Annotated in this window: 408 protein-coding genes, 3 tRNA genes, 4 pseudogenes, 2 CRISPR repeat arrays and 6 riboswitches; of the genes and pseudogenes, 111 read left to right on the top strand and 304 right to left on the bottom strand. The window is 44.9% G+C overall.

Annotated elements, in window-relative coordinates; translation table 11 throughout:
• Positions 1–32: 32 nt before the first annotated feature.
• From DESPCE1_RS0110325 to DESPCE1_RS0110305, 5 genes are all read right to left on the bottom strand, one after another.
• Positions 33–108: transfer RNA gene (locus DESPCE1_RS0110325), tRNA-Val, on the bottom strand.
• A gap of 7 nt (positions 109–115) precedes the next feature.
• A tRNA-Glu gene (locus DESPCE1_RS0110320) sits at positions 116–191 on the bottom strand.
• A 190-nt stretch (positions 192–381) separates the two neighbouring features.
• Positions 382–1317, bottom strand: a complete 936-nt coding sequence (locus DESPCE1_RS0110315; protein ID WP_019850429.1) for a DMT family transporter — start codon at positions 1315–1317, stop codon at positions 382–384.
• 60 nt (positions 1318–1377) lie between these two features.
• Positions 1378–1776, bottom strand: a complete 399-nt coding sequence (locus DESPCE1_RS0110310; RefSeq protein ID WP_019850428.1) for a secondary thiamine-phosphate synthase enzyme YjbQ — start codon at positions 1774–1776, stop codon at positions 1378–1380.
• Complete coding sequence (locus tag DESPCE1_RS0110305) at positions 1727–2683, bottom strand: nuclease-related domain-containing protein (protein ID WP_019850427.1); 957 nt, start codon at positions 2681–2683, stop codon at positions 1727–1729. The genes DESPCE1_RS0110310 and DESPCE1_RS0110305 overlap by 50 nt, the downstream gene beginning before the upstream one ends.
• 191 nt (positions 2684–2874) lie before the next feature.
• Positions 2875–3010, top strand: a riboswitch (cyclic di-AMP (ydaO/yuaA leader).
• A gap of 2 nt (positions 3011–3012) precedes the next feature.
• On the opposite strand from DESPCE1_RS0110305, the gene DESPCE1_RS0110300 reads away from it, so the two are divergent.
• Positions 3013–4443, top strand: a complete 1431-nt coding sequence (locus DESPCE1_RS0110300; protein WP_019850426.1) for an NlpC/P60 family protein — start codon at positions 3013–3015, stop codon at positions 4441–4443.
• 242 nt (positions 4444–4685) lie between these two features.
• Here the strand turns inward: DESPCE1_RS0110300 and DESPCE1_RS0110290 are convergent, their stop codons facing one another.
• The 6 genes from DESPCE1_RS0110290 to DESPCE1_RS0110260 all read right to left on the bottom strand — a co-directional run bounded on the left by DESPCE1_RS0110290 (position 4686) and on the right by DESPCE1_RS0110260 (position 10401).
• Positions 4686–6044, bottom strand: coding sequence for an APC family permease (locus DESPCE1_RS0110290; RefSeq protein WP_014793942.1), 1359 nt, complete (start codon positions 6042–6044; stop codon positions 4686–4688).
• A 79-nt stretch (positions 6045–6123) separates the two neighbouring features.
• Complete coding sequence (locus tag DESPCE1_RS0110285; protein WP_019850424.1) at positions 6124–6675, bottom strand: helix-turn-helix domain-containing protein; 552 nt, start codon at positions 6673–6675, stop codon at positions 6124–6126.
• A 171-nt stretch (positions 6676–6846) separates the two neighbouring features.
• Entirely contained in the window at positions 6847–7710 is an 864-nt protein-coding gene (locus tag DESPCE1_RS0110275) for a nitroreductase family protein (protein WP_019850422.1), read from the bottom strand.
• Positions 7711–7789: 79 nt separating this feature from the next.
• Entirely contained in the window at positions 7790–8518 is a 729-nt protein-coding gene (locus tag DESPCE1_RS0110270; protein ID WP_019850421.1) for a DUF1287 domain-containing protein, read from the bottom strand.
• Positions 8519–8637: 119 nt separating this feature from the next.
• The gene (locus DESPCE1_RS0110265; protein WP_019850420.1) at positions 8638–9744 is read right to left on the bottom strand and encodes an aldo/keto reductase; all 1107 of its coding nucleotides are present in this window, start codon (positions 9742–9744) and stop codon (positions 8638–8640) included.
• A 294-nt stretch (positions 9745–10038) separates the two neighbouring features.
• Complete coding sequence (locus tag DESPCE1_RS0110260; RefSeq protein WP_014793936.1) at positions 10039–10401, bottom strand: YccF domain-containing protein; 363 nt, start codon at positions 10399–10401, stop codon at positions 10039–10041.
• A 216-nt stretch (positions 10402–10617) separates the two neighbouring features.
• Here DESPCE1_RS0110260 and DESPCE1_RS0110255 point away from each other — a divergent pair, with 216 nt between their 5' ends.
• Positions 10618–11691, top strand: coding sequence for a diguanylate cyclase (locus tag DESPCE1_RS0110255; RefSeq protein ID WP_019850419.1), 1074 nt, complete (start codon positions 10618–10620; stop codon positions 11689–11691).
• 50 nt (positions 11692–11741) lie between these two features.
• Here DESPCE1_RS0110255 and DESPCE1_RS0110250 read toward each other — a convergent pair whose 3' ends face one another.
• The 16 genes from DESPCE1_RS0110250 to DESPCE1_RS0110170 form a co-directional block, all read right to left on the bottom strand.
• Entirely contained in the window at positions 11742–11990 is a 249-nt protein-coding gene (locus DESPCE1_RS0110250) for a hypothetical protein (protein ID WP_014793934.1), read from the bottom strand.
• A 142-nt stretch (positions 11991–12132) separates the two neighbouring features.
• Positions 12133–13182 (bottom strand): PotD/PotF family extracellular solute-binding protein, encoded by a 1050-nt coding sequence (locus DESPCE1_RS0110245; RefSeq protein ID WP_019850418.1) that lies wholly within the window; start codon positions 13180–13182, stop codon positions 12133–12135.
• Positions 13179–13970, bottom strand: a complete 792-nt coding sequence (locus tag DESPCE1_RS0110240; protein ID WP_014793932.1) for an ABC transporter permease — start codon at positions 13968–13970, stop codon at positions 13179–13181. The genes DESPCE1_RS0110245 and DESPCE1_RS0110240 overlap by 4 nt, the downstream gene beginning before the upstream one ends.
• A complete protein-coding gene (locus DESPCE1_RS0110235) occupies positions 13967–14791 on the bottom strand; it encodes an ABC transporter permease (protein ID WP_014793931.1) in 825 nt (274 codons plus the stop codon). The genes DESPCE1_RS0110240 and DESPCE1_RS0110235 overlap by 4 nt, the downstream gene beginning before the upstream one ends.
• Entirely contained in the window at positions 14788–15834 is a 1047-nt protein-coding gene (gene potA, locus DESPCE1_RS0110230; protein ID WP_014793930.1) for a spermidine/putrescine ABC transporter ATP-binding protein, read from the bottom strand. Before potA ends, DESPCE1_RS0110235 begins: the two co-directional genes overlap by 4 nt.
• A gap of 265 nt (positions 15835–16099) precedes the next feature.
• Positions 16100–16846 (bottom strand): nitroreductase family protein, encoded by a 747-nt coding sequence (locus DESPCE1_RS0110225; RefSeq protein WP_014793929.1) that lies wholly within the window; start codon positions 16844–16846, stop codon positions 16100–16102.
• Between the two features lie 252 nt (positions 16847–17098).
• Positions 17099–17968, bottom strand: coding sequence for an SDR family oxidoreductase (locus DESPCE1_RS0110220; protein ID WP_019850417.1), 870 nt, complete (start codon positions 17966–17968; stop codon positions 17099–17101).
• A gap of 139 nt (positions 17969–18107) precedes the next feature.
• Positions 18108–19187, bottom strand: a complete 1080-nt coding sequence (locus DESPCE1_RS24180) for a DUF2284 domain-containing protein (protein ID WP_014793927.1) — start codon at positions 19185–19187, stop codon at positions 18108–18110.
• Positions 19180–19806 (bottom strand): GTP-binding protein, encoded by a 627-nt coding sequence (locus DESPCE1_RS0110205; protein ID WP_014793926.1) that lies wholly within the window; start codon positions 19804–19806, stop codon positions 19180–19182. The genes DESPCE1_RS24180 and DESPCE1_RS0110205 overlap by 8 nt, the downstream gene beginning before the upstream one ends.
• 1 nt (position 19807) lies before the next feature.
• Complete coding sequence (locus tag DESPCE1_RS0110200) at positions 19808–21649, bottom strand: ASKHA domain-containing protein (RefSeq protein WP_019850416.1); 1842 nt, start codon at positions 21647–21649, stop codon at positions 19808–19810.
• Positions 21650–21687: 38 nt separating this feature from the next.
• Positions 21688–22284 (bottom strand): DUF1638 domain-containing protein, encoded by a 597-nt coding sequence (locus tag DESPCE1_RS21855; RefSeq protein ID WP_019850415.1) that lies wholly within the window; start codon positions 22282–22284, stop codon positions 21688–21690.
• Between the two features lie 117 nt (positions 22285–22401).
• Positions 22402–23052 carry a B12-binding domain-containing protein gene (locus DESPCE1_RS0110190; RefSeq protein ID WP_019850414.1) on the bottom strand — a complete coding sequence of 217 codons (651 nt, stop codon included), beginning with the start codon at positions 23050–23052 and terminating at the stop codon, positions 22402–22404.
• A gap of 46 nt (positions 23053–23098) precedes the next feature.
• Positions 23099–23824, bottom strand: a complete 726-nt coding sequence (locus DESPCE1_RS0110185) for a GntR family transcriptional regulator (RefSeq protein WP_019850413.1) — start codon at positions 23822–23824, stop codon at positions 23099–23101.
• Between the two features lie 67 nt (positions 23825–23891).
• Positions 23892–25010 (bottom strand): uroporphyrinogen decarboxylase family protein, encoded by a 1119-nt coding sequence (locus tag DESPCE1_RS0110180; RefSeq protein ID WP_014793921.1) that lies wholly within the window; start codon positions 25008–25010, stop codon positions 23892–23894.
• A gap of 38 nt (positions 25011–25048) precedes the next feature.
• Positions 25049–25852, bottom strand: a complete 804-nt coding sequence (locus DESPCE1_RS0110175) for a methyltetrahydrofolate cobalamin methyltransferase (protein ID WP_014793920.1) — start codon at positions 25850–25852, stop codon at positions 25049–25051.
• A gap of 48 nt (positions 25853–25900) precedes the next feature.
• Positions 25901–26521, bottom strand: coding sequence for a B12-binding domain-containing protein (locus tag DESPCE1_RS0110170; protein ID WP_014793919.1), 621 nt, complete (start codon positions 26519–26521; stop codon positions 25901–25903).
• Positions 26522–26713: 192 nt separating this feature from the next.
• Here DESPCE1_RS0110170 and DESPCE1_RS0110165 point away from each other — a divergent pair, with 192 nt between their 5' ends.
• The gene (locus DESPCE1_RS0110165) at positions 26714–26899 is read left to right on the top strand and encodes a ferredoxin (RefSeq protein WP_014793918.1); all 186 of its coding nucleotides are present in this window, start codon (positions 26714–26716) and stop codon (positions 26897–26899) included.
• A 145-nt stretch (positions 26900–27044) separates the two neighbouring features.
• Here the strand turns inward: DESPCE1_RS0110165 and DESPCE1_RS0110160 are convergent, their stop codons facing one another.
• From DESPCE1_RS0110160 to DESPCE1_RS0110120, 9 genes are all read right to left on the bottom strand, one after another.
• Complete coding sequence (locus DESPCE1_RS0110160; RefSeq protein WP_019850412.1) at positions 27045–27872, bottom strand: DmsC/YnfH family molybdoenzyme membrane anchor subunit; 828 nt, start codon at positions 27870–27872, stop codon at positions 27045–27047.
• Positions 27873–27886: 14 nt separating this feature from the next.
• Positions 27887–28459, bottom strand: a complete 573-nt coding sequence (locus DESPCE1_RS0110155) for a DMSO/selenate family reductase complex B subunit (protein ID WP_019850411.1) — start codon at positions 28457–28459, stop codon at positions 27887–27889.
• Between the two features lie 12 nt (positions 28460–28471).
• Positions 28472–30856, bottom strand: a complete 2385-nt coding sequence (locus tag DESPCE1_RS0110150; RefSeq protein ID WP_019850410.1) for a DMSO/selenate family reductase complex A subunit — start codon at positions 30854–30856, stop codon at positions 28472–28474.
• Positions 30856–31572, bottom strand: a complete 717-nt coding sequence (locus DESPCE1_RS0110145; RefSeq protein WP_019850409.1) for a molecular chaperone — start codon at positions 31570–31572, stop codon at positions 30856–30858. Before DESPCE1_RS0110145 ends, DESPCE1_RS0110150 begins: the two co-directional genes overlap by 1 nt.
• Positions 31573–31823: 251 nt before the next feature.
• A complete protein-coding gene (locus tag DESPCE1_RS0110140; RefSeq protein ID WP_019850408.1) occupies positions 31824–32432 on the bottom strand; it encodes a DUF3786 domain-containing protein in 609 nt (202 codons plus the stop codon).
• Positions 32433–32612: 180 nt separating this feature from the next.
• Positions 32613–32819, bottom strand: coding sequence for a twin-arginine translocase TatA/TatE family subunit (tatA, locus tag DESPCE1_RS0110135; RefSeq protein WP_014793912.1), 207 nt, complete (start codon positions 32817–32819; stop codon positions 32613–32615).
• A gap of 105 nt (positions 32820–32924) precedes the next feature.
• The gene (locus DESPCE1_RS0110130) at positions 32925–33296 is read right to left on the bottom strand and encodes a co-chaperone YbbN (RefSeq protein WP_019850407.1); all 372 of its coding nucleotides are present in this window, start codon (positions 33294–33296) and stop codon (positions 32925–32927) included.
• A gap of 11 nt (positions 33297–33307) precedes the next feature.
• Positions 33308–35218 (bottom strand): hypothetical protein, encoded by a 1911-nt coding sequence (locus DESPCE1_RS0110125; RefSeq protein ID WP_019850406.1) that lies wholly within the window; start codon positions 35216–35218, stop codon positions 33308–33310.
• Positions 35219–35220: 2 nt separating this feature from the next.
• On the bottom strand, positions 35221–35994 hold the full coding sequence (locus DESPCE1_RS0110120) for an ABC transporter ATP-binding protein (protein WP_014793909.1): 774 nt from the start codon (positions 35992–35994) through the stop codon (positions 35221–35223).
• 239 nt (positions 35995–36233) lie between these two features.
• Between DESPCE1_RS0110120 and DESPCE1_RS0110115 the strand changes: the two genes are divergently transcribed.
• The gene (locus DESPCE1_RS0110115) at positions 36234–36863 is read left to right on the top strand and encodes a hypothetical protein (protein WP_019850405.1); all 630 of its coding nucleotides are present in this window, start codon (positions 36234–36236) and stop codon (positions 36861–36863) included.
• 94 nt (positions 36864–36957) lie between these two features.
• On the opposite strand, the gene DESPCE1_RS0110110 is transcribed toward DESPCE1_RS0110115, so the two are convergent.
• The 8 genes from DESPCE1_RS0110110 to DESPCE1_RS0110075 all read right to left on the bottom strand — a co-directional run bounded on the left by DESPCE1_RS0110110 (position 36958) and on the right by DESPCE1_RS0110075 (position 42948).
• Entirely contained in the window at positions 36958–37755 is a 798-nt protein-coding gene (locus tag DESPCE1_RS0110110; RefSeq protein ID WP_014793907.1) for a hypothetical protein, read from the bottom strand.
• Complete coding sequence (locus tag DESPCE1_RS0110105) at positions 37749–38447, bottom strand: ABC transporter ATP-binding protein (protein WP_014793906.1); 699 nt, start codon at positions 38445–38447, stop codon at positions 37749–37751. The genes DESPCE1_RS0110110 and DESPCE1_RS0110105 overlap by 7 nt, the downstream gene beginning before the upstream one ends.
• Complete coding sequence (locus tag DESPCE1_RS0110100; RefSeq protein WP_014793905.1) at positions 38444–38815, bottom strand: GntR family transcriptional regulator; 372 nt, start codon at positions 38813–38815, stop codon at positions 38444–38446. Before DESPCE1_RS0110100 ends, DESPCE1_RS0110105 begins: the two co-directional genes overlap by 4 nt.
• A 146-nt stretch (positions 38816–38961) precedes the next feature.
• Positions 38962–40164 (bottom strand): RNA-splicing ligase RtcB, encoded by a 1203-nt coding sequence (locus tag DESPCE1_RS0110095; RefSeq protein ID WP_019850404.1) that lies wholly within the window; start codon positions 40162–40164, stop codon positions 38962–38964.
• A 39-nt stretch (positions 40165–40203) separates the two neighbouring features.
• A complete protein-coding gene (locus tag DESPCE1_RS0110090; RefSeq protein ID WP_019850403.1) occupies positions 40204–40635 on the bottom strand; it encodes a DUF3887 domain-containing protein in 432 nt (143 codons plus the stop codon).
• A 40-nt stretch (positions 40636–40675) separates the two neighbouring features.
• Entirely contained in the window at positions 40676–41188 is a 513-nt protein-coding gene (locus DESPCE1_RS0110085) for a flavin reductase (RefSeq protein ID WP_019850402.1), read from the bottom strand.
• Between the two features lies 1 nt (position 41189).
• A complete protein-coding gene (locus DESPCE1_RS0110080; RefSeq protein WP_019850401.1) occupies positions 41190–41828 on the bottom strand; it encodes an HD domain-containing protein in 639 nt (212 codons plus the stop codon).
• A gap of 142 nt (positions 41829–41970) precedes the next feature.
• Positions 41971–42948 carry a CYTH domain-containing protein gene (locus DESPCE1_RS0110075; RefSeq protein ID WP_019850400.1) on the bottom strand — a complete coding sequence of 326 codons (978 nt, stop codon included), beginning with the start codon at positions 42946–42948 and terminating at the stop codon, positions 41971–41973.
• Positions 42949–43135: 187 nt separating this feature from the next.
• Here DESPCE1_RS0110075 and DESPCE1_RS0110070 point away from each other — a divergent pair, with 187 nt between their 5' ends.
• Positions 43136–43510, top strand: coding sequence for a hypothetical protein (locus DESPCE1_RS0110070; protein WP_014793899.1), 375 nt, complete (start codon positions 43136–43138; stop codon positions 43508–43510).
• 10 nt (positions 43511–43520) lie between these two features.
• On the opposite strand, the gene DESPCE1_RS0110065 is transcribed toward DESPCE1_RS0110070, so the two are convergent.
• The 4 genes from DESPCE1_RS0110065 to DESPCE1_RS0110050 form a co-directional block, all read right to left on the bottom strand.
• A complete protein-coding gene (locus tag DESPCE1_RS0110065) occupies positions 43521–45014 on the bottom strand; it encodes an MDR family MFS transporter (RefSeq protein ID WP_019850399.1) in 1494 nt (497 codons plus the stop codon).
• A gap of 143 nt (positions 45015–45157) precedes the next feature.
• Positions 45158–45685, bottom strand: a complete 528-nt coding sequence (locus DESPCE1_RS0110060) for a cytochrome c3 family protein (RefSeq protein WP_242835383.1) — start codon at positions 45683–45685, stop codon at positions 45158–45160.
• 93 nt (positions 45686–45778) lie between these two features.
• Complete coding sequence (locus DESPCE1_RS0110055) at positions 45779–46708, bottom strand: hypothetical protein (protein ID WP_019850397.1); 930 nt, start codon at positions 46706–46708, stop codon at positions 45779–45781.
• Positions 46709–46790: 82 nt separating this feature from the next.
• Complete coding sequence (locus DESPCE1_RS0110050; protein WP_019850396.1) at positions 46791–48578, bottom strand: FAD-dependent oxidoreductase; 1788 nt, start codon at positions 48576–48578, stop codon at positions 46791–46793.
• Positions 48579–48891: 313 nt separating this feature from the next.
• Between DESPCE1_RS0110050 and DESPCE1_RS0110045 the strand changes: the two genes are divergently transcribed.
• Positions 48892–49443 (top strand): TetR/AcrR family transcriptional regulator C-terminal domain-containing protein, encoded by a 552-nt coding sequence (locus tag DESPCE1_RS0110045; protein ID WP_019850395.1) that lies wholly within the window; start codon positions 48892–48894, stop codon positions 49441–49443.
• Between the two features lie 124 nt (positions 49444–49567).
• On the opposite strand, the gene DESPCE1_RS0110040 is transcribed toward DESPCE1_RS0110045, so the two are convergent.
• Together DESPCE1_RS0110040 and DESPCE1_RS0110035 are read right to left on the bottom strand one after the other, a co-directional pair.
• Positions 49568–49906 (bottom strand): GtrA family protein, encoded by a 339-nt coding sequence (locus tag DESPCE1_RS0110040; protein WP_084813866.1) that lies wholly within the window; start codon positions 49904–49906, stop codon positions 49568–49570.
• A gap of 43 nt (positions 49907–49949) precedes the next feature.
• The gene (locus DESPCE1_RS0110035; protein ID WP_019850393.1) at positions 49950–50897 is read right to left on the bottom strand and encodes a glycosyltransferase family 2 protein; all 948 of its coding nucleotides are present in this window, start codon (positions 50895–50897) and stop codon (positions 49950–49952) included.
• 110 nt (positions 50898–51007) lie between these two features.
• Between DESPCE1_RS0110035 and DESPCE1_RS0110030 the strand changes: the two genes are divergently transcribed.
• Positions 51008–52843, top strand: coding sequence for a DUF6056 family protein (locus DESPCE1_RS0110030; protein WP_019850392.1), 1836 nt, complete (start codon positions 51008–51010; stop codon positions 52841–52843).
• Between the two features lie 21 nt (positions 52844–52864).
• Here DESPCE1_RS0110030 and DESPCE1_RS0110025 read toward each other — a convergent pair whose 3' ends face one another.
• From DESPCE1_RS0110025 to thiC, 10 genes are all read right to left on the bottom strand, one after another.
• Positions 52865–53791 carry a DnaJ C-terminal domain-containing protein gene (locus tag DESPCE1_RS0110025; protein WP_019850391.1) on the bottom strand — a complete coding sequence of 309 codons (927 nt, stop codon included), beginning with the start codon at positions 53789–53791 and terminating at the stop codon, positions 52865–52867.
• Between the two features lie 108 nt (positions 53792–53899).
• Positions 53900–54034, bottom strand: coding sequence for an Hsp20 family protein (locus DESPCE1_RS22525; RefSeq protein ID WP_019850390.1), 135 nt, complete (start codon positions 54032–54034; stop codon positions 53900–53902).
• 222 nt (positions 54035–54256) lie between these two features.
• Positions 54257–54730 carry a DUF456 domain-containing protein gene (locus DESPCE1_RS0110015; RefSeq protein WP_019850389.1) on the bottom strand — a complete coding sequence of 158 codons (474 nt, stop codon included), beginning with the start codon at positions 54728–54730 and terminating at the stop codon, positions 54257–54259.
• A gap of 59 nt (positions 54731–54789) precedes the next feature.
• Complete coding sequence (locus tag DESPCE1_RS0110010; protein WP_019850388.1) at positions 54790–55911, bottom strand: 6-phosphofructokinase; 1122 nt, start codon at positions 55909–55911, stop codon at positions 54790–54792.
• A 311-nt stretch (positions 55912–56222) separates the two neighbouring features.
• Positions 56223–57965, bottom strand: a complete 1743-nt coding sequence (locus DESPCE1_RS0110005; protein ID WP_019850387.1) for an ABC transporter ATP-binding protein — start codon at positions 57963–57965, stop codon at positions 56223–56225.
• A 197-nt stretch (positions 57966–58162) separates the two neighbouring features.
• Positions 58163–58957, bottom strand: a complete 795-nt coding sequence (locus DESPCE1_RS0110000) for an alpha/beta fold hydrolase (RefSeq protein WP_019850386.1) — start codon at positions 58955–58957, stop codon at positions 58163–58165.
• A 150-nt stretch (positions 58958–59107) separates the two neighbouring features.
• Positions 59108–59896 (bottom strand): bifunctional hydroxymethylpyrimidine kinase/phosphomethylpyrimidine kinase, encoded by a 789-nt coding sequence (thiD, locus tag DESPCE1_RS0109995; protein ID WP_019850385.1) that lies wholly within the window; start codon positions 59894–59896, stop codon positions 59108–59110.
• Positions 59897–59913: 17 nt separating this feature from the next.
• Positions 59914–60555, bottom strand: coding sequence for a thiamine phosphate synthase (gene thiE / locus DESPCE1_RS0109990; protein WP_014793884.1), 642 nt, complete (start codon positions 60553–60555; stop codon positions 59914–59916).
• Positions 60546–61349 (bottom strand): hydroxyethylthiazole kinase, encoded by an 804-nt coding sequence (gene thiM, locus DESPCE1_RS0109985; protein WP_019850384.1) that lies wholly within the window; start codon positions 61347–61349, stop codon positions 60546–60548. The genes thiE and thiM overlap by 10 nt, the downstream gene beginning before the upstream one ends.
• A gap of 44 nt (positions 61350–61393) precedes the next feature.
• On the bottom strand, positions 61394–62692 hold the full coding sequence (thiC, locus tag DESPCE1_RS0109980) for a phosphomethylpyrimidine synthase ThiC (RefSeq protein ID WP_019850383.1): 1299 nt from the start codon (positions 62690–62692) through the stop codon (positions 61394–61396).
• A gap of 68 nt (positions 62693–62760) precedes the next feature.
• Positions 62761–62873: riboswitch (TPP riboswitch) on the bottom strand.
• A gap of 159 nt (positions 62874–63032) precedes the next feature.
• Here thiC and DESPCE1_RS0109975 point away from each other — a divergent pair.
• Entirely contained in the window at positions 63033–63701 is a 669-nt protein-coding gene (locus DESPCE1_RS0109975) for a LysM peptidoglycan-binding domain-containing protein (protein WP_019850382.1), read from the top strand.
• Positions 63702–63713: 12 nt separating this feature from the next.
• Here DESPCE1_RS0109975 and DESPCE1_RS0109970 read toward each other — a convergent pair whose 3' ends face one another.
• The 11 genes from DESPCE1_RS0109970 to DESPCE1_RS0109920 form a co-directional block, all read right to left on the bottom strand.
• The gene (locus tag DESPCE1_RS0109970) at positions 63714–64742 is read right to left on the bottom strand and encodes a 3-deoxy-7-phosphoheptulonate synthase (RefSeq protein WP_028305528.1); all 1029 of its coding nucleotides are present in this window, start codon (positions 64740–64742) and stop codon (positions 63714–63716) included.
• A 214-nt stretch (positions 64743–64956) separates the two neighbouring features.
• The gene (locus tag DESPCE1_RS0109965; protein ID WP_242835382.1) at positions 64957–65874 is read right to left on the bottom strand and encodes a hypothetical protein; all 918 of its coding nucleotides are present in this window, start codon (positions 65872–65874) and stop codon (positions 64957–64959) included.
• Positions 65874–67679, bottom strand: a complete 1806-nt coding sequence (locus DESPCE1_RS0109960) for an FAD-dependent oxidoreductase (RefSeq protein ID WP_019850380.1) — start codon at positions 67677–67679, stop codon at positions 65874–65876. Before DESPCE1_RS0109960 ends, DESPCE1_RS0109965 begins: the two co-directional genes overlap by 1 nt.
• Positions 67680–68054: 375 nt before the next feature.
• Positions 68055–69053, bottom strand: coding sequence for a hypothetical protein (locus tag DESPCE1_RS0109955; RefSeq protein WP_014793878.1), 999 nt, complete (start codon positions 69051–69053; stop codon positions 68055–68057).
• Positions 69054–69190: 137 nt separating this feature from the next.
• The gene (locus tag DESPCE1_RS0109950; RefSeq protein WP_014793877.1) at positions 69191–70357 is read right to left on the bottom strand and encodes a 4Fe-4S binding protein; all 1167 of its coding nucleotides are present in this window, start codon (positions 70355–70357) and stop codon (positions 69191–69193) included.
• Positions 70358–70392: 35 nt separating this feature from the next.
• Positions 70393–71085, bottom strand: coding sequence for a molecular chaperone (locus tag DESPCE1_RS0109945; protein WP_014793876.1), 693 nt, complete (start codon positions 71083–71085; stop codon positions 70393–70395).
• A 128-nt stretch (positions 71086–71213) separates the two neighbouring features.
• Complete coding sequence (gene nrfD, locus DESPCE1_RS0109940) at positions 71214–72404, bottom strand: NrfD/PsrC family molybdoenzyme membrane anchor subunit (protein WP_019850379.1); 1191 nt, start codon at positions 72402–72404, stop codon at positions 71214–71216.
• A gap of 17 nt (positions 72405–72421) precedes the next feature.
• Positions 72422–73039 carry a 4Fe-4S dicluster domain-containing protein gene (locus DESPCE1_RS0109935; RefSeq protein WP_014793869.1) on the bottom strand — a complete coding sequence of 206 codons (618 nt, stop codon included), beginning with the start codon at positions 73037–73039 and terminating at the stop codon, positions 72422–72424.
• On the bottom strand, positions 73039–76065 hold the full coding sequence (locus DESPCE1_RS0109930; RefSeq protein WP_019850378.1) for a molybdopterin-dependent oxidoreductase: 3027 nt from the start codon (positions 76063–76065) through the stop codon (positions 73039–73041). Before DESPCE1_RS0109930 ends, DESPCE1_RS0109935 begins: the two co-directional genes overlap by 1 nt.
• Before the next feature lie 123 nt (positions 76066–76188).
• A complete protein-coding gene (locus DESPCE1_RS0109925) occupies positions 76189–76830 on the bottom strand; it encodes a response regulator transcription factor (protein WP_014793867.1) in 642 nt (213 codons plus the stop codon).
• Positions 76830–77981, bottom strand: a complete 1152-nt coding sequence (locus DESPCE1_RS0109920) for a GAF domain-containing sensor histidine kinase (protein ID WP_014793866.1) — start codon at positions 77979–77981, stop codon at positions 76830–76832. Before DESPCE1_RS0109920 ends, DESPCE1_RS0109925 begins: the two co-directional genes overlap by 1 nt.
• Before the next feature lie 268 nt (positions 77982–78249).
• On the opposite strand from DESPCE1_RS0109920, the gene DESPCE1_RS22520 reads away from it, so the two are divergent.
• Positions 78250–79610 (top strand): IS3 family transposase gene (locus tag DESPCE1_RS22520; protein WP_085938402.1). Its coding sequence is split into 2 segments (ribosomal slippage): positions 78250–78706 and positions 78706–79610, totalling 1362 coding nucleotides; the frame shifts between segments, so codons are not numbered across the junction.
• 111 nt (positions 79611–79721) lie between these two features.
• Here the strand turns inward: DESPCE1_RS22520 and DESPCE1_RS23995 are convergent.
• From DESPCE1_RS23995 to proC, 4 genes are all read right to left on the bottom strand, one after another.
• Entirely contained in the window at positions 79722–79856 is a 135-nt protein-coding gene (locus tag DESPCE1_RS23995; protein ID WP_014793865.1) for a hypothetical protein, read from the bottom strand.
• A 128-nt stretch (positions 79857–79984) separates the two neighbouring features.
• Positions 79985–81238, bottom strand: a complete 1254-nt coding sequence (locus DESPCE1_RS0109900) for a glutamate-5-semialdehyde dehydrogenase (protein ID WP_019850377.1) — start codon at positions 81236–81238, stop codon at positions 79985–79987.
• Positions 81239–82013: 775 nt separating this feature from the next.
• Entirely contained in the window at positions 82014–83123 is a 1110-nt protein-coding gene (gene proB, locus DESPCE1_RS0109895) for a glutamate 5-kinase (protein ID WP_019850376.1), read from the bottom strand.
• Positions 83120–83929 (bottom strand): pyrroline-5-carboxylate reductase, encoded by an 810-nt coding sequence (gene proC / locus DESPCE1_RS0109890; protein ID WP_084813864.1) that lies wholly within the window; start codon positions 83927–83929, stop codon positions 83120–83122. Before proC ends, proB begins: the two co-directional genes overlap by 4 nt.
• A gap of 409 nt (positions 83930–84338) precedes the next feature.
• On the opposite strand from proC, the gene DESPCE1_RS0109885 reads away from it, so the two are divergent.
• The 7 genes from DESPCE1_RS0109885 (at position 84339) to DESPCE1_RS21320 (ending at position 92868) form a co-directional block, all read left to right on the top strand.
• Positions 84339–87599 (top strand): DEAD/DEAH box helicase, encoded by a 3261-nt coding sequence (locus DESPCE1_RS0109885; protein WP_019850374.1) that lies wholly within the window; start codon positions 84339–84341, stop codon positions 87597–87599.
• 28 nt (positions 87600–87627) lie between these two features.
• Positions 87628–88338, top strand: a complete 711-nt coding sequence (locus tag DESPCE1_RS0109880) for an ABC transporter ATP-binding protein (RefSeq protein WP_019850373.1) — start codon at positions 87628–87630, stop codon at positions 88336–88338.
• Complete coding sequence (locus DESPCE1_RS0109875; RefSeq protein ID WP_019850372.1) at positions 88335–89579, top strand: ABC transporter permease; 1245 nt, start codon at positions 88335–88337, stop codon at positions 89577–89579. Before DESPCE1_RS0109880 ends, DESPCE1_RS0109875 begins: the two co-directional genes overlap by 4 nt.
• 159 nt (positions 89580–89738) lie before the next feature.
• Positions 89739–89948: a helix-turn-helix transcriptional regulator gene (locus tag DESPCE1_RS0109870; RefSeq protein ID WP_014793858.1), complete on the top strand. Its 210-nt coding sequence runs from the start codon at positions 89739–89741 to the stop codon at positions 89946–89948.
• Positions 89938–90384, top strand: a complete 447-nt coding sequence (locus tag DESPCE1_RS0109865) for a DUF6773 family protein (RefSeq protein WP_014793857.1) — start codon at positions 89938–89940, stop codon at positions 90382–90384. The genes DESPCE1_RS0109870 and DESPCE1_RS0109865 overlap by 11 nt, the downstream gene beginning before the upstream one ends.
• A 113-nt stretch (positions 90385–90497) precedes the next feature.
• Positions 90498–91661: a DUF4317 domain-containing protein gene (locus DESPCE1_RS0109860; RefSeq protein ID WP_019850371.1), complete on the top strand. Its 1164-nt coding sequence runs from the start codon at positions 90498–90500 to the stop codon at positions 91659–91661.
• 880 nt (positions 91662–92541) lie between these two features.
• Positions 92542–92868, top strand: a complete 327-nt coding sequence (locus DESPCE1_RS21320) for a hypothetical protein (RefSeq protein ID WP_019850370.1) — start codon at positions 92542–92544, stop codon at positions 92866–92868.
• 112 nt (positions 92869–92980) lie between these two features.
• Here the strand turns inward: DESPCE1_RS21320 and leuB are convergent, their stop codons facing one another.
• From leuB to ilvE, 8 genes are all read right to left on the bottom strand, one after another.
• On the bottom strand, positions 92981–94039 hold the full coding sequence (leuB, locus tag DESPCE1_RS0109850; RefSeq protein WP_019850369.1) for a 3-isopropylmalate dehydrogenase: 1059 nt from the start codon (positions 94037–94039) through the stop codon (positions 92981–92983).
• Positions 94032–94520, bottom strand: coding sequence for a 3-isopropylmalate dehydratase small subunit (locus DESPCE1_RS0109845; protein ID WP_014793852.1), 489 nt, complete (start codon positions 94518–94520; stop codon positions 94032–94034). The genes leuB and DESPCE1_RS0109845 overlap by 8 nt, the downstream gene beginning before the upstream one ends.
• Entirely contained in the window at positions 94520–95785 is a 1266-nt protein-coding gene (leuC, locus tag DESPCE1_RS0109840; protein WP_019850368.1) for a 3-isopropylmalate dehydratase large subunit, read from the bottom strand. The genes DESPCE1_RS0109845 and leuC overlap by 1 nt, the downstream gene beginning before the upstream one ends.
• Positions 95786–95988: 203 nt before the next feature.
• Complete coding sequence (ilvC, locus tag DESPCE1_RS0109835; protein WP_014793850.1) at positions 95989–96987, bottom strand: ketol-acid reductoisomerase; 999 nt, start codon at positions 96985–96987, stop codon at positions 95989–95991.
• Positions 96988–97196: 209 nt separating this feature from the next.
• A complete protein-coding gene (gene ilvN / locus DESPCE1_RS0109830) occupies positions 97197–97676 on the bottom strand; it encodes an acetolactate synthase small subunit (protein WP_014793849.1) in 480 nt (159 codons plus the stop codon).
• A gap of 5 nt (positions 97677–97681) precedes the next feature.
• Entirely contained in the window at positions 97682–99373 is a 1692-nt protein-coding gene (ilvB, locus tag DESPCE1_RS0109825) for a biosynthetic-type acetolactate synthase large subunit (RefSeq protein ID WP_019850367.1), read from the bottom strand.
• Between the two features lie 6 nt (positions 99374–99379).
• A complete protein-coding gene (gene ilvD / locus DESPCE1_RS0109820; protein WP_019850366.1) occupies positions 99380–101071 on the bottom strand; it encodes a dihydroxy-acid dehydratase in 1692 nt (563 codons plus the stop codon).
• Between the two features lie 64 nt (positions 101072–101135).
• On the bottom strand, positions 101136–102017 hold the full coding sequence (gene ilvE, locus DESPCE1_RS0109815; protein ID WP_014793846.1) for a branched-chain-amino-acid transaminase: 882 nt from the start codon (positions 102015–102017) through the stop codon (positions 101136–101138).
• 372 nt (positions 102018–102389) lie between these two features.
• Between ilvE and DESPCE1_RS0109810 the strand changes: the two genes are divergently transcribed.
• The 4 genes from DESPCE1_RS0109810 to DESPCE1_RS0109795 all read left to right on the top strand — a co-directional run bounded on the left by DESPCE1_RS0109810 (position 102390) and on the right by DESPCE1_RS0109795 (position 105534).
• Positions 102390–103685, top strand: a complete 1296-nt coding sequence (locus tag DESPCE1_RS0109810; protein ID WP_019850365.1) for a homoserine dehydrogenase — start codon at positions 102390–102392, stop codon at positions 103683–103685.
• Between the two features lie 28 nt (positions 103686–103713).
• Complete coding sequence (gene thrB, locus DESPCE1_RS0109805; protein WP_014793844.1) at positions 103714–104607, top strand: homoserine kinase; 894 nt, start codon at positions 103714–103716, stop codon at positions 104605–104607.
• Between the two features lie 226 nt (positions 104608–104833).
• Positions 104834–105304: a DUF2975 domain-containing protein gene (locus DESPCE1_RS0109800; protein ID WP_019850364.1), complete on the top strand. Its 471-nt coding sequence runs from the start codon at positions 104834–104836 to the stop codon at positions 105302–105304.
• A gap of 20 nt (positions 105305–105324) precedes the next feature.
• Entirely contained in the window at positions 105325–105534 is a 210-nt protein-coding gene (locus DESPCE1_RS0109795; RefSeq protein WP_019850363.1) for a helix-turn-helix transcriptional regulator, read from the top strand.
• Positions 105535–105542: 8 nt separating this feature from the next.
• On the opposite strand, the gene DESPCE1_RS0109790 is transcribed toward DESPCE1_RS0109795, so the two are convergent.
• From DESPCE1_RS0109790 to polA, 16 genes are all read right to left on the bottom strand, one after another.
• Entirely contained in the window at positions 105543–105905 is a 363-nt protein-coding gene (locus DESPCE1_RS0109790; RefSeq protein WP_019850362.1) for a DUF362 domain-containing protein, read from the bottom strand.
• Between the two features lie 57 nt (positions 105906–105962).
• A complete protein-coding gene (locus DESPCE1_RS0109785; RefSeq protein ID WP_019850361.1) occupies positions 105963–106355 on the bottom strand; it encodes a rhodanese-like domain-containing protein in 393 nt (130 codons plus the stop codon).
• A 68-nt stretch (positions 106356–106423) separates the two neighbouring features.
• The gene (menC, locus tag DESPCE1_RS0109780) at positions 106424–107548 is read right to left on the bottom strand and encodes an o-succinylbenzoate synthase (RefSeq protein ID WP_019850360.1); all 1125 of its coding nucleotides are present in this window, start codon (positions 107546–107548) and stop codon (positions 106424–106426) included.
• Positions 107538–108893 carry an o-succinylbenzoate--CoA ligase gene (gene menE / locus DESPCE1_RS0109775; RefSeq protein WP_019850359.1) on the bottom strand — a complete coding sequence of 452 codons (1356 nt, stop codon included), beginning with the start codon at positions 108891–108893 and terminating at the stop codon, positions 107538–107540. The genes menC and menE overlap by 11 nt, the downstream gene beginning before the upstream one ends.
• A 29-nt stretch (positions 108894–108922) precedes the next feature.
• The gene (gene menB, locus DESPCE1_RS0109770; RefSeq protein ID WP_014793837.1) at positions 108923–109765 is read right to left on the bottom strand and encodes a 1,4-dihydroxy-2-naphthoyl-CoA synthase; all 843 of its coding nucleotides are present in this window, start codon (positions 109763–109765) and stop codon (positions 108923–108925) included.
• 22 nt (positions 109766–109787) lie between these two features.
• Entirely contained in the window at positions 109788–111440 is a 1653-nt protein-coding gene (menD, locus tag DESPCE1_RS0109765) for a 2-succinyl-5-enolpyruvyl-6-hydroxy-3-cyclohexene-1-carboxylic-acid synthase (RefSeq protein WP_019850358.1), read from the bottom strand.
• 16 nt (positions 111441–111456) lie between these two features.
• Positions 111457–112608: an isochorismate synthase MenF gene (locus DESPCE1_RS0109760; RefSeq protein ID WP_019850357.1), complete on the bottom strand. Its 1152-nt coding sequence runs from the start codon at positions 112606–112608 to the stop codon at positions 111457–111459.
• Between the two features lie 215 nt (positions 112609–112823).
• The gene (locus DESPCE1_RS0109750; RefSeq protein ID WP_014793834.1) at positions 112824–113705 is read right to left on the bottom strand and encodes an NAD(P)/FAD-dependent oxidoreductase; all 882 of its coding nucleotides are present in this window, start codon (positions 113703–113705) and stop codon (positions 112824–112826) included.
• 139 nt (positions 113706–113844) lie between these two features.
• Positions 113845–114363, bottom strand: coding sequence for a DUF2812 domain-containing protein (locus tag DESPCE1_RS0109745; RefSeq protein WP_019850355.1), 519 nt, complete (start codon positions 114361–114363; stop codon positions 113845–113847).
• Positions 114364–114375: 12 nt separating this feature from the next.
• Positions 114376–114687, bottom strand: a complete 312-nt coding sequence (locus DESPCE1_RS0109740) for a PadR family transcriptional regulator (protein WP_019850354.1) — start codon at positions 114685–114687, stop codon at positions 114376–114378.
• Between the two features lie 144 nt (positions 114688–114831).
• Positions 114832–115431, bottom strand: a complete 600-nt coding sequence (locus DESPCE1_RS0109735; RefSeq protein ID WP_019850353.1) for a lytic transglycosylase domain-containing protein — start codon at positions 115429–115431, stop codon at positions 114832–114834.
• Between the two features lie 183 nt (positions 115432–115614).
• Complete coding sequence (gene coaE / locus DESPCE1_RS0109730) at positions 115615–116217, bottom strand: dephospho-CoA kinase (RefSeq protein WP_019850352.1); 603 nt, start codon at positions 116215–116217, stop codon at positions 115615–115617.
• Between the two features lie 33 nt (positions 116218–116250).
• A complete protein-coding gene (ytaF, locus tag DESPCE1_RS0109725) occupies positions 116251–116907 on the bottom strand; it encodes a sporulation membrane protein YtaF (RefSeq protein ID WP_014793829.1) in 657 nt (218 codons plus the stop codon).
• A gap of 68 nt (positions 116908–116975) precedes the next feature.
• Positions 116976–118838: an ABC-F family ATP-binding cassette domain-containing protein gene (locus DESPCE1_RS0109720; protein WP_019850351.1), complete on the bottom strand. Its 1863-nt coding sequence runs from the start codon at positions 118836–118838 to the stop codon at positions 116976–116978.
• Positions 118839–118951: 113 nt separating this feature from the next.
• Positions 118952–119773 carry a bifunctional DNA-formamidopyrimidine glycosylase/DNA-(apurinic or apyrimidinic site) lyase gene (gene mutM / locus DESPCE1_RS0109715; protein WP_014793827.1) on the bottom strand — a complete coding sequence of 274 codons (822 nt, stop codon included), beginning with the start codon at positions 119771–119773 and terminating at the stop codon, positions 118952–118954.
• A 60-nt stretch (positions 119774–119833) separates the two neighbouring features.
• Positions 119834–122455, bottom strand: coding sequence for a DNA polymerase I (polA, locus tag DESPCE1_RS0109710; RefSeq protein WP_028305527.1), 2622 nt, complete (start codon positions 122453–122455; stop codon positions 119834–119836).
• 170 nt (positions 122456–122625) lie between these two features.
• On the opposite strand from polA, the gene DESPCE1_RS0109705 reads away from it, so the two are divergent.
• The 3 genes from DESPCE1_RS0109705 to DESPCE1_RS0109695 are packed head-to-tail and all read left to right on the top strand — an operon-like array spanning position 122626 to position 124459.
• Positions 122626–123132, top strand: coding sequence for an RNA polymerase sigma factor (locus tag DESPCE1_RS0109705; protein WP_014793825.1), 507 nt, complete (start codon positions 122626–122628; stop codon positions 123130–123132).
• A complete protein-coding gene (locus tag DESPCE1_RS0109700; protein ID WP_014793824.1) occupies positions 123125–123673 on the top strand; it encodes a zf-HC2 domain-containing protein in 549 nt (182 codons plus the stop codon). The genes DESPCE1_RS0109705 and DESPCE1_RS0109700 overlap by 8 nt, the downstream gene beginning before the upstream one ends.
• Before the next feature lie 6 nt (positions 123674–123679).
• The gene (locus tag DESPCE1_RS0109695) at positions 123680–124459 is read left to right on the top strand and encodes a hypothetical protein (protein WP_019850349.1); all 780 of its coding nucleotides are present in this window, start codon (positions 123680–123682) and stop codon (positions 124457–124459) included.
• Positions 124460–124540: 81 nt separating this feature from the next.
• Here DESPCE1_RS0109695 and DESPCE1_RS0109690 read toward each other — a convergent pair whose 3' ends face one another.
• Both DESPCE1_RS0109690 and DESPCE1_RS0109685 read right to left on the bottom strand, forming a co-directional pair.
• Positions 124541–124873, bottom strand: coding sequence for a zf-HC2 domain-containing protein (locus DESPCE1_RS0109690; protein WP_019850348.1), 333 nt, complete (start codon positions 124871–124873; stop codon positions 124541–124543).
• Entirely contained in the window at positions 124870–125346 is a 477-nt protein-coding gene (locus DESPCE1_RS0109685; RefSeq protein WP_019850347.1) for an RNA polymerase sigma factor, read from the bottom strand. Before DESPCE1_RS0109685 ends, DESPCE1_RS0109690 begins: the two co-directional genes overlap by 4 nt.
• Positions 125347–125483: 137 nt before the next feature.
• Between DESPCE1_RS0109685 and DESPCE1_RS21315 the strand changes: the two genes are divergently transcribed.
• Positions 125484–125996 (top strand): PEP/pyruvate-binding domain-containing protein, encoded by a 513-nt coding sequence (locus tag DESPCE1_RS21315; RefSeq protein WP_084813863.1) that lies wholly within the window; start codon positions 125484–125486, stop codon positions 125994–125996.
• 96 nt (positions 125997–126092) lie between these two features.
• Here the strand turns inward: DESPCE1_RS21315 and DESPCE1_RS0109675 are convergent, their stop codons facing one another.
• Positions 126093–126566 carry an HD domain-containing protein gene (locus DESPCE1_RS0109675; protein ID WP_019850345.1) on the bottom strand — a complete coding sequence of 158 codons (474 nt, stop codon included), beginning with the start codon at positions 126564–126566 and terminating at the stop codon, positions 126093–126095.
• Between the two features lie 175 nt (positions 126567–126741).
• On the opposite strand from DESPCE1_RS0109675, the gene DESPCE1_RS0109670 reads away from it, so the two are divergent.
• On the top strand, positions 126742–127119 hold the full coding sequence (locus DESPCE1_RS0109670) for a RidA family protein (RefSeq protein WP_014793819.1): 378 nt from the start codon (positions 126742–126744) through the stop codon (positions 127117–127119).
• Positions 127120–127217: 98 nt separating this feature from the next.
• Here the strand turns inward: DESPCE1_RS0109670 and DESPCE1_RS0109665 are convergent, their stop codons facing one another.
• The 4 genes from DESPCE1_RS0109665 to DESPCE1_RS0109650 all read right to left on the bottom strand — a co-directional run bounded on the left by DESPCE1_RS0109665 (position 127218) and on the right by DESPCE1_RS0109650 (position 132119).
• Positions 127218–128639: a tryptophanase gene (locus DESPCE1_RS0109665; protein WP_014793818.1), complete on the bottom strand. Its 1422-nt coding sequence runs from the start codon at positions 128637–128639 to the stop codon at positions 127218–127220.
• 97 nt (positions 128640–128736) lie between these two features.
• Positions 128737–130131, bottom strand: a complete 1395-nt coding sequence (locus DESPCE1_RS0109660; RefSeq protein WP_014793817.1) for an amino acid permease — start codon at positions 130129–130131, stop codon at positions 128737–128739.
• A gap of 196 nt (positions 130132–130327) precedes the next feature.
• Entirely contained in the window at positions 130328–130831 is a 504-nt protein-coding gene (locus tag DESPCE1_RS0109655) for a GNAT family N-acetyltransferase (protein ID WP_019850344.1), read from the bottom strand.
• 376 nt (positions 130832–131207) lie between these two features.
• Complete coding sequence (locus DESPCE1_RS0109650; RefSeq protein WP_019850343.1) at positions 131208–132119, bottom strand: LysR family transcriptional regulator; 912 nt, start codon at positions 132117–132119, stop codon at positions 131208–131210.
• A gap of 105 nt (positions 132120–132224) precedes the next feature.
• Between DESPCE1_RS0109650 and DESPCE1_RS0109645 the strand changes: the two genes are divergently transcribed.
• The 5 genes from DESPCE1_RS0109645 (at position 132225) to DESPCE1_RS0109625 (ending at position 136662) form a co-directional block, all read left to right on the top strand.
• Positions 132225–133028: a sulfite exporter TauE/SafE family protein gene (locus tag DESPCE1_RS0109645; protein WP_019850342.1), complete on the top strand. Its 804-nt coding sequence runs from the start codon at positions 132225–132227 to the stop codon at positions 133026–133028.
• The gene (locus DESPCE1_RS21310; RefSeq protein ID WP_019850341.1) at positions 133025–133546 is read left to right on the top strand and encodes a hypothetical protein; all 522 of its coding nucleotides are present in this window, start codon (positions 133025–133027) and stop codon (positions 133544–133546) included. Before DESPCE1_RS0109645 ends, DESPCE1_RS21310 begins: the two co-directional genes overlap by 4 nt.
• Before the next feature lie 371 nt (positions 133547–133917).
• Complete coding sequence (locus DESPCE1_RS21850; protein WP_019850340.1) at positions 133918–134553, top strand: hypothetical protein; 636 nt, start codon at positions 133918–133920, stop codon at positions 134551–134553.
• Between the two features lie 305 nt (positions 134554–134858).
• Complete coding sequence (locus DESPCE1_RS0109630; RefSeq protein WP_019850339.1) at positions 134859–135248, top strand: TM2 domain-containing protein; 390 nt, start codon at positions 134859–134861, stop codon at positions 135246–135248.
• Positions 135249–135585: 337 nt separating this feature from the next.
• The gene (locus DESPCE1_RS0109625) at positions 135586–136662 is read left to right on the top strand and encodes an SPOR domain-containing protein (RefSeq protein WP_019850338.1); all 1077 of its coding nucleotides are present in this window, start codon (positions 135586–135588) and stop codon (positions 136660–136662) included.
• Positions 136663–136940: 278 nt separating this feature from the next.
• On the opposite strand, the gene DESPCE1_RS0109620 is transcribed toward DESPCE1_RS0109625, so the two are convergent.
• Positions 136941–137594, bottom strand: coding sequence for a hypothetical protein (locus DESPCE1_RS0109620; RefSeq protein ID WP_019850337.1), 654 nt, complete (start codon positions 137592–137594; stop codon positions 136941–136943).
• Positions 137595–138041: 447 nt separating this feature from the next.
• Here DESPCE1_RS0109620 and DESPCE1_RS23990 point away from each other — a divergent pair, with 447 nt between their 5' ends.
• Positions 138042–138170 carry a hypothetical protein gene (locus DESPCE1_RS23990; RefSeq protein ID WP_019850336.1) on the top strand — a complete coding sequence of 43 codons (129 nt, stop codon included), beginning with the start codon at positions 138042–138044 and terminating at the stop codon, positions 138168–138170.
• A gap of 516 nt (positions 138171–138686) precedes the next feature.
• On the opposite strand, the gene DESPCE1_RS0109600 is transcribed toward DESPCE1_RS23990, so the two are convergent.
• The 11 genes from DESPCE1_RS0109600 to DESPCE1_RS0109550 all read right to left on the bottom strand — a co-directional run bounded on the left by DESPCE1_RS0109600 (position 138687) and on the right by DESPCE1_RS0109550 (position 149588).
• Positions 138687–138773: transfer RNA gene (locus tag DESPCE1_RS0109600), tRNA-Leu, on the bottom strand.
• A gap of 68 nt (positions 138774–138841) precedes the next feature.
• Entirely contained in the window at positions 138842–139801 is a 960-nt protein-coding gene (locus tag DESPCE1_RS0109595) for an acetyl-CoA carboxylase carboxyltransferase subunit alpha (protein WP_019850334.1), read from the bottom strand.
• Positions 139801–140718 (bottom strand): acetyl-CoA carboxylase, carboxyltransferase subunit beta, encoded by a 918-nt coding sequence (accD, locus tag DESPCE1_RS0109590; protein WP_019850333.1) that lies wholly within the window; start codon positions 140716–140718, stop codon positions 139801–139803. The genes DESPCE1_RS0109595 and accD overlap by 1 nt, the downstream gene beginning before the upstream one ends.
• Before the next feature lie 2 nt (positions 140719–140720).
• Positions 140721–140921 carry a hypothetical protein gene (locus DESPCE1_RS0109585; RefSeq protein ID WP_011459626.1) on the bottom strand — a complete coding sequence of 67 codons (201 nt, stop codon included), beginning with the start codon at positions 140919–140921 and terminating at the stop codon, positions 140721–140723.
• A 223-nt stretch (positions 140922–141144) separates the two neighbouring features.
• Positions 141145–141636 carry a pantetheine-phosphate adenylyltransferase gene (gene coaD / locus DESPCE1_RS0109580; RefSeq protein WP_014793804.1) on the bottom strand — a complete coding sequence of 164 codons (492 nt, stop codon included), beginning with the start codon at positions 141634–141636 and terminating at the stop codon, positions 141145–141147.
• A 27-nt stretch (positions 141637–141663) separates the two neighbouring features.
• Complete coding sequence (locus DESPCE1_RS0109575; protein ID WP_019850332.1) at positions 141664–145152, bottom strand: DNA polymerase III subunit alpha; 3489 nt, start codon at positions 145150–145152, stop codon at positions 141664–141666.
• Between the two features lie 235 nt (positions 145153–145387).
• Positions 145388–146701 carry a DRTGG domain-containing protein gene (locus tag DESPCE1_RS0109570; protein WP_014793802.1) on the bottom strand — a complete coding sequence of 438 codons (1314 nt, stop codon included), beginning with the start codon at positions 146699–146701 and terminating at the stop codon, positions 145388–145390.
• A gap of 134 nt (positions 146702–146835) precedes the next feature.
• Positions 146836–147042 (bottom strand): small, acid-soluble spore protein, alpha/beta type, encoded by a 207-nt coding sequence (locus DESPCE1_RS0109565; protein ID WP_014793801.1) that lies wholly within the window; start codon positions 147040–147042, stop codon positions 146836–146838.
• 219 nt (positions 147043–147261) lie between these two features.
• On the bottom strand, positions 147262–147963 hold the full coding sequence (locus DESPCE1_RS0109560) for a metal-dependent hydrolase (protein ID WP_019850331.1): 702 nt from the start codon (positions 147961–147963) through the stop codon (positions 147262–147264).
• Positions 147964–148007: 44 nt separating this feature from the next.
• A complete protein-coding gene (locus DESPCE1_RS0109555; RefSeq protein WP_014793798.1) occupies positions 148008–149054 on the bottom strand; it encodes an MraY family glycosyltransferase in 1047 nt (348 codons plus the stop codon).
• Between the two features lie 72 nt (positions 149055–149126).
• Positions 149127–149588: a tRNA (cytidine(34)-2'-O)-methyltransferase gene (locus DESPCE1_RS0109550; RefSeq protein WP_014793797.1), complete on the bottom strand. Its 462-nt coding sequence runs from the start codon at positions 149586–149588 to the stop codon at positions 149127–149129.
• Positions 149589–149906: 318 nt separating this feature from the next.
• Here DESPCE1_RS0109550 and DESPCE1_RS0109545 point away from each other — a divergent pair, with 318 nt between their 5' ends.
• Positions 149907–150404: an Lrp/AsnC family transcriptional regulator gene (locus DESPCE1_RS0109545; protein ID WP_014793796.1), complete on the top strand. Its 498-nt coding sequence runs from the start codon at positions 149907–149909 to the stop codon at positions 150402–150404.
• Positions 150401–151564, top strand: coding sequence for an aminotransferase class I/II-fold pyridoxal phosphate-dependent enzyme (locus tag DESPCE1_RS0109540; protein WP_019850330.1), 1164 nt, complete (start codon positions 150401–150403; stop codon positions 151562–151564). Before DESPCE1_RS0109545 ends, DESPCE1_RS0109540 begins: the two co-directional genes overlap by 4 nt.
• A gap of 518 nt (positions 151565–152082) precedes the next feature.
• Here the strand turns inward: DESPCE1_RS0109540 and DESPCE1_RS22100 are convergent.
• The 5 genes from DESPCE1_RS22100 to DESPCE1_RS0109515 form a co-directional block, all read right to left on the bottom strand.
• Positions 152083–155487, bottom strand: coding sequence for an S-layer homology domain-containing protein (locus DESPCE1_RS22100; RefSeq protein ID WP_019850329.1), 3405 nt, complete (start codon positions 155485–155487; stop codon positions 152083–152085).
• Between the two features lie 113 nt (positions 155488–155600).
• Complete coding sequence (locus tag DESPCE1_RS0109530; RefSeq protein WP_019850328.1) at positions 155601–156095, bottom strand: hypothetical protein; 495 nt, start codon at positions 156093–156095, stop codon at positions 155601–155603.
• A gap of 161 nt (positions 156096–156256) precedes the next feature.
• Positions 156257–157189 (bottom strand): helix-turn-helix domain-containing protein, encoded by a 933-nt coding sequence (locus DESPCE1_RS0109525; RefSeq protein WP_019850327.1) that lies wholly within the window; start codon positions 157187–157189, stop codon positions 156257–156259.
• A gap of 675 nt (positions 157190–157864) precedes the next feature.
• Entirely contained in the window at positions 157865–159226 is a 1362-nt protein-coding gene (locus DESPCE1_RS0109520; protein WP_019850326.1) for a serine hydrolase, read from the bottom strand.
• 4 nt (positions 159227–159230) lie between these two features.
• Positions 159231–159719, bottom strand: coding sequence for a MarR family winged helix-turn-helix transcriptional regulator (locus DESPCE1_RS0109515; protein WP_019850325.1), 489 nt, complete (start codon positions 159717–159719; stop codon positions 159231–159233).
• A 342-nt stretch (positions 159720–160061) separates the two neighbouring features.
• On the opposite strand from DESPCE1_RS0109515, the gene DESPCE1_RS0109505 reads away from it, so the two are divergent.
• A complete protein-coding gene (locus tag DESPCE1_RS0109505) occupies positions 160062–160757 on the top strand; it encodes a DUF421 domain-containing protein (RefSeq protein WP_014793791.1) in 696 nt (231 codons plus the stop codon).
• A 207-nt stretch (positions 160758–160964) separates the two neighbouring features.
• Positions 160965–161387, top strand: a complete 423-nt coding sequence (locus DESPCE1_RS0109500; RefSeq protein WP_019850323.1) for a hypothetical protein — start codon at positions 160965–160967, stop codon at positions 161385–161387.
• 346 nt (positions 161388–161733) lie between these two features.
• Here the strand turns inward: DESPCE1_RS0109500 and DESPCE1_RS0109495 are convergent, their stop codons facing one another.
• From DESPCE1_RS0109495 to DESPCE1_RS0109465, 7 genes are all read right to left on the bottom strand, one after another.
• A complete protein-coding gene (locus DESPCE1_RS0109495) occupies positions 161734–162102 on the bottom strand; it encodes a YkvA family protein (RefSeq protein WP_019850322.1) in 369 nt (122 codons plus the stop codon).
• A gap of 236 nt (positions 162103–162338) precedes the next feature.
• Entirely contained in the window at positions 162339–163391 is a 1053-nt protein-coding gene (gene queG / locus DESPCE1_RS0109490; protein ID WP_019850321.1) for a tRNA epoxyqueuosine(34) reductase QueG, read from the bottom strand.
• A 165-nt stretch (positions 163392–163556) separates the two neighbouring features.
• Entirely contained in the window at positions 163557–163913 is a 357-nt protein-coding gene (locus DESPCE1_RS0109485; protein WP_019850320.1) for a DUF5412 domain-containing protein, read from the bottom strand.
• A gap of 31 nt (positions 163914–163944) precedes the next feature.
• Positions 163945–164598, bottom strand: a complete 654-nt coding sequence (locus tag DESPCE1_RS0109480; RefSeq protein ID WP_028305526.1) for a flavin reductase — start codon at positions 164596–164598, stop codon at positions 163945–163947.
• 63 nt (positions 164599–164661) lie between these two features.
• Positions 164662–166245, bottom strand: coding sequence for a CCA tRNA nucleotidyltransferase (locus DESPCE1_RS0109475; RefSeq protein WP_172637605.1), 1584 nt, complete (start codon positions 166243–166245; stop codon positions 164662–164664).
• 158 nt (positions 166246–166403) lie between these two features.
• The gene (locus DESPCE1_RS0109470) at positions 166404–167285 is read right to left on the bottom strand and encodes a diacylglycerol kinase family protein (RefSeq protein WP_019850317.1); all 882 of its coding nucleotides are present in this window, start codon (positions 167283–167285) and stop codon (positions 166404–166406) included.
• Between the two features lie 132 nt (positions 167286–167417).
• Positions 167418–168530, bottom strand: coding sequence for an aminopeptidase (locus DESPCE1_RS0109465; RefSeq protein WP_019850316.1), 1113 nt, complete (start codon positions 168528–168530; stop codon positions 167418–167420).
• A gap of 140 nt (positions 168531–168670) precedes the next feature.
• Between DESPCE1_RS0109465 and DESPCE1_RS0109460 the strand changes: the two genes are divergently transcribed.
• Together DESPCE1_RS0109460 and DESPCE1_RS22505 are read left to right on the top strand one after the other, a co-directional pair.
• On the top strand, positions 168671–169585 hold the full coding sequence (locus tag DESPCE1_RS0109460) for an RluA family pseudouridine synthase (RefSeq protein WP_019850315.1): 915 nt from the start codon (positions 168671–168673) through the stop codon (positions 169583–169585).
• A 467-nt stretch (positions 169586–170052) separates the two neighbouring features.
• Positions 170053–170283: a hypothetical protein gene (locus DESPCE1_RS22505; RefSeq protein WP_084813862.1), complete on the top strand. Its 231-nt coding sequence runs from the start codon at positions 170053–170055 to the stop codon at positions 170281–170283.
• Between the two features lie 53 nt (positions 170284–170336).
• Here DESPCE1_RS22505 and mscL read toward each other — a convergent pair whose 3' ends face one another.
• Genes mscL through plsY form a run of 3 tightly spaced genes read right to left on the bottom strand, consistent with a single transcriptional unit; the run spans position 170337 to position 173005 of the window.
• On the bottom strand, positions 170337–170786 hold the full coding sequence (mscL, locus tag DESPCE1_RS0109455) for a large conductance mechanosensitive channel protein MscL (RefSeq protein WP_019850314.1): 450 nt from the start codon (positions 170784–170786) through the stop codon (positions 170337–170339).
• A 3-nt stretch (positions 170787–170789) separates the two neighbouring features.
• Complete coding sequence (locus DESPCE1_RS0109450) at positions 170790–172424, bottom strand: aminotransferase class V-fold PLP-dependent enzyme (protein ID WP_019850313.1); 1635 nt, start codon at positions 172422–172424, stop codon at positions 170790–170792.
• Positions 172424–173005: a glycerol-3-phosphate 1-O-acyltransferase PlsY gene (plsY, locus tag DESPCE1_RS0109445; RefSeq protein WP_019850312.1), complete on the bottom strand. Its 582-nt coding sequence runs from the start codon at positions 173003–173005 to the stop codon at positions 172424–172426. Before plsY ends, DESPCE1_RS0109450 begins: the two co-directional genes overlap by 1 nt.
• Before the next feature lie 126 nt (positions 173006–173131).
• On the opposite strand from plsY, the gene DESPCE1_RS0109440 reads away from it, so the two are divergent.
• Positions 173132–174034 carry a class I SAM-dependent methyltransferase gene (locus DESPCE1_RS0109440; protein ID WP_014793780.1) on the top strand — a complete coding sequence of 301 codons (903 nt, stop codon included), beginning with the start codon at positions 173132–173134 and terminating at the stop codon, positions 174032–174034.
• On the opposite strand, the gene DESPCE1_RS0109435 is transcribed toward DESPCE1_RS0109440, so the two are convergent.
• From DESPCE1_RS0109435 to DESPCE1_RS0109425, 3 genes are all read right to left on the bottom strand, one after another.
• Positions 174010–174867 (bottom strand): DegV family protein, encoded by an 858-nt coding sequence (locus tag DESPCE1_RS0109435; RefSeq protein WP_014793779.1) that lies wholly within the window; start codon positions 174865–174867, stop codon positions 174010–174012. The genes DESPCE1_RS0109440 and DESPCE1_RS0109435 overlap by 25 nt on opposite strands.
• Positions 174868–174960: 93 nt before the next feature.
• Positions 174961–175890: a GNAT family N-acetyltransferase gene (locus DESPCE1_RS0109430; protein ID WP_019850311.1), complete on the bottom strand. Its 930-nt coding sequence runs from the start codon at positions 175888–175890 to the stop codon at positions 174961–174963.
• 83 nt (positions 175891–175973) lie between these two features.
• Positions 175974–176873: a DUF2156 domain-containing protein gene (locus DESPCE1_RS0109425; protein WP_019850310.1), complete on the bottom strand. Its 900-nt coding sequence runs from the start codon at positions 176871–176873 to the stop codon at positions 175974–175976.
• A 222-nt stretch (positions 176874–177095) separates the two neighbouring features.
• On the opposite strand from DESPCE1_RS0109425, the gene DESPCE1_RS0109420 reads away from it, so the two are divergent.
• The gene (locus DESPCE1_RS0109420) at positions 177096–178262 is read left to right on the top strand and encodes a cation diffusion facilitator family transporter (protein ID WP_014793776.1); all 1167 of its coding nucleotides are present in this window, start codon (positions 177096–177098) and stop codon (positions 178260–178262) included.
• 35 nt (positions 178263–178297) lie between these two features.
• Positions 178298–180946 carry a cation-translocating P-type ATPase gene (locus DESPCE1_RS0109415; protein WP_019850309.1) on the top strand — a complete coding sequence of 883 codons (2649 nt, stop codon included), beginning with the start codon at positions 178298–178300 and terminating at the stop codon, positions 180944–180946.
• A gap of 253 nt (positions 180947–181199) precedes the next feature.
• Here the strand turns inward: DESPCE1_RS0109415 and DESPCE1_RS0109405 are convergent, their stop codons facing one another.
• Genes DESPCE1_RS0109405 through DESPCE1_RS0109395 form a run of 3 tightly spaced genes read right to left on the bottom strand, consistent with a single transcriptional unit; the run spans position 181200 to position 185729 of the window.
• Positions 181200–182876, bottom strand: a complete 1677-nt coding sequence (locus tag DESPCE1_RS0109405; protein ID WP_028305525.1) for a hydantoinase B/oxoprolinase family protein — start codon at positions 182874–182876, stop codon at positions 181200–181202.
• A 41-nt stretch (positions 182877–182917) separates the two neighbouring features.
• Entirely contained in the window at positions 182918–184996 is a 2079-nt protein-coding gene (locus tag DESPCE1_RS0109400) for a hydantoinase/oxoprolinase family protein (protein WP_019850306.1), read from the bottom strand.
• A 22-nt stretch (positions 184997–185018) separates the two neighbouring features.
• A complete protein-coding gene (locus DESPCE1_RS0109395; RefSeq protein WP_014793772.1) occupies positions 185019–185729 on the bottom strand; it encodes a FadR/GntR family transcriptional regulator in 711 nt (236 codons plus the stop codon).
• Positions 185730–186069: 340 nt separating this feature from the next.
• Here DESPCE1_RS0109395 and DESPCE1_RS0109390 point away from each other — a divergent pair, with 340 nt between their 5' ends.
• The 3 genes from DESPCE1_RS0109390 to DESPCE1_RS0109380 are packed head-to-tail and all read left to right on the top strand — an operon-like array spanning position 186070 to position 189803.
• On the top strand, positions 186070–188496 hold the full coding sequence (locus DESPCE1_RS0109390; RefSeq protein WP_019850305.1) for a molybdopterin-dependent oxidoreductase: 2427 nt from the start codon (positions 186070–186072) through the stop codon (positions 188494–188496).
• A gap of 12 nt (positions 188497–188508) precedes the next feature.
• Positions 188509–189078 carry a 4Fe-4S dicluster domain-containing protein gene (locus DESPCE1_RS0109385; RefSeq protein WP_014793770.1) on the top strand — a complete coding sequence of 190 codons (570 nt, stop codon included), beginning with the start codon at positions 188509–188511 and terminating at the stop codon, positions 189076–189078.
• A gap of 38 nt (positions 189079–189116) precedes the next feature.
• Complete coding sequence (locus DESPCE1_RS0109380) at positions 189117–189803, top strand: molecular chaperone (protein WP_014793769.1); 687 nt, start codon at positions 189117–189119, stop codon at positions 189801–189803.
• A 235-nt stretch (positions 189804–190038) separates the two neighbouring features.
• Here the strand turns inward: DESPCE1_RS0109380 and DESPCE1_RS0109375 are convergent, their stop codons facing one another.
• Entirely contained in the window at positions 190039–190881 is an 843-nt protein-coding gene (locus DESPCE1_RS0109375) for a DUF3102 domain-containing protein (protein WP_019850304.1), read from the bottom strand.
• A 142-nt stretch (positions 190882–191023) separates the two neighbouring features.
• Here DESPCE1_RS0109375 and DESPCE1_RS0109370 point away from each other — a divergent pair, with 142 nt between their 5' ends.
• Together DESPCE1_RS0109370 and DESPCE1_RS0109365 are read left to right on the top strand one after the other, a co-directional pair.
• Entirely contained in the window at positions 191024–191251 is a 228-nt protein-coding gene (locus tag DESPCE1_RS0109370; protein WP_014793767.1) for a DUF1659 domain-containing protein, read from the top strand.
• 32 nt (positions 191252–191283) lie between these two features.
• A complete protein-coding gene (locus DESPCE1_RS0109365) occupies positions 191284–191523 on the top strand; it encodes a DUF2922 domain-containing protein (protein WP_014793766.1) in 240 nt (79 codons plus the stop codon).
• Between the two features lie 75 nt (positions 191524–191598).
• On the opposite strand, the gene DESPCE1_RS0109360 is transcribed toward DESPCE1_RS0109365, so the two are convergent.
• From DESPCE1_RS0109360 to DESPCE1_RS0109350, 3 genes are all read right to left on the bottom strand, one after another.
• Complete coding sequence (locus tag DESPCE1_RS0109360; protein WP_019850303.1) at positions 191599–192147, bottom strand: 4Fe-4S dicluster domain-containing protein; 549 nt, start codon at positions 192145–192147, stop codon at positions 191599–191601.
• The gene (locus DESPCE1_RS0109355; RefSeq protein WP_028305524.1) at positions 192140–194128 is read right to left on the bottom strand and encodes a molybdopterin-dependent oxidoreductase; all 1989 of its coding nucleotides are present in this window, start codon (positions 194126–194128) and stop codon (positions 192140–192142) included. Before DESPCE1_RS0109355 ends, DESPCE1_RS0109360 begins: the two co-directional genes overlap by 8 nt.
• A gap of 61 nt (positions 194129–194189) precedes the next feature.
• Positions 194190–195428 (bottom strand): helix-turn-helix domain-containing protein, encoded by a 1239-nt coding sequence (locus DESPCE1_RS0109350; RefSeq protein ID WP_028305523.1) that lies wholly within the window; start codon positions 195426–195428, stop codon positions 194190–194192.
• 410 nt (positions 195429–195838) lie between these two features.
• Here DESPCE1_RS0109350 and DESPCE1_RS0109345 point away from each other — a divergent pair, with 410 nt between their 5' ends.
• From DESPCE1_RS0109345 to DESPCE1_RS0109315, 7 genes are all read left to right on the top strand, one after another.
• A complete protein-coding gene (locus DESPCE1_RS0109345) occupies positions 195839–198493 on the top strand; it encodes a molybdopterin-dependent oxidoreductase (protein WP_019850301.1) in 2655 nt (884 codons plus the stop codon).
• A gap of 20 nt (positions 198494–198513) precedes the next feature.
• The gene (locus DESPCE1_RS0109340) at positions 198514–199089 is read left to right on the top strand and encodes a 4Fe-4S dicluster domain-containing protein (RefSeq protein ID WP_019850300.1); all 576 of its coding nucleotides are present in this window, start codon (positions 198514–198516) and stop codon (positions 199087–199089) included.
• A 2-nt stretch (positions 199090–199091) separates the two neighbouring features.
• Positions 199092–199904: a DmsC/YnfH family molybdoenzyme membrane anchor subunit gene (locus tag DESPCE1_RS0109335; RefSeq protein ID WP_019850299.1), complete on the top strand. Its 813-nt coding sequence runs from the start codon at positions 199092–199094 to the stop codon at positions 199902–199904.
• Positions 199905–200023: 119 nt separating this feature from the next.
• Complete coding sequence (locus tag DESPCE1_RS0109330; RefSeq protein ID WP_019850298.1) at positions 200024–200815, top strand: DmsC/YnfH family molybdoenzyme membrane anchor subunit; 792 nt, start codon at positions 200024–200026, stop codon at positions 200813–200815.
• A gap of 12 nt (positions 200816–200827) precedes the next feature.
• The gene (locus DESPCE1_RS0109325) at positions 200828–202192 is read left to right on the top strand and encodes a 4Fe-4S binding protein (RefSeq protein ID WP_019850297.1); all 1365 of its coding nucleotides are present in this window, start codon (positions 200828–200830) and stop codon (positions 202190–202192) included.
• A gap of 15 nt (positions 202193–202207) precedes the next feature.
• On the top strand, positions 202208–202783 hold the full coding sequence (locus tag DESPCE1_RS0109320; protein ID WP_014793757.1) for a 4Fe-4S dicluster domain-containing protein: 576 nt from the start codon (positions 202208–202210) through the stop codon (positions 202781–202783).
• Between the two features lie 48 nt (positions 202784–202831).
• The gene (locus DESPCE1_RS0109315) at positions 202832–203521 is read left to right on the top strand and encodes a molecular chaperone (protein WP_014793756.1); all 690 of its coding nucleotides are present in this window, start codon (positions 202832–202834) and stop codon (positions 203519–203521) included.
• 73 nt (positions 203522–203594) lie between these two features.
• Here DESPCE1_RS0109315 and DESPCE1_RS0109310 read toward each other — a convergent pair whose 3' ends face one another.
• Complete coding sequence (locus DESPCE1_RS0109310; RefSeq protein ID WP_014793755.1) at positions 203595–204836, bottom strand: CdaR family transcriptional regulator; 1242 nt, start codon at positions 204834–204836, stop codon at positions 203595–203597.
• Positions 204837–205145: 309 nt separating this feature from the next.
• On the opposite strand from DESPCE1_RS0109310, the gene DESPCE1_RS0109305 reads away from it, so the two are divergent.
• Genes DESPCE1_RS0109305 through DESPCE1_RS0109295 form a run of 3 tightly spaced genes read left to right on the top strand, consistent with a single transcriptional unit; the run spans position 205146 to position 209128 of the window.
• Positions 205146–207788, top strand: coding sequence for a molybdopterin-dependent oxidoreductase (locus tag DESPCE1_RS0109305; protein WP_019850296.1), 2643 nt, complete (start codon positions 205146–205148; stop codon positions 207786–207788).
• A gap of 17 nt (positions 207789–207805) precedes the next feature.
• The gene (locus tag DESPCE1_RS0109300) at positions 207806–208381 is read left to right on the top strand and encodes a 4Fe-4S dicluster domain-containing protein (protein WP_014793753.1); all 576 of its coding nucleotides are present in this window, start codon (positions 207806–207808) and stop codon (positions 208379–208381) included.
• 3 nt (positions 208382–208384) lie between these two features.
• Positions 208385–209128, top strand: a complete 744-nt coding sequence (locus DESPCE1_RS0109295; RefSeq protein ID WP_019850295.1) for a DmsC/YnfH family molybdoenzyme membrane anchor subunit — start codon at positions 208385–208387, stop codon at positions 209126–209128.
• A 179-nt stretch (positions 209129–209307) separates the two neighbouring features.
• Here the strand turns inward: DESPCE1_RS0109295 and DESPCE1_RS0109290 are convergent, their stop codons facing one another.
• The 3 genes from DESPCE1_RS0109290 to DESPCE1_RS0109280 are packed head-to-tail and all read right to left on the bottom strand — an operon-like array spanning position 209308 to position 213429.
• Complete coding sequence (locus DESPCE1_RS0109290; protein ID WP_014793751.1) at positions 209308–210186, bottom strand: DmsC/YnfH family molybdoenzyme membrane anchor subunit; 879 nt, start codon at positions 210184–210186, stop codon at positions 209308–209310.
• A 3-nt stretch (positions 210187–210189) separates the two neighbouring features.
• Entirely contained in the window at positions 210190–210768 is a 579-nt protein-coding gene (locus DESPCE1_RS0109285; protein ID WP_019850294.1) for a 4Fe-4S dicluster domain-containing protein, read from the bottom strand.
• A 6-nt stretch (positions 210769–210774) separates the two neighbouring features.
• Complete coding sequence (locus tag DESPCE1_RS0109280) at positions 210775–213429, bottom strand: molybdopterin-dependent oxidoreductase (RefSeq protein WP_019850293.1); 2655 nt, start codon at positions 213427–213429, stop codon at positions 210775–210777.
• A gap of 333 nt (positions 213430–213762) precedes the next feature.
• Between DESPCE1_RS0109280 and DESPCE1_RS0109275 the strand changes: the two genes are divergently transcribed.
• The gene (locus DESPCE1_RS0109275) at positions 213763–214989 is read left to right on the top strand and encodes a CdaR family transcriptional regulator (protein WP_019850292.1); all 1227 of its coding nucleotides are present in this window, start codon (positions 213763–213765) and stop codon (positions 214987–214989) included.
• Positions 214990–215029: 40 nt separating this feature from the next.
• On the opposite strand, the gene DESPCE1_RS0109270 is transcribed toward DESPCE1_RS0109275, so the two are convergent.
• From DESPCE1_RS0109270 to DESPCE1_RS0109240, 7 genes are all read right to left on the bottom strand, one after another.
• Complete coding sequence (locus DESPCE1_RS0109270; RefSeq protein WP_019850291.1) at positions 215030–215905, bottom strand: cation diffusion facilitator family transporter; 876 nt, start codon at positions 215903–215905, stop codon at positions 215030–215032.
• Positions 215906–215962: 57 nt separating this feature from the next.
• Positions 215963–216050, bottom strand: a riboswitch (NiCo riboswitch).
• Between the two features lie 148 nt (positions 216051–216198).
• On the bottom strand, positions 216199–216816 hold the full coding sequence (locus tag DESPCE1_RS23735) for a PLP-dependent aminotransferase family protein (protein WP_019850290.1): 618 nt from the start codon (positions 216814–216816) through the stop codon (positions 216199–216201).
• A gap of 635 nt (positions 216817–217451) precedes the next feature.
• Positions 217452–217658 (bottom strand): hypothetical protein, encoded by a 207-nt coding sequence (locus DESPCE1_RS0109260; RefSeq protein WP_019850288.1) that lies wholly within the window; start codon positions 217656–217658, stop codon positions 217452–217454.
• A gap of 136 nt (positions 217659–217794) precedes the next feature.
• Positions 217795–218520 (bottom strand): hypothetical protein, encoded by a 726-nt coding sequence (locus tag DESPCE1_RS0109255; protein ID WP_019850287.1) that lies wholly within the window; start codon positions 218518–218520, stop codon positions 217795–217797.
• Between the two features lie 262 nt (positions 218521–218782).
• Positions 218783–219313, bottom strand: coding sequence for a hypothetical protein (locus tag DESPCE1_RS0109250; RefSeq protein ID WP_019850286.1), 531 nt, complete (start codon positions 219311–219313; stop codon positions 218783–218785).
• Positions 219314–219478: 165 nt separating this feature from the next.
• Positions 219479–220228 carry a hypothetical protein gene (locus DESPCE1_RS0109245; RefSeq protein WP_019850285.1) on the bottom strand — a complete coding sequence of 250 codons (750 nt, stop codon included), beginning with the start codon at positions 220226–220228 and terminating at the stop codon, positions 219479–219481.
• Between the two features lie 187 nt (positions 220229–220415).
• Positions 220416–221825, bottom strand: coding sequence for a PLP-dependent aminotransferase family protein (locus DESPCE1_RS0109240; RefSeq protein WP_019850284.1), 1410 nt, complete (start codon positions 221823–221825; stop codon positions 220416–220418).
• A gap of 151 nt (positions 221826–221976) precedes the next feature.
• Between DESPCE1_RS0109240 and DESPCE1_RS0109235 the strand changes: the two genes are divergently transcribed.
• Positions 221977–222447, top strand: a complete 471-nt coding sequence (locus DESPCE1_RS0109235; protein WP_019850283.1) for a pyridoxamine 5'-phosphate oxidase family protein — start codon at positions 221977–221979, stop codon at positions 222445–222447.
• Between the two features lie 42 nt (positions 222448–222489).
• Here the strand turns inward: DESPCE1_RS0109235 and DESPCE1_RS0109230 are convergent, their stop codons facing one another.
• Positions 222490–224958: a DUF5301 domain-containing protein gene (locus tag DESPCE1_RS0109230; protein ID WP_019850282.1), complete on the bottom strand. Its 2469-nt coding sequence runs from the start codon at positions 224956–224958 to the stop codon at positions 222490–222492.
• Complete coding sequence (locus DESPCE1_RS0109225) at positions 224955–225314, bottom strand: BlaI/MecI/CopY family transcriptional regulator (RefSeq protein ID WP_014793743.1); 360 nt, start codon at positions 225312–225314, stop codon at positions 224955–224957. Before DESPCE1_RS0109225 ends, DESPCE1_RS0109230 begins: the two co-directional genes overlap by 4 nt.
• A 682-nt stretch (positions 225315–225996) precedes the next feature.
• On the opposite strand from DESPCE1_RS0109225, the gene DESPCE1_RS0109220 reads away from it, so the two are divergent.
• The gene (locus tag DESPCE1_RS0109220; RefSeq protein WP_019850281.1) at positions 225997–226662 is read left to right on the top strand and encodes a hypothetical protein; all 666 of its coding nucleotides are present in this window, start codon (positions 225997–225999) and stop codon (positions 226660–226662) included.
• A gap of 70 nt (positions 226663–226732) precedes the next feature.
• Here the strand turns inward: DESPCE1_RS0109220 and DESPCE1_RS0109215 are convergent, their stop codons facing one another.
• Positions 226733–228343: a cell wall-binding repeat-containing protein gene (locus DESPCE1_RS0109215; RefSeq protein WP_019850280.1), complete on the bottom strand. Its 1611-nt coding sequence runs from the start codon at positions 228341–228343 to the stop codon at positions 226733–226735.
• Between the two features lie 174 nt (positions 228344–228517).
• Between DESPCE1_RS0109215 and DESPCE1_RS0109210 the strand changes: the two genes are divergently transcribed.
• Positions 228518–229390, top strand: a complete 873-nt coding sequence (locus DESPCE1_RS0109210) for an AraC family transcriptional regulator (RefSeq protein ID WP_019850279.1) — start codon at positions 228518–228520, stop codon at positions 229388–229390.
• On the top strand, positions 229387–230073 hold the full coding sequence (locus DESPCE1_RS0109205; RefSeq protein ID WP_019850278.1) for a DUF1905 domain-containing protein: 687 nt from the start codon (positions 229387–229389) through the stop codon (positions 230071–230073). The genes DESPCE1_RS0109210 and DESPCE1_RS0109205 overlap by 4 nt, the downstream gene beginning before the upstream one ends.
• Before the next feature lie 5 nt (positions 230074–230078).
• Here DESPCE1_RS0109205 and DESPCE1_RS0109200 read toward each other — a convergent pair whose 3' ends face one another.
• The 3 genes from DESPCE1_RS0109200 to DESPCE1_RS0109190 are packed head-to-tail and all read right to left on the bottom strand — an operon-like array spanning position 230079 to position 231985.
• Positions 230079–230366 (bottom strand): DUF1905 domain-containing protein, encoded by a 288-nt coding sequence (locus DESPCE1_RS0109200; RefSeq protein WP_019850277.1) that lies wholly within the window; start codon positions 230364–230366, stop codon positions 230079–230081.
• Between the two features lie 31 nt (positions 230367–230397).
• Entirely contained in the window at positions 230398–230862 is a 465-nt protein-coding gene (locus DESPCE1_RS0109195) for an MGMT family protein (RefSeq protein ID WP_019850276.1), read from the bottom strand.
• A gap of 10 nt (positions 230863–230872) precedes the next feature.
• A complete protein-coding gene (locus tag DESPCE1_RS0109190) occupies positions 230873–231985 on the bottom strand; it encodes a GIY-YIG nuclease family protein (RefSeq protein WP_033422437.1) in 1113 nt (370 codons plus the stop codon).
• 215 nt (positions 231986–232200) lie between these two features.
• Between DESPCE1_RS0109190 and DESPCE1_RS0109185 the strand changes: the two genes are divergently transcribed.
• Positions 232201–233274, top strand: coding sequence for a methionine synthase (locus tag DESPCE1_RS0109185; protein WP_019850274.1), 1074 nt, complete (start codon positions 232201–232203; stop codon positions 233272–233274).
• A gap of 56 nt (positions 233275–233330) precedes the next feature.
• Here DESPCE1_RS0109185 and rarD read toward each other — a convergent pair whose 3' ends face one another.
• From rarD to DESPCE1_RS0109150, 7 genes are all read right to left on the bottom strand, one after another.
• Entirely contained in the window at positions 233331–234248 is a 918-nt protein-coding gene (gene rarD, locus DESPCE1_RS0109180) for an EamA family transporter RarD (protein WP_019850273.1), read from the bottom strand.
• A gap of 201 nt (positions 234249–234449) precedes the next feature.
• Complete coding sequence (locus DESPCE1_RS0109175) at positions 234450–235601, bottom strand: glycosyltransferase (RefSeq protein WP_019850272.1); 1152 nt, start codon at positions 235599–235601, stop codon at positions 234450–234452.
• A 165-nt stretch (positions 235602–235766) separates the two neighbouring features.
• Positions 235767–236111: a zinc dependent phospholipase C family protein gene (locus DESPCE1_RS0109170; protein ID WP_019850271.1), complete on the bottom strand. Its 345-nt coding sequence runs from the start codon at positions 236109–236111 to the stop codon at positions 235767–235769.
• 351 nt (positions 236112–236462) lie between these two features.
• Positions 236463–237401 (bottom strand): DegV family protein, encoded by a 939-nt coding sequence (locus DESPCE1_RS0109165; RefSeq protein ID WP_019850270.1) that lies wholly within the window; start codon positions 237399–237401, stop codon positions 236463–236465.
• 162 nt (positions 237402–237563) lie between these two features.
• The gene (locus DESPCE1_RS0109160; RefSeq protein WP_014793729.1) at positions 237564–240509 is read right to left on the bottom strand and encodes an EAL domain-containing protein; all 2946 of its coding nucleotides are present in this window, start codon (positions 240507–240509) and stop codon (positions 237564–237566) included.
• 239 nt (positions 240510–240748) lie between these two features.
• On the bottom strand, positions 240749–243055 hold the full coding sequence (locus tag DESPCE1_RS0109155; protein WP_019850269.1) for a cell wall-binding repeat-containing protein: 2307 nt from the start codon (positions 243053–243055) through the stop codon (positions 240749–240751).
• A 184-nt stretch (positions 243056–243239) separates the two neighbouring features.
• Positions 243240–244445 carry a pyridoxal phosphate-dependent aminotransferase gene (locus DESPCE1_RS0109150; protein WP_019850268.1) on the bottom strand — a complete coding sequence of 402 codons (1206 nt, stop codon included), beginning with the start codon at positions 244443–244445 and terminating at the stop codon, positions 243240–243242.
• A 336-nt stretch (positions 244446–244781) separates the two neighbouring features.
• On the opposite strand from DESPCE1_RS0109150, the gene DESPCE1_RS0109145 reads away from it, so the two are divergent.
• From DESPCE1_RS0109145 to DESPCE1_RS0109135, 3 genes are read left to right on the top strand one after another with little or no spacing between them, the layout of a single operon-like run.
• Positions 244782–246026, top strand: coding sequence for a glycine betaine/L-proline ABC transporter ATP-binding protein (locus tag DESPCE1_RS0109145; protein ID WP_014793726.1), 1245 nt, complete (start codon positions 244782–244784; stop codon positions 246024–246026).
• The gene (locus DESPCE1_RS0109140; RefSeq protein ID WP_019850267.1) at positions 245995–246834 is read left to right on the top strand and encodes a proline/glycine betaine ABC transporter permease; all 840 of its coding nucleotides are present in this window, start codon (positions 245995–245997) and stop codon (positions 246832–246834) included. Before DESPCE1_RS0109145 ends, DESPCE1_RS0109140 begins: the two co-directional genes overlap by 32 nt.
• 27 nt (positions 246835–246861) lie before the next feature.
• Positions 246862–247761: a glycine betaine ABC transporter substrate-binding protein gene (locus DESPCE1_RS0109135; RefSeq protein ID WP_019850266.1), complete on the top strand. Its 900-nt coding sequence runs from the start codon at positions 246862–246864 to the stop codon at positions 247759–247761.
• Positions 247762–248488: 727 nt separating this feature from the next.
• Here DESPCE1_RS0109135 and DESPCE1_RS0109130 read toward each other — a convergent pair.
• The 13 genes and pseudogenes from DESPCE1_RS0109130 to DESPCE1_RS0109065 form a co-directional block, all read right to left on the bottom strand.
• Positions 248489–250396 carry a carbohydrate-binding domain-containing protein gene (locus tag DESPCE1_RS0109130; RefSeq protein ID WP_019850265.1) on the bottom strand — a complete coding sequence of 636 codons (1908 nt, stop codon included), beginning with the start codon at positions 250394–250396 and terminating at the stop codon, positions 248489–248491.
• A pseudogene (locus tag DESPCE1_RS0109125) lies at positions 250396–251093 on the bottom strand (DUF4956 domain-containing protein). Before DESPCE1_RS0109125 ends, DESPCE1_RS0109130 begins: the two are co-directional and overlap by 1 nt.
• Entirely contained in the window at positions 251086–251241 is a 156-nt protein-coding gene (locus tag DESPCE1_RS23730; RefSeq protein ID WP_019850264.1) for a hypothetical protein, read from the bottom strand. Before DESPCE1_RS23730 ends, DESPCE1_RS0109125 begins: the two are co-directional and overlap by 8 nt.
• Positions 251242–251293: 52 nt before the next feature.
• On the bottom strand, positions 251294–251440 hold the full coding sequence (locus DESPCE1_RS23725; RefSeq protein WP_019850263.1) for a hypothetical protein: 147 nt from the start codon (positions 251438–251440) through the stop codon (positions 251294–251296).
• A gap of 193 nt (positions 251441–251633) precedes the next feature.
• The gene (locus DESPCE1_RS0109110) at positions 251634–252119 is read right to left on the bottom strand and encodes a ferritin family protein (protein WP_014793721.1); all 486 of its coding nucleotides are present in this window, start codon (positions 252117–252119) and stop codon (positions 251634–251636) included.
• Positions 252120–252143: 24 nt separating this feature from the next.
• Complete coding sequence (locus DESPCE1_RS0109105) at positions 252144–252701, bottom strand: NADPH-dependent FMN reductase (RefSeq protein ID WP_014793720.1); 558 nt, start codon at positions 252699–252701, stop codon at positions 252144–252146.
• A 125-nt stretch (positions 252702–252826) separates the two neighbouring features.
• Positions 252827–253540, bottom strand: a complete 714-nt coding sequence (locus DESPCE1_RS0109100) for a Crp/Fnr family transcriptional regulator (RefSeq protein ID WP_019850262.1) — start codon at positions 253538–253540, stop codon at positions 252827–252829.
• A 44-nt stretch (positions 253541–253584) separates the two neighbouring features.
• A complete protein-coding gene (locus tag DESPCE1_RS0109095; RefSeq protein ID WP_019850261.1) occupies positions 253585–255468 on the bottom strand; it encodes a cation-translocating P-type ATPase in 1884 nt (627 codons plus the stop codon).
• On the bottom strand, positions 255452–255700 hold the full coding sequence (locus DESPCE1_RS0109090; RefSeq protein WP_019850260.1) for a heavy-metal-associated domain-containing protein: 249 nt from the start codon (positions 255698–255700) through the stop codon (positions 255452–255454). The genes DESPCE1_RS0109095 and DESPCE1_RS0109090 overlap by 17 nt, the downstream gene beginning before the upstream one ends.
• A gap of 233 nt (positions 255701–255933) precedes the next feature.
• Entirely contained in the window at positions 255934–256155 is a 222-nt protein-coding gene (locus tag DESPCE1_RS0109085) for a heavy-metal-associated domain-containing protein (protein WP_019850259.1), read from the bottom strand.
• Between the two features lie 21 nt (positions 256156–256176).
• Complete coding sequence (locus DESPCE1_RS0109080; protein WP_019850258.1) at positions 256177–256872, bottom strand: DUF542 domain-containing protein; 696 nt, start codon at positions 256870–256872, stop codon at positions 256177–256179.
• A 216-nt stretch (positions 256873–257088) separates the two neighbouring features.
• A pseudogene (locus DESPCE1_RS21290) lies at positions 257089–257622 on the bottom strand (response regulator transcription factor); the annotation flags it as partial.
• Between the two features lie 88 nt (positions 257623–257710).
• On the bottom strand, positions 257711–258277 hold the full coding sequence (locus tag DESPCE1_RS0109065) for a manganese efflux pump MntP family protein (RefSeq protein WP_172637603.1): 567 nt from the start codon (positions 258275–258277) through the stop codon (positions 257711–257713).
• A gap of 350 nt (positions 258278–258627) precedes the next feature.
• Here DESPCE1_RS0109065 and DESPCE1_RS0109060 point away from each other — a divergent pair, with 350 nt between their 5' ends.
• Positions 258628–260463 carry an ABC transporter ATP-binding protein gene (locus DESPCE1_RS0109060; protein ID WP_019850255.1) on the top strand — a complete coding sequence of 612 codons (1836 nt, stop codon included), beginning with the start codon at positions 258628–258630 and terminating at the stop codon, positions 260461–260463.
• Between the two features lie 50 nt (positions 260464–260513).
• Here the strand turns inward: DESPCE1_RS0109060 and DESPCE1_RS0109055 are convergent, their stop codons facing one another.
• The 3 genes from DESPCE1_RS0109055 to DESPCE1_RS0109045 all read right to left on the bottom strand — a co-directional run bounded on the left by DESPCE1_RS0109055 (position 260514) and on the right by DESPCE1_RS0109045 (position 263026).
• Complete coding sequence (locus DESPCE1_RS0109055) at positions 260514–261257, bottom strand: amino acid ABC transporter ATP-binding protein (protein ID WP_014793711.1); 744 nt, start codon at positions 261255–261257, stop codon at positions 260514–260516.
• A gap of 20 nt (positions 261258–261277) precedes the next feature.
• Positions 261278–262039: an amino acid ABC transporter permease gene (locus tag DESPCE1_RS0109050; RefSeq protein WP_345787841.1), complete on the bottom strand. Its 762-nt coding sequence runs from the start codon at positions 262037–262039 to the stop codon at positions 261278–261280.
• 138 nt (positions 262040–262177) lie between these two features.
• Positions 262178–263026, bottom strand: coding sequence for a transporter substrate-binding domain-containing protein (locus DESPCE1_RS0109045; RefSeq protein ID WP_019850254.1), 849 nt, complete (start codon positions 263024–263026; stop codon positions 262178–262180).
• Positions 263027–263154: 128 nt separating this feature from the next.
• Positions 263155–263337, bottom strand: a riboswitch (Lysine riboswitch).
• Between the two features lie 196 nt (positions 263338–263533).
• Here DESPCE1_RS0109045 and DESPCE1_RS0109040 point away from each other — a divergent pair.
• Together DESPCE1_RS0109040 and DESPCE1_RS0109035 are read left to right on the top strand one after the other, a co-directional pair.
• Positions 263534–264028 (top strand): rubrerythrin family protein, encoded by a 495-nt coding sequence (locus DESPCE1_RS0109040; RefSeq protein ID WP_019850253.1) that lies wholly within the window; start codon positions 263534–263536, stop codon positions 264026–264028.
• Between the two features lie 190 nt (positions 264029–264218).
• A complete protein-coding gene (locus tag DESPCE1_RS0109035) occupies positions 264219–265271 on the top strand; it encodes a DMT family transporter (RefSeq protein ID WP_014793707.1) in 1053 nt (350 codons plus the stop codon).
• A 22-nt stretch (positions 265272–265293) separates the two neighbouring features.
• Here DESPCE1_RS0109035 and DESPCE1_RS0109030 read toward each other — a convergent pair whose 3' ends face one another.
• From DESPCE1_RS0109030 to DESPCE1_RS0109020, 3 genes are all read right to left on the bottom strand, one after another.
• The gene (locus DESPCE1_RS0109030) at positions 265294–265692 is read right to left on the bottom strand and encodes a (deoxy)nucleoside triphosphate pyrophosphohydrolase (RefSeq protein ID WP_019850252.1); all 399 of its coding nucleotides are present in this window, start codon (positions 265690–265692) and stop codon (positions 265294–265296) included.
• Positions 265693–266264: 572 nt separating this feature from the next.
• A complete protein-coding gene (locus DESPCE1_RS0109025; RefSeq protein ID WP_019850251.1) occupies positions 266265–266693 on the bottom strand; it encodes a hypothetical protein in 429 nt (142 codons plus the stop codon).
• Between the two features lie 62 nt (positions 266694–266755).
• Positions 266756–269683, bottom strand: a complete 2928-nt coding sequence (locus tag DESPCE1_RS0109020) for an ABC transporter substrate binding protein (RefSeq protein ID WP_172637602.1) — start codon at positions 269681–269683, stop codon at positions 266756–266758.
• 126 nt (positions 269684–269809) lie between these two features.
• Between DESPCE1_RS0109020 and DESPCE1_RS0109015 the strand changes: the two genes are divergently transcribed.
• On the top strand, positions 269810–270484 hold the full coding sequence (locus tag DESPCE1_RS0109015; protein WP_019850249.1) for a uracil-DNA glycosylase: 675 nt from the start codon (positions 269810–269812) through the stop codon (positions 270482–270484).
• A 297-nt stretch (positions 270485–270781) separates the two neighbouring features.
• Here DESPCE1_RS0109015 and DESPCE1_RS0109005 read toward each other — a convergent pair whose 3' ends face one another.
• A complete protein-coding gene (locus tag DESPCE1_RS0109005) occupies positions 270782–271237 on the bottom strand; it encodes a DUF2680 domain-containing protein (RefSeq protein ID WP_172637601.1) in 456 nt (151 codons plus the stop codon).
• Between the two features lie 352 nt (positions 271238–271589).
• Here DESPCE1_RS0109005 and DESPCE1_RS0109000 point away from each other — a divergent pair, with 352 nt between their 5' ends.
• Genes DESPCE1_RS0109000 through DESPCE1_RS0108985 form a run of 4 tightly spaced genes read left to right on the top strand, consistent with a single transcriptional unit; the run spans position 271590 to position 275159 of the window.
• Positions 271590–272285, top strand: coding sequence for a response regulator transcription factor (locus DESPCE1_RS0109000; protein ID WP_019850247.1), 696 nt, complete (start codon positions 271590–271592; stop codon positions 272283–272285).
• The gene (locus DESPCE1_RS0108995) at positions 272275–273825 is read left to right on the top strand and encodes a HAMP domain-containing sensor histidine kinase (protein ID WP_019850246.1); all 1551 of its coding nucleotides are present in this window, start codon (positions 272275–272277) and stop codon (positions 273823–273825) included. Before DESPCE1_RS0109000 ends, DESPCE1_RS0108995 begins: the two co-directional genes overlap by 11 nt.
• Positions 273826–273829: 4 nt before the next feature.
• Positions 273830–274501 carry a cytochrome c biogenesis CcdA family protein gene (locus tag DESPCE1_RS0108990; protein WP_019850245.1) on the top strand — a complete coding sequence of 224 codons (672 nt, stop codon included), beginning with the start codon at positions 273830–273832 and terminating at the stop codon, positions 274499–274501.
• A 55-nt stretch (positions 274502–274556) separates the two neighbouring features.
• Positions 274557–275159 carry a TlpA disulfide reductase family protein gene (locus DESPCE1_RS0108985; protein WP_014793698.1) on the top strand — a complete coding sequence of 201 codons (603 nt, stop codon included), beginning with the start codon at positions 274557–274559 and terminating at the stop codon, positions 275157–275159.
• Positions 275160–275598: 439 nt separating this feature from the next.
• Here the strand turns inward: DESPCE1_RS0108985 and thpR are convergent, their stop codons facing one another.
• The 20 genes from thpR to DESPCE1_RS0108875 form a co-directional block, all read right to left on the bottom strand.
• On the bottom strand, positions 275599–276150 hold the full coding sequence (gene thpR, locus DESPCE1_RS0108975; RefSeq protein ID WP_019850243.1) for an RNA 2',3'-cyclic phosphodiesterase: 552 nt from the start codon (positions 276148–276150) through the stop codon (positions 275599–275601).
• 43 nt (positions 276151–276193) lie between these two features.
• Entirely contained in the window at positions 276194–277432 is a 1239-nt protein-coding gene (locus DESPCE1_RS0108970; RefSeq protein ID WP_014793696.1) for a multidrug effflux MFS transporter, read from the bottom strand.
• 153 nt (positions 277433–277585) lie between these two features.
• Positions 277586–278761 carry a Ger(x)C family spore germination protein gene (locus tag DESPCE1_RS0108965; protein WP_014793695.1) on the bottom strand — a complete coding sequence of 392 codons (1176 nt, stop codon included), beginning with the start codon at positions 278759–278761 and terminating at the stop codon, positions 277586–277588.
• Positions 278758–279837, bottom strand: coding sequence for an endospore germination permease (locus DESPCE1_RS0108960; RefSeq protein WP_256379868.1), 1080 nt, complete (start codon positions 279835–279837; stop codon positions 278758–278760). Before DESPCE1_RS0108960 ends, DESPCE1_RS0108965 begins: the two co-directional genes overlap by 4 nt.
• Before the next feature lie 7 nt (positions 279838–279844).
• Complete coding sequence (locus DESPCE1_RS0108955) at positions 279845–281461, bottom strand: spore germination protein (protein ID WP_019850241.1); 1617 nt, start codon at positions 281459–281461, stop codon at positions 279845–279847.
• Between the two features lie 167 nt (positions 281462–281628).
• Positions 281629–282252, bottom strand: a complete 624-nt coding sequence (locus tag DESPCE1_RS0108950; protein ID WP_019850240.1) for an ABC-2 transporter permease — start codon at positions 282250–282252, stop codon at positions 281629–281631.
• Complete coding sequence (locus DESPCE1_RS0108945) at positions 282249–283097, bottom strand: ABC transporter ATP-binding protein (protein WP_019850239.1); 849 nt, start codon at positions 283095–283097, stop codon at positions 282249–282251. The genes DESPCE1_RS0108950 and DESPCE1_RS0108945 overlap by 4 nt, the downstream gene beginning before the upstream one ends.
• Complete coding sequence (locus DESPCE1_RS0108940; RefSeq protein ID WP_014793690.1) at positions 283098–283478, bottom strand: GntR family transcriptional regulator; 381 nt, start codon at positions 283476–283478, stop codon at positions 283098–283100.
• A gap of 163 nt (positions 283479–283641) precedes the next feature.
• The gene (locus DESPCE1_RS0108935; RefSeq protein ID WP_014793689.1) at positions 283642–283950 is read right to left on the bottom strand and encodes a hypothetical protein; all 309 of its coding nucleotides are present in this window, start codon (positions 283948–283950) and stop codon (positions 283642–283644) included.
• A gap of 254 nt (positions 283951–284204) precedes the next feature.
• Positions 284205–285836, bottom strand: a complete 1632-nt coding sequence (locus tag DESPCE1_RS24090; protein WP_019850238.1) for a LysM peptidoglycan-binding domain-containing protein — start codon at positions 285834–285836, stop codon at positions 284205–284207.
• A gap of 113 nt (positions 285837–285949) precedes the next feature.
• Positions 285950–287368 carry a DUF4179 domain-containing protein gene (locus DESPCE1_RS0108925; RefSeq protein WP_019850237.1) on the bottom strand — a complete coding sequence of 473 codons (1419 nt, stop codon included), beginning with the start codon at positions 287366–287368 and terminating at the stop codon, positions 285950–285952.
• Complete coding sequence (locus DESPCE1_RS0108920; RefSeq protein WP_019850236.1) at positions 287361–287870, bottom strand: sigma-70 family RNA polymerase sigma factor; 510 nt, start codon at positions 287868–287870, stop codon at positions 287361–287363. Before DESPCE1_RS0108920 ends, DESPCE1_RS0108925 begins: the two co-directional genes overlap by 8 nt.
• Before the next feature lie 613 nt (positions 287871–288483).
• Entirely contained in the window at positions 288484–289797 is a 1314-nt protein-coding gene (gene brnQ, locus DESPCE1_RS0108910; RefSeq protein WP_019850234.1) for a branched-chain amino acid transport system II carrier protein, read from the bottom strand.
• Positions 289798–290026: 229 nt separating this feature from the next.
• Positions 290027–290383 (bottom strand): arsenate reductase family protein, encoded by a 357-nt coding sequence (locus DESPCE1_RS0108905; RefSeq protein WP_014793684.1) that lies wholly within the window; start codon positions 290381–290383, stop codon positions 290027–290029.
• Between the two features lie 112 nt (positions 290384–290495).
• Positions 290496–291395, bottom strand: coding sequence for a YitT family protein (locus DESPCE1_RS0108900; RefSeq protein WP_014793683.1), 900 nt, complete (start codon positions 291393–291395; stop codon positions 290496–290498).
• Between the two features lie 141 nt (positions 291396–291536).
• The gene (locus tag DESPCE1_RS0108895; protein ID WP_019850233.1) at positions 291537–292301 is read right to left on the bottom strand and encodes an ADP-ribosylglycohydrolase family protein; all 765 of its coding nucleotides are present in this window, start codon (positions 292299–292301) and stop codon (positions 291537–291539) included.
• Between the two features lie 33 nt (positions 292302–292334).
• Positions 292335–294473, bottom strand: coding sequence for an HD domain-containing phosphohydrolase (locus DESPCE1_RS0108890; protein ID WP_019850232.1), 2139 nt, complete (start codon positions 294471–294473; stop codon positions 292335–292337).
• A 182-nt stretch (positions 294474–294655) separates the two neighbouring features.
• A complete protein-coding gene (locus DESPCE1_RS0108885) occupies positions 294656–295114 on the bottom strand; it encodes a chemotaxis protein CheX (RefSeq protein ID WP_014793680.1) in 459 nt (152 codons plus the stop codon).
• A complete protein-coding gene (locus DESPCE1_RS0108880) occupies positions 295111–295530 on the bottom strand; it encodes a bacteriohemerythrin (protein WP_014793679.1) in 420 nt (139 codons plus the stop codon). The genes DESPCE1_RS0108885 and DESPCE1_RS0108880 overlap by 4 nt, the downstream gene beginning before the upstream one ends.
• Positions 295531–295626: 96 nt before the next feature.
• Positions 295627–296430: a TVP38/TMEM64 family protein gene (locus DESPCE1_RS0108875; protein ID WP_019850231.1), complete on the bottom strand. Its 804-nt coding sequence runs from the start codon at positions 296428–296430 to the stop codon at positions 295627–295629.
• Positions 296431–296659: 229 nt separating this feature from the next.
• Here DESPCE1_RS0108875 and DESPCE1_RS0108870 point away from each other — a divergent pair, with 229 nt between their 5' ends.
• The 7 genes from DESPCE1_RS0108870 (at position 296660) to DESPCE1_RS0108840 (ending at position 305024) form a co-directional block, all read left to right on the top strand.
• Positions 296660–297172, top strand: a complete 513-nt coding sequence (locus tag DESPCE1_RS0108870; protein ID WP_014793677.1) for a ferritin — start codon at positions 296660–296662, stop codon at positions 297170–297172.
• Between the two features lie 310 nt (positions 297173–297482).
• Complete coding sequence (locus DESPCE1_RS0108865; RefSeq protein ID WP_014793676.1) at positions 297483–298658, top strand: BMP family protein; 1176 nt, start codon at positions 297483–297485, stop codon at positions 298656–298658.
• A gap of 98 nt (positions 298659–298756) precedes the next feature.
• Positions 298757–300301 (top strand): ABC transporter ATP-binding protein, encoded by a 1545-nt coding sequence (locus DESPCE1_RS0108860; RefSeq protein ID WP_014793675.1) that lies wholly within the window; start codon positions 298757–298759, stop codon positions 300299–300301.
• Complete coding sequence (locus DESPCE1_RS0108855) at positions 300291–301499, top strand: ABC transporter permease (protein WP_019850230.1); 1209 nt, start codon at positions 300291–300293, stop codon at positions 301497–301499. The genes DESPCE1_RS0108860 and DESPCE1_RS0108855 overlap by 11 nt, the downstream gene beginning before the upstream one ends.
• Before the next feature lie 2 nt (positions 301500–301501).
• Complete coding sequence (locus DESPCE1_RS0108850) at positions 301502–302467, top strand: ABC transporter permease (protein ID WP_019850229.1); 966 nt, start codon at positions 301502–301504, stop codon at positions 302465–302467.
• Between the two features lie 830 nt (positions 302468–303297).
• Entirely contained in the window at positions 303298–303699 is a 402-nt protein-coding gene (locus DESPCE1_RS0108845; protein ID WP_014793672.1) for a cytochrome c, read from the top strand.
• On the top strand, positions 303696–305024 hold the full coding sequence (locus DESPCE1_RS0108840) for a cbb3-type cytochrome c oxidase subunit I (RefSeq protein ID WP_019850228.1): 1329 nt from the start codon (positions 303696–303698) through the stop codon (positions 305022–305024). Before DESPCE1_RS0108845 ends, DESPCE1_RS0108840 begins: the two co-directional genes overlap by 4 nt.
• On the opposite strand, the gene DESPCE1_RS0108835 is transcribed toward DESPCE1_RS0108840, so the two are convergent.
• From DESPCE1_RS0108835 to DESPCE1_RS0108820, 4 genes are all read right to left on the bottom strand, one after another.
• Complete coding sequence (locus tag DESPCE1_RS0108835) at positions 305021–305737, bottom strand: DUF169 domain-containing protein (RefSeq protein WP_014793670.1); 717 nt, start codon at positions 305735–305737, stop codon at positions 305021–305023. The genes DESPCE1_RS0108840 and DESPCE1_RS0108835 overlap by 4 nt on opposite strands.
• 211 nt (positions 305738–305948) lie before the next feature.
• Positions 305949–307901, bottom strand: coding sequence for an ABC transporter ATP-binding protein (locus DESPCE1_RS0108830; protein WP_014793669.1), 1953 nt, complete (start codon positions 307899–307901; stop codon positions 305949–305951).
• Entirely contained in the window at positions 307888–309645 is a 1758-nt protein-coding gene (locus DESPCE1_RS0108825) for an ABC transporter ATP-binding protein (protein WP_014793668.1), read from the bottom strand. Before DESPCE1_RS0108825 ends, DESPCE1_RS0108830 begins: the two co-directional genes overlap by 14 nt.
• On the bottom strand, positions 309642–310202 hold the full coding sequence (locus DESPCE1_RS0108820; protein WP_019850227.1) for a MarR family winged helix-turn-helix transcriptional regulator: 561 nt from the start codon (positions 310200–310202) through the stop codon (positions 309642–309644). Before DESPCE1_RS0108820 ends, DESPCE1_RS0108825 begins: the two co-directional genes overlap by 4 nt.
• A 281-nt stretch (positions 310203–310483) precedes the next feature.
• On the opposite strand from DESPCE1_RS0108820, the gene DESPCE1_RS0108815 reads away from it, so the two are divergent.
• Complete coding sequence (locus DESPCE1_RS0108815) at positions 310484–310804, top strand: SCP2 sterol-binding domain-containing protein (protein WP_014793666.1); 321 nt, start codon at positions 310484–310486, stop codon at positions 310802–310804.
• Positions 310805–310882: 78 nt separating this feature from the next.
• Here the strand turns inward: DESPCE1_RS0108815 and DESPCE1_RS0108810 are convergent, their stop codons facing one another.
• Positions 310883–311869 carry a chlorophenol reductase gene (locus tag DESPCE1_RS0108810; RefSeq protein ID WP_014793665.1) on the bottom strand — a complete coding sequence of 329 codons (987 nt, stop codon included), beginning with the start codon at positions 311867–311869 and terminating at the stop codon, positions 310883–310885.
• Between the two features lie 405 nt (positions 311870–312274).
• Positions 312275–312976, bottom strand: coding sequence for a tRNA (N6-threonylcarbamoyladenosine(37)-N6)-methyltransferase TrmO (gene tsaA, locus DESPCE1_RS0108805; RefSeq protein ID WP_019850226.1), 702 nt, complete (start codon positions 312974–312976; stop codon positions 312275–312277).
• Positions 312977–313439: 463 nt separating this feature from the next.
• Here tsaA and DESPCE1_RS0108800 point away from each other — a divergent pair, with 463 nt between their 5' ends.
• From DESPCE1_RS0108800 to DESPCE1_RS0108790, 3 genes are read left to right on the top strand one after another with little or no spacing between them, the layout of a single operon-like run.
• Positions 313440–313988: a UBA/TS-N domain protein gene (locus DESPCE1_RS0108800; protein ID WP_019850225.1), complete on the top strand. Its 549-nt coding sequence runs from the start codon at positions 313440–313442 to the stop codon at positions 313986–313988.
• 26 nt (positions 313989–314014) lie between these two features.
• Positions 314015–314695 (top strand): response regulator transcription factor, encoded by a 681-nt coding sequence (locus DESPCE1_RS0108795; protein WP_014793662.1) that lies wholly within the window; start codon positions 314015–314017, stop codon positions 314693–314695.
• Positions 314685–316166, top strand: coding sequence for a cell wall metabolism sensor histidine kinase WalK (locus tag DESPCE1_RS0108790; protein WP_019850224.1), 1482 nt, complete (start codon positions 314685–314687; stop codon positions 316164–316166). Before DESPCE1_RS0108795 ends, DESPCE1_RS0108790 begins: the two co-directional genes overlap by 11 nt.
• Before the next feature lie 71 nt (positions 316167–316237).
• On the opposite strand, the gene DESPCE1_RS0108785 is transcribed toward DESPCE1_RS0108790, so the two are convergent.
• Together DESPCE1_RS0108785 and DESPCE1_RS0108780 are read right to left on the bottom strand one after the other, a co-directional pair.
• Complete coding sequence (locus tag DESPCE1_RS0108785; RefSeq protein ID WP_019850223.1) at positions 316238–316417, bottom strand: hypothetical protein; 180 nt, start codon at positions 316415–316417, stop codon at positions 316238–316240.
• A 7-nt stretch (positions 316418–316424) separates the two neighbouring features.
• Positions 316425–317336: a LysR family transcriptional regulator gene (locus tag DESPCE1_RS0108780; RefSeq protein WP_019850222.1), complete on the bottom strand. Its 912-nt coding sequence runs from the start codon at positions 317334–317336 to the stop codon at positions 316425–316427.
• A 129-nt stretch (positions 317337–317465) separates the two neighbouring features.
• Between DESPCE1_RS0108780 and DESPCE1_RS0108775 the strand changes: the two genes are divergently transcribed.
• Positions 317466–318896 carry an aminotransferase class V-fold PLP-dependent enzyme gene (locus DESPCE1_RS0108775; protein ID WP_019850221.1) on the top strand — a complete coding sequence of 477 codons (1431 nt, stop codon included), beginning with the start codon at positions 317466–317468 and terminating at the stop codon, positions 318894–318896.
• A gap of 161 nt (positions 318897–319057) precedes the next feature.
• On the opposite strand, the gene DESPCE1_RS0108770 is transcribed toward DESPCE1_RS0108775, so the two are convergent.
• The 21 genes from DESPCE1_RS0108770 to cas5 form a co-directional block, all read right to left on the bottom strand.
• Positions 319058–321706, bottom strand: a complete 2649-nt coding sequence (locus DESPCE1_RS0108770) for a translation factor GTPase family protein (protein ID WP_019850220.1) — start codon at positions 321704–321706, stop codon at positions 319058–319060.
• A gap of 224 nt (positions 321707–321930) precedes the next feature.
• The gene (locus DESPCE1_RS0108765) at positions 321931–323232 is read right to left on the bottom strand and encodes a DUF362 domain-containing protein (RefSeq protein ID WP_019850219.1); all 1302 of its coding nucleotides are present in this window, start codon (positions 323230–323232) and stop codon (positions 321931–321933) included.
• Between the two features lie 115 nt (positions 323233–323347).
• Positions 323348–324994, bottom strand: a complete 1647-nt coding sequence (locus tag DESPCE1_RS0108760) for a long-chain fatty acid--CoA ligase (protein WP_019850218.1) — start codon at positions 324992–324994, stop codon at positions 323348–323350.
• 53 nt (positions 324995–325047) lie between these two features.
• A complete protein-coding gene (locus DESPCE1_RS0108755; RefSeq protein ID WP_019850217.1) occupies positions 325048–325914 on the bottom strand; it encodes a 3-hydroxyacyl-CoA dehydrogenase family protein in 867 nt (288 codons plus the stop codon).
• A gap of 28 nt (positions 325915–325942) precedes the next feature.
• Entirely contained in the window at positions 325943–327754 is a 1812-nt protein-coding gene (locus DESPCE1_RS0108750; RefSeq protein ID WP_028305521.1) for an acyl-CoA dehydrogenase, read from the bottom strand.
• 43 nt (positions 327755–327797) lie between these two features.
• The gene (locus DESPCE1_RS0108745) at positions 327798–329273 is read right to left on the bottom strand and encodes a 4-hydroxyphenylacetate 3-hydroxylase family protein (RefSeq protein WP_019850215.1); all 1476 of its coding nucleotides are present in this window, start codon (positions 329271–329273) and stop codon (positions 327798–327800) included.
• A 22-nt stretch (positions 329274–329295) separates the two neighbouring features.
• Positions 329296–330075, bottom strand: coding sequence for an enoyl-CoA hydratase/isomerase family protein (locus DESPCE1_RS0108740; RefSeq protein WP_019850214.1), 780 nt, complete (start codon positions 330073–330075; stop codon positions 329296–329298).
• Between the two features lie 244 nt (positions 330076–330319).
• The gene (locus tag DESPCE1_RS0108735; protein ID WP_019850213.1) at positions 330320–331711 is read right to left on the bottom strand and encodes a sigma-54-dependent Fis family transcriptional regulator; all 1392 of its coding nucleotides are present in this window, start codon (positions 331709–331711) and stop codon (positions 330320–330322) included.
• A 364-nt stretch (positions 331712–332075) separates the two neighbouring features.
• Complete coding sequence (locus DESPCE1_RS21285; RefSeq protein WP_019850212.1) at positions 332076–333359, bottom strand: B12-binding domain-containing radical SAM protein; 1284 nt, start codon at positions 333357–333359, stop codon at positions 332076–332078.
• Positions 333360–333513: 154 nt separating this feature from the next.
• Positions 333514–333714, bottom strand: a complete 201-nt coding sequence (locus DESPCE1_RS24175; protein ID WP_371200501.1) for a PaaI family thioesterase — start codon at positions 333712–333714, stop codon at positions 333514–333516.
• A gap of 90 nt (positions 333715–333804) precedes the next feature.
• Positions 333805–335292 carry a hypothetical protein gene (locus tag DESPCE1_RS0108720; RefSeq protein ID WP_019850210.1) on the bottom strand — a complete coding sequence of 496 codons (1488 nt, stop codon included), beginning with the start codon at positions 335290–335292 and terminating at the stop codon, positions 333805–333807.
• Positions 335285–336679, bottom strand: coding sequence for a cell wall metabolism sensor histidine kinase WalK (locus DESPCE1_RS0108715; protein WP_019850209.1), 1395 nt, complete (start codon positions 336677–336679; stop codon positions 335285–335287). Before DESPCE1_RS0108715 ends, DESPCE1_RS0108720 begins: the two co-directional genes overlap by 8 nt.
• A complete protein-coding gene (locus DESPCE1_RS0108710) occupies positions 336676–337389 on the bottom strand; it encodes a response regulator transcription factor (RefSeq protein WP_014793646.1) in 714 nt (237 codons plus the stop codon). The genes DESPCE1_RS0108715 and DESPCE1_RS0108710 overlap by 4 nt, the downstream gene beginning before the upstream one ends.
• Positions 337390–337455: 66 nt before the next feature.
• Positions 337456–339381: an acyltransferase family protein gene (locus DESPCE1_RS0108705; RefSeq protein WP_028305520.1), complete on the bottom strand. Its 1926-nt coding sequence runs from the start codon at positions 339379–339381 to the stop codon at positions 337456–337458.
• A 442-nt stretch (positions 339382–339823) separates the two neighbouring features.
• Positions 339824–341206: a CRISPR direct-repeat array (repeat unit 32 nt; unit sequence ATTTCAATCCACGCTCTCACGTAGAGAGCGAC).
• 169 nt (positions 341207–341375) lie between these two features.
• On the bottom strand, positions 341376–341666 hold the full coding sequence (cas2, locus tag DESPCE1_RS0108700) for a CRISPR-associated endonuclease Cas2 (RefSeq protein ID WP_028305519.1): 291 nt from the start codon (positions 341664–341666) through the stop codon (positions 341376–341378).
• Positions 341667–341675: 9 nt separating this feature from the next.
• Positions 341676–342707, bottom strand: a complete 1032-nt coding sequence (gene cas1c, locus DESPCE1_RS0108695; protein ID WP_019850206.1) for a type I-C CRISPR-associated endonuclease Cas1c — start codon at positions 342705–342707, stop codon at positions 341676–341678.
• Positions 342704–343375, bottom strand: a complete 672-nt coding sequence (cas4, locus tag DESPCE1_RS0108690; protein ID WP_019850205.1) for a CRISPR-associated protein Cas4 — start codon at positions 343373–343375, stop codon at positions 342704–342706. Before cas4 ends, cas1c begins: the two co-directional genes overlap by 4 nt.
• A gap of 181 nt (positions 343376–343556) precedes the next feature.
• Entirely contained in the window at positions 343557–345746 is a 2190-nt protein-coding gene (locus DESPCE1_RS0108685) for a CRISPR-associated helicase/endonuclease Cas3 (protein ID WP_019850204.1), read from the bottom strand.
• On the bottom strand, positions 345743–346630 hold the full coding sequence (locus DESPCE1_RS0108680; protein ID WP_242835381.1) for a type I CRISPR-associated protein Cas7: 888 nt from the start codon (positions 346628–346630) through the stop codon (positions 345743–345745). The genes DESPCE1_RS0108685 and DESPCE1_RS0108680 overlap by 4 nt, the downstream gene beginning before the upstream one ends.
• The gene (locus tag DESPCE1_RS0108675) at positions 346617–348749 is read right to left on the bottom strand and encodes a hypothetical protein (RefSeq protein WP_019850202.1); all 2133 of its coding nucleotides are present in this window, start codon (positions 348747–348749) and stop codon (positions 346617–346619) included. The genes DESPCE1_RS0108680 and DESPCE1_RS0108675 overlap by 14 nt, the downstream gene beginning before the upstream one ends.
• Positions 348739–349413 (bottom strand): CRISPR-associated protein Cas5, encoded by a 675-nt coding sequence (gene cas5 / locus DESPCE1_RS0108670; RefSeq protein WP_019850201.1) that lies wholly within the window; start codon positions 349411–349413, stop codon positions 348739–348741. Before cas5 ends, DESPCE1_RS0108675 begins: the two co-directional genes overlap by 11 nt.
• Before the next feature lie 361 nt (positions 349414–349774).
• Here cas5 and DESPCE1_RS21275 point away from each other — a divergent pair, with 361 nt between their 5' ends.
• A complete protein-coding gene (locus tag DESPCE1_RS21275; RefSeq protein ID WP_019850200.1) occupies positions 349775–350146 on the top strand; it encodes a hypothetical protein in 372 nt (123 codons plus the stop codon).
• Between the two features lie 266 nt (positions 350147–350412).
• Here DESPCE1_RS21275 and DESPCE1_RS24170 read toward each other — a convergent pair whose 3' ends face one another.
• The 10 genes from DESPCE1_RS24170 to DESPCE1_RS0108615 form a co-directional block, all read right to left on the bottom strand.
• Positions 350413–350613 carry an aldehyde dehydrogenase family protein gene (locus DESPCE1_RS24170; protein ID WP_028305518.1) on the bottom strand — a complete coding sequence of 67 codons (201 nt, stop codon included), beginning with the start codon at positions 350611–350613 and terminating at the stop codon, positions 350413–350415.
• 117 nt (positions 350614–350730) lie between these two features.
• A CRISPR array of direct repeats spans positions 350731–351630; the repeat unit is 32 nt; unit sequence ATTTCAATCCACGCTCCCATACAGGGAGCGAC.
• A gap of 221 nt (positions 351631–351851) precedes the next feature.
• Entirely contained in the window at positions 351852–353333 is a 1482-nt protein-coding gene (locus DESPCE1_RS0108655) for a methyl-accepting chemotaxis protein (protein ID WP_019850199.1), read from the bottom strand.
• 208 nt (positions 353334–353541) lie between these two features.
• The gene (locus DESPCE1_RS0108650; RefSeq protein WP_019850198.1) at positions 353542–354489 is read right to left on the bottom strand and encodes a DUF1848 domain-containing protein; all 948 of its coding nucleotides are present in this window, start codon (positions 354487–354489) and stop codon (positions 353542–353544) included.
• 19 nt (positions 354490–354508) lie between these two features.
• Entirely contained in the window at positions 354509–355192 is a 684-nt protein-coding gene (locus DESPCE1_RS0108645; RefSeq protein WP_014793642.1) for a DNA alkylation repair protein, read from the bottom strand.
• Positions 355193–355378: 186 nt separating this feature from the next.
• Complete coding sequence (locus DESPCE1_RS0108640; RefSeq protein ID WP_019850197.1) at positions 355379–356356, bottom strand: D-alanyl-D-alanine carboxypeptidase family protein; 978 nt, start codon at positions 356354–356356, stop codon at positions 355379–355381.
• Positions 356357–356447: 91 nt separating this feature from the next.
• Positions 356448–357587: a cell wall metabolism sensor histidine kinase WalK gene (locus tag DESPCE1_RS0108635; protein WP_019850196.1), complete on the bottom strand. Its 1140-nt coding sequence runs from the start codon at positions 357585–357587 to the stop codon at positions 356448–356450.
• Complete coding sequence (vanR, locus tag DESPCE1_RS0108630) at positions 357577–358275, bottom strand: VanR-ABDEGLN family response regulator transcription factor (RefSeq protein ID WP_028305517.1); 699 nt, start codon at positions 358273–358275, stop codon at positions 357577–357579. The genes DESPCE1_RS0108635 and vanR overlap by 11 nt, the downstream gene beginning before the upstream one ends.
• 247 nt (positions 358276–358522) lie before the next feature.
• Positions 358523–359098 carry a hypothetical protein gene (locus tag DESPCE1_RS0108625; RefSeq protein ID WP_019850194.1) on the bottom strand — a complete coding sequence of 192 codons (576 nt, stop codon included), beginning with the start codon at positions 359096–359098 and terminating at the stop codon, positions 358523–358525.
• On the bottom strand, positions 359085–359411 hold the full coding sequence (locus DESPCE1_RS0108620; RefSeq protein ID WP_014793637.1) for a PadR family transcriptional regulator: 327 nt from the start codon (positions 359409–359411) through the stop codon (positions 359085–359087). Before DESPCE1_RS0108620 ends, DESPCE1_RS0108625 begins: the two co-directional genes overlap by 14 nt.
• A gap of 289 nt (positions 359412–359700) precedes the next feature.
• Positions 359701–359913 (bottom strand): hypothetical protein, encoded by a 213-nt coding sequence (locus DESPCE1_RS0108615; protein ID WP_014793636.1) that lies wholly within the window; start codon positions 359911–359913, stop codon positions 359701–359703.
• Between the two features lie 213 nt (positions 359914–360126).
• Between DESPCE1_RS0108615 and DESPCE1_RS0108610 the strand changes: the two genes are divergently transcribed.
• Both DESPCE1_RS0108610 and DESPCE1_RS0108605 read left to right on the top strand, forming a co-directional pair.
• On the top strand, positions 360127–361026 hold the full coding sequence (locus tag DESPCE1_RS0108610) for an ABC transporter ATP-binding protein (protein ID WP_019850193.1): 900 nt from the start codon (positions 360127–360129) through the stop codon (positions 361024–361026).
• A complete protein-coding gene (locus DESPCE1_RS0108605; protein WP_019850192.1) occupies positions 361023–361829 on the top strand; it encodes an ABC transporter permease subunit in 807 nt (268 codons plus the stop codon). The genes DESPCE1_RS0108610 and DESPCE1_RS0108605 overlap by 4 nt, the downstream gene beginning before the upstream one ends.
• Before the next feature lie 91 nt (positions 361830–361920).
• Here DESPCE1_RS0108605 and DESPCE1_RS0108600 read toward each other — a convergent pair whose 3' ends face one another.
• The 3 genes from DESPCE1_RS0108600 to DESPCE1_RS0108590 form a co-directional block, all read right to left on the bottom strand.
• The gene (locus DESPCE1_RS0108600; RefSeq protein WP_014793633.1) at positions 361921–362358 is read right to left on the bottom strand and encodes a VOC family protein; all 438 of its coding nucleotides are present in this window, start codon (positions 362356–362358) and stop codon (positions 361921–361923) included.
• 157 nt (positions 362359–362515) lie between these two features.
• A complete protein-coding gene (locus DESPCE1_RS0108595) occupies positions 362516–363439 on the bottom strand; it encodes a DMT family transporter (RefSeq protein ID WP_028305516.1) in 924 nt (307 codons plus the stop codon).
• 50 nt (positions 363440–363489) lie between these two features.
• A complete protein-coding gene (locus DESPCE1_RS0108590) occupies positions 363490–363753 on the bottom strand; it encodes a SymE family type I addiction module toxin (RefSeq protein ID WP_014793631.1) in 264 nt (87 codons plus the stop codon).
• A gap of 579 nt (positions 363754–364332) precedes the next feature.
• On the opposite strand from DESPCE1_RS0108590, the gene DESPCE1_RS0108585 reads away from it, so the two are divergent.
• From DESPCE1_RS0108585 to DESPCE1_RS22480, 4 genes are all read left to right on the top strand, one after another.
• Complete coding sequence (locus tag DESPCE1_RS0108585; protein ID WP_014793630.1) at positions 364333–364800, top strand: hypothetical protein; 468 nt, start codon at positions 364333–364335, stop codon at positions 364798–364800.
• Between the two features lie 21 nt (positions 364801–364821).
• Positions 364822–365565: a hypothetical protein gene (locus DESPCE1_RS0108580; RefSeq protein WP_019850190.1), complete on the top strand. Its 744-nt coding sequence runs from the start codon at positions 364822–364824 to the stop codon at positions 365563–365565.
• A 683-nt stretch (positions 365566–366248) separates the two neighbouring features.
• A complete protein-coding gene (locus DESPCE1_RS0108575) occupies positions 366249–367232 on the top strand; it encodes a LysM peptidoglycan-binding domain-containing protein (protein WP_019850189.1) in 984 nt (327 codons plus the stop codon).
• Positions 367233–367609: 377 nt separating this feature from the next.
• Positions 367610–367804 carry an SHOCT domain-containing protein gene (locus tag DESPCE1_RS22480; RefSeq protein WP_242835380.1) on the top strand — a complete coding sequence of 65 codons (195 nt, stop codon included), beginning with the start codon at positions 367610–367612 and terminating at the stop codon, positions 367802–367804.
• Between the two features lie 167 nt (positions 367805–367971).
• On the opposite strand, the gene DESPCE1_RS0108565 is transcribed toward DESPCE1_RS22480, so the two are convergent.
• Positions 367972–368607, bottom strand: coding sequence for a hypothetical protein (locus DESPCE1_RS0108565; protein WP_019850187.1), 636 nt, complete (start codon positions 368605–368607; stop codon positions 367972–367974).
• Positions 368595–369101: a flavodoxin family protein gene (locus tag DESPCE1_RS0108560; protein WP_014793626.1), complete on the bottom strand. Its 507-nt coding sequence runs from the start codon at positions 369099–369101 to the stop codon at positions 368595–368597. Before DESPCE1_RS0108560 ends, DESPCE1_RS0108565 begins: the two co-directional genes overlap by 13 nt.
• 136 nt (positions 369102–369237) lie before the next feature.
• On the opposite strand from DESPCE1_RS0108560, the gene ppsA reads away from it, so the two are divergent.
• Positions 369238–371847 carry a phosphoenolpyruvate synthase gene (gene ppsA / locus DESPCE1_RS0108555; protein WP_019850186.1) on the top strand — a complete coding sequence of 870 codons (2610 nt, stop codon included), beginning with the start codon at positions 369238–369240 and terminating at the stop codon, positions 371845–371847.
• Between the two features lie 85 nt (positions 371848–371932).
• On the opposite strand, the gene galU is transcribed toward ppsA, so the two are convergent.
• Together galU and DESPCE1_RS22090 are read right to left on the bottom strand one after the other, a co-directional pair.
• A complete protein-coding gene (galU, locus tag DESPCE1_RS0108550; RefSeq protein WP_014793624.1) occupies positions 371933–372805 on the bottom strand; it encodes a UTP--glucose-1-phosphate uridylyltransferase GalU in 873 nt (290 codons plus the stop codon).
• Between the two features lie 106 nt (positions 372806–372911).
• Positions 372912–376163: a CotS family spore coat protein gene (locus tag DESPCE1_RS22090; RefSeq protein WP_019850185.1), complete on the bottom strand. Its 3252-nt coding sequence runs from the start codon at positions 376161–376163 to the stop codon at positions 372912–372914.
• Between the two features lie 154 nt (positions 376164–376317).
• On the opposite strand from DESPCE1_RS22090, the gene DESPCE1_RS0108540 reads away from it, so the two are divergent.
• The 3 genes from DESPCE1_RS0108540 (at position 376318) to DESPCE1_RS23470 (ending at position 378853) form a co-directional block, all read left to right on the top strand.
• Complete coding sequence (locus tag DESPCE1_RS0108540; protein ID WP_019850184.1) at positions 376318–377598, top strand: UDP-glucose/GDP-mannose dehydrogenase family protein; 1281 nt, start codon at positions 376318–376320, stop codon at positions 377596–377598.
• Positions 377595–378539: an NAD(P)-dependent oxidoreductase gene (locus tag DESPCE1_RS0108535; protein WP_014793621.1), complete on the top strand. Its 945-nt coding sequence runs from the start codon at positions 377595–377597 to the stop codon at positions 378537–378539. The genes DESPCE1_RS0108540 and DESPCE1_RS0108535 overlap by 4 nt, the downstream gene beginning before the upstream one ends.
• Positions 378540–378658: 119 nt before the next feature.
• Positions 378659–378853 carry a hypothetical protein gene (locus DESPCE1_RS23470; protein ID WP_019850183.1) on the top strand — a complete coding sequence of 65 codons (195 nt, stop codon included), beginning with the start codon at positions 378659–378661 and terminating at the stop codon, positions 378851–378853.
• A 206-nt stretch (positions 378854–379059) separates the two neighbouring features.
• Here DESPCE1_RS23470 and DESPCE1_RS0108525 read toward each other — a convergent pair whose 3' ends face one another.
• From DESPCE1_RS0108525 to DESPCE1_RS0108410, 25 genes are all read right to left on the bottom strand, one after another.
• Entirely contained in the window at positions 379060–379752 is a 693-nt protein-coding gene (locus DESPCE1_RS0108525) for a YjgB family protein (protein WP_014793619.1), read from the bottom strand.
• 115 nt (positions 379753–379867) lie between these two features.
• Complete coding sequence (locus tag DESPCE1_RS22475; RefSeq protein ID WP_242835428.1) at positions 379868–380038, bottom strand: ATP-binding protein; 171 nt, start codon at positions 380036–380038, stop codon at positions 379868–379870.
• A complete protein-coding gene (locus tag DESPCE1_RS0108520) occupies positions 379978–380217 on the bottom strand; it encodes a hypothetical protein (RefSeq protein WP_019850182.1) in 240 nt (79 codons plus the stop codon). The genes DESPCE1_RS22475 and DESPCE1_RS0108520 overlap by 61 nt, the downstream gene beginning before the upstream one ends.
• A 267-nt stretch (positions 380218–380484) precedes the next feature.
• A complete protein-coding gene (locus tag DESPCE1_RS0108515; protein WP_019850181.1) occupies positions 380485–381060 on the bottom strand; it encodes a uracil-DNA glycosylase in 576 nt (191 codons plus the stop codon).
• Positions 381061–381524: 464 nt separating this feature from the next.
• Positions 381525–381842 (bottom strand): hypothetical protein, encoded by a 318-nt coding sequence (locus DESPCE1_RS23710; RefSeq protein ID WP_242835379.1) that lies wholly within the window; start codon positions 381840–381842, stop codon positions 381525–381527.
• 23 nt (positions 381843–381865) lie between these two features.
• Positions 381866–382198, bottom strand: coding sequence for a flavodoxin family protein (locus DESPCE1_RS23705; protein WP_242835378.1), 333 nt, complete (start codon positions 382196–382198; stop codon positions 381866–381868).
• Positions 382195–382764, bottom strand: coding sequence for a TetR/AcrR family transcriptional regulator (locus DESPCE1_RS0108495; protein WP_019850178.1), 570 nt, complete (start codon positions 382762–382764; stop codon positions 382195–382197). The genes DESPCE1_RS23705 and DESPCE1_RS0108495 overlap by 4 nt, the downstream gene beginning before the upstream one ends.
• 212 nt (positions 382765–382976) lie before the next feature.
• A complete protein-coding gene (locus DESPCE1_RS0108490) occupies positions 382977–383831 on the bottom strand; it encodes an AraC family transcriptional regulator (RefSeq protein ID WP_019850177.1) in 855 nt (284 codons plus the stop codon).
• Positions 383832–383869: 38 nt separating this feature from the next.
• A complete protein-coding gene (locus DESPCE1_RS0108485) occupies positions 383870–384268 on the bottom strand; it encodes a hypothetical protein (RefSeq protein WP_019850176.1) in 399 nt (132 codons plus the stop codon).
• A 187-nt stretch (positions 384269–384455) separates the two neighbouring features.
• Positions 384456–385439 carry a uroporphyrinogen decarboxylase family protein gene (locus DESPCE1_RS0108480; protein ID WP_028305515.1) on the bottom strand — a complete coding sequence of 328 codons (984 nt, stop codon included), beginning with the start codon at positions 385437–385439 and terminating at the stop codon, positions 384456–384458.
• A gap of 552 nt (positions 385440–385991) precedes the next feature.
• Complete coding sequence (locus DESPCE1_RS22470) at positions 385992–386141, bottom strand: DUF3102 domain-containing protein (protein ID WP_242835377.1); 150 nt, start codon at positions 386139–386141, stop codon at positions 385992–385994.
• A gap of 34 nt (positions 386142–386175) precedes the next feature.
• Positions 386176–388023, bottom strand: coding sequence for an AAA family ATPase (locus DESPCE1_RS0108475; RefSeq protein WP_019850174.1), 1848 nt, complete (start codon positions 388021–388023; stop codon positions 386176–386178).
• A gap of 446 nt (positions 388024–388469) precedes the next feature.
• Positions 388470–388544: riboswitch (cyclic di-GMP riboswitch) on the bottom strand.
• Positions 388536–389357: a TIM barrel protein gene (locus tag DESPCE1_RS0108470; RefSeq protein WP_028305514.1), complete on the bottom strand. Its 822-nt coding sequence runs from the start codon at positions 389355–389357 to the stop codon at positions 388536–388538. (Overlaps the previous riboswitch by 9 nt.)
• 168 nt (positions 389358–389525) lie before the next feature.
• A complete protein-coding gene (locus tag DESPCE1_RS0108465) occupies positions 389526–389729 on the bottom strand; it encodes a 2-hydroxymuconate tautomerase family protein (protein ID WP_014793610.1) in 204 nt (67 codons plus the stop codon).
• A 142-nt stretch (positions 389730–389871) separates the two neighbouring features.
• Positions 389872–390492: a DNA-3-methyladenine glycosylase gene (locus tag DESPCE1_RS0108460; protein ID WP_019850172.1), complete on the bottom strand. Its 621-nt coding sequence runs from the start codon at positions 390490–390492 to the stop codon at positions 389872–389874.
• 152 nt (positions 390493–390644) lie between these two features.
• The gene (locus DESPCE1_RS0108455) at positions 390645–391859 is read right to left on the bottom strand and encodes a 4Fe-4S binding protein (protein ID WP_019850171.1); all 1215 of its coding nucleotides are present in this window, start codon (positions 391857–391859) and stop codon (positions 390645–390647) included.
• Between the two features lie 30 nt (positions 391860–391889).
• Complete coding sequence (nrfD, locus tag DESPCE1_RS0108450; protein ID WP_014793607.1) at positions 391890–392747, bottom strand: NrfD/PsrC family molybdoenzyme membrane anchor subunit; 858 nt, start codon at positions 392745–392747, stop codon at positions 391890–391892.
• A 15-nt stretch (positions 392748–392762) separates the two neighbouring features.
• Positions 392763–393641: an NrfD/PsrC family molybdoenzyme membrane anchor subunit gene (gene nrfD / locus DESPCE1_RS0108445; RefSeq protein WP_014793606.1), complete on the bottom strand. Its 879-nt coding sequence runs from the start codon at positions 393639–393641 to the stop codon at positions 392763–392765.
• Positions 393642–393667: 26 nt separating this feature from the next.
• The gene (locus DESPCE1_RS0108440; protein WP_028305512.1) at positions 393668–394363 is read right to left on the bottom strand and encodes a molecular chaperone; all 696 of its coding nucleotides are present in this window, start codon (positions 394361–394363) and stop codon (positions 393668–393670) included.
• A gap of 38 nt (positions 394364–394401) precedes the next feature.
• Complete coding sequence (locus DESPCE1_RS0108435) at positions 394402–394938, bottom strand: 4Fe-4S dicluster domain-containing protein (RefSeq protein ID WP_014793604.1); 537 nt, start codon at positions 394936–394938, stop codon at positions 394402–394404.
• Between the two features lie 24 nt (positions 394939–394962).
• The gene (locus DESPCE1_RS0108430) at positions 394963–397167 is read right to left on the bottom strand and encodes a molybdopterin-dependent oxidoreductase (protein WP_014793603.1); all 2205 of its coding nucleotides are present in this window, start codon (positions 397165–397167) and stop codon (positions 394963–394965) included.
• A gap of 236 nt (positions 397168–397403) precedes the next feature.
• Entirely contained in the window at positions 397404–398069 is a 666-nt protein-coding gene (locus tag DESPCE1_RS0108425; protein WP_014793602.1) for a molecular chaperone, read from the bottom strand.
• Between the two features lie 51 nt (positions 398070–398120).
• Entirely contained in the window at positions 398121–399326 is a 1206-nt protein-coding gene (gene nrfD, locus DESPCE1_RS0108420; RefSeq protein WP_019850169.1) for an NrfD/PsrC family molybdoenzyme membrane anchor subunit, read from the bottom strand.
• 17 nt (positions 399327–399343) lie between these two features.
• Positions 399344–399964: a 4Fe-4S dicluster domain-containing protein gene (locus DESPCE1_RS0108415; RefSeq protein ID WP_014793600.1), complete on the bottom strand. Its 621-nt coding sequence runs from the start codon at positions 399962–399964 to the stop codon at positions 399344–399346.
• 13 nt (positions 399965–399977) lie between these two features.
• Complete coding sequence (locus DESPCE1_RS0108410; protein ID WP_028305511.1) at positions 399978–402350, bottom strand: molybdopterin-dependent oxidoreductase; 2373 nt, start codon at positions 402348–402350, stop codon at positions 399978–399980.
• Between the two features lie 307 nt (positions 402351–402657).
• Between DESPCE1_RS0108410 and DESPCE1_RS0108400 the strand changes: the two genes are divergently transcribed.
• From DESPCE1_RS0108400 to DESPCE1_RS22985, 4 genes are all read left to right on the top strand, one after another.
• The gene (locus DESPCE1_RS0108400; RefSeq protein WP_014793598.1) at positions 402658–404724 is read left to right on the top strand and encodes a molybdopterin-dependent oxidoreductase; all 2067 of its coding nucleotides are present in this window, start codon (positions 402658–402660) and stop codon (positions 404722–404724) included.
• 4 nt (positions 404725–404728) lie between these two features.
• On the top strand, positions 404729–405328 hold the full coding sequence (locus DESPCE1_RS0108395; RefSeq protein WP_014793597.1) for a 4Fe-4S dicluster domain-containing protein: 600 nt from the start codon (positions 404729–404731) through the stop codon (positions 405326–405328).
• Positions 405321–406562 (top strand): CdaR family transcriptional regulator, encoded by a 1242-nt coding sequence (locus tag DESPCE1_RS0108390; protein ID WP_014793596.1) that lies wholly within the window; start codon positions 405321–405323, stop codon positions 406560–406562. The genes DESPCE1_RS0108395 and DESPCE1_RS0108390 overlap by 8 nt, the downstream gene beginning before the upstream one ends.
• Positions 406563–406989: 427 nt before the next feature.
• The gene (locus DESPCE1_RS22985) at positions 406990–407160 is read left to right on the top strand and encodes a hypothetical protein (protein ID WP_148269911.1); all 171 of its coding nucleotides are present in this window, start codon (positions 406990–406992) and stop codon (positions 407158–407160) included.
• Between the two features lie 267 nt (positions 407161–407427).
• On the opposite strand, the pseudogene DESPCE1_RS21835 reads toward DESPCE1_RS22985, so the two are convergent.
• The 3 genes and pseudogenes from DESPCE1_RS21835 to DESPCE1_RS23985 all read right to left on the bottom strand — a co-directional run.
• Positions 407428–408482 (bottom strand): annotated as a pseudogene (locus DESPCE1_RS21835) (IS256 family transposase); the annotation flags it as partial.
• 640 nt (positions 408483–409122) lie between these two features.
• Positions 409123–410220, bottom strand: a complete 1098-nt coding sequence (locus tag DESPCE1_RS0108370; protein WP_019850164.1) for a hypothetical protein — start codon at positions 410218–410220, stop codon at positions 409123–409125.
• 311 nt (positions 410221–410531) lie between these two features.
• Positions 410532–410654: a hypothetical protein gene (locus DESPCE1_RS23985; RefSeq protein ID WP_014793594.1), complete on the bottom strand. Its 123-nt coding sequence runs from the start codon at positions 410652–410654 to the stop codon at positions 410532–410534.
• Positions 410655–411085: 431 nt separating this feature from the next.
• Here DESPCE1_RS23985 and DESPCE1_RS22465 point away from each other — a divergent pair, with 431 nt between their 5' ends.
• Together DESPCE1_RS22465 and DESPCE1_RS0108355 are read left to right on the top strand one after the other, a co-directional pair.
• The gene (locus DESPCE1_RS22465) at positions 411086–411346 is read left to right on the top strand and encodes a DUF3006 family protein (protein ID WP_345787843.1); all 261 of its coding nucleotides are present in this window, start codon (positions 411086–411088) and stop codon (positions 411344–411346) included.
• Positions 411347–411512: 166 nt separating this feature from the next.
• On the top strand, positions 411513–412646 hold the full coding sequence (locus tag DESPCE1_RS0108355; protein WP_019850162.1) for a hypothetical protein: 1134 nt from the start codon (positions 411513–411515) through the stop codon (positions 412644–412646).
• Positions 412647–412697: 51 nt separating this feature from the next.
• On the opposite strand, the gene DESPCE1_RS0108350 is transcribed toward DESPCE1_RS0108355, so the two are convergent.
• Both DESPCE1_RS0108350 and DESPCE1_RS0108345 read right to left on the bottom strand, forming a co-directional pair.
• Positions 412698–413381 (bottom strand): DUF554 domain-containing protein, encoded by a 684-nt coding sequence (locus DESPCE1_RS0108350; protein ID WP_019850161.1) that lies wholly within the window; start codon positions 413379–413381, stop codon positions 412698–412700.
• A gap of 56 nt (positions 413382–413437) precedes the next feature.
• Positions 413438–414250, bottom strand: coding sequence for a MerR family transcriptional regulator (locus tag DESPCE1_RS0108345; protein ID WP_019850160.1), 813 nt, complete (start codon positions 414248–414250; stop codon positions 413438–413440).
• A gap of 198 nt (positions 414251–414448) precedes the next feature.
• On the opposite strand from DESPCE1_RS0108345, the gene DESPCE1_RS0108340 reads away from it, so the two are divergent.
• Both DESPCE1_RS0108340 and DESPCE1_RS0108335 read left to right on the top strand, forming a co-directional pair.
• On the top strand, positions 414449–414733 hold the full coding sequence (locus DESPCE1_RS0108340) for a response regulator (RefSeq protein ID WP_019850159.1): 285 nt from the start codon (positions 414449–414451) through the stop codon (positions 414731–414733).
• Between the two features lie 192 nt (positions 414734–414925).
• Positions 414926–416104 (top strand): ATP-binding protein, encoded by a 1179-nt coding sequence (locus DESPCE1_RS0108335; RefSeq protein ID WP_019850158.1) that lies wholly within the window; start codon positions 414926–414928, stop codon positions 416102–416104.
• A gap of 177 nt (positions 416105–416281) precedes the next feature.
• Here DESPCE1_RS0108335 and DESPCE1_RS0108330 read toward each other — a convergent pair whose 3' ends face one another.
• Both DESPCE1_RS0108330 and DESPCE1_RS0108325 read right to left on the bottom strand, forming a co-directional pair.
• Positions 416282–416662: a VOC family protein gene (locus DESPCE1_RS0108330; protein ID WP_014793589.1), complete on the bottom strand. Its 381-nt coding sequence runs from the start codon at positions 416660–416662 to the stop codon at positions 416282–416284.
• 47 nt (positions 416663–416709) lie between these two features.
• Positions 416710–417036 carry a dimethylsulfonioproprionate lyase family protein gene (locus DESPCE1_RS0108325; protein WP_019850157.1) on the bottom strand — a complete coding sequence of 109 codons (327 nt, stop codon included), beginning with the start codon at positions 417034–417036 and terminating at the stop codon, positions 416710–416712.
• Positions 417037–417233: 197 nt separating this feature from the next.
• Between DESPCE1_RS0108325 and DESPCE1_RS0108320 the strand changes: the two genes are divergently transcribed.
• On the top strand, positions 417234–417563 hold the full coding sequence (locus tag DESPCE1_RS0108320; RefSeq protein ID WP_014793587.1) for a helix-turn-helix domain-containing protein: 330 nt from the start codon (positions 417234–417236) through the stop codon (positions 417561–417563).
• Between the two features lie 111 nt (positions 417564–417674).
• On the opposite strand, the gene DESPCE1_RS0108315 is transcribed toward DESPCE1_RS0108320, so the two are convergent.
• The 16 genes and pseudogenes from DESPCE1_RS0108315 to DESPCE1_RS0108220 all read right to left on the bottom strand — a co-directional run bounded on the left by DESPCE1_RS0108315 (position 417675) and on the right by DESPCE1_RS0108220 (position 436137).
• Positions 417675–418553 (bottom strand): SDR family oxidoreductase, encoded by an 879-nt coding sequence (locus DESPCE1_RS0108315; RefSeq protein WP_019850156.1) that lies wholly within the window; start codon positions 418551–418553, stop codon positions 417675–417677.
• 464 nt (positions 418554–419017) lie between these two features.
• Positions 419018–419636 (bottom strand): annotated as a pseudogene (locus DESPCE1_RS22085) (DUF3841 domain-containing protein).
• A gap of 125 nt (positions 419637–419761) precedes the next feature.
• Positions 419762–420091, bottom strand: coding sequence for a tRNA-binding protein (locus DESPCE1_RS0108305; RefSeq protein WP_014793584.1), 330 nt, complete (start codon positions 420089–420091; stop codon positions 419762–419764).
• Between the two features lie 154 nt (positions 420092–420245).
• A complete protein-coding gene (ant(9), locus tag DESPCE1_RS0108300) occupies positions 420246–421034 on the bottom strand; it encodes an aminoglycoside nucleotidyltransferase ANT(9) (protein ID WP_019850155.1) in 789 nt (262 codons plus the stop codon).
• A gap of 96 nt (positions 421035–421130) precedes the next feature.
• Entirely contained in the window at positions 421131–421856 is a 726-nt protein-coding gene (locus tag DESPCE1_RS0108295; RefSeq protein WP_019850154.1) for a cyclopropane-fatty-acyl-phospholipid synthase family protein, read from the bottom strand.
• 399 nt (positions 421857–422255) lie between these two features.
• On the bottom strand, positions 422256–423521 hold the full coding sequence (locus tag DESPCE1_RS0108285) for a DEAD/DEAH box helicase (RefSeq protein ID WP_019850152.1): 1266 nt from the start codon (positions 423519–423521) through the stop codon (positions 422256–422258).
• A 117-nt stretch (positions 423522–423638) separates the two neighbouring features.
• Entirely contained in the window at positions 423639–424544 is a 906-nt protein-coding gene (locus DESPCE1_RS0108280; RefSeq protein ID WP_019850151.1) for an RluA family pseudouridine synthase, read from the bottom strand.
• Positions 424545–424631: 87 nt separating this feature from the next.
• On the bottom strand, positions 424632–425447 hold the full coding sequence (locus DESPCE1_RS0108275; protein WP_019850150.1) for a M55 family metallopeptidase: 816 nt from the start codon (positions 425445–425447) through the stop codon (positions 424632–424634).
• 685 nt (positions 425448–426132) lie between these two features.
• Positions 426133–426894, bottom strand: a complete 762-nt coding sequence (locus tag DESPCE1_RS0108265; RefSeq protein WP_019850148.1) for an MBL fold metallo-hydrolase — start codon at positions 426892–426894, stop codon at positions 426133–426135.
• Between the two features lie 1181 nt (positions 426895–428075).
• Positions 428076–428906, bottom strand: coding sequence for a sialate O-acetylesterase (locus tag DESPCE1_RS0108250; protein ID WP_019850146.1), 831 nt, complete (start codon positions 428904–428906; stop codon positions 428076–428078).
• 404 nt (positions 428907–429310) lie between these two features.
• Positions 429311–431065: a hypothetical protein gene (locus tag DESPCE1_RS0108245; protein ID WP_019850145.1), complete on the bottom strand. Its 1755-nt coding sequence runs from the start codon at positions 431063–431065 to the stop codon at positions 429311–429313.
• A gap of 151 nt (positions 431066–431216) precedes the next feature.
• Positions 431217–432371 (bottom strand): LPXTG cell wall anchor domain-containing protein, encoded by a 1155-nt coding sequence (locus DESPCE1_RS22980; protein ID WP_172637596.1) that lies wholly within the window; start codon positions 432369–432371, stop codon positions 431217–431219.
• Between the two features lie 594 nt (positions 432372–432965).
• A riboswitch (cyclic di-GMP riboswitch) is annotated at positions 432966–433049 on the bottom strand.
• 259 nt (positions 433050–433308) lie between these two features.
• Complete coding sequence (locus DESPCE1_RS0108235; protein ID WP_019850143.1) at positions 433309–434109, bottom strand: transglutaminase family protein; 801 nt, start codon at positions 434107–434109, stop codon at positions 433309–433311.
• Positions 434110–434122: 13 nt separating this feature from the next.
• Entirely contained in the window at positions 434123–434338 is a 216-nt protein-coding gene (locus DESPCE1_RS0108230; protein WP_014793572.1) for a hypothetical protein, read from the bottom strand.
• A gap of 133 nt (positions 434339–434471) precedes the next feature.
• Positions 434472–434909 carry a hypothetical protein gene (locus DESPCE1_RS0108225; protein WP_014793571.1) on the bottom strand — a complete coding sequence of 146 codons (438 nt, stop codon included), beginning with the start codon at positions 434907–434909 and terminating at the stop codon, positions 434472–434474.
• Positions 434896–436137 (bottom strand): BTAD domain-containing putative transcriptional regulator, encoded by a 1242-nt coding sequence (locus tag DESPCE1_RS0108220; protein WP_019850142.1) that lies wholly within the window; start codon positions 436135–436137, stop codon positions 434896–434898. Before DESPCE1_RS0108220 ends, DESPCE1_RS0108225 begins: the two co-directional genes overlap by 14 nt.
• A 231-nt stretch (positions 436138–436368) precedes the next feature.
• On the opposite strand from DESPCE1_RS0108220, the gene DESPCE1_RS0108215 reads away from it, so the two are divergent.
• From DESPCE1_RS0108215 to DESPCE1_RS0108185, 7 genes are read left to right on the top strand one after another with little or no spacing between them, the layout of a single operon-like run.
• Positions 436369–436992: a class D sortase gene (locus DESPCE1_RS0108215; protein ID WP_014793569.1), complete on the top strand. Its 624-nt coding sequence runs from the start codon at positions 436369–436371 to the stop codon at positions 436990–436992.
• Between the two features lie 30 nt (positions 436993–437022).
• Positions 437023–438051, top strand: a complete 1029-nt coding sequence (locus DESPCE1_RS0108210) for a type II secretion system F family protein (RefSeq protein WP_019850141.1) — start codon at positions 437023–437025, stop codon at positions 438049–438051.
• A gap of 11 nt (positions 438052–438062) precedes the next feature.
• Positions 438063–438401, top strand: a complete 339-nt coding sequence (locus tag DESPCE1_RS0108205) for a hypothetical protein (protein WP_019850140.1) — start codon at positions 438063–438065, stop codon at positions 438399–438401.
• Positions 438402–438416: 15 nt separating this feature from the next.
• Positions 438417–438923 carry a DUF4860 domain-containing protein gene (locus tag DESPCE1_RS0108200; protein WP_019850139.1) on the top strand — a complete coding sequence of 169 codons (507 nt, stop codon included), beginning with the start codon at positions 438417–438419 and terminating at the stop codon, positions 438921–438923.
• A complete protein-coding gene (locus DESPCE1_RS0108195; RefSeq protein WP_019850138.1) occupies positions 438920–439357 on the top strand; it encodes a hypothetical protein in 438 nt (145 codons plus the stop codon). Before DESPCE1_RS0108200 ends, DESPCE1_RS0108195 begins: the two co-directional genes overlap by 4 nt.
• Position 439358: 1 nt before the next feature.
• Positions 439359–439754: a hypothetical protein gene (locus tag DESPCE1_RS0108190; protein ID WP_019850137.1), complete on the top strand. Its 396-nt coding sequence runs from the start codon at positions 439359–439361 to the stop codon at positions 439752–439754.
• 15 nt (positions 439755–439769) lie between these two features.
• Positions 439770–440825: a type IV pilus twitching motility protein PilT gene (locus DESPCE1_RS0108185; RefSeq protein WP_019850136.1), complete on the top strand. Its 1056-nt coding sequence runs from the start codon at positions 439770–439772 to the stop codon at positions 440823–440825.
• Positions 440826–441289: 464 nt separating this feature from the next.
• Here DESPCE1_RS0108185 and DESPCE1_RS21240 read toward each other — a convergent pair whose 3' ends face one another.
• From DESPCE1_RS21240 to DESPCE1_RS0108165, 3 genes are all read right to left on the bottom strand, one after another.
• Complete coding sequence (locus DESPCE1_RS21240) at positions 441290–441592, bottom strand: hypothetical protein (RefSeq protein ID WP_019850135.1); 303 nt, start codon at positions 441590–441592, stop codon at positions 441290–441292.
• A gap of 766 nt (positions 441593–442358) precedes the next feature.
• The gene (locus tag DESPCE1_RS0108170) at positions 442359–442877 is read right to left on the bottom strand and encodes an AAA family ATPase (RefSeq protein WP_028305507.1); all 519 of its coding nucleotides are present in this window, start codon (positions 442875–442877) and stop codon (positions 442359–442361) included.
• A 431-nt stretch (positions 442878–443308) separates the two neighbouring features.
• Positions 443309–444592, bottom strand: coding sequence for an IS110 family transposase (locus DESPCE1_RS0108165; protein ID WP_019850133.1), 1284 nt, complete (start codon positions 444590–444592; stop codon positions 443309–443311).
• Positions 444593–444643 lie beyond the last annotated feature (51 nt).

Here is a 444643-nt window from a genome sequence, read left to right as displayed (position 1 = left end):
CATGTTAACCACTACACCACGGGGCCGGATTTTGGTGGGCGATGACAGGATCGAACTGCCGACATCCTGCTTGTAAGGCAGGCGCTCTCCCAGCTGAGCTAATCGCCCGAATTTTTGGTGACCCATACGGGATTCGAACCCGTGTTACCGCCGTGAAAGGGCGGTGTCTTAGGCCGCTTGACCAATGGGCCGCTAGCGCAATAACTATAATACATGGACTAGCTTTACTTGTCAAATACTTTTTTCTATTAAGTAGAATTAACATATTTTAGGAAAAACATTCGGTTAATTCGAAACAATATCTGGCTATATATTCCTGTTTTTAGTTAATTGTACCGCTCTTTAACAGAAAAAATACAAGTCCATTAATCCAATCTATTCTCAGCTTCCCTTCCTTGTCAAAAGAATCACTGTGGTAATAATTAAGGCAAACCCTATAATATCGAGCCAGACAAAAGCCGTGTTCAACCAAAAAGCGGAGAACAAAGCAGCTGACACAGGTTCTACACTGGCGATCATACTAGCCTTTACAGGCCCAATATCACTGACCCCCTGTAAATACAAAGTAAAAGACACAACCGTCCCGATCACGATAATAGCCAACATCCCCCAGAACACCTGCCAATCCAGGGAAACGGGAATCTGCCAAGGTCGAATAAATATAAGCAGGATTGTCCCACCGATTAACATTCCACAGCCTGTAACGACGATGCTCCCCCATCTGCCAATAATCCTCCCCGGAATGATCGTATAAAGCATCAATCCTAAAGCGGACATCAGTCCCCAGAAAAGCCCTTGGGTAGATATGACAAGGTTGCTGAGATTCCCATGGGTAGCCAATAAAAAGGTACCGGTTACAGCTAAAACAATAGCAATGCCTTCTGTCTTCGTCGGTAAGCGCTTATCTATTCCGCAAACGAAAATCATAATTAATAACGGCCCTAAATACTGCAGCACAGTCGCTGTTCCCGCATTGGTATACGATATGGCCAATAAATAGGTGTATTGACAAGAGATAAGCCCAAATAAGCTAAAGGCGATAAGTGTCCAGCGATCCTTTGTATTGCTGAACAAACCTATCATTTGCTTTCTATGTTTAAATAAAACCAAAGAAAATAAAATCAGCCCCGCTATAAACATCCGTACCACTGTAACCCAATGAGGGTCGATCCCCTTCACGGAAAAAAGGTATTGTCCGCAGGCACCGGAAAATCCCCAACTGATCCCGCCAATAAGGGTAAATATCGTCCCTCTGACGGCTTTTGTCCTGATATTTTGAGTCTTTTCTTCGTGCTTTTCAACTATAAGTTCACTCATGTTTCCCTTTCAAGTACTTACTTCCAAAATGGGTACTTGCCTTTGCCCTACAATTATTTTTTAAGCCAATATCTTTACAAAACACTCTCTGGAGCGAGGTCCATCGAATTCACAAAAATAAACCCCTTGCCAACGGCCTAAAAGCAATCTTCCCTCTTTGATTATGACAGTCTGAGAGCTTCCCATCAGGCTGGCTTTCAAATGGGCTGCCGAATTCCCTTCCCCGTGCTTATCCTGGGCTATATCCCAAGGGCAGATCTCATCCAGGCGCCTCAGAATATCCCGGGAAACATCGGGATCCGCATTCTCATTAATCGTGATTCCCGCCGTAGTATGAGGACAATAGATAATCGCTGCGCCATCCTTAATCTGGGAATTCTGCAAAAATCCTTCTATTAAAAAAGTAATATCAATCCATTGATTCCTTTTTTGGGTCTCCAGTCTTAACGTATGTATCATGTCTTTCTCTCCCCTTACCATTTCCGATCTCCTCAAATTCTTCACGTTGAGTGTATTCCCGTCTTACTACCCTGGTCATTTCCTTTTGGTGTTTTTCGCAATAGATTTTCCAAGCAAATTTCTCAGGACGATTCAGACAATATCGGGCCATTCGTTCGTTTACAGCCTTTTGGCAAATACTGCAACGAATATCCCCATACTTCGGTCTATGCTGCATTCTTTCTCTACGCTGGCGTGCAGCATACTCATTGCGAATCCCCAGCTCCGTCACATTGATTCTTTCAATCCTCTCTATAATCTGCAGAATTTCCTCATCACTGAGTACGACAGGCTGATTCTGGGTCAGTTTAATGATTGAGGCCAGAAGATCAATATCATAAAAGACCACACTTGAAAAAACCTTCAGGTTACAACGCCGGTTAAAGGTCACATAAGAAAAGACCGGGATTGTTTCATCAAGCCCCGCCAACTCTTGCAGCACTTTAATCCGGACCTGATTCCCCAGAATAGGATTAGGGAAAGGTTTCACCCTCCAGGTAATCGACTGATACCACTTGGGGTCCTCTTCTTCCCCTACAATCAGCCCCGACAAATTATTGACCTCCAAGAGAAAGATTCCATAAGGAGATATCAGAAGGTGATCAATCTGCTGAAAGCCACCCTTTGTTTTTAACAGGAGATTGCTCAGACGACGAAAGCATCTTGGCAAATGAGTAAGCTCCACTTCAAGCTTGTATTCCCCGATCTCATGTTTACGTTGCTTCTTGCTCCGTAAGGAGTCTCTTCTCCTTACCGAGTTATAAGAGTAATAATTGGTCTTATACTTTTTCCCTTGCCAGGTCTCCCGAGCAGTTTTCAGTTCAGGAGTAATTTTTTTCACTTCTTTTTCCCGTTTCCAAAAGAACAAGGCTATCCCCCTAGTCATTAGTCCTCTGCTATCGGCTTAGAGCATGCCACTATTTTACCATATTCCAGAATGAATAACTAACAGCTAAACCCTTTCATCCAAGATTTGTCATGGAATTTCCACGTATTTCATAAAGTATTAATGAAGGAACTTTAGAACTTAATGTCGAATCAGAATAAAATATGTGCATTGTATAATTAAAGCCTAATCTAGGGTATCCTGGAACGGGGGACTACATTTCTGGGGTGAATCGCACAACCTGTGCGTAGGGCTTACACTTTCGCCCGAATCCGTCAACTAACCCCGTAGGCTAAGAAAGGTGTCTGAGCATGCATTTTAAGGAAAGCTTGTCTCAATTCAAGGCCTCTGCATCCGATCAAGTTCAAAGAATAGCAAAAAACGTTTCTTGGAAATCACCTCGTGTTCTTGGTTCTTTAACTGTAACCCTTGTCCTGACCGGTGGATTAGGATTCTATTTTCTAACCACGACCACCGCAGCTGCTGTGACGATCAACGGCCAGCAAGTGGGCTATGTGGCAGATTCCCATAGCGGACAAACCCTTGTGGATACATTCCTCCAGGAAAAAGGGGAACCCTATGGTGTCGTTGCCAAGACACGGGACCAGATCAACTATGAACATGTCAGAATCAAAAATACCGCCTATAAAGCCTCAGAGATCAAGGAAGAAAATTTAGCCAACTCTTTGAGCTATTATCTGGAAGGCTACAAAATTCATGTTAATGAAACACCCATAGCCTATTTACCCAGTAAAGAAGAAGCAGACACATTGCTTAAAGAATACGAAGAGTACTATTCCAAATCCAGCGATGAGAACCAAATTACTTCCGTCAGCTTTTTAGAAGAAGTAAAGATTGAAAAAGTTTCTATCCAACCCGAGCAAATGGCTTCCCTTGAGTTAGCCTATGAAAAGCTCATCGAAGGTCAGGTCACCACAAAAGAGTATACTGTAGAGGAAAACGACTCCTGGTGGTTGATTGCCCGCAAAAACAATATGCTGACCGCCGAAGTTCTTGCCGGGAATCCCGGGGCAACTGAAGACACCATGATCAAGCCGGGAGAAGTGATTAAACTTGTTACTGTTGAACCTTATCTGACAGTCGTGAGCCAGGGTACATATTCCGGTCAGGAAATCATTCCCTATGATGTGGTCACCAAAACCGATTATAAACTCAATCCAGGCCAAACTAAAGTTATTACAAAAGGCAGCAATGGTTCAAAAATCGTTACCTATTCTTACGAGCAAAGAAATGGTGTAGAGGTAGCCAAAAAAGTTCTTGATGAGAAGATTGTTGAGAAACCCGTTGATGAAGTAGTCTCTAAAGGGCCTAACAAACAAACCGTCAATGTAGCCTATACCGCCTCGCGGGGTAGCGCCGATGGTTCTTCTATCGTCGATCGCGCTCTCGGTTTTCAAGGAACCAAGTATGTTTTCGGAGGCACTTCCACCAGTGGTTTTGACTGCTCCGGCTTTACCAAGTACATCTATTCAGGTTCCGGAATTTCCCTTCCGCGAACTTCCTACGATCAATTCAATTCAGGTTCAGCCGTGAGTAAGGATAATCTACAAGCGGGAGATTTAGTCTTCTTCAGCACCTATGCTGCCGGAGCATCTCATGTAGGCATCTACGTCGGTGACGGTAAGTTTGTTCATGCTTCCAATCCCGGCAGTGGGGTTAAGGTTTCAGGAGTAAGCGATAGCTTCTATGGTCCCCGCTATCTTGGGGCACGCCGATACTAAACTGTATAACAAAACCGTATATACATTAAATTTTTTAATCACCAGGGGCTGTCATGTAAGACAAGCCCCTGGCTTAATTAATCACACTTCCGTGTTGCTCAGGCGGCACCGGCAAAGGATGAAAGGTGTAGCTTTGCTTCGTGCCGGTCTTATTCCCAATCGCAATGTTTGCGATTTTGAGAGAAAAAAACACCTTCCTATTTTACATAGGGAAGGTGTTTTTTCTCTGCAAGAGAGTGGTTCTAATGAGCCTTTTTAGTAGAATAGAACAACCCACCTACTGCCATAATCACTGCAAAGAGGATCAGGTAGTACGCAACTGCCCAACCATGGGCATAAACAGCGGCAATCACCATAAAGATGCAGGCGCAGATCGCCAGGATGGGCATAACAAACCGTTTAAACCCGCCTAAGGTTTGTTCTTTTATCATTATCATTGCGAAGATGGGAATATACATAGCGTATAGTGTGACAATAGGGAGCTCCGAACTGTCAAAACTAAAAGGGCCAAACCAAGGTACAGGCACCAGATTGGCACCAAAGAAATACAGCAGCCACCCTCCGGAGAATAAAAGCCCTAAGATAGCGGAGTTGGTTGGCATATTGGTGTTGGCATCGATGTTCTTATAGACATCGGGGTGAGGGCCAAGATCTCTGGCTGCTAAGGAGTAGAACCCCCGGGTACATCCGAGCATTAATCCATTAAGAGTTCCCAAGCAGGAGATCACAACAAAAACAAAGAGTATGGACCCGCCGAGATTGGAAAAGACTGTGGAGAAAGCAATCTTAGCTCCGGTCTCTCCCCCTTGCATGATAACGCTGTTCTCCACGGCACCAGCTAGTCCGGTGTAATATAAAATATAGATGAGAGCGACAAACATGGTACCAAAGGTTAAGGCACGAGGAAGATTCTTTTTTGCATCTCTTAATTCAGCGTTAATGCTGGTGGCGATGATCCAACCTTCGTAGGCAAAAGCGGTGGCCACTACTGCGGTGAACATAGGATTGGCAGTGGATACATCTGCGATAACACCGCTTGTGAAGTTCTTAATCAAAACCCCATTACTTAAACCGGTAATAGTCCCTAAAATCGCCATTAAAATCAAGGGAATAAGCTTAATGACAGTGGTTGAAACCTGGAATTTTCCCGCCAATTTCGGGGATAAAGCATTGAGTGCATAGCTTCCCACCAAGTAAAAGCCTGAAATAGCCATCGCTTCCGCACCTACGATATCCCACCCAAGAAGAACGCAGGTATATCGGGCTGAGACCCAAGCTAATACGGAGGTAATTGCCGGATAATAGATAGTGGTCATAAACCAGCCCACACTATAGGCATATCCCCTGCCCATGGCGGCTTCCGCGTAGTCTACGACCCCATTGACCTTTTCATAACGTGTAGCCATAGTGGCAAACACATAGGCACACACAATCATGATAATTCCGCCGATAATCCAGGCTAAAATACCTAGCGGCAGATCCCCTCCCGTGGCTACTAAGATTTTCTCTGCTTTAAAAAATACGCCACTTCCAATGACAATTCCAATGACCATGGCAATTGCAGTGAATAAACCATACTTTTTCTGCAGCCCATAATCCATAAGCAGCACTCCCTCTCTCTAATTATGTCACATGCACAACTTTAGCAAAAATACCGCTATAATTCAATAACACCCAAGACTATTTTTTTACCTTTTTATTCTCATCCCCAGGTATCAACACAAAGGAGAACTTCCTTAATCTTCGCTCTCCTTCCTCTTTATTGCTTGCGACCTTATTCAGTGTTTCTTGGATAGTCTGGAATAATTCATCGCACTCCTGATCGGTGAGATAAAGAGGATAACTCTGAAAACTTACTCTATCTTGGCCGAGATCATAATCCTTACCACTTAAATAATTGTCGAAATCGCTTAACAGAGCCGTGGCAAAGGAGTAGAAATAACTAAAGACTTCTTCTTGACCAGCCTCCAATATCTGCTCATCGTTATAAAGGAGGGAATTGTTCTTCAGACGATACACCTTTTCTACTGTCCCACGGATTTTATATTCTGCACAGACTTCGATGATCTCACCCTCAACCAGCTTATTAACATGACGGTAAAGGCTGGCCGGAGGAATACTGGGCAATTCCTCAGCGATCCGCTTCACTGTTTCTGTTTCATTCTGTAAAAACAGCTGCAGAATTTTCATTCTCACCGGGTTTAATAAAGCACTTAAAACTTTACTGTCCATTAAACGCACCTCGATTCAGAATAATGTTATCAAGTTTAATAATTATCTCACTAATTATAATACTATCGATATCGATAATGATCAATAATACTATTTGCATAAAGCAAGGCACCTTATTGACATCTACTTCAATAAGGTGCTCTCTGTTTACATTCAATGTCGGAAGATAGTCTATCCCCAGCTTACAATATACTTCGTATTCGGTGGAATAGTGATTTTCTCTGCCTCCGCACTTGGCTTAACGATCTGCCATTTACCTGACAATCCCAGTTCTTTGACCGCCAACTCAAAATGGCACATAGCAATACCTATATCTACTCGCTGAATATCAAATCCTAACATTTTGCCATAATCTTTTGCATACTGAAGATAGAAATGAAACTTTCCATGATCCATAACAATTCGCCAGGGTTGTTTATTGGAAGCCGATGGGGCAATCCGAACCATCTCCAATGGAGTAGCATAGTTATCTGCCTCTAACTCTGTTAAGGGCTGTTCAAAATCCTGGTTAAAGAAGAGATCCTTCCAGGGTTTGCGATTCTTGGAACCGGCAGCTAACCTCATAGCAGACTCCAGCAAGCTACGCTTCTGACTTGGGTATCCAATAGGAGTTATGCACGGCATAATCTCCTGCCCCTTCAATCCAATGGCCTTACTAAATTCGCTTTTTGTATACGTCCCTCCCAGCCAACAAGTGCCAAGACCTAAGGAGGTAGCATAAAGGATGAATTTCTCGAGGACATACCCGAAATCCTCTAAGTCCCGTGATCCTTCTTGGATTACGGCCACAATAAACGAAGAAGCACCTTTAATTACTCCATAGGTCCCCAATTTTACATTAGCATCTTTTTGAGCGAGTTCTCTTTCAATGAGTTCGAACCTTACCGTTCCTCCAAAGGGGCCCAGATTATCCCTAAAAGCTAAATTAATCTTTTCTCTCAATTCAGGATCTAAAAGTTCTTCTTGATACGTTCTGACGGAGATCCGTCTCTTCATTTGTTGGATCATGGAGATATGAACTTCTTCTGCTGACATATTAGGACCTCCATCACTATCTTTCTTACTATTATTTACAATTAAAGTGTAAACTCTTCCTTATGTCTTCAAAAAAGTTTCATTCAAACTTAGGAAACCGATAGTGACCTGTAATAGGGCTTTTCCAAGAAAGCAAGCGATCCTCTTCGGAAGCCACGGGACCTCCATTATGAAGGATAAAGGGAACACCATCAGGTCGGCGGCGATCCGAGATAATGGCTATGTGTTCATGAGGCAGAGCGAAGGTGACAATATCTCCGGGCTGCCATTGGGATAAATTATCCACATCATTAGGGATGATCTCCGTAGTTAACTCCTGACCGTGCCGTTGGAAAAAAATTCTTAGGTTCTGTACTCGACGAAAATCTATATTGGGATCCCGTTCCCCATCAACCCGTGGATACAAGGAGATATTCTGACGGATATCTTCATCAACCATGGCTTTAAGATCGTATCCCGCATTGCGTAACGCTCTCCAGATGACATCCGTGCATACTCCCTCGTTCTCCGGGGGAAATCCTTCGGCATAATAGGCATCTCGATAACGAGGTCTTTTCCGCACCTCTTCTTTTCCCCCCGCCACGATATCCTTTAGATCACTGATCCCATCCTGGTCTTTGTCCAGAGGACAATCTATAGTGGGTACCTGTAAATAAAGCTTAGGCTCCAGGTCCTTTATCTCCGGGGAGAGTTTCTTGCTGCAGCCAGAGAAAAAGAGTAATAACGTACAGAGGCCAATTCCTATAATTAAGGTTCTCCGATAATTAAACTTTCTTGGGAATCTACACCCTCTTGAGGAATGATCCATATCTGCTCCCCCTATGGATAACAAAGCATGCATTTATTCATATTCGCCGGTCTCTAAAGCTATGATAATCCCTTTCTTCCCAAGTGCACTTATGGGTTCTCGTCATCGACAACAGCCTATTATACATCAAAGACCCTGGAGACTTCTTTCAATTCTTTTACAATCGCTATATGCTGTGGACAATGCCGCTCGCACTGCTTACAATCGATGCAATCCGAAGCTTTGCCCAAGTCCTTGGTTAAATTCCCATAATAAGTCCTCTGGGTAGACAAACCATGCTGCTTCTGGTTATTATACAAAGAAAAAAACTTCGGTATAGGTATTTTCTTTGGACAGCCTTCCACGCAGTACTCACATGCGGTACAGGGAATAGCTATGCCGCTGTTAATACTATCTATGGCCTTTTGGATAAGCTTCTGTTCTTCCGCATTTAAGGGAATGAAATTCTGCATATAGCCTGTATTATCCTTAAGCTGTTCAATGGTGCTCATACCGCTGAGTACCATGAAAACATTATCCAAAGAGGCCGCGAAGCGGACTGCCCAGGATGCAATGCTTTGATTAGGATGATAGCCCTTAAAGAGTTTCTCACCTTCTTCAGGTACAGTTGCCAACGCCCCTCCTTTTATAGGCTCCATCACGATGACAGGTTTATTATGCTTTTTAGCGACTTCATAGCACTTACGGGATTCGATCCCTTCGTCCTCCCAATCTATGTAGTTAATTTGAAGCTGCACATACTCCATCTCCGGATGCTCAGTTAATATCCGATCCAGCAGTTCCGCCTTGTCATGATAAGAGAATCCAATAGACTTCACCTTACCCTCTGCCTTTAATCTCTGCATAAATTCAAAACCGCCGTGTTCCACTGTTGCAGCATACCTGCCGGCGTCCAGGGCATGGAGCAAATAATAATCGAAATAACGAACTCCGCATCGAGCCAATTGCTCGTCAAATATCCTCTGATAATCTTCCTTCCCAACGACCAAAAAAACCGGCATTTTATCTGTGATGGTGAACGAATTCCTTGGATAGCGTTCCACAAGAGCTTTTCTTACTGCGATTTCACTTATTCCCTGATGGTAACGATAGGCAGTGTCAAAATAGGTAAACCCCCTTTCCAGAAAATAGTCCACCATGGCATTCACTTGTTCTTGATCGATACTCTGGGGATTCTCCTGAGCAGTTAGTGGTAGACGCATCATTCCAAATCCTAGCTTTTTCACTGTAGTTCCACCTTTGTTGATGTTTTTTAAAGGCACCTAATAATCATTCATAAGCATCCGATAGGTACAACGGGACTCACAGCGATCACTGCTGTGATTGCAATGAAAGTCCGCAATCTCCCCCGCTGTATTAGGATCGGATGGTGGGTATCGATATATTTTTAGTATAACGAGTTTGCTAGCCACACTGCATACTTCCTCACGTTCTTCAAGACTGTACTCCAAAGCCCCACCCTCTTTCTAACCCATGCTCATTCCACGGCATGAACACCTTATTTTGATTTTTGTGGCACCTTAACGAATCTTAGCCCCAAAGGGTATAAAGGCAAGCTGTGCAAATTTAAAATGCTGAATTCCAAACGGAATCCCTAGGATGGTGAGACAGAATACCAGACCGATCACCAAATGACTTACGGCCAATTCCCAGCCAAGAAAGAGTATCCAAAGAATATTCAGCAACAATCCGCCCACACCGAAATGTCCTAATTCTATGTCTTTGCCGAAAGGCAATAAGACAAACTGAGCTATCTTAAAGCATTGGAGACCAAATGGAATTCCGATGATCGTAATGCACAAAATTAAGCCCGCCAAAAACCATGCGATTGCCGCAAGTATCCCACCGAATACTAACCAAATAATATTACCCAATAAATTCATATTCTCTCCTCCACTCCCTCTGGAAATTCCTCCACTGCAATTATAATCACCGTCATGAAAAAAGTCACAGATATATTGTTGATGCTATTGATTCAATGTATAATAATTTGACGCAATTAATAATCAAATAACATTTACATAAAACCTAAAACTATTTATTGACTTTGCCTCACCGCCTTTACCATTATAACTCAATTGCAAGGGGTAGAAGATTCTTTGTTAAAAGATTTGTTTATCAATATGACCATCCTCATTACTTTTATCAGCTTAATCACTCAGTTATTTAAAAACTACAGCCTGGAAGAGAACAATTCCTTCTCGATTAAGATATTTTTTGGTTTTTTGTCTGGAGCTCTTGGGATTATACTTATGCTGTTTACTATGCCTGTTGACGCAAACACCATCATCGATTTTCGCAATATCCCTATTATTATGTCTGCAGTTTTTGGTAGTGCCCTTACAGTATATATTACGGGGATTATGATTGCTTTGTTTCGCTTGATGTTCTTTGGGTTTAATACAGCAGCTCTTCTTGGCGTGGTAACTGCTCTCATTAATACCGTTGGGTGTTGGTTAATAACCCGGGCTGCCTTTAAGACTTGGCAAAAATGGGCCTATTCCACATTCTTTGTCTTATTCGCTTCATCCATTACCCTTACCTATCTGCTCAAAGATAAATCCGATTTTTTGAAAATCATGCTTATCTATTGGTGTTCTCATGCTCTTGTCTCCGCAATTACATACTGGTATCTGAATTACAGCAATACCGCTAATAAGATGTATCGGCGACTACAAAAGGAGTCCACCAAAGACTTTCTTACTGACCTTAATAATGTAAGGCAATTTGACCTTCTTCTCAATAATGCTATTAATAATGCCCTACAAAAAGAAGAACATCTCTCCCTCCTTATGCTGGACCTTGACTTCTTCAAAAAGGTCAATGATACTTACGGACACAAAGAGGGGGATTATGTTCTCAAAGAGTTAGGAAAAATCCTCAAGAATAGTTGTCGGGAATTTGATGAAATTTTTCGTAATGGGGGTGAGGAATTTTCTGTTCTGCTGCTTGATTGCCCCAATGCCCAGGCTCAGCATATAGCTGAACGCATTCGGCATAATGTAGAAATTCACCCTTTTCAATTATCCAATGGTAAAATAATCAATATTACGGTTTCAATCGGCCTAGCTACCTATCCTGATACCCTAAAGGATATCGGAAAAATCGTCGAAAAAGCGGATAATGCCTTGTACGCAGCTAAAAGAACAGGCCGCAATAAAGTTCACACCTAACAAAAAGGACACCTGGATAGGTGTCCTTTAAGATAGACCTTATATTCCGGCTAATCCTTAGATTCCCGATTTGTCTTTTTAGGCAAAAAGCGCTCATGCTCCGCCCTTGATCTCATCAGGATGGTCAGCCATTCTTCTTGAGTAAACATACGACCAAGCTGTGAAATTTTTTCTTTTAAGGTGTCATACTTTTCCGGGTACTCTTCTTCAATGATATCCATCATGAGTTTGGGTTGTTCAACCTCAGGTTGAGCATTTTTCTTTTTACGGAATTTTTTTACCCTTAAATATCTAACCATAAAAACCTCAAGCTTTTCGCTTTATTTCCCGATGACTAACCGCCACTAATTCTCTCACTTCAGTGGGAGATAAGTGGCGCTAAGTCCCTGGATAAGTCAACTAAACTTCAGAGAAGTAAAGCTCCTCTGAAGCAAGTTTCCTTTATTGTGATTTTACCTCTGTCCATATTCTATCATAAATTGGTAAAACATCGGAGAGATCTTCAAAAACTTCCGAACCTTTTAATGCACCCTCAGCCGGATAATAGGCTGGATCAGAGGTCAGATCCTCGGGAAGCATTCCCCTAACTTCTTTTTGAGGTGTGGAATAACCGATATAATCAGCGTTTTTATAGGCTACATCCGTACTGCACATAAAATCGATGAACTTCTCAGCCATTTCCTTGTTCTGACTGGTTTTGGGAATAACCATAGAATCGTACCAAATATTGCTACCTTCTTTGGGAATGACATATTCCAGATTAGGATTTTCACCTTTCATAAAGACCGCATCCCCTGACCATACCACAGCCATGGCGGCTTCATTGCCGATCATCTTATCCTTCACTTCGTCCCCTACATAGGCCATCAGCAAAGGCTTCTGCTGAATCAGCAATTTTTTGGCTTCATCCAGTTCTTTCTCATCTCTGCTGTTCAGAGAGTAGCTCAGTTTTTTCAAGGCCACCGCAATGGAATCCCGTTGGCTGTCCAGCATCAAAATCTGCTTGGCGTACTTTTTATCCCATAAAATATCCCAGCTGTCCACCACACCGTCTACCATGGTCTTGTTGTAAATAATCCCGACAGTGCCCCACATATAAGGAACCGAGTATTCATTCTTGGTGTCAAAGGCCAGATTCTTAAAGCGATCATCGATTTTAGCGTAATTAGGAATAGTGTTCATATCAATGGTATGGAGCAAACCTTCATGGATCATTTTGGTAATCATATAATCCGAAGGGATGGCCACATCATACTTGGCTGTTCCTGCTTTAATCTTAACATACATTTCTTCATTAGTGGCGAACTGTTCATAGATGACATCCACATTATTGGCTTTCTCAAACTCAGCCAGGACCGATTCATCAATGTAGTCTCCCCAGTTGTAGACATAAAGCTTAGCCTGATCCGACCCGCCGCAACCGGCAAGTCCTAAGAGCATAGCGACCAGGAGCATGACCACCCCTGCTTTTTTTAGTACCGATTTTTTCAATACATATCCCTCTTTTCATTTCCTTTATCCTTAGCCATCCGATAGTTCACAAAGACCAAGGTTACCATAATAAAAATAAACATCAACGTAAGCAAAGCATTAATCTTGGGATTAATTCCCCGACGAGCCATAGAATAAATGGTAATGGCCAGATTGGATACCCCGGACCCCGTAGTGAAAAAGCTCACCACGAAATCATCGATGGACATGGTAAAGGCCAGCAGAAAGCCTGTGACGATACCCGGCGAGATCTGAGGCAGGATGACCTTTTTATAGGCTTCCAAAGGAGTGGCCCCCAAATCCAAGGCCGCATCGTAAGTATCATCATTTAACTGTCGCAGTTTCGGCAGCACCGAAAAAATAACAAAAGGCAAATTAAAGGTGATATGGGCAAAGAGCATGGTCATAAAGCCCAATTTAAATTTAATAAAAATGAAGAGCAGCATCAAGGATATTCCCATAACAATATCCGGGCTGAGCATAGGCAGATAGGTTACATTCAAAGTCATGACTTTGGGAAGTCCATGCATATTATTAATGCCAATGGCTGCTAAAGTGCCGATGATCGTAGCGATCAAGGAGGCAAGAATAGCTATCACTAAGGTGTAATACAGAGCGGAAGCAATCTGGCTGTCCCGAAAAAGCTCTATATACCACTTTAAAGTAAATCCATCCCAGTTCCCCCGGGACTTAGAATCGTTAAAGGAAAAAATCATCAGGATCAGTATAGGGGCATAAAGAAAGAAGAAAATCAGAAAGGTATAGCTTTTCATCAAGAAAGATTTCACCAGAACCTACCCCCTTCCTGATCTTTGTCCGTCTTGGACATGATACCCATGGTCAGGAGCAGGAAGATCATGAGAATCAGGGATAACGATGAGCCGAAGCCCCAGTCACCGGTAGTCAGGAATTGCTGTTCGATCAGATTGCCAATCAACATATACTGACCTCCGCCTAACAGCCTGGATATGACAAAGGTAGTCACGGCAGGCATAAAGACCATAATAATACCGGAAGCCACACCTGATAAGCTTAATGGAAAAGTCACTTTAAAGAAAGTTTTATAAGGGGTAGCCCCTAAATCCTCTGCTGCCTCGATCAGAGAGCGGTCAATTTTTTGCAAAACAGAATAGATAGGCAACACCATAAAGGGAAGAAAATTATAGACCATGCCCAAGATCACAGCTTTATCTGTATAGAGAATATTTAAAGCCGGCAAACTCAAAGCCGCCAGAATCTGATTGATGATACCGTTATTTTCTAAAAGAGTCATCCAGGCGTAGGTTCGGGCCAGAAAGTTCATCCACATGGGCAAAACAAAAAGAACAATTAAAAAGTCCCTCTTCTTTAGCACTTTGGATGCCAGAATCATGGCCATAGGATAACCCAGCAGTAAACAAAAAAGAGTACTGATTACAGCAAGCCAAATCGAACGCAAAATGACTTTGAGATAGATGGGTTCAAAGACCCTTTCTATATGTTCAGTAGTAAACTGAATCCCATCCGGACCGGTTTTAAACATACTGAAATAAACCACCAAAATCAGAGGAACAATGGTGAAGATCAGCATCCACAACAGATAGGGAGCGGTCAATAATTTTTTTTTCAATCCCCTCTCACCTTCTTCATAATGTGAATATCATTGGGAAGGATCTTGAGCCCGACCCCATTTCCCACTTCTTCCATTTGAGTGCTGTGTACCATCCAGCTATACTCGTTGCTCTGAATCATCATTTCGTAATGAACACCCTTAAAGACCACGGACTGGACCTCACCAATGATCATACCTTCCTCCACCGGTACCAGCTTCAGGTCTTCAGGACGAATCACTACATCCACCGCTTCGTTAGGTCCAAAGCCCTTATCCAGACATTCAAACTGACGACCGTGGAAATGAACCAGGTAGTCCTGAAGCATGACCCCACCCAGAATATTGCTTTCCCCGATAAAATCAGCCACAAAAACATTCTTGGGTTCATTATAGATATCGATGGGAGTGCCAATTTGCTGAATTCTCCCCTCATTCATCACTACGATGGTATCGGACATGGTTAAGGCCTCTTCCTGATCATGAGTGACAAAGATAAAGGTAATTCCCAAACGCTGCTGGATTCGCTTCAGCTCCATCTGCATTTCTTTCCTTAATTTTAAATCCAAAGCCGCCAAGGGTTCATCTAATAAGAGAACCTCAGGTTCATTGACGATAGCTCTGGCAATAGCCACCCTCTGACGTTGTCCCCCGCTTAGGGAATCGATATTCCTTTTTTCAAAGCCCTTAAGGTTCATCAGTTCCATAACCTGAAGCACCTTCGTGTAAATAGCCTTATTGTCTATTTTCTTTATCCGTAGACCAAAGGCAATATTCTCAAAAACATTCATATGCGGAAACAAAGCATATTGTTGAAAAACCGTATTGACTTTTCTCTTATAAGGAGGAAAATCATTGATCTTCTTACCTTCAAAGAGGATGTCCCCACCGGTAACATTTTCAAACCCTCCAATGATTCGGAGGGTCGTTGTTTTTCCGCAACCGCTCGGTCCAAGAAGGGTTATAAATTCATTACGCAATATATAGAGATTTATATTATCCAGGACTTGTACACCGTCATACTCTTTTGTCACGTTGACAAGCCTGATGATTTCTTCGCTCATCCCTGACCTCCTTAAACCAAAGCCAGTTGTCGAAAACCGGCAGTAATTAAAAACATAACAATGTCTATTTTACATTTTAACAGAATAACGTCAATAATTCTTTAAGAAAAAATAAAAATATATCTACAAATTTCATTCTCACAGAGAAGAACCGTCTACAGTCCTGGAACTTGTAAACGGTTCTTATATCCTCTTCTCTATTCTACCTTATGGTTGAATCAAGCCTATACCAGGGATCTTAATCCCTTTCGACACTATTTCAACATTATTCCGGTCTGAAATTCTTCAGATACTCTGCCGCCGAGCGATTCATCTCCAGTGCGAACTCCGACATGTATTTGCGGTTGCAATTGGCCTTAATGCTTTCATAGATATTCTCCTTGCTCAGCCCGGACTTTTCATTGCGTGTGCGGTGCATTTCTTCGTGTTCTTCCAGGCTGAGCCTACGGTATTTATTTTCAAAAACTAAAAATTGCTCATCAAAGCGGGCCGGCTTTTTCCTATTCTTCTGAGATTCTGTAGGATAACCATAGACCAGCATAGCCGCAGGAAGTACATAATCCGGAAGTTCCAATAATTCGCGAACGATCTCATAGTTTTCAATAATATCACCAATATAACAAGACCCCACCCCCAGGGACTCGGCGGCCACCGCAGTATTTTGGGCAGCAATAAGGGCATCGGCACAGGCCAGGAGAATATCTCCCTCCCCCGGTTGTCGCGGGTTACACTCCGCATAACAATAGGCATCATACCATCTCTGATAATCGGCAAGGAAGACGAGCACCAAAGGAGCCTTGGCAATAAAGGGCTGGTTATCACAGGTTAAGGCCAATTTTTCCTTGAGAGTTTGGTCCGTGATATCCAGGATGGAATAGAGCATCATTCCTCCCGCCGTGGGGGCTTCGAAGGCGGCATGAAGGATCTTCTCCTTTATCTCGCAATCGATGGCTCTGTCTTCGAAAATTCTTACTGATTTTCTGTTTTTGAGTTGGGTGAGGATTTCGTTCATGTGTATCTCTCCTATCAATCCTTACACTTCTCCACTATTGTATCAGATTTTCATATTCCTTTTAACTTAAGATTTTTTTCCAAATGAAAAAGCCATTGTTCGCAGTTCCATAGTACTCACGGCATGTTGAGTGTCTTTCTGATTAAATATTTTAGAACCGTATATTCCGTTCGGCATGCTTTAACAAGTCCTCTTTAACCGGGGGGAGGAAATAATAATGGCATCTGCTCTCATCCCGCAGATGCCATTAGTTTAGCCATTAACTATCGTTCCCCCATTAACATGCAGTATTTGCCCCGACATGTAGGCAGAATCTTCGCAAGCAAGGAACAAATAGGCCGGAGCTACTTCTACCGGCTGCCCGGCTCGTTGCATGGGAGTGGTGCTGCCAAAGGTGGCGACCTCGTTGGCAGCGAAAGAAGCAGGAATCAGGGGGGTCCAGATGGGTCCAGGTGCTACTCCATTGACGCGGATTCCCTGTTTGATCAGTGATTCTGAAAGAGAACGTGTGAAAGCCACTACCGCTCCTTTGGATGCGGAATAATCGATAAGTTTGGCATCACCTTTATAAGCAGTAATCGAAGCAGTATTGATAATCACGGAACCTTGCTTTAGATGGGGAAGTGCCGCCTTGGTCAGATACAGCATAGCAAAAATATTGGTGCGGAAGGTCTGCTCAATTTGCTGGGCAGTGATATCCAGAAGTGAATTCTGTGGATGCTGTTCCGCTGCATTATTCACAAGTATATCCAGGCTCCCAAAGGTATCCAGGGTCTTTTGCACCGCTTGGTTACTAAAATTCTCATCTCCGTTATTCCCGGCTATCAACAAACAGCGTCTTCCTAGCTGCTCAATCCTCTCTTTGGTCGTTTGCGCATCACCGTGTTCATCAAGATAGACGATGGCAATATCGGCACCTTCTTTGGCATAGAGAATGGATACCCCTCTCCCGATTCCGCTGTCTCCACCGCTAATCAATGCGACTTTTCCCTGTAGCTTGCCACTGGGGCGATAGTTGGGGTTTTCAAAGATCGGACTGGGATTCATTAAGGTTTCAAGACCAGGTTGCTTATTTTGGTGCTGTGCAGGAAAAGCGGGTTGAGGAATTTTTGTTTCACTCATGGTTATCACTCCTTCGATTTTTCAGGATCAACAAAAGCTATCTATAATGTTGCCCTGTAAGGGTGATATCAATTCTCCAAGAACATTAAAGTTCAATTCCTAAGCAGAATTACAGAAGGAGCATACAACTCCCACTGCGCTAGAACCTAAATAAAATAAGACTTACGCAGGAGACCGTATCTTTTCCATTATAATAGGGCATACCACAGCTTTTCTCCAAAGCCATCACATCAATCCCATAAGCCTCGACTGAAGGAATTGCTTCTTCGGGGAATCGGCACTCTTCACCGTCAAGAAAAGAACACCGGCCACAGTAAGTACATGGTCCTACATTTAAAGGGAGGAGATTCAGGAAATTTTTCATGCTTCTCAGTTCAGCTAAGACCTTCCTAAAAACTTGGGTATGTTCGACAACCGCTTGCTGCACCCCTCTCCAGTCAAAGGAGTTTTTAAGCTGATACACGGTTTGGAACAATAACCCTCGATCATATGGCAATACTTTGTCCCTGAGTTCGTCGATAGAAGGCATATTGGGTGGACACATCCAGTTTTTGTCGTAACTGCCGCAGGTATTTTGCTCACATTGCTTTCTGAAATCATGATTAAACTTAATACTATCCACGGCTATAAGAGCTGCATGAGCTGCACCGAGAGATTTGGCCAGGGAGCACAATAGATCTATTTGAACCAGTGTTGAATCAGGACATTGCTCCGCGATGCAAGTTTCTAAACACTGCTCGGCGTATTCATCAAGCTCTTCCTTACGGATACCAAAGATTATGGCGGTTGCGTTGATGGTGAAGGTTTGGTCCAGCCCCTCATTCCAACCGGAAGAGGATTTTGCCGTAACGGCTTTTCCCGTAGAAGAAAACCAAAAATGCTCCTTCCCTTCGATGAACCCTTTGATATGCCCTACAAAGCCCTGCTTATTCTTCACCCATTGGAGTATTTCACCGACCCAGCGGAGAAGGGCCTCTTGGACGGGGAGGAGACTGCTTTCCTGACTCAGGACTAATTCATATTTTTCCGAGAAAATTCCGGGCTCCTGATCAGGAGCGCAGACTTTTTTTGAAGCATTTTCCTGTGAAGTGTTTTCGTTCCGGTGTTCAGGTCTATGACAGTTTTCGCATTTACATTCATGACCGTGCTGGAGATTATGGCTTTCCCCATCCTCCCATTTATGACTATGTTGGTGATGCTCGTGCTTTGACTCACTCATTTCCCAATACCGCCTCACTCCAGATTTCCGAATTAATTCCTCTAAAGGCCGACACACAATAAATTTGCGCTGAAGGATTAAGGTGATGCAGGTTTTTCTCTATTTCAGACAAGGTCTCGGGTTGCATACAGTCGATCTTATTGAGAAAAATCAGATCCGCTTTAGCGATCTGGCCTTCAACCAAGCCGGGGACGATCTCCGTCAGTTCTTCCCAACGTTCGGCATCGGCGACGATGATGTTCTTCAGGCTTTCAACCCCCTTTCCGTAGGTGTGGATTGTTTCAGCGATTCGATGGGGATAAGCCATTCCCGTGGCTTCCACGATCACCCACTGGGGATCATAAGCTTCATAAAGTTCATTTAAAGTCACGGTCAGTTCCGAGGTCAATGTACAACAAATACAGCCGGAGAAAAGCTCCCGAACCATCAGCCCTTCTGCTTTGAGGATTTTATCATCAATTCCTGTCTCGCCCACTTCATTCTCGATAATAACCAGCGAAGGGGTTTCCGGGTTGCTTGCCTGGGCAGTTGGGTTATTCTCCACCAGGAACTTGGCCGCAGAGAGAATCGAGGAAGTCTTACCCGCACCCAAAAAGCCGCCAAAGAGTAGAACTTTCATGTTATACCTCCTCTGGAAATGCCAGATTTTTAATAAAGCTCTTTTGAAACTGAGGATGATTCGCTAATTCGATGAACTCTGCTTTCTCGGCAATGGCTTGGCAGCGTTGGATGTGGTTGTTTGACAGCAAAGCCTTGGCAGCCCCTTCTCCGGCAGCGTTGCCAACGGAGCGAACTCTTTTTCGTTCATGTACAGGAATCAAGCCAATGGCTAAGGCGCTGTCCAAATCTACAAAGCTGCCAAAAGCACCGGCGATAAAAACTTGCTCAATCTCCTCCGGATTGACTCCAAATGATTGCATTAAGATTTGAGACCCCGTGCAAATCGAGGATTTAACCAACTGAAGTTCCCGGACATCCCCTTGGGTAATGACAATATCTGAACCGTTTGCGCTTTCTTCTGCAAAAGCCAGTACAAATTCTCTTTGCCCATCCCTCTCTCTTATTCTGGACCGGAGCTTAGGAGGGAGTTGCGACATTTGACTGCTCTCCACAAATCGACCTGAGAAGGTGATGATCCTCCTGCGAACCATTTCTGCGAGAGCTTTAATGATTCCCGAACCACATATTCCTGCGGGCTTCTGATCGTTAATCGTTCGGATATGGACATCCTCTAGTATGACGATATCATCAATGGCCCCATCCGTTGCCCTCATGCCGCAGGATAGCTGTGCACCTTCAAAAGCGGGGCCGGCAGCTGTAGAGGTAACAATCATGCGCTCACGATTGCCGAGAACAATCTCTCCGTTCGTCCCTAAATCTATCAATAAGGTGAGCTTAGGTGTCAGATCCTGATCCACGGCCATGACAGCTGCGGTGGTATCGGCACCCACAAAACTAGCAATATTGGGTATAAGAACCACCCGTCCCCCCGAATGAATATCCAGGGAAAGTTCCTGTGGTGGTAAGGGAGGTATGGATTTAAAGACTTGCACATAGGGCGGTATGGTTAAGCTGATCGGTGAGATACCCATCAAAAGATGTTCCATGGTTGAATTTCCCACGATGGTCATCAGATAAATATCCTGCGTTCTTATCCCTATGACGGAACAAAGCTTGCAGATAAGGTTATTTAGACAATGACGAATTAAGTCAGAAAGCTGCTTTAATCCTTCTGACTTCTCAGCTGCTTTGATGCGAGAAATGACATCTGCACCATAGGCTGTTTGAGGGTTGGTCTCGGCTGCTGAAGCGACCACTTCTCCTCTATTCATATCCATAAGCATTCCAGCCACTGTGGTACTTCCTATATCAAAAGCTACTCCATAAAAAACCGAGGAAGTATCCCCTGCTTCCACAGCGGTCACATTATTGTCCAAATGAATTAAGGTATATATCTCTGTCTTGGTCCGTGCCAGTAAAGGGATATCCTGTAATGCTGTGCTGTGTAAATTGAACATCTCTTTATATTTCACATCATTAACCTTATTAACCATTTCCTGTAGCGAGTAGTTTTGAGTTAAAGTCGGATAGGTCGGTCGCACCGCCGACTTTCTGAGCACTGGAACCCTATCTTTGGAGGAAATATGGATTCTCCCTATTTCTCCTTTCGCCGTCACTCCTCTTTTTGTGATTTTATCCAATACGACTTGACCTAATGGATAAATCCGACAAGCTAAGTATGAACCATCTTTTTCGGGTTCAGCAAAGCTTCCGTTACAACCCATAACCTCCCCGCTCAAAACCCGAACCTTGCATTTGCCACAGGTTCCTTTTCCGCCGCAAACAGACTCCATAGGTACACCTGCATCCGTTAAGGTATCCATAAGGGTCCATGCACTGTTTTTAGCTATGATGAGATTTTGACCATCAATTATGATCTGATTTTTCATTTCTTCAATCATTTAATAAACCTCGCTCAACCGCCCTGGTTGTCTATCGACTACTGGGATATACTGGTAATTTGTAAAAGCGGTTCGGTAGTGTCGTGGCATAAATGGGTTAAGGTAACGATTTCCCCAGGAGGAATAATCACAAACTCATCATCCCAAGGACCCGTGAGCAATTTCTTCAGATAGTTTGTAGAGCCGGGTATAACCTGATGAGCTAATTTTAAGGTGTCAGCTATCTTTTTCGTAAGTTCGAGAAAGTCGGATACCGCGTAGGCCCCTGTATCAATAACAGCCAACCGGTGATAATGATTAAGAATTTGTCTGAACAGGCGCTCCGCCTTTTCCTTGCCATAGCGCTTCACCGCATACTGATACTCCTGCCATATGTTGCTTTCGAATTCCAGCCAACCTTTGGTGAGATAATAGGTCCCTATTTCTTCCGATATCTTCTTCCTTGCGTGCTGAGAGCCTAAGAGAAGGCTGATACAATCATCGACACAGGGAAAGACCAATTGAGCACCAGAGGATGTCAGCCCCAGTAAAGAGTTGCCACAATACCCGAATGCCAGGAGGATACGCTCTACATTGGTGATTCTATCCAATTCCTGTTGGAGGCGCTTATTTAGGGTATCTGTGTAAAGATGCAACCCTGATTCTATCCATAAAACAGGGAATTGGCATTCCGCCTCTTGGATTGCTCTGTTAAGTTCATCCTTAAGGGGTATGGCAAGCTATGATTACAGTCTTCTTCATATAATTCACCTTCAGGATATTTCTTGATGTGTTTTGAGATTGAAGAGAGAGGAACAGAGCTTTACTCCTTCTGAGCAATCTTTAACCCAATAATCTGCTTTGGTATATTGTCTAACCTGTTCATTAACTAAGCCGCCAATAACCACCTTTACCCCTGGCCTTAGTCCCATTTTCTCAAGAGCTTGGACGGTCAGACGCATAGAATCATAGGATTGGGTAATCAGCCCCGATAAGCAGACGATGGAGGTCTTATGCTTAATGCACCCTTCGGCAAATCTCTCCGGCGCCACATCCACACCTAAATCAATGACATTGTACCCATTAAAGCGAAGTAAATTAATCATTAAATTCTTACCAATATCATGGATATCTTTTTTTACGGTTCCGAACAAAATCGTCGCAGATGGTTCGATTGCTGCTAGGGAATTAGCCTGGTTTGACACAAGACTGATTACATCTTTAAATATCTCTGCAGACATCATAAGATCAGCCAGGAAGTATTTTCCTTGGTCGTATAAATGACCAACTTGTGTCATTCCTTGGCGAGTTTCTTCAATGATTTCTATGGAGCCTTTGCCAATTGCTATTTCCGACTCCACCAAGGATAACACCTTATCCACATCAAGGCGGGTCACTGCGGCGACAAGCATACTTTCAACCATATGCGTTCCTTCCCCTCTAGCGTGAAGCACTAAAGCAAAGCACTTCTTAGCTAAAAAAACTCCGTGTTGAAGCGATGAGATGATATTTTTCACCATGGCATATCATAATGGATAATCCTAAGGGGGTATTTTTTCTTCCATAAACCAGTTGTTCAATTTTTAGAGCAGGAATTCCTGAAGATGTTTCCAATAATTCGGAATCTTCCTGGTTTAAAGAGACGGCGGAAATGGTGACTTGATTACCTTCGGTAATGATTCCTGTATGCTTGGCTACAGCCTCGGGAAAATCCGCATACTTAATTTCCTGCTCCACGAGGGGCTGACCCCGTTGATAGGTTAGATAGCGGTTCTCTACCGCCACCGGTTCCTTATCCATAAGAAGCAACCGTCGGAACCGAATGAGTTTACTTCCAGGTTTAATCTGAAGGCGTAGAGCAACACCATCCTCTGCGGATATAACATTAATGGCGAGCAATTTAGCATCGTAGCTTCTCGAACTCTCTAATCCAGGATCGGAAAGTTTAAGTATAAGCTCACTGAGATTCGGGTGAGCAACAAAGTTCCCCTTGCCACGGAAGGATTTAATCAGCCCTTCCTGAGCTAAGAGCCTTAGTCCATTGCGCACTGTCATTTTACTAATTCTGTATTGCTCGCCCAGCTGGGTCTCTGAAGGTAAAGCATCACCTGGCTTAAGTTCGCCGGCCAGGATTTTTTCTTTTAGATCTTCAGCAAGTTGAAAATAAACCGGTACAAAGGATTCTCGAGTCTTCATAACAGCCTTCTCCCTTTAGTAATGATAGACAAAGGCAGCAGCCTGCCTTTGTCTATTGTATCATCAATTATTTAGAGGTTACAGAAGCAACCATAGCTTGAACATTCTCTAATTTTGCATCAATGGGAATATCACAGCCAGAGTGAAGAACGAAGCCCGTAGGACCAAGCTCTTCAATTAACTTCCGACAATAGTTATGAACATCATCCGGTGTTCCCAGGGAAAGAAGGGATGCCGGCACATCACCCATAATACACATGGTATCCCCTAAAATTTCTTTGGCTTTAAAGATATCCGTCATGCCATCAAGCTCTAGGATGATCTTTCCTTTCGGAAAGTCTTTGAAACGTGCTAAATCACGTGTCCAGTTGGAATCAAAATGGAGAATCGGAGTAATTCCAGCGTCAAGTACTTGGTAAATGAGTTTTTCATAATATGGAAAAACAAATCGATCCCACTGTTTTTGTGAAAGCATGTCACTTGCAGCCCGCCAGCCACCTAACCATATATATTCAGAACCCAGACTTTTACAATTAGTTATACTTTGAGGTGCCATGTAAGGTAAGGCCGCATCCATAGCTGCTTGAACTTTATCAGGTATTTTAAACAGATCCCGTACAAACTTAGTGAAGGAACGCCCACCACAAAACATCTCGAAAGGAATTGTCGTTATGGTAGCGGCACCGCCCGTCAATTGAGGTACACCAGCTTCTTTCCACATTTCCATTACTTTGGGGGCGTTTTGCGCATCGGCCATAATCTGTGGGAGCATGTCGGAGCTAATGCGTTCCTGAATATAGGACAAATGCCAATTAGGCCATCCCTCAACAACAATCCTGTCATAGTCATCCTGCTTCATTAGTTCCATCTCTTCAACTTGCCATAATTCGTTCTCGGCAAGGTCTTCACCAGGTACCTTCAACCTGCTTAGCCATATAAGACCTAGTCCTTGTTTAAACCAGCTTCCATAGTCAATACCATCTGCTCCACCGACTTTTTCTACCGTCTTGATCATTGCTTCAGCTGAAATTAAACTGTTGCTGGAATAATTAGCTACCGTCATGTTTTGTACCCTGGCTGCAAACGCTGCAAATTCCAGCACCACAGGAGTCCGATCCGTTTTCTCAAGAGCTACAGCTTTTGCTAGCCTTTCTCTCCGCTCATTATATAACTGACTATTTGACATTAGTTTCACTCCTAACTTTTACTTCTTGGTCGAGTAACCTAGGCGTGATCGTATAACCCATCTCGATAGGCATTATTATAGGCCCGACAATGCCTATCGAGTCCAAGCAATGCCATTGAACCTTTCAGAGACCCCAACATTCCTTTGTCCGTAGGATTAAGGATATAACTATCCATACCCGCACTCATGGTTTGGACCATAAAGAGACGATTTAAGACTTTGCGGGCAGGTAATCCATAAGAAATATTACTTAAGCCGCAGATCGTATGAATACCCGGATAGTTCTCCATAATGGTGCGAATAACATTTAAAAGTATTTTGCCGTTTTTTTGATCCGTGCTTATGGGAGTCACCAAGGGGTCTATATAAATATCTTCCAGCGGCACTCCAGCCTGAACAAGCTTATTAATAATACTATCAGCAATTCTTAACCGATCTTCCAGCCCTTTCGGCATTCCTGAATCTTCAATACATAGAGCAATGATTTTGGTCTTGTATTCCAAAACCAGGGGTACTACAGCTCGCCAGCGGGCAGATTCATTGGAAATTGAATTGATCATGGGTTGTCCATGCCGGGCTCTTTGCAGACCTTCTGTTAAAGCAGTGGGATTAGGGCTATCTATACTCAGGGGTAAAGTCGATACCTCTTGGAGAGTATCCACAAGCCATCTCATGGTTGCAATTTCCTGTTCCACTAAATTACCGCAATTCACATCAAGGTAGCTTGCCCCTGCTTCCTCTTGGGCCTTAGCCACCTGTTGAATGGTTTTGGCATCCCTGTTTAAGGCAGCAGTCCTAATTTCTGTACGACTGGTATTGATCAATTCTCCGACAATGAGCATCCGAGCGCCTCCTATTCTGATCACTATGCTCTATAGACTGGCTGGTTTCTAAACTGAAAATTCTTGAGCGACTTCCACAGCTTCCTGAGCACTCCTGCAGACCGCATCCGCTTTTACATAATCACATACTGATTGGTCAACAGGACCGCCTCCAATGAGAATTCTCAGATCGTTCCTAAGGCCGGCGTTTTCAATCTCTTCGATGGCAGCCTTTATATTATCAAAAGCAGTTGTAAGTAAACAGGAGAACCCTATGACCTTTGGCTTATATTCTTTGATCCCTTCGATAAATTTTTCAGTAGGTACATCAACGCCAAGATCAATCACATTAAAACCATTGCATTTTAAAACCGTGCTGACAATGTTTTTCCCAATGTCGTGGATATCGCCATAGATTGTGCCCAATACAAAGTTTCCTAAATGAGATTGCTCTGTTCCGGATAAATCGCCCAGTGCACTAATAGCTTCATTGAAAATTTCAGCTGACATAATCAATTCAGAGAGAAAATACTCTTTAGCTTCATACTTTTGACCAACCGCCTGCATTCCTTCCTGCAGCTCCTGAATGATATCCAGCCCAGGAACACCTTGTTCCTTTAAAGCTTGTACTCCCGCTAAGACTGCGTCCTCATCCAGTGCTCCCAGTTTTTTCGCTAATTCACCGCTCAAAACAAAGACCTCCTTTTAGTATAGTTGTATATACTAGTATACTTCTATTCCAAAGGTAAACCAAATCTTCACAATTGTAAAGACAATTAATGCCCCTAAAAACGACAAAATTCTTCATGAAAAAAATACTGCCAAATTTTACACAATTCTGTTACAATATAGGCAAGAACATAAAAAGGGAGGGGAATTATCATGTATGCAACTGTAGAATCTGACTGCATTGGTTGCGGCTCCTGTGAAGCGGTGTGCCCAGAAATTTTTAGGATGAATGATGACGGACTGGCTGAAGCTTATGTTAATCCTGTTCCATCGGAACTGGAAGAGAAGGCCAAGGAAGCTGCCGATATGTGCCCTGTAGATGTAATCATTTTGGAGTAAAAACAAGCTTTTAATGATTGCTTAACTGCCAAATCATCCTGAAGAAGGATACTACATGACAAAGGCTTAGAAATGATCAACCATTTCTAAGCCTTTGTATTTTAATTCACTCTATAATTTTGTTTGTCGATTATGATCCGGATGTTTAAAGTATTCCTAATCCAATGGGAATACCGGAGGTATAGAAAAGATACCTCCCCATGACTTCTCCGATGATCAAGACCCCCACCGCTGTATATAAGAAGCTCTTTTGGTTAACAAATTTCCCTGTGCGTGAAATTAGGAAAAGGAAAATTCCGCCTAACATAAGCAGCCAACGCAAGAAAACAACAGCGCTATAACCACCGGCAAGCAATGCAGCACTTTCTTGGCCGGCACCTGCTGTTGCTCCTAAGCCGGCAACATAATTGGGAAGAAAAACGATTTGCACTAAAACGATTCCAAGAACGAAGAACTCAAGTCTGGGCAGTTTCCCTCTTTCTTTTTGTCCTGCGGAAATATAGAATACTATCGCACCTAGAACTAGAGTGGTGGCATAGAAATCAACCAATGTGTTCACACTTTGCCATGCCGGAATGATCGTCTCCATATAAAGTTTGGCCATGGCCAATACTGCGGCTAAACCTGATAAGCAGGCTAAATAGCCAGCTATTTGTTTAAGGGAATTGGCTTTGTTTGTCCGTTCCAGCCACCAAAAGACAGCTATTAGAACAAAGAAGCCGCCGCTAAAGACTATCTCTCTACTCAACCAGGAGGCCATGAAGTTGGACATGGTGGTAAGTGCTAAGAAAGGTTTCCCTAAATGAAGTAGCGAAGCGATGATGCCCACTGCACTCAGGATTAATGCACATAAGGTATTGGTTTTGAAGGCGGAGGCTTCTTTGTCCTTGATGCGTAGGATAGTTGCCCAAAGGATTGCACCGATAGCCGCCTGCATAGTTAAAGTAAAAATTATCAATGGCATTTCTTTCATGATGAAGCTCCCTTCTACTTTATTGCGGCCTTATGCGGTGTAATAACCAACGAAGGTTCGGTGATATCGGCGCTGGGGAGTCCCTTAACCTCGGCAACTTTTCCGTATTCAGCGCGAAGCTCATCGATAGGACCGAATTTCAATACCCGCATAATGCAAGCATCAACACAGGCGGGATTTTTCCCTTCCTGCTGCAGATCGATGCAGAAATTGCATTTACTGGCCGTTTTACCGGAGACTTTTGGAACTTCATAAGGACAAGACCATGTACAGTAACCACAGCCGACACACCGATCCTGGTGCACTAATACGATGCCATCTTCCTTCCGTTTGTACATTGCGCCGGTTGGACAATTCTCCACACATTTAGGATTTTGGCAATGATTACAGCCCAGAGAAAGCCAGTAAGCAAAGACATTGCTTTTGAATACACCGTTTTCTTCGATGCAGGATCCTCCAGTGAATTCATGGACCTTTCTCCAGCGTAATCCATCTGCCAAATCATTTTTATCCTTGCAGGCAATCTGGCAGGTAAAACAGCCAATGCAGTTCTGTTGATCCACATAAAAACCGTATTGATTTGCCATTCAAATCACCTCCTACGCTTTCTCTACTTGAACTAGATTCGTATGCTGAGGATTACCCCAGGCTAGGGCGGTGGGGTCCCAAGTGGTTAAGGTGTTGATACATCCCCTGATGTCCACTCCCTTATCATCTGGGGTATACCAAGCTCCTTGGGGAAGAGAACATACTCCTGGGATGAGGCGGGGAGTGACCTTCACTTTTACTTTTACCGTCCCGCGATCGTTAAAGATCCTTACCGTATCATCATCTTCAATCTCTCTCTCAGCCGCGTCTTGGGGGTTGAGCCATAATTTCTGAGGCTCTGCTTCCTCCATCCAGGGCAGATTATCAAAGGTGGAATGAACACGGCGTTTACTATGATGGCCGATGCATTGAAGGGGATATTTATCTTTCAGAGCACCTTTTGGTCCCTCTGCAACAGCTACATATTTAGGAACAGCCGGTATCCTTTCCGGATTATTCATATCGTAGAGGGCTTTAGAGAAAATCTCTACCTTTCCTGAAGGAGTTTGCAGAGGGTTGTTTTCCGGATCTTCCACGAAAGCTTGATAAGCAATAACTTTCTTAGGTTTTGTCTTATAAATGCCCTTTTTCCTGAATTCTTCGAAAGATGGGAAGTCGGGATGAGCCTCCTGGGCCACAGCTACACATTCACGCAAATATTGCTCCTGACTCTTGCCTTCATCAAACTTATCAAGAACGCCAAGGCGTTTTGCCAGCTCTGTACAAATTTCGTAAACACCCTTGCACTCATACAAGGGATCCACCAATTTTTGCCCATACAGAGCAAGCCCTTGTCCCAAAGCGCGTGTAACAATATCCTCCTGCTCAAATTGAGTGATATCAGGGAGAATAATATCTGCATACTCCATACTTGGCGTCATAAAATTCTCAATACCCAAGATAAATTCGCACTTCGTGGTGTCTTTCAGTAACTCCGCAGTCCGCCCGGTATCGGAATGCTGATTGATCAAGGCATTGCCGCCATAATTCCAAATAAACTTGATGCCATGCTGCAGCCGGTCCGCACCTTGCAATCCACCATTTTCTTTGGTATGGTTGCCCCCTTTTTCAATGGCATCGGTAAACATGAAGAACGACACTTTGGCTTGTATTGGATTGCTGCCCGCAGGGTATGCACCCATTTTTACTGAAGTAAATCCTTCATGCATACCGGGATTGGCACCGAGTTTCCCCATGTTTCCTGTCATCAGGGCTAAAAGGGGTATGGAAAGGGCCTGGAATTCTCCGTTAGCATGACGCTGTACTCCCCGTCCCTGAAGGACAAAGCAGGGCTTTGCTCCGGCAATTTCCCTGGCCAATTGTTTAATGGTTTCCACAGGAACCCCCGTGATCTCTGATGCCCATTCCGGGGTTTTCGGCTGCCCATCGCTTACTCCCATCAAGTAGCTCTTGTAGGAATTTCCTGCCGGAACTCCCTCAGGCATGTGCTCTTCATCAAAGCCTATGCAGTACTTGTCCAGGAAAGCTTGATCGTGAAGCTCTTCTGTCAGTATGACATAAGCAAGGCCTGCCACAAGTGCAGCATCAGTGGTCGGACGAATAGGAATCCACTGGTCGGCAAAGGTACCTACTGTATCACTGTGACGGGGATCAATCACAATAATTTTGGTTCCATTTTGTTTCGCTAACTTGAGATAATAGGTTGAATTGAGACCTCCGACCCGCGTACAGGCAGGATTATCGCCAAACATCACGATAAGCTTGGCATCCAGAAAACTGGTCGGAGAGCTTCCCCCATAACCGGCCCCAAACATATAAGGAATAGCATACATATAATTTGCCTGGCTGTAGTTGCCATAAAAGCTGAGATATCCACCCAATGCATTAAGGAGTCTCCCTGATGCTCCCCCCATATAGCTTTGGTTAAATGCTCCTCCGACCCCCGAAGCATAAATGAAATATACGGATTCATTGCCGTATTGGTTGATGATACGTTTTAACTCAGAGGCCGTGGTATCCAGAGCCTCTTCCCAGGAAATCTTCTCCCATTGTCCGGCTCCCCGTTCCCCCACTCTTTTCATGGGATATTTCAGCCGGTCGGGATGATACAGGCGTTGACGCTGGGATCTCCCCTTCAAACAAGCTCTCGCTTGAAGATTGTCTGGGGTATCGGGCCCTTCATTGTCCGTAACAAAACTCAGTACAACGCCGTCTTTCACCTGGGCTTTAATCTGACACCGACCGCCGCAATTATGCCAACATATCGAAGGTTTTGTTTCTGCATTGAGATGACGATTCCCAGCTTGAGCAACAGCAGGTTCAGCTCCTACTCCCGAAGTTATGGGCATGCATCCCACCAGTGTCGTTGATCCCGCTACAGCTGCGCTCCATTTTAAAAAGGAGCGACGACTGATTTTAAAGTCTTTATTTACCATTATCCTACCTCCCATTCGTCCTTAGATTTTCTTAGTTCTTGAGTATCCTCCCTGCTCAGGTATTCGTAATCCCAGATAATAAAATCTCGAGCTAAACGGGCTAGTCCTTGGTAGTAATCCGTATGCGCTCCTTCGAGGACACTATGGGTAAAATGGGGAGTCCATTTTGACAAATGTAATCCAAGGAATGCCTGTTGTTCTTTTTCTATATAGGAAGCTTCTTCAATTTGACCTTTCCTTAAGTGTTGGATCTGACGGTGAATCAACTCTGCCATAAATTCAAGTTCAACGCCAAAATGATCATCCGGCTCTTTATTTATCAAGATAAACTCCAGACCATGTCGACCATAAAACTCCCTCACGTCAAGAGTTATACGGTCAAAGGTCAATCTTTCTTCCGTGAGATAAACCGATTCCCAAGGTGGTGCCAGGAGATGATTAGGTCCCACAAATAATCGATTATAGTCAGCATTTAGTTGGACAACGATATTATCCAGGCTAGTTTCGTTTATCTGACTACTCCACAACTTTAACTGAAGTAAACCTTGCTGAAACTCCTCCGTATTCAGCTCTAAGGGAAAGAAATCAAAAAGCTTATCTTTGATAGTGAGCTTGATTAGATTTGTGCTGGGTAGCTTGATAAATCCTGCACTAATAATTTTGTACGTTAGCGCCCGTGCTTCCAGAAGTCCCATTCCCGAATTGGAAGGTTCCATCCCGTATCCTCCACTCTTATTTATCTTTTGTGAATTTCTTTACTTTCACCTCCCCAGTAATGCTAGAATTTTACCTCCCTTCACAGTTTGATTATCAGAATATTTATTACTACTTTGTGTATACTATCACATATATATTAATAGTTTATTGTTAAATATTAATAAATTATTATTTTTTTCTAAATCTTTTGAGAATAAAGGGTGCCGCAGATGCTAAGAAGCAGCTCTGCGGCACCCTTTATGCATTTTAACTATAGTATTGAAGTCTTAGCTACCATCTTCTCTACTAAATTGATGGCCATGACTTCCAATCCTTCCGTATTCAGATGCATGCTGGCCGTGGCGTCATAAAGTATATTAGCCTTTGCCGGCCATTCATCATCGGCCAACCATAGGATCAGGGCCAGTTCAAGTTTGGGAAGAACCTCTATGGTATAGGCTATGTCTCCCATAGCCAATTTTTTGCCCTTAAGTTTCTGGCATATGGTCTCAAATTTCTCCGGCGAATTTCCAAAGTGCTTGGCCAAAGGATCCATGGCTTCCAGTTTAAATGCCCCGTAATGGTTGTTTCCTCCCGGCAGCTCTCTGAAGGATATCCACCGTCCGGTGGGCTGAACTCCGCATACTTCCGTCAGGTACTGGAGAATGAGAATATGATCGGTGATGTCCTCACAAGGAGTTATCTCTCCTTCGGGGTACCAAACTCGGTAAAGCTCACCCCCATAGCCAAGGACCAGGCTGGATTCGTCATATGAGGTAGCTCCGGAAAGCTCCAGAATCTTGGAAAAACTGCGCTTGGCAAATTCACTCTTGGCATGCTCCAAGGCATCCCGATATTTCTTCTGACTTTCTGTCGTCATTACAAACCCACCTTTACACCTATTCACCCAAATAAACTGATTTGCCTAAATATTCTATTCTAAAGGTGTATTTCCTGCTTACTGCATAGTCCCTGAAGGATTTATTATACCTTAGACCATAAAAAAACAGGGGTGTTATGGCTCTCCACATATATGTGAAGCCAAAACGCCCCTTTGATTTTACTCTTCTTTCTTTTCCTTTTCGTCTGTGTTCTTTTCCTCACTGACGATTTCCGCATCGACGGTGTTCATTTCACGCTTAAAGTTCTTAACTCCCTTACTCATCGCCTTTCCTACTTCAGGAAGTTTTCCGGGGCCAAAAATAAGAAGGGCAATAATCAATACAATAACAGCTACCATTGGTGTTATCATTCCAAAAGTAATCATCGTTTCACCTCAATTTTTAGTTATCTGAGCCTCTATACTATTCTTTCTGATATGCTGTTTTCTTAAGATGCTCGGAATATTCGAGATTTATTATATTCCACCTAATTATATATTAGATAAGCTTATATTGCCAGAAGGTAAAAGCGGTTCAAGATATTCACTGAGGGATTCCAAGGTCCGGGCTACGTTTAGAAGGTCTATGAACCGACTCTCTCTGAGAATCTCTTTTCCCTCCAACATAATCAGGAGTGTCGGCACAGTAAAGACCAGAAATTGCCCTGCCTCTTCCCTCAATTCCTGGATGTTGATCTCCCCCACCACAATCTCGTAATTCTGTGCCAGCTTCAACACTTTTGGCAAAAGGGCATGGCAGACATTACAATTTGAGCTGCTGAAATAGAGGATTGAAATTCTTTGTTCTCGAAGCAGGTGATCCAGGCTTTCCCTGCTCTGAATGAGCATCGGTTTCTCCGTCAATGCTTTCTCCCCTACCTTTTCCTTGTCTTCTTGCTTTTCTTCTTCGTCGTGACGATCTCCACCCGGAACCCCTTGCGGCTTTCCCTTACGGTGGCGGCCATAAAGCCGAAAAACATCACAGCCCAGATAGCCGCTGTAACGGGGATACCTATGATTAAGCGCGCCCAGGTTGGCCAGAGCAGAGGGCGGGTTAAAAGATAGAAAGCATAGAGAACGCCTGACCAAAAGCCACCTTCATAGGTTACAGGAGGAAGCCCTTCAAGAACAGCCACTAATTCCACCGGACGGAACACATAGAGGATGCCTAAGGCCAGCAAGAGTACAAAGACCATATTCACCAGATACATGAACATAGATGCTCCCGGCGAAATTCGCTGTTGAGGATTTTCCGGGTTAAATCGGGAATAGTTAATGGAATAAAAGAGACCAATGGCACTGGAACCCATCGATAGAAAGATAGCGCCGAAGGCTAAAGCCAGAATCATCGTGGTGCTTAAGCCAATGGCTAGGGCAGTTCCCACCAGGAGAGCTTCCATAAGGACCAAGGTGGGTAAGACCGCCGCCAGCAGTTTTCCTAATACAACCGGCCAGCCTCCCAGAGGAACGCTGTTCAAAAGCCAATCGGATTCACCTTCCCGGCCAAAGGAAAGCAGGGCCATGTTGCCGCTGAACATGATCGTGTACATGATAAAGACTGTTACCAGGGAGGATTCGGAGCCTGGTGTGCGGACAAAGAGGTATTGGGCGATAAAAAAAGCCATGATGATCAAAGGAGTCAGGTAACCAAACCACTCCCGGGTATCTCTCTTCAGGTAAAGCAAATCCTTTTGGGCAACAGCCCACATTCCCCGCAAGGGAGAAGTTTTGCCTATGGGTTCTTCATTGAGTATAGAAAATACCCGCTTTAGATTGGTATCCGCTCTTCCTTGAAGAGCCGCCCGGGAAGTTCTTTCTGGTGTAATTTGGTCGGGCAATGCTCTTTTCCGGCTTTTGGTGCGTCGGCGGCCCCCTTCACCCTGACTCAGGGAGATAAAGCCCCGGCGAAACCCCTGTTCCAAGAGATTAAACGCCAGGAGAAAGAGTCCGATCCCTACGGCGAGAAGGAGCAGGCTCCAGCCCAGCCCCACTAAGAATTTTCCCGACATACCGGCTACTAAGGCTTGGGATCCCCATCCCCAGGGAAAGAGATGCATAAGGTTGAGGATCTGTTCATTGCCTGTAAGCCAGGAGGTCATGTCAAATTGCTCTCCCCTGCCCAGAATCAGATTGGGAATCTGGAAAAACAAGGCGATCATAATTCCCGCCAATGCTCCGATGAAGCCTACGGCTTCTTTGCTGCGATGGGGGGGAACGATGCGCATAACGATTAAATTCAGCAGCTCGGCAATAGCTGTGCCGATGATCATGAGACCCAACCCCACAAGCAGGACGAGGATGTAAAAGGCGGGACCGGCCTGAAAGAATAATCCATAAAAAATCCCCGGCAGAAACACAAAAAGGAGTGCTGTTAAAAAGTTGCTGGCGATGACGCTGAGGGATTTGACCGCAAAGACGGCTTTCAAGGATACCGGAGCTATGAAGAGAAGCTCCAGATCCTCCGACATATAAAGGGCGGCAAAGGCGGCGGTGATACCGAAAAATATCTGACCGACCAATCCGCCTAAAAAGAGCAAGGAAAGAAATCCCTCCACCACTTCATGGGAAATAGAGCCCATAGCTCCATAAGCCAGGAAACCCATGGAAGAAATGAAAGCCGCTATGAAAAAGATCAGCAGGGCATAAAGCAGAATAGCACTTTTCGGCCGATGGCGAAATTTGTTCCAAGACACCCGGAATTGATTTTTGAGGAGGAGGATGAAGTCCTGAAAGAAAGATTGAGGCGGCGGCGGTGTTTCTATAGGAGGCGGTAAAAGGATTCTCACGCTCATCCCTCCTCCAGGCTTTTGATCAATTCCTCATTTTCATGACCCCCGGTCAACTCCAGGAAGATATCTTCTAAGCTTTCTCCCCCATGTCCTACTTTTTGACGCAATTCCTCCGGGCTGCCTTGAGCGATGAGTTTTCCTTTTTGAAGAATGCCCACCCTGTGGCACATTCTTTCGGCAATCTCTAAGATATGCGTGGAGACAAAAACAGCCGCTCCCTGGTGTGCCAACTCCTGCAAAACGTCCTTGAGGAGACGGGCGCTGGCCGGATCCAGCCCTACGGTGGGTTCATCCAGGAGAATGACTTTGGGTTGGTGGATCAGGGCGGAGGCTAACACCACCTTCTGGCGCATCCCGTGGGAATATCCTTCCAAAAGTTCATCGGCTCTGTCCAGAAGTCCAAACATCTCCAAAAGCATCTCTGCCCTTTTTATGGTCACATCTTTGGGTATCTGATAAAGATCCCCTATGAGCTTTAGGAATTCCCAAGCCGAGAGTTTACCATAGAGTTTGGGTTGATCCGGGACATAAGCCATAAGGGCTTTGGCTTGGGTGGGCTGCTTGCGAATATCATAACCGCAAATTAAAGCTTCTCCCTCACTTGGCTCCATAAGTCCGGTCAGGAGCTTGATCGTGGTGGTTTTTCCTGCTCCATTGGGGCCAAGAAAGCCAAAAATCTCTCCTGCCCTTACTTCGAGATTTAAATGATTCACTACAGCTACATCCCCGTAGCGTTTGGTTAGTTGATTGGTTTTTATCAAAACTTGATTCATAATCTACTCCCTTCTCAGGAACTTTTTAGATTGCTTTTATGTCTTTTTCAGCTCTTTCTAATACTTAGTCTAAACTAGATTTTCTATGATCATACACCCTTCACATGAGGCCCTCCTCAAAAATGAAAAGCAGGAATAGGACTTCCTGCTTCAATTATAGAATTAAATTCTTGTTCTAAGGAAATTATAAGTCATTATAAGCCGAATTAGCAAGAACTTACCTTCTTAAGGAGTAAACTATGAAAAGAAAAAAACCTTTTGTCTTTTGGCTTTATATTTTGCTATGGATAACGATTGTCCCTATGACCTTCTTCCACCTTGCCCGCTTGAATTGGTTATCCACGGGGATGTGCCTGCTGACCCTGTTCTTTATGACCCTTCCCTTTAGTTTGGAGACCAGATACAAGCTGACTATCCCCCGAGGGTTTCTTACCGTCCTGATTCTATTCTTATACGCCTCCATTTTTTTAGGAACAGCCAATCGCTTCTATTCTGTGTTTTGGTGGTGGGATAAAATGCTCCACGGTGCATCAGGCTTCATCTTTGCCCATATGGGTTTCTTACTTCTGATGTTCCTTGATCCTCGCCAAAAGCAGGACTCCATAATGAGTAGAATCCTGGCCGCCCTTTTTTCCTTTTCCTTCTCTTTGGCTGCCGGTGGGGTCTGGGAAATCTACGAGTATACTATGGACTGTACCTTCGGCACTCTCTATCAAGGGATTGGCATTCATGACACCATGGGAGATATTATCCTGGATGCCCTGGGGGCTTTGCTATTTGCCCTGCTCCTCTACTTCCAGGGAAATCGAAGGTTCCAGTCCATTCATAGGCAGTCCAGCCGCCATCAGCCACAATCACCGCCCCATTAATGAAGCTGGAATACCGCAAAATCCATGCAAAAGACTTAAGGTCTTCATAGGAGCACCTTAAGTCTTTTGATAGAATCGTGGCGCCGGCCACTCATTACTCAAGATTCAAACGCTTCTTCAAAATATGGTTGGTAATGGCAAAGTAGGCTGCAGTGATCAATGCCGATTCAATCAGTAAATAAACAATGAACAGGTGTAGTTCGCTCTGCATCGTGAGAAAATTCTCTGAGGTTACCTGCAGATTATGAAAATTATATCCTACCACATAAGTGATCCCCATACTGATAATTTGTGTTATGGTATTGAGCCCGATAAAGGCGGCAAAGGAAGCTAGAATGCGGTGCTGAGTAAACAGGTGACCAACGGCAATCGAGGCGTAGAGAATCAAAACGGCCGAAGTTAAGACGATGATGATTCCGAGAATACCCTCTAAGGAGTACAAATAGACGGATGAGCCAAAATAATCCAATACTTTGCCAAGGTTCATTATTTCCCTCATGATGTGCTCCCAGTCACCTGGCTTAAAGGCGATGAGTACGATAGAGAGAATGGCCACGAAAAAACTGAGCACTAGCCAAAACAAAGAGATCGTCATCTTGCAGACAATATGCTGCCAGGGTTTCACAGGGAGGGTAAACATCAGGTAGCCTTCTTCGGAGAGAAGATTCTTATAGAAGCGCTGGAGAGTCATAATCAAGGTCATGACAAACATTCCAACCATAATAAAGATATAAACAGCCATACTAATGATCGCTGGAGTCTGCCATTGATGACTGGCGCTCACTCCCAGCATGAAACGGTTAATAAGACCAAAGACCAATAAGGCCAGAAATAAGGGCAAGAATACTCTTCCTGTGGCTTTTAACTCATATTTCATCAGCTTACTTAACATTTGAACACCTCCCGGAATAAGGCATCGACGGATTTACCCTTTTCACTGCGGATTTCATCCACTGTGGAGGTCAATGCGACTTGACCTTGATTGATAAAGACAACATAGTCGAGGATATTTTCAATTTCGGATATAAGGTGGGTGGAAATGAGAACGGTTCCCTTTTCATTGTAGTTGCTGAGGATGGTTTTCAGGATATAATCCCGAGCTGCCGGGTCCACACCCCCGATGGGTTCATCTAAAAGGTAAAGATCTGCTTCCCGGCTCATGACCAGGATGAGCTGAACTTTTTCCTTGGTACCCTTGGACATGGTCTTTAGTCTGTCATGGGGATTAATATTGAGGCTTTTCAGCATATCGAAAGCCTTCTCAGTCTTGAAATCCTCATAGAAGTCCTTGAAAAACTCGATGATCTCGTGGACTTTCATCCAGTCATTAAGGTAAGTTTTTTCGGGGAGGTAGGAGATTATTTTCTTGGTCTCGATACCCGGCTTTTTACCATCGATGAGAATTTCGCCCCCGGTTGGAGTTAGAAGCTCATTGGCCAGTTTGATAAGGGTGCTTTTTCCACTGCCGTTCGGTCCTAAAAGACCTACGATCTGCCCCCGTTCCAAAGTTAAGTTGATATTGTTCAGGGCGACCTTGGTGCCGTACTTCTTGGTCAGCCCCTTACATTCCAGGATTGGCTTCATTTTTTCATCTCCTCTGCCATAGTGTTGATGATGGTTAGGATCTCTTTTTGTTCAAATCCCATCATTTTCATTTTTTCCAGAAACTCAGTGATTTGTTCTTTGGCTACTTTGGTTTTTGCCATCTCTACCATATGCGCATCCTCCGTTACCGACCGACCGCTGGTGCGGTGGGTTATAATCAATCCGTCCTCTTCCATTTTTGCTAAGGCTCTTTGCATGGTGTTGGGGTTAACAGCCGCCTCTTGAGCCATATCCCGGACCGAAGGGAGTTTGGATCCTAAGGGGTACACTCCTGAAAAAATCTTAAGCTGAATCTGCTCAATTAACTGAGTGTAAATAGGTCTGTCCGTCTTCAGATCCCATAACATGTTCTCACCTCTTATATCAATGTATTATTGTATTAAGCGCTTAATACAATAATACATTATTCTTAAAAGATGTCAAGAGGAGTTAAAAATATTTTTCCGCAAAAAAGCCATGATTCAGAGCAATATATCTCCAAATCATGACTTTCTTATTCCGCAGCTTTATAATTATAGACCGGCTTAATCTGATCTACTATCTCCACCGTATCGTGGATGTTCCTGATGATATCCTCCATTGGCTTATAAGCTAAAGGGCATTCATCCAAGGTTTCTTTGTTGACCGATGTGGAGAATACTCCTTGCATTATGTCCTTATATTGGGTCAAGGTCAAGGAATTACGGGCTTGGGAGCGGCTCATGAGGCGGCCCGCTCCGTGTGGAGCGGAATAGTTCCAGTCAGGGTTGCCTTTGCCGATACAGAGCAGGCTGCCGTCCCGCATATTGATAGGAATCAGGAGTCGTTCATCTTTTTGGGCTGAGACTGCGCCTTTGCGCAGAATCATGTTCTCTGTATCGATGTAATTATGAATGGTCGTGAACTGATCCACGGCCTTGAGCTTCATCCCTTTAAGTATTTCATCCGCCATGGCTTTCCGGTTTAAGGCCGCAAAATGCTGAACAATCTTCATATCGTGGATATAATCCTGAAAAAGTGCTCCGGAAGCATAGGCTAAAGCCTTGGGAATATCCGTTAGGACCTCTGCCTTTTTCCGTTTGACCTCTTTGAGGATCTCTTTATCCCGCCCGGCGGCTTTCAACCCGGCGATCAATTCTTCGATATCGGCCTTTGTGGACTTATTTAAAGTCCGATAAGCCTCCTCTTGATACAGCTTAGCTACTTCATTGCCTAAATGGCGGCTGCCTGAGTGAATCACTAAATAATAAATTCCCCGGCTGTCTTGATTGACCTCGATAAAATGATTGCCCCCACCCAGGGTACCGATGCTTCTACGGGCACGGGTTAAGTTGACTTCCTTTTTGCATTTGAGATCATCTAAATCAATACTCTCATGAAAACGGTGCTCCTTATTGCGGATATTAAAGCCGCTGGGAATGTTCGCATAGATCAGCTTATCCAGCTTTTGCAGCTCAAAGTGTGAGCCTTCAAGCTGGGTTACTTCCATGCCGCACCCTATATCCACACCGACCAAATTAGGCACCACTTTATCATTAATGGTCATGGTTGTGCCAATCGTACATCCCACACCGCTGTGGACATCAGGCATGATTCGAATCTTGCTGCCCTTGACAAATTCTTGATCGCATAAGACTTCGATTTGTTGGCTGGCTCCTGCCTCCATCGTCTCGGTAAAGACAAAAGCGTGATTGTATTGACCCGTGATCTTGATCATGGTTTATCCTTTCGTATTTTATTATTAGCTACATATCTTTTATTTAAAAAATAGTCCGGACAGCTTCATATCCGGTGTAAAGGTGATAGTAACAATAAAACTTTTCTTCTCGTAAACAGCTTTAGCTACAAAGACCGCATACTCCTGCCCGGAAGAATCCGTATTGCCGGCCAATTGGATATCTTTAATTTCCTTGAAGGCACCCGCTTTTTGCAGGGCATCATAAACAGGCTTCATAGCCTCGTCAGTTAAACTCTGTTTAATTTCTTCAGTACCCATCTCCCGCATAGTCTGGCCGTCCCTGTCATTCACCAAGGCGATGACGCTTTTAGCCTTTTCCTCAACCTTGACCGGATCAAACTTGCTGGACAGAGCCGGCAATTCCTTATTACAAGCCGTTAATAAAAACAGACACAAAATTGAAGCAAGAATCACTAAACCTCTTCTCTGCCTCTCTCTTTGCATATTCATGATGTGAGCTCCTCCCCGGTGATCCTGTTTTTCAAAACAGTTATGCTTCTACAAGAATTCTTTCGATCTCTACTACATACATGGTGTGATAATCCTTCAGAGGATAATTCTTCTCATCCAGACCATCCACAATAAAGCACTCAGGCTTTAGTTCCTGGGCATAGAGCTTTTTGCAAAAGAGTGTCATTTTTGCTTCTTCAAAGTAGGGGGTCCCATCATCAGTTTTGATCACAGTTAAGCTGGATTCTTTAATCTTATCCACATCTCTTCCGGATACGCGCCCTAAGTAGCCCAGTTGTTTTTTGTAGGAGGGATCAAAGAAGGATAGTGACAGGGAATCGGAATGATCTACAAATTCCTTGGTGTAGCGTGTAGGGCGAATAAAAATATAAGCTACATTCTTATTCCACAATACCCCAAAACCGCCCCAGGAAGCTGTCATAGTGTTGGTTTTTTCATCTTTGCCGGCGGTAATGAGCATCCACTCTTTGTCCAGGATCTGAAAAGGACTATGTACAAATTGTTCCGGAGTAATTTCTTTGAATTCGCGCATTTTACAAATCTCCTTTAAATTGAAGTATTTCCATACACCGTACTAAGAATTTCTCTATGGTCTGCTCTTCTTCCTGCTTTTTTTCTTCAGTTATTTCACCCCTTCCTAAACGGTCACAAAAACCAAGAAGGGCAATTTCTTCCACAGAGACTTCCGAGGCCATTTTTTTGACATTGGCAAAGGGCAATCCTTTAACGACAAAGAGAATCTGCATATGCCAGCGGACCATTTTGGCTACCTGGCGGATGAACATTTCATCCTGGGTTAACTCCCGGAGGAATTGGCTGGCCAGCTTCTCCCCTTCTGAATCATGGTCATAAGAAGTGATACGCCCTTTACGTATGCGGGTGGTGGGGGCTTTGCCCAAGTCGTGGAGCAAGGCCGCCCACATGAACACCTGAGGATTTTTGCTGATGTGTTTTCTCTCGGCCGCGTTATCAAGAACCATAAGAGTATGGTTCCAAACACTACCCTCGGGATGGTGCTTTGGAGACTGGGGGGTATTTTTCAGTGCTCCTAATAGGGTAAAAGGATAAGACCCCTCAAATATTCCCCTCTTGCTTAATTCTATTATGAAGTTTGAAGGTTTATTATCATTCAGAAGATGATTGTCGATTTCTTGAAAAGTTGTGCTTGGCATAGTCATTTCTCCCCAAAATACTTTAATCTTGTTGGATACCTATCTTATAGTTTACCCAAAGCAGGCAGGTTATGTTATAAGCAAAACCTGGCCAATTAGCCAGGTCTGTATAATCTTTCTGTGTATCTATATTTCAAAGTATTCATCTGCAAGAAATCATAATTCCGGCAAGGATCATTCCCCGTTGGTATTTACTCTGTTCTTCAGGCTTTAAGCGGTAGACCTCGGAAAGAACTTCTCCTAATTTTAGCACATTCTCTATTTGACCGCTTTTGAGTTCGAGCTCGAGTTCACAGATGGGTTCTCTTTTACTCTCTGCTTCGATCTCCCCCACATCCAGGGCTAACTCAATGTGGCTGCCGTCTTGGCAAGTCAGGTCAAGAGCGGTTCGTTTAAACCGAGTGACAAAAATAGGGAGGAGTTCTTCATCTCTAACAAAGTTCCCTAATTCTTGGCCTATGGCCAGATCCTTAAAAGGTTCTAAGGTAGGGATATTCTCCGATAATTTTCGATTCCATTCCCTCCTTATGGATAGTCCACTCTGAGATGAACCCAATCCTTTGATGGTGGCAGTATATTCCCCTGCTGAACTCCGTATTCTGTAGCATACCTGGTGATTAATGAGCTGATGGCCGCAAGTGTCATAATAGGTTGTCTCATATTCCTTGACTTGGGGCCGGGTATTTCGACTTAACTCTCTGATCAAAGGATCTTCCAGTATCCTCTCCCCAAGCTGCGGATTGTGAACCTTAAGTTTTAGTTCAATTTCCTGAAATTCCTGCTCCTTGGCCGTGTTCTCGCTGCACTCCTTTGTTTTATCAGCAGTACAGCGCCCTTGTGCAGTATCCTTGTCCTTCCTACTGTCAATCTCTTGAAGAATATAGGTTATGGCCTCCTCAAGAGCACGCTGATATTGAAGGGGCAAGATCTGTACCCTTTCTTGTATCAGTCTAAAAGCCTCGAGGTGAGCCTTTAGAGCATATTCATCATTGGTATAGCAGGAATCCACTAATTGGCTGAGATCATTAGCTTCTTTAGTTTGACCCTTTTGGATAAGGTAGTCATAGAGAGCAAGCGCGAATTTAAAGACATCGGATTTATTTGAAATATTAATACTCATTGGAATTCTCCCCTTTTATTTTGGTATAACACCTTTTTACTATCAAAAGCATAGGTTATTTACCATCCCGGCACAGAAAAACTCTATTTAAGGAATTATCTGAATTGTTTTGAAGGAGTTCTCTTGGAGATGCTTAATTATTAAAGGTAGGTTACCATTTTATTCTTAATTTAAGGAGGAATGCTCTATGAACTGCGAACGGTGCCTGGATCCGATCACTGATGGTGAAAGCTACAGCCATCGAGGCAAAATCCTTTGTGAAGATTGCTATATAGGTGCTCTGCAACCTCCTAAGTCCTGTGATGTAACTGCAGTTCATTCTGCCAAAACTCACCGTCAGCTTTCCGGGGAGAGCGGAACAGATGGACTTACCGAACTCCAGTGTAATATCTATGACCGAATCAAGGAAATCGGAAAACTAACCCGCCCCGAACTGATGGCTTCCTTTAACTTAAAGGAATGGGAGCTGGATAAGGAGATAGCCATATTAAGGCATTGCGAGCTGATTAAGGCCCGTAAAATGGGAGAACAAATCTACATCGTACCTTATGAACTGGAATAGGCCGGTTTCTTTATTCAGCTTCTCCCCTGCGCTCTGCAGGCAGAAAAATTAAAAGTACAGTGCTTATTATTGCCATAAGAAAAATACACCCAAAAACATAATGAAGAGAAGAGGCCAGACCTTCTTTGACAATCGCCGTGATATGAGTTGGAATCGTTGCCATCCTTTGGGGATCTAGAATCGTGTTGACAAGGTCGATACTCACGGGAATATTAATATCCGCTGCTCTTAGATTCAAATAATTTAACAGACGGCCATTAAGTATCCCCGCCAGGAGCCCTGCTCCCAAGGTATTTCCTAAGATGCTCATAAACATATTCGTGGCTGTGGCCACACCCCGCATCTCCCAGTGGACACTGTTCTGGATTGCTACGATAAATACGGTCCGGGTAAGCCCCATTCCGATCCCTACTGTAAAGGAGCCTGCTGCAACCCATAACCATCCCATCTGAGGCTGTATGATAAGGTAGAGAATGGAACCCGCTAATAAAAACACTCCGCCACTGATTGCTGTTGGTCTAAAACCGACTTTTACCATAATTAAGCCTACTAAGGCAGCTGCTACTGTCCAGCCAATGGACATGGCTGTTAAAGCAAAACCGGCAATTATAGGGGGTTGTCCCATCACCCCCTGTACAAAGGTGGGAACAAAGGTCGACACACCAATCATCAACATCCCCGTTGTCAGGGTGGCAAGATTGGATAGTGTAATCAGACGATCCTTCCATAGACCAAGAGGCATAACAGGCTCTTTTGTTCTTTCTTCCTGACGGATGAAAAGGATCAGAACCACCAATATAAAGGCAAGGAGTCCTCCCACCTGCCAAGATACCCACGGCCAAACGACTCCGTCTTGAATCAGAATGAACATTAAAGCACTGACTGCCAGAAATATCAATCCAGAACCGGCATAATCAATGTCGTGACTTTGCTTTTTCACAGATTCATGAAAAAAGAAATAAATGCCTGCCATGGATATTATCCCAATAGGGATATTCACCCAAAAGACCCAGGCCCAATGAATGTACTGAACAAAAACCGCTCCCAGGGCAGGGCCTATAACTGAAGCGACGCCCCAGACACCGGATATGTATCCCTGAACTTTAGCTCGCTCATGTGCGGCAAAGATATCCCCTACGATGGTGGCCGAAATGGGTTGTACCGCACCGGCACCCACTCCCTGAATCAGGCGAAAGAGGATGAGTGAATTCATGGTGGTGGCAAAGCCGCAAAGAACAGAACCTATCAGGAAGATAATGACCCCAATAAAAAAAATCGGTTTCCTCCCATAAAGATCGGCTAATTTCCCATAAATGGGTATAGTAATAGCCTGTGACAATAAGAAAGCGGAAAAAACCCAACTAAAAGAGGAGAAACCGCCAAGATCCGCCACAATACTAGGCATCGCAGTGGCGACAATGGTCCCTTCAATGGCAGACATAAAGGTGGCTAACATGATGCAAGTTAAAACAAGACTCCGATTGGATTTTTGAGCGGTATCCATGAACATCACCTGCTTATAAGACTTATCGAAACTTTACGATACCCCTATGCCGGATAATTGTCAAGAATACAGTTCCTTTTAAAAGAAGAACAGAGTGTGGGATTCTCATGTTGAGATCCCTCACTCTGTTTTGCTCATGTCTATTAGTGGCATGTGTAACAAGTAAGCTCTCCTGTGTGATGGCAACTTAAACACTCTGCTCTTTTGTCATAGTCCATATGCATTTTATGACATTTATAGCACTCTACATTGTCATCATGGTTTTCATTGGGGCGAACATGGGGATTGACATAGCCACCATCTTTTTTGGGAAGTACGGTGCTGTTTACCGTAAGAGCGGCTATCTCTTCATAGGAACCATGGCATTCGAAGCACATCTCTTTGGACATTCTTACATTGATATTGCCCGGGACTGTAGCGGCGCCTTTATGGGCTTCTTGAAGAGATTCTAAGCCATGACAATCCACACAGTTTTGGCCTTCTTGGGCATGAACAGCGATGGTGAGGGTAGTGTTCTTCATAGATTCTACATTACTGGAATGACAGAGAGCGCAATCCATATCCGGTGTCCACCACTCCTCTGATCCTGCTGCCTGTGACGCGGGCTCTCCAGTTGTCGGTGGAGTTGGGATTTGTGCAGTATCTGAAGTTTTTGAACATCCGACAATCACTCCAATAACCACCAAGGACAAGACAATAAGTAAGATCATTCGTAGTATATTTTGTCTTTTCAGTTTAACCACTCCTTGGACTGAGGATTTTTCCTACAACACTGGGCAATACTCAAGTTCAGCCTTGATATCAGTATCTTCGCTGATCTCAAGGGAAGTCTGAAAAGATATGTAATCATCTTTTGTTATATACAATTCTTGATTGCCTCCAGGCACTACAAGTGTGGCAACTCCATTTTTATCAGCTGTTGCTTTGTATAAACCCAGCATAACGTAGGCTTCCTGAATGGGCGACTTATCAAATTTGTTGATGACCTTAATCATGATTTTATGTTCAGGTGGCTTTGCTGTACGGAATAGAAAAGTCTCTGGATGTGATTGGTGTTGGATCTCCAATTCCTGTGCGCGGCATTGAATTGCCCATTTGTGGAAGGCTTCATCCGTTGGAGCAGTGAGTTCTTGTTCTGTCCAATAAAATCCATGAGTCTGGGGCATTATTTCTTCCCTCAAATGGCCGACGGCCACCTGCTGATGATTGTCGTCCATTACAAAGAGAGGAAGCCCTGCAAGAGAGCAACCAGCGGAACATTTTACTCCAATATTGACTTTGAATTTTTCGCCTTGAGTCACTGGAGACAATACACCCCAAGAACTTATTGTGATCATGTGGGGTTTTACTATAAAGGAGAATTGCATAGAACTTTCCTTAAATAGAGTGCCTTCCTTTTGTTGGGCCGGAAAAAGTACTGTCCATGCATATTCACCAGGTTCTTTTGGCGCTTTCAGTGGGAATTCATAGGTATCATTATCTATCCTGTTGAAGAAATTCAGTTCGGTTTCAGTTACAATATTACTTGAAAAATCTATAACTTGAATTTTGCAGCCTAAAAGGTCATTATTAGAAACACTCGTAACCCTGACTTGTATCAATAGATCCTCTCCAGCATTTACTTTCTCAGGGAGGATGTTCAAAATCTCAATATTAGTCTTATGTCCGATCTCAGCTTGTGTATATTCATTCATAGCAGTATTCTCCTTGATGATAAGATTGAGTCAGGAAAGAGGGCCAGAAGCTTTGGCCCTCATCCATCTATTAGTCTTAAGCTTACGACCAAGGGGTTAGCCCGGCAGCATTCTTACCTGCTACACGTCCGCATACTATACATTCGGTTAAATTGCCACCGGCTTGATAAGTAAACTTAAAGACTGAAGATATTTCACCGGCTGTGTAAAGCCTTGGAATAGGTTTGGCATTCCAATCAAGGGCCTCCCTCTTGGCATTGGCATCAATACCACCCTTGGTGTTTGGTCCCCCTGGATATAGCTTCATAGCATAGAAAGGTGGCTTCTCAACAGGGCCCATGGTAGCAGGGGTTCTACCAAAGTCTTTATCTTCACCGACAGCACACCATTCGTTAAATCTCTTCACGTTGTCGATTAGGGTCTGAGTATCAATGAGTTCACGGTTTTCCGGATCGGCCTTGATCTTTTCCGCTAATTCTTCAAGGGTATCGGCCTTGAGGATCCATCCCCGTTCGATGGCATCTAAGTTATCCTTACTCCAAGGCAGGAAGCCATAACCCACGGTTGAGCCAGTGGTGCTTACCACCGGACTGGAGGCTCTACGGGTTTCATCAAAGATGATCCAGCTGGGAATCCGAGGGTAGTTCATAGTTAAGAGGTCATAGTGGACAGCTTCTTTATAGAATTGATAACGATAGGGTCGTGTGGAATCGGTGATGATGTGTTCATCCGTATATCGCTTACCGAAGTTATCTACGATAACACTGTTCTTCGAGGAGGTTACACTAGTATTGGAACCCATTTTAAGGCCTTTTTCATCCCAATTTTTCCCGTAAGGGAAGGCTGACTCAATACGGGAGGCTGCTTTAGCCACTTTAACCAGACCTGAGCCCACCAGGATAGCCATTTCAATGCCATCACCCGTATTATCCGGTGATCCGTAAAATCCCCAGCCTGTGACTCCAGGACCCTCCAGGAAGGCTCTGCGCATGGGGAGATTATATTCGTACCCGCCACTGGACAGCACGACTCCTCTTTTAGCCTTAACTTTGATCTCTTTATCGCCTTGAGTAGCGATAACCCCTCGAATTTCACCATTTTCTCCTTGAATTAACCTTTTGGCCGGAGTACTGAATAAAATCTGAATTTCCGGACGTTTTCCTTTAATTCCCTCTTCGACAAGCGCCCAATAGAAAGCCTCCCCTGCGGATTTTTGCTCTTTGGGTCGCTCATAGGCCGGGACCTTGGAATCAGCATTTTGGAAATCCTTATAGCGGGTACTAATCGTTTTGCCATATTTGGCTTCCTTAAATTTCGGGAACATAGGGAAGGATGCCTCACCCCCGGGTGCCATGCCGGCGGGATCGAGATCGGGAGCTTGGGTCATCAGGAAATTTTCTACATTCATAATACCGTCAGCAAACATCTCTGCCATTTCAGCAGATACATGTTCTTGCTCACCTTCGCTCTTCCAAGGAATATTCTCCCCGCTCATCATAGCCTTGATATACTCAACCCGGGCTGCCCTGTCGCCCATTGGATCAGGGTTGTGCCATACGCCGCCGCTCATTCTCGTATTAGGGTAATGGGCCTTTTCCGCTTGCTTTTCTATAACAAGAACTTTTGCACCAGCATCGTAAGCTTCAATGGCTGCCGAAGCACCTGCACCCCCCAGACCAATTACAACGACATCTGCTTCGTAATCCCATGTTTGAGTGGCTGGAGCTGGAGTATCCTTTGCTGCACCTTCTGAGCAGCCAGCTAATAGACCTGTACCGAGAACAGCTCCTCCAGCCAAAATACTGGTGTTCCGCAAAAAATCTCTTCGGGATAATTTCTTTTCTTCAGAACCTGTTTTTTTCTCAACCACTGTTTTCCTCTCCTTTTTTATCCTTTATTTCTATCTTGAACTTATTTTTTTAAGAATCACCTCCACTTATAGTAATTATTGTGATAGTGTGTTTATTCTCATGAATTATCATAAATTTACACTTCAGTTAAATATTATATATTTATCCTTCAAAAACCTTAATATTATGTTATAATAGTAACAAGCTAAAGTTCAGTATTGAAGTTACAGATTGACTGAAGTGTCTCAATTTTGTTTAAACAAAATTCAATAAAGATATTAGTTTCTATAGAACCTGACCACAGTGGAATTCATAATTAAGGAGCAACAAGTGATGCAAGAATACCATGAAGTACAGTGGCGTATTTTTCACACCCTTGGTTGTCTTCTCGAAAAAAACAATCTTGATTCTATTAGTACTAAACAACTCTGCGAAGAAAGCCATGTTTCTCGTCAGACTTTTTACCGCTACTTTCAGGATAAGTATTCGGTGGTCAACTGGCATTTTGATCTTTTGACTAAGGATACTCTCCAGCAAATTGGCCGTACGCTAACATGGCTGCAGGCTCATATTAAACTATTTACGGAACTACATAAAGAAAGATCGGTATATGTCTATGCTGCCAATTCTGTGGATTACAATTCTGTTGAAAAATATGCTTATCGACGCTCTAGGGACATATACGCCACAACGCTAACTAACTACATTAAGGTCCCACCCACAAAAGCCTTGCTTTTCCAAATTGATGCGGCGGCGTTAATTGCTTCACAGCTTATGTTTATTTGGGGGGAGAAAGGTATGAAGGAACCGCCTGAGGAATTGGCAACATTAATTGATACTGTACTTCCTCGCGAATTGAAGGAAATTTTTAATCATAACCTATAGCCACGTATTATAGAGCAATCGGCATTTTGATAAAGCCAAAAGCACCGGTAGTTTAGTTTTTTAACTCACCGGTGCTTTCTTTAACTGTCTTTTACAGTATTCTTGTCTATTTGCTTCTTATCATTTAGGTAAAAATCACTTTCCTATAGAGGATAAAATTCCAAATTGTTGCAGCAGCCATCATAACGAATTTGGCCCAGAAGTCGATTAGCCCCCAACTCACCAAAAGTGTAATCATCCAAGTGGTAAAAATCATATTGAACAGAATAAGGGATATATATAAGACAAAACTGCGACTTATCCTGGTACTGCTGCGAAAGGACCAATTCCTGTTCATCAGAAAATTGACTCCCGTGGCAACTCCCATCGCTATAATATTGGCTGGAGCCACATCCACCCCGATTCCCCTTCGCAACCCGAGAAAGAGCAATAGCTCCAGGAGCGCTGTAGAGCCACCGACAATAATGTACTTGATAAATATGGTCTTCCCCTCCCAGGTCTCTCTATTATTGAATTCTCCTGCGAATTGTTTTGATTACACTTTTTCTCTGTTCGGAGATAATATAGCGGGGTCTTCCTTTGACTTCGTCATAAATTTTCGAGATATAGATCCCAATAATGCCGAGACTGATCATGATCGAACTGCCGATACCCAGAATTAAAATAATCACGGTCGTAAATCCGGTAAAGGCTTGACCGCTAAACTTCATATAGAGAGTCTGACCAACTAAGACCACATCAAAAAGCAAAAGCCCTATCCCAAGTCCGGTGATGATTTGTAAAGGCATGGAGCTAAAGGAGGTTATGGAATCAATAGCAAGTTTAAATAAATTTGGCAAGGACCACTTGGATTGACCTTCCCTTCGCTCTTGAACTTGGAAGGGAATCTGGATTCGTTTGTACCCTAACCAAGCCGACATGCCCCGGAAAAAGGTGTCCGTCTCCTTAAGCATTTTCCAAGCTTCCACTACTTTGCGGTCTAAGAGTTTAAAATCCGAAGCATTGGTTAGATTAATTCCAGTAGCTGTATTAAACAATCTGTAATAGGTCAAGGCGGTTATTTTTCCCCAAACCGTTTCTCTGCCACGTGTGGCTTTGATTCCCTCTACCACTTCATACCCTTCCTCCCGCCAGAGACGGACCATTTCCGGAATGTACTCGGGAGGGTGCTGAAGATCCGCATCGAGGGTGACACAAGCATCCCCTGCCGCGGCCTCCAATCCTGCACATAAAGCTGCCTCTTTACCGAAATTCCTGCTGAATTTGAGAAGGAGTACATTATCGAAGTCCTCGGCTAATCGCTGCAGCTCTGACCACGAACCATCCGTAGACCCGTCGTCAACCAAAACGAACTGATGCTTTATCTTTTCACTTAATAAAATAGAGCGGATCCTTTGGACATTGACATATATTTGTTTTTCTTCGTTGTATACGGGTAGGATTATGGAAATCAATGAACTGCCCCCAAAAAACAATCATATAAAACAGGTTGAAAATTAATTCTAATTAAATTATTGACGTATTACCTGCTTTTTTAAACAACAGCCTTCATTGGAGTGATATCTTGTTTAAGAATCTATATGCTTATCTAAAATCCAGTTCCAGATGTTCAAAGAGAGACTGGCTGATTCTCCTGGTCTTTCTTTTCGCCATGCTCTGGATTCATCGTTACATTTTCCTTTATGCCGATGATTTATACTACAGCCGGGATGCTCAATACGGGCTGAATTACCTTCCAGAAGCTCTGCTTGATGAATTGAATTCCAATGGACGGGTCTGGATCGGCGGAGCAATGGTCTTGGCTCTTAAACCGCAAATCGAGTTTTTCCGTATCCTCAATCCCCTTATACTCATGTCGGTAGTCTATATCCTGGCCAAAATGGCCACCTTCTCCGAATCCTCTCTCCATAAGAAAAAGGACAATCCTTCCCTCTGGATTGCCCTGCTCTGCGCTGTCTTATTCTTTCTCTTTTTGCCCCTAAAAATTGCCCATATAACAATTTATTATGCTGCCTGTGCTTTTAATTATCTCTATCCCATGGCCCTTGTTCTATTATATGCTTATCTGCTCTACACCCGGATAGGTTCCAGAAGCCTAAGTAAAAAGTTATTGCTTATTGCTCTGGCCTTCTTTGTCGGCTCCTCCACTCAGCAGGTAGGAATGATCGGAATCGGCTTTACTGTCATGATCTCTGTTTATCTTTACTTTATCCGCAGAAAGCTGCCCTTTAGAACGTTTCTTCCCCTCTATGGAGTCATGTTCTTAGGGTATATACTGGTCAGCTACGGTTCTTTAAAGCGTTTAGTCTGGGAAAGGACTGCCGGTAATGAGGTAGTTCTTACAGATGTCATAACCGAACTAATCAAGACGAATATTTTCTCTTTACCTGCGGCTCCCTTTGTAATGCTCATCAGCCTTAGCTGTATCTTTTGGCTTTTTGCCTTTTCCCGTCCCGGCTCCCCAGCCGGTGACCCCCCATCCGTAGCTGCGACTCTCTCCTCTTCAGAATGGTCAAGAACCGCCGGATCTGAATTCCGGTCTGAAACTTCTTCTGCTCAAGAAAAACACTTTTCAGCGGAGACATGGTATTGCGAACCCATGTGTCGAAAACAACGCATCTTCAATCGCTCCCTTGCCATTCTTTTATGCGCGGCCCTGACCGGATATATCTACCTTCTTTTGTACAAGGAGATTCCTTTTGATCTTACTCATGAAAATCTTCATTCTTTTTACGGGTTAAGTGTTATTGCCTTTGTTTTTCTCTATTTCTCTGCCTTAGTCTATATCTCGGTTATCATGCTGATAAAAAAGGATTACCCTTTTCTGCTCTTCAACACCATCAATGCCCTAGGGGCTCAAATCATGCTGATCGTTGTGGATGCGCGTTTTGCAGCAACCTATAAGGTCATGTTTCCTTCACTGCTCTTATTCAGTGTCTTTATCTTCTATTCAGTCCTGGCTTTCCGTCGGAATACCCTTTACTTATCTCTGGCTTTCTTTTTCTTGACCTTAAGCCTTCAGGAGAAACTCCCCGCCCTTGCCGGAGGTGTGATCTTTGGCCTTGCACTTATTCATTATCTCTACTCAATGTTTAGAGAAGAAGGTTCCGGGAGCGGGATAAAGCTTATTCAAGTCGGTTTGGGTGTGTTTTTCTGCCTTATTTCTGTTATGGTTTTCGGCAGTACTCTTCACGGCTACTATCAAGCTTCCATTCCGCAGAACTATAATCTGGAGGCCATAAAACAATATCATGAGGGAGAAAAAAAAGGAGAGCTCCTCCTGAAAAAGGTGCCTCCAAGTTATTATGGTTATAATCTAGGGAATTGGAATGATATGCCCTACTTTATGAAACAGTGCTACGGAATTAAAGAGGATACGCCTATTAATTATATCCAGTAAGAACATCACCGATTATTGCTCCTAGGATAGATCCTTTAACTTTTCAAACAGGCTCTTCATTTCGGGACTAATGGAGCTTGGGTTAATTATTCGCACTTTAATATAGAGGTCCCCCCGCGTCTCGTTCCGATCGATATACCCTTTTCCGGCGACACGAATCTTATTATCCGTTTGTATCCCGGAAGGTATTCTGACTTTGATTGTAGAGTCCAGGGTTTTCACCGTAACTTCGGACCCTAAGGCTGCATCCCAAGGGAGAATATCAACGGTTGTGGTGAGATTAATCCCTTCCAGAGAATAATGACTATGAGGATGAAAACGAAGGGTTAGATATAAATCTCCATTCTCTCCCCCATTAACCCCTTGTTCACCTTGTCCTTTGAGCCGAATCTTTTCTCCTTCTTTGATCCCCTTGGGAATTTTCACTGAGAGACTTTTCTGCTCGGTCCTGCCTCTCAGGGATATCTGTTTTTCGGCGCCTTGAAAGCCTTCTTCCAGGGTAATGCGCAATTCCGACTCAACATCCTCTCCTGGATAAACAAACTGGGAACGTGTTCCCCGGAATCGGGGACCTTTTTGACCAAAGAGGTTACCTAGATCCAAGCCCCCTTCTCCAAAGAAGAGGTTGAAGAAATCGCTGTAATTGCCTCCTCCAGTGGTCTTGAATTCAAACTGACCATTCCCGAATCCAAATTGGGAGGGGTCAAAATTATAGCCGTTCTGGTAGTTGAATTCATTGCCAAAGCTATCGTATTTCTTTCGTTTTTCAGGATTTCCGAGGACTTCGTAGGCTTCATTGATCTCTTTATACTTTTCTTCAGCTTCCTTATTGCCCGGATTAATATCCGGGTGATACTTTTTGGTGAGCTTTCGATAAGCCTTTTTGACTTCCTCGAGAGTTGCCTTTTTCTCCACACCAAGAATTTGATAATAATCCTTATATTGCAAAGGACATCCCCTCCCTTCATTCCCTAGTTTAATAGTTTCTTTCCTTGGGTATTCATCAGCGGGTGTTCACTCCATAATATGGTGAAAAGGGGAACTGTGCGTCCCCCCTTAGTCAATGTCGATTTGATGTTTCTTCGGTGCAGATGTTTCCATTTTGGGCAGGGTTACCTGGAGTACCCCATCTTCATATTTGGCTTTAATCTCTTCTTCTTTAACTCTGGTAAAGGAAATGACTCGTGGCACGGAAATTAAATTTTACATAGAAGACACCTCTGCATATACGTTTCTGACCTTCTCTGATATTAGTGTAAACTTTTTACCCAAAAACTTCAATATTGATTTCTGACCATATTTGACCTTTATCTTTGACAATTATTAACTTTTACCTTCCAGGTCATTAAAGCTGCCGTTTTTGAGCCTTTGGACCATTTTAAAAGTCCGGCCTTAGCGGGCCGGACTTTGCCCTTAAATTTTAATAAAGAAGTAAATGATCATGAGGATTTCCACACCAAGCTTGATGATTGTTCCTCCCAGGAGTCCTACTAAGGTACCAAAGCCTACGCGGATGGCCTGGTTAAACTCTGTTTTACGCAGCAATTCCGCCCCCACAGCACCCAAAAAAGGTCCGACAAGGATTCCCAGGGGACCAAAAAAGAGCCCGACAATCATCCCAAAGGCCGCTCCCCAGCCGGCTTGTCTGCTTCCGCCAAAACGACGTGTTCCTGCGGCAGTCGCCAGATAATCCACCAGAAAAATAAAGGCAAAGACCAGGCCCTGGATAAGGTAGAAGCTAAAATCCAGGGTTGCAAATCCTGTCATCAGCCCATAAATCAACATGCCGCCGTAAATGAGAATAGCCCCCGGCAAAATGGGCAGAACAGTGCCTAATAAACCTAGGATAAACAGCAGAATGGCAATGATCAATGCCACTGTGGTCAAGCCAATCCCTCCATTAAATACCTGCAATAGATCTCTCTAACCTAAATTCCCGATTAGCTTTAATCGCCAAATTCGATACCCATGCTTCGTGCAGCTTTTAAGACAGGGTCGTCAATCTCCACCTTCTTGAGCTTATGAACGGCTTCTGCCATAGGCACTCTAACGATATCTTGTCCCTGCAATGCCACCATCATGCTAAAATCACCATCCAAAGCGGCTTCGACGGCAGCCACCCCGTAGCGTGTGGACAGTACCCGATCCACAGCGATGGGAGAACCTCCCCGCTGCAAATGCCCCAGCACAGTTACCCGGGTCTCCATATCGGTGATCTTCTCTAAATCCGCTGCCAGCTTTGCCCCGATTCCACCCAATTTAATAGGGTCCGTTCTCCCAGGCATAGTGCGTTCCACAACCATTTCTCCCCCGTGAGGTTTCGCACCTTCAGCCACTACAATGATGCTGAAGTGTTTCCCCAGACGGGCTCGTCCCTGGACAGCTTTGGCGATACTCTCAAGCTGATAAGGAATTTCCGGAATTAAGATGACATCCGCTCCCCCTGCCACCCCGGCATAGAGAGCGATCCAACCGGCATATCGTCCCATGACCTCTAAAATCATGATGCGATGGTGAGATTCGGCTGTCGTATGGAGCCGGTCCAAAGCATCCTGTGCAGTGGCCACAGCGGTCTGAAAGCCGAAGGTCAAATCCGTGCACATCAGATCATTGTCGATGGTTTTGGGAACACCTACCACATTAAGCCCTTTTTTGGCAAACTCCAAAGCGATACTTAAGCTTCCGTCTCCTCCGATAGCGATGAGGGCATCAATTCCTTCCGCTTTGAACCTCTCCATCACTTCATCGGAACGATCCTGGGTCTGCCGCTCTTCTCCGACCCGTGTGGGATAGGCAAAAGGATTATCCCGGTTGGTGGTTCCCAAAATAGTTCCTCCCCGGGGTAAAATACCGGAGACATCCTTAGGTCCTAAGGGGCGGAAATCCCCTTCCACAGCCCCCCGAAAACCATCCTGAATCCCCACAACCTCTATGCCACGATGGCAAGCTGTTTTTACAGCGGCACGAATCACCGCATTCAACCCAGGGCAGTCTCCGCCCCCTGTTAAAATGGCAAGCTTCTTGACTGGAGATTGGTCATACCGCTGCTCTCCTCCGATATCTTCCATCTTATATTCCCCGCTCTCTTATTTTTTTAGTTTAAACTTTGCTTCAGCTGCAATAACTAATTTCCACTCTGAAAAAAAGAAGTGCTAAAAAGACCTCCAAGCGTAGCTTTACGCACAAGAGCGAACGAATTTAGCGGAGGGGCGGTCTAGGTCAGCGAGGCTTTCTTAACTTAGACGAGCCACCGGTTCACATCAGGTACTACCCAGGGGTTTGGCTCGACTGTTAAGAAAGCGAGTTGACTAGCCCTGGAGCTATGGAGTGAGCGTTGTGCGTAAAGCTACACGACCCGAGCAAACATCGTGCAGAGGAATCATTCTTCCAATCCCTCAAATTGCATTCTATAGTAATGGCCATATATTCCATCTATTTCTAGGAGTTCCTGGTGATTTCCTCTTTCTTTAATTCCCTCATCTGTGATCACGATAATTTCATCGGCATTGCGAATCGTGCTCAAACGGTGAGCAATAACAATCGTGGTCCGGTTCTGAGCCAGCTCCTCCAGAGATTTTTGAATATAGCGTTCACTCTCATTATCCAAGGCTGAGGTGGCTTCATCCAGTATCAAGATGGGAGGATTCTTTAAGAAAACCCGGGCAATGGACAGTCGCTGTTTTTGACCGCCGGAAAGTCTTACTCCCCGCTCACCGACATAGGTGTCATAACCCTCTTCAAGAGATGTAATAAACTCATGGATATTGGCCTTTTTCGCTGCCTCAATGATTTCTTCATCGGTGGCTCCCGCTTTACCATAGGCGATATTTTGCTTAATGCTTCCATCAAACAGGTAAACATCCTGTTGGACTACCCCGATGGCATTGCGCAGGGAGGCCAGAGTCACCTTACGAATATCCTGACCATCGATGGTTATGGTTCCGGAAGTCACTTCGTAAAATCTCGGCAATAAGGAACACAGAGTGGTTTTCCCACCGCCGGAAGGACCTACCAAGGCAATGGTTTCACCTGCTTTGATCTTCAGACTGACCTGATTGAGAACATGGGATTCCTCCTCATCATAGCGGAAGGAGACATTCTGATACTCAATATCCCCTTTGACCTGGGTTAAAGGTCTTGCCCCAGGTTCATCTTTAATATCCGGGTGGGTCTCCAGAACCTCTACAAAGCGCTTAAAGCCCGCGTAACCCTTCTGGAATTGCTCCGTAAAGTTGATCAAAACATCAATCGGATTAATAAAGATATTGATGTAAAGAATATACACCGCCAGATCAGAAGCCCTTAAGGTCCCGTTGGCAATATGAATGCCCCCTGTGACGACCACCACGATGTAGAGCAGCCCTTCAAAGAAGGAGTTCCAGGCGTGGAACCCGCCCATGACCTTATAGGCTCCTGTTTTTGATTCGAGGAAAGCTTCATTGCTTCGGGCAAATTTCTTCTTCTCGATCCCCTCATTGGCAAAGGATTGGACCACCCGAATTCCCGCCAGACTATCTTGAACACTGGAATTCACCTTGGCGATTTTGACACGGTTATCACTGAAGATGGGCTGCATTACTTTATTTTTATAGAGGCTGAAAACAATAATAATAAGGGTTACAATCGAGAGTGCAAGAGTCATTTGGACATTAAGGGTCATTAAGATAACAAAGGAACCGACAATTTTTAAAATCGATATAAAGAGATTCTCGGGTCCGTGGTGAGCTAACTCCGAGATATCGAATAAATCCGCAACCAGCCGGGACATAAGCTCTCCCGTATTGCGTTTGTCATAATAGGAGAAGGATAATTTCTGCAGATGGGTGAACAGATCCCGCCGCATATCCGTTTCCATTTTTGCACCCATGATATGTCCGTAGGAAACGATAAAAAACTGACAAAAATATTTGATGATGTACATAGCCAATAGGGCTATACCCACCGCAAGGATTGTGTCCAGAATAACTTCCCGACCCTGAGTAAATACCCTGTTGATCAAATAGCTTAGAATCATGGGAAAGGACAAATCAATGGCGGATACGATGATTGCACACAGCATATCCGTGTAAAAAAGCACTCGGTAGGGCTTGTAGTAGCTGATAAAACGCTTAAAAATAGTCACTTCGAAACTCCACTCTTTCTGCTAATCGTTGTCGTATCTAGAAAAGAATCCTGGTACAGCTCCCCTGGTCTGGCAATAAACCTCCAAAACCGCTGACATAATTATCCTAGCACAAAAATCTCCGCTAGCCAAATGATAAATGTTATCATTCTATAATTTTATTACGACATAGGAAGATGGATAGCTTTCCCTCTCATTTATATATAGTTCAGTCTTTCCAGAAATTCTTTCACTAAATAGTTGTATCGTTCGGGCTGACACAGATTCGTAGGATCCAAGGAATGAGGAACGATTTCCAGGGAAGAGTGAGGAATTTCCTTCATAGCACTTTTCATCCAGCCCACCCCCACTTTATTTTGCTCTCCTACAATTCCCAAGGCAGGGCAACTTACTTGCTTAAGATAAGGAGAAAAATCAATTCGATTCATTGCCAAAAGCTGAAGCAGAAATTCTGTCCGTCGCATACCTCTGACAAAGTTCACCACATGGTCCCGTGCATAAGGCCATTGTTTGTATTGATACTTCACCATAGAAATCAGCAAGGGCTTGGGGAGGTAAAGCCCCCATAGCCCTATGTATTGCACGAACATAAGAAGAGCTTCCCTGAAGCTGCTTATTTGAGTGTCTCCCAGAGCATCCCCAATGATCAACCCGGAAACCTTCTCAGGATAACGAAGAACAAAGTTAAAACATAAGACACCGCCGTAAGACGTGCCCGCCAAAACGCTTCGCTCAATACCCAAATGCTCCATTAAGGCTGCAACATCCTGACACTGGATGTCCAGGATCTTGTGGATAGGGCCGGTGAGTTTGCTGGACCGGGCATTGCCCCGTAACTCAGGGCAAATGACCCGGTGAGTCCGACTGAAAACCTCAATTTGCGGGTCATGGAAGCTCAGGTTCGCTCCAAGTCCATGAATAAAGACAAGGGGCTTACCTGTTCCACGATCCAAGTAATGGAGCTTTCCATCGGAGAGAGTTACTATAGGCATTGGCTTACCTCATCTACCGGAAATATAAAATCAAGGATTCACTCCTATTCTATCCGCAAACAAAGCGGATAACACCAAGTCAATAAAAAACAGACCTCGGTCCAAAATCGGACTTTGGTCTGTAGGCTTTATGGTGATGATCCTTCCAGTCTACCGATAAGCTATTCGATAAAAATGGTGCACCGGCCCAACACCATGCCCCAAGGGAAGGGCGTGCTCGATGGCTCCAAAAAGATAATCTTTTGATTTTTGTACAGTTGTTTTCAGATCATAGCCCAAGGCTAAATGAGCCGCAATGGCTGATGAAAGGGTACATCCGGTGCCATGGGTATGCTTTTGGTTTAAATGGGGTGCCTTAAACCAGGAAAAATCCTCTCCGTCAAAAAGAAGGTCGTTGGCAGCTCTTTTTAAATGTCCTCCTTTAATAAGAACACTATCCGGCCCTAATTGATGGAGCTCCCGAGCAGCAAGCTCCATACCCTCCTCAGCTAAGGCTTCAATATCCAGCAGGCAGCAGGCTTCAGGCAGGTTAGGCGTAATGACCCGGGCCATGGGGATCAATTCCTGCTTCAGAGTTGCCACAGCCTCCGGTTTTAGAAGAGAGTAACCGCTTTTAGAGATCATCACCGGATCGACGACAATATTGGAGGCCTTCCATTCTTTCAATGATAAGGCGATTTGTTCGATGATCTCCGGATTGGACACCATTCCTATTTTTACGGCATGCACCGGGATATCCCTGAAAACTGCGTCGATTTGAGCTTTAACCATATCCCGTCCTATCTCGGCGACCTCATCCACCCCCAGAGTATTTTGAGCGGTCACCGCGGTTATGACGCTCATCCCATAAACCCCTAAGGCAGAAAAAGTCTTCAAATCCGCTTGGATACCCGCTCCGCCGCTAGAGTCCGAGCCGGCAATGGTTAAAAGATTTTTCAACCCGATCCCTCCTCTTTTCAATATTCATTGATCTCCCTGCTCTTCCATAAATCCCCCAAACCCTTTGCGGCAGCATAAGGATCCTCCTGACTTAGAATTGCTGAAATTATGGAGATGCCGTCAATCCCTGTCTCTTTCACTTCCTTGAGGTTTGCCGGTCCGATGCCGCCGATGCCGACAACCGGAAGATTGACACTGTCTTTGATTTTTTTAAGGGTTGCTAAACCGATTGCCTCTGAAGCATCCTTTTTACTCCCTGTCGGAAAGACCGGGCCGGCCCCCAGATAATCCGCTCCCAGCCTCTCCCCCCAGAGTGCTTCTTCCAGGCTGGAAACAGAATAGCCGAGGATTTTGTCGGAGCCGATCATGTTTCGGACCACTTCGATAGGGAGATCCTTTTGACCTATATGCACCCCATCGGCATCCAGGGCCAGGGCCAGATCCACCCGATCATTGATGATCAGAGGTACCCGGAACTCAGCTGCCATCTCTTTTACTTTTAACCCAATTTCATAAAAATCCCGAGAATTCGCCTCCTTTTCCCGCAGTTGGAGCAAGGTCACTCCACCCTCCAAAGCTTTTCTAAGGGACAGTAAAAAATCTTTCGACCCTACTAAAATTCGGTCCGTGACCAAATAAAGGCTATAATCTACAGCCATTGCGCCCGCCCTCTTTTCTCCATCAGTTCCCCATCCACCAGGCTGATTTGATCAATCAGGTGAGCCCGGAAAGTTCCCGGCAGTCCCCCACCGGATGTTTCCTGGGCCAATTCTCCCGCCAGAGACATGGTCATCAAGGCCGCTGCCGTTGCCCAGAAAGCATCTTCATAAGCCCCACAGAAACCAGCCACCAACGCCCCCGCCATACAGCCTGCCCCAGTAATCCGGGTCAGCATCTCGGTTCCATTTTCAATAAAACAGGAATTTTTTCCGTCAGTAATGATATCCACCTTGCCCGTAGCGGCTACTACGCACCCGTACGCTCTGGCCAGACTTTGACAAGCTTCCAGACCATCCTTTCCTTCATCAAGAGAATCCACCCCTCTGACCCTGGCTTCCAGCCCGGCCAAAGCCTTTATCTCGCCCAAATTTCCTTTAATAACCGTAAACCGGCCAAAATGGCGCAATCTTTCAATCGTCACTTTTTTACGGGGAATGGCGCCGCAGGCTACGGGATCAAGGATCACCGGAATCCCTTTTAAATCCGCTCCCCGGGTGGCCAGATAGACTGCCATTTCCTGTTCCTGGGTAAACGTTCCGAAATTCAGATACAGGGAACTGGCAATCTGACTGAATTCAAACACCTCATCCACTGCTTCGCACATGGCAGGGGATGCTCCAATGGCCAGCAAACTATTGGCACAGTCATTGACTGTAACAACATTGGTAATAGCATGGACCAAGGGAGTTTTTTGTTTGACGGCTTGAAGAGCTTCTATCAACTTTTCTTTCATAACTCTCTCCTTCTTTCATTAAGATTGATTTTCAAGAGATCGTTTTAACATCCTTTAAAAGGGGTTCCCATATAGTCGCTGATTAATTGATAGGCGCAGAACTTGCCGCACATAGTGCAGCGTTCCTGGTTGTCTTCATTTTTTTCCTTTCGCATTCGCCCCGCTTTTTCCGGATCGATGGAAAGCTCGATTTGTTTTGTCCAATCCAGAGCCTTGCGGGCTTTAGCCATTTCCAGATCCCATTCCCAAGCCCCTTTAACCCCCTTAACCAGGTCTGCTGCATGAGCCGCGATACGGGCGGCAATGACCCCTTCCTTAACATCCTCTTCCGTGGGCAAGCCAAGATGTTCAGCAGGGGTTACATAACAGAGGAAGTCCGCACCGCTGGAAGCCGCGATAGCTCCCCCAATGGCAGATGTAATATGGTCATATCCCGGAGCCACATCGGTAACCAAAGGGCCTAAGACATAGAAAGGGGCATTATGGCAGAGGGTTTTTTCCAACTGCATATTTGCTTTAATTTGATCTAAGGGAACATGTCCGGGGCCTTCCACCATAACCTGTACTCCTGCTTCCTGGGCCCGTTTGACCAAGCCCCCCAAAGTGATCAGTTCTTTGATTTGGGGACCGTCTGTGGCGTCTGCTAAACAACCTGGCCGCAGGCCATCTCCCAAACTCAAAGTAACATCATACTTTAATGCAATGTTTAACAGACGATCGTACTGCTCAAAAAGCGGGTTTTGTTTCTTATGATGCAGCATCCAAGCGGTGATAAAAGAACCTCCCCGGGAAACAATATCCATCACCCGTCCCTGCTCTTTGAGCTCCTGAATGACCTCTAAGGTTACCCCACAGTGAACCGTAATAAAATCCGCTCCATCCTGGCAATGTTTTTCTATCCCGGCGAATATTTCCTCATCCGTCATTTCCACTAAGCCCCGGCCGGTCTGATGCGTATCCACCATGACCTGGTATAAAGGAACCGTTCCAACCATGACCGGACAGTGCCGGATAATGGTTCTTCTGACTTCATCGATATCTCCGCCTGTACTTAAATCCATGATGGAATGTGCACCAGCCGCCAGAGCAACATCCAATTTTCTCATTTCATTGGCTAACTCCGGATAGGTGTCGGAAGTTCCGATGTTGGCATTTACTTTCGTAGATAAGCCCTTACCGACAGCGATAGGCTGAAGACCCTTGTGGTTGATGTTGCAGGGTAAAACCGCTTCACCTATGGCGATTTTTTGCCTCAGTTCCTCCCCCGTAATTCCCTCCAATTCAGCCGCCTTGGCCATTTCCGGAGTAACATTTCCTTTTCTTGCTTCTTCCAATTGTGTCAATTAAACCACACCTTTCTTATGTAAAATAAAAAAAATACAGACCCAGGTAGGTCTGTATTCTAATAAACGCATGTTATTGTCCACCTTCCCTACGCTGGCATTACCCAGATCAGGTTAAGGGTCAAAGGATTCTTCGGTCCTTTATCTCAGCCGACCTTATTCGGCCCCCCTAGTGATTATGCAGTTGTAATTCTAGTTAAAGTATAGCACAAGTCATAAGACATTAAAAGAGCGCCGTCTATGGCCAACAGTTATAATGCTTAAATTCCTGACATAGGCATTAATAATTAGGATCAAACTCGGATGTGTTACCTACGGAATACTAATGGAGGGAATGCGAATGGACTATACCGTTCAACCCGGGGACTCTTTCTACCTCATAGGGCAAAAACATGGTCTATCCTTAGAAGAGCTGCAACAAGCTAATCCCCAGATACAAAACCCTACTCTCATTTTTCCAGGTCAAGTCATCAAACTTCCTGACAAGTCCCGCCCCCAGTCCTATGAGAAATACCGTGTGGATGAACCTTATCCTGAAATTAAAGTGTTAGGCGAAAACCCATACTATGCCCAGCTCCTGTATGACGATTATGCCGGCCAAGTCAGCGAGCTTACCGCTATAATGCAGTATGTCCATCATCATATGCAGATGGATACTCACCCCGCTTGGAGCGAGGTTGCTGCTCTGCAAGAAGGGATAAGCATCATTGAGATGAAGCATCTGGAGATGTTAGGAGAAACGATTCTGCTCTTAGGAGGAAATGCCCGCTATTGGGATGGCTGCCAGCAGCCTTGGACCCCTCTCTATGTGAGTTATCACGATTTTGATTTTTGTGCCCAGCTGCGCGCCGATATCCAGGCCGAGGAAGCAGCCATCCACAATTACCGGAACCATATTCAGCAGATTCAGGATCCCTACATCCAAGCGCTCTTAGCACGTATTATCAAGGATGAAGAACATCATCTCCGCCTGTTCCGGGATAGTCTGGCTAAACATTGCGGTGGCTAAACATTGCGGTGGTTAAACATTCTCAGCTATAAAATAAATTAATTTCTCCGTACTTTCCCAACCTAAGCAAGCATCTGTAATGGATTTCCCATAGATATTTTCCCCGATGCCCTGCCGGCCTTCCTCCAGATAGCTCTCGATCATCAAGCCTTTGATCATTTTCTTCAGCAAGGAATCGTACTTGCGACTGAGCAGTACCTCCCGGGAAATACGCGGCTGTTCGTAATAGCGCTTCATGGAGTTGGCATGATTCACATCCACGATAATGGCTGGATTGGCTAATTCGAGTCGCTCATACTCCTGGGCAGTCTGAATGAGATTTTCAAAATGGTAATTGGGGATATTTTCCCCGTTAGCATTTACTGCTCCCCTTAAAATGGCATGAGCATATGGATTCCCCGTGGTTTCAACTTCCCACCCATTATAGATGAAGGAATGGTCGCTTTGGGCAGCAATTAATGAATTAAACATGACGGTAATATCGCCGCTGGTGGGGTTTTTCATCCCCACCGGAAGTTCAACGCCACTGACCGTGAGGCGATGCTGTTGGTTTTCGACGGAACGGGCTCCGATGGCAACATACCCTAAGACATCTGCGAGATAACTATAGTTCTCCGGATAGAGCATCTCATCAGCAGCCGGCATCCCAAATTCCGATACGGCGCGAATATGCAAGCGGCGAATGGCTTTAATACCTTCACACATATCCGGTGCTTTTTCCGGATCCGGCTGATGAACCATTCCTTTATAGCCTTCTCCTGTGGTGCGTGGCTTATTGGTATAGATCCTGGGCACGATCAGGATGGCATCTTTGACCTTTTCCTGCACTTTGGCTAATCGTTCAATATACTCACAAACGGGATCCTCATGATCTGCGGAGCAAGGACCAATAATCAACATGAATCGTTGATCTTCATTGGTCAGGATCTTTCTCATCTCTTCCACTCGTTTATCCCGGAGTTCAGTAACCTCCTTGCTCAAAGGCAAGTGGGCAATAATTTCTTCCGCCGGCGGTAATTTTTTGATAAAATTCATACTCATAGTTCTCCACCCCTATTATCCTCTATATAGAAAACTGATATAATTACAAGTATAGGTTTATTCTATAAGAATCGCAAGAAAAAACACCTTGTATATAACAATTCTTTTAAATTTATTTTTTCTATAATAGCTGGTATGATTCCTAAAACAAAGCAGGCCTTAAACTATTTTTCAAAGGCCTGCTTTGTTATGTAACTTTCTTTCCTCTATCTTCCTAATCTCCCATAAAGTTTGAACTCTCCAGCTCTACTTCCATATATGTGCTTTGCTGGACAATTATTTTGCTTTGCCAGCTTTCATAGGAATTTAGCCCGCCTACATAAAGCTGATATTCCCCTTTTGTTATCTCAAAACAGGCTTTTCCTTGTTCATCCGTCTCCCCCTTGTAAGGGTGAAGTATTACGGCAGCTCCTTGAATAGGGGTCCTATCCTTCCCGTCCATTACTTTTACATTTACGGTACATTCAGGCGGGTTCGCCACTCTGAAACTAAAGGAGGACTCTGTCTCCAGGTGTGGGGTCTCCCTATCCTGCTCAGGAAATTTTACCTGCCAATTGTAGCTGCCTGCTTGATCAGGGGCCAGTAATTTCACCTCTGTCCAATAGAGTGCTTGAGTTTCCGCCCAAGGTTTATCGCCAAGTTTTGCTGTAGCCACTTCCCTGTTTTTGTGATTATAGACTTTGATCACTTGACCGGTGAGCCGGCAATCCGCAGAGCATTTCACCCCAACCTTGAATTTCATAGTTTCCTTGGCCACTACGGGTGAGGGCACATCCCAGATGGCTATGCCGGTCATGTGAAGGGGCTTTACTGTAAAGGAAACAGGAACCGAAGTCTCCAGGTGGGTGATTCCTTCTTTCTCTTGCTCGTAATAACAAGCCTTCCAGGTAAAGCTTCCTGCCAAGATCGGCGCTTTAAGGACTATCGGATCCGTTTCAAAGGCCGTGCCCATAGGGATAACCAGTGGAGCTTCTTTAATCACCTTTCCATCATGGTTAATGATTCGGACTTTATCGGCCTTAAAATTGCATCGCATAGGACAAGTCACTCTGGCTTTTATAATAATAAAAGCTCCTGGATTTATTGCCGTAAAGGGAGCCTCAACAATCTCAAGAATTACTTGATGTGCCATTACCCCCATGACGTCTCCTTGGCCGCATTCTCCCCAGCAATGCGGGCGACGGTGGCATAGTTCCCCAAGGAACCGTGTGGACGTCTCCAGCCCATGGCATTCCCTAACTCACCTGCGGCATAGAGATGAGGAATGACTTTTTCCTGGTCAATGGAAATGCTTCCATCAATTGCTTTGCCTTTGTATCCAGCAAGTTGGTCGGCCTGTTCAATGACTTGGGATTTGGTATTAACACGGATACCATTGCGTTGGGTGTGACGGATCAAGGAGGCTTTCAGCCCGTAGAAAGGCGGTTTGGCAATCTTGAATAGAGTGGTTTTGCCAAAATCCTCATCCTTGCCTGCATCGACGAAACCATTGTAACGGTTGATGGTTTTCTCCAATTCCGCAACTGGAATACCCATTTTTTCCGCCAATTCGGGAATACTGTCGGCGATAGCGATGCAGGCCGGATCAAACATAAGCCCCTTCTTGGGGTTCGGATTCTTCAAGTCCTCAATTGGCCATTTCAAGGCTGCAGCACTGTCAGAGTCGGCTATCGCCCAAACATTTCGAGGCTGGGGCAGGCTAAGGTATTTGGCTGTGTAGGGCCATTCAGGGTTTTCGTTCAGACCGCCGGCTTCACCTTTGGCCGGGTCAGCTTTCTTCGCTCCCTCTATTTCATTAATATAACGGGAACCATCGTTTTTTACCAAAATAACCCGCTCAAAGAAGGCGGCAGAACGCGAAATTCCCTTTCCATCGGCGTAATAAGCTGCTGTTTTGAAATCGGGCGGTTCCCAACCCCAGTATGAACGAGAACCATAGAAGAGATAGATGTATGAAGTAAAGGACATATCGCTGAAGCCGGCCCCAATCTCAGCAGCTGCGAAATGACCGTCACCGGCACTGTCGACAAACAGTGTTCCGTCGGCCGGGGTACCTCCGTCCCCAAAGCAATCCGGTCCCACGACCCGTGGGTCCCAAGCCTGAGCCATGCGGTAGTTGTCCGTCCAGGTTCCTGTACAAAGTATGACGCCTTTACGGGCTTTAATAGCAATCATGCCTTCCGGAGTTTCTACGGATACCCCCAGAACCGGACCACCGGGTTCCCGGTAAACCTTCCTCATCCGGTGTTTGAAAAGGATAGGAACACCCATTTCCTGAAGCTTTTTTTCCCAGACTGTGGTCCAGGCCAAGCCAAAACTCATGGGATTGTTGGCTTTAGCATCGTATACCTCCGGATTGGCTGCCGGATAGTGGGAACGATTGACACGATGAACTTCCGGACTAGAATTCCCCACAGTGGCGTACCATTTAAAGCCCATGGATTCCATCCATTCGATAAGTTCCGGTCCTCTTTCTACATAAGTACGAATCAGCTCAGGTACCCCACGGTATCCGCTGGCTTTCATTTCATCTTCAAACCAATCTTCCAGGCTATCCTGTATTCCTCCTTCCTTCTGAATCCGTGTCCCACCAAGGATGGCGTGACCCCCTGCCGTTTTATACAGTCCGCCGGCCCAATCATTTTTTTCAAGGACGATAACATCTGATCCGGCATTTTTTGCTTCAATAGCAGCAGCTAGACCGCAGCCAGTACCTACAACGACGACATCCGTTTCCTTATCCCATTTTTCCGGTAGCCAGGGCTTTGCTTCAGCAGCTTGAGGTTTTGCAGTTTCCCCTTGTGTTCCCTGGCTGCAGCCCGAGAGCAGGAAGCCGGCACCTACGGCCGTACCCGCAGTCATAATACCCGCGTTCTTTAAGAAATCTCTACGCGAAAGTTTTTCCCTTTTCAGTTCTTCTTTCTTTTCCTTAGACATTCTTAAGCCTCCCTTATATTTTTTAGGTACCCGCTGTTACGTCCTTTACCTCCAGCACCACCTTCCTTTAGATAAAGTTTAATAGAATAAGCCTTAGCTTATCTCCGACGGGAACTAGTGATTGATTTTATTTTCACATACGATGCTGAGGATTGTCGTCGCGTTTTAATATTTGAGTTTAAAAATAATTGATCTTGAGGTGCTTAGGGGAGATTTTTACTATCTGGAAATTTTTATTAACACGAAGATTTACATTAATGACCATACACCAGGAGTTATAGAAAAGTCAACCCTAATTAGTTACAAGTTTCACACAATATATGTGGGATTAGTTTATAATAATTTTCTTTTCTACATTGTTTGATAGCAAATCCATTAATTCAAGCAAGAGTTCACTTCTTCCTTCACTTCTGTACTACTCTTAATTTGATTAATGCTAAAGGGATCTAAGGTGCTTACCCGATTAATAAAGCGCTCTTCAAAAGAATAGGGGTAAATATTTAAGCTGGTATTCTTTTGGCCAGAGAACTCTTCGATATAGAACTCAACGGTCACCAAGCCCTGCAGGCTTAGAACCTCCAGAGTAATCAAACTATCTTTGTGTCCGTTTTTATGATGATCAAGAATCTTGATCAGATACCAGCAGTAGTCATCTTCCAAGATTTCAAACTTCTCCGGGTCGAGGGGTGTATAGCTTTCCATGCACTCTTTAAAGGTCAGACGGGAACCAATGTCGGGAAGGCCCCCCTCTTTGGAATCGAAAAAGGAAAGATTGATGCGTAGGTTTTTAAAAGGTAGCGGAAAACCTAAATAGACCCTTGAATCCACCATGCGAATACAGGAAGAGATGGCGGCTAATGTCACCACGCTTATCCCTGAGTTGACACGATCGGCATCCACGATTTCTTCTACAGCAGGCAGGCGTCCTACCTTACTGGTACTTTTAAGTTCCTCAAAGATTTTCAGGATAAAGTAAAGGGTAAAGGAAACTGTCAAAAGCCAGCCACTGAAGATGAATATCTTTTCAAAAAGAGGGCGCTCCGAGAACATCAGACTAAAGCCCATAGTGGTCCAGATAAGGATGCAAAACCCCAGGGCATATTGTGCAAATTGAATGATAATCTTGGAAAAACCATGCTTTTGATTGATAATTTGTTCATAGATAATGAAGTGGCGAAAGACTTCCTTGCCAATCGAGCCTTTCTCATGAAATAAATTCCTCTCATAGGGCAGGGCAGCCAAGGTCCAGAGGATCTCCCGGCTGCGCTGCACATTGTGTTGACTGTTCATGGAGATAAAGATGGACATAAGCCCTACCAGGGACAAAATCCCTGTCCCAAAGCTAAGCAGAATGGTGAGTGTTGAACCTGTCATGGCTGCAGTACTCCTCAAAAACGGCATAGTTTTAACAACTTTCCTAGTTTCTCCGAAGGAGAGCCATATCATCCATTTAGTTTGACTATACTGCACTATTTCTGAAACAACCAAACACAGAGGACGGGTTGGTTCATTTAATTGTTCGTTATTGAGAACATTTTTCGGAAAGAACTCTTTAGCTCCTGATCGCTGGCAGCCTCCTGCTCGCACCAATAACATAAATTCTTGCCGCGATGAGCGGTTGCAGACCCGCAAATCTGGCAAGTCGTGTTTGAATTATTGGCGATGGACAACACTTCAAAAGGCCTTTTGACTTTTTCCCGGTCCCTGCTTATAGCCCCCCGGGGACAGAACAATTGACAGATCCGGCAGTCCAGGCAGAAGCCGCTGGTAAACAGGTGATTGCACTCACCTTCTTTAACTGTGATCTGCAAGGTTCCGGAAGGGCAGAAACGGCTGCACATCCCGCAGTTCACACATTGCTCATTGATTTTGATGGTGGGCCAGTAGGCCGGATGGGCGCTGTCTTTATTGCTGCTGTTTTGCTGCAGCACTTCGCCAAGACGCCGCTGCCAACCCGGCAGACAGCTGTTGCGCATGTTCTTATCGTGTTCCTCCGGGAAGGTGTTTGTTCCGCCGGTCCCTTTCCCCGCCAACCGCTGTCCTTTATTGATTAAGGATACGAATAAATCACGCCGGGAGGTAACCTTTAAACCGGTTTCAATGGCCAACAAGCTCTTTTTGGTTTTACCCTGACCGCTTAAGCGGATATAGCTGAAAGCTGGGGATTCTCCTGAGGCCTCCAGCCATTCCGCGGTTATACCGGCATTGTACTCCAAACGCGGAATGGTTTTGGCCAGAGGACAGTCTTTGCATTGGTCCAGGTGGATTTCTATTTCCGTTTTCAGGCCCGCTTCATACCAGGCCCCTTTGGAAACAGCACTGAGGCAAGCCGGCAGTTGGACGGCTCCCCGGTCCTTCGCCTTATCCATTTTGTACGGTGCGGTATGCCTGCCGCAGAAAAACTCGGTAACTTTCCATCCTTCGTCTTCAATATCTCGGATGATCGTGCTTTCATCCCATTGTTTGGAGCGGAAGACCTCGGTGGGGCAATCGCTGAAGCATAACCCGCAGCCGCTGCATCGATCTTTGTCCAAATAAATATGACCCTCGCTGTAAACAATAGCCTCCGCCGGGCAATGCCCCAGGCAATGGCTGCACTCAACCTCCTGGTGCCTCAGATTCAAACATCGCTTCTCTTCAATGTCTATATAAGCGCCCTTGCTAAATATCATACTCATATTCTGCCTCCTCTGCAGTCCGTACGCAAACCGCTTTAATGAGCCGGCAACATTTCTTTCATAAAAATACTTCCGATTTCGCCCACCGTCTTAAAAAAGGGATGCTCACTCAAGGTGCTACAGCGGGCAAAAAATTCTTTCGCCCATTTCTGCAAATGGATCTCGTAAAACTCCTGTATTTCTTTCCCTCTCCGCTCAACTTCAGTCCGGTCGCCTTCCTGCAAGGCTTTAGCTTTCTGCAGATAAAGAAACATCATGAATTCCATCTCTGTTGCCATATGATCGCCGGGTTCGTTGACTTCCTTGGCACGGGCCACGCCTGCTTTTTTATAACAGCGTTCCGCATCCAAAGCCGCCGGGCTGATGAATAGGGATGGCCTTGCCTCGTCTCCTTCCGGATTAAAGAGAAAGAGGGATTCATAAATATGGATCTGGGGCTGCTTCGGGTGGGTGAACAAGCGGGTATACTCTTTCCGCAAATCAGAAAAGAGCTCTTCCTGACTTTTGCTCTCCTCCTGAATTTGTGAAAATACCGACTTCAAACCTTTCTGCAGGTGAGCAGGAAATCCCAGTTCATCAAAAATAGCCAGGACATCCTCGGCTAGACTTCCATTCAACAAACCTGCCGCAATTTCCCTGGTTGGCAGCTGCAGCCACATCGCCAGCAGTTGATAGAGATCCGAGGCTGCGATCGCCGTTTGCATTTCCTGTTGAGTTGTTTTTTGCATAATTTCCTCCTAACGCTGTTCACCTTTTATTCTTAACATAATTATACTCCCAATTCTGGAAAGGTTCTGTAGTGAAAAATCACGACAAAGAGGAACGCTGAAAATTGCGTTCCTCAAACAGAAAAAGTTTAGGCCTGTTTGGACTTAATTCCGCGCTCTAAGCCGGACATGTTCAGACCGGATTTTATCCCCAGGCTGAGTTTATCCAACCCAATCATCACCAGCAGTCCCCCCAGGGAGATAATGCCCACAGCCACGCCAATCTCAATGAAAGAGGGCAGATAGACCCCTTCTCCGCCGCCGTATCCGGGGGGCCCCGCATAAGTGATCAGCGGATTCAAAAGCTGGGCCTGAAGGAGATTGTACTTGATCATAAAGACAGCCAAGATCGCTGCTGCTGAACCTAAGATTAAGGCTCCTGACTTCCTGCTTAACAGAAGCACCAGTCCGGCGAGGATCGCTATCAGCTCTATCCAGAAAAACGGCGCCCCTTCTCCGGTTACCAGCCAATGGATGATCTCCGCTTCTTCCCCTGTTCCGGCATACAAGCCGATGGCGGTTTCCCCGAGGACAACAAATAGCTCAAAGAACAGGAATACCGCGGCCAGTTTACCGAGCTTGTTAAGCTTTTCCAAGCTTATGTCGATATAGCCGCTTTTATTCAGTATGGCAAAGATGATGAGTAAGAGGGCTAAGGCGACAACCAAAGCAGCGGCTAAGAACGACACCGGCTCCGCCGGGTTGTTCCACAACGGTCTCGCTACCTGCAGGGCAAAGACAAAGGAGGTCACCATGACGGAGAGCCCGGCAATAAAGGATACGATGGAAATCGCTTTCAGAGATTTTTCTTCTTTCTGTCCCGCGTGTACCGCCATGAGCTGGCGGGTATAGAAAATACCTAGGATCACATAGGTGCCCAGGATCACGGTGTCCCAGAACATGGGGGAAGCGATATTGGCGCTGGTGATGATATGCCAGGCCCGCTCCGGGTTGCCGATGTCCACGATGATAAAGAGCCCGGCGGCTACCACGCTGCCGATCGCTCCCACAAAAGCGGCGATCCGGGTATAGGGCTTGTATTCCGCCATGGCCGGAAAAAGATAGGCCGAGGAAGCGATGATCAGCGAGCCGGCCGCGATGCCGGTGAAGATCATGAAGCCGATGATGTAGAGGCCCCAGGTGTTGTAGTTGTTCAGATGAGTAAGCTGCAGCCCTTTGGTCAGCTGCAGGAACCAGCAGACGAGGCCGATTGCTGTAAGCAGGGCGAAGATGATAAACAGGGGTTGGGTAAAGATCTTGCGTTGCTCTTTTGCACTCATGTAGTTTCGCCCCTTTCCTAGGTTAAATAGAAGGTGGAGGGTTTGGTACCCTTTTCTTCGAGCAATTTGACGTAGCTGCGGCCTTGGATGGCCTTGCTTACTTCGCTGTTCGGATCATCGAGATCTCCCCAGTAGCGGGCGCGGCCCGGACAATACACCATACAGGCGGGTTTTTCTCCTTTGGCAATCCGGTGCACACAGAAGGTGCATTTTTCCACCACATTGTATTGATGGGCCGGGGCGTCAATATCTCCCACGGCGTGGTCCACATAATACTCCGGTTTGCTCCAGTTAAAGCTGCGGGCATTATAAGGGCAAGCCACCATGCACATCCGGCAACCGATGCATTTGTCATAATCCTGGATGACAATGCCGTCTTCTTTTCTTTTATACGTAGCACCTACCGGGCAGGCCTTGGTGCAGGGCGGGTTTTCACAATGCTGGCAGTTTACCGTTAAATACTGCATTTTTACATTGGGATAAGAGCCTTCCGCCGTATCGATACTTTCCCCGCCCATGGTCAGCACCCGGTTCCACCAAATATGGTTCGGCAAATTATTGGCCTGCTTGCAAGCTACGGAGCAGGTGTGACAGCCGATACAGCGCTTTAAATCAATGGCCATTCCATAACGCATCAGTGCTTCCCTCCTTTGTACAATTCCACTTCGACAAGCACATCAAAATAGGGGGAATTCGCGCAAAAACCATGGGCCTTGCTAAGGGTCAAATTCTGATAGTGCCCTTCAATGAATTGATCTCTTTGCCAGCCTTTATACATGAGGAGCGTCCCAGGCCGGATGCCGTCATTTAAAATGGCTTTTACTACTACATATCCCCGGTCATTATAAAGCTTGACAAGATCACCCTCCTGGAGACCCCGCGCTCTTGCATCCAAGGGATTCAGCTGAACACTGGGTTCTTTCTCGGAGTGTTTGGTAATCAGTTCATTCAGCCAGGGAACGCCCAATCCCCACTGGGTATGCGTCCGAAAACGGCTGTGGCCCTGAATCAAAGAAAGGGGGTATTTTTCCTTAAGGGGATTATCTGCAAATACTTCTGTAGCCGGTTCCCAATAGGGAAGGCGTTCTTTCACCAAATCCACTTCCTGCCCATAAAAACCGCCGATGGGATAGGGACGTTCCAGATAGAATTGCGCGCGGCCATGGGCCGTGGGAAAGACACCGTTTTCACCATGAATATAATTGTCCCCAGGTAAAACCCGCAGGGCCTTCTCCTTCATTAAATTGTCCCAAGTGACATTCTCAGGAACACCTAGAGCCCTCATGGATTGGGGAGCGCCAAACACGAATTCTTTTACAAATTCATCTCCGGTCTTATTAAAATATTTTTCATATCCCATACCGCGTCCCAGGAGAGCAATGATATCCCAATCGGTTTTACTCTCATACAGGGGTTCGATGGCCTTCTCAGACAGCAGCATATAGGGATGTTGGGTAACCGTCGTGAGAATGTCGGACATCTCGAACCAATGGCAAACCGGAAGCACGATATCTGCGTACATGGCGGTATCCGACATGGTCATGTCGGCGACCACAACCAGCTCCAACTGTTCAAAGGCTTCCAGCCAGGCGTTGCGATCCGGCCAATTGCCGATCATGTTACCGCAGCTGACGTAGAGGCTTTTCACATCCACGGGGATATCTCCATATTTTTTGTTTTTTATGGTATCCGGTCCAACAATACTATTGATTACCGGAGATTTGGTGGCGATTCCATCAGGGACTGCGGCTCCATAGTTAAGAAACAGGGCCGCATTGCCAGGGTTCCCGGCAAAGGCGCCTTTTTTGCCGGCATTGCCGGTAAGAATGGCCAGAGCGGTGATGGCAAAAACCGCCTGATGCCCATTGGTATAATGGTCGGGGCCGTAGCCGTTATAAATAATCGAAGGTCCTTGGGTTGCATAAATCCGGGTAATTTCCCGAATCATAGCTTCATCGACACCGCAAGCTTTCACAGCATCAGCCAGTGTGTAGGCTGCAATGGCTTTTTTAAGCTTGGCATAGGCCGTCTCAACCTTAACGGCTATCTTAACGCCGTCTTTCAATAGTTCGATATGCTCGGCACCCTCGACCACGGGATCGGAAATACTCTGGGGTGAGGCAAAATTTCCGTTGGCGTCACGAACCAGGATGGTATCTTCTTCTCCCTCCTGCAAAGGACGGAAATGGGATGTACGTAAAAATAAACCATCCAAATCCTTATCTTCCGATTCGATCACCCAAAAAGGTCCGACACTGGATTTCTTTACAAAATCCCAATCCACCCAATCCTCTTCGATGATCAAATTGATCATCGCCATCGCCAAGATACCGTCGGTCGCCGGGTTGACGGGCACAAAATGTTTCGCTTTTGATGCGGTAATTGTATAATTCGGATCAATGACGATCATCGTCGCCCCATTATCGATGGCTTCAGCAAAAAAATGCCAGCTCTGGATCTGAGCTTCCGCCGGGTTAGACCCCCAGACGATAATACTCCGGGCATTTTTAATATCTTTGGTTTCATTGCCGCAATTGAAAGGGCCTAAACCAAATACAGTAAAGGCTGTATAAGCATAGGCCGCGTCTACATTGTGCGCAAATGAAGAAGCGTTCATTAAATTCATCAGAGGCTGGTAGCTATACCACGAGTTGATGCCAAAACAACCGGACAAACTGGCAAAGGAAACCGCACTGTCCCCGTATTGGCTGCGAATGGCTTTCCACTTGGTACAGATTTCATTAATAGCTTCATCCCAGGATATTTCTTCCCACTGGCCTTCACCCCGTTTACCCGCGCGTCTCATTGGCTTTTTTAAACGATCCGGATCATAAACCCGTTGGACGTGAGACAGTCCTTTTAAACAAGCACGGCTGTACTCGGGATCTGGAAATTCTCTCATTTCCGTTTTCACTAGTTTTCCGTTGCGGACGGTGGCATTCAAATGGCAGCCGGAAAAACAATTGCTGCGGCAGCTTACTGCGTAAACCTTTTCTTCCGGATTTTCGCTGGCTTGGGCCGAGACGGGGCTTAACATATTGGTCAGCCCTCCTGGCACGGATGTGGTAACACCAACCATTGCCGCGGCCGCGGCCGTACCTTTTAAGAAACTTCTTCTGCCAAACTTACTCCCCAATAGACCTCCATCATCTTTTTCTTCCAGCTCTTTCTTTTCGATCAATTTGGCTACCTCCTCTTCTTGCATGGCTTCACACTTCTTTACAGCATTCAGCAATCGGGAGGAGATTTTCGTAATACGGGATCCTGACAGTGTGCTGTATAAGGCCGACAGCAATTCAGTATCCGCATTCTCTTTGATAACAATCCCATTGGCTCCGGCCCCGGCTACGTTGCTTGCATGGTAAGCTGTATGTTCGGATAACAGGGCAATGATCAAAAGCCCCGGATGTTTTTGTCTCATCATCTCGAACAACTGCCGGTACTGGCTCTGATAAGCCATGACATCGACCATCACGATATCCACAGTCTCATCCACGCCCTCCAGCAGTTCCTCTGGCGCCGCCATCACGGATACGGTAATCCCCGCATCCTGAAGCAAACGCATAAAGGCTTCCTGCAGCCAGGGATGGGAGACGACTAAGGTGATATGGGAAGACTCTGCAGTTTCTTCCAGTTGCGGCGGCAGCTGTTTTGTAGCCAATGGGTTCTCCTCCTTTTGCCTGCACCCTGATTGTACGGGAAGGCATGTGAAATGTCTGTCAAGAAAAGGTAAGATCATAATAACCAAAAATCCGCGATATCCTGTGGAGATTTCCTCTACACATTAATCCAGGCGGTGCCTGGCCACATATTCCACCCACTGGGAACGGCTTTCCAAATTCAGCTTATTGGCGATGCGGTTGCGGTAAGTATCAATGGTGCTGGGAGATAAGAACAGTTTTTTGGCGATCTCCGCGCTGGTGCAGCCGGCCGCTACCAGCACCAGCACCTGGCGCTCCCGCATGGAAAGCACTTCCGGGTCCACATCCCCTTCCCGGGGGCGGACGTACTGGCGGTTGGCCAGCACCTGCACTCCGGTTGGCCCGAGATAAATTTCTCCGGCTATGACCCGTTCAATAGCCTGTAGCAGTTCCAGATCGGCTGTGGATTTATGCAGGTAGCCGTTGCCGCCTGCCGCTAAAAACTGCAGCAGGTATTCTTCCTCCACATGCATGGTCAGGGCAATGATCTTAATTCCTTCATATTGACAGCGAATTTGCCGGGTGGCTTCCAGTCCATCCATATCCGGCAGTGTGATATCCATCAGAATAATATCCGGCTGGAGCTGCCCGGCCAGCACAACGGCTTCTTCGCCGCTGCCGGCCTCACCCACCACCGTAAGGTGCTCTTCACCTTGCAAAAGGGCAGATAAGGCCCGGCGCAGCAGAGTATGATCATCAACCAGCAAAAGACGGATCTTTTCCATTACACCTTCATTCCTCCCGGGTTCTTCATGGGAACAGCCACTGTCACCGTGGTTCCTTTGCCAATCTTGCTGTCCAGCAGGAAGGTTCCGTTCTGTTCCTTAATTCGTTCTTTCATGCCCATCAGTCCTAATCCCAAGGTATTGCTGCCCTCCAGATCAAAGCCGATGCCATCGTCATCTACCTGCAGAGTCAAAAGGTCCTCTGCCTGCTGCAGACAAATGTTCACCTTGGTTGCTTGGGCATGGCGGGATATATTGGTCAGAATCTCCAGCAGCACACGGTAGAGCAATAATTCCTGCTCTTCAGTAAGCTGCTCTAATTTAGGGGGATGATGAAAGGCGATCTCCACTTGATTGTCGGCCCGGAACTGATCCAACTGCCAATTAATCGCCGGCAGCAAACCCAGATTGTCTAAAGCCGAAGGCCGGAGGTTCATGGCAATCCGCTGCACGTCAGCCAGGGTCTCCCGCACCATAAAGAGCAAATCCTTCACATCGTCATGGATGATTTCCACATCGTTCTGGCCCTGGATCATTTTCAGCCGCAAAACGATGGTTGTCAGATCCTGCCCCACCTCGTCATGCAATTCCCGGGAGATTCGCTTTGCTTCTTCTTCTTTGGCTTTCAGCAGGGCCCGGCACATGGTTTGCAGTTCATCTTCCCGGATCTGCATCCCGCCGATCAAATGCGCGTTGAATAAACCGATGCCCAGCAGGTTTCCGATGGTATAGAGCAAATCGTCATCATCGCGTTTAAACCGGTGGCTTTCCTTCCAGGCCAGGAGCATAAAGCCGGTAACCTTATCCTGTTTCCAAATCGGAGCAAAGGCAAGGGTCGCATACCCCATGGCCATTATTTCCTGTTGACACCCTTGATCCGTGCACACCGTATCGTCCGTATAGATAGTGACCTGATTCAGGTTACTGATATACCTTCGAAGGTTTTCACTTAATCTCACCTCAGTGATTTCCTGGGGATAACAAGCTAAGGGGAGAAGTTGGTCATTGCTGTTAAACAGATAAATATAACCCTGATCGGCTGCAAAAAAAGCGATAATTTCCTGAAGGACATCCATAAAGACGTCCGCTCCGGCCTGGCTGACCACCTTATTGGTTAAAGCACGCCAAAAATCCAACTTAGATATAAACAAATGGGTGCCCCCCCCTATTATAAACTTGGTTCCATTATACCCTTTAGGCCAAAAATTTCTGTAGTGAAAAACATGACACTTTTATTCTGCGCAGCTTTAAAAAATGCATGACCGACAGAGCGGGGTCAAGCAATCTGCCGGTCATGCAAAAGAGATGTTTGGGGAAGAATATTTATTTTATAATGCGCTAAAAACGCTTGAAATCTCTCGATTCTGAACTGCACCCCAATTGTTAGACATCCACTAACAGTTGGAGGTGCTTTTCTTTATGGCCAAATTTACAGTTGAAGAGAAATTAAAAGCTGTAAAACGCTATTTATATGGTAAAGAAAGTCAACGAGAAATCTCAGCATCTATCGGGGTGCATAATTCCAATCTTCAGACATGGATTAAACAGTATCAATTTCATGGAGAAAAAGCTTTTGAAAAGAACTATACATCGTATACTTTAGAATATAAACTAGACGTACTTAACTATATGAACAAACAAGGGACGTCTATCAAACAAACGGCTGCAATCTTTAACATCCCTGCACCTTCCACGATATTAAAATGGAAGCGACAACTAGAAACGCAGGGATTAGACGCCCTTGAACTAAAGAAAAAGGGGCGTCCACCCATGAAAAAAAGAAATAATAATATAGAAAAAAATGAGACTCCGGCCGAAGGATCAATAAAGGCATTACAGCTGGAAAATGAACGTTTACGTATGGAGAACGCCTATCTAAAAAAGTTGAATGCCTTAGTTCAAAACAAGAAAAAATCACCAAACAAGACAAAGTTCAAGTAGTCTATGAATTAAGGCAAGAATTTTCGGTGAAAGCACTTCTCCAGCTTGCGGATATTGCGCGTAGCACATATTATTATTGGGTCAAAAATCTGGATCGTTCTAATCCAGATGCAGAACTGAAAGTATTGATTCAAACAATTTATGACGATCATGAAGGCCGTTATGGGTACCGTCGAATTAAAGATGAATTAGAGAACCAAGGACAAAAGGTCAATCATAAAAAAATTCAACGTATCATGAATGAATTAGGCTTAAAATGCCTTGTTCGTATGAAGAAATATCGCTCGTACAAAGGGACAGTGGGTAAGATTGCACCTAATATTTTAGAACGCAACTTTAATGCTGAAAGGCCAAATGAGAAATGGGTTACGGATATAACGGAGTTTAAATTATTTGGAGATAAATTATATTTGTCCCCGATGCTGGATCTATTTAATGGTGAAGTTATTACTTATACAATCGGTTCGAGGCCAGTCTATACCCTCGTTTCTACGATGCTAGATCAAGCATTTGAACGGTTAACGGATAGGAACGGGCTCTTGATTCACTCTGATCAAGGGTGGCACTATCAAATGAAGCAATATAGCCATGCCCTTCAAGAACGTGGTATTACACAGAGTATGTCTCGTAAAGGCAACTGCTACGATAACGCTATTATTGAAAATTTCTTTGGTATTATGAAATCGGAACTTCTTTATTTAAAAGAGTTTAAAAGTGTTGAACACTTTAAGCAAGAACTTGCTAACTATATAGATTACTACAACAACAAACGAATTAAGTCAAAATTAAAAGGCATGAGTCCGGTACAATACCGAACTCATGCCCAACAGGTTGCCTAATAATAAACCTGTCTAACTTTATGGGGTCACTTCATTCCAAGCGTTTTTATGACTGAGTTTTCACACGCCCCTTTTAGAGCTAGAAGACAAAACTTAAGACAAGTCTTAAACTTAGAAATTAAAATGATTCTTGTACTCTTGCTCATCGGGTGAATATTCCATGTACGGAATTATATCCGGGAAGAATTCTTGCCCTTTAACATTTTTGTAGAACTCTTTAACGCTTTCCAGGATTCTCTTATCCATTTCAATTCCTCCTTAATCAATAGACAAGACACCCATACGAAACTCTAAAACTAGTATGGATGAGTCTATGTTTTATTATTTAGGGAATTGAACCCATGGTAAGAGTCTCCATGGCAATTAATGTTGATTTAAGTTACAATCTGATCTTCACCATAAATCATATATTTCATGGTGGTTAATGCTTGCAGCCCCATGGGTCCCCGGGCATGAAGCTTCTGGGTGCTGATACCGATCTCTGCTCCAAAGCCGAAGCGTCCGCCGTCGGTGAAGCGAGTGGAGGCATTGACATAAACAGCTGCAGCATCCACCTCATGCAGGAACCGCTGGGCCGTGGTGTAGTTCTCGGTGACGATGGTTTCTGAATGCCTGGTCCCATAGTGATAAATATGGTCCATCGCTTCATCCACATCTTTGACCACTTTGGCACTGATGATGAGATCCAGATACTCTGTTCCCCAATCCTCTTCCGTGGCTTTAGTGGCGTAAGGGAGAATGGCACAGGTCTTTTCACAGCCCCTTATTTCCACCCCATAATCTTGGAATTTCTCCCCCAGCAGAGGCAGAAATTCTGAAGCTACCGCTTCATCCACCAGCACGGTCTCCAAGGCGTTGCATACCCCGGGTTTTTGGGTTTTGGCATTGAAGACAATGCTGACCCCTTTAGCTAGATCGGCTTCCCGGTCTACAAAAGCATGACATACTCCGGTACCGGTCTCAATGACGGGGACTGTGGATTCTTTAACCACGGTCTGAATGAGTCCTGCACCTCCCCGCGGTATGATGACATCCACATACCCGTTCATTTTCATGAGCTGCTGAACCCATTGCCGATCCGTATTCTCCAGAAGTTGAATGCAGGCCGCCGGCATACCCTGGCTTTCCGCCGCTGCAGAGATCACCCTGCTTAAAACCTTATTGCTCTCAATGGCTTCGGAGCCTCCCCGGAGAATGACCGCATTGCCGGACTTCAGGCAGAGAGCCGCCGCATCTACCGTTACATTGGGACGGGCTTCATAGATCATCGCCACCACACCTAAGGGAACACGGGTACGCTGAATGCGCAAACCGTTGGGACGGGTCCAAAACTCCCCTTCCCCTACCGGGTCCCCTAAATTGACCACTTCTTTAAGGGAATCACTCATTTGGCGAATCCCTTCAGAGGTCAAAGCCAAACGATTAACTAAGGATTTTTTGGTTCCCTTTTGAATGGCCCTCTCCACATCCTTTTGATTGGCTTCTAAAATCTCTTGTTCATGGCTCAGCAAGGCCTCCGCCATAGCCAGAAGAGCCTTATTCTTGGCGGCGGTGCCGGTATAAGCCAGCTTACGAGCGGCATCCTTAGCTCTTTGACCGATTGTCAGCAGTTCCGGTGCAAAATCCATTCTAATCGTCTCCTTTCAATCTGAATTTAACTATTTCGTCGATAGGTTGCTTCCCAAGCTTTGTCACCCTGAAAAAGACTCACAAGCTAAATCTCCAGGATTTTGCTTTCGGCGTTCACTCCATAAGCTGCGCGGAGCAATCTAATCGCTCAAGACTTCCGCTCCGTCGGGTGCCCGCCCAAATCGCTCCTGCTCAATGGGCGGTTGGAAACGTCCTGTTTCCAACCCGACTCCGCTGCAGTCTTTTCGCGAAGATTGCTTGCCTGCTCGCTTAAATCCGTTCTCTGCCTGAAATCAAAATCCTTGGGCTGCTTTTTCATGCTTCAGCAATGCGTTGTAGGGTAGGCCGTCTGACCTAAGGCGCTTTTCAGATTTTAGTAGCTCGATGCGAGATAAGCAGCCCGACCTGAGCCGCTTTTTCCGTCTTTTCCGGCGCCGCTTGAGCGGCATAGCCGGGTTACACCAAAAAAGGCCCTGAAAGGACATGAAAGTGGGCTTAAAAGAGACCCGTCAGAGTAGCTTTACGCACAAAAGAGAACGATTTAGCGGAGGGGCGGTCGGGTTAACGAAGCTTTCTTAACGTAGCGGAGCCGCCGGTTCACATCAGGTACTACCCTGAGGTTTGGCGTAGCTGTTAAGAAAGCGAGTTGACCAGCCCCGGAGCTATTGAGTAAACGTTGTGCGTCAAGCTACCTGACCCGAACCATCTTTTCATTCATCTGCCGCCGCCACCCACTCGCCATACCCACCAAAAGATAAAGCGCCCTCCCCCCCCCTACTCGACCATCAAAGTCATATTGTCGCGATGAACGACCTCTTCACCCTCTAAATTGGGGACGATGGCCAGCATCTCTTCCGAGTGTTTGCCGCGCACTTCCTCTAACTCTTCACTGCTCAGCTCCACTAAGCCGCGGGCTACCTCTATCCCATCCGGATTGTTGATGCGTACCAGTTCTTTGCGTTCCCAGATCCCGTCGATGCCGGTAATTCCTGAGGCCAATAAGCTTTTTCCTTTGAGCAAAGCCTTTACAGCCCCTTCATCAATAAAAATGCTTCCCTCGGACAATCCTCCATAGGCAATCCAGCGTTTCTTTCCCATAATCCGATGGGCAGCAGGGATAAAATAGGTACCCAAGGGCCGTTCTCCCTGAATCAGCTTGGTGATGTCCTTCATGCGCTTGGAGTGAAGAAGGAACATTCCCATACCAAAACGGGTGGCGATTTCCGCCGCTTTTAGTTTGGTCACCATACCTCCTGTACCCATGGAGCTGCCCGCTCCTCCAGCGATAGCCATCACTTGAGTCAGATCCGCTACTTCCCGGATGAGGACTGCATTGGGGTCCAGTTTCGGATTAGCTGAATAGAGTCCATCCACATCCGTAAGAATCACCAGCAAATCCCCGTGAACCAAACCTGCCACCAGTGCAGAAAGGCGATCATTATCTCCGAAGCAAAGCTCTTCCACAGCCACGGTATCATTCTCATTGATAATCGGAATTACCTGATAACGCAGTAATTGCTCTAAAGTATTTTGAGCATTGCGATAACGGGAGGCCTCCGCCAAATCAATACGGGAGAGCAATACCTGGGCGCATACCAGGCCCCGTTCCTCCAGAGCAAGGGCATATTTCTCAATCAAAACTCCCTGACCTACGGCTGCAACTGCCTGCTTACCTGCCACATCCTTAGGTCTTGCTTTTAAGCCCAACTTCCCAACCCCGGCAGCCACTGCTCCTGAGCTGACCAGAACACATTCTACGCCAAGCTTGCGGATCTCGGCAATCACCCCGGCTATTCTATGGATAGCTTGATCATCAAGACCGCCTTCAGGATGATTTAAACTGCTGCTCCCTACCTTTATGACGATTCTACGCAGGTCATTCACCCTAAATACTCCCTTTCCATTTCTTCTGCACGATTTTTGCAGGCTTTAGCTGCTCGTGCCACAAGATCTTCCAAGCCCTTTTCCCAGAAAACATTCAAGGCTTCTTGGGTGGTTCCTTTGGGTGAGGTTACTGCCACCCGCAGTTCCCCAGGTGATTTTCCACTATGGGCCAGCATCTTAGCCGCCCCCATCAAGGTCTCTTTGGCCAAGTTCTCAGCCTCCTCTTGGCTGAAGCCCATATCGACCCCTGCTTTCACCATAGCCTCAGTAAAGAGATAAAAATAGGCGGGCCCACTTCCGCTCATGGCGATAAGAGGATTCATCTGTTCCTCAGATATCCAGACAACCTTCCCAACCGCCCCGAAAATATCTTCCACATCCCTTTGGTTCTCTTCATTGACCCCTTGCCCTTTGACCAAACCGGTCATGGAATGCATCACGGCGCTTGAAGTATTGGGCATAGCCCGAACGACCGGGCTGTCAGGCAAATGCTTTTCCAATAAAGCCAAAGGAATTCCTGCTGCCACACTGATAAAAAGCCGGTTTGACCTCATATGCTCATTGACTTCGGCTAACACTTCCGCGACATCCTTAGGTTTCACTGCCAAAAGGATGATCTCCGAATCCTTGACCGCCTCTGAAAAAGAAGCCGGAATGACCCCATAGTCTTCTTTCATCTGTTCCAGCTTAGTCCGGTTGGAGCGATTGGTCACGCGAATCTCGTATTTTCCTGTAGCGATCAGTCCTTTAATAATGGCTTCAGCCATGTTTCCTGCCCCGATAAAACCGATCTTTTTCATTGACATCGTCCCCTCTTTCGAGCGCCGTGCGGCGCGGATTTCTGATATAAAAAAAAGACCCTTTCATCCCTTTTCCAAGGACGAAAGAAGCCTTCCGCGGTACCACCTTTATTGCCATACGCCACTTAAACCCGATAACGGCGGGAGCCGTTTGATTCATCATCAAAGCCTCACGATTGGGTTCAGTCTCCTCATTTCAGGAAGTTGCACCACCCCTTCCCTCTCTTGTAAAACGAGCAGCCTACTGGATCGTTCCTCGGCAGTATATACTTAAATTAGATATATTGTAGCATAACACCTTGCCATAATACTAGAGCCATTATCACAATGTTTAATCTCTATTTAATTTGACTGCCCTAAGAGTGCTGGAGTATGCTATTCCTATAGTTCTTAAATACTTGGGGGAATCCGCAAAATGTCTTTTACCGGTATTACTGAACAGGAGATTCGCACTTTGGCTTCCAGTAAAAAGGCCTATGAGCTGGGAGTAGCCTATGCCCTTAACGGCAGGGTCAGCCAATTATCTTACGATGGGGAAAAGAACATGATTTCTGCAGTCGTCATTGGCACTTGGCTTTATGATGTAGAGATAATCATGAGGAAAAACGGCTCAGTTTATTCCTGTAATTGTACTTGTCCGGCCTTTGAAGAATACCCTGGAGCCTGTAAGCATGTGATAGCTGCTCTGAAGGCCGTGCAAAGAAAGTTGGCCGCTCCTCTGCCAAGAACTGCTGTAGTCAAAGAATCTGTCTCTGAATTCATGGCCTTATTTACGAAATCCGAACCCAAAGCGGTTCGCGAAAATTTAAGTCTTGAACTTGAACTTCAAATAGAAATCCATCGTCAGATCCATGCCCAATTGCAAATCAAGGTCGGACTTGCACGCCTTTATGTGGTAAAAAACTTAGAAGAGTTCTTATCCGCAGTCCAAGGTGGCCGCTTACTAAAATTCGGCAAACAATTCACCTACGACCCCTTTGTTCAAACTTTTAGTGCAGAGGATCAACTTGTTATCGACATGCTGCAGGAAATGTTAAGGCAATATGAAGCCTTCAATGAACAGAGGAGTTTTTATTATGCATCCCCCTTCAGTCAGAAACCTTTCATTTTAAGTCAATACTACTTAGGGAAATTATTCGACGCCTTAGGTGATAAAGAATTCTCCTTAGCCCACACTTCTTCAAAAGCCGGTTCAAAAGCAGGAGCCGCCGGCCTCCCTCGCTCTATCCGGGTGATTCGCCAGGATATTCCCTTGGATTTTGCCGTTGAGTCAAAAGAACAGGACCTGACCCTGGCTCTGAAAAGCCAACTTCCCCTGCAGCTTACGAATGATGGACGCTATTATTTTTACGCTCAGGATATCTACCAGGTCTCACCCGAGCAACAGTCTTTCCTGCCTAACCTCCTTAAAACCATGTCGGGAAAAAGCCGCCAAACCCTTACTTTTCCGGCAAATCAGAGGGATTTCTTTGCTTCAGAAGCCATACCCCTCATTGAGCAGCTGGGCACTGTTTCCATCGAACCCAAGCTGGCGGAAAAATTTGTGCGGGAAGAGCTGCAGACCAGGATCTACTTCGATAGAATGGGTGAATACGGTATCCGGGCCCGCCTGGAGTTCCATTACGGGGAGTATTTAATCAATCCGTTCACTTCCCAAGGAGGGGCAAACCCTCAAGATCCAGCCAATTCTCAAATTCTTATCCGCAATATTGAGAAGGAAAGAAAAATAATAGAGATTTTTGAGCAAGCTGAATTTATCGTTTCCCAAGGGACTATTAGCCTGGAAGATGATGAAAAGATCTTCGATTTTATTACGACCTGGCTTCCTCAGTTGCAAGAATATGCAGAAACCTTCTATTCCGACGACTTCAAACTGACAGTTCGCACCTCCACCAGTTTCTCCGGCCGGGTACGTTTGGATGAGTCCTTGGACCTGCTGGAAATATCCTTTCAGTATAGTGATATTGACCAGGATGAACTGGCCAATATCTTTCATTCCTTACAAGTGAAAAGAAAATATTATCGGCTGCGGGACGGATCTTTTCTCGATCTGAAGCAGCCTGAACTGGAATCCATGGCTATTTTTCTTGAACATTTAAATCTTAAAGGGGAGGATTTGAGCAATCAGACTCTCCGGCTGCCCAAGTTCAGAGCCATGTATATTGACAGCTTTTTGCGTCAAGCCAACTTACCCGGAATTCAGCGCAATAAAGCCTTTAAACAATTAGTCCAAAGCATTCTTGAGCCCCAGGACGGAGAATATGATCCCCCTTCCTCTCTTAAGCATGTGCTCCGGGATTATCAGAAGACGGGGTTCCGCTGGCTCAAGACTCTGGCCGCTTATGGTCTCGGGGGCATTCTGGCCGATGATATGGGTCTGGGAAAAACCCTGCAGGCACTGGCCTTTATCTTATCTGAAGAACTTGCCTCCCCTGCTCTGGTCATTGCCCCCACTTCTCTGATCTATAACTGGCAGGCGGAAGGGGAAAAATTCGCGCCGGACCTGAATATCCTGGTGGTCGATGGCACACCTCAGGAACGCCAGGAGCAATTAAAAGCCCTCAGCCAAGCGGATTTGGTCGTCACCTCTTATGCCTTGTTAAGACGGGATATCGAAACCTTTGCACAGGTTGACTTTTCCTACTGCTTCCTGGATGAGGCTCAGAACATTAAGAACCCACAGACCCTGAACGCCAAATCTGTCCAGAGAATTAAAGCGAAGAGTTATTTTGCCCTGACCGGTACACCGATTGAGAATTCCCTTTCCGAGCTCTGGTCCCTCTTTAACTTTTGTATGCCGGGCTATTTGCTCTCTTTCCAGGAATTTCAGAAGAAATATTCCGCTCCTATTCTCAAAGGGGAGAATCCCCAGGCCCTTCTGGAGTTGAGCCGTCACATCAAACCTTTTATCCTGCGCAGGCTTAAAAAAGAGGTTCTGAAAGAACTTCCCCCCAAGATTGAGACGGAAATCAAAGCGACTTTGACCGAGGAACAGCGAAAAATCTATCTGGCCTACCTTCAGCAAACCAAGAGTCAGATCGCTCAGGACCTCGCCACCCATGGTTTCGCCAAAAGCCAGATCCAGATTCTCGCGGCTTTAACCAGACTACGGCAGATCTGTTCCCATCCAGGGATGTTTATCGACAATTATACGGGGGAAAGCGGGAAAATGCTCCTCTTCCAGGAGCTTCTTGGGGATATCCTGGACAGCGGCCACCGGGTACTGGTCTTTTCCCAGTTTACCTCCATGCTGGATATTATCCGGGATTATTTGCTCTCCGAAAATATTGATTATTTTTATCTCAGCGGGTCCACGAAAGCCTCGGAACGCTCTCAAATGGCTGCTTCTTTTAACAAAGGCCAAGGCCGGGTTTTTCTGATCTCCTTAAAAGCCGGTGGGACAGGATTAAACCTGATCGGTGCCGACACGGTGATCCATTTCGACCCCTGGTGGAATCCGGCAGTTGAGGATCAGGCCACCGACCGGGCCCATCGCATAGGACAAAAGAATTCCGTCCAAGTGATTAAGCTCCTCACCCAAGGAACCATTGAAGAAAAAGTCAACGCCCTCCAAGCTAAAAAGAAAAAACTCATTGATTCGGTCATCCAACCCGGTGAAACCATGCTCACTAAATTAACCGAACAGGAGCTGAAAGAACTTTTCGAGTTGACCTAAATGAGCCGAAAAGGAAGCAGGGATTCGATTGGATTTAGTTCAAGTGAATATCAAGTCCGGCGGATACGAAAAAAAAGACCCCATCCTCAAAGATGTTTCCTTCGGGGTAAAATCCGGTGAGCTTGTCGGATTAATTGGCCCCAATGGCGCCGGAAAAAGCACGATCCTTAAAGCCATGATGGGACAACTGCCGTATATGGATGGCAAGATTGATTTTCAGGATGCTCACACCCATTATGCCTACATTCCGGAACAACCTGTCCTCTATGATAACCTCACCTTGTGGGAGCATTTGGAATTCGCCGCAGCAGTGGGAAAAATGAAGGAAGACACTTTTTTACCAAGAGCCGAAGAACTGCTGAAGCTTTTTCGTCTCCATAAAGAGAAGCACAAACTCCCTGTCACTTTTTCTAAAGGGATGCAGCAAAAAGTTATGCTCATCCTCGGTTTTTTGATGCGCCCTGCTTTGTATATTATTGACGAGCCTTTCATTGGCCTGGACCCCCACGGAATGCGGGATCTTCTTCATCTTGTGGACCAAGCACGCAAGGATGGTGCCGGCATACTTATGTCCACTCACTCCCTGGATACCGCCGAGAAAATCTGCACTTCCTTTATCCTTATTCATGAAGGAACAGCCCTAAGTCAGGGAAATCTGGAGGATATTCGCCGACAAAGTCAGTTGCCGGAAGGCTCTCTCTTCGATTGCTTTATCAGCCTTTTGGAGATACAGCCATGAACAATGTACACCGTCTTTTCGGACATCGACTCCTCGCCGACTGGAAATTTCAATATTCCATTTGGAAGCTGGTGGTGGATTGGATCGTAGCCCTTTATATCGTCATCCCCGGATTGGCTCTCTTCCTTGATACCTATGTGGGCTGGTGGCAGGAACCTCCTTCCCTCTTTTTCGTTTTACCTTTAACACTCCTCTTACCTGTTGCTGTGATTTTTTCCTGGTCAGGCACTTTAAGGATCTTTGTGGAGGAAGCGGATCAACTCTTCCTCTTTCAACATCAGTCCTGGCTCAAGGGGATCGCGGCCTACAGTATCTTGTTGCAGATCTGTTTTAGTCTTTTCGCAACCGCCTTACTGGCCTTTCTAGCCGCTCCTTTTTTACTGATGATTCATCAGGTTGACCTGCCCGGCTTCCTCTGGTTCTTCCTCCTCGTCTTTATCTGCCGCGTCGATGCCGGTCTCTTAAAGCAATGCCTCCAGCACAGATTTGAAGGTTGGCGATATAGTCTGGCCCAGGTCCCCATTATAGGTTTTTTTGCTGCCATCCTCTGGGCTGCTGTCGGCTCTATAGGAAGCCGACAATTTTATCCCTGGCTTACTTTCATTCTCCTTCTTATGCTGATCCTGCTGTTTGTTTACAGATTATCTATGAAGGCTACGTTACTCAAAGATATTTCCTTAGCCCAAACTGAAAAAATGAAGTTCGCCAATGTGTTGTTGAAATATACAGGGACTTATACCAAAAAGCAAATACGCTTAAATAAGCATCCCTGGCTGTTCAGAAACTCGGGCCGGCTCTTTAAAACGCGAACCGCGGATAGAATCTTAACCGAGATTGGCCTTAAGGGATTTTTGCGGCATCGTTCCAATATGCTTTTTTATCTGCAGGTCGTGGGCATGTATGGAGCCTTTCTCACGATCTTACCTCCTCTTTGGCAGTGGATCTTTTGGGGTGGGGCCATCTTCTTTCTTGCTTCCCTGGGAAAATTGCATTGGCTTGAGTGGGTCAATTCCCCTTTCGTCTCCTTATTTGTCTTGGATGGGGAACTCAAACAAAAAGCCCGCGGGAGGTTTCTCTTTTTCTTCATTTGTCCCGGGCTTATCTTCCTGGGTTTGGTGGTCACCTTCCTGACGCAACAATGGCTTCTGGGAATAGTGTTACTGCCTGTGGGCATCTTTCTCAGTAAATTCACTGTGAATAGCTTGATTTTCAAAGTCAATAATTCAAAGCTTCATCCATAGTATAAATCTTATATTTTTCTGAAGATCCGGTTGCCTCAGGCAATGGGATCTTTTTTTGCAAAAAACGAAGAGAATAATCGACACGTCATTATGCAATATATAGTTGACATTTTAGTTATTTTGATTTACTATATGAACTGTAAGGAGGAGGAAAGACTATTGAAAAACCTTAGATTAAAGGCGGCACGGGCTGGCTTAGATATGTCACAGGAGCAATTGGCCGAAACCGTGGGAGTAACACGCCAGACCATCGGTATGATCGAGGCCGGTAAATTCAACCCATCTTTGCAGTTATGCATAGCCATTTGCAAAGCCCTTGGCAAAACTTTAAATGATCTTTTTTGGGAGGATGATAAGCATGAAAGATGAAAGAATTGAACAAGTCCAGCAGAAGGTTCGCAGTGAAATAGCCGTGATCATTCTTATTGGTGTAGCACTGTCCTTTATCGTCAAAACATTTATCTACAATATGGGACTTAAAGAGTGCATGACGGAATACCTGATCCTGATCTTCTTCCCCCTCTATCAGTTCATTCGCCTGCATACCTTAAAAGTTGGTATCTACAGTCAGCGGGGAAGCAAAGAATCACGTAATAACCTGGTTATGGTCTCGGCCATGCTTTTTGTTACTTTCGCCCTGTCCATCTACGGATTGTTCCAACGCTCCCCGATAGGTGACTGGCAAGGGCCCCTGACTTTCTTAGCTTTGTTTATGGTTTTATTCCTGGCTGTTTACTTTATCACCAACCGATACAATCAGCACAAGGCCCATAAATATGAAATGGAATTTGATGATGACCGTTAACTTTATGCAGCACCTCCCCAATCCGCTTTAGGCCGGGAGGTGCTTTTTTTATTGACTCCAATCCATAAAATTTGCTACTTTAATATAAGTGTTAAACAGAAGGAGCAATCGAGATGAATAAAAACGATGTAGCAAGCATACGCAAAGAATTTAAAATGGATAATACGAAACTAAAGCTTGCCGAGGTAGTAAGCATTTATGTCAAAGGAGATTTAAAACAAATCATCGGTACAGAAAAAGAGTATTTCGAAAGAATGGATGCCCAAAAGCAGGATCTCTATCTTAAGAATTTTAAAAAGCTGCTCACAGGGCCTCTCGATTCCAAAGTTTTTGAACTGGAGTTTTCGGATAATAAATTAGGGCAAAACCCCACCCAAAGAACACTCATTGAAACATTACAACCCCATCATTTTGCTGAAGGAACTGAAGAGGTTGCTCATAGGGTCATTGAGAGTTGTCACTATGAAGGGGATTATATGATTACTTTTTTGCGGGGTGAGGTCTATAAGCCCTCAAAGAAGGACTATACGGAGGATGAATCAGGGCTGGATGACGTGGTATTTTCCTTTGAATTTTTAATGGGGAGTATTAATCCTGTCATGCTTCCCAAAACTGCTCTAAAATTCGATTTTGAGGATCGATTGTTCAAGGCCGATATACCTATGGATGTCACCATCAATCTGTCTGCTCCCTTAGATGGGTTTATGTTCCCTGCCTGGAGTGATGATTCAGCCGATGTGAATAAAGTAGTCTATTACTCTAATAAGGCCAATGTCCCCAACCCGGAGTTTTTAGCCAAGGTCTTGGGATGCGATTTTCAAAGGACGGCTCAAACCGAAAAGGAGCAATTTCTTGAAATCGTTCAAGAAGTCGCGGGAAAGGAAATTGAACCGGAGAAGATCGCCAGTATCTATGAAAGCCTAAACACGATGATCACGAGGAATGAAGAAGAAGAAAGCTCAGATATCCCCAGTGTTGGATTAAGGGATATGGAAAAAATTCTTCAGGTCAGCGGGGTTGAAAACACTCAGGGATTAGAAACCGCTTTCATGAAAGTCACGGGAACGGAGAACTATGAATTTAAGGCTTCCAACATCGCACCTAACTTTAAGGGAAAGTCTCTAAAAATCGAGAATAACACGGTGAGTATTTCCGTAAACCCTCAGGACTTACGGAATATCAAACAAGTCAAGAGAGACGGAAAACGGTATTTGCTTATTGAAATTGATGAGACTGTCAATCTTGAAGGCTTTGAGTTAAGCACCGAGGCTTTTTAAAAGCTTTCAGGTTGAATGCTATCACAACTAACCCAAGCTGCAAAAGAACTGAAATATCACAATCAACAAAACAAAACCCTTCCTCATATCTATTCAATAATAGAGCGAGGAGGGTTTTTATTTTTCATATAAAGCAACCATAACCCATGGTTCAACCGTTTCATAAAGGCATTATGAAGAGCACGCAATGATCTACCTTGCACCAAGTGAGATAACTTATTACCTAGACATAATCTTGCGACTATGGCTAAGCAGAATCGCCACCTCAATTGATGGTTCGTTCGACCATACTGGATATCTACCCGACCTTGTTTAACCTTACGGCTAAACAAGACCGAAAAATTTATATATAGCTATGCACCTTTGGAGTGTATCTCTATATACAAAAAATCTTCCAAAACCCAGCACAATCTTAGCTCGACCCTTGAAAATAAGTTGGAACCCTTAGATAATCAAGATTAGTCGACTAACTAAGAGCTTTTCCCTACCCACAAGAATCTTCTCTCCGACAATTTATAAACGGACGCCTATAAATCATCTTTGACCGACCTATATACACCCCTATTATGAAGCACATATAAATCTTGGCTCAACCATTACGTACCCTTCGACATTATCATGTGTTTTTGCCGGGTTAAATATTCATGGTCTCCGAAAAGATTAAATCCGATTAAAGTCGTTGCAGCATTGCCAGGTTCATCTTTAGTATTCCTAAATAGATATTATCCACTCCAGCAACCAAAAAAAACCATAATTAGCAAACCTTCCAATAACTTCTTGACTTTTAAAAAGATGACTATTAAGCTAAAAATACAACATAGTGAATTGAACTTGACACTCCAGATAAAGGGAACTTTGTATTGAAGGAGGGATAGAACGGGTGGATTATTTGGAACTAATTTTTAAGAAGTTAGAAGGCCTTGAAAAAGGCCAGGAGAGAATGGAATCTGATATCAAAGGACTCAGGAACGGCCAAGTGAAGATGGAATCTGATATCAAAGGACTCAAGAACGGCCAGGAAAAAATGGAGTCGGATATCAAGGCTCTCAGAGCAGACAACAGAGAAATACACAGAAAACTGGATAACCTAAGTACAAAAGTAGATTTAACTTGGCAAGCTGTGGGAGAACTCAACGAAGACCATGCCAGGATCGACTTACTTGAGAAAAGAGTCGACGAGATTGAAAAGAAGCTCAAAATAATCTAAGCCCAAAATACGTTGCCTGCCGAGATTAAACAAAGAAACCTCCATGCCATTCATTAACATGGAGGTTCTTTTGTTAAATAGCTTTTTACTGAAAAAAGGCGCTAAATAAGCCTCACAGCGCGGCCAGCACTGCATCGCCCATTTCCACCGTTCCCACAAGTTTATCCCCTGCCTGAGCCAGGTCTCCGGTCCGATACCCTTGCTCCAAAACCTTCTCTACAGCCTTCTCGATGCGCAGGGCTTCGTCCTCCATACCAAAGGAATACCGAAGCATCAGGGCTGCGGAAAGAATAGTAGCCAGTGGATTGGCCAGGTTCTTGCCGGCGATATCGGGCGCGGAACCATGAGCCGGTTCATACATCCCTTGGGTACCGCTCAAGCTTGCAGAAGAGAGCATACCGATGGAGCCCCCCAACATAGAAGCCAGGTCGGTGAGAATATCCCCGAACATGTTCTCCGTGACGATGACATCAAACTGCTTAGGGTTGCGGACCAATTGCATGGCTGCATTATCCACATACATATGAGTTAGTTCCACTTCCGGATAATCCTTAGAAAGTTCATTCGCCATCTCTCTCCAGAGGCGGGAGGTTTCCAGGACATTGGCTTTATCCACGGAGCAGAGCTTTTTATCGCGGAGCATGGCTGTCTCAAAGCCTTGGACCAGGATACGCCTTATCTCTTCCTCCGTATAGCTCATCCGATCATAAGCGGAGCGTGGATTCTCTGAGCGGCCTTTTTCTCCGAAATAAACCCCTCCGGTCAATTCCCGAATGACCACCATATCCACCCCATCCAGCACGTCCTCTTTAAGGGTAGAAGTGGCGAGCAAGCTTGGAATCATACGCACGGGACGGATATTGGCATAGAAGTTCAGTCCTTTGCGCAATCCTAAGAGAGCCGCTGTTTCCGGCCGTTCCGAGGCAGGGAGATGATCCCATTGGGGTCCCCCGACTGCACCTAAAAGAACCGCGTCGGCTTCTTGGCAAGCCTTTAAGGTCTCGTCAGGCAAGGCTTTACCCACCAATTCGATAGCCGCTCCCCCTACGGGATAGTCCTGGAACTCAAAGTCAGCCTCTTTTTCTGCTAGGACCGCTTTCAGTACCCGTACGGCCTGAGGAATAATCTCTTGTCCGATGCCATCTCCGGGCAATACCGCAATTTTAGGCATGTTCACGTCTCCCCTTCACATATGGAATAAGTCCCCCTGCTTTGATCAGATCCTGCATAAAGGGCGGGAAAGGCCGAGCTTCAAATTCAGTATTCCTGGTCAGATTAACAATCTTTCCGGTCTCCAAATCTACAGAGACCTCATCCCCTGCTTCAATCCCTCGAACAGCCTCCGGACATTCCAGAATAGGCATGCCGATGTTCAGAGCGTTCCGATAAAAAATCCGGGCATAGGAGTCGGCGATAACCGCTTTCACCCCTGCCGCCTTAATGGCCGCCGGAGCATGCTCCCGGGAAGAGCCGCAGCCAAAGTTTTTTCCGCCGATGATCACGTCTCCGGGTTTTACCTCTTGGGCAAAATTGGGATCAGCGTCTTCCATGCAATGAGCCGCTAAATGTTCCGGGGTGTTTTGATTCAAGTAACGTGCCGGTATAATGACATCGGTGTCGATATCATCTCCGAATTTCCAGGCCTTGGCCATTATAACACCTCCTCAGGATGTGAGATTTCTCCGGTTACTGCGGATGCTGCCGCTACAGCCGGTCCGGACAGGTAGACCTCACTTTCCGGGTGACCCATCCGTCCTACGAAGTTCCGGTTGGTGGTGGAGAGGGCTCTTTCTCCTTTGGCCAGAATTCCCATATATCCGCCTAAGCAAGGTCCGCAGGTGGGAGTGCTGACCACAGCTCCCGCATCGATAAAGATATCGAGGAGTCCTTCTTTCATGGCTTGCTTATAAATCTCCTGAGTCCCGGGTATGACAATCAAGCGCACATCCCCATGGACTTTTTGGCCCTTAAGGATGTGGGCAGCCACTTGCAGATCTTCCAGACGGCCATTGGTACAGGAACCAATGACCACTTGATCGATTTTAATCCCTTTCCCTTCCCCGACGGGTTTGGAATTCTCGGGCAGATGGGGGAAGGCCACTTGAAGGGGAATATCGGCCACATCCCATTCATAGACTTCCTCATACTGAGCATTTGGATCACTGTGATAGACTTTATAGGGACGTTTTGCCCGTTCATTCACATAGGCCAGGGTCTTTTCATCCGGGGCGATAATGCCATTCTTGGCTCCCGCTTCCACGGCCATATTGCACATAGTTAGGCGGCCGTCCATGGACAAGGCTGCGATACCCTCCCCAGTGAATTCCATGGCCCGATAGCGAGCGCCGTCTACCCCGATTTTGCCGATAGCGTAAAGAATCAAATCCTTACCGCTGACCCAAGGTTGGAAATGTGTTCCTTTGAATATGAACTTTATGGATTCAGGAACTCTAAACCAAGCCTCCCCTGTGGCCATGCCGGCGGCTAGATCCGTGCTTCCCACTCCAGTGGCAAAAGCCCCCAAAGCGCCGTAGGTACAGGTGTGAGAATCTGCCCCGATGATGACATCGCCGGGCAGAGTCACTCCTTGTTCGGGAAGAAGACAGTGTTCGACTCCCACCCGTCCTTGTTCCCAGTAATGAACAATCCCCTGTTTCTTGGCAAACTCTCTTAAGGTTTTGCTTAATTCTGCAGAGGCTATATCTTTGTTAGGGGTGAAATGATCGGGAACCAAGGCCACTTTGGTCTTGTCCCAGACGGTTTCCACGCCGAATTTTTCAAATTCCCGGATCGAGACCGGGCCGGTTATATCATTGGCCAAGGCCAGGTCCAGCTGGGCAGTAATCAATTGACCGGGTACCACCCTGTCCAGACCGGCATGCTCGGCAAGAATTTTCTCAGTGATGGTCATTCCCATACATCTCAATTCCTTTCCTCTTGATAGAACTATGCGCTTTGTTATTACGAACAAAGCGCATTTCATATCGAATCAACAAGTCTGATCTCATAAGCAAATAATTTTTCCAACGATCTCTTGGTTAGGTTGAACCATTTCCGGGAGAAGACTAAAAAGGTGGCAGGGTGGGGGATTTTCGATACTATATGAACTTAGGGGCAAGACTAATCGCGTTTTTTGATGAAGGGCATCATGCCGCGGAGCTCAGCTCCCACTTTTTCGATGGGATGTTCAGCATCTTTACGTTCGATGGCATTAAAGGTGGGACGGTTGATTTGGTTCTCTAAGAGCCAGTTCTTGGCAAAGGTTCCATCCTGGATTTCAGCAAGGACTTTTTTCATTTCCTTGCGGGTTTCATCGGTGATGATGCGTTTGCCGATCATCATATCCCCATATTCAGCGGTATCGGATATGGAATAACGCATCCGGCTTAGACCGCCTTCATAGATGAGGTCAACAATCAGCTTCATTTCATGTAAGCACTCAAAATAAGCGCTTTCCGGTTGGTAGCCGGCTTCCACTAAAGTATCAAAACCGGCTTTAATCAATTCGGATACCCCACCGCAAAGTACAGCTTGCTCTCCAAAGAGATCGGTTTCCGTTTCTTCTTTAAACGTGGTCTCCAGGACTCCTGCCCGGGTACAGCCGATTCCTTTGGCGTAAGCCAAAGCCAGATCATAAGCGCGGCCGCTGGCATCTTGATGAATGGCGATCAATCCAGGGACTCCGGCACCCTCTTCATAGGTTCTGCGCACCAGATGTCCTGGGCTTTTGGGAGCGACCATAAAGACATCCACATCGGCAGGAGGTACGATTTGACCAAAATGGATATTGAAGCCGTGGGAGAATACTAAGCATTTACCCGCTGTAAGATGGGGTTTGATTTCGTTTTCATAGACGGAGGCCTGACGCTCATCGGGGAGAAGGATTTGGATCACATCGGCCTGAGCCGCAGCTTCAGCTACGGTAGCAACTTTCAGGCCGGCTGCTTCCGCTTGTTTCCAGCGGCGGGAATCAGCACGAAGACCGACAACGACATTAAGACCGGAATCTTTTAAGTTCAGGGCTTGAGCATGACCTTGGCTTCCATAACCCATCACTGCAATGGTTTTGCCTTGGAGTAATTCTAAGGTTGCATCGGAATCATAATACATTTTTGCCATGATAAAACGCTCCTTTTTGAATCCCTAGAGGATTAACTTAATATAATTTTTGCCGGCTTGAGATGCATTTCTAAGAAATAGTGAAACGTAAGGATTAAATGTACTGTTTCATAATAGCATAAAGAGCCCTGTTGTACAACAGTAAACGACAATTTTAGTGCTTTTATAACAACTCTGTATATTAGAAATATTTTTACAAAACTGCCGGATCAACTGTCTAAACGGGTTATGGCAATCTTCCCTGTCCGTACCAGTTCCATTAACCCAAAGGGACGTATCGTTCTTACAAAGGCATCGATTTTCTCTTCGTCACCGGTGAGCTCCACGGTCAGGTTGCTTCGTCCCATATCCACCACTCTGCCCCGGAAGACATCCACGATTTGCAGGACTTCCAGACGGGTATCCGCTTTCACCTTGATGCGGATTAAAGCCAGCTCCCGATCCACCACTGTCTCGTTGGTCAAGTCCGTCACTTTATGGACCACCACCAGCTTATGAAGCTGCTTGGAAACCTGCTCAATGACCGTATCATCCCCATCAACCACGATGGTCATCCGGGAAATGGCGGGGTTTTCAGTCTGACACACGGTAAGACTGTTGATATTGTATGCCCGCCGGGCAAATAATCCGGCCACCCTGGTCAATACACCGGGATTATTCTCGACAAGAACTGCTAAAGTATGCAGCATTTCCCTCACCTCCCCAACATTTCTGTGAGTCCCTTCCCTGGGGGAACCATCGGGGAGACCACTTCATCTTCGGATATAACGAAATCCATGAGGACCGGACCGGGATGATTCATAGCTTCCAGGAGAGCGTTACGAACTTCGGAAATTTCAGTAACGCGAATCCCGTGAATGCCGTAGGCTTCGGCAATCTTTATAAAATCAGGATTGGCAGTAAGCTGAATCTGACTATAGCGTTCATCACAAAAGACCATTTGCAGCTGGCGAACCATGCCCAAGACGCCGTTATTCATGAGGATAATCTTCACAGGAAGTTGATATTGGACAGTGGATGCCAGTTCTTGAATGCTCATCTGGAAGGAACCATCCCCTGTAACCAGAAAGACCGTCCTATCGGGAGCAGCCACTTGAGCTCCAATGGCTGCAGGGAGTCCAAAGCCCATGGTGCCTAACCCGCCGCTGGTAATAAAATGCCGGGCGGCTTGAACCGGATAATTCTGAGCAGCCCACATCTGGTGCTGACCCACATCGGTAGTGACGATGGTATCTTCTCCGGCGATTTCACCCAGGGTCTCAATAATCACCTGGGGATTTAGATTGGGGTTATGGACCTTTGTTTTTTCTTCCTGCCATAAGCGGATTTGTTTCCACCAGGTGGCAATTTCCGGTTTGCTGAGCTTAGGCAAAAGCTCTTCCAAAACCAATTTGGCATTGCCCACGATGGGGACATTGGTTCTTACGACTTTACCAATCTCGGCGGGATCAATGTCGATATGAATGATTTTAGCCTTCGTGGCAAAACGGTGACCCAAACCGCTGGTGACCCGGTCATCAAAACGGACCCCTATGGCAATCAGCAGATCACAATCATCCACGGCATAATTTGCCGTTACTGTTCCGTGCATTCCCACCATACCTAAGACATTGGGGTGGCTTGTGGGCAGACTTCCTATCCCCATCAAGGTGGTAACCACCGGGAGATTGGCGGATTCTACGACTTGCTGAAGGACTTCCCCGGCTCCGGCGGTGATGACTCCTCCTCCGGCATAGAGGACCGGACGTTGGGATTGAGCAATGACCCGGGCTGCCTCTTCGATTTGTCCCGCATTCCCTTTGGTAAAGTACTTATAACTTTTTAGATTCAGTTCCGCCGGTGCCGGACGGACCTCTGTTGCTGCCAGAACATTTTTGGGCAAGTCGATTAAGACCGGACCGGGACGTCCTGTACTGGCAATATAAAAGGCTTCCTTAACAATCCGGGGGATCTGCCGCGGATCTTTGACAAGATAAGAATGTTTGGTGATGGGATGGGTAATCCCTGTAATATCCACCTCTTGGAAAGAATCCGTCCCCAAAAGACTGGTGGGAACTTGCCCTGTCAAGATCACAATGGGTATGGAATCCATATAGGCATTGGCAATCCCTGTGACTAAATTCGTTGCTCCCGGTCCGGAAGTGGCCAGGCATACCCCTACTCTGCCGCTGACCCGGGCAAAAGCATCGGCTGCATGAACCGCAGACTGCTCATGCCTAGGCAGAAGATGCCGTATCGGGCTGTTGATCAGAGCGTCATAGATGGGTAAAACGGCTCCGCCGGGATACCCGAAGATGACTTCTACTCCTTCCTGGACCAGGGAATCCAGCAAAAGCGCCGCCCCTGTGGCATAGGTGATACTCTCCTTCTCCTTCTCATTCCCCAAATGATATCACTCCTTTACTCGTCGTAAGGCCGCTCCCTGAGAAGCAGATTGTACGAAATAGGCATACCGTCCCAAGTAGCCTTTGCGTAGTTCAGGCTTAAGATGATCGGGTCTGACTGCCATGGCTGCAAATTCTTGTCGGCGCTGTTCTCTTTCTTCTTCCGACACGACCCACTCAAGCCGGCCTTGACCTAAATCAATACGGATTTTATCTCCATCCTTTAAGAGAGCGATATCCCCTCCTAAGGCGGCTTCCGGTGATACATGACCGATGGAGAGACCACGGCTTGCTCCTGAGAACCGTCCGTCGGTGAGCAAGGCCACCTCGGAATCGAGACCCATACCCGCTAAAGTAGCTGTCGGCCCCAGCATTTCCCGCATACCCGGTCCGCCTTTCGGTCCCTCGTAACGAATGACCACCACATCCCCGGCTTTGATTTCAAGGTTGCGAATGGCTTCGGCGGCGGGAACTTCCCCATTGAAGACTTTGGCCGCCCCTTCAAAGATCAAATCCTGGTTGCTTAAAGCTCCTTGCTTAATGACCGCGCCTTCAGGAGCTAAGTTGCCAAAGAGGATGCGCAGTCCCCCTCGCTGCGAGAAAGGCTCAGATTGGGGGCGAATAATCTCCCTATCCACGACTTTGGCATTCTTTAAGCGTTCAGCCATGGTTACGACCGACACAGTCATGGTTGAGCCGTCGATCAGGCCGGCATCCAGGAGCTGTTTGAGAACCGCACTGACTCCGCCTGCCTCATGGAGGGCAGCTAAAGGAGTTTCCGAAGCAGGGGCAAGTTTACAGATTTGGGGGGTTTTTTCACTGACTTCATTTACCTTGCCCAGATCCCAAGGGATATCCCCTTCGTTGGCGATGGCGGGCAGGTGAAGGATGGTATTGGTAGAGCAGCCTAAGGCCATATCGACGGCCACTCCATTTTTCAATGCACTTTGAGTTACAATATCCCTGGGTCTAAGGTCTTGACGAAAAAGCTCCATGACCTGATAGCCGGTTTCTTTGGCAAGAACCAAACGTTCGGAATAAACTGCCGGAATCGTACCATTGCCCGGCAAGGCCATGCCGAGGGCCTCTGTCAGACAGTTCATGGAGTTGGCGGTAAACATGCCGGCACAAGAACCGCAGGTCGGGCAAGCTTTGGCTTCCAGTTCATGAAGCCAGGCTTCATCCTTTTTGCCGGCGTGCACTTGTCCCACCCCTTCGAAAAGTGTACTTAGGGTTACGGGACGGCCTTCGAATCGTCCAGGCAACATGGGACCGCCGCTGACCACAATCGCCGGGATATTTAAGCGCATAGCAGCCATTAACATCCCGGGAACCACCTTGTCACAGCTGGGGATCAAGACCAATGCATCCAATTGGTGTCCCTTGGCCATAACTTCGATGGCATCGGCCACAATTTCACGGCTGGCCAGTGAATAGTGCATCCCTTCATGTCCCATGGCAATTCCATCACAGACCGCTACCGTGGAAAATTCAAAAGGGGTTCCCCCATTTTCCCGGATACCTGCTTTCACGGCCTCCGTGACTTGCCTGAGATGCATATGACCGGGCACCAGCTCGGTAAAGGAATTGACCACACCGATAAAAGGTTTGCTGATCTCACGGTCCGTCAGTCCCAAGGCTTTTAAAAGGGAACGATGAGGTGCCCGGTCTATTCCTGTTTTTATGGTAGTGCTGTTCATAGTTTCGCCTCCGCTTTTGTCTCACAAATTTATCCATGAGTTATTTATTGGCTCTTTTTGAAAATTATCCTTCTTTTATAAGGACCCCGTCCACTAAGGTTAAGGCCCGGAAATCCTCCAGGAGATTCTTAAAAATTTCACCAGGTTGGCCCTCTCCGATCACCCGGCCATCCGCTTTAACCACAGGAATTAATTCGGCTGCTGTCCCTGTGAGGAAGCATTCGTCAGCATTATAGACATCATGGCGGTTAAACAATTCTTCCCGTACTTCAAGCCCTTTCTTTTTGGCCAGTTCAATGACGGCATTGCGGGTAACCCCCTCTAAACAGCCTGCCGATAGAGGCGGTGTAAGCAATGCTCCCCGGCGGAAGATAAAGATGTTATCGGCGGTGCCTTCCACAACATAGCCCTCTTGAGTCAGCATAATGGCCTCCACCACACCGGCTTGGATGGATTCGATTTTAGCCATAATATTATTGAGATAGTTTAGGGATTTGACCCGGGGGCTGAGAGAATCCGGGTTGGTCCGGCGCACGGCGACGGTTTTGACTTCCAGTCCATGTTCGTACATTTCCTGGGGGTAGATTTTAATTTGGTCGGCGATACAGATAATGCTGGCACCGGCGCAGTTATTGGGATCCAGCCCTAAGTCCCCTACCCCCCGGCTCACGACAAGACGGATATAGCCATTATCTAAGTCATTCTTGCGCAGGGTGCTGCACAGGACCTCTTCCATCTCAGCTTTGGAAATGCCGATATTCAGCATGATGGTCTTGGCAGATTCATATAACCGGTCAAGATGCTCCTTACATTTAAATATCCGGCCATGATAAACCCGAATACCCTCAAAAATTCCATCCCCATATAAAAAACCATGATCAAATACTGAAATCTTGGCCTCCGCTTTGGTTACAAATTCGCCATTGAGATAAACTAGTTTTTCCATCCTAAACTCTCTCCTTTAAAATTAGTAATAAATTTATTTAAGCTGTTTATAATCCACTACTTACAGAATATTATAAGAAAACCGAGCGGTGTTCCTTACCCTCTCGAGGAACTTTCCGCTCGGGTATTTTCCGCCCACGGTGTAAATCCATTCTCTGGATCTTGTACCGCTCGGACCAGACGGAGTATCTCCCGGAACCCTAGGCACACTTCCTGCTGTTATAATACATTCTTTCATTTACAAATAAGTTTATAATACACAGTTGGCAGTGTCAACCCATTTTGAAAAAGTCTTGTCAAAGAAAAAAAACCATATTATAATGTCCACAATGTGGATACATTTGTTTTCATGAAATGGATTGGAGGAGCATTCATGCAGGTCGTTAAGATTGGACTGCTGGGTCTAGGAACCGTCGGCAGTGGCGTCATTCAGATCCTTGAGCAAAACGCTAATGATATACAGAACCGTTCCCAAAGCCAAATAAAGGTCTCCAAGGTCCTCGTGCGGAATCTCAACGCTCCTCGGGCTATCGCAGGCGATTTTACTCTGACTGATCAAGCAGACGATGTTCTTGCCGACCCAGACATCAGTGTCGTGGTCGAAGTGATGGGCGGCATTGAGCCGGCGAGAACCTATATATTAGAAGCCTTTAAACATGGGAAGAATGTGGTGACCGCTAATAAGGACCTTTTAGCCCTTCATGGTCATGAACTTTTGAATGCTGCCAAAGAAGCGGGCAAGGACCTTTATTTTGAAGGCAGCGTAGCCGGTGGTATCCCCATTATCGCCGCCCTCAAACAGTCACTGACCGGAAACAAAATCTCCGAGGTGCTGGGAATTATTAATGGAACCACCAACTATATCCTGACCGCCATGACTGAGCAAGGCCGTGACTATCATGAAGTCCTGAAGGAAGCTCAGCAATTGGGTTATGCGGAAGCCGATCCGACCGCGGATGTGGATGGCTTAGATGCAGCCCGAAAACTGGCTATTCTTGCTTCTATCGCCTTCAACTCCCGTGTCACCGTGAATGATGTGTATGTGGAGGGGATCTCCAAAATCACCGCTGAAGATATCTCCTATGCCCGGGAGCTCAATTCCACTGTCAAGCTTCTGGCTGTGGCTAAATTCCAAACGGACGGCATCGAGGTTCGTGTCCATCCTGCTTTCGTCCCCAACAACCATCCCCTGGCTGCCGTCAGCGGAGTCTTTAACGCCATCTATGTAGTGGGAGATGCTGTAGGAGAAACCATGTTCTATGGCCGCGGCGCAGGCTCCCTTCCCACAGGAAGTGCAGTCGTTTCGGATATCATCCAAGTAGCTCGGAATATCAAGTCCAATTCCACCGCCAACATTAATTGTACCTGTTACAATGAGTTAGCCATCAAAAGCGAGCAGGATTTTAAAAGCGCTTTTTATATCCGGCTGCGGGTTAAGGATGAACCCCGGGTTCTTGCTACCTTAGCCTTGCTCTTCGCCGAGGCCGGCGTCAGCTTTGCCTCCATCATTCAAAAGCAGAAAAAACGCCAGGAAGCAGAGATCGTCCTTGTTACCCATCCCTGTGAAGAATCCCAGCTGCGTGAGGCCTTGGATTCAGTCCGCGCCTACAGCAAGGTGCTTTGCATCCACAATGTCATTCGTTTTGAATCCGGAGAGCATAACGACTAAATAGCAAGAAGGATTAAGGAGGATCACCATGGTTCGTGTCAGAATACCTGCCACCTCTGCGAATTTAGGGCCAGGCTTTGATTGTCTGGGTATGGCCCTTTCTTTATACAATGTTGTCCAGATCGAAAGTAGTGATGTTTTTCAGATCACCTTAAAAGGGGATTACACTGCCGGTATCACCGCGGATGAGACCAATCTCGTTTGGCAGAGCATGTGCACTTTATGGGAAACCATTGGGTTTGAGATACCAACGGTTTCCTTAGAATTGGAAAACAATGTCCCACCCACTCGCGGGATGGGAAGCAGTTCGGCTGCCATCGTCGGAGGGTTGGTGGCAGCCAATGAATGGGCTGGCGGGGTCTTAAGCAAGCCGGAGATTCTTCAGATTGCCAATCAGATCGAAGGCCATCCCGATAATGTGGCACCGGCCCTTTTAGGAGGAATTACCCTGGCGGTCACTGCGGAGACTTCCGTCATCGCCAGAACCTTACATTCCAATCCTCAATTCATGGCCTTAGCCATCGTTCCGGACTTCTACCTTTCCACGGAAAAAAGCCGCAATGTCCTGCCCACTTCCATTTCCCGGGCCGATGCAGTCTATAATCTTTCCCGGACAGCTCTGCTGGTGGAAGCTCTTATCCATGAAAATTACGAACTCCTTAAGGAAGGGATGCAGGACCGGCTGCACCAAAACCAGCGGGCAAGCCTTGTACCCGGTCTTGGGGAAACCTTGCAGGTGGCGCTGGATCACGGGGCCTACGGTTCCGCTCTCAGCGGCTCCGGACCTACCATCCTTGCTTTGGTCTCTCCCGATAAGGCTGAGAAAGTTTCCCAAGCCATGGTGGACTCCTTAGCCGGTCATGGCTTGAGTGCTAAGGCCTATCTCCTCTCCGTCGATTCGGAAGGGGCGTCGGTAATTTAAGAGGCTGACATCTTCATGGAACAGAGAACAAAGTGCGTCGTCATTTGATACGTCAAGTAAAAAGGCCGTTGCCAGATGAACTTTACAGTTCGCTGAGCAACGGCCTTTTCTTATCGTTCAAATTCCCAAGCGTTTGGGAATTTATCGTTTTTCGATAAATTAATATTGATTTGCAATATGGTCTTTGATATGCTATAAGCAAATACACATTGAAGGAGGATTAACTATGGGCCCTGCACAATCCATATCAAAGTTCCTCATCGTTCTTCTTAATTTAATTATTTTTTTCTTAATTTTAATAACTCTCGCTCTTTCTATTTATTCTTTTCAGAATCATCTCTCTGTGGACTCAGATTTGGTGATCGGCACGCTCTTCAGACTCAGCTTTTTTAGTCTATTTATTTTTATGATTTACAAATTAAAAGGTATCATTATAACGGTTAAGACCGGGGAGCCCTTCTGTCCGAATAATATTAAACGGTTTTATAGCATCGCCACCAGCATCTTTGTCCTGGGAGTCATCGATCTGATAGGCAATCTGAATTCCCATCAAGGCTTTGTTCTCATCGATACACCTTATTTCGTGATCAAGGCGACTTCATTTATCTATATCCTATTAGGGTGTCTGGCCTTAGTTTTAGCTGAAGTATTTAAAATGGCACTTACGATAAAAAATGATCATGATTTAACCATATAAAGAAGATAAAGGAGCAAACCATGCCTATTTTAGTCAATCTCGATGTCATGATGGCTAAACGTAAAATTTCTCTGGCTGAGTTGGCGGAGAGGGTGGATATCACTCAGGCCAATTTATCCATCCTAAAAAACAATAAAGCAAAAGCCATCCGTTTTTCAACTCTTGAGGCCATTTGCCGGGAGCTAAAATGCCAGCCTGCCGACTTACTGGAATACTACGCTGAAGATTAACAGGACAGTCAAGACATCCCTTCATTAGCCAGTCTCTCTCTGATTTCCCGGATCTCTTCTTCCAGATCCTCGAGTTGAATGATCATGCTCGGTTTCAGAGAATGGGCAGGCCAACGGGCTCTTAAGTCAGTGAGCTCTGTCTGCAGCTCCATGAGTCTCTGCTTTAGCTCCTGTCTTGCCTTACCTGCCTGATCCTCCCCGCGAAATGTGATTGCCCCATGCATGCAGGACTCCATACATTCCTCACATTCTATACATTGAGCGGGCTCCACAATCGCTACATGGGCAACCATCTTAATCGCTTCCCTTGGACAGGCACGAACGCAACGCTGGCAGCCCCGGCAAAGCTTTTCCAATATATAGGCCGGCATTGGACTCCCCTCCTCAAGCCCTTCGGTTTTCATTCCCGGTTATACCGGAGGGGAATTCTATTTTTTTCCCGAAACCGTTTCAAAAGGCCAATGAATAATGCCCCCCATGTTTTTAACGTTGGTATATCCTAATTTGAATAGAATTCTGGCCGCAGCGGCACTTCTATTCCCACTCCGGCAATAGACCAAGATCTGAGCATCCTTGTTTTTGATTTTCTGGGGTGCTTCCGTTTTTAAGACGGCTAAAGGAATAAGCTTGCTTTTAGGAATACGAATCTCTTGATACTCCTCTGGGGTGCGCACATCTAAAAGGATAACTCCTTTGGTGGAGTCTAAAAGTTCCTTCCCTTCTTGTGGGCTGATTTTAAATTTATTTTTGCGGATAGTCTGTACCAGTATCCAACCCAGGATTATGACCGCTAATATAATCCAAACTGTGTTTTGATTCACCGGGCCCCCTCCTCTTCATCATACCCCTATGGGGTATGATGAAATTATACGCTTTGAGGAGTAACCTGTCAATGATTCTTGTAGATTTTCCGATCAAGAATAAAACTCTCCATAGTGTAGTAGTCCAAAGCCTCTTGATCAATCGTGACTCCTAAGCCCGGCCCTTGGGGCACTTGGATGAGTCCTTTCCGCACAGCAATCTCCGGCTGAATCACATCTTTGCTGAAATAACGCCTTGTTGAGGATAAATCTCCAGGGATATAGTTATCCATTAAGCTTGCACAATGGACATGGAGGATTTTGGAGATCCCGCTTTCCAGCATACTCCCTATCCAATACTTGACCTTATGCTTCCTGCAGGCTTTAATCATGTGTTCCATATAGGCCATGCCCCCTACCCGGCCTACCTTGAGATTGACCACCTGACAAGCTCCCAGGCTGATTGCCTCAGTTAAATCAGCCATGGTCTGGATGCTTTCATCCAGGCAGATGGGAGTTGACATCTGCTCCTGCAGGTCTTGATAAGCGGACAAATCTCCGGACTCCAAAGGTTCTTCAAGACAGGCCAGCCCCAACTCATCGATTCTTCTCAGTTGCGGGAGGTCTTCCTTCCTAAAGCTCCTATTGGCATCGGCCAGGAGCATTAGATCCGGGAAATGCTCCCGGATCGATTTCAGTTTGGCAAACCCGTCCTCAGGCTTGATTTTGATTTTAAAGCGTCTATATCCCTCTTGAAGATTCTCTTGAATTTTTTCCAAGAGGATGGGCAGCTCCAAATCCCCCAGCACCATGCCGCCATAGATTTCCTTCCTGGTCTCTTCATTAAACAGCAGCTTCATCATCGACTTATTCTGTCCTTTGGCGAAGCCATCCAAAAGAGCGTTTTCTATTCCGGCCATAGCCATGGGAGAGTTTCCCCGAAAGCCCAGGTGAATCTCAAAAGGATGGTCGATTTCCTTGTTTAGAAGCTGGGGAAGAAGTTCCTCAAGGAGGACTTTTTGGGCAGAGGACAGCGTCTCGGAACTATAAAAGGGCTCATTAAAGGCAACCACTTCGCCGTACCCCAAGTTCCCCAGTTCATCCGTCACTTTGATCACGAGAGTTTCCCGCTGACTGATCGTTCCTTGAGCCGTTCGAAAGGTGAATTTCATCGGCATATTTAAATGTAAAACTTCGATTCTTTCAATCCTCATTAACCATCTCACCCAAAGCCTTTTTTAATAGTTTCCCTGTGGAATTTTTGGGGAGCTCCCTAAGGTGAAGGATTTTCTTGGGGTGTTTATACCTAGCGATTCTTGCGGAAAGATAATTCCTAATCTCCTCATCCTCCAACGCAGAGACGATAAATAGGGCCGGCACTTGTCCCCATTTCTTATCCTTCATCGCCACAATTGCACACTCTGATACAGCGGGATGAGCATAGAGGATATTCTCGATCTCCTGAGGGTAGATGTTTTCACCCCCGGAGATAATGATATTATCACGCCGATCCAGAATGAAAAGATAGCCATCTTCATCCAGATAGCCAATGTCCTGGGTATGAAGAAACCCCTGAATCGGCTCTTCACTCAGATAGCCGTCCATGACCATCGGTCCCCGGAGGATTATTTCACCGACTCCCTCTCTATCGGGGTTATGAATATGGACTTTAATTCCTGGTAAAGGATAGCCTACCGAATTATGCTTCATGGGGTTCTCAGAGACGCAAAAGGTTGTGGCCTGACTGGCCGTCTCGGTCATGCCATAGGATTTATAAATGGGTATCCCTTTCCTTAAGGATGCTGCCACCAAGGCCTCGGGAATGAATTCCCCACTAACCAGAACTGCTCGCAAGGAATGTCCGCGGATTCGATCCAGAATGCGGTGAAGCATTGTCGGGACAAGGGAAAGGAGATTGACCTTTTCTTCTTCGATCAATTTCAGGGTCTCTTCTTCATCAAACCCTGCCGTCAAAGTAACAGCGGTACCATTATAGAGGCTGCGCAATACGATGGCTAAACCGCCTATATGATAGAGAGGAAGTACCAGCAGCCAGTTATCTTCTTCCCGAACCCCCAAGACTTGCTGAGAAGCCCTGACATGAGCCTCCAAATTCCTCCAGCGCAGAGGGACCGATTTGGCTACACCATGGGTGGCACTGGTATCCATAATGACAGCAATCTGTTCCGGGGCATACCCTCCCCTTCCTTCATCTTGTCTCTCTAAGGGCTGGTTAAGAACATCCTGAAATGAAATAAAGGTCCGATCCTCGGAAAAAACAACGCCTATCTTTAAGTTCGTTAGTTTTCTCCTGATTTCATCCCCGGCGAGACGAGCATTGATCATGAATACTTCCTTTTGCAATCCTTGCAAGGCCAAAAAAAACAAGACGGTCTCAACGGAGTTGCGGGCATAGAGAGCTACTCTGGTTTTATCTTTTACATAGGGGTACAAGCGGCCTGCCCGCTTTTTGACAAGGTTCTCCACTTCTGCAAAGGAGAGATGGTTTAAGAATCTTTGCGTTCCCTTTTCCCGGGCTTGTTTTGTGAGCCAATTCACGAATCTCACCTGCTTCTGAGTTTTTACTTTTAGGGGAATTTCGGAAACTGCTGAAAATCAGGCTTGCGCTTTTCCTTGAAGGCATCCCGCCCTTCTTTCGCTTCATCGGTTGTATAGTAGAGCAGGGTCGCATCACCGGCTAATTGCTGTAGGCCGGCCAATCCGTCCGTATCGGCATTAAAGGCGGCCTTGAGAAAACGCAAAGCAGTTGGGGAATGCTGCAAAATTTCTTCGGCCCATCTTACCGTCTCTTCTTCCAGCTCCCCAAAGGGAACCACGGCATTCACCAGTCCCATCGCCAAAGCTTCCTGAGCTGTATATTGACGGCATAGATACCAAATCTCCCGGGCTTTTTTGTGCCCGATGATCCGGGCAAGATAACCGGCACCATACCCCCCGTCAAAGGAACCCACCTGAGGGCCTGTCTGACCAAACCGGGCATTTTCAGAAGCAATCGTTAAATCACAGACGATATGTAAAACATGCCCTCCCCCGATGGCAAAGCCATTGACCATGGCTATGACGGGCTTAGGAGTGACCCGGATCAGACGCTGAAGGTCCAATACATTAAGCCGGGGTATCTGATCCTCTCCTACATACCCCCCATGACCACGAACCCGCTGATCCCCTCCGGAACAAAAGGCCTCCTTCTCTTGACCTTGGCCATGGTTGGCTCCCGTTAGAATAATCACTCCGATGTGGCTGTCATCTCGAGCAGCCATAAAGGCATCCATTAACTCCATAATGGTTCTGGGCCGGAAAGCATTGCGGACTTCCGGCCTGTTGATGGTTATCTTGCCTATTCCCCCCCAGGTCTCATAAATAATGTCCTCGTAGTTTCTCTTGGTTGGTTCCCAACAAAATTTTTTCACTCTAACCCCTCCTATCATTCTTTTAGTCGATACAGGTGTACTTCTCATGCAATCTTTTGCTTCCTTGGGGATCGATTTTCACATTTAATACCTTGATCCCTTCTAAGGAAAGGGCCTTCTCAACATCTTCCTCGAAGCTCTTATAATCCAGCGGCTCAAAATAGGTCAGACCGTACAGGGTTTTTAACCCACCGAAGTCCATGTCATGGGGGGTCTTGAAGAGAAATTCAAAATGTCTGCTCTTGCTGTGAGACAAGTAGTTGAAAATTCCTCCCCCATTATTGTTTAAGAGGATAATGATCAAATTCAACCGGTGGTTTTTCCCGATCTGCAGTCCATTCAAATCATGAAAGAAGGACAAATCACCGGTGAGGAGCACGGTGGGATAGTGATTAGTGGAAACTCCCAAAGCGGTGGATGTGATTCCATCAATGCCGTTGGCTCCTCGGTTGCACAAAACTTTAAGCTCTTGTTGGCGTGACCCCAGGAAATAGTCCACATCCCGAATGGCCATGCTGTTGGCGACAAATAAACGGCTTTCAGCCGGCAGGATATCTTGTAATCTCTGTATCAATCCCCCTTCAAATAGTTCTGTTTCATCATGGGCAAGCTGCAGTTTTTGACGAGCCCTTCCCTGATAATCCTGCCAGAGGTATAAGTAGTCATCATCTTCATTATGAACACTCAGTGCTTGGGCAAAAGCTTTGGGGGAAGCAAGGATATAGCGATTAATGGATAGTGAGGGATCCCGATACTGGAAGGTCTGATTGATCTGAAAATAAAGTCCATCTCTCTCCATGGCGAGAAATTCCTGCAGGTTCTTCGAGACCGGTGTCTGACCAAAGTGGAGAATGAACTCAGGCTTAAGCTCTTGTTTGACGGTGTCCTTTTTCAGAAAAACATCATAGCTGTCCATGATCTGGGGATGCCCATAATTGCGGAAGTTGGAAATGGGATCAGCTAATAGAGGTGCCTTTAAACGTTCCGCCAGCTCCAGGACTTCCTCATGATAGTCTGCATAAGCATCCCCTCCACAGACGATGATTCCCTTTTTCCCCTGAAAAATCTTGCTGTTAAGGGTTAAGCGGCTCTCTCCTCTCTGCCATTGAAAAGGATGTTCCAGACGGCCCAGGGTGAAATCCAGTTTAGCCAGATCCGGGCTCAAAGGGTCACGCAAGGGGATGTTGATATGGGCTACCCCATAGCCATCGGTCATGGAACTCACGTAAGCCTTGCGCATAACCCCGCGGACATAGGGATACATCTCTTCCCGCTCTTCCGGCAGAGCCAGTTCTTCAAAGTATTTCGTATAGTCATGGTAAAACTTAATCTGATCGATGGTTTGGGGGGCCCCTACTTGGCGTAATTCAGGAGGACGATCGGCTGTCAAAATAATTAAGGGAACATTGGAATGCTTGGCTTCAACAACCGCCGGGAAATAATGGGCGACAGCCGAGCCTGAAGAACAGACCAGAACAACGGGTCTTTCTTTTTCCTTGGCAATGCCTAAGGCAAAGAATCCCGCGGACCGTTCGTCAATGCTGACATAAACCTGGAAATCATGCTCACAAAATATGATGGATAATGGAGCTGAGCGTGAACCTGGGCTAATGACCACTTCCCGAACTCCCATCTGATACAGTTCATCAACTAAAACTCCTATATAATTACTCATCCTCTTCACCTTCATTTTATAGACTCTCTAAGATTGTCCTGGCTTTATTAGCCGTCTCCAGATATTCCGCCTCACACTCCGAGTCGGCAACGATTCCACAGCCTGTATAAGCATAAAGCTTATTCCCTTCAATCAGAGCCGAGCGGATTCCCACCACAAAGATCCCATCTCCTTCTTCATTCATCACACCCAGGGGAGCTCCATATAATCCTCGTTCATGGGTTTCATAACGGGCAATGATCTCCAGCGCTTTTTCCGCGGGATATCCTCCCAGGGCCGGGGTAGGGTGCAAGCGGGAGACCCAGTCCCTCAAGGAGCTGTTCTCCTTAACCTTGCCATGGATAGGAGTTTTCAAATGAAAGAGATTCTTAAGGGCTAAGGTGGTCGTCTCTCCGATGACCACCTCATCACTATGGCTCTCCATAATCTCAGCGATATAATCAACCACCAGCTGATGTTCATGACGGTTCTTGGGATCATTGAGAAGGGCTGCCTGCTGAATGTCATCAGCTTCCTGTTGATTACGTGCTCCTGTCCCAGCTAAGGCATAGCTGCTGATCGTACCTTTATTTTTTTCTACCAGAACCTCCGGGCTTGCACCTAGGAATGTCTTGCCCTGCTTATACCAGGCAAACACAAAGGAGCCGGGGTTGTTCTCCATAAGGTTTTTCAACACACTTTCGATAGCAACTGCCGTCCGACACTGGATCTCCACTTGGCGTGAAATGACCACCTTGTCCACTTTCTTGCTCCGTATTTCTTCCTTAGCCTGATTAAATAGCCCCTGCCATTCCCCATAGTCCTTGGCGGTGAGTTTATAATCATGTCGTCGGGGGATACACTCCTGATCTTGAATCTCAATCTCTTGATCCCTGTAATAAAGCTTCTGTTCCCCCTCTTTTTCCACGAGATAAAACTCAAATGCCGTAGTTTCATCCTCAAAGCCATCCCACTGAGGGCCCTTGAGTGTAGGAAAGAAGGTTTTTCTAGAAAAAACATAAGGATACCCCCGGAAGCTTTCCTCCCCATAAAACTTTTTCAGGGGTATCGTGCCAATAATGAGCTCCTTTTTAAAGGGATGATAAAACAGCATTTTCTCTTCATCTTCAAAATTCCGCCAAAAGGCAAGGGGTTCTTTAAGATTAATTCTCTTCTCCTGATATCTCAAAACTCTTATCTCCCAGTTATTTTTTGAACTCAAGAAATGAACTTAGGTTCATTTTATTAAATTTTACTTATTTTTATATTTAATGTCAATTCCTTTTTTCAGCCTTTCTTCCCCAGGGATTTTTTGAACAGCAAAAATGCCATGAATTCTGCAGATATTCAACAGAATTCATGGCATTTATTTACGGGAAGCTCCCTTTGAGTTTTGATCCCTACCTACTCTTTTTTCATCTCATCCAAATACTTAATCGCATTGAGAGCCGCTGTTCCTCCTTCCCCTACCGCTTTGTTCAATTGGTAGGGCTGTCCGGAGCAGTCCCCGGCGGCGAAGAGTCCTGGGACACTGGTCTCTAAATCCCGGTTTACCTTGATAGCGCCCTTTTCCATGTCCAAACCCGGAACAATCTGCTCTGCCGGCAGGCTTTCCCGCAGAACGAATACCCCGTCCACCGGGATTTCCTCACTATCCAAAACCAGCTTTTCTACCTGCTGAGTGCCGAAGATTTCTTTAATCCTGGCTTTCTTTTGGATGATTCTGGAGTCAAGCCGACCTACTTCCTTATAGAAGGGCAGGTAATAGACTTCAGAGCAGATCTCAGCCATGAAGTTGGCTTCGGCTTCTCCCTCATGACTATAAGAAATGATCGCTACTTTCTTCCCTTTGTACAAGGGGCCGTCGCAAGTGGCACAATAGCCCACTCCTCTCCCCAGTAGATCTGTTTCTCCGGGAAGAAGTTTGGTGGGGGATACCCCTGTGGCCAAAATCACGGCATCGGCTTCAAAGGATTCATTGTTCCCGACCAGGGTAAAAGGCGGTCCGGGATAAATATTGAGAACTTTCCAGGGAACAATCTCAATACCCATGGCTTTGACATGGTTTAAAAAATTCTGCCGTAAGTCCTCCCCTTTGATTTCATGAAAGCCGAGATAATTATCAATCTGGGGGGCTTTCGCCAATTTAGGACTGCAAAAGTCACTTCCTAAAAGGATAAAGTCTTTATTTCTAATTTTGGCATTTAAGGCAGCGGACATCCCGGCGGGACCGCACCCGACAATGGCCAATTGATAATGAGATTTTAGTTGAAATCCTTCACTCATACTCGACAAACCTCCTTTATGTACCTTTTATATTCTCCGAATAAACCATGAATTCCTTTTTCTTTACTCTTTATATCCACCGCCATGGGTCATTGGGTCGTACCCCTGCAAGATTTGACACTATTAAATCTTGCGAGTATTACATCATTCTTTCATGGTTATATTGTTGAATTTTCCAGTTACAACTCCAAATCATTTTAAATATTACTAAAGATAGTCCTGCGAGTAATACTGTAAATATCCCGAAAGCATAAGAACCAATATTAATGGCTGCCATCAATTCTATAAAGAAACACATGACTTCTATAACCAGAACTGCCTTGAAAAAATTCTTGATTCTACTGTAATGGGCGATTTTTGACTCTACGTCTGTATACATTTCAAAGGGTCCATCTGATGCTCTTTTTTGTAAGTATACCCATCTCCACCATTGAGCTATTACTTTTACCCCCGTATCCTCCATGAAAGCTGCATAATCATCTTTTTCTCCATTCCAACTATCAAGCAAGTCTATTTGATAATTGTATTCCCCAGGATCACACTTTTCAAAAGTATAAAAACCCAGAAAAAATTTTTTTAATGCCCATCCCTTTAAACACATTTTCTTTAACCAATCTTCTTCTGCATCTTTATCATAATATAGTTTGAACTTTAACATAGAGCACTCCCCCTAATTATCCATCTTTTTTGCATTTTTTATAAGCTCATTTAACCTTTTTATTTCATTTTGAAATATTTCTCTCCCTGTATCGGTAATCAGGTATTCCTTTTTCTTTCTGGATTCTTTATCCTCACTATATAAACGAATCCATCTTTTTGTAAGCATGGAATTTATAGCTCCATATAAAGTCCCTGGTCCTAATGTTACCCTTCCGTCCGTCATTTCACTTACATCCTGAATAATACCGTACCCATGGTTTGGTGTACGCACGGCCAATAAGATATAAAATAAAGCTTCTGTCAAAGGTCCATTGGTATCCAAATAGATCACTCTCCAATATATCGCGTGATGATATATTTAGTATACCATTATACGATATATCGGTCAACGATGTATTAATTGTAATGGAAGTATCTTTACGTGAAACAATAGTCTCAATTTCAAAAGCGTCTAAAAAACCACGCTTCATTTGAAGCGTGGTTTTTCACCATAGAGTTCCTGATAATTAGCATAGTTATCTTTAACCCGTTCCACATATTCCCTGGTCTCACGGAAGGGAATATCATCTGTATTTAAATCATCCACCTTTAACTGCTCTGTTCGAATCCATTCATTAACATGACCCCGTCCCCCATTGTAAGCCGCCAAGACGAGGGTGATATCCTCGAACTCCTTTTGCAGACTGGCTATGTACCAGGTGCCGTACTGAATGTTCTTTTCCGGCTCCCTTAATTTGCTCTGATCGAAACTTCTATCTCCTAATGTCTCCGCAATCCAGTCGGCCGTATCCGGCATCAGCTGCATGAGCCCCAAGGCCCCCTTGTGGGATTGGGAATAAGGCAAGAATTTACTCTCGGCGCGAATGACCGAGATAACCAGCAAAGGATCCACATGATATTGCTGCGCATACTCCTCGATAAGGGATTTATAGGGATAAGGATAGAGCACCTTCTTAATGGGCGGGGATTGGAACAAGAGTATCAAAGCAATCACACACAAGACCAGGGTAAAGAAAAAGCCTGATCTCTTTTTCTTGCGTCGCACAGTGAATCCTTTCTTTTTCATGGGTACTCCTTGATTTCATCAGTATTTAAGTCTTAAAGTATCTTAAGTACTCAAGGTTTATTATTCTTTCCTCGGATTTTGTCATATAGGACATATTATACTGTGAGAGGCTCATGCTTCGGAATAGAACTAAAGACCCAAGGCAGACCTATGGCGAGGCCCATTCTGGCCTATTGCTTCATTCTATAGCCCCTGCTCCCTTTTTATTCTTTCCATTTCCTTCCTTAATTGTACTACAGTTTCGTCCCATGTTCCAGAATTATCGATAACCACATCCGCTTTTTTTCTCTTTTTCCCTAAAGAGTATTGGGCTTGAATGCGCAGTTCCACCTCTTCCGCACTTAAGGCGTCCCGCTGCATAACCCGTTGTTTTTGAATATATCCCGGGACCCAAACCACCCATAACTCGTCCATCTGGGACCCATACCCTGCTTCGAAAAGCAAAGGAACATCCCAGACACAGAGCCTCTCCCCCGCCCGTTCCAGAGCTTCTTGTTCTTTTACCATGGCCACTCTGACCCGGGGATGAAGAATTTTCTCCAATAGTTTACGGGCTTGGTCGTCGGCGAATACAATTCTGCCTAAAGCTTTGCGATCGATTTTTCCTGTATCCATCAGGATATCATGACCAAATGCAGCCGTAATGGCTGCAATCGTCTCAGGTTCATGATAAAGTTCGTGAACTGTACGATCCGCATCAATAATCGGAATACCTTGTTGGGAGAGCCACCGGGAGACTGTGGATTTTCCGCTCCCGATTCCCCCGGTTAACCCAATGACCCACATAGTATCACACCTCAAATTCATTCATTATAGTAATCAAATCAGTTTTCCCAGGGCGATGAGAATAAGCATGGTTCCCGGCAAAAGGCCCAGCTTCCCTAAATGCTCTTCGGGAAGTTTACCTGCTAAAGCCTGACCCAATTTGATCATAAAAATCTGCGCCAGGGCTACCCAGGCAATAATGGACAAAGAATTAAGAATTCCCACGGCAAGACCTAATACCAAACCGGAGGCAAAAGCATCCAAGGATAACGCCGTCCCCAGCAGCAGACTTTCTTTAACGCTGATAACCCCTGAGCCATCAAGATCAGCCTGTTCCGGAGTCTTGAGAACCTGTACCACAATGCCGAGTATTTTGAATTCCAGTTTAAGGATCGGCTCTCTGACAGCCAGGGTACTGGCAGGCACAGCCTTTGGAGCATCTCCTCGAATCAAATGCTGAATGGCCTTTATCAGTTGATAGCCCCCTAAGGTAAGTAAAATCCCAGCCCCCAAAAGATTCGGCGGGATAATTGTAACAACCCCCATGAGGATATCCCCAAAAAACACCGCTGTTCCCATGGCTACTACTGTACAAAGAGTTATGACCAACATCGAAAGAAGGGGAATTCGGATTCTCCGTATTCCATAAGATAACCCTACGCCAAATCCATCAAAACTTAAGGCTAAAGCGAAGAGTATTGTAGCTCCCATAATCATCCTCCTGTAAGTACTCTTTATCTTGCAGGATAATATATGGGTAAACTCTTCTTATGGTGCCCCTATTCCTCTGTTATTTCTAACCACTCTATCATAGTATTATCCAATAAAGCCTTTTTTTCCTCAAAAAGATGGTGAAGTTCCAGAGCTTTTTCATAATTGGAGGTTACCGCAGACATCTGTTCTTCTAAGGACTGTATTTCTTCTTCCAGTTCAGTAATCTGCGTCTCTAATTGTTGAGCTTTTCTCTGGCGCCGTCTTGCTTCGCGGTCCGCTTCTTTTGAGTTATCATAGGAACGGGTTCCTGCGGCCGTACCGGGGGAAGTGCTCCCACCTGAGGAAGCAGCCTCTTCTTCCTGGACTTGAGCCTTATACATACTATAGTCCCCTTCGTAGACTTTAAGTCCCTCAGGAGTCAAACGGGCTATTTTATTAACCACCCGGTCCAAAAAGTAGCGGTCATGGGAAACTATCAAGAGGGTTCCATCATAATCCTGGAGTGCTTCTTCCAGGACATCCCGCATACGGGTATCCAGGTGGTTGGTGGGCTCGTCCAGGAGGAGCAGGTTCCCTTGGGAGAGGAAGAGTTTGGACAAAGCCAGCCGGCTTTTTTCTCCCCCGCTTAATACGGAAACCGGCTTAAAAACCTCTTCTCCTACAAACCCGAATCGAGCCAGCAGACTGCGAATCTCCGGGTCAAGCAGATCGGTGTCCCCCCGGATTTCATCTATGATGCTGCCCTTGCCCTGCAATTCCTCATGTTCCTGGGAATAATAACCCAGCTTGACATTGGCCCCCAGGCGAATCTCACCTTTATAGGGCAGTGAACCTTTAATGGCTTTGAGCAAACTGGTCTTGCCAATCCCATTTTCTCCGAGAAGGGCCACCCGGTCTCCACGGCGCAATTCCACATTAACCCCATGGAACAACTTCCGGCCGGGAAACTCGATGGATACCCCCTGGATCATGAGGGTCCGATCCCCGCTGCGCCGTCCCGTCGCCAGGGAAATATGCAAAGACTTAGGATTTTTATTCACCTCGACGGGCTTAATCTTTTGGAGCTGAGATTCCCGGCCACGGGCTTGCTTGGATTTTATTCCCGCTTTGTAGCGCCGGATGTATTCCTCCAGGCGGGCAATCTTTTTGCTTACCCGTTCCGCTTCCCTGGCCAGGGTGGTCTCTTCCACCGCCCGTTGCAGCTCATACTCGGAATAGTTGCCGGGATAGCTCTTCAGAGAGCCATTTTCCAAATGAAGAACTTTCTGAACCACATGATCCAGGAAATAACGATCATGGGAAACCACTAAAATCGCACCGTCATAGCCTTTCAAAAATCCTTCCAGCCATACCAAGGCATCCATGTCTAGGTGGTTGGTCGGCTCATCCAGGACCAGAAATTCCGGAGAACGCAGAAGGAGTTTGCTCAAAGCAAGCCTTGTTTTTTGTCCCCCGCTCAAGTGCTGAATGGGGCGCTCAGCTTCTTTCGAAAGTCCAAGACCGGAAAGGATCTTGCGCACCTGGGCTTCCAGCGCATACCCCCCCATGTTTTCAAAACGCTCAGTGAGGGCACTGTACTGATCAAAAACTTTCCCATCTGTTGCATGAGCCATCCTTTCTTCAAGGACATGAAGCTGTTCCTTCATTTCAATGAGATCAGCCCGTTCTGCCAACATGCTCTCCCAGACGGTTCCCTTATCTTCAACTAAAGGATTCTGAGGAAGGTATCCCCACGTTCCCGTAAGAAATACCTCTCCGCTTTCCAGAGGGTGCTCCCCTAGGCAGGCCCGCAGCAGGGTCGTCTTTCCCGCCCCGTTGGGTCCTACCAGCCCCACCTTCTCTCCCTTCTCTACAGCCAAGGTTACTTGCCGGAAAAGGGCTTCCCCGGAAACATCCACGCCGCAACTCCGACAGTAAAGAATACTCATATCATAATAACTCCTTTTGTAATATGCTCGGGTCATGTAGCTTTATGGGTCATTAGGGTCTCTCTTTTCAGGGGTAAATTTATAAATAATAGTTTACTGCAGCGGAATCAGCTTTACCTCTGACAGCGGGGGCAAAACACAGTTGACCTGCCGGCCAGACGAATTCTTTCCAGAGTATGGCCGCAACATTTACACGCTTCTCCCCCACGACCATAGACATTCAATTCCTTTTGAAAGTCGCCTTTTTCTCCATTAGCATCCTGATAATCCCGGAAAGAGGTGCCATTGGCGGCGATACCCTCCTCAAGAACTTGACAAATGGCAGTATAAAGCTTCTCTGTCTCCTCTTTCGTCAAAGAATTGGCACACCGCTCCGGGGCAATCCCCGCCCGAAATAAGGCCTCATCGGCATAGATATTGCCGACTCCCGCCAGAAGGTTCTGATCCAAGAGGGCTGCCTTAATAGCCAGCTTGCGGGGAGCCAGGCGCCGTGCCAATTCTTCCGCGCTAAAGCCGCCTTCTAAAGGCTCCGGACCCAACCGGGCTAAGGAGGGTTGTTTGAGGCGTTCCTCAGTTCTCACTAACTGCAGCCGGCCGAATTTGCGCGTATCGGTAAAATGAACCTCACCTGAAGATAGCTTAAGAACCACATGGGTATGCTTTTCCGGTTCTTGTCCTTGGGCGTGGTAAACCAAGCGTCCTGTCATGCGCATATGAGCGATGAAGGACCAGCCCTCTTCTAAGGTAAACAAAAGGTATTTCCCACGTCTTTCGATACTTTGAATCCTCAATCCCTTGACAGTATCTGCAAAGGTTTTCCCTTCATATCCCTCTACAGCACCTGGCCAGCGAATCAGGATATCCTCAATCCTTAGATTAAGAATGCGCTGGCACAGGCTTCTGCGAATGGTTTCTACTTCTGGTAGTTCCGGCATAATTACACCTTCATGATTAAAAATTATTTGCTCCAGCTCAATCCATGATTAGAGCGTTTTTCACTCAAAAGAATAGGACTCCATATCATACCAGTTCGGACCGGTCTTACACTCTACGGTTAGAGGGACAGAGAGAGGAAAAGCGTTTTCCATCTCGTCACGGACCACTTTAGCCACTTCTTCAACATCCTCAGGAGCTACTTCAATCACCAACTCATCGTGGACCTGCAAGAGGAGATTGGCTCGATAAGGCTTCAAGGCCTCAGCTACGCCCAGCATAGCCAGTTTCATAACATCTGCGGCAGTTCCCTGGATAGGAGTATTCATGGCGATCCGCTCCCCGAATTGACGCTGCACCCGGTTGGGGTGCCGTAATTCAGGAATCCGGCGCAAACGATTGAGCAAGGTGCGAACCTGTGCTTCTTCCTTAGCCTTGACCACGATCTCTTCCAGATAGCGTTTGACTCCTTCATAGCGATGGAAGTATTTCTCGATATAGGTTTTGGCTTCTTTACGGGGTACACCCAAATCCCTGCCTAAGCCAAAATCTGTCAACCCATAGATCAACCCGAAGTTAACAGCCTTGGCTTTGCGGCGCATATCCTTCGTGACATCCTCCATAGGAACCCCGAACACCTCTGAAGCGGTACGGGTATGAACATCCTGATTCAGAGAGAAGGATTCGCAAAGGACTTGGTCTTGAGAATAATGGGCTAAAATCCGCAGCTCAATTTGGGAATAATCCGCTGATAAAAGCACCCAGCCTTCTTGAGTAGGGGTAAAGACCTTCCGCAATAATCGCCCAAGCTCAAGGCGTATCGGAATATTTTGCAGATTAGGCTCCGTACTGGATAAGCGGCCGGTAGCTGTTACCGTCTGCTGGAAGGTAGTATGGACTCTTTCTTCGTGAATCTGAGCCAGCAAGCCGTTGACATAAGTGGACATAAGCTTGCTTAACTGACGATAGTCCAATACCTTATCCACGATAGGATGTTGGGTCCTTAACTCTTCCAATGTATCTGCATCCGTGGAGTAACCGGTTTTGGTCTTTTTCATGGGGGGAAGCCCCAATTTTTCAAAGAGGATATGACCCAACTGCTGGGGAGAGTTAATATTAAAGGTTTCCCCCGCATCGGCATAGATCTCTTGCTCTAAACGCTGAAGCTCCACGGTCAACTCTTGACCGAATTCTTTCAGTCTTTGGACATCCACCGCAATCCCCTGCTTTTCCATCCGTGCCAAGATGGGGCTTAAGGGTTCCTCCATTTCATGAAGAAGAGCGCTCAGGCCAAGTTCCTCAAGGGTTTCCTTATAGGAATCTACCACTTGAGCTAAAGCGGAAGCTTCTTCAGCCAAATTCCCGAATTCCCCCACACCAGGGATATATTCCTTAACCAGTTCCAGGGACTCAAATTTGTTGCGGGTAGGGTTAATTAAGTAAGCCGCGAGACTGATATCTAAAGCTACTCCGCGTAAATTGATCTCTTCATTAAGGAGCAGACTATAAAGCAGTTTGCTGTCTCCTACTTGCTTGGAGACAGCAGGGTCTTCGAGCAAGTGAATGAAAGCCTGCCGAACCTCAGGATCTGCGTCGGTCCAGTTGAGGATAAAGGATTCTCCTTCTGCAGCCATTCCCCAGTCGGTGACCTTTCCCCAATGAGGATTTCCCCCTGTACTGCCATAAGTTAAAATAAGAGGTGTTGTATCAGCCTGCCATTTTGCAAGCTGCACCAGCCACTCTTCTGTACTCAGTTCACGAAGAGGCCAGGGCTTCAAAGCTTCTTCCTGAGCAGTGCCTCTCTCCTCTTCTCCTATCCCATGATGTTCATGCCAGATCCGGGCTACGCTTTTAAGGACATACTTGTCCAAAGCCCCTGCAAAGACTTTTTCATCCGGGCGGCGATAGGCCAATTTATCCAGGTCAATCTCCGTGGGTATGTCATAAAGCATAGTGGCCAGTTTCTTACTTAAGAGAGCCTTATCCGTGTTATTGCGCAAATTCTCCTGGAGCTTCTTTCCAGAGATATTGTCAATGTTCTCAAGAACATTCTCCACACTGCCGTATTCCCACAAAAGCTTCAGGGCTGTTTTTTCCCCTACTCCGGGCACACCGGGAATATTATCGGAAGCATCTCCCATCAGTCCTTTAAGATCGATGATCTGGGCTGGCCGGAGTTGATACTTTTCGTAGAGGGCCGCTTCGTCATAGGCATCCACCTCTGTAATCCCTTTGCGGGTCAGATAAACCGTGGTTCGGGGAGAAATAAGCTGCAGGGCATCCCTGTCCCCCGTATAAATCTGAGTTTCCCATTCCCTTTTCTCAGCCATAGAGGCTACCGTCGCGATGATATCATCGGCTTCATAGCCTGCGCACTCCAGAATAGGCATGGAAAAAGCAGTCAACAGCTCTTTGAGGAAATCAAATTGGGGTTTTAGAGCATCGGGAGTCTCTTTCCGCTGGGCCTTGTAATCCGCATATTGCTCTATTCTTACCGTAGCCTTGGTCTTATCAAAAGCCACAACCCAATAGTCCGGTTTTTGTTCGAGAAGCAATCTCAGCACCATGGTCATAAAGCCATGAAGCACATTGGTCGGCTTTCCATCGGCTGTGGTCATCATCGGTAAAGCATAAAAAGCCCGGTTGGCTAAACTATTTCCATCTAATATAAGGATTTTTGACATGTAAAAAACCCCTTTCTTTCCGACTTTACTATACCATACCGAAGGATACCCTGCCAAACCCTTTACCTCTTTTTCGTCCATGACGCCGGATGAGCAATATTATATAATTTAAAGTACATTGTAACAAAACCCTGTTCATTTGACACTAATTCTATGAAAGGGGGAAAAGTATGGCTGATTCAGTCATTCAAAGGGTCTATGAACAGCATAAAGATGCCGTCTATGCTTATCTATTAAGCCTTACTCATAACAAACCCCTTTCAGAGGATTTGACCTCGGAAGTTTTTCTTAGTGCCATTAAATCCCTGCCTGGGTTTAAGGGGAGATCCGATCTTAAAACCTGGCTGTTCTCTATAGCCCGCTACACATGGTATGGGCATTTAAGAAAAAGCAAAAAAGAGCTTACCTCGGAAGATTTAATGGGAGTCTATTTTTCCGATCCTGCCGGTCTGGAATCAACGATCCTCTCCAAGGAGCTGATGGACAGGATTTATGATTTGCTGAACCGGGAGCCTGACAAAAACAGAGATATTGTTTTGATGCGGATTGAAGGCTATTCCTTTTATGAGATAGCCCGGAAGCATCAGATTTCGGAAAGCTCGGCAAGAGTCCTTGATTTTCGCACCAAGAATAAAATCAGAACGATCCTGTTAAAGGAGGGATATACCTATGAATAAGATTTCCTGCCCTGTCTGCCTGGACTTAATACCTCTGGTCAAGGATGGTATCGCCAGTGAAGACAGCCGCCTACTGGTGCAGGAGCACCTTGCAGGCTGTGAGCACTGTTCGGATAGTTGGGGAGAAAAAACTGAGGCAGATATGGGGGCAGATACTGCTATGGATGACACAGTAGTGTTAGGCAAAATCAAAAAACAAATGATGTTATTTCTGCTTAGCATTATGTTGGCCGGAACGCTGCTGGGAATGGTCATCTCCAACGGTATGCATATGTTCTACAATGGGCTGATCATGCCTGCCATAGGCGGCTTTGGATATATGCTGTTCAAAAGGAAAGCCTATTTTGTTCCTCTGGGCCTGTTTGCCTTCTCCTTTATCTGGGTATTCGTTCGTGGACTCATCGACGGAATCCTGACCTACACCGGCATCATTGACTTAATTTCCATGTCCGCCTGGTGGTCCGCCATTTTTTCCGCTTTCAGTGCAGTTGGGGTTCTGATCGCTTGGCTCTTGCATTATGCATTTAAGAAAGAGGTGTAGAAAATTATGAACATCAAAAAAATACTGGCGGGAATCACCGGAATCGGCTTGATTGTGCTGCTGTTCCTATTTGTCAACGCCTGGGTGGGCAACCCCGTCTCCAATTTATTGGCCAAACAAGCCGCTCAGAAGTATATTGACGCCAACTACAGCGACCTGAATCTGGAAATCCAAAGCTCCAGCTATAACTTTAAGTTCGGTGCCTACCAGGTTTTTGTGCAGTCAGCCTTAAGTGAGGATACCGCTTTCAGCATCGATACCGACAGTTTTGGCAAGGTTTTGCGTGATAACTATGAAAACGAAGTCGCCAGTAATTTTACCACCTTCAGGCGGCTGGATGCCCAGATGCGGGAGATCGCCAAAGAGCTAATCGGCAGCAGGCTGGACTATGATTTTGAATATATCTCCTTCCCGTTTACAAAGGATGACCATGATCTCATGAAGCTTGAGCGTGACATGAAGCTGGATATTCATCATCCTCCTCTGCCCCTTATAGCGGACGTTACCCTCTACAGCGATGACCTTTCCTACAATAAAATTGCCGAAGTAGCCAAAGCTTTGGAGATTGTTCTCAAAGAAGAGAATATTCCGGTCAGCCAGTACAGCGTTCGCCTCCTCCCCCTTGCCAATAAGCCCGAAAAGGAAGATCAAGCAACCTCTTGGGTAAACTCCCTTTCCCTTTCTGATTTCCCCGCAGAGCGCATGGATGAAAAAAATCTGCCCCAGGTGATGGAGCAGTTTGAAGCAGACCGGGTGGCGGAGCTCAACGCAATGGATAAAAAATAAAAAGTAGCCGGCCATGCGCAGGCGGCACCAAAAGATGAAAAAGCTACCCGAATCGGGTAGCTTTACTCACAACACATCCTTCTACACTGGGGCGGGTAAAATTCTAAAACCCATAAAACAATAGAGGAGAAGAGCTATCAGGACAATCATCAATAGAGTGCCTAAGACACCTTTCAATAAGGATGTGATCATTCCTTTCCTCCACCGATCCGATAGTTTTTTAACCGCTTCGGCTTCGTTTAAATTCTGCTCTCCATGGCTCATGAGCAGTTCATCATCCATCGTCTGTAATTCTGCTTTGCAGCTATCACAATAAGCAAGGTGCTCTTCAACCAGGTTTTTGCTATCGTTACTGCAGACATTATCGTGGTACAAGGGCAGTAAATCCTTAATGATCTCACAAGATATTTTCATTTCATTGCCTCCTGTAATTGCTTTTTTGCTCTATAAAAGATCAGTCTTGCCCAGCTATCGGTTTTTCCGAACAACTCACCGATTTGAGAAAATGGCAGTTCCCCGAATACCCTTAAAGTAAAGACCTCTTTGTACGGATCGCTTAGATTATGAAGCAGACTATGTAATCGTCTGGCCTCATCTTTATCGAGAAAATCTCTTTCTAAATCTGCTGATAAATCCGGTATATCCATATCAAGACCCGGAGCCATCCGCCTTTGCTTATTGGAAAGCGAGAAATATGTATTTTTTGCAATCTGACAAAGCCATACATATAATCTGCAACTTCCATTGAACTGATTGATATGCCGCATCGCTTTGAAAAAAGTTTCCTGTGTAACCTCTTCGGCAATGGCCTCGTTCCGACATAGGGTCAGCACATATTTATATACATCAGAAAAGTATTCTGTATATATTTTCCCAAAGTCCGTCACGTTCTCACCTCCCATCTATAAGACTTAGCTTATGTAAAAGCGTTTCAAAGTTTTTTATTTTTGTCTAAGTTGCTGAATGAGGGGCTAACTATGATTTGCTGCATGAGCATCTTTTATTTACTCACAACAAATAGCAAATAAAGAAATACACTCGCATCCGTAAAAAATGCTGGGCTTCCCTGTGGAGCCCGCGGGCTATCCATTATCGCGCCAATCAGGGATTTGAAGAAAGCGGAGTTGCCCTGGCGGTGATACTTCAGGAAATGGCACCTCACGAGGTATCCGGTGTAGCCTTTACAGTCAATCCTTTGGCCGGAGAAGCCAATGAACTAATGATTAATGGAGCTCCTGGCTTAGGGGAGGCCATAGTCCAGGGTGAAATTATCCCCGACCAATGGTTGGCAAGAAAACCGGATGGAGCGGTGCTTCGGTTTACACCTGCACCTAAACCCGGACAAATACCAGCGGTTACTGCGGGGTATAAGCGACCACTGCGAGGGTGTCTAACCTCACTGCAGATTCGTGAGCTTGCCGGTTATTGTCTTAGTATTGAAAAGCACTTTGGAGGGACACCTCAAGACATTGAATGGAGCTATGGTGATGGAGCCTTTTACTTTCTGCAAAGCCGACCTATCACCACCCTTCAATAGCAAAGAAGATAACCCAAAATAAAGAGAGACACTCTGCCAATCCGTCCCTTGGAGAAAGCAAAGTGTCTCTTAACTTTAGAATCCTTATTCCCTCTTCTATAGTCCCAACTCTTCCATGACCTGCTTCAGCCGGGCTACATGATAGGGTTTGCTGATTTCATCACCATGAAAATAACAGTCCAAAATATCCGCATCTTTCACGATTTCCTCTAAAGGGCTGCCCACCTTATCCTTTTCGGAGTGGCGGATTACCGCCTGGATAATCCCTTTTTTATTCTCATCCGTTAAAGAGGAACCAGCCAAAAAGCGCCGGACCGGCTCTTCTCCGTGGAGGGCGTGATCCCTCTGCAATCCGGTGTACCAGCGTCCAATATCATGAAGAGAACAGGCCAGCGCCGCCAGCTCCAGATCAACGCCGCGCTTTTGCGCCAGCAAGCGACCCATTTGAGCACAGCTCGTGGCATGGGTCCGCTCCCAGGCTATGGGATAGTCCCGATCCATTTCTTCTTGCTCTAAATTCCCCAGAAGCTCATTGATTTTCTCCATATGATTAATGAATTCCCATTTCATCTTCATCCCTCTTTTTCCTTGTCTTCCTTCTGTCTTCACTATACCATACCAGGAATAACCTGCCAAACCCAGGCCCAAAAAGAAAGATGTCTCAATGACGGATACATAATAACGGGGCCATTAGGTAAAATAAAATCAGAAACTCCCACTAAAAAGTTACAACAGGAGGTCAGGTATGTCTCTTAAAATTTTAAACACCGAGAAAGCCCCTGGGGCCATAGGACCCTACTCACAAGGAACACAAGCCGGTAATCTGGTCTTTACTTCAGGCCAATTGCCCTTGAACCCGGCTACAGGAGAATTAGAAAGCGACATCCGTACAGCAACCAAACAATCTCTGGAAAATATAAAAAACATCCTGGAAAGCGCCGGCTCTTCCATGGACAAGATTGTTAAGACCCTTATTTTCCTCCGGGATATGAATGATTTTGCAGCGATGAATGAAGTCTACGGCTCCTACTTCCCTTCGAACCCACCGGCCCGTTCAGCTGTACAAGTAGCGCGTCTTCCCAAGGATGCTATTATTGAAATCGAAGCGATTGCCTTAGTTTAAGGCTTATGTGGCGTGAAACTTATACAGTGAATACCCAAATAATAAACTCCGTATTGCAAATACGGAGTTTATTATTATTGGTAAGGTTTGCTTGATTTCTAAGGAACCATCGGACTGACATCTTCTCCCTTTTTAGGGTCGAGGCCAATGGGTTTGAGCTTGCAGAGAAAATGACGTAGGACCTTGGGTTCATAAACGAATTCCAGACCTTTAATCTGATCACGGCGTTCCGCGATTTTAGCCAATCCATCCACAATGACATCCATATGCCGATCCGTATACACCCGTCTTGGAATGGTCAGGCGCATGAATTCAGCTCCGGCAACCTTCTGTTTTCCTGTATCCGGATCCCGGCCCAAGAGAAGAGAACCTACTTCGACAGCACGGACACCGGTTTCGATGTACAATTCATTGGTTAAAGCCTGTGCCGGAAATTGGTCACCCGGGATATGGGGTAAAAACCTCTTAGCATCCACGAATACTGCATGTCCGCCCACAGGCCATTGAATGGGGACACCACGTTTCCTTAGCTCATCGCCTAAATACTCTACTTGACCGATTCGGCTTTCCAGATATTCTTCATCTATGCCTTCATAAAGACCAACGGCTAAAGCTTCCATGTCCCGGCCTGATAAGCCGCCATAGGTTACAAACCCTTCCATAGGTACACAAGTGGCACTTGCCGCTTGAAAGAGCTCGGTATTGTTTTTGATGCCAATAATACCGCCCATGTTGACAATGGCATCCTTCTTCGCACTCATCGTAAAGGAATCCCCGCAAGAATACATTTCAGTGACGATATCTTTAATAGTGGCACGCTCATAGCCTTTTTCACGCTGCTTGATGAAATAGGCGTTTTCAGCAAAGCGGGCCGAGTCTATATTAACAAAGATACCGTATTTATCCGCAATCTGCTTTACGGCACGAATATTCTCCATAGAAACCGGCTGCCCCCCGGCAGAGTTACAGGTAACGGTGATGATGATAAAAGCAATCTCTTCTTTGCCTTTTTCCTGAATGAACTTCTCGAGTTTTTCTAAATCAAAATTTCCTTTGAAAGGATGTTCTTTTTGGGTATCAAAGGCATCCTCAATGACTAAGTTTATGGGAACCGCACCGTTGAGTTCAATATGAGCCATAGTCGTATCGAAATGCATGTTTCCCAGTACATATTGTCCTTTATGTTTAATTAAGTGGGGAAAAAGAACTTTCTCAGCGCCACGGCCCTGGTGTGTCGGAATCGTATATTCGTATTTGAAGATATCTGCTACAGCATCTTTAACTTTGTAGAAGGACTTGCTTCCGGCGTAGGCCTCATCCCCAAGTAACATCGCCGACCATTGATGATCACTCATGGCTCCTGTCCCGCTGTCTGTAAGTAAATCAATATAGACATCTTCAGCCTTCAGGGCGAAGGGGTTATATCCCGCTTCCTGCAATGCCCTCTCACGCGCTTCCCTAGGTATTATGCGCATTGTTTCAACCATTTTTATACGATAAGGTTCTGCTTTTCTAACCATAGAAATCCTCCTTTGCTATTATAGGGAATTCAAGGTTATTTTCCCCTTTGAATTTTCTTTTATGACCGTTATATATTTCCACTGGCCAACCTGCCGACTATTCCCTATGGGTCGATTTTGTCTCGGGATTACGTCTTAAGAACTTATACCCGATATAGAGAATAATAATCCAGATGGGTCCAATATACAGGGAATAAACCATATCAGGAATATAAGCCATCAGCACTACGACCATAGCCAAAAACGCCAGGGCAATATAGTTGGAAATAGGAAATAGAGGCATCTTAAAATGTAATTCATCCTCTCTCCCCTTTTCTGCTTCCACTTTCCTGAACTTAAGCTGCGTTACCAAAATCATAGCCCAGTTAAAGATACCGGCAATGGTCGCAATGGAAATGAGATAGAGAAAAACCTTCCCTGGAACAAGGAAATTGAGGATAACCGCTATTAAGGTTACGGCAGAAGAAGCAAATACCCCATTAATCGGTATTCCATTACGGCTTACTTTGGTCAAAAACTTTGGAGCATTCCCTTGCAGGGCTAATCCATGAAGCATACGTCCATTACTGTAAATTCCGCTGTTATACACTGAAAGAGCCGCTGTTAAAACGACAAAGTTTAAGATATGAGCCGCTGCGGGTATGCCAATTGCGGAAAAGATTTCGACGAAGGGACTTCCTGCCGTTCCGATTTGATTCCATGGGTAAAGAATCATGAGGATGGTCAAGGCACCAATATAGAAAATCAGAATCCGCCATACGACCTGGTTGATAGCCTTAGGAATGGAGCGCTTAGGATCGTCTGCTTCTGCTGCCGTAATCCCGATCAGCTCAACCCCGCCGAAGGAAAACATCACAATCACCAAGGATAGGAGCAATCCCCATATTCCGTTGGGCAAAAAGCCTCCGTGTGCCCAGAGATTGCTGAATCCTACAGCGCCGTGAGTCCCTATTCCAAAAAAAATCATAACCAAACCAAAGGCAATCATCGCCAGAATGGCTACAACCTTAATCAAAGCGAACCAGAATTCGAATTCCCCGAAAGCCTCAACATTGATGAGGTTGATTAAGGTAATGATCACCAAGAAAGCCAAGGCCGTTACCCACTGAGGAACATTAGGATACCAAAAGTTGATATACACTCCCACAACCGTTAATTCAGCCATACTGACGGCTATGTAGTTAAACCAATAGTTCCACCCTGAAAAAAATCCCGGGAAATCACCCAGATACTTATAAGCAAAGTAGGAAAAGGCTCCAGCTACAGGCTGATCGACACACATCTCTCCTAATGCCCTGACAATAAAAAAGATAGCCGTACCGCCCATGAGGTAGGAGACGATAATCGCCGGACCAACCAATTGAATCGTTGTCGCCGAACCATAAAACAACCCTGTTCCAATCGCGCCACCCAGAGCGATCATCTGAATATGTCTGTTCTTGAGACCGCGGTGCAGTTCTACTCGATCATGATGATCTTTTTCTGAACTCATTTTACATCCCCTTTCTGAGACAGATGGACTTAAATCCAAGCTTAGATTAACCTTAATAGGCCTTTTAAATACACCTAAAGAGATGTAAATTCGGAAAATCGGTGAGGTATAGCAAAGGATAAACTCAGTTTTATAGTTTTTTAAATGAAGGCTCACAATTAAAATAGGCGGGAAGCCGCTTCAGAGCTTTCCCGCCTTAATTACTATGTTTTTTTATCATTTTATCACAAGAGAGGATCATTCCGTATTCTTCAACTACAAATGTTTGTATCTTTTCAAAACCATGCGAGAGATAAAAGCGAATTGCTTGTTTATTAGAAGACAATACTTCAATCACACATGACTGACACCCCTGTTTAATCATCTCTTTCTCTATATTTTGATAGAATAGATGTCCAATGCCCCTACCAACATATTGCGGAAGTAAATAGAAGGCATGCCATTCTGCACATTTTCCTTCTTCGGTATTAATCGTACCAAAAACTGAACTTCCGATAATTATTTTATTATACGTTGCAATAATGCAAGTATCTCCATTACAAATACTATTTTGCAAAATCGGTGACCAATGATGCTTTGTGATAGAATTCAAATAAGCTGAATCCATCAACCCTTTGTATGCTGATGTATAGCTTATTGTTATCTGCTCACTTACTCTGTCAACTTCTTCTAATGAAAGCCCGTGATAGTGTATATCCATTTTTTCCTCCACAAACGATAGAGCGTTTTTGTTCCTGATGTAGGATACGGCTTGGCTGGTTATTATTGACATAAAAAGCACTCTATTCCGAGTGCTTGTGTGTTATACCTGATGATTTCATTCGCGACCTTGATCGTGTTAATACTTTCCTTCCAAAATAGGAAATAGACCGCCCAAGCACAAAGGTTCGGTCTATTCCGCACTTTTTAGGCCGACCGCTCTTCAAGCGGCTGTTGCCGGGAGTCATGCTGCGAACATGGCTCCTGTTTATTTTAGTATACCACATATCGTCTGTAAATTTACGCTTATTGATTAATTATAGGCAATATTTTGATAAGGTAAGATAAATTGTAAGATGGCAAAAGTGGAAACCTATTTAAATTTGAATTTCATCGATCTTATGGCTCTGCCTCTTTAAGAATTTGATAAAAGAACTGGTCATTGCTGTGGGAGTACCATCTACTTTTCGCATACATAAATAGATTGGTCTTGTTAACTGAATATTTTTAATCGAAACGACAGCAATTTTTTTTTGATGGAGTAATTCTTCAATAGCAATAGAAGGTGCTAACATTGTACCAAATCCTGCTGCAACTGCTTTTAATGATTCATTTAACCCGCTTAATTGCAGACCGATTGGTGGAAAAGGGCAATCATAAATTTTACAAAAAGCTTCTAACAAAGACCTTGTCGAACTCCCCTTCTCGCGTAAAACTATAGGTTCTTGAACGAATTGATGAATTGTAATTTCTTGGTGGGCGAAAGGATGATTAATAGGTACTATAAAGCAATAGGACATGTCTAAAAAATGCTCGTAATGGATGTCGGGATGCCGTTGGCCTTCACTGACGATCACACCTATATCCGCTTCGTAGTCTAATATTTGAGAAATGACATATTGTGTATTTCCTGTTTCTAAAGATATCCTAGAGAGTGGGTATTGTATTTTGTATTGAGCTAATAGAGATGGTAATAAATAGTAACTAGGTACATATGTAGCAGCAATTTTAAAGGATTGCATTTTATTATTTTTATGTTCTTTGATCTTATTTTCAATCGATTGCTTAAGTAAAAAAATTCTTCTTCCTTCATTATAAATAAACTCCCCATCCGGTGTTAATTGTACACCACGACCACTTGGCTCCAGTAACTTTAAATCCAATTCTTTTTCTAAATTACGAATTTGTATCGTAACAGCAGGCTGACTGATACACAATTGTTCTGCTGCCTTAGTAACACTTTGCAATGTGGCTACTTTTATAAAGATATTGAGTGCGTGCAAATTCAAAAGATATCCTCCTTTATATAAAATTAATTTATGAGTATCGAATAATTATATATTATATTAATGATTAACCTCTGCCTATTATGTATAGTAAGGAAGAGGTGTCATATGAAAGCGAGTTTAGTTTATAGCATTTTTTCTGTCTTTTCATTTATTCTCTTTTACTCGTATGAACCATCTCATGTAATGAGTTTATTATTTATCATCGGTTTTTTAGCTTCCATTGTAGGAACATTATACGGCGGAGGTGGATTGATTACATTACCTGCAATGATGTTGTTAGGAATTCCTGTACAAACGAGTGTTGCTACAAATAAATTTTCTTCAGGATTAGCGGCTTTTGTAAACGTTATGACACTGCTTTACCAAAGAAAAATTACACTACAGAATATATGGTGGTTGTTATATACTGCGTTCTATGGTGGAGTATTTGGTGCTTTTGTGACGGTTAAACTTTCAACAGAAGTCATGAATGTTGTGGCATGTATCTTTCTTTTGTTTACTCTAGTCATAACAGTGAAAAGAAAAAAATTTGTAGCGTCTAAAATGCAAAATTCTACTTCCAAACGACAACTAACTATACTGCCATTATTAATAGGCATGTATGATGGTGGATTTGGTCCAGGTTCCTCTACCATGAGTATTCTGTATTTTTTAAAACGAGGGTTTTCATATTTAAAAGCAGCGGAATATACGAGAGTCTTGATATTTTCAAGTTGTAGCGGCGCCTTTATTTGGTTTTATCTAACGGGATTTATTAATTGGGGCTATGTATGGCCGATTACAATCGGATCTATTATTGGTTCTCAGTTGGGATTGAATCTGCTCCCCTATATTTCAGCAAAATATCTTGAACGATTGTTGCCTATTATTTTAGTTTTATTAATATTTCAAGTTTTGTGGAATAATTGACTCCTTTCGGATTTTGCCTTCCGACAGGTTTTGAAGAGATCGTCAATTACGATCAGATGGAATTTAGGAAATACACCAGAAAATCAGAGATGGATAAGATACTCAATAACCTCATTGGCATCTTAAAAGGAATAACAATAGATGGCATTGTTACTAAAGACGAGTTTAATGAGCTTGTTCATTGGTGTAACTTTTACCGCCAGTACGAGAGATTTCATCCTTTTAATGAGTTATTGCCGATAATCGATTCAGCACTTAACGACGGCATTCTCACACAAGATGAAATAGATGATATTTTTTGGTTGGCTTCCAAGCTGCAATCTTCGAGTGAATACTACGATGATTTAACATACTCGCTTCAAACACTACACGGTATTTTACACGGCCTCCTAGCCGATAACCAGATAACTGATGCCGAGATTAGAACGTACCGCCTTTTAATCTTTCTAATACTTAAAATAGGCGCAGACTTCGCAAAACGGTTTGAGGATCTTAGCTGCAAACAAAAAACGGTTTGAACGAAAAACCCAAATCGTTCAAACCCGTTGTTATGATCAGATATGGTGCGAGTGGTCGGAATCGAACCGACACATCCGTTAAGATAACGGCTTTTGAGAGCGACCCAGCATGTGTCGTTTAGTTAGACTTATTCATGAGTACAGTGATTGCAAAGGTTTTAAGATTTCGGTATTGGGTATAAAAAAGTTAATTTAGGGGTGTTTTTGAATCAAATGCTTGTTCCACTTTTTACGGAGCATGGTGTCACAATGATGCCATGTTCTTTCTATTGCCTACATAATGTAACCTTCTGTCGAAAAGGAGGAATATTTTTATACTCATTGAAAACTCGTTAAAACAATATACATAATGATAAAAAGGAGTGTCTATCATGAAAAAGGTATTTTATCTTATCATGTCCGCAGTGATTGCAATTACACTGGTTGGGTGTAGCTCAGACTCCAGTGCACCTCAGAAAGTTGAAACACCTAAGGCCGACACGCCTGCACAAAAAGAGGAACCCCAGCAAGTACCTACCCCTCCTGCTGAACCTGCCGTTAAGACCTATAAAGACGGGATGCATAAAGTTGGTACCGATATCCCCGCTGGCGAATATGTACTAATGTCAAATAGCTTCATGTCCTACTTTGAAGTTGCAAATGACTCAAAAGGTACACTGGATAGCATCATTGCAAATGATAATTTCTATACCAGATCAATTGTTACTGTAAAAGACGGGCAATACTTAAAACTCCAGGGGTGCAAAGCCTATGCCTTTGCCGGTGCTCCTAAGGTCGAGATTAAGGATGGCTTTTTACCCGAAGGAATGTACAAAGTTGGAGTAGATATTCCTGCCGGAGAATATAAAGTTATTCCTGAAGGTATGGGCTATGTGGAGGTCAGCAGCAATAGCACTCACGATTTAATGTCTATTGTATCAAACGATAACCTTACAGGTGAATCCTATATCACAGTACAGGATGGTCAATATTTAAAACTTAGTGGTGCAAAATTGAAATTAAACTAAAGCATTAGAAAAAGCAGAAACCTGACTTCACCATACCAGATTCCTACTCCTCATAAATTGAAATCTACTTACTATAGATAGGCAGAAATTTATCTAACCCCAGTATTTTTCTTTAAGTCTAGTATGGATTAGTGTGAATTAATATGGTCTGAGGTGGATGTCGTCCCCAATTTGCCCTCATTTCACCATAAAAGCAAGGGTTGAATCCATGCGAATAACATAACCTTTTGTCGAAAAGCAGGAAACTTGAATATTGTGATGAATTATAATTTTGGAATTATTCCGAAATTTAAGGAGGAGTTATCATGTCAATCCAAGAGAAACAGAACCTTACCGAAAAACAACTCTCAATTCTCAACAGCGAAATGGAGAAGCACAAAAAAAGCACTGGTCTGGCCTATGTACTTTGGTTCTTCTTCGGCACACTCGGCATCCATAAATTTTACATCGGTAACACAAAATGGGGAATCGCCTATTTAGCTCTAGGCATTATTGGTTGGGTTTCTATGCTAACGGGAGGCACTGCGGCATTAGCCGAAGGCGGGCAATCAGGCTTAGGAGTTGGCACATTTGGATTACTTTGCTTAATCCTTGTCGGGATATTTCTTCTGGTCGATCTATTTACCATACCTAAACAATTGAGGAAAGTGTATGAGGTAATTGAAGCAAAAACAATTAAAGGCTTTACAGCCTAAAAGCTCTCCAGAGTATGACAAACATATAAAAAAGCAGAAGCCCAGCGCTTTCAAACTGCACCGGGTTTCTGCTTCCAAGAAAGGAAAGGCTTAAGCGATGGCTGTTATCCAGCACCCACTACACTATACGCCCCTTTCCCCATAAACGTGACAAGCACCGGGATTATTCCTTGGTGCCTTTTTGCTTTCCTACTATCAAATATTTCAAATACATTTAGCCCTAGAGATATGGGATCTATACGAAAAAAATAACCCTCTGTCAAAAAGAAGGAACGAACTAATTATTAAAGAACTGATTACTATTGAATAATAACTAAAAATATTAAGGGAGGTCCATATGAAAAAAATATTAGTATACGTCTTGACCATATTCATTGCATCATCTCTGTTAGGGTGCTCAAAAACCACAGCCGATTCTAACTCTGAAGCTGGGCCTGAGCAGAAAAAAGTCGTCGAAAAGGAGCTGTTCGATGTAAAAGTGAATCTCCCCACTTCGTTTTTTGAAGGAAAGGATTTCGAAGCAATTAAGAATGAGGCTCTTGGTAAAGGTGTTCATGATGTCGTCAAAAACAGCGATGGAACTATTACCTATATCATGAGCAAAACACAGCACCGCGAAATGATGGATGACCTGGCCAAATCCATAAATGATATGACAACAGAATTTTTAGCATCTGAGGAAAATAAAAAGATATTTAAGCAGATCGAATTTAATAAGGATTACACTGAAATAAATGTCCAAGTAGACTCAACACAGTTTACCGAGTTGAGCCAAATTAGTTTATTAGGTTTTACACTCTCAGGCCTGATGTACCAAAGCTTTAACGGTGTTGAGCCAGGCGAAATCGCAGTCAAGACAAATATTATTAACAACTCAACCGGATCCATAATTAAAACATCCACTTATCCAGACCAAGTTACTGCCAAGGATGCCAACACCGATACGCCTGCTCTTACTACTGAGCCAGCTCCTCAACCTACGGTTGCTGAACCACCCCCTCAAACCGCACCCGCCAAGACCGCTCCCTCAATCCAAGAGCCCGCCCCTGCCAAGTCTCAGGCTTTTAATCCCGAGACAAGCGGATGGTATCCATATAATCCTGGTGATATGTCTATATTACTTAATGCTATATCTAGGGGAGATGTTGTTAAATATAATGGTCAATATTGGGCATCTCCAAAATATTTCGAGAGTATTTCTAATCCTACCGTTCATATTATTGAAGTCCCCCAGGATCAAACCTATTCGGGCGGTCCGACTGGCAATACAGCTCTAGATCGTGAATTAGCAGAAAGAGAAGCCATAAAAAAGTTCACCCAAGAAAATAGTAACTATACAATTGATGAAGGAACAGCAGCCGAAGGAACATCAGATGCAGATAGTATTATTATCAAATCTTTTGGTGGTGAATAAATAACTGTATGCTAAAAGGAGAGTACAGTAAGCTACACTGCAAACCCGCTTTACATGGATCATAAAAAACCTCCTCTCTCACCTTTACCGGTGTGGGAGGAGGTTTTGCTTCGAGCTGGTCATGCATGGCCGGCGTTAAGATATATTTGATCTTTATCAATTACATATAAAGCCGAGAACTTAATTCCTTCATATATTCCATGTCATAGGTTTTGTTATTGCCTTGATTGACAGATCGCAAATATTCAATAGGGAGTTAGGACGCTTGCTCACCCCCACTATGCGGTCGGCTTAACTGCTGCTGGCTTTTGTTCTGGATTATACTCTATTTCAGCAGGCATTATTATGAACGATGAGCTGCTATATTTTTCATTACCTTCGTCATACAGGAATGAATATAACACATTACCGCATATAACCCTTCTTAAACTATCTGTTCCCTCTGGCGCCTTATCGAATACATATAGTTCTTTACATATTTCCTCTTGCATCCCAGGATTGAATAGGTTAATTAGCTCATAAATGAAGTCTCCGTTTTTCTTCGCTCGCTCTTCACTGTCCGAAAAAAGACTTAACTCTATTTCCGTCACGCGCCCTGCCGCATTGCTGTCGATGTCATATACGCTATTCTCCTCACCGATTAAATCAACTACAATGCTCCATGTCTCTCCATTATCGGAATACATAATATGTGTGTCAGAAGAGTTTTTCAACGGAGCAAGGGGTTGGTACCCTTTCTCGCCGATTACTCTATTAAAACTATTGATAAAATCGCTTGGATATAACAGAAAATATTCTTTGAATTTTGTTCTGGATGTGTCGTATCCATTGGTAATTTTTATCGAATCGCTAGTGCTGCTGGTACCACCACAGCCAGTCAGTAAACCCATACAAAAAACTAGTATCAGCAAAATACTTAAAAATTTTCTCAAAACTCAACCCACCCTCCGCTTCCAATTTATGCATATTATGTTCTATATCGTAACATCTCAGACAACTTTTTACAATATGGAGTTAATGTACAGTTCTTGCAATTGTCTCGCTAACTCGCGTGCAACTTTATTGATCTGCCTCTTCCCTAAATCTCCTCGTCCACTGTGCGCTCTATCTCTAAGGTTTTTTCGATCATATAGTCTGCACATTGCATCACCGCCTTGTATATTCCCATATTGTGGCAATTTCTTTAGGCAAATCATAAGCTATAGTATCTTCGGGTAAAGGAGGAATTCAAATGGCACTTGGTTTTGACGGAGGCTGTGAACGTCGTGAAGAGAGATTCGAAGGTATTGCAATCGTCGTTGTAATCATTCTTTTGCTCATTGCGTTGGGCATCGTATTCTAAGCATAAATAAATAAAATAATTGGAAGGAGGTCATGTCATGTACGGAATGGGTTCTTTCGGAATGGGCGGCGCATGTTGCCCTGGTGGCGGTATGGGCAGTTTTGTCGGCGTTGGGATCATTGCTATTGCAATTCTTATCCTGATTGCTCTAGGCGTAATCTTCTAAATCGATAAAAGAAAGGCCAGGCGAATTGCCCTGGCCTTTTTGTTGTCATATGCGGCTAGTATATATTTCACCTAGCCGCTTTAAATGGAAAAGAGGGAACACTAATACGTTTAGGATTAAGGTTAGCTAAGCGGACCTGATATAATCTATGCATGTTACGAGGACAAGGTGACACTTTTCCATGAAGAGTCTCTCCAAATAGTCTTACGCTATCATGCCGTAATGTATCGCAAACTTTTTTATAATCACCGCTTTTTTCTGGTAATAGATTGGCCTACTCATAAACACCTTCCCGCACACCATAATCTGACAACCACCCCTGAAAATATTTTAACTCTACTAATCTGCGCTCCTCTGGACTTAGTAGCTCTAACACGTCGAACAATGCTAAAAAAGGCCAACCCCAAAGGGCTGACCTTTTCTTAAATCAGATGTTCCAGTTTTGTTCCACCTAATTTTTATCATTTGATAAAATAAAAAAATCCCCGCAATGCTTGCAGGGATTGGTTTTTAGTTTGGTGCGAGTGGTCGGAATCGAACCGACACATCCGTAAAGATAACGGTTTTTGAGACCGTCGCGTCTGCCTGTTCCGCCACACTCGCATACTGCTTGAGCAGGTCACCTAGGCAACAGGTGACTTAGATATAATAGCATAAAGATTAAAAATGTGTCAAGCCTTCTCTTCAAATTCTCCGTATTTCATAAGTTTTTCATAGCGCATAGCTCTCAGTTCATCCGGAGAGACTTTGCGAAGGTCCAGGAGGGCTTGGGCAATGACCTTCTTCATTTCCTCGGCGGTCCGCTCCACGCTCCGATGAGCTCCTCCTAAGGGCTCCTTGATAATGCCGTCGGCGATTCCCAGTTCAAATAGGTCCTGGGCTGTGAATTTCAGAGCGGATGCCGCTTCCTTGGCTTTGCCCGGATCCTTCCAGAGAATCGAGGCACAGCTTTCCGGGGCGATGACCGAGTAGAAGGAATTCTCCAGCAGCAAGACCGTATTCCCCACCCCTAAAGCCAGGGCTCCGCCGCTGCCTCCCTCTCCGATCACGGTGCAAATAATCGGAACGCTATAACCCGCCATGGCCTGTAAGCAACGGGCAATAGCTTCCCCTTGTCCCCGTTCCTCTGCTTCAAGGTCACAGGCAGCACCGGGAGTATCGATAAAGGTGAGGATCGGTCTGCGAAATTTTTCCGCTTGATCCATCAAGCGGAGAGCCTTCCGATATCCTTCCGGATGGGGCATACCAAAGTTTCTTTGAATATTCTCCTTAGTGCCCCTCCCTTTGATATGGGAAACCACCGTTACGGGAATCCCCTCAAAGGTAGCGATACCGCCCACGATGGCCTTGTCATCGGCAAAGAGACGATCTCCTTTAAATTCCATGAAATCTTCAAAAAGCAAGGGGGCGTAATCGTAGAAATTTGGCCGTTCCATATGACGGGCAATCTGAACCTTTTGCCAAGGTTCCAGGTTGCCGTAAATTTCTTTTCTTAATCGTACCAGTCTGCGCATGAGCTTGGAGATTTCCGGTGAGAGATTAATATCCTTCTCTTTGGAAAATTCCTGAAGCTCAGCGATCTTGTGTTCAAGCTCAAGGATTGGCTTTTCAAAATCAAAGTGTTGAGCCATCAAACTGCCCCTTCCTGATGATAACGCAGCAAACGCCCCAGAACCTTTCTCATCTCTTCCCGTTTTACCACACAATCAATCTGTCCGTGCATCTGATTAAATTCGGCAGTCTGAGCACCTTCCGGAAGTTCCTTACGCATGGTTTGCTTAATGACGCGGGGACCGGTAAAACCAATCAAAGCCCCCGGTTCAGCGATATGAATATCTCCTAAGGAAGCATAACTGGCTGTGACTCCCCCGAAAGTGGGGTCTGTCAGTACGGAAATGTAGAGCAGCCGCTCCTCAGCCAAGCGCCCTAAGGCCGCGCTGGTTTTGGCCATTTGGTATAAGGAGAGGATTCCCTCCTGCATGCGCGCTCCGCCGGAAGTGGAAAAAATAACCACTGGGCAACGCAATTCGATAGCCCGCTCAACTGCACGGGCAATCTTTTCCCCGGTCACAGAGCCCATACTACCCATCATGAAATTCCCCTCATTGAAGGCCAGTACCACCGGGATTCCTTCAATACTGGCTTGGCCAGTGAGTACGGATTCTGAAACATCGGATTTCTTATAAGCTTCCTCCAGCTTATCCTGGTAATCGGGAAACTCCAGAGGATTCGTCGTGTGAAGCTCCTTATCCCATTCTTCGAAGGTCCCGGGATCCACTAAATGTTCAAGTCTCTCCCGCGCCGGGATACGAAAATGATAGCCGCAGGATGTGCAGACCCGTTGGTTCTCCACCAGGTCCTTATTAAACAATACTTCGCCGCATTTTGGACACTTCACCCAGAGACCGTCAGGGAGCTCTTTACGAGGGGATTCATGTTCTATGAGAGGCTCAGCTAAATAAGTCCGCTCCCCTTCCAGCGGATTTTTAGAAGGGAGCGAACCTAGGGTCGCGTATTTTCGTTTTTTACGGAATATATCTTTTAGCATATCTAGCTCCCCATATAGCTAGTAATAATTTCATGAGCTTCTTCCGCCTCTGACTCGGGGACCAGGATCTCTACAGATGCGTGATCTCCCAGATGAGCTGAACCGATCGGTCGAAGCTGCACCAGCATTCCTTCTTCAGAAAGGGCTTTTTTATATTTCTCGGCAATTGCTTTATTAGGTGCAATATAAATAACGGTCCACATGGCAAATCCTCCTTGTTCAAAAAGAGAAACATACCCCTCGTTCTGTATGTCAAATACCATTATTATAGATTTAAAGACCAGATACTATTTTTCATAATAACACAGGAAAAAGCATCTTGCAAGAAAGCCTGTCCGCCTACGTAAGTTCCCGTATTGACGAGCATTTTAATCTCTGGGCAAGATACTGTACTCCATACCTGACCTTCATCGTCAAAATTAATTTCTACTCATTTATCTCCATGTGATATTTCTCGTAGATAGCCTGCTCCACATGGGCCGGAACAAATTCACTGATGTTCCCCTTTAAGCTGGCGGCCCATTTGATGGAGCTTGAACTGATAAAAGAGAATTCACTCTGAGTCATAAGAAAAATAGTTTCAATATCTGAGGCAAGCTTTTTATTCATCAGGGCTAATTGGAATTCGTACTCAAAATCCTGCATGGCTCTTAAGCCCCGAATGATGGCATTAGCCCCGCATTGTCTGGCGAACTCCACAGTCAGTCCTTCAAAACCTTTGACTTTGACCTGACACAGCTCTTGAGCAGCAGTCTCCAAAAGCTGAATACGTTCTTCCAGGGAAAAAAGTGTGGTTTTATTGCTGTTCACAGCTACGGCAACGATGACTTCATCGAAAAATTCCGTTGCTCTTTTAAGTATATCCAAATGCCCATTAGTCACAGGATCGAATGTTCCTGGATAAATTGCTACTCGCACTTCCCCTGCTCCTTTTTCTATGGATTTTTACATAGTATGGACTTTCCATACGACATTGCTTTCCCCTAGTATGTTTGACAAGGCCTGAACCAATTCCTCTAAATCATTCACCCAAAGTTCCCGGTTCCCTTGAACCAGCTTTTTATCCTGCTCAAAAAAGAAGAGCACCGGATGGGTTCCCGAATAATGACGTAGTATCGGCAGAGTCTCTTCAAGAAGGGGGGTCCCTTCGTAGGGAAATCTTAAGTAAAGTTTCCGGGAAGGCACTCCCTTGGCGTTTAAAGGCTTTTTCCCATATTCCTTATGTCCTGTGGGTTGTGCCCTCTCTGCTGCATTCTCCAAGTCCGTGATACGCTCCGCAAAAATCTTGCGTTCATCATCCCGGATAGTGTATCTTCCCTCAACCACCACGACCTGATCCTCCGTCAACCGGGCACTTTGAGCAAAAATCCGTGGGAACACCAAAACTTCTATGGTTCCGGTTAAATCCTCCAGTACAAAGCTGGCCATCATTTCCCCCCGTTTGGTCACTGTGGTACGGTAGCCGGTGACGATTCCACCCAGGATGACCTTCTTTTCCTCATCTCCTTCGAGACAGCTCAAAATATCCTCTGAAGTAGCATTTCTCAATTTGGGAAGAAGGCTATCGAGAGGGTGACCGCTGAGATAAAGACCCAGGTATTCTTTTTCCATGGTGAGGAGTTCTCGCGGAGAATACTCTTCGACATCAGGGAGGTCAATCCCTTCATCCATAGAGTCTCCGAAATCAAACAATGAAAACTGCCCGCTTTCCTTGTCCCTCTGGCGCTGTTGAGCCATTTCCAGGACAGAATCCAGGGCTAAAAGCCCTTGAGCTCTTTTACACAGTGAGTTAAAGGCCCCGGCTTTCAGCAAGCTTTCCAGGACCCGCTTATTCAGAACCTTCGCATCCACGCGAATGCAGAAATCATAGAGAGATTCAAAAGGACCCTCCTGGCGGGCCTCAATAATCTTCTCCACCACATTGACACCCACATTGCGGATCGCTCCTAAGCCAAAGCGAATGCCCCGGCCTTCGATGCTGAAGCCCACCAGACTATGCTGAACATCCGGAGGGAGTATCTTGATCCCGCTTTGCCGGGCTTCATGAATATAAAAGGACACTTTGTCCGCCGAATTCATGACGGTGCTGATTAAAGCCGCATTAAATTCCAGAGGATAGTTGGCTTTCAGGTAAGCCGTTTGATACGCAATCACCGCATAGGCCGTGGCATGACCTTTATTAAAGCCATATTCGGCAAATTTGGCCATCAAGTCAAAGATCTCCTCGGCTTCCTTTTCCGTAAGACCGAGTTTTAAGGCGCCGGGGATAATCTCTTCCCCGGTGGGGCTTTGCAAACCATAGATAAAGCTTTGCCGCTCTTCTTCCATGATCTCTTTTTTCTTTTTTCCCATCGCCCGCCTGAGCAAATCCGCTCGTCCCAGAGAATAACCTGCTAAATCCCGGGCAATCTGCATAACCTGCTCCTGGTAAACGATAACTCCATAGGTGCTTCTCAGGATGGGCTCCAGCATAGGATGCAGGTAAGAGACGGTCCCGCCGTGCTTGCGGCGGATAAATTCAGGAATCTGCTCCATGGGGCCGGGACGGAATAAAGCTACCACCGCGATGATATCTTCAAAGCAGGAAGGCTTCAGTTCCTTAAGGACATTGCGCATCCCCCCGCTTTCTAGCTGGAAAACGCCGGTGCTGTTGCCCAGGGAAAGCATATCGAAGGTGGCTTTGTCATCCAGGGGCAGACTCTGCAGATCCAAGACTTCCCCCCGATTCCCCTGAATTTGCTTCAAAGCCTCCTGGATGATGGTCAGGTTGCGCAGCCCCAGGAAGTCCATTTTGAGAAGCCCCACCTCTTCCACCGTCTTCATGGGGAATTGGGTCATGGTGAAGCCCCCGTCGGAAGTCCTTTGCAAGGGGATATAGGTGTCCAGGGAATCCTTGGCGATCACCACACCTGCCGCATGGGTGGAAGCATGGCGGGGCATTCCCTCGATAGAACGTGCGATTTCGTAGAGTTTTTTAATCTCCCCATCCTCTTCGGTGAGCTTCACCAGATCGGGAGAGACGGTCAGGGCTTTTTCCAAGGTCATCCCCAAATCGCTGGGGATGGCTTTAGCCACTTTGTCCACCCGGGCAAGGGGAATTCCCAGCACCCGACCGACATCACGAATGGCCGCTTTGGCTCCCATGGTTCCAAAAGTGATGATCTGGCAGACTTTGTCCGAGCCGTATTTCTCCGTGACATAGCTGATCACCCGCTCCCGGCCTTCCGGGTCAAAGTCTATATCAATATCCGGCATGCTTACCCGCTCCGGATTCAAAAACCGCTCAAAAAGCAAATCATGCTGCATGGGCTCTACAGTGGTAATTTCCATCAGATAAGCGACCATACTGGCGGCCGCCGAACCCCGGCCCGGTCCTACAGCGATACCATTCCCCCGGGCATACTGACAAAAGTCCGCCACGATCAGGAAATAACCGGAGAATCCCGTTTGAGAGATCACGTCCAGCTCATAGTCCAGCCGTTCCTTCTCTTCGGCTTTTTGGTTAGGGTAGAAAAGCGGAAAAGCTTCATAGCATTTTTTCCTCAGGTAAGTATCCAGGGTATACCCTTCCGGAACCTCAAAGACCGGCAAATAATGGTCACCAAATTTGAAATCCACCTGACAGCGTTCCGCGATCCGGACCGTGTTCTCCAGAATCTCCGGATGCTCTCCGAAAAGCAGGCTCATCTCCGCTTCCGATTTCAAGAAAAACTCCTCACTGGAAAAGCTCATACGGCTGGAATCGGTGAGGTTCTTCCCGGTCTGAATGCAGATGAGCACATCCTGGATAAAGGCATCCTCTTTCCTGACGTAATGCACGTCGTTGGTGGCAACCATAGGAATTCCTGTTCGCCGCTGAACCTCAAACATTCCCGTATTAACCCGCTGCTGCTCCTCCAGCCCATGGTTTTGAACTTCCAAGTAGAAGTTCCCCTTGCCGAAGATCTCTTCATACTCCAGGGCACTCTGCACCGCTGTTTCCAGCTGATTATTCATGAGATACTCCGAGACTTCCCCCGCTAAACAAGCGCTTAAGGCAATGAGTCCCCGGCTATGCTTTCTTAAGATATCCTTGTCCACCCGGGGCTTATAGTAAAAGCCGTCCACATGAGCCGTGGACACAAGCTTAATGAGGTTTTTGTACCCTTCTTCATTTTCAGCCAGCAGCACCAGATGGCGGTTGTTATCATCCCGGCCCGGCACTCTCTCCGTCCGCCGATGAGGGGCCACATAGACTTCACAGCCGATGATGGGTTTAATACCGGCCTTCTTGCAGGCTTTGTAAAAATCAATAATTCCATACATGACGCCGTGATCGGTAATAGCCACTGCCGGCATCCCCAGCTCGACGGCCTTATTAACCAGTCTTTCAATCCGGGCCGCCCCGTCAAGAAGGCTGTATTCTGTATGGACGTGGAGGTGAACAAATCCCATATTTCAGGCCTCCTTTTCGTACTAGTGTGGTGACACGTTCACTTTCAGTCAAATAACGCAGGATGAATTTTCAGTCTGCAAGGCGGAGGAATGAGGCGCAGTGGTGCTACGCCGATTGACGACAACGCAGCAGATGGAAATTCAGACAAGTTATTTGGCGAAATGTGAGCGGGTCACTACACTATCCCCATTATGAAAGAAAGGCCTTGATAACTCAAGGCCTTTCCCCATTAAATTAAGAAACCTTTTTATCGCCCATTCTTGCGGTCATCAGTGCTTTAGCCAAGAGCTGGTTATTGGAGTAGAGATCAATCTCAATATTGCAGTGTTTTTTCGCCACCAGCAGTAATTTGACGGTAATGCGAACTTCCGTCCCTACAGGGATGGGCTGCAATTGATAGAAGGTAAAGTTCTCTGTGATCGCATCTAGTCGATATTGCTTTCGCAGAGCGATGTATCCGGCCATATTCATTAAAGTTACCAAAACTCCGGGACTGGCAGAGCCAAATTCGTTGACCATAAACCGGGTGATCTCACCTTCGATAGTCAGATACTCGGGATCCTCCACATAGCGGAAGCCGCTTAAAATCAAATTATCCACGGTTTCCCCGAACTGAGGCTGCTTCTGGATCTGCTGATAAGCTTCCAGAACATCCTGCAAGCTGATGATGCCGATCAGCGCCCCTTGGTCAACCACCGCGGCAATCTCCCACCCTTCCCAAAGCATAATCCGGGAAATATGGGTCACGGAGTCTTCCCTGCCCACCACGTAAGGATTAGGATTCATCACTTCCACCACGGAAGTATTCATCTCTGCCCCGGCTACATCGATGGCTGTAATCATGCCGACCACAATATTCTCCTCGTTGACAACGGGGAAGCGGCTATGGGTTGTTCTTTGGGAAAGATCATGCCAATCTCCCACTGTAGCAAGGGTGGTCAAATAATTAACATCCTTGACCATAATATCCTCAACCAAAATGAGCTCCTTTTCAATCAAACGATCGTAAAGGGCACGGTTGATCATGGTGGTCACAGCAAAGGTATCATAAGGGGACTGAATAATGGTGAGATGTTTTTCTTTGGCCAATTGAAGAATATCTTCTTGAGGTTCAAACCCTCCGGTGATCAAGAGAGGTGAGCCTTTCTCCAAGGCAAGCAATTGGGCATCGTGACGGTTTCCGACGATACACAAAGAATTGTCTTCTAAGTACCTCTCCATGGCATCCAATTCCATAGCTGCAATCAAAAACTTATTGGGGGAATTGTCCAGACTTTCAAAGCCACAGAGTACAATCCCTTCCGCAATTTGCGAGACTTCACGCAAGGTTAAATCTTCAATACGCCGTTCCTTGGCTCCTTCGATGCGGATCGTCCCCACTTTGGGGATGGAACGAACATACCCTTTATTCTCTGCTTCTTTAATTGCCCGGTAAGCGGTTCCTTCACTGACGTCCAGCTCTTTGGCAATAAAGCGTACAGATACCTTGCTCCCTATAGTAAGGCCTTCAATAAAACTTAAAATTTGTTGATGTTTCGTCTGACTCAATCGTAACGCTCCCTACTTTATAAAGCGATTTTCAGACTCAATTATACCACATCTGGTGGTCTGAAAGGCATATTCCTCGTCATTTTGAAAAATATTTTGTCGAATCTGTTACTGTTATATAATTCAAAACCAGGCTAATCCTGAAGATTCCCGTTTTCCTGTTGACTCCTGCTTTTCATCCGCTGAGTCATTAAGCCGCCGATTTTTCCTGCGTCTTTGGCGGAAAGAGAATGCCATCCCTTGATACGAACCTGATCGATAAGGCCTAATTCCGCAGCAATCTCCATTTTCAACCCTTCCAGAGGATCCGTTCTTTTCAGCTTAACGTTTTTCCCTTTCATCACATCATCCCCCTGCTCATCCCTTGTTCATCAAAATACGGACAGAGATGCCTTTTTTCAATGGGTTGTTGTTTTAAGCGACAGCGACCCTCAACGTAGTAATAACAATTGGCAGTACAAGGTCTTCGTGTCATTGTGAATCAACTCCTTAAAGAGAGTTTCTCCGAAACACCAATAAAAAATACCCACCCTGTATGGTAGGTATTAAACAACAACTTTTTAAATTATAAGCGACTCACCTGGCGCTAAAATCTCCCCTTTGCTGGCAGGGAACTTTCGTTTCAGAAGTTCAATAAACTCTTGAGGGTCCTGTTGAATAAGGGGGAAAGTATTATAATGCATGGGAATCAAATATTTTGGCCTTAAAAGGGTAGCGGCATAAACCGCTTCCTCCTGGCCCATGGTGTAATTATCTCCGATAGGCAGTATGGCCGCTTCCAAGGGGTGTCGCCGTCCGATAAGCTCCATATCCCCAAAAAGCCCCGTATCCCCTGCATGGTAAATCCACTTACCATCCATTTGGATCAAAAATCCGCAGGCAACACCGGCATAAATGAAGGATTCTTCCTCCCCTTGCGGTTCAAACACAGATCCATGTAAAGCTTGAGTCAAACGTACCGTTCCAAAATTAAAGGTATGTTTACCGCCAATATGCATGGCATGGGTATTAGCCCCATACTTGGCGCATAGGCGGGCCAGCTCAAATACACAAATAATGGGAGCTCCAGTCTTTTGAGAAAGCTTGATAGCATCCCCCAAATGATCGGAATGCCCATGGGAAACCAAAATCGCATCAAGGTGAGTGAAATGTTCCGGCCCCACATCCGCTGTAGGGTTCCCGCTCAGGAAAGGATCGATCAGGATTCTTCCCTTCTCTCCAATCACTTCGAAGCAAGCATGGCCATGAAAGCGAATTTCCATTGTTACCACTCCTTAAGGTTAGCTCATCAACACTCATTATTCTATCATTTGCTATGTCTGCGGCTCATGGCAGTGAGTAATGTAGTACGACGCATCAAAATGATAATCAACAAAGCAAAATCGGCAGTCAATAAAGCAGCCGCCCAAATCCAGGATCCCAAGGCTCCTAAAACAGCCGCCATCCCAAAGCACCCGCTCATGGCATAGAGCAATAACACAGCCTGACGCTGACTGAGGCCCGCATCCAACAAGCGGTGATGAAGATGTCCCCGATCCGCCGTGGCGATGGAATGGCCTCGCAATTTTCTGCGGATAATGGCAAAGGTCATATCGGTCAAAGGCATGCCTAACACAAGGAGAGGAAAAACCAATCCCAGGACAGTGGCCGTTTTCAGCAATCCCATAATGGAGATTCCACCGATAATATATCCCAAAAACATACTCCCGGAATCACCCATAAACACCCGGGCAGGGTGAAAATTAAAAAATAAAAATCCTAAGGCCGCCCCCGCCAAAGCCAGGGTAAGATGTGCTTCTGCTACTTCATTGATGCGGATCGCAGACCAGCAAAGCAGAAGTGCTGCTTCAAAGCAAATCCCTGCGGCCAGACCGTCCAAACCATCGGAAATATTCACTGTATTAACCAGTCCCACAATCCAAAAGACCGCTAAGACCAGGCCCAGCCATCCTAAACCAATGGACGCAAAATCCAATTTCACCCCTATTATAGGAAGAGAAATCTGATTCATAGAAAAACCGAAGAAAATCAAAAGAGCTGCCGCAACAACCTGCCATACCAATTTAACCATGGGGCGCAGGTCAAATATATCGTCCACAACTCCTACGATGACAATGATGGTACTGCCAAAAAACAGTCCCCAAATCTGCCGATCCCAAATACCCATAAGAATAACGGCGATCCAGAAAGCCGCGTAGATGGCAATTCCGCCGATACGTGGAACAGGGGTTTTATGAACGCGGCGACCTCCAGGGTAATCGATGGCTCCCCAACGTCTTCCCAGTTTCATGGACAAAGGAGTGGCTATGATCGCGATGATTAAGGCGATAGCAAATGTTAAAGCAAACGTCATTTCTTTTCCTCCAGAGTAAGTCAATACTATACCCACGATTTGCTTATATTACTCTCCTTACGGCATGGGATCCTAGATGAGTTCCGGGTTCCCCCACTGACGCAAGGCTTCGTACACTACCACAGCTACTGAATTGGAAAGGTTTAAGGACCGGGCGCCGGCAATCATGGGAAGGCGAAGGGTCGACTCCGGATACCGTGCCAGAATTTCCGGAGAGAGTCCCTTGGTTTCTTTACCAAAGAGAAGATACCCTCCCTGCTGGTATTGAATATCCGTATGGAGGCGTTGTGCTTTTGTAGTCGCTAAGTACCGGGGACCCTCCGGATTTTTTTCTTCGAATTCGGCATAGTTCTCGTAGACTCTAATATCCAGCATATCCCAGTAATCTAATCCGGCTCGTTTTAAATGTTTATCACTTATTTCAAAACCTAAGGGTTTGACCAGATGCAAGGTAGCTCCCGTAGCGGCGCAAAGTCTTGCCACATTGCCTGTATTGGGCGGAATCTCTGGTTCGACTAGAACAATATTTAGCATGAATAGACATATCCTTTCACAATGCGAGATAAATCATCACTCTATTATACCCCAAATCTTAAAAATGCCCAAGATTGTCTTATGAATTTGTCCAAAAACCAGGCGGATTCTGCCCGAAGAACGTTAACAATAGAGTGCTTTCGTGATATTATATTTTTCAAGAGTCCTCTCCCCTTCTTCATTTCTTATCCTTTTATCCAAAGTGTATAGTCTTTGTTGTACACCAATGTGTCCTATAGTGTAATTCCTATTTTTTTCTTGTTGTATTACAGAATAGTGTGATATGATGTTTTAAAATTAGACGAAAGGAGTTTGTTCATGCTCACACATGATGAACGTAAGCTTCTCGAACTCATTGCCCAGGATTTCCGCTTGTCCACTAAAGAGCTTTCGATTCAGACCGGCTTGTCGGAAGAATTTATAGAAGAGCGCATTAAGCAATGGGAAGAAGAAAAAGTTATTGCTCAATACTCTCCGCTGATCAATTGGGAGCGGACCGGTGAACCCATAGTGACAGCTTTAATCGATGTTAAAGTTCTTCCTCAGAGAGGTTATGGATTCGATAAAATAGCCCGCCGTCTTCAGAAATTCCCTGAGATCAAAGCAGTTTACCTGATGTCCGGAGGGTATGACCTTTCCCTTTTAATTGAGGGCAGAACCATGCAGGAAGTGGCCTTATTTGTGGCGGAAAAACTTGCTCCCCTGGAGCATGTCACCGACACAACTACCCATTTTATCCTTAGGCGCTATAAAGAAAATGGAGTAGAGCTCCTTGGAGAGGACGATATTCCTGAAAGGCTGGTGATTTCACCGTGAATCAGTATCTTTCACCTATCGCGGCGAATTTGCCCCCCTCAGGAATTCGAAAATTCTTTGACCTGGTCTCAACTATGAAAAATGTTATTTCCCTCGGTGTCGGTGAACCGGATTTCGTAACTCCGTGGACAGTGAGAGAAAGCGGCATTTTCTCCCTTGAGCAAGGCCAAACCATGTATACCAGCAACTCCGGACTTCTGGAGTTACGTCAGGCCCTTTCTTGGAATATGGAGAAAAAACTGGGCCTTGAATACAACCCTAATGATGAAATCCTGATTACCGTAGGCGCCAGCGAAGCCGTGGATCTGGCTATGCGCGCACTGCTCAGTCCAGGGGATGCCCTCCTGCTTACAGACCCTGCCTACGTCTCCTATGGTCCATGTGCTACCCTTGCCGGTGCCGAAGTTCATTATATCCCCACCCGGGAAGAGGAAGATTTCCGTCTGCGGGTAGAGGATCTGGAGCGGGTCTATACCCCCAACTCTAAGGTTTTGGTACTTTCCTATCCCAATAACCCTACCGGGGCTATTATGACCTGGGAAGATTACCAACCTATTGCTAAGTTTGTTCAGGATCATGATCTGATTGTCCTGTCCGATGAGATCTATTCGGATTTGAGTTACAGCGGCAGCCATACAGCCTTTGCCAGCTTGCCCAATATGAGAAACCGCACTTTACATATCAGTGGTTTTTCCAAATCCTATGCCATGACCGGCTGGAGAATCGGCTATGTGGCCGGACATCATGACTTTATCCAGGCCATGACCCGGATCCACCAGTACACTATGCTCTGTGCACCCATCACCGCTCAGTTGGCCGCTTTAGAGGCGGTCCGCTCTGCCGAACAGGCCATGCAGGATATGGTGGCAACCTATGACCGCCGCCGCCGTCTGATGGTTCATGGTTTCCGCAAAATGGGCCTTTCTTGTTTCGAGCCTCTTGGCGCGTTCTATACCTTCCCCAGCATTAAAGCTACCGGCATGACCTCGGAGGAATTTGCCAATGAGCTCCTGAAGGAAGAAAAAGTGGCCGTGGTTCCCGGCACAGCTTTCGGCCCCTCGGGAGAAGGACATATCCGCTGCTCCTATGCTTACTCCACGGAGCAGATTCAGGAAGCTTTAACGCGGATGGAGCGATTTGTCAGCAAACGAATCGGGTAGAAACTTTTACCGTAAACATCAAAATACGCTGGATAGTGCCTATTGAACATGGTGTTCAGGCCTATTCCAGCGTATTTTACTTTTCCGGGCCACGAGACTATGACATAGACGGCATTGGGATTACCATGCTTACACTCTAGCATCGGGAGAGATGGGAAGAATCGATCCTATGTCGGGTTGCACCGGCAGAGAGTACTAACGCCCCGATAAATATCGATCCATGCCCAGGGACAAAGCCCTTTCGGCATTTCCGCTCCTCCTTCAAATAGGAATGTGTCCCCTTCGTTCATCGATGGGTAGGGTCCGACATTTCTGCCTTCTGTTAGGTATTTGTCCGCAAATTCAGGATAGAATTCCTTTCGTATACTGTAATTCTGACCTTCTTCATTTAAGGTCACCTCGATTAAGTTTATACGGTTGCCTTTTTTAATCAGGCTGTATACGAATATTGCAATACCGATTATGATAACGACACCTGATGTCTATACTTTCTTTTTCTTTTTCCGTGTTATACGGAATCATTTTGTTTTTCTCACGCCGTTTTCATCCACCTCATAGCCGTCTATTTTTGTGTTTATGGCAAGAGAGCCGTCAGCATTGAAGTAATACCATTTGCCGTTGATCTGCAGCCACTTGCCGGACACCATCAGGTCGTTTGCAGTAAAGTAATATCTGTCGTCTCCCACAGTGAGCCAACCGGTGACAGTCTTGCCGCTTACATTGATATACCGCCACTGGCCGCTGTCATTCTGGCTCCAGCCGCGTGCCGTCCCCTCGTCGATGACAAGCTCCACGAAGCGGCGCAGGATGGTTGAAGCTTCCGCACGGGTTGCACTGCTATTCGGATCAAAGACATTATTGCCCTTACCCTGCATGATGCCCGCCTGTTGGATCGTCGTTACCGCATCCTTAGCGTAAGCAGCGATCTTCACACTATCCGAGAAAGTGACTGCTTCGATGGAGACAGGCAGTTTATATCCGGTGGCCTTGGCGTAGTTTTGCATCATAACCGCCATTTCCTGACGGCTGATCTTCTGGCCGGGGCCGAACTCGTTATTACCGATGCCCTGCACAATCTGGTTTTTAACCGCCCACTCGATATATGACATGGCGGAGTTGTTGCTCTTGACATCGGTGAATCTACTGGTATTATAGCTGCTCACATCTGTGCCGGAAAGCTTGCCCAGCGCCATGAGGAAATCAGCGCGGGTTATGGCCATATCGGGAGCAAAGGTCTTTGAGTTGATACCTGTAATCAGGCTACGGCTGGCGACAAAATCAATGTTGTCCTTTGCCCAGTGTTTTGCCGTATCGGTAAAAGCCGGAGCAGGGGCCTTGTAGCCTATGCCATAAGTTGACAGGCTGCTTCTGCCAAAAATCACACTGCCTCCCGCGTAGCTGGAATTGGCCAGCAATTGTAGTTTTCCATTTCTCCCCACATATACACCATAGAGATTGCCGATCTTTTCACCCTCATCCGCTTTATAAGCGACGCCAAGTGTGACCACGCCCTTACCGAAGTTTGTGATATACTTGGTCTTGCCGTTTTTCTGATAGCTTACGGTCAGGTCGTAAACAGGCCGACTGCCAATCAGCACCTTCACTGCGTCGGACAGCTTTGTGACGGGTTTTATCTTAATAGCGACGGTTTCCGACGCCTGAGTCTTCATTTCCTGGATGGCGCTTTCGTCAAAGGAGAAGCTGGCAAGGGGAGTGTTCACATCAAAGCGCTTCATGCCTTCCTTTTCCAGCAGGGCGAGGGTTTTTTCATCCAGCTTCACGCTGACGCTTTTCCTGTCTGCGCCGAATTGGATCTTAAACGCAACGCCGATACCATCCAATGTTTTCCCTTTACTCTCAGCGTCCTTTTTCGCAGTATCGATCAGTGCCTTAACCTGTGCTTCGGTAATAGTGACGGCCGCAACGCCATTCTTATCCACCGGCGCGGCCAGATTCGTAGATGCCATGGTAGGCTGATTTGGCTTTTTGTCGGTGGTGATGTTTGATGTGGGGGGAGTATAACTGCCACCATCGCCACCGGAGGAAGGACCGCCCGAGTCGCCGTTATAACTCCAATTCGCTGTGACGGCCACATTCTTACCTGGCATTGTGAAGGTGGTACTGGCGCTGTTTACGTTTGCAAAGGTCACACCGTCTGACGAAGTCCACCTGGTGAAGCTGTAACCGCTTCGGCTGCCCGCATGGATGGCGACGGCGGTACCCTGCGCATAGCTGCCGGTACCTGTGGTGCCCGCGTTGCTCCCGTTTACCGTCACCGTATAGGTGGTTGCTGGAATCGGTTCAAAGATTGCCTTTACAGTTACATTTGCCGCAGGCATGATAAATTTATTATTTGTAATGCTCACGCCTCCGCTGACGACCTGCCATTCCTTGAACTGATAGTCGCTTTGCGACGTGGAGGTCAGGGTGATTTCCGTTCCCTGTGCCGCAGAGTTGATATTGGCGTTTGCCGTGCCATTACCGTCAGTCTGGATGGTGATAGAATAGTTATTCACGGGCAAAGCCTCATAGGTTGCCGTTGCCGTGACCGCCTGTGCGGGCATGGTGAATTTTGCCGTGGAACTCGTCGAGGCTGTGTCGCCCACAAAGGTAACGGATGGAGTAACGCTCCATTCCTTGAACTGCTGTCCGGGTGCCGGTATATTAGCCGTAATGGCCACGGTCACACCCGGCGCGTAATAGCCGCCGCCTGAGCCGTTTACAACGGTAATGGTGTAAGCTGTGGTGTCCTTGACATAAACAATTCCCGCATACCCCGGCATCTGGTACATTCGATAGTCCGGCTTATCGCTGGGAACCGTATCCTCTTTGTCATAACGTATGAGGGGATAGCTGATATAGATGGGAGCGAAGATCTCGCCCTCTACGGTGATCGTTCCATACCCTGTAAACAACACACCCCTTCCATGAACCGTATCCGTCACCTTCAAATTTCCGCCAATCATGACGGTACAGTCCGAAACACTGGAGAAGCCGCTGGCAATTGCACCACGGTTGTAGCCTGTCACATCCCCCGTGACGGACACATCTCCTGTCGTCACGCAATATATGCCCAGCCCGTACAGCGCCTTCACGTTGCCGTCAACGGTCACTGTACCGCCCCGGGCATAGATTCCCTCTGCAGAAAGATCATTCACAGCCGCTTCCACATCGCCTTTGATTCTGATAGTGCCGGAACCGTCCGTCTGGACGCCGCTCATTGCGCCGGTCACATTTCCTGACAGAGAAACCTCGCTGTCGCCGGAAACATATACGCCGTTGCCCAGGCTGTAATTGTTATAATAGTATTGGTTCTTACACTGAACTGTACAGGTCACGGCCGCGTCGGCTGTAAATACACCTTTGTCTGTCACACAAAGCCCGTTATCAACTCCGTTAATGTTGAGTGTGCCGGAACCAATTACCTCCACATGACCGGCCTCGCTCACATCAAATCCAGTACCTGTGTCTGCCTTTACATCCAAGGTATAGGGGCCGATGTCCAATCTGACCGTTTTATTTTTGACCATAATGCCTTTAGGGTAAGTGATATTTCCTGTCAGCTTAATGGTGCCGCCGTACAGTACCGAGCCCAGCGCGCTTTCCAATGCAGCTGCATCGGAGACTTCAAGAACGGCTGCCGGCGTTACGACCTCCACCTTCTGCGGCTCCGTCAGGGTTCCTGCATCTAATGGAGGAACTTCAGAAGGAGTGGCAATATCAGGCTGCGAATTTCCCTCACCGGGCGACGGACCGCTATCAGGCAGTGGGCTTTCACCGAGCACCGGGGCGGTGTCGCCGAGTTGAGTCTCGCCTTCTAAGGCATAAGTGCCGGTTGCGCCAAGAGGTGTGCACACCAGCATTGCCAGTACCAAACATAGGGCAACGAGCTTATTCCATTTCCATGGATTTTGCTTTTTCATAAATTATTCCTCCAATCATTCATATTTTGTTATTGGGCTTTGATCATCGTCACATCTGAGCAGGCAAAGGGAAGGGAACCGCCCGTTTCCGCAATGGCATAATAGGTTTCTCTCTATTTCATGAACAGTGCGGCGCCAAGGGTGATTTGATTCCCATCTTCAAGAATAGGAAAAAAGACAGCATTCCGGTAGCTTGGAAAAGATATCTTTTTATCCGACCTATCGCTGATAAACATTGCCAGCGGGTCGGACAAATTGCTTAAAAAGGCTGTTTCTCCCAAAAACACGTTCTCCACAGCATCAAGGATCTGAAAGTTCTGGTCTGTAATGCGGTTTAGAATACTGTGCTTCGCCTTAGACAGATCGGCAATAGACAGGCCTGTTTTATCAGACAAAGCATTATTTATATATACCAGATCTCCGTCATACTTAAATGCTGCCATAGGGTATGGAAAGCAGTTAACGGCATGTGAAAATAGTCCTTCACTTTTGATGAACTTTTGAAATTTTTTAATTGCATGGGCTTGCGTTTTCGCTTTATCCTGCAAGACTTTAAACATTTCAGCCAGTTCTTCAAGCGGCTGCTCTCTCGCATTCTTTCCGGTCATTGCACACCTCTCATTTAAGAGTATTTCCGTAGCTCAATCATACACAAATAATGGGAATTGAGATACTGAACCAATGCTCATTTTAGTTAAGCTGTTGCTATGCTGTATAAAAAAAGCTTCCAATACCATGACGGTTATTTTGGAAGCTTTACGCGTATTTTTTACCTTTTTGTAACTGAAGCCTTGTACTGAGAAGGGGTCATACCAACTTTTTCTTTAAATATCTTTGCGAAATTTCCGTTATAATCCACACCGCAATCTGCAAATGCCCGGGATATGGACAAATTGATATCGCACAGCTTTTCCTTGAGCTTGTTTATTTTGATGTCCTGGTAGTAGCCGTATGGCGTGAAACCTGTATGCTTTTTAAACAAACGTGTTAAATGATATTTGCTCAGGCTGACAAAGGCTGCGACTTCGTCGATGTCGAATTCCTTCAGCCAATGGCTTTCTATGTACTCTTTGCTGTTCATGATTTCTTCCCTGTCGTGGTAATGCCTTGATGTAATAAAGACGGACACTACATATGCCAATTGATTATGATCATTGTAAATAGGGATGGCCGTAATATTTTGAAAGATGCTCTCAAAGCGTAACTCCTTGTCGCTGCATTTATTACTGAGGTCCCCAGTGGGTACCTTAATATCATTGAGCTGAATCGCTTCACCTTGAAAAGCCCTTAATAAATATTCCTTTGTTCCCCACTTTTCCGTGTCAGAATCCTGCAAAATGTTATATTTTCCGTTAATGATATGCTTACTTGGTATTTTAAAGACTCTCAAAAAGGCTTCATTGGTTATAACAGAAGTTCCATCCGGTGTGAATACCTGGATTGGATAAGGAAAGAACTCCACAATTTTTTCGAATACCTCTTTATTTTGGCCCACAGACTTTAAAGACTGGGCAATGCTCTTTTGTTTTTCTTCGTGTGTTTTATATCTGCTGTCCTTGGGCTTTTCTGCTTCTTTGGGAATACTCCAGACCTTGCCAAACCGTACAGCACCCAGTATCATATTGTGTCCGCAAAGATACTGTATTCTCCGGATGGAAACACCCCACTTTTCCGCTGTCTCCTGAACTGTAATATATTCCATAAAATCATCCCTTCCCAGTCACACAAAATAATAAACTCTTTCAGTTACAGTATAATACGTTTATGCGTATGATACCGCATCTATGTTTGCCGCTAAAAGAAATCAGGGAGATTGACAAGGAGCAAAAGGGCGTATATAAAATCCCCTCACTTATTTCATGTTAAGCGAGGGGATCACGCAAATACTGTTCAGTTTTTTAGAAATCATAGTTAAATGCTGCCAAGTGCCATGAGGAAGTCGGCACGGGCAATGGCGGTATCGGGAGCAACGGTAGTTGCATCGCTTAAATTTCCCTGCACATAGCACTCAGCCACACCCATCAGCTTGTTGCCGATCTATTCCACTGTTTCTATTTTCTAAAATCTGCGGCGGCGTTCCCTGTGCAACAATCCTGCCTATCGGGCGGTTTAGGTGAGTCTATCCGCCTCTTTTTAGACATGGTTTGTGTTCTCCTCACTGAATGGTGTGTGGTGACTTCATTCTGACAGAGGTCTGCAAACCATGTCCTTTTCTTTTTGTGCAATTTATCTTACCTTATCGTTCTGAAACGCCGAAAGCGCCCTTAAGCTTTGAAAGAAACCGAATCATAGCCAAGCACTCTTTCATCAATTCTTCTGGCATAACTATATGTATAATTATCAAAGTATTTACTCCAAAACCTCAAAGCAGTAGGATTTAATGTCTCGCAATCAACTTAGCAGTTTGAGAATTACCGCCATCATTAATAGTCAAATAATAATTAACACCGTCATTTGTAAAATTAATGGTTACCGATAAGCTGCGAAGGAAAAACTCATTATCTGAAGATGCGTACATTTCAAGTTTCATTGATCCTGGCAGTTCAAGGAATAGCCGCTGATCTTTCAGGGTAACCTTTGCAATCAATTCAGTATGCTCTTCTAATTGATATTCGCCAACATATCTGTTTAAAATCTCAGGATGCAGTACTTTTGCTTTTTGAAATTCTGGTACTTGAGGAGTCTCATATGGTTCATCAAAAAGTATATTCTCCATTGATTCTATAATAGATTGTTCAAAATCAAAGTCCTGTTCTTTGTTTCTTAAAAAAATAATCACTAGATCATTATCAATGTATCTTTTAAAGAATGTAGCATAACCTGGCCAACCACCGCTGTGCCACACAGCCCTTCCCCTTTTCTTTTCGTTCTCTAAAATCCATCCAAATCCGTATTTAAAAGGATTTTCAAGTTTTGGCGAAACTGGAGAATAGGCTTCCTCCAATAAAGTGTCATTAATAAGTGTTCCATTTCTCAATCCCCGGTCAAGTAAATAAAGGTCTTCGACTGTCGAATGAATCGCTCCATCTCCAACAATCCCATCGAGATAAACAACAAAATCTGTTTCGGGAAATTCATCCGGCAAAACATGTTTACCTTTGTACACGTCGAAAATATAACCATAAGCATAATTATCCATAGCCTGTTCACTTAATCTTGGACAAAATACTTCAGTATGCTGCATTCCAACAGGTAAAAAGATATTTATTTTCATATACTCTGCAAACGAAAGACCCGAAACCTTTTCAATAATAAGAGCAAGCATGACATAACCTGTATTGCTATATTCCATACGCTCGTTAGGCTCGAATAACCGTTCAGGTTTATACTTAATGAGTAGCTCCAATAAGTCTTGGTTCACTGCTATTTGGGATTTATTCCAGTGACATGCGAATAACTCCAAATAATCGGGTAACCCAGAAGTGTGATTTAATAATTGTCTTACAGTAACCCCTTTATAAGGAATATTAGGCAACCATTTTTCTATAGGGTCATCAAGAGAAAGTTTGTTGGCCTGTACCAATAACATTGCACCCAAGGCAGTTATCGGTTTTGAAACAGATGCGAGGTTAAATATCGAATTTATTTTTAGTTTTCGTTTCGGATCGAGTTCAGCCTCGCCAAAAGCTCCCTTATATAATATTTCACCATCCTTAGCTATTAAGGCAGTTCCATTAATCAATTGTTCAGATTGAAGTTTTGCGAAAAACTCTTTTAGTCTTGCTCTTTTATCTTTCATTTTTTCATTTTCCTTTTATTTCTTGTCTCGATAATTCCTCTTCGACCACATGATTGAGTTTTACTAAAATGTCTCGTAATTGTATTAAGTCCTCCATTTTCATACGAGAATAAAAACGATTCACAATTTCCTTGTTAATCTCTTCTTCCTTTGCATAGTAATGGCATCCTCGCTCGTCCAATTGCACAATTATTTCTCTTCTATTGTTAGGATTAATTGTTCTTAATAGATATTTCTCTCTTTCTAATTTGGAGACGATCTGACTAACAGCACTTGAAGTAACATTCATCGATTCAGCCAGTTGACTTATTGATAACTGAGATTCTTTTTTTACTAAATCCATTAAAATAATTTGCTTGGTTGAAAGGTCTTCATTAACTAAAGACTGATGCTCTTTCATCAAACGAGCATTCATGGAATACGTTATCTCATTAATTTCTGTAACCAAATTGAACAATTCATTTTCGTTCTGATTATCTATCTTCGAAACCAAGGCTTTGCCCCCTTTTTATAATTAAGCTAACTTAATTATAAAGGCATCTACTATATTATCAAGTACTTTTAGGATCTGCTTGCCGCAATTTCGATATATACCATTTATATTGCATTGTGTATTTTTAAGCTCATATAAAAAAGGAAGCATATCATTCTGCTTCCTTTTTTTATTTCCCCTGCTACGCTGGTGTTTTTCATCGTCTATCAGTAAAGGTAGGATTCTTTAAATGCGGGAAATTTTATACCAATAATAACCTTATATGGCAGTAGTAGCATATTTTAAGGTTTTGGGAACCATATTATTAAATACATCGATTTAACCAGATAAGGGAGATTCTATATGGAATACGACATTCTCTTGCGGACAGTATTGGCATTCTTTGCTCTATTAATCCTGACCCGGCTTTTAGGAAAAAAACAACTCAGCCATCTTACATTTTTTAATTATATTACAGGCATAACTTTTGGGAATATCGCCGCAGGACTTGCAAGTGACAAAACAGTAAAGACGATGGAAGGTTTAGTCAGTTTGATTCTTTGGACCGCATTAACCATTTTGGTTGAGTTTATCAGTTTAAAGTCAGTAAAGCTCAGAAAAATCTTAAGTGGAGAGCCGACTATTGTTATTAAAAAGGGAAAAATTCAACCAAAGGTTATGTCCAGAATGAGGTTAAGTTTGGACCACTTAATGACAATGCTTAGAAATAACAATGTTTTTTCGCTCAAAGAAGTAGACTACGCGATAATTGAAACTGACGGTAAACTTAGCGTGTACAAAAAGCAGGCACACCAAACCGTTACTAAACAAGATATGAACATTCCGCAGACAAAGAGTTTACATATTCCAACCGAGATTATTATTGAAGGTAAAATAGTTAAAAAAACCCTTTTGGAGTATGACCTCAGTTACCAGTGGGTATATCAGGAACTAAGAAAAGCTGGGATCGATTCAGTCAGTGAAGTATTTTATGCTGAAATTCAGAGTGACGGCCAACTCTTTATTGACAAATATTATAAAGAAGGTACTTCCCCTTAATATGTATTTATTTCTAGTGTGATGATCAAGTAGAAGAGGTGCCGATAGAGCTTTTCTACAATGATGGTATCATTATTGGGATTTATTGACACGGAAGCTGCCATAGTATAAGATTTGTCTCAGAAGAAAAGCGAAGAACAGAAAGATTCCAGAATGGGGAAAAAGTAAGGGAACTTCATTTTGCATGAATGCAAAGGGGGGATGAAAATGGCCAAGCTGACAAAAGAGTTTTTCAGCGGCAACGAGGTATTAATCCTCGGTTATCCGCTCCAAAAAGATCCTTCGATGAAGATGATCCTATCGGCTTTTGTGAAAAACAACATACGGGTCTACGCCATGAATGCCGATACGACCGGTGATCTGGACATCAAAATCTATAAAAGTTTTGACGAGCTGCCCAGAGTACCAAAATGCGCGTACATTTACCTCGCGAAAGGCAAGATCGCGCCATGGATCACGGTCATGAAAGACAACGGCGTCCAGAGAGTTCTGTTTCACAGTAAAAAGGACGTCGAGCCGGCAGATATTGAAACGTGCCGTAAGGCAGGTCTGGAACCTGCCGTGGCCTGCCCGATGATGCTGCTCGGCAACGGTATTCATAAGCTCCATAAATTCCTGGCCGGCGTTTAATCAGGAGTCAAAAAAGGACTGTGCTCTGCATAGTCTCTTTTTTCATTTAAAATAATAATGAAAAAAAGATTTTTCGAGCAGGGAATGTCTTTCTTAAATTTAAACTATAAACTGGAATTTGACTGCTTCATATTAAGCTTATACTATATATTCAGAACTAAAATGAACGCGGAAAGCCATATGAAACACTGATTTATTTTAGCCGCTTCCTCATCAGAAGTTTCTGTTCAGTTTCATACTTGTTATTCAATTTCTACCATGCTAATTAGTGGAACAGATAATGAGTCATCAACTTTGTGGTGGCAATGCCTATTCCTCGAACTATGCTATTTTTATGTGGTACAGATTAAAACCCTATTGCTTTTACAATCAAATATAAAATGACTAACCAAAGAGCAACAATGGGTAGAGCATAATACCATTTTTTCGGCTTTCCGCCCTGCCATAGTCCTTCGGATTCATTTCGACATTGCTCAAAAACGTCATGGGGAATCAGCTTGATCGTCAACGCCACCAGCATGGGCAGGATAATTAAATCATCCAGATAACCGAGCACCGGAATAAAATCTGGAATAATGTCAATGGGCGATAAAGCGTAAACGATGGTAAACCCTGCGCATATTTTTGCAAGTATTGGCGTTTCCTTTTTCTTTAAAGAGAGAAACACTGCGGGAATATCCTTTTTTAACTTTTTTGCTCTTTCTTTTAAGGTCATGGATTTTCCCCTTTATTAAGTAATTTCATCATGAGGGGTCATCTTCACCAGAAAGATTCGCCCCCATTTTACAGGATTTCATTTGAAATTTCCAGCGCGAAAGCCTCATTCCTTTCGCACATGGGCAAAACCCATACCGACTGACCTAACGTTCGCCGGCCCATTCGTAAATATCACCGAATATACTTATGAATCTTCTTAAATGAAACAGATCAAAATCGCCTTTAGAGTACATACTACTTATCTCCCCTGTCAAAATAAGGTTGGATTAGCTTAGGAATGTCCTGCTCGGTTCGATCTTTCTCCCAGCTTTGCAGACGAAGGTCCTGTAGATTCTTTAAGGCAATATAAGCATTCCTTTGGAGTATCCCCTTTCCCCTCCATCCAGCTGCTGTCCCTCTCCATTGTTGATTGAATTGACTTTTAGTTAGGTTCAGGGTTTCCCAGAGGTCCACTCCCCTCCGTCCTTCCTTCCTCAACTCTGCTTGACTATCACCCTTGACCTTATCCAGGTCGATGGGTTCCTCTTCCCCAGCCAATCTTAATCGGTTATGAGGACAGGCTTCCTGGCAGGTATCACACCCAAAGATCCGATTGCCTAAGGCCGCTCTTTGCTGCTCTGTTAAAGGCTCCTTGCTTTGGGTCAGGTAAGAAAGACATTGATTGGCTCGAAAATGCATTGCCCCTAAAATTTGTGCCGGGCAAACTGCAATGCATCGCGTACAATTTCCGCATTGACCATCAAGAGGTTCATCCGGCGGTAAAGCTCTATCTAAGAGCATTAACCCTAAGGCCACAAAAGAACCAACCCCGGGAACAATCAACTGCTGATTCTTCCCTATCCACCCCAGCCCAGCCCTGGCGGCTAAAGCCCGTTCATTAAGGGGGCCTGTATCCACCTGGGTTTGAGGGTTTTCTCCCCTCCACCCTGCTTCCCCAAGGGAATCGGCCAATCGGCACAAGGCTCTCCTAACCTGACTATGATAATCCTCTCCCACCGCCGATCTAGCCAGAACCCCTTCTCCCCTTTGGGGCGGACTCCAATAAGCCAGAGGATAGGCCAAAACCACCACGGTCTCACAGGCCGGCCAAATTGCTTTAGGATCCACTCTTTTTCGGAGTTCCTTCTCCTCAAAAGATGTATGATAACCCTGAGCACTGCGCTCCTCCAAAAATTCGTACAACCCTTCAATAGGTTCGGCATGGGTAAATCCTACAGCTGCAAAACCTGACTCCAAAGCCAAATGTCGTATACGCTCTTTCCATAGTGCCCCTTCTTTTTCCTCCACCGAAATCCCCCCTCTCTATAAATCCTCCGCTAACGGAACAAAGGACTCTGAATCCATCTATTCAAAGTCCTTGCTTCTCTCTTGAATAACCTTATTTTATTTCATTTCATGATAAATCTCAAATCAAGAGAGCAACTATCCCGCTTCACTTCAAAATTAGAATTATCATCTTCTATAGTCGAAAACATCATTACGAACGTCAAGCTTAACTTCATTAATAACTACCGTTACATCATCTATCCATTCGACAGATGCAGTTTGACAAGGAGAATTCCAGTAGATATTTTTTTGTTTGTTTGTTTTATTATGGGTCACCATACATAAAACAGCGTAATCAGTTGTAGCCCCACCATTGTTTAAATAAGCTGTAACAGTATACGTGCTTTTAGGTGAAGCCAATTCCGTCAATCTTTCCTGCCCATTAATACGTTGTACGTCAAAAAATGCCCAATAGATACCATATGTTATAATTCCCATTAGCAAGATGAGAATGATAGACACTGCCCTTGTTTTCTTTCTCATGCTAATTGCCTCGCATAATATAAATGAGCATTTACTTAGTGGCCCTAAAATAGGCATAAGTCATGGGCTCGGCCTTTTGCCGAACTTCTGCATTTTTGATCTCTCCCAGGAACAGGGTATGGGTCCCGGCATCCAGTTGACCGATGACTTCTGCTTCCAAGGTCGCTACGGCATTGTCCAGCAGGAGAATTCCAGATGGACCCCGATGAACATCGGGAAAGTCCGCAAATTTACTCCCATCCCGTCCGGAGCGATAACCAAAACGCCGAACATAATCATGACCTTGCTGATTCAGGACAGACACCCCGAATTGACCGCTTGTGCTGATGAGCTCATGAGTATAGTTGTTCTTATTGATACCGATCGCTATCCGCGGGGGCTCAGCTGTGATTTGGAAACAGGTATTGGCGCATTGTCCATTATCCATACCATCGGCATGGGCCGTAATGATAAACAGTCCATAAGAAATACTGTAGAGGGCCTGAATAATGGCTTGTTCCCTCTCCAAAGCCGGTGCTGCCGCTGCAGGCTGGTTCGTGTTCTGCTTTGCTTGGACTTCAGGCTGTTCTGCTCCTTCGAGCTTTTCAAATTGATCCGGGCCTGCTCCACAAAGGGGACAACTTTCTGGAGGATTCTCTCCTTCATGAATATAACCGCAGATCACACATCTCCATTTTGTACTCATACCCTTCACTCTCTTTCTCTCTTCCATAATTTCATTAAGCATATTGCATTAACCATTAATTGGTCAATATCTTTTTTCTTTTCCTTTAAAATGTTTGTATTCCTTCTCGAGAAATTCCATGGTAAGGGGAATCCAATCGACGCTGACAACAAGCGCCCTTCTTAAGCTCTCTTTAAAGTCTCCCCATTCCCTTCCCTTGATCTTGTGCTCCTGGGCAAATTTCTCCAATTCATCCCACACCAGTTCCTGGTGACGTTTTTGTACTGCACAGCTTGTATCCTGAAGCTTTCCTAAGAGTTCGTTGAAGATTTTTTCCTCCCTGGGCTCCCGTTTCTTCCCTCCATAAAAATCAGCCCGCCATAGTTCCAAAAACTGATAAACTCTTTCCAAGCGATAGGATCGGCCGTCCCATCCTTTCTCCCAGACGAACCCTCTCATTTTATGGTTCAACAGCATGGTATTACCTTCGCCGCGAAGTTCCGATAAAAAATTCAAAGTCCCACTCATATGGTTTTCTACCAGCCATACCAGATCCTTTTCTCCGCCCTCACCTTCTTTTCCTAAAACCATAGAAAAGCGAAAACGGGATAAAATCCGGCGGGCAAGGCGTCCGCTTTCTTTCTCATGGCCAAGAAAATGGCGTTTTCCGTCCCGAACCCATTCAAATCCCCTTCGGCAAGAAGGGTCCCTGCGAATACGCTTTACTTGAATGATCTGAGGATAATGATCCAAGCGGGTTCCATGTACCTCTACATAGTCTCCGTGATAGCGATGCAGCTGACGCCCGAGAATCTGAAACTCTCCGATATAATATCCATGATCCTCTGCGCAGCATTTTCCCCAGACATAACATTCCCGGCTGGCCACTTCCCATTTTCCCAGATCATGAAAAAGTCCGGCCAAGCGCAGAATAAGCTGTGACGGAGTATTGGCCAGCACCTGTAAGGTGTGCTCCCAGGCATCCTTTGTATGATAACGGTTCTGGGCTAAACCCTGTAACCTGGCCAGCTCCGGCAAAAATAGTGTCAGGTACCCCAGCTCGTCCAGCAGACGAATACCCGCTGCCGGGTCATCCAGGGTTAAGATCCGGCTCAATTCTTCAGAAGTTCGCTCACTGGCCACACTTCTTAGCTCAGCTAAAAGACTCTGAGCCGCCCTAAAGGTTTCCTCTTCAATTTCCATTCCATATTGAACACTGAAACGCACCAAGCGGAGAATCCGAACAGGATCCTCCATAAATCGCTCCCGAGGATTGCCACAAGCCCGCAGAAGTTTATTTTCCAGATCCTTTCTTCCCTGGAGAGGATCAATCAATTCTCCGGTTCGGGCGTCTTGAAATATCGCATTGATGGTAAAGTCCCTTCTTAAAGCATCCACCTTAAGGTCGCCGCCAAAAGAGTTAATATCAATACGCTCTCCTCGCCGAAACACACTAAGGGTTTGATGTTTAGCTCCTATTTTCAGTGGATGATACCCCCACTCCAGCAAGTATTTTTCCACTTCGTCCAAGTCCATGGGAATAATTCCATCCACATCCTTGCTGGAGCGATTGAGCAACTGATCCCGGACGGTTCCACCTACTATGTAAAAGGGGGCTATAGCGGATATCTTTTCAATTATTTCTTCCTGAAATGAGTCCATATCCATCCCCCCCCTTTTGGCATGAAAATCATAGAGTGTAAAGAAAACTTGGCTGGCGCCAAGCCTCTGGTGAAGGCGGCTGCCTAGTTGCCCTTATGCTTAGAAAGTATATAGCGCAAGCTTATACTTTCTGACAGTGCAAAAAAGGGACCCGCAGGGGCCCCTTAACAAAGCACGGTAAGCTTGGGACCTATCTTAATCTCCCAAGGGCTGTCCGGTCCCCACTCCCCATCTAAATCTGAGAAAACAGGCCGCTCAGTAAACACTTTAAGCTCTGAAGTCTGGAATTGAACGATTTGATCGCTGCTCATTTTACCTCCGCCCACTAAGTGAAGAAGCATGCGCATGGTATCCGGCCAGCCGCTATGACGGACGATGACAAAATCCAGTTTTCCATCGATCAGGGAAGCTTTGGGGACCAATTGTCTAAACCCACCTACAGAAATCCCATTGACTGCCAGAATGAGCATAGCTTCTTCGTTGATAGTGGTTCCATTCAGCTCATACTCAACCTTGAAGGGGCGATAGGTGGGTAAGGTCTCGATGCCCTTTAAATAGTAGGCCAACTGACCTAAGCGGTTTTTGACATGCACATCCACCTTGGGGGAGACATCGGTCAGTAAACCGGCACTAAACACATTGACAAAATAACGTTCATTAACCTCTCCCAAATCCATCTCAAAAGGGGAGCCCTGAACAATAACCTTACAGGCCTCAGAAATTTTCTGCGGCAGACGAAGTCCGAAAGCCAAATCATTGGCTGTTCCTACAGGCAGGATGCCCAAAACCGGGCGCTGGGAGGAAGGTATCTTCATCAACCCATTGACCGCCTGATGAATACTGCCGTCTCCTCCAGCAATAACCAAGCATTCCACATCCGTGCTCAGGGAAGAAGTGTACTCAATATCAGTGGGAGATTCTGTCCTATGAACAGTGACTCCATATCCTCCTTCCTGAAATACGCGAATGGCCGTATCCATCTCCTGGATTAAGCGACGACGACCCGCATAGGGATTATAGATTAGGCGAAGCTTCTTCCTATTCATTGAACATATCTCCTTTGGTAACCAAAAACTCACATGAAACCCTTGCTCCATGGGAATAGGATTAACCCTATCTACTTGGGAGAGATACTTAAACTATAGTATTAGTATATCAAATAGTCTCTCAATATAGCCCTATTTTAGGTTTTCCGGGTTGAGCCCCTGTAGTTCGGGAATCACGAAGCGTCCATCCTTGCGAATCAAAACATCGTCGAAGTACATTTCTCCGCCACCGTACTCCGGGCGCTGAATGCATACCAAATCCCAATGGATGGCAGATTTATTGCCATTATAGCAATCATCGTAGCAGTTTCCCGGAGTGAAATGGAAGCTTCCGTCGATCTTCTCGTCGAAAAGAGTATCCTTCATAGGATGGAGGATGTAAGGATTGACCCCAATGGCAAACTCCCCGATATAACGGGCTCCTTCATCCGTATTGAAAATCTCCTCGATGCGTTCAGTGTCGTTGGCTGTGGCCTTAACTATCTTGCCATCCTTAAATTCCAGCACGATATTTTCATAGGTAAAACCTTGATACAAGGCTGCTATAGTGTAGGAAATCCGTCCATTAACGGATTCCCGGAGAGGTGCTGTATAGACTTCCCCATCGGGAATATTGATATGGCCATCGCATTTAATCCCTTTCATCCCTTTGATGGAGAAGGTCAAGTCCGTCCCAGGACCGGTAATCCGTACTTTGTCCGTCCGTTCTATAAGTTCTACCAAAGGGTCCATAGCCTTGGACATCTTTGCGTAATCCAAATTGCATACGTTAAAATAGAAATCTTCAAAGGCTTCTATACTGGTATTGGCTAATTGTGCCGTGGAGGCATTGGGATAACGCATCACCACCCATTTGGTATGCGATACCCGATGATCCGTTACCGTTCTTTGGTACTCTTTTTGGTAGATGCTCATCTTGTCACCGGGGACATCAGAAAGCTCATTGGCGTTTTCCCCTGCTCTGATACCCACAAAGGCATCCATCTCTTTCATCCGGGCCAAATCCCAACGAGCCATGGCTTGGGCCTGCTCTTCGGTCATTCCTTTTAAAAGCTCACGCAATAGGGTATTATTATTAACATGTAAAAAAGGATGGCCTCCCGCCTCATAGGCATATTTCACCAAGGCCTGAGCCAGTGGAATCTCTAAACCATTGACCTCAATCAGGACTTTTTCCCCCGGCTTCAATTCAATGGCGTAGTTAATAATGGATTGTGCTAGTTTTTCCATCCGTGGATCTTTCAATGATATTGCCTTCTTTCTCTTGATCTTTTTTTTATGTGCCTCGTTTATGATAACTTGGGCCATATCTCAGTAATCATTCTATAGTCCTTATGAAAATACCTTTCTCAAGGCTCAAACTACAGTATAGAGGAGCGGCATCCATGAACAATGAGCAAGACCTTTGGACCTATACTCTTCAGCCCCAGGATGATGGGCAGAAATACCAGGAAATCCTCTTTCGCAAATTCCATTTCTCCCGTAAGTTAATCCAGCATCTGAAGCAGGCGGAAGAGCGGGTCTGGGTTAACGGAGTATTCACTTTTCTGACAGCCCGGGGCAAAGCCGGTGAGGTCCTGGCCGTTCAACTCCAAACCCCGGAGACCAACAGTATCCCCGGTGAGGACCTGCCCCTGGAGATTCTTTATGAAGATGATTATTTTCTGGCTGTCAATAAGCCCGCCGGGCAAGTCGTTCATCCCACTCCCCGCTATCCTACAGGAACCATAGGCAACGCCGTCGTAGGCTATTGGCTGGCCCAAGGAGAAGCGCGTCCCTTTCGCCCCATTCACCGCATTGACCGCAACACCTCGGGAGTAGTGGTGGTAGGGAAAAATCAATTCGCCCACCAACAAATGGCTTGGCAGCATACTCACCGACGCATTCATAAATGCTATTTGGGAATCGTCGAAGGACAGGTGAAAGAGGATCAGGGTGTTATCAATGCCCCCATTGCCCTCGCTCCCGGCAGCTTTATGCAAAGACAGATTTCCCTGGAGGGCTCACCTGCAGTCACTCACTACAAAGTTTTAGAGCGTTATCAAGACGTCTCTTTGCTGGAATTTATCCTGGAAACCGGCCGCACCCACCAGATTCGGGTCCATTGTCAACACTTGGGGCATTCCCTTTTAGGGGACGACCTCTATGGAGGCAGTTTGGCAAGGATCGATCGCCAAGCACTTCACTCCTCCATCTATGAGTTTAATCATCCCCTGACCGGTGAACTGACTAGCATCCAGGCTCCTCTTCCCGAGGATTTACAGCAGCTTCTGAGGGGACTACGTTCCTTCAATGCCTGATCGCTCCACACCTTCAAAATAGCCCACCACGCTGCTCAGACGGTACTAGCAGGGGGTGAAAAACGTGATCCGGGTCAGGTAGCTTTACGCACAACGCACCTTCGGGCGTGAGCTCCTGAAACCCTCCACCGGAGGCTTTCTTCATCGGAGCTCACGTACTCAATAGCTCCAGGGTTGGTCAACTCGCTTTCTTAACAGCTTCGCCAAACCTCCGGGTAATACCTGATGTGAACCAGTGGCTCCGCTATGTTAAGAAAGCCTCGTTGACCCAACCACCCCTCCGCTTAAAGAAAGCTTGGCTTATGGTGAGTGAAGCGAAGCAGAAGCCTTAGCTGCCTTATACACAGTGAAAATCGTTCGCTCTTGTGCGCAAAGCTACGCTGGCGGGTCTTTTTCGTGTCCTTTCTGGGGTCTTTTCAGGGTTAGCAGCCATGCTGCGGGGCGTCACCAGCAGAGAATGAAAAGCTTTGCTCGGTTGCCCGGGTCGTGTGGCTTATCCTTCATCCACGCCTCCCAAGCCCGAAAGGCAGCCCAAGGATTTTGCTTTAAGGCAGAGAACGGATTCTAAGCGAGCAGGTAAGCAATCTTCGCGAAAAGACTGCAGCGGAGTCGGGTTGGAAACAGGACGTTTCCAACCGCCCATTGAGCAGGAGCGATTTGGGCGGGCACCCGACGCAGCGGAGGTCTTGAGCGATTAGATTGCTCCGCGCAGCTTATGGAGTGAACGCCGAAAGCAAAATCCTGGAGATAATCAATCCCCTAAGACCGATGTACAATGAGGGCACCGTGTAGCTTCCTTATGTATTTCCACATAACAATACGGACAAGGCTTGGTGGTTGCTTCCTCCACCACCTCTTCTTTGACTTCTTTCCGTCTATTAAAGCGGTTTATCTGCTTAATCACAATAAAAATAGTGAAAGCAATGATGAGAAAATCTACTATATTATTAATGAATAATCCGTAATTCAGAGTAGGAACACCGGCGGTCTGAGCATCTGCGACAGTGGCAAAATCCCCATCTCCCAGAGTAATAAAGGCATTGGAAAAATCCACTTGACCCAAGAGAAGACCCACTACAGGCATAATTACATCATTGACTAAAGAAGTCACGATTTTGCCAAAGGCACCTCCGATAATGACACCCACAGCCAGATCGATGACATTCCCCTTCATAGCAAACTCTTTAAATTCTTTCCACATTGTCTATTCCCCCTCTTTACTATCTCTTAATCCTAATTTCTTCATACATTGCCCGAGGACTTCCGGAAATGCCAGAATTTCCTCTGGTTCATACTCCCCCATTAAGCAGACTTGAATCCAATTACGCTGGCGAAGATAAGAGCTGCGATAGCTGAGAGCATAGCCCTCTTTTTCCAATTTGTCACCACATTCTATGGACCTGATTCCTTGAGGCAGTACCAGGGTAAGAACATTCGGGGCGGCCTCTTCAGCAGAGGCCAATACCTGAATTCCAAGTTCCTGCAGTTTAGCCCTGAGCCACTCCCCCAGTCTTTGATTAATGCTCATATCTCTATCCACTGCATATTCTAAGGCCTGTTGCAAAGCATAGACGAGATTGGAGGATTGGGTAAAAGGAACCCCCTCCGACTGTTGATATAACTCCAGATCCATATAGCGGGGCAATGTTCCCCCTTTGAGCACCTGATTATAGCAGACAAAGCTCAGCCCAGGATAGGAGCAGAGCGCTTTGCCACTAACTCCTGAAGCCAGATAGACCCCGCTTAAGTCCATAGGTACAGCACCGATGGAACTCACGCAATCCACAGCCAGAGCGATTTGATGTTGGCAGCAAAGATCCTTCAGCCTTGGCAAATCATTGAGCACCCCTGTGGAGGTTTCCAGATGAACTGCCCAGAGCCACTGAAGCGGGTCATCCCTTTTATCCAGCCGCTTTTCGATTTCCTTATAATCGAACCCTTTCCCCCAGGGAATGGCGTGTTCTTCAAAATTGAGACCTGCCCGTCGTGCCTGATCAAGCAAGCGGTTCCCGAACTCTCCGTTGCTGAGAACCAGGCCTTTTTTCTTGCCCATCATGGCGAATAGATAAGCCCCCACCACATCATTGGCCAAAGTCCCTGATCCCAGCAGAATCTGGACGTGTCGAGCCTTCAGCCATTGGGTCAGATCCTTTTTGATCCCAGCCATAGCTGCCGAGAATTCCTCAGACCGATGGGAGCAAGGAGCTCTCTTAAAGGCCTCTTGCACCTCCTGACGAATCCTGACCGGCCCGGGAAGAAAATTCACACTTTCTCTCCAATCATCTTTGCTTCTGAAGGTATAAAGCAATTCTATAAGTTTTTGGCTTAGATGCTCTCGTGTAATGTACATGGGCTGATAAGAAGCCGCCGCTGTCCCTACCAGAGGGCCAAAGGGTTTAAATCCCAGGTGATTATATAACTTCAACTGCCGTACTGTACCAGAAATTACAGCCAAGTCGTAGCCCTGTTTTTGACAATGCTCAAAAAGCAGACTCATCAGACCCAGCAGCACTCGCGTTCCCCGCACATCCTTCTCCACGGCCAATAGACGAATTTCACAGATTGAGCTATGGAGAGGCAGATAAGAATCTAAATCCTCTAATTTCCGATCGATCGAAAAAGGACGTTTATCCCGGCAAGCCAACATCCCCACAAGCTTCCCCCGACGTAGACAGATGCAGTAGATATTTTCCGGGTGAAAGGGATCGATCAGCCTTTCCTGGCTATTCGCTTCATGTTGAGGAATTTCTTTGACAAAGGTTTTGTAGTTTAAGTGATGGATTTGCTCAAATTCCTCTTTACTAGTGGCAATTTTAAATCTCAAATCCGTTCTTGCCATTACCTTCTCCTTTGCAATGTTTTCTTCCCCATCTCCTGGATATTCTTCCGATGAGCAAAGAGAATGAGGATAGCCAGGACAGCCAGACCTGCAGACTGCTCAATAGGTCTCTCCATGATGAAGGATAGGACGGGAGCACCCAGAATCACTACTAAGCCGCTTAAGGTAAATTGGCGTGTCAAGACTAAGACAAACAGGAAGATCACCACAGCAGTCAAAGCCAGGATTGGATCGATAACCAGTATTCCTCCCAGCGCCGGAGCCACTCCCTTCCCCCCGCGCAAGCCCAGCTGCAGAGGCCAGATATGACCGGCAACTACTGCAATCAGGCAAAGAATAAGGGTAGTCAGGGATAGATTCAAGAGCATGGATAAGGCCGGTGGAAATGCTCCCTTGAGGGCATCACCCATTACGGTAAGAAAAAATCCTTTCTTCCCCAGAACTCTTCCCGCATTGGTTGCCCCCGTCGCACCGGACCCGTAGTTACGAACATCATCTTTTTGCCACAGTCTGACAAGGTAGTACCCGGTGCTCATCCCCCCCAGGAGATAGGCGCCACAAATCATGAACAGGTCGATCATCCCAGTCTCCCTCCATAGGGTTAAGCTTCATTTCTTCCCCTTCAGGAATATACTACCACATGCATGGAATATCTTGCCATATTCCTTACCGTTTATTACCTTCTGTTAAGAGAAAGGAAGGGTAGCATGGAAGCCATTCAACATGGATCGATAGAAAAAAACAAGTCCGTTGGAGACATGAATTACTTTGAGCTCTTAGCCTGGCTGGGCATTGGGAGCTCTCATCCAGGAGGATTTCCGGCCACCATCAAAAACCTGGAAGTTATGGATGTGAACTCCGAAGATTTCATTCTTGACGCAGGTTGCGGCAGCGGCCTTACAGTTTGTCAGTTGGCCAAAAGCAAGGGCTGCAAAATCATCGGAGTGGATATCAACTCCCAAATGATCGAAAAAGCCCGGCAGAGAGCCGAGCACGAAGAAGTCGCTCATCTGGCGGAATTCAGGGTAGCCGATGTCAACAGCCTCCCCTTTCCCGACAATCACTTTGATTGGGTCATGTGCGAATCCATTACTGTCTTCTTAGATAAAGAAAAAGTCTACAAAGAGTTCTTTCGTGTCTTAAAGCCCGAAGGCCGGATTGCCGATCTGGAGATGGCTTTACTCTATGAGCTGCCCCCCCAACTTCGCTCTCAGATGGAGTTCTGTTATGGCAAAGGCACCGCTCCCCTGTCTTTTGAGGAATGGAGCAAAACCCTGGCAGAAGCAGGGTTTGAGGATGTGGAAATCAAAAATCCCCAAGCTTTGCGAAACACCAACAGCAACCTCATCTTAAACGAGCTGAAAAAAGACTGGATGCTTGTCAAGGATCTGGTGCAAAAGGTCTCCAGTCACCCGGGCCTATACAGACGCTTGCAGCAGAATGCCAACTTTATGAAAAACTATAAAGGGTATTTCGGTTTTGGCTTGATCTGTGGCAGGAAACCCACACCCCCTGAACCGCCCAAAAAGCCCACCCTTAAAGAAAGGTTTCTTAATAACCTTAAAATCTTTAAGGATAAAATTCCTCACCGCAAATCATTTTCTGTGTAATAAACGATCCCAATGGCTCCGGGGCCAACATGGAGTCCGATCACCGGACCGATAGGCATTACCTTAATATTGGCAGTGACCGTATCTTTAATCTTTTTCACTAAAGCTTGAGCTTCATCGAGGCAATTGATATGGTGAACGGCAATCTCCCCCAACCCATATTTGCCAATGTCCTGAAGCATCTTATCAATCATAGCCAACACGGCTTTCTCCTTATGCCGCACCTTGGTCAGGACAAGGACCTTCCCCTCTTCCACCGTCAGGATAGGAATAATTTTAAACAGATTGCCGATTAAGGCACCAGCTCCGCCGATACGGCCACCCTTTTTCAAATAATCCAGATTATCCGGTATAAACAAAAAACGGCTACGTTTAATATTCTGCAGCACAATCTCTTTGACCTCAGCAAGACTCTTCTCCGCTTTGGCTGCACGAGCTCCCTGTATAACAGCAAATCCTAATTGCATGGAATTGGAGCGGGAATCAATGATTTCGATCTGGGCATCAGGATATTTTTCCAATATCATTTCTTTAACCAATTGAGCTGTAGAAAAAGTTCCACTCATATCCGAGGATAGGAAAATCCCGCACAGGCTTTCACCTGCCGAGACCACTTTTTCCATCTCCTGATAAAGTTCACCGACAGAAGGTTGTGAAGAGGTGGGTATCCCCTTGGCTTCCATCATCTCATAAAACTCTTCATTGGATAGATCGCTTTCCCGCAGTGATTGATCACCAAAAGAGACATTCAAAGACACCCGTCTTATGTCCAATTCTTCTCTCGCTTCATCGTCTATGTAGCATGTGCTATCGGTTAACACACGGACAGCCATTTGTTCATCTCCTCTATATTTAATCTATCGAATATAATATTACAATAAAATACGTTAAAAAGGAATTAAACCCGTCCCAAAGGCGGGTTTAATTTAGTCGAAAGCAAGCCCGAGGTAAGCTCTTTCTTCGAATATCTCATTCTGATGATGAACGGGTCCCAATTCTCGTGAACTTATCCTTTTAAACATTCCAAAGGATCGGACTTGACCTCCCATAACCTGACCCCCATGGGCAGGGGTCCTGATAATGAACTCCTGAGCCTGGAGAGTATGGGCCAAGGCCTTCAATCCGTGACAAAAAAACTCCTCAGGAACCAGATACTCCTTAACCAAAACCTTATCTCCAGTCAAACGTTCAACAGCGGCACACCCCTGAACTTCCCCCACATTTAACTTGTAGAGATCTGCTCCAGAAAGCCGGGAGATCTTCTTTTGATACGCAACCTCCTCTTCCCTGTAGGCTAGATAGGTTGCTCCCCGGAGAAGCTGGTTGCGGATGCTGTTATAGGCTTGGGGAGCAGCCGCCGAAACCGCAAACCCGGATCTGTTCTCCCTATTAATGCCTGAGGATGCACACATTACCTCAATCTCATTGCGGTTCAATACCGCTTCACGGAGGGCAAATCCTGCCTGATACCCTCGCCTCTCATAAAAGTTAAATAACTCCGCTTCTGCGGGTACCAGTACACACAATTCCATCTGCCGCTTCCCAAGGTATGCTAAGGCCCAATCCATCAGCTCCGTGGCAATCCCCCGGTGTTGAAAATCCGGATGAGTCCCAATGGCATAAAGCATAGAACCCTGGATACTTTTCTGCCCCTCATGGGCCTCCAGCCATTGGACTGGAATCATGGTAAGCATAGCCGTAATGACATGGTCGACAAGATAAACTGCTACCTGCTCCGGCTGGAAGCGCTGGGTAAAATAAAAGTCAATAAAGGAGTCCGAATCCCCAAAGCAAAGCTTCCAGATACCTTTAAGGCGCTCTACATCGGACCAAAGGGCCAGCCGCATTTCCTTCATAGAAATCTCCTTATCGTGAAAAGTCAAACCGCTCCCCTTAAACGCAGTTTAAGCAGAGCGGAAAAATACAATGATATAATTACCTAAGCAAAATACCGAGCTAAGAATTTCTCTTCCATTTTATCTGGGTGATAGGATAGTTTTGCCTTACGTAAGCCCTCATATCCCATGTCCTCTTCCCGATTCACATAGATAATATCCGGATAGGTTTCCCTGATCCATCTCACAAACTCCCGGTTAATGATTTGATAAGCTCCCTGAATCTCTCCGAAGGCTTTCTCTACATGTACTACATAAGTATCAGAATTGAGCCGCTCCCCCATGGTAAAGGCCACGATCTTGCCCTCTGCGCGGATTAATCCCCCTTCGAGTTCCAAATTCCTGAAGTGATCAAAATTCCGTTTTACAGCACAGTATTCAGCTCTCAGCTGTTCATCATCTTTACAATCGTTTTTCCGACACCATTCCAGGTTCATTTCCCAGCATTCAGCCAGATTTTCCGGAGTAATGAGTTCGAAGGACCAGGTAGTGTTGGCGATGAAACGATTGATATGGTTTCGTTTGGCTTGCAGCTTTCTTCCGGCCAGGGAAGCCAATTTTTCAGCCTGATAGACATAATCAAAGCTATCCCGCATTTCCTCATATTCAAAATGCTCAGGATACACTTCTTTTAAAGTCGCCATATTTTCCAGGGAAATTCCCAGCACAATAAATTCATGGTTATTTTCCTGGGCATCTTTTTTCATTTCTTCCAGGACCGGTTGAACATCACCGGTTCCTGCCGGATAAAAATAATAATAGGTTTCTTCGAGCCGTCCTTTGACAACGAGGTAATCATTCACTTTAGCCACCTGATAATGATAAGTCTCCGACCATGAGAATAAGTTCGTAAAATTTTGATGACAGCCGCTAAGATCCGAGGCTCTGAGCAGCGGTTTGACCCACTCTTTATCGCTTATCTCTACCTTTTTAAAGTCAATCATGTTTTATCCACCTTATGTACTGCTATTTTTGTAATTATCCTGAGCATGATATTATTATATTATAGGAACAACTTACCGATGTCTAGAATCTTAATCTATACTTTCCTTAGGACACTTCCATTATAATACCTTTCTATAATACCTCATTTCTTCTTCGAATCAAAGTGACAAATCTTTGGGATGCTATGCCTTGAAGCATCCGCTTAGGAAAGGGGTAAACCATTGATCAAGTTCATCATTCATCGCTTTATTCCTCAATATGACAACATCTCAGACAAGCGGGTTCGTGAGAGATATGGAGTCTTAGCGGGAGTATTAGGTATCATCTGCAACCTGATTTTATTTATACTTAAGCTTTTGCTGGGGATTTTTATGAACAGTATCGCCGTTATTTCCGACGCCTTTAATAACCTCTCCGATTGCGGCTCCTCCATCATCGCCATCATCGCAGCGAAAATGAGCAACCGACCACCGGATATAGAGCACCCCTTTGGCCACGGCAGAATAGAATACATCTCTTCCCTGGTTGTTGCTTTTATTATCTTTATGGTAGGCTTCGAACTTCTCAAAAACTCCTTCAATAAGATCCTTCATCCAGATGTGGTCATTTTCAGTTGGATTTCTTTGGTTATTCTCCTTTTTTCCGTAGCCTTAAAAATCTGGATGTTCTCCTATAACCGCACCATCGGGAATATCATTAATTCGGGAATAAATAGGGCCACTGCTTATGACAGTCTCAATGACGCCTTGGCCACCAGTGCTGTCATCCTCTCCACACTGATTGGTCATTATTTTGGCCTCGCCATTGACGGATACATGGGTCTTCTCATCTCCCTTTTCATCCTTTATTCAGGGTATACTATCGCCAAAGAAACGATCAATATCTTATTGGGCTCTTCCCCCAATACCGAACTGGCTAATCAAGTTAAGGATATGGTCAGTGAAGGAATGTACATTGTAGGGACCCATGATTTAAAAGTTCATGATTATGGCCCAGGCCGAACCATTGCCTCCATTCATGCCGAAATCCTGGACACTGTGAATAGTGTCGACGCCCACATGATTATTGACGACCTTGAAAAGCGCATCTCTGAGGAATTGAACATCACTATTGTCATTCATATCGATCCCATTACTACCGATGAAGAAAAAATTAATGCGATGAAGGAGATGGTTAAATCCGCTCTAAAGGAAGTAAATAGCTCCTTTGCCGCACATAATATCCGTATGACCATAGGCTATCGCTGTATGAACGTGATCTTTGAATTATCCGTTCCTTCTCCCCAGGTACCCGATGCCGATACTATCCGAAAGGATATTATTCATAAACTAAAAGAAAAAGACCCCCTGCTTAACGTTATTGTTAATTCAGTCACCGCTTTAGTTTAAGATTATACCAATAGAGATTGGAGCGTGATCAAACAATGTGGTTTGCCAAATCTCAAGAAGAAGTACTTCGAGAGCTCAACGTGAACCCTGCTACCGGACTTTCCAGCCAGGAAGTCCAAACCCGTTTGGAGAAGTACGGAGCCAATAAGCTTAAAGGAAAACCCAAGAAAAGCTTAATCGCTTTGTTCTTCGCCCAATTGAAAGATATGCTGATTTATGTTCTGATCGGCGCGGCATTGATCACCCTGTTTATCGGAGAATATGTGGACTCCATCATCATTCTTCTGGTGGTGGTCCTCAATGCAGTCATTGGGGTGTTCCAAGAATTCAAAGCGGAAAAAGCTATCGAAGCCTTGCAGCAAATGAGCACACCCAAGACACTGGTCCGACGGAATGGAGAAGTCGTGGAGATCTCATCTGAGGAACTGGTCCCGGGGGACATCATCCTCATCGACGCAGGCCGCTTTATCCCGGCAGACCTGCGCCTTATTGAGAGCGCCAATCTCCAGATTGAAGAGTCTGCTCTCACGGGTGAATCCGTTCCCACGGAAAAAATTGCCCAGGAAACTCTTAAGGACCCTAAAACTCCCCTTGGCGATCAGGTGAATATGGCCTTCATGTCCACCTTAGCCACTTATGGCCGGGGGGAAGGGGTAGTGGTGGGGACCGCCATGGAAACAGAGATCGGAAAAATCGCTAAGATTCTCGACGAAGAGATTGATGAGATGACCCCCCTGCAAAAAAGAATGGAAGAGTTAGGGAAGGTTTTGGGGTATCTGGCCATCGGCATCTGTGTCCTCATCTTTATGATCTCCTTTTTCCAGAAACGGGATCTCTTTGAGATGTTCATGACCGCCATTAGCTTAGCTGTGGCCGCTATACCCGAGGGTCTTCCCGCCATTGTCGCCATTGTCCTGGCCCTGGGAGTTACCCGGATGTCCAAAATCAACGCCATTGTCAAAAAGCTGCCCGCCGTGGAAACCTTGGGCTCCGTAAACATTATTTGTTCAGATAAAACCGGGACCCTGACCCAAAACCAAATGACCGTGGTTAAGTATTACACACTGAACGATTTGCAGGAAGTTCCCCGGGAGGGCTCCGGTTTTAACGCAAGCCTTCAGGAAAAAGACCTGATGAAAACCTTGGTCCTTTGCTCGGACGCTACCTATGAACATGGCCAGGGTACAGGAGATCCTACGGAGATTGCCTTGGTGGTCTTAGGGGATCGCTTTAACCTGGGGAAAAAAACCTTGAATGCCGAACATAAGCGGGTGGGTGAACATCCCTTCGATTCCGACCGCAAGCTCATGTCCACCCTTAATGAAGAAGATAGAGGGTACAGGGTACATACCAAAGGAGCTATTGATAACCTTCTCAAGATCTCAACCACTGCTTTAGTCGAAGGAAAAGTAGTCCCCCTCACGGAAGAAATGAAGAAAGAGTACCTTCGTATGGCTGATGAAATGTCCGATGCTGCCCTGCGGGTACTGGGTGCCGCCTATAAAGATGTTGATACCATGATCAGCCCCAAGGAGATGGAGCAGGACCTTACCCTCCTCGGTATGGTCGGCATGATCGATCCTCCCCGTCTGGAAGTCAAGGATTCCATCCGGGATGCCAAGCTGGCAGGAATCACACCGGTTATGATTACCGGAGACCATAAAAACACCGCCGTAGCTATCGCCAAAGAATTAGGGATCGCTGAGTCAATAGAGGAAAGCATGACCGGCGCTGAAATCGATGAATTGTCCGATGCAGAGTTTTCCGAACGCATCGGCAGCCTGCGGGTCTTTGCCCGGGTTTCCCCGGAGCACAAGGTTAAAATCGTCAAAGCCTTCAAATCCCATGGCAACATCGTCTCCATGACGGGAGATGGAGTCAACGATGCTCCTTCCTTGAAAAACGCCGACATTGGAGTAGCCATGGGGATAACCGGTACCGATGTCTCCAAAGGTGCCGCGGATATGATCTTAACCGATGATAATTTCACCACCATCGTCCACGCTATTGAGGAAGGCCGGAATATCTATAACAACATCAGGAAGTCGGTGATTTTCCTCCTCTCCTGTAACCTGGGAGAGATTATCGCTATCTTCTTCTCGGTTCTCTTTTTCTGGCCTGTTCCTCTTCTCGCCACTCAGCTTTTGTGGATTAACTTAATCACTGATACCCTCCCGGCCATTGCCCTGGGGGTCGATCCCGGGGATAAAGAAGTCATGCGCCAAAAACCCCGTGACCCCAAAGAAAGCTTCTTTGCCCACGGAGCAGGGGTCCGGGCCATCATCGGCGGTGTACTGATCGGCACGTTGACCCTGGTAGCCTTCTATGTGGGACTTCGTGAATACGGTTATTCCTTAGGCTCCATGGCGATCCCCGACGATGTCCTCACCTATGCCCGTACTATGGCCTTCGTCGTCCTGGCTGCCTCCCAGCTCTTCTACTCTCTGGCCATGAGAAGCGCCACTAAATCCATCTTCACCCTAGGTTTCTTCTCTAACAAATATCTGATCGGAGCAATTATCGTCGGCTTACTACTGCAGCTGACGGTCATCTCCGTCCCCTTCCTCTCCAGCGCCTTTAAACTGCAAATGCTGTCCTTAAGAGACTGGGGTATCGTCCTTAGCTTAGCTGTTATTCCCCTGATTCTTAAGGAGATTTATAAAACCTTCTTGCGACGATCTTAGATAAACAGCAAGGCTAATGTTCAACTGAACTCGTTGGACATTAGCCTTTTTAATACCCGGAGTTTTTACCGGAAGGCATTCTCAGTCAGTCATAGGAAGTGCATGAGAGAGGTAAGACGTCTGCTCTACTTACATGGACTTGCCGTGGAACCCGATATCTTTTTCCAAAAACATCTGGACGAAACTTACCGCATCTATCTTGGACAAATAAAAACTGTTATTTAGAGCTGTCTTACTGCGACAAATCCATACTTTATTCCCAACCATAGTCCTTCTTGGCTTTATCAAGGGTAATGTATCCTTCCAGAATATCCTCGCGAACTCTTGACTTTTCTCTTTCCAGGGGACTGCCATAGCCGCCACCGCCACCGGCGATCTGATGCCACCGTGTTCCATTGGGAAGAAGCGGGATAAATTCCTTGGCCTTAGGGTAATAGACCTCCCCGTTGGGGTAGATGATTTTTGCGGTGTTTGATCGTCCGGGGTGACCGCCTAAGATACCCGGAGCACAGCTTTGGGGTACAAGACCTTCCCCGAAAATACTGCATTGAACATCTTCCAAAAATTCCACCTGTGTCTCTACTCCCAGACCCCCACGCCACTGTCCTGAGCCGCAGGAGTCCGGAGCATATTCGAATTTGTGAAAATGGACCGGAGCTTCCAGTTCAAACATCTCCGGATCCTGGGCGGCAATTCCCCCGCCTCCTCCAATGAAGCCGATATGGTTATAACCATCGGCACCGAAAGAAGCACCGCCGCCCCCTTTGCAGGCATTGATCAGCATATGGGCAAAAGGACTGTTTTTCCTCGAGTCATGGCCGGAAAGGAGGACACAGAGCATATGATTCCAACCGGCAGTGACCCTTTGCGGCAAGGCGGGGAAGAGGGCTTGCATAACAGCTTCGCCGATCTGATCCACTAAGTGATTGCCAAAACCCGTGGCAGCCGGAAATCTGGGGTTGAGCAGGCATCCTTCCGGAACGATCACCCGAACCGGCCGCAACATACCCTCATTGCGAGGTATATCTGCATACTCAAGACACATGAGCAAGGTGAGAAGAACACCGGACAGAGTCACAGGATATGGAGCATTGACATAACCTGCTGTCTGTTCCGCCGTGCCCGTAAAATCAAAAGTCATCTGATCATCCTGCACGGTGATCTTAACCTTAATGGGCATGGCCTTTTCCCCATTGATTCCGTCATCATAAGCCATGCTTTCACCGTAGTACACCCCGTTATTGATCCGCAGGAATTCCTCGCGAACCATCTTTTCCGTTTGATCATAAAGCTTTTGCAGATTTTGCGAGAATCTTTCGTAACCCCACTTTTCAATCTGCTTGACCAATTCCCGTTCGCCGATGATACATCCCCCGATCATGGCCAGGATGTCGTCTTCCACAATGGAGTAACGGATATTGCTGAAAATCAGCCGCCAAACATCCTTTCTTTTGACTCCCCCATCAAACAGCTTTACAGGAGGGATACGAAGAGCTTCCTGCCAGATTTCCGTAGCACAGGGGTTATAGCCGCCGGGAATGCACCCTCCCACATCGGCTTGATGAGCATTGATGGCAGCCCAGGCCACCAACCGACCTTCATGGAAGATGGGCTTGGCGATTTTGACATCGGTGGCTTGATTGCCCCCAGTAAAAGGATCATTGTGGATAAAAATATCCCCGGGCCGGATATCTTCCTCGAAAAAATCCACGATATTTTTGATGGATGTGGGTACCGTATAGGCTAAAAGGGGGATAAATTCTGTCTGCTCTATGATCTCGCCCCGGGAACCGTAAAGTCCGGTGCAAAAATCCCGGGCTTCGCTGAGATTGAGAGAACGAGCTGAATGCAAAAGGGCATGAGCCATTTGCTCCGTTATAGAGTGCAATGAACTTTGCACCAGGGTGACTTCAATGGTTTCAATGAGCAAGCCTTTTCCCTCCCCCGAACTTCTAAAAGAATAGATCAAATTCAAGTGTTATTGTTCTCATACATCAAAAGATTACCGAAGGAATCATATTGTCCCGAAAAATATTGGGGAATGAACACCGTGGTATACCCCATTTCGATAATAGCCGGCCCCTCGATGACCTCCTGACTGGGCTGAGTACCATCCCAAACGGAGAGCTTTTGATATGTCCTGGCATGAGGATTATAGACTTCCCTATAACCCAATAGACGAGCAGAAAGGGATTGCGTTTCAAGAGGTTTGAGATCCGAGCCGATCTGTCGTTTGCCCGTATATAAAAGCCTCAGGCAAAGGACTTCCAAGGGCACCCGACTGTTCTCCAGGCTATATCCATATTGGCGGTTGTGCTCTTGGTGAAAAGAGCGCACGATGTTTTCCAGGTTATGACGCTCCAGATCTGCGCGGTCGATGGCTATGGTCAATTCATTGTGCTGACCCCTATAGCGAAGGTCGAGGCTATAGGTGACTCCAATACGATAGTTCAAGCTCTCTCCATAGGCGGACTCCTTTTTCCCCCGGACATGCATCTCATCGAATAAAGCCAGCATCTCCGGCACATTATCATGAGAAAAGGCTGCATAAAAGGTCCGCACATAATCTAATTTCAGATCCGCCAGCAACATACCAAAAGCACACATGACCGAAGATTCTGCAGGAATCATCATCATGGGGATTTCCAGCTCCCGGGATAAATAAGCACAATGGAGAGGTCCTGCTCCTCCTCCTACAACGAGAAGAAATTCCCTGGGGTCATACCCCTTCCTTACGGTGAGTTCCTTCAGGCTGTTAGCCATATTGGTTATAATCACCTGATACATTCCCCAGGCGGCTTCTTCCACAGAAATACCCAAGGGGGTGGCAATATATTTTTCGATGGCCTGGCTGGCTTTGTCCAGGGACAAAGGATAACGGCCACTCAGGAAGCGGTCAGGATCCAGTAACCCCATTACCAAAGCCGCATCCGTACAGGTAGGTACCGTACCGCCCAGATTATAGGCGGCCGGTCCGGGAATGGCCCCGGAACTCTGTGGCCCCATATGCAAAAAGTTACCGCTGTCCAGCCAGGCAATGCTCCCGCCACCGGCGCCGATGGTTTGAATCGCCATCATGGGTAAAGAGACAGCATTAAAATTCACCTCCGCCCGGCGGGAGGTTAAAGGCATCCCGTCCTTGATCAGGGAGGCCTCAAAACTTGTCCCTCCCATATCCATAGTGAGGCAGTTGGAATACCCGGCAGATTGGCAGAGGTGCAGTGCCGCAACCGGACCTGCCGCCGGTCCGGATAATAAGGTGGCGGCAGGGATTTTCTTGGCCAGCTCCGGTGAGGCAGCCCCGCCATTGGAAGTTACAATAAAGAAAGTGCCTGTAAAGTGAAGGTCCCGTAATTTCTCCAGCAGAGCATCGAGGTAATGATTGAGCAAGGGACCCACGTAAGAATTAATTGCCGTGGTACTAACCCGCTCATAGAGCCGAGGTTGGGGCAAAATTTCGCTGGAAACGGTGATATAGGCATGAGGGAGCAGTTCCTGGAGGATGTGGTTCGCCTGCTTTTCATGTTGAGGATTGAGGTAGGAATGCATAAAGCAAACCGCAACAGCCTCCACCTGTTCAGCTTTAAGTTGATCACCGATCCTGTAAAGATCGTTTTTATTTAAAGGAATAAGTACCGCGCCTGTAGAGCTGATCCGCTCCTGGACACCAAAACGCAAATGTCTGGGGATAAGAGGTTTAGGGGCAGTATACTTGTTATCAAAAAAGGTCGGACGGATTCCCCGGCGCATTTCCAGAATATCCCGAAACCCTTCCGTAGTAATCAGAGCAGTTTTAGCGCCTAGGGAAGTGAGCACGGCATTCGTGGTCACAGTAGTGCCATGAATAATAAGCTGAACACGGCTCATCAGAGACTTAATCTCTATGGACTTTGACTGGGCAATGAGCTGAAGCCCGGCAATAATTCCGTTGGAGGGATCTTCGGGGGTGCTGGCTACTTTATATTTTTCAACTGCATTGCCGCCTTCATCCAGCAACGCAAAATCAGTAAATGTCCCACCTGTATCAATGGCAAGGGTATAGCTTGTCAATGGATTCCCCACCTTTTCCGGATTATATACGAACACCTTTCGGAATCGTTTTAAAAAAGTCAATATGATCTACCATCAACTTTTCTGCACGTTCTTGGTCTTGATCCAAAATCGCCTGGTAGATATTCTTAAGATTTCGAACCAGGCTTTGATGGACCTCTTTGCTGGCGCTGGCATTGAAGCCTATTACTTCCTGAACCTTTGTGAAAAGGCTCATATAGATGATCATGAGCTCATTATGGGTGGCCTGAGCCATGGCCTTATGAAAAATAATATCATTATGATGAAAATGATAAGGTGTCACCAGGTCATCTAAAGGGAGTAAGGCGGCGTACATGGCTTCAAGATCCTCGTCCGTTCTCCGGAGCGCTGCCAGACCGCATCCTTTGACCTCCACAATCATCCGCATCTCGTAGATGTTTTCAATAGAAATGGAATGGAGTCCCACAGAAAGGGCCAGATAGTTCATTAAATATTTCACCACATCTTCTGTGGTACGCTTGGTGATAAAGCTCCCCCCCTGCTTTCCTTGTTTCCGATAAATGATCTGCTGCTCTTCCAAAAGATCCAAAGCCTCGCGAAGAGTTGAGCGGCTTACCCCTAATTGCTCGGCCAGCTCAATTTCCCCGGGGAGACGATCGCCTAACTTCAATTGACCTGTAATAATGTTGTCTTTGATGATTTCGGCAATCTGCTCTGGAATGCTCAATAAGGCTTTAGTTCTCAATATCATAATTCACAATACCCCCGAAGTCTAAAAATCAGCGCCATTATCATAGCACTTTCCTTTTGGCAAAACAGGACCCAATATGTCTGAATATAGTACATTTAAAATTCGCCCCCCCGCCCAAATGCCATAAGTACTGAATTAAAGCCGCAAAACCTTGCTGTTCAAGCATGATTTTAAATGTCTGCACTTAATACATTTAAGAGGTCTTTTGGGTTTTAAGAAGAATTGTTCAAGGGAAGGTGAGCACATTCACCAATGTCATGGTTCTATTATATCAAATAAAGAAGATATGAGTAGGCCATGATGGAGTCAGTACCCTGTAAATATTTCGGAGGTGAAGGAAATGATTAAAGATGAGCAAAAACAAACTTCTAAGAAGGGCTTAACGCGAAGAGGATTCTTAAAAGCATCCGCTGCCCTTGGTGCAACCACTTTAGCCTTACCCGGGTGTACGAACGCATTTAAACCGGCATCAACCAATGAAGCCGTGGAAAAAACAGAAGACGGAGTTAAGGTAGTTCGTACTGTGTGTGCTCCGAACTGTGTGAACAGCTGCGCTCACAACGTTTTTGTTAAAGACGAAAAAATCATTAAGATCGAACCCGGTGAATACCCCGATCCCGAGTACAGAAGAATTTGTCTTAAGGGAATTGCCAATGCCATGCAGCGGGTCTACAGCCCGGACCGGGTCAAATACCCTATGAAGCGGGCGGGAGAACGTGGCGAAGACAAATGGGAGCAGATCTCCTGGGACCAAGCTTATAATGAGATCACTGAAAAACACAAGGAAATTGCCGATAAATACGGTATGGAAGCCAACTCCTGGATGGGCATGACCGGAAACTACGGAATCAACGCTCAGCTCATCTCGGCCAGAATTGCCAATACCGTAGGCGGAACCCATATTGATAACCTGGGCATCATGGGCGACCTGGCCACCAACATTGCCTACCTCCCCATGCTCGGTGTTCTCCAGGAAGGACACGGCTGGAAAGATCTTCGGGGTTCCAAACTCCTGATCTTTTTTGGCTGCAACTATACAGAAGCATCCCTCAACGACAGCCACTTCCTCTCCGATGCTAAAGAAGCCGGCGCCAAGCTGGTGGTGGTAGATCCCCGCTTTACAAGAACCGCAGCAAAAGCCGATTGGTGGATTCCGATCCGTCCGGGTACCGATGCAGCTATGGCTTTAGGTATGATGCACGTGATTTTCAAGGAAAACCTGCAAAAAGATGATTATATTCGCCAATACACTACCGGTCCCTTCCTTGTCCGCCAAGACACCGGCAAACTAATCCTGGCAAAAGACCTGGGGGGAAGCGGCGATCGGTGTATGGTATGGGATACGGCGGCCGGGAAAGCCGTACCTGCCGATGAAACACCCCTGGCTGCCTTGACCGGAATTTATGAAGTCGCCATCGGTGGGCAAACCGTAAAATGTACTCCCTCCCACCAGCTCCTGCTCGACCTCATTGAAGAATATACTCCCGAAAAAGCCTCAGAAATCTGTGAAGTCCCTGCCGAAGATATTCGCAAGCTGGCACTTATGTACGGCCAAACCGACCCGGCCGCCATTCGCATGACCCAAGGCATTCAGCGCTATTATCAAGGCCATTTGTCCTGCAGGGCACTTATTACCCTGGGAGCAATCACCGGCAATATCGGTAAGCGCCATGCCGGAGTATCCTGGGCGGGCGGAACTCTCTTTAAGCTTATTGCCGGGGTCCCTGGCGACTGGGCAGCCCCCAATCCCAATGTTCAAGGAAAGAAGATCCCCGGAACCCAGCTCTATGATGTGATCCCCAGTGAAAAACCTTATCCTATCAAGAGTCTTTGGCTTTCCAGCTACGGAATGGGAACCCAGGCTCCCCTTAGAGACCGCTTGATCAACGAAGTCTTCCCGGCCCTGGATCTCATTGTCGTGTCTGAGCAAATTATGACCCCTATGACGAAGTATGCAGACTATGTCCTCCCTGTCACCTCTTATTATGAAGAAGAGTGTGATGTGGTTGGAGCTTGGTCCAACCTCTATATCCAGTTCCGTAAGCAGGCCATTAAACCTTTGTGGGAAGCCAAAGCCGACTGGGATTGCTTTGCTGAATATGCCAAACGGATGGGCTTTGGGGAATATTGGACCATGACCCAACAGGAAAGCGCCGAATTTATCGTGAAGAATTCTCCCGATCCGATCATCAGCGGCACCAACCTGGAAGAGCTTAAAAACAAGGGTGTGGCCTGGGCCAACCAGCCAGCGGATTTTGTTCCTTTTGAAGATAAAAAATTCAATACGGCTCACGGGAAGATTGAGATCTATCTGGATTTTCTCACTGAATTCGGGGAAGCTTTACCGGTCTATAAAGAACCTCTCGAAAGCAACCGCACACCCCTGGCCAGGAAATATCCCCTGACCTTCATGAATGCCAGAAGTGTCTTTACTACCCACTCCCAGCACGTGAACCTGCCCTGGATCAATGAAGTCTATCCTGAGCCCCGGCTGGAAATAAGCCCTGTGGATGCCAAAGCGCGGAATCTCCGGGACGGGGATCTGGTGGAAGTAGCCAATGACCGGGGGAAATTCAAGGTCAAGATTCAAGTGACGGAAGGGATCAAACCGGGCTGCCTGAATATCTGCCAGGGCTGGTGGCCCAAGCATTTTCCCGAAGGTCATTATGCATCTCTGCTCCACATGGAGCTGAATCCTGCGCAAGATGCAGTGCTGGAGACCAACTTTGCTCCATATGACAATCTCGTCGAGATTAAGAAGGCTTAGGGGGAGATAACCATGGCAAAGAGAATGGGATTTGTGATTAATGTGAAACGGTGCGTAGGATGCAAGACCTGTACCGTATCCTGCAAAATGGAAAATACAGTAGCTGCCGGGCTGGCACGGATTCGCGTGCTGGATGATCATCAGGCGGAAGTCTTTGATAAACCTACCGGGACCTATCCGAACCCGGTAAGAAATTTCGTTCCGGTACCTTGTCAGCACTGTGACAACGCTCCCTGTGTTCCTGTCTGCCCCACCGGTGCTTCAAAGAAAAGAGAAGACGGCATTGTCTATGTGGTGAAGGAAGACTGCATCGGCTGTGGCGTATGCGTGGCTGCTTGTCCTTATGGCTCCAGACAAATGGATAAGGAGAGCAAAAAGGTTGATAAATGCACCCTATGCATGCATCGGCTGGAGGAGGGCAAAGACCCTATGTGTGTCTACTGTTGTCCGGGCCGGGCAATTACCTATGGCGATCTCAATGATGCCAATTCAGAAGCCGCCAAACTAGTCAGCAGTCAAACGGCAAAGACCATTAAATCAGAATTGGGTACCGGTCCCGCAGCCTACTATATCTTACCTTAAAAATAAAAAACCAGTTGAGCTCAAAGGTGGTGGCTATAATGAGCATTACAGAAGAAGCAAAACAAATAACCCAAGTGCGTGGAAACATCTACACGTTATTGTCTCAGTGCTTTGTGCAGCCATCGGAAGACCTGGTGGCAAGCCTTGTTCAAGGTTCATTGACCGAGGCATTGCAAAGGACCCTGGGTCTGGTGGAAGAGGGAAAAGTAGCCCGTGAATTAGCTAGAGTCAAAGATTTTGGCGTCCAATCCCAAGGGCGATCCCCTGCGGAAATCTTGCAGGACATGAAAGTGGAATACAGCCGCCTTTTCGTCGGCCCTGGGCATGTAGTAGCGCCGCCCTATGAATCCGTTTACAAAACAAGAGACGATGACAATGAGATCGGAGTCGTGATGGGAGATGCAGCTATTGCAGCAAAACGTTTCTATCGCTCCGCCGGGCTTGAGCTTTCCGATGATTTTACGGACTTACCGGACCATATTGCCTTAGAACTTTATTTCATGGCCTATCTATGTTCTCTGGAATTTGACATGGCTAATGAAGATAAGGAAAAAGATCCGATCTCCATCCGTAAGATGCAGACTGATTTTCTGAAAACGCATTTAGGCAGCTGGATTACAGATCTTTCTCAAGCTGTTGACCGAGGAACAAACTCAGAATTCTATCGTGGAGTCGCAGGCCTGACGGAGGTCTGGATCGGAATAGAGAGAGATGAGCTAGAGTAATCGGGCTGTTGCATCAACGGTTTTTAAAGTTAAGCAAAAGACGGCAACCGGAAAAACATTCCAGAAGCCGTCTTTTAGCATAACATTATTTGTATCCATGGGGGGCAGCCAACATACGAATTAATGGAATACCCCGCAATGTGCAAGTTGGACTTTGACCGCAATTTTCCCTTTCCGTCGGTCTGTCTCAGTCCCGATGACAACCTCTTGCCACCTTCAATTTTATAGTTTTTAATTACCGCCATTTCTCATCCAGACATTTAAGCAGGAACTTTCTCAGATTTTTTTGGTACTCCCCATGTACACCCTTATCGATCTCAACCAGCAAGCCCAGCTCATACGTCAGTTCTTTGAATGCCCTTTCCAGGGCTTCAAATTTAAAGGCGACTTTATGGGTAGCGTTCTTGATTTGTGCGGCGGTAAGGTCACTCCTCAGCTTTTGATTGCTTTTGAAAAGCTCTTTTTCTTTGAGCTTACTGTTCTCAGCCTTCCTATTCGCAACCTCCTGCTCCAGAACCTGATTTTTCTTTTCCAATACCCCTGTCTTGACCTTCAGATCGTCACGCTCTTTTTTCAGCTCACTACTTTTCTCCTTTTCACCCTCCAGAGCTTTCTGCAGTTCCCCGTTCTTCAGCTCGGCCTCATCTTTTTCCTGCTTGGCCTGCTCCCGTTCCTTTACGGCCTTCTGGAGCTGGCGCACAGACATATTGTCGATATCCAACTCTGCGATAAACTCTGCCCGTTCTTCTTCCGGAACATCAAACAAAATTACCGCCTGAGTATAGCTCAAATTCTTCATCGATGAAGATTCTGCTTCTTCCCCCTCCAGGGAGGCACTCATTGCCTGCCCGTACTCCCTGGCAACTTTCATATATCTTTCCGCCGTAAGCTGGGAATAATCCACATACTCCTGCAGCCATTTTCCCCATTCCCCATAAGGAACGAGAGACTTAGCCTCTATCAGCCGCCGACCTATCTCCACGGCACAGATTAAGTGGATTCTCCGGCTTGGTTCTTTATAGCTGTTTATCTCGGCCGCGATGATCTGCGGGGTGCGTTCGGTTACGAAATCGCTCATGCCAATCCCTTCCCGGGTTTTTAATATAGTATATGGGGTTGGCCCGATTGGTGTGACAACCTGTGTCACCCGGAGGAGCACATTCATAGTATGTAGGGACAGCCTTAGCCTGTCAATCCATCAAGAAAGGCAGGTGATTAAGATGGCAGTGGAAGGAATTCCTTATTCCGCAGCTTTGGTGGTGGTCTATCAGACGGGTCTTTCCCCTCTCGGAGTCCCCATCACGAGACAAAAAACCTTCAATTCTATCCGCTTTGATGCATCCGAAGAAGCCGTTTATAACGCTGCACATGCGTTATTTGGCTTAACGAAGCATCCCGTCCTCGATGTGTTTTTTCGTAAAACCTGGGAACTGGCAGAGGATGAATAGCTAAAAAAACTGAATGAAAAGGAGGCTTCGGAATGGGGTTATCCACAAGAAAAGTGGCCAGATTGGTCTTCACCACCGCCGGTGGCGGAACGTTCACCATTACTCTTCCCGATCCAAGGGAAGATGTGCAGGTGACAGAAATCGTGGCCGCTATGGAATCACTCATAGCAAGTGACATCTATATGACAGCCGTCGGGGCATTAACCGGGATCAAGGATGCGAAGATTGTCGATACGACAATTAACGATCTCTTTGATCCGGCAGCCGGTTAATAAGCTCCCCTTTGGGGAAATAAAGAGCAGCCTTTGTTCCTCACTAAGGAACGAAGGCTGCCCTTCCTCTTCGTTTTACTCACTCTGTTTAAGAAGATATCTCTTCTTGGGCCGCGGCGGATAAAAGAGAATTGAAGGTTTTGTTAAGCGGATATCTGTAAATCCTGGAATGACCTGCACCGTTTCAGGCAGCCGAGGATCATTAAGCTCTATGGTTGTCAATGCCCCCGTGGTGCAAGCCTCAACGCAGGCTGGGGGCAGCCCATGGTCCTGACGAGGATAGCACATCTGGCAGCGGGTCACCTTATTGGTATTGATGTTGTACTGGGGAGCATCATAAGGGCAGGCCTTCACACAGAGACGGCAGCCGTTGCAAAGGGAAGAATCAATCTCAACAATCCCGTCTTTTCTTTTGTTAAAGGCATGCTGGGGGCAGACACGGAAACATTCCGGGCTGTCACAATGGTTGCAGGCCATGGACAGATAGGTCCCCAGGTCTATTTCCTTGACATGCCGCCAGTGTATATTAGCCGGTGTATGATTTTCATTGCGGCAGGCCATCTCACAAGCCCGGCATCCTATGCAGAGATTGGCATTAAATAGAAAGCCCTTTCTCTTAAACATCCTTGCGCACCCTCCTGAGGTTAACCCGGCAATCAAAATAAGGGATACTTTCCCCTTCTTTCCCTTGACCGCTGATCAGATGATTGATCGGATAACGGTCACTTTGCTCCACCATGATAATTTTCTCCGGAAGATAGGGATTGATTTTAGCCCGGCCACTTACAAAGCCATTCTCATTATAGATTTCAACCCAGGAATCTTCACGGATAGTATGCTTGCAGGCGATTTCCTCCGCCAGTTCAATCATGGGTTCTTCCCTATTCTCTGAATTAAGCCAGGAAAGGGTCTCATACTGGGTATGGAATTTAAGCAGGGATTGGGGAGTAAGCAGGTGATAAGGAAACAGTAGGGATGAATCCCTTTCTCTGACATCTTGAAAACGTTGAGGTTGAATTTCAGGAAAACGGTAGCTCCAATCCGGTGAGAGGGGTTCCTTGCTCCTTTTATAGGAGCACTTTTGGAGATCGGCGGGGTCCTCTAAAGCATAAAGTTCCCTAACCTCCGGAGACAACTCCCCTGCTATCCAATCCCAGGGTTCTTTTTCCGCGGGAAAATTAGAAAACCCAGGCCGGAGTTCATTGAGTTTACGGGTTAATTCCCGGGCAATCTGTAAATCGCTCTTTGATTCATAGAAAGCCGGCAGCACTTTTTGATTATAGGAAAGCCAGTGGTGCCAAAAGCTCACATGCAAATCTTCCTCCTCAAAGAAGGACGCAGCCGGCAGGACAAGGTCGGACTGCCGGGCGGTGCTGTTCAGATAGAGATCCACAGTAATGATTAACTCCATGTGTTGAAACAAATCGCGCCAAGCCCGTAGATTGTAATCCTGGGCCAAAGGGTTGCCGCAGGAAACCCACAGCATTTTAAGTGGCGGCTCCTGAAGCTTCATCGCCCTGCCCGGGAAATCGTTGACCGGCACCTCCCGGGAAGAGGTGAGCAAAGGATGCTTTATTCCCTGATGCTTTGCTATATTCAGAGGAAATTCTTCCTGAGGCCGGTGGCGGAAATAGACTCCCCCTCCGACAGAACCAAAACTCCCTGTCAGAGCGGCCAGAGCACTCACAGCCTTTACCGATTCTCCGCCACTGGGATAGCGCTGCATGCCGAAACCCAGCCAATTAGCGGCTGGGTAAAAGCGGGCATACAGAGCGGCTAATTCTTCAACAACGCTTAAATGGACTCCTGTTTGTGAACAGACTTCATCCAGAGTAATCTTCTTAAGTCCTAGCTTATATTGATCAAAGTCTCTGGTTTTTTCCTGAATGAACTTTTTATCGATCCTGCCACTTTCGATCAAGATTTTGGCAATACCCCAAGCCAGCCACCCATCGGTTCCCGGATTGATCTGAACATATAAATCGGCTCTATTGGCTGTATGAGTAAGGAGCGGATCGATAACCACCAATGGGACTCCCTTTTGGCGTGCTTCATAGATAAACTTCATTTGATTGATATTGGTATTGGCCGGGTTAGCTCCCCAGATCACGATCAAGCCGGCATCGCCCATCTCCTCCGGATCAGGACTTAGTTCACCTACGGTCTCCATAAGTGCGGCTTCCCCGGTAGCCGAACAAATATCCCCGGTCGGTCGGGTATGAGGGCCCAGACCCGCAAACATTCCTTCCACAGCCTGATGCAGCAAGCCGGCATTGCCATTGCCTTTATAATACCCTAAGCCCAGATTAGAACCATAGCGGGTATTCAGTTCGATCATTTTGGAGGCGATGATTTCATAGGCCTGGTCCCAGGAAATCCGGCGCCACTCCCCTGACCCCCGCCGCACTTGACGCAAAGGATATTTCAAACGATATTCGTCCAAGGCATATTGAATCAAGGAATACCCTTTGGCACAGAGTCTTCCCCGGGTATAGCCATGCTCGGAGTCTCCCACAACCCGGGTCAGCTTACCTCCGCTCATATGGGAAATCATACTGCAGGAACTATAACAATGCCGCGGACATGTATTGCGAAACGTTGGCATACCTAGCACCAGCCTTTTTATGATTCTTTGGTTCAATAATTCTTAGTTCAATAAGCCATGACTAAATACCGCTGAGATCGTCTGAAGCAAGCCTCTCTTTATGCAGCCGCCTGATCTTAAACGCCGCAGCCAGATCCAGGCGGGTATCAATATCGGTCAGGGAGCGGTCGAGAAGGGCTTCGATTTTGTTCAAGCGGTAACGAAGGGTGTTGCGGTGCAAAAAAGTAGCCTGAGCCGTCTTATTCATATCGAACTGGTTATCCACAAAGCTCTCCAGAAGAGAAAGCAGATTATCTTCCCCCTCATCCTCCGGTAAAGCTCCCAGAACATGATGATAGTATTCCTTCAGATCCTCCAAGTCATGTTTGTAAAGGATGCGTTCCAAGCCCATCTCGCTGAAAAAAGGCACGGCAACCTCCAGCAGACTTCCCATCTCGCAAGCGACTTTGGCCTCCTGGTAACTGCGAAAGAGGTCATTAGGGTGAGTATAGGCTTGCCCTACTCCGCAGGATATCCGGTACTGGGGTGCTGTTGCTTGGAATTGACCGGAAAGGTGTTCCATGATGGAGAGGATTTCCTGTTTTTGCTCTGCCCCCTTTTCTCTCGCCCCGGGTATGATGGCCACAACTTCGTTGCGGTTCACTGTGGTGGCAGGGTTTTTATAAAATTTATTGATCAAGGTGCGGTCCACAATCTTTTGCAGAACCTCCATAAGGTGCCAGTCGGGTGAGTGATGTTCCAGCTCCGTTGCCAGCAGCAGCACTCTGTGGGGCCGGCGGAAATCCCAGCCCCACACCTCACCCATGGTAATAATATCTTCATTGCGCTTAAGGTTCCCATAGAGCAAATCATAGAAGAAAGAATTCTTGGTCTTATGCTTTTCCTGCTTCAGCTCCAACTTGTTCTGAAGGTGGATGGCATATAAGGAAAGAGCTGTTTCAATGATGGGTTGCAACCCCTCAAAATCCGGCTCGGTTTGTTCATACAGTACGAAGAGATAGCCCAACACCCGGCCATTGGGAGCAACAGCCCAACCGGCCCCTTGCAGACGCAAAGCTTCCGTAGATAGTGTACAGAAGAATATAGACTCATTATCCGCCCAATCCCCTTCTATCTCAACCCTGAAAGCATCCAGATCCGGATGGAGCAGTGTGGTGGAAATGGTTTCATAAGCGGGGGTAGCAACCAGGATGGGCTGATTCAACACTTCGGCAAGGGCGCAAGTGAGAGCATCCAGGCCCTTACCGGACATTTTCAACAGCTTCCGCATGGGGTTCGGCATTGAAGTGTTTTTTTCCATCATGCTTCATTTCCTCCATCTTCCCGTTCGAACTATCAGCATTTCAGTCACTCGTAGTTTAGCCTATAATGCTATAAAATTTCAACCTAAAGATCATTTGGTTATGATGCACAAAAACCCAGCAACTACTTTGTGCACGTGAACATTTGAGCTATTCAAATCAATTATATAATGAAGATGGACTTAAGAAAAGCCGTCGGGGCTTTGCAATCTTCACGATGTGCTTGCTGAGACTGCAGAAACTAATGGTTAATATTTGAACTTGAGGCACTGCGACGGCAAATGTTATGATTAGTACAAACAGTGTCTGTACAAACCGTGACTGCTTACAGCCTCTTTCCGGCCGGAATAAGTCCATCACCGAGTCACGCTCAGAGATATTTCGTAATTTCAGAAGGAGGTTAAGGTGTATGGTAAATCTTTTCAAAAAAATTACTGAGAAACAAATAAGCCGCAGAACATTCCTGGCTGCCACTGCAGCCGGAACGGCCAGCCTGGCCCTTGCCGGCTGCGGCACTGCCCTCGCTCCGGTGGGAGCGGAATATGACGCGGCCGCAATCAACGGGGAAGGTGAATGGATACCTGCCGCCTGTTGGTTTAACTGCGGCTATAAATGTTATAACGCCGCCCTTGTCGTGGACAATGTGGTGGTCCGCCAGAAAACCGATGATACCGAACCGGACAGCTTCAGCAAGCCCCAGCTGAGAGGCTGCCTGCGCGGACGGGCCCAGCAGCAGCAGGCCTTTGGCGCGGATCGTTTAAAATACCCGATGAAACGCAAACATTGGGAACCCCTCACCGGCGGCGACAAATCGTTGCGCGGCAAAGACGAATGGGTACGGATTTCCTGGGATGAAGCCCTGGATTATGTAGCTGCCGAGTTAAAACACGTCAAAGAGAAATATGGGAACAGCTCCATCCTGATGCCTACCTGGGGCAGCAATATGTGTGATTTTTATAATACAATCAGTGCCTTTGGCGGTTATGCCGACGTGGATGATACTTCATCCGTAGGCACCTACAAATATGGCGGTGGCATGGTGGGGATTCACAATGGTGGTTATGGTGATGCCAATGACCGTTTGGATCTGTTAAACTGCGACACAATTGTTCTGTATGGCTGCAACCCTGCCTGGGCTTCAGCTGGATTGCCCAGCCACAACTTAATCCATGCCAAAGAAGCCGGCGCCAAGTTCATTTATGTCGGGCCAAGTTATAACGAAAGCGCTAACCTCACGGATGCTAAATGGATACGCGTCCGCCCCGGTACAGATACGGCGTTCCTGCTTTCGGTAGCCTATGTCATGATCACAGAAGACGACCCCCTCACCAATCCTTTGCTTGATTGGGATTTTCTCAATCGCTGCACGGTGGGCTTTGACGCTAATCATATGCCGGCTGATGCCAAACTTGACGAAAACTTCAAAGACTATGTACTGGGCAAATACGACAATCATCCCAAAACCCCTGAATGGGCTTCGGAAATCAGCGGCACACCGGTGGAAGATATTATTTGGTTTGCCCAAGAAATGCATAAGGACAAGAAGGTCTCCATTTTGCACGCCAGTGCGCCGGCCCGCTGCAATAACGCCGATGATTTCCCTCAACTATTGATGACCATCGCCGCAATGGGGGGGCATTACGGTAAACCTGGTCACTCCTGTGGCTCTGGTCAATACTACTGCTCCACTAACGGCGGCCCTAACCTGATCCGGATGGGAGCTTCCGGCGCTCCAGTCATTCCCAATTCCTGCAAAGAAGTGATTACCGCTCCCGAGTTATGGGATGCCGTACTGAACGGAAAATACAACCGAACCGGGACTACGTGGGAAGATTTCTCAAGTCTATGGGATCCTACCTATATGGGAGAGCGGGATATTGATATCCGTGTCATCATCCATTCCTGGCGCAACACCCTGCAGACAACCCAAGGTGTCGGCAAAGGGATCGAGGCCCATCGCAAGGTAGACTTTGTTTTCAGCTGTGCTTATTCCTTAAACATCAGCGCCCAATACTCGGATATCGTACTCCCCATTGTTACTCAGTGGGAAAAACAGAGCACCTACACTTACCTTACGTCGTATAACCGGGACATGCAGTTCTTCCCATCAAGAGTCATGGAACCTCTTTTCGAGGCTAAAAGCGATCAATGGATTGCCGTAGAGCTTGGCAAGCGCTTAGGCATTGATGTGAATCAAGCCTATCCCCTGTCGGAAGAGCAGCAGTACTTCAATTGCATTGCCGGTACTACGGTGATTAACAAAGAAGGCACTGACTATGAAACCTTAGTAACCATTACTGCCGAGGATCTCGCCTGGTGGGAGCAAAAATATGGCAAAGTGGATGGGAAGCCACAGCAAGGCCACATCGGTCTGCGCGAGCTGATGGAGAAGGGCATCTACAAGGTTGAACGTCACGAGGGCGATAACTATGGAGCTATCACCTATGAAGCCTTTGTCAAAGATCCGGAGAAAAACCCCCTTACTACCAATAGCGGCAAGTTTGAAATCTATTGCCAAACCAAGGCCGACATCATCAACCGTATGGGACGCAGCACCCTCAAACCCTATCCCTCTTATGTACAGCCCCTCAACGGTTATGAACAGAGCTTTAAAGATTGGGATAAAAAGATCAAAGGCGATTATCCTTATCAAGTCACCAATCCTCACTATTTAAGGCGCGCCCATACCGGTTTTGACTACCTGCCCTGGCTCAGGGAAGCCATGCCCAATCCGGTATTTATCAGTGCCGTGGATGCAGAGGAAAAAGGCATCAAAGACGGCGATACCGTACTGCTCACCAATCCCCATGGCAAAGTCCTGCGTCAGGCCAGCGTCAGCCAGCGGCTGATGCCCGGCTATATCGAGCTGCCCCACGGTACCTGGCTGGAGCTGGATGAGAAAACTGGTATTGACAAATCCGGCTCTGATAATTATCTCTGCCATCCTCAAACCAGCGGCCAAGGTGTTTCCGGCTACAATACTACCCTAGCCAACCTGGAAAAATATGAGGGTGAGCCCCTTACCCCTGACCACTTATGGCCCATGAGAGTCGTTATACTTTAAACGAAGGAGGAGAAACTACAATGGCCTTAGGATTTTATTTTGATGTCAATAAATGCATCGGCTGCCGCACCTGCCAGGTAGCCTGCAAAGATAGAAACCGCCTGGATGTGGGCATTATTTTCCGCAAAGTCAAAAGCTATGAAACAGGCTCTTTTCCCGATGCCAGAGTCTACCACTACTCCGGCGCCTGCAACCATTGCGCCGAAGCCAAATGTGTTCAAGGCTGCCCCACCGGGGCCCTGCATTTCGCTGATGACGGCACTGTACAGCACGATCGCAAAAAATGCGTCGGCTGCAAGTACTGCACCTGGAATTGCCCCTATAGTGTCCCCCAATTCATTGAAGAAGCCGGCGTCATCGGCAAATGCGACAGCTGCAAAGACCTCCGCGATACCGGTACCAATCCGGTTTGCGTCGATGCCTGCCTGATGCGCTGCCTGGAGTTCGGTGATCTGGACCAATTGGCGGCCAAACATAAGGCTGACCTGGTCAAAGATTTGCCTACCCTACCCTCCTCCCAGGTTACCAATCCCTCCTTATTGATCAACCCCAGGAAATTCTCCCTGGACCCCAAGTATAAAGAAGTGGAGGTGTAACCATGGAAGAGTTCGCCTTAATTATCTTTACCATTTGTGTGCAAGCGGCGGCTGGGTTAATGGTCTTTACGGCTGTTGCCAAACAACTGAACAAAACCGCTCTCTTTAAAACCGCTGTAACCATTTCCGCCGGGTTAGCCATTGTGGGCTTTCTCGCTTCCTTCCTCCATCTGGGCCATCCCTTGGCTGCGGTCAATGCCCTCACCCGCTTCGCCACCTCCTGGCTGAGCCGGGAGATTTGGCTGAACAGCGCCTTTACCGGCTTGACCGTCCTCGCCGCTTTGCTCATTTACTTGAAACCTGAGGCGAAAAAAGCCATCGATGCTTTAATTATTCTGGCTGCCGCCATCGGTCTGGTTGACGTCTTGGCCATGGCTTCGGTCTACACCTCCTCCAGCGTTGCCGCCTGGAAGTCCGGTTCAATTGTTGTGGAGTTCTATGCCGCCGCCATTTCCATGGGCGCGCTGCTGTTCCTCGCCTTGAGCATGAAGGAAGATACCGGCAAGATGAAAACCATCGTGGCCATAGCCGTAGCCGCAGCCTTCGTAATCCAAGCCATCGCCATGATTCCCTATTACAATAGTTTCGGAGCCAGCACCAATCATGCTCTGCAACAGAGCTATGCTATTCTCAGCGGCATGATGCCGGCCATGGTTCTGAAATGGGCCGCCATCCTGGTGGGGGCCGTGCTGCTCTTCCTCCCTGTCAAGGAAAAGAGCAAAGATGCCTCCTTCATCCTGGGGGCCGCTGCTCTGGTTGTAGTAGGCCAGCTCATTGGACGCTACCTCTTCTTTGCCATCAAAATTATCTCCTAGTCGAGACTTCTGCTTTCTGCTTCAAGTTCCTTTTCCCGCTTTTTAGGGGCGGGAAGAGGAACTTGCTGCTATAAGTTCTATATTTCATAATTTCTATAGTTCATAGAAGGGGTGAAACTATGGTTCAGAATGTTAAACTGGTGATCTTCTCCATAGGCCTTCAGGCGGCTATTGGCATCATGATTGCCATAATGGCTGCCAGAAAAACAAACGGCAGAACTGAAAACAAATATGCCTCCATCGCCTCTGCCTTATTGGGCGTGATCGGCTTTCTGGCTTTTGTTTTTTACTTGGGCCGACCGGCGTCTATTTTTAATGCCATCTCCCAATTCAGCCATTCCTGGCTGTCCCGGGCACTGGTCTTTTCCCTTTTATTCATTGGTCTTGCCATCATCCATGCCGTCGTGCAATATGTCAATCCCTCCGTCAAGCGTTTTGGCTGGGCGGCCAGTGCCGTAGGGGTGATTGATGTGGTTTTTATGGCCAATGTCTATATGAGCACCAGCCGCCCCGGCTGGCAAAGCATATCTCCTCTTATCGATTTTGCGACGGCGACAGCTATTCTGGGCCTTGCCCTCTTCTTGGCCATTCAATTCAGCGGGATAGGGATAAAAACCAAAAAACTATACAGCCTGATCGCCCTGGCCGGTGCCATCATTCTGGGGGCAGAAACATTTCTTAATTATAGCGGTCTCGGCGGGCAAACCCCAGGGCTGCTCCTCGAGGTTCACCTTCTCCTGCTCCTGGCCGGCGCTGCTTTATTGCTATTCGCCTCCTTGAAGCCAGCCAAGGAACAGGCGGGTTCCGGAAAAGCCGGCATGGCCTATCTGGGTGCCTTGGCTTTGAGCGGCGGAATCATGGTGAGCAGGTATTTGTTCTATGCCGTCCCTATGACCGCTAAGGGACTTTAAAGGACTGCCGGAATGAAGCAGACACATTTCTCCCCCCGGTCGCTCGCCCTTATCACCGCTTTTGTTCTGATCTTGGCCGCTCTGATCTTTCAGCAATCGGCAAACAAGCAGGAGACCTTTACTTCCCTGCAGCGGCTGGAACCTGCCGTCTCCAGATACGAGCCCATAGCCGGCGGATATCCGATCTACAGCTTATGGGATACGGACGACCATTTTCTTGGATATGCCGTGGAAGCCGATGCCTCCGGATATGGCGGGCCCCTCAGTGTCTTCGTCTCTCTCGGAAAAGATGGCATTCTTAAAAATGTGATCATCACCGAAAATTGTGAAACTCCCGCTTATCTGAGCAGAGTCCTGAGGGAAGGTTATTTGCACCAATTTACCGGCAAAGAAGCCCGTGATCCCTTTGAGCTGGGCCACGACCTTGACGGGATAAGCGGGGCCACCTATACTGTTAATGGAATCGCCCTGGCCGTCCGTAAGGGAGCCTGGCAGGCCGGCAAAAACGAATTAGGCCTTCAAGTCCCTGCCGGGAGCCAACTTGCTTTGGGGTGGCCGGAGTTGGGGCTGATTCTATTATATGGCCTGGTCTTCATCGCCGTATCCCGCCGCGGCCAAAAATTACGCCCTTGGCTCTTAGCGGGCTCCGTTCTTTTCCTGGGCTTTTTCCTCAACGCTTCCCTGAGTCTGGCTAACCTGACCAGTCTGCTCAGCGGCAATTGGCCCTCTCCCCTGGAACGCCCTTTCTGGTATATCCTGACTTTGGGCATTCCTATCCTCACTTTACTCTGGGGAAGAAATTTTTACTGCTCCTGGCTTTGCCCCTTCGGGGGGCTTCAGGAAGGACTTTACAAATTCCTGGGGTTCATAAAGTTCAATCCTGCGCCGCCTGTGCTTGCCCTGGCTCATAAAATCCGCTGGGGAGTCGTCTGGGCTGCCGTGATGGCGGCGCTTATTTTTAACAATCCCAGTATCGCCAATTATGAACCTTTTGCGGTAAGTTTTGGCGGTCAGGGCAATCTCGGCCACTGGCTTACTTTATGCCTGGTCCTGCTGACCGGGATTCTCTTCTATCGTGTTTGGTGCCGGTTGGCCTGTCCGGTGGGGGCTGTGCTTAATTTTCTTGCTTCAGTAAAGAGAAAGTTCAAGCGGTTCTTCCACCCCCATAGCTCCGCAGACCAGCACGCAGACCCCACTTTTGAACCCCCTTCAGCCCACACGAAAGCAGGCTGTTCTGAATGCACCGCCGGTCAAGACCCCATACGCTGGGCCGGTTTACCCGGCAAAGAAAAAGCATTCTTTGTCATGTTGCTGGTGTACGGCCTTTTGATTGCCATAACATTGTCTCTGAATATCCCTCAACTTTGGAAACTATGAGGAAGGTGAGCAAGCATGGCCTTAGGGTTTTATTTCGATATGAATAAATGCCTCGGCTGCCGGACTTGCCAGGTAGCCTGCAAGGATAGAAACCGCCTGGATGTGGGCATTAGCTTCCGTGACGTCCGCAGTTATGAAGTAGGCGTTTATCCCCATGCCAGGCTGTATCATTATTCCAGTGCCTGCCATCACTGTTCCCATGCCAAATGTGTCAAGGGGTGCCCCGCCAATGCGTTGTACTACGCCGATGACGGTACGGTTCAGCATGACAAAAATAAATGCATCGGCTGTAAGTACTGTACCTGGAACTGTCCCTATGGCGTTCCCCAGTTCATTGAAGAAACCGGCATCATCGGCAAATGCGACAGCTGCAAGGGCTTGCGTGACAAGAGCGTCAATCCGGTCTGTGTGGATTCCTGCCCGATGCGGTGCCTTGAATTTGGTGATTTAGATGAACTTGAAGCCAAACACGGTACGGATATTGTTCAGGATTTGCCCATTCTTCCTTCCTCAACCCTTACCAACCCATCCTTATTAATTAAACCAAGGAAATATGCTTTAGATCCCAATTATACCGAAAAAAAAGTCTAATTCAGGAATGAAATCCTAATCTCAAAAAACTTAAAGGCGGTGTCTGCTATGACTTCACAAGAAGACGGAATTGCCATCATTCTGGCCACCCGGCATTATCTCTATCAGTTGCTGCAACGTATTTTTGGCAATGAACCTAACCAGGAACTGCTGGATATCCTCACCAACGAATACACCCTGGAAGCCTTGGAGTTAATGCTCGACGAGGATAACAGTCACTTACAAGCCTGCCTGAGTTTACTCTCAGAATTAAGGCCGGCTCTGTCCACCGAGGCTGACAGCATCCTGGATAAGCTGACCAGCGAATATACCTATCTGATGATCGGCCCCCATAAGCTGCCCGCTCCCCCCTGGGAATCCGTCTATGTGACCAAAGAACGGGCTTTGTTCCAGGAAAGCACCTTAAAAGTGCGGCGCACCTACCTCAACTATCAATTCCTGCCAGCCAATTATCCTCATGAAGCCGATGATCATCTGGGCTTTGAGTTGGATTTTATGGCTCATCTGGCAAAACTGGCCTTGGAAAACTTTGATAAGCAGGCTATGGATGAGGTCAAACAACTGCTGGACGATCAAAAAGCCTTTTTGGGGGAGCATTTACTGGTTTGGATCGGGGATTTCGCCAAGGATATGCAAACCTCCAAAACTCATCATTTTTATCCCCAAATGGCTATTTTAACCCAACAGTTCCTGCAAACAGATCGTTTAGTTCTTGATGAAGTTTTGGCTTTATTATAAGATGAGTGTCTTCCCTAGACACAATTTAACAGGGACGCTTTCACTTATGTGATGCGTCCCTTTGCTTTCCCCATCATAATTCCTCATCCATCTTGTGCAATCGCTTGATTTTCAGTGCGGCCATAATATCAAAGCGGGTATTGTGATCGTTCAACGAACGCCCCAGAATAGTTTCGATCTTATTGAGGCGGTAACGGAGTGTATTGCGATGCAAAAAGAGAGCCTCCGCTGTTTTCGTCACTTCAAATTGATTCTCAGCAAAGCTTTCTAAAACGCTGATCAGTGAAAGCTCTTCATCATCTTGCTTGTGCAGTTCGCCAAGAACATGAGCATAATACTCCTTTAAATCCTCAAGATCATGCTTGTAGAAGATCCGCTCCACCCCTATGTCACTGAAGAAAGGAACGGCTATCCCCATCACTGTTCCCAGCTCAAGGGATACCTTAGCCTCTTGATAGCTCCGAAAAAGATTGGTAGCTTTAACATAGGTCTGACCCACGCCACAGATTACCCGATTCTTAAGTTCTGTAGCTGTTAATTGAGCTAAGAGGATGTCCATCAAGGCAAGAATTTCTTTCTTTTGGGCAGGCTGCTTCCACTCCTCAGAGGGCAAAAGCACAATGAGTTCGTTATGCCTTATCAGTGTAGGTAACTTCTTATAATACCTATCAATGAGAGCTTTCTCCGTAAAGTGGTTCAGAATATCCATCAAGTGTTTATCCGGGGAATGAATATCTAATTCAGGAATTGTCAGGATTATAGCGGTATGAGGTAGAGTGAAATTCCAACCCCAGGTGGCTCCGGATGCAACAATTTCTTCTTCTGTTTTAAGGTTCCCATACAGAAGATCGTATAAAAAGGATTCTTGATGTTTTTGTTGCTCCTTGAGCAACTCAACCCGGCTTTGGAGATGGACTGCACATAAGGATGCAGCTGCCTTGATAATGAGTTTATGGGCTTCCATTATCGCATTGCTATCGGCATCGTCGACAAAGATAAAAATATAACCAATAACACGCCCCGCAGGTGCAATCGCTCGTCCCCAAGCATTGGAATGAAAAGTGCCGGCAGACAATTTGCAAAAAAATGATGTTTCATTATCAATCCTGGCACTCACTATATCCGTGTGAAAAGAATCAAGATCAGGGCAACTAAGGGATGAGGAAATCAAATTATATCCGGATGTAGAAATAAGAATGGGAAGCCTTAATATCTTAGCCAGAGCATCTGTCAAAGCTTGCAAACCTTGTCCGGAAGCTATGAGCAGTTCTTCCATATAGTTAAGAATACTAACGTCTCCAGCCTTCTCCTCCATAATTCAGCTCCTTCTTCCTTTTAGCAAGTGCAATATAATATCCTATACGCCATAATCAATTCATGGATTATTATGTCTAAAGAATCGTAACGATAGTTTTTGTCACGGTGCTGTATTTTACCGGTGTCAATTCGTACACACAAACATATTAAACTATTCACAATAGCTATACAATGATTATAGGTTCGGGATCAGCTTTTAGCAAGCTTAATCTATCGTATCGGAATGCGTAATTATAGGCGTAATTATGCTTCTTGAAATCCCGTTCCGGCTTCAGCATTACAGACTTAAAAGGAGGTAGAAGGATTAATGTCAGATATTCTTAAAAAAATTACGGACAAAAAAATAAGCCGCCGAAATTTCCTGAAGGCCACCGCGGCCGGAACCGCCGGCCTGGCCCTTGCCGGCTGCGGCACTGCGCTGGCTCCGGTGGGAGCGGAACTTGATGCTGCCGCAGTGAACGGAGAAGGTGAATGGATACCTGCCGCCTGCTGGCATAACTGCGGCTACAAATGTTATAACTCCGCCCTTGTGGTGGACAATGTGGTGGTCCGCCAGAAAACCGATGATACCGAACCGGACAGCTTCAACAAGCCACAACTCAGAGGCTGCCTGCGCGGGCGAGCCCAGCAGCAGCAGGTTTTCGGCGCGGATCGGATCAAATATCCCATGAAACGCAAGCACTGGGAACCCCTGACCGGCGGTGACAAATCGTTGCGCGGCAAAGATGAATGGGTGCGGATTTCCTGGGATGAAGCCCTGGATTATGTGGCTGCCGAGTTAAAGAACGCCAAAGAAAAGTATGGCAACCGTTCCATCCTGATGCCTAACTTTGCCGATGCCCTTTGTGATTTCAATAATTCAATTAATGCCTTTGGCGGTTATACCAATGTGCAGGATACAGGTTCCCTGGGCACCTACCTCTTCGTTTCCGGTGTCCTGGGTATTATCCCTTATGGTAATGATGATGCTAATGATCGCTTGGATCTATTAAAAAGCGAAACCATTGTTCTTTATGGTTGCAATCCCGCCTGGGCTGCTGCAGGATTGCCCAGTCACAACTTAATGCATGCCAAAGAAGCCGGCGCCAAGTTTATTTATGTCGGTCCCAGCTATAATGAAACGGCTAATTTGGTAGAAGCCAAATGGATTCGCGTCCGGCCCGGCACAGATATAGCTTTTCTGCTGGCAGTAGCCTATGTGATGATTACGGAAGACGACCCCCTAAGCAATCCCCTGATCGATTGGGACTTTCTCAATCGCTGCACTGTAGGCTTTGATGCCGGGCATATACCGGCTGATGCCACGATCAAGGAAAACTTTAAGGATTATGTGCTTGGCAACTATGATAACCAACCCAAAACCCCTGAATGGGCTTCGGAAATTTGCGGCACGCCTGTGGAAGATATCCTTTGGTATGCCAAGGAAATGCACAAAGATAAGAAAGTTTCCATTTTACACAGCAGCGCACCGGCCCGCTGCAATAATGCCGATGATTTTCCGCAAATCCTAATGACCATAGCGGCTATGGGCGGTCATTTCGGCAAACCCGGTCACTCCTGCGGCTCGTGCCAATACTATTTCGCTACCAACAGCGGGCCTAAATTAGTCCAATTAGGGGCTTCCGGCGCTCCAATCCTTCCCAATCCTTGCCCAGACTCAATTATGGCTCCTGAGCTATGGGACAATGTATTGAATGGAAAATACAATTACACCGCACCAGCCCTATGGGGAGATCTTGCCAGTATGGGAGAGAAGGATATTGATATCCATGTCATCATTCATTCCTACAGAAACACTCTGCAGACAAACCAAGGTGTCGCCAAAGGGATTGAAGCCCACCGGAAAGTAGATTTCGTGGTAAGTTGTGCTTATTCTTTAAACGCCAGTGCCCAATACGCCGATATCGTACTCCCCATTACCACTCAGTGGGAAAGACACAGTTCTTATCTTTATCTGGAGATATATTATAACCGAGAGGTTCAATTCTTCCCTTCCAAAGTCATCGAACCTCTTTACGAAGCGAAAAGCGATCTATGGATTGGCAGGGAGCTTGGCAAGCGCTTAGGCATTAATGTGAATCAAGTCTATCCCCTGTCTGAAGAGCAGCGGTATTTCAATGCGATTGCCGGTGCTACGGTGATTAACAAGGAAGGTACAGGCTATGAAACCTTAGTCACCATCACTGAAGCGGATCTCGCCTGGTGGAAACAAAAGCATGGCAAAGTCGATGGAAAACTGCAGCAAGGCCGCATCGGTCTCAAAGAGTTGATGGAAAAAGGGATCTATAAAGTCGAACGCCATGAAGGCGATAACTATGGCCATATCACTTACCAATCCTTTGTCGAAGACCCGGATAAGAATCCCGTTGGCTCCAAAAGCGGCAAGTTTGAAATCTACTGCCAAACCAAAGCCGACAGCATTAATGCCATGGGCCGCAGCACCCTCAAACCTTATCCGACTTATATCCAGCCCCTTAATGGTTACGAACAGAGTTTTAAGGATTGGGACAAAAAAATCAAAGGCGATTATCCTTACCAAGTAACCACCCCCCATTATTTAAGGCGTTCGCATACAATTTTGGACAATTTACCCTGGCTGCGGGAAGCTATGCGCAATCCGGTATTCATCAGTGCCGTGGACGCAGCGGAAAAAGGCATAAAGAACGGCGATGCCGTACTTCTCACCAATCCCTATGGCAAGGTATTGCGTCAAGCCAGTGTCAGCCAGCGGCTGATGCCCGGCTATATTGAGATGCCTCACGGCACCTGGCTGGAGTTGGATGAGAAAACCGGCATTGATAAGTCCGGCTCTGATAATTATCTTTCCGCCCCTATTACTACCGGTTGTGGTGTTTCCGGTTACAATACCCAATTGGTCAATATGGAGAAGTATGATGGAAAGCCCCTTACACCGGACTATCTATGGCCCCAAAGAATTATTAATATCTGATAAGGAGGCGAATTTGAATGGCCTTAGGATTTTATTTTGATGTCACTAAATGCATCGGCTGCCGCACCTGTCAAGTAGCCTGCAAAGATAGAAACCGCTTGGATGTAGGCATTTTATTCCGCCAAGTCAAAAGCTATGAAACCGGGGTGTATCCCGACGCCAGGGTGTATCATTACTCCGGCGCCTGTAACCATTGTAAAGAAGCCAAATGTGTTAAAGGCTGCCCCACCGGAGCTCTTCACTTCGCTGATGATGGGACCGTGCAGCATAATAAAAACAAATGTATCGGCTGCAAATACTGTACCTGGAACTGCCCTTATGGTGTTCCCCAATTCATTGAAGAGACCGGGGTCATCAGCAAATGCGATAGCTGCAAAGATCTGCGGGATGCAGGCCAAAACCCTATGTGCGTAAATGCCTGCCTCATGCGCTGCCTGGAATTCGGCGATCTGAATGAACTGGCTGCTAAACATGGAACAAACCTCGTTAAAGAGTTACCAGTATTGCCTTCTGCCAATGTGACAAAACCCTCTATCCTGATCAATCCTAAAGAGTGCTCTTTAGATACCAACTATGTAGAGTTGGAGGTATAATCAATGGAAGAGTTAGCATTAATTCTGTTCACCATCAGTGTTCAAGCCGCCATCGGGATTATGGTTTTTGCCGCTATTGCCAAGCAATTGCATAAAGACGGTCTCTTTAAAACCGCCGTCTTGACCTCGGCAGTCCTAGCCATAGCCGGCCTTCTTGCCTCCTTCCTGCACTTGGGTCACCCCTTGTCGGCCATCAACGCCCTTACGAGATTCGCAACCTCCTGGCTGAGCCGTGAAATTTGGTTTACCAGCTTGTTTACCGGTCTAACCGTCCTGGCCGCTTTGTTCATTTATTTTAAGCCTGCAGCCAAAAGTGCTGTCAATCTTTTAGTTATACTAGCCGCTGTTATTGGTTTAATCGATGTTTATGCCATGGCTTCCGTCTATGCCTCCACCAGTATTGAAGCTTGGCAGCATGCTGCAACCTTTATCGAATTTTATGCTGCCGCCCTATCCATGGGGTCCCTGATTTTCTTCGCTTTGAGCGCTAAAGAAGCGCCTAACCTGCAAAAAGTTATGTCCATTGCCGTTGCCGCAGCGATTGTGGTCCAGGCTGTCGGCAGTTTCACCGCTCCGCAAACCATGGGCGCAGCCATGATTATTAAATGGGCTGCTATCCTGGTGGGTGCCGGTTTACTCTTCCTCTCCGGCAAAAAGAAAGAACTTGGAGTTTCCATCGTCTTAGGTTCTACTGCTTTAGTGCTCCTCGGACAAATTGTCGGCCGCTATATCTTCTTTACTTTATAATCATTGCCAAAGCTAAAAGACTACATCTCTCTCCTCACCCCTCCTTACAGATCACTGTGGGGAGGGGTGAATTATTGAACTTCTTAAATTCCATCCTCCTTGCCAACCATTGTTATCTTGATGACAATTAAATAGAGAACCAAGGTAAATCTCCCCTGGTTCCCTGACATTTATTAACCTTAACTTAATCCAACAGTATTCACAACCATAATTGCATAAAAGAGATATCGGCCTAATATCTGGCCTACAACCACTAAGGCTGCTGCAAGATAGACTGCCGTATCAACAGCACCTTCAGTAGTTGCCGCTGCTTGAACGGCATCTTGACCGGCAGATACCTTCGTCCCTCCTTTACCCACGGGGAAGAACAGCAATCCTGCTCCAAAGAGAATCAACATCCATTTCATGGCCATGATTCCGCTCATGCTGTTCAAGAGAGCAAGGCTTTGCCCGGCTGCCCCATTCCCGCTGGTTCCCAGCTGGATATAGTAGAGCACCATAGCCGCTACCTGCACGATTACCACAGCGCCCACTGCCAGAGAGGCAGGTTTTTTCACTTTAACAGCTTCCTGTCCGCTTAACGCGAGAAACATGACGGCTCCCATGGAGATGGCGGCCGCATAGAACTCAATCGTTAGGGAACCGTGCTGCCAGGCCGGCACCGAGGCAAAGCCATAGATCGAAGCCATCATATAAACATCAACTAAACCCACCACTGCGACAAGGGGTGCCAAAGCATTGACCGCACCTTTGGCCGAAGGTCTGGCAATCACCAATAAGGCTATTAAAAGGGTTATCCCAGTAAAGGCACCGGTGAACCAGATTTCCCGGCTCAGCCAGGAGGTGCTGAAGTGGAGAAGGGAGTTCAGTGCGGCAAGGGGTTTACCCAAGTGCAGCAGAGAGGCGAGAAACCCGACAATAGCCAGGCCGGCGGCTGTGACTATCGCCGTTTTAAATTGTCCTTCCTTGTTGAAGGATTTGCCCAGAGCCACGAAGATCATAATGCCGATAGCGGCCTGGATGCAGATCGAAAAGAGGATCAAGGATAAGTTTTCCACTGATTACACCTCTTTCTCACGAGAATTGGAGTCTAAAGCACAATCCTTGGGCTTAATCAGCACCGATGGATTTGTAAGCTTTGCAGAGGGCAGAATAGGCAACTCCTGAACAAAGCGGTCGCCATACTTTGCCTTAAGTTCATCTAAGTCCCCAAATTCCAGGCAGCGCATAATACATGCATCCACACAGGCAGGGTTTTCTCCGCTGTCACGAAGGCCCTTGCAGCTGTCGCATTTCCCCACGATGCCGCTTTCTTCAATGAATTGAGGTGCACCATAGGGACAGTTCCAGATGCAATATTTACAGCCGATGCATTTATCCTTATCGTGCTGCACAGTACCATCCTCTGCATAATGCATGGCACCGGTGGGGCACCCCTTGACACATTTGGCCTCGGCACAGTGGTTGCAGGAAGAGGAATAGTTGAAAGCATCAGGTTGTGGATAAACACCGGTCTCAAAATTCTTTACCCGACGGTATAACACGCCAATATCGTTATTATTTTTATCTTTGCAGGCAATCTGGCAAGTGCGACAGCCGATGCAGGCTTCCATATCAAAGTAAAAACCTTTTTTACCCATTTTTCCTTACACCCCTTCCTGGAATACGATTCTTGCTGCTTTTTCTACATCGGGAATGAGTTTGGATTGTGTGTATTTCTCAATCCGGGCAATCCCGGTATTAAACCCTGAAACTCCCTGCCCGGTCGGGATTTGGCCACTGAGGATATTATCCGCGCCACCCACATCGATTCCCGTTTTTTCATCCATATCCACCCAGGCGCCATGAGGCAGAGCAACGACTCCGGGTCTTACTCGTTCTGTAAGGCAGGCATTTCTTAAGATTTTTCCATAGGGACTGGTAATCAGAACCGTATCCCCATCGGCAAGGCCATTGTCCCTGGCATCGTTGGTATTCAGGAAAACAGGATTAGGCCAAGCTTCCTGCAGCCATTTCACATTATCGAAAACGGTGTGGGAACGGCGCAGGTAATGAGGATTGATCACCTGATAGGGATATTCCCCTTTGGCTTTACCCTCCCATTCCTGGAAGGTATCTTCAAATCCCCCGGCAGGTTTGATATAGGATGGAATAGGCTGAATTGTACTAAATCCCATGTCATTGATGGTTTTCGCCAACTTTCGGCTATAGATTTCCAACTTGCCGCTTTCTGAGCTTAAGGGATTATTCTCAGGATCCCGGACAAAATCTTCATAGGCAATATACCCATAATTATCCCCTGGATAGCGTTTAACTTGATATACTCCCTTTTCCTTGAGTTCACGATAAGTGATTTTCCCAGTTTGGGGCTTGCCGGTCACCCCTAACTCATCAATATCTTCCTGGGTTATGGTCACCAGGGGTCCATAAGTCTTCCCATCTTCATTGACTACTGTAGTACTGGTCAAGGCATTAAAGAACTGTTGCTTCTCATCAAAGGGGAAGGCTTCTTTTTCATCGATTCCCAACTTCTTGGCCAGTTCTATGGCGATCCATTGATCACTCCTGGCTTCGTAAAGGGGTTCCGAGATTTGGGAATACATAATAATCATTTCACGGTTGCCGCTGTGCACCAAGGTTCCTCCGGAGAAACCGCCGATTTTCTCCCACTCCGTTGTTACCGGGAGGACAATATCTGCATACTTGGAATTTGTGGTGACGAACTGAGAATGAGAGACAACCAAATCCACCTTGCGATGGGCTTCGATCCCTTTGGTCATCCCATCGTTGGTCTGCAACGTCGCACCGCCTGAATGATAAATGATCCGAATATCGATATCTCTTTCTTCACCAGGTTTGTATTGGTCGGCTGAAGTGAAGTCCCCGCTTCCGGTGAAGTTGTATTTGCCGTTGAGGATCGCGTCCCAGACCTGACCTGCATTAATACAGTCATCTACGGGGTTAGGGATTCCCGGCAGGCCGTTGGAACCGGCACACACCAGAGCCGGGCCGCCATTGCCGGATGTGGCATGCATGGTACTGCCGGTCATATGTCCGGATTTGCCCATATGACCGGTCATGGCTCCGATGGTCATAATCAATTGAGGCAAGTTATCCGAGTTTCTGGTTCTTCCGGAAGCCATCCCGCAGATGAAGGCTACCTTTTTATCTTTTCTGAACTCCAGCGCTAATTTCTCGATCTGGTCTTCAGCCACTCCACAAATTTCACTGGCCCATTCCGGTGTTTTAGGGACACCGTCGTAAGTTCCGAGCACATGGTCTTTGAAATTGCCTTTAGGATCTTCACCTTCCGGCATATGCTCAGCATCAAAGCCAATAGCACACTTATTTAAAAACTCCCAATCAATCAAAGGATTAAGGGTCGGGTGATCTTTGGTAATGAGGACATAGGCAATGGCTAACAGCAAGGCTGCGTCCGTACTTGGTCGGACCGGTACCCACTGTGCACCCAACATAGAATAGGTAGCATTGAAAAAGGGGTCAATCCCGATAAATTTCGCTCCGGCTTTCTTGGCTTGCCTATAGTGCCAACTGGAACTTCCCATCGCGCTCCAGGCCGGATTCATGCTGAGCATGATAATGGTCTCACAGTTCCGCAGATCAAAACGATCATTCACCGTCTGATCCCATACCCCTAATTGCATAAAACCAACGGTTTTAGGAGTCATGGCCCAACTGCCGAAAGAGTTGGTATTCCAGTATTCGCAATATCCCCCATACAATCCCAAGGTTCTTGAGATATCCGTAATTCGGCTGCTCCATCCTCCGATATGCAGAATCGAACGGTTGCCATAGTCTTTTTTCACCCGATTCAATTCATCGGCAATATAAGCCAAGGCTTCATCCCAGCTGATCCGCTCCCATTCATCCTGACCGCGCAGGGATTTATCTCCTCCGCCGGGCTGCCAATGTTTGCGTTTCATGGGGTATTTCAACCGATCCGCGCCAAAGACCTGCTGGCGTTGAGAGCGTCCTCTCAAACAACCTCTCTGTTGTGGGTAGTCTGGGGAATCTTCATGGGTATCATCTGTTTTCTGGCGAATGACTACTCCATCCACCACCAGTGCTTTGTTCAAACATCGTCCACCGCAGTTATGCCAGCAGGCTGCCGAGATCCATTCTCCTTGCTCCTCTCCCACCGCATTAACCTTTCCTCCCGCCGGTGCTAAGACACTCCCGCAACCGGTCAGAGCCAAGCCGGCAGTACCTGCCGCAGTTGCTTTTAAGAAACTCCTGCGGCTTATGGTTTTATCCGTTACTTTTTTAAGAAAACTTGACATAGTACCTTGAACCTCCCTTTTAAATCAGCGTTCCATCATGCCTGAGCGAAATTCCATGCCTCTTCGCAATAAAAAAGGAACATACTTCCTCTTATTTGACGAGAGCCGCTCCCGAATCTATAATCAGTATAGCTTGCCGCCCATTTTGGTCATATGTTCACAAGTACAAAAAAGCCACGCTTTTTTTATTCCGGGATACAGATTAAAGGACTTTACAATAATTCCTTATAGGATCAAAATTAATCTATAATACCATTCTACCCTAACTTTTAAGAGTCGCCTAGAATGAACCCCTGAGCTTTTCCTTGGTAAATCGTGAGAAAGGTGGTCTATATGAACAAGCAATTTTCCGTTCCGGATTATATGCAAGAATTGGTTATGGCTTCAGGACAGGGGTTAGATCTTCTGACCCATACTTTAGCTAAGGTCATTAATCGGCCTGTACTGGTTTCAACCTCTGCTTATAAACTGGTTGCCTCCTCTTCTCACTATGATTGCGAATTCTTTCAAGTTGAACTGGATGACCCTCGGATCCATGACGAAAGCCTTTTTCTCTGTTATATCTCTGCGGGTACTTTTAAGGTACGTGCCATAGGTCGTGCTATTGCTCCCCTTGGCCGTGTCATTGGGTATATTTTCATTCTTAGTAATGAAGATAATCCGGATCGAGAAGCCTTTCAACCCCTGTTGGATTATACATCATCACTCTATGCCGTCCACCTCCAGAGCCGGTTAGAGCTTAAGCAGGAGCAAAGCAAGTTTAAAAATGCCTTTCTCTATGATCTGCTCTACGGAAACCTTAAACGCAGTGAAGATATCATTGCTACCGGCGAAATGTGGGGCTGGAATTTCAGTCGCCCCCATACGGTTATGGTTTTTCTCCTTCCTGATCCGGAGCATCATAATCCGGGGCATCATCTTATGGATTTTCTCTCCCGCATCATAGAACAAATTTTCATCGATAACTATTATAAAAACCCGGCACTCATCCTCCGTCAAAATGAACTGGTGATCCTCGTTCCCCTGCAGGCGGATAAACCTGCTTTACAAAAGGAAGAAATACTTGGTTTTGCTGAAAAAACTTTTTCTCAAATCAGAACCACGGAATTAAATAATCTGGTAACCTGTGGAGTAGGACAGGTTTATTCCGAATCCACCGATCTTTTTCGCAGTTATCAGGAAGCTAAAGTGGCTTTTGAAATGGGAAAGCTATTAGAAATACCTGTTCCCTTCTTCAGTGAACTCGGCTTGGAACGAATCCTGTATAAACATGATCTCCAGGACTTAAAAGAATACTATGTCCATGTTCTGGGGGAATTGCACAAACAAGATGATCCGGAAAGTTCCCTTATAGCCCTCCTGGAGAGCTTTGCCGAGAACCAATTTGACGTGAACAAAACCGCCAAAGCGATCTTCATGCACCCTAATACCTTGCGCTACCGCTTGAATAAAATTGAAAACATCTTAGGTAAGCCTTTGACGGATAACCATACCCGCCTGGATATTATGGCAGCTCTTAAAATTAAACGGCTTCACACTATTGAAAAATTATTGGCTTGACAGGAAACCGCCCTGCTGACCGAAAATCAGCAGGGCGGGCTCACTGTCCATCCTTTCCTGGCTCAAAATGGATGTTGACATTTGTATTCCTCAAAGCCAATTCCAGCTCCCGTTCCATTTCATCGCTCATTTCATGGGTTTCGCGAATGGTCAGACCCTCACTAACCGTAAGATGGCAGTCAATATATTTGATGTTGCCGGATTTTCTGGTACGCAAGTTATGATAATCCAATATTTTGCCATGATAGCTATCCATAATAGTCTTGATCTTCATTTCGTCCTCATCCGACAATTTTGTGTCCAGAAGCGGTTCGAAGGCATTTTTGCAAAGCACAAAGGCTTCCTTTATGATCAGCAGTGCCACCAATATGGCCGCAATCGGGTCAAGTATGTTGATTTTCGTAATCCAGATCAACAGAAGGCCAACCGCGACGCCAAGAGAGGTATACACATCTGTTTTCAGGTGCAGGGCATCTGCCTCCAGCGCTATGGAATCCTCTTCTTTGGCCACCTTGTAGAGAATCCTGGAAACCAGGGTGTTCACAACACCGGAAAACAGCATGACCGCTATAGCCACCCATGTTTGAGAAATTTCCACGGGGTGTTGTATCTTTTTTATGGCCTCAGCTATGATAAGGCAGGCTGCCACAAAAATCAGCAGGCCCTCCAGAACACCTGAAACATTTTCAATTTTCCCGTGACCGTAGGGATGCTTCCGATCAGCAGGCTTTGACGACATCCTCACCGAGAAAAATGCAATGATAGAAGCGATGAGATCCATACCGGAATGTATGGCTTCGGAAATAATACTGATGGATCCGCTTAGCAAACCTGCTGTAACCTTGAGAATGATCAGCACCGAATTCGATACGATGGATAATGCGGCAACCTTTACTTTCCTATTTGCGGTATTCAAGATACCCCTCCTCTTTTTTGGTAAAAAAATACCTGTGGCACAATAATTTTTTCCAATTATAGTCCCACAGGTATTCTTCCTGCTGCCGGTTTCCCAGCCCAGCCCCACCGGCTTTTATACCGATCGCCTGCTCTATTATATTTGTATTTAATTTAATATGTTACTAGTTTAAGGTCCGCCAGCGAATTTGTCAATACCCGGTAAGCATATCTGTAGCTCTTCTATCCTTTTTCTTATGTGGTTAAATGTACTTTATTTTTAGTATCACGTCTTCCGATTTTGCACCATAATTTCTATAGAGCCCACGCTTGCTTCAAAAGGCGGATTCCCTCTTGTATCTGCCCCTCATTCAGCAGGCTGTACCCTGCAAAAAGCATATTGGGGGGGCAGGCTTCTGAAACACTCCAGAACGGGGTTACCGGGTATACCCTGACTCCTGCTTTCTTTGCGGTCAGGATTAACCGGTCGGCATGCACTCCATCCGAAAACTCCAACAAAAAATGCAACCCTGCACCTTGCCCGTGCAGCACGATTTTTGGCCCGAATTGTTTCGACAGCTGCTGGACAAAAACGTCATGCCGTTTTCGATAGACTGCACACATCCGACGCACATGCCGGGTATAATCGCCTGAGCGAAGAAATCTTGCCAGCACTTCCTGTGTCAGCCAAGTAACGGGGCTGCTGTAAGAAGAAAACATCTGATGGTAGGCCCCAAGTAAATGTTTGGGGACTACCATGTAATTGATGCGCAATGATGGAGAAAGAGATTTGGAAAAGGTGCCGATATAAATAACACGGTCATTGCCATCGATGGACTGCAGGGATGGTACCGGATTTGCATCGTACCTGTATTCGCTGTCATAATCGTCTTCAATGATATAAGCATTTTCTTCCGCTGCCCATTCCAGCAATTCCCGTCGTTTGGAAATCGGCAGGACGGTTCCATAAGGAAACTGATGGGACGGTGTTACATAAACAGCAGGGAGAGGTTCCCCTGTTTATCCTGATATTGGGTCATATGAGATGACGATTGGAGTAACGCCAGCACCCCCAGCAGATGCTTTTTCCAGGCAGCTTTGGGAAAGCACTCATCAGGGAAGCTTCCGTATTGAAAATCACAGGGAAGCTTTCCATCTTCTTTCTTGTGAACCGAATTATCTGACACCCCAGAAGACAAATGTTGAAATTCACCGCTCCTTTTAGAATCTCTAATGCTTTCTATGGCAAAACCCGCACCTTTTCAAGGGCAGATATACCCCTCCACCGGTTTTAGGACTTTACGAACTATAGTTCCATAGAGATATGGCTTAGAAAAAGTCGGTGCATCTTGATTCATTTTGGCTAAGGGTGCATTTATTCGTGGTGTAAAAAGTGTCTGCCAAGATATACCCTCTTTTTGTGCCTGTACTCGTACTATATTCGATAAACACGAAACCCGATACATTGGGAATAAGCACAGTAATATTCTCATCAGCCGAAACAGAACCCATTGTAGTGTAATCTTTTCCTGGTCCACCATAAACGGGTTGGCCTGAAGTCATTCTGCCTAAAACGCCCGAACTAAAAGCCTTGGAGCAGGGGCTGTCGGGTTTCCTCCAGGAAGGTATGCCCTCTTTCGTTTAGTCCCTGAAGGATATTCAATAAATTTCCAGCCATATTCCTCCCATAAGACATCATAAGGATCCGTATCATCCGGATAGCCAACATAAGCATAGGCTTTATTCCCAGGGCCACCATATAGGTTTGTAGGCATTCAATCGCCTTCTTTCTTTAGTGAGTTTTTCAGGGCAAGTTGATAAGCAATAAAAAAGGGACCGAAGAAACTCGTGGTTTCATCCATCCCCTTATCACTATGTGCCAAGTATTTTTATAGAATCAATTTTGTCATTTCAATCAGATATGTATTTACAACCAATAGGTTCCCCTGTTACGGCATCAACATAAATGCATAAAAAGCTGCTTACGTCTCCAACATCTTGAAACCATACATTATATTTAAGAATGCCTTTAAGATCCAGCTTATTTTCAAAATCATCTAAAGCAGTGACATACGTTGGATTGTCATTTGTTAATTCAGTACTACGGCATTTGATATTCTCCGGCTCAGCATTCTGCCAGTAGGGTATAGTATTTTTTGCCTTCTTCGCCGCTTCAAAAGCTATTTTTTCCGCCTTCGCTGCCGTAATCTTAGCAAGAGATTCAAGGCCACTATCCGGTTTGCTATAGTTTTCATTCTCCACCGGTTTATATCCGCATTCGCCAATGACATCTCCAGTTATTGCATCAAGATAAACATATAAGAAACTACTCTTATCACCGATATCCTGAAACATAACTGAATACATTTCATCTATATCTGGTTTCTGTTTCTTATTATAATTATCTAAAGAGAATAATTGATCGGGTATCTCAGTTATTAAACTAGTGCCACGACGCATGATTTGTTCACCTTTCCAGCCCGGTACAGTAACCTTTGCTTTTACTGCAGCTTCATAGGCGATTTTTTCCGCTTCCATTTTTGATATTTTATCTAGTTTACCAGTTATTTCAGTGTCTTGGCTGTTTTCAATTCTATCAAACATACCATTATTGGTTATATTTGCGCCATCCGTCACTGTTGGCTGGCAACCTAATACTATTAAAGGCTGAAAAAAAATTGAAAAACCTACTAGAAGCTAAATTTATCCCTCCGATTGATGCAATACTTTTGTCTTTAGCATTTTCTCTATTGAAAAGGTAAAATAATTACCATGAATTTGCAAGATAAATATTGGAGCCCAAAGTAACAGTACGGAAGTTTGACTGTCTCGCTTTTTACGCACCATAAAAGTATTAGAAAGAACGACCCGAAGGTCGTTCCCTATGCCAATTAGCAAATTAATAGTTGCGCAGTTGAACGTAATACATGGCTTCATTACCTTGAGCCCAATTCGTATTAACATAACACTTTCTCGAAACGAATGAGGCATCATATCCTAAACTTGGGTAATAATAGCCACGAATCTGAACCATACTCCCTTGATCGAACGCACAAAGTGCAGTCGCATAGTTACTGTCATAGGGGTCACCCTCTGCGACAAGTGCAACTCCTTTTGGAATATCCGGGCCAGCAGTCGAGGTTCTTGAGATGTTTGCCCAAGCCGTCAATGCAACCCTTGTAATCGCTTTCGTGTCCTGATTCCTTACTACACGCATATCTGCGTCCCATACCCAACCTTCAATCATTCCTGATCCGATCTTTCCTGCGATACCTTGTCGGAAGTTATTATAAGGTGACCTCGCTGTAACAATCGCTTCGTTTACTGCCATATTCATTAAAACTGTGTTTAATAAATTAGGGCCATTACGCATAGGCGTAGGGACCATAATTCGTTGAACATGAAGGCCTTCGTAGGAACTTAAACTCATCTTTATTACCCCCTTCTGATTTAATCTATGAAGGCGGCCAAAGTTGTCCCTGTTTTTAGGACAAAATTATTATACAGCTGTATATTCAACACCTTAGAAGAGCAACTTTATTTCATAAAAGAAGCCAATGCACTAAGCCCTGGATACAGCATGATGAATTTTTATTCAAGGATGCGTTGTGGTTAGCTTAGCGTTTTTGGCATCTAAGGTGATAAGTTTACCATCACGCCGAACGACAACATTGTCTATATATTCCTCATCAATACTAATGTCTTTGTATTGAATAATTCGTTCTTCATGATAATTACCGTTTTCATAATTAAGGGTTACACCCGTCCCTTTTGAACCTGCCATATCGTAAACTTTGCCTGTGCTTCCCGTTACACTGACAATCTCATCCCGATCACGGACCAATGTATTGTCAGTTTCGCCGTTACTGCGGGCGATAACATGGACATCCAAGGCTTTTAATCCTTCTGGGCGGAATCCTTCATGGAAAGTTATTTCATAAACGAATATCCTTGGAGGATTTTTGATACTGGGGTGATAATTGCCATCGTTCGGGTCGAATTCATAACTATCATCGGTTGGCGTAACATCATCAGGGAGTGGGTTTAAAGGTATATACCCTTTCACTTTTCCTGTTAACCCTTGTGGTGGTTGTGTCTTCTGCGATGCAAATTCCGCTTGTTCAAAAACGGGGGCACTATCACGAGCTAATGAAGCTCCGATCGGTACCTTAGCAGGTGCATTTTCTGCCTCTTTTACAGCAGTTTGAACTTGCACATCTTTAAACGGTTCTTGAACCGCTTGATCGGATGTCTCGAAGTAAGATGTCTTGCTAAGTGCGTTAAGTCCAATTCCGCTACCAATGATTAAAATCGCTCCAAATATAGCTATATAAACCTTTTTCATAAAACCTCCGTTCCGGTACCACCGCAAGTAGCACAATAATAGTTAAAAATGTTTATTTTTGTATTCTACGGAAAGGGTGCTGACTCCTGCAAGATTTAAAATTAAGTTCCAGCTTCCATTTAGGTAGATTATTAGAAACTTCCTAATCGCAATGGATGATATATGGTTAAGTATGCTTTTTTAATTTCTATAGAGCCCACGCTTGCTTCAAAAGGCGGATTCCCCCTTGTATCTGCCCCTCATTCAGCAGGCTGTACCCTGCAAAAAGCATATTGGGGGGGCAGGCTTCTGAAACACTCCAGAACGGGGTTACCGGGTATACCCTGACTCCTGCTTTCTTTGCGGTCAGGATTAACCGGTCGGCATGCACTCCATCCGAAAACTCCAACAAAAAATGCAACCCTGCACCTTGCCCGTGCAGCACGATTTTTGGCCCGAATTGTTTCGACAGCTGCTGGACAAAAATGTCATGCCGTTTTCGATAGACTGCACACATCCGGCGCACATGCCGGGTATAATCGCCAGAGCGAAGAAATCTTGCCAGCACTTCCTGTGTCAGCCAAGTAACGGGGCTGCTGTAAGAAGAAAACATCTGATGGTAGGCCCCAAGTAAATGTTTGGGGACTACCATGTAATTGATGCGCAATGATGGAGAAAGAGATTTGGAAAAGGTGCCGATATAAATAACACGGTCATTACCATCGATGGACTGCAGGGAGGGTACCGGATTTGCATCGTACCTGTATTCGCTGTCATAATCGTCTTCAATGATATAAGCGTTTTCTTCCGCTGCCCATTCCAGCAATTCCCGTCGTTTGGAAATCGGCAGGACGGTTCCATAAGGAAACTGATGGGACGGTGTTACATAAACAGCAGGGACATCCAATGTTTTTAGCCCTGAGAAGTCAAGTCCGTCTTGTGTAGATGGAATATGGCGTATCAAAAACCCATTGTTTTGAAATACCTCTTTGGCTCCGTTATATCCCGGTTCCTCCATGGCAATCCTCTTATGGCTTGCAAACAGCTTACATAAACTATCCAGCGAATAATGCAGACCACAGCCGATGAGGATCTGGGCTTCTGTACAAACCACCCCGCGGGTCTGGTACAAATAGTTCCGAAGTTCACAGCGCAGGGAACGGTTCCCCTGTTTATCCTGATACTGCGTCATATAAGATGACGAATCGGGTGAGGATAGCACCTCCAGCATATACTTTTTCCATGCCGCTTTAGGAAAGCACTCGTCAGGAAAACTTCCATATTGAAAATCATAGGGAAGGTTTCTCTCTTCTGTCTCGTGACCTGAATCATCAGTCACCGCACAGGACAAATTTTGAATTTCACCGCTCCTTTTAGAATCTCTGATGCTTTCTATGGCAAAACCCGCACCTTTTCGAGGGCAAATATACCCCTCCACCGCTAGTTGTGTATAGGCCTTATCCACGGTATTACGCGCGACACCTAACGTCTTTGATAAAGTTCGGATTCCGGGCAGCAGCGTCCCCGGGGAAAGATTTCCGGAAATTATGTCCTCTTGTATTTGCCTGTAAATCTGTTCATATAAAGGTGTGTCCATTTCTTTGTCAATATAAATCATTGTTCATACATCCCTCATTCAGTGTACCCATAATTATATGCTAGAAGTGTACCTTTTGACAGGTACACTTCTAGCATATAATAAAAGCATATGGTTAGCAATCGGAAAAACCGGGGGCATCCTTATGTATAAAAATTAGGAGGAATGATGTATGCAAAACAGGATGAAACACTTTCAATTAACAAAAGAGGAGATTGACGCACTCCTGCAAAGAGCGGATATTGGACGCTTCGGAACAGTTCGCGGGGACGGATATCCTTATGTCACTGCCATGCATTTTCTATACTATAACGGAACTATTTATATGCACGGACTGCCCAAGGGATTAAAGATTGACAATGTGAAGGATAATCCAAAGGTTTGCTTTGAAGTGGATGAGTTGTTGGGATTGCAGCCGGGTGAAGGGATGGCCTGCGATACAGAGGCCATTTACAACAGCGTGGTGGTGATAGGAACTGCACATATTCTGGAAGATATCCCCTATAAACGTGAGGTTCTGAACAGATTGGTTGAAAAATACACACCGCAGTTTGCTGGTAAGGAGCTTCCGGAAAATATGGTGAAAGGTACTGCGGTGATTGAACTACAGATTAAGGAATGTACCGGAAAATATCATAAATGAGTCTTTCGAGAGTTCTGCCCCCAAGCCAGAGCCTTAGACTATTTAAATGGTATTATTCCCGGGCTTGACGATTATCGGATTGGTTACGCCGTTTTTCCGCAAATGTTTAGTTAAGTTCTCAAGTTGAAGCTTCAGGAGTTCCTCATCATTGCTGTAATGAATGATTTTCTCAGCCAGTCCGCTAATGGGTTTACCTGATACCGGCAGGGTGCAAAAGCTGCGAATGGAGGTAAAAAAGTTAGCCCCGTCTCCGGCCTGTTCATAAGTCAAAAGAACATAATTCCCCTTGCTGTCCTTTTTATAGGTGTGGGCGGAGGGAATCACACTGCCCCCTACCTCTCTGACTCCATCATTATAGATGGTATAAGTGGAACTATAGGTCGTCACAAAGACTTTAAGGAACTCCCCTTCCTCATAGCTGCCGAAGATTTTCGGCGCAACCACCGTAAACCCTCGCTGGGGTTGGGAATTTCTTTCGGTTTCCGTGGTATAAACCAGCTTTTCCACCTTGTCCTCTCCCTCATAGGCATAATCCGGGAGCATAATCCTTTTCTGCTTGGATAAGGCCTCATACCATTCCTGAGGAGAAAGAGATTCATCAGTAATGCCATTGCGCTCTCTCAAGATATCCTTGCACAGTTCCATCATAATATGTCCTCTTAAGCCCTCCCCCTTCCCTTGCTCAAACTGGTTCAACATGTATTGCAAAGCCTCTTCACCTCCATATTTCAGGATTTTTTTATACTCATCCTGATGGGCACGGATGTAATCTTGTGGATTGGAGGAGCTTAGGGGAGAAGACATGATGATCTTAAGGTTTTCTTCCAGATCATAGGCGGCTCTTGCCTGGGACCTATCCCCGGCTTTTTTAAACAGGTCGATGATTGCCTGGGCCGTATCCGGGCTGATTTTATTGATGCGTTCATAGGGTTTTTCAATAGCGTAGTTCTTTCCATCCTCAGTGTAGAGGAAATAAGTATAGGCAGCATTCGGGCCTTCCAAAACGATTCGCATATAATCGGCCACAGCCGGCGTATCATTCACACTGGAGTATCTTAAGAGAAAAGGAGAATTCTCTTCTTCCTGGGCCAGATGTACCACCATCTCCAAAATAGTGCTGTCTATGCTGGTCACGGAAGCGACCTCTTCTCCTTTTTCCCACTTTGACATGGTCAGGCTTTGGATCTTGGGATAGGCAAGCAGGGCTATTTTCTGAACAACTTGGAAATCTTGCTTGGGAATGGCATAGTAACGATAGTGATCACCGGATTGAATCATAGCTAGAGTCGGTTCTTCGTCAAAAAAGCGAATCTCGTTATCCCCATTCACATGAATAGTGATGGAGGGTGTAAGGTCATAGGGCGAGGAGACTTCCTTTTTCCTCCAATCATCCGCAGCCGAGGACAGCCATTTTCCCAACTCCGCACTGGACACTATGATGGGATAAGAATACCCCGCTTCGCTAATCTGTACCCCTTCTCCTTGCATAAGCAGGGATGCCAGGTTATTCGGATTGAGGAAGGACAGATCCGGTTCCTGATCGGCAGGATTGGCTACCAAAGTGAAGACCATAGCGCCCACGACAATGACCAAAGCGATCAGAACCCAAAACCTGGGCTTCTTATAATTAAGTATATTTTTAATCCTTGTTTTCACATGAAGCTCCCCAAAGGCCAGAGGGTTTATGGTGAAAAGTCCGTTTCTTTTTACGGAAAGAGCCAGCAAAGAGCTGGAGTAGCCTCTCTTCGCTTCCTCGCCCATCTTCCTGAGTACGCTTTCATCACAAGACATTTCCATATCCCGGCTCATGAGGACAAAAGACAGCCAGACCAGGGGATTAAACCAATGAAGAATGAGGGCAAAAAAAGCAAGAGGCTTCAGGAGATAGTCTCTTCTTTTAATATGGGTTTCCTCATGAGCCAGGATATAATCCAGATCAGCCCCGGCTACACCCAGAGGCACATAAATCTTCGGACGGATAAACCCGCACACAAAGGCTGTCGTAAGCCGATCGGATTCATAAATAGTGTCTTTAACCAGGGTAGCCGTTTGCAGCAGCCGTTTTGTCCTTATATAGGAAATGATACTGTAAGACATCAGTGCCACAATACCTGCCAACCAGAGCAAGCTCAAGATATCCATCCCGGCTGGCGTCGGGCTTAAGCTTGCCATGGATGGGATCTGGGGCAAGGAGGCATTGACCCCAGGCTCGAAACCGGCACTGCCGGACGGGATGGTGGGCTGCGGCGTCATCGCATTATGTTGAGGAACATAGTCCAACACGTCGGCACCGCTTTGCAAATTCCTGTCGATTAGCCCTAAAAAGCTAAAGTCTGAAGTCAGGGATAAGGGACAAAGAAGCCGAAACAAAACAACCGACCACAAGACATAGGAGAAAATTTTCGGGGCCTTTCTCAAAAAGAAGCGAATCAGTATGACGACTACGGCAACATAGGACGCCGTAATGCTCATGTTCAGAACGGTTGTCAATGTACCCTGTAAACTGCTCATTTCGTCGCCTCCTCGATCATCTTCTTCATTTCCTCGGCCTCCTGCCGGGAGAGTTTCCTATCCTTGAGGAAGGTGGCTAAAAAAGCGGGAAGGGAATTATCAAAGGACTTTTCCAAGAGCACCTCGCTTTCGTACTTTTGGACTTGTTCCCGCTTGACGATGGTGGTCACCGTAGCGTTTTCATTTTTTAATAATCCCCGCTCGGAAAGCTTACGCAGCATGGTGTAGGTGGTCGGCTTTTTCCAGCCCAGCTTATCCCGGCAGACTTTAGTCAGTTCCGTTGAGTTGATAGGCTCAAGGCCCCAAATAATATCGAGGAATTTATACTCCGCATCAAACAGCTTAAATTCTTCCACAGTTTACACCCTCCCTGTCCATGAGTTAAGTATATAGGTTTATCAGAATAAACCTATGATAAGTTTATCCCGATAAACCTATACTGTCAATACTTTCTATTCTGAAAAGGGCCGAAGGTAATTCTCCAGGATTTTGCTTTCGGCGTTCACTCCATTAGCTGCGCGGAGCAATCTAATCACTCAAGACCTACGCTGCGTCGGGTCCACCTGCGCCGCTAAGCAGTCTCTGTGGCATTGCGGCTTGGGCGAAACCCTCGCCCGGGTTTCGTGCCCAAATCGCTCCTCGAAAGCACTGCTTTCGCACTTGTTCTCAATGGGCGGTTGGAAACGTCCTGTTTCCAACCCGACTCCGCTGCAGTCTTTTCGCGAAGATTGCTTGCCTGCTCGCTTAGAATCCGTTCTCTGCCTTAAAGCAAAATCCTTGGGCTATCTTTCGGGCTTGAACGGTGTGGATGTAGGATAAAGCTATACGACCCGGACAATATTCTTCATCCTTTAACTTCCATAACTTATCCAAATAACCCATCTTATGTATGGACTTTATCTCTTGTCTTCTTATATACTATAAGTGAACAAGAGAACTACAAGTTACTTAACTATCACTGCCTCATTGGTAGTATCGGTAATATTTTTCCAAGCAGAAAAGGAAGAATAAACACCATTCGTATCAGAGGTGAAACGTATGTCTATTCTCCATCGATACAAACATCGGCTATTGGTCGTCGATATTCAAAAGACCTACTCTCGCTTTTATAATCTTAATTATCTGCTTAAAGTAAAACGCTTTCTGGCTAATCACTCCTTTGAGGACATAAGGATGCTGATTGATGTATTTGAGGAAATTTACTCAGGGGAATTCATCCCCTCTTTCATCGACAAAAGCTTAACCGGTGAGCCGATTTTTAAACAGTATTGTACTGATTTTGCCATGAACCTCTTGGAAGAAGAGGGAATCGATGTGGCAGAGTTTAAGCAGGAATTACTCAATAATCACTGCATCCTGCCCTTTCATGATGGATTAATGGCACTCATCGAACCCAGCTTTATACCCGATTATAAAGTCTGTCATTCGGACAATCTTCAAGAGTACTTACTGGAGTACCTCCCCCCAGCCTTCAAAGACTATCTTCATTCATGTCAGGGATCTAAAGTACATATCATCGGTGGAGGTTATGGGGAGTGTGTCTATATAACGAAGCAGATTCTCGATTTATTGAATATCCGCAACTGCATTCATTCAAACTATTGTTACGAAATGAATCCTTATAGTTCCTTATCCTATCCTCCGCTGGACAAGGGGACCAAAGAAGTCAATTGGTCCTTTAAACGGAATGATTTTCTTTTCTAGGACTAAAAATTGTTGGCCTATGGCATAAGTTAAGCCCTCGGATTTCCGAGGGCTTATTTGCCGGATTTATTTACACTCTCTCAAGGTAACGGATATAGGCTTGAATTCCTTGACTTATTCCCTGAGCAGCTTTTTGTCTAAAAGCATTATCACTGAGCTGTTTCTCCTCAGTCGGGTGAGAGATAAAAGCAACCTCCACCAGAACTGCGGGCATGGTATTGTTCCTCAGCACATAAAGCCGGGAGTCCTTCACGCCAAGGTTTTTGGTGCCAATCTTCTGAGTTAATTCACTTTGGATATATTGGGCTAATTTATAGCTTGAAGAACCACTGGGGTTTTCTGATGAGTAAAAAGTCGTCGTTCCTTGAGCAGTTTTCCAAGAGTCATTATGGATACTGATAAATAGGTCGGCATTGTTTTCGTTAGCTATATCCACCCGCTTTTGCAGGTCCCCCCTCTCAGTGTAGGTTGTCCCTGGAGAATAAGCCGGAGAATTATCGCCGCTACGGGTTAACACCACCTTGGCTCCGGCAGCCTCCAGCTCCACGGCTAAATATTGAGCAATGGCCAAATTATTAATCTTCTCTTGCGATCCGCTGGGTCCGAGCGCCCCCGGATCCGGAGACCCATGACCGGGATCCACGACCACTGTTTTGCCAATCAGCAGATTCTTGGTAAAGTCCTTCCCTTCCAGTCCAGCCTGAATTTTCCCCGAAACCACACCGGTGCCCCCCAGAATAAAAATCTCCATAGCGGCAATCTTATCCGGGGCAAAAATCGGAGCAATTGACTCAGGTAAAGTATAACTTTTTGTGATGAGAAGGGCTGAATTGTTTTTCGCAGCCAGTACAGTTCCTACCATAGCGTCGGGATAGTGCTGACCGGAAGCTAGATAAAGCTGCTTTGAGCCATAGGAACCTTGAGCATACTCATAAAGTTTAGCTGCTGATTCATAGCGGTCCTCCCCTCCCAAACGAAGGGTTATGGGAATGTTCTGTTTCTTCACCAGCTGCTCGGGAACCACTCCGTCTCCCCCCACCACAATGACTTGGGTGGGTTTATGCTTCTGATAATAGTCTGATACCGTTTGGGGAAACTCAGGGTTTGACATCAAGAGAATAGGAATCTGCTTGATTCCCGCATAAGATGCCGCTGAAAGGGCGTCGGGAAAATCGTCCCCATTGACCATGATCATGGTATCACTGGGAACCCTTTCCGCGATAAGAGCTGATGTCTCATAGCGATCCGCTCCGCCAATTCTTTCCCACTCATAATTGAGTTCAGTGAGTTCTTTTTCCATAGTAGTTGATAGCCGCCCATTTCCTCCCAGAAGAATCACCTTTTTGGCCTTCAGACGTTTTAATTCCTCTTTGACCCGGGGATCAAGATGAGCGCCATAGGTCAGAAGAACCGGCGCATCCAGTTGAACTGCCAAAGGGGTAGCGGCGATAGCATCGGCATAATTGTTTAATTCATTAAGAATTACCGTATCCGAAGCACCCCAGCCTTGCTGAGAAACGGCAAGGGAAGTTGCAGTGCGGTCTTTACCATATAATCTTAAAGCAGCGGCTCCGGTTGCAGAAGATTCTGCAGTTGCTTCAGCACCAAAAACCGTGAAGGGAAAAAGATTCAAAAGAAGAACCATTGCTAAAGACAAAAAAGAAATCCGTTTCCAATGCATAATAGACCTCCTGCAATTCAATCATATCGACAAAAATTGACACTTTTTGATTATAACATGATGTGAATTGCGGAATCACTGGAATTATTAGGCTTACCAAAAACTACACAATGCGGCACAAATTATCGGGCAAATCGATTTCCCAAAAGGTAGAATTGAACAGGGAGTGGGAAAATGGATTGGGTTAAACAGCTGAATGAAGCAATAAATTACATAGAGGAACATCTTACAACCGATATCTCCTATGAAACTATTTCAAGAATCGCCGGCTGCTCAGTTTATAATTTTCAAAGAATGTTTTCTTATATTGCAGATAAGCCCTTGTCCGAATATATAAGAAGCAGACGTTTAACCATGGCGGCCTTCGATGTGTTAAGCAGTACGGACAGAATTATTGATATTGCTCTAAAGTATGGCTATGAATCCCCGGATTCCTTTTCACGTGCCTTTAAAAGCTTTCATGGGGTTTTACCTTCCAGCGTCAGAAATGAAACAGTTCAGCTAAAATCCTGCCCCAAGCTCTCCTTTCAAATTACAATTAAAGGAGAATATTATATAAATTATCAAATTGAACAGTGGCCTGCCTTTAAAGTTATGGGTATCTCACACAAAGTTAAGACAGCGACGGCATTTGAAGTTATTCCAAGCCTATGGGAAACCGCCTGGCAAGATGGAACAATGGGCAGGTTTATCGAAAATTTCCCTGATTACAGGCCTGCAGGATTTTTAGGCATTGCAGCCGGCGGCCAATGGGGTGATTCCGAAGAAATGAATTATATAATAGCCGTAACAAACCATGTTGATGTGTCTGAATGTCAGCCTATTCCTGTACTTGAAGGGATGAAGGAATTTTCTTTCCCTGCTGCGGCCTGGGCGATCTTTGAAGCGAACGGAGAGCTGCCAGATGCAACACAGAAAGTCTACAAGCAATTTTACACCGAATGGCTTCCTAACTCAGGATATGAGCTGGCAGACCTGCCGGTTATTGAATGCTACATGCAGGAAAACCGTCAGGAAGTATGGATTGCTGTGGTTAAGAAATTATGAAAAGGAATGATGCTATGCATTATTTATTCAGGTCAGGCTGCTACAAAGAGGGTAATCGAGTTTTCATAAAAATACCCTTCAATGTTTGGGACACTTGTGGCAAGAAAGGGAATATACCTGTTAAAGCCACTATTGATGATATAGCTTTTGAATGCAAACTTATCCCCAAAGGCAATGGAGACTATCTGCTTCCACTTAACAAGGATATCTTTAGCAAACTGGGGTCAAGCAGCGAATTCGAGGTTAAATTTACTCTATTGGAACAATTGACCAGAATAAACAGTGACAGCCCGTATGATAAGAGCAATCCAATTCGGCGGATTGAAAGTATCTCCTATTTGAAACAACCCCATAATGGCTATTGCGGGCAAACATGCCTTGCCATGCTGGCCGGAATTTCTGTTGACGAAGTTATAAAAATAATGAAAAGTACAAAATGGCAGGCAAGCATTAGTAAAGTGCTTGAAGCCCTTGATTATTTCGGTTTTTCATACAAAAAGCCCGTTTATACCCATGGAGAAAAGGTGATGTTCCCGAAGTGCTGCATAATAAACACAAAGGGTCACGGAAAAAGCCATCTTCTGGTTTACTTTGACGGCGTTTTTTATGATCCGACGACTGGAGTTTCAAAAGATTATCCACACGAAACTATTATTAGTTATATTGAGATTAGTACACTATAACAGAGCTAATCCTTGGTCTTGCCTTTAGGCTCTCGTTCTTGTAAGGTGACCCTGATCCTATCCCCAGGCTGTTTGCCGATTTTGGCACGTATATCTTTGCGAATCCCAAGGATATGGCAGGGGGTTCCCATTCTGACCAAGCTTCCTTCATAAACCTCTCCGTCAAAGGTAGCGGTTACCGGAACGCGGCCTTTCCCAAACTCCGCCTTAACGTCAAAGGGAATTTCTACATAAGCCCCATCGATATCCGGTACTTTCTTGATTTCAGCATCAAATTCATAAAATTTGCCCATGAAAATTCTCCTTAATGCATACTTCTTCTCTCTATGAATTGAGGTCAAATTCTTTATCCTGATAATCCTTTACATAATAATGTTTACCCTTTTGGATCACCGTATGCCCTTCCCTTTCCAGAAAGGTTTTATGCCCTTGGATTCCCTCCGGATATTTTTCGTTCAGCAGGCCCTCCTTCTTTAAGGTCCGCCAATAAGGAGTCAAATCCTCTCCCCTTTCTGCAGAGGCATGGGCCGCGATGTTGACGAATATGCCGGCAGTGAGAGGACAAGTAAAATCTGCTCCATGCTTTTGAGCCAGATAGTTTCTAAGATCATCTGCGGTTATCACTTTACCCTCGGGGACTCTCCGCATCTGCTCATCATAAGCCATGGGGGGTGCCACCAGCATGTTAGGCCCGCCATAACGCATAATCGTTTTAGGATCTGTCACCTGGACCACTTTGGGTAGCTCCTTACTTTGTTTGAGCTTCTCATTAAAAGATTTCCTTGCCATTGTTACCCCCCTATTTATTCCCTATTCTCTTGAGCATATCTTCAACGAATTCCCCTTGTTTCAGCGCTTTTTGAGTGACTCGGATTGAGATGACCCGGTCTTTGCGAAGATAGGAATCAAGGATTTGAGCCTCATCCACTTCCGACTGTGTCAGCTGTCGAGAACAGCCTTGCTTATCAGCCAGTGCTTTGGGGATTTCCTTCAGAAATTGCTTCAATTCCTCATGAGGCTTTGCTTGGGTACTGTCCCCTTGAGGCAGGTCACGCAAAGGGATTATCCTACTCATCAATACTGTGTTCCCTTTGATAAGGAACATCTTTACAATCTTCTTCTCCTTATCTAAAAACTCGAAAGCAAGAAGGCTATTATGGCGAAGTGTTCTATTGAGTAATTTTTGCCTGCCTTGTATATAGCGTAACCCTAACAGATATTCACGATAGCGGGCAGCCTCTTCAAAATGAAGGTCCTCGGCTGCCCTTGCTAGCCGGCCGCTAATCTCCTTCATCATCTCTTTGTCCCTGGTTTCAATCACTTGGCAAACTGCTTTTAACCTATCCCTGTATTCTTCAGGGCTGACCTTCCCTGTGCATACCCCGACACAGGTGCCCAATTGCCGATACAAGCAGCCATCACCCCGCTTACCTCGGCCAGGGGTGGAGCATTTACGAATTAAGAAGGTATCATTAAGACACTCCACACCAGTTTCCACCCGATGACGGCTGTTAAAAGGGCCATAATATACCCCTCCATCCTCCTCCCTCACCTGAACAATCTCTATCTTAGGGAAGTTAGCATTAGGTATCTTAATATAGACATAGTTCTGATCGTTTTTCATCTGTCTATTATAATGAGGCCTAATCTCCTTAATTATGCGGCACTCTTCCAAGAGAGCATCCAGTTCCGTGTCCACTATCCGATACTCTAAATCCGCAATACGAAGGATCATTTCTTCCACTTTGGGATCCCGGTGCTTATGCTTATAAAAATATTGGGATACTCTGTTCTTGAGGTTCTTGGCTTTACCCACATAGATAATATTGCCTAATGAATCCTGCATAAGATAAACCCCTGGTTTCTCCGGCAGGTCCTTTATCTTTTCCTTCAAACATTGTTTATGATCCATCACTTTTCAACATCCCTACTCCAACTTAGAAGTCATAGCATCAAGTCTGCTGACCCCTTATTCCTTTGCTAATGACTTCCATTAAAGCTATAATCTATGTATAGAAATCCCAAAATACAGCAAGTTTGTACTTAATTATTATATCATTATTCTATCGAGCTTTTACTACTGGATTATGCATCCATTAATACTCTCTGAAGAAAGTAGGTTATTCTATGTTCGATTCGGCAAACTGGCAACCCCAATTCCTCGCCACAGGTGTAGGCAGCCTTCCCTATGCTCAAGCTGAAACAGCCTTAAAGCAAATATGGAAAACCCTCCCTAAAGCACCTCATTGGCCGCAACTCCCCCAATTAGGAGCAAAAAGTTCTTTTGTGGGACAGTATTTAAGAATTCTTGTCGAAACAGGGTGTATTGAAGGATTTGATCAGCCCCGTTTCCAAATGGACACCCCGGATTGGACGGAACGGATGGCCCGTTTCTACGAATATTATCTCCATGCTGAAGCAGGCGATCAACATGCCTTAGAAGAATTCAGCTTCACCCCGGAGGGAGGAGTGGGATTCAATGAGTTTTGTAACGACCTTGACCACAAAGGCACACAAGGAGCATTGCTGTTGAAAGGACAGTTAAGCGGCCCGGTAACTCTGGGGATGCAAATTACGGATCAAAACCGCAGAGCCGCCTATTATGATGAATATCAGCGGGATATCCTGGTTAAGTCCTTAAGATTGCACGCCCGTTGGCAGACGAGGCGTCTGGCTCAGTACGGACTACCTGTCCTGATGTCCATCGATGACCCCGGACTGTATGCTTATGGGGCCTCAACCCACCTGACTTTAGATCGCAATACTTTGATTGGCAACCTTAATGAAGTGGCTGAAGGAATTCTCGCCGAGGGTGGGATACCTGGAGTTCACGTCTGTGCCGGAATGGATTGGACTCTCATCTTCGACTCAAAGATTAAGATCGTCAATTTTGATGCTTATGAATACATGACAAGTATGGCCGTTCTGGCTGAACCTCTGGAAAAATTTCTCCAGAGAGGCGGAATTCTTTCCTGGGGCATCGTTCCGACTTCGATAAAAGCTTGGGGGGAAACTGCAGCCAGCCTGGGTGAGCGTCTGGAAGGAAATATTAAAGAGCTGACCAAAAGAGGAGTCAGCGAAGACAGGCTGCGGTCACAAAGTATGCTCACTCCAAGCTGCGGCACCGGAACCTTGGATATAGATCTGGCGGAAAGGATTTATGTTCTCTTACAGGAGTTAAGTGCATCCTATAGGGATTAAGAAGAATTCAATAAGAAAAATATATGTTATTCCGACGAATTGAATTGAAATTGATCTTATTTTCCTTGTAACGAGCGAGCCGTGCCCAGATTGGCCTTTCGGAAAACAACTATCCTGGAAATCGAATATACCGCTAAAGCTAACCAAATGAAGCCAAAACTCAAGGCATGGGTCAACGTAAATTCTTCATGATAGACGAATACGCCAAGAAACAGGCTTAGCGTAGGAGATAGGTATTGAATAAAGCCTATCGCTGTAAAGGGAACACTCTTTGCTGCATGGGCAAACCATAATAGGGGTATAGCTGTCACGATTCCCGCTCCCATTAATAACAGAATGGTAGAAATCCCCGAATGACTCATTGCTCCCCCACCGTTTGCCCCTGTCATCCAAAGATAAATTATCGCAATGGGTGTCACTACGGCCGTTTCCAAAGTTAAGCTCAGTGAAGCGTCCACAGTCACTAACCGTTTCGCCAAACCATATAAAGCAAATGTTGTCGCCAGACCTAAGGAGATCCAGGGGATTTTCCCATACTCCAAAGTAAGGATAAGAACCCCAACGAATGCTAACATGAGGGATGCGATTTGCCAGCGATCGACCCGTTCTCCCAAGACCATAATTCCCATCAAAACAACGAGCAGGGGATTAAAATAATAGCCGAGGCTTGCTTCCACAACTTTATTGCTGTTTACCGCCCAAATATAGATATACCAATTGGATGTGATCAATAAGGCGCTCAACAGCAGTCCGAAGGATTTTGATCGATCCCGGAGCACCATTCTGATATTACCCCATTGCTTTTTATAAGAAATTAACAAAGCGACAAAGACAAAGGACCAAACTATTCGATGAGCTAAAATTTCCCGTGCCGGCACATCTTGCAAGGTTTTCCAATAGATAGGCAGCAGCCCCCAAGCTATGTAGGCAGCAAAGGCATAAAACACTCCAACTTTTGACGATTTTTCTTCCATTTTAACCTCACTACTATAAATTAAGTCTATAAGCCAATGAACAAAGTGGGCAGAAGTTATTGCTTAGGAAGCATTAACTCCTGCCCCTCCTTTTTACAGCACTATACTATGCTTCAGGAAGTTAGATATTATTGTATCAGATTTTCTCCACAAATCATTAAAAAAATTTGCTAGGCTGTGGGGTGTTGATGGCATAACTGACTAACTTACTTGCTCAGTATTTAGATTTTCCATGACAAGAAGCTCTAAGATACATTCTGTAGACCGCTCGGCAGCTTGACCCGGCAAAGCCCTTGTCGCCGCTTGACGCATCATTTCTCTTTCTGCCGGTTTTTCCAATAGGTCGGTAAGGATCTGATTGAGCTGCTGCTCCCTATACGCTAATCTTCCGGCACCAATCTTTTGTAAAAACTCAGCATTCTCTTTTTCCTGACCAGGTATCGGTTTATAGATGACGATGGGCAAATGCTTCGTCAAGGCTTCTGTAACGGTTAATCCTCCGGCTTTTGTGACAACAATATCCGCTACGGTCATAAGTTCCTCCACATTTCGAACAAAGCCCTTAAGCAGCACTTTATGTTTGGACGTTTTGACCAACGGTTCCAAGGAGCGATAGAGATGTTTATCCTTGCCGCAAACGATGATCAACTGGACAGGGGTGTTCCTTTCCTCAAGCATTTGATATATGCCGGTTGCGCCGTCTAAAACGCCATACGCTCCGGCCATAATCAAAACGGTGGCTTGGTTTTCATTAAGGCCAAATTTTTTGACCAGCTCTTGGCGGTTTAACTCCTGTTCAAATTCGGTGCTCACCGGGATTCCGGTTATTTTAATACGACTGGGGTCGATTCCCCGGCGGGTTAAACCTTCATAGACTTCTTGAGAGCCTACAAGGTATAAATCAATGCCTCGGTGGACCCATTGGCTATGAATCCCATAATCTGTCACCACCGTTACCAAGGGGATGGACAGCCGGTGTTCTTTTTTTAGTTGAGCAAGGACCCCCGCGATCACGGGATACGTACACACGATAATGTCGGGCCGTACCGTACGAAGATACAATAAAAATTCACGGCGCCCTATGCGATTCAGAAGACGCTGAAATAGGGAGTCCTCCCCAATCTCCGCTGTTTTATAGTAGAATTTCCCCCAAAGCTTAGGGGTATATTTGATCATATCGATATAAGTGGTTTTAAGCACCGAATTCACTGCTCTATTGAGAAACTCACCATAATCGATATGGGAAATCTCCGCCCCAGGCTCCTTTGCCGAAATCGCCTCAACAATCGCTTCAGCAGCTCTTACATGCCCTGAGCCAAATGCTGCTGAAATGACTAACACCTTTAAACCCATAAATCTGCATCCTCCCGAAAGTAAAATTTACGCGCCTTTCCTCATTACTACCACCCTTTACGCGCTATACCTGGTCTTTTCCTTCATGACTCCCCCATAAAGAAAATCCAGTTTATAGTACTCCGCATATTGGATGAAATTTTCATTACTTACCTCCTGCCATAACTACCGGGTTAATGGCCATTTCCTCCGGCAATACAGGTTCAGCAGGTTGGGGTAAGTAGTAGGCCACGGATTCACCGAGCCATAAAGCCGTGGAGATCGCATAGATAAGGTCCTTTTCCAATACATCTGAATCAGCAATGTAATCACATCCTTTTCTATCAATTCATTGGTACTGTTGCAGACATAAGCAAAGTGATTCTCCATAATATGGGCTTTCTTGACTAACTTGTAAGATAGATCCGGCTTAATGTTTCCATACATAAAACAAGCCCTATTCAATTTCATATGACCTTTAAAATGCTTAAAAAGAATCATCGAAATGGTGATATGTGTTAATATTTTCATGATTTCACTCCTTTCTACGACCCTAGGTTTAGGATAATGGGCAAATATTAATTTCAAGTTTAAATTAAATAAAGATTTAGTAAAATCTTTGTAAAATCTAATAAAAGCCGATTCTTAACAAACTTCTAACTTCATTTACACTTGAACTTAATCTTCCTATCGTAGAGTAAAGGTGTCTCTTCTTACGTCCTCCTTTAATATAGGTGGGGGCATCGTCCCTCGACCCAAACCGTCATATCATGACGGTATTTTTTCGCTACTCCAGTATATAAACCCAATAAACAAATAAAGAGGCTGGTGCTCGGGAACTTGGCAGTTCCTTTTGCATCAGCCTCTTTTGATTTCAGCGAGTTAACTTCTTAAAAATTGATTCTTCAAAGCAGCCAGTCCATGGACCTCATTAATAAGGAGATTGTCTTTTATCCGACCCTTTTCCATGAAGAACATGGATATTGCCCCTAAGCCAACATGGGTTCCTACCGCCACTCCCATTTGCATGATATAGATTTCACCCATGTAAGGGGTATCTCTTTCGATTTTATGCTTTAAATTTTCGGCAAAGGTCAGATCTGAAGTATAGCCGATAATGATGAAATCAGTCAGCTCATAGTCAACCCGCCGGGAAAACTCGGAAACATAATGTTCAAGGACTTTCTTTCGTCCTCTCTCCTTGGCGACAATAGCCCCTTTCCCTTTCTTCATGGTCATAATTGGTTTCAGCTTCAACAATTTGCCCACAAAAGCACTAGCATTGGTCAATCTGCCGCTGCGAATTAAATGATCTAAATCATCAACAGAAAGATAGTGCTTTACACTGGTCTTATAAGTCTCATTAAACTCCACAATCTCAGCAAAGTCGACACCTCTCTCCCGCATGCGGGCACTTTTTAAGATTAACCATCCGCTGCCATGGCTCATGCATTTAGAATCCAGGACATGAATCTTTTCGATCATCTCAGGATGTTCCTCCAGGAAATAGTCCCGTGCTATAACTGCCGACTGATAAGAGCCGCTGGTGCCACTGGACATGCAAATACAGAGAATAGAGCGATGACCTTCCTGAATAGCTTTCTTAAAAATCTTTAAATACTCTGCGGGACTCGGCATCGATGTGGTAGGGGGAGTGTCCAGATCCTCAATAAAGCCATAGAATTCATCGGGTGTAATATCGATACGATCCCGATAATCCTTATCTTTGATACAAATTGTCAGTGGTGCAATACATATATTGTATTTCTCCAGTACCTCTTTCGACAAATCACATGTCGAGTCCGCTAAGATTTTTATCATTTCAATCCCCCAAAAAATTGATTAATGGATGCACCTATTAGCTTTTCGTCACATTATTCGAATTTCCTCCAAAAATAAAAATAATAATACAAAAAGCTACAGTTATAAGCTCTAAACGCCTATAACCGTAGCTTCTATTCTTAATATTCCGACAAAATAATCCTACAAGAGGTTTTTGTTTAACACTTTAATGATCTCTTCCTCCGGCAAGGGTTTGCTTGCCAAATATCCTTGGATTGCATCACAATCGTATTTTATCAAATACTCTCTTTGCTCCGGTTTCTCTACACCTTCCGCTACCACTTTTAAGCCCAATTGATGAGCCATCGTGACGATTAAACCGGTAATATTCTTGCTTTCCGGAGCGGATTGGATATCATCGATAAATGACTTATCCACTTTTAAAGTTGAAATAGGCAATTGTTTAATATAGTTAAGCGAGGAATACCCCAGTCCAAAATCATCCAAAGAGATTTTGATATTATTTTCGATAAGGCTGTCCAGGACATGGCTTATTTTAGCATCTAAAAATTCAATCAGCACTGTCTCCGTAATTTCCAGTTCAAGCTTGCCCGAATCAAGGTTGTTATCCCTGAGCACTTTTAAGACCTTATCCACGAATTGATCTTCTTGGAGTTGGAGTGCGGAGATATTGACGGACATTGTTAACTCTTGATAACCCAAATCATGCAGTTTTTTCAGAAATGCACATGCTGTCGTAATCACCCAGTCCCCAATGGGTACGATAAGCCCGGTTTCTTCGGCGATTCCGATAAACTTATTCGGAGGAACAAGTTTGTTATCCTTTTCCCAGCGAATCAATGCCTCTAGGCCAAGTACTCTTCCCGTATGGGGTTCCACCTGGGGCTGATAATGAAGAACGAATTCATTAAATTCTATGGCTTTACGCAAATTGTTTTGAATTTCTGCTTTCTCCATCACAGCTTTTTTCATTTCTATATTGAATACTACATAGTTTCTCTTCCCCAATTCCTTGGCTTTATGCATTGCCGTATCTGCGTTGATCAGAAGACTTTCATAACTCTCTCCATCCTGGGGGTAGAAGGTGATACCGATACTGGCTGAAACATAGCAATATTGTTTATAAATGACGAGAGCCTTCTCGAATAGCTTCATAATCTTTTGTGCGTAGTTTAAAGCTTCCTCTCTTTCCTTAATATCTCGTATGAGAATAAGGAATTCATCCCCAGCCAAACGGGCTACCACATGGTTATCCAGGATTTGCGTCAGATGACGGCTGATTGTGATTAACAGCTGATCTCCTGTGGGATGGCCGAATGAATCGTTAATTGCCTTAAAATTATCAATATCCAGGAATAAAACAGCAAGAATGGTGCCCTGTTCCCCTGCTTTTGGGATTTCATTTTTAATAATTTCCTGGATCTGTGCTCTGTTCGGGAGCCCTGTAAGGAAGTCATGATAAGCCAAATACTCGATATGCATCTCTTTTTCTTTGATGTCTGTGATATCCCGATGGGAACCCAACATCCGGTATGGGTTGCCGTCTTGGTCATACAAAGCTTTGCCAAAGGCGCGGATCCATTTATACACTCCTTCTTTATCCTTAATCCGATAATCGCAGCTGTAGCGGGGAGTCTTCTGGGTCAAGTGCTCATTCAATTTCGCTTCAAATTCTGCTTTATCATCGGGATGCATAAGGGTATTCCAATACTCAACACTGCCGACTTCCTCTCCCCTATATCCCAAAACATGGGAGGTCTTGGAATGGTAAATACGAATATCCCGAAGCATATCCCAATCCCAGATGGTGTCTGTGGCCGCTTCCAGGACCAATTCCTGAAGTTGCTGAGTCTCCTTCAGTTGCTGTTGATGGTTCAGCAGTTCGTCAAATTGCTGCCTAAGTTCTTCCTCAGTGGCGGTAAGCTCCTCATGCATTGCCGCTATTTCTTCATTTTTGATTCTTAGATTATTCTCCACCTTCATTCGTCTTCTGATATTGATTAATAATCCTGCCACTAAAAGGAGGAGCAAGAGAAGAACCGTAACTGTGTTATAGACTAAGGACCGATAAGTATCCACAAAGGAAAAAGGTTTATTAATGATCATACTGCCCTGGGGGATTAAATTTTCCGGGATATGAAAACGCTCCAGTTCATTGTAATTAAAGCCTGTGACAAAGGTCTGATCTTTGATGATCGGTATTGTATTCACATCTTGACCTGCCAAGACCTTTAGAGCTTGTTCCCCGGCATATTCACCATGAACCTCACCGCTCAATAAACTGCCGCCGGTAACCCCACTGTCCAGCAGAAATTCATAGAGGGAATATACGGGTACACTGCTGCTCTGGCTGACTTGGTTGGCTACGCCTTCCGTAGATAATATTAAGCCGGTACTATCCATATTGTAGGATCCAAGCAACACGATACTGTCTTTATCCAGTGTGGCCACCTTCTGAAGGATGTCACTGAGGCTCAAATAAGCAAGGCTGTGGGCAACCAGCCCAACATCCCCCGACCTGTTAATTCTTTGGACAGCGGCAAAAACATCTTCACCGCAGGCAAGACCACTTTCTAATAGATCATAGAGGACATAAATATTCTTAATTTGGGGATTGATTCCCATAGCCAGTTTTATAGTCCCTTCAGAATCAACAATCTCATAAGCACCGGTAACTCTATCATGACCTTGCAATAACTCTTCCGCACTTTTTTCTAAGATACCGCTGAACACGATAGGGGCACCGGAAAAAATCTCCTCGCGATGATCCAATGCGAATTTTAAGGCCGCATCATCCGTGGTTATAATGAGGTCCAGCCTCTGATCGATATATTTAGCCTGTAAATAGTCGAATTGGTTGTTCAGATTCTCCAGGGTAGGATACCTTTTCCAATCCAGATACTCCACATAAATCTGCTGTTCTCCAGGGCTCTGCAATTTGCGCAGGATTCCTTCGGTCTGGTCATAGGTCCATTCCAGTCCTTGATGGTAGGAGTTTAGTATCAAGATATGGACCGGGTCCTGGGTGGCATAACCTAATTTAGGCATGATGGATCCACCGAGTAAAAACAGAATGAGAAGGATTGCCTTTGCCCAACGTCTTTGTGTCAATAATGAATTATACATCACTTCACCCCCAGCAACCGCTCTAAGATACCCCCTGCTCTTCGGTGCAGCTTAAACGGTCATATGCCGTCCTTTTCTAACAAATCTAAATATTCTACTATATTCTTCATTAATGTCTTAGTTCCTTCTTCCCAGAAATCCTTCGAAAAGTATCAGAACGATGGATTCTGAATTAAAGATATCGGAATAAATAGAGAACCCGAAGAGATACGGTCTTCGGGTTCTACTCTCATTATGTATTACTTTCTGAAAATCTCATCTAAAACAACCCCAGTTCCCCCAAAGATCGTGGCCTTTTCCAGGCCAAGAGGGTTCAGATATTCTGTGACGGTATTTTTGACCTTATTTTTCCTTACCAAAATAAGAGGAGCATTGTGCTTAGCAGCCAGAACGGCTCCGGTCAAAGCATCGGGATAATTTTCTCCTGTAGCAACTGCTATAGCCGAATAAGGATTTTCTGTCCCAAACTGTTTTGCTATCTCTAAGGCTGTATCATAGCGGTCCTCTCCTCCCAGCCGGGTAATCGTCAGGCCGAGAGCATCCAGCTCAAGATCCACATCCAGAGAAACTACACCGGTACCGCCTATAATAATAGCATTCCTGATCTCCCACTCCGCCAAGGCTTTCTTGGTATCCGGCCTTAAGCGATCTTTTTCCGTGAACAGGATGGGAATCGTTTCTTTCGCCGAATAAGGGGCAATGGCCAGAGCATCGGGAAAATTGCTCTGAGTCGCAATAATAACCGTATCAAAGGGTTTTATCTTTTTGATTTCTTCCCCGAGTTTTACTGCAGTATCGTATATTTCTCCCCCACCGATCCGAGTCACTTGGTAGCGCTCTTTCAACTGATTCTCAATAGGTTGAGATACTGAAGAACTATTACCCAGGATAGCAATTGTTTTGGCTCCTAATCGTTGGATTTCTGCACTTACCCGGTTATCCAACTTATCAGAAGCTGTAATGAGGATAGGTGCATTTTTGAGATAGGCAAAACTTGAACCTACCAAAGCATCAGGGAAATTATTGCCGTTGACCAAAATTACATTCTCTGATTTTTCCCATCCCTTCTTGCTTATGGCAATGGCAGTTTCATAACGGTCATTGCCCGAAAGGCGCTCTGTCTCACTGACCTTTAACTGTGCCGTTGTATCTGCAGAATGGCTCCCTGTGTTGGGGGCCATAATCAGCTTATTGTTCGCTTCCTCAAAACGGCCAATGTATAACAGACCCTCTTCGCTTTTGCCTTGGATATACTTGGACCCTACAGCCACAAAGTGATCCCCTTTTGCCACAAGACTCAATAAATAACGACTGCGGCTTCCTTCATCTTCTTTATCCCAAAGCCGTACACCGTGAGGGTCATAGCGCAGGGCGATTATCTTTTTTGCTTCCGGCATGTAGCTGTCCCCCACTACCATGTAAGAGCCGGATTGATCTTGTGCGACACCGAAAAAGCGGGTATAGGCTTGGTTTATATACGTATCATGCCACTCTTCCTGACCCAGGGAATTAAATTTGTAAATCCTGCCATCTTCATTCATATTGCTGTTGCCATCGGCTTTTTGATCGATATAGGTCCCTTTGCCAACGACGATGAAGCCCTGATCATCTGTGGCCTTTACATCCTGAAACCCATTTCCGGAAGAATAGACCAAGCGCTGATAGCTAGGATCGGCTAAATCCACAGAAGTCGCCCAAGGTATACTTAAATCCTTATTGATCTTGACGACTATTCCCTTGAGCATAGATGCTCCCGTGCCCTTCATATCTTTATCATTGCTGCTGCTGTATCCTACGGCCACTACGCTTCCGTCGGAGAGCAGGACAAGGTCATTAAAGCCATCGCCGAGAGAACCGCCATAGCTATGAGCACCCATAAAGGTTCCATCATGATTATAGCGAGCATAGATAGCATCACAGTTTCCCAGAGCAAGACCGGAGAGATCCCCATCCTTTGATTCAGACTCTCCTACCGCGATGAAATCACCTTCCGGGGTTTCCACCACCCCATTAAAACTATCGCGCTGGCTCCCGCCAAAATCCTTGAACCATTCTACTTCTCCAAGGGAGTTAAACTTGACGATAATGGCGTCATCATTAGAGCTGTCCTGTCCCGCTTCCCGTGCCTTTTTGCGGGAATTATTCATATCCATATCGACAGAAGAACTGGAGCCGACGGCTATATACCCGCCATCCTTGGTTTGCTTCACACTTTGAAAACTATCGATGAAACTGCCCCCGAAGGTCTTGACCCACTGAACCTCGGCGTCAGCAGAAAACTTCACAATCACTGCATCAGCGTATTTCTTATTCAATCCTTCCAAATTCCCGTTGTTTGAGCTGCTGTGGCCTACTACCACATAACCTCCGTCGTGAGTGTTATCCACCCCATTGAATACTTCCCAGTTTGAACCACCGAAGTATTGAATGGTAGGACTGGATAATGCTAAAGCAGTTGAAGGAACCAATAATGCAATGGCTAATGCCAAAAAGACCATGGTTATGTAAGCTTTTGGACTCATCGACATCAATTTAAAATCATTCATCTCTATTGTTCCCTCTCTTCCCCTTGTCATATATAAAATTTACCATATTTTCAAGTTTATAATTATTAATTAAAAATAAACAAAAACTTACTCTTTTCTTAAGTAAAGGAGTAAGTCTTTGTTTTATAATGACGTTTTAGCTTCTTTAAATCTGACACTATCCTTTATGTTTTTCTTGCATGGGCTATCCTGAAAAAGAGCCGAAACGCTGGTTCTCCAGGATTAAAGCCTTGAATCCCGGCAGAGCTTTTTCAATGGTTTCATAAGCTACGCAATAGGCAATCCGGGCATACCCAGGGCAAGCAAAGGAAGTGCCCGGAACGATCAGGATATTTTTGCTCTTGGCGAGATTGCAAAACTCAACATCATTCTCTATAGGAGTCTTGACGAATAAGTAAAAAGCTCCCTCAGGTTTAATGCATTGATAACCATAGGATACAAGCGCATTATAGAGAAGCTCTCGATTCCGGTTGTAGGTTTCAAGATCAACCTGGGCATTAAGACACTTGGCAATGACCTTCTGGAAAAGGGACGGAGCATTGACAAATCCCAGAATGCGATTGGCAATATTAGCAGCGGCGATTAGATTTTCATAATCCGCAGCCTCTTGCGGAATCACCAAATAGCCGATTCTCTCTCCCGGCAAAGAGAGGGATTTGCTGAAAGAGTATCCTACGATGGTATTTTCATAATACTTGGTCAGATAGGGTACTTCCACCTGGTCATAAGCAAGCTCCCGATAGGGCTCATCAGCTACCAGATAGATCACTGTGCCATACTCCTTTTGCTTGGCCCGAAGAATATTCGCCAGGGAAACGATGGTCTCTTCTGAATAGACCACCCCTGTGGGATTGTTGGGTGAATTAACCAGAACAGCTTTGGTCCTTGGACTGATTTTCTCTTTAAACTCTTCCAAATTAGGTTGAAAATCCCTCGTATCCGGAGAAACCACAATGAGTTGACCCTGATAGTTTTGAACATAGTTACGGTACTCTCCAAAAAAGGGAGCAAAGGTAAGAACCTCGTCCTCAGGATTAAGAAGGGTTTTGAATATGACATTTAAACCTCCGGCTGCCCCTACCGTCATGAGAATATTATCAGCCGAAAACTCGGTAGCGAATCGTTGATTAAGGGAATCGGCGATAGCTCCTCGAACGTCTTCAAAACCAGAATTATTCATATAGCCGTGAAGGGCTGTGGAATTTTCTTCATTTATTATGTCTATAATTGCTTTCTTGACTTCCTCAGGCGGCTCCACATTGGGATTACCTAAACTAAAATCATACACATTTTCAGCGCCGTATAGTGCTGCTAATCGTTTTCCTTCTTCAAACATAGCACGAATAATCGAGGAGTTCTTAACTTGTTGTTGCATGGTATTGGAAATCATGCCATCATCTCTTCTTTCATCTTTGATTTCATGTTTATCATAGCATCAACTGCGAAGTCTCTGCAATGCTAACCCTTTCCTCTTCATTTTGTTTCCAGGTTTATTCTCAAGTGACAACTTGTGCATTCAATCGGATATGTCAGTATCGTGAAGGATTTGTCCCGATCTGGAAGAATCCCCAGACTTATGACCTCTGAGGTCGGCTCAGAAAGGATTATCCTCCCTGAACCTCTTTGACTCCTGATGGGAAAAGGGATAAAATAGTATGGTGACAACTCTACAATCACATACAAGTTGTCATTTGAGATAACTATTTTTTTCGAGAGGAGGTTAAACATGGGCATAAAAATCGAAGTGAATAACCTGATCAAAGTTTTTAGTCCTCAACCACAAAAAGCCTTAAATCTTTTGGAAAAGGGCTTGAGCAAAGATCAGATTCTAACCGAAACCGGCCTGAGCGTCGGTGTGAATAAAGTCAGCTTCACAGTCAACGAAGGAGAAATATTCGTGATCATGGGCCTTTCCGGCAGCGGTAAATCCACTATTCTCCGCTGTCTCAATCGCTTAATTGAACCGAGTGCCGGAGCCATCCTGATCGATGGGGTGGATATTACTAAGTTAAAACCTCAAGAACTGAGACAAATAAGACAAAAAAAATTAGGCATGGTCTTCCAACAGTTTGCCCTCCTTCCCCATCGCACGGTCCTTCAAAACACTGTATTCGGTTTAGAGATTCAAGGGATCGGCAAAGCCGCTCGTGAACAGAAGGCCCGAGATTGCCTGGCTATGGTAGGACTGGCGGGTTGGGAAAACTCCTACCCTGATGAATTAAGCGGCGGTATGAAACAGCGGGTGGGATTGGCCCGAGCCTTAACCAATGATCCTGATATCTTACTCATGGATGAAGCTTTCAGCGCTTTGGATCCCTTAATTCGGGAAGAAATGCAGGATGAGCTTCTTAACCTTCAGCAGAAGATGAATAAGACCATCGTATTCATTACCCATGACTTGAATGAAGCTCTGAAAATCGGCGACCGAATCGCCTTCATCAGGGATGGCTCTCTGGTCCAAGTGGGTACAGCTGAAGAAATTGTCGGCAACCCCGCTGATGATTATGTAGCCAAATTCGCCCGCGGTGTGGATCGCAGTAAGATTCTTACCTTAAAAGATATTATGAAACGCCCTCAGCCTGTGGTGCAGCTTAAAGATGGTCCCAATGTTGCTCTCCAGGTTATGAAGGAACATGGTCTGTCCAGCGTCTTCGTCGTGGATAGAAGCAGACATTTACACGGACTTATTAATGCCGATTTGGCTATTGAAGCTCGCCATAATGGTGTCCAAAGCCTTCAGGAAGTCAAGCTGATAAAGGTCCCCACCTGCCAGGGTAATGTTCTTGTTCAGGATATACTTCCCGTCATTGCCAACACAAAAGTTCCCCTTGCCGTAATTGATGATGAACAACATCTGATCGGAATCATTGTTCGTGGTGCAGTTCTTGCTGCCTTAGCTGAAACAGGAAATACGGCAACCCAAACAGGAGGTGAAAGCTATGATTCGAATTCCTTTGGGGCAGTGGGTTAATCATGGAGTCGATACCCTTCTCCTGTACTTTGGAAGTGCCTTTGATACCTTTACGGATTCTGTAACCTTAGTCACTGATAAGATGCGGGACGGCCTTGACCTGGTTCCCTGGTTTATCCTCATCCTTCTCTTTGCCGGTTTAGCATGGCGGGCTAAAGGATGGCGCCTGGCTCTGGGAACTACCGTTGGCCTCTACCTGATTTATAATTTAGAGTTATGGCCGGCCTTTCTTGATACTCTCATCCTGGTCCTGATCGCTTCCCTTGTCTCCTTAATTATCGGAGTTCCTTTAGGAATATTGGGAGCGCGGCATGACGGTTTCCATAAAGTCCTCTCCCCTATTCTGGACTTCATGCAAACGATGCCTTCTTTCGTTTATCTCATTCCTGCTTTAATGTTCTTTAGTTTAGGAACAGTATCTGCAGTCTTTGCTACGGTTATCTTTGCTATGCCACCTGTCATCCGTTTAACAGATCTGGGCATTCGTCAGGTTCCCGTAGATCTGGTGGAAGTAGGAGAAGCCTTTGGCTCGAATTCCAGGCAGATGCTTTGGAAGATCCAATTGCCCCTGGCTTTGCCAACCATCATGGCTGGAATCAATCAAACCATGATGCTCTCCTTATCCATGGTCGTTATCTCCGCCATGATTGGAGCTCAAGGCTTGGGAGCCGGAGTATTGGCTGGAATTTCCCAAATGGATATTGGCAAAGGCTTTGAGTATGGTTTAGCCGTAGTTATCTTAGCCATGATTCTTGACCGTCTCAGTCAGGGAGCGCTGCGCAACTCCCGGGTGGTTAAAAAGGTATAAGCTTAAAAAAATATAAAGGATGGTTCAATGAAATTACAAAAATCTTGGAAAAAAATCCTCATATGGGCCATGGTAGGTCTGCTCACCCTTGGACTCATAGGTTGTGGAACACCCTCTGGCAGCCCCTCCGGCGATCAAAGTGCCAAAGGCGGAGAGAAAACTGTAAGCATCGGTTATGTTAATTGGGCGGAAGCTATAGCTGTCAGCAACCTCTGGAAAGTCATCCTGGAAGAACAAGGTTATAAAGTAGAGATGAAAAGCCTTGATGCCGCTCCTCTCTTTGTTGGGCTTTCCGGAGGAAATTTAGACCTTTTTATGGACAGTTGGCTTCCTATTACTCATCAAACTTACTGGGATAAATACAAAGACAAGCTGGACGACTATGGTGTATGGTATACTGCCGAAGCAAAAATCGGCCTTGTTGTTCCTGAGTATGTGGACATTAATTCTATCGAAGAATTGAACGCTCATAAAGATAAGTTCAGCGGCAAAATTACGGGTATCGATCCTGGGGCAGGCATCATGAAAGCCACTGAAACTGCTATTGACAGCTATGAGCTGGATTTTCAATTGATTCAAAGTTCTGAGGCCGCTATGCTGGCTGCCTTAGAGAAGGCTTATCGCAGCAATGAATGGATTGCCATTACCGGTTGGAGCCCTCATTGGAAATTCGCCAAATACGATTTGAAATACCTTGAAGATCCCAAGAATTCCTATGGTGATTCCGAGGAGATTCATACTTTAGCCAACAAGAAATTTACCCAAACCCATCCCGAAGTGGGTGACATGATCAAGAAGTTTAAGCTCAACGATCAGCAGATCGGTACTTTGGAAAGTTATATCAACGATGGTATGAAGCCTGAAGAGGCGGCTAAAAAATGGATCTCTGAAAACCGGGACTTGGTGGACAGTTGGATTAAGTCCTGATTCATATCGAGTGTCTCCTCTCTGGAACGCTTGAGCGTAGCTTAGCAATGCTCGGGCGTTCTTTTTTATAGGGTAAGCTACCCTGCGGGTGGTACCAGCAGAGAATGAAAAGTGTCGTCTAGGTCAGGTAGCTTTACGCACAACACTCTCTCCATAGCTCCAGGGCTGGTGAACTCGCTTTCTTAACAGCTCCGCCAAACCCCCAGGTAATACCTGATGTGAACCAGTGGCTCCGCTATGTTAAGAAAGCGACCTTAACCAAGTCGCCCTTCCGCTAAATCCGTTCGCTTTTGTGCGTAAAGCTACGCTTACAGGTCTTTTCCAGTTCTTTTGTATGTCTTTTTTAGAATTACCCCACTCCCTGCTGTAGCACCAGTAAAGGATAAAAAGTTGTCCCGATCGCATAGCTTTATCCCACATTTGCGCCGCTCAAGCCTGAAAGGCAGCCCAAGGATTTTACTTTACAAAAGTAAGCGAATTTAAGCGAGCGGAAACAAAACTTCGCGAAAAGAACGCAGCGGAGTCGGGTTGGAAACAGGACGTTTCCAACCGGCCATTGAGCAGGAGCGATTTGGCCGGGAACCCGACGGAGCGGAGAGCTTGAGCGTTAGTTTTGTCCGCGCAGCTTATTGAGCGAACGGCGTAAAGCAAAATCCTGGAGAATTGACTTTCAGGGGTTTTATCGCTCCTTGTCATCTATGGCTTTCGACCGTATTCTTAACCCTGACTATTTAGAACGCCCCGGCCTTTCGTCCGACTGAGGAGGCTGACCCATCATACCTCCCGGGTTGCCCCCTCTGCCCCCTCCCATGCCGCCGCCATTGGAAGTAGCAATTGAGGACAGAGTAACCGTTTCAGTAACGGTGCCGGCAGTCAAAGTATAGGTGCCACCCTGGACGAGGTCTGGCGAACTGAGTTGAACCGTATTAAACTCCTTATCCGCCGTCCATTTTAAGATAACTTTTCCATTGGCGTCGGTCAACGTGACCTCACTTCCTGCCGCCACAGATGTTGATAGAACATGGAGCAAGGAATATTGGCTGGAGTCCTCAGCAAAGCCTTGGGCCATACCGCTGCTCCCTGTAGCCATCAGCACTCCACCGGTAATCGTGGCTGTTCCGTCATAATCCAGGGCACCGTTACCATTATCGACAGGGCCGCTTACAGTAATCGTTCCCCCTTCGACGAACAGATTTCCGTTGGAATCCAGTCCGTCCCCGGCTGCATTGACCTTAATCTCACCGCCGCTAATCCGCAGATATTGGTCTGTATTTGCTTTAGTGAAGTTATTCTGCCCAGGTCGGCCAAAGGCTGAGCTGTCATTGCCCCCGGCTACGTTCAGTCCGTCATCAAGGGCAGTGACTTCGATGATACCGCCCGTGATCGTTATGGTATTTCCTTCAATACCCTCATAGCTTTTTTCCACTAAGAGGATTCCCCCGGTGATCTTCAAATCACCGTCAGCGTGAAGTCCATCATCTCCGGAGCTAATGGCATAAGTGCCCCCGGTAATGACCAGAGTTCCATTGCTGTGAAGGGCGTCGTCAGAAGAATCGATATTAAAGCTTCCTTCATTGAGAATGAGCTCACTACCAGCCTTAAACCCTTTGGCACTGAGAGTCGCATCTTCTTCAACTGCAGCTGTTGCTTCAGGTACAGCTCCATTGATGCTCTCCGGATTTCCTTGAGGTCTGCCCCACATCCCCCAGCCGTTCCGCTCATTGCCCTTGGCATCCGTGCTGGCGTTTTCACTGCCTCCACCGGTGACAACTTTAAAGGTACCCCCATCCGTTTGGAGGAGGGTTTCGGCTTGGAAGGCATCTCCTTGGGTTTCGATGGCAAAGGTACCGCCCGCGATATAGACAAACCCCCTGGTTCCATCCTCCGCGTTATCCGACTGAACGGCATCCCCTTGAGTATTTAAGACAAAGATTCCATCTTTGATTTTTACACAATCCTTACCGTGCAGCCCTTGACCCAGAGCGGTCACGGAGACTTTTCCGCCGGTAATGACCAGATCTTCCTTGGATACAATCCCATGTTTATAATTTCCGACGACATTTAGTAAGCCGCTACCATTAATGGTGAGATCGGCCTTACTGTAAATCACCCCATCCACATTGGCTTCATCTATTTGGACATACTTCGTTCCATCGGTCAGAGTATTTCTGCTATCTGCTGCGAGGGTTATGAAAACTTTATCTACTTCTTTAATATACAAAGCCGCATGATCCTCATTATGGATACTCACCCCATTCAGGACAAGCTGAACCTTGTCTGTATCCGGTGCATCAACGATGACTTGTCCATCGTTTAAAGCTCCGGACAAAATATACGTCCCTTCTTGTGAAACGGTTACCCTATCTTCCTCGGCCTTGGCACCTGAACCCGATACTTCAATGCCGCCATCGTTTAAAGTAATTTTGGTAGCTGTGGTTTCATCAAAGCCTATGTCCAAATCACGGGCTGAAAAACCAAGATCAAATTCAGCTGATGAAGCTGCCGGAGAGGAGATTGCCGCAGAGGTTTCACCCGCTTCCCGTTCACTTCCGGCCCTTCCGCAGCCTGTGACCAACAAGGTCAGGGCCAAGGAAAAAGAAACCAATTGGTATCTCTTGGACCATGTTCTCTTCATTAAAGTTCCTCCTTACGCACACTGACCCTGCCGCAGAGAATCTCTAAATTACCGTTGCGACAGCGAAGTTCATTAATAAGCTCTCGTTCATTTTTGCATCTTTTAATACTATTCGGTAATCTAATTTAAAGAGGCTCCCCATGTTGGTGGTTTTAACCCGGACTAAATCCCACTTGCTCAGATACCGGCCAAAGAGATCATCAAAAACTCCACTGTAATCCAGCCCCTCGGGAATTGTAATTCTCAGGGTTTTCTCGGCATTTTTCTGCTCCCCAAACCCAACCCAATCCAGCAGAAGGTTGGTCAAGCCAAGGATCAATGTGAAAATAACTGCAATCCCTAAGAAACCCATACCAGTGGCTAAGCCTATAGCCATAGCCAGAAAAATACTGCTGATTTCCTTTGCGGAACCAGGAATGGAACGGAAACGCACCAAGCTGAATGCACCCATAACGGCAAGACCGGCACCTAAGTTTCGGTTGACCAGCATGATAACAAGCTGAACAATTGCCGGTAATGAGGCTAAAGTAGCCACGAAGCTTTTACTATAGGAGTAGGAGTTACGAAACGCATAGAAAAAAGCAATAACAATTCCCAGCAATATGGAAATACCTGTACAAAGGAGAAAAGATTGCATAGAAAAGGCAGCTCCAGTAGTGTCTGTATTCAATATACTTTGAAAAATAGTGTTAGGCAATGGCTTTTCCTCCTTTATTCAATGTTTGACGTGCTAACAAGCTCATATAAGCCTTGCCGTATTTGGAAAAGGAGCTCGGGTAGATTTCCAGTTCGTCTAAAGTATGAGAAAGCCATAACGGCATCGCTCCGGCAATCTTTATCTCCATAAGGTGCTCTCCCGGAGCCAATAACAAATTTCCCCAAGGAGCTATGCTTAAATCAAGGTCTTATATTGCTGATAATGCTTTGCTTGAATTTATCTTCTTTCAGCTTTCCCTCCAGTTTTTTCATCAGATGGCTATAGTGTTCTTCATTCAACCTATATTTCTTTTCGTAGTGCTTGAAAACAGATTGGTATTTGCTCAATTGTTTGCCCTCCAGATTTCTTTTTCATCCTGTTTGTATTAAATACCCCTTTCCATTGCTTTTAGATAAGATTTACAATGACTTAACAATCACCATGGTTAGAGTTTACATGCTGAACCTTAAATTCACTTTAAAAGAAAAAACCACGAGTCTGTCATCATAACAAACTCGTGGTTCTTAGTATCAATTTGTTTTAATAATCTTCCCTGACTCCAAACTCGGCATTTTCCACCCATTCTTCAGCGTGGCTAAGTAAAGAGATCAATCGATCCAGGACGGCATAGTGATCTTCTTCCTGGAGAATCAGGTATTCGAACAAGGCCTTTGTCTCCTCATCCGCTGCTTCAGAGGCGCATTTTTGATAGAGATGGATGCTTTCTCTTTCATTTTCCATGGCAGCCCGATAAACATCGATCTGACTGGGAATCTCTTTAATCTCGTTTTTAATCCTGTCTTTATTGCTGAAGACATGTTTGGCCGTGGCCAAGGTCTCGTTAGGTTCCAGTGAATAGTCCAATTTATTGGCTTTCTTCTCTAAGATTTGAGCATGCATTTTTTCATCATCTGCCAGCATTAAGAAAATTGATTTCAAGCTGTTTCCTTGATTAATTTCTGCTTGCTCCCGGTAATAGCGTTCCCCTTCCAGCTCCATTTTGATGGCGAATTCCAAAGCATTCATGACTATCCCTCCATTTTTATTGAGTTATCTATTCTTGCCCACCCAAATTGCATAGGACTCCATGAATTTTTGTAAAAATCCGCGGGTCCGGTCACTGGTAAGATTGCCGCTTTCATCAAAAGCAGTTGCAATATTGCCCAGGTAAGCTTCAGGAGCCTGCATAGTGGGCACATTTAAGCAGGACAGGATTTGCCGAAGGTGATGGTTCGCACCAAAGCCACCGATTGAACCCGGTGAGGCAGTCAGGACCGCTCCGGGTTTGCCTCCCCACACGCTCTTACTGGGCGGCCTGGATCCCACATCGAGAGCATTCTTAAGGACCGCAGGCACTGACCTGTTGTATTCGGGGCTCACAAAAATAAAGGCATCATAGCTTCTCATCTTTTCCCGGAAGACAGTCCAGGCTTCCGGAAGGTTGTCCGGCTCATCAAGATCCTGGTTGTAAAGAACCAGTTCTCCAATCTCCACTTCTTCCAGGTCGAAGGACTCAGGGGCTACTTCCTTAAGAGCCTTACTCAGCTTGCGGCAAAAGGAATCTTTGCGTAAACTTCCCACGAGGACTCCAATCTTTATTCGACTCATAAGTCATCACCTCAATCTTAAATTCTGTTTTTCATGCAAAAACGCTTATTTTTGGTTAATTATAACACATTATTCAATCTTTAGCTTTCCTAGCTTAAATATATTTACTCTCAAAGCAAAGCTGTTTAGACCAAGAGCAGTTCATCTAAATCAATAACCTCTATCTTCCTATGGGCCTTCAGTCTAATATATCCCGCGTCTTCAAATTCCGTTAATTTCCTACTGATTGTTTCCGGCGTTGTCCCTAGGAAGGAAGCCAGATCCCTTTTACTCATCGGAAGTACAAACTCCATCGACGCTTCTTCTTTATCGATACACTCAGCCAGGAAAAGAGCAAGCCGGGTTTCCACCTTCTCCGTTGAGACTCTTGTGGTTTGTTTCTCCGATTTTTCCAGCCTGCTCGAGAATTCCGTTAAGATTTTCAAAGAAATTGAGGGGTATTTCAAAAGGAACTTCTGTAAATCCGTGCGCGTTATCTGGCAAACCTCCGTGTTTTCCACTGCTTCGGCATAGGACTCATGAACAGACTCACTGAACAAAGCATGTTCACCTGTGAAATCCCCTGGGCTCAAAAAACGCACCAACTGTTCCTTGCCAGATTCTGATAAACGATAAACTCTGATTTTCCCACTTCTGACAATATAGAGTGAATCGGATTGATCCCCGGCCCGATAAATGACCTCGCCCTTTTTGTAGGAATCGGATTGAACAGCTTCCGTGATTTCAGCCATTTGCTCAGCTTCGAGATGATTAAATATCGGTACCAATGAGACACATGATGTGTGTCCCTCACATTCACACCCGTGATTATGCCCATGACCGCACTCATGTTTGCTCATTTCAACTTTCCTCTCCTAGCATTATACCAATTCGCTTTCCTTCGTTATCTCATTTCGATTTCGACACTTTCGCTTCTATGATTGAAGCGCATCAGTCTCATGGCATTAAGGATCACGATTAAAATACTGGCTTCATGGATAAACATCCCCGATGCCAAATGAACATAGTCCGACAATACCCCAGCTAAGAGAATAAAGACAATGGCCACTGCAAAGAATGTGTTTTGCTTCATATTACGCACCGTCGCCTTGGCAAGTGCGTAGGCATGAGAGAACTGCATGAGCTTATCCGCCATCAGGACCACATCCGCTGTTTCCATGGATACATCGGTACCGCCTTCACCCATGGCTAAGCCTATATCGGCTGTCGCAATAGCCGGTGCATCATTAATTCCATCCCCTGCCATCGCCACGACATGTCCAGCCGCTTTCAACTTCTTAACAAATTCCACCTTGTTTTCCGGTAGTAGTTCTGCCTGAAATTCATCCAGCCCGAGTTCATCGGCAACTAACTCAGCGGTATGCTTATTGTCCCCGGTCAGCATCACCATTTTCTTGATACCATGCTTTCTCAGTTCCGCTAAAGCTTGATGGGCATCTTCACGGATCTGGTCGGCTATGGAGAAGATACCGGCAACCTGGCCATCTACCGCCGCGAATATTGCCGTGTTTCCTGCCTTTTCACGTTGAAGGGCATAAGCTGAAGCCTCATCACTAACCTGGATATTTCCCGCATCCATTAGCTTCCGATTACCAATCGCCAGCTCGTAACCGTCAACTTGTGCTCGAATGCCATTGCCTTTAATTACTTCACCGTTAAGCACTTCTCCTTCAAGGCTCAAATTCCTCTTATTCGCTTCTTTGACAATCGTTTGTCCTAGATGGTGCTCAGAAATAGTTTCTGCCTTCGCCACCAATCTGAGCAATTCTTTGGCTTCCAGATTAAAGAAGTTTTTCATATCTGTTACTGCCGGTTTTCCTTTCGTTAGGGTACCCGTTTTGTCAAAGACAATTGTATCAACCTTAGATAAGCGATCCATAACCTCTCCACCTTTGACAAGGACACCGTTTCTAGCACCATTGCCAATTCCGGCAACAGTGGACACAGGTGCCCCGATGACCAAAGCACCAGGACAAGCGACAACTAAGAAGGTGATTGCTAAATGGAGGTTACGGGTAAGAGCATAAACGATGATCGATAAGATGACTATAGCCGGTGTATAGTAGTTTGAAAACTTATCCAAGAACTTTTGGGTTTTTGATTTTGATTCTTGTGCTTCTTCCACAAGCTCGATTATTTTTGCAAAAGTAGTATCATCCCCAACTTTTTCAGCAATAATTTCTATATAGCCATTATCGACAATAGTACCACTATAAACCTTATCATCTATCTCTTTCGAGGCCGGCACAGATTCACCTGTAATAGCCGCTTCATTCAAGGTCGCTTTACCGGACACGATACTGCCATCGACAGGAACCTTGCCTCCAGAGCGGATAATAACCCGATCACCTTTGACGACTTCCTCCACAGGTATCGTCAAATTTCTCCCTTCACGAATGACATTTGCCTCCTGTGGCGCCATATCCACAAGTGCTTTTAAAGAAGAACGAGTTTTTTCCAGAGTACGTGCTTCCAAGTAGGCACCAAATAAAAACAAAAACGTAACAACTGAAGATTCGGTGTACTCATGAATATAAAGGGCACCCATGACGGCGATCGTCACCAAGAGTTCAATACTAAAGGCCTTCATGCGCAGCGCTTGGAAAGCCTTGAGGGCGATAGGAATAATGGCGATGAGGGTCGCCGTGATCAAAGCCAAATCCTTATAGCTTTCATATCCTGCTAATGAAAGCAGGAAACCAAGCACGATAAGGATACCGGAAATTGCTGTCATCTGGTTTTTATGCTTATTAATATGCTTCATCATTTTCATACCCCCTTTTGAGTTTTTTAAGCTCCACGGCGTGACCCCAGCTGCCGATCAGACTCCCTAAATGTTCCGCATTTGTCTTTGCCTCATCAAATTCTGTGCGGATCCTGCCAAGTCTCGGAAAGACCTTCACTATTATGACACCATCCTGTTCCATTAGCTTTTCATGGATTTGCTTGCCACAGCCGGGACAGCTCAGTGGTGTTATCTGAAATAGAACTTTGCTCATGTCTGCTCCTCCTTAAGAATTCTTTCTGATGAACCTAATCATAGTGCAAATCCGATCTATTCGCCTTGATTAAAATCAAGATTAGACTAAAAAAGACCCGTTAAATGAATCAGCGCGACTGCCTGTCGCACGTAGAAGAAGCGAGGCAGGGCCTCGCTTCTTTTTGTTATTTAGATCTGGAATTGAAATCCCACCCCAGCCTGCTGGATCAAGGCCATCGCAAAATAAATTATTTAAGAGACTTTCGAAGTTAATACTGAATAACCTAAGTTTTCAATCGTTAGCTTTAGTTTCTCGGCATTCGTTTGGGTATCATCGAATTCCGTTTTTACCTTGCTGGAGCTGAATAATACTTTTACCGAATCAACCCCTTTGGCCTTGGTCAGTGTGGATTCAATTTTCTTGACACAGGTCGGACAAGTTAAGGGCTCTAATTGAAATTCTGCTTTTGCCATAGTAGCATCACTCCTTCAGATTTAGTAACGCTTGAATAAAACGCTGTTTTCCTTGGCGATATGCAGGAAAATATCATCAACCAGCTCATGGAGTTTCTGATAAACTGCTTTCACTGTAGGACAGGCGTACTCCGGTGGTGTGAAATCGTTGGTTTCCTTGATTAAACGCTTAATAATCTTACCGGCACCATCGTGCTCACCTTCTAATTCGTCGATCAGTGCCCTTATGGCCGCACGATCTTCAGGTGTCTTATTTTCTTTAAGCATCGCGGGGAAAAGTTCCTTCTCCTCTTTTGCGAAATGCTCCTCTAACTCCATCTTTAATTCGCTGAAGCTGCGGTGCACATTCAGCATCAAGTCCTTGCCATGCTCATAATGGACGAGCAAAATCAAATTAACTTGCTTATCCAGCTCCTTCCATAAAGCACGCTCGGTTAGATGATGTGTATCAAGGATGAGGTCAATGAGCTCTTCGTCAGAAAGCTCAGTTACCGGTAGTTCCTTGTCTGGTTTTGCTAAATAATTATTGTACTCGTTCTGTACTTCTGCGATGAAATCGATCGACAGACCTGCTTCTTTGATAGCTGATTCGAGGGAGCGATCCCCTTGACAACAGTAGTCAATATGCAGATCATTCAAGCGTGAAGTAATGGCAGGAAAAAAAGTTACAAGTTCGCCAAGCTCTGTTTGACCGTTGATTGTGATCGTTTGTTTCATGAGAAATATCCCCCTTCGTATCCGTTTTTCTTCTTTTGATGCTTTTATTCTAAATCATAACGAAGAAAGGAACCTTGATTAATATCAATTCCGGCTGAAAAAAGAGCAAATAAAATGATAACATCGTGCTTTTCATTATTGAAAAAACAGCATCGCTTTGAGTGATGCTGTTTTTTCTCAATTCTTTCAAACTGGTCAGCGCAATACAATCTTCAATACTTCCGCTTTGAATTGCTCTGTGGAGATCAGCCGATTAGGACTGCTCATCATCATTTCCATCATCTGATATTCTTTGTTCCCTAACCGTAGGGAGCCCTTTTCACTGGATAGTTCATAGTTTGTCCGATTCAACTGCAAATTGCCTACGGTCAGGAGATTGGGGGCAAATTCCGTCTTGCGCCGGGTGATGGCACGAATTCGTGCCAATAATTCCCCCATGGCAAAAGGCTTCGTGAGGTAATCATCTGCCCCATGATCCAAACCTTCGATCCGGTCCTCGATTTCCCCTTTTGCCGTAAGCATTAAGATCGGGGTAGAAATCCCCTTTTCCCGAAGCTTGGTGAGAACCTCAAGCCCATTCATTTTGGGCATCATGATATCCAGGAGGATTCCATCATAGTTTCCGGCCAAAGCCCAATCCAGAGCATCAGCCCCATTATATACCGCATCCACAGAATAATTGTTGTGCTTGAGAATCATGGTTAAAGCATTGGCGAGTTCCAGTTCATCCTCGGCTAATAATAATCGCATCATACCCCTCCCTTTTTCCATGGGATAGACCAGGGCCTTATTTCCAATTATTCTATCCTGTCTAGCTTAAATATACTTTAAAACGTGACTAGCCAAGGAAGCCCAGATGCTCTAAAAGGATCTTAACCCCCATCAAAATCAGAATCACCCCACCGGCCAACTCAGCCCTGGACTTATAGCACTCTCCAAAAACATTACCGATCTTAACCCCCAAGAAGGAAAAAACGAAGGTAGTTACACCAATCATGGATACGGCGGGTAGGATGTCCACATGCAAAAAGGCGAAGGTAACCCCAATAGCCAAGGCATCAATGCTTGTGGCTAAGGACAGAGTGACCATCTCTTTAAGATTAAACCGGTCTTCGATGATTTCACAGGGACCTCTGGACTCCTTAATCATATTCAAACCGATCAGAGAAAGGAGGATAAAAGCAATCCAATGGTCGATTGCCGTAATATAGGACTCGAACCGCGTTCCCAACACAAAGCCTATGAGAGGCATTAAAGCCTGAAATCCTCCGAAAAAAGCTCCCGTAATTAATGCTGTCTTATAGCTCATCCGCCGCATGGACAAACCTTTGCTGATAGCCACAGCAAAAGCGTCCATGGAAAGCCCTATGGCAATGATTAATAACGCCAGATTTCCCATGATCATACTCCTTGCTTTAACTTAATTTTATGGTTCCCCGGATGCCATGAATTTTACTTAATAAATCCATCGGAATCAAAATAAGACCCACGGGTAGCTTTAAGAACTACTCATGAGTCTTGTTTTTTAAGACAAGCCAGACCGAGTGGTCATTATGTTGACTTGCCACATAGCCACGGCTATGCTAACTACTCCCCCATGGAAACGCCATATTGTCAATATTATACCATCTTCCATTAATATTCAACCTGTTTCCCCCCACTGCTCCATAATATTCCCTTTTAAGTCAAAGTGACATCAGCCAAATAATACCCTATAATTATAATGATATTAAAATGTCATTAGAGGAGATTCTCATGCGGTATGGCAGACCCCCGGGGCGAAGCGCTCACTCCCCGCTGACTGAAGAAGAAAAACTCAATAGGCCTAAACTGACTAAAGCTTTTCTCAAACGAATTTTGAGCTATCTTCTGCCTTACTGGCCAAGGCTTGCCTTAGTGTTCTTCGCTATCATTACCTCATCCCTCCTTGGACTCCTTCCTCCTTTATTATCCGGACGTATTATTGACGAGGGGTTGATCGGTAAAGATTTTTCCCTCTTGGCCCAGTTGATCCTCCTTTCTTTTACCGTCTTGATCATCTCTAACTTAATTAATGTCCTCGAAAACTACCTGACTACCTGGGTCGCTCAACATATTATCTACGATATGAAAAATCAGATGTATAGCCATTTGCAGCAGATGTCCCACCGTTTCTTCACAAATAATAATCAAGGAGATATCATTACCCGTATGACCACGGATATCAATGGTGTTCAAAGCGTCATTGTGGGTACCTTGACCAGAATTGTCAGCAATACCATTATCCTCGTTACAACCCTGGCCGCCCTCTTCCAAAAGAATTGGGTCCTGGCTTTGATCAGTATTATCATCGTCCCTTTGTTCATCCTCCCCACCAATCAAGTGGGAAATCGCCGCTGGTCCCTCACCATGGCCAAGCAGGAGCAAACGGATGCCTCCAACCAATTGTTTAATGAAACCTTAAGTGTCAGTGGTCAACTCTTGGTTAAATTATTTACCCGTGAGGATAAGGAGTACACAAAATTTGAGAAAATCAATCGGGAGATCACCCGTTTAAGCATCCGGGAAATTCTCGTGGGCAGATGGTTCCGGGTCATTTTTGATACCTTCACCAATATGGGACCCATGATCATCTACTTAGCCGGTGGCTTCCTCATTATCAAAATGGGCTCAGACCTGACTGTAGGGGATATTACCGTTGTCGTAGCACTGCTGGGACGTCTGTATCTTCCTGTGAATGTCCTTCTAACCATTCAGGTGGATATCATCCGTTCCCTGGCCCTCTTCTCCAGAATCTTTGAGTATTTTGACATCCCCGTTGAAATTAAAAACTCCCCCCAGGCTATCGTCCCCAAGGAGTGTGCAGGAAAAATCATCTTTGACCATGTTTCTTTTCAGTATGAGGGAAAGCCCATCCTGAAGGATATTAATATAACCATAGAAAAAGGAAAGTCCGTGGCTATTGTGGGGCCCTCGGGAACAGGAAAATCCACCTTGGTCAACCTCATCCCTCGCTTATATGATGTGACCGAAGGTAAAGTTCTCCTGGATGGGCAGGATGTTCGGAACCTTGACCTGAACTTTCTGCGCCAGAATATTGGCATGGTTTCCCAGGACACCTATCTCTTCAACGGAACCATTCGTGAGAACCTCCACTATGCCAATGAACAGGCCGAGGAAGCGGACTTGATCAGAGTCTGTCAGGAAGCCAATATCTATGATTTTATCCGCACTCTTCCTGAGGGCTTTGACACTTTAGTAGGCAACCGGGGATTGAAATTATCCGGCGGGGAGAAACAACGCCTCTCCATCGCCAGGGTTCTTCTGAAGAATCCCAAAGTCCTGATTATGGATGAAGCCACCTCTTCCCTGGACTCCATCAGCGAGTCCCTCATTCAGGAAGCCATTGAACCTATTATCAGAGGCAGAACCAGTGTTATTATCGCACACCGGCTTTCCACGATTATGGCCGTGGATGAAATCATTGTCTTACAGAATGGCGAAATCGTCCAAAGGGGGACTCATTGGGATCTGGTCGAGGAGGAGGGACTCTATAAACTGCTCTATGAGACCCAGTTTAAGATTATCCTGGAGGATCTGGAGCAACGCTAAAAAAATACCCTCAAGCTTTTGAAGTCTTGAGGGTATTGTCTTATCACATATTAAACTTGGGGAGTTAACGTCCGTTTTAAGAACTCCCGGGTCCGCTCTTGCTTCGGATTATTAAAAATCTCCTCCGGCGGCCCTTCTTCAGCGATAACCCCTTTATCCATAAAGACGACTCGATCGGAAACCTCTTTGGCAAAGCCCATTTCATGGGTAACCACCAACATGGTCAACCCCGATTCGGCCAATTCCTTCATAACTTTCAGAACTTCCCCTACCATCTCCGGATCCAAGGCGGAGGTGGGCTCGTCGAACAGCATCACATCCGGCTCCATGGAAAGAGCACGGGCAATGGCTACCCGCTGTTTTTGTCCTCCGGACAATTGCTTGGGTTTGGCATTAATGTATTGCTCCATTCCCACAACATTCAGGTATTTCATGGCTACTTCCTCGGCCTCGGCCTTGGAACGCTTCAATAATTTGATCTGCCCTACCAGGCAATTGTTCAGGACATTATGGTTATTAAACAGGTTGAACTGCTGAAAGACCATCCCCAGTTTTTGGCGGTATTGATAGACATCGTGCTGATCATCCAGAATGTTTTCGCCTTTATAGATGATTTGGCCGCCGCTGGGTTTTTCTAAAAGGTTAATACAGCGCAGAAGCGTGGACTTCCCTGAGCCGGAGGAACCGATGATACAGACCACTTCTCCCTTGCGCACCGAAAAATCGATATCCTTCAAGACTTCATTGGCGCCGAAGGATTTGCTTAAATGGTGAACTTCAATGATTTTTTCCAAGGTTTTTCCTCCTTCCTCAATCAGGTCTTGGTTCTGCGCAGCATACTCTCAGCCGTTTGAACCTGCATTTGATTCATAGTATAGCTTTCCGGTCCGTCCATTCTTCTCTCGATATAACGAAGAATACGGGTGATCGTAAAGGTCATAATGAAATAGATGATACAGGCCACAGCGAAAGATTCAAAGTAGCGGAAGTTGTTCCCGGCAATGGACTTGGTTTGGAAATACAATTCCGTCACGGAGATCACATTGAGAACGGAAGTATCCTTAATATTGATTACAAATTCATTCCCCGTAGCCGGAAGAATATTACGGATAACCTGAGGCAAAACCACATTGGTCATGGTCTGGATATGATTCATACCGATAGCATGTGCCGCTTCAAATTGTCCTTTATCAATGGATATAATTCCCCCGCGAACGATCTCCGACATATAGGCTCCGGTATTAATAGACACAATAAAGACAGCCGCAAAGATGCGGTTCATATGGATATCAAAGGCTAACGCCGATCCGTAATAAATGACCATAGCCTGAACGATCATAGGGGTTCCCCGGAAGAACTCAATATAGCTTGCCAAAAGAGCATTGACCACTTTCAGAAAGATGCGTTTCATCCCCCGTTCCGGCATGGGGACGGTGCGTATAACACCGATAATAAGTCCGATGAGGGAGCCGATGATAGTACCAATGATAGAGATTAATAGGGTGAACCCCGCTCCACGCAGGAACATGGGCCAGTTTTCGGATACAATGCGTATGAACCAATCTAAGCTCATCATTCTCCTCCTTATAAATATATCAATAACCTTATAAGTAACAGGGCATTCGCAGAAAACATCACAAAACCGACTGCATTAAATGTAGCCGGTTTTATGAAACATTATTCGCAGCGGAATAAAAATGTCCTTTAAAGTGCCTTAGTTAGCTGCAGGTTGATTCTGAATTGCCTTATCCATGATTTGAAGGCGCTCTTGTTCAGAAATTCCTTTTAGGATCTCATTGATTTTGGCTGTAAGTTCGCTGCCCTTTTTCACTCCTACAGCAATGGCTGTATCTTCAGGGGATGTTTGGAATCCATCGGTGAATTCAACCATTTTGAAATCACTGTTGGCCGCTTGGGCACTGACCCCTTCCGGACGCTCGGAAACATAGCCGTCAATCATGCCTGATTGTATAGCTACCCGCATAGCCGGGAAGTTATCCATAGCGGTTTGTTTGGCAACCCCTTCGATCTGCTCAATGACATCATAGTGGAAGGTGTTTAACTGAGCCGTAATTTTAGCCCCATTAAAATCTTTCAGAGAGGTAGCGTTTTCATACTTGCTGCCGTTCTTTACCACCATAACCAGATCGGACTGGTAATAAATATCGGAGAAATCAATAGTTTCTTTCCGTTTTTCAGTCGGGGACATCCCGGCGATAATCGCATCGATTTTCCCGGAAGTTAAAGCAGGAACAAGACCATCCCATTCGGTTTTAACAATGACCAGTTCTTTTCCTAAACCTTCAGCAATCTTTTTGGCGATTTCCACATCGTAACCACCGGCATATTCAGCGCCGCCCTCAATTTTGACTCCGCCGTTGGCAGCATCCATCTGAGTCCAGTTAAAGGGGGCATAACCTGCCTCCAAGCCGACTTTGAATGTATTGCCTTCATTTCCCGCGGCCGGTGTTTGGGCATTTCCCTGACTACCTGAACTGCAGCCCGTGACCAACAGCATGGCCGCAAGCACCCCTGCCATGACTAATGATAATTTTCTCTTCATTGCTGAACCCTCTCCTTCTTCTCATTACCTGATTTTCATAAAATATTAAATAGTGTGAAAAATAAATGAGACCTGAGTTGGTACTCAGGTCGCAAAAGTCCTATTGCCCTTAAACCCCTCTTTTCCCCCGCCGAGATAGCACAACTCAATAAACCGGGACGTCTATTGAGACAGTTCTGCAGTTGTTCACTGCAGACCCAGCCCATAATACTGAGCGTATTAAAAGCTTCGGCGATATTTCCTTCTCCTTGTTCTCCTCGCTGCTCGTGCTCCAAAAAGGACTGTTAAATATCGCAACCTCTACCCCACCTGAAAAGTGAGGTTCACTATGAATTTATCTTCAGTCTACAATAACATAAGACAGCTTGTCAACCCGAACCGGTTTTGTATTATGTATGTATATCATCCGGTAATTTCTTTAGAGGAAATTTAATGAAACTGTAGAATCTAGTTTATACTAGAGGAACCCATCACTCTCTAGTTATATAAGGAATGGAGGATTAACAAATGAACCAACAAAGAACATTAAAACATCTTATGGATGCTTTTGCCGGTGAATCCCAAGCCAATAGAAAGTACCTTGCTTACGCAAAAAAGGCCGAAAAAGATGGTAACCTCAACGCCGCCAAACTCTTTCGGGCAGCGGCTGATGCTGAGACCCTGCATGCCCTCAGGGAATTGGAGCTCGCTGGTAAAGTAGGTTCCACCGTGGATAATCTGAAGGATGGAATCGCCGGTGAAACCTATGAGTTCGAAAGCATGTACCCTGATTTTATTAAAGTCGCTGAAGAAGAAGGCAATAAAGCAGCAGTGACCACCTTTACTTTTGCAATGAAAGCAGAAGAAGTCCATGCCAAGCTCTATAAAGATGCTTTAGAGAACTTAGACGCAACCGAAGAAGTCTTCTATTACCTCTGCCCTGTCTGTGGCAACATCGAGAAAATCGTCCCCGAAAAGTGTTTTATCTGTAATGTACCCGGGGATAAATTCATTAAGTACTAAAGTTAAGCATACTAAGGTTAATGGATCAGCAGGTCTATGAGTCCGACCTTGTCGGTAAGCACGGGTCGCCCTTAAAGGGCGATCCGTGCTTTTTTTCTTATCCATGTTTCAGGACTTGAAAAGTCTTGACCACCCCACCTATAATTAAAATAAGGCTTGAACTGTTTACTCTTAAAGGAGTTGTGTTTCATTGGAACCAAAAAAGACCTCAGCTATTTTCTTTGCCGTCCTCGCCGCCTTGCTTTTTGGCATTAGTTCTCCTGTCTCTAAATTGTTACTGGCGGAAATCTCCCCTACCATGATGGCTGCCCTCCTCTATCTGGGCGCGGGACTGGGGATGTGTGCTGTTCGCTTATTTAGCCGTACACAGGGATCGGAAGTTAAGGAAGCCCGAATCACCCAAAAGGATTTCCCCTATGTCTTGGCCATGATTGTCTTGGATATTGCCGCTCCCGTATTTTTAATGGTGGGCTTAGCTTTAAGCTCAGCAGCTCATGCTTCTCTTTTAGGAAATTTTGAAATTGTGGCAACCTCTCTCATTGCCTTACTTATCTTCAAAGAATCCATAGGCAAGCGCTTATGGGCCGCACTCGCCTTAATTACTTTGGCCAGCATTATTCTTTCTGTGGAAGATCTCAGCAACTTTACACTCTCCCTAGGATCAATCTTTGTTTTGCTGTCATGCATTTGCTGGGGATTTGAAAACAATTGCACGAGAAAGCTCTCCATAAAAGACCCCATGGATATCGTCATTATTAAGGGCTTAGGCTCGGGTATGGGGGCTTTAGCTTTAGCACTGCTCCTTAAAGAAGGGTTCAGCAGTATCGGGTATAGCTTATGTGCACTTTTGCTGGGTTTTGTCGCTTATGGATTGAGTATCTTCTTTTATGTGCGGGCACAACGAGAATTAGGCGCAGCGAGAACCAGTGCTTATTATGCACTGGCTCCTTTCATCGGAGTTGGTTTATCCTTTGGGATCTTCAGGGAAATACCCACTCCCTCTTTTCTCATCGCCTTAGGGGTTATGATCGCAGGAGCCTATTTGGCCTCCAGTGAAGATCATGAGCATCTTCATGAGCATCCTGCCCTCACTCATGAGCACCGCCATTCCCATAAAGATCACCATCATAATCATCCTCACCCGGATTCCTTTGATGGTGAGCACAGCCACATCCATACTCACAAACCACTGGCTCATTGCCATCATCACACCCCGGATATACATCACGGGCACATTCATTAGCATAAGGATGCCCGAGATTTTCTTAAATCATTGTTCGAATTAAATACTCCTGTAAATAGTGTGCTATAGGCACATCTGCCGGAAGCAGCTCATAATTCAGCAACTGATTAACACTAACCCATTCATATCGGTCGTGGACCCGCAGCTGGATATCCCCTTGGAGGATCTTGACTTGATAGGCTAATAAACGGATTGATCCTTGAGGATATTCATAGAGGCTTGATTGGATATACGCCTGCACCTCTGTTTCTATCCCAAACTCTTCAGAAAGCTCACGCCTTAAACAGGCCTCGGGAGTCTCCCCCGTTTCCACTTTCCCTCCGGGGAATTCCCAGCCTCCCGCATGCTTTTCACCGGGAGCTCTTCGGGCAATCAGGACTTTTTTACCTTTAACTATAATGGCAGCTGTGACATCTTTCATTGTCTAACCTCACTTGTATATGCAGATTGGGAAGATGATTGATGTTCTCTCTTGAGTTTACAACAGATGCTTGGGTTTAGCCATGTTTGGCTGTGGGGAGTTGGGTTACGCTTGCGAGTCTTTTCCGGGAAGTTGGCTATGCTGTTGTCGTAGTACCTGCAGATGAATGAAAGGCGGGGTTAGGTTAGGTCGGGTCAGGTAGCTTTCCGCACAACGTTCACTCAATAGCTCCCTTTTGTGTGTAAAGCTACGCTGACGGGTCCTTTTTAGCACCGCTTTCCACATCGCTCTGCCCCCAAGCCCTGAAAAAGCATCCCAAGGATTTTGATTTCAGGCAGAGAACGGATTCAAGTGAGCAGGAAAGCAATCTTCGTGAAAAGACAGCAGCGGAGGTCTTGAGCGATTAGATTGCTCCGCGCAGCTTATGGAGTAAACGCCGAAAGCAAAATCCTGGAGACTTCTTTCGGATACTTAGGGAGCCTGCTTTCATATCCTTTCCCTAGATCGGCCAAAAGCCCCAGGACCCTTTGTATCAAAGGACTCTGGGGCTTAATGCGGTCTTGTTTGAGAACTTACAAAAATGCTTTCAACTCCTGCACATTATTTTCTTCGAAACGCAAGAGTCGTTCCATTAGGTTGAGGATATTCGGCTCAGCGTCCTGATATTTTTTGATATTCTTCACTGCATTGATTATACCCATATTGCTGCCGACAATCAGCATTTCGGCGATATGAGAAGGGCTTTTATCAGTCAAAGTCTCAAAGCTAATCATCAGGTAGGTACGTATTTTCTCCAAAGTACTGATACCCTTTTCATCAAAACCATTTTCATTCAACATGTCTTTAGCTGCCTTATGGATTTCCTGATATTCCTTATATTGAGATTTCAGATGGTTTTTGAACTTGTCATCTTCAACGATTTCTATCAATTGGTTAAGGGTTGACACACCCATCTGAGAGTTCTGGTAGATGAAATTTAAGAGCTCAGCATTTCCATTCATAGGAATCACACTCCTTTTCGCTAGTATTGCCGAAAAAAGTGTGCGTATCCAAGAATTACATCTTAAATCAAATGTAAAAAGTTCTTCTCATAGATTTTTTCTGCTTCTTCTGCTATTAAAGGTTTGCTGAACAAATACCCTTGAATGGTATTGCAGCCGCTTGCTTTTAATTGCTCATACTGCCATTGCTCTTCAATGCCTTCGGCGGTAATCACCAAGTTAAGGCTATGAGCCAGAGAGATAATGCTCTCGATAACTTTGATATTATCGGGGCTTAAAAACTTATCGCATAAACTCTTATCCAATTTCACCTTATTCACCGGTATGTAGGTCAGATAATTGAGTGAGGAGAAACCTGTGCCAAAGTCGTCCAAAGCTATTTTTATACCCAATTCTTTGATCCGCTCCAAGAGCTCCAGAGTAAGTTCGGTCTCCTCCAGTAAGATACTCTCCGTAATTTCAATCTCTAAATACTGAGGATCTAACTCATACTCCTCCAAGGTATTGATGAGGAACTGAAGATAATCCTTATCTCTAATCTGTTTGCTGGAGAAATTGATCGAGATGGGTTTGCGGGGATGGCCTTTATCCCGCCAATTTGCTGCCTGACGAATGGCCTCTTTAGTCACTGCTCTGCCGATCTGGCAGATCAGATCCGATTCCTCAGCGATACCAATAAATACATCAGGAGGAATAGCGTGGTGCTTTAAACGTACCAAGGCCTCAAAGCTCTCTATCTCACCCGTCTTTACATTGACTTGAGGCTGATAAACCAGGTAGAACCCGTCCTCCTGGACTGCCTTCTGAATAATTCCTTCCGTAACTGCTTTATTGCGGAGTTCCTGCTGCATTTCTTTATTGTAAAGAAGATGATGGTTTTTGCCGTTGCGTTTGACTTGATATAAAGCGGTATCTGCATTCATAATCAGCTGATCAATATTTGTGCTGTCCTCGGGATAACGGGTAATCCCCATGCTAAATTTAATCGTATACTCATTGCGATCAACAGGAATGGGCTGCTCGAATAGTGTACGAATATGTTTAATGCACTCCTCCATGCTACAACCATCCCGATTCGTAATCAGCACGAGGAATTCATCGCCACCGAATCGGGAGATAAACATATTAGGGCAGGCATTATCCGATAGCTTTTGAGCTACTGACCTTAAGACCTTATCTCCCCAAACATGACCTAAGGTATCGTTGATTTCCTTAAAATTATCAATATCCATCAGAATAATGTATAAAGGCTGACCCTTTTCCACCTCTTCTTGAAGTGTTTTCATAAAGGACATACGATTGGGCAGATTGGTCAGATAGTCATAATGGGCAAGGTGATCAATATGCTCCTGCTGCCGTTTCCCTTCCGTCACATCCGTTAGAATTCCGTAAAGGATGACCTCCTCTTCGCCACTTCCCTGGATGGATTTGCCATGGGCTTTTATCCACCGGGGCTGATTCGAGCTGGGCTTAACCGGAAACTCAACCATAATCTCGCTCTTTTTTCCATCCAGATAAGCTGCTATTTCGTCATTAATCAATTGGGCGGTCTTTTCATCAAGGTATTTTTTCATGAGCACATCAAAGGGCTCCATCCATGGAAAGGGATGGGAAAGCCAGTTTTGAAAGTTCTGGGAGAAATAGATATTCCGATTGCTCAGATTCAGTTCCCATACCACGCTATTGGTACTGTAAATGGCGTGCTCATACTTTTGATTAAAAAGCTCGATTCTCTGGACATTCTCTTCGATAAGCTTATATTGATGACGAAGTTCTTCTTCGGTAGCTGCCAGCTCCTCATAAGTAGCTGAGAGTTCCTCATTGCTCTCCCTCAATTTTCGCTGCATGGTACGATGTTTAAGGCTATCGATACCCATTAAAGTGCTAATGATCATCATAATGAACAAAGCGGCAAATACACCCATGAGCAGCTTCATGTTTTGCTCAAAATAGCTGACTTCTTTATTGAGCAAAAATGCATCTCCGGGAAGGAAGTTTTCTGGAAGATCAAATTGCTGCACCACTTGATAATCAAAGATGGCATGATAAGGACTCTTGTTCATCATCGGAATGTCCTGGACAGGAGTTCCGCTGAGTACCTGCACAGCCATTTCACCAGCACGCTTTCCCATCTCACGATAGGATATCTGCATTCCTCCCAGAAATCCCTGACCTACCCCGCCGATGGTCGGCCGATAGACAGGAACATGGGTGTTGGCGCTAATAAAGGCTGCCGCCTCATCAATGGATAGGTCGACACCTGCCTTGTCCCTGTACATACTGCCTATAAATAGGACAATGGTGTCATCCTTGATCTCTTGCAGGATACCCGCCATTTCCTCCTGGGTATGTTCGGAAATATTTACATCTTCAAAACGCAGGCTTGGATAAAATCCTACCGCACCATAAAACTGATCCTTCTCCCCCATCCCGGTGATGCTGCTTTCGACAAGACCCAGGACCCGATTGACATTCGAGTTAAATTTCAGGGCGAGTTCTATATTCTCTTTGATGGGAACACTTTCCACAATACCGGTTATGTATGAGCTGCGCGCTGCCTCTTCCGCCCGGTTGATATCATTTATCCCTAAAAATAGAATAGGGAGCTCGGCAAAAAGCTCCTTCTGATAAGTCATGGCAAAATCAAGAGCTCGATCATCCCCTACAATGATGGCATCATAGGGTTCGGTATGGTCCAGTTTGTATTGCAGGGAAGTGAAGAAATTATGGACATTTTCCTGAGTATCAAACCGCTTGGTATCCATATATTCAATATCCAAGAGAATATTCTGTGGATCCAAAGCTTCGTGAATCCCGGCAATTTGTTCCGGTACAGTCTCAAAGCTTTCCGAGTACGAACTGATAAACAATACCCGCTGATTGGTCTGAGCTTGAACCGATGGTTTTGGGCCGCTGAACAAACAGAAAAAGACAATCAGGATGATAATGAATTTTTTCATTAAGTTGTTGTTAATAATTGTCATCCGCATGCCTCCTCTTAGTTATTTATACACTATTTTCTGACTATACTCAATTAATTTTTTCGAACAAATTAAACAAAAAACTAAAAAACAATCGTATCCTGGGCTATGGTATAATAAATATGGGTGATAACGATGCAAATATTGAAAAATGATTGGCACGAATTATTAAAGGATGAATTTCAGCAGGAATATTATCAAAAGCTGAGAAAGTATTTGGTACAGGAGTACCGAACCCGAACTATATATCCCGATATGTACGACATTTTTAATGCCCTGCATTTTACCCCTTATAAAGGTGTAAAAGTGGTCATCCTGGGGCAAGACCCCTACCATGGTCCGAACCAAGCCCATGGATTAAGCTTTTCTGTTAAACCCGGTGTACCGGCTCCGCCCTCCCTGCAAAATATCTTTAAAGAATTGCAGGACGATCTTGGATGTAGGATTCCCAACCATGGTTACCTCAAACAATGGGCAGATCAGGGGGTTTTACTCCTGAACACTTCCCTGACCGTTCGCGCCAGTCAGGCCAATTCCCATGCTCAGATAGGATGGCATCAATTTACGGATAAAGTGATCTTCCTCTTGAATCAGCGCCAAGAGCCCGTGGTGTTTATCCTTTGGGGAAAAAATGCGCAGACCAAGCAAAGTATTATCACTAATCCTCAACATTTCATTATAAAATCCGTTCATCCCAGCCCACTCTCTGCTTATGGTGGATTTTTTGGCAGCAAGCCTTTTTCTAAGACCAATAACTTTTTAGTATCCCAAGGTAAGGAATCCATTGATTGGCAGATTGAAGATCTCTGATCCGGATTAGTTTACTTACTTTTTATCTAGAAGCAACTTCCTCTTAATTAAGGGAAGTTGTTTTATATTTGGTCGTCAAGCCTATTGACACGTGCTGTCTATAAAAGAGAACAGGTACTCTAGTTTCATCGCAGCCTTCCTCAACCCTGGCTATTAATAAAAAAATGCCCTCCCCTGGGCCCTTTGGCCTTTGGAGAAAGCAATGTCTCTTCATGAATTAAGAGCAGAGCAGGAGTATTCCTGTGTAGGAACAAAGCCGATTGAGAATCCTACTATTAATGATGATTTTAGAAAGTACTATCTGGCTTGATTGTAGCCGAATCCGCCGCAGCCGCCTTGGCCACGACCAAACATACCTCCTCCATAACCGGATCCCATCATTCCGCGTCCTCTACCATAGCCATCGCCGTAGCAATAAGCCTGATTCTCTTCAACGGATGTAATCATTCGATCTGCTTGTTGCTGTGTCAAATCTCCGGATTCAACTCTTTGAGCCAAAGCATCTTTTTTCATTTCCAAAAGCTCTTTTTGGAATTCATCCAGTTTACCAACCTCATCGGCCATGGCTCCTAGGCTTTTACCTGTTTCATAGTGTTCAGTAAGTACCCCTTCTACTGTTTTTCCGGTGATTCCCGCTAATGCCTCTACGGGGTTCTTATAGGCAGAGGCAGCCAGGACCGTTGAGGAAGATACCCCTACTCCGAGCACGATGGCTCCAATCAGTATAGCCTTTTTGAACTTTGTCATATTCATACCTCCTAATTTTTTATACCCTAGGCTTAAAGAAAACCCGGCTTCGCCGTGCCTTTGACCCATATCCCCAGTGAGGCAAAGCCGTTGGTTGTCCTTATGCTTAGAAAGTATATAACGCAAGTTTATACTTTCTGATAGTGTCAAGAATTCTGTCTGAATCCTTGATTATAGAGTAATCAAAAATTATGACAGAACTATGTCTTTTCTAAGCCAAAACCATTGTATTTCTCAGTCCTTAATAAACGGATTAAGCAGTGCAATAAGACGCCGGTCCAGAAGGATGACTTTTGTCACACAAGTTTTTAACAATACTATGGTAAAATGGGCTAAAGGCAATTAGGGAGAGATCGTTATGTTAACTTTATTAATTGCGGATGATAATAAACAAATTACATCGATATTAGAAGAATATGCGAAAAAAGAAGGCTATCAGCCTCATATTGCTTTGGATGGCTGCGAAGCACTGGAGCTTTTTCATAAGCTTCAACCCGATCTGGTCTTATTGGATGTGATGATGCCTAAAGTAGACGGTTTTGAGGTTTGCCGGGAAATTCGTAAAACCTCAAATGTCCCTATCATCATGATTACCGCTCGGGGCGAGGATTTCGAAAGGATCATGGGGCTGGATATCGGGGCAGATGATTATATCGTCAAGCCCTTTTCCCCCGGTGAGGTGATGGCGAGAATCCGAGCTCTTCTGCGCAGAATCAGTCAAACCGACGAGCAGAAAAAGCAAGTTTTCTCCTTTGATAACCTTATGATCAATCTGGACGACTATCTTGTGACCATTGACCAACATCCTGTCTCCTTAACCAAGAAAGAAATCGAAATCCTCTGGACTTTGGCATCGAATCACAACAAAGTGTTCTCCCGGGATAATCTCCTCAATAGCGTTTGGGGCTATGATTACTTTGGAGATATCCGTACCGTGGATTCCCATATTAAACGCTTGCGCTCCAAATTGGATTCCTTCCCCCATGAAAATTGGGAGATTAAAACCATTTGGGGTGTGGGCTATAAATTCGGGGAGAAAACGAATGAAGAATAAAATCGCCCTTAAACTCACCCTTTATTTTTCCATGAGCCTGCTCTTGTTCTCACTCATTATCGGCAGTGTGTTTATGACGTTGTTCAAGAATCAGACGATTCATCTGCACAAAGTTGAAATGGAGAAACGCGCGGTCTCTATTGCCGGGACTCTTTCGACTTTAATAAGCAACTCCAATGCCGCCACTGATACCCGCGGCAACGCGGCCGGTAAAGGCGGCATGAGCGGTGCGGGCGGTATGGGTGGCATGATGCACGGCATGGGTATGGGCATGGGCGGCATGATGCAGGGTATGGGAGGATATAGCTCTTACCTCCAATTCCTTGATAAGATCGCTATGGCAGATGTCTGGATCGTGGATGAATCCCTGCAGCTTATGACCATTGGCCATATGACCAACCGGCAGATTAACTATGCCGATTTACCAGCAGACGCTGATCAGGTTGTCAAAGAAGTGTTTCAGGGTAGAACCACCTTTAGCGAAGGCTTCAGTTCCCTTCTCAATACCCCTACCTTAACTGTGGGAGCCCCCATCAAAGCTGGAGATAACGTGGTCGGTGCCTTGCTTCTTCATTCTCCCATTCAGGGAACCAAGGAAGCTCTTCGGCAGGGAGCAGGGATTCTAGCCATGAGCATCGGAACAGCTCTCCTCTTATCCCTTCTCCTTTCCATTCTCTTGGCGTATACATTTACCAAACCTTTAAACCGTATGAAAAACTCCACTCTTCAACTGGCTAAGGGTGACTATCTGGCCAAGACCGGAGTTCAGCAAAAAGATGACATCGGGGAACTAGCCTCAGCTATTGATATTCTCAGTGAGCGTTTGGAGCTGGCCAGCCATGAAAGTGAACGTCTGGAACAACAGCGTCGCGACTTCATCGCCAATATCTCCCACGAGCTTAGAACCCCTGTAACGGTCATCCGGGGTTCTTTGGAAGCTCTCTGTGATGAAGTCATTGCTGATCCGGATCAGATCAAGGACTACCATAGGCAAATGCTTAATGAAAGCATCTTTTTACAGCGCCTGGTGAATGACCTTTTGGATTTAACCCGTTTACAAAATCCCGACTTTAAGATGGAGATGGAGGAAATCAACCTTGGGGATCTGCTCCGTGATGTGATCCGAAGCGCTCAGAATATCGCCCGCAGCAAAGATATCGTATTAAAAACAGAATTAGATCAGGACGCTCCTCTTTGTTCTATCCTGGGAGATTATGTGCGTCTCCGTCAAATGTTCCTGATTATTTTGGATAACGCTATAAAGTTCTCCCCACTTAAAGAGGAAGTATGGATCACTTTTGCGAATAATACCGTAACCATCCGGGATAAAGGAATAGGTATCGCCCTTGAAGATTTGCCTCACATCTTTGACCGCTTTTATAAATCAAAAGCCGTGGAGAATAAAACCGGAACCGGCTTGGGACTGGCTATTGCCAAGCAGATTGCCGATCGGCACACCATTCGCGTCTCTGTAGAGAGCCAACCCAACCAAGGAACTCAATTCAGTTTTCACTTTAAATGTATTTCACCGAAAGGATGATCCTGTGGAGTACCTACTTTTATTTTTGGAAGGAATTATTACCTTTATCTCTCCTTGCCTGCTTCCCATGCTGCCCATTTACATTTCCTATTTTGCAGGACAAGGATCCGATGACAAAACAATGAGAACCCTGACCAATGCTCTTGGCTTTGTTCTGGGCTTCACTCTGGTCTTCGTTACTCTGGGAGCTTTTGCCGGCACTTTGGGCGGCTTTTTCCGGGAATATAATCAGGGAATCAATCTTGTTACTGGGCTTATCGTGATTGTATTTGGGCTCAATTTTATGGGTGTGATCCGAATTCCCTTTCTCAATATCAATCGGCAGATTAATATGAAGGTCGTGAACTTAGGGTTTTTCTCCTCTTTGCTTTTCGGCATCATTTTCTCCATCGGCTGGACTCCTTGTGTGGGAGCATTTTTAGGTTCCGCCTTGATGTTCGCCGCTACCGAAGGGGAAAGTCTCAAGGGAATACTCATGCTTTTGTGTTTTTCCTTAGGACTGGGAATTCCCTTTGTGGCCAGCGCTCTGCTTATTGAACGCCTGAAATCCACTTTGGACTTTATTAAGAGAAATTATCGAATTATTAACTTTTTGTCCGGAGGACTTCTCGTTCTGGTGGGAGTATTAATGGCTACAGGGATGATGGGATATTTCCTGACGCTGCTTACCTTTTAGTCATCACACATCCACATTATAAAAGATAAAAAACACTTTCCTTGAGGAGGTAATTATGAATAATAATACCAAGTTGATTCTGGGCATTGTCGTCTTTGTCCTGTTTCTAGGGGGAGCTTATGGGGTCTATTCTTCTTTATCGGCAAAGTATGGGTCTACTCAGGAATCCGTCACCCTGGAACAAGAAAAACCCAGTTCCCAAGAAGGAGATCCTGCTGCAGCCCAGGAAGAAAAGAAAACCATGGCCCCTGATATCACAATCTATGGGACTGACGGCGCTGAGTATAAATTATCGGATTTTCAAGGGAAGCCTGTGGTACTAAATTTCTGGGCGTCCTGGTGCCCTCCCTGCCGTGAGGAAATGCCCCATTTTAACGAGGCTTACGCTCAATATAAAAACGAGGTGGCTTTTCTTATGGTGGATCTGGTGGATGGCCAGCGGGAAACCGAGGAATCCGGCCAGGCTTTTGTGAAAAAGGAAGGGTATGCATTCCCTATTTATCTGGATAAGAACACCCAAGCTGCCTCTGTCTATGGCGTTTCCACCATTCCCACCACCCTATTCATTGATGAGGAAGGATACATAGTAACCGGGTACCGGGGACCTTTAAAGAAAAGCACTTTAGAGACCGTGCTGAAAGGTATGGTTAAGCAATAAGCAGGCTGTACCGGAAGAAGATGAAAAGACGGCTCGGGTCGTGTAGCTTATCCTATATCCAGGCCACTCAAACCCGAAAGACAGCCCAAGGATTTTGCTTTAAGGCAGAGAACGGATTCTAAGCGAGCAGGTAAGCAATCTTCGCGAAAAGACTGCAGCGGAGTCGGGTTGGAAACAGGACGTTTCCAACCGGCTATGAGGCAGGAGCCGATTTAGCCGGGAACCCGACGCAGTGGAGGTCTTGAGCGATTAGATTGCTCCGCGCAGCTTATGGAGTGAACGCCGAAAGCAAAATCCTGGAGACAGCTTTCAATACTTTCCAAATCACCATCACCCTTCGGAATCAAAGCCTGATAAGATCACGAAAGAAGCCGCGACAACAGTTGTCGTGGCTCCTTTTTTATGCCTGGAGCAATATTCAAAGCAGTTCAATCATCGCTTAGCCCAGAGGATACTCCGAGATCTTTGTATAAATTCTCTTGAACTGGATTTGCTCACTTTTAAAGAGATGAATCCTCTCCACATGGGTAGGGCTGAACTCAAAGCCTTCGATCTTTGCATTGATTTCCTCAAATCCGCCTTCAAACACGATATCCTGTCCCAGGGTGATATGGGGACTAAAGCGCCTTCTCTCGGGAGGAAAGCCTAGAGGGACCAAGGCCTGGCTCACCTTTTGATGGAGGGACTCCATCTCCTGGATATCACCGGCTAATCCCAGCCATAATACCCGAATGGATTCTTTGCCGGTGAATACTCCCAGGCCCTTTAACTCTAAATTAAAGGGTCTTTCCTTATGGCATAGTCTCAGCAGGGCTTCATCAATATCTGTCTTCTGAGCGGGAGAAATTTCATCTAAGAACTTTAACGTAAGATGAAAATTATCCCGATGTTTCCATCTTCCTCTCTGGGCATAACCTTTCAGCTTCTGTTGAAACCCATAGATTTCATCCTTAATTTCTTCAGTAAAATCAATTCCCACAAAGGCTCTCATGTTTTTGCCTCCATAAGTTCTCTAAATTGGCGATGCTTTATAATTACTGACTGTCTTTTACCCCGGCACAAGGAATGCTGGACTTCATAAAGGCGTACCAGGCAAGTATGGAAATCCCTGATCCTATGGCGATTAAGGCACCCAGGCCGACGACGATGTTTCCCCAGGAGATGGAGGCGATGGCCATACCTAAACTGCCGAATAGTGTAAAGGACATATTGATAATGGAAGACATGGATCCCGCATCCCCTTTTTGCTGTTCCATGAGAATATTCGTACTGAAGGGACGCATAACCGTTCCTGTAAGGGACATGAGGATAATCCCCACCAAAAAGATAAAGGGAGACAATTGTCCTAAGGTCATAATAAGAACTCCGCTTAAAGCAGCCACACCAAAGCACAACACGGCTAAAGCCCTCTTATTGAAATTAATAAAGTAGCGGATATAGATAGCCGGCCCTAAGATCGAGATTAAGGCATTGGCAGCAAAAAAGTAGCTATACATCTGCTCACTGAGACCAAAATAATCGATATAGACATAGGAAGAGACCGCGATATAGCCCATAAAATGGATGGAGCCAAAAGCAAAAATGAGGGCTGGGATAATAAAGCTTTTGTTCCTGGCCACCACCACCAAGCGGCTCCAGGAGCCTAAGAGACTACCCCGGTAGCGCTCTTCTTCTCTCAATGTTTCTTTATATAGGATAGTTAATACTAAATTAATTATGCTAATGAGAGCTAATAACCAAAAAGATCCTCGCCAATCAGTGAAATACAAAATCCATGCGCCGACGATGGGGGCAAGCATAGGGGCCAATCCGGAAATCGATTGAGTGATGGCCAGAATCGTTTCCCTATTCTTCCCTGTGAAGCAATCTTTAACTATAGCCATGGAGGCGGAGGTAATCCCTCCTGAGCCAATTCCTTGGCAGGCGCGGGAAATAATTAAGAATGTAATACTGGGGGATAGGGCACACGCAATACTGCTGGCAATATAAATAGCGCTCCCCATCATGATGATGACCTTCCGGCCATAACGATCGCTTAAAGGTCCCCAAACCAGAATACCTGCTGCGTAAAATAGGAAAAACAGGCTCAGGGTTAAATTCGTTATGGCGGCACTACTGCCGAAATATTCGTTCATGGTCGGCAATGCCGGCAGATACAGGTCCATCGATAAAGGAATAAACATATTCATTAATACGATAAAGGCGATAAGGCCCTTTCTTCCCAGGTGCTTTTGACCCATTCCTTCTTGCTGTCTTTCAATAATTCCTTGCATAGTTTCTCTGACCCCTCTTCATCCTGATGTATAGTTGTATATATATTTCCTATTTTATATTTTCTTCTGACAAATTACCATTAAAAAAAATAAAGCTCCCTCACATGGGGGAGCCCTACCTTTCTAATCAAAAAACTAAAATCAGCCAAGATTTTAAAAATTAAACCCAGTACTGGATGCGCCGAAGGCTTTGACCTCAGCTTCTACCTCCACTTCGATTTCTGCATCCTTAAAATACTTCCGCCAATCCGGGGCAATTTTCTCCCAATCCCTGGGATGATAGCGATGAAGATGTTCATTAAAGCCGAAAATATCCGCATCATATTCTTTTGCCTTGGCGACAGCTTTACATACCAAGTCGATAATCTTTTCCTCAATGTCCTTTTCCAACGCCGGTCGATCCTTCTCTGTCAGTATTGGAGTACTTGCTTCGTGCACTACACCTTTGGTTTGAATATGTAGGGTAAATTTGGGCTTTCCCTCCACCAGCCCTGAGGAAATCCGCCCCTTGGCGCTGGTAATAAAGTAACTGAATATGATATCTTCCCGCTCCACTGGAAGAGGGATCTCAGGACTTGTTGGATTTCCGACACTGAGGATATACCCTAAAGTTTCTTCGTCCCCCAGCCACCCCACCAACTTTGTATCACGAACCACTCCAAACCCCTGAATTACTACTGATTGCTCCGCTGTCTCTTCTCCTTCCTGCTGGTTGTAGACCTTGATCTGGGGTAATACGGCATCCCGGTCCTTGCGAATAATCTGCTTACTGAAATCTAAAGCGGTCATTTTGAGGGATGCTCCACTTTCCTCCGCGGTTTTGTCCGCAATTTTGCGCACCTCTTTGGATAGAGTGAAACTCAATTCAGGCTCTGTCTGCAGAATCCTAAAGGCTTCTCCCTCACAAGTAAAAACATCAACACTAATACGAGAGCGGGGAAAACGCAGGTCCGCGCCCATGATGTTGGGGAGTTCTTCACGGGCCACTCTTTCCCCTATAATAATGCCTACATTATGCTCAATAAAATTCATAGCCGGCAGGCGCATGACCAGTTGGTTAAAGGCATCCTGGATAGTAATTCCTGTTCCTTTAAGCAGAATTTCATGAGCATAGGATTTTCCTTTTCCCCCACCGGTTTGATCTGTCGTCAAATCCAGGATGCGGGTAGAAATCTGCCATAGATCCTTCCCATCGACGGTGACCCTATCCCAGGCAATAAGGGTTGAGACAGCTAAGTCCTCCACTTCCTTACTATCCCAGCATCCGCTCAATAGGAGTAAACTTGCTATAAGACCGAAAAATAGCAATCCGCGAATCTTCTTCTTCACCGGGTTTTTCTTCCTTTCTTAAATAGGTAAGCCGCTCCCAATAAAAGGCCTGGTATCACCAATTGGAAGACATACGCAAAAGGCGGCCAATATTTGCTCAAAACCAGGTTTAATTCCACAGCATTGTTCAGAAAAAAAGTTGAGGCCGCAAATAGAGCCGACCCAAAAAGAATTACAATCCATTGACGGGATCTCCAGCCAAACACTTCGGCGACCACAGTACATCCCAAATAATAGGCTAAGGTAAGCTTCACAATGGCCCCTGCAATCCAGAGGAAGATGATGAAGGTCTCGATACGCAAAAAAGTGCGCCCCACCTCGATAAAGCGGATCATCAGCCAAAAAGGCAAGTCGTAGCTGGCTGATAGTTCCGGGCCTAAAATAAGCAATGTTAAAAGAATGTTCCCAGTAAAGAAGATGGCGGCAGCTATAATCGCCCAGGAGCCCTTGCGAAAAATCTCTTTGCGCTTATTGATATACGGTAATAAAAAAGCCAGAATAATGCATTCACCAAACCAGGAACCCGGGACAAAGGATGCCTTAACCACCGCGCCCAGTCCCCCTTCGAATAGGGGGAGTAATTCTTCCAGGTGCATATCCCGAAAAGAAAAAAAAGCAATGCTCATCAGACTAACCACAAACAGCGGAAGCACAAATTGAGCGGAGCGAGCGATCACTTCGATACCCAGCAAAACACCATAACTGCAGACCAATAGAAAACAAAGGCCGACAAACCATGTGGGGGTATTTCCCAAAAAGAAGAGAAAGAGAATCTCGGTAAACTGCTGTATAATCAAGAAACCGGAAACAAAGAAATAGAAAATATAGCCTATCCCAATGATTTTGCCAATAATTTTCCCCGCAATAACCGTACTGTATTGGATTAAATCCTTCTCTGGAAAACGGCGGCCAAGCTTTACAATTAACCATAGGGAAAAAAATCCGGGGCCTGATGCCAGAAGGGGAACTATCCAAGCCGACTGCTTGGCATCCTGGACTGTAATACTGGTCACATAGAGAACAGCCGTTGTCATCATCGTTAAAAACAAAAGCACAGTGAACTGTGAATCGGATATTCGTTCTTTATTGATGGGAGCCCCCTCCCTCTTGATCAGGCTTTTGAGGTCCCTGATTCCGGGCTTGGCGCTCCGGTTCCTTACCTTCATACAACCGGGGGCGGGTGATCATGGCCCACCAGGGTACACGAATGATGCTGTCTTTAAAATCTCTGGGACTGTAGGGAGCAAATGGGCTGAGATAAGGTACGCCAAATGATCTCAGACTAGTGAGGTGAAAGAGAATGAGCATAAGAGCAAACATAATTCCCACGATTCCTAAAATGGCTGAACACACGAGAAGGAAGAAGCGCAAAATACGGATAGATGTCCCTGCCGGATAGTTAGGAATCGTGAAAGAGGAAATGGCCGTCAAAGCCACTACAATCACAGATAACGGAGACACAAAACCGGCATTTACTGCAGCCTGGCCAATGACTATACCCCCTACGGTACTGATCGCCTGGCCTATGGTTTTGGGAAGACGGACTCCCGCTTCCCGAAGCAACTCAAAGGTTATCTCCATGGCAAGAATTTCCATGAAAATGGGAAGGGGTAATTCTTGCCGAGCGCCTGCCACAGTGGCGAGAAGCGGCAGAGGGATCAACTCTTGATGAAAGGAAAAGACAGCTACTGTTAAAGCCGGGAGCATCAGAGAAAAATTCAGGCCGATAAAGCGCAGAATTCGGACAAAAGTAGAAAATTCGGCAGAAATATAGTAATCCTCGGAAGCCTGAAGCATTGTCGAGAAGGTGCAGGGTACCACAAGACTCACAGGAGTATTGTCCACTAAAATCGCCACTCTTCCCTCCAGCAAACAGCCGGCAACACGGTCAGGACGCTCCGTAGTAAAGATCAAAGGGAAATTTGATATAGGTTCATCCTGAATCATTTCTTCGATATAGCCACTGGCCAGGATTCCATCTATTTTAATCCTTTTCAGGCGGGTCTTTACTTCTTCAACGATTTTATCATTGGCAATTCCTTGAACATAGCATACCGCGATTTGAGTGCGGCTTAAATCCCCTATCTCAAGTGTCTCCATTTTTAAAAGGCTGGTACGTATGCGGCGGCGCAGGAGCATGATATTGGTGGACAAACTTTCTACAAAGCCGTCTTTAGGTCCCCGGACAACGGGCTCTGAGTCAGGTTCGGCTAAAGTTCTTGTTTTCCCCCCGGGAGCATCCATCAGCAAAGCACTGGAAACTCCATCCATCAGTAAGGCCACCTTAGAATCCAAGATCCCTTTTGTTACTTCACCTATGTCCTGGGTTGTTTCAACACTAGCTGCCGTGCTTAAGCGATTCTGGACATAGTGAATGGCTTTGTTATCTATTGACTGATCATCATCTCTTAATTCGGGAGCTACATACATGATCGGTTCCAGCATCTGCTCGGAGATTCGTTTAGCATCGGTAATTCCCTTAAAATAAATCAGTGCGGCACGGATAGGTTTACCGGCATTAATTTCGAATTCCCGGAAAGAAATGTCTGCACATAGATCAAAGGTCTGTTTTAAGCTTTGCAGGTTTTCCTGGAGAGAATTGTCCAAAGGCCCAGATTGGATTCCCCATTGACCATCTTTTTCATTTCTATTTTTTTTAGTTCCTAAAGAAAGGGCTTTTTGAGTTAATTCCTTAAACAATGTGCTTCCCTAGCCTTCCTGAACAGCGATTTTACAGAGGACCACCATTGGGTATGGTTAGTGTGTCAAATAAAGGTAATTTTCATGCTAAATCAATCAGGATTGTCCTCAAAATGAAAAAGAATCCTTGAACATCAGTCCAAAGATTCTTCTCTTCACAGCATGTTTTAAAACTCTTTTCTATTATAGATACCGATGGAGGCTTTCATCGAAAGGAGAAGCATACCTATAACAATCAAAGGAGATGCATACCCTAATAGTTTTATGGTTTCAAGACTGGGGGGTTCAAGCCCTAGCCGAGGAAGCATCATTGCGACCATAGAGGGGATAAAGAACACCAGCAGTACAATAAATCTGGCCTTTTCTATACCAAATTTAAAGAGTATAGGCAGGATTACGGCGAGCAAGAACAAACCAACTCCACCCAGTGCCAGAGTCATGATGAGCAGTTCCCTGATTTCCATTTCACCCGTAAAAAAGACAATGACCCCACCGAGAACTCCCACAATAACGACTCCTAAAAGCTCAGCAATGATCGCAAAACAATATTTGCTTAAGACAATGGTTCTTCTTTGGATGGGCATAGATAGAGCATATTTATCCCATTTGCTTTTTTCATCATAAGCCATTGTGGTCATCGGTAACATAATACATAAAAGGATAATCATAGCGGCCAACATACTGGGATTTTGAAATACAATCGAATACACGGCATAGAATACCAACAAGGCCAAAAGTATCTTGCCTTGAGTCTTTAGCGCAAAGATATCCTTGATCATCAATCCTTTCATTTTCCTGCCCCCCTGCTATAAAACAGCATTATATCCTCTATTCCTACTGAATCCACCAGGAATTTCCCTTTGAGTTTTTTTCTTTTAACCAAGGCTTCAATGCCGAACTGATTTTTCCGATAGCCTATGATCAACTCTTTATCCAATTGGTCCAATTCTGTATGGCTGCATTTTAAGATCCCATAATCCTCCAGGAGCTGATCCTTTGCTTCGCTGAATAACACCTCTCCACTATGAATAAAAGTAATATAGTCGGCGATTTTCTCAAGATCACTGATGATATGTGAAGAAATAAGAATGGAGTGTTCTTCATTTTGTATAAATTCCAGGAAAATATCCAGAATCTCTTCCCGCACCATAGGGTCTAATCCACTGGTGGGTTCATCGAGAATCAAGAACCTAGGGTGATGAGAGAGTGCTACGGCAATGGACAGCTTCATTTTCATGCCCCTGGAATAATCTTTGACCCTTTTCTTTGGTGCTAAGGCAAACCTCCGGAGATAACCCTCAAAGATCTCCTGATCCCAATTCTTATAGACATTTTTCATCATTAAAGAGATATCTATGGCATTCATATTATCCGGAAAGTTACTCTCGTCAAATACCACTCCTAAATCTTCCTTGATCTCTCTCTCATGGGTTAAATTATCCTTGCCGAAGATCTCTACTTCTCCCCCGTCACGTCGAATCAAATTGAGCAATAGCTTTATTGTTGTACTTTTTCCTGCTCCGTTCTCCCCTACCAGACCCATAATGCAGCCCTGGGGCAAGGAAAACTTGACATTCTTTAATTGAAACTCATTATATTTTTTAGATAGATTTTTAACTTCAAGGACATTCACCATTTATTCCTCCCCTTCCTTATAAAGCATGGTCGTTATCTCCAGAAGCTCTTCCAGGGATATATCTGAGAGCTTTGCTGTCTCAATAGCTTTTTGGAGGTATTCCTCTATCTTCCGCAAATGCTCTTCCCGTATTAACTCTGTATTTTGCGAAGTCACAAAACTTCCTTTTCCCATGATGGACTGGATAAATCCATCCCGTTCTAAATCTTCATAAGCTCTTTTCGTTGTAATTACACTAATGCGCAATTCTTTAGCTAGGAGGCGCATGGATGGCAGGGCATCCCCAGGCCTGAGTTCCCCTGTTATAATTAAGTTCTTTATTTGAGAAGTGATCTGCTCATAAATAGGCTTCCCGCTGGAGTTGCTGATAATAATATCCAAAAGATCACCTCCTACCGCGTAAAATAGTGTATATATACATTATATACACTATGATCACTTAGTCAATACGTTTATACTTTCCACAATAAAAAAACAGCTGGGCATTCCCTCAGCTGTTTGAACGATGACCGATTTTCAAGTATAGGCAATTTTGTCAGGAGATTTATTGAGGCATCCTGATTCTTGTTCTGACCAATCCGGCGAACTCTCCGTCAATTGTATAACTGCTATAAGTAATGATCATTCCTATGGCAGTTTTCGTAAACTCTTTCATTTCACCAGTCTTAAACCTTCCGATAAATTCACGTATCTTCTCTCTGTTCTCAGACTTATGGCAATCTACCACATCCAGCCCAATAACCGGCTTATTATAAAACTCTTCTTCGAAACGATTAGCCCAAATTACTTTAAAGTCTGCATCAGTAACCAATAATCCTGCGGAGCTTTCGTAGTAAGCCTTCTCTAAATTCATGATTCATCCCCCTAAATTCATTTGCTTTTGTCTTTTGTACTTTTCTCTGCTCATCATTCTTTGTGATTTTCTAATTTCTCTTCACTTAATATTTCAAATTTTCATTTTATATCTATTCTTTATAATTTACTTATTTCCTCTTAATCTTCGACTTTTTTCTTTCTTCTTCCTCAGGGTCAAAATAAAAAAGAGAGTGATTTACGACGAGGTAATTCACTCTCTTTTAAGATAACCTTTTAAATTCTAAGAAAAATCTAGTTAGGTATGACCAATTTTTGTCCTTCAAAGATCAGGTTGGGATTCTTTAGTCTTTCTTTATTGGCTTCATAAATTTTTGTATAGAGGGAACCGTCGCCGTACATCTGTTTAGCTATCGTTCCCAAGGTATCTCCAGATTTAACGGTATAAACTTGTTTTATGTTCTCTGTGGACAAGGGAGCCAGTAATCCTTTGGCAGGAAGAGTTAAGACCATTCCTGCATCCACCCGATTATTACTCTTCTTGAAAGCTGCTGCATTGGCTTGGTAGATGTCGGCATGATGTTCATAGCTTCCATAATGATTAAGCGCGATGGTGGACAAGGTATCTCCCGGCTGTACCGTATATTGGGTAGACGCGGGTGTCGGTGCAGCGGGTTCTTCAGAAGACTCGGACACCGATGGAATCGGCTCCGGAGCAGAAGGCTGTTCCGAAGTAGCTTGTTCCGGAGTAGGCTCCGTAACCTGCTCTATTGAAGAGAGAGATGCTTCGATAAATTCAAAGTAATCGAAAGAATTCTCCGGGCTTAATTCAGGAATCCGGATGTCAATGGGTTGATTGATGTTTGAAGTCTCTGAATCAAAGTTTAGGACAAGATTCAAGACGCCACTGATTTCCGTTGCTTCTTCACCGGGAATATTCATCAAGCCGGCAATTTGAGACAAGTCGATCTGCAGATCAATGCTGCCGCTATTCTGGGTAATGTAACCGTCTGTGATGGTGTAGTTCAATTGAATACCGCTCTCACCAATCAGGGTAACATCTTTTAGGGATTCTAAGACCGCGTTGATTTCTGTCAAAACCGCAGCGGATTCTTCCGGTCCCAGAAAACTCTCATCAAAATCCATCGAATCTTCTAAAGAGGCCGGTCCTCCTGTCAGCTCGAAAATCGTTTGGAAATACTCTTGAATAAAACCCTGAGCTTCTTCATCTTGGGCAAAATGGTTGACGCTGTAGCTTAACAACTCTTTAAATGCCTTGTCATTAAGATGAATGGTGTATTTCTGTGTGGAAGGATCATTGACAGGTACACTGACGACCTCAATACCAGGGTTGAAACGGGCAGCATAACCCATCAAAAAGTCCGTCCATTTTGTTTGAAAGTTCACACTGAAATCCATCAACTTGGTCATATCCAGGGTACTTAATTCCGATGAGCTTGTATCGGAGAGATTCATGACCATATACTCTTTGTTCATGAACTCTGCCGGCAAGGAAGCTTTAGCCATAGATGGCATTTGGAATATCTCCAGGAGCTTAGGCTGATCTCCCGCCATATCCATATCGATCCAGTAAGGCATCTTCATTTCCAGTCCCGGCATACTCATCGTCATATCTGCCTGGGCGCGAAGGACGGTTTTCTCTTTATTGCTGTTGGTCTTCATATCGAGCTCAATTTTCGCCCCATTGAGCATCGCCGCCATTTGATCCACTTGCTCCTGAAGCATGGGATCCAATCCTGAACCCTTTAGGTCCATAGACATTGTCATATGCTGTTGTACAGAATTGACGTTTTGCATCTTCATCGACGCATCCAAAATTGCCTTTTGGTTAGCCGTACATCCTGTCAATACAAGGATTGCCGCTAACAATAAGGACATGGTGAAAAGTCTTTTTTTAGTTCTCATTCAATTCCTCCCTTTCAAACGCTGATAATTCCAGTATAATTTATAATTCTAGTTCAATTTTGTTTCTCCTTCTGAAATATTAATTTAATATTGTAATTGGCTTAATATTGGAATTAGCGCTGAGGAAGATCGATTCGGATTGGCTCTTCCAGGATGAGCAGAGGGGTTAATGTTCTTTGCAAAATAATTTTGCCGCTCTCCGGATATTCTACCGTGATCCGTGTTTCCATCCAGGAATCTTGAGGTGACAAGGTTCCTAAACCATTCAGGGTATAGGTCTTTCCTTCTTCATCCCTATATTCGAAACCAAAGGCTCCGAAGCTACCCTCTTCCATGACTTTTGTATCAAAAACCAGGTTGGCTTTTCCTTCTCCTTTGATAACTTCTTTTAACTCCGTTCCCTCAATAGCCGGGGTTATGGTCTTTTTCTCCAGATCCACAGTAATAAATTCCTCTTCCTTATCCAGTAAGCGCAGCCCCTGAATCAGAAGCTCCTGTTTCTTAGGTTTTTCAAAATAATCCGACTCGATAAAGACACTCATTCCGCTGTAATCCTCTTTATTCATGGCGCTGATCCCTTGACTGCCTTTGAGCACGATGTTCCCGTCTTCCTCAACAGCTAAATTCAATCCCTTGACCCAGGCTGTATTGTCATCGGCAAAAGTAAAGGACACTTCCGTTCCCGTGGGATAGACTCTCATCTCTTCCAGAGTGATCTTCTGCCCATGGATGCTGAAGGTCTTATGAAATGCATAAACAATAGGCTCAGCAAATTCTTCAAATTGAACTTCAAAGGTGAAGATCCCTACTTCTTTCATATTGGGTTTATAAACATGGTCTTCGAATTCCCTTACGGGAACGGCTCTTTCCTCCTGGGGAAGGATTTCCAGCTCCAAAAGCACATCAAAGGAGATGGACTCCGGCAATTCACCTTCAGAAAAATAATAGCGCTGCATGATAAAACCATGATTTTTTTCCAGTTCATCTGGAGACAAGCTAGAGGAAGAATAGGCAAAGCCTTCGATTTTTTCTCCTGTCCCTCCATCCCTCATCTCCTTGAGGCTGATATTGGCCCACTCATGGGCTGCCAATTCGAAGTCATCCGGAAGTTGAAAAAAGAGCACCAAATTTTTTTCATCGGCAAGGACGTAAGGCAGAGATAATTGTTTTTCTCCATCCCAGGCAGTCAGAGCTACTTCCTGAATATATTCATTTTCTATGGCCCCGCTCAGGCTTTTATCAAACTGTATATACTCAATCAAGTGGCCGATAACCGGGATACGGGACATGGTATGAGCAAAAGCAGAATTGCTATTGACCAAGAAGATCAATAATAGTGCGGCAGCAACTGTCGAGAGAGAACTATAGAAGGCTCTCTTTCTCCTCTTGCCCTGACCAATTCTTTTCTCCAACCTATCTTCCACTGATCCTAAGCGATTAGGCTCTGCATAAGCCTCAGCTATAAAAGCCTGCCACTCCTGCCCCGCATCATGCCTGCTCTTTGTTAAATTCTCTTGGTTGCCTTCAGTCATAACAGTCTCCCCCTTCCTCCTCACTCAGTTCCACTCTCAGGATCTTCAAAGCCTTGCGGCTACGGGTGGCTACCGTCCCCTCCGGAATTCCCAGTATAAGGGCAGTATCCGCAATGGTATAGCCGCCGAAATAGCGCAGAACAATCACCTTTCTAAGGTCTTCAGGCAGAGCCTGTACGGCCAGCTTGATGGATAATGTGCCCTCAGGAAAAGACAGCCCTTGTTCCGGCAGGACTTCCATGATCACTTCCCGCTTGCCCATTCTCAAGATTCGATAACATTCATTGATCAGGATTCGAGTCAGCCATGTCTTGAAAAAACTAGGTTCCCGCAGTTCTTTCCTATGAACATATCCTAAATATACAGCTTCATCCACCGCCTCCAAGGCCTTGGCTTCATCGCCGAGATAGCCAAACGCAATGCGGTACATCATGCTTTTATAGTCTGTGATGAAAGCCACATAGGTCTTTTTATCGACTCCTTTTCCTCCAAATACACCCATGTCCGCCCCCCTTCCTATCTATTAGAGAAACTTAACCATGATTTTCATTTCAAGGATGCAAAAACTTTTTATCTTTTTTCAGAGTAACCTGCCATGCCGCAGGCAGCACCAGCAGAGGATGAAAAGCGTTGTCCAAGTGTCCGGGTCGAGTAGCTTTACGCACAGGTCACTTTTTGCACTTCTTACCCCTCACCCGCGCCGCTCAAGCCCGAAAGACGGCCCAAGGATTTTGCTATAAGGCAGAGAACGGATTCTAAGCGAGCAGGGTAGCAATCTTCGCGAAAAGACTGCAGTGGAGTCGGGTTGGAAACAGGACGTTTCCAACCGCCCATTGAGAACAAGTGCGAAAGCAGTGCTTTCGAGGAGCCGATTTGGGCACGAAACCCGGGCGAGGGTTTCGCCCAAGCCGCCATGCCACAGAGACTGCTTAGCGGCGAAGGTGGACCCGACGCAGCGGAGGTCTTGAGCGATTAGATTGCTCCGCGCAGCTTATGGAGTGAACGCCGAAAGCAAAAGGTCTTTTTTAAGGAAGTTTTAATCATGCAAAAAAGCAGAACCCCGAAGAGGAGTTCTGCTTTTACTACGGAATTTCCTTGTTGATAGGAATGCCCTTCTATGCCTTAGCGGATTTCCCGGCGGTGAAAACCATAGTTAAAACTAAGGTGAGTACAGCGGGAATTAACCATCCCAAACCCAGGTGATAGAAAGGCAGAAAATCCATGACCTTCCGAATAAGGCCGAGATTAATCCCCAGTGATGTCCCTAAATCATAAAGGGTGTCCAGGGTGACATAGAAGACGATGATTCCCACTGTCCACACATAAACTGCTCTCTTACCTTTATAGAGATTGTGAAGCAGTGCGAGCATAATCAGGACAATAATGATCGGATAGACGAATTCCAACAAGGGTACGGAAACCCTTAAAATATTAGCTAAGCCCATGTTCGCTAAAATAAAGCTGATAAAAGTAGTAATAATCGCTACCGTATTATAGCTCACCCGGTTATGGGTTAAACGGCTGAAATACTCTCCGCAGCTGGCCACCAGCCCAATAGCTGTGGTGAGACAGGCTAAAGCCATAACGACACCAATAATAGTCCGGCCTGGGACTCCTAATAAGGATTCGCTGATGAATATAAGCATCTGCCCATGATTAGTCCCGGTAAATAAGGTTCCAGTCGTGGCTCCAATATATCCCAATCCAACATAGATGAAACATAAACCTGCTGCTGCAATCATTCCTGCTGTGATGGTAATTCTTGCTATTTGGTTGTTATCGTTTACACCTTTCTCCTTGATGCCTTTAACGATAATCATACCAAAAATCACCGAGGCGATAGCATCCATGGTATTGTAGCCTTCTAAAAACCCTTGAGAAAATGGATTCATATAGCTGCTTTGAGCCATCGTGCCTAAAGGATGAGCTACTCCGACATAAATGATAATAGCTAAAAAAATCAGCATGAAAGGGGTAAGGATTTTCCCCACGCTATCAAGGATTTGGGTCGGCCTTAAGACAAAAAATAAGGTAATGGCGAAAAAAGCAACAGATGTCAGCAATAACGCTAACTGAGGATGAATGAATTGGGTCACAGGAGCGATAGCTACTTCATAGGTTGTAGCAGCGGTTCTTGGAATAGCCAAAAGGGGACCAATACAGAGAACTGAAATAGTCGTGATAATTTTACTGAAAGCAGGATGAACCCGGTTAGCGAGCAATTCCAAATCCCCACCGGCTTTAGCCACCGCGGTCACTCCTAAAAAGGGAAGCCCGACTCCCGTTACAATAAAGCCCAACAGGGCCCAGGAAAGCTGATCTCCACTTTGCAAACCAAGCATAGGCGGAAAAATAAGGTTACCTGCCCCGAAAAACATAGCTAAGAGTGCGAATCCTGTAATCAAAATGTCCTTGTTTGAAAGCTTCATCTCTTGACTCCTTATCGTAGTATTGATGAATTCTAATATTTATATTTTTTTAACAAACTATTATAGAATAGCATTCCTCTCAAAGAGCTGTCAACACATAACTTAAGACATTAAATTGACCCGGATCAGCATATAAATTCTTGCTCATACTCGGCGCAAAAAAAAGAGCCCAGTATCCCCCATTAATTGGGATACTGGGCTTGTCATTACCGACCCGTATTTAATTGTCTTATTCTTTGTTTAATCTCTCTTCCCATTCGGATTCCTTAAAACCTGTCAGAACAAAATCCTGCCCCAGTAAAAGAGGGCGCTTCACCAGCATTCCATCTGTCGCCAGAAGTTTTAACTGCTCCTCTTCAGTCATCATGGGAAGCTTATCCTTAAGATTTAAGCTCTTATACTGTTGACCGCTGGTGTTAAAGAAACGCTTTAGAGGTAACCCGCTAAGTTCATACCATTTTTGCAGCTCTTCAAAGGTAGGATTCTCTCCTTTGATATCGCGGACTTCAAAGGAAAGGCCTTTTTCCTCTAACCATTTCCGTGCTTTTTGACAAGTCGTACATCTGGAATAACATATAAACTGCATAATTTTCCCTCCTTACTTCAGGATATATCGAAATACCCTTCGGTATTGGTTACAAATTCGGTATGGCTTTTTCGCCATGAAATTCACTCTTAATTATACAGTAAATCGCGTTCTAATGTATATCCTTTTTCTTAAACCGTCCGCCCTTGACTTCTCCAACATCTGAGATAATCAGAAAGGCAGAAGGATCGATTTCTCTGACAATATCTTTCATTTTAGCTTCTTCCAGCCGGGTAAAAACACAAAAAACAATATTCTTCTCGTCTCCGGAGAAGGATCCCTCTCCTTTTAAATAAGTCACCCCACGGCCTAATCTCTGCATAATGGTTTCTGCAATGACTTGATTACATTGACTAATGATATAAATGGACTTCATGTCATCAAAGCCCTTAACCACGATATCAATGGTCTTAAAGGCAATATAGTAGGTTAACATGGAATACAGGGCATTATCTAAGCCATAAATAAAGGCAGCTACGGAGAAAATAATGACATTAATGATCATGATAATCTCGCCTACGGAGAAGGGAGCTTTTTTCTCTATAAGGATAGCCAAAGTCTCCGTCCCATCCAGAACTCCGCCGTTACGGATGACCAAGCCGACCCCGAAGCCTAGCATAAGGCCGCCAAAAACCACAGCCAGAAGCTCATCATGTACTACGGGGGTCAAATCGTGCATGAGGACTGTTGAAAGAGACAAAATAAAAATCCCATAAAGCATACTCACGGCAAAGGTCTTCCCGATTTGCTTATACCCTAAGAAAAAAAAGGGTAAATTGAGGAGAAACAAAAACACCCCGAGCTTGATGGGGGTTAAATGAGACAGCATCATGGAGACCCCGGTAACACCGCCATCAATAATATGATTGGGAATCAATATCCCCTCTAGGCCAAAGGCCATAGTAACCGCTCCAAGGCTTATAAAAAATGCCCTCTTAACGAGGCTTCTTATTTTCATCTTTTGATGACTTCTTGGCACACAGACTTGCCCTACAGCTTCTTGTTCAATCAATATGCATTCCCCCATTTTCTATTTTTATACATTTTTTACCAATAGGTGTTAACAATTAATTTTATCTTATCTGGATATAAATAGGCAAGATTTTTATAAAAAAAAACCACCCTTCATTCTGGATGGTTTATTGGGCTCATATTAAAGGGCTCTATAAAAGTTGCTCAATAAGGCATTTATCGGATCATCCAGATAGATTATAGCCTCTTTTTTAATCTCATGAGGAACATGACCATAATAAGCTTCTGCTAAGGCTCCTGTTATGCAAGCGATGGTATCACTGTCCCCACCGATGGATATGGCATTCCTTATGGCATCTTCAAAGTTCTCAGACTCCAGGAAGGCCCGAATTGCCTGGGGTACACTGCCCTGGCAAGAGACATCAAAGGTATACCCATTCCTAATCTTCTCTAGAGGTTCATTCAGGTTATAGCTAAATTCCCGTTCAATAGTCTCTTTCAGCTCACTCTTTGTTTTTCCACGCTTAGCGAGAAATACAGCCGCTGCCGTGGCCTGAGCTCCTTTGATTCCTTCGGGATGATTATGGGTGACTTCCGCACTCTTCTTTGCCCTCTCCAGCACTTCATCCAGCGTTTTATAGTAAAAGCCTATGGGGCTGACTCTCATGGCGGAACCATTGCCCCAGCTGTAGTAGGGTTCATTCCGACCGGACTCCGCCCATTCTTTAAAACTCCGCCCATATCCTGCCTGGGGGTATCGCTTAAACCATGCTCGATAAGCTTCCGCAAAAGGCATCCCATGGATAAGCGAATCGATCGTGGCCATGGTCAATACGGTATCATCCGTAAATCTAGAATGGGAAGAAAACAAGGGGAAGTCCTTGCTTTTTATATTTTTAAACTCATAGACAGAGCCAATAATATCGCCAACGACAGCTCCGAGCATTATCCTCACACCTAGTTAAGTTTTCATAGTATTTTAGATAGCTTTTTTTCCCAGAACTTTCTCAACGAAAACCTTCACAATCTCCGGATCAAACTGGGTTCCTGCATTCTTCATCAATTCTGCTACGGCTACCTCTTCAGGTAAAGCCTTGCGGTAACTTCTCTCACTGATCATAGCATCGTAGGAATCCGCAATGGAAATAATTCTGGCCTGGAGGGGGATTTCTTTCCCCTTTAGGGCCTTAGGATACCCTGTTCCATCCCATCTTTCATGATGAGCCAGGACGTACTCAGCCATCTCAGACATTTCCTTAATGGTACAAAGCAAGCGGTAACCGATCTCCGGATGACGCTTAATCTCTTCCCATTCTTCATCCCGGAGCTTATCCGGTTTGTTCAGGATTGTTTCGCTGATGACGATTTTTCCAATGTCATGAAGGAGACCCACCGTCTTAAGTTCTTCAATTTCATCATTGGAACAATCCAGTTCGATGGCAGTCCTTTTGCATAATTCAGAGACCCGGTGGGAATGCTGCTCTTCCCGTTTGTTCTTTTCATGCAAGGTCTTAATGATAGTATCAATCGTTTTGCTTCTGACACTGGGGCTTTCCGACAGCTTATTTTTATACATATAATCTTCGGCTTTTTTTAATATTTCATTAATCTTTATTTCGGGATTTTCCATGGTTTCATACCCGAAGGAGACGGACAATTCCAAGCCGCCGATCTTTTCCTGCAAAGCCATAGCTTTAATACCCTTAATCACTCTTCTTGCCTCAAACTCATTCGTTCTGGGCATAAGAATAATGAACTCATCCCCACCAATTCTGGCCACCAAATCCTCCTGACGGCAGCCCTCTTGGATGACCTCAGCCACTTTACGAATCAATCGGTCACCGTAAGCGTGTCCAAAGGAATCATTGACGAGCTTTAACCCATTGACATCCGCCATGGTAATGGTCAAGGGCAAGTCTTGCGTAAAATCAATCCGGCTAAGCTCCTCTTCCAGAAATCTCCGATTATACAGACCTGTAAGTTGATCATGGTAACTTAAATATTCAATCTTCTCTTGCTTTTCCTTCACAGATTGTAAGCTTAATTTATACCTTTCTTTCTCCCTGAAGAGCTCCTCATTCTTTCGCTTAAGTTCGTAAACGAGGCGATTATCTTGAAAGATAAATACAAAGCCCAGGACATCATGAAGTTTTCTATCTTTAATCCGCTTGCACACTACATTGACGGGCAGAGTACTTTTGTCCTTCTTGATTATTTCTATATCCGTATACTTAAGATCCCTGTTTTTCATTTGGCTCAAGTCAAATTTACCTTGATCTGCCTTCCGGAAAAGAAATTCCAGGGTATGGTCCATAACCTCATCTTCATCATAACCAAGCAAGGCTCTCATCTGGCTGGAAACCTTCCGTATCCGGCCTTCCTGGTCCGCTACAATCACCGTATCCAGGGTTTCATTCATAATCTCCTGCATAATAACGCTCTCAGGAAGTTTAAAAAAGTGATAACGTATTACCACAATAAAAACCCCAAAAATCATAATGAGTGAGTAGAGTTGTCCCATCGTGGGAACGTGTATTTGGATCAGGGCAGGTAAAATGGTTTGGGTCGTCAGATTTAATAAAAATGGGATCAGGCTGGTAATGACGAGGATCCGGGATTGTTTTTTAATCCGGATATGGGGTGATGCATATCCCCACTTAAACAAGAGGACAATGGCGATGAGCAAATAGGAGAAATTATACAAAAAGTCACCGGCATAGAAAAAATTGGCCACTTGGACAGGTGTCTCCAGATTCGGGCCAAAGCAGAAGACGGCAAGCACATAGAAAACAAAACCAGGTAAAAAGATCATGAATTTAACCCCATTGTGTTTCACAAGGGAGTTTTCTGTAATGAGCAGGACAAGGTAGAGAATCAAGGCGCTAAAACTGCACCAGCCTAGAGCGGCCAGCTTATTCCAAAAGGAAAAGGTCCAGGCATCCTGGGCTATATAAGCAAAAGCATAAGCAAAAGACCAAACAGAATAGCTCAGACATAAAAGGAGAAAGGATTGATGAATACGGGATTGAGGACTTTGTCTGTAGGTATAAATACCAAAGGACATATAAACAAGTACAGCAAATAAAGACAATACTGAAAGCAAACTATGGTTGGTCATTGGTTTCTCCTTCAATTTATTGCTTCTCGCTCTTTCTGCCCCCCTCTTCACGGGGTTCCGAATCTTGCGATATCCTAAACAATTTGTCTAAATTATATTGCCATTTATAATTATTTTCAATATAAAAAAAGCCCTGTTCATTTAAAATGAACAAGGGCCGAAATACTTACATGAATTGCATCCTAAACTGTACGGAAATTAAGTTCCACATCCCCAATCGAGGTCTTAACTTTGGTTCGATAAATAGGACACCCTTCTTTCGTGGGAAGGGCCCCTCCTTCAAGAATTTTCGGAGGACGGATATCGCATATAACTTGAGATTGGGACAATCCGGTCATGGCATTGCCGCTGATAATATTCGCAATTTCACCTAGAGCGGATTTTACAAATTCGTCGATTTCATTAAACTCCATCCCGCTCATCATTTTGACCATTTCCAGGGTGGTATCCTTAGGAAAACTGTACATCACTTCTCCGGCAAGGTCCCCTGTAATCTCAATCACAATATCAACTTTTTCTTTAGCTTCCTCGCTGCTTTCTATGGGCTGACTTACATCAGTAGATACATCCAGATCCAGTAAGAGCTTAAAGGTTTGACTGGCAGCATTAGAAAAGGGGGTCAGAAGGTCTTTCGCGCTCATTGTTTACCCTCCTTGCTTCTTGCATATTCGGCTATTTTCTGATCATAAGCTACCACATGGTTGATCAGCCATGCCAAAAGTTTTCCCCCAAATTGCTGCATAAGCTCTTCTTTAAAGCCTTCCTTTTCGTACTCCTGGGATACAGCAACCACATAAGCAACCATATTTTTATGTATTATTTGATGTTCTTCAAAATGAGGATATCCGATCTCCAATTGATAAGCCTCTTCATCGGCAAAATGAGTAACCACATAGCTTTTCATAAATTCGAGGGTTTCATTGACCTTTTCAACCTTTTGTTCCCATGGCTTGTCGGAACGCAGCGTTTCCACGAAGCTCGCTACCCGTGAAAACAACTCCTCATGTTGACTGTCGATAACAGGAACACCGACCTTGTATTTTTCCTTCCAGATCATAGATTGACTCCTTTCACTCTCTCCTCAAACACTTCCTGTAGTTCTTCCTATTATATCATAAGTGAAAATCCTACCAAAGAATAATTATTCTTTATATTAGCGTTGAATGGGGGTAACCGTAGCGGCATAATAAAATATCACAAAAATAATAACCAAAATAATGGTCCAAAGAATGATCTTTTGCCAATGCAAATTCCACTGTTCACTGATGAATTGAGTTCGATTCCTGTGCTCGACAAACTCCCGTAACCACCCTCGCTTCCACCATGCTAAGACAAAGATAATAATTAATGCCGCAATCGTAACCACTACAGGGTTCAGATTCTCCAAGGCCAATCCATTGCCCATAAAGGCTAAGACGGCATAGCCCGGCAGCCGGCCTGCCACAGAGATCAGAACCAGGGTCCGGATGGGAATCGTCGTTAGTCCGGCAATAAATGCAATAAGATCATCTGGAAAAGCAGGCAGGAGAAAAATAAAAAAGAACACCCAGGCTCCTTTTTCCTCTGAAAGATGGTCAAAGCGCTCCATAGTCTTCCTATCCACAAACCGTTCCACAAAGGGACGTCCTAATTTCCGGGAGAGAATAAAAACTAAGGTAAATCCGATGGTGGCACCCAGCATTGTGTAAAGCAAACCCAGAAAGGGACCAAATAAAAATCCGCCAATGACTCCAATAACCTGACCGGGTATGGGGGCAATCAAGACCTGCACAATCTGTAAGAAAATAAACACCAGCGGCCCCCAGGTCCCTGATCGAATAATGATCTCGCGGACTTGATCCGGGTCGCTTAAAAGTGTTAAGTAGGGCCAGCTCCAATAGAGCAGAGGACCAATAACCAGGACAAATAGCAGCAAAGTTATTAAAAACGAAGACTTTCGGTTCAGCTTCTGCTTCATAGTTCCTAATTCCTTTGAATATAATTTTTAGTCTAATGATAACATAATAGGTTAAAAAGTGTCTGCAGGAAACATCAAATTTTGACATTATATTTTACCCGGAAACTATTTTGTAAATTAAAAGTAATTTATCCTCTATTAATTATTAAATATCGCGATTGTTTGGGTATGGGGCAAGAATCTGCTATACTATGGTCAATAATAAAACAAAAAAGAAGGAGAATGACTTATGCTCGACCGTGAAGTAGCTTTATTGCTCAACGAACAAATCAACAAGGAACTTTATTCGGCTTATCTCTATTTGGATATGGCCAATTATTATTCTGACAATGGTTTAGATGGCTTTGAAAATTGGTTTTATATCCAAGCCCAGGAAGAAAGAGACCATGCCATGCTCCTCCGGACCTATCTTCTCAACAATGATGAAAAAGTTACCCTTGATGCCATAGCTGCTCCCGACCTTACTTATGAAGATTTTAAAGCTCCCCTTCTTGCCGCCTTGAAGCACGAGCAAATGGTGACGGCTTCCATAAACACTATTTACGCTGCAGCATATGAGAAAAAAGACTTCCGCACCATGCAATTTTTAGATTGGTTCGTCAAGGAGCAAGGTGAAGAAGAGAAAACCTCCACCGATCTTATCAGCAAGTTCGAACTTTTTGGTCAAGATCCAAAAAGTCTCTATATGCTGAACCAGGAGCTGGGAGCCCGGGTCTATTCAGCACCTTCTCTGGTACTTTAATCTTCAATTAAGTGAGATTGGTTAAACCATCATCTTTTTAAACCATACGTAATGCAGTTCAAACTGCTAAAAAGTCTGCACCCTAAAGAAGGCTGGAGGTATCCATGGCGATACCTCCGCCTTCTTTCTTTTCTTTTGTATTTCTTCTTTTAAACATTTAATAATACAAATTCTCCTTGATAAGAAATTTATATAGAACTTTCCAAAATTGAATAGTTGTAAATTTTTATGAGGATGTTAAAATACATTTGGGATACAAAATACACCGAAATCCCTAAGAAGAAAAAGGAATAAAAAAGGAGAAGAGAAGATGAAAAAAATCACATCCGTTCTATTGGCTCTCTTATTGGTGGCCCTTTTGGCTACAGGATGCGGCAGCACTCCATCCGCCAATAATGCAGGCAATAGCGGCACCCCAAGCGGTGGAGGTTTTGAGATCGCTCTCATTACCGACAAAGGCAATATTGATGACAAGTCCTTTAACCAGGGATCTTGGGAAGGCGTTGTCGAATTTGCTGAAGCCAACAACATTACCCACAAATACTACAAACCTGAAGAAGCTTCCGACGCAGGTTATCTGGCAGCCATTGATTTAGCTGTTACCGGCGGGGCTAAAGTAATTGTCACCCCCGGCTTCTTGTTTGAGGTACCTATTTTTGAAGCTCAAACAATATATCCTGATGTGAAATTCATCCTCTTGGATGGAGCGCCTCACACTGCCGACTACAAAACCTTTGATACCAAAGGAAATGTCGCCAGCATTATGTATTCTGAAGAAGAATCCGGTTATCTGGCCGGTTATGCCGCTGTTATGGATGGTATGACAAAGCTTGGCTTCATGGGCGGTATGGCTGTTCCAGCAGTACAATCCTTCGGCTACGGCTACTTACAAGGTGCTGAGGCTGCTGCTGCAGAACTCGGTCTGGCTGATGGTGCAATCTCGGCAATCTACCATTACACCGGCGACTTCAATGAGACCGATAACAATAAAGCCACCGCTAAAACTATGTATCAAGGTGGTACAGAAGTGATCTTTGCTTGCGGCGGTGCCGTAGGCAAGAGCGTTATGTCTGCAGCTGCCGAAGCTGGAAAAAAAGTTATCGGCGTTGACGTTGACCAACGCTATGACAGTGAAACCGTCATTACTTCTGCAACCAAAGGTTTGCGGGCTTCTGTAGTCCAAGTTCTCGAGTCCATCTACAAAACCGACAGCTGGAGCACTTTTGCCGGACAAACCACCTATTTCGCAGCAGCTAACGATGGAATCGGACTCCCCACTGCTGTCATCGGGGATGCTAAGGCCAACGCATTTGACCGGTTCGGAAAATTCACTGTAGAGCAATATGAAAAAGTATTTAAGTCTTTAGTGGATGGTTCTGTGGATCCTATCCGAACCATCGAAGTAAAAGATGCCAACGGTTATGCTACTGCGGATGAGCTTGTATCCGGACTTAAACTCAGCAAAGTTACCGTTGAAGTTCGATAATACGATTATCCCTATCAATTAGAGCGAAGACTAGGGGAAAGGGAATACCCTTTCCCCTTTCCCCTATTTACATGGAAAATATATGAAGAGGGGTTATTATGAACGATTATATTATTGAAATGCTCAATATCACTAAAGAGTTCCCCGGTATCGTCGCCAACGACACTATAACTTTGCGTCTGAAAAAAGGCGAGATTCACGCTCTGTTAGGAGAAAACGGTGCCGGAAAGTCCACCCTTATGAGCGTTTTATTCGGTTTATACCAACCGGAGAAAGGCGAAATCCGTAAAAATGGAAAAACCGTAAAAATCAATAATCCCAATGACGCTAACGCTTTAGGTATTGGCATGGTTCATCAGCATTTTAAACTGGTGGAAATCTTTACTGTTCTCGAAAATATTATGCTAGGAGTCGAACCCCATACCCTGGGTTTTTTGCAAAAGAAAAAGGCCAAGGAAAAAATCGTTGAACTAAGCAGGCAATATGGCCTGGAAGTGAATCCCGACGCCATTATCGAAAAAATATCCGTGGGCATGCAGCAAAGGGTTGAGATTCTCAAAATGCTCTATCGGGATAACGAAATTCTGATCTTTGATGAACCCACAGCCGTTTTAACCCCTCAAGAAATCGATGAACTTATGGAAATCATGCGCCGCTTTGCCCAAGAAGGCAAATCGATCTTATTTATAACTCATAAATTAAACGAGATAATGGCAGTTGCCGATCGCTGCACCGTACTGCGCAAAGGACAATATGTGGGCACTGTTGAAATAAAAGATACCACAAAAGAAGAACTCTCCCGTATGATGGTGGGCCGGGATGTAAGCTTCAGGGTTCAAAAGGAAGCGAGTAAACCTGAGCGAGTAGTCTTATCCGTAAGGAATGTCTCTGTTCCCTCCAAAACCAGTAAGAAAAACGCCGTAAACAATGTCTCTTTAGACGTTCGCGCCGGCGAAATAGTCTGCCTGGCCGGTATTGACGGCAATGGACAAACCGAATTTGTCTCTGCCCTGACCGGGCTGGAAAGACACACAAGCGGTACCATTACCCTTTGTGATCAAGATATAAGCAAAGCTTCCATCCGTACCCGGTCCAAATCCGGTATGAGCCATATTCCCGAGGACCGGCACAAGTACGGCCTGGTCCTGGATTATACTTTAGAAGATAATCTGGTTATACAGCGTTACTGGCAACCACAGTTTCAACGGTTTGGATTCATCAGGCGCAAGGCCGTGCGGGCCTATGCTGAAGGAATAATCAAACAGTACGATGTGCGAAGCGGACAAGGGCCGATTACCATCGCCCGCAGCATGTCCGGAGGAAACCAGCAAAAAGCCATTATTGGCAGGGAAATAGACAAAGATCACGAACTGTTGGTGGCGGTACAGCCCACCCGGGGCCTGGATGTCGGTGCTATCGAATATATCCATAAGCAGCTGGTGGCCCGTCGCAACGCCGGAAAAGCGGTCTTATTGGTCTCCCTGGAACTTGACGAAGTTATGAACGTCAGCGATCGAATCCTGGTTATGTATGAAGGGGAAATCGTCGGCGAACTGGACCCCAAGACCACCACTGTTCAGGAACTGGGTCTTTACATGTCCGGAGCAAAACGCAACCAAAAGGAGGGCTCCCATGCAGAATAAGACAATACCCCCTTCCAAACCCTCTCTTTTCCATCGATTGATTCACAGTAAAGGGTTTTCAGCATTTACTGCCGCCCTTATGTCCATTTTTCTGGGTTTTGTCTTTGCTTTTCTGATCATGGCTTTTGCCAGTCCCGACAACGCCTTATCCGGGTTGCAAATGCTGCTCATCGGCGGCTTCAAGCGCCTGGCCGATGTCTTCTATTTCGCCACACCGATCCTTATGACCGGTTTAGCCGTTGGCTTTGCTTTTAAAATGGGGCTCTTTAACATTGGAGCGTCCGGTCAATATACCATGGGCATGTTCTTCGCCCTGTATGTAGGATTTATGTGGGACCTTCCCGCTGGAATCCATTGGGTGGCCTGTGTCATAGCGGGTATGATCGGCGGACTTCTTTGGGGTTTAATACCGGGTATCTTTAAATCCCTGCTCAACGTCCATGAGGTCATTACCTCCATCATGTTCAACTATATCGGGATGTATTTAGTGGACATGCTTATACAAGGCAATGGGGTCATGTACGTTTCCTCTAAGACCCGTACAGCCTATCTCCCCGCTTCCGCTCAATTGCCTACCTTAGGTATAGAACATTCCAATGCCAATATCTCCATCATCCTGGCTATTATTATCGCTATTCTTCTTTATATCGTCTTAAATAAGACAACCTTTGGCTATGAACTCAGAGCCACAGGGTTTAATAAAAATGCCAGCACTTACGCCGGTATGAACGGTAAACGCAATATTATACTCACCATGGGTATCGCCGGAGCCATGGCGGGATTAGGCGGCGCCTTTGCCATCTTAGCTCCCTCTACCATCATGGGCAGCAGTATGACCTATGAGCCCATTAATGTCATCGCTGCCAATGGTTTTAACGGGATCGCCGTAGCCCTCCTGGGCAGCAATAATCCTCTGGGAATTATCTTCTCTGCCGTATTCATTTCCCATATCCAGCGGGGGGGAACCCTGGCCAGCCTATACGGTTATAAGCCGGAGATTATTGATATCGTTATCGCCGTCATCATCTATTTCTCAGCCTTTGCGATGCTGATGAATACTACGGTGGTTGCTTTTTTCAAAAAACTTTTTATGAGAAAACAACCTCTTTCTTCAGGAGAGACTTCCAAAGAGATTTTGGCTGAGAAGATTCTCCCTAAGGATCAGGACACTTCCGGAACAACTAAGGAGGAGGCGTAACTATGGATACCGTATATTATTTGGTTCAAAATACGCTTCCTGTAGCGATACCCTTGCTCTTAGTGGCCCTGGGCGGGATGTTCAGTGAGCGTAGCGGCATCATCAATATCGCCTTAGAAGGGATCATGCTCTTCGGTGCCTTCTTTGGCTGCCTCTTTGTCTACTTTGTTCAGGGTTCCTCCCTGAACCCACAGTATATCCTCTTGCTGGGCATGGTGGTTTCTGCTCTGGCAGGCATCACCTTTTCCTTATTGCTTTCTCTGGCTACTGTCACGATGAAAGCGGACCAAACTATATCGGGAACGGCTTTAAACATGCTGGTTCCCGGAATGATCCTCCTTTATGCGAAAATGTCCTTTAACAGCGACGGCATTACCACCAATGTGAACTTTTATCTGCGGCAAATCCCTGTTCTGGGGGATTTGCCCGTCATCGGCAAGTTATTTTTCCAGAACACCTATATCACCGTCTATATCGGTTTCCTTTTCCTGATCATTGCAGCGATCATCTTCTATAAGACACGCTTTGGCTTGCGCCTGAGGGCTTGCGGTGAGCATCCTCATGCTGCGGATTCGGTGGGTATCAATGTTTATGTTATGCGTTACGCAGGGGTTAGTATGTCCGGTTTTCTGGGCGGAATGGGCGGATTTTTCTATGCTGTCGGAGTCATGAACAGCAACATCAACGGTCACACCGGGGTAGCGGGGTTCGGCTTCTTAGCCCTGGCCGTCATGATCTTTGGACAGTGGAAACCCTTTCAGATTCTGCTGGCGGCCTTATTCTTTGCCTTCCTGCGCACCTTGGCCTATTCCATTGCCCTCATCCCCTTCCTGCATGCTCTGAACATCAACCAAACCTTCTACAAAATGCTGCCCTATCTGGCTACAATGGTCGTTCTGGCCTTCACCTCTCAGAAATCCAGAGCACCAAAAGCTGAAGGGATACCTTACGACAAGAGTCAGCGCTGATGACCCATGAGTTACCACCAGGGAGCTGTCCTGCAATCCAGGATAGCTCCTTTTTCTGTCCAGCTCCTAACCTTCGGCAGGGATAGTATTTATCTGCTCAACTCGTAAATACTAAGGAAGAGAAGTTTTATTCTTAAAAAGACCCGAAAGCTGATTCTCCAGGATTTAGCTTTTGGCGTTCACTCCATAAGCTGCGCGGAGCAATCTAATCGCTCAAGACCTCCGCTCTATCGGGTATCCGCCCAAATCGCTCCTGCTTAATGGGCGGTTGGAAACGTCCTGTTTCCAACCCGACTCCGCTGCAGTCTTTTCGCGAAGATTGCTACCTGCTCGCTTAAATCCGTTCTCTGCCTAAAAGCAAAATCCTTGGGCTGCCTTTCGGGTCTGAGCAGTACAGCTTTTCTGATTAGTACAGCTTTTTCATCCTCTGCTGGTGCCCCCGCGGCATGGTTGGCTACCCTTAAAAAGACCTGAAAGGGAGTCGCAAAAATCCCAGAAAAGTGCTGAATAGGGACCCTCAAGCGTAGCTTTACGCACAGGAGCGAACGGATTTCACTGTGTATAAGGCAGCTAAGGCTTCTGCTTCGCTTCACTAACCATAAGCCAAGCTTTCTTTAAGCGCAGGGGCGGTCAGGTCAGCGAAGCTTTCTTAACGAAGCGGAGCCATGGTTCACATCAGGTATTACCCAGAGGTTGGTGTAGCTGTTAAGAAAGCGAGTTGACCAGCCCCGGAGCTATAGCGTGAGTGATGTGCGTAAAGCTACGCGACCCGGACAACATTTAGTGCCCCGTAAACCTACTGCTTCAATTGCAAGAATGGATGATACACTTTGAAACTCAGAACCTTTATTCTCATTTCTATATCTTCCTTTGCCCTATTTGCTTTGACCGTTAAATTCTCCTGGGCACTGGACTATCCCATGAGCGAGGAAGCGGTCGCCGGTAAAGAAGTCTGGCAGCGCTATAATTGCGTCAGCTGCCATACTTTATTCGGCAATGGCGGGTATGTGGGAGGAGATTTAACCCATATCACGGCTGAACGAACCCCTGACTATCTAATGACTTTGTTTAACAATCCGCCGGTGCTTCCGCCCCATCAAAAAGAGACCCATACTTCTTTGACTGAAAAGGAAACCCTGGCTATGATCGCTTATTTCGAGTACCTAAATACCATTCCTACCTTAGGCTGGCCTCCTCAACCAAAAGAATTAAAAGGTGGGGATGTCCGTTGAAGGGTTTCTTAGGAAAACAAATCGCCCGCCGGTATGTCCTCTACGCCGTGTTCCTCTTTGGTATTCAGGGCCTGGTCGCCTTGCTTGGAGCAACTTCATTGATAGTTCCCGATTTCCCTTCCCCTATTTCCTACGAATATGGACGGGCCGTGCACCTTGCCCTGGCCACTTTTTGGCCGGTCATCGGTATGATGGGGATGGTGTACTATTTTACTGTGGATCAACTCAAGGCAGATATCTATTCACCACGGCTGGCCAGATGGCAGTTTGTCATATTACTAATAGCTTCAGGCGGACTTCTGGGTACTTTAGCCCTGGGAATCGGTAACGGGCGGGAATATCTGGACGGACTGCCTGTCTTTTATATGGGAATTTCACTAGGTCTCCTTCTCGGAACATACAACTTAATAAGAACGCTTTGGAAAAACAGACGGAAAATAACCCCTGCTGCAGGAATTATGACAGTAGGGGTGGTGTTTCTCAGTGTGTTGCTCATACCCAATGTTTTGAGATTCAATAATCCCGTAGCTGACGAAGCGGTAAAGTTTTGGGTGGTCCATCTTTGGGAAGAGATGGCTTTTGAACTCACCACAAGCGGCTTCATCGCTTCCTTTTTTGTTACAGCCGGTATTGCTGCCAAAAAGGATATAGAAAAGTGGCTCTACTTGGAAGCCACTCTTTCAGTGATCGGGGGATTATTCGGCACGGGGCATCATTACTTTTGGATCGGCTTTCCTCCGATTTGGCTCTTCCTGGGCCCGGTTTTCAGCTTCATTCAAGTCCTGCCTGTCTTTCTCCTTGCCTATTTGATCTATAAAGGGTTTAAGAAACACAAACCTTTCAGCCTTAGAGAAAAGCTTGCCGTCTGGCTGATTTTAAGCAGTATATTCCACCATCTTACCGGAGCAACCTTACTGGGTATATTGATCACAATTCCCTGGATCAATTTATATACCCATGGTACCTATATAACCTCAGGACATGCGCATTTAGCTTTATTTGGCACCATAGGTTTTCTGATTTTAGCCGGTGCTTATGCCATTTTAATTGAGGAAGATGCCCTGAACAAAAAAACCTACGGATATGGCGTATCTGGAATCATCCTCCTCAACCTTGGCCTCATCGGCATAAGTCTTTGTCTGATCCTGGCCGGATTTCTTCAGACTTATCTGTGGCGAGTCATGGGGATTGATTTCATGGTAGTGAGCTCAGTCATCAATCCTTATTTAATCCTACGCGCTCTCTTGGGCTCTCTGTTCACTCTGGGAGCAGCTATCTTATCCTTTTTAATTATCAAGACTTGGTGGAAGACCCGGAAAGCTTAAATGCGTTCGGCTATCTCCAGCCATGTTTCCTTGGTCAGAAAGCTTTCCTCTACCTGTTCTTCCAATTCCAGAAAACGTTTGTAGGTCATGCTGAAAGAAAGAATATCCTTATCGATGAATTTCCGGGCAGAAGGATCCGTGAGGCCAATAAAGCACTGATCCTTGTCCTTATCGACTTGATCCAAGGTAAAGAGCACAGTCTGATGACAGCCCGCTCCAAAGTTAACTTTGACATTATCCTGAGTCGGTCGATCATAATTGGCCAGCACAGTCAAGGCCGAGATCTGATCCGCATTAACTAAAAAGATGATCCCCTCCGGAGTTTCGCCTTCTTTTGCTTCGGACAGGGGCTTAAAGATAATATATTCTTTTGCTGTCACTTTAGGCAGTCCAAGAGCGAATTTACCAGCGAGTTCAGGGTTCTTTTTATAAAACTCCCCTTCTCGTCCACCTACACCACCCGTAGATAAGAAATACTCAATAAAACCCAACTCAAATTGCCTGAATCCCAGTCCCACCTTACCACCGTTACAAGTAGTCGTAGAGTTAGCAAATACCGCAACATGTCCTTTGGCAGCCATGTTGAGCAGAGAGATGGCACAACCCCATTTTCCTTCTTTAAATTGCATTGCCTTTTCGGGCTTGGAATTGGAGCGCAATACCGCTACAGGCTGGTTTCTTAATTTAATAGCTTGGGCAATTTTGCTTTGCATAAGAATACTCCTCACTTTTAAATTTCTAGAGATATTCAACTATCATATTACATGTTTTCGCTTGCACAATTCCGAAATCCTCTTTTAAGTTGGGTAGAAAACTAACCATTCGTAATTGGAAAAAGGTAGCTATTCTAAATATATTTTCGCCATTTCGAGTAGCGGGATGTTTGAGCGAGACTCACTCAGAGGGGGATTCCCCCCCTCTGCGCTATTCCAGCTCAAAGGCTCCTGTATAAAGCTGATAATACTTCCCTTTTTCGGCAATCAGCTTCTCATGGGTGCCTCGTTCAATAACCCTTCCCTTTTCGAGAACCATGATCACATCGGAGTTCTTAACTGTGGAAAGTCTATGGGCAATGACAAAGACCGTTCTCCCTTCCATCAAGGAATCCATCCCCCGCTGGACGATGGCCTCGGTGCGGGTGTCGATGGAGGAGGTGGCTTCATCCAGAATCATCACCGGCGGGTCCCCTACCGCGGCACGGGCAATCGATATCAGCTGCCGTTGGCCTTGAGATAATCCGCTGCCGTCCCCGGAAAGAACCGTCTGATAGCCTTGGGGAAGCATACGGATAAAGCCATCTGCATTGGCCAGCTTAGCGGCGGCAATGCATTCCTCATCACCAGCATCAAGACGGCCATAACGGATATTGTCCATCACTGTTCCTGTAAACAGATTGACATCCTGCAGTACGATACCCAGGGAACGGCGCAGATCCCCTTTTTTGATTTTATTGATGTTGATTCCGTCGTAGCGGATCTTTCCATCGGCAAGATCATAGAAACGGTTGATCAGATTGGTAATGGTAGTCTTACCGGCTCCCGTAGCCCCGACAAAGGCCACCTTCTGCCCGGGTTCAGCATATAAGGTGATGTTGTGCAGAACCATCTTATTCTCTTCATAGCCAAAGTCTACATCGAAGAAACGGACTTCTCCTTTAAGCTCTCTATACTCCACCGTTCCATCTTCCTGAGGAATTTTCCAGGCCCACATATCTGTGTGCTCTGCACTTTCAATCATGCGGCCTTTTTCTTTTTTGACATGGACTAAGCTCACATGCCCTTCATCCCTTTCCGGCTCTTCATCAAGGAGTTTGAAGATCCGTTCAGCCCCAGCTAAAGCCATGATGATGGCATTTAACTGCTGAGACACCTGAGCAATGGGCATGATGAAGCTGCGGGACAACTGCAGGAAAGAGGCAATCGTTCCCAAGGTAAGTACATTAGTCCCGATGATGGTCAGATTGGGAACTCCCCTAATAGCCATGAAGCCGCCGACAATGGCTAAAGCTACATAAAGGATATAGCCAAAATTGTTCATCATAGGCATGATGATATTGACATAGGAATTGGCTGCCGTGGCATGGGCACAAAGCTCCTCATTTTTGCGGTTAAAGGTCTCTTTGGCTTTTTCTTCATAGTTAAAGACCTTAACGACCCGCTGACCGTTGATCATCTCTTCGATATAGCCATTAAGAGCTCCCAAGGATTGCTGCTGCCGGATAAAATAGGTACCACTCTTGCCTGCAATGCTGCCGATAAGCCTTAAGATAAGGAAAATACACAAGACTACAAACAAGGTCAGCCAAAGGCTGAGGTATAGCATGGCAAAGAAAACTGCAACAATCGTAACGAAGGAGGAAAAGGTGTGCGGAATACCTTGGGAGATCATCTGTCTTAAGGTATCCGTATCATTGGTGTAATGACTCATCACATCGCCGTGGGTATGGGAGTCAAAATACTTAATGGGCAACTTCTGCATGTGGGAAAACATCTCATCCCGGATTTTCTTTAATATCCCCTGGGAGATGGACACCATAATCCGGTTATAAATTAAGGTGGATAGAACCCCAACCAGATAAATGCCCGCCATCACCATCATAATCCGCAGCAAACCGGCATAGTTGGGGACGGCTTCCAGAAGAAGGGGAGCAATATAGTTATCAATCAGGATCTTCAAGAATACGGAGGACAGAACTCCGACAAGAGCACTGATCAGAATGCAAACCATAACGAAGAGGGTTTCTACCTTGTAACCTCGCAAATAAGACAAAAGCCGTTTTGCCGTTTGAGGATTGAACTTGGCTTTAGGCGGTTTCCCGCCGGGAAGTCCCCTGCCATGAATTGAACCCTTTCCCGGCCCACCCCTAAATCCCATCATCATTCTTCCCCCCTTTAGCTTGCGACTCATAGACTTCCCTGTAAATATCACAGCTCTGCAGCAATTCTTCATGGGAACCCACAGCGCTTATTTTTCCATCATCCATGACCACGATCTTGTCCGCATCCTGCACTGATGAAACCCGCTGAGCGATGATCAGCTTCGTCGTATTCGGTATCTCTTCGCCCAACACCCTGCGGATCTGGGCATCAGTCTCCATATCCACGGCACTAGTTGAATCATCAAGAATCAGGATTTTAGGATTCTTCAGCAAAGCCCGGGCTATACATAGCCGCTGTTTTTGCCCTCCCGAGAGATTTACTCCTCCCTGTTCAAGAAGGGTATCGTATTTTTCCGGGAATCCTTCAATGAAGTCATGGGCATGGGCCAGCTTGCAGGCATGGATGAGCTCTTCCCCCGTGGCGTTCTCATTTCCCCAGCGCAGGTTTTCTTTGATCGTTCCTGAGAAAAGCACATTCTTCTGCAGAACCATGGCCACCTCATTCCGTAAGGTCTCAAGGTCATACTCTCTGACGTCGACACCGCCTACCTTGACCTGGCCCTGGGTCACGTCGTACAGACGGGGAATCAATTGGACTAAAGTAGATTTAGAGGATCCTGTTCCCCCTAAAATGCCAATGGTTTCACCGGCTTTAATCTTCAGGTTGATATTAGCCAAGACTGATTTCTCCGTGTTATTACCGTAGCTGAAGCTGACATTTTCAAAGGAAATATCTCCATTGCGGACTTGATAGACCGGATAGTCATTGTTTCGCAGATTGCTCTCTTCCCCGAGAAGTTCAACGATCCTTTCGGCGGAAGCCCGGGAAATAGTCAGCATAACAAAGACCATGGAAAGCATCATAAGGCTCATGAGAATCAGGATGGCATAAGTAATCAAGCTTAAAAGTTCTCCTGTGGAAAGCCCAAGTACGGGATCCCCACCGGAAGCCACAATGGCACGGGCTCCAAACCAGGATACTAAAAGAATACAGGCATACATGCAAAATTGCATCAGAGGCATATTAAAGACCAGCAATCGTTCCGCTTTGGTAAAGTCCTTGTAGATTGAGCCGGAAATAGCCGTGAATTTTTCCGTTTCAAAGTCTTCACGGACAAAGGACTTCACCACCCTAATTCCCCGGAGATTTTCCTGAACCACGCTATTCAACTTATCATAGGTGCGAAAGACTCTGGCGAAAATGGGATGAGCATTGCTCATAATGAGCCATAGCCCCACACCGAGAATCGGAATGCTTCCCAGGAAAATAAGGGACAGTTTTTGATCGATACGGAAGGAGACTAAGAGAGCAAACACAAGCATGATCGGACTGCGTATAGCCATGCGGGTAAGCATTTGGAAGGAGTTCTGCACGTTAGTAACGTCTGTGGTCAGTCGGGTCACTATGCTTGCTGTGGAGAACTTATCGATATTGGAGAAGGAAAAGCCCTGAACTCTATAAAACATGTCCTTGCGCAGATTCTGGGCAAAGCCTGCCGAGGCAACCGCGGCAGTTCTTCCAGCTAATAGTCCGAAAGCCAAACTTATAAATGCCGCGACAAGAAGAGCGCCTCCCATTTTAGCTATATAATTCATATCTCCCGCATCAATGCCATAGTCGATAAGATTGGCCATCAATAAAGGAATCATAACTTCCATGGTCACTTCCAGGGCCACAAAAAGCGGGGTCAATAGAGTTGCTTTCTTGTACTCCCGAATACTTTCAGCTAGTTTTCTAATCATTCACTGAACTCCTCCAATAACTGCTTCCTCTGACACTCCATGTCTCCCTTACCAAGGTCCCTCTTACTACCTAAGTCCTTCTCATCAAGACTGCTTTGGGAGAAAGGGCTCTCTGTTAAATTATTCTTCATTCTTTGGATATAAGAATAAAACTGAACGATTTCTTCTTCTGTAAAACCACGAATCAACATTGCTTCCAGGTTGTCAATATCTTCAACAATACTTTCGTGAAGTGCCAAGGCCTTAGGCGTAAGGACCAGCTTCTTGAGGCGTGCATCATAGGGCACGCTCTGGCGATCGATAAGCTCTTTTTGTTCCATAAGCTTAAGAACTTTGGAAGCCGTCGATCGATTGACCGTAAACATCTCTTCAATATCTTTCTGAAAGATATCCTTATCCTTATTCTCCGCAAGATAAGCAATAATCCAACTGTTGGTTCCGGTGATCCTCTTAGCGTATTGAAAATTAACAGAGCTCTTTACATGCCGTTTAATCAGATGACTGAGAGAACGGATTTGAAACCCTATGGCTTTCTTGTCCAGATCGATTGATTTCATGCTATATTCCTTCCTTAACTAAGTAAAAACACCAATAATGTTGCATGACGAATTGTTCGCCATGCAACATTATACTTTATTATCCATACTCTTTCAATCATAAGTTAAATAACTAAAATCCGCCATTCGTGTATATTCTTTGAAATATTACGTTCAGCTAATTTTGGTCTTTCTAATAAAAATAATATAAATTCCAGACCAGATATGCTAGAGTTTATATCAGAATATTCGGACATCCCTAAGCGTTTTAGATTTTTATGAAAGAAACGGGAGGTAAGACAATGAATTCACCTAAGGCACTGATGGATGACTTCATCAAAAAAACGGAGGAAAAAGCGGAACTAACATCGAGCATCAACGGAGTCTATCAATATGATTTTTCAGCCAGCGATCACGGAGTATGGAGCGTTACTTTCGAAAACGGCAAAGCAGTCTATAAAGAAGGTGAAGTTCAAGACCCCGTAGTTACCATAAAAGCTAAATTTGATACCTTCGTTGATTTTTACCAAGGAAAACTTAACGCGATGTCTGCCGTTATGACAGGCAAGATCAAAATCAAGGGCAATATGTCCGCCGCCATGAAGATGCAGCAATTCCTATAACCCTACTTGTACACCAAAAAAGATTGCCCTGAATCAGATCACTGATTCAGGGCAATTCCTTTTCATCATGACTTATGTTTATTTTACTTCTTTTCTTACTTCATAAGCTTTTACTAAAGCATCAATGAAGCGGGAGTGTGGATCTTGAAGTGACATAGTAGCACCGGTTGTAACGTCTACGAGCATTTTCTTTTCAGCTTCTGTGAAGGTTGCAACTTTAGCTTTATCAGCGTCAGTTAACTTCTCAGGATAAGCCATTTTATAAGGTCTTCCGTTGGCATCGCAATACTTAGCAAACCAAGCTTGAACTTCGGCAACAGTCTTTCCTTTGAAGTACTCTTCATAGAAGTTCATTTGCTCCCACCATTCTTTACCGGAAACGGCGCTGGCTTTCATAGCGTAAGCATCGCCTTCTTCTTTCTTAGTTTCCCAGTTAAAGCCATTGGTTTGAGCATTTTTGTAGAGTGATTTGTCTGCCGCTTCAGGATCCATCCAACCTGGGAACATATCAGGAAGGACTTCTAAAACGTCAAACTGTAATTTTACAATCTTGCCGGCATCATCAAAAAGTGCGGCAACAGTAGTAACGTTTAAGTTGTCATGATTTTTTTGTCTGGCAGTGTTATCACGATAGTTGGCTACCATACCAATTCCTTGGTAAAGTTTCTTTGCTGCTGGGGCAACAGTAGTACTGGGAGCAGTAGCCGTTGCTTCAGCTTCAGCCTTAACAAGAATTTTTTGACCAGGGAAAATCAAATTGATGTTCTTAATTTGTGGATTTAATTTTGCTAAAGCGTCAATTGTCAGACCATTTTTTGCAGCAATCATCCAGAAAGCGTCACCACTTACTACGGTGTAGTAGGATCCTGCTGCCACTTTAGAGGTGTCGACACTAGTTGTTGCAGCTGGCGCTGTTGCCGCAGGTTTTGCCGGCGTTGCGGGCGCAGCTGGGGTTTGTGCCTCCACTGTTGCTGAAGTTGTGGTGTCAACTGCAGCAAAAATCGGGAGTGCCAATACGGAAAAAGCGACTGAAATTGATAGAATAATACCCAGGGTTTTTTTCATGTTACTCCTCCTTAAATTTTTTATTCTAGGATTCATAAACCTAAGTAAAATGAAACTTAAATTCATGAATCCCAAATCTAACCCCTCATTGTTTTTTTATTCATCCATCTCATTCATCTGGTAAGTATCACTTTGTGAGAATCGTGGTAAATGAGACCTGAGCTTATGTAGTTGAAGCATATGTAGCTGAAACGGATATAGTTTTAGTTCTAACTTTCATAAATCCTTCAATTATTGTAGGTACAATTATTATCACATCAAGTATTAGTCAGACAAGTATTGCAATAACAAGTATCCCGCATGTAAAAATTACCACAGCTTAATGACTTAGTCAATAGCTATTTTTATTAAAGTATAAAAAATCTAAATAGTCCTTAAACGAAAAATCCTACCCCCTAAATTCTACTAGGAAGCAGGATGTGTTCTGCCTTGTACCACTTCACACACTGTAAGCACCTTATCCAGAACTGTAAACTTTATATCGAATCCAGCAAATTCGAGACCGTAAATACGTTCAGGGTCATTTTGATAAGAAGGCCTGGGGTCATGGGCCAGTACACTGAAAAGGGCCTCCCGCCGTTCCGGCGGAATACGGCTTAGCCATTGCTCAGGGAAGTCCACCTCCAATTTATGATCTGTGAGTGGTTCGATGAATCCCCCCACAGCCTCCGGGTGGCAGTCTGTATAAGGAAGATATGGCTTAATATCGAAAATGGGAGTATGATCCATAAGATCGGCCCCCGATACATGGAGAATCGGGCCGAACTCCGGATGAACTTCTACCCTCTCAATCCTTACAGATGAGAGCCCCAGCGGGTTAGGCCGAAAGGGAGAGCGCGTTGCGAAAAGCCCCATTCGTTTGTTGCCGCCCAGCCGCGGCGGGCGCACAGTCGGAGACCATGTGTCGCGGACAGCTTCAGAAAACTCCCAAATAAGCCAGATATGAGAAAACCCTTCTAAACCGCGTATTGCATCTGGATTGCGGTATTCCGGCTCGAACACTATGACCGCTTTAAGTTCATCTATGAGGCCACTTTGACGGGGAATTCCGAACTTTGTCGGGAAATCAGTGCGAATACGGGCGATGATTTTTAGTTCTCTGGTCATTGTCATTCTGCACTCCTATACTAAAACTCGGAAACTTTTTGCATTCATTCCGTTTATTCAATTATACTTTTTCACGGTGCTTTTTCAAAGTAATGATCTAGGTACATAGGTTAAAATAGCAGTACCATAAAAATTATCATTAGAGGAAAACAAATGCAGGGTTTTTGCCGTTTTTGTATAAAGCATTAATATCAATTAATTTGTCTAAGCGGAGGAATTAAAATAAAAATCTAATTCCCCTTCTTAAGCGGATGATGACTTACTAGAAACCATTGACTTAATCTAAAATTTGTATATTATGTCTTTATTACGTGTATATTGTTTGTATATTACGCACTGAAAGTCGGGGCTTTTCATTGTTTTTTAATGTAATTTTAATTTTAAGCCAATAGTCCTTAAAGTTTTTTGGGTTAGAATTCAGACATAGCCAAGTTGAAAGCCAAAAAACAAGGAGGAACGATCTATGACACCCCTGGAAAAAGTAGAAAAACTATGTTCAATGGGAAATATCACCTTTGAGGAGGCTAAAGCTGCTCTGGATGCTGCTAACGGGGATCTGCTGGACGCCATCATCTATCTCGAAAAACAAGGTAAAATCCACGCCCCTTCCAGCGGCGGTTATTACAGCAGTGAAAAAACCGTCGATGCCCATGTCGTCTCCTATCAGGCCAAGGATTGGAAAAATCAGCATCATAGCGGCGATAAGGAGAATCCTTTCCTTTCTTTCTTCAAGGATGCCTGGGACTTTTTCTTAAAACTTCTGCGCAAGGGCAACGAAAATTCCTTTGAAGTGCTTAAAGGAACGGAAGTAAAGGGCTCATTCCCTATTACCGCCCTCGTCTTGCTTATGATCTTCGCCTTTTGGGTTACCATTCCTCTAATGGTTATCGGACTCTTTTTCGGCTTCCGTTATCGTTTTGTGGGGGCTGATATCAAAGCCACTACAATCAATGATGCCATGGATAGCGCCGCCGACGCCGCTGAAAACCTCAAAAAGTCCATGGACAAATAATTTATTCGGAAATGGTGGGAGTTTCCATGAGCCCAAACATCCTGATTATTGAGGATGAAGAAAAAATTGCCCGCTTTATGGAGCTTGAGCTTAATTATGAAGGGTACACTGTCACGAAGGCCTTTGATGGACGAACGGGGCTCGAACTTGCGGAGACCGGACGGTTCGACTTGATCCTGCTTGATATCATGCTGCCTAAATTAAACGGTACAGAGGTTCTGCGGAGAATCCGCCGAACCTCTTCCGTCCCCATTATCATGCTCACAGCCCGGGACAGCGTCATGGATAAGGTTTCCGGTCTCGACAGCGGGGCAAATGATTATATCACCAAGCCTTTCGCCATCGAGGAGCTTCTCGCCCGTATCCGCAACGCCCTGAGGAACACTGTATCCTTATCCTCTACGGAGGTATTGTCCGCTTCCGGCCTGCAACTGGATAGCGACCGCCGCACCGTGACCATGATGGGGGAACCCGTTGATTTAACCAAACGGGAATTTGACCTGCTCCATTTCCTCCTTAAAAACAAAGGCATCGTCCTCTCACGGGAAGCTCTGCTGGAAAATGTCTGGGGCTTTGATTTTGCGGGAGACACCAACGCTGTGGATGTCTACATACGCTTTCTCCGCGGAAAAATTGACGAAGTATTCAATATTAAATTCATTCACACCGTCAGAGGAGTAGGATATGTGATTAAAGATGACCAATAAATCCTCAACTCGTTCTCCCGGCCGTATTCGCAACAAAGTGCGGTTTTCCATCGTATGGAAATTGAACACCAAGCTGTTCTTCCGGATGTTCGGGATATTTTTAAATCTGAACATCTGTTTATTAGTCCTGTCCGCTGCAGGACTATTTGTGTATGCTGAACAAACAGTGGGGGCAACTGCCGAAAAGCTGACTCAGGCAGGAACGCCGCCCTCTCCGGAGATGGAGAATTGGCTTGACCTTACCCCCATCCGTATCGATCCTATAGCCGGAGAACCTGAAGGATTTCATATCCCTCCTGGTTTACAAGCCTACCTTTCCCCTTTGACCGCAAACCAGATCAGAAGTATTGATCTGCCCCATGGGGCGGGTCAGGGAATTTGGGAACGCATTCAGAAGGTAAGCTATAATGTGACCTTTCAAACGGACAACGGTTCTTACCTTCTCTCCTACCGCCCTGAGAGTACGATCAGAATTTTGGTCGCTCTGTTCGGGATCATGTTCTTAATCGAAGGGATCATCTTGCTTAGCAGCATTTCTTCCGGTGCCCGAGTCATCCGCCATACTCTTCAGCCCATCGAGCAATTGGCCGAAACAGCCCGGAGTTTAAGTCATGAAGGGATTTTTTCACCTGAGCAGCTCAAGGATTTGGCAGGAAAATTGGATCATATCAATGCTACCCGTTTAGATACGCGCATTTCCATGGACGAAACTCAGAGCGAGCTGCAAAGCCTGGCCCTGGCCATCAATAGTATGCTGGACCGCATCAATGAATCCTACCGCTCCCAGGTGCGTTTTGTCTCTGATGCCTCCCATGAACTCAGGACCCCTATCTCGGTGATTCAAGGCTATGCCAACCTGCTGGACCGCTGGGGCAAAAAGGATGAAAAAACACTTCAGGAATCCATTGATGCCATCAAGAATGAAACCGCACATATGAAGGCCTTGGTGGAACAGCTCTTGTTTCTCGCCCGGGGGGACAATAACACCATGGCCCTGCAGGCAGAGTCCTTTGAATTATCCTCCCTTGCCCATGAGATTCTGCGGGAAACACAAATGATTGATGGGGGGCACGAATACTCCTCCGCACTTACTCCCGTTTACATCAAGGGGGATAAAGGCCTGATTAAACAAGCCACCCGGATCCTCATGGACAATGCCATGAAATATACCCCTGCTGGAAAGCAGATCACTCTATCTGTTTCCAGCAAGGGAAACTTCGCCCGCCTCACTGTTCAAGATGAAGGAATCGGTATTGAACCGGAAGCCGTTCCTTTGATCTTTGATCGGTTCTTCCGCACCGATGTGTCCCGCACCCGGGCCACCGGTGGCTCGGGCCTGGGCCTTTCCATTGCCAAGTGGATTACGGAGCGGCATGGCGGACATCTGGAAGTTCTCAGCCGGCAGGATATCGGCACTCGGATCTCCCTGGTTCTTCCCCTTGTCCCGGAAGGAGAAGCTCAAAAAGGTTAATCATTAAGCGGCCTTATTCCACTTTATTAGTGAACTATAAGGCCGCTTCTTTTTATCTGCAGAGTTCAGTTTCAGGGTGTTTCGGAGGCGGGAGCTTCGGGAGTTTCGACAACCGCCGGTTCAGAGGGTGCCTTTTTCTCCAGACGCTTTAACTTCCGCGTGGTCTTGCCCATGAATTCATTGATTTGAATTAAAAACAGTCGGAAAGCCTTGGAGTCGGCCTGGGCCATGGACTGGTTGATTTTGGCCACATCCCGCTCACGTTCCAGCCTTAAAGAAATCTTGGGCTACTGAGATAAAAGCACTCATCTGCGGTGTTATCCATTTGTTTTTATGATAAAACAGTTGGCTCCACATATAAATTGCAGGAATATCTGTCTGAATTTGAGAGAGCTTTCCCTTCTCAATTGAGGTCTGTGCCGAAAACAGTGGTAAAAAGGAAATCCCCATTCCTTTTTCGACAAGATGGATGATGGTTTCCGTATTACTAATTTCCAGTATAGGCTTCATCTCTATATCCTTATCAGATAATAACCTTTCCAGTTCGTAGCGATAGCTTTCTCCCTGCTCTGTTAACAGGAAAGGCATATTAACTATATCCTCTAATTTGACTTTCTCTTTATCAGGAATAGCATAGTGTGTTGGCGCGACAAATATAATTTCTTCTTCTCTAAGGATAGTTCGTTTCAATCCGGGAGCGTTTATTTTCTTTTCCAGGGTAAAAAACAAATCAATAGTGTTGTTTCTTACCAGATCAATAAGAGTATCTCTTCCTGTGGTATTCACGACAATTTCGACTTTGGGATGAGCATGATGAAATTGTAACAAAATATCCGGCAATATAGCAGTGGAAACAGATTCTACACTTCCGATCCGAAGCGTACCTGCAATAACATCAGTGTCTTTGGTTGAGTCATTAGCTTTAGTGGATACAATCGCTTTATTAGTAACTCGAATAATTTCATTAGCATGAAAAATAAAAGCCTTGCCCTGCTCCGTGAGGGTCACTCCTTTGCCAATCCTCTCAAAAAGCTGCGTTCCTAGTTCCTTTTCCAACTGTTGAATTTGAATAGTTATGGTGGATTGAGAATAACCAAGCTTCTCTGCCGCTTTTGAAAAATTCCGCATTTCTGCTACTTTTAGAAAAGTTACAATATTTCTTAATTCCATAGTCATCACCTATTACTTTTTTTAAACGTTATATTGAAATTATGAATTTCACCAATATCTATTCACATGCTATTATAATAGCAAATAAAGTTAAAGTACAATAACTACTTAAATTTGAGGGTGATGACTATGCATGAAAAAATTGTAACAAGCAAACAAATAGAGAATGCCGCTGAAGAATTTATTAGAAATTTCTTTTCTTATTATCGCAAATTACCCAATGACAAAATAATTAACGAAATAGATAATGATAAAATAGAAAACTTGAGGAAAATTGGTATTCCTATTCAAGGGCGCGCTATAGACACTGTGGTCAATGAAATGGTAGAAGATATTTACCAATATGGAAATAATGTCAATCATCCTCGGTATCTAGGTTTTATTCCCGGACCTGCTTCCATGCTTTCTTGGCTCGGTGATGTTATGACTTCAGCGTTCAATCGTCATGCCGGAAGTTGGGTATCCTGCCCTGCCGCAAGCTGTATTGAACAGGAATTAATAGGATGGCTATGTAATCAGGCTGGTTTCACTGAGAAGTCAGGCGGACTGTTTGTATCCGGAGGTTCTATGGCCAACCTGACTGCAATGACTGTTGCCAGAGATAAAATTCTCTCAGAGGAAACTCAGCATTTGGGAGTTGCCTATGTTTCAGAGCAAACCCACAGTTCTGTGGCAAAAGGACTACGTATTATTGGAATCCCTGATAGCAGAATACGGAGAATACCTGTAGATTCATATTTTAAAATGGATACGGACCATTTAACATGTTCCATTCAGAAAGATATAGATGAGGGGCTTGCTCCTTTTATTGTTATCGCAAGTGCAGGGACAACAAATACTGGCAGTATTGATCCATTCGAAAAAATCTCTTCTATATGCCAGCGTTACGGTATGTGGATGCATGTGGATGGAGCATTTGGCGCTTCCGTCCTGTTGACAAAGACTCATAAGAACCTGCTTAAAGGAATAGAACTTTCTGATAGTATTAGTTGGGATGCACACAAGTGGCTGTTCCAGACCTATGCATGCGGTATGATTTTAGTGAAAAACAGAGAAAACCTGATGAATAGTTTTCATGTGCAGCCTGAATATTTAAAAGATTTAGGGGCAGTACAGGATTCCTTTAACCCATGGGAAATGGGTATAGAGTTGACAAGACCAGCTCGTGGACTCAAGTTATGGTTTACTTTGCAGGTTATGGGCAGTGATGCGATTGGGGCTGCCATCGAGCATGGATTTCAACTTGCGGAATGGGCAGAGGATGAATTGAAAAAAAATAAGGAGATAGAAATAGTTTCCCCGGCACAAATGGCTATTGTCAATTTCCGGTACAGTCCTCGTAATATGACTGAACATCAAAAGGACGAGCTGAATCAGCAGATTTCGAAAAAAATGCTTGATAGTGGTTATGCTGGTATCTTTACTACCGAGATAAACGGGAAAAAAGTTTTGCGCATTTGTGCAATTCATCCGGATACAACAGAGGCCGATATACGCAACACTGTTAGGCTTTTGAATCGATATTTTGAAGAACTTGTCAGTTTCCAAAGGACTGAATGAGTTATCTAAAAGCACTGCCGTGGGGTAAATAAGCGAGATAGGTACCATAAATTGCGCAAATTAAAAAAGGACATATTGAGGACGTGATCCACAATATGTCCTTTTTTCTCCAGACTCTAAAGATGATGAGCCGGTTAATGTCGGTTGCATTTCCAACGGATTTATTCTTTCTCTTCTTTAAGGAGTTCCTTTATCTGCTGTTCTGTTTTAGCAGATAATGCATCCTTGAGATAATTACGGGTTTCCGTTTGTTTTGCCTGATAAGCCTGCCTGACACTTTCATTGGCCATTTCGATTTCTTCTTTCAGATCCTTGGCGGATAATAAGGCACATCCCGCTCCCCTGATAATGATCTGTTGTAAACCGTCCGACGTAGCAACGGCTATATTGAATTTTTTCTGATGATCATAGGCAAATCTTTCAATATATTGATCCGCCGTTTGAGCTTCCTTGGTATAGACGATGCGAATAGTATCATAGTCGACTACTTCCTCAGGATGCCCCTGAACACGGTAAGCATCAAAAACAACCATAATCCGGCACTTGCGAATCCCCTGATAATTGCTTAAGGTATCAAGAAGCCGCATTCTTGCACCATCCATATTATCTTTGACAAGCTCTTTCAGTTCAGGCCAGGCAAAGATAATATTATAGCCGTCAACAAGAAGATAGTCCTCCTTAAGTTCTTTGAACTTATTTAAGTCGGTAGTGGGTCTATAATAACTTTCTGCGGCTGTTTTCCGTTTCTGCCAGACCGATTTTTTGCCCTGGTTAGCATAATAGGTCTGGTTAAGGATCCTGTCGATCTCTTCCGGATCGATCCACCTTTCCTCAGAATAGGATGCCTGAACATAAGGACCTTCCTCGAATAATTCATGCTCTTTTTGGAAGTAGCTTTCCACATGCATATAGTCCTTTACTTCATCCCATGGAACCAAAAATCCGGAACCATGGGCACAGAATACCGAACCTGTTGGATTATCCACATCCCTTTCCGAGTCATATCCGGCCTTTTCTATGACCTCTTCAGGATTATGACAGGGTTCATAACCCTTCAGACTGCAAAAAAGCCTGCCAAGACCTTTAGTATAGGCCATGACCTCTTTGTGATAGTTCCTCATGGTAAGCACTGGAGCACTTCCTGTAAGAACTGCTATATTCCCCTCTATATGAGTAATCTGACAGGTACCATGCATTTTCTCAAGGTCGGTCATGGCACGCCCCACCATTTTTTCAGGCAACTCCAGATGAAACGAATAATAGGGTTCCAACAGGATGGATTCTGCCGATTTTAATCCCTGACGTACCGCACGATAGGTAGCCTCTCTGAAGTCGCCCCCATCGGTATGCTTAGTGTGGGCCCGGCCTGACACTAAAGTAATTTTCATATCGGTAATCGGAGCCCCGGTGAGAACCCCCTTATGAACTTTTTCTTCCAGGTGGGATAAGATGAGTCTTTGCCAGCTTTTTCCCAGTACATCCTCACTGCATTCTACCCCAAACTGCAGACCGCTTCCCCGTTCCCCCGGTTCCATTAATAAGTGAACCTCCGCATAATGCCGCAAAGGTTCAAAGTGCCCTACTCCTTCAACCACACCCCCAATGGTTTCTTTATAAACAATCCTCCCTGAGCCGAAGGACACCTCGATGCCAAATCTGCTTTGGATCAGGCTTTGTAGGATCTCCAGCTGCACTTCTCCCATAATCTGTACCTGTATTTCACTGAGCTGCTCGTCCCAGACCATATGCAGGCCCGGATCTTCTTCCTCCAGCTGGCGCAGCTTGGGAAGCATCACTCTGGGATCACAGCCTTCCGGAAGGAGAATTTGATAGGCCAATACCGGTTCCAACAGGGGGGCATGAGAAGCTGCCTCTATCCCTAACCCTTCTCCTGGCTTGGTCTGAGTGAGTCCTGTTACTGCACAGACTGAGCCTGCTTCCACCTCATTCACCGCTTCGAATTTTTTCCCGGAATAGATGCGAATCTGATTGACCTTCTCTTCCCATACTCCATTGCTTAAACTATCCCTTACCTTCAGCCTTCCTCCCGTAATCTTCATATAGGTAAGGCGGTTGCCCTGTTCGTCTCTGCCTATTTTAAACAGTTTAGCCCCAAAGGCTTCCGGATAGGAAGGTATGTGAGCATAGTTCACAATCCCCTGCATCAATCCCTCTACGCCCTCTAGTTTTAAAGCGGAGCCGAAAAAGCAGGGATATACTTTACGCTTCCTAACCGCTTCTATAATCTGTGGAATCTCTATCTGTCCCCGATCCACATAAGACTCCAGCAAAATTTCATCACTCATAGCCAATTGGTCATAAAAATCATCGGCCTCAGTCTGTCCAAATTCAATACATCCATCGCTGAACTGTTGTTTCAATTCATTCATTATTTTTTCTTTATCCGTACCCACCTGGTCCATTTTATTAATAAATAAAAAAACTGGTATCTGATAGATGGCCAGCAACCGCCATAAGGTTTTGGTATGCCCCTGTATCCCATCCGCTCCGTTGATCACTAAAGTGGCATAATCCAGCACCTGGAGGGTTCTTTCCATTTCCAAGGAAAAATCCACATGGCCCGGGGTATCCACTAAGGTAATTTGTACATCGCCCACTTCCAGCATGGCCTGCTTGGAAAAAATAGTAATCCCTCTGGCCCGTTCCAGCTCAAAGTTATCCAGATGAGCGTCCTTATTGTCCACCCTGCCCATTTTGCGAATAGCACCGCTCAAATAAAGCAAACTTTCTGATAAGGTTGTCTTGCCCGCATCCACATGGGCACATATGCCGATGACCAATTTCTTCATAATCTGTTTTAATCCTTCGCTGTCCATAGTGATATATATATAATACCAGCAAGTGGGGATTTAATAAATTGTCTATTAAACGCTAATATTTAGGAGCTATTCCCTATTCAGCTTTATGCACCTTTAGCAATACCCTGTAAAGTAATCATCAATTACTCTACAGGGTATTGCTGTTCAGTGTATTCCCCATGTGCGGGAGTTGCCTGTCGCTTAATCCCTTTCCCTTACTCCACATTCCAATAAACTAGATCAAACCCTTCTTGCCCTTTGTAGCGGTCGAGAAGGTAGTGGCGGAAACGCACGTATTCTGCGTACTCACACTCCACTCCTTCTTTGGCCAATTCCTCGGTGAACTTCTTCATGTCCGGCGGGCATCCCCAGAGCTTAATTGCTTTTTTGATATTCGGATTATCCTTGTTATTATGGCAGGCGCATTTCCCGAAGAGCACCGTCAGATCAAAATCTGCCCCAGCCAACTGCCGCTTGCCGGTGAGCACTTCTACATTGGGAAATGGCTGACCCTTAAAGGCTGAGCCGAGAAGGATTAACATAGGATTGTATTGGACTGAGCAACCGGTGCAGAGGCTGCTGTCGTATTTGCGGACCGCCAGCCCGCTGATTCCCCGCTTCTTAAATCCGGCCGGTCCGGTATCATCATCAGTCCATTCCCAGTCGTAATCGATGAATTCCCGGTGGTCGGAGATTTTTTCCCCTTTGATTTCATAATCATCCAGGTCGAGGCTGCGGCCGTGCCGCTGGGCATAGTTGACCAGATGGGCAACATCCCGGGCATCATAGCCGAGAATTGCAGCCCCAGCCAAGTCACAGGCAAGGGGATCCCGGGAAGCGATCAACAGATCCTTACGGAAAGCTTTGCCGGTAGGAGCTGGACCTTTTTCCAGAGTAAAGAGCCCGTCTAAAATCGTTAAAGCCACAGGCAGTTTCTCAATGATCCGGGGAAAGGTTGCGCTAAGCTCCAGATCTCCCAAGCCATGACAGTATTGTTTGGACGCTCTGTTTAAGCATCCTTTCAGATTTTTGATGCCCAGGGATACTTTGGCCTGATTATGAGTCTTGAGAACCGGGACATTGATCATCTTATCCATCTCCAGAACCTGCTGGGCAATGTTTAAAACCATGCCATCGCCATAATCGACAGGGAGAAATTTTCCGGCGTTAAAATCAGCCAGTTTGACACCGTAGCGCTCCTTGAGCTTTTTATAGCCCAAGGTAGTGAACACAGCATCCCCTTCCGGTTTGGCATTCATTATTCCACCTTCCCCGATCGTCAGATCCCGGAAGCCGTGCTCGGCCAGGATATGCACCAAGGCAGCGATCACTGTACTGGTGGTCACCACTCCAAACGGGGCAAAGGGCAGGTCAAAATCCCAACTGACGATATTTGGTTTGATCAGGATCTTGTCCCCGGTATTTAAGCCGGCCAATCCGTCACTGAGTCTGAGCGCCTGGCGCAAGGACTCCTGCACATCCTGGGTGGCTTTGACGATGGCAACAGTGGATTTCATACTCTCTCCTCTTTCTGTTTAGTATTATCGCTACAAACTCGTGAATTACGGTTGATATTGCTCTGGAGGCATCGGGCATCTCCCTGTCGAAGGTCAGTTTCTGATGATCTCTCCATTAACCGTTACTGCCTGCGGCCTTGATCTTTGCCAATTCTTCGGCCACCAATTGCCGGCGCAGGACTTTGCCGACGATGGTCCGCGGCAGGGTTTCCCGGAATTCAATCTGACGCGGGACTTTGTAGGCCGCCAGTTTGGTGCGGCAGTATTCGATAAATTCCTCGGGCGTCCCTTCCGTATCCGGGTTTAAGACAATATAGGCCTTGACCGTTTCTCCCCTGTAAGAATCGGGAATTCCGGCCGCCACCACTTCCTTGATTTTAGGATGCTCATAGAGCACTTCCTCAATATCGCGGGGATAAATATTATAGCCGCCGGCGATGATCATGTCCTTCTTGCGGTCAATAATATAGAAATAACCGTCTTCATCCATCTTGGAGATATCTCCGGTATGCAGCCAACCGTCGCGCAAGGTTTTTTCCGTCTCTTCCGGCTTTTCCCAGTACCCTTTCATGACCTGAGGACCGCGGATACAGAGTTCCCCGACCTCGCCGATGGGCAATGTATTGTTTCCAGTCTCCAAATCGACGATTTTGCTGTCCGTATCAGGAAGGGGCAGACCGATCGAACCTGCCCGGGAGGGACGATCCAAGGGATTGCTGTGGGTAACCGGAGAAGCCTCGGACAGGCCGTATCCTTCCTGTAAATTCCCTGCTCCACCGGTGATTTCGGCGAACTTATGGGCTACTTCCAGAGGAAGGGGAGCGGAACCGCTGTTGCAGACCTTGATAGCCGCCAGGACCTCTTTATACTCGGCGGCCCGGGGATGGTTGTTGATGGCCAGGAACATCGTCGGCGCCCCGGGGAAAAGGGTAGGACGGTATTTTCGGATCGTTTCCAGGAGCATATCCACATCAAAGCGTGGAAGGATAATCTGCGTCGCAGCTATGGCGATAGAATAATTGACACAATTGGTCATCCCATAGACATGGAAGACCGGCAATAAAGTAATAATCCGTTCATCGCCATAATTCATATCCACCGCCCATTCAATCACTTGCAGGGTGTTGCAGATCAGATTACGGTGGGTGAGCATGACCCCTTTGGATACCCCGGTTGTTCCTCCGGTATACTGGAGGACGGCGATATCTTCGGCCGAATCAATGGATACGGCCGGCGGAGTCGGTTCAGATCCGGCGATCAACTCATCGAGGGAGTAGAAATCCTCCCCGGCCTTGACCGGGGTAAAGTTAAACACGATCACCTTACTGAGGGAGGTTTGATCAAGGACGTTTTTCACCCGAGGGTAAAGGGGCTCAAAGACGACGATCCCTGAAGCTCCCGAGTCCTTCATCTGGTGAATGATTTCCCGTTCCACGTACATGGGGTTGGTTTGCACCACGATGACGCCCAGCTTGAGCAGGGCAAAGTAAGCAATTATCCACTGGGGACAATTGGGGCCCATCAATCCGATCCGATCCCCTTTGCCGATTCCCAGTCCGGCGATGGCCGTGGCCAGGCGGTTTACTCTATCCCCAAACTGACTGTAAGTAATTTCCCGGTCGGCAAAAATCATGGCAATAGTATCCGGCATGTTGGCCACGGTTTCATCGAATACCTGGCCCAGGGATTTGTCCGGATAATCGAGGTGGTGCCGGACTCTGGCAGGATAGTGATTAATCCACGGTTTACCTCTTGTCGACATCTTGTCATACCTCCTCAGGTTTGCAGATTAGATCTCTCATTCCTTTCCCACACTTATTCGTATGAATAGAACCCTTTTTTCGTTTTGCGGCCCCACTCTCTTTTAGCGTATTTTTCCACCACCAGGGGCGAGGGCTTATCCTTGGGATCCCGTGTTTCTTTGTAGAGCTCTATTCCGATGTAATAGGAGAGGTCAATCCCGGTCATATCCATTAGCCGGAACGGTCCCATGGGATGCCCGAGAGCATTGGTAACGGCGGTGTCAATTTCTTCCGGACTGGCAATCCCGATATCAGCCAGGAAGAGGGCCTCATGATTGATAGCGGCCAGAATCCGGTTGACCAGGAAACCATAGATTTCTTTCTTCAACCATACTCCGGTTTTCCCCATCTTCTCGCACAGATCCATGGTGATTTGCGCCGTCTCCGGGGAGGTATGGTTACCCTGAACCACTTCGACCAGTTTCATCACCAAGGGCGGGTTAAAAAAATGCATATTGCAGACTTTATCCGGGCGCCGGGTCGCATCGGCCACTTTAGAACTGACGATAAAGGAACTGTTGGTAGCCAATATGGCATGGGAAGGAGCGATCCGATCCAAATCGGCAAACAGTTGGCGTTTGACATCGATTTTCTCTACGGCAGCTTCGATTATAAAATCCGCGTCCTGAGCCGCTTCCTCCAGACTGGTGGTGAAGCTCAGATTAGCCAGCCCCAGTTCCGCCTGTTCCTGGGTCATCTTCCCCTTGGCTACCCGCTCCGGCAAATAGGTGCGTGCGAATTGGCCCGCTTTATCCAGCATTTCCTGGCTGATATCGGTGCATTTCACTTTATACCCGCTCAATGCGGCGCAGAGGGAGATTTGGTGGCCCATGGTGCCGGCCCCGATCACACAAATAGTCTTAATGTCGTCAATCGTCATTAAAGACACCTCCATGAATTAATTTGATTTAGAATGCCTCTTCAGGAATTTCCAGGGCGGATGTGTCCCCGTCGTCAATCACCTTGACCGCAGTGATCACATCAGGAACACTATTATGGATATAGAAGCGGGAACCGGCTACCTTTCCGGCATAGTAGGGATCAGCATTCCCTTCGTCCAGTTTGGCCTGAGCGATCAGGGCTTGCTGCATCAGGAGACATCCGGCATATAATTCTGCGGTAAGGCGCAGGATGCGGGTGGAAAAAAGAGCGATCTTGCGGATGTCCTGGGTAAAATAGGCCATGACTGTGCCCAAAAGCCCCTCATAAGCATGGAGGGCTTTGCCCAGGATCGCAAATTCAGACGCAAAGTGTTGATTCTCCCGGTTTTTCTGAATGAAGGTTCCCAACTCGGTCAGCCAGTCCCGGAAGACCTTGCCATTGTCCAAGCGCCATTTGCGGCCGACTAAATCCAGGGACTGGATGAAGTTGGTTCCCTCCCAAATGGAATAGATCTTGCAGTCCCGGGCTTGACGGGCCACCGGGTATTCCTCGGTATAACCGTACCCGCCGTAAACCTGGATCGCTTCGGTAATCATCAGCCAGGCCTGGTCAGAGCAGTAAGCCTTGATCAGGGGGGTGATTACCTCCAGTTTTCCCTTGGCGTCATTCACCTCAGCCGAATCCTCTCCGAAGGCAATCATGTCAAAATAATAATAGGCTTTAAAAACCATGGCCCGCATTCCCTCCAGGGTTGACTTCTGGGTAAGAAGCATGCGGCGCACATCTTCGTGCTGAATAATCGGTTTCCGACCGGCCTTGGGGTCGGCGATGGAGCGGCCTTGAATCCGTTCTTTGGCATATTGCACTGAATTGTTATAGGCGACAGTGGCCACGGCTAAAGCACTGTGCCCCGTGTCCACCCGCGCCCCGTTGATCATCTTAAACATCTGAGCCATTCCCTGGCCGACTCCTCTTTCATCCGGCGGGCTGCCCAGCAAAACGCCCCGGCATTGCTCCTCTTCCCCGAAACCGAGTACGGCCGTGGAAGAACCTTTGAGGCCCATCTTGTGTTCAATGCTGACGGTAGAGACGTCATTGCGCTCCCCGAGGGAACCGTCCGGGTTGACCCAGTACTTGGGCACGATGAAAAGAGATAAGCCTCTGGTGCCGGGGGCCGCGCCGTCCACCCTGGCCAGAACCAAGTGGATGATATTCTCCGTCAGGTCATGATCCCCTCCGGTGATAAAGCATTTCGTGCCTTTGACTTTATAGATCAGGGGATCGTCGGTGGGGTAAGCCTTGGAGAGCATGTCACCGACATCGGATCCGCCGCCCGGTTCCGTCAGGCACATAGTACCTCCCCACTCCCCGGCAAACATTTTTTGGGTATATAACTTAATCTGTTCCGGGGAACCAAAGGCTTTGATCACGGAAGCGATCCCGCCGGCCAGACCGACGTAGGGGGTAAAGGCCGGATTAGCTCCAATCATAAACTCATGGACCGCGCCGTAGAGCATGGATGGCAGAGTGCCCTCAGCATCCACGTCTTTATTGCTTGAGCCCCAGCCGTTTTCCTCGACATAGCGGAAGGCCTTATGAAATGAAGGGGGTACACTCACCTGGCCGTCACGGAGTACGGCACCCATCTGATCCCCGTCATCATTGGTGGGAGCCACCACCTCCCGGCATACTTTGAGAGATTGATCAAGGATGCCGTCCACATCATCCAGGCTGAATGCATCACGGAAACGCTTCAGTCCCAGGATCTTTTCCCCATCCAGCCACTCTTTGATAATGAACTTGTGATCCCGGTTGTCATAGATGTATTTGCTGCCCAGAACAACTCCTCCTTAAGCCTGATTTTCCAGTATTCGTTTAATTTTATTTTGAAGACCGGGGCGCCATTCCGGCAATCGCCCTGACAATATCCTTTTTCCCTTCGATATCGTACTGGGACGTGATGGCAATCTGCTCCATAATTGGTGAGCCGCCGCCATGGTAGGCTCCATAGTTGGTGGAAGCTGCCAATCCGGAGAGGGTAAAATCGGCGAAGGTGAGCCAAAACTTAATTTGCTCCTCCACCGGGATTTTCGGATTCCGGCTGAGGTACTTCTCCAGGAGCGCTCTCGTCTCTGGATTGACCAGATCCTTTTCATAGGGGAAGGTTGCCGGCATGCCGCCGGCGATATTGCACAGAATCTCCTGCTCGTGAAAAACCGCCTCACCGGTCAGACAGCGGCCGACATTGCAATAGATGGAATTAGGGATGCACCCCCCCGGCCCGTAAGGAACCAACCCCTTGCCCGGAAAATAAATCTCCGGTTTGCCCATGTCCGAGGCGGTATAGCCGGCGGCATATCCCAGTTCTCCGGTCATGATCAGCTCGGAGAGCATCTCCCGCACATGGGAAGTCTTCTCGATTCCATTGATCTCTGCCGCCAACCCGGCCAGACCAATCACATAATCAAGCATGGCCGGCTTGCACCCTGAGTAGGAATGGCGGTGGAACAGAGCAAAGAGCAGAGCGGCGATCCCCCCGTGTTCGACCTCTCCACACAGGAAAACCCGCTCCCAGGGAATGAAACAATCGTCAAAGATCACGTAGGAATCGGAGTATCCGGTGTCGATCCCCCGCTGGTAATGCTCCCGTTTGCGATTATTATGGAAATGAACCACTTGCTTGATCCCTTCATAATCCGAAGGAACAGCAAAGACCACGGCGTATTCTTCTTCTCCTTTTAGCAAGGCCCGATTCGGCACCACAAGAATTTCATCGGAAATTGAGGCTTCGGAAATGTGCACTTTGGAACCGCGGACCACGATCCCGTCACTGCGCTCTTCCACCACATGTACATAAACATCGGGGTCAGTCTGTTCTGCCGGCCGCTTCAAGCGCTCCCCTTTAACATCGGTCTGGGCGCAGCTGACCACCAGATCTTCTCTCTGAAAACGCTCCAGCCATTTAAGCCAGTTGTCATAGTACCTGGTCTTGGCCCGCGGAGATTTTTGGGCTTCAAATGCTACGGCGTTGATCGCATTAGCGGCATCAATCCCCATGCAGCGTTGGATGCAGGAACCTACCTTGTTGCAGAGGTAGCGGGTCATGTCCTGCTTCTTATGCAGATCCAGCGGGTTTTGATGAATATGGTTGAAGCGGTTGATGGTTTCGCCGGTCAGGTGGGAGACCGCCGTGCATAGTTCCCGGCTGGCCGGATCCCAGACTGCATCAAAGGTCAACCCCATGACATTGATGACACTCTCCTGCCGTTCATCCAAGCGATCAATTTTTTCTCCATTACAATAAAGATTGGGGTTCATTTTCCCTAACTTTTCACTATACTGGGCCCGAGTTCTCATAGTCATCCTCCTTTAAGTTTTTCTACCGCCCTTTGAAGTCAGGCGGGCGTTTCTCGATAAAAGCACGCATTCCTTCCTTTTGATCCTCGGTGGCAAATAACAGGGAAAAGCACTTATGCTCGTACTGCATCCCGGCTTCCAGATCCATTCGCAGTCCTTCGTCAATCGCGGATTTAGCCAGGTGCAAGGCTACAGCTCCCCGGGCGGCAAAGCGTTTGGCCATTTTCAATGTTTCTTCGCGCAGTTGGTCGGCAGGAACCACTTTGTTGACCAGGCCCACCCGCAAAGCCTCATCGGCATTAATAAAATCGCCGCTGAAAATCAGTTCTTTCGCCTTGCCGGCTCCAATCAGACGGGGCAGCCGTTGGGTGCCGCCGGCCCCGGGCAGGATACCCAGTTTGATCTCGGGCAGACCGAATTGGGCGCTGTCTGCAGCAATCCGCACATCGCAGACCAGGGTCAGTTCACAGCCGCCTCCCAAGGCAAAACCGGCAATAGAAGCAATCACTGGTTTGGGTATAGTTTCAATCAGGCTAAATGCCCGGTGGGACGGCCTTCCGCCAATAGCTGCATCCACAGTCGAAAGGTTGGCCATCTGTTTGATATCCGCCCCAGCCGCAAACACCTTATCCCCTCCGGTAATGATCACGGCCTGTACAGAACGGTCAGCTCCCAATTCCAGAGCCACATCCCCCAGTTCGTTAAAGACCTGGCCGTTCAAAGCATTCAGTACTTCAGGCCGGTTCAACGTGACGGTGGCAATACCGTCGGCAATATCCACCAAAATTGTTTCGTAGGCCATTTCTGATTCTTCCTCCTCTTGTATCCAATTGACTGAATTATCCGAATATTTATTTGCTGAGCACTCCCCTCCCTGTCATTTCATTTGACTAAACTCTCTATATACAAGAATCATGCCAACTTCCCAACAAAAGAGAAAAAGCCTTCATACAGGGGATTACCTGCCGAAGGCTGATCACTAGGTGTATAGTTAGGATACAACTCCATACTTCTTGCTTGTCATTAAGTATACATTGGAAACACTTTTACTTCTCAATACCGTAACGGCGCAACTTGTCATAGAAGGCCCGCCGGGAAATACCCAGAGCTTTCATGGCTTGGGAACGATTGTTGTTATAAGTGGCCAAAGCGGTCAGGATCATCTCTTTCTCCACCCGGGCTACTGTTTCTTTCACATCATAAGGGCGATCATGGTGGTGCCTGATATCGTTTTGGGAGATCAGGTACCCGGGCAGATGCTGCAACTCGATGACCGAGCCGCTGCAGACAATACAGGCATGTTCCAGGACATTCTGCAGTTCGCGGATATTTCCCGGCCAATCATGGGCCTGAAAAACGCGAATGACATGGGGGGATAAACTCATCTCCCGGCCGAATTCGGCGGAAAACTGCCCCAGGAATGTGGTGGCCAATACCATCAGATCATCCTTGCGCTCCCGCAAAGGAGGAAGGAATAAAGGTACGATATTCAGACGGTAGAAAAGATCGCTGCGAAAGGTTCCTTTCTCCATCATAGCCTCCAGGTCGCAATTGGTGGCAGCAATCACCCGGATATCCAGGCCGATGGTCTTGGTGCCGCCGATCCGCTCCAATTCCCGCTCCTGCAGAACCCGCAGCAATTTGGCCTGCATCGCGATGGACATATCTCCGATTTCATCAAGAAAGATCGTGCCGCTATGGGCTAACTCAAATTTTCCCAGTTTGCCGCCTTTTTTAGAACCGGTAAAGGCTCCTTCTTCATAGCCGAACAACTCACTCTCCAGCAGAGCCTCCGGAATGGCCGCACAGTTGACCTTGATCAACGGTTTATCCTTGCGCCGGCTGCAGTTGTGGATCGCCCGGGCCAACACTTCTTTCCCCACGCCGCTTTCCCCGCGGATCAAAACCGTACTGTCGGTCTTGGCCACTTTGGCTGCCAGAACCAGGGTCTCTTTTAAGCGGGGATTCTGGCCCACGTATTCTTTGAACGATAAAGGAAGTTGCTCCCATTGTTCCAGTTGTTCTTTCAGGTAATCAGCTACCCCCTGAGTGCGTTTCAATTCCTGATTCAGGTGCACGACTTCTGTAATGTTTTTGAAAATGGATACTGAACCGAACACTTTATTATTTTTGATCAGGGGAAAGGTACTGCCAATCACGTGGATACCCAACGAATGGAGATAGCTTTGGCCATAGCGAACCCTGCCCTTACGCAAGACATCGATGGCTGCAGCTTCCGGTTCGATCTTGGACAGTTTGCGCCCCAGCACCTTGCTGACCGGAACGCCCAAGATTTGGGCATAGGCCTCATTGGCAAAGACGATAGTGGTATCCGCATCCAAGACCAGAACGACATCACTGATCTTGTTCAGAATGTCAAAGAGCAGTTCCTGATCCCATTGGGGGATCACTTCGGTAGTCACCGCATGTGCTCTCACGGCCGTTCTTTCCTTTCCTTCTGTGCGTTATGTAAACATTATAGCAGAAGAAGAACGCACCATCCTATTTTTGGTCTGAATGGTTGTTTTTCCTATTCCAATGGCAACCGTTACTAAGGGATTACTCCCGGTTCCGTTTTCCTGAGAAGTTAATTCGAGGGTATACGTCCCTTTATTGGTGGCCCAATGCTCAGGCAGCCTGGATCAAGTTGGGTCAAATAAGCCTTTCCTTAATCGGTACCATTAATTATTTAACAAACACTGTTGAATATGATGTAACAGATTAGTACTAGGGGCATCCGATCCCTGGGGAATAATCACTAATCTCAAACTTAATCACCAAACATATCCTAATCAACATACTCTACTCATTCGGTCCATAAAGCTTATATGAAAAATAATAGGAGAGATTTAAAGGCAGCGTCCACCATAACCCTGCCGTTGATTTGCTTAATCTTTTCCCAATGCTTTTTAGAGAATAGAACTGACTGTTTACCCAGTTAAAACCTTCCAGCAGTTCCTCACAAGTCATATTTTTAGGTTTAAAGACGACATCTCTTCTCCCATTGTATTTACTCCAATCATAGGTCAATATTCTACCTTCATCTTCAAGGCGCTTGAACAAAGGAGTACCCGGATAGGGAGTAAGCATATTGAAGGTAGCATTTTGAACTCCGGCAGCTTCAAGGAAAGAAATCGTTTTTCCGAAAATACTTTTGTCATCTTCATCAAAACCGAAAATAATCCCTACCTGTACAGATATTCCATAGGAGTGGATCTTTTTAATGATTTTATAGTAATCTTCTACTTTATTGAAGGATTTATTGGCGTTATCCAGGCTGATTTGAGATACCGACTCTAGTCCCAGGAACAGCTGCTTGCAGCCGCTTTTGGCCGCCAATTCCAATAATTCATCATTCCATCCGGCGTGAATACTGGTCTGACTGCTCCACCATTTTCGATAAGGAACGAGCGCCCGGAAAAGTTCCTTGGCGTACGGTGGATCTGCGGCAAGATTGTCATCCCAGAAGATAATAACTTTCCCGTTGAAAGAGCCGTATTCCCTGGCAACTTCTTGAACGGGCCTTTTTCTGAATTTGCAATGATACATTACTGCTAAAGCACAGAACTCACATTGATTAGGGCAGCCACGGGTTGCAAACATAATTCCCCCGGAATGATCCCTTCTGTGAAATAAATCTTTGCGTGCCATAGGGAGGTTAGTCAAGGAAGAGGGATGCTTTTGTTCATATCTTTTTTTAAACCGTTTATTCTCAAAATCAGCCAGAAATTCTATCCATGTATCTTCCGCTTCCCCTATAAATATAGCATCGGCATGCTTTTCGGCTTCATCCGGCAGCAGTGACACATGGGGTCCGCCCATGACCACGGGTATACCTCTTTTCCTGAATTCTGCAGCTATTTCATACACATAGTTGGCACTGGGGGTATGAAACGTTATGCCGACTAAATCTGCTTCCTGATTAAAATCGATCTCTTCCTGACCTTCATCGATATGCTTTATTTCCCAATGCGATGGGGTTAAGGCTGCCAGATAAGGCATTGTAACCTGTTGAAAATTTATAACCCTTGTTTTTCTGATTTGTCTTATTTCATGGGCTGAAGCTGTAATAAGCAATAATTTCATACGGAAACCTCACAGTTAGTCGTTCAGTTTAAATATAGCAGCGCCAGCTTCATATCGCCATGTTTTTGTTTAGTTAAATTTAATTCCATTAATTATTTAAAGGACTATTGTGGTTACTCGAATAAATTGAAGATAAAGAGTTCTTTGATTTTCGTTAATATAATTTAGTCCGTTTACTCTCATCGTTCCCTTTTAAAATCATACATGTACTTGTGGCATGAGCAACAAGGCTCCCTTTTTTATCATAGATATGACATTCAACTAAGCCCATTGACCCCCCTTTTTTTATAATTTTACCCTCAGCCCGAAGTTTACCTTCCCAAATAGGTTTAAGAAAATAATTTAGGCAAGGCAAAGTTTAATGATTTGCTGGAAACACTAAAAAAATTACAAAAATCCGCCAAATTATGAAATTAAGCAAGGGCCTCAAAAATTGAGGCCCTTATCAGCGCATCCGCACAGAGTCCTTTGCCAGGGCTTGGGCACCATAAACGAGAAAGGACTTTTCCCAGCTGTCCACATAAGACCCAGTACCCCACTCCGCCATGATTACAGTAGCTCCTTCCGGCAGATCAAGCTCCGCCAAAGGGGTTACCCCTAATTGCTCCGTGCCGATGGGATAAATCGTTAACTTATTTTTGGTTTTGACCAGGGCGATATCCTTATTGGGCGAAGTAAAAGCGTCTAAGGCATCGGGAACCCGGTCTTTAATTTTGTACCAGCTTAAAACCAAGGTATCGTAGAAGATCAAATTAGCCGGAGGAATGAGCTTAAGTTCAAAATCGGTTTCCTCAAAAGCCCCTCCATTTTGATAATTGATTCTCCCCACCAGGGACCAATGGCCGTTTTTCCGTATCAGGCCAAAATTTTCCCCGGGCTCATCCTGGTTAATCGAAGTCATTCCTTTCTCCCTTAAGGCTGCGACAGCCTGTTCCCTGGCGCTTAAATAGGCGTTAAATCCCTTGTCCCCCAACAAATCGGACACTTTAATCTCGGTAGAGGATGAGAGTTTGTCCACGGGTAGCATCTGCAATTGATTGACACCGGAAGTTCTCTTTTCGATGGCAACAAAGTCATTACCGATATAATGGATGACTCTTTCCGCCGGATCGGTAGTGCCTTGATCCTCCGTTTCCGCTCCGGCTTCTGTTTCTGTTTCCCCTGTCTTCAGCTCGGGTACCTTGACCGTTACATTGCGGGCAGTAAGCAGATTGCCTGTCTTGCCGGCGGAGGAGAGGTCCTGGACACTAAGTTCCCAAAAACCGCTGGTCCGCGGGAAAAAAAGCTGGTCAGAGGCCAGGACCGGGTGGAGTTGATGGTGATCGGCGGCAATCCATAGTGTCTGATAGGTATAGCCTGTGTCTGAGGGGATCCTCAGTCCCAGCAAGACGCCGGATATCCCTTCCCTGCTATCCTGGTTCAGATCCTGGGCATTGGTATTCGCCGCTCCCAGGGTACTGTCGGCCTCATCAGCAACCTTCTTCAATAAAAGAACCTTATTTTGCACAAAGAAAATCATCCCGGTATCATCCAGCTTCATAAATTCTCCCAGATAATTAGTAGCGGCATAAACCGTAATCACATCAACCTTCTCGGTTTTCGGGCCGAAAATACCGGCAGGGGGGATATATTTTGTCTGCAAATAATCCTCGGCCTTCACTCTTTTGATTTTATAGGAAGGATTATCCCAGACATGGCCGCCGAAAGAGATGGCGCCTGGAGCAAATTGAACATCACTCCCTAACCATTGCTGGGTTCCTCCTTCGCTGCCGTTGGCATCCAACTCCTGAAGCACCTTCCATTTCCCTCCCAAGGAACTGACCGGGCTGGAGGGCGGGATAATCTTACCTGCCGATGCGCCCGAAAATTCGGCGCAGCCGCTAAGGATGAGCAGCAAAAAAGAAAGGAGAAGAAGGAGGGATTTTTTAACCATTGGCACACACCTCTCGAGGCAAAGTAATGACCACAGTCGTTCCCACATTGACTTCACTGCGGATTTCCAGCCGGCCTTGCATCAGGGTAACGATCTCTTCACAGATGGATAAACCAATCCCGTTTCGGGAGCGTGAGGTCTTGCCCTTGTAAAACTTTTCCTTCACCATGGGCAGCTCCTCGCCGGCAATGCCGCACCCGTTGTCGGAGATCGTAAAGGTATAGTCTTTCTCCCCTACCTCGGCCTCAAAGCGGACGTACCCCTCGGCAGGCGTAAAATTCAAGGCATTATCCAAAATATTGATCAGCACTTGTTTTAAACGGTTAGGATCGGTCAGCAAGTCGGGAAGATTTTCCGGGTAAACCACCGTAAACTGGATATTTTCCCGTGTCGCCCGGGGGGTCAGCTGTTTGCAGATATGCTCCATCAACTCGGCCAAATTGACATTGACATATTTAAGCTTGATCCTGCCAGAAACAAATTTGGAAAAGTCCAGGAGTTCTTCAACCATCTGGGTGAGCCGTTCGGCCTCTTTGGCAATGATGCCGAGACCGTCGTTCAACGTTTCTTTCTGTTGGAATTTTTCACTTTGCAGGGTAATGGCCCAGCCCATAATCGAGGTTAAGGGGGTGCGCAATTCGTGGGAAACTGAAGATATGAAATCGTTTTTCAGCTTTTCTTTTTTGGTTATTTCTTCTGCCATATAGTTTAATGTGTCGGCGAGCTTGCCGATCTCGTCATTCCGCTTTTTCCTGCTCTTGATCTGAAAATTGCCTGCCGCCATGCTTTCAGCAACGGCTGTCACTTCCTTCAAGGGGATAAGAATGGTATTGGCTAAGAAAATGCTGAGCAAACCGACCACCAGTGCCACAAAGAGGCCAATAGCAATAAAAATTTTAGCCGTGTCCTGAATATCCTGATCAATTTCGCTGGTAGAACCAATAAAACGCAGGGCCCCCACAATTTGTCCCTCCGATTTTAAAGGATAGGCTACGGCCATAACTTTCTGACCGTTTAATTTCCCCACCCATTCCCCCATCTTATCATTGAGGGCATCCTGAATATCCTCCATGGGTTCTCCTTGTTCCGGGATCGTCCCCAGAGAGTCCATGACAATCGTCCCGTCTTTATCGACAATTTCCACTTGGGCATTGCTTTGATTCCAAAAGGCATCCACATTATACAGGATGTTATCTTCCAGGGAGGTATCGGAATAATATTTGGAGTACATGTCCGCGCTGATTTTCACCTGGTTGGTCAGGTTGCCCCTCAGGCTGCCGTAATAATTCTGCTGGACGGTATAGATAAGCAGCACTTCCAGGATGGCCACCGAAACCAAAATTACGATCATGAAATTCGCTGTCAGTCTCCCTCTAATCCCTTTCATGGCAACCTCCCAGTTGTCTCCTTCTGCCACCGGTAACCGGAACCCCAAATGGTTTTAATATGCCGGGGCTCAGAGGGGTTGTCCTCGATTTTTTCCCGGAGCCGCCGGATATGCACATCCAGAGTTTTCGTATCCCCAAAATAATCTTCTCCCCAGATGGCATTCAGCATCTCCTCCCTGCGCAGGGCTTTCCCCGGATTTTCCATAAACATTTTTAACAAGGAGTATTCCGTGGGGGTGAGCTCCACTTCCTGATTGTTTTTGAGGAGTTTATTGGCAACAGTATCCAGATGCAGACTGCCGTAAGTATAGGCCCTTCTGCCGGGTTCATAGCGATCCCGGCGTCTTAACAGCGCTTTGATCCTGGCAATTAATTCGAAAGGGTTAAAGGGCTTGACCATATAATCATCCGCTCCCAGTTCAAGCCCCATAATTTTATCCGTATCCTGCCCCTTGGCCGTGAGCATGATAATCAGCGGGTCCGGCATGGTTCCGCGAATGTGCTGACAGACTTCCAGTCCGTCCATCCCCGGCAGCATCAGATCCAGGACCACTAAATCAGGGAGAAATGTGGTAAGCAGAGCCAGGGCATCCTCCCCGCTCTCCGCTTCTCCCACTTCATATCCGGCCGTCTCCAGATTAAGGGTGATAAAACGCCGGATCGATGCTTCATCTTCAACAACCAGTACTTTTACCTTATTCTCGTGCATAGTCTCATCCCTCAGTTTTCGCTTTAGGTTTTTTCTAATTATAACACGATTTTTGTTTTATCACTTTTATTTGGGAGATAAGGCGTTGATGAGCATCTCTCCGTAGGCTTCCACCCCAGCCTGGGTCAGATGAACTCCGTCGGAGTAGAAGTAATCGTTATGGCCCTTGCTTGTTGAATACCAATCGATCAGTTTGGTCTTGGGGTAAGTCTGGGCTACTCTTTTGAGAGTCTCATTTACCTCTCCTTCCCAAGGCTTGGGGACCCGGGAATTGATCAGCAGGATCTCGGGACTTCCTTGCAGGGAGTCGAGAGTTTGCTTGAGTTGTTTTTCGCTGAAGGAACCGTTCGTCCCCAATTGAATAATCACGGTTTTCCCCAGCTTGCCCTCTTTCTGAAGCCCGGCAATAACCTCCGGGGCCTGATACATCTGTCTTCCTAGTTGGGCATCGACGACAACCCCCTTAAGCCGTTCCTGTAAAACAGGCTCCACATTGATCATGACGGAATCGCCGATGACTGTAATATCATTCCCGGCAGCGTCCCCCTTGACGGCATTGTCTTTCTGCTCCGTCTCTTGGGTTTCATCTTCTTGTTTATTCACATTTTCATTTGCATTTTCATTTGCATTTTCATTTTGATTCTGAGTCTGTGTTTGTTCTGTTGCCTCATGGTTCTCCGTTATAGCTTTTGCTGAAATTCCCGCACCCTCATTGCCGGAGTTATCAGCAACACAAGCGGGAGTTATAAACAACAGCACAGTCATCAGCATTATACTGAGAGAAATTTTGGCGCCGGCACACAATGGTCTTTGCCACCACTGAAGAACCGGTGTCCGCCTCCGCCCCCGTCTCCGCCTTCCGTACCGGATGGGGTCCTCAATGAAGTAGCGGGACAGGGCGGCCAGAATAATGCTTAACCCAATTTGCCAGAGGGTACGGGAAAGATCCAAGCCTCCCGTATTCACAACGGGATTGGTCAGGATGATGACGGGATAATGCCACAGATAAATTCCGTAGGAACACTCTCCCAGCCAGCGCAAGGGTCCCCAGCTGAAGAACCGGCCCAGAAAACTGGACGGGTGGGCCAGAACGGCCACCAAAATAGCCGCGGCAACAGAGAAGAGCAAGAGTCCGCCCTGATAGAGGAAGGCCTGGTATTGGTTGGTTTTCCCAATCATCAACAGCACCACCAATAGCCCCAGAATGCCTGCCCCATCAAGAACCCATCTTTTTGAGCCGGAGAGTTCCCCGGCCATCTTCCCGCTGGGCCAAACCATAGCTAGAACTGCTCCCACCAGCAAAGAGAACGCCCGGGTGTCCGTTCCGTAATAGATCCGGCTGGGATCCTGACCCGGTATATAGATCAAGGCCATGGCCGCAGCCGATGCCAATGTAACAGCAATTGTTCCCATGGTCAGCCATTTGCGTCGCCGGATCCGGCTCAGTCCCAGTCCCAAAAGGAGGGGCCAGATAACATAGAACTGTTCTTCTACCGCCAAAGACCAGAGATGCCCCAAAGGAGACGGGGGGCCGAAGCTTTCAAAGTAGGAGACCTGATGAAAGATCAGATACCAGTTACTGATATAGAATACCGCGGCCAGGACTTCTCCCTTCAAGGCTGCCAGACGTTCCGGAGCCCAAAGCATCATCCAGAGCATTACCCCCGCCAGCATTACAAAAACAGCGGGCAGTAGCCGTCGGGCCCGGCGCAGCCAAAAATCTTTCAAGTCAATCCTTCCGGTGCCATCCCATTGTTTCAGGAGAATATTGGTAATTAAATACCCGGACAGCACAAAGAACAAAGTTACCCCTAAAAGTCCTCCCGGCGCCCAGGATACATTGAGATGGTAGGCAATCACGGCAAACACCGCCAAAGCCCTCAGGCCGTCCAAGCCCGGCATATAGCCGCAGGAATGCGCCCGTACTCTCCTCCCCCTTTGCGGTCGGTTCGGCTGTTCATACAATTGATTCGTTTTTGTGCTGCAATTCATTTCATCTTCACTCTCCACTTGTGCCAGGCTCCGGATCTTGCCGTCATAGCTATTTCTTCCTCTTCACCTTACCAAGTTTTGAGTTGCAGTGCTTTACAAAAACCTTAAAAATTCTTACGGAAAAGTTAAAAATTCACGAATGGTGACACATCGTGAAAAATAAAGAAAAAAGAGCGTTTTAAACGCTCTTTTAAAACTTTGTCTTTACCATAATATCCCATAAAAATATTTTTTGCATATGATGATATATAAACTAAAGGGGGTTGAATTTATGTTTTTATGCGGAGCTGGTATAGCGATAATTGCCATTTCTATCCTCATTTTGATTGCTTTAGGCCTTGTATTCTGATTTGAGATTCTCTTTTGCAGCTTTGGTCTCAGGTAGCCACGTTTCCATCAGGGAAAGATGGCAAAATCTTCATCGATGAAGATTCTGACCCGGGGTTGATTCTACGCTCTCACGTAGAGAGCGACAATATTCCTAATAGTGTATAGTATGTGGTATCAATTTCAATCCACGCTCTCACGTAGAGAGCGACATACCTCATAGGGGTACTGGCACTTTCCATTTGATTTCAATCCACGCTCTCACGTAGAGAGCGACGGTGTTGATTTCAAAGGTTTAAATAATCCACCAAAAATATTTCAATCCACGCTCTCACGTAGAGAGCGACAAAGAAGGAACTACCACTTCAGGAGGGATGTTGGAATTTCAATCCACGCTCTCACGTAGAGAGCGACATGTAACTTGAGCCATCTAGCGATCTTAGTTGTGCAATTTCAATCCACGCTCTCACGTAGAGAGCGACGCAATGCTGTGGGAGCGGTTCAAGACCCGCGCCTATTTCAATCCACGCTCTCACGTAGAGAGCGACACAAGGCAACTGCAACTCCTGCAGTGCACCGGGTTCATTTCAATCCACGCTCTCACGTAGAGAGCGACGTAAACGCTATGGGCCATTGGATTGACTAACTTATTTCAATCCACGCTCTCACGTAGAGAGCGACATAACCGCAATGCCGGGGATGCCACTATCTTGGATTTCAATCCACGCTCTCACGTAGAGAGCGACTTACGAATTTAGTATCGTTGTTTTCCCGGCTTATGAGATTTCAATCCACGCTCTCACGTAGAGAGCGACGCAAGTTTATTAAATAAGCAACAAGTATACGAGTTAAAATTTCAATCCACGCTCTCACGTAGAGAGCGACCTGGGGGCTTATGTGGATTATTGCCTGGTGAAGTACGGATTTCAATCCACGCTCTCACGTAGAGAGCGACAGACAGGCGATGTTAGGTCTCCCTTAAGACCCCTAAATTTCAATCCACGCTCTCACGTAGAGAGCGACATTGAAAAGCTCCAAGGCGAAAACAAAGCGGCCAATATTTCAATCCACGCTCTCACGTAGAGAGCGACTTTAGCTCTTGAAGTTCGTTTTTACAGACATTTAGAATTTCAATCCACGCTCTCACGTAGAGAGCGACAAAACCATAATCGATGGCCTGTATGAATCCTACGATTTCAATCCACGCTCTCACGTAGAGAGCGACTGCGGCGAGACATTACGCTGATTTTATCCAGGGAATTTCAATCCACGCTCTCACGTAGAGAGCGACTTAAAACTGAATTCGAGGTTGAGCTCCAAGAATTCGGAATTTCAATCCACGCTCTCACGTAGAGAGCGACAATCGCTTGCTGTGGTCATGTCAACGTCGGACAGCGAATTTCAATCCACGCTCTCACGTAGAGAGCGACCGGATCGAACAAGCAATTGAACATCTTCCGGCCAGAATTTCAATCCACGCTCTCACGTAGAGAGCGACAGCAAAAAGTAAACAAAAATCATCTATCGGATGGCATTTCTGTTCAATTCCTTAAACTTTCCCTCAATACCTTACCATAATCAATTATTTCTCCCCTATATTTCAACAATTTTCCTCTCGTTTGGCGGTGCGAACCTCCCGAGGATTTTATGTGCACTATAGGTTCGCACTAAATGATCAGGGTATCCTCAACATTAAAAGAGGCTTTTGCTCCTATATGCTCAACCTTATTCTTATAGTTATTCCCCAGCATATAGAATCTCAAGCTATCCGTCTCCGTATCAATAATCTGCTCAAGCTTATGCTGAACCTCACGGAATTTTGCCGCATCCAGCACGCACTCAAAGACTGAATTCTGGACACGCTGCCCGTAGTTCACACATTGTTTCGCAACCTGACGCAGCCGCTTTCTTCCTGCCGCGGTTTGAGTATTGACGTCATACGTGATCAGCACTAAAATCTTTCTCACCTACTTCCACATAAAAGCTGGGTATCCGTCCAAATCCCCCCGGATAAACCTAGCCAACAACATAGCCTGAGCATAGGGCACAAGCCCCCACTCCATTTTCTCCTGTAGAAAGGGATGCTTTTTCTCTTCCTGTTTCCTGCTTTGCCACGCCTTAAGGATATCTCTTCTTGTGTCATGATCCATTATAACTGCTCCGTTTTCCATCCGGGTGAACCCGCCGGGATTGACTTCCCGTCTATTGATTAAAGAAAGGACAAAACGATCCGCATAGACTGCCCGCAGCTCTTCCATCAGATCCAGGGCCAGTGATATCCTTCCCGGTCTATCCCGGTGCAAAAATCCTACATAAGGATCCAGTCCCACTGTTTCCAGGGCAGCAGCAACGTCATGGGCCAATAAGGTATAGACAAAGGAGAGCATGGCATTAACATTGTCCAGAGGAGGCCGTTTATTCCGAAATTTGAAATAAAAGTCCTCTTTCTGCTGGAGAATCAAATCATCCAACACCCGGAAATATTGGGCTGCAGCCTCCCCCTCCACACCCCGCAGTTGGTCTAAATCCTTACTGTTCTCGACCAATTTCAGAGCATTAGCCAGAGTTTGGCAGACTCCCTTTAATTTCTCTACATCCAGCCTTGCCCCGTGATCCCGGGTGGCCCGTTCCACCACCCAACGGGAGTTATATACTTTCCCCAAAATAAAACTCTTGGCAATTCTATGGCTTGCCACCTCATCGTCGGAAAGTCTGTACTGGGCTTTTCTTAAGGTGACATTGCCTCTGACTTCCCCCACTACTCTGCCCAGAAATTTCCCGTTGGATTTCATAAAGCTTAAGGAGATATTGCGCTTGGCACAAGCGCCCATCAAGGCCGGGCTGGCCCCGGTATAGCCAAAGGTAATGATGCCCTCCAGATTATGCAGAGGAACTCTCAATGCCTCCACATCATCCTTCAAAATCACAATATTTTCTCCATCAAGGGATAGATAAGTATTGGGGGAAGTTACATAGAGAGTATTCAATAATTTTCTCATGGATCAACCTCGATCTCTGAAATAGTTTTCTTCATATAGTCCAGGGCCGATGGGTTCTTACACAGCTTGGGCAGGCAGAGTTCACTGAGGGAACAGGCTTTGCATGCTTTCGTCGTTTTAACCTTAGGGGTATATCTCTTGGCATAGAGCTCATGCATCTCCTGGCAAATCCTTTTGACTTCCTCCCGTATCTCCTCATCCAAGGTAACTTTCGTTCTGCGTCTGGGTTCCCCATAATACAAAAATCCTTCGGGTATGGTACACAAGAGCATTTCTTCCAAACACATAGCCTGAGCGCATAACTGCAGGACATCAGCATTGTCCTGCTTGGGTTTACCCCGTTTATATTCCACAGGAACTGGCTGATAAGTTCCCTCCCTGCCGTATAAGGTGACTCCGTCCCGGGATTTATGAAATTCCACCACGTCACAAGCCCCGGTAATCCCCAGAGTACGGGAAAAAACCCCCATACCTCGAGAAATGATCAGAGCTCCCCGCTTTTCTTTAATCATCGAATCATGGGTTTTCTCGTGCAGGATTGCCCCTTCTACGGTACGAAGGTTCTCCTGCCACTGCTGTTCAATATGGATTAAGGCCCACTGGCGTTTGCAAAACGCATAATGCTGTATCCCTGACAAGAGTAGGAAATCTTCTTCACCATATTCCATTAGAAACCTCCAGATTCAATTCTTCCAAGACTCTATTGATACTATAACTATCAGTGTTTATGTTCTCCAACAAAACCCCTTACAAATCTCCAACTGCTATCAAGGCGAACAGGAAAGCTGTAACTTTCAAAAAGAGTAGTGCTTGGTATGGCTGTTTTTCCCACTCTCAATCTATAGCTAATCAAATGATGATTGCTTCTCCTCTATACTTTTTTAATTTCACAATGCCAGCCATGTAACCTAGAAAACCGTCGTATTCGAGATTCCACCTGTATATCTTATCTATTATCATAGGTGTTCTCAGTTCGTCCAATTTATATTTGGCAATTTGAACTGAGACTTTTTGCAGTTCTTTCCAATCGACTTTTCCATATTGCAAGCGCTTTGCCATACTCGGATCAACAATTACGATACGAGTATCGCTATCAATTACCTTAAAAGCCCGTTCTACCTGAGGAAATCTCTGCAAGTTCTCATCGGTGACTAATTTTTCATGCTTTTTAGATAGTCCATATAAGGCAATTTCATCTGCGAGGGATTGTGTACTCAATTCTGGCACAATTGCTCTGTTCCCTTCAAAATACCCTTTAAGAATAGCGGCAGCCTCTTTTAAACCAGGATTAAGCCTCAACATTCCATCTTCTAAAATACAAAAAGTCCACATCTCCGCATTATCAAGAATCCCCTCCCGATTGACACGTCCCGAAGCTTGCAGCAGCGATACCAACGCGCCAAGCTCACGGAATCCATTTCTGAAAGACAGGTTTACGCCGGCTTCAATACACGACGTTGCAATCAGAGTCCAATTCGTATCCTTTTTATTAGCCAAGCGTTCTTTTACTCGTTCAAGAGTGTTACCCCGATCATTTGTAGTCAAAGCCGTAGACAAATGCTCGACATACTCTCGACCAAAATGCTCAGAAAAATAGTCCGCCAATACGGCGGCACTTTGAACCGTGTTCAAGATAACCAGTCTCGGTCCCGGAAAGCCGATGATCCATTTAGCAAGCTCTTCTGTGCCTTTGGGGAATAAATCGCAATGATAAGAAATCCGATTGTTTTCATATACTGCAAGGCGTCCGCGCAGTTCATCATCAATGATTTCCGGTACAGCGTAGGATTTTTCGCTGCCGGTGATTTCTGGGATTGTCCAGAATCGATTCAGTGAACCGGACGCCAGAACCCAGTAGCAACTCCATTCCGCAGCATAAATATTGATCCACTTCCAGGCAATGGGCAGAAGTTTGGCCGGCAACGCAGCATGCGATTCATCCACAAAAACAGCACTGCCGGGCAATTCGTGCAAACGGCGCAGGGTTGCGGTAGAATTCGAAGCCAGCGTTTCAAAAAAAGCAACAGCTGTTGTCACTATAATGGGCGCCCGCCAAAGCGCGGTCAGGTGTCTGGCATCCTTGCTTTCAAAGTCCGCCCGGTGATGCAGTTCCGCTACAACCTCCTCAGCGTTTTCCCCCGGCAAAACGAGCGTATCCCGATAGGTATCAACCGATTGTTTAATGATATTCGTAAATGGCAGTACAACAAAGATACGCCGTAGCCCGCGCTTTTCCGCCTGTGCAAGCAAATGAGCCATGACCGCTGTCGTCTTTCCGGAGCCAACCGGGCTGTCACAGGAGGTTATGCCGGCATCAATGCCGGCGTTTCGACAGGCAAGATACATCTCATTGCGTAGAGCGTTCCGATCATCGTCGGCTCCTTTTTGCTTTAACCCTGTAATATGCAGGTCTAATTGTGCAAGCCGTTCTGCCGCACGTAATCTGACCGGATCCATTTCAGCCGGATACTTCCGGTAATGGATGGCCGTATCGGTGTGATCCGCATCAACGAGGCATGATAAGAGCATCCGCAGGAAAACCGAACGATCACTTTTAGTTTCTTCCTCACCATACTCAAAATGGCTATCAATGAGGTTGTTGTGAATAGCTTCAAGTTCCGGCAACTCTCTATCCACCTCAGAAGCAATGGAACTATCCCGAAAAATCGCATCTCCTTTATTCATTTCAACAATAAAATCAGGAAAGCCAACGTGGTGGGCCTGAATCACAGCGGCGGAAAAAGCAGAAAAGTGTTGGCTATTCAAAAAATAAGCGGCTCCTGCATCGACATGATTTCGTGGAAGGAATTTGGCTGTATCTTTACCGGCAAGTACATCTTGATTTTCTTGGTTCAGCTTACCTAGATCATGAAGTGTGGAGGTTTTCTCTGTTATCCCTGACAGCAGTACTTTGTCACAGGTTGCATAGTAGCTTATATCCTGCACATATTGGTGAGCAAGCGACTTTACACCACGAACATGCGTTGAATATCCCTGCTCGGGGATATCATCTTTTTTACTGTGCGCGTAGTAAATCATACCAGCATCAGGTCGGTTACGGAGCTCACCTTGGCCTTCAATTCTTCCGGCAGAGCTGTCTTATCTTCATAGTCGTCCCAGCTCTTCGACGCAATGGTCGCATCGCCAATACGCTTTGGCGTAAGCGCTTCCAGAAGGAGATAATCCGGGCAACTGCCAAGGGCGTTCAGATGCTCAATATACCAGGCATGCCGAATGCGTACATCGGTGCGAATGGCAGAACGATTCAAATCATACCCTTTGGGAATTAATAGCTTAAGCAAGTCAATATCTTCTTGAGTGCAGCCTGTCTTTGTTGCATAATTGGGATTCACAAAAAACGGCATACAATAAACACCATGTTCCACGATTCGAAAAGCTAAAGGAGCCATTCCGGAATTTTTACCCTCTTGTACACCGGCTTTATTCGTATTGGTATGGCGAATGATATTGACCGGAGAAATCGACGTACCTACACCAAACTGAACAACACCCGTTTTGATAAATCCTTTATTCGCCCCTTCTTCCAAAAAAGTGTTGCCGAAGATTCTTGCATCCCAATATTTTTTAACAAAAGTACTCTCCAGAAAACTCTTCTGATCGAAGTTTTTAATATCTTTTGACATCTCGCTTTGAATGGACTTCCTATCACGCCCCCGCGATTCCAATATGCAGTAATAATCCGAGTCTTTAACATAAACCTCCGGGAGGCTCTGATAAAACACACTATCGTGGTCCCCCACCAAATCACGAAGCTTGCGCTTGAAGGAAACAGGTGAAATTTCGCCTATACCATTAGGACGCTGGCGAGGATCGCTCTCTCTGTCCGGGTCGCCGTTTGCATTTGAATTTACAACTTCAATCACCAATAGACCGGTTGCGCGCTTGATTTCACTGTTCATCATTAGCCCCTCCTACGTTATTATCATTACTGTTGTCATCACTGCTTGCCGCTGCTGAGAACTCTCTTTTAGGGAAGGATGCCAGATAGCCAATAAAAAGCTGTGCCCTTTCAAAATCATTGAAACGTGTTGAGTCCGTCACTGTCGTTTTCAGCTTATTTGCCGCATCCTCATATAAACCGAGATACCAGCGTGCTCTCCAACTCTCTTCATTTTTAGTTGAAATATTTTTGAAACGATATTGTTTGGCCCAGGTTATATAAGGATTCATGCGGAGGGACAATTGGGCTATCGCCTGGTAAGGCATTTCACTGGCTGCTGCAAACAAAACACTGCCCGCCAGCTGGGGAGGAACATCCCCGCCTCGCACAACTTTGCAGTACAAGGTATGCAGCTCGTCGGATATTTTCAAGAGCTGTCCGACTAAATAAGCCATATTTTCCATGTATTTCTCCTTTCTCTCACCCCGTTTATAAAGCAGCAGTCCAAGGACGGATAACAGAAGAACCGTTTCATTTTTTAATTTGTCTAAAGTTTTCTCCTCTGTCTTGTTCTTGCAGTTTGAACCGCCATGCACCCAGTTGCCGATATAGCTTGCTAACCCGGATGAATGGGTGAGTACCACATGAAGATAATTGTCAATCATACTTTCTTGCATAAGATTAAGAAGCAATTCCATTCCCTGATAATATTTCATTCGTTCAACGGCAGTTATGCCTTGCGCTAATTCCCCGTTTTGCTTCCACACATTGTTGACAATTCGAGCCACTTGCAACGGAAAAGGAGTTTCTCGCTCACCTAGATCTGTTTCCGGCGTATTCCAACAACCGGCCTCCCAGTCCTCTGCCGCTTGGATAAGCTGATCCGGTGAGCAATTTCGGGTAAATATCACCTTCGAGCGGGCTTTGTCCAGTTTGCGGATCGTGAAAATTTGAATGAATTCGGGGTTTTCCTTTGGTGGAAGGCCTCTAAGCGTCCTAATAAAATCTTTGGCGATATTCTCAAAACGCGCTTCTGCCTGGGCAGAACTTCCTGCCTGACTGGGACCGAAGATTGAAGCGAATTTTGGTGAAGTCTCCGACAGCTTGGAAGGATAGGCAAATACGATTTCGTTCTTATCAATTTTCCGCCATGTGACACCCTCCCGCTCCAGGTCGGCAGCCCATTCCAGTGATTTTTTGGCAAGAGATCGGTTTTCCATGGCGATGGGATAAGAACCATCATCGATCTGTTCATAACGATACTGGCAAGGCTGTCCGTTGAACATCGAACGCAAGGTTACCTCAAAGCCACTGAGTTTCACGCTTGGCATCGGTTCATTGGGATGGATAAAAGGAATGCCAAAGGCATCACGTTCAACACTCTCAGATTGTTTGGATGCACTCAGCAAGCTGGATTTCAACAACATATCGTTGAGCCATTCGGTCATGTGTTGGCTTGTTACGGGATACCCGTACTGTTGCCAGTCAAACAGATCTAAAACAACTGAAATTGATCCTGTGTCATCGTTATGATCCTTTTGGGGGTTACCTTTATGGAATAGCATAGTAAGCAGAATGCCAATGTCCTCTTGTTTTTGAAGCTTTGCGAAAACGCACTTTTCCAGTGCGGACTTAAAGCTTTTATCAGGCTCATTTGAGAAACCAGAGGCTAACTGGATTAACTTGGAAACGAGCATTCCTTCAAGCTGTTCTTGATTCCCCATTAAACCCAAAAGGGTCTGAGGAATATTTTGCAAGCTTCTATCAACTTTTTTGACAATGCTTTCTTTCCAATTGTCATCGACGCACCATGATTTAATTTTGTCAAAATCAGGGGGAATAGTGCCTTTTTCAATTTGTTCCAACTCGGTAAGCTGTTCTTTTTCGGTGATACGGTAAAGAGGAACGATATTGAAAGCGGGAAAGGTTCCCTGGTTGTTCCCGTATTTTCTCAACGACTGGGAAAGTTCAGTACTTATGCTCTCAAGTCCGCAGATCGAGCCGTCCTGGGCAAGCCATATTCTAATACAGGGTGCTTTGGCTGTTACTTTGGGTAAAGATTTATATTCCCTATGCCATTCCTTGGTGCTGATCCCTTTACTTTTCATAGCGGTGGACAAACTATACAATTCATTGAGCATAGTTTTCACTCCTTTTCGGATACTCCAGCACGCCATTTCGAATGACGAGGTCATTGTCGTAGACATAAGAAACCGGAGAAGCATATCCTTTGGAAAAAACCTGTCTTAGCATAGATGGTATGATAACGGGAAGCGCATCAGACAGCACCTGTGTTGTATCCCGAAATTTGCCAAAATAAGAGGGTGTAAATTCTTTCCACCCCAATGTCGGAATGGAATAGCATTGACCTCGTTTGAGCCTTCTTTCAAAAATGCTTTGATAAGCGTGACCAGGGGAGGTCGTTTTTTTATCCCATTGCACAGCACTTTCCGGCAATCGGCTTTTTTCTCTATTGGGAACAACTTCTGCGTACAGTCTATAACAGACATCAATTAACACGGTGGCATACAATTGATAATTATTTCCCTCTTTAATCGATTTGGAATTTCGCAAAGGTCCTCCATAGTTGGTGCAATAAGAGTGGTATTGTATAGGTGCGCACAACTCCACTTTTGTAGGAATTATTTCCACGCTGGGCCCCCATAGGACGGATTCAAAAATAGCTTTGACTGCAGAATAGGTTGGAACCGGATAACTGACTGGACAGTCACCGCTATCCGGTCTGGTCCACATTGCGGTGTTACCGGCTATCTCCATCGCAATAGGATAAGACAATCGTACCATGAACATCCTCCTTTCTAATTAAATTCATGCTTGTCTTTTATTATAGCTCTCCCTTTACCATATTCTGTGTTGTATTTTGTCGTTTTTAGGCTTGATAAAGAAAAAGAACGCCTTACCCAAATCTCATGGAAAGACATCCTTTTTGCACAAAAAAACATATATTTTTCAATCCACAGACTTATCAGGGTCTGGCAATCTTATTGTACCAAAAAATGTAAAATGCATCAATCAGTCATAGGCACATTCATATAAGTTTAAATGTGCAATAAGATGTTATCTCTAATATGTCGTTCGTGTAATATTATGCTATCCTGCGCAATATTATTAAAATAGGATTTTCCAAAAAGGAGGAAATAATAGAGTGAAAAAATATTTCGCCAATGCGTTCCTGAATATTCTGAATTATAATCTGGATAAAGCCTCTGATCTCAGAAGATTGAAAGCTGAGAACGCCGAGCTTATGCGGCTCGTCGTTGATCAGGCATTACACATCCAGACGCTAAGATACATTATTAGAAATGACCTATGCTTTCGATCAGACTTACCTCATGCAAGGGCTCCCCTCCCTGAAATCATCCCCAATTCATCTTCCTTAATATTCCATAAAGACAATTTTTGCATATTATGGGATATAAACCTAAAGGGGGTTGGATTTATGTTTCTATGCGCAGCAGGAATCGGCATTATTGCCATTGCTATTCTGATTCTGATCGCTCTAGGTCTCGTCTTCTAATCCAAGAGATAGTTTTCAGCACAGACTGTTTGCAGTCTGTGCTGAAATTTTCCTGCCATTGCCCCTTGTCCAGGAACAACCCTATATTACTTCATAAGCTTCTTAAGCAGGGACAAAAATTTTTGAAGGGCGGATACCGGAGAGGGATATCCAGCATATTGGATTTTTTCATAATGCTTTTTCACATGGAAAAAGGTATCGTAGCTTCTTTGCCGTGATATTGCCCCATGCCGCTCTCTCCCACACCTCCGAAGCGCAGATTGGGGTTAGCCAGGTGGATGATGGGTATCATTAATACATCCGCCGCCAAAAGAAGTTTCGCGGATGGCCTGAGCCCCATGGTCCTTGCTTCTGGTAAATAGATATAAGGTCAACGGCTTGGGATGCTGATTGACCGAGGAAAGAGCAACGTCAAAGTTCTCAAACTCCAGCACCGGGAGCAGGGGCCCAAAGACTTCTTCCTGCATCACCGGGCTTTCCCAGGTTACATCACCAGCCTCTTCCTCACTTTAAGTACTCCCTTCATTTGCGAGATGCTTTTATGAGGATTGGCAACCTAAGAACTTCTTCTATATTATCAATCAATTTCAATCCACGCTCCCATACAGGGAGCGACAAAAGAAATCATGGAAATGGTAAACAACGAGCCAAGATTTCAATCCACGCTCCCATACAGGGAGCGACCCAAATTGGACTTGAGCAAACTCCTGAAGAGTATGTATTTCAATCCACGCTCCCATACAGGGAGCGACTGGGATACCCTTAACGTCAAGCGAGGCCATGGCTGATTTCAATCCACGCTCCCATACAGGGAGCGACACAACGGGCAAGGGAGATTGCTTACCTAAAGGAATTTCAATCCACGCTCCCATACAGGGAGCGACGTCGCACAAGATGAGGAGTTCCTTTATGACCCGATTTCAATCCACGCTCCCATACAGGGAGCGACTTGGTTAACGGCTTTTTCAGGAAGCTAGTAGACCAATTTCAATCCACGCTCCCATACAGGGAGCGACATATCGATGTCACTCAGCTGGAGAGACTTACAAAAATTTCAATCCACGCTCCCATACAGGGAGCGACGTACCACGGAAGGCTCTTTTGCGCTCTTCTTTTGCGTATTTCAATCCACGCTCCCATACAGGGAGCGACACAATCACCTTTTCCCATAAAGTTAAAGCGTTATTATTTCAATCCACGCTCCCATACAGGGAGCGACCATGGCAGCTCACCATGACAGAGAGGACTGGACCATTTCAATCCACGCTCCCATACAGGGAGCGACAAAAAGAGGCTTCCCAAAAGTTCGACACCTTGATGGATTTCAATCCACGCTCCCATACAGGGAGCGACCAAACTTAAATTTGAGTATAAAAGTGGCGACTGATTTCAATCCACGCTCCCATACAGGGAGCGACTAAAAGGTATGGCCTCATACGTGTGCAAGCGTAGATTTCAATCCACGCTCCCATACAGGGAGCGACAGCAAAAAGTAAACAAAAATCATCAGATAGACGCATTTTTGTTTACTTTTTCAAACTATTCTACCCAATGACCGAATCTTAACCACTATATCTTCTGCATCTCAACAATTTTCTTCACATTTCGTGGTGCGAGTCCCCCAGCAATTTCATGTTCACTACAGGTTCGCACCTGATAAGCGACATGAGTGTTGTGTTTCACCGCAGAATTATCTTTTTCTATCTCAGCTCGCCTTGCTGGTTCTCAAGATCTCCACCCCTTGAGCGCTGCTGTCTTCTATGACATGGCTGACTTCATCCAATCTGGCGAAAATATCCTGAGATAGCTCTTTCGTATGTAAAAACAGTTCCCTGGCCAATTCCGGTTTATTTTCATTGACGGCCTCGATGACCTTGCTGCCGTTGGAGTGCAGTTCGTCATGAACATGATCGATGGCTTGCCAAGTTTCTTCCAAAACGGTTCCGGCAACATCCATGGAATGATAAAAATGACCGAAGGCGCATTTCTTGGAGTTGGTTTGCAAAGGATAGGTTGTCATTTCCTCTACGATTCTGTTCAGATTTTTAATCCAGTTGGAATGAGCCGCCTTAGCCTTGGTGATATTCTCCAGCAGTTCCTGATTGGATATAGCATTCTTGCCCCCGTTCAGGGCAGTGATCATTTCTCTTACAAGCTCACTGAGTTCATCATCAATCCGTGCTATCTCTTTGGCGTTGTCGGCGCTTTGAGTCGCATCATCCTGAATCCTCTGAGTCATAATCGTGAGCTTTTCAGCATCCTGAGCCGATGCCTCCATGGCCTGATTGATCTGGTATGCAGATTCTTTGATATTTCCCAGTGATTCCGTGATCAGGTCAACATCATTGATAGTGTTCTTTAACATGGACACATTTTCGATGATGGTCTTGGATATCATATCCAATTCGGAATGCATCTTGCCGGTGGAGCTCATGGTGTTTTCCATACTCGCCTGCCCGCTTACCGCTGCCTGTTGAATGTTATTCACAAAGGAACGCATATCCCCCAGGCTGGTTTTGGTGCTATCCGCCAGCTTTCTGACTTCTTCCGCTACGACAGCAAAGCCTCTTCCCGCTTCCCCGGCCCGAGCTGCCTCGATGGCGGCATTTAAGGCCAGCAGGTTGGTCTGATTAGCGATATTCTCCACACCGTCCACAATCTCATTGACTTTTGCCGCCATCTCCACCAGGACCCTGATTTGTTCGCTCATTAACGCGGCATCCTTGGAGACCTCGTTTTTCAGCACATCGATTTCCTTAATCCGGGTAATTCCTTCGTCATTTTTCAGGACAAGTTCCTTGGAGGATTCCTGAAGATTGTTCATTACATCAGAAGTGTAGCTGATGGAGTTGTTCACTTCACTCATGCTGGCGCTGATCTCTTCGACGATAGCCAGATTGGATTCACTGATAGTTGACATCTCCCTGGCGAATTCGACCAGTTTGTTGGAAGAGTGAGTCATCTCCACATCAAAATTGCTTAAAGCTGAAGTCAGCCCAATCATTTTTTTCGAGCTTCTGGACATCTGCTCTTCACTGGATAGAAGTTTTTCAAAGATTGTCACAAGGTTTTGGTGAATGGGGTACTCCACATTCGGAAGATCAACCTTTATCCCTTTCATCCTGTCTTCTACGCTCTTAATAACACATATGGCTTCTTCACAGGGGGCTTTTTTGAAAAAATTCACTATTGAACTCTTCCTCCTTTAAAAATCTTTTAATTTCTGACTACAAATATGTGAATTTCTTTTCTTAATTAACCACACAGTGGTATCTATTGCTATTATGTACTGACAGCAGAATAATTTCAAACGATATCAAAATAAAGAGTGAAATTTTACATAAGTATAACGTCCAACCTTCAAACTATCAAGATAAAAATGATTATAAACCACTCTAAAACAAGGTTAACTGCGAATCCTTCCGGGAGCACATTTTCCGCTCCGTTATTATAGCGTTATTGGTAAGACCGCCAATCAAAACCGGTGACTTCGGATCATGGCCGGCCCTATTGTTCCGTACAGTTTGCGGGGAGGAAGTCCCATAACAGTAAATGCATCCGTGGGGACAGCTGTCATAAGTGCCGATCTCCACACTTTCGATACATCCGCAGGAGGGCCGCTGGTTGGGGTCTTTTTTGGCAAGGATTCTACACTGAAGGATCTCTTCAATCATACCTTGATCAATGCATGAAGCAGGTCGGATCCCATATGAGCTCAAATCCACAGATTCACAGCAGGTAAAGAGACCCAGACGATGCCTCCGGGCAATCGCGGAAAAGCCTTGGGCTATTCGCTCCATGGCAGTTTCATCCGCTTCCTTTCCCTCCTGGGCTAAAGCAAGACTCATGGCTCGGCGCACTTTGGGATATAAGTCCAAAAAGCTGAAAATACAACGGTGGGTGTAGCCTTCTAAGGCCGCCGCCATTCGTTCAAATTGCTCCAGGTGATACTCAAGATCCAGATCGGCGTTCAGAATTACAGGATCATACCGCCATACCACACGTTCCGGCCCCAGCATCGTGCTCAGCTTCTGAAAGGTCTTGAGCAAAATTTCCTTGGGTGGTAGATTCTGCTCCATGTCCCGCTCATAGGGGGTCAGGGTAAACTGAAAATAAAAGGGGTATCCCAGGGCGGTGATCTCTGCCAACCGTGGGAGCATGGGAGATGGATTCTTTGTCCAAAAAACGAGGCAGTCCACAACTTGGGGGCTTAATTCCACACGGCTGTAACGGGATGGACATCTGGGATTGGGCACCTGAACATACCCTTCCCGGAGGCGGTTGAGCAGCCATTCAGAATAGAAGGCAGGAATGTCCGTACGGCGGCTGGCACTGATGATCACCGGCTTTCCTCCTTCCGTTTTATTTGCGCTTCATAAGGCGAATCTGCTTTTTTGTTTCCTGATCCACTCGATAGGATTCCGTGATTTTTTGCAGGGATTTGTTATAAGTAAAATCATCCAGATGATTGTTCTGCAAGTAAGGCATAGTCTGCTCCGGCAGCTTGATATAGCAGATGGAAACTGCCCAGGCCACCGCCATTTTCACATAATATCCTTCATGCCGGATACCGTCCAGTATTTCCAGTACGGCTTCGATATGTTCCTTATCGCTATAATAAAAGAGCAGCATGACCACCGCAAACCGGATTTCAAATTCTTCTTCCGACCGGGCATAGGGCTGAAGAAACTCCCAAACTAACTCCATGTTTTCCTTCGTAAAATTCAGTCCGCTGCAAAAGCTGTCACACACGGACCAATTATTTATTTTCGGCACAAATTCCCGGATAGTGGAAAGCCTTTCTTCCGGTGAGCATTTGGCACAACCAATGACCATGCCCTGGAGCATGATTTCCTCAAAGAAATCCTCCCGGGCAGTCTTTAAGTATTCCCGCCAGTCCGCCTTTGTGATCTCCTTTGCCATTTTGCGTAAGAGGGGGAGGCGGACTCCCAGGATATTGCTGATATTCGGGAGCAGACCGGAAGCAAATACCCGGTATTCTTCTTCCGCCAGTTCCCTCAATTGACCCTTGATTTCTGCCTGCATCCGACCACTCCTTTTTGCTTCCATTATGCCACACTTCCCATCTCATAGCATCTTCAAAGGAACAATTATTCCACTTCTAATATAATCCGTCTTTTGGGGGCCTGTCTTCCCATATTGCATCATTCAATTTTACATGGAGTCAGATATAAGCAATGCTCAAACCGCATATCCGAGAAGTGCAACATTCTATTCCTTTTCCAACCTGTTGTACACTGTCAAGGCATCGGTAATATTGTATTGCTCGGAATTGTGATTCCCTTTGGCCCCGGCTGTGATCAGAATATAGTGTTCCTTACCCACTTGAGCGAAGCTGGCGAGACACAGGCCCGCCTCATCGGTATATCCGGTTTTTCCTCCTAAAATTTCCCCTCCCCTGATTCTTGAGTTGCCCAGTGCCGTAAACATGGTACTGTAAAAAGTTATTCCACCAGGATGCTTATTGGTAGATTGAGTAGAATGACGGGATGAGGTGAAAATTTCCCGGAAAGTATCATTCTGCAGAGCATAATTGAGAAGAACCGCCAGATCCTTGACGGTTGTGTAGTGGTTTTTCGCGTGAAGTCCGGTGGTATTTTCAAAATTGGTATGGTTCATGCCCAGCTCTGCCGCCTTTTGATTCATCATGAGAGTGAATTTCCTCTCTGATCCGGCAATTCTCTCCGCAAGCCCGATACAGCTTTCCGCACCGCTTGGCAGCATGACTCCGTATAACAGATCCATGGCCCTGACCTGCTCATCCGGCTGGAAGCCTGCCATGGTGGCATTGGCTTGGTACAATTCCTGAAACATCGATTGGGGAAGTTTAATTTTCTCCTGCAGATCGGGCAGATTTTCTATAGCCACAATAGCTGTCATTATTTTTGTCAAAGAAGCCGGATAGATTTTTTCTTCACTGTTCTTCTCCATTAAAATTCTCTGATCCTTTAAACGGACTAGAATTGCCTGAGAACTGTTCAACCTCCCGGCGGATACCGGGACAGCGGATTGAGTCTCAGGCTTTAGCGGGGAAACCGCTGCTGTTCTATCTTCAGAGATTTTCTCCCATAAGTGCTGAGGTTCAGGGATGTACCTATACCCTAAGACGGCTAGTACAACCAGGAGCAGAGGTAACAACAGTACTGGTTTTCTTGATTTTCGCTTTTTAATCCTTATTCTTTGCGCCATAAAAACAACTCCTTATTTTGTGCTGATATTATTCAAGCACAAAACAAGGAGCCATATAGGAATTCCAGCTTATGAACTTCTTAAGATTTCCTTATGACGGAAGTTTTACGGTAAATACGGTATATTCCGGCTTGCTTTCCACGACGATTATTCCATTATGAGCCGCAATAATCTCCTGGGCAATGGCCAGGCCCAGCCCGGCTCCCCCCGTGTCTGTGGAACGAGCGGAATCAAGCCGATAAAACTTTTCAAAAATCGTATCCAGTTTTTGTGGGGGGATGGGATCCCCCCGATTGGTGAACGTGATGATCACATTTTCTGCTTGTTGGACTGCAGTAATGTCAATAACGCTGTTTTCATAGCTATAGGCAATAGCATTTTTCAGGATATTATTGAAGACACGGGCCAGCTTATCGGCATCCCCAACCAGGATCAGTTCATCGGGGGCATGAGTAAGGACCTTTTTTCCCTGTGGGGTCAGCATGGGGTAAAACTCGTCGGCAAGCTGTTGCAGCATAAAGGCCAGTTTTATTTTGCCTTTGTTTAAAACAATGGACTGGAGGTTAAAACGGGTTATTTCAAAAAACTCATGGATCAATTCTTCCAAGCGATAGGCTTTATCCAAGGCGATCCCGGTGTATTTGGCTTTTTGCTCCGCCGGCATATCCGGCGCATCATTTAAAAGGCTTAAGTATCCGATCACTGAAGCAAGGGGTGTTTTCAGGTCATGGGCCAGATAAGTGATTAAATCGTTCTTCCGTTGCATTTCCATTTGCATAAGTTGCTGATGCTTTTGAGACATTGATTTTATCTTGATAAGCTGTGCTCCAATCTCAAAATACCTTTTGGGCAATACTAAGTCATCCGTGTTGGAGTCCATGTAAGATTTTAAGACATTCGTAATAAAAGCGATGTCCTTTTTACTGCTATAACGTGCATAAAGATAGGTCGAAACGCTCATACACAAGGCCAAAATCAGGATAAAAGCGATGAAACTGTAGATAAAAAATCCTTTGATTTCCGGCCAGCTTCTAAAGAGCACGCCGATTTTTTGATCATATGGCAAGGCGGAGTCGGCATATCGGGGATCGATATAAAAGAGATTATAGATCCATTCTTTGATGACTCCGTTAAACCCTTGGTCTACCAGCCATAGCATCCCTAAACAAAACAGGCTGGTTGCTATCAAGATCATGGGAAGGTTCAGAAGGCCTTTTTCATTATTTCTCAATTTTATAGCCTACCCCCCATACGGTTTTGATGTATTTAGGATGCTCGGCGCTGTCCTGCATCTTTTCCCTTAAATGCCGGATATGAACCATCACCGTATTATTGCTGTTGCTGAAATACTTATCTCCCCATACCTCCTGGAATAATCTTTCCGCACTGACGACCCGTCCGCGATTGGAGCAAAGAACCCAAAGAATTGAAAACTCTGTCGGTGTAAGGGAAAGCTTCTTCTCATTCAGAGTACATTCATGGGTATCCAAGTCCAAGACCAGGCCGGAAAAAGCAATCAACCGCTCATCCTGCCCTGTTTCTCCAATATTGTACTTGGTAAACCGCCGCAGTTGGGCTTTGACCCGGGCAATCAGCTCCAATGGCCGGAAGGGCTTTGTAATATAGTCGTCCGCACCTAAAGTAAGCCCAGTAATTTTGTCAATTTCCTCCTCTTTGGCTGTCAGCATGATAACAGGAAAAGTATAGTTCTCCCGGATTTGCTGACAGATCGAAAACCCATCCACATCAGGAAGCATCACATCCAAAATGGCCAGGTCCAGTTTTTCTTTTTCAATACAATCCAAGGCGCCCTTACCGTTATAAAATTTGAAAACCTTATAGTTTTCATTAGTCAGATAAACTTCTACCAAATCGGCAATCGCCTGTTCATCATCCACCAGCAAGATATTAGCTGCCAACAGCATCAACTTCTTTCTTTCAAGCCTATGTGCCCATTATTATTGTACTTCGAAGCAAAAAATAATCCGCAGCTTTTCTCTTAATAAAACCTTAAGATTTTATTAATACAGGATGTTCCTCTAATTCTTAAAAGCGTCCTCCCTTCACTATCATAGTGGAGTGAGGACGCTTGCGGACGGTTTACGCAACAGCTTTTCGATAAACATGTGTCGCATCAATCGGATAAGGCCATATAACCACCCCTTTTTAGTGTCTTTTCTTTAAAGAGATGATGGCATTGCTGATCAGACCCAGGGCGATTCCGACGGTTATCCCCACAGCAGTCCCAATCAGGGTATCGATCCAGCCGCCGGCCAGGAACATTGCCCGTCCCCCGCTGCCGAGAAACCCGGTCAGGGTGCCGATGGCGATCCCAAAGAAGAGAAATCCCGCATAGAACAAACCGACGGCTTCATAATCAGCAGGATTTAAGTTTAAATAATACTCGGCGAACCGTTCCTGCAAATCGGCTGACTTAGCCGTTTCACTGCGGAACCTGAGCTCCTCCTTGGCCCGTTTAAACGCTTCCTGCTCGGAATACCCCTCGGCGATCAAATCATTCATGTAATCACTCATATAGAGAATCATATCGTTTTGCGCTTCCAATGCTCTCTCCGAGCGGTTCTTCAGCTTGGCCAGCTTCACTGTGACTTTGCTTTTCGTCTCACCGGTTTTACGGCGCAGTTTTTCCAGATAAGTCATTTCTGCTTCTTCCAAGTAGTGCTGGGACTGCTCCTTGGCAAACTGGTTGATTTTTTCTCTGATCTCTTTACTGAAGCTCATCATTCTTACCCCCATTATTTCTTAAATTTTGAATCCGCTCACTTAAGAAATCCCATCTCGCCCAAAAGGCCGCCAGTTCCTCAACCCCCCGCTCGTTGAGCGTATAGAACTTCCTGGGGGGGCCAATTTCCGAGGGTTTCCTGGTGATGTGAACCAGCTTGTTCTTTTCCAGCCGCAAGAGCAAGGCATACACGGTTGCTTCCGCAAGGTCTTTAAAACCCATAGCATGCAGTTTTTTGGCAATCTCATATCCGTATATTTCACCCCGGCTGATGATCTCCAGCACGATCCCGTCCAAAACGCCTTTGAGCATTTCGCTTAGGTTATCCAGAATACTACCTCCTTGGTATTCAACAACGTTGGTAATCTATATTATTGAGTACCGCTACATAATAACATAGAGTAGTCAGTTGTTCAAGAGCTGGAGGCCGATAACTAAGCGACAAATTATTTCCTTTTTAAGCTTAAATAAATAATGGCACCGGAACGTTCATCCCGATACCATAGAAGAATACACTTTGTTCTATCCAGAAGAAGGAGCTTAGATGCAGAGATACTGGTTGTTGGCCAAGCGGCGATCAATGGGCACAGCGCTGCAATCCCTACTGTCCTCTTCTAAAGGACATTCTCGGGGCATTTTGAACACGATTAAATAAATCATTGGGAGAATTAATACCCTTCTTAGCCAAGAACCGCTGTAAGCCGTTAGGCATCGGGGGGTTACCCTGATTAAGGAACCCTGGATCTTGACTGACAAACCCTTCTCCCTCTCCACTGAAAGAGCCTGCTGTAAATCGATTTCTGCCTAAAAACATAGTTCTTTTCCTCCTTTAAGCGTCGGTTAGAACACCGACTGAATGAACCATCACTAACTCAATGCGGATAACATAGTTTATTCCATATAATGGTATATAGTTACCATGATCGTCCCTATTCCTACTCCGAAATAAGAAAAACTAAAACTCTTTAGCCAAAGAACGCATACCTTATATGGAATAAAAAGGATTTTTCATAAAGGTGGGAGGGCTTTGCTTGAAGTCAGTGAACTCACGAAATCCTATCATAAGGTAAGAGGGGTAAAAGACCTTTCCTTTCAGGTTGAATCAGGGACGGCTTTCGGATTTTTAGGACCGAATGGAGCCGGCAAAACCACCACAATTCGCCTGCTTATGGGTTTTATGAAACCCGACCTGGGCAGCGCAAGAATTTGGGGGCTGGATTGCTGGCAGGATCGGGAAGAGCTAAAGCGGATTATCAGTTATCTTCCCGGTGAACTGCACTTTATGGAACAGTTCACAGGCCAGGAGTTTCTGGATCTTATCGAAGGTATGCATGGAGCGCACGAGACTATCAGAAAAAATCAAATTGACCTTCTTCGCATTCTTGAACTCGATCCAAGTCAGGGAATTCGCAAAATGTCCAAAGGCATGAAGCAGAAATTGGGCATCATTGCTGCATTAATGCTGGACTCTCCCGTTCTTATTCTGGACGAACCCACATCAGGGCTTGATCCCCTCATGCGGAAAACCTTTATCGAGCTGATTCTTGAAGAGAAAAAAAGAGGAAAAACCATTTTCATGTCTTCCCACCATTTCTCAGAGATCGAAAGAACCTGTGAGCGTGTGGGAATTATTCGGGATGGTGAGCTTCTCGCCATTCAGGATATAGCCCTGCTCAAACAGAAGGAGCGTCAAACTTTCGACATTGAGGTTGGAGGAGAAGAGGATGCAGAATTTCTCCGGCAAAGCGGCCTCACTCTTTACCCCTTAGATCATCATAAGTTTACTATCCAAGTTGAGGGTGAACAGGAATTGTTATGGAAGACCCTTGCGCAAATTCAGGTTAAGCGCTTTCAACAAGGTTCTCTTGAGCTGGAGGAAGCATTTATGCACTATTACCACTCAAGTTTAAGGGGGGATGGCACTTGAATCGGGCATTATTTCGAGCCATGATGAAGCACAATCGCAAAAGGATAGGGAAACTTGCTGTGGGGATCATCCTCTATGAAACCCTCTTAACCTGGGTCTATCCTCTGGTCTCCGAGAATTCGGCTGTAGCTCAGATCACTGAATCCATACCTTCAGCTGTAAAAACCGTATTCGGAGTCGCCGAAGAGGCACGGGCGGATACCTTTGAAGCCTTTATCTCCGCCCAATTTTTAGCACGGATTTGGGCAATGCTTATGGCTTTATATAATGTGGAGACAGCGAATGATCTACTGGCAAAATTGGCCGATGACGGCTCCCTTGCCTTGCTCCTCTCCACCCCGGTTCCACGGGGCGAATATCTGTCCACGCAAGCCCTGGTTCTTTTCAGCGGGAATGCTCTGTTAGTTCTTGGCACCATTCTCGGGCTGTACTGCGGGGCCCGCTGGTTTGGAATTACTATTAATAGCTGGAGCTATTTTCGTTTTGGGATTCTTGGACTCGTCTTTTATTCATTTATCGGTGCCTATAGCCTATTTTTCTCAGCGTTGACTGCCCATGAGGATAGTGCCTTCACTCTGGCAGCAGGAGTGACTTTAGCCTTCTACGCCTTAGATGTGGCCGGGGGACTCAGTGATAAACTTTCTTGGATTCGTAAACTCTCTCTCTTTCAGTGTTATCAGCCCCAAGAAGTACTCGAAGGGGCTTCTGGCCCGGCAAAGAAGACCCTCGGGCTGATTGCCGGCTCATTTATTCTTCTCTGGTTAGGGATTTATGCTTTTAATAAAAAAGATTTAGCCATTTGATAAGCCATAACTGTACCGGACCAAAAAACTTAAGCCTAAAACCCTCAACATATTGAGGATTTTAGGCTTAATAATTAGTTCAACAACCTTATTATCGATTATCCATTTTCTCTTCCGAGAGTCGCACCCGTTCTTCGAAGCTCACTACTTTGTGCATTTGATGCAGCATCCATAAGTAACCGAAGGGATCTGCAAATATAGCGTTGGATACACCGTAATCAGCCAATTCCGTCACCGGCTGCACCTCTGTACAACCCGTCCCGATGGCCTTGGCATAGGTCTCCTTGATGTCGGGAACGAGGATATTGAACCAGATTGTTTTAGGTTGATCCGGCTTCGGCGCATTGAGCCCAAACTGAGGATTTTCATCCAACATATGAAAACGCACTCCGTATAGAGTAAAAACGACTTCATTTTTCCCTTGAGGAAAATCCGTTACCTCAACCCGTTCGATCTCAAATATCTTTTCGTATAATGCCAGGGCTTTCAAGCTATCTTCCAGAACCATATCAATTTCCACTCCGACCATTTTCCGGCACACTCCTTTTCATGCTTGACAAAATAGTTGACTTCATTCATTTCCACTATTTTATTATGTACAGGTATAGCCAAACTATCATCAGGCTTTAGCTCCCTTTCAAAATGCCTGCCTGGTCATTGACCAGCCAGCCCCTTATAAAAATACCTCAGCCAACTCGACCTTTTGTTTTACTTCTTGCACCCATAAAATTTGTCCCTACAACGCCGGTGATAATCATAATTCCGCCAATGACATGATAGAAATGAAAGGCTTCTTGTAAAAATAAGACACCAGCGAGGATAGTAATGAGTGTGGCAACATTACTGAATACACTCATTTTAGCAGCTTCTATCTTGGATAAAACAAAGTTGGCAAGGAAGGAGGTTACAAGGGACGATAATATTCCTAAATACAAAATAGCCAATACAAATTGCCAGTGTAGAAAGGGTTGAAAAAACTCACCTACTGTTCCTTCGATCACACGACTTCCAATTGCCAAACTATTAAAGGCAACAAAACCAAATAATGTCATGATATAAGTCAAGGTCAATAAAGAATAGCGTTGGGTAAGCTTGCGTGCCAAAACATTATACAAAGCATTAGTAAAAGCAGAAATGATAATAAGTACACTTCCTATTATATTTGCTGTTTCAGATTCTACACCACTCATGGTAAGTAAAAAAATCACACCAGACACTGATAAAAATACAGAAATAAGTTGTCCCCGGCCGGCCTTTTCTTTCAAAATGGAGACAGCTAACAGCAAAGTAAAAATAGGAACGGTGGATTGGATGATTCCAGCTTCTGAAGAGGTGGTTCGAGCCAAACCAAAGATTTGGAAACCAAAAAACAAAATAGGATACAATGTTGCCAGAGGTGCAATTTGTGTAACATCATGCCAACCTATTTTCACCTTTTTTTTAGAAAAGATGATAAAAAGTGTTGCTACAAAAAAGGCAACGGTAAAGCGATGTGCTAAAGTATCTAAGGGTGTCGCTACTGCCAAAGTCAATTTAACAAACATAAAGGATAGTCCAATAATGAATGCATAGACTATCGCCGCCAGATAAGCCATTCTTTTTTCAGCCATAGTGATGACCCTTCCTTTCCGTTGCGCACTGCAACCCGGACTCTTACCCATTAAGTTTCTTTAACCATGGACGTAATTCCTCCATGTCTGCATAAAAAACAATCCTCTTGAAATGGATCTGCCTGCTCCGGCAAAGGCAGGGCCTTAATCACCAATCCGTCCTTGGTTTCTCTCACTTCGATTTTAGCACCGGGCAAAAAGCCCAGCTCCTGCAGCCATTTGCCCCGCAAGCGGATGAAGGGGCGCTCCACCCCGTTCTGATGGGTATAAGCAACGGTGAGGATACGGGTACCCGTTCCTGTAATACGATCCATATAACTTTCCCCCTGTGCCGGCCAGCACCGGACCAGGCCCGTGGTCACCAAGGGGCCCAGTTACCGGCAGCATGGCGGTGATCAGGGGAAATTAAAAAGCGCATGCAAGGTTTTTATCCCTACACATGCGCTTGGTTTCATCGTGTCTCAATCTTCTGCTCCATCAAGTCGCACACAACCAGCAGGCGCCTGGACCGCAGTTCGATTATACGCCCCTCGCTTGTACTCAGGCGGAGGGCATTGTATAATTGATCTGTCGCCGTGGACAGCTTGCTGTTACGTGTAGGTGCCTTGTACACCTTGCGCGTGCCTGAAAGTGTTCCCGCACTTTCGGGCCGCGGCGGCTTTTTAATTTCCACCTATAACCATTATAGCGTATCTGCACGGAAATACAAGCAAACTGCATCACATAAAGAACGGGGTATGATGACCATTAAATTGGCTAGCGTATTCCCGTTCTTTTTACATTTTTCTGTTTGCTGCTTACGCAACACTACTGTAAAAAAACGCACTTTACTTTGTCTCACTTACAATAGTTGTACATATAATGGTAAAAAGAGGGAAAGGGGGTGCTAATTGATGGATAATAAACCTAAAAGTAAAAAAAAGAAAAAAACTTTAGTAGAAAAAAATGAACACCACCAACATGATCATTGTCCAACCACTATTCATGAGACCGTTTGTGTTAAAGCAAAGGTTACAATTACTCCAGATGTAAAAGTCCATGATATAAAATATTATTGTGACGAGGGACCAATTAACTGGGATTGCGAAAAAACGAAGAATTGCGCTAATTCTTGTACCTTTGAGGTAGGCCAAAAGATATGCGTTGAAATTCCGTTAATTTTTTCTGCTGACGCCAAAGTAGATCCTCTTGGGATAGTTTGCGAAACACCTCTAAGTGAAAATTGTCATGATAAACCTCCTTGTAAGCCAAAAGACCCTGTATTGGACCCTCTATTAGAAAATGATCTTATTCTAAATCTTATAAGAAGATATTCCCCAATGCTTAAAAATCTACTAAAAGGATTGGGGTATCTTAAATAAATCAAAGAAAGGAAGAAATATATGAAAGAACCATGTGGTTGTGAAGAATCTGATGTAACTGTCCAACAAGAGCAACAACAAGAAGAATGCTCAAGAACTTTTCATGAGGAGGTCTGTGTCCAAGCTAATGTCGTCATTTCTCCCGTAGTAGTGCCCGGTACAACAAAAACATTTTGCTTAGGTGATCCACGAATTGGCCCTTGCGAAGGTACAGTTCAGCCCAATTGTACTTTCTCCGTTAATCAAAGAATTTGTGTCCAAGTTCCAATTACTTTTAGCGCTACTGCTGTTGCAACTCCGGGTGGAATTGTTTGCGGTACACCGCTAGTAGGGCCATGTAGCCCCACAACTTTCACGTGTTGCGAATTTATCATGGCAACACAAGGAAGAACAGCAGATGGAGTCCGACTACCAAGTTTATCTATTCAACTCTGTGGTCCTGCAAATCAATGTTCACCACAAGGCAACCACATCAATGTTGAGTTCCCAGCCAGTGGTCCTAATTTTGAAATTAACCTCACAGAAATGCAGACTATGCAATGCAACAGCCCACAACCTGGTTTGATAACTGTTACTGCACAAGCAAACTTCAATAATGGATCAGGTAACACCGAACTTGCAAACTTCACATTTATTTTTAACTCAACAAACAATACAGTCCACATCACCGCTACTAGTGTCGCTAATGGTACTACGCTTCTCAATACAACGATTACTCTTACTGGTAACGTTCGATTTGTACCTTGTACTCCTACTGTAGGTTGATTCAGAATGCTGCTCCTGAGAGTTAAACTCAGGAGCAGCATTCTATTGGCTCCTGCCTGCCCGAGGCACTGTCCGAAATGACATAGCCGTTTCTAATAGTTTTTATTTTGTGCTATATTGGCTCATGCGGACACTCTAAATGACGGATCGGAATGTGTAGAAGGCTCCTGGGTCAGTCTGGTCCACGGAGGTAACGTGATAGCTGTATAAAGAAAAGGAGAATCCCAAATCGTATTGGTTCTGGTTAATCTAATATTAAACCGCCCGCCTTCATAAATATGTATATGAAACGCAGGCGGTTCTTTCTGTTATCAGGACATGATACCAGCCTTTCCCCTAGGGATCACTTAAATTTCAGTTGTAAAATATAATACATGATACTATTTTTTTAAAAACGATCGTCAGATATTGCATAATTATTAGTTTTAAAATAATAAGAAACACTAAATTCCAATCCTAATAATTAAAAATTCTTTATTTATCCTTGAAATTTTCACAAATGGTATTATAATTTTATTGTTTGGTGAAAAGTAGCAATTTTAGCAATACTCCTACTTTAAAGTCATAAAAAGGTTATAAAAAAATCATAGAAGTAATTATTATTGACTAAGTAAGGAGGGGAAAATTCATTATAAGGAGGAGTATTTGACACCAATGCAAAAAAGATAGTGGAGGTTAGTATTTTGAAGATTACTAAAACAATTTCTTTAACTTTGTTAGTCGTCTTTTTTATCTTCACAACCATCCCCTCAGCGGTTTTTGGGGTTCCTGCCGACAAGTATTCGTATTCGCTGACCGGTAAAATTGGCACCGAAACCGCAACCCTTCAGTTCGAACCCAGCCCAGCCGAGGAATTCGAAGTTGTTCTTGTGGAAGCGAACGCTGTAGTAAAGTTCACACCCAAAGAAACAATGTCAGCCAGTATTAGAGCCTATGATCCTGAAGGCTTCTATGCAGGCAATCTCATGTGGACGATAGACGGCCAGGAAGAAGCCGTGACTGAAATTAAAGCCAATAAAACAGCAACAGCGATCCTGGCTGAGAATTTTTGGGGTATGGAGCCTTATTACGTACTTAGTTTTGGTAATGCTGGTGATACTACCAAGATCGTTTATAAGATTTCCGATGGCACAGCAGTTCCGGCTCCAGAACCTACTCCTGTTCAAACTCCGGAGCCTGCTCCTGCTCCAGAGCCCGCTCCTGCTCCGACTCAGGAACCTGCTCCTGCTCCAACTCCAGAGCCCGCTCCTGCTCCAACTCCGAAACCTGCTCCTGTTCCAACTCCGGCACCTGCAGCAGACTCTCAAGGAAATGTTACATATACAGTACAAGCGGGAGATACTTTGGGAACTATTGCTTTGAACCATTATGGAAGCTACGAGTATCATACAAAAATATATAATGCCAATAAGGAACTTCTTAAGAAAAACAACAATAACCTAACTATCGGCATGAGCCTCGTTTTACCTGGTGATGGAATGTTGCCCGCTCTTAAGAGCGAAAGTGGAACAATTTACACTGTCCAAGCTGGGGATACACTTGGCAAGATTGCAGCGAAGTATTATGGAGATTCAAGCAAATATATGAATATATATGAAGCTAATAAGGATAGAATCAAAAATCCGAACCTGATCTTCGAAGGACAAAAAATTGTTATAACAAAATAGGCCGATCTGACACCTAAAAGCGTCTATTATATTCTATAAATTAAAATAATAGTAAAGTTAAAGCAGGCCGGCAGTGAAAATGCCGGCCTGCTTTAACTTTGCTACTCCTAAATTTTGGTCTATGTTATAAAAAATATAAGCTATAAATATAAATATAAGCTATAAATATTAAGAAGCGATCTCTACGTTGGACAAGTACTCTATCCGTTGTGAAAATACAAGCACAAATACTGTTGAAGTGGATAAGAAAATGAGTTTTATTCGCGGAGGAAACGGCGAAAACGTAACTTTTTCCGCCAAGCCAGTTGGGGGTGGTTGCGACATTCTTATAACTGTGTCACCAAAAGGCCTGCCCTATTTACTCTGGCAAACGAATTGTGAAAAGGTTGCACAAGTCACTTTGTCGGCACTTCTCGGAAAAAATTCAGAGCTATTTGACAAACGAACAAGACGAGAAAAATACTTCGTTAAGTGCAGCTGACGAAATTAAAAAATATAAGGAGCTTTTAGACATAGGTGCAATTTCCCAAGATGAATATGAAGCTAAAAAGAAACAACTGCTCGGATTGTAATAGTATCATTTCCCTTTTGATTGGGTAAGAAAGACCGCCGACAAAAATCGACGGCCTTTTCCTTACCTAGCTTTTTGCGGGTGATAAAGGCCTGTAAAACCAGTACGATTAGTTTTCATCTTTAAATATTTTCGAGGTCCGCTCTCTTCCCTTGATACAGAAAATCCCTACTTCCGCTGAAACAAATCTTCTGTCTTCAGCCCATTAGCCTTAACCATCTTCCGCCAGCCCGCTTCCGCCGCGAATTTATAGGCAAACCTGGGAAAGTTGGCCGTAATAAAAAGATTATCCCCACCGGTACGGCGGGCAATATTGGCGGCCAGGGTTTCCAGTGCCTTGCCAAGATTCTTCTTAGGCCCGCTCCCTACCGGGACATTCTTTACCGCCGGAAGCATTCCCCCCGCTCCGATTCCCAGGCCCTGCCCCCATTGCCAGCCTGATTTTGCGCACCAGTTTTCCACCATTTCCAGAGCCAGCCCGCACTGCTCTCCCTCATAAAAACCGCAGTTTACCAGACAATAAACCGTGACCTTTGGCGTAGGCTTGGCTTTAAAGTGATTCTCCAGCTGAGCTAAACAGCTCAATACATGGGAGGGAATTCCGTCCACATATAAAGGGAACGCCAAAACCCAAACATCCTGCTCTGCCAGCTGCTCCATGTGTTCAATGCTCAGCTGTGGCTTTCGGAAATCATATTCTATAATCTCACCGTCGTTCACAAAGGTCCGCAGTGCCTGCAACACAGCTTTCGAAGCACTGTTCTTGGCCTTGGGACTCCCGTTGATCAACGCTATTTTCTGCATAACTGTCCCTCCAGCTCTGCCGGTTCCCGGACAAAAGAAACCTTGACCCTTTGACAGTTCAGATTGATTGCATTGGCCCGGACTAATTTTTCCGCAGTCCGTTGTTCTTTTTCACTGATCTCGCCATAAAACCAAACACTCAAATCCAGGGGCAGATCATAGCGAGGCCTATGGTGCATCTCCCCGTTTCTAATCACAAAATAGGGATGAATATAGGAGATGCTCCGATCCAGCACATTTTTGACAAAAGGGCTGTATCCGCCGTAGAAGCATTGGCTGACAATCATGAGTTCACTGCTGTGCCCCAAATTCGCTCCCATGTCACCATACTCATCCCGGATTACGCAAGCCCCAGGTGTCTTGACCCAGCAGCCAAAGCATCCGATACAGTGCTGAATTTTCCCGTTATTGGTGATGATTTTGGTATCTCCGCCCAGCCCGGGCTTGATTTTACCCAGCTCTTCCTGATCAAGATCATGAATCAACAGCCTCATAGAGTACCCCCTTTAAAAGAGCCCTTTCCACATTAATTATAACATATAAAAAATTGTAAATGCAGACTATTTGTTCCTTTTCCCCACTGCTATAATGCAATAGCACGGGAGAAGGAATTGTCAAGGAGGTAAACGTATGAATCCCTTTGTACTTGGCTTTCAGGATATTGACAAAACAAAACTTATGGTTGTCGGGGGTAAAGGCGCGAACCTGGGGGAGCTCTGCAAAATTGAAGGACTACGCGTACCGGATGGCTTTTGTATTTCTACTGAGACCTTTAGAAGAATCATGGAGGAAACGCCGGCACTTGACCCATTACTTGATCAGCTCTCTCTTCTCAAAGTGGAAGACCGGGATAAAATCAGCGAGCTTAGCGGTGAAATCCGCAGGATCATCGAAGGGATAGCCATCCCTGAAGAGATTTGTGAAGAGGTCACCTGCCTCCTCTCCAGGCTTGGTGAAAAAGATGCTTATGCAGTACGATCCAGCGCAACGGCCGAGGATCTACCGACTGCCTCCTTTGCCGGCCAGCAGGACACGTATTTAAACATTATCGGCAAGGAGGCAGTCCTCAAGCATATCAGCAAGTGCTGGGCCTCGCTGTTTACCGAGCGGGCTGTAACCTACCGCCTGCAAAACGGCTTCGGCCATCGCAAAGTCTACTTGTCTGTGGTTATTCAGAAGATGATCTTCCCACAGGCGGCAGGAATTTTGTTTACTGCCGATCCCATTACATCCAATCGGAAAGTGCTGTCCATTGATGCCGGCTTTGGACTTGGTGAAGCCTTGGTCTCCGGCCTGGTGAATGCTGATATCTATAAAGTGCGTAACGGTCAGGTTGTCGATAAGAAGATCGCCACCAAGAAGCTGGCTATTTATGCCTTAAAAGACGGTGGTACGCAAGCACGGGAAATCGAACCAGAGCAGCAGAATAGGCAAGTGCTGACGGATGAGCAGATTTTAAGCCTCACGGGCCTGGGCCGAAAGATCGAAGCACATTTCGGCTGCCCCCAGGACATCGAATGGTGCTTGGTTGATCATACCTTTTATATTGTCCAGAGCCGGCCGATCACTACTTTATACCCCATCCCTGTAGCAGATAATCAGGAAAATCACGTCTATGTATCTGTCGGTCATCAACAAATGATGACTGACCCCATGAAACCACTGGGAATATCCATATTTCAGTTAACATCTTTGGGACCCAGGTTTATAGCCGGGGGAAGGTTATTTGTTGATGTTACACAGATGCTGGCTTCACCTGACAGCAGAAAAACTCTATTGGATACCATGGGGCAGCACGATCCGCTCATAAAAGACGCACTCATGACCATAATAGAGCGAGGAGGTTTTATAAAATCATTGCCCAATGCTGAAAAAGAAGTTCCTGATAAAATCAATAAAGATATGTCATCTGCGGGTTTTCAGACACAAATCGAAAACGATCCGGCAATCGTTACTGATTTGATTAAGCGTAGTCAAACATCGATAGCAGAATTAAAACACAACATCCAAAGGTCATCAGGCTCAGATTTAATTGATTTTATCCTGGAAGATATCCTGGAGTTAAAAAAGATTTTATTTGACCCACAAAGTTCGGCAGTGTTTATGACTGCTATCGATGCCTCAGCATGGATCAATAAAAACATGGACCAGTGGTTAGGTGAAAAAAACGCCGCAGATACGCTTTCTCAATCCGTACCCCATAATATTACTTCGGAAATGGGTCTGGCGCTATTGGATGTGGCAGATATGATTCGTCCTTATCCGGAAGTCATTGCTTATTTACACCATGCAAAAGGCAACTTTTTGGCGGAACTGGTTAAGTTTGAGGGTGGGCAAGTTGCCCAAACCGCGATCTCTGCTTATCTCGAAAAATACGGAATGCGCTGTGTCGGAGAAATCGATATTACGAAACCTCGTTGGAGCGAAAAACCAACTACCCTTGTCCCCATGATTCTCAGCAACATCAAAAACTTTAAGCCTAATGCCAGCCAGCGGAAATTTGAGCAAGGGCGGCGTGTTGCTTGGCAAAAAGAACAAGAGTTATTAGATCGCTTGCAGCAATTACCGGATGGTGAACAAAAAGTCAAAGAAACCAAACGAATGATCGACCTCATCCGGAATTTCATCGGTTATCGTGAATATCCCAAATACGGCATGGTTAACCGCTACTTCGTTTATAAGCAGGCTTTGCTGAAAGAAGCCGAACAGCTCGTACAAGCGGGCGTTATTCAGGAAAAAGAAGATATATACTATCTCACGTTAGCAGAACTTCGCGAAGCCATACGCACCAATAAACTGGATTATCTGATCATCAGCCAACGAAAAGACGAGTACAAACTATATGAAACATTAACTCCCCCACGTGTTATCACGTCTGATGGGGAAATCATTGCCGGGGAGTACAAACGAGAAAGTATCCCAGCAGTTGCGATTGCAGGTCTGCCTGTTTCTCCCGGAGTTATCGAGGGACGAGCACGAATTATCTTAAACATGGAAGATGCCGATCTGGGAGATGGAGATATATTGGTCACCACCTTTACCGACCCTAGCTGGACGCCCATGTTTGTATCCATAAAAGGTCTGGTTACGGAAGTGGGCGGACTGATGACCCATGGAGCAGTTATCGCCCGTGAATATGGCTTACCGGCAGTTATCGGAGTAGAAAATGCCACCAAGCTGATTAAAGATGGGCAACGAATCCGGGTCAATGGAACGAAAGGCTATGTGGAAATCCTATGATGGGGAAGCGATTGTCTTCCTCCTGGGGAATCAAATAAAAGATGAGACATAAGGAAGGCGGCCCAATCAGGGCCGCTTTCTTAGATCATATTCTATTTTTATAAAGTGTATCTAAATACTGAGCAAACTCCGGACCAATCTCCGGACATTCAAGGGCATATTCTACAGTCGCCATTAAAAAGCCAAGCTTATCACCGGCATCGTAGCGAATGCCATTTAATTTGCAAGCATAAATTGATTCAGTCTTACTCTGCATCTTTAGAGCATCAGTAAGTTGGAATTCCCCGCCCGCTCCTTTGGGAATGCTTTCAAGAAAGGAAAATATCGAAGGATTTAAGATATATCTACCCATGATCGCAAGTCTGGAAGGGGCATCTTTGAGTAAAGGCTTCTCAACCAGATCTTTAATGCGGTAGATATCACAGTCATTATTAAGAGGATCGATGATTCCATATTTACTGACATCTCTTTCGGGAACTTCCTGAATTCCTATTACACTGGAACGGGTCTCTTCTGCAACCTTCATAAGCTGTTTTATAGCAGGAATGTCGGATTTGATAATATCATCTCCCAAAAGTACAGCGAATGGATCCTTTCCTACAAATGACTTTGCACAACAAAGAGCGTGCCCTAGACCGAGAGGTTCACGTTGCCTTACATAATAAATATTGGCCATTCTTGAAATCCGTATCAGTTGTTCTAATTGTTGATAATCTCCTTTCTTAGTCAAATAAGCTTCAAGTTCAGGGGAGCAATCATAATAATCAACAATGGACCATTTACCCCTGCCCGTAACAATGATAATGTCTTCAATACCTGAATTGACTGCTTCTTCGACAATATATTGAATTACTGGTTTATTGCAGACAGGAAACATTTCTTTCGGCAAAGCTTTGGTTGCAGGTAAAAATCTTGTTCCTAATCCTGCAGCGGGTATAACGGCTTTTGTAACCCTCACTTTAGACCCTCCCCATAGTTTTGTTCGCAATATACTTTCTCTTTATAGCCCCAAATCCTAGGCCGACATAATCACCTTTTGGGAAATTTGTTACCCGACAGCTCTTTTAGGCATTTCTCAATAAATAGGGCAACAGAGGTGCTGCATTTTTCTTTTCGTAAACAATCAATTCAATTATTTTTAGATACCAAATGATTCTCCATAAGTGTGAATTTGTGGAGTTAATCCCATCGTCTTTTACCCTTTTAGGATAAATCATGATACGAGGGATATTTGAGATTAATAAACAGGCTTCTATAGTTTGATTAAAAAAATTTTCCGATTCGTTATCACTGATAGTGATCTCTTCATCGTTGACCTTAGCCAAGTTCACAATAGTTAACTTATTCTCTGTTTCCCGTTCGTTATCACCGACAGTTACTTCTTCATCGTGGACCTTAGCCAGGTTCACAAAAGTAAACTTACTCTCTGTCTCCCGTTCGTTATCACCGACAGTTACTTCTTCATCGTGGACCTTAGCCAGGTTCACAAAAGTAAACTTACTCTCTGTCTCCCGTTCGTTATCACCGACAGTTACTTCTTCATCGTTGACCTTAGCCAGGTTCACAAAAGCAAACTTACTCTCTGTCTCCCGTTCGTTATCACCGACAGTTACTTCTTCATCGTTGACCTTAGCCAAGTCCACAATAGTTAACTTATTCTCTGTTTCCCGTTCGTTATCACCGACAGTTACTTTTTCATCGTTGACCTTAGCCAAGTCCACAATAGCAAACTTACTCTCTGTTTCCAGTTCGTTATCACCGACAGTTACTTCTTCATCGTTGACCTTAGCCAAGTCTACAATAGCAAACTTACTCTCTGTTTCCAGTTCGTTATCACCGACAGTTACTTCTTCATCGTTGACTTTAGCCAAGTCTACAAAAACAGACATATTCTCTGTATCCGGTTCATTATTCACCCTTTGTTTCCATGATTCTAAAACTTCGTTAGCCACACGTTCCCAGCTGAAACGTTCCTCAGCCAACAACCTGCCTGTTCGCCCCATTTTCCGTCGAAGTTTAGGATCAGCAATTAGAATGTCAAGTTTTTCCGCAAACTCAAGGGGATCCTCTGGTCGATCGACAAGTAAACCATTTTGATCAATCACAACTTCAGGATTACCGCCTCGTGCAGTCGTTAGAAATGGTAAGCCGGCAGCCATTGCTTCGTAATGAACACGGGCAAGAGGTTCTTGCCATTGAGATGGGCACACAAATAAATCACCAGCCCAAAACCACTCGTGAATAACATCAGAAGATACATACCCTGTCGTTATCACAGGAAACTTAGCTTTCTCCGCTAACGCTCGAACATAGGCCACATAATCGGTAACAGTGTCGACACTGTACCACGTTCCGCCTACAATTACCAAGGCGATATTGGGATTCTTTATTGAAAGCTCATTGATTGCTTGAAGTAATAAGTCCGTACCCTTTTTGGGGGTCAAACGCCCAACAAACAATATGACAGTTTTATCTTCAAGATTATAGCTGCTGCGTAGTTCATGGCGAACCTGAGCAGCCCGGTCTGATTTTTTCCAAGGAATAAATCTTTTCAGGTCAACTCCCGAATAAATCGTGTGAACCTTGGAAGCAGCTTGCGGATAGAGATTAGAGATAGTCTTTCCGACATAATCGCTCACCGTGATAATCTGTTCTACTTCTCTGATTGCAGTCAGCGCATCCTGTGGGTCAATTTTATCACTATTAAACATATCATTATGCATGCTTAAAATGATTCGCGAGTAAGGTGCCACTTCACGTATTAAGGGAATAAGCCGGGGGCGATTAAAAACATGGATCAGATCAAAGGATTCATCTCGAAGAAAATCGATCACCCTGGCGGCGTAGATTTCGAAGAACTGTTCACTTTCAATCCTTACATACCGAATATCATTCTTACATTCCTCATTTGGCAAGGAAGGGTCTGTCGTTCCTAAGATGGTTAAAGTATGCTCTTGACTCAACAGCCCCGAGACACCATCAATATAGGTTTGAATAGCACCACCACGCACAGCCGGGACGGGCAATTTCTCCGTACAGATCATCAAAACTTTTAATTGATCTTTGTTCATAAGAGATACTTTTTTTACATCCTTTTGTCGCTGAATCTCAGCCTCTGTCCTTGTTTTTAAATATTCCTCGTGTTTTCTATCCGGGTAAAAGAGAGACTCATCTTTGATAATCAACTTTGGGGGTGCATCTGTTTCATAGTTTCCCTTTGGAAATTTCTCCTTGTCTAATGCCAATTCAGCCAGGGCTATCCCCTTTGTCTGTTCTAATAAATTAAGACGTGTTATAATCCCATCTAAATTATTCGATAGAAAATCTCTTGGGTCGAACAACATCTCATTTAAGTGTTTATAAAACTCATTGGGGAATGCCAAATCATTTAAGAATATCTCATAAGTTTCCCTATCGATCGGATTGGCATCATGGTAGGCACTGATCATCCCCCTAATCCAAGGAATGTCCCACCTTCCTAAATCATCCATAGTACCTGATATAAGCTTCCGAAGATCTCGAATAGGGAGATCATAGGCGACCCCATCCAAATCGATCACCCAAAGGCCGCCAGTACCAAGTTGTCCGTTAGACCATCCATAGTCCTGGTGCACAAGTCCCCAGTGCTCTTCACCCATCGAGAGCATTTGGGTATAAAATGGTTGCTCTAGTAGGGACAAGGCATCCTGGGCCTGACGCTGGAATACATCAATGACCGCAAGCAGTGCTTGACTACTCGGAATATCACTATAGGCCTTGGCTATATTGCGAAACCAGTCTATTTTTGCAATTATTTTTTTATAATAAGCGGGCCATCGATATAATCTTGAGGCCTTTTGAGAACCAGCAGGCGGAGTATACCCACGTGTATGCCTATGAAACTCTCCAAGACCATAACATAGGGCCTGGGCGCCGGAAAGATCCTTACTCGCCGGAGTAAGGGATTCAATCCAATCAGTAACAATCCATAACTTACCGCCCTTTTCAACGTAGAGCGCGCCTTCTTTGGTCTCTATTATTTTGGGAACCCTTCCACCATTTTTTACAATATATTCTTGAGCTCCTATGCTAAAATGGCTTCTTCTTGGTTTACGATGCAACAACTTCAAACTTCGAGGTCCTTTGTTAGTTTCTATTTTCCAGATAGCCCCGCCTTTATCCGGTTTAGACGTAATTAACGTTTTAGTGTGAGGTTCCATGTCGTAATATGCCATGACCTGCTGTGCTAATTCATCTATATATGGAGGAACCCACATATCAAGGTCTACCCCGGTACCTTCTTCTAAATCCCACGGTTGGACCAGATAATCATTCATAAATCTTCTCCACCTTTAAATTATTTAATGCATTATATTCCCATATATAAGCAAACGGACCAAGCATATTGCCTTTTGCTAAAATATGGAACTCTCTATTTCTCATATGAATACGATGTATAAATTGATATTATATGAGATTGGATTGAAATTTATGAGAATTTGCGTTGTAGGTGCAGGTTATGTAGGACTCACAACAGCAGCCGCTTTAGCGGTTTTTGGCCACGAAGTTCAATGTGTAGATATCAATCAAGCAAAAATTGACGATCTCAACCAAGGTAAGATGCCAATATACGAGCCAGGCTTAGATGACCTCATCACAGAATATAGTCAAAAAAACAAACTTCATTTTTCGAACAATGTCGTAGAGAGTATTCGAGACTATCCTATTATTTTAATTGCCGTCGGTACTCCTTCCCAAAGTGACGGAAGCTGCAATTTAAGTTATATTAAACAAATTGTGGAAATAATTGCTTCCACAATCAATAGTTACAAAATTATCATTACCAAAAGTACTGTTCCACCTGGAACCAATGAATGGATTCAGCAAACATTCATGGAGATGGGCATCAAGGACGATTTATTTGATATTGTCTCTAACCCGGAATTCTTACGCGAAGGAAGAGCATTATGGGATATATTTCATCCCAATAAACTCGTCTTTGGAACAAAAACAGATAGGCCGTTGGAAGTTCTCAAACAGCTCTATCTCAATGAAGACACACCCTTTATTTTTACAAGTTTAACTGGTGCGGAACTAATCAAGTATGCAAGCAATGCCTTTCTCGCCACAAAAATTTCTTTTGCCAATGAAATGGCCCGGATCTGTGATGCTTTTGAGGTAGATTATGCTGATATCAATAAGGCCTTGGGGATGGATCCTCGGATTGGACCGGATTTCTTAAACGCCGGTCTAGGGTTTGGCGGTTCCTGTCTCCCGAAGGACCTTAGTTCTCTTAAACATTCAGCCTTAACTCATAAGATAGAAACTAAGCTGCTGGATGCTGTGATAGAGATCAATCATAAACAAATTGAGCTCTACGTGCAGAAGCTTAGTGATGTACTTTCACCTTTAGCAGGTAGACAGATTACAGTTTGGGGAGTAACCTTTAAACCTGGCACAGATGATCTTCGTTTCTCGCCATCTATTGCTCTCATTCAGCAATTAATCCAAAGGGGTTGTATCGTTCATACGTTTGATCCTATGGTAAAGCTTGAAGCCAGCGATGTTATTCCCTATATGGATCAATATGAATCGGTAGACAATTCAGATGCTCTAATTATCGCCACAGAATGGGACCACTTTATCAACTGCGATTGGCCAGAAGTTCAAGGGAGAATGAAGGGATCTATCGTTCTTGATGCAAGAAACTGTCTCGATGGAGAACTGATCCGAAATCAAGGGCTACTATACTTGGGGGTTGGGATAGGATGAAAATACTCGTGACGGGAGCCGCCGGTTTTATTGGCTCACACCTTTGTGAACGCCTGCTTGAAATAAACGATGTTGAAGTTATTGGAATTGATGGCTTTATTATCCCTTCTCTTAACCAGACCAAACTGAGAAATCTCAGGTTTTTGCTTACCAATCCACGCTTTGCGTTTCATCAAGTTGACCTCCGCCAAACGGACCTAAAGCAACTTTTAGAAGGTGTTGACGTTATCTATCATTTAGCTGCTATCCCCGGTGTCCGTACAAGTTGGGGGTCTGATTTTCAACTCTATGTTGACCATAATATTGTTGCTACGCAACTCTTACTCGAAGTAGTCCGTGAATGCCCAGTTAGCAAGTTCATTTATATTTCAACTTCATCTGTTTACGGTGAAAAAGCGGGGAAAGTTGCTGAAACTTCTATACCCACCCCCCTTTCCCCTTACGGGGTGAGTAAGTTAACTGGTGAATACTTGTGTAAGGTATATCAAGAAAGTTACGGGATTCCAATCGTTATTCTAAGATATTTCACGGTATTTGGTCCAAGACAAAGATCTGATATGGCCTTTCACCGATTCATCAAGGGAATTATTAAGGGCGAACCGATCCAAATCTATGGTAATGGATTACAAACACGAGATTTCACCTATGTCAAAGATTGTGTAGAGGCAACTGTTTCGGCCCTTGATGCAAAAGACGTTATCGGAGAAGTAATCAATATTGGGGGATTCGAAAGAGCTTCTATCCTGGAAGTTATCTCGATGCTTGAAAATCTACTCAAACAAAAGGCAACTCTGGAATTTATGGACCGACAGAATGGAGATCCATTGAATACTTGGGCGGACATCTCCAAAGCACAAAGACTATTAAACTATACTCCGGAATGCTCATTGCAAGAAGGCTTAAAGCAACAAACCATAGATATATGCAAAAATTATCTGTAATGAGTGTAAATCTTGTACCAATTACTGATAACCACCATATATTATATAAAAGCTATCATCTTCACTGAGCAAAGTTCTTCTGAGGAGATGAAGTTTATAAAAAAGAAAGGAGCTAGATCATGCACAAAGTTGAATTATTACAACAGGTTATGAATGCCTTAAGCAACAATTTAGACGTCGCAAAAGTAAAAATAACGTATACCAACGGTGAACAGCTGAAAATCGCTTTCGACGAGGCTAAAGATGATGATGATGATGATGATGATGACGATGACGACGATGACGACGATGACGACGATGATGATGTAGAGTAAACCAAATAAGCAGATAAACCAAGAAAACCTATAGTTCTGATCAATACCCCAGTAGATTGGGCTCTTATATAAACCTCCATACTGATGTAAGATAGAGCATCATATGGAGGTTTTTTTATGCAAAAAATTCTTCACAATATAAAATCGCCTCGTGCTCACTGCACGAGGCGATTTTTCATAGCCATTTCAGGGCTAAAAACCAGCTGTTACCATTGCCTTCCTGGATCATTTGCCATGGAGTTGACGGTTCCTTGAGGATAGAGTACAGAATAATGATCTAAAGTCGGGTCTGAATTCGTACCGGTTACCTTTGGGAAAACAAGTAAGATCTTAAACTCTTGCCCTGCAGTATAGCCGATTATGTCCTCTCCTCCTACCGTAGCTGTGTAGGCAGGTGTTCCAAAAATATCCTTAACTTTGGAAAGAGTGATTTTTTGTAATTGTTTATCAAAAGACCGAACCTCGAAAATCTGGGACCCTTTGTTAAAGCCGAATACCATGGCATGGCTAGAATAGGTAGCATAGTTTCCTTTGGCTTCGGGAACCCAATCGGTGCTATCAGGCTTACCCCATTTTTTCTCTACATCTTCAATAACAGTTGTTTTCGCCGCAAAATCACTATTAATAACTTTTCCCTTTTCAGCTAGCTGCCTTATATTCAATAATAAAGCTTGACTGGAATCTGTTTGATCCGATGAAGATGGCGGGTTTGTTATCTGAGAACCTGGTGCTGTTTGCTCAGGCTTATTCTGTGACTGCAGCTCAGATGAAGGTGTATGTTCTTGTAACCCGCTATTCGGCTGCGGAGGGTTGCTCTGAGCAGAACACCCGACAATAGAGATTAAGGCGAGTGCTATTACGGTAAATACAGACAACACCTTTTTCGTTAATTTAAACATAAAAGATTCTCCTTTTATTAGATTTCGGAGCCTAAAGTTAACTCTGACTTAGATATTTAGACGGAATTACAGGCACTTTTCTAACGGAATTTTATCACATTTATTATTAATCTGATTAATTGATTGCCTTTATACGAAATGAAAAGGTTGTATTTTGATTTGGAGCACTGCTAGCTGTAAGCTCCGCACCAAGGTTCTCCGATATACTTTTGGCTATTGCTAATCCTAAGCCATAGCTGCCATTTTCATTTTCTCTTGCTTTGTCAGCTCTGTAGAAACAATCAATAAATCTTTCAGAAGTTCTTGTGATGACGTGACATCCATAAAGAAAATATTATATTCCCCATTAGTTATTGTTGAAGGTACTACAATAGCTTGCCATTTTGTTTTCCCAAATGATATGACCTTATGAATATTTCGATGTTTCCATGCGGTTTGAACTACTTTTTTATATGCTTCTTCCATGCGCCAATAATTAGGGTTGCTTTTACTGATTTCACCGTCCGAAGTTACTATGATTTTAAAAAAAGTCGAACTGCCCAGATGTTCGCCGCTGACTACAATGTCAGTAATATAGTAGACGACACTTCCGGCTGCTGGAATAGGTGTAACATCGTTATTTTCAACACTGGATGGGTAATTATTGTAAAAATAAAAAGAAAGAAATTACAATAGTGCTTGTTTCCGATTGCACGGTCGAGGTTTTTGTTCGACATCAAATGGTTACACGGCTTAACACTTAAATAACCGTTGCGCCAGCATGTCCCAATCCTCCATAAACTGACGTGTCAGATTTGGCCGTCTCCTTACAGCCAGCGGATGATAGGAGACAATGCAGGAATATCCCAGTACAACATGCCATAACCCTCTCAGATTCTTTACATGGGCCTCCTTATCATCAAACATCGCCTGGACCACGGTATCTCCCAGACAAACAATGAATTTCGGCTGTATCGTTTTTATTTGTTGAATAAGAAATGGTTTACTGAAAGCTCTGACTTCTTCTTTGTTATATCGGCGAAGGGGCCTGCATTTTAAAAGATAAGTTAAATAGATATCACCTGGCGCCAAATTGACTTGATGCAAAGCTGTCTGCAGGGTTTGCCTCGTTCCGCAGACATATTCATTGCCATCTTTGTCTTCGCGGGCGCCTGGATTATCTAAGATTATAACAACAGGCGCGTTGGGATTCCCTTCCCCCCAAATGATGCGCGATTTTTCCGTGCATATTTCACATTCTTTATAACCTGCGCCTTCTTTTGGTAATTTGTCTTCCGGCCAAATCGCCGGTTCAAAGCATGAATCCATATTAACTCTCCTAAGCTTACTGGGATTGTTGAAACCATTCATAGCTTAAACATAAATAACTTTCTTATACCGGTGCTAACATCAATCAAATGCGGATATCGATATTCTCTTTCCAGTTCAAGGATAGAACAAAGAAATAAGACACTCTGCAAAATTTGAGCAAGAGTGTCTTGGATTGATAATTTTCTTTTCCACCAGGAGCCAAAAAGAAGATCAAACAGCGGAAAGTTATCATATCATAGTATTAACAGTGTGCAGGGAAAACGATGAGACCGGGGCCAGGCTGCCGGCAAATCCTGCTTTCTTACGGCCTGCCTCCTCTCTTCATCATTTAAGCTGACACTGCCCGTTTACACTTGCGGGGGGATCATAAAAGGTCATTGGCCGTTGTGTCAATGACCTTTTATCCTTTACACCTGTAAGGGTGCCGTGCGCCGTGATGAAGAAGAAGGAGGCACTCGTCATTACTTACCACCTGAAATAACATTTATATATTCATCAACAGTTAACAATTCCGAATTGAGTCCAGATACTACTTCATCTGAGAATTTAACTTTTGAGGCAACTTGGAATCCGGCTTGCTTTACAAACGAAAGATATTCTTGTACTTTTTCTTGTATATCTGCTCTACTCATCCGAAGTAGCATGCCGTTATTTCTGTATATTTCCAATATAGGATTTGAGGATTTCATGACTTCATGCATAGTGTGAAAATTGTTTTCTCCCGGAAAACCGGAGTTCGATATCACTACAATATCGGGCAATGCTAAACTATTCTTCATATCAAAATTACCGTCACTTTCCACTACAGTGGGATTTTTAGCGGGATTAATCTATCTGCAAAGTTTTTAAGGCATGCTGTCATATTCCAAAGGTAAACGGGAGTAGCAAAACATACACTATCTGAACTTTTATATAGCTCAAGCAATTCATTCATATCATCTTGATGAATACATTTTCCTGGAGTCTTAAACCAACAAGAAAAACACCCTGTACAGTGCTTTATATTTTTATCAATCAAAAAAATTTTTTCAGTTTCCGCACCAGCTTTCCGTGCACCAGCCAAAAAGGCTTCCACTATCACATTTGTATTACTATTAATACCTCTAGGGCTTCCGTTAAAAGCAGTAATCTTCATACTACCATCTCCTTTATTATTTTTAACTGCTGATCAACCATTTCTTCGGTGACTGTAAGAACAGATGAAGAGGTCTTCAATCCATCAAAAAAATAGATGATATGTGTTGCTACAGCAGAAATATCAAAATCTTTGAATTCTCCAGTTTCTTGACCATATCTGAATAGATCGCCAAGTAAATCGACTGACAACTCTATCCTTTTATCAAAATAGGCTCGCTGTTCAGGTTCGGCGAAAGCAAATTCATGAGTAGCAAAAAACAACCCTCTATTGTCACTAAATATTGCATTTTTCTCATGATCTAAATAATTATCAAATATTACTTTTGCGGGTACTTTTTTCTCTATTGCTTGTTTCACGGCCTTTATATCATCGTCTATATCTCTGTCAAGCATAGCTATAAATATCTCTTTCGTGGAAGAAAAATAGCGATACACTCCCCCTCTGCTCATACCACAGGAATCACAAATATCTTTCATAGTAATAACTTGATAACCTTTATCAGCAAACAATTGCACGGATGAATCTATAATCTTTTTTTTAGTAGTATTGCTTTTATTTGACATTATAAAGTCTCCTTTCCATAGGGCGCGACACGCATGTCGTTTCTGATTTTACGACATGCGTGTCGCTTTGTCAAGCCCCGCAAACTTTTTTACACCATAACGGACTTTCACCGCCTCGTTAATCGCCATGGGTGCGCAACAATATAAATCGCCTCATGCTCACTGCATGAGGCGATTTATCATAGCTATTTCAGGGATCTTGAGGTAAATCCTTATTTTTTTGTTACGGGAAGCCATACTTCACATTTGTAATCATCCGAAGATTGATCTCCCTCAAAATAAACCTCAATGTCCGGCGCGTTCGCATATTCATAGCCGGATGTCGGCAGCCATTCGGTCACAATCCGCTTTTGCAGGCTTTGAATCGCATGCGGCATTGGGCCTACACACTCAAATATTGCCCAAGTACACTCCGGTACGGTATATTCACTCATTCCCTCCGGTACAGTTCGATCTGAAGAAACAGCAATATAATAGTCAAAGCTATTGCCGTCCATACATGTAGAAATGCCGAGCAATCCGACAGGTTGTTGATCCATAAGCGCAAGTATTCTCGGTATTGCTCCCTCCATAGTTGTTTTCTGCCAAAACTGAGGTACTTTCTCAAAGCTTTCTTCGAGGTTCATCGGGTAATGCTCTTTTACGCCAACGATGCGAAACGCTTCCTTTTTTTCTATTTTGTAATTCATTTCAGCCTCTCCTTTAATCGTTATTTTGAAGCTGATGGGAGGAAAGGCTTTCAGAGTAACTCCTTCGGATTTTGCATTTGAGGGAGGAAAGCCATGTACGCTTTGGAACGCGCGGTTAAAAGCGGTCGGGGAATCATACCCGTATTTTAATGCTACATCCAAAACCTTTTCGCCATTTTGCAATGCTACCGCCGCTAAAGACATTTTTCTTCTGCGGATATACTCAGAAAGCGGGGTTTCAGCCATATACGAGAACATTCTTTGAAAATGAAAACCTGAACAACCTGCGACTTTGCCCAATTCATGTAGGTCTATCTCATCTGTCAAATGTTCTTCGATGTAGTTTATCGCCTTATTGAGGTTTTCAAGCCATTCCATGTCATCACCTTCCTAATTAACTATAAGTCATCCCCTGCCTAATTACCTCTTAATACAGGATCTGAAAAAGAGAGGACCCTTTTGCTAATTTCATCTTCTATTAATGTTTTTGATATATTCATAGCTTGTATCATATCCCTGAGGCGGGCGTGCTGAGCAGTACCCTCTGCCAATTTTAGCTGGGCTTTTTCACATTTGCTGATAATTGAGGATACGGGCGGTAGCGCTGCTATCAATTCTTCTTTTGTATATTTCTCCGTAATATTTTCATCTTTTAGCAATGACGATGAAATATACATTGCCCTTATTCTGTTCTTAAGGAGTGTGTGCTGAGAGGTACCCTCCACAAATTTTGGCTGTGCTTTTTCACATCTACTGATAACTGATAAAACGACTTTTAGAGCCCTTTCTGATTCTGCACTTGTATATCTGTCCATGGTTTTTTACCTGCTTTCGTATCTTGAATTAGGGAATCTGTTTCGCTGATCCTCTATTGACTTCTCTATCATGGAATAAATCTCCTTTCCATAGATAAAAACACCCCGGAACCCTCCTTGCCAGGGATTCCGGAGTATTAGCTATGCCCACTGCATTTTGTTCTCTGCCATTCCTTGATCAGCCGGATTAGAACATTTCTCGGCTCATTCTGTCAATTTCTTGATTGACCTGGGCATATACACCAGGATAAATACTATCCGGCCCGCCCATGGTCAGACAGGGAATAAAATATTTCTTGCCGCATCTCCGACAAGCTCTCTCAACTGCCTCTGCGCATCGTTCAGGCTTCCAGTCTGGAAGATCAAGATACCCGCTGTCTATATCTCCCATGAAAGTAATTTTTCCACCATATTTCTCGATTAATTCAGGTGCGTTGTTGGTGGTCATAACACCTTGCCAGATATCAACTCCCATTTCGATCATAAAGGGAACCAGATTAGCAGCATAGGAATCACTGTGATGGACAATCACTTCCACACCATTCGCTTTATAGTAGCCATAGATTGTTTTATAGGCGGGGAGGAAAAACTTTTTAAACATTTCCGGAGAAATGAAAGAGTTGATCTGGCTGCCCCAATCGTCATGATGGAAAAGAGCGTCCGGATGGATTTTTTCAATGACGATTTTTGCATAAGCTAATTCGAATTCGGTAATGTAGTTGATCAGTTCGTGCATGGCTTCCGGTTCTTCATATAAGGCCATTAACGCGTCTTCCATACTCATCAGGTGATGAGTCATTTCAAATACTCCCGGTGCAGCCATCGCCGTCACAAATTCCTCATTCCGGTCGACAGCCTGGGCATGAGCGATAGCCGGGGCCCAGGTTTCATCATCTATGGGAATCTCAGGTGCTTTGACGTATTTTCTCCACTCCGTGATATCTTTTAAAACCTTATGTTCTTCATCATGTACAGGAAACGGCCCTATCTGCCCCTCCGGCCACATCCAGGTTATTCCCCAGGCTCCTTTGGAGGTCTGCCCCGGGGCAGGAAAACCAGCCATAGTTACGCTGGCCTCCATGATGAGATTCATAAACTCATACTGCTTTACATACCGGTCCGGATTTCCGCCCTTTATGGTTTCCAATAAATTTTGACGCTTTGTTAGCATATACATCTTACCCTCCTTGTCGTTAGGGATTTTCATTACTATAGCTATTAAACAAGCAGGTTGATAATTCCTTTTTCAATTCTTAACCTTTTTTAATAATTCTGGCATCTCAACATGTTTCTTCTTTTCTTTTTGAAACAAAGCTCCTGACTGTAGATTCTCCGCTTTAAATAAATCCTAGAAATAATAAAACCGTGACAAGTCGCCACGGTTTTATTTCTGTGAAGCACCTACTACCTCAAAAAACGCCAGCACAAACTGTAAGCCGTTATCCAAGTACCTTCGTATTTTTCATTCCACTCTTCAATCCTATCGTCACAAAAGAATATGGATGCCGATCTGTAAGCATAATCGCTTTATTTGCTTCCCATTTTATAATGTTTAGTCAGACAATAATGTGATAATTGTTTCTTCTACTTGTTGTTTAAAACTATCAAAATCTAAAAAGATGTTATTTTTAACAAGATATCTCAATATATCTTCGGGAAAAGTCCCACACTTCATATCATCACTATCATATCCTTTTTCCTCTGGTAAAACATTAAAAGATAGTTAAGTTAACCTAAGTATGAAGGCATCTAACGCTTTGGTCAAGCATTTTTTGGAGTCGGGTAAACTCAGCAGGAGGATGAACAGAGCAGTTCGACAGGAATAGTTCACCGACTCTTCCTGCCACTTACCCCATTCCTCGTGCTTGACCAAGCCTTCCGCTTCATCATCTGCAAAATTCGACAGTTTAACAAGTACTATCCTTTATATCTTCATATTCTATTGCAAACAACATTTCATCACTTAAATCTTCAATTTGGGCTAATCTATTGGCCTGGTTAACAAGAGCTTTTTCAAAAAAGTTTCTTACATCTCTTGCGTTGGCAAATGTATCCGAATCGCATTGTTTTTGGAAGAATGAATAGGCGGAGTCTTCTACTTGGCTTGACAGCCTTAGATTCGCCTTTTTACACATGGATTGTAAAATTAATATCAATTCCTCCGCGCTGTAGTCATCAAAGACAATAAATTTATTAAACCGTGACCGCAGACCCGGATTGGAATCCAAAAAACGCTCCATTGGTTCAGGATATCCTGCTACTATTACGACTAAATCTGCCCGGTGATCTTCCATGGCTTTGACAAGGGTATCGATGGCTTCAGTTCCAAAATCTGATTCTCCCCGGTTTTCTGTAAGAGAATAGGCTTCATCAATAAATAAGATACCGCCCTTCGCTTTGCTGATCACTTCCTGGGTTTTTAGAGCGGTTTGTCCCACATACCCGCCAACAAGCCCTGAACGGTCAGTTTCAATAAGCTGGCCCTTGGAAACCAATCCTAATGCTTTATATATTTCGGCCAGCAATCTGGCCACCGTTGTTTTTCCTGTTCCAGGGTTCCCCGAAAACACCAAATGCAAAGACATGGCCGGTTGACTGAAGCCCCGTTCCTCACGTATCTTTTGCACTTTAATCAAATTGACCAGACTATTCAGATCCTTTTTAACCCTAGCTAATCCGATCAGTTCATTCAATTCCTGGAGCAGTTGCTCAAGGTTTTTATTAGAACTGCCGGTTCTATCCACGTCCTCCGGATCTATCTCTTGGAATTCGTGCAGGTCTGTTGTTTCATATCCGTTATCTTCCAAGTACTCATTGAGATGCAATAAATACTCGTATAACGCCGTCGATTTGTTAATATCAATGTCATTGCAGCTTTCATACAAGAAATACTTACCCAGATATCCAAAAAACATGACAATCCCGGTCATTGTCTCCACGGCTTTCTTTGAGCGTGTACCTGTTTCACTAAGATGTTGATCAAGCTCTCTAATGATATCCAGAAAAGATGGGATCCCCTCTGCAAACTGGGGATTCTCTAGTATATATTTTTTCGAGGCTTCCACATCTATGGCATAAGCTCCGCCTATATTTAGATAATCCTTGATGATTTGGCTTTCAATCTCAGTTAAGTCGCCATCCGCTAAGGCTATATAAGTCAAGAAGTGTACTGCGGTTTGGAATAATTCATTTGCCAGGGATCTGCCATCCTTTAGTCCATATCCCGCTCTATCTATAGTGTCGTATAAACTTAAATAATCTTTCAGAACTCTTTGCTGATCGGCACGAATACCATTCCACTGCTCTCTAGTCCAAAGTTCCATTGCGGATACATCCATTTTAACTCTGCGCCGTCTGCTTTCCCTGACTTCTTTGGCCGCTTCATCATGTACTTCCCGGACCTCTCCAATTAACTTATTGATATCCTCATTAATAATGTCGACACCCTTATCGTAATAGGATTCTTTGTATTCGGTTAGCCTATCCAAAATTTCCTTTAAATAGTGCATTTGCACATAAGAATTCCCCGCTTGTCCTGCGTTATTTGCTTTTTCTTTTAACACTCCGATATTTTCTATCAGTGATGCCACATGATCACTTGTTGCTTTAAAACATGCATAACAGAGTTGATACTCTTCAGAAGGTCTGGCATCGATATTGAATGTGGCCTGGCAAAGTCTGCACTCAAAAACAGCATCGTTTGGTGATGTTGATTTGTTATCCCCATATAATATCTTTTTAAGTGAACTCCACATCACAACAACCTCTTTTCTTTCCTTTTCTTCAACTGTTTTTCACATAAATAACGGGACTCGCTCTTTAGCAATCTGGAGGGCTTTTTACATTAGGGCTTGCTAGCGAACTCAGTTTTTAGCCAAACTTGATCATCTTCACAACTCATATCAAAACTTTATATAGAAACCACCATTTCCCTATCACTATTAAAGAGCATATTTCGCAATTCTTCTAATATTCCACATCTTTTCTTCATTTCCTCTCCAATTTCCATTCTTTCTAGTTTTACATGTCTTCTGACTCAATTAAAATAGTGGGCTTTTGAAGTATGGAAATCGGGGCCATTACTCTCGAAAAATACTAATGTCATGCGGCTTTACCGCATAGCATTTTTTTGACCCTAACGTACAAAGTTGCGGAACTTATATAACGAAAGCCCGTCCTAAAAAGACAGTCTTTGCAACATTTTAGCAACCAAGCTATCCTAGCGCTTTCTGAGCGCCTTAGACCCTGCGACTTTGCACCACTGCCTTTAGACCAATTTTTCATAAGTTTCTTTTAGAAGTAAAGCATCTCTCTCTAAAAGAGGCCCTTCAGCTATGATACATCCTCGGACATCATAATCTTTTATAGCCCTTAGACATTCCTTATAATTAAAGTCGCTTTCCAGTAATGGAACATGACTTCTTTCGCCTTTCGCTGTGTACTTTATTCCCCCCATATGAATGTGTAAATCCTCCAGGGCAGTTCTGCCTAAATTATCAAGGACGTGCTTAAGAACACCAGCAAAATCGTCATAATTCTTAAGACCGCCGTTTGATCTCGCGTGAATATGAGAAAAATCAATGCAGAGCTTACATGAGGGAACCTCTTGACAAAGGGAAACCAGCTCTTCCAGCGTTCCAAACTGAGACCCCTTTCCAGTTGTCTCAAGCCTGTAATCTACGCCATAACTCGAAAGCTTCATTAAATTAATTTTAATTGTAGCGTAAGCAACTTCCTTGGAGTCATTCATGTAGAATCCCGGATGAAGTACCAGACTCCTTCCTCCGACCTTAGCTAACCCTTTTGCTGCATCAATTATTCTTTCGATTGATTGAATTTGTATAGCAGTATCATCTGAATTCAGGTTGATATAATGAGATGCGTGGGCCGAAAGGTAAAAGCCTTCCTTTTGCTTTGCTTCCAGAACAGCATCCTTGTTGTTATCCGTCACATTGACACTTCGAACAAACAGCAGTTCCATAGCATCCAGCCCTATAGACTTCAAATAGTGAATACCGGTTGCATAATTAAATCGTTTTATCCCATCGTATAGTGGCAAACCGGAAATGCCAAACAATAATTTTTCCACACTTATTCACAATAATCCGGGTTCTATTTATCCAATAAAACCCGGATTCCTTTCAAATAACCAAATATCCTATTTAGTACCTGGCGATCTTACCTGTTAATCGCTTGATCTCTATTTTGATAACGCATGTATACCAAATAGTCCTGTTTTCATATTTCTCCACTATTATTAGCGACCGTCTTTTCTACGAGCTGTTATAGTCTCCCCGGCAATACCCCAATTATCAGTATTGACCTCATCGATCACCACGACCGTTGTATTGGGGTTTTTGCCCAACACATCCACAAGTAACTGAGTAGCTCCTTTGATAAGCAATGCTTTCTTTTCCGGAGTGACGTTTTCATTCGTGATTCTAATATTTACATATGGCATAATAATTACTCCTCTCCATTCCCTAACTACACAATACATCCGAACTGATCTTACTAGGGGCTTTTAGCGGTTGCCTGATATGGCTCTTTAATTTAATATTTTCCAATCATAAAATCACCACCGTCTCAGGATAATTTAAAATTCACTTTACAGATACATACTCATTGCCTTCCACATAGAATCTCCAGGGATAATCTTTTGCTTCTTCAGCATAATCAATTCCCACGCGCTTCGTCGAAACGATACGGATGTCCTGTTCTGCGTCATCTTCCACATAAATTTCATCACCGCATAAATCCACTCCATTGGCAAGGATGTCGATGCCTAAGGCTGCACATAGTTTTCCAGGCCCGTTAGTTAGACCCCTCTTCTGACTTTTAGTGAGTTGCTCATAGGGTTTCCCATATCTTTTTTGGGCCATCCACTCAATTCCTTCTACCGGCTCAGCCGCCCTGATTAAAACTGCCTGAGGATTTCCTTCCTCCCTGGTGACAGTATTAAAGCAACAGTGTATTCCATAAATCGTAAACACATAGGAATAACCGGGTCCACCATACATAACCTCAACCCTGGGCGTCCTTTTGCCACCGTAGGAGTGAGCTGCTTTGTCATCAACACCCATATAGGCCTCTGTCTCAACGATTCTTGCCGATATTTTCTGCCCATTTACTTTATGCACGAGCAGCTTTCCCAAGAGTTCTTTTGCTACAATCGTCGAATCCCTGTCATAAAATTCCCTTCCAAGCTTTTTCAACTTTTTCATTTCCCTCCCTTCTGCAACGGTATTCAAGATGATCTTACCTTTCCCTAAATAAAACGGGTCAAAAAGTTGATACAAATCAACAAAACAGTTAAACCTACGAGGAATAGAAATAGACTATCATGTTTATTTTCGCTGAAATTCATCGTCGCACCTCATTGATCCACCGAGTTTTGTGCGGGACACCCTTGGTTTAATTTTGCTCCAAATTTCTTTTTAAAATCAATCCAATGATGTCTTAATCTCAAAATAATTCTATTGAAAATCATTCCCGGACAAAAAAAGCGGCACCAGAATCTCCGAATAAATAATGCGGATAATAAGACAACCATTAAAATCAGCCACTCGACGATATCTCCTTGCATTCCGAATAGGGTGGCAAAAGGTTCATAACCCGCCAATCCCGGCGACTGATAGATTACAGCGCCCAATAAGGCAATATATAATAAAACATACCTGACCAGGGCAACCTTTTGTTCTACCGCTCGGCTACAGCAAATGACCTCTTTACTTACAAATACTTTGGCCAATAACTCTTGCAGGGCTCCAAAGGGACAAAGCCAGAAGCAGTATAGGTTTTTTCCAATCAGAAAAGTTAATATCGGAATAACAGTTAAAAATATATACCAAACCAAGTTCTGCCGAATTGAAGGAAGATATCCCATTAAAAAGGAGGCAAGATTTGAAAGTGAGATGGGTGTGTTGTATTGGAAACCAATCAACACCAGACTTCCTGCCATGGTTATCCAGCGGATTCTATCATTTTTTAGTGCTATCCCAACAAGCATCAGGATGACTAAGACAATAACAGAACCTTCCCTCACTCCAAAAACGAATGCTGCCTCTTCATCTTCAACCTCCAGCCCAAACTGATTTCTGGCTACTTCATGACTACCTATTGAAATCGCTTCGGCAATGCCTCGGGAGCTATAAGTTGCTCCCGATATCGCATTAATATCCTGTTTGATCGATAGGGGGTCGGTTATTTTTTTATCTTCGAATTGCTTGAGATAATCATGTTTCATAACAACTCTAATAAATGAAGGTGTATCCTTGTGTTCAATAAGTGCGGTACCAAGAATAACTCCATATGGGTTAATTCCTGTTGCGATGGTAATTGGTCCACCATATGAACTTGCCTTTGCAATGACAACATAGCCTTTGATCTCTTTTTCTCCACTGGAGTCCTGACTTATCCCTTCTAAAGTAAGGGGTGAAGACGCAATCTTCTTAAAAGACTGCGCCTCGGGTAGGACCTCTTTAGCTTGCAACAGCACATCATTTCCCGGCCTAACCCAGCTTAAGCCTATAAAAACTGCCAGTATTAAAGATAAAGTCATGATAAGCGCTTTTTTCATCTCTATTTTCATACCCTTAGTAGTCACTCCCGGCTGGATCGATTATATAGTCCAGATAGGTAATGCCGATAATACTATAATGGCTCGCAGCGTTGCCCCTCCGATGAGTGTAGCCATCTCACTTAACAAACCTAAGATCCTACCACTCTTTTCAGCTCGCTTTTTCTTTGGGTAGAAGTTATTTAGAAGTGGAAAAACCAATCCGACAGCAATTAACAGAATCCAAAAATAGGAGGCAAGTCTTCCAGCGACAACTATTCGGGCAGAATCAGCCGCCACTGGACCTTTAGCCCCTGAAAAAGAGATCAGAAGCAAAGCCAATAAAAGAACTAATTCCACAAAGAGTAGGATGATGTTTACCCTATTTACCACAACACCCTCATGCTGAACGGGTTTTTCGATGATGCGGGCAAGCAGGGATGAAGAGGCCAATCCCATCATCAGGGCAGACACTACAAATAATCCCGGTACAAGGATAGTGTTCCAGAAGGGTTGAGCAAAAAGAACAGAAAGCTGTCCCCCGGTGTATAGTGCTGTTATCACTGCCAGTAATGCCCCTGCTCCTGAGATAATTGCAGGAACTTTCTTGTTTTCACGTTTATGATAGGCACTCAAAAATGCCAGGACCATAAAAATGAATAAGAGATATACCCCCCAAGTCATCACCGAAGTAGGATTACCGATCATGGTTAACATTCCAGTGATGCTAACACCCAGGTTCATGGAAAAAAGGAACAGTCCAACAGCTAGGCAAGGACCTGAGATAAAATAACCAGCCCGCTCTAAATTGTTTTCTTTTCCAAATAGGCCTTTTTCTGCTGCAAAAGATGCCAGATAAGCACCTGAACCAAGACCTCCAAAGAATAGGAAGCCGATGATAAGCCAGCCCCAGTTTCCCAATGATTACCCTCCTATCTAAAAAACCCTCACAGCACATAACACTATGGTTGCCCTCAGTGTCAGCCCTCCGATGAGCACCGCAAAGTCAGTTGATATAACATTAAAGAATGATGCAAGCCTTCTTTTCTGTTCTTTAGCTGAGACAATATAATAGGCCAAGGGGAAAACTAAACCGATTGCCACAACCAACAGCCAGAATGGCAACGCTAAGGAACCACTGGTAAGCATTTGTGCAGAAGCAGCAGCATCCGTCCCTTTTGCGCCTGTTAAAGCAAATGCCAGAAGCATCATGATTAGAATCGCTTCTAAGCCAAGTAAAACTTGATGAATCTTGTTCGTCTTTGCTTCACTTTGCCGATCCCCTGCTTGCTCCGCTTTCTTTTCCAGGAAATGCGCGCACAATGCGGTAGCAGCGAGACCTGTCGATAAAGCAGAAACGACAAATAATATAGGAAGAAGAAATGTGTTCCAGAAGGGTACAGACGTAACCACTGCCAGTAAAACCCCGGTATAGGCTCCGGTTCCTAAAGCAAGAATTGCTCCAAGGAGAGATAACATTGAAGGTACTTTTCTGTTCTTCCATGTGTAATAAGCAGATAGAAATCCAACAAGAATGAACAGCGATAATATATAAATTCCCCAGGTCATTACAGAATGAATGTTGGCGAACATTCTTAAAACACCGAGAGGATCAGAGAAAGCTATACCAAGATCCAGAAACAACAACAAACTTCCTATGACGATACAAGGCCCGGACAAAAAGTAGCCCGCTCTGTCCAGTTTGCTGTTCTCCCCCAACCAGCCTTTTTGAGCTGCAAAAGACGTTAAATAAGCCCCTGCTCCTAATCCGCCTAAAAACAAGTAAATGATAATTTTCCAGCCCCAATGATACATATAATCCTTATCCTCCATTCCGCCGCTTAGCTCTGGCAATATAAATTGAGTTCCCGTTGAATCCGCTGGATCTGTTCCTTGTCTTCTTCAATGTAGTTCTCAGTAAAGACAGCAAAACTTCTCCAGAATTCGTTCTGAGACGATTTCAGGATATCCTGACAGAATTGGGGTAACCACTTTAGCAGGTGAAGATCCATGAATTGTTCCTGAGCAGATAAAATCCTCTTTAAACTCTCGAAATTCCCCTCCCGAAAAGCTTGCAAAGCCTCTTCACTCAGGGCATACATAAACTCCAGTTCTACCCCGATCTGATCATCAGGTTCCTTATAGACCTCGCTTCTTTCATAACCGTTCTCTCTGTAAAACCTTTTGACATTCATGGTAACATCCTGCATCATGAGCCGGTTGGAGTTGCGGTATACCGATTCATAAGGAGGAGCTTCCAAGTGATAAGGTCCCACAAAGAGTCTGGTAAACTCTATCGTTGCTTCATGATAGACCTTTTGCAGCTCTGCAGAGGATATGGATGACAGACCTTTTCTGAGTCGAGCTTCTGCACAGTCTGCGGCCATTGCTTCATCACGTTCCAACTCTGACCAGGAGATCATGTCTGCGAAAAGCTCTTCCGGGCATTCCCATATAAATAGACTTCGCAATAGATCGAACACAACACATCGATAAGCCAATATTTCCTGCATTTCGTTATTACCCGGACTACTCAAAACGTCCCATCCCTTCGCGTCTAAATCTTAAGAGCACTCTACTGCTTCATCTTCACAAAACGCATGGATGGATTGGTGGCAAAGGCCTGGAAACCGATTGCTTCCTTAACCGCTCCCTCAGCATCAAGCTTATCGATATCCTCTATTTTTAAGACCTGAACCGGACACCCCCGGACACACATGGGTTGTTCCCCTGCGTCAATCAAATCATAACAGCCCGTGCATTTTTCTGTTTTTTTAGTATTGGGATTCATCTTTGGCGCCTGATACGGGCAAGCATAGATGCAATATCCGCACCCCACGCATTTATCGTGGTCCTGAATCACCAGTCCATCTTCGCGTTTGGTATAGGCTTTGGTAGGACATACTGAAGCGCATTGAGGTTCCGCACAATGCATACAGGAATGAGAAAGATAACGTTCCACCATTCTTCCGTTCATCTCAACCTCAAAGCTATCCAATGTCCTCCAGCTTACCCCCACATCGACTTGGTTCTTGACCATACATGCCGTTTCACAGGAATGGCACCCTACACAATAATTTTGATTATAAAAAAATGCTTTCTGACCAGCCATAGTTCACGACTCCTTTCACATCAATCAAGCTTTCGTGATTTGAACTAAATTTGTGTTATAGGTGGAGATTCCATCCAAATCACCAATCCCATCGGGAGCTAAGCAATTGATCGTATTTCCATCTGTATACTTATTCCAATAGCTCTTGAAACTCACTGCAACGCCTGCTTTAACTGCAGTATTGCTGACCTTCGCTTTCAGCTTGACCTGTCCCCTGTCATTTTGAATCACACAATAATCTCCATCTTTAATTCCCCTGTCTTCTGCGTCCTTGGCATTGACCGTGACAAAAGGCTCACCCAGGTTTTCTTTGATATAGGGGACATTATGCCATTGTGAGCTTAACAATTGCGGTGAAGCCGGGGTCAAGAGGTTAATGGGGTATTGAGCAAATAACGCTGGAGAACCTTCCTGACTCTCCTCTTCCGGTAGATATTCTGCCACAGGATGCAACCCTGCTTTTTTGATACTCTCAGAATAGAATTCAATTTTCCCCGATGGAGTATTAAATTTGTGGTCACTAAAGACGTTCCCGAAATCTACCTTAATCCAGTGATTTTTCCTCAGGTTCTCATAAGTGATCTCTTTAAAGATGGGCTTATTCAAAATCCCTTTCTTGATGATATCGGCCGATGTTTCATTGAAACATTCATCAGTGAAGCCCATTCGTTTGGCCAGCTCATTAAACAGCTGCACGTTGGATTTGGATTCTCCCATGGGCTCTAGCGCTTGTTCGCTGTACCGGACATACCACCCAAGGTAATCGGCAACGACATCCTCAAATTCTGTGAAATGAGCAGCGGGGAGTATAATATCAGCATAATCTGCGGTATCCGTCATAAACACTTCGTGGACTACTGTGAATAAATCTTCTCTCTCCAATCCTTTCTTGATCATGTTCACATTGGGTGCCGAAGGAATCGGATTCCCGCTGAAGCAGATCAATACTTTAACCGGAATCTCCTTAGTGGTCGGAAGCTCTCCCGCAATCGCCTTTCCTAATTCATTCATGTTAATGGTTCGCGTTTTGCGAGGAGCCAAATCAGGTCGCTTCGTGTAATTGTTGTCAAAGGGATAATGGCTGTAGTTAACATAGCTGAATCCCCCACCCTCTACGCCGACAACTCCCATCAGGGCAGGGAGAAACGAAATAGCTCTGACCATAGCCCCGCCATGAGTCCTTCTTTCAAAGCCAAAGCCCATTCTAATAATCGAGGGCTTAGCCTGGGTATACATCTTCACAAACGCCCTTATTTCTTCTTCAGTAACTTCACATATCTGAGCCACCTTGCTCGGCGGATAGTTCTGGACTTGTTGTTTAAGCTCCTCGAAACCCATCGTGTAGTTTTCTACAAAGTCCTTGTCATAAAGATTCTCATTGATAATGATATGTTGTACGCCCAAGGCAAAAGCGGCATCTGTTCCCGGTTTAAGCTGAATAAATAAGTCAGCTTGTGAGGCCAGGGGATGGCGATGGGGATTAACCACAATGAGTTTGGCACCATTATCCCGCGCTTGTTGAATGAATTTCACGGAATGGACGTTGGTATAGGATTCATTGGTTCCCCAGGTAACATAGCACTTAGTTTTGGCAAAGCTTTCCGGATCAATCGATGAGAAATCGCCATAGGTATAGGGCAACGCCGCCTTACCACCGGTATTGCATACCGTTCTGGTGATATTCGTCGCTCCGATCTTATTGAAAAACCGCCAGGGAACACCATGCTGATGGATAAACCCGATCGTCCCCGAAAAATTATAGGGCATGATCGATTCCGAACCGTATTGGGCGATTGCTTCATTAAGTTTTTGGGTAATCGTATCATAGGCTTCATCCCAGGTAATTTTTTCCCATTTTCCTTCCCCTTTTTTACCGGCACGCTTAAGCGGATGTAAAATACGGTCAGGATGGTAAAGCACATTAATGTGGGTTTGCCCCTTGACACAAGGTGTACCTGCCGTTATGGGATTCTTAGGATCGCCGACAATCCTGACGATCCGCCCATCGATTTTCTCCCCAATCAAAGAACAGGAATCATAGCAGTTGCGGGGACAGGTAAGCGTGGTCAAGGTTTTTTCTCCGGTCTGGACACCCATTGTACTCTTGCTGCCCGAATTTTTGTTCGTACATGCAGTCAGGCCAAATAGACCCATACTTAAGCCCAAAGCTGTTGAACCTTTTAAGAAACTGCGCCGACTAAATCCTTTGCCACCTTTTGAATCAGTCATTTAAGTACCTCCTCTTTTAACAAAATAACTTCAATTGTTATTCGACTAATTATTCGTTAATTCGCCAACAATGACCTATGTCATTAACTCCAAATAAAGGGGGGTTCCGTTGTGAAAATGCACATTATCGCTTTCTCATGTCTTGAGTTCCTATAAATAGCGGCATATAGCGAAGCAATCGATTCGCTATATGCCGCATTACTTCAGACGCCTATATAAGCTATTAGCTAAGTCCTCTAGTCCTGAGTCAAAAACTCATGCAAAAGTTCACGATCCCAGATGAGAACCCCCCAAATCAGCTCGATTAATCCTCCATAGTAGCCTACACTGCCATTTTGTTTGGCATCCCTGTAAAGCTCGGGAATCCAGGAAAGCAAGTGCTCATCAATAAAGGCTGCCTGTTGAGCAATCCTTGTCTTTTGCTCCGCCAGATCCTGCACAACAAGCAAATTCTCACTCATCATGGCTAAAGCAAGCAATTCAATACCCATGTGATCTTCAGGCTGGTGGTTTTTCTCTGCTATTTCCAACCCGTTGTCCGCAAGGATTTTCCTCACTTCATACGTTGTTCTTGAAAATAGCAGTTGCTCTTCAGTCCGATACACGGATTCCCACGGCGGGGCTTTGGGCCGGCCAGGTCCCAAAAAGAGGCTGGTGTACTCCGCCAAAACTTCTTGTCGAGCCTCATTTTGCAGCATATTTTTAAGGTCTGCCGTACATTTTCTTAGTTGCTCCAGCCCGGACTCCATCTGCCGATTAGCCGGCTCTAAAGGAAAACTTCCCCACAGCCCTCCATTTAAGGGTGTTGTCGCTGCTTCTGAGGTTGGCTCCAACAGGCAATTGCCAAAAAACTTATACAACTCGGTTCGCAACTTCCAAACCTCAGTCCAGGAATAGATCATGACCAACCTCCCTCCTTTCTAACCATTTTGCCGTTCATTCTCTTCAGTATGTTATTTGTTCTCCGCTGCTTGTCCTTGCTTCACCGTTGGTATGAAGTCGGCTCTTCCTAAAAGGAACCGGCTGCTGAGGTAAGAGAAGAGCAAGGCACCCATGGACAGCATGCCGATGATGATGGCCAATTCAACCCAGGTTGGCGCATAACTGCCATGAAGGGACCACATATCCCCAATAGTTTCAGTAAATTTTCCATAGGTAACACCGGGAGCCCCTTGAACATTAGGATGGATAAACGAGGAAAACAGCAACCAGAAGCGTTTGCAAAATACTCCTAAAATCACGATTGCCGAAGCAAAAATAACATAATTCGTATTCTCTCTGTTCTTCTTAAATACCAGAATCATAAAGGGCAGGATAAAGCCAAGGATGATTTCCCCCCAGAAAAACGGAGCAGCAAACCCGCTGGTCATTTCCCTTAATACAGCCATGGTCGAGTCTTCTCCCGGATAAAGCATCGTCAGAACCTCCGAGAAGACGAAAAAAGCATCAACGGCAACACAGGTAACGAGAAGGCCGGCTAAAGTCCCAATCAGTTTTTTCTCCACTGCAAATAGTTTCAATCTGTTCAAGGCCAACAAGGCGATAATCAATAAGGCCAGTCCTGAATCCAAGGCCGAAGCAACGAATAGAGGTGCCATCAGAGCACTGTGCCAGCCTGCGCGGGCTATCTGCAAACCAAAAATCCAAGCTGTGACGGAGTGGACCAGCACTGCCGTCGGCAGGGCGATTCTGGAAATAATCTTTAACTTCCTTTCATCGGGCTCAGATCGGCTCATGAAATAGAGGTAGACCAGATTCAGCGCTAGGTACAAGGTGATGACCACCACATCCCACATCAAAGGAGAACGAAATTGAGGATGCAGGATTAAATTGTAAATCCGCCACGGACTGCCAATATCCACAATAATGAATATCCCAGCGATAATAATGCAGACCGTAGAAAGAATGACTGCCGGTTTCGCTACAACTTTAAAAGACGGAATATTGAATACCGTTGCCGAAGAAGACACAATCAGACCCCCGGCGGAAAGACCAACAAAGAGCATGAACATCGCGATATAGGATCCCCAGGAAACAACATTATTCATTCCTGTTACGCCAAGTCCATTGACCAGCTGGAAAGCCCAAGCTCCTAACCCCATAAGAGTTAATAGCCCCAAGACAACCATTCCGATAGTTAGGTTTCCCTTTTTATCCATCTAATTACACCTTCCTTCTAGCCCAAATAATATACTTGCGGCTTCGTCCCTTTTTCCGATAAAAGTTGCTGCCCATTCCTCTCCCGAATTAAACGGGAAACTTCACTTTCCGGATCATTCAAATCACCGAATTTCCGAGCTCTAGTCGGGCAACACTTTACACACATGGGTTCTAATCCTGTGTCGGTACGTTCCTTGCACAATGAGCATTTTTCCATTACACCTACTTTACGAATCGGCACGTCTTTATCTCCATAATTAAAGCCAGGGTCACGCACCGGTGCCTCCCAGTTAAATACCCGGGCATTATAGGGGCAGGCAGCCATGCAGAAACGGCAGCCAATGCATCTGTCGTAATTAATCACTACCCTGCCCAGCTCATCTTTGTAAGTAGCACCTACCGGACAAACCTTAACACACGCTGCATTTTCGCAATGCTGGCAGGCAATCGGGAGGAAGCTCTTTTGCAAATTCGGGTATACTCCTGCGCTAGTATCATACTCTTCCCCGCCTTCTGTGAGCACACGGTTCCATAACATACCCATGGGAACATTATTCTGCATCTTGCACGCGTTTGCACATGTTGTGCATCCCGTGCAGCGTTTTAAATCAATCACCATGCCTAATTTTTTTGCCATCTTTCTTCACCCCCTAAGCTTTCTTCACTTCAACCAAAGTATCATAAAAAGGAAAGATCGGTCCGTATTTCCGCTTAAATCCACGGGGATTAAAGGCATCATTGATTACATTATTCATATCTCCTTCAGGCATATCTTTAGACCACCAGCCTTCTTCCATCCTGACTGCCCCTGACCGCAGATCATTCATAATCTTGCAGCGGGCTTTAAATTCACCCCGGTCATTGAACACCTCAACGAGGTCTCCATTTGCCAATCCCCTACTCTTGGCGTCAAAGGGGTTGAGTTCCAGCCTTGGCTCAGGGCAAAACTGCCTAATCCAGGAGACTCTCATGAACTGGGAATGAACATGGAACCGGGAACGATACTGAGCAAATTGCAGCGGATACTTTTGCCTTAACTCAGAGTTCATTTCCGCGGGTTCTTCATATGCCGGTAAAGCTTGGTCGAATTCTATCATTTTTTCATTGTAGATCTCCAGTTTAGTAGATGGCGTTTTATATATCTGATCCTTGGAAGCTATATAAGGTTCTGTCGGGCAATTCAAACGCATAATGAAATTATTTGCTTTAAGCGTTTCCACCGTGATTCCTTCCAGGAAAGGATGGGGAGAACTCAGCTGGGCTCTTATATAATCTTCCGGGGTTTTGGGCATGTATTCTTCAAATCCTAATCTGGCAGCCAATAACTGTTCGATCTCAAAATCGCTCTTGCTTTCAAAGAGGGGTTCGATTACTTTTTCGGAAAGAAGAGCATGATTTCTGTTCAATTGGAATCGAGTGATATCATAGTTGCTCTCAAAACAGCTGCCGATAGGCAGTACAATATCGGAGTAAGCTACGCTGAGATTGTCCCATACATCGACCGTAACTATAAATTCTAATTGTTCTTTGAACCATTTTTCGGCTTGATGGAAATTAGGAAAATGCTGCTGGAAGCTGTTCCCAAGGTTGAGAACGGCTTTTACAGAATTCGGTCGAGAACGCATGAGGGCAGTAGGCATTTCCATTACACCGGTCTTGAACTGAGGCGGCAACGGCCATGGGGCAAGCGGTGTAACATATGCCCAGCTGATTCTATGGAACAGGCAATTGCCTACACCGCCGCCTGTTCGCCCGAAATTACCGGTCAGAGCCCCGAGGATAGCCCCGGCATGCCCGAAAATATCGCTATTGGAAATCTTCTCTGCGCCGCCAAAGCCCCAGGCCAGACGTGCCGGACCGCCTGTAGCATATTGCCGGGTTAAGTCTATGATGGTCTGTTCCGGTATTTCTGTAGTCTCAGCAGCCCAGGCTGGTGTATATTGCTTTGTTTGTTCCTTTAATGCAGAGAATACAGTTTTGACCTGCATCCCGCCGACAGTGAATTCTCCCTCTAATTTAGGTTGAATTCCAGCGGCGTTATAAGGCTGCAGCGAATCGCTAACCTCATCCCACACCATGAACGGATTCTCATCAGGCCCGTCGGCAGAGTCGTTTTGCCGGAGCAAGTGCTGATTATCCGCTCTGATTAAAAAGGGCGCGGATGTATTCTTCTGCAGGAAGTCGGCTTGATACCAGCCATTGGCAAGGATAATGTTAATCATACCCAGGAGCAGAGCCGGATCGGAACCTGGCTTGATCGGAATCCATTGATCGGCTTTTGACGCTGTAGTACTGTAATTGGGGTCTACGACAATAAGTTTGGCACCTGCTTCCTTCGCTTCAAAAACGAATTGGGAATCAGCTACCGTCGTTTCAAAAATATTAACGCCTATCATGATGATCGTCTTAGAATTGACCAGGTCTGTAATCTCATGATGAGAATAACCAAAAGGCGCTGTGCCTGTTACTTCCTCATATCCACTAGCCATTCCGGTATCAATCGAAGTTTCGAGGGCAATTGGCATTCCTAACAATGATGATAAAAGCGGCATTGCATATTCCTGATTTGCCGAAATCATTTTCAAAATGGATTTGCCGCCATATTGGCTGTGCAATTCTTTAAATTTGTCCGCAACCGTTGTAATAGCCTCATCCCAAGAGATCGGAACAAATTTGCCTTCGCCCCTTTCCCCTACTCTTTTCAAAGGAGTTTGGAGACGGTCAGGGCTATACACCCGCTGCAGTTCGCTCAGCCCACGTGTGCAGAGCACGGAATACCGGTGATCCGGCCAATCATTCGGTTCAATCTTTACCAGCTTGCCGTCCCGCACTGTGCATTGATACGCACATCGGCCACCACAGCCCGGGGGGTGGTACGTATAGGCTATCCTTTCTCCTGAATCGCTTGCCGCGGTGGCGGGGCGCAACCATTTGTCGACAAAGAGCAAGCTGCCGGACAATCCCAGTGTTGCTGTTCCAGCCACACCACCCTTAATGAAGTTACGTCTCGAAATGTTCATCATGATTTTCCTTTCTTTTCGGTATTAAGTATTAAAACTTTCGCTAAAGCTATTTCGTTTTTATACTTTCTTTCTCTTCTGTAGGAAAATCCATGAATTGTCTCTTTTATTTGTAAAAAGCACAGTGGCTCCCTTGTTAATTCCCCCCTCGTTACAACCTGTGTGGAAATGGACATTTTAAAGGTGTCCGCATTGTGATAAACCACATTATCACTTTCTTGGCTCCTGAAAGGGTGAATTCGCCAGCAGATTCTGATAAAATAAGATTAATTTTTAATATCTTCCCCAAATAAATGGAGGTATCCATAAGATGTCTCAGACCTACTGTAATGTCTGTACAGCCGATTGTCCCGCATCATGCCGCCTCCTAACCGATGTCGTCGACGGCCGAATTATCAACATAAAAGGAGATCCCCGCGATCCTTATACCCAGGGAAAAATCTGCGCCAAGGGTTATGCGCTGAAAGAACTGGTCTACTCTCCCTACCGGGTTCTTTATCCTCTTAAACAGCAAAGGAAAGGGAGCGGAAATTGGCAAAGGATTTCCTGGAAACAGGCTTTCACGGAAATCGGGAACAAGCTGGTTGAAATCGATCAAGAGTATGGCAGCCTATTACCTGTCAGCATGAATAAATTTTTGGGAACTACAGGCCTTTTAAGCCAAAGCGTAGAAGGCCTTTTTGGCTCCTTGGGACCGATTACCACGCTTTTAGGCAACCCCTGTGTATCTGCTGGAACTGATGCTTTCATTCTAAATTATGGTGCACTTAAAAAGCCCCTTCCTGAAGACATGAAGAACTCTCGCCTCATTCTCATTTGGGGTGCGAATCCGGCTTGGACGACCATACACCAGATGCGTTATATTTTTGGAGCTCAGGATGAAGGGGCAATGATTGTGGTGATTGATCCCATCTTCACCTCAACAGCTGCCCGCAGTGATATTTATTATCGGATACGCCCGGGAACAGATGGTGACCTGGCTCTGGGGCTTGCCAAAATCTTAGTTGAGGAACATCTGGTCGACCATGAGTTTTTAAATAATTTCACCTTTGGCTGGCCTGAATACCGTAATTATATAGAAACCGTCGATCTCAACCATGTTTCATCTTCTACCGGTATTCCCATCACCGAACTGTACGAGTTAGCACGCTTGTATGGTACCATCAAACCCGCAACGATCAGGTTGGGACCTGGAATTCAACGAGGTCCCTCCGGCGGACAAAACGCCAGAATAATTGACAGCCTTGCCGCATTAACCGGTAACATCGGCATTTCTGGCGGTAATGTGCATTATACTTCCTATGAACAGTTACAACATGCCGGTAAGTACGGCAAACTCCGTTTGCCCTACGGAGTAAGACAGCGTTTATCAGAAAATAATACTGACAATCGAATTCTGGGGACCGATTGGTATACTCATTTGGATACCCTTGATCCGCCTATAAAGTTCCTGTGGGTTGCCGGACGAAACCCGGTGGCCCAGGACCCCGACTCGGCACAAATTATCCAGGCCATGAAAACTATTGATACAGTGGTTGTCGCTGATCAAACTCTCTCTGCCACCGCTCAGATGGCTGATTATGTGCTGCCTGTTTCTTCTCCTTTTGAATTTGAAGATGTCGTTATTTCATTATGGCATTATGGTGCGGCGATTAACCAACAAGCTATTCCCCCCTTAGGAGAAAGCAAGTCGGACTTTGAAATAATGCACGGGCTGGCTTCTGTGCTTCATCAGCTCAAACCAGGTTTAAGCTCTTTTCCCCTACACGGGGATGCCCGGGCATGGCTGACTCAAGAATTTGCTTCCCTCAATGATTCTCTGGGTATCACTGACTACCGCGAACTGGCCCATCACCCCGCCCGGGTGAACCTGCCGGCTGTCCCCTGGCAGGATCGTCAGTTTCCTACAGCCTCTGGGCGCTATGAATTTTTCTCCCATACAGCTGCCCTCCATCGGGCCCCTCCCTTGCCTATTCCTGTTGACCAGCCTGTATCATCATATTCCTATCCTTTTCGCTTAATGGTTGTCCGCTCACCTATTACTCTAAACTCTCAGTTTTATACTATCGATCTATTACGTCGTTTAGAAAACGCCCCTTTACTCCTCATGCATCCTGACACCGGCCGGCAAAAAAACCTGGCAGAAGGGGATCTGGCGAAAGTATATAATGAAATGGGTGAACTGGAATTGCCCGTTTCCTTCTCCCTCAGCCTCCCACCTGATATCGTCATCACTTATATGGGGATGGAGGATATGAACAACAAACTAATCAATACCCTGCTTAGTTTTGAGAGTACAGATTTAGGACAAATCTTTTCTGGAAGCCCTGGTATTGCTTATAATAATTGCTTCGTTAATTTGGTTAAGATGGGGTAGCAAAATGAATCAAAAAGGTTTTGTTTTTAATCCAAACCGTTGTCTTGGCTGCCGTTCTTGCCAGACGGCATGCTCTGTCAACCATAACTTGCCGCCAGGTATTACTCTGCGCAAAGTAACTGCCATTGAATTGGCAATGGAAGGGCGTCTCCTGAAATACTATCTTTCTTCATCCTGTAATCATTGTCTCAATCCTGAATGTTTTCGTTTATGTCCTAATCACGCCTACCGTAAACGGAGAGACGGTATTGTCGTTTTCGACGAAGGAAAATGCAAGGGTTGCGGCACCTGTATACGCAGCTGTCCTTTCGAAGCTCCTGTACTTCTCCCCGATACCGGAAAAGTCATCAAATGCGATTTATGCTTCGATAAATTGGAAGAAGGTGAGGAACCTTTCTGTATAGCGGCCTGTCCTGTCGAAGCTTTGCAACTCTTTGATCCCTTGAAACATCACGAGCACCTTTTGCTTAAGACCCTCCCTGGAATCCCCCGAATTCAGGTTACTCGGCCGGCAGCCCGCTATCACCCACTTAAAATAGGGAAACAGGTTGGCTTACATCTCCCGAACCATACTATCATGAAGGAAGGTGACCGTAATGACTAATCCCGGTGGCCTATTCTATCAGCTCATTCAAGATCTTGCCCAAGGTAAAGGTATACCTCACTTAATCTGGCGCTTATCTCAAATCCTTAATCGGCCGGTGCTGCTTACCAATTCAGTCCACCGTATTTTGGCTTGCCATGATCCCTTGAACCTCAATCTTAACTTAGATGAGTTCTTATATGTTCCCGATGTAAAAATCAATGAAGCTGATTTTCTAAACCGCTCTGAGCACATTCTGCATCATGCTCAATTCACTTTAAATAATCAGATCTTTCCCTTTGTCTATTTGCCCTTGCTGACCGGAGATTATTGCTTGGGCTATTGTATTGTCCTGGACACCACCCCCGTTACCAATGCACTAAAGCTAAAACCTCTGTCTGCAGAAGACAAGCAAACTATCTTAGATGCGTCTATGCCCTTGCTTCTCTCACTGAAAAGCAGCTGTGAAGACAGCTTAAGACAAGAACAATACCGGGACGATTTCATTCGCGATATCCTTTACAACAATTATGACTCAAAAGCGACTATCCACGAAAAGGTGAAATCCTGGGGGTGGAATTTACAGGGATCCTTGCTTGCCTTAGTTATTGACCTCCCAGATAAAGATTTTAAAACGGCCCGGGAAATACTGCCCCGCTTATTTAACCACTCCTCACCGATCAGTGCTTATATCAACCTTCAATTGGTGGTTATTCTCAATATTAACGGATTAAAGAAGGCAAAGCTTAAAACTTCCTTGGCTAATTTTATTAACAGCTTTCTCGACCGGCTCGCTGACCACGGAAAAAAACGTTCCTCAATCGGTGTGGGAATAGGCTCAGGAGTCCCTTCTGTCACAGATTTATATAAAAGCTATCAGGAAGCCAAGGTTGCCTGGGAATTAGGAAAAGTCTTTGATCATAAAAGCGTTTGCTACTTTGAAGAGATGGGGTTTCTTAAATTTATCTTTACTCAGCCGGCCAGGGAACTGGAGGAATTCAGCCAACGGGTTCTAGGTCCTCTGATTGAATACGACCAAGCTGAGAATACAGGATTGCTGGACAGTCTCAGGGTCTTTATCGAGTATAAATGTCAGATTGCCGAATGCGCTAAAGCACTCTATGTTCATGAAAACACCCTGCGTAACCGCATCAAAAAAATCGAACAAGTAACAGGCTTCGACCTGCGCCGAGTTGATCATATGGTCAATGTTTATATTGCCTTACAAGTATTGAACTTGGGCAAAGATGATTAAATAGAACAAATAAATAAGGGAAGGAGATTTTCACACCGAAAACCTCCTTCCCTTATTTATTCCGACATAGACCGTTGATTCACCCAAAGAGTAACATTACACAGACTTCAGGAAGTGACTTTATTAAATTTATCTCGCCGAAAATGCCTTGACGGAACACTTACTTTAGGTGGAGCCATAACTTTAGAGGCACCAGTTATTCATGGTTTATGCCGCACCAACAAGATAAAAGCAGCTCCAGCTGCTAAGGAAAGAATTGTTCACATCACTCCTGATCCAAACTTCTATTTGCGTCCATGTCTGCGGGGAGTATCCCGCCTCCAGTGGACCTATCATCCCGACAGCCTGAAATACTCGATGAAGCGAGCCGGCGAAGGGGGTTCAGGGGCAATGGGAGCGAGTTTCATGTAAAGAAGCCTTAGACCTGGTGGCCAACACTCTGGACAGCACCCGGTCTAAATACGGACCGAAGTCCATCCTTTTCGCAGGAGAGGTAGTCTTTGCTGTTCCGCTCAAGCTGAAGGAAAAACAACCATGGTGGGTACCCGGTGCAATACCTGGGATACCTTATCTAACTCCCCGGCTGATCATTAATTAGGGACATGGGTAATTATTTTACGGCCGTCAATACAACGCAACACTATCGGGTACTGTCAATAATCTTTCGCAAATTTGATTTTCTGCTTGGCAGTAGGTTTATATATAACCCCAGGGCAAGACTTGATATGGGGGTGACGGATGCTACCCTTAAGAACGGGGATGGGGCTTACCCAAAAGGAATCCACCTTTTGAGCCCCATTCCACGACCCATTGGAGCATCCGGCACGGGGTCCCATGTCAAGTCTTCCCCAGAGTTGATTGGTGATTAACCAGCATCAAGTTGGTTTTCTTTATTCATCTCTTCCAAATGTTTCATGCTCATGTATTGTTTTGTTCCCCAGGCTTTGCTGGCTACATGTCGTAGTCGAGCACAAACCAGCATGAGAGCTGAATTACCGTCCGGAAAGGTACCGACAACCCGTGTTCTGCGACGAATTTCCCGGTTTAATCTCTCAATGACGTTATTACTCCTAAGCTTTGACCAGTGAGCTTGTGGAAAATCCATGTAGGTCAGAGTCTCCAGAATGCTATCTTCGACCTTTTTAGCAGCTTCTTTCAGCTTCATATCCCGCAGTTTATTGACGACCGCCGTTGCCTTTTCTTTTGCCGCAGCTTTGTCTTCTTGAGCATGAATGGCTTTTAGCATGGCCGCCACTTCTTTCATTTTTGAACGCGGTGTTACCGAAAATACATTACGGTAAAAGTGAACGTTGCAGCGCTGAAATTTTGCATCAGGAAAGACTTCATGGACAGCTTCTAAGAGCCCTAAGCATTTATCTCCGATAAATAACTGGGTTCCAGAGAGGCCCCGTTCCTTTAAGCTTTTTATGAATTCTTGCCAGCTGGCTTTGTCTTCCTTCATTCCTTCGCTGGCTCCGATCACTTCTCGGTATCCGTCTTCGTTGACTGCATCGCAATCAGGATGGCGACGTTCTCATATTCTCCACCCCAGTTACGCTTAAGATAAATTCCGTCCAAGTAAACGTAAGGATACTTTCCTTGCAGAGGGCGGTTACGCCAAGTGTCAATGTGCCCGTAAACTTTCTTGTTGAGTTGGCTGACGGTCCCGTCGGATACTTTGGTCCCCCATAATGCCTCAGTGATATCCTCCACTCGGCGAACAGAGACACCCGCTAAATACATTTCAATCAGTGCTTCTTCTACGGAGCTTTCCCGCCGCCGATATCGTTCAATGATGGCTGTTTCAAAGGCTACCCCTTTTAGCTTCGGTACTTTAAGTTTAACCTCTCCGGAAGTAGTGACCAGGTTCCTTTGATAATGACCAGACCGATATCCCTTACGGTCTTCTGAACGCTCGTACTATCGCATAACGGTTCTCTCTGGCTGTTGCAACTTATACAGTGATGCTATAAAACCGCCTATGTACGATCTAAGAATTCCTTACCAAGCGTAAGGATAGCACAAAAATAAGACACTCTGCAAAATTTGAGCAAGAGTGTCTTTGATGAACGTATACATATTGGACATGAACGCTGACTCCTATAGATTGAAACAGAGGTTGGAAACTAAACTTGGCTCCATTAATTGAGCACAATGGCTCAGTTTTATATGAGCAGAAGTGGTTCACTTTTCATGATCCTAACCACTTTAACACAATTATAAACGATCTCAATGATGGTAAAGGCCAGGCCTTGGACAACATTAGAACTGAATGTTTTATCCTAAAGAGTAGCATCCGCCATCCCCATATCAAGTCCTTAGCTAGGGTCACGGCCATTATACTGATGATCATATCAAGCGGAAATCAATTTGCGAAAAACTATTGACAGTACCCTAAAACCCGGGATACAGCCGTATTACCTACTTTCGTTCTATCAACACGACACACTCCACATGCCTTGGGTACAAAAAAGATGTCATATAGAGCAGATGATTCCTTGGTGGAAATGATCATTAAGTTCAAAACTAATCAATATAGCATTGATTTTTTATCGCCATATCAATTATACGGAGTCCAATCCGTATTATAATCATCAATAATTTTATTATAAATTTGTTTGCATCGTATCAAATCATTTGTCCATATATCTTTATTGCCATTTTCCAGTTTGCAAATTACATTTTTAGTTATTATATCTATGCTTTTTAAATGTACTTGATTGTATCCAGAAAACATATTCATATAATCATAAAAATGGTTAAGATAGTCTTTTGCTACATTTTCTTTAGTGCTAAAAATTTCAAAATAACTTGAGGCCATTTCCATAACAGGAAGTATCCTACCATACTCTTCTTTTTCCATACATTCATTTAAATAGAAAATAAACATTTCCATAGCACTTTCTTTTAATTTGTAAGATTCATCTCTAAATAGAGTCTGTATATCAAGATTAACTGTAACATCATCAAATTTTTTTATATCGATATCAGATAGGAGTCCAAGAGAATTTATCTTCCTATCAATTAATAATTTATTATCAAACACCTTATTTTGTCCTTCTTTAAAACTTAGGTTAAAATTTGTAATTGAAGATGTCACTATGTATTGATTAAAAATATCACTTCTTAAACTAAAAGGTTCTTTTATTTCAGCGAGTATATTTGAGCTGTTGAAATAATTTCCTTGATTACATTCTAACATAGCATATAATGCTTTTTCATTATCATTAAGATATTCACTATTTTCATATAAGACTTTTCTTGCAAGTATTGAATTCTTAGATTGGTTTACTCCAAGCATAGACATAGTGTAATAATATTTAGTATCAAATAAACTTTTATTTATATCGTAAACTTTTTCAAAATTACTAAGTGCATCCTTATAATTTTTATCGGAATAATACTTTTCTCCGATACGATAATATTCTAATGCTGCTTGATCAGATTCATACTGTCGCTGATGCCAATTAATATATGAATCTTTTATCGTAAGCATTGTTGCAAATAGAGTAATTAAAAATATTAAATCGCCGACTATAAGAAAAGTTGGATGTTTAGTAGACAATGAGCAGCGCCATTTGTAATATTTACTGCCTGAAATAGAATCACTCATACTGCTCTTAGTTTTCTTTTTGGATTTACTCTTAATTTTATTCATCAAAGATTACTCCAATCAATGTATTACTATTATCTACAATGTGTTAAGCAGCGCTCTATATGACTTGAAGATACAAAAAGGATGTTGCTTCTCTCCGGTGCCCCTTAGCGACAGAATACATTTCAGAAACAGTCGCCTAGGCAGGCTATTTTTTCATCGATTTGGCATCTGCCTTTTCTTTCAATTAAAGTAAATTGTAACGATTCGATCTCTTAGACTTTCGGGGTATTTTCCATTTTCAAATATCATACTTTTCTTGGATATATTTCATCAATAAATCTATATTTCTTTTCTTCACTTTTATAGATATTTTAAAGCAAATTCTTGTCCACTTTTTTATCGCTAACATAAAAAACTCTGGCGTTTCCGACTTCTCCCAATTCATTTATTTTTTCAAACCTAACATCCCAAACATTGCTTTTTTGCTTTTCCATAATGATTACTCCCTATCTATAAAATAGTATTTTGCCAACCCTTGATATTATAATAAATATACCATAATAAAAGGGATTTCGTAGAAAATTCTGCATATTCATCAGTCATTCTTGAGCAACCTTTTCTCCTGTAAACCATTCTTACGGAAAATCAAAACGAAATGCCAAAAATCTGAATTTCGTCAACTTCATTCCTGACTATTTCTTCATCATAATCTCCGTTCTGGCAAATTACTTCGCTCAAAACATCTATTTCTCTTTACATGGTTATTAGCTTTTACCATGAAAACTCCTTCACCGTTGACAACAGGTAGACAATGCCAACGGTTTTTTCTTTACATAAAACATAACCTTTTATCGAAAAGAAGGAAATCGCCAGCCGACGATGAAGATTCCTTCATACTATAAAGGAGGCATTATATACATCATAGATCGGTTTCGAAGAAGATTTTGCTGTAGTAGAAACTGATGATCGCCAAATCTTTAACCTCCCCCGCTTACTCCTGCCTACTGGGGTCAAAGAGGGTGATGTTATCTTCACCTCAGTGGCCGTGGATCCAGAAGCTACTAAGTCCCGCCGCGAACGGATAAACAATATAAAAGCCACTCTTGGCGGTAGGGAATATTTCAAAAACGGTCACTGCTATTGGCCTCTTTTTAACGATGGTACCTGCATTTACTTAACAACTTGAAGAAATTGTAAGCAATCTGCAATTAAATAATATTATCAAATTTGGGCGAAAGAGGAAAAATGCAATTCGTCAGACCGACGGAACTTTGACCGTCAATAATTTTGAACAAAACCCTTATCATTTTTAGTGGTTGCCGAGAAATAAAATGCAAAAAAGGAGTAAAAAAATGTCTTATAAATCAGTAACAAAGTTATTAACAGGGGTACTGGTGATTGTCTTAATAGCTTCTTTAATAGGCTGCACACCGAAATCCAACCAGAATGGAGATAAACCTGGAGAACAAAAAGGTTTATCGAAAGAGCAGATTACGACGGCACTCTCGTCTCTAACGGATGTCCAGAAAACAACCTGGTCTCCCGATGAAAAAATGGTAGCTTATATCCAGGCAGGGAAGCCAGACAAGAACGGGGCCGATGAGGCCTATCTTTGGAAGGTCGGAGAAGAGGAGGCCAAATTAGTCCGTGATGTTAAGCCGACGACCCTTGGTTTTTCCTGGGCACCTGACAGCAAACATGTCCTCATCAGTGAGAAGCTGGGAGAAGGGGTCGAGAGCAGCATCATTATCGTGGATACCTTGCATGAAGAATCCTATAAGATGAAGAGCATGGGCATTCCGGTCTGGAGCCCAGACAGCCACTCTCTGGCTTATGGTAATGAAACCCATGAACATGGTCCCAGGTGGGGTTCCTTGGAAGTATATACTTTGGGGAATCCGAAGAGCGAATATATCTGGAAAGCTATTGATTACCTGTACAAAGTAGAGTCCTGGAATCAAGAAGGCGATATTGGCTACACAGAAGTAGATCCGCAGGGGAAGGAAACCAAAAAAACCACTAAAAATATCCGGCCGGATATCTCGGGTGTACACCTTGGAGATACCAAAGCTCAGGTGGAAGCGGCCTTGGGTAAGGGGTATAAAGAGACTGCTCCCAGCGGAGAGACAGGACATTTCCCGGAGCAAGTCTACCGATGGGATTATGACGGCTATAAGGTTTTCATTGGTGCTGAATCGGGAGAAGTATTAGAAATCACGGTTGAATCGCCAGAGGCTGCGACCAATTTGGGAATAAAAATGGGAGATACGTCAACCAAAGTGTTCGAGGTTTACCGCCCCAAATACATCGAACCTGTGAGCATCCATGGAGGCAAAATTTATGGAATGTTTAAGGTCGAAGGTGCAGCAGCTTTGTATTTTCAATTCGATCTGAAGGAAGGGCAATCCCTGGCAGATATTAAACCGGAAAATAAAGTCGTCCGAATGATTCTGACTTATCCTGAAATATTGGATGATTCGTTTTAAGAGTTTTTTTTGGCGAGGCAGACAGAAGATTAAACTGTCTGCCTTTGCCGTTTAAAATGATAATATTGCTTTTATGATAAACCATGCAACCGGTACAAATAATGCGGGCAGCATATTCAGCGCATTGCAATCCTTGATTTTCAAAATGGAAAGCCCGGAGTTCAAAATCAGAAATCCGCCGATCAGTGAGATTTCAGTGAGTAAGTCTGCGGTTAGAAAAGATGATAGGTATCCTGCAAAAAGATAGATACTACCTTGCCATAAAAATAACACTGCCGCAGAAAAAGCGATCCCAATACCATACGTAGACGCTAAAACCAGTGACGTAATGAAATCCAGCGTCGCATTTGTATACAAATAAGTGTAGTTGCCATGAAGCGCGCTTTCCATAGACCCTAAGATAGATAACGTTCCGATACAAAACAACACTATGGCGGTAGAGAGTCCTTGACCCAAGTTCCCTTTGGAGAAACGTTTTGTGAGCCTTTCAAATCTGTCATACAAATTTAAAACAGTGCCAGCTAAACTGCCGATTGCTAAACTGATGATAAACAATACGGGAAAAGTGCTTTTAGGCATGTTCTGGACGATTGCGTTTATGCCAAGGCCGCATGCGGCAAGTCCCATCGCGTTATACAATGCATTTTGATATTTTTCCCCGATGCCCTTTTTAATGCCGCCTCCAATCATACTTCCGATCAGAATAGCAAGCGTATTTGCAATAGTACCTATCATAATAAAACCTCCTTCATCACAAACAATAAACCCTCCAATAATTGGAGGGTCAAGGTTTATTTATATTGAATTTGTATCTCGGTGATGAATTTCGAGGGATCGTTGGTAAGGCCGTAATCAATCAAAGCAAATTCAAGGGAATCTCCTGCGATCACATACCCTTTTTCTTTCATATATTGAAGCATTTTGATATATGAAGCCTTCGCGTCTTTATGCGTACCTCGAAAGCGCAAAGTCAAATAATTGCCTCCCGGCAGGCAGGACAAGTTTTCGCCGCGGTTGTCCTCCGGTTCAATGACGACAAAAACGGCAGAAAACTTATTAAATTTACCTCCCTGAAGATTAGAGCTTGAAATGGAAACGCCTACTTTTCCGAGAAACATCACTGCATGGAGAGAATTGCGCTTTGCCAATTCACGGATCGGTTGTTCCAAGTCGTCCGAAATGGAGAGCTCTTTTTTTAGTACAGCTATTACTCTATCCTTTAGAGTACGCTCTTCAATTTTATCAAATTCAGTTTGAAATGCATCTTCAATTTGCAGTAACCTGTTTTCAAGTTTCCTTTCGATTCGATCCAGCTGTTTGCGTTCTTCTTCTACTTGCCGTTTTTGCTCCTCGAGAATTTTAAGCATCTTTTTATCATCACGATTTTCAAAAAACTCACGGATTTTGGGCAAAGGCATGTTTAAAGATCGGAGATAATGAATTGTGTTCAGGCACTCAAATTGACGTGTGGAATAATAACGGTATCCATTTTCTTTATTGACGAATTCGGGCTTTAGCAAAGATATCTTATCGTAATGACGAAGGAGACGGACATCTATATTAAAAAGCTTAGAAATTTCTCCTATTGTAAACAATTCATTCATAATAACCTCCGGTTCTTAGTCTTATTAGTGCTTTCGCCATATTATATCACCCTCCTACCCTTTGTATTTCATTTTATAGTTGATATCAGCTTTGTTCATTTGTGACCGCAAACACTGTATAGTAAGAAAACTCGATCTAACAAAAATCTAACATGGCTTTTGCTAAGATTAAATCTAAAAGCAAAGGAGGCAACGGCCTTGAGAATATTGCTAGTTGAAGATGAAAAGGGGCTGTCCGGCTATATCGCCAAGGGACTAAAAAACGGCTACGCAGTGGACGCGGTTTATGACGGCGAGGAAGCGTTGTTTGAATATGAAGTAAATGAATACGACCTTATTGTACTGGATTTGAATTTGCCGAAGAAGGACGGGTTGGAGGTTCTGCGGAAAATTCGAGAAAAGAACGCCGACATAAAAATACCTAAAAAACAGGACCGAAAAGTACACTTTTTCGGCCCTGTTTTCCCCCTTTTTTTGGCTTAAAACCACTATATATAGTGGTGAAACCGTCTTATTTGCCGTTACTTCCTTGACCCGGCTGGCTGAAAACGTGAACTTTTCCTCCATGAGCTTCACAAAAATATAGGGCCAAGAATAACCTGAAAGGCTACTCATAACTTTTCCTTACTTCTGGAATACTAAAATTATTATTAAAACTCACGAAGGGTGACAAGAATGGAAAAGTCCGCAATTATCGGTAAATCAATTGAGCCAGTAGAAAAAACCACGATATCTTGTGACAAATCACAAAGGATTTTAGTATGTGGAAAAACCGGAACAGGGAAATCTTATACCCTAGGAGTTTTAATTGAAGAACTCTCGAATTTTGGCGAAGATATAGTTCTAGCCGTAGACCCACAAGGAATCTTTTGGACTATGGCTGAACCAAACCAAATAACTGAAGCTACCGATAAGCTGCAAGAATATAATCTCTTGCCAAAAGGTTTTCGTGTTAACTTACTAGTACCGGGTGACCCGTTAGAACGCTACGGTTCGTCAGATATTATTTCTGAGCTGGCACGACGCGGATTATTTGTTCAAGGTCTTAGACTAAACCCATCAGATCTATCCCCTGAAATGTGGTGTGATTTATTTAATCTTGATATTAATGAGTTACAAGGAATTATGCTTTTCAAGGCGGTTAGGTTATGTAAAAAGAAATTAAAAAATAACTTCCTGATTCCGGACATTGCTGATCAAATTATCAAGCTTGACGGATTAGATAAGACCAAAGAAGCTCTCCTTCGCAAGTTAGAAATGGCCGAAGACTGGCAAATATTCGAGGAACACCAGTACAGAGAAATTTGGGAAATCCTCCAGCCCAATGCCATTAATATCCTTGATCTTAGTGTAATCGCTCAAGGACGTTACGGTTTACGTAATTTGGTTGTCGCCGTATTGGCCAACTTTATATTTGAAAAGAGGACTATTGCTAGAAGACGGGAAGAGTTAGGATTGGCTACAGACATGAGGAAAGTTTGGTTATTTATTGATGAGGCTCATAACTTCTGTCCAAGTGGTAAGAGTACCTTGTCTAAGGAAATTATTATTCGCTGGGCTAAAGAAGGTAGACAACCAGGATTATCATTGGTTGTTGCCAGTCAGCAACCATCCGCCATAGACTCAGAGGTTCTTACTCAATGTGGAATTCGTATAATACACCGTATTACTTCAAAAGAAGATTATAAGGCAGTCAATGCATTGAGTCAGGATTTTTTAGACGATAGTTTAGTATCACGAATAAAGAACTTAACTGGCCCCGGCCAAACCATAATGATTGATGATGAAAAAGAAACAGCTGTCCAAGTTTTAGTAAGACTGAGACAAAGTAATCATGGTGGCGGGAGTGCTTAACGGCACTGTGCAAGGCCATTTTGCCATTTAACATCATATTACATTCAAACGGCAGGTAACTACCATAACCTTCAAGACGTTGACCCCGCCCATAAACAGGCTGAAAAAAAGTACATTTTTCAGCCTGTTTTTGTTCATTTTTTGCTCCAAAAACTCTATACGGTATCTCTACATTTTTTATCCTCGGAACTCAATTAATTCACCGTCAGGGCCTTGAAAAACAACTCTTTTCCAACCTGTTTCCTGAGGTGTTCTGGGCTCGGGAATATGTGGTTCAGTTACGACCGGGATCCCTGCGTTTTTAAGCTTTTGATAATCCGAATCAAAATCATCGCTAATAAGACAGAAATGATACCCCCTATTCTCCCTTTCATGTGTCCAATGTTCAAACTCTAACACGGTATCGCCCAACTGAAGATAAACAACCTTTTCAAGGTTCGGTACCCCGGGAACATCGTGTTCAAAATACTTTTTAAACCCAAAGTTCTTTTCATAAAAGTCAATCGACTTTTGTCTGTCTTTTACAGAAAGAGCAACATGGTCTATTCGTGTAAACATTAATCATCTACCTCCTGTACTTAATCTTGAATTTTTATAAATAGGGTTTAATCCTTTTGGGAAGTGTCGATTTTAATTTGCAACACAACCCAATTGCTAGAACTGGTATTATTGAATCCATGTGTCTCACCATTAGGCGAGAAAATTATATCCTTTTCTTTCAGAAGCATTTCTTCATTGTTTATTGTGATTGTACCTTCACCAGAAATTACATAAAAGACTTCATCGATATCAGAATGCTTATGATCAGGTGTTGTTTGACCAGGGGCATAAAGCAAAAGTCCTGTATCCAGCCTGCCTTCTTTGAATATTGCCTTACGAGCGCTTTTTTCAGTTGCAAAATCAAGAATATCGCCAATATTAATTTTATCCATTACTTATTACTCCCATTCTTTTTGAAATTAAAAGTTAATCTTCAGCTATCATTAGCAATTTAAATCCAAATCAAGCTTAAAAGTTACTGTTGTATGCTCACTATAATAGTGTTACTAACCATTTGCAAGAAGGCACTATTTTGTACTATACTAACCAAATAGTAAGTATTGAATAATAATTGACTGGAGTGATAATAATGCCATGTGATAAATCATGCCCTATTGAGCATACAGTCAACTTGATCGGGCACAAATGGAAGGTGCTTATTCTAAGAAATCTATTCAATAACGGTACACAAAGGTTCAGTGACCTCAGTAAAGGTATCAACAGAATAAGCCAGAAGATGCTGACACAACAGCTTCGGCAGATGGAGGCCGATGGGATAATCTATAGAAAAGTTTATCCGGAGGTACCACCAAAGGTCGAATACTCTCTTACGGTGCTTGGAAAATCTTTAAAACCGGTTTTGGATGCAATGAATAGTTGGGGAATAGAGCATCTAAAACACAGTAATCAGGATCAGTAAAACAATGAGAGTCTTAACAGTTTTAGTTAAGACTCTCATTTTTAACAAAAGCGTTTAGATAGTTCCTATAGCAGCGATACAGTCCTACCCTAGAAGATAGTTAAAAGTTTATCAGTTTTTCTCCTCAGATACTCCATATCCCTCAGGTGCAGGAATAGCTTTTTCAGAGGCACGGCTAACTGCCTCCCATTCCTCCCAAGTAGCTATCCGTGCCTTTAATGTGTCCATCGCTAAATCGTAAACCACGCTGCCAAGGATAAGGCTCAAAGGAGGATTATTACTGGCTACTAATTTCATAAGGGCTTCCGCTGCCAGGGAAGGATCACTATCTACTGAATCCTCGGAATACTGTTTGGCCAGTTCTTCGCGAAGTGTCCCGTATGAATCCAATGGATTGCTGTAATTCATCGCAATATACAAATCTGTCCAGTACCCTCCTGGTTCTACCATGGTAAGTTTCACTCCAAAATGTTCAGCTTCTTTTGCTAAAGCTTCACTCATTCCTTCCAAAGCAAATTTACTTGCACTGTAAATGCCAGACATCGGACCTGAAATAATGGCACCAATACTAGTAATCTGTATGATATGTCCAGAACGCTGTGACCTCAAATAGGGCATCACCGCCTGGCAAACCCAAAGAGCCCCAAAAAAGTTTGTGTCCATCAGTTTTCGAGCATCGGATTCGCTTAGTTCCTCAATCATACCTAAAGTCATGATGCCCGCATTGTTAACAACAATATCAAGCCTGCCAAAATGTTCAATTGCTGCTTCAACCGTAGAAAAAACAGCCTCCCTATCTGTAACATCAAGGCTTAATGGCAGTAAGGTCTCTTGATACGAATCTTTTAGCTTTTCCAATTTGTCAATAGTTCTAGCAACTGCTACAACTCTATCCCCGGCTTTCAAGGCAGCACATGTGAAAGCATAACCAAGTCCCTTACTTGCTCCAGTAATGAACCATACTCGTTTATTTTCAATTTTATATGTCATAGATATTCTCCTTTACTATTTAACTTCATTAATAATTGTTCAATATTGGAATTATGCATTGTCAATCCACTCTTATCTAGCGCATTTGAAAACTCCCTTTCAAGGAAAATAAAAAGCACAGGCTATTTACTGCCTGTGCTGATATAATCGGGAAAAGTATGCCATATTATTCATAAATATCAACACAAAATCAACCGTTCCTTACAATAGGAGAGGCTTCATTTGTTATGACAAATATAATAAATAAGGTGTCACGTATGGACAGACTTATCCCGATTATCTGCTATAGGCAGATTTAAAAGAATACTGCATTGAATTGCAATGTTCTCTTTATCGGGAAAAAATCAACACACGTAACCCCTCCATTCAAGTACTATAATCAAAAAATAACATATGAATTCTTGAAAGTCAATGTATGCTTTTTGGTAGGATAGTTTTTGGCCTTTCTAGCCTGTAACACCACATTATTTAGCAATGAATACCTCGGCTTTTACAACTTGCTCAAGCCTTACTTGCCATAAGGTTGCTTGAATCGACTTTGTTTTCAACTTTCCGTATAGCCACCCTTCATCTTCTTCACTCAAATTAAAAATTCGATCCCAGCTTTTAACGATTCTATCCCTGAGCAAGAGCATTTCGTTGCTCTGAATTTGAAAATCCGATAGATCATGCCATGTAAATCCCGCATTTGTATAAGTACTTTCAAAATCAGCATCATCCTCTTCGTCGGAAGGTAAGTACCAGTAATTTAAGGGATAATGAAACAAGTCAAAGTCTGAAAGAAGGACATCCTTATCGTCAATGTCAATCGTTAATTGGACGATCTTCTCACCGCGCTTTGCATGGCCCCCTTTTCTCATATCCCGTCTTTTTCGTTTACCCTCCCATTGATACCATGCCCACAGGGTAACGAATGCTATCTCCAGCCGGGTAAATATCCGCTTCGATCATTTTACGCGTCATCCAGTCATAAGCGTAACGAAAGTCATCTTGACAAAACAAATGACTTTCATTTGCGGTAAGTATTCCATTTTCAAGCAGCTTTTGATAAGCAGGATAATGTTGGATTGTCCATAAAATCATTGTCTATTACCCTTTAATACTCAGTATTTATGTGTCACTTGGGCAATTATAAAGTGCGGTTCCATGAAACGCACTTTCTCCGTATTGCTCATATTCACTAATCCACATTTAAAGAAGACTATGTATTAACCTAATCTATCACCTTTTTTAACAGGTTGCTCAGGTTTAATTAATACCACTCCTTGTGATGAATATACTCCTAATACTAATACTTCCGACATGAAATCTGCAATTTGTCTTGGAGGAAAGTTTACCACTCCTAAAACTTGCTTACCTATAAGCTCATCTTTTTTATAGCATTCCGTAATTTGAGCACTTGACTTCTTTATTCCAATTTCATTGCCGAAATCAACCCATAATTTATAAGCCGGTTTTTTCGCTTTTTCAAAAAATTCAACTTCAGTAATTTCTCCAACTCTAATATCTAATTTCATAAAATCTTCAAAAGTAGCCATGGAAATCCTCCTATTTTATATTTAATACGCAATATACTACTAATGTGCATCAATAGATAACTCATCTCAAATGGCATTGGACTTTATCCGCTTAAGCATAATATCCCCTTTGAGTCAGATGTTTTTTTAACTAATTCTAAATATTGATAACTGATTAGATATTAAGACAAGACTCTATAGACTTTTTCATATAATTAACGAGTGAAGCCACCTCGGACTCCAGTCTTTCCCACTTATCAACATACTCTCCTCGATAGGCTTTTCTAGCTAAATCAAGTAAAGATGCAGGCTCAGTGGGTAATTGAGGTATTGCCCATTCTGCTGCCAGATCTTTTGAGCTAATTTCACCGGTAGAGGCTGTCAGCCACATTCTGGCTAAAGTTAAAATCACATTGCGTTCGTCACCTTTAATATCCGCTATCAACCCAGGTAAAGATTCTTTAATCGCTCTTTGGATATCTGTCATTGGTACATGTTCAAGTATTTCTGTTGCTTTTGGTCCAGAAAGATTAATGCTATTTTTTCTTACTTGAGCCAATAGAATTGCTAAATCTGGATCATAAGTTGGTTGAGGAATTTCTCCCTTTACAAACTGCTCTCTAAGCCACTCACCATACATAAAATCATATCTGGGAGGAAAATGCCAAGGAACAGCATCTTTTTGATTTATGACTGTAACTTCAAGTGGTCTTATAGCATTTGTGTTTCCTATTTTCCCAGATATAAGCATTAGCCTATTTGTAAGATCTATTCGAGTTCTTTCAGATAAACTATGATTTGTTACCACCAAAATATCTACATCGCTATTAATGCGTAAACCTTCCATTACAGCAGAACCGTATAAATATACGCCAACTAATATACTATCAAGCAGCTCTTCTATAATTTTTAATGCTTGAATTGCTTCTTTCGGTATTTTTTTGTTATTCAAATCTATACTCAATTGGACTCTCCTTCTTCTCCATATATCTACTATACACATCAGGCCAATTTGGCCCGATGTTACTTCATCTTATTTTCTGCGTCTTGGTGATTAAGGTTAGATTACTTTAGCAATCAACTGAACAAGATTAAAATACTTTCCACCCTCAGCCTCCATCATTTTGATGTCCTCAGCGACAACGGGATGGTAGGCGGTCAGCCATTCACTCCACGCCTGGCCGCAACAGGCCATTTCACGAATGTCCACAATTTCTATGCCCTCTGCTTTCTTCCACAAATCTTTCCACCAGTCAATCGAGCGTATCGTCCTTGCTATCTCATCATTCCAAAACGGCTGCATTTCATCAGGAACATTTCCCCCAAAATCGTATTTTAGGCCGGGGATAGCCACGGCAATATAGCCGCCCTTTTTCACAAAAGGAATGAGCGACGGGAGCATTTCCTCCGTATCACCAAAATAATGGTAAGCATCCACGGTGAACAACAAGTCAAAATATCCGTTTGCGAAAGGCAGCCCCTTGGTCGCGTCTACGGAAATCGGAACGGCCTTATCATCAATCCCGATAGATTGAAAACGCTCATAGTTTTCAGTTGGCGAAATCCAAAGGTCGGCGGCGAAAACGGACGCGCCATATTTTTTTGCCAACAACAGCGTAGAAAGACCACACCCGCAGCCGAGGTCAAGGACTCGCATATTCTCATTGATGTTCAGGTGTGACGACAATTCCTCTGATAACCGCATGGCGTTTGGCCCCATCATTGTGGCTTTTAGGAACTCAACATTTTTATCATTGGACATAAACTGGTCTGTAAATGGATACATGGTGTTCTTCCTTTCTAATTTTCGCCTTATATCTCTTAATCATAATCCAATTATACCCTACTTCTTTAATAAAGACTCCCTACTAAACGATATAGAAACAAAAAAGCGACATGGCCTATTCGTTACGCCATGTCGCCTTTAAGGATCATCTATTATTTTCCATTTTGGATAATCTTATACACCGTTTTGGTGATAAATAATATTCGGTTGCCAACTGCTCAACAGATATACCGTTCTTGTATCCCTCGAAAATAGCCTTATTTCGCTTACTCAAAGAATTTGGCTGGTCAATAATTATAAATGGCATGTCACCATTCGTATCCAGGCTTCTCAACCACTCGCCTCTTCCTTGAAGCCTGTGGCTCAATAGCAGTGACGGGTTCATGTATATTACTTTGGTCAGGTAGTTGGCTTCGATTTATATGCACCTTGTTTGGAATAGGCTGCTGTTCTAGCTGTGGCGGGCTTTTGAGGCCTTGACGAAGCTGCTCGCTGAGATGTCTTTGTTTTTGGCTCGATAACGATGTTGACCAATGGATAGGGATGCTCCTTCACTTCGGGTAATGTTTTACCAATTCGTTTTTGAATGTCGCGCAATAAGGGCTTTTCTTCAAAGTCACAAAACGTGATTGCCTTTCCACCAAGACCGGCTCTGCCTGTACGGCCAATCCTGTGAATATAGGTTTCAGGCACCTCCGGCAGGTTGTAATTGATGACATGGGAAAGTTCTTGGATATCAAGCCCGCGGGCAGCAATATCCGTTGCAACAAGAATTCTTGTTTTCCGTTTTTTAAAAGCATTCAAAGCCTGCTCCCTGTTGGCTTGAGATTTGTTTCCGTGAATCGCTACTGCCGCAAATCCCTTTTTATTCAGTTCTTTTACTATTTTATCTGCACCATGTTTTGTCCGCGAAAACACGAGAACAGAATCATATTCGCTGTTTTTCAGCAAATAAGTCAACAGGGCCGTCTTGTTTGCCTTATCAACAAAATAGACTTCCTGTTCAATGATATCAAGCGGAGAACGTTCCGGCGTTATTGCAATCTTCACAGGTTCTTTTAAGATAGTATCCGCGAGCTTTTCTATTTCAACCGGCATGGTTGCTGAAAACAACATATTCTGCCTTTCCCTGGGAAGGTAAGTGATGATCCTTTTTACGTCGTGAAGCATACCCATATCCAGCATTTGATCGGTCTCATCAAGCACAAAATGTTCCACATGGCTTAAATCGATAAATCCTTGGTTGATTAAATCAAGCAGTCTGCCCGGGGTTGCCACCAGGATATCAATCCCCTTTTCCAGTTTCCTTGTTTGCGGGACCTGCCCTACGCCGCCAAAAATGACCAGCGTCCTTAGGGGCAAGTTGACCCCGTAGGCGGTGAAGGACTCTGCGATTTGAGTCGCCAGTTCCCGGGTCGGCGCGAGAACTAAGGCTCTGATCTGTTTTTTACCTTTTAGCAAACCCTGCCCCATGGCAAGGCTTTGCAAGATCGGAATCGCAAATGTGGCGGTCTTGCCTGTGCCTGTTTGGGCACATCCCAACAAATCCCGGCCCGCAAGCAAGGGCGGAATCGCCTCAGCCTGGATAGGGGTTGCCTCTGAATATCCTTGCGCTGTCAGAGCCTTCTGAATCGGATTGATTATCTTCAGTTCGTTTAATAACACCTGTTTCACCTTTAATCCTTTAATATTAATAAAATTGGTCGCTTTTCCGTCATGACCTATTTCCATAGCCAGTAGGAATGTTTTTATTTTAAACAGTTATGAATAGACTTAACCTATTCATAACTTTAATAACGCTTTAAAACTCTCTGGCACTTCTGTTTCAAAGCATAACCATTGATTAGAAAAAGGATGCCTGAGTTCCAGTTTGTACGCATGCAACCCTAATCGCTTCAAAGGGTTGGTTTTAGCACCATATTTGGTATCACCCACGACAGAATGCCCTAATTCCTTCATGTGCACGCGGATTTGATTCTTACGGCCTGTTTCCAATTGAATATTCAATAGAGAATAGTCCGGGGTTTCATTGATCACCTGATAATTCGTGATGGCCTCCAAACCGTCCCCCACCTTGGGGCTGGAATACACAAGCAGCGTCTTTGTTTCCTTGAGCCAGGAGCGAATTCTGCCGCTTTTTTCTTTAAGCCGTCCCTCCACGATTGCCACATAACCCCGTTGTGTTACAAGGCCGCCCCAATTATCTTGCAACGCTAGTTTAAGCTTTTCGTTTTTGGCAAACATCAGCACCCCTGAGGTGTCCCGGTCCAGACGGTGAACAATAAAGATACGGGCTTTCGGGTTAGTCCGGCGCACATAGTCTGTCAGCAAATGATAAGCGGAAACACTATTTTTATTATCGGTTATAGTCAACAAGCCAGCCGGCTTATTGATTACGATCAAATCAGCATCCTCATATAAAATTTGCAGTACATCTTTCTCTTTTTGCCCCCGAATTACAGAACGGACTATCCGGACTGTCTGTCCTTCTTTTAGGAGAAAGTCGTGCTGGGTAATGGCACGCCCATCCACAGTAACCTGTCTGTGTTTAAGCAAAGACTTTATGTTATTTCTTGATTGATTGGTTAACTTAAGTGTTAAAAAATCGAACAAACCACTGCATTCTGTTACAACGAATACTGTATCAGCTATCATTTTACTTTTCTTGCTAACCACGATTTGTGCCATTATGAAAAAGTCTCCTTCTCTGATTATCACGGTATCAAGAGTATGCCACTTATGTGCAATATAATATGTTGTTAATAGATAAATATATTAATTACTCTTTGCGATTTTTATCATGGCTGTTAATGCTCTATAACTATCCATAATTGTTTTTCCACTATACGATACACTATTGGGTCCAACAAGTTCTGCTCCAGGCATTATTGATGCAGATTCAGCTTGACCGCTGTTAAAGAAAGTAATTCTCATTTCATGTGGCTCTTGTACTTTTATAGGATCAATATTCCTTGCATTGATTAAGGCAACTTTACTTTTTTCTATTATTTTTTCAAATACTACAGATGGTGTTAAACATTTTGCTGCATACCTTCCATATGACGTTTTAACTACAACTGTTTCAATTGCGGCATTCACGTCTTTTACTTCCTCCTCCAGAATGTTGTCACCTGATACCAAAACAACTGGAACATTAAAATGACCCGCGACACATGCATTCATATAAAACTCTCCAACATCTTTACCATTTATATTTATGTTTGAAATCACACCTCCATGAAAAGAGTGACTCAAAACCCCGCTTACATTCATTCTGGAATGATAGCCTATAAATATTACTGCATCAAACGATGAATCTAATCCTTCCATCATTGCACCCTTATGGGATGAGCCAGTAATCAATTGAGCTTTATTGTTTAAAGATTCTATAAGTATATTAGTTCCAGCACCATGAAGATCATTAACAACGATTTCTGTTGCACCAACCGCAACAGCTCCTTCGATGGCTGCATTCACCTCTTGGGTCATAAGTTCTCTTGATCTCTGATAATCCCGCTCCCCAGGTAATACCTGATTAACAGCAACAATTCCGCTTATTCCTTCAATATCTGCTGAAATATATATTTTCACAGTATCACACCTTTCGTATTAGTCTTTAATAAAACATTAAAAAGAGAACATTCGATATTTTCCCAAGTAAATATTATCAAACAATGTCAGTCTAATATTATTATTAATAGTATCATAGAAGAAGAGTTATTTAAGCAAAATAAACCACTTGTTAGCAATTATTTCGACTAAAATTAGGGCCACACCATCTCGTTTCATGTGTTTTACATAAGTCCACTTAATCCCTCCAATATTACTATATTTGTTGCATATTTTGAAATCGTTGTGACCTAGCATAAAATTCAACCATCTTTTTTGCTTTCAAGTCATTTGTTAAATTAGTGGATTTCCCATATCCAAGGTACATTGAGGGGCAGGGTATACCACTGCAAGGTGCAAACTTTTTTGACAGTTTACCTAATGGGGGTGGATTATAAAGAATAAAGGACATAGCTATACCTGGATACCGCTGTGTCCCTAAAAAAGGGCGACTTGAATACACCCTCCGAAAATAGATAACGGCGGGTTTGACCTTTGTTTCAAAACCGCCGTTAGGCTACGTTATACTATTTGGGCAAAGCTATTCAGCCGCCGCAAGTCCGGCGTGACGGTGAATGTGGAATTATAATCCTGAAAATGCAACAAGGCACTTAACGAAATTATAACATAGGGTGTCTTACACTTTTTGGTTATTGAATTATTCCATTTACAACCATACTGCCCAGTCTCCATAATGGAACGTCCCGCTTCCGTGATGAAGTTTCCCCTCCTGTTTGAGCTGCCGAAAAGCATCTCGCATTAGGGTTAAAATTTCCGGTTTAATGTCCAGGCTGTGGTGTGCCGGGAATACCCGCTCCACTGGCAAAACGCAAATCTTCTCCAAAGATTCCAGATAAGCCGCCGGGTCTGTGGAAGGATAGTATGCAAACAAGGTGTCCTTATAAACAAGATCGCCGGTAAAAAGATAGCCGCGCTCTTTTTCCCAAAAGCACATATGCCCCGGGGAGTGTCCAGGCGTATGCAGTATTTCAATGACTCGACCGCCGATGTCAATCACATCGCCGTCGTGCAAGACCCGTGTGGGTGTACCTTGAAAAAACTCATAGGTGTTGACATCGTATCCATTTGGTAAATCACAACGATCAACCACCATATTACGAATCGTATCCATTGTAAGAGGGAACCCTCCCGAAAGCCAGTCCAGTTCCACCTCATGGGCGTAAAAATCAGGATAATATTTGTGCCCTCCGATATGGTCCCAATGAATATGTGTAGCTATGGCGGTTATGGGTTTATCCGTCAGCTTTTTCACTTCTTCGGATATGTCGCAAATGCCAAGCCCGGTATCAATAAGCAAGCTTTGTTTGCTTCCGTTCAAAAGGTAACAGTGCGTCTCTTCCCAATGCCTGTATTCGCTGATGATATATGTATCCGCGTCAACGCGGTCTATGGTAAACCAATCACTCATTATATTTTCCCTTTCCGTACTGCTCGATTGCATTCTGTGTATACTTCCGTACAAATTTGGTTTTCCGCTCTGTGTATCCGTCCCGATCATCCTTGAACGGGGCCCTTGCTAAAATGTCAACAATCGGTTTTGCCCAGATTTCTTTGATAGCCGACTTCCAATGTGATAAATTCGAACGGTCTTCGGCAGAAATGAGAACAAAAACCCCTGTTCTTCACGATACCAGTCCTTCCAGTATTCCTTGTGCTCCGTCAGCTGAATAGGGAACAGTTCCCACAGTTCCTGAAGCGTTATTTCCGACAACGGTTTACGCATCTGAACACCCGCTTTTCATATGAGTTCTTGTTTCATCCGGCTGGTATTCTGCAATCAAATACAACGCCCACCGGAAAAGTTGCCCGGAAAGCTGGTCAAAATCAGCTTGGGCCAAATTACCCTGCTGTTTTAGGGCAGCCGTAGTTTCAAGTATTTCGCGTTCCGGCTGCTGCACAACGGAAAGCAATAGGTTTCGCTTGATTCTTCACTTTCTAAAATTGAAATGCCTGCCTATTATCCACAAACTCTCTATGGAATTCTCTTTGAGAAAGAGGTTTCTTGTTATTAGGAGTTAACTGCACATACATTGTATAAGCTGCTGCTTGAATACTTATACGATCCTCTAAATGCAAAGCCTAAAGTCTTCAGTCTGATACATTACAATTTCAGAGTTCATATATACACTCCTACACGCTTTTCCTTAATTATACATGTTTTATCAGGATGTTTCCATTATTTTGCTGAAAAGAGGCTAAGCTCAAACCCTTTTTTAGAGGCTGAACTTAATCTATTTCTTTAAAATAATTTTCGAAAAAACGGTATGTCATCGATAATTTCGCCTGAAAATTCAGCCCCAAACAGATCAATATTTCTGGTGATCCTAACCATCCCCTACAATGGTCTAGAACAAAATCAGCAACAAAAAGGTATCCATTGACATTGAAATCGTTAAGGCTCTTTGGTCCCCCGAATCTCCTGCCGATGGCTGCACTTATTTAATTGTTTTGGGGTTATATAAAAACAAAAGCATCAACATTTATCATCCCAATGCCTTTAGTTTCACATTTTAAGAAAGATACGACTTAACTGACTCTAAAATAATGCTGCTACAACGCTACAAACTGGAATTTGTTTCTACCATATCCCTACGAAAAAGCCTTCATCAACTCTTCATAAGAAATCTTCCCCAAGGTAAATCTTTCTAGTGCTATATATGTTTTTTCCGATGAAGTATTCATCCTATTATGACATTTATCCACTAACTCTTTTTCATTTGTTAACGGTTCATATATATGTTCTTTTTTACGATACGCTTCATAGTATCTTATGCCAAATATTCTCTGGGACATAGCATTGATATGGATACCGTCTGGGTTAGATGTAAGTCCTTTAGCAGTAACATAATAGCAATTTTCATTCCCCTGTGCATATTTTTGAAGTACTTCGTTAATGAGTTGATATTCCACACACCCTGCACCAAATGCCACCTTACCCAAATAATCGCCCAAACCACCTATAATAAATGGAATATTAGGTACCGATAATTCTCTTCTTATTTCATTAAAGATTCTTAATATTTTTTCATAGTATTCTTTGTATTTTCCATCTTGGCTATCACTTTCCCCCTGATGCCATAGTATTCCTACCAATTCGCTATCTTCCATTGCAAATTTAGCTTCATTCATTGCATGACGAAATAATGTTCCATCTAGCGACCACTCATCAATGGCGCTACCACCTTCTGCACATGGAATGAGACCAATTTTTTCTCCCTCATTATCCTTACACCAAGCCTCCGCAAATGATGCCGCAAGTCCTACGCCCGCAACTGGTCTATCAAAATGAATTGGTTCAGTCATCATTTGCCATCTACCATTTCGCAACATCATAATTTTTTCATTATAAATCGGAGGCACTTCATGTGTAAATCCACGACCTGCCATATTTGATTGTCCAATTAGTAAAAGTGACTTCATTCTTTTCTCCTATCTACTAAATATTGATATTAATAAATTCCTGTTTATCATTATCTTACATCAACAATCTTTACTTCATAATATTTTACGTATATGCACAATTCACACTATATCATTGTACTCATTTACTTTCTATCTATATTTATAACTACTCCGCTCGGTGGATGTTACCCGCTGTCATTATCAAAATCTCCAATATCATCTACTAAATGCCCCAAAAAACGGGGTCAACCCCGTTTTTTGGGGCATTTTTTTCTTCAAACCACTACATATAGCGGTTGACCTGCCTTATTACCCTTCTTACCACATACGTCATCATTATTACGCACTCCACATGCCTTGAGTGTATAATAATGATGACGTACCCCTCTGATATCCCCTTGGCGGCGAGAGTATGCCTCTGTTTAATTGCCGTTATCGCCGCCAATCGGGATTTCATTTGCCTTTAATCTGTTGTGCAAATAACTGCAATACCCCGAAATATTATGTTCATTGTCATCGATTCTTGCCCGAAAAGAATGATGGCGTATAAAAAACGACCAAAGGATCTTTCCTGGGGCCTTGAAATACATGGCTACCTCCGGAAAAAAAAGCCCGTTTAGTTGATGTTTCACACGATGTTCGATAGCATCTATAAACTTGGAGTAGTCAAAAGATTCAAGAGTCTCAAGAAAAACATTTTCTCTTTTAAGCTTGTCTATCATGCAATAAGTTGCCATTAATAATTCAAGTAGCGTCGGATATGTAGTTTCCCTGGTTAAACAAAAATCCAAAATCCCACTGGCATTTCGTAGATTAAACGCAATATTTCGCTGTTCCGGTTTATATTTCATTAACTCATAGGAACAGTAGCTTAACCAATGGTCGCTATGTTTCCAATAATCATTTTTAATAAAATGTTCAAAGGCCTTCTCAACTGTATTTATCCATCGCTCATTTTTATCTATATCATATAGCCGCATTAAGGCGAAAGCAGCTTCGCCATCATAGTAAATAATGCGGTACTTCTCCTTAACAGATAGATCGGGGACGTTCAAGATATGGACAAACGACCCTTCTTGATCATCTTGGCAAAATCTGATTCCCTCTGCTAAATTCTGCATAATTGGAATGTATTTTTCATCATGAAAGACTCTCGTATATTTGGCAAAGGCCAGTATAGCCGCAGCATTGGCCCCCAGCTTAATTTCTGCATCTCCTTTTTCTAACCTTTCAATTACAAAGGCGATATTATTCTCATCATCATCTTTGAATAATTCAATTCCTTCATTCATTAGATATTCCAATGCACGTTTAATGCTGTCCTTTAGTTTTGGATCCTTATTGAATTCATATGCTTCAAGCATTGAATAAGTCGTGCTTGCGTGCCTTAATATGTTGTAATGAGGAACAATTTTATCAAAGCAAGGGAAATACCCATAACAAAATTTTCCGGTTTCATCAATCTGATTGGATAAGAAATTCGAAGCGTTACTTATAATATCTCTAAGTAATGCTTCATCAACCTTCTCTATTGACCGGCGCCCAACTTCATGCCCCTCACTGCACAAGGGATAGCATTTCATTCCATCATGGAAAAATCCGAGGGTGGTAAAGGTGTATATATAAGCAATGGAATTTTCATCAAACTGATATTTGTTTCCTGTATTCCTCTTGAGATAATAGTTGATATTCTTCCATACTAAATGCTTCTTTTTTTGATAGGAATCTTTTACATCGTATATAAACACATTTGAATTCACTTCCTGCTCTAAAAAAGATATATTAAACATATTGTCCAAGGAAATTCCTTCTCTAAAATAGTTTATCTTGATTTCAGAAATATATCTTATAAACTCTTGATATTGATACGCTTTTATTTTTCTGACGATATCTGCTTTTATCCAAATAGGATTGATCTCTGTCTCTTTGATTTTTTTCTTCATTAAGTCTACTGCATTTTTCCAACTGACTTCAACTGAGTTGCCTATTCCTTTCGTAACATAGGCTCTGGAGTTTCCGTCGCTAAAAGATAAAAAAACTACGTACTTTGGCTTGTTCGAAAAAAACAGTTCCATATTTTCTGACACAACGGTTTTTTGTGCAAATATTTGATCTTTCAATTCATCAAGCATTTTTTTTAGATCAGAATCGTCCTTAATTTTGTTAAGTCGGTTCACTTAAGTCTTCCTCTCTAACTTTCATCTTTCTTAGTCAAACCTATTGTTTTCATCTCTCTTAAACATTTTACTACACATATTGTTAAAAAAATCGATAAGGCCGGAATTAAATCACGGCCTTATCAGTCTATATTGGGTTATATTTCTATCATCATCTATGCTTTCTTAATTTTAATCCTAAGGCGGCCATTAAGGTACCTATGCCGTAGAAGAGCCCAGTTCCGGCACCACCAGTCTGAGGCAAGGCGCTTAATGGTACTTCTTCATCCAAAATCTCTATTGTACCCGCCGGTATTTCTTCATCTAAAATCTCTATTGGACCCACCGTTACTTCTTCATCCAAAACCTCTACTGGACCCGCCGGTATTTCTTCATCCAAAATCTCTATTGGACCCACCGTTACTTCTTCACCCAAAACCTCTACTGGACCCGCCGGTATTTCTTCATCCAAAATCTCTATGTCGGCGTCAGCGTCGGCATCGGCATCAGCGTCAGCGTCGGCATCAGCATCGGCGTCGGCATCAGCATCGGCGTCGGCATCAGCGTCGGCATCGGCGTCAGCGTCGGCATCGGCGTCGGCATCGGCGTCAGCGTCGGCATCGGCGTCAGCGTCAGCGTCAGCGTCGGCATCAGCGTCAGCGTCGGCATCAGCGTCGGCGTCGGCATCAGCGTCGGCGTCAGCGTCAGCATCGGCATCGGCGTCAGAGTCAGCGTCGGCATCGGCGTCGGCATCGGCGTCAGCGTCGGCATCGGCATCAGCGTCGGCATCGGCGTCAGCGTCGGCATCGGCGTCAGCGTCGGCATCGGCATCAGCGTCAGCATCGGCATCAGCGTCGGCGTCAGCATCGGCATCAGCGTCGGCATCAGCGTCGGCATCGGCATCGGCATCGGCGTCAGCATCGGCATCGGCATCGGCATCGGCGTCAGCATCGGCGTCAGCATCGGCATCGGCATCGGCATCAGCGTCGCTGTCAGAATCCGAATCGCTGTCGGAGTCCGAATCACTATCGGAGTCGCCATCGTCATTCGGAGTAAACCCAGACCCACCAGCCCATCTTACTTCATTAACAGAGCCTTTTCCTGTTCCAGAACCAAGCGTTATTTCTCGTATTTCGCCATTCACTGAATTCGAAACGGTAATTGTATATTTATTTATTACTGTATTTTTTCCGTTACCTTCTTGTACATAAATGTCAAACGATCCCTCAGGAATATTTCCTTCGGCAACAATCTTCCAATCCTTATTTGAATCAACAACAATTTTTAATGACCAAGAGTTCTCTGCGTCATCGCTACCTCTGTACATTTCGGAAGAAGCACCATTACCATTCGATGTGTGGTCGCCCTCAAAATCAACTTTAACATTACCCCATCCATTGCCGACTGTCTCTCCACCGGATTGGGAGAGAGAGGTATTCGAGGTTATTGCATAATTACCCACACTAGAAGCAGATACATTATTATTAGAGGCTGACCTTAGGCCGACATTTGATAAATCATCATCAGAATTAACATCTTGATAAACTGAATCATCAGCATCAGCATCAGCGTCAGTATCTGAGCCAGCGTCAGCATCAGCATCTACGTTAGTATCCGCGTCGACGTCAGCGTCGGTATCTGTATTTATATCGTATACAACCCCATCAACGATCAACAAACCATTCTCCAATTGACCAGAGTCATCACCAGGCTGTTCCTGTTGAATATTGGTATTAGCAAAGGCCATCGGAGTCTGTGCGATCGGTCCAAATGTTGCTATCGTAAATGCTGCAGTTGATGCTGTAAGTCTAAGCAACAATTTTCTTTTTTTCCTCTGGTTCCGTTCCCAGTTTGCCTGCTTTCTAGTTAAATCATTTGATAATCTTCTCGACAAAACCTTCATCCTCTCTACATTAGCTTGCAATGTAAAGGTGGGTTGCACTATTTGCTCCGCGTGTTTCAAGTGCCCATATAAGAAACACGTTTCAAAGCATCCCTTTAAGAATCTAAAAGCCTAAAATGATTCCTCGTCAGAAAAATGCTATAATTAAAACTCTTGCTATCATTATCTGTTTCGTCAGTCACATAGCAGTCATAATTTTGAAAATCAACTATTCTCTTTTTTGAGTTTCATCTATGAACCATTACCAGCATGTATTCAGATGCCGGATCTGGTCTTTCTTATTTGCTGCAAATAAAAAAACCACATGTTTCACATCCCTGTTTGACTCGGGAGAATGAAACATGTGGCAGTTGGATTGTCTTCAATATTCATACACTTTGTTAAAATCCTTAGCGTTCTTTACCATTGTAATCTTAGGATTCTTTGCGATTACCTGAAGATCATAGGTCGTGTCGATTACGATCCATTGGCCCTTGCTCTCGTCGTATACCTCATTCCACGCATGATAGCCGGCGGCATTTTTCGGAGCATATCCCTTAACTAATTTTGCAGGCTTTCCCTGACTTCTCAGCATTGCCGCATATAATGAAGAAAAATCGTAACATATCCCCTTTTTCTCGGCAAGGGTCTGATCAATTACCGGAAGATAATCGGTGGACAGCGTAGCAAGCTTGTTGTAATCATAGGAGTTGTTCTTAACCATGTAATCCCATAATACAGTAGCCTTCTTTCCCAGATCGTCGATATCCTTGGTGAGTTCCGCCGCTTTCGCGACGGCCTTGGAGTCCACATTCCAGTTGATAGTCTGAATCGAGGTCAGGTACACGGAATTGGGATTGGTTATCTTCACATCGACGCTCTTGGATGCAATCAGCTTGTAGGAGTTTCCGGAGGTATTGGCAAGAAGACTGATCTTATACGTTCCGTCGCCGAACTGCAGCGGATAACTTTCTGTCTTTCCGGAGCTGTTGATATCGTAGGTATACTTCTCGTCCTCTTTTTGAATCATTACCTTCGTTTTACCGCCCCCGTCATAGGTTATACGGATCACTCCTTTGCCAATGTCGCTCGTATTGAAATAATCGGCTGCAAATACTTCGGAAGCCCCGGCCATAATCCATATAACAAATGCAGCTATGCAAAGCAGTAATCTTCTTTTCATGCGTTCCGCCTCCTTATTTCCATGTATCCAAAGTATCTTCCGCGTCATCAGATTTGTTGCCGGCCACTGCTTCCATCATTAATTTCAGCATTTCCAATTCGCTTCTGAAGTTTTGGCACTTACCGCCTTCCGCCCATGCAATGCTGCCCTGCCAGGTAGCATTCTGCTGAAATTGTATTTGTATCGTAAACGTAGCCTTACAATCGTTCTTTTTTGTCGACTCACTCATAAGAAGCCCTCCTTAATCTATTATATACCTAACTGCTTGGTCAAAAAAAACATATTTTTTCATCGATCGTCTTAATTATGGGATGCCCCAGTCACAATTCAATCATAAAAGATACAATATTTATTTTTGCAGATTATTTCTTTAAGGTTTCCGCAATCATGCCTATCATTTCCAATTCACTGCGGAACCGCTTGGTTTTCTGTTCCGGAAGCCATGATAGTGTACCCTGCCAGGTCGAGTTCTGACGGAACTGGACGTGAAGAAGAAAGGCTGGCTGCTTGTCTTTCATCTCTTCCGGAGAAACTTCTCTGAGTCCGCGGGGCGGATGCTTCTCCTTCCTGGACGGCGACTCGCTGAAGCTTCTCTTCTCATGTGTCGCCTGGGGAAAATTGACGTAATCAAAAAAGTCGTCCAGAATGCTTAACATTTGTCTTATGCCCTGAAAATCGATGGCGATGGCGTAGGAATCGTTATAAAGAGTCCCCGCAACATCATGATTCTCCGTTGTCTCAATCATCACCTTAAATTTCGCGATGTTGCTCGAAATAGTACTCTTCTCAAATTGAAACATCTCTCTCCTCCAATTCGATCGGATCGAGTGACTGAAATTGCCCAAAAACTTCAATGCTGTTATGGAAGCCGCTTTCGTTGATCTTCCACACAAGTCTGTTCAATACCGTGTTGGCGTCTTCATATGTAAGGTTGGAAAGCAAGAGAAGAAACTGCGTCCTCCCGTATCTTGTAACGACGTCATCCTTGCGCAGGGAGGAAACGATGGCATTTTTTATCTTATCGAAGGTCACGTCCAGACTCTCTCTCGGAAGCTCCTTCTTGTTTTTACCCGTAACGGTGAGCAGTGCGATAAAAATAGATTTTCCCGACCGGAGCGCCGCTCTGGCCTCAAGCTGATAAATCATTTTAAATTGTTCATAATTACAGTAAACAGCGCCAAGGATCTTAGCCACTTCTTTCAGGTTATCCTTGATCAAGGCGATATCCTGGTTCAGGGCCGTATTTTTATTGGTCGCGTCGTGATAGAGCTTGGTTACCAGATCGGAAGGCCTGACTCCCAGTTCGTCATAAAACAATTTATTCACATAATTGTAATGATCGACGGCCTTGTCGTGATTCTTCAATCCGATCAAGGCTTTGAGCAAATTAGCATGGTTCGTTTCTACAAATGGATCGATGACAATCGCTCTGTGGCAGATTTCTTCCACTGATCTGAAATCCTCTCTTTCCAGCAGGATTTCACAGCAGGCGGCCACGGATTCCATATAGATGCGCTGATAATACACGTTAAAGGGAACGATCCACTCCTTGAACGAGGACTGAGGCATAAAATTCCCTTTATAAATATTGATCATTTTTCGATATCTGGTGAGAAGTTCATCTTTGCTCAGACTTTTCTGTTGGGTTTCCTTATAGACCGCTTCCAACTCATCCACATCGACAATGCACGGAACATTCTTATTCCATACGTAAGCGCCGTGCTTGTAAAGGATAACCTCGTCTTCCAGATCGAGTGAATTCTTCAGCGTTACTCTCAGCCTGTAAGCGAGGTTCTTTAGCGCATTGGCGGGATCCTCAATTTCATCATCCCTCCACAGGGCCTGGATCAGTCCGTCCATTGAAATTTCATTATGGCGGTTCACCATAATATATTCAAGAAGACTCCAGATCTGCTTTCCCCTGACCTTATCTCCGGATAGCATCCGGTCGTTGCTGCAAAATGAAAAATCACCGAGCATCCGGATCTCAAGAATCCTCTTATTCACTTTGCTTCCGGTCTTTTCCATCAAATTGCCTCTCCTTCAATAATTTCAAAAAATATTGCGAGTCAATATAATGAATTATAATGGGTCAACAGATTTATAACTATTATTATCTACTACTTTTTTCTAAAGATCAATATTTCCTGGTAAAAATATGATATAATTTGCAAAGGTATCCCGATTCAATAGAATATACTCTCTTAATTCCTTATAATGCTATAATAACGAAATGAAACTCTGACAGGAATGATCTGTATGAAAAAAGTTTCGACCTGGCTCATCATAACAGGAATCATCATCATTCTCATACCGATCGCCGGTTCTCTGTATACAGGCTATCAGCAGGACAAACTTTACGATGAATATTTGAACACTCAGGAAATGAGAAGCTCAATAGAGGATTTGGATACTGCCTTTACTTCTGTTCCCTCCGATTCCTCCCTATCCGAAGAACCTGCGAAGCTGGCGGTCCCGGCTTATAATCCCACAGTCATCGGACGCATCAAAATCCAAAGTGCATCGATCAACCTTCTTCTGGTGGAGGGCACTACTTCCAAGGACCTTAATTGGGGTGCCGGACATCTTACTGCAACGCCGATGCCCGGTGAAATCGGAAATTCCGCCATTGCCGGTCACAGGAACCATACCTTCGGCTCCCTTTTCAGCAGATTGGGAGAGGTGGCAATCGGCGACCGAATCACCGTCGAGTACAATAAGACCGAATACATCTATGAAGCCTATGAAATACTCACCGTACTTCCTGACGACACCTCGGTATTGGCACAAACAGACGATGCTGCCATTCTTACCTTGATCACTTGCGCTCCCAAGGGATCCGACACGCACAGGCTGATCATACATGCGAAACTTATCTCTTAAGATTTTCCTATCGACAATGGAGGTAATGCTATGAAGCAACTTTCATTCAGGGATCTTGCCGTTTTTTGCGAGCAGATTTCCATGATGATTCGCTCCGGGATCATGCTGCATGCCGGCATGCAGATGATTGCCGATGATACGTCAAACGTACAAAAAAAAGCTATCTTTCAGGATGTCTCAACGCAGCTTGCGAAGGGTGACATGCTGGATGTAGCTTTGAGATCCTCTCCTGTCTTTCCCGAATATATGATCCATATGGTGGAAATAGGTACAAGCTCAGGCAAACTGGACACGGTATTGACTGCTTTGTCCGCCTACTACAACCGTCAGCAGTCGATGAGAGATCACATCAGAAGTGCAGTCGTGTATCCCTTTGTTTTGATTTTAATGATGTTAATCGTTCTAATTTTTCTGGCCGCCAAAGTCCTTCCGGTCTTTGAACAAGTTTTTAAAAGCCTGGGAACACAGATGTCCCCTTGGGCCTCCCATATCATGAAAATCGGCTCTCTCTTCAATCAGTATTCGCTGGTGCTTGTTTTGCTGTTTCTACTGCTTGTAGCCGCAGGACTTTTCATGACGAGGATGGAATCAGGCAGAACTGCCTTCACAGGTTTTCTGATGGGTAAAAAAACATCGGAAAAATTTGCTGTGGCAACCTTCACCTCTTCCATGGCCCTCATGCTGTCCAGCGGTCTTGATCTGGAGCTTGCCATGCGGCTTTCTTCCCAGGCAATTTCAGACCGAACCGTAGGGAAAAAGGTAGAGGGCGCCAGGGCACTGATGGCCGAGGGTGCGCTGCCTTTCATCGAAGCGCTTCAAAAATCCGATCTCTTATCCAATGCGATGACCGGACTGCTTTCCATGGGATATCAAGCCGGTTCGGTGGATTCTGCAATGGAGTACATAGCCGGGATCTATGAAGAGGAATATCAGACTGCTTTGATGAGAAAGGTCGCTATGATCGAGCCCGTTTCGATCATTATCGTTTCAGTGCTCATCGGTTCGATTCTAGTGTCGGTAATGTTCCCTCTTCTCGGTGTGCTTTCCACCATTGGATAGGAGTAATTGTGATGAATAGTAGAATAAAAACATTTGATAAAAATGGCGACAGTTTTTGGAAGAGCTTAATATTGCCCGTTCTGATTTTTCTCTGCCTCTTGCTTTTCCTGTACGCAGGGATCGGCAACGCCTCTGCAGCATCCGATGAGGAGAGCCGATTGATTCTGCAGAATGCCGTTCTGAGGGCAACGGTCCAGTGTTATGCCATTGAAGGAATGTATCCTCCGAATATAAACTATTTAGAAGACAACTACGGGGTCATCTATGACCATGAGCGATTTATCGTTCACTACGAAGTCTTTGCAGGAAACATCCTGCCCGATATTACCGTAATCGATTCCTCGATGTGACAGGAGAGGTAGAATATGGACTACAAATTCAAATGGAGCATACATAATAGATCTCTGGATTTTATTTTTATTCTGGCGCTCCTCTGCGTTTTCGCTTTTGGATCTTTGATAGCGGTTATTCTCGGAGCAAATATTTACAAGGGGATCAAGGAGAATATGGATTCCAACTTTGAATTCCGAACGCCCCTTTCCTATATCGGCACAAAGGTACGGCAAAGTGATGTTATCGATTCGATCCGGATCGTCGAGAAGGAAGGAGTCGATGCTCTCGTGCTGGAGCAACCAGAAGGTGGAGAGATCTGCCAAACCTGGATCTATGAATATCAAGGTTCTCTTTATGAGGTATATATTGAAAAGGGTACGCCATTTCTGCTTGAAGAAGGACTTGCGATCATTCCCAGCTACGGACTTGAATTTGATTTGAAGGGCAATCTGCTGGATATCAAAACCAAAGACCATAATGGAAAAACCCGCGGTCTGTCTCTGTCCTTCCGAACGAGCCAGGGAGGAGGATCGCAGTGAAATTCAAAGGAATGTCAAGAGCCCACCTTTTTTTGATCGAGCTGATTATTGTTGTTTTGTTCTTCTCTTTCGTCGGAGCAGTCACGATCCAGGTATTTGCCAAGGCGTTCCGTCTGGCGGATGATACGGTCGCTTTGAACGGAGCCGTTCTGGCAGTGCAAACGGCGGCCGAAACGGATAAAACCGCCCGGCTCGCGGATATTCTTCCAACAATAAGGACCACCGGCTATACAGAAGATTGGGAAGCTGTTGATCCTTCCGGAGCGATGTATACCGTGACCACTGAAGTCACTTTCCAGCAAAGGCAGGTCGGAACAATGGTCGTTTACAATTACACGGCGATGGCAGACGAGAAAATCATTTACCGGTTAACCGCCAAAAAATATTATGCAGAACAAATAGGTATCGATGCTTCATCCGGCGAGGTGGACTGAAATGGATAAAAAGCTGAAAATGGGTGTCGGGATCGGCGGCCCATCCATCATCATGATTTTTGTCGCCCTGTGCCTGACAACACTGGGCGCTCTTTCCCTTATGACTGCCAACGCAGACTGGAAGCTGACTCAAAAAGCTGCTGACGCTTTAACCGAGTACTATGCTGCGGATAATGAAGTAGAAGAAATTCTGGCGTCCGTAGATGCCGACTTAAAGACAGGCCACCCATTGGAGAGCGATTCCTTTGTCATACCGGTCTCGGACAGGCAAAACCTGATGGTAGAACTAAAATCAGAGGGCACCCGCTATACGATCCTGTCACGTAAGATCATGCCCGCATCACAATGGGATTATGATCAATTTAAGACAGAATTTGACGATTCGATTACGGAATAGAAAGTGGGTGTTGTTTTGGATCTGAAAAAATATCTGGCAGATGCCGTAAATGACCATGCCGCAGATATTTTCATCATTGCAGGCAAAGAGATTTCCTATTCCTCAAACGGAAAAATCATATCCATGGGGGAGAGGCTTCTGCCGCCGGATACGGAAACGATGATCTGCCAGATCTATGACTTTGCGGGGAGAGACATCGACATTCTGAAAAAAGATCATGACGATGATTTCTCTTTTTCTCTCGCCAACGTGGGGCGGTTCCGGGTCAATGCGTTTATGCAAAGAGGTTCCCTGGCTGCGGTGCTGAAGGTGGTACTGTTTAAGCTGCCGGATCCCGAGGTCCTCAGGATACCAAAGCAGGTCATCGATCTCTATGCAAAGAATAAGGGATTTATTTTGGTTACAGGGCCCACCGGAAGCGGCAAATCCACGACTCTGGCCTGCCTCATTGATAAGATCAACAAGACTCGGGAGGCTCACATTATTACTTTGGAAGATCCCCTCGAGTTTCTCCATAAACATGATAAAAGCATCGTGAGCCAGCGTGAGATCTACATGGACACCCCCAGTTACGAAAGGGGACTCAGGGCTGCCCTGAGAGAGGCTCCCAACGTGATACTGCTGGGGGAAATGCGAGATTTTGAGACCATCTCCATCGCCATGTCGGCTGCGGAGACCGGTCAATTGGTATTCTCCACTTTACACACTTTAGGCGCCGCCAACACGGTGGACCGTATCGTCGACGTATTTCCGGCCAATCAGCAGCGGCAGGTGAGGATCCAGCTTTCCATGGTGCTGCAGGCGGTCATATCCCAGCAGCTGATCCCTTCTACGCAGGGCACCCTTGTCCCCGCATTCGAGGTTATGCTGTGCAATAACGCGATCCGGACCATGATCCGGGACTCCAAATCCCATCAGATCGATTCGACGATCTACTCCTCGGCAGATTATGGAATGGTCAGCATGGACACAAGCTTGCTGACCCTGTACGAAGAAGGATTGATTACCGCGGAAAACGCCTTGACGCATAGCCTGTATCCTGATGCAATGAAGAAAAAGTTAGGTTTATAGATCGCCTCCGTGTTGGTTGCTTTCATAATTTTGGCGCCCGGCTCAGGTATCCTGCCGATTTCATTCGCACTGTTGAGACCAGGAACATCGCTTTTCCCGCTGCCTCTTGTTAAATTTTATAAACAGAGTACGACAACTGCAGGTTCTTTGGGACCTGCAGTTTTATTTTTATAGGAAACGGTATTTGTCAACGTAGTTGTCGCTAAACTCCAATATTCATATGTAACCTGAATTATTCACGGTTCTTTTGAAAAGATAGTGGTATATTATATTATCCGGTTAAAATCCAATGCTCAATTACAACGTCTTGCGGAAGAATATCGTTCTTTTTCTAATCCTTGTGATATTTCAATGGCACTATTCGTCATCGCACTCAACGTGGGTTGGGGCCAGGTGATGACACTAATACGCAGAAGTAAAGGGTTTTATATAAAGATAAACTCCTTTATACTCCCTTATACACTCTATTGATTAGGTTCTATTTCAAACAATTTCCTAGCAAAATCATACTTAACAGATACATCCTCTATAATTTCGGTATTAGCATAGGATAAATTAGCATCAAAATTAATCTCTTGATTGTTATTCCAAATAACATTGGAAATTGAAGAATAGTTTTCGTTGTCAATTCTTATGAGTACCTCATATCCTTTCTTTGCTCCGAATAGTGTTCTTGCACTGCCAATTAACTCCGGACTTACCATACCATTTATCTCATCAATAATAAATATATATTCACTTTTATTGGAGCAAGTATTCACAGCCATTAATTTTCTATCAGGAGAAAGAAAAATCTCTTTAATATACATAGATGGGTTTGAGAAAGAATATCGACAGCAAAAGAAGCTGCATCTGCTACCTTTTTTTCTTCACTTTTGATAAATGGCTCCAGTGGTTGCATCTAACTTAGATTTTTAAATTAACAAAAATCCCCCTAAACTCATCGTCTAAGGGAACAGAAACACACCTATATATTCTCTTAAGATACCTTCAATCCAGCTATTTCAACTATTTCCTTTCAATCCTTACTACCGTCTCCAATATGCCTTGAGGATACAAAAATGATGTCATGAAGACCCACTCATTCCTTGGTGGAGTCTGATACCTTACTTACTGTTTTGCAATTCGCTCAGTTTATGAATTACATCATCTAGTTCAGTGAATTTTTATACTTTCTTTGATAAAACTCGTAAATTTTTTCATAAAAGTTGTATTTTCGTCACAAATCTGACTATTTAGTTTAATGCTATCTAAAATGTACTTTACTAAATTCTCTTTTCTAATTAATGGGGCATATTATTATTATTCTTGATTAATTCAAGAGTGTTTGTAGAAATCCGATATTAACATTCCATAAATAAAGCTATCCGTCCATTCTTCCTTATTCCAATAGTCTTCAATAAAGTGAGCCTCTTTACGCATTCCGACTCTTTCACAAAGCTTAGCAGATGAAAGATTTCTAGCATCTAGATTTGCTTGTATGCGATGTATTTTCACTATGTTTTATTAGGCATATAATTCTCTCCAACTCTATTATTCCGCAAAGTGTAACAAAATGTCCTCGACTGATTGTTCGGGGGACTGTTCCGAGGTATCCAGCCAAAAGCCTATTTTTGGAGTCTCCTTCATGAAATCCGCATACAAAGCCTCTACCGTAAAGCCAGTATAACCGATCTTTCCCCGCATTTTTTCACGCTTTTTTACAGTCTCTACATTCGGGCAGAGTACTATTATTTGAACAGGATAGTCCTTCAACATATCCAATATGCGGGATATTTCTTCTCCGTAGTAGTTGTCCTGCAAAACAACGGAAAATCCGTTGTCATAATAGGTTTTTCCAGCATCTGCGGTCAAGCGATAGCGCAGATGCAACTGCCGGATAGCCTCATCGGACGGCTGTGCGGACATCTCGGCACGTCCTGATACAATCATTCGGCGAAACACATCGCCGCGCAGATGCACACCTTTTTCCATTTTTGAGGCAAGCAGTTCCGCAACTGTTGATTTTCCAGACGCCATAACGCCAGTGATTAAATATATTGCTCTTTCCAACATAGAGCACCTCCCTATAATATTTTTTGATTTTCTTTGAATATCTCGCTTTTTCATAGAATTCCTTACCAAACAAACTAGCTCACCACGGATAGAATTCGCATAGAATGCCTAATTCAGAGAATTTGGGTATAGCAAAGCAAACGTCTGCTTTTTTGGCATATGTTGGCCGTTGTAAACCCATTATTCTCACGGTGGTAAACCTCCCATGTCTAACAGGGTCAAGGTTAAAACCTGCCCTAAATTCCTTCGTTCCACCTATCCATGATTGGGTGTCAGTTATGCTCCTCAACCGAGTCTTTGCTCTAATGGTGAACTATGCGACTGACTACCAGCTCTTTTGTCTTGCTAGGTTACCTAGATTGTTCGCTTCTGGGGTGACGCTTTAACCCAAAGATCGTTTGTTTCTTATGGTTTCGCTACTATTCCTCTTACGCAGCTAAATACTCAGCTGGGCGATGTATGTCTGTAATGAGCTTCTTCGGGTCATAGTCTGTACCCTTTGTTAATAGGGCATAAAACACCCGAATCAGTTTACAGCTTAAGGCAATTAACGATTGTTTCTTCTTCAGAGGGTTCTTACTCCTGGTCGTATAGTAGTTGTGTATCTCTGCAAACTCTGCGTTTTTTGCGACGAGTGGCATTACTGCCTGAAATAGAATCGCCCTTAGTCGTGCGCGGCCGCGCTTGCTGATCGTGGTCTGTCCTTTGTGCTTACCCGAGCTACTCTCTCGCAAGGCTAAGCCCGCAAGTTTTTGAATTTGCTTTGGAGAATTAAAACGCTTGATATCCCCAACTTCGGAGAGAAAACCTGCCACAGTAACAAGGCCAACACCTTTAATTTCAAGTAACTTGGCTACTTCGGGGATTTGACAACACAACCCATCAATGGTTTCAGTGACTGCCTGATATTGTGCCGTTTTAGTGTGATAGTCTTGGAGTAATAGCTGAATTTCCATTCGGGAACAAGACTCTCCTTCGGTGCAACCAATGCTCTTCTGAGCAGCTTCATACAGGCTCTTAGCCCTTTTCATTCCCACTGCTCTCAACTTGTTGTCTCTCCAAATTCGGTTTATTCCTTCTACTCCCAGCCTTTCAATGTCCTTAGGTAGCGGAGCAACTTGCAATACCAGCATGCTACTTGTGGCATCAAACTTTCCAAATACCGTTTCATGCTCGGGAAAGTAGATTTTCAGCCACCGCTGAATGCGATTTTTTATACTGTTCAATTCCTTTTGGATGCGCATTCTGCAAACCATCGCTATTCGCAGTTCTGCATAGATCCCTTCCGGTATATAGGGTTCATTGTATCTACCCTCAATGACCAGCTTAGCGATGGTTTTGGGGTCCTTTGCATCCGTTTTGCTGGGGTGGTTGTCATCAAGCTCCTTACTACGCTTTACATGGAATGGGTTGACGAGGACTAACTTTATGCTTTGCTCTTTTAGGTAGGATGCCAGGCCAAACCAGTAATGGCCGGTTGGCTCTGCGCCTACCACTGTACAGTCCTTTTGTGCTTGCCTTTTTAAATGTTCAATCCATGCGTAGAAATCCTTGAATCCTTCAGCACTGTTTTCAAACTTGAATACTTTGCCTAGCTCGACTCCTCGCCAGTCGAAAGCCCTGGCGTAATGAAGCTCGCTGGCGATGTCCACTCCGATCACAATACTTCTTTCGGATAGTTGCTTTAGTTTCTCATTTTGTGTAAAATTCATTTGGGATGACCTCCGTTATTTTGATTGGATTCTGTTGGCCAACAGTCCTTT

Origin of the sequence: Desulfitobacterium sp. PCE1 (assembly GCF_000384015.1) — a bacterium.
Lineage (GTDB): Bacteria > Bacillota > Desulfitobacteriia > Desulfitobacteriales > Desulfitobacteriaceae > Desulfitobacterium > Desulfitobacterium dehalogenans.
Note: the sequence above shows the minus strand (reverse complement) of the source record. Positions and strands in the feature narration are given on the sequence as shown.

Excerpts from the sequence above, each read along its gene's own strand:
- DESPCE1_RS0108230 (WP_014793572.1), bottom strand. The coding sequence starts at position 434,338 with ATGAGTGAGTCGACAAAAAAGAACGATTGTAAGGCTACGTTTACGATA.
- DESPCE1_RS0108905 (WP_014793684.1), bottom strand. The coding sequence starts at position 290,383 with ATGCAGTTTATATGTTATTCCAGATGTACGACTTGTCAAAAAGCACGG.
- nrfD (WP_014793606.1), bottom strand. The coding sequence starts at position 393,641 with ATGTATCATTGGGGCTGGAAAATTATCATTTACTTGTTTTTAGGCGGA.
- DESPCE1_RS0109545 (WP_014793796.1), top strand. The coding sequence starts at position 149,907 with ATGCTCACACATGATGAACGTAAGCTTCTCGAACTCATTGCCCAGGAT.
- DESPCE1_RS0109375 (WP_019850304.1), bottom strand. The coding sequence starts at position 190,881 with ATGAGCGATTTCGTAACCGAACGCACCCCGCAGATCATCGCGGCCGAG.
- DESPCE1_RS0110010 (WP_019850388.1), bottom strand. The coding sequence starts at position 55,911 with ATGGAAGATATCGGAGGAGAGCAGCGGTATGACCAATCTCCAGTCAAG.
- DESPCE1_RS0108265 (WP_019850148.1), bottom strand. The coding sequence starts at position 426,894 with ATGAGTGATTGGTTTACCATAGACCGCGTTGACGCGGATACATATATC.
- DESPCE1_RS0110080 (WP_019850401.1), bottom strand. The coding sequence starts at position 41,828 with ATGCCAAGCACAACTTTTCAAGAAATCGACAATCATCTTCTGAATGAT.
- DESPCE1_RS0108200 (WP_019850139.1), top strand. The coding sequence starts at position 438,417 with ATGGACTACAAATTCAAATGGAGCATACATAATAGATCTCTGGATTTT.
- DESPCE1_RS0109060 (WP_019850255.1), top strand. The coding sequence starts at position 258,628 with ATGCGGTATGGCAGACCCCCGGGGCGAAGCGCTCACTCCCCGCTGACT.
- DESPCE1_RS0108560 (WP_014793626.1), bottom strand. The coding sequence starts at position 369,101 with ATGAGGCTGTTGATTCATGATCTTGATCAGGAAGAGCTGGGTAAAATC.
- ilvE (WP_014793846.1), bottom strand. The coding sequence starts at position 102,017 with ATGGAAAAACTAGTTTATCTCAATGGCGAATTTGTAACCAAAGCGGAG.
- DESPCE1_RS0109475 (WP_172637605.1), bottom strand. The coding sequence starts at position 166,245 with ATGGATATGGACTCATTTCAGGAAGAAATAATTGAAAAGATATCCGCT.
- DESPCE1_RS0108590 (WP_014793631.1), bottom strand. The coding sequence starts at position 363,753 with ATGGATCGTATTACAGGAACGGGTACCCGTATCCTCACCGTTGCTTAT.
- DESPCE1_RS0108640 (WP_019850197.1), bottom strand. The coding sequence starts at position 356,356 with ATGGCGCAAAGAATAAGGATTAAAAAGCGAAAATCAAGAAAACCAGTA.
- DESPCE1_RS0109645 (WP_019850342.1), top strand. The coding sequence starts at position 132,225 with ATGAAAGCGAGTTTAGTTTATAGCATTTTTTCTGTCTTTTCATTTATT.
- DESPCE1_RS0109750 (WP_014793834.1), bottom strand. The coding sequence starts at position 113,705 with ATGAGTGAAGGATTTCAACTAAAATCTCATTATCAATTGGCCATTGTC.
- DESPCE1_RS24170 (WP_028305518.1), bottom strand. The coding sequence starts at position 350,613 with ATGCAGGAAGAAGTCTTTGGGCCCCTGCTCCCGGTGCTGGAGTTTGAG.
- DESPCE1_RS0109865 (WP_014793857.1), top strand. The coding sequence starts at position 89,938 with ATGAAAGATGAAAGAATTGAACAAGTCCAGCAGAAGGTTCGCAGTGAA.
- DESPCE1_RS0109305 (WP_019850296.1), top strand. The coding sequence starts at position 205,146 with ATGTCAGATATTCTTAAAAAAATTACGGACAAAAAAATAAGCCGCCGA.
- DESPCE1_RS0109440 (WP_014793780.1), top strand. The coding sequence starts at position 173,132 with ATGGAAGCCATTCAACATGGATCGATAGAAAAAAACAAGTCCGTTGGA.
- DESPCE1_RS0108790 (WP_019850224.1), top strand. The coding sequence starts at position 314,685 with ATGACCAATAAATCCTCAACTCGTTCTCCCGGCCGTATTCGCAACAAA.
- DESPCE1_RS0108250 (WP_019850146.1), bottom strand. The coding sequence starts at position 428,906 with ATGAAGTCACTTTTACTAATTGGACAATCAAATATGGCAGGTCGTGGA.
- DESPCE1_RS0109975 (WP_019850382.1), top strand. The coding sequence starts at position 63,033 with ATGGACTATACCGTTCAACCCGGGGACTCTTTCTACCTCATAGGGCAA.
- DESPCE1_RS0110275 (WP_019850422.1), bottom strand. The coding sequence starts at position 7,710 with ATGTCAGCAGAAGAAGTTCATATCTCCATGATCCAACAAATGAAGAGA.
- DESPCE1_RS0109190 (WP_033422437.1), bottom strand. The coding sequence starts at position 231,985 with ATGGATCATAAACAATGTTTGAAGGAAAAGATAAAGGACCTGCCGGAG.
- DESPCE1_RS0108390 (WP_014793596.1), top strand. The coding sequence starts at position 405,321 with ATGACTAATCCCGGTGGCCTATTCTATCAGCTCATTCAAGATCTTGCC.
- DESPCE1_RS0108235 (WP_019850143.1), bottom strand. The coding sequence starts at position 434,109 with ATGAAAAGAAGATTACTGCTTTGCATAGCTGCATTTGTTATATGGATT.
- DESPCE1_RS0109090 (WP_019850260.1), bottom strand. The coding sequence starts at position 255,700 with ATGAGCAAAGTTCTATTTCAGATAACACCACTGAGCTGTCCCGGCTGT.
- DESPCE1_RS0109875 (WP_019850372.1), top strand. The coding sequence starts at position 88,335 with ATGAACAATGTACACCGTCTTTTCGGACATCGACTCCTCGCCGACTGG.
- DESPCE1_RS0109300 (WP_014793753.1), top strand. The coding sequence starts at position 207,806 with ATGGCCTTAGGATTTTATTTTGATGTCACTAAATGCATCGGCTGCCGC.
- DESPCE1_RS0108395 (WP_014793597.1), top strand. The coding sequence starts at position 404,729 with ATGAATCAAAAAGGTTTTGTTTTTAATCCAAACCGTTGTCTTGGCTGC.
- DESPCE1_RS0109950 (WP_014793877.1), bottom strand. The coding sequence starts at position 70,357 with ATGAGTATGATATTTAGCAAGGGCGCTTATATAGACATTGAAGAGAAG.
- DESPCE1_RS0109630 (WP_019850339.1), top strand. The coding sequence starts at position 134,859 with ATGTCAATCCAAGAGAAACAGAACCTTACCGAAAAACAACTCTCAATT.
- DESPCE1_RS0110180 (WP_014793921.1), bottom strand. The coding sequence starts at position 25,010 with ATGTCAAATAGTCAGTTATATAATGAGCGGAGAGAAAGGCTAGCAAAA.
- DESPCE1_RS0109170 (WP_019850271.1), bottom strand. The coding sequence starts at position 236,111 with ATGAAAATATTAACACATATCACCATTTCGATGATTCTTTTTAAGCAT.
- DESPCE1_RS0108165 (WP_019850133.1), bottom strand. The coding sequence starts at position 444,592 with ATGAATTTTACACAAAATGAGAAACTAAAGCAACTATCCGAAAGAAGT.
- DESPCE1_RS0108935 (WP_014793689.1), bottom strand. The coding sequence starts at position 283,950 with ATGAATTTAGAGAAGGCTTACTACGAAAGCTCCGCAGGATTATTGGTT.
- DESPCE1_RS0108455 (WP_019850171.1), bottom strand. The coding sequence starts at position 391,859 with ATGAAAATAGAGATGAAAAAAGCGCTTATCATGACTTTATCTTTAATA.
- tatA (WP_014793912.1), bottom strand. The coding sequence starts at position 32,819 with ATGATTACTTTTGGAATGATAACACCAATGGTAGCTGTTATTGTATTG.
- ppsA (WP_019850186.1), top strand. The coding sequence starts at position 369,238 with ATGAATCCCTTTGTACTTGGCTTTCAGGATATTGACAAAACAAAACTT.
- DESPCE1_RS0108325 (WP_019850157.1), bottom strand. The coding sequence starts at position 417,036 with ATGGATAAAATTAATATTGGCGATATTCTTGATTTTGCAACTGAAAAA.
- DESPCE1_RS0109095 (WP_019850261.1), bottom strand. The coding sequence starts at position 255,468 with ATGATGAAGCATATTAATAAGCATAAAAACCAGATGACAGCAATTTCC.
- DESPCE1_RS23710 (WP_242835379.1), bottom strand. The coding sequence starts at position 381,842 with ATGAAGAATAGTTTAGCATTGCCCGATATTGTAGTGATATCGAACTCC.
- DESPCE1_RS0109345 (WP_019850301.1), top strand. The coding sequence starts at position 195,839 with ATGGTAAATCTTTTCAAAAAAATTACTGAGAAACAAATAAGCCGCAGA.
- thrB (WP_014793844.1), top strand. The coding sequence starts at position 103,714 with ATGGTTCGTGTCAGAATACCTGCCACCTCTGCGAATTTAGGGCCAGGC.
- DESPCE1_RS0109365 (WP_014793766.1), top strand. The coding sequence starts at position 191,284 with ATGGGGTTATCCACAAGAAAAGTGGCCAGATTGGTCTTCACCACCGCC.
- DESPCE1_RS0110190 (WP_019850414.1), bottom strand. The coding sequence starts at position 23,052 with ATGGTTGAAAGTATGCTTGTCGCCGCAGTGACCCGCCTTGATGTGGAT.
- DESPCE1_RS0108480 (WP_028305515.1), bottom strand. The coding sequence starts at position 385,439 with ATGCTAACAAAGCGTCAAAATTTATTGGAAACCATAAAGGGCGGAAAT.
- DESPCE1_RS0108615 (WP_014793636.1), bottom strand. The coding sequence starts at position 359,913 with ATGTTTTTAGGCAGAAATCGATTTACAGCAGGCTCTTTCAGTGGAGAG.
- DESPCE1_RS0109745 (WP_019850355.1), bottom strand. The coding sequence starts at position 114,363 with ATGTTAAAGTTCAAACTATATTATGATAAAGATGCAGAAGAAGATTGG.
- DESPCE1_RS0108810 (WP_014793665.1), bottom strand. The coding sequence starts at position 311,869 with ATGAAAAAAACCCTGGGTATTATTCTATCAATTTCAGTCGCTTTTTCC.
- DESPCE1_RS0110075 (WP_019850400.1), bottom strand. The coding sequence starts at position 42,948 with ATGAGTATTAATATTTCAAATAAATCCGATGTCTTTAAATTCGCGCTT.
- DESPCE1_RS0109560 (WP_019850331.1), bottom strand. The coding sequence starts at position 147,963 with ATGGAAATTCGCTTTCATGGCCATGCTTGCTTCGAAGTGATTGGAGAG.
- nrfD (WP_019850379.1), bottom strand. The coding sequence starts at position 72,404 with ATGAGTGCAAAAGAGCAACGCAAGATCTTTACCCAACCCCTGTTTATC.
- DESPCE1_RS0109105 (WP_014793720.1), bottom strand. The coding sequence starts at position 252,701 with ATGAGTCGAATAAAGATTGGAGTCCTCGTGGGAAGTTTACGCAAAGAT.
- DESPCE1_RS0108775 (WP_019850221.1), top strand. The coding sequence starts at position 317,466 with ATGCATGAAAAAATTGTAACAAGCAAACAAATAGAGAATGCCGCTGAA.
- DESPCE1_RS0109695 (WP_019850349.1), top strand. The coding sequence starts at position 123,680 with ATGAACATCAAAAAAATACTGGCGGGAATCACCGGAATCGGCTTGATT.
- DESPCE1_RS0108885 (WP_014793680.1), bottom strand. The coding sequence starts at position 295,114 with ATGAGCGCGAAAGACCTTCTGACCCCCTTTTCTAATGCTGCCAGTCAA.
- DESPCE1_RS0109045 (WP_019850254.1), bottom strand. The coding sequence starts at position 263,026 with ATGAAGAGAAAATTATCATTAGTCATGGCAGGGGTGCTTGCGGCCATG.
- DESPCE1_RS0110110 (WP_014793907.1), bottom strand. The coding sequence starts at position 37,755 with ATGTTAAGTAAGCTGATGAAATATGAGTTAAAAGCCACAGGAAGAGTA.
- DESPCE1_RS0108820 (WP_019850227.1), bottom strand. The coding sequence starts at position 310,202 with ATGAAATCAATCGATCTGGACAAGAAAGCCATAGGGTTTCAAATCCGT.
- DESPCE1_RS0109320 (WP_014793757.1), top strand. The coding sequence starts at position 202,208 with ATGGCCTTAGGGTTTTATTTCGATATGAATAAATGCCTCGGCTGCCGG.
- DESPCE1_RS0109145 (WP_014793726.1), top strand. The coding sequence starts at position 244,782 with ATGGGCATAAAAATCGAAGTGAATAACCTGATCAAAGTTTTTAGTCCT.
- DESPCE1_RS0109260 (WP_019850288.1), bottom strand. The coding sequence starts at position 217,658 with ATGCCTACAAACCTATATGGTGGCCCTGGGAATAAAGCCTATGCTTAT.
- DESPCE1_RS0109675 (WP_019850345.1), bottom strand. The coding sequence starts at position 126,566 with ATGAAATGGGAATTCATTAATCATATGGAGAAAATCAATGAGCTTCTG.
- DESPCE1_RS0108215 (WP_014793569.1), top strand. The coding sequence starts at position 436,369 with ATGAAAAAAGTTTCGACCTGGCTCATCATAACAGGAATCATCATCATT.
- DESPCE1_RS0108475 (WP_019850174.1), bottom strand. The coding sequence starts at position 388,023 with ATGTGGAGTTCACTTAAAAAGATATTATATGGGGATAACAAATCAACA.
- DESPCE1_RS0108675 (WP_019850202.1), bottom strand. The coding sequence starts at position 348,749 with ATGCTCAATGAATTGTATAGTTTGTCCACCGCTATGAAAAGTAAAGGG.
- DESPCE1_RS0108685 (WP_019850204.1), bottom strand. The coding sequence starts at position 345,746 with ATGATTTACTACGCGCACAGTAAAAAAGATGATATCCCCGAGCAGGGA.
- DESPCE1_RS0109860 (WP_019850371.1), top strand. The coding sequence starts at position 90,498 with ATGAATAAAAACGATGTAGCAAGCATACGCAAAGAATTTAAAATGGAT.
- DESPCE1_RS0109625 (WP_019850338.1), top strand. The coding sequence starts at position 135,586 with ATGAAAAAAATATTAGTATACGTCTTGACCATATTCATTGCATCATCT.
- ytaF (WP_014793829.1), bottom strand. The coding sequence starts at position 116,907 with ATGGGAGCTACAATACTCTTCGCTTTAGCCTTAAGTTTTGATGGATTT.
- DESPCE1_RS0108520 (WP_019850182.1), bottom strand. The coding sequence starts at position 380,217 with ATGGAAGAAGCATATAAAAAAGTAGTTCAAACCGCATGGAAACATCGA.
- DESPCE1_RS0109660 (WP_014793817.1), bottom strand. The coding sequence starts at position 130,131 with ATGAGTTCAGAAAAAGATCATCATGATCGAGTAGAACTGCACCGCGGT.
- DESPCE1_RS0108460 (WP_019850172.1), bottom strand. The coding sequence starts at position 390,492 with ATGAAAAAGTTGAAAAAGCTTGGAAGGGAATTTTATGACAGGGATTCG.
- DESPCE1_RS0110070 (WP_014793899.1), top strand. The coding sequence starts at position 43,136 with ATGAACTGCGAACGGTGCCTGGATCCGATCACTGATGGTGAAAGCTAC.
- DESPCE1_RS0109935 (WP_014793869.1), bottom strand. The coding sequence starts at position 73,039 with ATGCGTTATGGAATGGCCATTGATTTAAAGCGCTGTATCGGCTGTCAC.
- nrfD (WP_019850169.1), bottom strand. The coding sequence starts at position 399,326 with ATGGATAAAAAGGGAAACCTAACTATCGGAATGGTTGTCTTGGGGCTA.
- DESPCE1_RS0109790 (WP_019850362.1), bottom strand. The coding sequence starts at position 105,905 with ATGCCGGCCTATATATTGGAAAAGCTTTGCCGGGGCTGCCAGCGTTGC.
- DESPCE1_RS0109700 (WP_014793824.1), top strand. The coding sequence starts at position 123,125 with ATGAATAAGATTTCCTGCCCTGTCTGCCTGGACTTAATACCTCTGGTC.
- DESPCE1_RS0110225 (WP_014793929.1), bottom strand. The coding sequence starts at position 16,846 with ATGAACGAAATCCTCACCCAACTCAAAAACAGAAAATCAGTAAGAATT.
- DESPCE1_RS0108950 (WP_019850240.1), bottom strand. The coding sequence starts at position 282,252 with ATGAAAGGATTGATGATCAAGGATATCTTTGCGCTAAAGACTCAAGGC.
- DESPCE1_RS0109955 (WP_014793878.1), bottom strand. The coding sequence starts at position 69,053 with ATGACAGGTTCAACACTCACCATTCTGCTTAGCTTTGGGACAGGGATT.
- DESPCE1_RS0108280 (WP_019850151.1), bottom strand. The coding sequence starts at position 424,544 with ATGGCACAAATCGTGGTTAGCAAGAAAAGTAAAATGATAGCTGATACA.
- DESPCE1_RS0109385 (WP_014793770.1), top strand. The coding sequence starts at position 188,509 with ATGGCAAAGAGAATGGGATTTGTGATTAATGTGAAACGGTGCGTAGGA.
- DESPCE1_RS0108850 (WP_019850229.1), top strand. The coding sequence starts at position 301,502 with ATGGATACCGTATATTATTTGGTTCAAAATACGCTTCCTGTAGCGATA.
- cas1c (WP_019850206.1), bottom strand. The coding sequence starts at position 342,707 with ATGAGAAAATTATTGAATACTCTCTATGTAACTTCCCCCAATACTTAT.
- DESPCE1_RS0109520 (WP_019850326.1), bottom strand. The coding sequence starts at position 159,226 with ATGAAAGATAAAAGAGCAAGACTAAAAGAGTTTTTCGCAAAACTTCAA.
- DESPCE1_RS0108565 (WP_019850187.1), bottom strand. The coding sequence starts at position 368,607 with ATGCAGAAAATAGCGTTGATCAACGGGAGTCCCAAGGCCAAGAACAGT.
- cas4 (WP_019850205.1), bottom strand. The coding sequence starts at position 343,375 with ATGGAATATGGTGAAGAAGATTTCCTACTCTTGTCAGGGATACAGCAT.
- DESPCE1_RS0110120 (WP_014793909.1), bottom strand. The coding sequence starts at position 35,994 with ATGAATCAAGTTTTGATAAAAACCAATCAACTAACCAAACGCTACGGG.
- DESPCE1_RS0108595 (WP_028305516.1), bottom strand. The coding sequence starts at position 363,439 with ATGGCTGAAAAAAGAATGGCTTATCTGGCGGCGATAGTCTATGCATTC.
- DESPCE1_RS0108705 (WP_028305520.1), bottom strand. The coding sequence starts at position 339,381 with ATGAATTGCAGCACAAAAACGAATCAATTGTATGAACAGCCGAACCGA.
- DESPCE1_RS0108625 (WP_019850194.1), bottom strand. The coding sequence starts at position 359,098 with ATGAGCTTCAGTAAAGAGATCAGAGAAAAAATCAACCAGTTTGCCAAG.
- DESPCE1_RS0109040 (WP_019850253.1), top strand. The coding sequence starts at position 263,534 with ATGAACCAACAAAGAACATTAAAACATCTTATGGATGCTTTTGCCGGT.
- DESPCE1_RS0108335 (WP_019850158.1), top strand. The coding sequence starts at position 414,926 with ATGGAAAAGTCCGCAATTATCGGTAAATCAATTGAGCCAGTAGAAAAA.
- DESPCE1_RS0109810 (WP_019850365.1), top strand. The coding sequence starts at position 102,390 with ATGCAGGTCGTTAAGATTGGACTGCTGGGTCTAGGAACCGTCGGCAGT.
- DESPCE1_RS23470 (WP_019850183.1), top strand. The coding sequence starts at position 378,659 with ATGCACAAAGTTGAATTATTACAACAGGTTATGAATGCCTTAAGCAAC.
- DESPCE1_RS0109325 (WP_019850297.1), top strand. The coding sequence starts at position 200,828 with ATGAAGCAGACACATTTCTCCCCCCGGTCGCTCGCCCTTATCACCGCT.
- DESPCE1_RS21850 (WP_019850340.1), top strand. The coding sequence starts at position 133,918 with ATGAAAAAGGTATTTTATCTTATCATGTCCGCAGTGATTGCAATTACA.
- DESPCE1_RS0108495 (WP_019850178.1), bottom strand. The coding sequence starts at position 382,764 with ATGTCAAATAAAAGCAATACTACTAAAAAAAAGATTATAGATTCATCC.
- DESPCE1_RS0109080 (WP_019850258.1), bottom strand. The coding sequence starts at position 256,872 with ATGAAACAAACGATCACAATCAACGGTCAAACAGAGCTTGGCGAACTT.
- DESPCE1_RS0108485 (WP_019850176.1), bottom strand. The coding sequence starts at position 384,268 with ATGGACAGATATACAAGTGCAGAATCAGAAAGGGCTCTAAAAGTCGTT.
- DESPCE1_RS0108585 (WP_014793630.1), top strand. The coding sequence starts at position 364,333 with ATGGATAATAAACCTAAAAGTAAAAAAAAGAAAAAAACTTTAGTAGAA.
- DESPCE1_RS0109315 (WP_014793756.1), top strand. The coding sequence starts at position 202,832 with ATGACTTCACAAGAAGACGGAATTGCCATCATTCTGGCCACCCGGCAT.
- DESPCE1_RS0110100 (WP_014793905.1), bottom strand. The coding sequence starts at position 38,815 with ATGTTATGGGATCTGAAGACGGACAGACCTATTTACACTCAGTTAATT.
- DESPCE1_RS0108835 (WP_014793670.1), bottom strand. The coding sequence starts at position 305,737 with ATGCAAAGCAAAATTGCCCAAGCTATTAAATTAAGAAACCAGCCTGTA.
- DESPCE1_RS0108830 (WP_014793669.1), bottom strand. The coding sequence starts at position 307,901 with ATGATGGGATTTAGGGGTGGGCCGGGAAAGGGTTCAATTCATGGCAGG.
- DESPCE1_RS0110115 (WP_019850405.1), top strand. The coding sequence starts at position 36,234 with ATGAAAAGAAAAAAACCTTTTGTCTTTTGGCTTTATATTTTGCTATGG.
- DESPCE1_RS0108320 (WP_014793587.1), top strand. The coding sequence starts at position 417,234 with ATGCCATGTGATAAATCATGCCCTATTGAGCATACAGTCAACTTGATC.
- leuC (WP_019850368.1), bottom strand. The coding sequence starts at position 95,785 with ATGGGAATGACCATCACTGAGAAAATTCTTGCCGAGCATGCCGGTCTG.
- DESPCE1_RS0108435 (WP_014793604.1), bottom strand. The coding sequence starts at position 394,938 with ATGGCTGGTCAGAAAGCATTTTTTTATAATCAAAATTATTGTGTAGGG.
- DESPCE1_RS0110155 (WP_019850411.1), bottom strand. The coding sequence starts at position 28,459 with ATGGCAAATCAATACGGTTTTTATGTGGATCAACAGAACTGCATTGGC.
- mutM (WP_014793827.1), bottom strand. The coding sequence starts at position 119,773 with ATGCCGGAACTACCAGAAGTAGAAACCATTCGCAGAAGCCTGTGCCAG.
- DESPCE1_RS23995 (WP_014793865.1), bottom strand. The coding sequence starts at position 79,856 with ATGGATAAGAGAATCCTGGAAAGCGTTAAAGAGTTCTACAAAAATGTT.
- DESPCE1_RS0109065 (WP_172637603.1), bottom strand. The coding sequence starts at position 258,277 with ATGATCATGGGAAATCTGGCGTTATTAATCATTGCCATAGGGCTTTCC.
- DESPCE1_RS0108315 (WP_019850156.1), bottom strand. The coding sequence starts at position 418,553 with ATGACATATAAAATTGAAAATAAACGAGTATGGTTCATTACTGGAGCA.
- DESPCE1_RS0108970 (WP_014793696.1), bottom strand. The coding sequence starts at position 277,432 with ATGCAAGGAATTATTGAAAGACAGCAAGAAGGAATGGGTCAAAAGCAC.
- DESPCE1_RS0108210 (WP_019850141.1), top strand. The coding sequence starts at position 437,023 with ATGAAGCAACTTTCATTCAGGGATCTTGCCGTTTTTTGCGAGCAGATT.
- DESPCE1_RS0109425 (WP_019850310.1), bottom strand. The coding sequence starts at position 176,873 with ATGATTGACTTTAAAAAGGTAGAGATAAGCGATAAAGAGTGGGTCAAA.
- DESPCE1_RS0109160 (WP_014793729.1), bottom strand. The coding sequence starts at position 240,509 with ATGTATAATTCATTATTGACACAAAGACGTTGGGCAAAGGCAATCCTT.
- DESPCE1_RS0108755 (WP_019850217.1), bottom strand. The coding sequence starts at position 325,914 with ATGACGATTGACGACATTAAGACTATTTGTGTGATCGGGGCCGGCACC.
- DESPCE1_RS0109030 (WP_019850252.1), bottom strand. The coding sequence starts at position 265,692 with ATGAAAGATGTCACAGCTGCCATTATAGTTAAAGGTAAAAAAGTCCTG.
- DESPCE1_RS0109310 (WP_014793755.1), bottom strand. The coding sequence starts at position 204,836 with ATGGAGGAGAAGGCTGGAGACGTTAGTATTCTTAACTATATGGAAGAA.
- DESPCE1_RS0109690 (WP_019850348.1), bottom strand. The coding sequence starts at position 124,873 with ATGAAAATATCTTGTGAGATCATTAAGGATTTACTGCCCTTGTACCAC.
- DESPCE1_RS0110260 (WP_014793936.1), bottom strand. The coding sequence starts at position 10,401 with ATGAATTTATTGGGTAATATTATTTGGTTAGTATTCGGTGGGATACTT.
- thiE (WP_014793884.1), bottom strand. The coding sequence starts at position 60,555 with ATGGCTGTAGATTATAGCCTTTATTTGGTCACGGACCGAATTTTAGTA.
- DESPCE1_RS0110105 (WP_014793906.1), bottom strand. The coding sequence starts at position 38,447 with ATGAAGCCAATCCTGGAATGTAAGGGGCTGACCAAGAAGTACGGCACC.
- DESPCE1_RS0109335 (WP_019850299.1), top strand. The coding sequence starts at position 199,092 with ATGGAAGAGTTCGCCTTAATTATCTTTACCATTTGTGTGCAAGCGGCG.
- DESPCE1_RS0109585 (WP_011459626.1), bottom strand. The coding sequence starts at position 140,921 with ATGTGGACCGTTATTTATATTGCACCTAATAAAGCAATTGCCGAGAAA.
- DESPCE1_RS0109130 (WP_019850265.1), bottom strand. The coding sequence starts at position 250,396 with ATGAAGAGAACATGGTCCAAGAGATACCAATTGGTTTCTTTTTCCTTG.
- mscL (WP_019850314.1), bottom strand. The coding sequence starts at position 170,786 with ATGTGGAAAGAATTTAAAGAGTTTGCTATGAAGGGGAATGTCATCGAT.
- DESPCE1_RS0109020 (WP_172637602.1), bottom strand. The coding sequence starts at position 269,683 with ATGCGGATGACAATTATTAACAACAACTTAATGAAAAAATTCATTATC.
- DESPCE1_RS0108410 (WP_028305511.1), bottom strand. The coding sequence starts at position 402,350 with ATGATGAACATTTCGAGACGTAACTTCATTAAGGGTGGTGTGGCTGGA.
- DESPCE1_RS23990 (WP_019850336.1), top strand. The coding sequence starts at position 138,042 with ATGTACGGAATGGGTTCTTTCGGAATGGGCGGCGCATGTTGCCCTGGT.
- DESPCE1_RS0109245 (WP_019850285.1), bottom strand. The coding sequence starts at position 220,228 with ATGAAAAAGGTTTATATAGCTATATTTGGAGCGATTTTAATCATTGGT.
- DESPCE1_RS0108995 (WP_019850246.1), top strand. The coding sequence starts at position 272,275 with ATGAAGAATAAAATCGCCCTTAAACTCACCCTTTATTTTTCCATGAGC.
- DESPCE1_RS0109530 (WP_019850328.1), bottom strand. The coding sequence starts at position 156,095 with ATGACCGGAAAGAATGCGAGAGAGCAGCCGCTTGAAGAACTGGCTGAA.
- DESPCE1_RS0109925 (WP_014793867.1), bottom strand. The coding sequence starts at position 76,830 with ATGGAAAAGATCCGTCTTTTGCTGGTTGATGATCATACTCTGCTGCGC.
- DESPCE1_RS0109215 (WP_019850280.1), bottom strand. The coding sequence starts at position 228,343 with ATGCATTGGAAACGGATTTCTTTTTTGTCTTTAGCAATGGTTCTTCTT.
- DESPCE1_RS0108600 (WP_014793633.1), bottom strand. The coding sequence starts at position 362,358 with ATGGTCGGAGTGGAAATTGATATGGTTCTGGAAGATAGCTTGAAAGCC.
- DESPCE1_RS0109670 (WP_014793819.1), top strand. The coding sequence starts at position 126,742 with ATGTCTCTTAAAATTTTAAACACCGAGAAAGCCCCTGGGGCCATAGGA.
- DESPCE1_RS0109845 (WP_014793852.1), bottom strand. The coding sequence starts at position 94,520 with ATGGCCAAGGCCTGGAAATTCGGAGATGATATCGACACCGATGTCATT.
- DESPCE1_RS0108825 (WP_014793668.1), bottom strand. The coding sequence starts at position 309,645 with ATGATTAGAAAACTAGCTGAAAGTATTCGGGAGTACAAGAAAGCAACT.
- DESPCE1_RS0109965 (WP_242835382.1), bottom strand. The coding sequence starts at position 65,874 with ATGGCACATCAAGTAATTCTTGAGATTGTTGAGGCTCCCTTTACGGCA.
- DESPCE1_RS0108540 (WP_019850184.1), top strand. The coding sequence starts at position 376,318 with ATGAGAATTTGCGTTGTAGGTGCAGGTTATGTAGGACTCACAACAGCA.
- DESPCE1_RS0108355 (WP_019850162.1), top strand. The coding sequence starts at position 411,513 with ATGTCTTATAAATCAGTAACAAAGTTATTAACAGGGGTACTGGTGATT.
- rarD (WP_019850273.1), bottom strand. The coding sequence starts at position 234,248 with ATGGAAGAAAAATCGTCAAAAGTTGGAGTGTTTTATGCCTTTGCTGCC.
- thpR (WP_019850243.1), bottom strand. The coding sequence starts at position 276,150 with ATGAGAGCCTTTGTGGGAATTGATTTTACTGAAGAAATTAAGGATGAA.
- DESPCE1_RS24090 (WP_019850238.1), bottom strand. The coding sequence starts at position 285,836 with ATGAGAACTAAAAAAAGACTTTTCACCATGTCCTTATTGTTAGCGGCA.
- DESPCE1_RS0108780 (WP_019850222.1), bottom strand. The coding sequence starts at position 317,336 with ATGGAATTAAGAAATATTGTAACTTTTCTAAAAGTAGCAGAAATGCGG.
- DESPCE1_RS0109735 (WP_019850353.1), bottom strand. The coding sequence starts at position 115,431 with ATGAAAAAGAAAGGATTCACTGTGCGACGCAAGAAAAAGAGATCAGGC.
- DESPCE1_RS0108795 (WP_014793662.1), top strand. The coding sequence starts at position 314,015 with ATGAGCCCAAACATCCTGATTATTGAGGATGAAGAAAAAATTGCCCGC.
- DESPCE1_RS0110270 (WP_019850421.1), bottom strand. The coding sequence starts at position 8,518 with ATGGATCATTCCTCAAGAGGGTGTAGATTCCCAAGAAAGTTTAATTAT.
- ilvD (WP_019850366.1), bottom strand. The coding sequence starts at position 101,071 with ATGAACAGCACTACCATAAAAACAGGAATAGACCGGGCACCTCATCGT.
- DESPCE1_RS0109015 (WP_019850249.1), top strand. The coding sequence starts at position 269,810 with ATGCAAATATTGAAAAATGATTGGCACGAATTATTAAAGGATGAATTT.
- DESPCE1_RS0109220 (WP_019850281.1), top strand. The coding sequence starts at position 225,997 with ATGTCTATTCTCCATCGATACAAACATCGGCTATTGGTCGTCGATATT.
- DESPCE1_RS0108925 (WP_019850237.1), bottom strand. The coding sequence starts at position 287,368 with ATGACTGAAGGCAACCAAGAGAATTTAACAAAGAGCAGGCATGATGCG.
- DESPCE1_RS0109430 (WP_019850311.1), bottom strand. The coding sequence starts at position 175,890 with ATGAAGGAAATGCGGCTGGCCCTTTGGTCCGATGTAGAGCGCCTTAAA.
- DESPCE1_RS0108800 (WP_019850225.1), top strand. The coding sequence starts at position 313,440 with ATGACACCCCTGGAAAAAGTAGAAAAACTATGTTCAATGGGAAATATC.
- DESPCE1_RS0110220 (WP_019850417.1), bottom strand. The coding sequence starts at position 17,968 with ATGAGTGAAACAAAAATTCCTCAACCCGCTTTTCCTGCACAGCACCAA.
- DESPCE1_RS0109285 (WP_019850294.1), bottom strand. The coding sequence starts at position 210,768 with ATGGGTAAAAAAGGTTTTTACTTTGATATGGAAGCCTGCATCGGCTGT.
- DESPCE1_RS0108720 (WP_019850210.1), bottom strand. The coding sequence starts at position 335,292 with ATGGTTAAAAAATCCCTCCTTCTTCTCCTTTCTTTTTTGCTGCTCATC.
- DESPCE1_RS0110085 (WP_019850402.1), bottom strand. The coding sequence starts at position 41,188 with ATGCGCGAATTCAAAGAAATTACTCCGGAACAATTTGTACATAGTCCT.
- DESPCE1_RS0109575 (WP_019850332.1), bottom strand. The coding sequence starts at position 145,152 with ATGGGATTTGTTCACCTCCACGTCCATACAGAATACAGCCTTCTTGAC.
- DESPCE1_RS0110185 (WP_019850413.1), bottom strand. The coding sequence starts at position 23,824 with ATGAAGACTCGAGAATCCTTTGTACCGGTTTATTTTCAACTTGCTGAA.
- brnQ (WP_019850234.1), bottom strand. The coding sequence starts at position 289,797 with ATGAAGCTTTCAAACAAGGACATTTTGATTACAGGATTCGCACTCTTA.
- DESPCE1_RS0108350 (WP_019850161.1), bottom strand. The coding sequence starts at position 413,381 with ATGATAGGTACTATTGCAAATACGCTTGCTATTCTGATCGGAAGTATG.
- DESPCE1_RS0109135 (WP_019850266.1), top strand. The coding sequence starts at position 246,862 with ATGAAATTACAAAAATCTTGGAAAAAAATCCTCATATGGGCCATGGTA.
- DESPCE1_RS0109360 (WP_019850303.1), bottom strand. The coding sequence starts at position 192,147 with ATGTTTAAGAGAAAGGGCTTTCTATTTAATGCCAATCTCTGCATAGGA.
- DESPCE1_RS0109595 (WP_019850334.1), bottom strand. The coding sequence starts at position 139,801 with ATGGCTCAACACTTTGATTTTGAAAAGCCAATCCTTGAGCTTGAACAC.
- DESPCE1_RS0109480 (WP_028305526.1), bottom strand. The coding sequence starts at position 164,598 with ATGAGTACAAAATGGAGATGTGTGATCTGCGGTTATATTCATGAAGGA.
- DESPCE1_RS0109330 (WP_019850298.1), top strand. The coding sequence starts at position 200,024 with ATGGTTCAGAATGTTAAACTGGTGATCTTCTCCATAGGCCTTCAGGCG.
- DESPCE1_RS0109470 (WP_019850317.1), bottom strand. The coding sequence starts at position 167,285 with ATGAATAGGAAGAAGCTTCGCCTAATCTATAATCCCTATGCGGGTCGT.
- DESPCE1_RS0110200 (WP_019850416.1), bottom strand. The coding sequence starts at position 21,649 with ATGATTGAAGAAATGAAAAATCAGATCATAATTGATGGTCAAAATCTC.
- DESPCE1_RS0110165 (WP_014793918.1), top strand. The coding sequence starts at position 26,714 with ATGTATGCAACTGTAGAATCTGACTGCATTGGTTGCGGCTCCTGTGAA.
- DESPCE1_RS0110145 (WP_019850409.1), bottom strand. The coding sequence starts at position 31,572 with ATGGAACCTTCCAATTCGGGAATGGGACTTCTGGAAGCACGGGCGCTA.
- DESPCE1_RS0109485 (WP_019850320.1), bottom strand. The coding sequence starts at position 163,913 with ATGAGAAAGAAAACAAGGGCAGTGTCTATCATTCTCATCTTGCTAATG.
- DESPCE1_RS0109555 (WP_014793798.1), bottom strand. The coding sequence starts at position 149,054 with ATGACGTTTGCTTTAACATTTGCTATCGCCTTAATCATCGCGATCATA.
- DESPCE1_RS0108330 (WP_014793589.1), bottom strand. The coding sequence starts at position 416,662 with ATGTTTACACGAATAGACCATGTTGCTCTTTCTGTAAAAGACAGACAA.
- DESPCE1_RS0109390 (WP_019850305.1), top strand. The coding sequence starts at position 186,070 with ATGATTAAAGATGAGCAAAAACAAACTTCTAAGAAGGGCTTAACGCGA.
- DESPCE1_RS0110095 (WP_019850404.1), bottom strand. The coding sequence starts at position 40,164 with ATGATCAAGATCACGGGTCAATACAATCACGCTTTTGTCTTTACCGAG.
- DESPCE1_RS0108415 (WP_014793600.1), bottom strand. The coding sequence starts at position 399,964 with ATGGCAAAAAAATTAGGCATGGTGATTGATTTAAAACGCTGCACGGGA.
- DESPCE1_RS0110205 (WP_014793926.1), bottom strand. The coding sequence starts at position 19,806 with ATGAAAGTTCTACTCTTTGGCGGCTTTTTGGGTGCGGGTAAGACTTCC.
- menC (WP_019850360.1), bottom strand. The coding sequence starts at position 107,548 with ATGAGGATTGAAAGAATCGAAGTTTTACATTTAAATATGCCGATGAAA.
- DESPCE1_RS0110315 (WP_019850429.1), bottom strand. The coding sequence starts at position 1,317 with ATGAGTGAACTTATAGTTGAAAAGCACGAAGAAAAGACTCAAAATATC.
- DESPCE1_RS0109370 (WP_014793767.1), top strand. The coding sequence starts at position 191,024 with ATGGCAGTGGAAGGAATTCCTTATTCCGCAGCTTTGGTGGTGGTCTAT.
- DESPCE1_RS0109525 (WP_019850327.1), bottom strand. The coding sequence starts at position 157,189 with ATGGAATATATTACAGTTCAGGAGACAGCGGAAAAGTGGGGTGTTTCC.
- DESPCE1_RS0109795 (WP_019850363.1), top strand. The coding sequence starts at position 105,325 with ATGCCTATTTTAGTCAATCTCGATGTCATGATGGCTAAACGTAAAATT.
- DESPCE1_RS0108425 (WP_014793602.1), bottom strand. The coding sequence starts at position 398,069 with ATGATCTATTCCTGGACTGAGGTTTGGAAGTTGCGAACCGAGTTGTAT.
- DESPCE1_RS0108875 (WP_019850231.1), bottom strand. The coding sequence starts at position 296,430 with ATGAAGCAGAAGCTGAACCGAAAGTCTTCGTTTTTAATAACTTTGCTG.
- DESPCE1_RS0108865 (WP_014793676.1), top strand. The coding sequence starts at position 297,483 with ATGAAAAAAATCACATCCGTTCTATTGGCTCTCTTATTGGTGGCCCTT.
- DESPCE1_RS0108760 (WP_019850218.1), bottom strand. The coding sequence starts at position 324,994 with ATGTCGACAAGAGGTAAACCGTGGATTAATCACTATCCTGCCAGAGTC.
- leuB (WP_019850369.1), bottom strand. The coding sequence starts at position 94,039 with ATGCCTAAAATTGCGGTATTGCCCGGAGATGGCATCGGACAAGAGATT.
- DESPCE1_RS0110055 (WP_019850397.1), bottom strand. The coding sequence starts at position 46,708 with ATGAATGAATATACACAAGCTGAGATCGGACATAAGACTAATATTGAG.
- DESPCE1_RS0109235 (WP_019850283.1), top strand. The coding sequence starts at position 221,977 with ATGCAAAACAGGATGAAACACTTTCAATTAACAAAAGAGGAGATTGAC.
- DESPCE1_RS0108745 (WP_019850215.1), bottom strand. The coding sequence starts at position 329,273 with ATGAGAACTCGGGCCCAGTATAGTGAAAAGTTAGGGAAAATGAACCCC.
- DESPCE1_RS0109005 (WP_172637601.1), bottom strand. The coding sequence starts at position 271,237 with ATGAATATGACAAAGTTCAAAAAGGCTATACTGATTGGAGCCATCGTG.
- DESPCE1_RS24180 (WP_014793927.1), bottom strand. The coding sequence starts at position 19,187 with ATGAGTGAGTCAAAGCACGAGCATCACCAACATAGTCATAAATGGGAG.
- DESPCE1_RS0108815 (WP_014793666.1), top strand. The coding sequence starts at position 310,484 with ATGAATTCACCTAAGGCACTGATGGATGACTTCATCAAAAAAACGGAG.
- DESPCE1_RS0110090 (WP_019850403.1), bottom strand. The coding sequence starts at position 40,635 with ATGAATATGCAAAGAGAGAGGCAGAGAAGAGGTTTAGTGATTCTTGCT.
- DESPCE1_RS0109275 (WP_019850292.1), top strand. The coding sequence starts at position 213,763 with ATGAACAAGCAATTTTCCGTTCCGGATTATATGCAAGAATTGGTTATG.
- DESPCE1_RS0108295 (WP_019850154.1), bottom strand. The coding sequence starts at position 421,856 with ATGTATCCATTTACAGACCAGTTTATGTCCAATGATAAAAATGTTGAG.
- DESPCE1_RS0109720 (WP_019850351.1), bottom strand. The coding sequence starts at position 118,838 with ATGAGTATTCTTTACTGTCGGAGTTGCGGCGTGGATGTTTCCGGGGAA.
- DESPCE1_RS0109210 (WP_019850279.1), top strand. The coding sequence starts at position 228,518 with ATGGATTGGGTTAAACAGCTGAATGAAGCAATAAATTACATAGAGGAA.
- DESPCE1_RS0108715 (WP_019850209.1), bottom strand. The coding sequence starts at position 336,679 with ATGAAAGGGATTAGAGGGAGACTGACAGCGAATTTCATGATCGTAATT.
- DESPCE1_RS0110160 (WP_019850412.1), bottom strand. The coding sequence starts at position 27,872 with ATGAAAGAAATGCCATTGATAATTTTTACTTTAACTATGCAGGCGGCT.
- DESPCE1_RS0110290 (WP_014793942.1), bottom strand. The coding sequence starts at position 6,044 with ATGGATTATGGGCTGCAGAAAAAGTATGGTTTATTCACTGCAATTGCC.
- tsaA (WP_019850226.1), bottom strand. The coding sequence starts at position 312,976 with ATGACCAGAGAACTAAAAATCATCGCCCGTATTCGCACTGATTTCCCG.
- DESPCE1_RS0110285 (WP_019850424.1), bottom strand. The coding sequence starts at position 6,675 with ATGGACAGTAAAGTTTTAAGTGCTTTATTAAACCCGGTGAGAATGAAA.
- DESPCE1_RS0109240 (WP_019850284.1), bottom strand. The coding sequence starts at position 221,825 with ATGATTTATATTGACAAAGAAATGGACACACCTTTATATGAACAGATT.
- DESPCE1_RS0108580 (WP_019850190.1), top strand. The coding sequence starts at position 364,822 with ATGAAAGAACCATGTGGTTGTGAAGAATCTGATGTAACTGTCCAACAA.
- DESPCE1_RS0109100 (WP_019850262.1), bottom strand. The coding sequence starts at position 253,540 with ATGAGCAAACATGAGTGCGGTCATGGGCATAATCACGGGTGTGAATGT.
- DESPCE1_RS23705 (WP_242835378.1), bottom strand. The coding sequence starts at position 382,198 with ATGAAGATTACTGCTTTTAACGGAAGCCCTAGAGGTATTAATAGTAAT.
- DESPCE1_RS0108945 (WP_019850239.1), bottom strand. The coding sequence starts at position 283,097 with ATGGTGAATGTCCTTGAAGTTAAAAATCTATCTAAAAAATATAATGAG.
- DESPCE1_RS0109460 (WP_019850315.1), top strand. The coding sequence starts at position 168,671 with ATGAACAATGAGCAAGACCTTTGGACCTATACTCTTCAGCCCCAGGAT.
- coaE (WP_019850352.1), bottom strand. The coding sequence starts at position 116,217 with ATGTGGGTCATTGGGTTAACCGGGGGAATCGGGAGCGGAAAATCCACA.
- DESPCE1_RS0108895 (WP_019850233.1), bottom strand. The coding sequence starts at position 292,301 with ATGCTCGGAGCTGTCGTTGGCGATATTATTGGCTCTGTCTATGAGTTT.
- DESPCE1_RS0108870 (WP_014793677.1), top strand. The coding sequence starts at position 296,660 with ATGCTCGACCGTGAAGTAGCTTTATTGCTCAACGAACAAATCAACAAG.
- DESPCE1_RS0109165 (WP_019850270.1), bottom strand. The coding sequence starts at position 237,401 with ATGATAAAAATCTTAGCGGACTCGACATGTGATTTGTCGAAAGAGGTA.
- DESPCE1_RS0109250 (WP_019850286.1), bottom strand. The coding sequence starts at position 219,313 with ATGAGTTTAAGTTCCTACGAAGGCCTTCATGTTCAACGAATTATGGTC.
- DESPCE1_RS0108430 (WP_014793603.1), bottom strand. The coding sequence starts at position 397,167 with ATGACTGATTCAAAAGGTGGCAAAGGATTTAGTCGGCGCAGTTTCTTA.
- DESPCE1_RS0109085 (WP_019850259.1), bottom strand. The coding sequence starts at position 256,155 with ATGGCAAAAGCAGAATTTCAATTAGAGCCCTTAACTTGTCCGACCTGT.
- DESPCE1_RS0109000 (WP_019850247.1), top strand. The coding sequence starts at position 271,590 with ATGTTAACTTTATTAATTGCGGATGATAATAAACAAATTACATCGATA.
- DESPCE1_RS0109140 (WP_019850267.1), top strand. The coding sequence starts at position 245,995 with ATGATTCGAATTCCTTTGGGGCAGTGGGTTAATCATGGAGTCGATACC.
- DESPCE1_RS0109200 (WP_019850277.1), bottom strand. The coding sequence starts at position 230,366 with ATGGGCAAATTTTATGAATTTGATGCTGAAATCAAGAAAGTACCGGAT.
- DESPCE1_RS0108985 (WP_014793698.1), top strand. The coding sequence starts at position 274,557 with ATGAATAATAATACCAAGTTGATTCTGGGCATTGTCGTCTTTGTCCTG.
- DESPCE1_RS0109885 (WP_019850374.1), top strand. The coding sequence starts at position 84,339 with ATGTCTTTTACCGGTATTACTGAACAGGAGATTCGCACTTTGGCTTCC.
- DESPCE1_RS0109185 (WP_019850274.1), top strand. The coding sequence starts at position 232,201 with ATGTTCGATTCGGCAAACTGGCAACCCCAATTCCTCGCCACAGGTGTA.
- DESPCE1_RS0109435 (WP_014793779.1), bottom strand. The coding sequence starts at position 174,867 with ATGGCTGTCCGTGTGTTAACCGATAGCACATGCTACATAGACGATGAA.
- DESPCE1_RS0109450 (WP_019850313.1), bottom strand. The coding sequence starts at position 172,424 with ATGGCAAGAACGGATTTGAGATTTAAAATTGCCACTAGTAAAGAGGAA.
- ilvN (WP_014793849.1), bottom strand. The coding sequence starts at position 97,676 with ATGCTGCATACTTTAGCAGTTCTTGTCGAGAATAATCCCGGTGTATTG.
- DESPCE1_RS0108345 (WP_019850160.1), bottom strand. The coding sequence starts at position 414,250 with ATGAATGAATTGTTTACAATAGGAGAAATTTCTAAGCTTTTTAATATA.
- DESPCE1_RS0110150 (WP_019850410.1), bottom strand. The coding sequence starts at position 30,856 with ATGGTAAATAAAGACTTTAAAATCAGTCGTCGCTCCTTTTTAAAATGG.
- DESPCE1_RS23985 (WP_014793594.1), bottom strand. The coding sequence starts at position 410,654 with ATGGAAAAGCAAAAAAGCAATGTTTGGGATGTTAGGTTTGAAAAAATA.
- DESPCE1_RS0108920 (WP_019850236.1), bottom strand. The coding sequence starts at position 287,870 with ATGGGTGTATTTGGAGGAAAAGGAGTCGATAAAAAGACCTATGTGGCT.
- DESPCE1_RS0109205 (WP_019850278.1), top strand. The coding sequence starts at position 229,387 with ATGAAAAGGAATGATGCTATGCATTATTTATTCAGGTCAGGCTGCTAC.
- DESPCE1_RS22090 (WP_019850185.1), bottom strand. The coding sequence starts at position 376,163 with ATGAATGATTATCTGGTCCAACCGTGGGATTTAGAAGAAGGTACCGGG.
- DESPCE1_RS0109800 (WP_019850364.1), top strand. The coding sequence starts at position 104,834 with ATGGGCCCTGCACAATCCATATCAAAGTTCCTCATCGTTCTTCTTAAT.
- DESPCE1_RS0109960 (WP_019850380.1), bottom strand. The coding sequence starts at position 67,679 with ATGTCTAAGGAAAAGAAAGAAGAACTGAAAAGGGAAAAACTTTCGCGT.
- DESPCE1_RS0108225 (WP_014793571.1), bottom strand. The coding sequence starts at position 434,909 with ATGTTTCAATTTGAGAAGAGTACTATTTCGAGCAACATCGCGAAATTT.
- DESPCE1_RS0108535 (WP_014793621.1), top strand. The coding sequence starts at position 377,595 with ATGAAAATACTCGTGACGGGAGCCGCCGGTTTTATTGGCTCACACCTT.
- DESPCE1_RS22980 (WP_172637596.1), bottom strand. The coding sequence starts at position 432,371 with ATGTACAGAGGTAGCGATGACGCAGAGAACTCTTGGTCATTAAAAATT.
- DESPCE1_RS0109970 (WP_028305528.1), bottom strand. The coding sequence starts at position 64,742 with ATGAGTATGAATTTTATCAAAAAATTACCGCCGGCGGAAGAAATTATT.
- DESPCE1_RS0108710 (WP_014793646.1), bottom strand. The coding sequence starts at position 337,389 with ATGCACGAGAATAAGGTAAAAGTACTGGTTGTTGAAGATGAAGCATCG.
- DESPCE1_RS21240 (WP_019850135.1), bottom strand. The coding sequence starts at position 441,592 with ATGGCTGTGAATACTTGCTCCAATAAAAGTGAATATATATTTATTATT.
- DESPCE1_RS0109175 (WP_019850272.1), bottom strand. The coding sequence starts at position 235,601 with ATGGGTTTAAAGGTGTTAGTCATTTCAGCAGCATTTGGCTCAGGGCAT.
- DESPCE1_RS0108305 (WP_014793584.1), bottom strand. The coding sequence starts at position 420,091 with ATGGCTACTTTTGAAGATTTTATGAAATTAGATATTAGAGTTGGAGAA.
- plsY (WP_019850312.1), bottom strand. The coding sequence starts at position 173,005 with ATGATCGACCTGTTCATGATTTGTGGCGCCTATCTCCTGGGGGGGATG.
- DESPCE1_RS0108680 (WP_242835381.1), bottom strand. The coding sequence starts at position 346,630 with ATGATGAACAGTGAAATCAAGCGCGCAACCGGTCTATTGGTGATTGAA.
- DESPCE1_RS0108880 (WP_014793679.1), bottom strand. The coding sequence starts at position 295,530 with ATGATCTGGAAGGAAAAATACAAGGTCGGTGTTCCTGTTATCGACAGT.
- DESPCE1_RS0109340 (WP_019850300.1), top strand. The coding sequence starts at position 198,514 with ATGGCCTTAGGATTTTATTTTGATGTCAATAAATGCATCGGCTGCCGC.
- DESPCE1_RS0109900 (WP_019850377.1), bottom strand. The coding sequence starts at position 81,238 with ATGGATTTTGCACCGGAACTGCTGACAATCGGTCAAAGAGCTAAGGAT.
- DESPCE1_RS0108400 (WP_014793598.1), top strand. The coding sequence starts at position 402,658 with ATGTCTCAGACCTACTGTAATGTCTGTACAGCCGATTGTCCCGCATCA.
- polA (WP_028305527.1), bottom strand. The coding sequence starts at position 122,455 with ATGTCAAAAATCCTTATATTAGATGGAAATAGTTTAGCCAACCGGGCT.
- DESPCE1_RS0110310 (WP_019850428.1), bottom strand. The coding sequence starts at position 1,776 with ATGATACATACGTTAAGACTGGAGACCCAAAAAAGGAATCAATGGATT.
- DESPCE1_RS0108515 (WP_019850181.1), bottom strand. The coding sequence starts at position 381,060 with ATGGATTCATGCTTTGAACCGGCGATTTGGCCGGAAGACAAATTACCA.
- DESPCE1_RS0109495 (WP_019850322.1), bottom strand. The coding sequence starts at position 162,102 with ATGACCTTAAAAGAAAGAGCAAAAAAGTTAAAAAAGGATATTCCCGCA.
- DESPCE1_RS23730 (WP_019850264.1), bottom strand. The coding sequence starts at position 251,241 with ATGGAGATAAAGATTGCCGGAGCGATGCCGTTATGGCTTTCTCATACT.
- DESPCE1_RS0108220 (WP_019850142.1), bottom strand. The coding sequence starts at position 436,137 with ATGGAAAAGACCGGAAGCAAAGTGAATAAGAGGATTCTTGAGATCCGG.
- DESPCE1_RS0109380 (WP_014793769.1), top strand. The coding sequence starts at position 189,117 with ATGAGCATTACAGAAGAAGCAAAACAAATAACCCAAGTGCGTGGAAAC.
- DESPCE1_RS0109505 (WP_014793791.1), top strand. The coding sequence starts at position 160,062 with ATGGAATACGACATTCTCTTGCGGACAGTATTGGCATTCTTTGCTCTA.
- DESPCE1_RS0108860 (WP_014793675.1), top strand. The coding sequence starts at position 298,757 with ATGAACGATTATATTATTGAAATGCTCAATATCACTAAAGAGTTCCCC.
- DESPCE1_RS0108620 (WP_014793637.1), bottom strand. The coding sequence starts at position 359,411 with ATGCTCAAAGGCGTTTTGGACGGGATCGTGCTGGAGATCATCAGCCGG.
- DESPCE1_RS0108765 (WP_019850219.1), bottom strand. The coding sequence starts at position 323,232 with ATGAAATCCACTGTTGCCATCGTCAAAGCCACCCAGGATGTGCAGGAG.
- DESPCE1_RS0108490 (WP_019850177.1), bottom strand. The coding sequence starts at position 383,831 with ATGGAATGGCTTGAAAACCTCAATAAGGCGATAAACTACATCGAAGAA.
- DESPCE1_RS0108205 (WP_019850140.1), top strand. The coding sequence starts at position 438,063 with ATGAATAGTAGAATAAAAACATTTGATAAAAATGGCGACAGTTTTTGG.
- DESPCE1_RS0110000 (WP_019850386.1), bottom strand. The coding sequence starts at position 58,957 with ATGCCTATAGTAACTCTCTCCGATGGAAAGCTCCATTACTTGGATCGT.
- DESPCE1_RS0109155 (WP_019850269.1), bottom strand. The coding sequence starts at position 243,055 with ATGAATGATTTTAAATTGATGTCGATGAGTCCAAAAGCTTACATAACC.
- DESPCE1_RS0108855 (WP_019850230.1), top strand. The coding sequence starts at position 300,291 with ATGCAGAATAAGACAATACCCCCTTCCAAACCCTCTCTTTTCCATCGA.
- DESPCE1_RS0109395 (WP_014793772.1), bottom strand. The coding sequence starts at position 185,729 with ATGATATTGAGAACTAAAGCCTTATTGAGCATTCCAGAGCAGATTGCC.
- ilvC (WP_014793850.1), bottom strand. The coding sequence starts at position 96,987 with ATGGCAAAAATGTATTATGATTCCGATGCAACCTTAGAATTACTCCAA.
- DESPCE1_RS0109230 (WP_019850282.1), bottom strand. The coding sequence starts at position 224,958 with ATGAGCAGTTTACAGGGTACATTGACAACCGTTCTGAACATGAGCATT.
- DESPCE1_RS0109025 (WP_019850251.1), bottom strand. The coding sequence starts at position 266,693 with ATGAATGGAAATGCTGAGCTCTTAAATTTCATCTACCAGAACTCTCAG.
- DESPCE1_RS0110300 (WP_019850426.1), top strand. The coding sequence starts at position 3,013 with ATGCATTTTAAGGAAAGCTTGTCTCAATTCAAGGCCTCTGCATCCGAT.
- accD (WP_019850333.1), bottom strand. The coding sequence starts at position 140,718 with ATGCTAAAAGATATATTCCGTAAAAAACGAAAATACGCGACCCTAGGT.
- DESPCE1_RS0110175 (WP_014793920.1), bottom strand. The coding sequence starts at position 25,852 with ATGCTCATTGTCGGAGAATTGATCAATACCAGTCGTACAGAAATTAGG.
- DESPCE1_RS0109110 (WP_014793721.1), bottom strand. The coding sequence starts at position 252,119 with ATGAATGCTTTGGAATTCGCCATCAAAATGGAGCTGGAAGGGGAACGC.
- DESPCE1_RS0109705 (WP_014793825.1), top strand. The coding sequence starts at position 122,626 with ATGGCTGATTCAGTCATTCAAAGGGTCTATGAACAGCATAAAGATGCC.
- DESPCE1_RS0109195 (WP_019850276.1), bottom strand. The coding sequence starts at position 230,862 with ATGGCAAGGAAATCTTTTAATGAGAAGCTCAAACAAAGTAAGGAGCTA.
- DESPCE1_RS0108370 (WP_019850164.1), bottom strand. The coding sequence starts at position 410,220 with ATGAATAAAATTAAGAGTAAATCCAAAAAGAAAACTAAGAGCAGTATG.
- potA (WP_014793930.1), bottom strand. The coding sequence starts at position 15,834 with ATGAGCGAAGAAATCATCAGGCTTGTCAACGTGACAAAAGAGTATGAC.
- DESPCE1_RS0109550 (WP_014793797.1), bottom strand. The coding sequence starts at position 149,588 with ATGCTAAATATTGTTCTAGTCGAACCAGAGATTCCGCCCAATACAGGC.
- DESPCE1_RS0110250 (WP_014793934.1), bottom strand. The coding sequence starts at position 11,990 with ATGGTTAGATATTTAAGGGTAAAAAAATTCCGTAAAAAGAAAAATGCT.
- DESPCE1_RS0110065 (WP_019850399.1), bottom strand. The coding sequence starts at position 45,014 with ATGGATACCGCTCAAAAATCCAATCGGAGTCTTGTTTTAACTTGCATC.
- DESPCE1_RS0108645 (WP_014793642.1), bottom strand. The coding sequence starts at position 355,192 with ATGCAGGCAGAAATCAAGGGTCAATTGAGGGAACTGGCGGAAGAAGAA.
- DESPCE1_RS0109295 (WP_019850295.1), top strand. The coding sequence starts at position 208,385 with ATGGAAGAGTTAGCATTAATTCTGTTCACCATCAGTGTTCAAGCCGCC.
- menD (WP_019850358.1), bottom strand. The coding sequence starts at position 111,440 with ATGAGTAATTATATAGGAGTTTTAGTTGATGAACTGTATCAGATGGGA.
- DESPCE1_RS0109565 (WP_014793801.1), bottom strand. The coding sequence starts at position 147,042 with ATGAAAGGGAAAAACGTTAAGCTGAAAAGAACGGATCCTCTGGAAGGG.
- proC (WP_084813864.1), bottom strand. The coding sequence starts at position 83,929 with ATGTCAATGAAAAAGATCGGTTTTATCGGGGCAGGAAACATGGCTGAA.
- DESPCE1_RS0109280 (WP_019850293.1), bottom strand. The coding sequence starts at position 213,429 with ATGTCAAGTTTTCTTAAAAAAGTAACGGATAAAACCATAAGCCGCAGG.
- DESPCE1_RS0108770 (WP_019850220.1), bottom strand. The coding sequence starts at position 321,706 with ATGAAGAAATTGGTCATCGGCATATGTGCCCATGTGGATGCGGGCAAG.
- thiM (WP_019850384.1), bottom strand. The coding sequence starts at position 61,349 with ATGAAAGAAAAGTTGATAGAAGCTCTTCAAGCCGTCAAACAAAAAACT.
- DESPCE1_RS0108465 (WP_014793610.1), bottom strand. The coding sequence starts at position 389,729 with ATGCCATATGTAAATATTAGAATCACGAATGAAAACGTCACTCCGGAA.
- DESPCE1_RS0110045 (WP_019850395.1), top strand. The coding sequence starts at position 48,892 with ATGCAAGAATACCATGAAGTACAGTGGCGTATTTTTCACACCCTTGGT.
- DESPCE1_RS0108525 (WP_014793619.1), bottom strand. The coding sequence starts at position 379,752 with ATGTTTAAATTAACGAAAAAGGTGTTGTCTGTATTTACCGTAATAGCA.
- DESPCE1_RS0109050 (WP_345787841.1), bottom strand. The coding sequence starts at position 262,039 with ATGATGAGCTTAGATTGGTTCATACGCATTGTATCCGAAAACTGGCCC.
- DESPCE1_RS0109350 (WP_028305523.1), bottom strand. The coding sequence starts at position 195,428 with ATGGAAAAAAACACTTCAATGCCGAACCCCATGCGGAAGCTGTTGAAA.
- cas5 (WP_019850201.1), bottom strand. The coding sequence starts at position 349,413 with ATGGTACGATTGTCTTATCCTATTGCGATGGAGATAGCCGGTAACACC.
- DESPCE1_RS0109500 (WP_019850323.1), top strand. The coding sequence starts at position 160,965 with ATGGCCAAGCTGACAAAAGAGTTTTTCAGCGGCAACGAGGTATTAATC.
- DESPCE1_RS0108890 (WP_019850232.1), bottom strand. The coding sequence starts at position 294,473 with ATGACCAACCATAGTTTGCTTTCAGTATTGTCTTTATTTGCTGTACTT.
- DESPCE1_RS0110140 (WP_019850408.1), bottom strand. The coding sequence starts at position 32,432 with ATGACGACAGAAAGTCAGAAGAAATATCGGGATGCCTTGGAGCATGCC.
- DESPCE1_RS0109665 (WP_014793818.1), bottom strand. The coding sequence starts at position 128,639 with ATGGTTAGAAAAGCAGAACCTTATCGTATAAAAATGGTTGAAACAATG.
- DESPCE1_RS0108190 (WP_019850137.1), top strand. The coding sequence starts at position 439,359 with ATGGATAAAAAGCTGAAAATGGGTGTCGGGATCGGCGGCCCATCCATC.
- DESPCE1_RS0109355 (WP_028305524.1), bottom strand. The coding sequence starts at position 194,128 with ATGCCAACGTTTCGCAATACATGTCCGCGGCATTGTTATAGTTCCTGC.
- DESPCE1_RS0108740 (WP_019850214.1), bottom strand. The coding sequence starts at position 330,075 with ATGGCCTACGAAACAATTTTGGTGGATATTGCCGACGGTATTGCCACC.
- DESPCE1_RS0109655 (WP_019850344.1), bottom strand. The coding sequence starts at position 130,831 with ATGGATATACACTATCACGGGCTTTCATTAGAAGAAGTTGACAGAGTA.
- DESPCE1_RS21285 (WP_019850212.1), bottom strand. The coding sequence starts at position 333,359 with ATGAAATTATTGCTTATTACAGCTTCAGCCCATGAAATAAGACAAATC.
- DESPCE1_RS0109150 (WP_019850268.1), bottom strand. The coding sequence starts at position 244,445 with ATGATTTCCAATACCATGCAACAACAAGTTAAGAACTCCTCGATTATT.
- DESPCE1_RS22100 (WP_019850329.1), bottom strand. The coding sequence starts at position 155,487 with ATGAAAAAGCAAAATCCATGGAAATGGAATAAGCTCGTTGCCCTATGT.
- DESPCE1_RS0109415 (WP_019850309.1), top strand. The coding sequence starts at position 178,298 with ATGTGGTTTGCCAAATCTCAAGAAGAAGTACTTCGAGAGCTCAACGTG.
- DESPCE1_RS0109945 (WP_014793876.1), bottom strand. The coding sequence starts at position 71,085 with ATGCAAAAAACAACTCAACAGGAAATGCAAACGGCGATCGCAGCCTCG.